Source organism: Micromonospora sp. NPDC047738, assembly GCF_040642675.1.
GTDB lineage: Bacteria > Actinomycetota > Actinomycetes > Mycobacteriales > Micromonosporaceae > Micromonospora.
In genome coordinates this window covers 1-454498 of the sequence record NZ_JBEYSO010000001.1, presented here as the reverse complement: position 1 = coordinate 454498, position 454498 = coordinate 1, and the positions used below count along the sequence as shown (strand labels likewise).

General features: G+C 73.6%; 411 protein-coding genes, 9 tRNA genes, 3 pseudogenes and 1 riboswitch (1 of these 424 cut by a window edge). Of the genes and pseudogenes, 262 read left to right on the top strand and 161 right to left on the bottom strand.

Annotated features, from left to right (window positions below):
* The 6 genes from ABZ783_RS02115 to arfB form a co-directional block, all read left to right on the top strand.
* Positions 1–51 carry the 3' end of a MoxR family ATPase gene (locus tag ABZ783_RS02115; RefSeq protein ID WP_073832460.1) on the top strand. It extends 999 nt beyond the left edge of the window, so the window shows 51 of its 1050 coding nt (coding positions 1000–1050); the start codon falls outside the window, past its left edge; it ends in the stop codon at positions 49–51.
* Entirely contained in the window at positions 48–1115 is a 1068-nt protein-coding gene (locus tag ABZ783_RS02110; RefSeq protein WP_357433816.1) for a DUF58 domain-containing protein, read from the top strand. The genes ABZ783_RS02115 and ABZ783_RS02110 overlap by 4 nt, the downstream gene beginning before the upstream one ends.
* A complete protein-coding gene (locus ABZ783_RS02105; protein WP_357433814.1) occupies positions 1112–2071 on the top strand; it encodes a VWA domain-containing protein in 960 nt (319 codons plus the stop codon). The genes ABZ783_RS02110 and ABZ783_RS02105 overlap by 4 nt, the downstream gene beginning before the upstream one ends.
* Positions 2072–2119: 48 nt before the next feature.
* Positions 2120–2980 carry a trypsin-like peptidase domain-containing protein gene (locus ABZ783_RS02100; protein WP_357433812.1) on the top strand — a complete coding sequence of 287 codons (861 nt, stop codon included), beginning with the start codon at positions 2120–2122 and terminating at the stop codon, positions 2978–2980.
* Between the two features lie 121 nt (positions 2981–3101).
* Positions 3102–3404, top strand: coding sequence for a hypothetical protein (locus tag ABZ783_RS02095; RefSeq protein ID WP_357433810.1), 303 nt, complete (start codon positions 3102–3104; stop codon positions 3402–3404).
* A gap of 9 nt (positions 3405–3413) precedes the next feature.
* On the top strand, positions 3414–3839 hold the full coding sequence (gene arfB / locus ABZ783_RS02090; RefSeq protein WP_357433808.1) for an alternative ribosome rescue aminoacyl-tRNA hydrolase ArfB: 426 nt from the start codon (positions 3414–3416) through the stop codon (positions 3837–3839).
* Positions 3840–3983: 144 nt separating this feature from the next.
* On the opposite strand, the gene ABZ783_RS02085 is transcribed toward arfB, so the two are convergent.
* Both ABZ783_RS02085 and ABZ783_RS02080 read right to left on the bottom strand, forming a co-directional pair.
* Positions 3984–4874 (bottom strand): 3-methyladenine DNA glycosylase, encoded by an 891-nt coding sequence (locus tag ABZ783_RS02085; protein ID WP_357433806.1) that lies wholly within the window; start codon positions 4872–4874, stop codon positions 3984–3986.
* A 35-nt stretch (positions 4875–4909) separates the two neighbouring features.
* The gene (locus tag ABZ783_RS02080; protein ID WP_357433804.1) at positions 4910–6355 is read right to left on the bottom strand and encodes a hypothetical protein; all 1446 of its coding nucleotides are present in this window, start codon (positions 6353–6355) and stop codon (positions 4910–4912) included.
* A 330-nt stretch (positions 6356–6685) separates the two neighbouring features.
* Between ABZ783_RS02080 and ABZ783_RS02075 the strand changes: the two genes are divergently transcribed.
* The 4 genes from ABZ783_RS02075 (at position 6686) to ABZ783_RS02060 (ending at position 8215) form a co-directional block, all read left to right on the top strand.
* The gene (locus tag ABZ783_RS02075; protein WP_357433802.1) at positions 6686–7489 is read left to right on the top strand and encodes a fumarylacetoacetate hydrolase family protein; all 804 of its coding nucleotides are present in this window, start codon (positions 6686–6688) and stop codon (positions 7487–7489) included.
* Positions 7490–7595: 106 nt separating this feature from the next.
* A tRNA-Gln gene (locus ABZ783_RS02070) sits at positions 7596–7667 on the top strand.
* A gap of 136 nt (positions 7668–7803) precedes the next feature.
* Positions 7804–7876 (top strand) — tRNA-Glu (locus ABZ783_RS02065).
* 263 nt (positions 7877–8139) lie between these two features.
* Positions 8140–8215: transfer RNA gene (locus ABZ783_RS02060), tRNA-Glu, on the top strand.
* Between the two features lie 175 nt (positions 8216–8390).
* Here the strand turns inward: ABZ783_RS02060 and ABZ783_RS02055 are convergent.
* The gene (locus ABZ783_RS02055) at positions 8391–9077 is read right to left on the bottom strand and encodes an IclR family transcriptional regulator (RefSeq protein ID WP_073832469.1); all 687 of its coding nucleotides are present in this window, start codon (positions 9075–9077) and stop codon (positions 8391–8393) included.
* Between the two features lie 49 nt (positions 9078–9126).
* On the opposite strand from ABZ783_RS02055, the gene leuC reads away from it, so the two are divergent.
* The 3 genes from leuC to ABZ783_RS02040 all read left to right on the top strand — a co-directional run bounded on the left by leuC (position 9127) and on the right by ABZ783_RS02040 (position 12027).
* Complete coding sequence (leuC, locus tag ABZ783_RS02050; RefSeq protein WP_357433800.1) at positions 9127–10569, top strand: 3-isopropylmalate dehydratase large subunit; 1443 nt, start codon at positions 9127–9129, stop codon at positions 10567–10569.
* A 15-nt stretch (positions 10570–10584) separates the two neighbouring features.
* Complete coding sequence (leuD, locus tag ABZ783_RS02045) at positions 10585–11172, top strand: 3-isopropylmalate dehydratase small subunit (RefSeq protein ID WP_357433798.1); 588 nt, start codon at positions 10585–10587, stop codon at positions 11170–11172.
* A gap of 171 nt (positions 11173–11343) precedes the next feature.
* On the top strand, positions 11344–12027 hold the full coding sequence (locus ABZ783_RS02040; protein ID WP_357433796.1) for an HU family DNA-binding protein: 684 nt from the start codon (positions 11344–11346) through the stop codon (positions 12025–12027).
* 197 nt (positions 12028–12224) lie between these two features.
* On the opposite strand, the gene ABZ783_RS02035 is transcribed toward ABZ783_RS02040, so the two are convergent.
* From ABZ783_RS02035 to cofC, 4 genes and pseudogenes are all read right to left on the bottom strand, one after another.
* Positions 12225–13106 carry an NUDIX hydrolase gene (locus ABZ783_RS02035; protein ID WP_357433794.1) on the bottom strand — a complete coding sequence of 294 codons (882 nt, stop codon included), beginning with the start codon at positions 13104–13106 and terminating at the stop codon, positions 12225–12227.
* Positions 13107–13146: 40 nt separating this feature from the next.
* Positions 13147–15441, bottom strand: a complete 2295-nt coding sequence (locus tag ABZ783_RS02030) for an RNA degradosome polyphosphate kinase (protein WP_357433792.1) — start codon at positions 15439–15441, stop codon at positions 13147–13149.
* A gap of 54 nt (positions 15442–15495) precedes the next feature.
* Positions 15496–15693 carry a cold-shock protein gene (locus tag ABZ783_RS02025; RefSeq protein ID WP_241825032.1) on the bottom strand — a complete coding sequence of 66 codons (198 nt, stop codon included), beginning with the start codon at positions 15691–15693 and terminating at the stop codon, positions 15496–15498.
* Between the two features lie 15 nt (positions 15694–15708).
* Positions 15709–16359 (bottom strand): annotated as a pseudogene (cofC, locus tag ABZ783_RS02020) (2-phospho-L-lactate guanylyltransferase); the annotation flags it as partial.
* A gap of 110 nt (positions 16360–16469) precedes the next feature.
* Here cofC and ABZ783_RS02015 point away from each other — a divergent pair.
* From ABZ783_RS02015 to ABZ783_RS01995, 5 genes are all read left to right on the top strand, one after another.
* Positions 16470–17195: a lysophospholipid acyltransferase family protein gene (locus tag ABZ783_RS02015; protein ID WP_357433790.1), complete on the top strand. Its 726-nt coding sequence runs from the start codon at positions 16470–16472 to the stop codon at positions 17193–17195.
* Between the two features lie 76 nt (positions 17196–17271).
* Positions 17272–18279 carry an NAD(P)H-dependent glycerol-3-phosphate dehydrogenase gene (locus ABZ783_RS02010; RefSeq protein ID WP_357433788.1) on the top strand — a complete coding sequence of 336 codons (1008 nt, stop codon included), beginning with the start codon at positions 17272–17274 and terminating at the stop codon, positions 18277–18279.
* A gap of 9 nt (positions 18280–18288) precedes the next feature.
* Positions 18289–19404, top strand: coding sequence for a cystathionine gamma-lyase (locus ABZ783_RS02005; RefSeq protein WP_357433786.1), 1116 nt, complete (start codon positions 18289–18291; stop codon positions 19402–19404).
* Positions 19405–19684: 280 nt separating this feature from the next.
* Positions 19685–20470, top strand: coding sequence for a putative protein N(5)-glutamine methyltransferase (locus ABZ783_RS02000; RefSeq protein ID WP_357433784.1), 786 nt, complete (start codon positions 19685–19687; stop codon positions 20468–20470).
* 438 nt (positions 20471–20908) lie between these two features.
* The gene (locus ABZ783_RS01995; protein WP_357433782.1) at positions 20909–21961 is read left to right on the top strand and encodes an ROK family protein; all 1053 of its coding nucleotides are present in this window, start codon (positions 20909–20911) and stop codon (positions 21959–21961) included.
* 19 nt (positions 21962–21980) lie between these two features.
* Here ABZ783_RS01995 and ABZ783_RS01990 read toward each other — a convergent pair whose 3' ends face one another.
* Together ABZ783_RS01990 and ABZ783_RS01985 are read right to left on the bottom strand one after the other, a co-directional pair.
* A complete protein-coding gene (locus tag ABZ783_RS01990) occupies positions 21981–22181 on the bottom strand; it encodes a DUF397 domain-containing protein (RefSeq protein ID WP_357433780.1) in 201 nt (66 codons plus the stop codon).
* Positions 22182–22187: 6 nt separating this feature from the next.
* Positions 22188–23033 (bottom strand): helix-turn-helix transcriptional regulator, encoded by an 846-nt coding sequence (locus ABZ783_RS01985; protein ID WP_073832481.1) that lies wholly within the window; start codon positions 23031–23033, stop codon positions 22188–22190.
* A 275-nt stretch (positions 23034–23308) separates the two neighbouring features.
* Here ABZ783_RS01985 and ABZ783_RS01980 point away from each other — a divergent pair, with 275 nt between their 5' ends.
* The gene (locus ABZ783_RS01980; protein WP_357433777.1) at positions 23309–23539 is read left to right on the top strand and encodes a hypothetical protein; all 231 of its coding nucleotides are present in this window, start codon (positions 23309–23311) and stop codon (positions 23537–23539) included.
* Positions 23540–23557: 18 nt separating this feature from the next.
* Here ABZ783_RS01980 and ABZ783_RS01975 read toward each other — a convergent pair whose 3' ends face one another.
* Positions 23558–24883, bottom strand: a complete 1326-nt coding sequence (locus ABZ783_RS01975; RefSeq protein WP_357433775.1) for an ATP-binding protein — start codon at positions 24881–24883, stop codon at positions 23558–23560.
* A gap of 255 nt (positions 24884–25138) precedes the next feature.
* Between ABZ783_RS01975 and ABZ783_RS01970 the strand changes: the two genes are divergently transcribed.
* Complete coding sequence (locus tag ABZ783_RS01970) at positions 25139–26239, top strand: D-alanine--D-alanine ligase family protein (protein WP_357433773.1); 1101 nt, start codon at positions 25139–25141, stop codon at positions 26237–26239.
* A 104-nt stretch (positions 26240–26343) separates the two neighbouring features.
* Here ABZ783_RS01970 and ABZ783_RS01965 read toward each other — a convergent pair whose 3' ends face one another.
* Entirely contained in the window at positions 26344–26961 is a 618-nt protein-coding gene (locus ABZ783_RS01965) for a DUF3515 family protein (RefSeq protein ID WP_357434297.1), read from the bottom strand.
* Between the two features lie 9 nt (positions 26962–26970).
* Complete coding sequence (locus ABZ783_RS01960) at positions 26971–27204, bottom strand: Lrp/AsnC ligand binding domain-containing protein (RefSeq protein ID WP_073832485.1); 234 nt, start codon at positions 27202–27204, stop codon at positions 26971–26973.
* Between the two features lie 154 nt (positions 27205–27358).
* Here ABZ783_RS01960 and ABZ783_RS01955 point away from each other — a divergent pair, with 154 nt between their 5' ends.
* Together ABZ783_RS01955 and ABZ783_RS01950 are read left to right on the top strand one after the other, a co-directional pair.
* On the top strand, positions 27359–28306 hold the full coding sequence (locus tag ABZ783_RS01955) for a thiamine-phosphate kinase (RefSeq protein ID WP_357433771.1): 948 nt from the start codon (positions 27359–27361) through the stop codon (positions 28304–28306).
* A gap of 62 nt (positions 28307–28368) precedes the next feature.
* Positions 28369–28836, top strand: a complete 468-nt coding sequence (locus ABZ783_RS01950; RefSeq protein ID WP_357433768.1) for a GNAT family N-acetyltransferase — start codon at positions 28369–28371, stop codon at positions 28834–28836.
* 130 nt (positions 28837–28966) lie between these two features.
* Here the strand turns inward: ABZ783_RS01950 and ABZ783_RS01945 are convergent, their stop codons facing one another.
* The gene (locus tag ABZ783_RS01945; RefSeq protein WP_357433766.1) at positions 28967–30220 is read right to left on the bottom strand and encodes an ATP-grasp domain-containing protein; all 1254 of its coding nucleotides are present in this window, start codon (positions 30218–30220) and stop codon (positions 28967–28969) included.
* Positions 30221–30425: 205 nt separating this feature from the next.
* The gene (rpmB, locus tag ABZ783_RS01940) at positions 30426–30617 is read right to left on the bottom strand and encodes a 50S ribosomal protein L28 (RefSeq protein ID WP_073832489.1); all 192 of its coding nucleotides are present in this window, start codon (positions 30615–30617) and stop codon (positions 30426–30428) included.
* Between the two features lie 198 nt (positions 30618–30815).
* On the opposite strand from rpmB, the gene ABZ783_RS01935 reads away from it, so the two are divergent.
* Genes ABZ783_RS01935 through ABZ783_RS01925 form a run of 3 tightly spaced genes read left to right on the top strand, consistent with a single transcriptional unit; the run spans position 30816 to position 35590 of the window.
* The gene (locus ABZ783_RS01935) at positions 30816–32423 is read left to right on the top strand and encodes a DAK2 domain-containing protein (protein WP_357433763.1); all 1608 of its coding nucleotides are present in this window, start codon (positions 30816–30818) and stop codon (positions 32421–32423) included.
* Positions 32420–34621 (top strand): ATP-dependent DNA helicase RecG, encoded by a 2202-nt coding sequence (gene recG, locus ABZ783_RS01930; protein WP_357433761.1) that lies wholly within the window; start codon positions 32420–32422, stop codon positions 34619–34621. Before ABZ783_RS01935 ends, recG begins: the two co-directional genes overlap by 4 nt.
* 36 nt (positions 34622–34657) lie before the next feature.
* Positions 34658–35590, top strand: coding sequence for a serine hydrolase domain-containing protein (locus tag ABZ783_RS01925; RefSeq protein WP_357433759.1), 933 nt, complete (start codon positions 34658–34660; stop codon positions 35588–35590).
* A 66-nt stretch (positions 35591–35656) separates the two neighbouring features.
* On the opposite strand, the gene ABZ783_RS01920 is transcribed toward ABZ783_RS01925, so the two are convergent.
* Entirely contained in the window at positions 35657–36583 is a 927-nt protein-coding gene (locus ABZ783_RS01920) for a cell wall anchor protein (RefSeq protein WP_357433757.1), read from the bottom strand.
* Between the two features lie 243 nt (positions 36584–36826).
* Between ABZ783_RS01920 and rsmD the strand changes: the two genes are divergently transcribed.
* The 9 genes from rsmD (at position 36827) to ABZ783_RS01875 (ending at position 44599) form a co-directional block, all read left to right on the top strand.
* Positions 36827–37390, top strand: coding sequence for a 16S rRNA (guanine(966)-N(2))-methyltransferase RsmD (gene rsmD, locus ABZ783_RS01915; RefSeq protein ID WP_357434296.1), 564 nt, complete (start codon positions 36827–36829; stop codon positions 37388–37390).
* Positions 37387–37875 (top strand): pantetheine-phosphate adenylyltransferase, encoded by a 489-nt coding sequence (gene coaD, locus ABZ783_RS01910; protein ID WP_073832494.1) that lies wholly within the window; start codon positions 37387–37389, stop codon positions 37873–37875. The genes rsmD and coaD overlap by 4 nt, the downstream gene beginning before the upstream one ends.
* A 157-nt stretch (positions 37876–38032) precedes the next feature.
* Positions 38033–38530, top strand: coding sequence for a hypothetical protein (locus ABZ783_RS01905; protein ID WP_073832495.1), 498 nt, complete (start codon positions 38033–38035; stop codon positions 38528–38530).
* Positions 38531–38648: 118 nt separating this feature from the next.
* Entirely contained in the window at positions 38649–39212 is a 564-nt protein-coding gene (locus ABZ783_RS01900) for a YceD family protein (RefSeq protein ID WP_357433754.1), read from the top strand.
* Between the two features lie 5 nt (positions 39213–39217).
* Positions 39218–39391 (top strand): 50S ribosomal protein L32, encoded by a 174-nt coding sequence (rpmF, locus tag ABZ783_RS01895; protein ID WP_073832497.1) that lies wholly within the window; start codon positions 39218–39220, stop codon positions 39389–39391.
* A 132-nt stretch (positions 39392–39523) separates the two neighbouring features.
* A complete protein-coding gene (locus ABZ783_RS01890) occupies positions 39524–40483 on the top strand; it encodes a phosphate acyltransferase PlsX (protein WP_357434295.1) in 960 nt (319 codons plus the stop codon).
* Entirely contained in the window at positions 40480–41295 is an 816-nt protein-coding gene (gene rnc, locus ABZ783_RS01885; RefSeq protein WP_357433752.1) for a ribonuclease III, read from the top strand. The genes ABZ783_RS01890 and rnc overlap by 4 nt, the downstream gene beginning before the upstream one ends.
* Entirely contained in the window at positions 41288–42145 is an 858-nt protein-coding gene (gene mutM, locus ABZ783_RS01880; RefSeq protein ID WP_357433750.1) for a bifunctional DNA-formamidopyrimidine glycosylase/DNA-(apurinic or apyrimidinic site) lyase, read from the top strand. The genes rnc and mutM overlap by 8 nt, the downstream gene beginning before the upstream one ends.
* 234 nt (positions 42146–42379) lie before the next feature.
* Positions 42380–44599 carry an MMPL family transporter gene (locus ABZ783_RS01875; RefSeq protein WP_357433748.1) on the top strand — a complete coding sequence of 740 codons (2220 nt, stop codon included), beginning with the start codon at positions 42380–42382 and terminating at the stop codon, positions 44597–44599.
* A gap of 112 nt (positions 44600–44711) precedes the next feature.
* Here ABZ783_RS01875 and ABZ783_RS01870 read toward each other — a convergent pair whose 3' ends face one another.
* Positions 44712–45581, bottom strand: a complete 870-nt coding sequence (locus ABZ783_RS01870; protein ID WP_357433746.1) for an endo alpha-1,4 polygalactosaminidase — start codon at positions 45579–45581, stop codon at positions 44712–44714.
* Positions 45582–45729: 148 nt separating this feature from the next.
* Complete coding sequence (locus tag ABZ783_RS01865; protein WP_357433744.1) at positions 45730–47028, bottom strand: CAP domain-containing protein; 1299 nt, start codon at positions 47026–47028, stop codon at positions 45730–45732.
* 373 nt (positions 47029–47401) lie between these two features.
* Between ABZ783_RS01865 and ABZ783_RS01860 the strand changes: the two genes are divergently transcribed.
* The 3 genes from ABZ783_RS01860 to ABZ783_RS01850 all read left to right on the top strand — a co-directional run bounded on the left by ABZ783_RS01860 (position 47402) and on the right by ABZ783_RS01850 (position 52119).
* Positions 47402–47596, top strand: a complete 195-nt coding sequence (locus ABZ783_RS01860) for a hypothetical protein (protein ID WP_073832502.1) — start codon at positions 47402–47404, stop codon at positions 47594–47596.
* Between the two features lie 312 nt (positions 47597–47908).
* Complete coding sequence (gene smc / locus ABZ783_RS01855; protein WP_357433742.1) at positions 47909–51505, top strand: chromosome segregation protein SMC; 3597 nt, start codon at positions 47909–47911, stop codon at positions 51503–51505.
* On the top strand, positions 51502–52119 hold the full coding sequence (locus ABZ783_RS01850; RefSeq protein ID WP_357433740.1) for an HAD-IA family hydrolase: 618 nt from the start codon (positions 51502–51504) through the stop codon (positions 52117–52119). The genes smc and ABZ783_RS01850 overlap by 4 nt, the downstream gene beginning before the upstream one ends.
* A gap of 18 nt (positions 52120–52137) precedes the next feature.
* On the opposite strand, the gene ABZ783_RS01845 is transcribed toward ABZ783_RS01850, so the two are convergent.
* The 6 genes from ABZ783_RS01845 to ABZ783_RS01820 all read right to left on the bottom strand — a co-directional run bounded on the left by ABZ783_RS01845 (position 52138) and on the right by ABZ783_RS01820 (position 58957).
* On the bottom strand, positions 52138–53619 hold the full coding sequence (locus tag ABZ783_RS01845) for a N,N-dimethylformamidase beta subunit family domain-containing protein (RefSeq protein ID WP_357433738.1): 1482 nt from the start codon (positions 53617–53619) through the stop codon (positions 52138–52140).
* 259 nt (positions 53620–53878) lie between these two features.
* Positions 53879–54409: a DinB family protein gene (locus ABZ783_RS01840; protein WP_357433736.1), complete on the bottom strand. Its 531-nt coding sequence runs from the start codon at positions 54407–54409 to the stop codon at positions 53879–53881.
* A 111-nt stretch (positions 54410–54520) separates the two neighbouring features.
* Complete coding sequence (locus ABZ783_RS01835; RefSeq protein ID WP_357433734.1) at positions 54521–55012, bottom strand: universal stress protein; 492 nt, start codon at positions 55010–55012, stop codon at positions 54521–54523.
* A 47-nt stretch (positions 55013–55059) separates the two neighbouring features.
* Positions 55060–56679 carry an MDR family MFS transporter gene (locus ABZ783_RS01830; protein WP_357433731.1) on the bottom strand — a complete coding sequence of 540 codons (1620 nt, stop codon included), beginning with the start codon at positions 56677–56679 and terminating at the stop codon, positions 55060–55062.
* Between the two features lie 114 nt (positions 56680–56793).
* Positions 56794–57231, bottom strand: coding sequence for a MarR family transcriptional regulator (locus ABZ783_RS01825; protein ID WP_241825026.1), 438 nt, complete (start codon positions 57229–57231; stop codon positions 56794–56796).
* 13 nt (positions 57232–57244) lie between these two features.
* Positions 57245–58957: an alkaline phosphatase D family protein gene (locus ABZ783_RS01820; RefSeq protein WP_357433729.1), complete on the bottom strand. Its 1713-nt coding sequence runs from the start codon at positions 58955–58957 to the stop codon at positions 57245–57247.
* Between the two features lie 146 nt (positions 58958–59103).
* Here ABZ783_RS01820 and ftsY point away from each other — a divergent pair, with 146 nt between their 5' ends.
* The 23 genes from ftsY to ABZ783_RS01705 all read left to right on the top strand — a co-directional run bounded on the left by ftsY (position 59104) and on the right by ABZ783_RS01705 (position 80595).
* Positions 59104–60303: a signal recognition particle-docking protein FtsY gene (gene ftsY / locus ABZ783_RS01815; protein ID WP_357433727.1), complete on the top strand. Its 1200-nt coding sequence runs from the start codon at positions 59104–59106 to the stop codon at positions 60301–60303.
* A gap of 10 nt (positions 60304–60313) precedes the next feature.
* Positions 60314–61174 (top strand): aminoglycoside phosphotransferase family protein, encoded by an 861-nt coding sequence (locus ABZ783_RS01810; protein WP_357433725.1) that lies wholly within the window; start codon positions 60314–60316, stop codon positions 61172–61174.
* 231 nt (positions 61175–61405) lie between these two features.
* Positions 61406–62767, top strand: a complete 1362-nt coding sequence (locus tag ABZ783_RS01805) for an ammonium transporter (RefSeq protein WP_357433723.1) — start codon at positions 61406–61408, stop codon at positions 62765–62767.
* Between the two features lie 25 nt (positions 62768–62792).
* Complete coding sequence (locus ABZ783_RS01800; protein WP_198940156.1) at positions 62793–63131, top strand: P-II family nitrogen regulator; 339 nt, start codon at positions 62793–62795, stop codon at positions 63129–63131.
* A 10-nt stretch (positions 63132–63141) separates the two neighbouring features.
* Positions 63142–65520 carry a [protein-PII] uridylyltransferase gene (locus ABZ783_RS01795; RefSeq protein WP_357433721.1) on the top strand — a complete coding sequence of 793 codons (2379 nt, stop codon included), beginning with the start codon at positions 63142–63144 and terminating at the stop codon, positions 65518–65520.
* Between the two features lie 82 nt (positions 65521–65602).
* Positions 65603–66505 carry an ABC transporter ATP-binding protein gene (locus tag ABZ783_RS01790; RefSeq protein WP_357433719.1) on the top strand — a complete coding sequence of 301 codons (903 nt, stop codon included), beginning with the start codon at positions 65603–65605 and terminating at the stop codon, positions 66503–66505.
* Positions 66495–67316 carry an ABC transporter permease subunit gene (locus ABZ783_RS01785; protein ID WP_357433717.1) on the top strand — a complete coding sequence of 274 codons (822 nt, stop codon included), beginning with the start codon at positions 66495–66497 and terminating at the stop codon, positions 67314–67316. Before ABZ783_RS01790 ends, ABZ783_RS01785 begins: the two co-directional genes overlap by 11 nt.
* Before the next feature lie 20 nt (positions 67317–67336).
* Positions 67337–68464, top strand: coding sequence for a sensor histidine kinase (locus tag ABZ783_RS01780; RefSeq protein ID WP_357433715.1), 1128 nt, complete (start codon positions 67337–67339; stop codon positions 68462–68464).
* On the top strand, positions 68461–69117 hold the full coding sequence (locus ABZ783_RS01775; protein ID WP_357433713.1) for a response regulator transcription factor: 657 nt from the start codon (positions 68461–68463) through the stop codon (positions 69115–69117). Before ABZ783_RS01780 ends, ABZ783_RS01775 begins: the two co-directional genes overlap by 4 nt.
* Before the next feature lie 198 nt (positions 69118–69315).
* On the top strand, positions 69316–70869 hold the full coding sequence (gene ffh, locus ABZ783_RS01770) for a signal recognition particle protein (protein ID WP_357433711.1): 1554 nt from the start codon (positions 69316–69318) through the stop codon (positions 70867–70869).
* 128 nt (positions 70870–70997) lie between these two features.
* Complete coding sequence (locus ABZ783_RS01765; RefSeq protein ID WP_357433709.1) at positions 70998–72077, top strand: amidohydrolase family protein; 1080 nt, start codon at positions 70998–71000, stop codon at positions 72075–72077.
* Between the two features lie 186 nt (positions 72078–72263).
* Complete coding sequence (proS, locus tag ABZ783_RS01760) at positions 72264–73670, top strand: proline--tRNA ligase (protein WP_357433707.1); 1407 nt, start codon at positions 72264–72266, stop codon at positions 73668–73670.
* A 49-nt stretch (positions 73671–73719) separates the two neighbouring features.
* Complete coding sequence (locus tag ABZ783_RS01755; RefSeq protein ID WP_357433705.1) at positions 73720–74340, top strand: DUF402 domain-containing protein; 621 nt, start codon at positions 73720–73722, stop codon at positions 74338–74340.
* A 237-nt stretch (positions 74341–74577) separates the two neighbouring features.
* Entirely contained in the window at positions 74578–75027 is a 450-nt protein-coding gene (rpsP, locus tag ABZ783_RS01750; protein WP_357433703.1) for a 30S ribosomal protein S16, read from the top strand.
* Positions 75002–75262 carry an RNA-binding protein gene (locus ABZ783_RS01745; protein ID WP_172967834.1) on the top strand — a complete coding sequence of 87 codons (261 nt, stop codon included), beginning with the start codon at positions 75002–75004 and terminating at the stop codon, positions 75260–75262. The genes rpsP and ABZ783_RS01745 overlap by 26 nt, the downstream gene beginning before the upstream one ends.
* Positions 75262–75804, top strand: a complete 543-nt coding sequence (gene rimM, locus ABZ783_RS01740; protein ID WP_357433700.1) for a ribosome maturation factor RimM — start codon at positions 75262–75264, stop codon at positions 75802–75804. Before ABZ783_RS01745 ends, rimM begins: the two co-directional genes overlap by 1 nt.
* A gap of 15 nt (positions 75805–75819) precedes the next feature.
* On the top strand, positions 75820–76596 hold the full coding sequence (gene trmD / locus ABZ783_RS01735) for a tRNA (guanosine(37)-N1)-methyltransferase TrmD (protein WP_357433698.1): 777 nt from the start codon (positions 75820–75822) through the stop codon (positions 76594–76596).
* A gap of 143 nt (positions 76597–76739) precedes the next feature.
* On the top strand, positions 76740–77099 hold the full coding sequence (rplS, locus tag ABZ783_RS01730; RefSeq protein WP_357433696.1) for a 50S ribosomal protein L19: 360 nt from the start codon (positions 76740–76742) through the stop codon (positions 77097–77099).
* Positions 77100–77292: 193 nt separating this feature from the next.
* Positions 77293–78174, top strand: coding sequence for a signal peptidase I (gene lepB / locus ABZ783_RS01725; protein WP_357433694.1), 882 nt, complete (start codon positions 77293–77295; stop codon positions 78172–78174).
* The gene (gene lepB / locus ABZ783_RS01720) at positions 78171–78803 is read left to right on the top strand and encodes a signal peptidase I (protein WP_357433692.1); all 633 of its coding nucleotides are present in this window, start codon (positions 78171–78173) and stop codon (positions 78801–78803) included. The genes lepB (ABZ783_RS01725) and lepB (ABZ783_RS01720) overlap by 4 nt, the downstream gene beginning before the upstream one ends.
* Positions 78804–78851: 48 nt before the next feature.
* Positions 78852–79337: an NUDIX hydrolase gene (locus tag ABZ783_RS01715; protein ID WP_357433690.1), complete on the top strand. Its 486-nt coding sequence runs from the start codon at positions 78852–78854 to the stop codon at positions 79335–79337.
* Positions 79331–80275, top strand: coding sequence for a ribonuclease HII (locus tag ABZ783_RS01710; RefSeq protein ID WP_357433688.1), 945 nt, complete (start codon positions 79331–79333; stop codon positions 80273–80275). Before ABZ783_RS01715 ends, ABZ783_RS01710 begins: the two co-directional genes overlap by 7 nt.
* A complete protein-coding gene (locus tag ABZ783_RS01705; protein ID WP_007075222.1) occupies positions 80272–80595 on the top strand; it encodes a DUF2469 domain-containing protein in 324 nt (107 codons plus the stop codon). The genes ABZ783_RS01710 and ABZ783_RS01705 overlap by 4 nt, the downstream gene beginning before the upstream one ends.
* A 46-nt stretch (positions 80596–80641) precedes the next feature.
* Here ABZ783_RS01705 and ABZ783_RS01700 read toward each other — a convergent pair whose 3' ends face one another.
* The 3 genes from ABZ783_RS01700 to ABZ783_RS01690 form a co-directional block, all read right to left on the bottom strand.
* Positions 80642–81748 carry a sulfite oxidase gene (locus ABZ783_RS01700; protein WP_357433686.1) on the bottom strand — a complete coding sequence of 369 codons (1107 nt, stop codon included), beginning with the start codon at positions 81746–81748 and terminating at the stop codon, positions 80642–80644.
* The gene (locus ABZ783_RS01695; protein WP_357433684.1) at positions 81745–82458 is read right to left on the bottom strand and encodes a class I SAM-dependent methyltransferase; all 714 of its coding nucleotides are present in this window, start codon (positions 82456–82458) and stop codon (positions 81745–81747) included. Before ABZ783_RS01695 ends, ABZ783_RS01700 begins: the two co-directional genes overlap by 4 nt.
* 62 nt (positions 82459–82520) lie before the next feature.
* Positions 82521–82802, bottom strand: a complete 282-nt coding sequence (locus tag ABZ783_RS01690; protein WP_357433682.1) for a hypothetical protein — start codon at positions 82800–82802, stop codon at positions 82521–82523.
* Between ABZ783_RS01690 and ABZ783_RS01685 the strand changes: the two are divergent.
* Positions 82708–83286, top strand: a pseudogene (locus ABZ783_RS01685) (M23 family metallopeptidase); the annotation flags it as partial. The gene ABZ783_RS01690 and the pseudogene ABZ783_RS01685 sit on opposite strands and share 95 nt — an antisense overlap.
* Here ABZ783_RS01685 and ABZ783_RS01680 read toward each other — a convergent pair.
* Together ABZ783_RS01680 and ABZ783_RS01675 are read right to left on the bottom strand one after the other, a co-directional pair.
* A complete protein-coding gene (locus ABZ783_RS01680; protein WP_357433681.1) occupies positions 83287–84468 on the bottom strand; it encodes an aminotransferase class V-fold PLP-dependent enzyme in 1182 nt (393 codons plus the stop codon).
* A gap of 88 nt (positions 84469–84556) precedes the next feature.
* On the bottom strand, positions 84557–85675 hold the full coding sequence (locus ABZ783_RS01675; RefSeq protein ID WP_357433679.1) for a tyrosine recombinase XerC: 1119 nt from the start codon (positions 85673–85675) through the stop codon (positions 84557–84559).
* Between the two features lie 591 nt (positions 85676–86266).
* Between ABZ783_RS01675 and ABZ783_RS01670 the strand changes: the two genes are divergently transcribed.
* The gene (locus ABZ783_RS01670; RefSeq protein WP_357433677.1) at positions 86267–86608 is read left to right on the top strand and encodes a hypothetical protein; all 342 of its coding nucleotides are present in this window, start codon (positions 86267–86269) and stop codon (positions 86606–86608) included.
* A gap of 11 nt (positions 86609–86619) precedes the next feature.
* On the opposite strand, the gene ABZ783_RS01665 is transcribed toward ABZ783_RS01670, so the two are convergent.
* The 3 genes from ABZ783_RS01665 to ABZ783_RS01655 are packed head-to-tail and all read right to left on the bottom strand — an operon-like array spanning position 86620 to position 89728.
* Positions 86620–87831 carry a DNA-processing protein DprA gene (locus ABZ783_RS01665; protein WP_357433675.1) on the bottom strand — a complete coding sequence of 404 codons (1212 nt, stop codon included), beginning with the start codon at positions 87829–87831 and terminating at the stop codon, positions 86620–86622.
* The gene (locus ABZ783_RS01660; protein ID WP_357433673.1) at positions 87828–89366 is read right to left on the bottom strand and encodes a YifB family Mg chelatase-like AAA ATPase; all 1539 of its coding nucleotides are present in this window, start codon (positions 89364–89366) and stop codon (positions 87828–87830) included. Before ABZ783_RS01660 ends, ABZ783_RS01665 begins: the two co-directional genes overlap by 4 nt.
* 2 nt (positions 89367–89368) lie before the next feature.
* A complete protein-coding gene (locus ABZ783_RS01655) occupies positions 89369–89728 on the bottom strand; it encodes a YraN family protein (protein ID WP_357433671.1) in 360 nt (119 codons plus the stop codon).
* A gap of 311 nt (positions 89729–90039) precedes the next feature.
* Between ABZ783_RS01655 and ABZ783_RS01650 the strand changes: the two genes are divergently transcribed.
* The 8 genes from ABZ783_RS01650 (at position 90040) to ABZ783_RS01615 (ending at position 98885) form a co-directional block, all read left to right on the top strand.
* Complete coding sequence (locus ABZ783_RS01650) at positions 90040–91026, top strand: hypothetical protein (protein ID WP_357433669.1); 987 nt, start codon at positions 90040–90042, stop codon at positions 91024–91026.
* A gap of 345 nt (positions 91027–91371) precedes the next feature.
* A complete protein-coding gene (rpsB, locus tag ABZ783_RS01645; RefSeq protein ID WP_073832538.1) occupies positions 91372–92199 on the top strand; it encodes a 30S ribosomal protein S2 in 828 nt (275 codons plus the stop codon).
* A gap of 135 nt (positions 92200–92334) precedes the next feature.
* Positions 92335–93162 carry a translation elongation factor Ts gene (gene tsf / locus ABZ783_RS01640; RefSeq protein ID WP_357433666.1) on the top strand — a complete coding sequence of 276 codons (828 nt, stop codon included), beginning with the start codon at positions 92335–92337 and terminating at the stop codon, positions 93160–93162.
* A gap of 164 nt (positions 93163–93326) precedes the next feature.
* The gene (pyrH, locus tag ABZ783_RS01635; RefSeq protein ID WP_073832711.1) at positions 93327–94094 is read left to right on the top strand and encodes a UMP kinase; all 768 of its coding nucleotides are present in this window, start codon (positions 93327–93329) and stop codon (positions 94092–94094) included.
* Between the two features lie 78 nt (positions 94095–94172).
* On the top strand, positions 94173–94730 hold the full coding sequence (gene frr / locus ABZ783_RS01630) for a ribosome recycling factor (RefSeq protein WP_357433664.1): 558 nt from the start codon (positions 94173–94175) through the stop codon (positions 94728–94730).
* 261 nt (positions 94731–94991) lie between these two features.
* A complete protein-coding gene (locus ABZ783_RS01625) occupies positions 94992–96446 on the top strand; it encodes a phosphatidate cytidylyltransferase (protein ID WP_357434294.1) in 1455 nt (484 codons plus the stop codon).
* A gap of 104 nt (positions 96447–96550) precedes the next feature.
* Complete coding sequence (rlmN, locus tag ABZ783_RS01620) at positions 96551–97699, top strand: 23S rRNA (adenine(2503)-C(2))-methyltransferase RlmN (protein WP_357433662.1); 1149 nt, start codon at positions 96551–96553, stop codon at positions 97697–97699.
* A gap of 31 nt (positions 97700–97730) precedes the next feature.
* Positions 97731–98885 (top strand): DivIVA domain-containing protein, encoded by a 1155-nt coding sequence (locus ABZ783_RS01615; protein ID WP_357433660.1) that lies wholly within the window; start codon positions 97731–97733, stop codon positions 98883–98885.
* 72 nt (positions 98886–98957) lie between these two features.
* Here the strand turns inward: ABZ783_RS01615 and ABZ783_RS01610 are convergent, their stop codons facing one another.
* Positions 98958–99182 carry a DUF2631 domain-containing protein gene (locus tag ABZ783_RS01610; protein WP_357433658.1) on the bottom strand — a complete coding sequence of 75 codons (225 nt, stop codon included), beginning with the start codon at positions 99180–99182 and terminating at the stop codon, positions 98958–98960.
* Between the two features lie 89 nt (positions 99183–99271).
* Between ABZ783_RS01610 and ABZ783_RS01605 the strand changes: the two genes are divergently transcribed.
* Complete coding sequence (locus tag ABZ783_RS01605; protein ID WP_357433656.1) at positions 99272–99496, top strand: hypothetical protein; 225 nt, start codon at positions 99272–99274, stop codon at positions 99494–99496.
* Between the two features lie 22 nt (positions 99497–99518).
* Positions 99519–101099 (top strand): Rieske 2Fe-2S domain-containing protein, encoded by a 1581-nt coding sequence (locus ABZ783_RS01600; protein ID WP_357433654.1) that lies wholly within the window; start codon positions 99519–99521, stop codon positions 101097–101099.
* A gap of 50 nt (positions 101100–101149) precedes the next feature.
* On the opposite strand, the gene ABZ783_RS01595 is transcribed toward ABZ783_RS01600, so the two are convergent.
* Together ABZ783_RS01595 and ABZ783_RS01590 are read right to left on the bottom strand one after the other, a co-directional pair.
* The gene (locus tag ABZ783_RS01595) at positions 101150–102754 is read right to left on the bottom strand and encodes an NAD(P)/FAD-dependent oxidoreductase (RefSeq protein ID WP_357433652.1); all 1605 of its coding nucleotides are present in this window, start codon (positions 102752–102754) and stop codon (positions 101150–101152) included.
* Between the two features lie 91 nt (positions 102755–102845).
* Positions 102846–103583 carry a TetR/AcrR family transcriptional regulator gene (locus ABZ783_RS01590; protein ID WP_357433650.1) on the bottom strand — a complete coding sequence of 246 codons (738 nt, stop codon included), beginning with the start codon at positions 103581–103583 and terminating at the stop codon, positions 102846–102848.
* Positions 103584–103677: 94 nt separating this feature from the next.
* Here ABZ783_RS01590 and ABZ783_RS01585 point away from each other — a divergent pair, with 94 nt between their 5' ends.
* Positions 103678–105852: an MMPL family transporter gene (locus ABZ783_RS01585; protein WP_357433648.1), complete on the top strand. Its 2175-nt coding sequence runs from the start codon at positions 103678–103680 to the stop codon at positions 105850–105852.
* Between the two features lie 129 nt (positions 105853–105981).
* The gene (locus tag ABZ783_RS01580; RefSeq protein WP_357433646.1) at positions 105982–106527 is read left to right on the top strand and encodes a GNAT family N-acetyltransferase; all 546 of its coding nucleotides are present in this window, start codon (positions 105982–105984) and stop codon (positions 106525–106527) included.
* Positions 106528–106622: 95 nt separating this feature from the next.
* Here ABZ783_RS01580 and ABZ783_RS01575 read toward each other — a convergent pair whose 3' ends face one another.
* Both ABZ783_RS01575 and ABZ783_RS01570 read right to left on the bottom strand, forming a co-directional pair.
* On the bottom strand, positions 106623–109715 hold the full coding sequence (locus tag ABZ783_RS01575) for a hypothetical protein (protein WP_357433644.1): 3093 nt from the start codon (positions 109713–109715) through the stop codon (positions 106623–106625).
* A 132-nt stretch (positions 109716–109847) separates the two neighbouring features.
* Positions 109848–110141, bottom strand: a complete 294-nt coding sequence (locus ABZ783_RS01570; RefSeq protein WP_357433642.1) for a hypothetical protein — start codon at positions 110139–110141, stop codon at positions 109848–109850.
* Between the two features lie 19 nt (positions 110142–110160).
* Here ABZ783_RS01570 and ABZ783_RS01565 point away from each other — a divergent pair, with 19 nt between their 5' ends.
* The 6 genes from ABZ783_RS01565 to ispG all read left to right on the top strand — a co-directional run bounded on the left by ABZ783_RS01565 (position 110161) and on the right by ispG (position 123059).
* A complete protein-coding gene (locus ABZ783_RS01565) occupies positions 110161–117939 on the top strand; it encodes a ricin-type beta-trefoil lectin domain protein (protein ID WP_357433640.1) in 7779 nt (2592 codons plus the stop codon).
* 1 nt (position 117940) lies between these two features.
* Positions 117941–118489 carry a hypothetical protein gene (locus ABZ783_RS01560; protein ID WP_357433638.1) on the top strand — a complete coding sequence of 183 codons (549 nt, stop codon included), beginning with the start codon at positions 117941–117943 and terminating at the stop codon, positions 118487–118489.
* Positions 118490–118682: 193 nt separating this feature from the next.
* The gene (locus ABZ783_RS01555; RefSeq protein WP_357433636.1) at positions 118683–119375 is read left to right on the top strand and encodes a Uma2 family endonuclease; all 693 of its coding nucleotides are present in this window, start codon (positions 118683–118685) and stop codon (positions 119373–119375) included.
* Between the two features lie 43 nt (positions 119376–119418).
* Positions 119419–120630 (top strand): 1-deoxy-D-xylulose-5-phosphate reductoisomerase, encoded by a 1212-nt coding sequence (gene dxr / locus ABZ783_RS01550; RefSeq protein WP_357433634.1) that lies wholly within the window; start codon positions 119419–119421, stop codon positions 120628–120630.
* A complete protein-coding gene (locus ABZ783_RS01545; RefSeq protein ID WP_357433632.1) occupies positions 120630–121877 on the top strand; it encodes a site-2 protease family protein in 1248 nt (415 codons plus the stop codon). The genes dxr and ABZ783_RS01545 overlap by 1 nt, the downstream gene beginning before the upstream one ends.
* A gap of 9 nt (positions 121878–121886) precedes the next feature.
* Positions 121887–123059 (top strand): flavodoxin-dependent (E)-4-hydroxy-3-methylbut-2-enyl-diphosphate synthase, encoded by a 1173-nt coding sequence (gene ispG / locus ABZ783_RS01540; RefSeq protein ID WP_357433630.1) that lies wholly within the window; start codon positions 121887–121889, stop codon positions 123057–123059.
* A 74-nt stretch (positions 123060–123133) separates the two neighbouring features.
* Here ispG and ABZ783_RS01535 read toward each other — a convergent pair whose 3' ends face one another.
* On the bottom strand, positions 123134–123820 hold the full coding sequence (locus ABZ783_RS01535; RefSeq protein WP_073832712.1) for a helix-turn-helix domain-containing protein: 687 nt from the start codon (positions 123818–123820) through the stop codon (positions 123134–123136).
* A 129-nt stretch (positions 123821–123949) separates the two neighbouring features.
* Here ABZ783_RS01535 and ABZ783_RS01530 point away from each other — a divergent pair, with 129 nt between their 5' ends.
* Complete coding sequence (locus ABZ783_RS01530) at positions 123950–124771, top strand: class I SAM-dependent methyltransferase (protein WP_357433628.1); 822 nt, start codon at positions 123950–123952, stop codon at positions 124769–124771.
* Between the two features lie 64 nt (positions 124772–124835).
* On the opposite strand, the gene ABZ783_RS01525 is transcribed toward ABZ783_RS01530, so the two are convergent.
* Positions 124836–125420, bottom strand: a complete 585-nt coding sequence (locus tag ABZ783_RS01525; RefSeq protein ID WP_073832556.1) for a PadR family transcriptional regulator — start codon at positions 125418–125420, stop codon at positions 124836–124838.
* A 121-nt stretch (positions 125421–125541) separates the two neighbouring features.
* Between ABZ783_RS01525 and ABZ783_RS01520 the strand changes: the two genes are divergently transcribed.
* From ABZ783_RS01520 to ABZ783_RS01495, 6 genes are all read left to right on the top strand, one after another.
* A complete protein-coding gene (locus ABZ783_RS01520; RefSeq protein WP_357433625.1) occupies positions 125542–126768 on the top strand; it encodes an MFS transporter in 1227 nt (408 codons plus the stop codon).
* Between the two features lie 336 nt (positions 126769–127104).
* Positions 127105–127944 carry a GNAT family N-acetyltransferase gene (locus ABZ783_RS01515; RefSeq protein WP_357433623.1) on the top strand — a complete coding sequence of 280 codons (840 nt, stop codon included), beginning with the start codon at positions 127105–127107 and terminating at the stop codon, positions 127942–127944.
* A 152-nt stretch (positions 127945–128096) separates the two neighbouring features.
* On the top strand, positions 128097–128822 hold the full coding sequence (locus tag ABZ783_RS01510) for an ATP-binding cassette domain-containing protein (RefSeq protein WP_357433621.1): 726 nt from the start codon (positions 128097–128099) through the stop codon (positions 128820–128822).
* A 156-nt stretch (positions 128823–128978) separates the two neighbouring features.
* Positions 128979–131129 (top strand): YhgE/Pip domain-containing protein, encoded by a 2151-nt coding sequence (locus tag ABZ783_RS01505; RefSeq protein ID WP_357433619.1) that lies wholly within the window; start codon positions 128979–128981, stop codon positions 131127–131129.
* Between the two features lie 89 nt (positions 131130–131218).
* Positions 131219–131812, top strand: coding sequence for a TetR family transcriptional regulator (locus ABZ783_RS01500; RefSeq protein WP_357433617.1), 594 nt, complete (start codon positions 131219–131221; stop codon positions 131810–131812).
* An 86-nt stretch (positions 131813–131898) separates the two neighbouring features.
* The gene (locus tag ABZ783_RS01495; RefSeq protein ID WP_357433615.1) at positions 131899–135399 is read left to right on the top strand and encodes an ABC transporter ATP-binding protein; all 3501 of its coding nucleotides are present in this window, start codon (positions 131899–131901) and stop codon (positions 135397–135399) included.
* Between the two features lie 124 nt (positions 135400–135523).
* Here ABZ783_RS01495 and ABZ783_RS01490 read toward each other — a convergent pair whose 3' ends face one another.
* The 4 genes from ABZ783_RS01490 to ABZ783_RS01475 form a co-directional block, all read right to left on the bottom strand.
* Complete coding sequence (locus ABZ783_RS01490) at positions 135524–136591, bottom strand: NADH:flavin oxidoreductase/NADH oxidase (RefSeq protein WP_357433613.1); 1068 nt, start codon at positions 136589–136591, stop codon at positions 135524–135526.
* A gap of 58 nt (positions 136592–136649) precedes the next feature.
* Entirely contained in the window at positions 136650–137942 is a 1293-nt protein-coding gene (locus ABZ783_RS01485; protein ID WP_357434293.1) for a dicarboxylate/amino acid:cation symporter, read from the bottom strand.
* 230 nt (positions 137943–138172) lie between these two features.
* On the bottom strand, positions 138173–138793 hold the full coding sequence (locus ABZ783_RS01480) for a DUF998 domain-containing protein (RefSeq protein ID WP_357433611.1): 621 nt from the start codon (positions 138791–138793) through the stop codon (positions 138173–138175).
* Positions 138786–139751 (bottom strand): glutathione S-transferase C-terminal domain-containing protein, encoded by a 966-nt coding sequence (locus ABZ783_RS01475; RefSeq protein WP_357433609.1) that lies wholly within the window; start codon positions 139749–139751, stop codon positions 138786–138788. The genes ABZ783_RS01480 and ABZ783_RS01475 overlap by 8 nt, the downstream gene beginning before the upstream one ends.
* Before the next feature lie 105 nt (positions 139752–139856).
* Between ABZ783_RS01475 and pcaF the strand changes: the two genes are divergently transcribed.
* The 11 genes from pcaF to ABZ783_RS01420 all read left to right on the top strand — a co-directional run bounded on the left by pcaF (position 139857) and on the right by ABZ783_RS01420 (position 155914).
* Positions 139857–141062, top strand: coding sequence for a 3-oxoadipyl-CoA thiolase (gene pcaF / locus ABZ783_RS01470; RefSeq protein WP_357433607.1), 1206 nt, complete (start codon positions 139857–139859; stop codon positions 141060–141062).
* A 217-nt stretch (positions 141063–141279) separates the two neighbouring features.
* Positions 141280–142098, top strand: coding sequence for an SAM-dependent methyltransferase (locus ABZ783_RS01465; RefSeq protein WP_357433605.1), 819 nt, complete (start codon positions 141280–141282; stop codon positions 142096–142098).
* A 6-nt stretch (positions 142099–142104) separates the two neighbouring features.
* Positions 142105–144267: an EAL domain-containing protein gene (locus tag ABZ783_RS01460; protein ID WP_357433603.1), complete on the top strand. Its 2163-nt coding sequence runs from the start codon at positions 142105–142107 to the stop codon at positions 144265–144267.
* A 46-nt stretch (positions 144268–144313) separates the two neighbouring features.
* Complete coding sequence (locus ABZ783_RS01455) at positions 144314–144814, top strand: DUF456 domain-containing protein (protein WP_357433601.1); 501 nt, start codon at positions 144314–144316, stop codon at positions 144812–144814.
* A gap of 387 nt (positions 144815–145201) precedes the next feature.
* Complete coding sequence (locus ABZ783_RS01450) at positions 145202–146779, top strand: amino acid permease (protein WP_357433599.1); 1578 nt, start codon at positions 145202–145204, stop codon at positions 146777–146779.
* A 62-nt stretch (positions 146780–146841) separates the two neighbouring features.
* Positions 146842–147648 carry an FCD domain-containing protein gene (locus ABZ783_RS01445; protein ID WP_357433597.1) on the top strand — a complete coding sequence of 269 codons (807 nt, stop codon included), beginning with the start codon at positions 146842–146844 and terminating at the stop codon, positions 147646–147648.
* A 64-nt stretch (positions 147649–147712) separates the two neighbouring features.
* The gene (locus ABZ783_RS01440) at positions 147713–149077 is read left to right on the top strand and encodes a glutamine synthetase family protein (protein WP_357433595.1); all 1365 of its coding nucleotides are present in this window, start codon (positions 147713–147715) and stop codon (positions 149075–149077) included.
* A gap of 28 nt (positions 149078–149105) precedes the next feature.
* A complete protein-coding gene (locus tag ABZ783_RS01435; protein ID WP_357434292.1) occupies positions 149106–150461 on the top strand; it encodes an aldehyde dehydrogenase family protein in 1356 nt (451 codons plus the stop codon).
* 5 nt (positions 150462–150466) lie between these two features.
* Complete coding sequence (locus ABZ783_RS01430) at positions 150467–151234, top strand: 3-oxoacyl-ACP reductase (protein ID WP_357433593.1); 768 nt, start codon at positions 150467–150469, stop codon at positions 151232–151234.
* Between the two features lie 115 nt (positions 151235–151349).
* A complete protein-coding gene (locus ABZ783_RS01425) occupies positions 151350–152054 on the top strand; it encodes a gamma-glutamyl-gamma-aminobutyrate hydrolase family protein (protein WP_357433591.1) in 705 nt (234 codons plus the stop codon).
* A gap of 209 nt (positions 152055–152263) precedes the next feature.
* Entirely contained in the window at positions 152264–155914 is a 3651-nt protein-coding gene (locus ABZ783_RS01420) for a SpoIIE family protein phosphatase (protein ID WP_357433589.1), read from the top strand.
* 27 nt (positions 155915–155941) lie between these two features.
* On the opposite strand, the gene ABZ783_RS01415 is transcribed toward ABZ783_RS01420, so the two are convergent.
* A complete protein-coding gene (locus tag ABZ783_RS01415; protein WP_198940148.1) occupies positions 155942–156256 on the bottom strand; it encodes an STAS domain-containing protein in 315 nt (104 codons plus the stop codon).
* Positions 156257–156351: 95 nt separating this feature from the next.
* Here ABZ783_RS01415 and map point away from each other — a divergent pair, with 95 nt between their 5' ends.
* Together map and ABZ783_RS01405 are read left to right on the top strand one after the other, a co-directional pair.
* A complete protein-coding gene (gene map / locus ABZ783_RS01410; protein ID WP_357433587.1) occupies positions 156352–157209 on the top strand; it encodes a type I methionyl aminopeptidase in 858 nt (285 codons plus the stop codon).
* On the top strand, positions 157206–157922 hold the full coding sequence (locus tag ABZ783_RS01405) for a VIT1/CCC1 transporter family protein (RefSeq protein ID WP_357433585.1): 717 nt from the start codon (positions 157206–157208) through the stop codon (positions 157920–157922). Before map ends, ABZ783_RS01405 begins: the two co-directional genes overlap by 4 nt.
* 10 nt (positions 157923–157932) lie before the next feature.
* Here ABZ783_RS01405 and ABZ783_RS01400 read toward each other — a convergent pair whose 3' ends face one another.
* The 6 genes from ABZ783_RS01400 to ABZ783_RS01375 form a co-directional block, all read right to left on the bottom strand.
* Positions 157933–158670: a nucleotidyltransferase domain-containing protein gene (locus ABZ783_RS01400; protein WP_357433583.1), complete on the bottom strand. Its 738-nt coding sequence runs from the start codon at positions 158668–158670 to the stop codon at positions 157933–157935.
* Positions 158671–158798: 128 nt separating this feature from the next.
* Positions 158799–161498, bottom strand: a complete 2700-nt coding sequence (locus ABZ783_RS01395) for an FtsX-like permease family protein (protein ID WP_357433581.1) — start codon at positions 161496–161498, stop codon at positions 158799–158801.
* Complete coding sequence (locus ABZ783_RS01390; RefSeq protein WP_357433579.1) at positions 161495–162217, bottom strand: ABC transporter ATP-binding protein; 723 nt, start codon at positions 162215–162217, stop codon at positions 161495–161497. The genes ABZ783_RS01395 and ABZ783_RS01390 overlap by 4 nt, the downstream gene beginning before the upstream one ends.
* Before the next feature lie 142 nt (positions 162218–162359).
* Positions 162360–162941 (bottom strand): PadR family transcriptional regulator, encoded by a 582-nt coding sequence (locus ABZ783_RS01385; RefSeq protein ID WP_357433577.1) that lies wholly within the window; start codon positions 162939–162941, stop codon positions 162360–162362.
* A gap of 69 nt (positions 162942–163010) precedes the next feature.
* Positions 163011–163460 (bottom strand): ferritin-like domain-containing protein, encoded by a 450-nt coding sequence (locus ABZ783_RS01380; protein ID WP_357433575.1) that lies wholly within the window; start codon positions 163458–163460, stop codon positions 163011–163013.
* Positions 163457–163909 (bottom strand): hypothetical protein, encoded by a 453-nt coding sequence (locus tag ABZ783_RS01375; RefSeq protein ID WP_357434291.1) that lies wholly within the window; start codon positions 163907–163909, stop codon positions 163457–163459. Before ABZ783_RS01375 ends, ABZ783_RS01380 begins: the two co-directional genes overlap by 4 nt.
* Positions 163910–164173: 264 nt before the next feature.
* Here ABZ783_RS01375 and rimP point away from each other — a divergent pair, with 264 nt between their 5' ends.
* From rimP to ABZ783_RS01315, 12 genes are all read left to right on the top strand, one after another.
* Positions 164174–164881, top strand: coding sequence for a ribosome maturation factor RimP (gene rimP / locus ABZ783_RS01370; RefSeq protein ID WP_357433573.1), 708 nt, complete (start codon positions 164174–164176; stop codon positions 164879–164881).
* Positions 164878–165921 carry a transcription termination factor NusA gene (nusA, locus tag ABZ783_RS01365; protein ID WP_073832581.1) on the top strand — a complete coding sequence of 348 codons (1044 nt, stop codon included), beginning with the start codon at positions 164878–164880 and terminating at the stop codon, positions 165919–165921. The genes rimP and nusA overlap by 4 nt, the downstream gene beginning before the upstream one ends.
* 16 nt (positions 165922–165937) lie before the next feature.
* On the top strand, positions 165938–166273 hold the full coding sequence (locus ABZ783_RS01360) for a YlxR family protein (protein WP_357433571.1): 336 nt from the start codon (positions 165938–165940) through the stop codon (positions 166271–166273).
* Positions 166274–166366: 93 nt separating this feature from the next.
* The gene (infB, locus tag ABZ783_RS01355) at positions 166367–169342 is read left to right on the top strand and encodes a translation initiation factor IF-2 (protein WP_357433569.1); all 2976 of its coding nucleotides are present in this window, start codon (positions 166367–166369) and stop codon (positions 169340–169342) included.
* A 77-nt stretch (positions 169343–169419) separates the two neighbouring features.
* Positions 169420–170475: an SAM-dependent methyltransferase gene (locus tag ABZ783_RS01350; RefSeq protein WP_357433567.1), complete on the top strand. Its 1056-nt coding sequence runs from the start codon at positions 169420–169422 to the stop codon at positions 170473–170475.
* A gap of 34 nt (positions 170476–170509) precedes the next feature.
* Complete coding sequence (locus ABZ783_RS01345) at positions 170510–170803, top strand: DUF503 domain-containing protein (RefSeq protein WP_357433565.1); 294 nt, start codon at positions 170510–170512, stop codon at positions 170801–170803.
* A gap of 193 nt (positions 170804–170996) precedes the next feature.
* Complete coding sequence (rbfA, locus tag ABZ783_RS01340) at positions 170997–171476, top strand: 30S ribosome-binding factor RbfA (RefSeq protein ID WP_357433563.1); 480 nt, start codon at positions 170997–170999, stop codon at positions 171474–171476.
* A complete protein-coding gene (locus ABZ783_RS01335; RefSeq protein ID WP_357433559.1) occupies positions 171473–172519 on the top strand; it encodes a bifunctional oligoribonuclease/PAP phosphatase NrnA in 1047 nt (348 codons plus the stop codon). The genes rbfA and ABZ783_RS01335 overlap by 4 nt, the downstream gene beginning before the upstream one ends.
* Before the next feature lie 65 nt (positions 172520–172584).
* Positions 172585–172992, top strand: coding sequence for a hypothetical protein (locus tag ABZ783_RS01330; protein ID WP_073832587.1), 408 nt, complete (start codon positions 172585–172587; stop codon positions 172990–172992).
* Entirely contained in the window at positions 172992–173201 is a 210-nt protein-coding gene (locus ABZ783_RS01325; RefSeq protein ID WP_357434290.1) for a DUF6186 family protein, read from the top strand. The genes ABZ783_RS01330 and ABZ783_RS01325 overlap by 1 nt, the downstream gene beginning before the upstream one ends.
* 494 nt (positions 173202–173695) lie before the next feature.
* Complete coding sequence (locus ABZ783_RS01320) at positions 173696–174214, top strand: AAA family ATPase (RefSeq protein WP_357433557.1); 519 nt, start codon at positions 173696–173698, stop codon at positions 174212–174214.
* 132 nt (positions 174215–174346) lie between these two features.
* Positions 174347–175678 carry an MATE family efflux transporter gene (locus tag ABZ783_RS01315; protein WP_357433555.1) on the top strand — a complete coding sequence of 444 codons (1332 nt, stop codon included), beginning with the start codon at positions 174347–174349 and terminating at the stop codon, positions 175676–175678.
* Positions 175679–175701: 23 nt separating this feature from the next.
* Here the strand turns inward: ABZ783_RS01315 and ABZ783_RS01310 are convergent, their stop codons facing one another.
* Complete coding sequence (locus ABZ783_RS01310; protein ID WP_357433553.1) at positions 175702–176010, bottom strand: hypothetical protein; 309 nt, start codon at positions 176008–176010, stop codon at positions 175702–175704.
* 100 nt (positions 176011–176110) lie between these two features.
* Positions 176111–176410, bottom strand: a complete 300-nt coding sequence (locus tag ABZ783_RS01305) for a hypothetical protein (RefSeq protein ID WP_357433551.1) — start codon at positions 176408–176410, stop codon at positions 176111–176113.
* A gap of 158 nt (positions 176411–176568) precedes the next feature.
* Here ABZ783_RS01305 and truB point away from each other — a divergent pair, with 158 nt between their 5' ends.
* The 7 genes from truB to ABZ783_RS01270 all read left to right on the top strand — a co-directional run bounded on the left by truB (position 176569) and on the right by ABZ783_RS01270 (position 184559).
* Complete coding sequence (gene truB / locus ABZ783_RS01300; protein ID WP_357433549.1) at positions 176569–177453, top strand: tRNA pseudouridine(55) synthase TruB; 885 nt, start codon at positions 176569–176571, stop codon at positions 177451–177453.
* A 71-nt stretch (positions 177454–177524) separates the two neighbouring features.
* Positions 177525–178451 (top strand): bifunctional riboflavin kinase/FAD synthetase, encoded by a 927-nt coding sequence (locus tag ABZ783_RS01295; RefSeq protein ID WP_073832593.1) that lies wholly within the window; start codon positions 177525–177527, stop codon positions 178449–178451.
* Between the two features lie 195 nt (positions 178452–178646).
* Positions 178647–178916 (top strand): 30S ribosomal protein S15, encoded by a 270-nt coding sequence (gene rpsO / locus ABZ783_RS01290; protein ID WP_043962418.1) that lies wholly within the window; start codon positions 178647–178649, stop codon positions 178914–178916.
* A 222-nt stretch (positions 178917–179138) separates the two neighbouring features.
* Positions 179139–181499 carry a polyribonucleotide nucleotidyltransferase gene (locus tag ABZ783_RS01285; protein ID WP_357433546.1) on the top strand — a complete coding sequence of 787 codons (2361 nt, stop codon included), beginning with the start codon at positions 179139–179141 and terminating at the stop codon, positions 181497–181499.
* Between the two features lie 257 nt (positions 181500–181756).
* A complete protein-coding gene (locus tag ABZ783_RS01280) occupies positions 181757–183097 on the top strand; it encodes a pitrilysin family protein (RefSeq protein ID WP_357433544.1) in 1341 nt (446 codons plus the stop codon).
* Between the two features lie 159 nt (positions 183098–183256).
* Positions 183257–184030: a 4-hydroxy-tetrahydrodipicolinate reductase gene (dapB, locus tag ABZ783_RS01275; RefSeq protein ID WP_357433542.1), complete on the top strand. Its 774-nt coding sequence runs from the start codon at positions 183257–183259 to the stop codon at positions 184028–184030.
* A 61-nt stretch (positions 184031–184091) separates the two neighbouring features.
* Positions 184092–184559 (top strand): GNAT family N-acetyltransferase, encoded by a 468-nt coding sequence (locus ABZ783_RS01270; protein WP_357433540.1) that lies wholly within the window; start codon positions 184092–184094, stop codon positions 184557–184559.
* 69 nt (positions 184560–184628) lie between these two features.
* On the opposite strand, the gene ABZ783_RS01265 is transcribed toward ABZ783_RS01270, so the two are convergent.
* Positions 184629–186746, bottom strand: a complete 2118-nt coding sequence (locus ABZ783_RS01265) for a glycogen debranching N-terminal domain-containing protein (RefSeq protein ID WP_357433538.1) — start codon at positions 186744–186746, stop codon at positions 184629–184631.
* A gap of 148 nt (positions 186747–186894) precedes the next feature.
* On the opposite strand from ABZ783_RS01265, the gene ABZ783_RS01260 reads away from it, so the two are divergent.
* The 4 genes from ABZ783_RS01260 to ABZ783_RS01245 all read left to right on the top strand — a co-directional run bounded on the left by ABZ783_RS01260 (position 186895) and on the right by ABZ783_RS01245 (position 191233).
* Entirely contained in the window at positions 186895–187884 is a 990-nt protein-coding gene (locus ABZ783_RS01260; RefSeq protein ID WP_073832598.1) for a LacI family DNA-binding transcriptional regulator, read from the top strand.
* Between the two features lie 26 nt (positions 187885–187910).
* Complete coding sequence (locus tag ABZ783_RS01255) at positions 187911–189158, top strand: extracellular solute-binding protein (protein ID WP_357433536.1); 1248 nt, start codon at positions 187911–187913, stop codon at positions 189156–189158.
* A 67-nt stretch (positions 189159–189225) separates the two neighbouring features.
* On the top strand, positions 189226–190344 hold the full coding sequence (locus tag ABZ783_RS01250; protein WP_357433534.1) for a sugar ABC transporter permease: 1119 nt from the start codon (positions 189226–189228) through the stop codon (positions 190342–190344).
* A 1-nt stretch (position 190345) separates the two neighbouring features.
* On the top strand, positions 190346–191233 hold the full coding sequence (locus tag ABZ783_RS01245) for a carbohydrate ABC transporter permease (protein ID WP_357433532.1): 888 nt from the start codon (positions 190346–190348) through the stop codon (positions 191231–191233).
* Between the two features lie 58 nt (positions 191234–191291).
* On the opposite strand, the gene ABZ783_RS01240 is transcribed toward ABZ783_RS01245, so the two are convergent.
* Together ABZ783_RS01240 and ABZ783_RS01235 are read right to left on the bottom strand one after the other, a co-directional pair.
* On the bottom strand, positions 191292–191672 hold the full coding sequence (locus tag ABZ783_RS01240) for a VOC family protein (protein WP_357433530.1): 381 nt from the start codon (positions 191670–191672) through the stop codon (positions 191292–191294).
* Positions 191673–191816: 144 nt separating this feature from the next.
* Positions 191817–192398: a GNAT family N-acetyltransferase gene (locus tag ABZ783_RS01235; protein ID WP_357433527.1), complete on the bottom strand. Its 582-nt coding sequence runs from the start codon at positions 192396–192398 to the stop codon at positions 191817–191819.
* A 35-nt stretch (positions 192399–192433) separates the two neighbouring features.
* Between ABZ783_RS01235 and ABZ783_RS01230 the strand changes: the two genes are divergently transcribed.
* Positions 192434–193744 (top strand): glycosyltransferase family 87 protein, encoded by a 1311-nt coding sequence (locus ABZ783_RS01230; protein ID WP_357433525.1) that lies wholly within the window; start codon positions 192434–192436, stop codon positions 193742–193744.
* Here the strand turns inward: ABZ783_RS01230 and ABZ783_RS01225 are convergent.
* Positions 193643–194194, bottom strand: coding sequence for a GNAT family N-acetyltransferase (locus ABZ783_RS01225; RefSeq protein WP_357433523.1), 552 nt, complete (start codon positions 194192–194194; stop codon positions 193643–193645). The two genes, ABZ783_RS01230 and ABZ783_RS01225, sit on opposite strands and share 102 nt — an antisense overlap.
* A 76-nt stretch (positions 194195–194270) precedes the next feature.
* On the opposite strand from ABZ783_RS01225, the gene ABZ783_RS01220 reads away from it, so the two are divergent.
* From ABZ783_RS01220 to ABZ783_RS01200, 5 genes are all read left to right on the top strand, one after another.
* On the top strand, positions 194271–195500 hold the full coding sequence (locus ABZ783_RS01220) for a crosslink repair DNA glycosylase YcaQ family protein (RefSeq protein ID WP_357433521.1): 1230 nt from the start codon (positions 194271–194273) through the stop codon (positions 195498–195500).
* 94 nt (positions 195501–195594) lie between these two features.
* Positions 195595–196116 (top strand): DUF2752 domain-containing protein, encoded by a 522-nt coding sequence (locus tag ABZ783_RS01215; protein WP_357434289.1) that lies wholly within the window; start codon positions 195595–195597, stop codon positions 196114–196116.
* A 92-nt stretch (positions 196117–196208) separates the two neighbouring features.
* A complete protein-coding gene (gene thyX / locus ABZ783_RS01210) occupies positions 196209–196946 on the top strand; it encodes an FAD-dependent thymidylate synthase (RefSeq protein ID WP_073832607.1) in 738 nt (245 codons plus the stop codon).
* 53 nt (positions 196947–196999) lie between these two features.
* Complete coding sequence (dapA, locus tag ABZ783_RS01205; protein ID WP_357433519.1) at positions 197000–197926, top strand: 4-hydroxy-tetrahydrodipicolinate synthase; 927 nt, start codon at positions 197000–197002, stop codon at positions 197924–197926.
* 52 nt (positions 197927–197978) lie between these two features.
* A complete protein-coding gene (locus ABZ783_RS01200) occupies positions 197979–199667 on the top strand; it encodes a ribonuclease J (RefSeq protein WP_357433517.1) in 1689 nt (562 codons plus the stop codon).
* A gap of 100 nt (positions 199668–199767) precedes the next feature.
* Here ABZ783_RS01200 and ABZ783_RS01195 read toward each other — a convergent pair whose 3' ends face one another.
* Positions 199768–201402: a YbjN domain-containing protein gene (locus tag ABZ783_RS01195; RefSeq protein ID WP_357433515.1), complete on the bottom strand. Its 1635-nt coding sequence runs from the start codon at positions 201400–201402 to the stop codon at positions 199768–199770.
* Positions 201399–201878 carry a YbjN domain-containing protein gene (locus ABZ783_RS01190; RefSeq protein WP_357433513.1) on the bottom strand — a complete coding sequence of 160 codons (480 nt, stop codon included), beginning with the start codon at positions 201876–201878 and terminating at the stop codon, positions 201399–201401. The genes ABZ783_RS01195 and ABZ783_RS01190 overlap by 4 nt, the downstream gene beginning before the upstream one ends.
* 114 nt (positions 201879–201992) lie before the next feature.
* On the opposite strand from ABZ783_RS01190, the gene ABZ783_RS01185 reads away from it, so the two are divergent.
* Positions 201993–204449 carry a DNA translocase FtsK 4TM domain-containing protein gene (locus ABZ783_RS01185; RefSeq protein WP_357433511.1) on the top strand — a complete coding sequence of 819 codons (2457 nt, stop codon included), beginning with the start codon at positions 201993–201995 and terminating at the stop codon, positions 204447–204449.
* On the top strand, positions 204442–204819 hold the full coding sequence (locus tag ABZ783_RS01180; protein WP_357433509.1) for a VOC family protein: 378 nt from the start codon (positions 204442–204444) through the stop codon (positions 204817–204819). The genes ABZ783_RS01185 and ABZ783_RS01180 overlap by 8 nt, the downstream gene beginning before the upstream one ends.
* 438 nt (positions 204820–205257) lie before the next feature.
* Here the strand turns inward: ABZ783_RS01180 and ABZ783_RS01175 are convergent, their stop codons facing one another.
* Positions 205258–205503, bottom strand: coding sequence for a hypothetical protein (locus tag ABZ783_RS01175; RefSeq protein ID WP_357433506.1), 246 nt, complete (start codon positions 205501–205503; stop codon positions 205258–205260).
* A 98-nt stretch (positions 205504–205601) separates the two neighbouring features.
* Positions 205602–205916 (bottom strand): multidrug efflux SMR transporter, encoded by a 315-nt coding sequence (locus ABZ783_RS01170; RefSeq protein ID WP_357433504.1) that lies wholly within the window; start codon positions 205914–205916, stop codon positions 205602–205604.
* 53 nt (positions 205917–205969) lie between these two features.
* Positions 205970–206032: riboswitch (guanidine-III (ykkC-III) riboswitch) on the bottom strand.
* A gap of 95 nt (positions 206033–206127) precedes the next feature.
* On the opposite strand from ABZ783_RS01170, the gene ABZ783_RS01165 reads away from it, so the two are divergent.
* From ABZ783_RS01165 to ABZ783_RS01135, 7 genes are all read left to right on the top strand, one after another.
* Positions 206128–207051: an NAD(P)-binding domain-containing protein gene (locus ABZ783_RS01165; protein ID WP_357433503.1), complete on the top strand. Its 924-nt coding sequence runs from the start codon at positions 206128–206130 to the stop codon at positions 207049–207051.
* 80 nt (positions 207052–207131) lie between these two features.
* Positions 207132–208625 carry a 30S ribosomal protein S12 methylthiotransferase RimO gene (gene rimO, locus ABZ783_RS01160; RefSeq protein WP_357433501.1) on the top strand — a complete coding sequence of 498 codons (1494 nt, stop codon included), beginning with the start codon at positions 207132–207134 and terminating at the stop codon, positions 208623–208625.
* A 77-nt stretch (positions 208626–208702) separates the two neighbouring features.
* Entirely contained in the window at positions 208703–209284 is a 582-nt protein-coding gene (gene pgsA / locus ABZ783_RS01155) for a CDP-diacylglycerol--glycerol-3-phosphate 3-phosphatidyltransferase (RefSeq protein ID WP_357434288.1), read from the top strand.
* A gap of 140 nt (positions 209285–209424) precedes the next feature.
* On the top strand, positions 209425–210003 hold the full coding sequence (locus ABZ783_RS01150; RefSeq protein ID WP_357433499.1) for a CinA family protein: 579 nt from the start codon (positions 209425–209427) through the stop codon (positions 210001–210003).
* 208 nt (positions 210004–210211) lie between these two features.
* On the top strand, positions 210212–210661 hold the full coding sequence (locus ABZ783_RS01145; RefSeq protein ID WP_357433497.1) for a helix-turn-helix transcriptional regulator: 450 nt from the start codon (positions 210212–210214) through the stop codon (positions 210659–210661).
* Between the two features lie 172 nt (positions 210662–210833).
* A complete protein-coding gene (locus tag ABZ783_RS01140; protein WP_357433495.1) occupies positions 210834–211700 on the top strand; it encodes a PspA/IM30 family protein in 867 nt (288 codons plus the stop codon).
* Between the two features lie 16 nt (positions 211701–211716).
* Complete coding sequence (locus ABZ783_RS01135) at positions 211717–212496, top strand: hypothetical protein (RefSeq protein WP_357433493.1); 780 nt, start codon at positions 211717–211719, stop codon at positions 212494–212496.
* Positions 212497–212576: 80 nt separating this feature from the next.
* Here ABZ783_RS01135 and ABZ783_RS01130 read toward each other — a convergent pair whose 3' ends face one another.
* From ABZ783_RS01130 to ABZ783_RS01120, 3 genes are all read right to left on the bottom strand, one after another.
* Positions 212577–216218, bottom strand: coding sequence for a multicopper oxidase domain-containing protein (locus ABZ783_RS01130; protein ID WP_357433491.1), 3642 nt, complete (start codon positions 216216–216218; stop codon positions 212577–212579).
* Positions 216219–216469: 251 nt separating this feature from the next.
* The gene (locus tag ABZ783_RS01125; protein WP_357433489.1) at positions 216470–217276 is read right to left on the bottom strand and encodes a DNA-formamidopyrimidine glycosylase family protein; all 807 of its coding nucleotides are present in this window, start codon (positions 217274–217276) and stop codon (positions 216470–216472) included.
* A 50-nt stretch (positions 217277–217326) separates the two neighbouring features.
* Entirely contained in the window at positions 217327–218229 is a 903-nt protein-coding gene (locus ABZ783_RS01120) for an SAM-dependent chlorinase/fluorinase (protein ID WP_357433487.1), read from the bottom strand.
* A 261-nt stretch (positions 218230–218490) separates the two neighbouring features.
* Here ABZ783_RS01120 and ABZ783_RS01115 point away from each other — a divergent pair, with 261 nt between their 5' ends.
* On the top strand, positions 218491–219588 hold the full coding sequence (locus ABZ783_RS01115) for a TIGR03118 family protein (RefSeq protein ID WP_357433485.1): 1098 nt from the start codon (positions 218491–218493) through the stop codon (positions 219586–219588).
* Positions 219589–219737: 149 nt separating this feature from the next.
* Here ABZ783_RS01115 and ABZ783_RS01110 read toward each other — a convergent pair whose 3' ends face one another.
* Complete coding sequence (locus tag ABZ783_RS01110) at positions 219738–224411, bottom strand: DEAD/DEAH box helicase (RefSeq protein ID WP_357433483.1); 4674 nt, start codon at positions 224409–224411, stop codon at positions 219738–219740.
* Positions 224412–224589: 178 nt separating this feature from the next.
* Here ABZ783_RS01110 and ABZ783_RS01105 point away from each other — a divergent pair, with 178 nt between their 5' ends.
* The 10 genes from ABZ783_RS01105 to ABZ783_RS01060 all read left to right on the top strand — a co-directional run bounded on the left by ABZ783_RS01105 (position 224590) and on the right by ABZ783_RS01060 (position 235028).
* The gene (locus tag ABZ783_RS01105; protein WP_073832625.1) at positions 224590–224976 is read left to right on the top strand and encodes a hypothetical protein; all 387 of its coding nucleotides are present in this window, start codon (positions 224590–224592) and stop codon (positions 224974–224976) included.
* Between the two features lie 276 nt (positions 224977–225252).
* A complete protein-coding gene (locus ABZ783_RS01100; protein ID WP_357433481.1) occupies positions 225253–228090 on the top strand; it encodes a Na+/H+ antiporter subunit A in 2838 nt (945 codons plus the stop codon).
* Positions 228087–228569: a Na(+)/H(+) antiporter subunit C gene (locus ABZ783_RS01095; protein ID WP_357433479.1), complete on the top strand. Its 483-nt coding sequence runs from the start codon at positions 228087–228089 to the stop codon at positions 228567–228569. The genes ABZ783_RS01100 and ABZ783_RS01095 overlap by 4 nt, the downstream gene beginning before the upstream one ends.
* Positions 228566–230074, top strand: coding sequence for a Na+/H+ antiporter subunit D (locus tag ABZ783_RS01090; protein WP_357433477.1), 1509 nt, complete (start codon positions 228566–228568; stop codon positions 230072–230074). Before ABZ783_RS01095 ends, ABZ783_RS01090 begins: the two co-directional genes overlap by 4 nt.
* Complete coding sequence (locus ABZ783_RS01085) at positions 230071–230721, top strand: Na+/H+ antiporter subunit E (RefSeq protein ID WP_357433475.1); 651 nt, start codon at positions 230071–230073, stop codon at positions 230719–230721. The genes ABZ783_RS01090 and ABZ783_RS01085 overlap by 4 nt, the downstream gene beginning before the upstream one ends.
* A complete protein-coding gene (locus ABZ783_RS01080) occupies positions 230718–230981 on the top strand; it encodes a monovalent cation/H+ antiporter complex subunit F (RefSeq protein ID WP_357433473.1) in 264 nt (87 codons plus the stop codon). Before ABZ783_RS01085 ends, ABZ783_RS01080 begins: the two co-directional genes overlap by 4 nt.
* On the top strand, positions 230981–231310 hold the full coding sequence (mnhG, locus tag ABZ783_RS01075; protein WP_073832630.1) for a monovalent cation/H(+) antiporter subunit G: 330 nt from the start codon (positions 230981–230983) through the stop codon (positions 231308–231310). Before ABZ783_RS01080 ends, mnhG begins: the two co-directional genes overlap by 1 nt.
* Positions 231311–231501: 191 nt before the next feature.
* Entirely contained in the window at positions 231502–232857 is a 1356-nt protein-coding gene (locus ABZ783_RS01070) for a hemolysin family protein (RefSeq protein WP_357433471.1), read from the top strand.
* A 73-nt stretch (positions 232858–232930) separates the two neighbouring features.
* On the top strand, positions 232931–233995 hold the full coding sequence (locus tag ABZ783_RS01065; RefSeq protein ID WP_357433469.1) for a hemolysin family protein: 1065 nt from the start codon (positions 232931–232933) through the stop codon (positions 233993–233995).
* 103 nt (positions 233996–234098) lie between these two features.
* Positions 234099–235028 (top strand): sporulation protein, encoded by a 930-nt coding sequence (locus ABZ783_RS01060; RefSeq protein WP_357433467.1) that lies wholly within the window; start codon positions 234099–234101, stop codon positions 235026–235028.
* Between the two features lie 90 nt (positions 235029–235118).
* Here ABZ783_RS01060 and leuE read toward each other — a convergent pair whose 3' ends face one another.
* Complete coding sequence (gene leuE, locus ABZ783_RS01055) at positions 235119–235787, bottom strand: leucine efflux protein LeuE (protein ID WP_073832634.1); 669 nt, start codon at positions 235785–235787, stop codon at positions 235119–235121.
* Complete coding sequence (locus ABZ783_RS01050) at positions 235784–237028, bottom strand: bifunctional pyridoxamine 5'-phosphate oxidase family protein/GNAT family N-acetyltransferase (protein ID WP_357433464.1); 1245 nt, start codon at positions 237026–237028, stop codon at positions 235784–235786. Before ABZ783_RS01050 ends, leuE begins: the two co-directional genes overlap by 4 nt.
* Before the next feature lie 39 nt (positions 237029–237067).
* Here ABZ783_RS01050 and ABZ783_RS01045 point away from each other — a divergent pair, with 39 nt between their 5' ends.
* Both ABZ783_RS01045 and ABZ783_RS01040 read left to right on the top strand, forming a co-directional pair.
* Entirely contained in the window at positions 237068–238408 is a 1341-nt protein-coding gene (locus tag ABZ783_RS01045; RefSeq protein WP_357433462.1) for an aminotransferase class I/II-fold pyridoxal phosphate-dependent enzyme, read from the top strand.
* 324 nt (positions 238409–238732) lie between these two features.
* Positions 238733–239434 carry a UdgX family uracil-DNA binding protein gene (locus ABZ783_RS01040; protein WP_357433460.1) on the top strand — a complete coding sequence of 234 codons (702 nt, stop codon included), beginning with the start codon at positions 238733–238735 and terminating at the stop codon, positions 239432–239434.
* Positions 239435–239442: 8 nt separating this feature from the next.
* On the opposite strand, the gene ABZ783_RS01035 is transcribed toward ABZ783_RS01040, so the two are convergent.
* The 5 genes from ABZ783_RS01035 to ABZ783_RS01015 are packed head-to-tail and all read right to left on the bottom strand — an operon-like array spanning position 239443 to position 244199.
* The gene (locus tag ABZ783_RS01035; protein ID WP_357433458.1) at positions 239443–240096 is read right to left on the bottom strand and encodes a 4a-hydroxytetrahydrobiopterin dehydratase; all 654 of its coding nucleotides are present in this window, start codon (positions 240094–240096) and stop codon (positions 239443–239445) included.
* 49 nt (positions 240097–240145) lie between these two features.
* On the bottom strand, positions 240146–240958 hold the full coding sequence (locus ABZ783_RS01030; RefSeq protein WP_357433456.1) for an ABC transporter permease: 813 nt from the start codon (positions 240956–240958) through the stop codon (positions 240146–240148).
* Positions 240955–241875, bottom strand: a complete 921-nt coding sequence (locus ABZ783_RS01025; RefSeq protein ID WP_357433453.1) for an ABC transporter permease — start codon at positions 241873–241875, stop codon at positions 240955–240957. Before ABZ783_RS01025 ends, ABZ783_RS01030 begins: the two co-directional genes overlap by 4 nt.
* A 1-nt stretch (position 241876) precedes the next feature.
* Positions 241877–243076, bottom strand: a complete 1200-nt coding sequence (locus tag ABZ783_RS01020) for an ABC transporter substrate-binding protein (RefSeq protein WP_357433451.1) — start codon at positions 243074–243076, stop codon at positions 241877–241879.
* Positions 243063–244199 (bottom strand): ABC transporter ATP-binding protein, encoded by a 1137-nt coding sequence (locus tag ABZ783_RS01015; protein ID WP_357433450.1) that lies wholly within the window; start codon positions 244197–244199, stop codon positions 243063–243065. Before ABZ783_RS01015 ends, ABZ783_RS01020 begins: the two co-directional genes overlap by 14 nt.
* Before the next feature lie 166 nt (positions 244200–244365).
* Here ABZ783_RS01015 and ABZ783_RS01010 point away from each other — a divergent pair, with 166 nt between their 5' ends.
* The 7 genes and pseudogenes from ABZ783_RS01010 (at position 244366) to rny (ending at position 251587) form a co-directional block, all read left to right on the top strand.
* Entirely contained in the window at positions 244366–245508 is a 1143-nt protein-coding gene (locus ABZ783_RS01010; RefSeq protein WP_357433448.1) for an acyl-CoA dehydrogenase family protein, read from the top strand.
* Positions 245509–245578: 70 nt separating this feature from the next.
* Positions 245579–246923, top strand: a pseudogene (locus ABZ783_RS01005) (MFS transporter).
* Entirely contained in the window at positions 246914–247114 is a 201-nt protein-coding gene (locus ABZ783_RS01000; protein WP_073832642.1) for a DUF3046 domain-containing protein, read from the top strand. The pseudogene ABZ783_RS01005 and the gene ABZ783_RS01000 overlap by 10 nt, the downstream one beginning before the upstream one ends.
* Positions 247115–247299: 185 nt before the next feature.
* Positions 247300–248346: a recombinase RecA gene (recA, locus tag ABZ783_RS00995; protein WP_073832643.1), complete on the top strand. Its 1047-nt coding sequence runs from the start codon at positions 247300–247302 to the stop codon at positions 248344–248346.
* Positions 248347–248354: 8 nt separating this feature from the next.
* Positions 248355–249050 (top strand): regulatory protein RecX, encoded by a 696-nt coding sequence (locus tag ABZ783_RS00990; protein ID WP_357433445.1) that lies wholly within the window; start codon positions 248355–248357, stop codon positions 249048–249050.
* Positions 249051–249680: 630 nt separating this feature from the next.
* Positions 249681–249824 carry a hypothetical protein gene (locus tag ABZ783_RS00985; RefSeq protein ID WP_357433443.1) on the top strand — a complete coding sequence of 48 codons (144 nt, stop codon included), beginning with the start codon at positions 249681–249683 and terminating at the stop codon, positions 249822–249824.
* Entirely contained in the window at positions 249821–251587 is a 1767-nt protein-coding gene (gene rny / locus ABZ783_RS00980; RefSeq protein ID WP_357433441.1) for a ribonuclease Y, read from the top strand. Before ABZ783_RS00985 ends, rny begins: the two co-directional genes overlap by 4 nt.
* A gap of 61 nt (positions 251588–251648) precedes the next feature.
* Here the strand turns inward: rny and ABZ783_RS00975 are convergent, their stop codons facing one another.
* From ABZ783_RS00975 to ABZ783_RS00960, 4 genes are read right to left on the bottom strand one after another with little or no spacing between them, the layout of a single operon-like run.
* Positions 251649–252632 (bottom strand): amino acid ABC transporter permease, encoded by a 984-nt coding sequence (locus tag ABZ783_RS00975; protein ID WP_357433439.1) that lies wholly within the window; start codon positions 252630–252632, stop codon positions 251649–251651.
* On the bottom strand, positions 252629–253336 hold the full coding sequence (locus ABZ783_RS00970) for an amino acid ABC transporter permease (protein ID WP_357433437.1): 708 nt from the start codon (positions 253334–253336) through the stop codon (positions 252629–252631). Before ABZ783_RS00970 ends, ABZ783_RS00975 begins: the two co-directional genes overlap by 4 nt.
* Positions 253337–253377: 41 nt before the next feature.
* Positions 253378–254256, bottom strand: a complete 879-nt coding sequence (locus tag ABZ783_RS00965; protein WP_357433435.1) for a glutamate ABC transporter substrate-binding protein — start codon at positions 254254–254256, stop codon at positions 253378–253380.
* 57 nt (positions 254257–254313) lie between these two features.
* Positions 254314–255069 (bottom strand): amino acid ABC transporter ATP-binding protein, encoded by a 756-nt coding sequence (locus tag ABZ783_RS00960; protein WP_357433433.1) that lies wholly within the window; start codon positions 255067–255069, stop codon positions 254314–254316.
* A 195-nt stretch (positions 255070–255264) separates the two neighbouring features.
* Here ABZ783_RS00960 and selD point away from each other — a divergent pair, with 195 nt between their 5' ends.
* The 3 genes from selD (at position 255265) to miaB (ending at position 258523) form a co-directional block, all read left to right on the top strand.
* Complete coding sequence (gene selD, locus ABZ783_RS00955; RefSeq protein ID WP_357433431.1) at positions 255265–256254, top strand: selenide, water dikinase SelD; 990 nt, start codon at positions 255265–255267, stop codon at positions 256252–256254.
* A gap of 202 nt (positions 256255–256456) precedes the next feature.
* A complete protein-coding gene (locus tag ABZ783_RS00950; RefSeq protein ID WP_357433429.1) occupies positions 256457–256936 on the top strand; it encodes a hypothetical protein in 480 nt (159 codons plus the stop codon).
* A gap of 87 nt (positions 256937–257023) precedes the next feature.
* Complete coding sequence (gene miaB, locus ABZ783_RS00945; RefSeq protein ID WP_357433427.1) at positions 257024–258523, top strand: tRNA (N6-isopentenyl adenosine(37)-C2)-methylthiotransferase MiaB; 1500 nt, start codon at positions 257024–257026, stop codon at positions 258521–258523.
* A gap of 58 nt (positions 258524–258581) precedes the next feature.
* Here the strand turns inward: miaB and ABZ783_RS00940 are convergent, their stop codons facing one another.
* On the bottom strand, positions 258582–260180 hold the full coding sequence (locus ABZ783_RS00940; protein WP_357433425.1) for a cellulase family glycosylhydrolase: 1599 nt from the start codon (positions 260178–260180) through the stop codon (positions 258582–258584).
* A 451-nt stretch (positions 260181–260631) separates the two neighbouring features.
* The gene (locus tag ABZ783_RS00935; RefSeq protein ID WP_357433423.1) at positions 260632–261840 is read right to left on the bottom strand and encodes a DUF349 domain-containing protein; all 1209 of its coding nucleotides are present in this window, start codon (positions 261838–261840) and stop codon (positions 260632–260634) included.
* A gap of 201 nt (positions 261841–262041) precedes the next feature.
* Here ABZ783_RS00935 and ABZ783_RS00930 point away from each other — a divergent pair, with 201 nt between their 5' ends.
* The 3 genes from ABZ783_RS00930 to dapF are packed head-to-tail and all read left to right on the top strand — an operon-like array spanning position 262042 to position 264528.
* A complete protein-coding gene (locus ABZ783_RS00930; RefSeq protein WP_357433421.1) occupies positions 262042–262767 on the top strand; it encodes a hypothetical protein in 726 nt (241 codons plus the stop codon).
* Positions 262764–263675 carry a tRNA (adenosine(37)-N6)-dimethylallyltransferase MiaA gene (miaA, locus tag ABZ783_RS00925; RefSeq protein WP_357433419.1) on the top strand — a complete coding sequence of 304 codons (912 nt, stop codon included), beginning with the start codon at positions 262764–262766 and terminating at the stop codon, positions 263673–263675. The genes ABZ783_RS00930 and miaA overlap by 4 nt, the downstream gene beginning before the upstream one ends.
* Positions 263676–263682: 7 nt before the next feature.
* Positions 263683–264528 (top strand): diaminopimelate epimerase, encoded by an 846-nt coding sequence (dapF, locus tag ABZ783_RS00920; RefSeq protein ID WP_357433417.1) that lies wholly within the window; start codon positions 263683–263685, stop codon positions 264526–264528.
* Positions 264529–264764: 236 nt separating this feature from the next.
* Here dapF and ABZ783_RS00915 read toward each other — a convergent pair whose 3' ends face one another.
* Positions 264765–266237: an NAD-dependent malic enzyme gene (locus ABZ783_RS00915; RefSeq protein ID WP_073832656.1), complete on the bottom strand. Its 1473-nt coding sequence runs from the start codon at positions 266235–266237 to the stop codon at positions 264765–264767.
* 194 nt (positions 266238–266431) lie between these two features.
* Between ABZ783_RS00915 and hflX the strand changes: the two genes are divergently transcribed.
* Positions 266432–267895, top strand: a complete 1464-nt coding sequence (gene hflX, locus ABZ783_RS00910; protein WP_357433415.1) for a GTPase HflX — start codon at positions 266432–266434, stop codon at positions 267893–267895.
* Positions 267896–267945: 50 nt separating this feature from the next.
* Entirely contained in the window at positions 267946–269607 is a 1662-nt protein-coding gene (locus ABZ783_RS00905; RefSeq protein ID WP_357433413.1) for a hypothetical protein, read from the top strand.
* A 44-nt stretch (positions 269608–269651) separates the two neighbouring features.
* Here the strand turns inward: ABZ783_RS00905 and lexA are convergent, their stop codons facing one another.
* Positions 269652–270437 (bottom strand): transcriptional repressor LexA, encoded by a 786-nt coding sequence (lexA, locus tag ABZ783_RS00900; protein WP_357433411.1) that lies wholly within the window; start codon positions 270435–270437, stop codon positions 269652–269654.
* Positions 270438–270999: 562 nt separating this feature from the next.
* On the opposite strand from lexA, the gene nrdR reads away from it, so the two are divergent.
* From nrdR to ABZ783_RS00880, 4 genes are all read left to right on the top strand, one after another.
* Positions 271000–271494 carry a transcriptional regulator NrdR gene (gene nrdR / locus ABZ783_RS00895; protein WP_357433409.1) on the top strand — a complete coding sequence of 165 codons (495 nt, stop codon included), beginning with the start codon at positions 271000–271002 and terminating at the stop codon, positions 271492–271494.
* A gap of 49 nt (positions 271495–271543) precedes the next feature.
* Positions 271544–274417, top strand: a complete 2874-nt coding sequence (locus ABZ783_RS00890; RefSeq protein ID WP_357434287.1) for a vitamin B12-dependent ribonucleotide reductase — start codon at positions 271544–271546, stop codon at positions 274415–274417.
* A 350-nt stretch (positions 274418–274767) separates the two neighbouring features.
* On the top strand, positions 274768–275496 hold the full coding sequence (locus tag ABZ783_RS00885; RefSeq protein ID WP_357433407.1) for a nucleotidyltransferase domain-containing protein: 729 nt from the start codon (positions 274768–274770) through the stop codon (positions 275494–275496).
* Complete coding sequence (locus ABZ783_RS00880) at positions 275493–276428, top strand: DUF2332 domain-containing protein (protein ID WP_357433405.1); 936 nt, start codon at positions 275493–275495, stop codon at positions 276426–276428. The genes ABZ783_RS00885 and ABZ783_RS00880 overlap by 4 nt, the downstream gene beginning before the upstream one ends.
* On the opposite strand, the gene ABZ783_RS00875 is transcribed toward ABZ783_RS00880, so the two are convergent.
* Complete coding sequence (locus ABZ783_RS00875; protein WP_357433403.1) at positions 276412–276867, bottom strand: DUF6010 family protein; 456 nt, start codon at positions 276865–276867, stop codon at positions 276412–276414. The genes ABZ783_RS00880 and ABZ783_RS00875 overlap by 17 nt on opposite strands.
* A gap of 83 nt (positions 276868–276950) precedes the next feature.
* Here ABZ783_RS00875 and ABZ783_RS00870 point away from each other — a divergent pair, with 83 nt between their 5' ends.
* A complete protein-coding gene (locus ABZ783_RS00870; RefSeq protein WP_357433401.1) occupies positions 276951–277943 on the top strand; it encodes a helix-turn-helix domain-containing protein in 993 nt (330 codons plus the stop codon).
* Here ABZ783_RS00870 and ABZ783_RS00865 read toward each other — a convergent pair.
* Both ABZ783_RS00865 and ABZ783_RS00860 read right to left on the bottom strand, forming a co-directional pair.
* Positions 277856–279088, bottom strand: a complete 1233-nt coding sequence (locus ABZ783_RS00865; RefSeq protein ID WP_357434286.1) for a DUF6596 domain-containing protein — start codon at positions 279086–279088, stop codon at positions 277856–277858. The genes ABZ783_RS00870 and ABZ783_RS00865 overlap by 88 nt on opposite strands.
* 65 nt (positions 279089–279153) lie before the next feature.
* On the bottom strand, positions 279154–279495 hold the full coding sequence (locus tag ABZ783_RS00860; protein WP_357433399.1) for a YciI family protein: 342 nt from the start codon (positions 279493–279495) through the stop codon (positions 279154–279156).
* Between the two features lie 183 nt (positions 279496–279678).
* Here ABZ783_RS00860 and ABZ783_RS00855 point away from each other — a divergent pair, with 183 nt between their 5' ends.
* The 6 genes from ABZ783_RS00855 (at position 279679) to ABZ783_RS00830 (ending at position 284627) form a co-directional block, all read left to right on the top strand.
* Positions 279679–280467, top strand: coding sequence for a hypothetical protein (locus ABZ783_RS00855; protein WP_357433397.1), 789 nt, complete (start codon positions 279679–279681; stop codon positions 280465–280467).
* A 127-nt stretch (positions 280468–280594) separates the two neighbouring features.
* Complete coding sequence (locus tag ABZ783_RS00850; RefSeq protein ID WP_357433396.1) at positions 280595–282022, top strand: alpha/beta hydrolase; 1428 nt, start codon at positions 280595–280597, stop codon at positions 282020–282022.
* An 11-nt stretch (positions 282023–282033) separates the two neighbouring features.
* Positions 282034–282723, top strand: coding sequence for a class I SAM-dependent methyltransferase (locus tag ABZ783_RS00845; protein ID WP_357433393.1), 690 nt, complete (start codon positions 282034–282036; stop codon positions 282721–282723).
* Positions 282720–283697: an asparaginase gene (locus ABZ783_RS00840; RefSeq protein WP_357433391.1), complete on the top strand. Its 978-nt coding sequence runs from the start codon at positions 282720–282722 to the stop codon at positions 283695–283697. Before ABZ783_RS00845 ends, ABZ783_RS00840 begins: the two co-directional genes overlap by 4 nt.
* A 55-nt stretch (positions 283698–283752) precedes the next feature.
* The gene (locus tag ABZ783_RS00835) at positions 283753–283995 is read left to right on the top strand and encodes a DUF5522 domain-containing protein (RefSeq protein ID WP_073835349.1); all 243 of its coding nucleotides are present in this window, start codon (positions 283753–283755) and stop codon (positions 283993–283995) included.
* Between the two features lie 83 nt (positions 283996–284078).
* The gene (locus tag ABZ783_RS00830) at positions 284079–284627 is read left to right on the top strand and encodes a hypothetical protein (RefSeq protein WP_357433388.1); all 549 of its coding nucleotides are present in this window, start codon (positions 284079–284081) and stop codon (positions 284625–284627) included.
* Positions 284628–284660: 33 nt separating this feature from the next.
* Here ABZ783_RS00830 and ABZ783_RS00825 read toward each other — a convergent pair whose 3' ends face one another.
* The gene (locus ABZ783_RS00825; protein ID WP_357433386.1) at positions 284661–285347 is read right to left on the bottom strand and encodes a metal-dependent transcriptional regulator; all 687 of its coding nucleotides are present in this window, start codon (positions 285345–285347) and stop codon (positions 284661–284663) included.
* Positions 285348–285444: 97 nt separating this feature from the next.
* Between ABZ783_RS00825 and ABZ783_RS00820 the strand changes: the two genes are divergently transcribed.
* The 3 genes from ABZ783_RS00820 to ABZ783_RS00810 are packed head-to-tail and all read left to right on the top strand — an operon-like array spanning position 285445 to position 290111.
* Positions 285445–286302 (top strand): sulfurtransferase, encoded by an 858-nt coding sequence (locus ABZ783_RS00820; RefSeq protein ID WP_357433384.1) that lies wholly within the window; start codon positions 285445–285447, stop codon positions 286300–286302.
* A 47-nt stretch (positions 286303–286349) separates the two neighbouring features.
* Positions 286350–287531 carry an acetoin utilization protein AcuC gene (locus ABZ783_RS00815; RefSeq protein ID WP_357433382.1) on the top strand — a complete coding sequence of 394 codons (1182 nt, stop codon included), beginning with the start codon at positions 286350–286352 and terminating at the stop codon, positions 287529–287531.
* A gap of 24 nt (positions 287532–287555) precedes the next feature.
* Positions 287556–290111: a GNAT family N-acetyltransferase gene (locus ABZ783_RS00810; RefSeq protein ID WP_357433380.1), complete on the top strand. Its 2556-nt coding sequence runs from the start codon at positions 287556–287558 to the stop codon at positions 290109–290111.
* A gap of 90 nt (positions 290112–290201) precedes the next feature.
* Here ABZ783_RS00810 and sigB read toward each other — a convergent pair whose 3' ends face one another.
* The gene (sigB, locus tag ABZ783_RS00805) at positions 290202–291206 is read right to left on the bottom strand and encodes an RNA polymerase sigma factor SigB (protein ID WP_357434285.1); all 1005 of its coding nucleotides are present in this window, start codon (positions 291204–291206) and stop codon (positions 290202–290204) included.
* 233 nt (positions 291207–291439) lie between these two features.
* Here sigB and ABZ783_RS00800 point away from each other — a divergent pair, with 233 nt between their 5' ends.
* The gene (locus ABZ783_RS00800) at positions 291440–292228 is read left to right on the top strand and encodes a sporulation protein (protein WP_357434284.1); all 789 of its coding nucleotides are present in this window, start codon (positions 291440–291442) and stop codon (positions 292226–292228) included.
* Between the two features lie 84 nt (positions 292229–292312).
* On the opposite strand, the gene dtd is transcribed toward ABZ783_RS00800, so the two are convergent.
* Positions 292313–292735 carry a D-aminoacyl-tRNA deacylase gene (gene dtd / locus ABZ783_RS00795; protein WP_357433378.1) on the bottom strand — a complete coding sequence of 141 codons (423 nt, stop codon included), beginning with the start codon at positions 292733–292735 and terminating at the stop codon, positions 292313–292315.
* Positions 292735–294219 carry a methyltransferase gene (locus ABZ783_RS00790; protein WP_357433376.1) on the bottom strand — a complete coding sequence of 495 codons (1485 nt, stop codon included), beginning with the start codon at positions 294217–294219 and terminating at the stop codon, positions 292735–292737. The genes dtd and ABZ783_RS00790 overlap by 1 nt, the downstream gene beginning before the upstream one ends.
* Before the next feature lie 178 nt (positions 294220–294397).
* Between ABZ783_RS00790 and ABZ783_RS00785 the strand changes: the two genes are divergently transcribed.
* A complete protein-coding gene (locus ABZ783_RS00785) occupies positions 294398–295618 on the top strand; it encodes a S8 family peptidase (protein WP_357433374.1) in 1221 nt (406 codons plus the stop codon).
* Between the two features lie 109 nt (positions 295619–295727).
* Entirely contained in the window at positions 295728–296303 is a 576-nt protein-coding gene (locus ABZ783_RS00780; protein WP_357433372.1) for an HhH-GPD-type base excision DNA repair protein, read from the top strand.
* A gap of 104 nt (positions 296304–296407) precedes the next feature.
* Here ABZ783_RS00780 and ABZ783_RS00775 read toward each other — a convergent pair whose 3' ends face one another.
* Both ABZ783_RS00775 and ABZ783_RS00770 read right to left on the bottom strand, forming a co-directional pair.
* Positions 296408–296719, bottom strand: a complete 312-nt coding sequence (locus ABZ783_RS00775; RefSeq protein WP_357433370.1) for a hypothetical protein — start codon at positions 296717–296719, stop codon at positions 296408–296410.
* On the bottom strand, positions 296709–297020 hold the full coding sequence (locus ABZ783_RS00770; RefSeq protein ID WP_357433368.1) for a hypothetical protein: 312 nt from the start codon (positions 297018–297020) through the stop codon (positions 296709–296711). The genes ABZ783_RS00775 and ABZ783_RS00770 overlap by 11 nt, the downstream gene beginning before the upstream one ends.
* A 105-nt stretch (positions 297021–297125) precedes the next feature.
* Here ABZ783_RS00770 and ABZ783_RS00765 point away from each other — a divergent pair, with 105 nt between their 5' ends.
* Positions 297126–297476 (top strand): DUF3099 domain-containing protein, encoded by a 351-nt coding sequence (locus tag ABZ783_RS00765; RefSeq protein ID WP_357433366.1) that lies wholly within the window; start codon positions 297126–297128, stop codon positions 297474–297476.
* A gap of 35 nt (positions 297477–297511) precedes the next feature.
* Here ABZ783_RS00765 and ABZ783_RS00760 read toward each other — a convergent pair whose 3' ends face one another.
* Together ABZ783_RS00760 and ABZ783_RS00755 are read right to left on the bottom strand one after the other, a co-directional pair.
* Positions 297512–298411 carry a sugar kinase gene (locus ABZ783_RS00760; protein WP_357433364.1) on the bottom strand — a complete coding sequence of 300 codons (900 nt, stop codon included), beginning with the start codon at positions 298409–298411 and terminating at the stop codon, positions 297512–297514.
* A gap of 13 nt (positions 298412–298424) precedes the next feature.
* Entirely contained in the window at positions 298425–299360 is a 936-nt protein-coding gene (locus ABZ783_RS00755; RefSeq protein ID WP_357433362.1) for a pseudouridine-5'-phosphate glycosidase, read from the bottom strand.
* Positions 299361–299447: 87 nt separating this feature from the next.
* On the opposite strand from ABZ783_RS00755, the gene ABZ783_RS00750 reads away from it, so the two are divergent.
* The 3 genes from ABZ783_RS00750 (at position 299448) to ABZ783_RS00740 (ending at position 302262) form a co-directional block, all read left to right on the top strand.
* Positions 299448–299666, top strand: coding sequence for a DUF3039 domain-containing protein (locus ABZ783_RS00750; RefSeq protein ID WP_357433360.1), 219 nt, complete (start codon positions 299448–299450; stop codon positions 299664–299666).
* 40 nt (positions 299667–299706) lie between these two features.
* The gene (locus ABZ783_RS00745) at positions 299707–300357 is read left to right on the top strand and encodes a trimeric intracellular cation channel family protein (RefSeq protein ID WP_357433358.1); all 651 of its coding nucleotides are present in this window, start codon (positions 299707–299709) and stop codon (positions 300355–300357) included.
* A gap of 180 nt (positions 300358–300537) precedes the next feature.
* The gene (locus ABZ783_RS00740) at positions 300538–302262 is read left to right on the top strand and encodes a DEAD/DEAH box helicase (RefSeq protein ID WP_357433356.1); all 1725 of its coding nucleotides are present in this window, start codon (positions 300538–300540) and stop codon (positions 302260–302262) included.
* Positions 302263–302443: 181 nt separating this feature from the next.
* Here ABZ783_RS00740 and ABZ783_RS00735 read toward each other — a convergent pair whose 3' ends face one another.
* Positions 302444–302677, bottom strand: a complete 234-nt coding sequence (locus tag ABZ783_RS00735) for a hypothetical protein (RefSeq protein ID WP_073835435.1) — start codon at positions 302675–302677, stop codon at positions 302444–302446.
* A 247-nt stretch (positions 302678–302924) separates the two neighbouring features.
* A complete protein-coding gene (locus tag ABZ783_RS00730) occupies positions 302925–304535 on the bottom strand; it encodes an RNA polymerase sigma factor (RefSeq protein WP_357433354.1) in 1611 nt (536 codons plus the stop codon).
* Between the two features lie 285 nt (positions 304536–304820).
* Between ABZ783_RS00730 and ABZ783_RS00725 the strand changes: the two genes are divergently transcribed.
* Positions 304821–305642, top strand: a complete 822-nt coding sequence (locus ABZ783_RS00725; protein WP_357433353.1) for an inositol monophosphatase family protein — start codon at positions 304821–304823, stop codon at positions 305640–305642.
* On the opposite strand, the gene ABZ783_RS00720 is transcribed toward ABZ783_RS00725, so the two are convergent.
* On the bottom strand, positions 305643–306161 hold the full coding sequence (locus ABZ783_RS00720; protein WP_357434283.1) for a LytR C-terminal domain-containing protein: 519 nt from the start codon (positions 306159–306161) through the stop codon (positions 305643–305645).
* Between the two features lie 435 nt (positions 306162–306596).
* Between ABZ783_RS00720 and ABZ783_RS00715 the strand changes: the two genes are divergently transcribed.
* Together ABZ783_RS00715 and ABZ783_RS00710 are read left to right on the top strand one after the other, a co-directional pair.
* Entirely contained in the window at positions 306597–306893 is a 297-nt protein-coding gene (locus ABZ783_RS00715) for a DUF4193 domain-containing protein (protein ID WP_073835372.1), read from the top strand.
* Between the two features lie 298 nt (positions 306894–307191).
* Positions 307192–307917 (top strand): hypothetical protein, encoded by a 726-nt coding sequence (locus ABZ783_RS00710; RefSeq protein ID WP_357434282.1) that lies wholly within the window; start codon positions 307192–307194, stop codon positions 307915–307917.
* A 112-nt stretch (positions 307918–308029) separates the two neighbouring features.
* Here the strand turns inward: ABZ783_RS00710 and ABZ783_RS00705 are convergent, their stop codons facing one another.
* Entirely contained in the window at positions 308030–308524 is a 495-nt protein-coding gene (locus tag ABZ783_RS00705) for a DUF3093 domain-containing protein (RefSeq protein ID WP_357434281.1), read from the bottom strand.
* A 92-nt stretch (positions 308525–308616) separates the two neighbouring features.
* Here ABZ783_RS00705 and dut point away from each other — a divergent pair, with 92 nt between their 5' ends.
* From dut to ABZ783_RS00685, 4 genes are all read left to right on the top strand, one after another.
* Positions 308617–309114, top strand: a complete 498-nt coding sequence (gene dut, locus ABZ783_RS00700; protein WP_357433351.1) for a dUTP diphosphatase — start codon at positions 308617–308619, stop codon at positions 309112–309114.
* 25 nt (positions 309115–309139) lie between these two features.
* A complete protein-coding gene (locus ABZ783_RS00695; RefSeq protein WP_357433349.1) occupies positions 309140–309823 on the top strand; it encodes a DUF3710 domain-containing protein in 684 nt (227 codons plus the stop codon).
* A 193-nt stretch (positions 309824–310016) separates the two neighbouring features.
* Positions 310017–310397 carry an OB-fold nucleic acid binding domain-containing protein gene (locus ABZ783_RS00690; protein WP_357433347.1) on the top strand — a complete coding sequence of 127 codons (381 nt, stop codon included), beginning with the start codon at positions 310017–310019 and terminating at the stop codon, positions 310395–310397.
* A complete protein-coding gene (locus ABZ783_RS00685; RefSeq protein ID WP_073835376.1) occupies positions 310394–311077 on the top strand; it encodes a DUF3159 domain-containing protein in 684 nt (227 codons plus the stop codon). Before ABZ783_RS00690 ends, ABZ783_RS00685 begins: the two co-directional genes overlap by 4 nt.
* A gap of 50 nt (positions 311078–311127) precedes the next feature.
* Here the strand turns inward: ABZ783_RS00685 and ABZ783_RS00680 are convergent, their stop codons facing one another.
* A complete protein-coding gene (locus ABZ783_RS00680; protein ID WP_073835377.1) occupies positions 311128–311817 on the bottom strand; it encodes a TrkA family potassium uptake protein in 690 nt (229 codons plus the stop codon).
* Positions 311818–311820: 3 nt separating this feature from the next.
* A complete protein-coding gene (locus tag ABZ783_RS00675; protein ID WP_357433344.1) occupies positions 311821–312486 on the bottom strand; it encodes a TrkA family potassium uptake protein in 666 nt (221 codons plus the stop codon).
* A 158-nt stretch (positions 312487–312644) separates the two neighbouring features.
* Between ABZ783_RS00675 and ABZ783_RS00670 the strand changes: the two genes are divergently transcribed.
* From ABZ783_RS00670 to uppS, 4 genes are all read left to right on the top strand, one after another.
* Positions 312645–314699 (top strand): APC family permease, encoded by a 2055-nt coding sequence (locus ABZ783_RS00670; protein ID WP_357433342.1) that lies wholly within the window; start codon positions 312645–312647, stop codon positions 314697–314699.
* The gene (locus tag ABZ783_RS00665) at positions 314696–315937 is read left to right on the top strand and encodes a TRAM domain-containing protein (protein WP_357433340.1); all 1242 of its coding nucleotides are present in this window, start codon (positions 314696–314698) and stop codon (positions 315935–315937) included. Before ABZ783_RS00670 ends, ABZ783_RS00665 begins: the two co-directional genes overlap by 4 nt.
* 118 nt (positions 315938–316055) lie before the next feature.
* Entirely contained in the window at positions 316056–318002 is a 1947-nt protein-coding gene (gene dxs, locus ABZ783_RS00660) for a 1-deoxy-D-xylulose-5-phosphate synthase (RefSeq protein WP_357433338.1), read from the top strand.
* Between the two features lie 160 nt (positions 318003–318162).
* A complete protein-coding gene (gene uppS, locus ABZ783_RS00655) occupies positions 318163–318945 on the top strand; it encodes a polyprenyl diphosphate synthase (RefSeq protein ID WP_357433336.1) in 783 nt (260 codons plus the stop codon).
* A 67-nt stretch (positions 318946–319012) separates the two neighbouring features.
* Here the strand turns inward: uppS and ABZ783_RS00650 are convergent, their stop codons facing one another.
* Positions 319013–320206 (bottom strand): hypothetical protein, encoded by a 1194-nt coding sequence (locus ABZ783_RS00650; RefSeq protein ID WP_357433334.1) that lies wholly within the window; start codon positions 320204–320206, stop codon positions 319013–319015.
* 162 nt (positions 320207–320368) lie between these two features.
* On the opposite strand from ABZ783_RS00650, the gene ABZ783_RS00645 reads away from it, so the two are divergent.
* Positions 320369–322246, top strand: a complete 1878-nt coding sequence (locus ABZ783_RS00645; RefSeq protein ID WP_357433332.1) for a hypothetical protein — start codon at positions 320369–320371, stop codon at positions 322244–322246.
* A complete protein-coding gene (locus ABZ783_RS00640; RefSeq protein WP_357433330.1) occupies positions 322204–323991 on the top strand; it encodes a hypothetical protein in 1788 nt (595 codons plus the stop codon). Before ABZ783_RS00645 ends, ABZ783_RS00640 begins: the two co-directional genes overlap by 43 nt.
* Positions 323992–324013: 22 nt before the next feature.
* Here ABZ783_RS00640 and ABZ783_RS00635 read toward each other — a convergent pair whose 3' ends face one another.
* Positions 324014–325879, bottom strand: a complete 1866-nt coding sequence (locus ABZ783_RS00635; protein WP_357433328.1) for a hypothetical protein — start codon at positions 325877–325879, stop codon at positions 324014–324016.
* Between the two features lie 92 nt (positions 325880–325971).
* Here ABZ783_RS00635 and ABZ783_RS00630 point away from each other — a divergent pair, with 92 nt between their 5' ends.
* Positions 325972–327255 (top strand): PQQ-binding-like beta-propeller repeat protein, encoded by a 1284-nt coding sequence (locus ABZ783_RS00630; RefSeq protein WP_357433326.1) that lies wholly within the window; start codon positions 325972–325974, stop codon positions 327253–327255.
* A 45-nt stretch (positions 327256–327300) separates the two neighbouring features.
* On the opposite strand, the gene ABZ783_RS00625 is transcribed toward ABZ783_RS00630, so the two are convergent.
* Positions 327301–328494, bottom strand: coding sequence for a peptidase C39 family protein (locus ABZ783_RS00625; protein WP_357433324.1), 1194 nt, complete (start codon positions 328492–328494; stop codon positions 327301–327303).
* Between the two features lie 128 nt (positions 328495–328622).
* Here ABZ783_RS00625 and ABZ783_RS00620 point away from each other — a divergent pair, with 128 nt between their 5' ends.
* The 3 genes from ABZ783_RS00620 (at position 328623) to ABZ783_RS00610 (ending at position 331170) form a co-directional block, all read left to right on the top strand.
* A complete protein-coding gene (locus ABZ783_RS00620; protein WP_357433322.1) occupies positions 328623–329291 on the top strand; it encodes a response regulator transcription factor in 669 nt (222 codons plus the stop codon).
* A gap of 114 nt (positions 329292–329405) precedes the next feature.
* Positions 329406–330560, top strand: coding sequence for a HAMP domain-containing sensor histidine kinase (locus ABZ783_RS00615; protein WP_357433320.1), 1155 nt, complete (start codon positions 329406–329408; stop codon positions 330558–330560).
* Between the two features lie 223 nt (positions 330561–330783).
* Entirely contained in the window at positions 330784–331170 is a 387-nt protein-coding gene (locus ABZ783_RS00610) for a VOC family protein (RefSeq protein WP_357433318.1), read from the top strand.
* Positions 331171–331230: 60 nt separating this feature from the next.
* Here the strand turns inward: ABZ783_RS00610 and ABZ783_RS00605 are convergent, their stop codons facing one another.
* The 4 genes from ABZ783_RS00605 to ABZ783_RS00590 all read right to left on the bottom strand — a co-directional run bounded on the left by ABZ783_RS00605 (position 331231) and on the right by ABZ783_RS00590 (position 337215).
* On the bottom strand, positions 331231–332061 hold the full coding sequence (locus ABZ783_RS00605; RefSeq protein WP_357433316.1) for a hypothetical protein: 831 nt from the start codon (positions 332059–332061) through the stop codon (positions 331231–331233).
* Positions 332062–332369: 308 nt separating this feature from the next.
* Positions 332370–334439 (bottom strand): 3-hydroxyacyl-CoA dehydrogenase NAD-binding domain-containing protein, encoded by a 2070-nt coding sequence (locus ABZ783_RS00600; RefSeq protein ID WP_357433314.1) that lies wholly within the window; start codon positions 334437–334439, stop codon positions 332370–332372.
* On the bottom strand, positions 334436–335659 hold the full coding sequence (locus tag ABZ783_RS00595) for a thiolase family protein (protein ID WP_357433312.1): 1224 nt from the start codon (positions 335657–335659) through the stop codon (positions 334436–334438). Before ABZ783_RS00595 ends, ABZ783_RS00600 begins: the two co-directional genes overlap by 4 nt.
* Positions 335660–335898: 239 nt before the next feature.
* On the bottom strand, positions 335899–337215 hold the full coding sequence (locus ABZ783_RS00590; RefSeq protein WP_357433310.1) for an HRDC domain-containing protein: 1317 nt from the start codon (positions 337213–337215) through the stop codon (positions 335899–335901).
* A gap of 231 nt (positions 337216–337446) precedes the next feature.
* Between ABZ783_RS00590 and ABZ783_RS00585 the strand changes: the two genes are divergently transcribed.
* Entirely contained in the window at positions 337447–338988 is a 1542-nt protein-coding gene (locus ABZ783_RS00585) for a trypsin-like peptidase domain-containing protein (protein ID WP_357433308.1), read from the top strand.
* 119 nt (positions 338989–339107) lie between these two features.
* Positions 339108–339944 carry a hypothetical protein gene (locus ABZ783_RS00580; protein WP_357433306.1) on the top strand — a complete coding sequence of 279 codons (837 nt, stop codon included), beginning with the start codon at positions 339108–339110 and terminating at the stop codon, positions 339942–339944.
* Between the two features lie 59 nt (positions 339945–340003).
* Here the strand turns inward: ABZ783_RS00580 and ABZ783_RS00575 are convergent, their stop codons facing one another.
* Positions 340004–340576 carry a DUF3000 domain-containing protein gene (locus ABZ783_RS00575; RefSeq protein WP_357433304.1) on the bottom strand — a complete coding sequence of 191 codons (573 nt, stop codon included), beginning with the start codon at positions 340574–340576 and terminating at the stop codon, positions 340004–340006.
* A 192-nt stretch (positions 340577–340768) separates the two neighbouring features.
* On the opposite strand from ABZ783_RS00575, the gene hemE reads away from it, so the two are divergent.
* Genes hemE through hemQ form a run of 3 tightly spaced genes read left to right on the top strand, consistent with a single transcriptional unit; the run spans position 340769 to position 344029 of the window.
* Positions 340769–341860, top strand: a complete 1092-nt coding sequence (gene hemE, locus ABZ783_RS00570) for a uroporphyrinogen decarboxylase (RefSeq protein ID WP_357433302.1) — start codon at positions 340769–340771, stop codon at positions 341858–341860.
* A 10-nt stretch (positions 341861–341870) separates the two neighbouring features.
* Positions 341871–343331, top strand: coding sequence for a protoporphyrinogen oxidase (gene hemG, locus ABZ783_RS00565; protein ID WP_357433300.1), 1461 nt, complete (start codon positions 341871–341873; stop codon positions 343329–343331).
* Positions 343328–344029 carry a hydrogen peroxide-dependent heme synthase gene (hemQ, locus tag ABZ783_RS00560; RefSeq protein WP_357433298.1) on the top strand — a complete coding sequence of 234 codons (702 nt, stop codon included), beginning with the start codon at positions 343328–343330 and terminating at the stop codon, positions 344027–344029. The genes hemG and hemQ overlap by 4 nt, the downstream gene beginning before the upstream one ends.
* Positions 344030–344138: 109 nt before the next feature.
* On the opposite strand, the gene ABZ783_RS00555 is transcribed toward hemQ, so the two are convergent.
* Both ABZ783_RS00555 and ABZ783_RS00550 read right to left on the bottom strand, forming a co-directional pair.
* Positions 344139–344588, bottom strand: a complete 450-nt coding sequence (locus tag ABZ783_RS00555) for a GNAT family N-acetyltransferase (RefSeq protein WP_357433296.1) — start codon at positions 344586–344588, stop codon at positions 344139–344141.
* A 152-nt stretch (positions 344589–344740) separates the two neighbouring features.
* The gene (locus tag ABZ783_RS00550) at positions 344741–345001 is read right to left on the bottom strand and encodes a Prokaryotic metallothionein (protein WP_073835399.1); all 261 of its coding nucleotides are present in this window, start codon (positions 344999–345001) and stop codon (positions 344741–344743) included.
* A gap of 157 nt (positions 345002–345158) precedes the next feature.
* Here ABZ783_RS00550 and ABZ783_RS00545 point away from each other — a divergent pair, with 157 nt between their 5' ends.
* Positions 345159–345434 carry an isoamylase early set domain-containing protein gene (locus ABZ783_RS00545; RefSeq protein ID WP_357434280.1) on the top strand — a complete coding sequence of 92 codons (276 nt, stop codon included), beginning with the start codon at positions 345159–345161 and terminating at the stop codon, positions 345432–345434.
* Between the two features lie 34 nt (positions 345435–345468).
* On the opposite strand, the gene msrB is transcribed toward ABZ783_RS00545, so the two are convergent.
* The gene (gene msrB, locus ABZ783_RS00540) at positions 345469–345879 is read right to left on the bottom strand and encodes a peptide-methionine (R)-S-oxide reductase MsrB (RefSeq protein WP_357433293.1); all 411 of its coding nucleotides are present in this window, start codon (positions 345877–345879) and stop codon (positions 345469–345471) included.
* 47 nt (positions 345880–345926) lie between these two features.
* On the opposite strand from msrB, the gene ligD reads away from it, so the two are divergent.
* The 6 genes from ligD (at position 345927) to ABZ783_RS00510 (ending at position 355545) form a co-directional block, all read left to right on the top strand.
* A complete protein-coding gene (gene ligD, locus ABZ783_RS00535) occupies positions 345927–346955 on the top strand; it encodes a non-homologous end-joining DNA ligase (RefSeq protein ID WP_357433291.1) in 1029 nt (342 codons plus the stop codon).
* Between the two features lie 243 nt (positions 346956–347198).
* Positions 347199–347558, top strand: a complete 360-nt coding sequence (locus ABZ783_RS00530; RefSeq protein ID WP_357433289.1) for a hypothetical protein — start codon at positions 347199–347201, stop codon at positions 347556–347558.
* Between the two features lie 157 nt (positions 347559–347715).
* On the top strand, positions 347716–350895 hold the full coding sequence (locus ABZ783_RS00525; protein WP_357433287.1) for an FtsX-like permease family protein: 3180 nt from the start codon (positions 347716–347718) through the stop codon (positions 350893–350895).
* Entirely contained in the window at positions 350892–353624 is a 2733-nt protein-coding gene (locus ABZ783_RS00520; RefSeq protein ID WP_357433285.1) for an ABC transporter permease, read from the top strand. Before ABZ783_RS00525 ends, ABZ783_RS00520 begins: the two co-directional genes overlap by 4 nt.
* A gap of 1 nt (position 353625) precedes the next feature.
* The gene (locus ABZ783_RS00515) at positions 353626–354669 is read left to right on the top strand and encodes an ABC transporter ATP-binding protein (RefSeq protein ID WP_357433283.1); all 1044 of its coding nucleotides are present in this window, start codon (positions 353626–353628) and stop codon (positions 354667–354669) included.
* Positions 354670–354825: 156 nt separating this feature from the next.
* A complete protein-coding gene (locus tag ABZ783_RS00510) occupies positions 354826–355545 on the top strand; it encodes an ABC transporter ATP-binding protein (RefSeq protein ID WP_357433281.1) in 720 nt (239 codons plus the stop codon).
* Between the two features lie 34 nt (positions 355546–355579).
* On the opposite strand, the gene ABZ783_RS00505 is transcribed toward ABZ783_RS00510, so the two are convergent.
* From ABZ783_RS00505 to ABZ783_RS00490, 4 genes are all read right to left on the bottom strand, one after another.
* Entirely contained in the window at positions 355580–356128 is a 549-nt protein-coding gene (locus ABZ783_RS00505; protein WP_357433279.1) for a hypothetical protein, read from the bottom strand.
* Between the two features lie 105 nt (positions 356129–356233).
* On the bottom strand, positions 356234–356686 hold the full coding sequence (locus tag ABZ783_RS00500) for a GNAT family N-acetyltransferase (RefSeq protein ID WP_357433277.1): 453 nt from the start codon (positions 356684–356686) through the stop codon (positions 356234–356236).
* A 41-nt stretch (positions 356687–356727) separates the two neighbouring features.
* A complete protein-coding gene (locus tag ABZ783_RS00495; RefSeq protein WP_357433275.1) occupies positions 356728–358338 on the bottom strand; it encodes an alpha/beta hydrolase in 1611 nt (536 codons plus the stop codon).
* A 13-nt stretch (positions 358339–358351) separates the two neighbouring features.
* On the bottom strand, positions 358352–359464 hold the full coding sequence (locus ABZ783_RS00490) for an ATP-dependent DNA ligase (RefSeq protein WP_357433273.1): 1113 nt from the start codon (positions 359462–359464) through the stop codon (positions 358352–358354).
* Between the two features lie 136 nt (positions 359465–359600).
* Between ABZ783_RS00490 and ABZ783_RS00485 the strand changes: the two genes are divergently transcribed.
* Positions 359601–359813, top strand: a complete 213-nt coding sequence (locus ABZ783_RS00485; protein ID WP_073835409.1) for a hypothetical protein — start codon at positions 359601–359603, stop codon at positions 359811–359813.
* A 61-nt stretch (positions 359814–359874) separates the two neighbouring features.
* The gene (locus tag ABZ783_RS00480) at positions 359875–360375 is read left to right on the top strand and encodes a DUF1990 domain-containing protein (RefSeq protein WP_357433271.1); all 501 of its coding nucleotides are present in this window, start codon (positions 359875–359877) and stop codon (positions 360373–360375) included.
* A 24-nt stretch (positions 360376–360399) separates the two neighbouring features.
* Here the strand turns inward: ABZ783_RS00480 and ABZ783_RS00475 are convergent, their stop codons facing one another.
* From ABZ783_RS00475 to ABZ783_RS00450, 6 genes are all read right to left on the bottom strand, one after another.
* Positions 360400–361311 carry a DNA-3-methyladenine glycosylase 2 family protein gene (locus ABZ783_RS00475; protein WP_357433269.1) on the bottom strand — a complete coding sequence of 304 codons (912 nt, stop codon included), beginning with the start codon at positions 361309–361311 and terminating at the stop codon, positions 360400–360402.
* 82 nt (positions 361312–361393) lie between these two features.
* A complete protein-coding gene (locus ABZ783_RS00470; RefSeq protein WP_357433267.1) occupies positions 361394–362251 on the bottom strand; it encodes a fused MFS/spermidine synthase in 858 nt (285 codons plus the stop codon).
* Positions 362251–363210: a hypothetical protein gene (locus tag ABZ783_RS00465; protein ID WP_357433265.1), complete on the bottom strand. Its 960-nt coding sequence runs from the start codon at positions 363208–363210 to the stop codon at positions 362251–362253. The genes ABZ783_RS00470 and ABZ783_RS00465 overlap by 1 nt, the downstream gene beginning before the upstream one ends.
* Complete coding sequence (locus ABZ783_RS00460; RefSeq protein ID WP_357433264.1) at positions 363207–365681, bottom strand: SMC family ATPase; 2475 nt, start codon at positions 365679–365681, stop codon at positions 363207–363209. The genes ABZ783_RS00465 and ABZ783_RS00460 overlap by 4 nt, the downstream gene beginning before the upstream one ends.
* Complete coding sequence (locus tag ABZ783_RS00455; protein ID WP_357433263.1) at positions 365681–366829, bottom strand: exonuclease SbcCD subunit D; 1149 nt, start codon at positions 366827–366829, stop codon at positions 365681–365683. Before ABZ783_RS00455 ends, ABZ783_RS00460 begins: the two co-directional genes overlap by 1 nt.
* A 75-nt stretch (positions 366830–366904) precedes the next feature.
* The gene (locus ABZ783_RS00450; protein WP_357433261.1) at positions 366905–368653 is read right to left on the bottom strand and encodes an ATP-binding protein; all 1749 of its coding nucleotides are present in this window, start codon (positions 368651–368653) and stop codon (positions 366905–366907) included.
* A gap of 284 nt (positions 368654–368937) precedes the next feature.
* Between ABZ783_RS00450 and ABZ783_RS00445 the strand changes: the two genes are divergently transcribed.
* Positions 368938–370515 carry a hypothetical protein gene (locus ABZ783_RS00445; RefSeq protein ID WP_357434279.1) on the top strand — a complete coding sequence of 526 codons (1578 nt, stop codon included), beginning with the start codon at positions 368938–368940 and terminating at the stop codon, positions 370513–370515.
* Positions 370516–370756: 241 nt separating this feature from the next.
* Here ABZ783_RS00445 and ABZ783_RS00440 read toward each other — a convergent pair whose 3' ends face one another.
* On the bottom strand, positions 370757–371542 hold the full coding sequence (locus ABZ783_RS00440; RefSeq protein ID WP_357433259.1) for a pyrimidine reductase family protein: 786 nt from the start codon (positions 371540–371542) through the stop codon (positions 370757–370759).
* A 150-nt stretch (positions 371543–371692) separates the two neighbouring features.
* Between ABZ783_RS00440 and ABZ783_RS00435 the strand changes: the two genes are divergently transcribed.
* The 6 genes from ABZ783_RS00435 (at position 371693) to ABZ783_RS00410 (ending at position 378409) form a co-directional block, all read left to right on the top strand.
* Positions 371693–372238 carry a plasmid pRiA4b ORF-3 family protein gene (locus tag ABZ783_RS00435; protein WP_357433257.1) on the top strand — a complete coding sequence of 182 codons (546 nt, stop codon included), beginning with the start codon at positions 371693–371695 and terminating at the stop codon, positions 372236–372238.
* A gap of 290 nt (positions 372239–372528) precedes the next feature.
* The gene (locus ABZ783_RS00430) at positions 372529–373842 is read left to right on the top strand and encodes an extracellular solute-binding protein (protein ID WP_357433255.1); all 1314 of its coding nucleotides are present in this window, start codon (positions 372529–372531) and stop codon (positions 373840–373842) included.
* 127 nt (positions 373843–373969) lie between these two features.
* Positions 373970–374953, top strand: coding sequence for a sugar ABC transporter permease (locus ABZ783_RS00425; protein ID WP_357433254.1), 984 nt, complete (start codon positions 373970–373972; stop codon positions 374951–374953).
* 26 nt (positions 374954–374979) lie between these two features.
* Positions 374980–375852, top strand: a complete 873-nt coding sequence (locus tag ABZ783_RS00420; protein WP_357434278.1) for a carbohydrate ABC transporter permease — start codon at positions 374980–374982, stop codon at positions 375850–375852.
* Positions 375849–377282 carry a GH1 family beta-glucosidase gene (locus tag ABZ783_RS00415; protein WP_357433252.1) on the top strand — a complete coding sequence of 478 codons (1434 nt, stop codon included), beginning with the start codon at positions 375849–375851 and terminating at the stop codon, positions 377280–377282. The genes ABZ783_RS00420 and ABZ783_RS00415 overlap by 4 nt, the downstream gene beginning before the upstream one ends.
* A gap of 83 nt (positions 377283–377365) precedes the next feature.
* Positions 377366–378409: a LacI family DNA-binding transcriptional regulator gene (locus tag ABZ783_RS00410; RefSeq protein ID WP_357433250.1), complete on the top strand. Its 1044-nt coding sequence runs from the start codon at positions 377366–377368 to the stop codon at positions 378407–378409.
* 114 nt (positions 378410–378523) lie between these two features.
* Here ABZ783_RS00410 and ABZ783_RS00405 read toward each other — a convergent pair whose 3' ends face one another.
* The gene (locus tag ABZ783_RS00405; RefSeq protein ID WP_357433248.1) at positions 378524–379735 is read right to left on the bottom strand and encodes an acyl-CoA dehydrogenase family protein; all 1212 of its coding nucleotides are present in this window, start codon (positions 379733–379735) and stop codon (positions 378524–378526) included.
* Positions 379735–380805 (bottom strand): phosphotransferase family protein, encoded by a 1071-nt coding sequence (locus ABZ783_RS00400; RefSeq protein WP_357433246.1) that lies wholly within the window; start codon positions 380803–380805, stop codon positions 379735–379737. The genes ABZ783_RS00405 and ABZ783_RS00400 overlap by 1 nt, the downstream gene beginning before the upstream one ends.
* 150 nt (positions 380806–380955) lie before the next feature.
* Between ABZ783_RS00400 and ABZ783_RS00395 the strand changes: the two genes are divergently transcribed.
* The gene (locus tag ABZ783_RS00395) at positions 380956–381657 is read left to right on the top strand and encodes an amino acid-binding protein (protein ID WP_357433244.1); all 702 of its coding nucleotides are present in this window, start codon (positions 380956–380958) and stop codon (positions 381655–381657) included.
* Positions 381658–381738: 81 nt separating this feature from the next.
* Complete coding sequence (locus ABZ783_RS00390) at positions 381739–382815, top strand: GNAT family N-acetyltransferase (RefSeq protein ID WP_357433242.1); 1077 nt, start codon at positions 381739–381741, stop codon at positions 382813–382815.
* Between the two features lie 160 nt (positions 382816–382975).
* On the opposite strand, the gene ABZ783_RS00385 is transcribed toward ABZ783_RS00390, so the two are convergent.
* From ABZ783_RS00385 to ABZ783_RS00375, 3 genes are all read right to left on the bottom strand, one after another.
* Positions 382976–384541, bottom strand: coding sequence for an aldehyde dehydrogenase family protein (locus ABZ783_RS00385; RefSeq protein ID WP_357433239.1), 1566 nt, complete (start codon positions 384539–384541; stop codon positions 382976–382978).
* A 258-nt stretch (positions 384542–384799) separates the two neighbouring features.
* A complete protein-coding gene (locus ABZ783_RS00380) occupies positions 384800–385324 on the bottom strand; it encodes an isochorismatase family protein (protein WP_357433237.1) in 525 nt (174 codons plus the stop codon).
* A gap of 116 nt (positions 385325–385440) precedes the next feature.
* Positions 385441–386232 (bottom strand): LPXTG cell wall anchor domain-containing protein, encoded by a 792-nt coding sequence (locus tag ABZ783_RS00375; protein ID WP_357433235.1) that lies wholly within the window; start codon positions 386230–386232, stop codon positions 385441–385443.
* A gap of 217 nt (positions 386233–386449) precedes the next feature.
* Here ABZ783_RS00375 and ABZ783_RS00370 point away from each other — a divergent pair, with 217 nt between their 5' ends.
* Positions 386450–386971 carry a DUF488 domain-containing protein gene (locus tag ABZ783_RS00370; protein ID WP_357433233.1) on the top strand — a complete coding sequence of 174 codons (522 nt, stop codon included), beginning with the start codon at positions 386450–386452 and terminating at the stop codon, positions 386969–386971.
* Position 386972: 1 nt separating this feature from the next.
* On the opposite strand, the gene ABZ783_RS00365 is transcribed toward ABZ783_RS00370, so the two are convergent.
* From ABZ783_RS00365 to ABZ783_RS00350, 4 genes are read right to left on the bottom strand one after another with little or no spacing between them, the layout of a single operon-like run.
* A complete protein-coding gene (locus tag ABZ783_RS00365) occupies positions 386973–387479 on the bottom strand; it encodes a GNAT family protein (protein WP_357433231.1) in 507 nt (168 codons plus the stop codon).
* Between the two features lies 1 nt (position 387480).
* A complete protein-coding gene (locus ABZ783_RS00360) occupies positions 387481–387690 on the bottom strand; it encodes a hypothetical protein (RefSeq protein ID WP_073836389.1) in 210 nt (69 codons plus the stop codon).
* A gap of 22 nt (positions 387691–387712) precedes the next feature.
* Positions 387713–388708 (bottom strand): biotin synthase BioB, encoded by a 996-nt coding sequence (gene bioB / locus ABZ783_RS00355; protein ID WP_073836388.1) that lies wholly within the window; start codon positions 388706–388708, stop codon positions 387713–387715.
* 10 nt (positions 388709–388718) lie between these two features.
* Entirely contained in the window at positions 388719–388889 is a 171-nt protein-coding gene (locus ABZ783_RS00350) for a hypothetical protein (protein WP_357433228.1), read from the bottom strand.
* Positions 388890–389021: 132 nt separating this feature from the next.
* Here ABZ783_RS00350 and ABZ783_RS00345 point away from each other — a divergent pair, with 132 nt between their 5' ends.
* The 4 genes from ABZ783_RS00345 (at position 389022) to ABZ783_RS00330 (ending at position 393359) form a co-directional block, all read left to right on the top strand.
* The gene (locus ABZ783_RS00345; RefSeq protein ID WP_357433226.1) at positions 389022–390158 is read left to right on the top strand and encodes an 8-amino-7-oxononanoate synthase; all 1137 of its coding nucleotides are present in this window, start codon (positions 389022–389024) and stop codon (positions 390156–390158) included.
* Positions 390159–390273: 115 nt separating this feature from the next.
* Positions 390274–391002 carry a dethiobiotin synthase gene (gene bioD / locus ABZ783_RS00340; protein WP_357433224.1) on the top strand — a complete coding sequence of 243 codons (729 nt, stop codon included), beginning with the start codon at positions 390274–390276 and terminating at the stop codon, positions 391000–391002.
* A gap of 54 nt (positions 391003–391056) precedes the next feature.
* The gene (locus ABZ783_RS00335; RefSeq protein ID WP_357433222.1) at positions 391057–392685 is read left to right on the top strand and encodes a histidine kinase; all 1629 of its coding nucleotides are present in this window, start codon (positions 391057–391059) and stop codon (positions 392683–392685) included.
* Positions 392682–393359, top strand: coding sequence for a response regulator transcription factor (locus tag ABZ783_RS00330; RefSeq protein ID WP_357433220.1), 678 nt, complete (start codon positions 392682–392684; stop codon positions 393357–393359). Before ABZ783_RS00335 ends, ABZ783_RS00330 begins: the two co-directional genes overlap by 4 nt.
* Before the next feature lie 16 nt (positions 393360–393375).
* Here ABZ783_RS00330 and ABZ783_RS00325 read toward each other — a convergent pair whose 3' ends face one another.
* From ABZ783_RS00325 to ABZ783_RS00305, 5 genes are all read right to left on the bottom strand, one after another.
* Positions 393376–394200, bottom strand: a complete 825-nt coding sequence (locus tag ABZ783_RS00325; RefSeq protein WP_357433218.1) for an ABC transporter permease — start codon at positions 394198–394200, stop codon at positions 393376–393378.
* The gene (locus ABZ783_RS00320) at positions 394197–395132 is read right to left on the bottom strand and encodes an ATP-binding cassette domain-containing protein (RefSeq protein ID WP_357433216.1); all 936 of its coding nucleotides are present in this window, start codon (positions 395130–395132) and stop codon (positions 394197–394199) included. The genes ABZ783_RS00325 and ABZ783_RS00320 overlap by 4 nt, the downstream gene beginning before the upstream one ends.
* A 127-nt stretch (positions 395133–395259) precedes the next feature.
* Complete coding sequence (locus ABZ783_RS00315) at positions 395260–396429, bottom strand: cytochrome P450 (RefSeq protein ID WP_357433214.1); 1170 nt, start codon at positions 396427–396429, stop codon at positions 395260–395262.
* A gap of 1 nt (position 396430) precedes the next feature.
* Positions 396431–397099, bottom strand: coding sequence for a 50S ribosomal protein L11 methyltransferase (locus ABZ783_RS00310; protein WP_357433211.1), 669 nt, complete (start codon positions 397097–397099; stop codon positions 396431–396433).
* Positions 397100–397262: 163 nt separating this feature from the next.
* Entirely contained in the window at positions 397263–397865 is a 603-nt protein-coding gene (locus tag ABZ783_RS00305) for a TetR/AcrR family transcriptional regulator (RefSeq protein ID WP_073836381.1), read from the bottom strand.
* Positions 397866–398133: 268 nt separating this feature from the next.
* Between ABZ783_RS00305 and ABZ783_RS00300 the strand changes: the two genes are divergently transcribed.
* The 3 genes from ABZ783_RS00300 (at position 398134) to ABZ783_RS00290 (ending at position 398397) form a co-directional block, all read left to right on the top strand.
* Positions 398134–398206 (top strand) — tRNA-Gly (locus tag ABZ783_RS00300).
* 35 nt (positions 398207–398241) lie between these two features.
* Positions 398242–398312: transfer RNA gene (locus tag ABZ783_RS00295), tRNA-Cys, on the top strand.
* A 13-nt stretch (positions 398313–398325) separates the two neighbouring features.
* Positions 398326–398397 (top strand) — tRNA-Val (locus ABZ783_RS00290).
* A 74-nt stretch (positions 398398–398471) separates the two neighbouring features.
* Here the strand turns inward: ABZ783_RS00290 and ABZ783_RS00285 are convergent.
* Positions 398472–399452 carry a helix-turn-helix domain-containing protein gene (locus tag ABZ783_RS00285; RefSeq protein ID WP_357433209.1) on the bottom strand — a complete coding sequence of 327 codons (981 nt, stop codon included), beginning with the start codon at positions 399450–399452 and terminating at the stop codon, positions 398472–398474.
* A gap of 69 nt (positions 399453–399521) precedes the next feature.
* Between ABZ783_RS00285 and ABZ783_RS00280 the strand changes: the two genes are divergently transcribed.
* Positions 399522–400340 (top strand): isocitrate lyase/phosphoenolpyruvate mutase family protein, encoded by an 819-nt coding sequence (locus ABZ783_RS00280; RefSeq protein WP_357433207.1) that lies wholly within the window; start codon positions 399522–399524, stop codon positions 400338–400340.
* A 96-nt stretch (positions 400341–400436) separates the two neighbouring features.
* Here ABZ783_RS00280 and ABZ783_RS00275 read toward each other — a convergent pair whose 3' ends face one another.
* Positions 400437–400676: a DUF6458 family protein gene (locus ABZ783_RS00275; protein WP_357433205.1), complete on the bottom strand. Its 240-nt coding sequence runs from the start codon at positions 400674–400676 to the stop codon at positions 400437–400439.
* 174 nt (positions 400677–400850) lie between these two features.
* Here ABZ783_RS00275 and ABZ783_RS00270 point away from each other — a divergent pair.
* A tRNA-Gly gene (locus ABZ783_RS00270) sits at positions 400851–400923 on the top strand.
* Between the two features lie 57 nt (positions 400924–400980).
* A tRNA-Val gene (locus ABZ783_RS00265) sits at positions 400981–401055 on the top strand.
* A 22-nt stretch (positions 401056–401077) separates the two neighbouring features.
* Here ABZ783_RS00265 and ABZ783_RS00260 read toward each other — a convergent pair.
* Entirely contained in the window at positions 401078–401647 is a 570-nt protein-coding gene (locus ABZ783_RS00260) for a hypothetical protein (RefSeq protein WP_357433203.1), read from the bottom strand.
* A gap of 92 nt (positions 401648–401739) precedes the next feature.
* Positions 401740–403983: an MMPL family transporter gene (locus ABZ783_RS00255; protein ID WP_357433201.1), complete on the bottom strand. Its 2244-nt coding sequence runs from the start codon at positions 403981–403983 to the stop codon at positions 401740–401742.
* A gap of 367 nt (positions 403984–404350) precedes the next feature.
* On the opposite strand from ABZ783_RS00255, the gene ABZ783_RS00250 reads away from it, so the two are divergent.
* Entirely contained in the window at positions 404351–405358 is a 1008-nt protein-coding gene (locus tag ABZ783_RS00250; RefSeq protein ID WP_357433199.1) for an NAD-dependent epimerase/dehydratase family protein, read from the top strand.
* Positions 405359–405425: 67 nt separating this feature from the next.
* Here ABZ783_RS00250 and ABZ783_RS00245 read toward each other — a convergent pair whose 3' ends face one another.
* On the bottom strand, positions 405426–406400 hold the full coding sequence (locus tag ABZ783_RS00245) for a nitroreductase (protein WP_357433197.1): 975 nt from the start codon (positions 406398–406400) through the stop codon (positions 405426–405428).
* Between the two features lie 188 nt (positions 406401–406588).
* Between ABZ783_RS00245 and ABZ783_RS00240 the strand changes: the two genes are divergently transcribed.
* A complete protein-coding gene (locus tag ABZ783_RS00240; protein WP_357433194.1) occupies positions 406589–407227 on the top strand; it encodes a response regulator transcription factor in 639 nt (212 codons plus the stop codon).
* Positions 407228–407273: 46 nt separating this feature from the next.
* Here the strand turns inward: ABZ783_RS00240 and ABZ783_RS00235 are convergent, their stop codons facing one another.
* The 6 genes from ABZ783_RS00235 to ABZ783_RS00210 all read right to left on the bottom strand — a co-directional run bounded on the left by ABZ783_RS00235 (position 407274) and on the right by ABZ783_RS00210 (position 415361).
* Positions 407274–408947: a GAF domain-containing sensor histidine kinase gene (locus tag ABZ783_RS00235; protein ID WP_357434276.1), complete on the bottom strand. Its 1674-nt coding sequence runs from the start codon at positions 408945–408947 to the stop codon at positions 407274–407276.
* An 81-nt stretch (positions 408948–409028) separates the two neighbouring features.
* Complete coding sequence (locus ABZ783_RS00230; protein ID WP_357433192.1) at positions 409029–410105, bottom strand: nitroreductase; 1077 nt, start codon at positions 410103–410105, stop codon at positions 409029–409031.
* Positions 410106–410214: 109 nt separating this feature from the next.
* Complete coding sequence (locus ABZ783_RS00225) at positions 410215–411141, bottom strand: universal stress protein (RefSeq protein WP_357433190.1); 927 nt, start codon at positions 411139–411141, stop codon at positions 410215–410217.
* Positions 411093–413495, bottom strand: a complete 2403-nt coding sequence (locus ABZ783_RS00220) for a phosphoketolase family protein (protein ID WP_357433187.1) — start codon at positions 413493–413495, stop codon at positions 411093–411095. Before ABZ783_RS00220 ends, ABZ783_RS00225 begins: the two co-directional genes overlap by 49 nt.
* A gap of 126 nt (positions 413496–413621) precedes the next feature.
* Positions 413622–414449, bottom strand: coding sequence for a universal stress protein (locus ABZ783_RS00215; protein WP_357433185.1), 828 nt, complete (start codon positions 414447–414449; stop codon positions 413622–413624).
* Positions 414450–414563: 114 nt separating this feature from the next.
* Positions 414564–415361, bottom strand: a complete 798-nt coding sequence (locus tag ABZ783_RS00210; RefSeq protein WP_357433183.1) for a PP2C family serine/threonine-protein phosphatase — start codon at positions 415359–415361, stop codon at positions 414564–414566.
* 112 nt (positions 415362–415473) lie between these two features.
* Between ABZ783_RS00210 and ABZ783_RS00205 the strand changes: the two genes are divergently transcribed.
* The 7 genes from ABZ783_RS00205 (at position 415474) to ABZ783_RS00175 (ending at position 421865) form a co-directional block, all read left to right on the top strand.
* Positions 415474–415710, top strand: a complete 237-nt coding sequence (locus ABZ783_RS00205; protein WP_073836364.1) for an HTH domain-containing protein — start codon at positions 415474–415476, stop codon at positions 415708–415710.
* A complete protein-coding gene (locus ABZ783_RS00200; protein WP_357433181.1) occupies positions 415710–416288 on the top strand; it encodes a Clp protease N-terminal domain-containing protein in 579 nt (192 codons plus the stop codon). The genes ABZ783_RS00205 and ABZ783_RS00200 overlap by 1 nt, the downstream gene beginning before the upstream one ends.
* Positions 416289–416412: 124 nt before the next feature.
* Positions 416413–417420: a diacylglycerol kinase family protein gene (locus tag ABZ783_RS00195; protein WP_357433179.1), complete on the top strand. Its 1008-nt coding sequence runs from the start codon at positions 416413–416415 to the stop codon at positions 417418–417420.
* Entirely contained in the window at positions 417413–418414 is a 1002-nt protein-coding gene (locus ABZ783_RS00190) for a YihY/virulence factor BrkB family protein (RefSeq protein ID WP_357433177.1), read from the top strand. Before ABZ783_RS00195 ends, ABZ783_RS00190 begins: the two co-directional genes overlap by 8 nt.
* 70 nt (positions 418415–418484) lie before the next feature.
* Positions 418485–419975, top strand: coding sequence for a phosphatase PAP2 family protein (locus tag ABZ783_RS00185; RefSeq protein ID WP_357433175.1), 1491 nt, complete (start codon positions 418485–418487; stop codon positions 419973–419975).
* A gap of 10 nt (positions 419976–419985) precedes the next feature.
* Complete coding sequence (locus tag ABZ783_RS00180; RefSeq protein ID WP_357433173.1) at positions 419986–420789, top strand: endonuclease/exonuclease/phosphatase family protein; 804 nt, start codon at positions 419986–419988, stop codon at positions 420787–420789.
* A 41-nt stretch (positions 420790–420830) separates the two neighbouring features.
* A complete protein-coding gene (locus tag ABZ783_RS00175; protein ID WP_357433171.1) occupies positions 420831–421865 on the top strand; it encodes a hypothetical protein in 1035 nt (344 codons plus the stop codon).
* Between the two features lie 175 nt (positions 421866–422040).
* Here the strand turns inward: ABZ783_RS00175 and ABZ783_RS00170 are convergent, their stop codons facing one another.
* A complete protein-coding gene (locus ABZ783_RS00170) occupies positions 422041–423003 on the bottom strand; it encodes a TIGR03557 family F420-dependent LLM class oxidoreductase (RefSeq protein WP_357433169.1) in 963 nt (320 codons plus the stop codon).
* 313 nt (positions 423004–423316) lie between these two features.
* Between ABZ783_RS00170 and ABZ783_RS00165 the strand changes: the two genes are divergently transcribed.
* On the top strand, positions 423317–423661 hold the full coding sequence (locus tag ABZ783_RS00165; protein ID WP_357433166.1) for a cellulose binding domain-containing protein: 345 nt from the start codon (positions 423317–423319) through the stop codon (positions 423659–423661).
* 129 nt (positions 423662–423790) lie between these two features.
* Here ABZ783_RS00165 and ABZ783_RS00160 read toward each other — a convergent pair whose 3' ends face one another.
* The 6 genes from ABZ783_RS00160 to ABZ783_RS00135 form a co-directional block, all read right to left on the bottom strand.
* Positions 423791–425032: a sigma-70 family RNA polymerase sigma factor gene (locus ABZ783_RS00160; RefSeq protein WP_357434274.1), complete on the bottom strand. Its 1242-nt coding sequence runs from the start codon at positions 425030–425032 to the stop codon at positions 423791–423793.
* A 12-nt stretch (positions 425033–425044) separates the two neighbouring features.
* Positions 425045–425437, bottom strand: coding sequence for a YciI family protein (locus ABZ783_RS00155; RefSeq protein WP_357434272.1), 393 nt, complete (start codon positions 425435–425437; stop codon positions 425045–425047).
* Between the two features lie 113 nt (positions 425438–425550).
* Positions 425551–427764 carry an alpha-galactosidase gene (locus tag ABZ783_RS00150; RefSeq protein WP_357433164.1) on the bottom strand — a complete coding sequence of 738 codons (2214 nt, stop codon included), beginning with the start codon at positions 427762–427764 and terminating at the stop codon, positions 425551–425553.
* Positions 427761–428669, bottom strand: a complete 909-nt coding sequence (locus ABZ783_RS00145; RefSeq protein ID WP_357433162.1) for a carbohydrate ABC transporter permease — start codon at positions 428667–428669, stop codon at positions 427761–427763. Before ABZ783_RS00145 ends, ABZ783_RS00150 begins: the two co-directional genes overlap by 4 nt.
* Positions 428666–429622: a sugar ABC transporter permease gene (locus ABZ783_RS00140; RefSeq protein WP_357433160.1), complete on the bottom strand. Its 957-nt coding sequence runs from the start codon at positions 429620–429622 to the stop codon at positions 428666–428668. Before ABZ783_RS00140 ends, ABZ783_RS00145 begins: the two co-directional genes overlap by 4 nt.
* 22 nt (positions 429623–429644) lie before the next feature.
* Complete coding sequence (locus ABZ783_RS00135) at positions 429645–430964, bottom strand: ABC transporter substrate-binding protein (protein ID WP_357433158.1); 1320 nt, start codon at positions 430962–430964, stop codon at positions 429645–429647.
* A 274-nt stretch (positions 430965–431238) separates the two neighbouring features.
* Here ABZ783_RS00135 and ABZ783_RS00130 point away from each other — a divergent pair, with 274 nt between their 5' ends.
* The 3 genes from ABZ783_RS00130 to ABZ783_RS00120 all read left to right on the top strand — a co-directional run bounded on the left by ABZ783_RS00130 (position 431239) and on the right by ABZ783_RS00120 (position 435197).
* On the top strand, positions 431239–433299 hold the full coding sequence (locus tag ABZ783_RS00130; RefSeq protein WP_357433156.1) for a beta-galactosidase: 2061 nt from the start codon (positions 431239–431241) through the stop codon (positions 433297–433299).
* Positions 433300–433328: 29 nt separating this feature from the next.
* Complete coding sequence (locus tag ABZ783_RS00125) at positions 433329–434105, top strand: DeoR/GlpR family DNA-binding transcription regulator (RefSeq protein ID WP_357433154.1); 777 nt, start codon at positions 433329–433331, stop codon at positions 434103–434105.
* Between the two features lie 132 nt (positions 434106–434237).
* A complete protein-coding gene (locus ABZ783_RS00120; RefSeq protein ID WP_357434270.1) occupies positions 434238–435197 on the top strand; it encodes a sporulation protein in 960 nt (319 codons plus the stop codon).
* Between the two features lie 59 nt (positions 435198–435256).
* Here ABZ783_RS00120 and ABZ783_RS00115 read toward each other — a convergent pair whose 3' ends face one another.
* Together ABZ783_RS00115 and ABZ783_RS00110 are read right to left on the bottom strand one after the other, a co-directional pair.
* Entirely contained in the window at positions 435257–435634 is a 378-nt protein-coding gene (locus tag ABZ783_RS00115; protein WP_357433152.1) for a hypothetical protein, read from the bottom strand.
* A 168-nt stretch (positions 435635–435802) separates the two neighbouring features.
* Positions 435803–437845 carry a glycerophosphodiester phosphodiesterase family protein gene (locus ABZ783_RS00110; RefSeq protein WP_357433150.1) on the bottom strand — a complete coding sequence of 681 codons (2043 nt, stop codon included), beginning with the start codon at positions 437843–437845 and terminating at the stop codon, positions 435803–435805.
* A gap of 183 nt (positions 437846–438028) precedes the next feature.
* On the opposite strand from ABZ783_RS00110, the gene ABZ783_RS00105 reads away from it, so the two are divergent.
* Entirely contained in the window at positions 438029–438451 is a 423-nt protein-coding gene (locus ABZ783_RS00105; RefSeq protein WP_357433148.1) for a hypothetical protein, read from the top strand.
* Positions 438452–438554: 103 nt separating this feature from the next.
* Here ABZ783_RS00105 and ABZ783_RS00100 read toward each other — a convergent pair whose 3' ends face one another.
* Positions 438555–440774 carry an ATP-binding domain-containing protein gene (locus ABZ783_RS00100; RefSeq protein WP_357434268.1) on the bottom strand — a complete coding sequence of 740 codons (2220 nt, stop codon included), beginning with the start codon at positions 440772–440774 and terminating at the stop codon, positions 438555–438557.
* A gap of 289 nt (positions 440775–441063) precedes the next feature.
* Positions 441064–442212 carry a sigma-E factor regulatory protein RseB domain-containing protein gene (locus ABZ783_RS00095; protein ID WP_357434266.1) on the bottom strand — a complete coding sequence of 383 codons (1149 nt, stop codon included), beginning with the start codon at positions 442210–442212 and terminating at the stop codon, positions 441064–441066.
* 95 nt (positions 442213–442307) lie between these two features.
* On the opposite strand from ABZ783_RS00095, the gene ABZ783_RS00090 reads away from it, so the two are divergent.
* Together ABZ783_RS00090 and ABZ783_RS00085 are read left to right on the top strand one after the other, a co-directional pair.
* The gene (locus ABZ783_RS00090) at positions 442308–442964 is read left to right on the top strand and encodes a response regulator transcription factor (protein WP_357433146.1); all 657 of its coding nucleotides are present in this window, start codon (positions 442308–442310) and stop codon (positions 442962–442964) included.
* Positions 442961–444430, top strand: coding sequence for an ATP-binding protein (locus tag ABZ783_RS00085; RefSeq protein WP_357433144.1), 1470 nt, complete (start codon positions 442961–442963; stop codon positions 444428–444430). Before ABZ783_RS00090 ends, ABZ783_RS00085 begins: the two co-directional genes overlap by 4 nt.
* 1 nt (position 444431) lies before the next feature.
* On the opposite strand, the gene ABZ783_RS00080 is transcribed toward ABZ783_RS00085, so the two are convergent.
* Positions 444432–445970 (bottom strand): tetratricopeptide repeat protein, encoded by a 1539-nt coding sequence (locus tag ABZ783_RS00080; protein ID WP_357433142.1) that lies wholly within the window; start codon positions 445968–445970, stop codon positions 444432–444434.
* 57 nt (positions 445971–446027) lie between these two features.
* Positions 446028–446489: a MarR family transcriptional regulator gene (locus tag ABZ783_RS00075; RefSeq protein WP_357433140.1), complete on the bottom strand. Its 462-nt coding sequence runs from the start codon at positions 446487–446489 to the stop codon at positions 446028–446030.
* A gap of 50 nt (positions 446490–446539) precedes the next feature.
* Here ABZ783_RS00075 and ABZ783_RS00070 point away from each other — a divergent pair, with 50 nt between their 5' ends.
* Both ABZ783_RS00070 and ABZ783_RS00065 read left to right on the top strand, forming a co-directional pair.
* On the top strand, positions 446540–447061 hold the full coding sequence (locus ABZ783_RS00070; protein ID WP_357433139.1) for a VOC family protein: 522 nt from the start codon (positions 446540–446542) through the stop codon (positions 447059–447061).
* A 25-nt stretch (positions 447062–447086) separates the two neighbouring features.
* A complete protein-coding gene (locus tag ABZ783_RS00065) occupies positions 447087–447983 on the top strand; it encodes a hypothetical protein (protein WP_357433137.1) in 897 nt (298 codons plus the stop codon).
* Here the strand turns inward: ABZ783_RS00065 and ABZ783_RS00060 are convergent.
* Positions 447955–448470 carry a potassium channel family protein gene (locus ABZ783_RS00060; protein ID WP_357433135.1) on the bottom strand — a complete coding sequence of 172 codons (516 nt, stop codon included), beginning with the start codon at positions 448468–448470 and terminating at the stop codon, positions 447955–447957. The genes ABZ783_RS00065 and ABZ783_RS00060 overlap by 29 nt on opposite strands.
* Before the next feature lie 111 nt (positions 448471–448581).
* Positions 448582–448761 (bottom strand): DUF4236 domain-containing protein, encoded by a 180-nt coding sequence (locus tag ABZ783_RS00055; protein ID WP_073836337.1) that lies wholly within the window; start codon positions 448759–448761, stop codon positions 448582–448584.
* Positions 448762–448968: 207 nt separating this feature from the next.
* Here ABZ783_RS00055 and ABZ783_RS00050 point away from each other — a divergent pair, with 207 nt between their 5' ends.
* On the top strand, positions 448969–449082 hold the full coding sequence (locus ABZ783_RS00050; protein ID WP_357433133.1) for a putative leader peptide: 114 nt from the start codon (positions 448969–448971) through the stop codon (positions 449080–449082).
* A gap of 185 nt (positions 449083–449267) precedes the next feature.
* Complete coding sequence (locus ABZ783_RS00045; protein WP_357433131.1) at positions 449268–449822, top strand: flavin reductase family protein; 555 nt, start codon at positions 449268–449270, stop codon at positions 449820–449822.
* Between the two features lie 43 nt (positions 449823–449865).
* On the opposite strand, the gene ABZ783_RS00040 is transcribed toward ABZ783_RS00045, so the two are convergent.
* Entirely contained in the window at positions 449866–450321 is a 456-nt protein-coding gene (locus ABZ783_RS00040; protein ID WP_357433129.1) for an Rrf2 family transcriptional regulator, read from the bottom strand.
* 7 nt (positions 450322–450328) lie between these two features.
* Positions 450329–451243 (bottom strand): AraC family transcriptional regulator, encoded by a 915-nt coding sequence (locus tag ABZ783_RS00035; protein WP_357433127.1) that lies wholly within the window; start codon positions 451241–451243, stop codon positions 450329–450331.
* 161 nt (positions 451244–451404) lie between these two features.
* On the opposite strand from ABZ783_RS00035, the gene ABZ783_RS00030 reads away from it, so the two are divergent.
* Positions 451405–452181 (top strand): SDR family oxidoreductase, encoded by a 777-nt coding sequence (locus ABZ783_RS00030; RefSeq protein WP_357433125.1) that lies wholly within the window; start codon positions 451405–451407, stop codon positions 452179–452181.
* Positions 452182–452268: 87 nt separating this feature from the next.
* Here ABZ783_RS00030 and ABZ783_RS00025 read toward each other — a convergent pair whose 3' ends face one another.
* Positions 452269–452700, bottom strand: coding sequence for an SsgA family sporulation/cell division regulator (locus tag ABZ783_RS00025; protein WP_007457244.1), 432 nt, complete (start codon positions 452698–452700; stop codon positions 452269–452271).
* 273 nt (positions 452701–452973) lie between these two features.
* Here ABZ783_RS00025 and ABZ783_RS00020 point away from each other — a divergent pair, with 273 nt between their 5' ends.
* The gene (locus ABZ783_RS00020; protein WP_357433123.1) at positions 452974–453540 is read left to right on the top strand and encodes a TIGR02611 family protein; all 567 of its coding nucleotides are present in this window, start codon (positions 452974–452976) and stop codon (positions 453538–453540) included.
* A gap of 51 nt (positions 453541–453591) precedes the next feature.
* A tRNA-Val gene (locus ABZ783_RS00015) sits at positions 453592–453666 on the top strand.
* A 97-nt stretch (positions 453667–453763) separates the two neighbouring features.
* On the opposite strand, the gene ABZ783_RS00010 is transcribed toward ABZ783_RS00015, so the two are convergent.
* Positions 453764–453880 (bottom strand): tyrosine-type recombinase/integrase, encoded by a 117-nt coding sequence (locus ABZ783_RS00010; RefSeq protein ID WP_357434264.1) that lies wholly within the window; start codon positions 453878–453880, stop codon positions 453764–453766.
* 59 nt (positions 453881–453939) lie between these two features.
* On the opposite strand from ABZ783_RS00010, the gene ABZ783_RS00005 reads away from it, so the two are divergent.
* Positions 453940–454401, top strand: a complete 462-nt coding sequence (locus ABZ783_RS00005) for a hypothetical protein (protein WP_357433121.1) — start codon at positions 453940–453942, stop codon at positions 454399–454401.
* Positions 454402–454498 lie beyond the last annotated feature (97 nt).

Sequence of the window (454498 nt, the reverse complement as noted above, 5' to 3'; positions counted from 1 at the left end):
CGGGTGGTCGCCGGCCACCCCGAGACGGCGCCCGACCTGGCGGCGGCATGAGGCGCCGGGCCGCACCGACCCTGCCCGATCCCGGCCTGGCGGACCTCGCCCCCGACGAGCGGTTGCGCCGGCTGGAACTGACCGTCACCCGCCGGCTCGACGGGCTGCTGCACGGCCAGTACCGCGGTCTGCTGCCCGGCCCGGGCAGCGAGGTGGCCGGCAGCCGCGAGTACCGCCCCGGCGAGGACGAGGTACGCCGGATGGACTGGGCCGTCACCGCCCGGACCACCGTCCCGCACGTACGCGAGGTCGACGCCGACCGGGAGCTGACCACCTGGCTGCTGGTCGACGCCAGTCCCAGCATGGAGTACGGCACGGCCACTCTGGACAAACGGGAACTCGCGGTGGCCGCCGTGGCAGCGGTCGGCTTCCTCACCGCCGGCGTCGGCAGCCGCCTCGGCGCGCTGGTGCTCGCCCCGGAGGGCGTACGCCGGTTCCCGGCCCGGGGTGGGCGTACCCACCTGCTCGGGCTGCTGCGCACCCTGCTGGCCGCGCCCCGCGTCGGCGGATACGACGTGGCGGGACAGCCCGCTGCCGCGGACGCCGCACCGCAACGGCGGCCTCAGTTCGACGCGTCGCGACCTGCCGCCGGCGCCGCCCCACCCGGGCTGGCCGACGGGCTCGACGGGGTCGGGCGGGTGGCCCGGGGGCGGGGCCTGGTGGTGGTGGTCTCCGACTTCCTCGACGGGCTGCCCGACGACCCGGACGCCGCGCCGCCCTGGGAGGTCCTCCTGCGCCGGCTCGCCGTCCGGCACCAGGTGCTCGCCGTGGAGGTGACCGACCCGCGCGAGCTGGAACTGCCGGACGTCGGCCTGGTGACCCTGGTCGACCCGGAGACCGGCCGGCGGCGCGAGGTGTGGACCGGCGACCGGACCCTGCGGGAGCGGTACGCGCAGGCCGCCGCCGCCCAACGCGACCAGGTACGCGCCACGCTGCGCCGGTGCGGGGCCAACCACCTGGCGCTGCGTACCGACCGGGACTGGAGTGCGGACATCGTGCGGCACGTGCACGCCCAGCGCCGGCTGGCCGCCGCGCCGGCCCCGAACCGGGGAGGTGCCGCGTGACCTGGCAGTCACCCGCCCGGCTCTGGCTGCTGCTCGGCGTCGCCGCGCTCGTCGCCGGCTACCTGATGATGCAGCGCCGGCAGAGTCGGTACGCGGTCCGGTTCACCAACCTGCGACTGCTGGACCGGGTCGCGCCGCACCGGCCGGTCTGGCGCCGGCACGTGCCGGCAGGACTCTTCCTCGCCATGCTGGCGCTGCTGGTGGTCGGCTTCGCCCGACCCAGCGCGGAAGTGCGGGTGCCCCGGGAACGGGCCACCGTGATGGTCGCGGTGGACGTCTCCACCTCGATGCTGGCCAGCGACGTCGACCCGGATCGGCTGACCGCCGCCAAGCAGGCCGCCCGCCGGTTCGTCGACGGCTTGCCGAAGGAGTTCAACGTCGGGCTGGTCGCCTTCGCGGGCAGCGCGGCGGTGCTGGTCCCGCCGAGCACCGACCGGGACGCGCTGCACGACGGCGTCGGGCGGCTCGCCGAAGGGATCACCGGCGTCCAGGGCACCGCCATCGGCGAGGCGATCAGCACCTCCCTGGGCGCGGTGAAGAGCCTGGACGCCAAGGCGGCCAAGGATCCGCCGCCGGCCCGGATCATCATCCTCTCCGACGGCGCGAACACCTCCGGCATGGACCCGATGGAGGCCGCCGCCCAGGCCGTGGCGGCGAAGGTCCCGGTGCACACCATCTCCTTCGGCACCCCGTCCGGCTTCGTCGACCGGGGCGGGCGGGCGATCCAGGTGCCGGTGGACGGGCAGACCCTCAAGGCGGTCGCCGACGAGACCGGGGGTGGCTTCCACGAGGCGTCCACCAGCGCCGAGCTGCGCGCCGTCTACGAGGACATCGGCACCTCGGTCGGCTATCGCAAGGAACGGCAGGACATCTCCGCCCGCTTCATCGGCCTGGGGCTGGTCTTCGCCATGGGTGCGGCCGCCGGATCCCTGCGGTGGTTCTCCCGGCTGCCCTGACCCGTACCACCCGTCCGCGACGACGGCACGACACGTGAGGAGCCAGGTATGGCAGTGCAGACCGGACTCGGCGAGCCACGCGGCCCGTGGTTCGTCTCGCCCGAGCTGGATCCGGACGGGCGCGGGCGCTGGGACGTACCCGGGTCCGAGCAGGGTCCGGGGCGGCGTGGCTGGCGCGGGCGGATGCTGACCGCGCTCGCGGTGGTGGCCCTGTCGACGGTCTCCGGTGCGGCGGCCGGCAGCTGGGTGGCCGGCCGGGACGCGCCCGGGCCCGCGGCGGCGTCCGCCGCGCCGGTGCCGGCGGAACTGGTCACCGCGGCCGAGAAGACCGTGCCGGGGGTGGTCTCGGTGATGGTCGGCAGCGGGTCCGGGGCGTCGGCCAGCGGTTCCGGTTTCGCCATCGACCACGAGCAGCACATCGTGACCAACGACCACATCCTGGCCAAGGGGGGCGCCGGTCCGGTGACCGTGGAGACCTCCGACGGCCGGCGGTTCACCGCCGAGGTGGTGGGTCGGGAGCCGGGCAGCGACCTGGCGGTGCTCAAGGTGCCCGCCTCGGCCGGGTTGTCGCCGCTGCCGCTGGCCAAGCCGAACACCACCCGGGTCGGCGAGCCGGTGCTCGCGGTCGGTTCCCCGCTCGGCCTGTCCGGCACGGTGACCGCCGGCATCGTCAGCGCGCTCAACCGTCAGGTACGCATCGGCAACGGCCGGCACACCGCGGTGCAGACCGACGCCTCGATCAACCCGGGCAACTCGGGTGGCCCGCTGGTCAACGCGCGGGGTGAGGTGGTCGGGGTGAACACGGCCATCGCCACCATCGACGGCACCGGTTCGATCGGCATCGGGTTCGCCATCCCGATCGACCAGGTCCAGCAGACCGCCGACACCATCATCGGCCGGGGCGGCTGACCGGACGTTGACCTGCGCCGCCCTACCGGACCATCGCGCCGCATCGGGGTGAACTGTCGGATATCCGGCGTGGGACCATCGGGCCATGGAAATATTACGCTGAGTATGGATACTGGCGTGGGTGGAGCAAGCTGTCATTGCGGCCCTCCTCCTGGTGGGCCTGGTCATCGGCGCCGGCGTCGGCGCGTCCTACGCCCGCGCGAAGCGTGGCTGGAAGGACTACAAGACCGCCCGTAACATCGTCCCGGGCACCCGGCGGACCGCCTGGCTGGCGATCCGCGCGGTCATCACCAAGCTCGGCGTGATCGCCCTGCTGCTTGTCGGCGCGGCCGCGTACGCGGCGGTCGGGTCGGACCACGAGCGGGCCGGGCCGACGCCCACCCCGACCGTAACTCCCACGCCGAGTCACCGGGGCGGGCGATAGCCTCATGGCGTGGACGACGGACTGCGGGTGACCGACCGGCTCGTGGTCCCCGCCGGCGAGCTGCGGGAACGCTTCTCCCGCTCGTCGGGGCCGGGCGGGCAGGGGGTCAACACCACCGACTCCCGGGTGGAGCTCAGCTTCGACCTGGCCGGCTCACCGAGCGTGCCCGAGCCGCTGCGGGCCCGCGCGCTGGACCGGCTCGCCGGGCGGCTGGTCGACGGCGTGCTGACCGTCACCGCCAGCGAGCACCGGGCGCAACTGGCCAACCGGGAGGCGGCCCGCGAACGGATGGCCGGCCTGCTGCGGGAGGCGGTCGCCCCGCCCGCCAAGCCCCGCCGCCCGACCCGCCCGTCCCGCGCCGCGAAGGAGCGCCGGCTGGCCGACAAGAAGCGCCAGGCCCAGCGCAAGCGCGACCGCCGAATGGACGGCGACTGACCGGCCCGGCGCGGAAACGATTTTGCGGCCCACCGGGCCGCCGACCAGAATGCGCCGGTGCCCGTCGACGTCTCCCCACCCGCACCGTCGGACAGCCCAGCTGCTCGCGCCGGCTTCTGGCAGCTGAGTGACTGAGAGCGTTGGTCAGCCGTCCGAGGCGGCCAGGAGCCGGTCGCACTCCGCGATCAGGCGCGTGCGCAGCGGCGCGGCCTGTTCCGCGAACGACCGCTGTGCCAGCACGTACTCGTGCCGGCCCTCGATGGTCTCGATTCTGACGGGCGAGTAGCCCAGCTCGGTGAGGTCGTACGGAGAGGCCCGCATGTCCAGGGTCCGGATCGCTCTCGCCAGCTCGAAGCAGTCGGCTACGAGTTCCGAGGGGACCAGGGGCGAGAGCTTGTAGGAATGCTTGTAGAGGTCCATGTTGGCGTGCAGGCAGCCCGGCTGCTCCAGCGCGTGCTGGCTCTCCCGGGTCGGGGTGAGCAGGTTCAGCGGCCGGGCCGGCGCAGTGAAGAAGCGGAACGCGTCGAAGTGGCTGCACCGCACGCCCCGCTCCTCCACCACGGCGGCGGTCGCCGCCGGGCTGAGCCGCAGCGGCCAGGCGTTGTGCCGTACCTCGTCCTGGGTCTGCCGGTAGACCATCGCCCACTCGTGCAGGCCGAAGCAGCCGAACTGGGCCGGCCGGCCGGCGGTCGCCGCGAGCAGCGTACGGATCCAGGTGATCGACTCGACGCGCCGGGCGCGTACCTGCCCGGTGTCGAGGGTGAGGCCGTCGGCGCCCGCGCGGTAGTCCCGACCGAACTCGGCCGGGTCCGCGTCGCGCAGCACCACGCCCGCGCCCGGGTGCCAGCGGCGCAACTGCGCCGGACGGTACGAGTAGTAGGTGAAGAGGAAGTCCTCCACCGGGTGCTTCACCCCGGAGCGCCGGCGGGCCAGGTGCGGCGTCAGCCAGGCGTCCGTCCGCTCCTCGTGAGCCCGCCGCCGGGCCTGCCAGTCGGCCGCGTCGAGCACGGTGGCGGGGGCGAGGGCGGCGGTCACGGACCCCAGGGTACGACCGCCGCCCGAACCCCGGGTCAGGGCACGTCCACCCGCACGCCGGCGGAGAAGACCCCGCTGCGCAGCTCCAACTGCCTCGGCGGGTCGGTGCCGTGCACGGTGAAGACCAGCGGCAGGAGCACCCGGCTACCCGCGGCGACCGGCTGGGCGAAGACGTCCCGCCCGAGGTTGGCCACCCGGGTGGCGTCCTCGTCGGCGGCAACCCAGTTGCCGCCCGGCAGGTACGCCCGTTGCAGCTGACCGTGCCAGGTCTGCTCGCCCTGCGTGAGGTTGCGCACCCCGACCGTGGCCAGGCACTGCCGGCCGCCCGCCTGGGCGCTGGGCAGGCCCTGCGTGCCGCAGGCCACCCGGTAGACGGTGAACTCGAACGCCGCCTCCCGCAGCGGGACGCCGAGCGCCCCGGTGACGCTCCGGCCGATCCACGCGCCGCTGGTCGGCTGCTTGTTGGTGTCGATCGCGGAGACCCGCTGGGTGGCCGTCCAGGCGCCCACCCCGACCAGGCCGGCCAGCACCGCCGCCGCGACCCCGACCAGCAGCCAGACCGGCGGCTTGCGGCGCTGCCCGGGCAGCGATGGCATGGCCCGGCGCGGGTAGACAGTCCCGCGGCCCGCCGGGCTGCCCGCTACGGGGTGCACCGGACCGCCCGTCCCACGGGTTGCCGGGGCACCCGCCGCCGGGCCGCCCGCTCCGGGGCTTGCCGGGCCACCCGGGCCGGGGCTGGCCGGGCCACCCGCCCCGCGGGCGAGGGCCGGATCGCCGGCGCCCGTCGCCACGCGGGAGCGCTGCCGGCGGCGTTGCCACCACCACAACAGCACGCCGACGGTGACGACCAGGACCGCGGCGAGCGCGCCCAGCAGCACCGGCGGTCGCCGCCACACCGGGGCCGCGGTCACCTTCGCCACGGGAACGCCCGGTCCCGTCCAGGTCGCCGTGGCGCAGTCGTACGGCCGGGTCCCGTCGGTCCCGTACGCGCAGGCCGGCGCGGTCACCGACCGCCCCTGGGTGGTCGTGCTGAGCGCGGTGTGCAACGTGGTGGTGCTCCGCGCCGGCAACCGCAGCCGCCAGGTGACCTCGTTCACGCCGGACGACCCGATCGCGCGGGTGGCCCGACCGCCGGCGGTCACCGTGGTCGCCTGCGACCCGGCCGGCAGCTCCTGCCGTACGGTCGTGTCGACCGGCGTGTTTCCGGCGTTGCGTACCTCGATCTGGTAGCCGGGCGCCGGGGTGTTGGCCGCGGTCATCGCCACGGTGACCGGCGGCTTGGACATCTGGATCGGGGCCGGACTCGCCGGCGGCACCGCGGGCGGCGCCGCGGGCATCCCGGTCGGGATCGGCGTGGCGCGCTCCGCCGGGGCGGGTGCCGCCGCGGCCGGTCCCGGCTGGGCGGGTGCTGCCGCCGCCCGGGGTGCCGTGCCGGGCAGCGCCGGTACGGCGGCGAGCACGCCGAGGCAGTTCACGATCACTGCCAGGGTCCTGTGGTGCCGTCTCGATGCAGGCATACGAACGCACCTCCGGACCCGAAGCTATGGGCCCGGCCCCGCCGGGTGGGTACGAAGTCGGCATTTTCGCCCCGGCCCGCCGCCGGCCACGTACGCTGGCTCGCCCGGTCCGGCGACGTTCCGGCGCCCGGCGGAACCGCACGCCGTCGGGGCCCGCCCGGCGCCCGGCGGGCTTGCCCGCCGCCTGGTCCGGAGGCGGGCCGGTGGCTCGTGGCGGCCGGTGTCCGGCGGAGCCGCGCGGCGGGCCGGCCGCGCCCGACGTGGGCCGGCCGGTGGCGGGGATAGATTGGCCGGGTGCGTATCGCTCGTTTTGCTCATGCCAAGGGAATGTCGTTCGGGGCCGTCGAGGGCGAGCCGGAGGCCGGGCCGCAGGGCCTGACCATCGCCGAGATCGACGGGCACCCCTTCGGGCAGATCCAGTTCTCCGGCGCCCGCTGGGCGCTCTCCGACGTGCGGCTGCTCTCACCGATCCTGCCGAGCAAGGTGGTCTGCGTCGGCCGCAACTACGCCGAGCACGCCGCCGAGCACGGCAGCGACGTGCCCAAGGAGCCGCTGCTGTTTTTGAAGCCGTCCACCTCGGTGATCGGTCCGCAGGACGCGATCCGCCTGCCGATCTTCTCCAAGCAGGTCGAGCACGAGGCGGAGCTGGCCGTGGTGATCGGCGCCCCGGGGGCGCGCCGGGCCGACCGGGCCGCCGCCGAGCGGGCCATCTTCGGCTACACCTGCGCCAACGACGTCACCGCCCGGGACCTCCAGCGCTCCGACGGGCAGTGGACCCGGGCCAAGGGCTTCGACTCGTTCTGCCCCCTCGGTCCGTGGATCACGACCGGGCTGGACGTCTCCGACCTGGAGATCCGCTGTGAGGTGGGTCGCGATCCCGAGGAGATGGAGGTACGCCAGCTCGGCCGGACCAAGGACATGGTCTTCGACGTGCCGGCCCTGGTGTCGTACATCTCCCACGTGATGACGTTGCTCCCGGGTGACGTGGTGCTGACCGGCACCCCGGCGGGGGTTAGCCCGCTCACCGACGGGGATACGGTCACCGTGCGGATCGAGGGGATCGGCGAACTCACCAACCCGGTGGTGCCGGTCGCCTGATGCGTCCGACGTCTCGTTTCCGCAGGTCAGGTGCGGTTCGAGGGGTTGGATTTGGCCTGCCGGCACCGGGAGGGTAAAGTTCATTCCCGGCGCCGCAAGGGGCCAATGGGGTATGGGGTAATTGGCAGCCCGACTGATTCTGGTTCAGTTAGTCTAGGTTCGAGTCCTGGTACCCCAGCGCAGCCGCGGGTTCGTGAGAATCCTCGGACGCTGGATTCTGGCGGAGTTTGCTCCGCTCCTCGCGCGAGGGGCGGCAGGTGATCTCTGATAGAGTGCAGCTTCCTCACCGAGCGGGTGAGGAAGCAGATAGTTCTGGCCCCGTCGTCTAGCGGCCCAGGACGCCGCCCTCTCAAGGCGGTAGCGCCGGTTCGAATCCGGTCGGGGCTACGTCGTCGGCAGCCCGTCCCACCTCGTGGGGCGGGCTGTTTCGTGTCCGGCGGTGTTGCCGCTCGTACCCGGCCGGCCGTTGGCCTCCGCACCGGGCGGCCTGTCGTTCGCGCCGGAGCGGGGCGTTGTCGCCAGCCCCAGATTGCCGGTGCCGGACTCGGCGCGGCGGGAGGATGCGGCCATCCCCGTTGCCGTGCCCGCCGGGCGTGCCGCTAGACTAACCCCGCACCGCTCGTCAGGGCGGTGAAGCAGGAAAAGTGCCTGGCCCCGTCGTCTAGCGGCCCAGGACGCCGCCCTCTCAAGGCGGTAGCGCCGGTTCGAATCCGGTCGGGGCTACCACGCTCAACGGCCCGTCCCACCTGGTGTGGGCGGGCCGTTCGCCGTTCCCGCCCACCCTTCACGCTCCCCGCCCGCCCCTGGTGATCAAGAGGTTTACGTCACCGACGCCCCGATCGGCGACGCAAACTTCTTGATCAACGCGGCGATTGGGGGAGGGGAGGGGGCAGGGTGGGGGTTAGAGGCCGGAGAGGCGTTGGCCGGCGCGGACCACGGCCATGGCGTGGCGTTCGCCGGGGCGGCGGCCGAGGCGCTCGATCGGGCCGGAGATGCTGATCGCGGCGATCACCCGGCCGGTACGGTCGCGGATGGGAGCCGAGACGCTCGCCACACCCGCCTCCCGCTCGCCGACGCTCTGCGCCCAGCCGCGGCGGCGTACCTCGGCCAGGGTGCGGCCGGTGAACTTGGACCGGGGCAGCAGCGGCATGACCGCCTCGGGCGGCTCCCAGGCGAGCAGGATCTGCGCCGCGGAACCGGCCGTCATGGGCAGCACCGAGCCGACCGGCACGGTGTCCCGCAGGCCGCTGGCCCGCTCGGCGGCGGCCACGCAGATGCGCTCGTCGGCGCGGCGCAGGTAGAGCTGGGCGCTCTCGCCGGTGGCGTCGCGCAGCGCGGCGAGCAGCGGCTCGGCCGCAGTGAGCAGGACGTCCGGCGCGGCGTTCGCCAACTCGCCGAGCCGGGGGCCCGGGCGCCAGCGCCCCTGGGTGTCCCGGACCAGCATCCGATGGATCTCCAGCGCCTGCGCCAGCCGGTGCGCGGTGGCCCGGGGCAGCTTGGTGCGTTCAACGAGTTCGGCCAGGCTGGCGCCGTCGACACAGGCGGCCAGGATGACCACCGCCTTGTCGAGAACGCCGACACCGCTCATACTGTGTCCCACAAGCCGAAACATACCTCCCAGAATTTAGGATGTCCAGATGGTGGGAGTCACTCAACCGAGGACCCTGGCCGAGAAGGTCTGGGACGCGCACGTCGTCCGATCCGCCGACGGCGAGCCGGATCTGCTCTTCATCGACCTGCACCTGCTCCACGAGGTCACCAGCCCGCAGGCGTTCGACGGGCTGCGCCTGGCCGGTCGCCGGGTCCGCCGTACCGACCTGACGATCGCGACCGAGGACCACAACACCCCGACCGGGTACGACGACCCGGCGTTCCGGTCCCGGCGCGGCGACCTGCTCACGATCGCGGACCCCACCTCCCGCACACAGATCGAGACGCTGCGCCGCAACTGCGCCGAGTTCGGCGTACGGCTGCACCCGCTGGGCGACGAGAACCAGGGCATCGTGCACGTCATCGGCCCGCAGCTGGGTCTCACCCAGCCCGGCATGACGATCGTCTGTGGCGATTCGCACACCGCCACCCACGGCGCCTTCGGCGCGCTCGCGTTCGGCATTGGCACCAGCGAGGTGGAGCACGTGCTGGCCACCCAGACGCTGCCGCAGGCCCGCCCGAAGACCATGGCGGTGAACGTCACCGGCCAGCTCGCTCCCGGCGTCACCGCCAAGGACCTGGTGCTGGCGCTGATCGCCCAGGTGGGCACCGGCGGTGGGCGCGGCCACATCGTCGAGTACCGGGGCGAGGCGATCCGCGACCTCTCCATGGAGGGGCGGATGACCATCGCCAACATGTCCATCGAGTGGGGCGCCAAGGCCGGCATGATCGCGCCGGACGAGACGACCTTCGCGTACCTGAAGGGGCGGCCGAACGCGCCGCAGGGGGCCGACTGGGACGCCGCGGTGGCGTACTGGAAGACGCTCCCCACCGACGACGGGGCGACCTTCGACGCGGAGGTGACCCTGGACGCCAGCCGGATCACGCCGTTCGTCACCTGGGGCACCAACCCGGGTCAGGGCGCCCCGCTCGGCACCGCCGTGCCGGACCCGGAGGAGTTCGTCACCGAGCCGGAGCGGGCCGCCGCCCGCCGGGCCCTGGAATACATGGACCTCAAGCCCGGCACCCCGCTGCGCGACCTGGCCGTCGACGTGGTCTTCGTCGGTTCCTGCACCAACGGCCGGCTGGAGGACCTCCGCGCCGCCGCCGACGTGCTGCGCGGACACCAGGTGGCCGACGGCGTACGCATGCTGGTGGTCCCCGGCTCCGCCGCCGTGCGCGAAGCGGCCGAGGCGGAGGGGCTGGACAAGGTCTTCACCGACGCCGGCGCCGAGTGGCGCTTCGCCGGCTGTTCCATGTGCCTCGGGATGAACCCGGACACCCTGTCGCCGGGCCAGCGCTCGGCCTCGACCTCCAACCGCAACTTCGAGGGCCGCCAGGGCCGGGGCGGGCGTACCCACCTGGTATCCCCGCCGGTCGCCGCCGCCACCGCCGTGGTCGGCCGGCTGGCCGCCCCCGCCGACCTGTAGAAGGGCAGCCGAGAGATGGACAAGTTCACCACCCACACCGGCACCGCGGTGCCGCTGCGCCGGTCCAACGTGGACACCGATCAGATCATCCCCGCCGTGTACCTCAAGCGGGTGACCCGGACCGGGTTCGCGGACGGGCTCTTCAGCGCGTGGCGGGAGGACCCGTCATTCGTCCTCAACGATCCCTCCTATTCGGGAGCGTCGATTCTGGTCGCCGGCCCCGAGTTCGGTACGGGCTCCTCACGGGAGCACGCCGTGTGGGCCCTGCGGGACTGGGGCTTCCGCGCTGTGATCTCTCCTCGCTTCGGCGACATCTTCCGTGGCAACGCGCTGAAGGAAGGCCTCCTTCCGGTCGAGCTGGAATTGAAAGCCGTGGCGGAACTCTGGGATCTCGTGGAATCGGACCCCACCACCCCGGTCACGGTCGACCTCACCGCCCGCCAGGTCCGCGCCGGGGACGCCACCTGGGCCTTCCCGCTGGACGACCACAGCCGCTGGCGGCTGATGGAGGGCTTGGATGACATTGGACTCACCCTCCGGCACGAGGCCGAGATCGGCGCGTACGAGGCGTCCCGGCCGTCGTTCCTGCCCTCGGTGGCGTAGCCGTACGCCCGAGCGCACATCGGTTTTCGCCCCCACCGGTTCGCCGGTGGGGGCGAATCCGTTACGACACAAGGCCTTTTTTCCACCGAATGTTTGTGTCCCGGCAGCACAGGGCATACCGTGCGCGCAGAATGGCTCGCGTCGAGTCAGTTGCACAATCGGGAGGAAGTCGTGAACAAGGCCGAGCTCATCGAGGCGCTCGCCGTTCGCCTGGGGGACCGGAAGACGGCGACGGCCGCGCTCGACGCGGTCCTCGCTGAGGTCCAGGGGGCGGTCACCAAGGGCGAGAAGGTGGCGATCACCGGATTCGGAGCGTTCGAAAAGCGTGTCCGGGGCGCCCGAACAGCGCGCAACCCGCGGACCGGCGAGGCGGTGAAGGTCAAGAAGACCTCCGTCCCGACCTTCCGCCCGGGCGCTGGCTTCAAGGAGATGGTGGCCAGCGGCAAGGTGCCGAAGGCCACGGCCGCTGCCAAGAAGATTGCCGCCGCCGCAGCCAAGACCACCGGAGCGAAGGCGACCGGGGCCAAGGCGACCGGGGCCAAGGCGACCGCGGCGAAGAAGACCGCCGCGGCCGGTGCCGCCAAGAAGACCACGGCGGCGAAGGCGGCCAAGGCGACCGCGGCGAAGAAGGCCGCGCCGGCGAAGAAGGCCGCCGCGGCCAAGACGACCGCGGCGAAGAAGACCGCCGCGGCGAAGAAGACCGCCGCGGCCAAGAAGACCACCGCCGCCAAGAAGACGACGGTGGCCAAGAAGACCACGGCGGCGAAGAAGACGACGGCGGCGAAGAAGACCACGGCCGCCAAGAAGGCACCCGCGAAGAAGGCGCCGGCCAAGAAGACCGCCACGCGGCGCTGACCGTACCGGCCCAAAAGGGCGCCCACCGCTCGCGGTGGGCGCCCTTTTCCATGGGTACGCCGGAGACCGGCGGCGCGGTCGACCGGCCGGAGCAGTCCGCGCGCCGAACCCGCCACCCACCGGCAACCGCGTGGAGCAGCACGGGCGTGCCGGTGGTGGGTCTCCACAACGGCGGCGCCAGCCAGGGGGCTCTTCCCCTACAGCCGGTCGGCGGCCAGCAGGCGGCTGCCGGTGAAGGCGAGCAGCCAGCCGCCGCCCTTCGGGGTGGTGAAGTCGCCGGCCCCGCCGGTCAGCCGCTCCAGCATGCCCGGGATCACCTTGCCCTGGCTGCACACCGCGACCGGGTCGCCGGCCTCGGCCAGCTCAGTCAGCCGGGCCGCCGCGGCCAACACGCACTCGTCCGGTTGCTGGCCGGGTTTCGGTTCGTCCAGGTCACCGGCCACCTCGATGGGCAGGTCGAGCCGGGCGGCCGCCGGGTCGAGGGTCTGCACGCAGCGCCGGGCCGAGGCGGCGAGCAGGCGTACCGGGCGAACCAGGGCCACCAGCTCGGCCAGGGCCTGCGCCTGGGCCCAGCCCTCCGCGTCCAGCGGCCGGCCGGCGTCCGGGCCGGTCCAGGTGCCCCGCCTGCCGGCGTGCCCGTGCCGGACCAGCAGCACGGTGGCGGTCACCGGCGGCAGCGCCGCGAACGCGGCGATCACCTCGCCGTCGTGCGGGTAGCTGACCCGGCGTACCGCCTCGTCGACGGGGAGCCAGTGCACCTGGTCCACCTCGGTGTCCGGCTGGAAGCCGCCCTCCGCCACGGCCCGCATCGACCAGTAGTCGACCGCCTTCGGCCGGCCCTCGCTGCGGTAGCGGATCGTCGGCAGGCGGACCTGCGGCACGGCCCGGACATCGGCCTCCTCGGCGACCTCGCGGACCGCCGCCCGCAGCGGGTGCTCGCCGGGATCCAGCTTGCCCTTGGGCAGCGACCAGTCGTCGTACCGGGGGCGGTGCACCACGCAGACCTCGACGCTGGCCGCCGCCGGGCGCCAGACGACGCCGCCCGCCGCCCGGATCCGCACCGGCTCGTCGTCCGTCATCCGCTCACCGTATGCGCGATCCGTGCCCGCCGTGGGCCGCTCAGCTCGCCGTCCCGCCGACCCGGTGCAGCAGCAGCTCCTGCAGGTGGGTCAGCGGCGCCTCCTCGGTGCCCGTACGCCGGCTCCAGCTGCCGTCCCCGGCCAGCTCGAAGGCGTCCACGTCCGGGCTGAACGCGGCGGTCAGCACCTGGTCGAGCTCGGCCCGGGCGATTGGGTCGCTCACCTGCACCAGCGCCTCCACCCGGCGGTCCAGGTTGCGGTGCATCAGGTCGGCCGAACCCATCCAGAACTCGGCGTCGCCGTTGTTGCCGAACCGGAAGATCCGCGAGTGCTCCAGGAACCGGCCCAGAATCGAGCGGACCCGGATGTTCTCCGACAGCCCCGGCACCCCCGGGCGCAGCGTGCACATGCCCCGGATCAGCAGGTCGACGTGGACACCGGCCTGGGAGGCCCGGTAGAGCGCGTCCGTGATCTCCTCGTCCACCAGGGCGTTCACCTTGAACTGCACCAGCCCCGGCATGCCGAGCCGGACATGGGCGACCTCCCGTTCGATCCGCTCGATCAGGCCGCTGCGGATGCCCTGCGGGGCCACCAGCAGCCGCCGGTACGCGGTCTGCCGGCTGTAGCCGGTCAGCACGTTGAACAGGTCGGTCAGGTCGGCGCCGATCTCCGGGTCGGCGGTGAGCATGCCGAAGTCCTCGTAGAGCCGGGCGGTCTTCGGGTGGTAGTTGCCGGTGCCGATGTGGCAGTAGCGGCGGATCTGGTTGCCCTCCTGGCGTACCACCAGGGCGGTTTTGCAGTGCGTCTTCAGGCCGACCAGGCCGTAGACGACGTGGCAGCCGGCGCGCTCCAGGGTGCGCGCCCACCCGATGTTCGCCACCTCGTCGAAGCGCGCCTTCAGCTCGACCAGCACCACCACCTGTTTGCCGGCGGCCGCCGCGTCGACCAGCGCGTCGACGATCGGGGAATCGCCGCTGGTGCGGTAGAGGGTCTGCTTGATGGCCAGCACGTTCGGGTCGGCGGCGGCCTGCTCGATGAAGCGCTGCACGCTGGTGGCGAACGAGTGGTACGGGTGGTGCACCAGCACGTCGCCGTCGCGCAGGGTGGCGAAGACGCTGCGGGGCACCTCGCCCTCGGTGAGCCGGGGGTGGGTGGCCGGCACGAACGGCGGGTCCTTGAGGTCGGGGCGGTCGGCCTCGCCGTACACCTGCCAGAGCGCGGAGAGGTCGAGCAGGCCGCGGACCCGGAGCACGTCGTGGCTGTCCATGTCCAGCTCGCGGACGAGCAGCTCCAGCATGTGGTCGGAGATGGACGCGGCCACCTCCAGCCGTACCGGGGGACCGAACCGGCGCCGGGCCAGTTCTCGTTCCAGGGCCTGGAGCAGGTCCTCGTCGCGGTCCTCGTCCACCTCGACCTCGGCGTTGCGGGTGACCCGGAACAGGTGGCACTCCACCACCTGCATCCCGGAGAAGAGCTGCCCGAGATGCACCGAGATGAGGTCTTCCAGCGGCAGGAACCGGACGCCCGGCTGGTCGCGGGCCACCCGGACGAACCGGGGTACGTTGTTCGGCACCTTGACCCGGGCGAACAGCTCCGATCCGCCGTCCGGGTCGCGGACCGACACGGCCAGGTTCAACGACCGCCCGGAGATGTACGGGAACGGGTGCGCCGGGTCCACCGCGAGCGGGGTGAGCACCGGGAAGATGTGCTCCCGGAACCAGGTGCGCAGCCGTTCCCGCTCCGGGTCGTCCAGGTCGCTCCAGCGCAGGATCCGGATGTCCTCCTCGGCCAGTCTCGGCAGCAGTTCGTCGACGAAGCAGGTGGCGTGCCGGGCGACCAGGTCCGCGGTCTTCTCCGCGACCAGCTCCAACTGGGTACGCAGCGGCAGCCGGTCACCCCCGCGTACCGGCAGGCCGGCGGAGAGGCGTCGCTTCAGCCCGGCCACCCGCACCATGTAGAACTCGTCCAGGTTGCTGGCGAAGATGGCCAGGAACTTTGCCCGCTCCAGCAGCGGGGTGCGCGGGTTCTCGGCGAGCGCCAGCACCCGGGCGTTGAAGTCGAGCCAGGAGAGCTCCCGGTTGAGGAAACGATCCTCGGGCAGCGGCTGCGCCGCCGGCGGTGCGGCGTCCGGCGCCGGACCCGGCCCCTCGACCGGGTCGAGGGACTCCTCCAGCCCCGCCGAGTCGGGGGCCGACGCCTCAACGGGCAGGTCCTCCTCGGGTGCGCGGACGCGGCGGAAGCGGCCGTCGGTGCCGCGGGCCGGGGCGCCGTTGCGGGGCGCGGTCGGGTGCAGGAAGTGCGGCGGGCTCTCGGGCTGCTCGCGAGGGGTGCTCACCCCCTCATGATTCCCCGATTCCGGTGAACGGAAAATGAACTCGGGGCAGGTTGCTCAGGCCATCGTCGGCAACGTCACCCGGACGACCGCACCGGCCGCGTCCCGCTCGATCCGGACCCGCTGCCCGAGCCGGAGCAGCCGCAGCCCGGAGGCGTCGAAGGCCCGCGCCGGGAAGGCCAGCTCGGTGCCGTCGTCGAGGAGCAGCACGCCGCTGCGGGTCGCCGCGTCGTAGGTGGCCACCGTGCCCTGCATGCCAGCACCGTACCCGACAGGTCGGCCGGGGGTGGCGGCCGCGCGGGCGTCGAGCAGCGCGGCGGTGCGCGGGCCCAGGCCCAGCCGGGCGGCGGCGGCCAGGTCCGCCGAGACGTCCACGTCACGGCGCAACGTGGGCCAGGCACCGCGCAGCGGGCGCGCCCCGCTGGCCGCGTGCGCCGCGGCCGAGCCCGGGCCGAACCGGGGATCCAGGGGTACGCCGGGCGGCGCGGCGAGCAGCACGGTGCCGGTGGCCGGGGCATCGGCCGCGAACCCGCGTACCCCCGGCGGGCCGGTGCGGACGGCCCGCAGCGCCGCGGCCAGCTCAGCCGGGCGCAGCGCCGGCAGGTCGGCGGTGAGCCCGGCGACCGCGGCGCGCGGGCCGGCGGCTGCCGCGCCGTGCCGGAAGGCGGCGTTCAGCCCGGCTGCGGGGTCCGCCACCACCCGGGCGCCGGCCGCCGCCACCTCCGCCGCCACCCGCGAGTCGTCCGTCACCACCAGCACCTCGCCGACCGCCGGGCAGGACCGCACCGCGCGGACCGTGTCGGCCGCCAGCGCCAGCGCCAGCTCCTCGTGTGGTACGCCGGACAGCGCGCCCCGCAGGCGGCTCTTCGCCGCCTCGAGGCGTTTCACCGGCACCACCACGGTCCAGCTCGGCTCGGGCACGTGACCATCCTGCCAGTGGGGACGGCGGTACCCTCTCTGGCCGGACCCAGGGCGAGCAGGCATGATTTCGTCGCGGGGCGTGGGTGCGTGGGGCGCGAGGAGGAGACAGGGTGGCGCGGCGGAAGGTGGGATTCTGGCCACGGTTAGCCGTGGTGTTGGTCAAGCCGGTGTTGAACGTCTGGACGCGGCGCACCTGGCGGGGCATGGAGCACCTGCGTCGCGACGGCGGCATGATCATCGTGCCCAACCACATCTCGCACGCCGACCCACTGGTCTCCGCGCACTTCATCTACGACTCCGGGCGCTGGCCGCAGTTCCTCGGCAAGGCCAGCGTGTTCCGGGTGCCGGTGATCGGCTGGATCCTGCACCGGTGCCGGCAGATTCCGGTGGAGCGCGGCTCGGTCGAGGCGGCCAGGTCGCTGGACAAGCTGGTCGCGGCGGTCCGCGAGGGCGGCGCCGTGGTGATCTACCCGGAGGGGACCACCACCCGCGAACCGGACCTGTGGCCGATGAAGGGCAAGACCGGGGCGGCCCGGCTGGCGCTGGCCACCGGCGCGCCGGTGATCCCGGTCGCCATGTGGGGGCCGGAGCGGATGTTCGACCCGCGGGCGGCCCGGTTGCGGCTGCGCCCGCGGACCCCGGTGACCGTGGTCGCCGGGCCCCCGATCGACCTGAGCCGTTGGGCGGGCGCCACGCCGACCCGGGCGGTGCTGGAGGAGATGACCGACACGATCATGCTGCGGATCCGTGACCTGGTCGCCGAGATTCGCGGCGGCACCCCACCACCGCTCTGGGAGCGCCCCGCCCGCGCCCGTTCCCGCGAGGTGAGTGAATGAGCGAGCGCAGCGAGCGAATTGGCCGGCTCAGCGCGGTGGTGCCTCATGGCGTCGCCGACCGTAGGGAGGCGACGGTATGAGCGGGCATGTGGCCGTGCTGGGGGCGGGGTCGTGGGGGACCGCGTTCGCCAAGATCCTCGCCGACGCCGGGCGGGACGTGACGATCCTGGCCCGGCGGCGGTCGGTGGCCGACGCGATCCGCACCGAGCACCGCAATCCGGACTACCTGCCGGACCTCCGGCTGCCCGACCGGGTCACCGCGACGGGCGACGCCGAGGAGGCGATCGCCGGGGCGGAGGTGGTGGTGCTCTCCGTGCCGTCGCAGACGCTGCGCGCCAACCTGGCCGAGTGGACCCCCCACCTGGATCCGGACGCCACGCTGGTCTCTCTGATGAAGGGCATCGAGCTGGGCACCACCAAGCGGATGAGCCAGGTGATCATGGAGACCGCCGGGGTGCCCGCCGATCGGGTGGTGGTCGTCTCCGGGCCCAACCTGGCCCCGGAGATCGCCGCCGAGCAGCCCGCCGCGACCGTGGTCGCCAGCACCGACAGCCGGCGGGCCGCCCTCGTCCAGTCGTCGATCCGGACGTCGTACTTCCGCCCGTACACCAATGACGACGTGATCGGCTGCGAGCTGGGCGGAGCCGTGAAGAACGTGATCGCCCTGTCGTACGGGATCGCCACCGCGATGGGCTTCGGCGACAACACCCGGGCCATGTTGATGACCCGCGGGCTGGCCGAGACCGCCCGGTTGGGCGTGGCGCTCGGCGCCGACCCGATCACCTTCGCCGGCCTGGCCGGCATGGGTGACCTGGTGGCGTCCTGCTCCTCGCCGCTGGCCCGCAACCGCACCTTCGGCGAGCACCTGGGCCGGGGGGAGACCCTGGAGCAGGCCCAGGCGGCCACCCGGCAGACCGCCGAGGGGGTGAAGAGCTGCCTGGCCATCCGGGACCTGGCCCGGGCGCACGGGGTGGAGATGCCGATCACCGAGCAGATCGAGCGGATCTGCCACGAGGGGATGGATCCGCGGCTCGCCGTGGACGCGCTGATGAGCCGGACCGCGAAGCCCGAGTCGTACGAGTGAGGCGGCTGCATGAGCGAGTGGGGTGACGGCACCCGCAGCGTGCACGCCGGGCTGCCGGCCCCGGCGCCCGGTGCACCGTTCCTACCGGGGCCGGTCTTCGCCGCGCCGTACCACCTGGACCCGTGGGAGGGGCCGGCGGCGGCGCCCAACGGGTACGGCCGGCCGGACAACCCCACCCGGCGGCTGCTGGAGGCGGCCATCGGGGAGCTGGAGGGCGGGGACTGCCGGGTCTTCGCCAGCGGCCAGGCGGCCATCACCGGGCTGCTGCTGGCGCTGCTGCGCCCCGGGGACACCGTGCTGCTCCCCGCCGACGGCTACTTCCCGGTCCGCGCGTTCGCCACCGCCACCCTCGAGGGCATCGGGGTGCGGGTCCACTTCGTGCCGACGGCCGGGCCGTACCCCTCGTTCGAGGGTGTCCGCCTGGTGCTGCTGGAGACCCCGGCGAACCCCGGCCTGGACGTGGCCGACGTGCCGGCCCTGGCCACCGCCGCGCACGCCGCCGGGGCGCTGCTCGCGGTGGACAACACCACCGCCACCCCGCTCGGGCAACGCCCGCTGGATCTCGGAGCCGACGTGGTGGTCGCCTCCGGCACCAAGGCGCTCACCGGCCACTCCGACCTGCTGCTCGGCTACGTGGCGACCCGCTCCGCCGAGCTGCTCGACCCGGTGACGGCCTGGCGGACCACCACCGGCGGCATTCCCGGCGCGTTCGACTGCTGGCTGGCGCACCGCTCGCTGGCGACCGTGGACCTGCGGCTGGCCCGGCAGACCGCCAACGCCGAGGCGCTCGCCCGGCTGCTCGCGGGCCGCGCCGACGTCACCGGCCTGCGCTGGCCCGGGCGGCCGGAGGATCCGGCGTACCCGGTCGCCTCGGTCCAGATGCGACGGATGCCCGGGGTGCTCTCGTTCGACCTGGGCGACGCCGCCCGGGTGGCCCGGTTCCTGGACGCGTCCCGGCTGGTTGCCGCCGCCACCTCGTTCGGCGGGCTGCACACCACCGCCGACCGGCGGGCCCAGTGGGGCGACGACACCGCCCCCGGCTTCGTCCGGCTCTCCTGCGGGATCGAGGATCCGGCCGACCTGGTGGCCGACGTGACCGCCGCGCTGGACGCCAGCGCGGCCTGACCCCGGCACGGTTCGGTCGCCAGCGTGGCCCGACCCCGGGGACGGCCCGATCGTCGGCGCGGACTGACCCCGGCGCGGACTGACACCGCAGCGCGCCGGTGCCGGGGCGGCCGGCCGGCGTCAGCTCCGCTAAGGTGACGGACAGCCACGGCCCGCGCGGCCCCGACCGGAGGAGGTGAGCCCGATCCACCAGCGAAGGACCGGCGCTCCCCGCCGAATCCGCGTCGTCCCTGGTTAGGCGACGCCGGGAGCGCCGACGAGCGTTCCCGAAAGGCATGCCATGGCACCGTTCCCTCCCGACCGTCCCGCCCTCGTCGCCCGGCTGCGTGCCGCCGGCTGCGTCTACGCCGAGGACGAGGCGGACCTGCTGATCGCCGCCGCCGACTCGGCCGCGACCCTGACCGAGCTGGTCGACCGCCGGGTCGCCGGCCTGCCGCTGGAACACCTGCTCGGCTGGGCCGAGTTCTGCGGTCGGCGGATCGCCGTCGACCCGGGGGTCTTCGTGCCCCGGGGGCGGACCGCCCTGCTGGTCGCCGCGGCGGCGGCGGTGGCCGGTCCGGCACCGGCCGTGCTCGACCTCTGCTGCGGGTCCGGCGCCGCCGCGCTGGTGCTGCACGGCCGGCTCGCGCCCCGCTGGCTGGCCGCCGCCGACCTCGACCCGGCCGCGGTGGCCTGCGCCCGGCGCAACCTCGCCCCGCTCGGCGTGCCCGTCTACCAGGGCGACCTGTTCGGGCCGATCCCGACCGAGTGGCGGGGCCGCCTGGATCTGGTGGTGGCGAACGCCCCGTACGTGCCGAGCGGCGCGCTGGCCCTGATGCCGGCGGAGGCGCGGCTCTACGAGGCGCCGATGGCGCTGGACGGCGGCGACGACGGGCTGGCCGTGCTGCGCCGGGTGGCGGCCGGCGCGGCCGAGTGGCTCGTCCCGGGCGGGCACCTGGCCGTGGAGTCCAGCGCCGGCCAGGCCGAGGAGCTCTGCGGGGTGCTGGCCGACGCGGGCCTGGTGCCGACCGCGGTGCACGACGAGGAGTTGGACGCCACGGCCGTCACGGCCCGCCGGCCCGGCTGAGCGCCGCGCGGGCCGGCCCTGCGGTGCCCGGCGGGCGGCTACGGGAGTGGGGCGTCGTTCTGTTCCCGCCCGGCGCCCCGGGCGTCGGTCTGCCACGCCCGCACGGCGGCCGGTGGAGCCAGCTCGGCAGGGTGCCGTCGGTCCGAGCGCGGTGTATCCCGACCGACGCTACGAACTTGATGTCGTCAACGATTCAGCCGCGGCGGCGAGCCTGCCCCCCGGCACCGATCCATGCACGACGCCGGGCGCCGATCCATTTTCGACATCAAGTTCGTAGCGTCTGCGAGGGGCAGGTGGCCATGGCGAGCTGCGGCCGAACAGGGGCCACGCGAGTTGCTTCCGTCGAGCGGGGACCGGATGGCGAGTGGCCGTCCGGGGCATGGCGGGCCGCTGAACGGCGAATTAGCCTCGGGCCAGGCTCGGTGGGGAGGGGTGGCCGTGGGCAGCACGGGTGTGCCGGTGGTGGTGGGTCTCGACAACGGCGGCACCAGCAACAACGCCACCGTCCTGACCGTCGACGGCCGGTTCCTGGTGGACCGGCTGGTGGAGATCCCGAGCGAGGTCCAGGCCGGGCCGGAGGCGGCGATCGAGGCGCTGGCCCGGGCGTTCGACGGCATCGTGGCGCGCACCGGGGTGCCTCGGGAACTGGTGCGTGCCGTCGGGCTGGACACCCCCGGCCCGGCGAGCGCCACCGGGGTCATCTCCTCGCGCGGCTCGACCAACTTCTCCCAGCCGGCCTGGCGGGGCTACGACGTGCGGGGCGCCTTGGAGCACCGGCTCGGCCTCCCGGTGGTCTACGCCAACGACGGCAACGCGGCGGCCCTGTACGCGCACCACGTCCACTTCGGCGTGGACGCGATGCGCCGTTCCTCGGTCGCCGCCATCGTCGGCACCGGGCTCGGCGGTGGGGTGGTGGAGGACGGCCGCGTGGTCGGCGGCGCGGCCGGCATGGCGGGGGAGTTCGGGCACGTGCACATCCCGCTCGACGGGCTGCTGGCGCCGGGCCAGGCGCCCCCCGTTTGCGCCTGCGGCTTCACCGGTGACGTGGAGAGCGTCGCCTCGCTCACCGCCATCGAGCGGAACCTGCTGCCGTACTGGCTGGGCCGGTTCCCGGGGCATCCGCTGGCGGCCGAGCCGCCGGGCCGGGCGGCGAAGCTGGTGCGCGGCTACGGCGAGCGGGGCGACCCGTTGGCTCGGGAGGTGTTCACCCAGCAGGCGATGGCGTTGGGCCGGTTGTTCACCATCGCGGCGAACTTCACCGACCCGCAGGCGTACTTCGTCGGCGGTGGCGTGGTGGAGGCGGCGCCGCAGTTCCGCGACTGGTTCCTCGCCACCGTGCGGGAGTACACGGTGCTCCGCGCCGAGCAGCGCGCGGTGGCCACCTTCGCGCTGGTGCCGGATCGGGACATGGCCGGCGCGCGGGGGGTGGCCATCGCGGCGCTGGAGGCGGTCCGGTCCGGCTCCGCCGCCGGCCCGCTGGTCGCCGGCTGACCCGCGGCCGGGTCAGGGATCAGCCGCGCGGTGGGGCGCCGGTGAACGCCGTCCAGGCGGCCGGGGAGAAGACCAGCACCGGGCCGGCCGGGTCCTTGGAGTCGCGGACCGCGACGGCCTCGGGCAGCGACGCCATCTCGACGCACGCGCCCTCGTCGCCGCTGTGGCTGCTCTTGCGCCAGCCGGTCGCTGCCGGGCGGGGGCTGTTCGTGCCGTTCATCCGGGTCTACCTCTCGTTCAACAGGCGGAGGAGCTGGTCCCGGCTGGCCGGCGGGCTCAGCGCCACGGTCCGCAGGTGCTCCATGATCTTGGTGCAGGTACGCAGGTCGCCCGGCCGGTCCAGGACCATCTGCCCGGCGACCGTCTCCACCGAGGCGATGATCGGGTCCTCGGGGTCGGCGAACTCCAGGATGTGCAGCGAGCCCCGGGTGCCCCGGTGGTAGCCCGCGGCGAGAGGGATCACCTGCACGGTGATGTTGGGCAGTTCGGCCATCTTCAGCAAGTGTCGTAGCTGTCCCTCCATCACGGACCGGTCGCCGACCGGGCGCAGCAGCGCGCCCTCGTCGATGATGGCGTCGAGGATCGGCGGATCGTCACTCGTGAGCCGCTGCTGCCGGTCGAGGCGCAGGTGGACGCGCTGCTCCACCTGCTCGTCGCTGAGCGTGTGCGGGCCGCCGCGCATCACGCCGCGGATGTAGTCGGCGGTCTGGAGCAGGCCGGGCACCACCGAGGGCTCGAAGTTGGCGATCCCGGTCGCCTCCGCCTCCAGGGCGATGAAGTCGATGGTCCGCCGGTCCAGCAGGTACGAGTAGGAGACCCACCAGCCGGGCTTGCGGGCGTCCTTGGCGAGCTGCACCGCCGCGGCGATCTCGTCGGGGCCGACCCGGTAGAGGGTGAGCAGCGCGCGCACGGTGGCCGGGCTGACCAGCGTCTGCGCGTTCTCGTACCGGGACAGGGTGCTCCGGGTGCTGTTGATCTCGTCGGCCGCGGCCTCGAGGGTCAGGCCGGCGGCCTCCCGGTGGGTACGCAGGGCGATGCCGAGCCGTCGGGCCCGGGCGGTCTTCGGCGCCATGCATCGATGGTCGCATATCAAGGGGAGGATGCGCATGAGAGAAGTTCGATGAGAGTTGCATTCACGCGTGTCCACCTGTCAATCTGTGTTCGCGTCCTCACCACCGGTTGTCGTGGCGACGGTGGTGGTGAGTGACCGGAGGGGATGGGGCGCGCGGCGATCGGGTTTTCACTCCCCCCACGACCCGATCGCCGCGTGCCCCTACCGCCCAGAGCACGGGGAGGGGATCGCATGACGGTGACGGGCTGCCGCCCGCTGGGCGGGGGTGGACGGGCATGACCCGCTTCCTCGTGGTCCTCACCGACGTCCGCCCGATGGAAGGGTTGGGGCGCAACGAGCGGACGAGCCCCGAGCGGCGCCGGCAGGTGGTCGGCGCGAACAGCCGGGAGGCGGCGGACCGGATCGCCGGCGCCTTCATGGCGCTGGGCATGGTCCGGGCGGGGCGGCAACGGGTCAAGGTCATCGCGGTGGGGCGCCGCCCCCGAATCCCGGAGCAACCGGACTGAACCCCCGGCCACCCGGCCTCACAACAGCTTGCGCCGCTTCAGGTACGCGACCAGGTCGTCGTAGACGCCGCCCTCGTTGGCGAACATGGCGACGTTGCGGGCGGTGGACAGCCACGGCCGGGTGGACGGGCGGACCTCCTTCAGCGCCCGCTCCAGGTCTCGCTGCTCGATCATCCGGACCTGGCCGGTGCGTACCGAGTCGGCCATCGCGAACTCGGCGGCGCTCTCGCAGAGGTGGGCCAGGTCGGCGCCGGAGAAGTCCTCGGTCGCCGCGACCACCCGGTGCAGGTCGATGTTGGCGATCGGCCGCTTGCGCAGGTGGTACTCCAGGATCGCCGCACGGGCCTCGGCGTCCGGCGGCAGCACCAGCACCACCCGGTCCAGCCGGCCCGGCCGGCGCAGCGCCGGATCGACGTCCCACGGGGTGTTCGTGGCCGCCAGCACGAAGACGCCCTCGTTGTCGCCCTCCATGCCGTCCAGCTCGGCCAGGAGCTGGTTGCCCAGCGTGCGCATCGAACTCGACGAGACCTGCGACCGCTTGTGGCCCAGGGCGTCGATCTCGTCGAGGAAGAGCACGCAGGGGGCATCGCGCCGGGCCGCCTCGAACAGCTGGTGCAGGTTCCGCTCCGAGTTGCCGATCCACATGTCCAGCACGTCCACGATGGACAGCGACAGGAACTTCGCGCCCATCTCCCCGGCCACCGCCCGGGCCAGGAAGGTCTTGCCGCAGCCGGGCGGCCCGTAGAGCATCAGGCCGCCGCGCAGGCTCTTGCCGTACATCCGGCGCAGCTCCGGGTTGCGCAGCGGGCCGAGGAAGGCCAGCTCCAGCCGCTCCTTCACGGCCGACATGCCGCCCACGTCGGCCAGCCGGACCGAGGAGGACTCCACGTCGTACACCCGGTCGGCCTCGCCGCGGACCGGCTCCGGCTCGTCGCCGGCCCGGGCGAAGCGCGGCGGCACGACGTCGGCCAACTCCTGCTCGTACGCGGCCAGCGGGTCGTCCCCCGACGGACCGGCGGTCGCCGGGCGCTGCGCCGGCGGCGTCGGGCGGTCGTCCCCGGACGGGCCGGCGGGGGCGGGCGGCGCCGGGCGGTCGTGCTCCGGCGAGGCGGTGGGCGCCGCGCGCTGCGCCGGAGGTACGGGCGCGCCGAGTGCCCGCTGCATCAGGGCCTGGGCCTGCGCGTTGGCCGGATCCCGGGCGAGCGCCTGCCCGATGTGCGCGATGGCCTCGGCGCCCCGGCCGTCGTCCAACAGCAGGCCGGCCAAGTGCAGGCGCAGCGGCAGGTCGTCGGGCCGGGCGTCGAGGGCGGCCAGCAGGCTGTCGATGAGGGCATCGGAGCTCACAGGACGAGCAGCCTAGTGCGCTGCCTCCCCGATCCGCTCACCCTCTCGGGCCGCATCGCCACCGGCGGTGCGGCGGCCGTTCGACTGCGACGGTCGCCCGATTACTCCCTGTTATCGATCGTTGACCGGTTGCGCGGCGAGGTGCCGTCTCCTCGGGTATCGGCTGCCCGGGCTCGCCACGCACAGTAGGGTCAACCGGGTGAGCGCCACCGGCGAGCACGGCCAGCCGCAGTCGCGAACGAAGAGGTGACCGGAGTGACCACCCCAGGCAAGACCCGTGTGGCGATCGTCTTCGGCGGCCGCAGCCCCGAGCACGGCATCTCCTGCGTCAGCGCGGGCAGCGTGCTGGCCGCGCTGGACCCGGATGAGTTCGAGGTGGTCCCGGTCGGTATCACCCGGCAGGGCCAGTGGGTGCTGGCCAGCGGCGATCCGGGCCAACTGGCCATCCAGGATCGCAAGCTGCCGGAGATCACTGCCGGCTCCGGCGCGGAACTGGTGCTGCGCGCCGACCCGGCGGCGGGTGGCCTGATGGTGCTCGACCCGACGCAGGGCCCCCGGGCGCTGGCCGACGTGGACGTGGTCTTCCCGGTGCTGCACGGCGCGTACGGCGAGGACGGCACCATCCAGGGGATGCTGGAGATGGCCGGCATCCCGTACGTCGGGGCGAACGTGTTCGCCTCCGCGGCGGCCATGGACAAGGAGTTCACCAAGAAGCTCTGCGTCGCCGAGGGCATCCCGGTCGGCCCGTACGTGGTGCTGCGCAACGGGATGACAATGACTGAGGAGGACAAGGAGCGCCTCGGCCTGCCGGTCTTCGTCAAGCCGTCCCGGGCCGGTTCCTCCTTCGGCATCACCAAGGTCGACGACTGGTCCCAGCTCGACGCGGCGGTCGCCACCGCCCGCGAGATCGACACCAAGGTGCTGGTCGAGGGCGCGATCGTCGGCCGCGAGATCGAGTGCGGCGTGCTGGAGGGGGAGGCCGGCGGTGCCCCCGAGGCGTCGGTGCTGGCCGAGGTGCGGATGATCGGCGGCCGTGACTGGTACGACTTCGAGGCGAAGTACATCTACGCCGACGAGGTCTGCGAGTACGACGTCCCGGCGAATCTGCCCGAGCCGGTCGCCCGCCGGGTGCAGGAGTACGCCACCCGCGCGTTCACCGCGCTGGACTGCTCCGGGCTGGCCCGGGTCGACTTCTTCGTCACACCGGAGCTGGACGTCTATCTCAACGAGATCAACACCATGCCCGGTTTCACCCCGACCTCGATGTTCCCGCGCATGTGGGCGGCCAGCGGTCTGGAGTATCCGAAGCTGGTCAACCGCCTCATCCGCACCGCCCTCCGCCGCGCCGGCCGCTGACCCGTCACGCGGCTCAAGATCCGGCCTGATTCACGCAAAGAGTGGCCGTTCCGGCGCGGAAGGCCACTCTTTCCGTGAATCTGCGCCCACCCAGGGGCGCGACATCAGCCGGAGCAGCCGGACGGCACGGTCTTGGCCGAGGGGACCGCCGCGACGATGGCGTCGGAGATCGGGGCGACCCACTGCAGCGGCTGCTCGTACTGCTTGGGCAGCCGGACCCGGACGGGGGTCTCCCGGTCGACGGTGGTCAGCACGCTGCCGTCGGCTTCCTGCGCGGCGTACCAGCAGACCTTGTTGACCCGCCACACCTCGTCGGTGGGCTGGATCACCGGCGGGGTGCCGCCGCAGGCCACGGTCAGCGCTGGGTCGCCGTACGCGGCGTTCTGCTCGGCGCCGGCGGTGACCGGCCGCTGCTTCAGGTCGCGCACGCTCGGCGGGAGCTGCGACAGCAGGGCCCGGCACAGCGTCGCCGGCCGTTCGGCCAGGGCCGGGGCGGGCATCTCGACCGGGGCGGTCGACTGCGGCCGCACGGCGGTCGCCGACGGCTGCGGTGCGGCGGCCGGCTCGTCCGGGGCCAGCTTGGCGAAGGTGAACCCGGCCACCGCCACGGTCACCGGCACCGCGATCAGCGTCGCCCAGAGTGCGGCGCCGCGGGTGCTCCGGTCCCGGCGCGGGGCCTCGTCGGCCGTGCGGGCCTCGTCGGCAGCGGGGGAGGTAGTGATCTTGTCCACTTACAGGCGCACCACCGAACACGTGAGGGTGCGGGTGATGCCGGGCACCATCTGCACCTTGCTGACGATGAGTTTGCCGAGCTCGTCGACGGTGTTCGCCTCGGTGAGGACGACCACGTCGTACGGCCCGGTGACGGCGTCGACACGCACCACGCCGGCAAGGTCCGAGATCTGACCGGCCACGTCACGCGCCCGCCCGACCTCGGTCTGGATGAGGATGTACGCCTGTACCACGACTCGACCTCCGTCTGTCGCCGCCTGGGGCGGTCCGAAGGGTGAAACTACCGTACGGAGCAGCCGTGATCCGTATCGGTGGCCGGTTGGACGCGGTGAGCGAGGCCACGGCGTGGGCGAAGCGAGTGACGAGTGAGCGCGACGAGGGGACGGCATGACGGTCGCGGGTGTCGGGGAATTCGGGCTGATCGACCGGGTGACCGCCCGGCTGACGCAGGGGGAGAGCTGCCTGCTCGGTCCCGGTGACGACGCGGCGGTGGTCGCCGCGCCGGACCGGCGGGTGGTGGCCTCCACCGACGTGCTGGTGGAGGGGCGGCACTTCCGCCGGGACTGGTCCGGGGCCCGCGACGTCGGGCACCGGGCGGCGGCCGCCAACCTCGCCGACATCGCGGCCATGGGCGCCACTCCGACCGCACTGCTGGTCGCCCTCTGCATCCCGGCGGAGCTGGACACGAGCTGGGCGGAGGAGTTGGCCGACGGGCTGGGCGCCGAGGCGGCCCTGGTCGGGGCGGGCGTGGTCGGCGGCGACATGTCGTCCAGCCCCGTCATCACGATCGCCGTGACCGCCCTGGGCGATCTGGGCGACCGCCCGCCGGTGGTCCGCTCCGGGGCCCGCCCGGGCGACGTGGTGGCGCTCGCCGGGCGCACCGGCTGGGCAGGGGCCGGCTACACCGTGCTGTCCCGGGGCTTCCGCACGCCCCGGCTGCTGGTCGAGGCGTACCGCCGACCCGAGGTGCCGTACGCGGCCGGCCCGGAGGCCGCCCGGCACGGCGCCACCGCCATGATCGACGTCTCGGACGGGCTGCTCGCCGACCTGGGGCACGTGGCGCGGGCCAGCGGCGTGGCGATCGACCTGACCCGGGACGCGTTCGAGGTGCCCCGGCAGATGCGCGACGCGGCCCAGGCGCTCGGGGTCGACCCGTACTCCTGGATCCTGGCCGGCGGCGAGGACCACGCCCTGGCGGCGACCTTCCCCGCGGCGGCGACGCTCCCGGCGGGCTGGCGGCCGATCGGGCAGGTGACCGAGGGCGCCGGGGTGACCGTGGACGGCGCCGCGTACGAGGGCCCGACGGGCTGGGACCACTTCCGCCGTACGGAGTGATCTGCGACCGACGTCGCCGGCCGGCCCCGGTTCGGGGCCGGCCGCGGTCGTACCCTTCATCCGTGAGTGAGATCGAGATCCGGGCCCGGCGCTTCGACGCATCCGAGTCGCAGGCGTTGATCCGGGCGGCCCTGGCCGACCTCGGCCAGCGGTACGGCGGCAGCGGCGACGACACGCCGGTCGACGCCGCCGAGTTCGAGCCCCCGGCGGGCGCCTTCCTGATCGCCTACCTGGACGGGCAGCCGGTGGGCTGTGGTGGCTGGCGCAGCCACGGCGACGATGGCGAGACGGCCGAGCTGAAGCGGATGTACACCGCGCCGGCCGCGCGGGGCCGGGGGGTCGCCCGGTCGGTGCTCGCGGCGGTCGAGCGGTCGGCGCGGGAGCAGGGCCGCAAGCGGATGGTCCTGGAGTGCGGCGACAAGCAGCCGGAGGCGATCTCCATGTACACCTCGGCCGGCTACGAGCGGATCCCGAACTTCGGCTTCTACAAGGACGCCCCCGGCTGCCTCTCCTTCGGCCGCACCCTCTGACGGCCGCTGCCCGCGCAGTCTGAGTACGGGCGGCAGGTCGGCGATGTGGCGGGGTTGGCCGGCGTGGTTTACCGCCGAATCACCGACCTGACGGCATCGCCCGTCGGACGCGAGTCCGACGACGGGCGGGTCAGCCGACGGTGATGTGGATCTGGTCGGCGGCCTTGCGGGCGGCGCTCTCCGCCCCGGTGGCGTCGGCGCCCCAGGCCAGCAGGTATCCGCTGCGCTGGGCCGAGGAGAGCAGCTCCGGCACCGTGTCTCCGACGGCGACCTCGACCTGCACGTCGAGCACGCCGGGCACCCGCAGCGCCGCCTTGACCCCGTCCACGGCGGTGACCCGCCCAGGTGAGGCCACCAGGAACTCGACGGCCGCCGCGCCGGCCGGCCGGGCCGGCAGCGCGGGCCGCTCGCCGCGCAGCACCCGCAGGTACGCCTCGATGAAGCCGCACTCGTAGGCGATCGAGACCAGTGCGGTGATCATGTCGCCGGGCATCCGTGCCGCGCACTCCACCAGCGTCGGCACGCCGTCGACCAGGATCCACTCGCTGTGCAGCATGCCGCTGCGGAAGCCGGCCGCCTCGGCGAGCCGGACGGCGGCGTCGCGCAGCGCCCGATGCTCCGCCTCGGGAAGCGCGGACGGCACGGTGTGGCCACTCTCCACCGGGAACCGACCGCCGACGATCCGCTTGTCGGTGACGTTGGCGAAGATCGTCTCGCCGTCGGTGACCAGCAGCTCGACGCTGTGCTCCGAGCCGGCGAGCAGCTCCTCGACCAGCACCTCGGTGGGCAGGCCCGCGGCGGCCTCCACCGGCGCCTGCGGGGTGGCGCTGGCCGCCCAGGCGGCGGCGATCTCCGCCGGGTCGGCGATCAGCTGCACGCCGAGGCTGCCGGAGCGGCGGGTGGGCTTGAGCACGCACCGGTCGCCGTGGCGCCGGGCGAACTCCGCCGCCCGCGCCGGGTCGTCGACCAGCTCGTACGCCGGGTTGGCCAGGCCGGCGGCGTCGGCGAGCAGCCGCATCCGGTGCTTGTCGGTGAAGACATCGGCCGCCGGTACTCCGGCTCCGGGCAGGCCGAGCCGCTCGGCCAGCCGGGCCGTGGCGCCGACCGCGTACTCCAGGCCGGGCACGACGAGCCGGGCGGAGGCCAGGCCGGGTTCCCGGGCGAGCAGCGCGTCGCCGTCGAGGCCAGTCTGGTACGCGGCCGGCACCAGCCGGGAGATGAGGGGCAGCTCGGCGGTGAGGCGTTCGAGGCCCCGCCGGCGGATCACGTCGGGCTCCTCGACGAGGACCACACTGCCGGCCGGCAGCTCCTGGTCGAACCACCGCAGTGAGCCGAGCGACGCGCCGATCACCACCATCTCGTCGCGACCCAGGTCCAGATCCACCGGTCGTTCCTCCCCACCCCGCCGCCGGACCGGACAGCCGGCGCAGCACGACCCTAATCGGGCCGCACACCCCCGGTCGCCAGGTGTTCGGCCACCCGTCAGCTCCGGCTTTCGGACACGACAGAAGCGGCTTTCGGACACGACAGAAGCCGGCGGACCCTTCCGGTCCGCCGGCTACCGACGAGTTCTGGGTGGCGCTACCGCGTCAGGCGCGGGTGACCTTGCCGGCCTTGATGCACGAGGTGCAGACCTGCATCTTCTTGGTGGTGCCGCCACCGGCCGGGGTACGCACCGACTGGATGTTCGGGTTCCAGCGGCGGTTGGTCCGCCGGTGCGAGTGGGACACGTTGTGGCCGAAGCCCGGCCCCTTGCCACAGACGTCGCACACGCTAGCCACGGGATACTCCTGAGTTTGAAACGTTCATGAGGTCGCCGCCAGGCGCTGCCCGGGCAACCTGGCCAGGTTACCCGATGGCTCGCCGGTACGCCCAACCGGCCCGGCCCGGGCCCGGACCGCCGCCCCGGCCGGTCGGACACGCCGACGGGAACCGGTCGACCTCGGCGCGTGTCGGTGCGCGCCAGTAGGCTTCCCGACGTGCTGGACACCCTCGACGCCGCCGCGGTGCGCCGCTGGTGCGCGAGCGGGCTGGCCGCCCTCCAGCGACACCAGGGTGAGATCGACGACCTCAACGTCTACCCGGTCCCGGACGGGGACACCGGCACCAACCTGGTGCTCACCCTCACCTCCGCGCAGCAGGCCCTCGCCATGGACCTGGAGACCCTCCCCGAGGACGGGCACACCCCGCACGGGCACGCGCTGCGGCTGATGGCCCGGGGCGCGCTGCTCGGTGCCCGGGGCAACTCCGGGGTGATCCTGTCGCAAATTCTGCGGGGCCTGGCCGACGCGCTCGCCGCCGCCCCGGCGGTCCGCGGCCGGCTGCTCGCCGCCGCGCTGGCCGAGGCCACCACCGCCGCGTACGCCGCGGTCGCCCAGCCGGTCGAGGGCACCCTGCTCAGCGTGGTCGCCGCCGCCGCCCGCGCCGCCGTGCAGGCGGACAGCGACGACCTGGGCGCGGTGACCCGGGCCGCGGCGGCCGGGGCGGCCGGCGCGCTCGCGCGTACCCCCGAGCAGTTGCCCGCGCTGGCCCGCGCCGGCGTGGTGGACGCCGGCGGCCGGGGCCTCTGCCTGCTGCTGGACGCGCTGGTCGAGGTGGTCACCGGGGAGAACCTTCGGCCGCCGGCGCCCGCGTCGCCCGCGGTCCGCCCGCCCGCCACGGCGGCCCGGGAGACCGGCTCCCCGGTGTACGCCTACGAGGTGCAGTACCTGCTCGACGCCACCGAGGAGGCGGTCGTCCGGCTGCGCGCCGAGCTGGGCGCGCTCGGCGACTCCCTCGTCATCGTCGGTGACGCCGGCCCAGCCAGCGGGACATGGAACGTGCACGTGCACGTCAACGACGTCGGTGCGGCGATCGAGGCGGGCGTGGTCGCCGGTCGCCCGCACCGGATCACGGTGACCCGCTTCGCCGACCAGGCGCCGCCGCCCCCGCTGCCCGACGGCCGGGCGGCCGTGGTGGTGGCCACCGGCGCCGGCATCGCCGAGCTGTTCGGGGCGGAGGGGGCCAGGGTGGTGCCGGCCAACCCGTCCGCCGGCGAGCTGCTCGACGCGATCCGCGCCACCGGGGCCGCCCGGGTGGTGGTGCTGCCCAACGACCCCAACACCCAGTCGGTGGCCAGCACGGCGGCCCGGGAGGCGCACCGGCTCGGGGTGAAGGTGAGCGTGGTGCCCACCCGGTCCCCGGTGCAGGCGCTCGCCGCCCTCGCCGTCCGCGACCCGTCCCGCCGCTTCGAGGACGACGTCATCGCCATGGCCGAGGCGGCCGGCGCCTGTCGCTACGCCGAGGTCTGCCACGCCAGCAAGGAGGCGCTCACGGTCGCCGGGCCGTGCCGGCCGGGCGATGTGCTGGCGCTGGTCGAGGGCGAGGTGCACCTGATCGGCGCCGAGCTGCTCGACACCTGCACCGCGGTGGTCGACCGGATGCTCGGCGGTGGCGGCGAACTGGTCACCCTGCTGTGCGGGGCGGACGCCCCGGACGGACTGGCCGACCGGGTACGCGAGCACGTCGAGCGGTCCTGGCCGTTCGTGGAGGTGCAGGCGTACGAGGGCGGGCAGCCGCACTATCCGCTCCTGGTGGGGGTCGAATGACGAGCGAACCGGCCACGGTGGACACGCCGCTGAAGAAGCTGGTCGGGGAGAAGACCGCCAAGGCCCTGGCCAGTCACCTCGACCTGCACACCGCCGGCGACCTGATCTACCACTTCCCCCGCCGCTACGACGAGCGCGGCGAGCACACCGACATCCGCTCGCTGGACGTGGGGGAGCAGGTGACCGTGCTGGCCCAGGTGCAGCGCACCGCGGTCCGGCCGATGCGCCAGCGCCGGGGCAACCTGCTGGAGGTGACCGTCGGGGACGGCTCCGGCGGCGTGCTCACCCTCACCTTCTTCGGCAACCAGGCGTGGCGGGAGCGGGACCTGCGCCCCGGTCGCTGGGGACTCTTCGCCGGCAAGGTCACCGAGTTCCGGGGCAAGCGGCAGCTCAACGGCCCGGAGTACGTGCTGCTCGGGGAGGGGGGCGACGGCGAGGCGGCGGCCAACGAGGAGGTCGAGGAGTTCGCCGGCGCGCTGATCCCGGTCTACCCGGCCGCGGCGGCGGTGCCGACCTGGGTGATCGCCCGCTGCGTCCGGGTGGTGCTGGACACGTTCACCGCACCGGACGACCCGCTGCCCGCCACGGTGCGGGCGAGCCGGAACCTGGTCGGCATCGGCACCGCGCTGCGCGAGATCCACCGGCCGTCCAGCAAGGAGGAGCTCTACCGGGCCCGGCGCCGGCTCAAGTGGGACGAGGCGTTCGCCGTGCAGCTCACCCTGGTGCAGCGCAAGCACCGCGCGGCGGCCTGGCCGGCGCGGGCCCGCCCGGCGAAACCGGGCGGCCTGCTGGACGGGTTCGACGCCCGGCTGCCGTACGAGCTGACCTCCGGCCAGCAGGCCGTCGGCCGGGAGATCGCCGCCGACCTGGCCACCGCCCACCCGATGCACCGGCTGCTCCAGGGCGAGGTCGGCTCCGGCAAGACGGTGGTCGCGCTGCGGGCCATGCTCCAGGTGGTCGACGCCGGCGGGCAGGCCGCGCTGCTCGCCCCGACCGAGGTGCTCGCGGCCCAGCACTACCGGGGCATGCTCGACCTGCTCGGCCCGCTGGCCCGGGCCGGCGAGCTGGGCGCCGCCGATGGTGCCACCCGGGTGGAGCTGGTCACCGGCTCGCTCGGCGCGGCGGCCCGGCGGCGGGCGCTCGCCGAGGTGGCCGAGGGGCGGGCCGGCATTGTGCTCGGCACCCATGCCCTGCTCTACGAGGGGGTCGACTTCCACGACCTGGGTCTCGTGGTGGTGGACGAGCAGCACCGGTTCGGCGTGGAGCAGCGGGACGCGCTGCGGGCCAAGGCCGACCAGCCGCCGCATGTGCTGGTGATGACCGCCACCCCGATCCCGCGCACGGTGGCCATGACCGTCTACGGCGACCTGGAGATCTCCACCCTCTCCCAGCTGCCGCAGGGGCGTTCGCCGATCGCCTCGCACGTGGTGCCGGCCGCCGAGAAGCCGGCGTTCCTCGACCGGGCCTGGCGCCGGCTGCGCGAGGAGGTCGCCGCCGGCCACCAGGCGTACGTGGTCTGCCCGCGGATCGGGGAAGGACCGGCCGCGGAGGAGGAACCGCCCCGCGAGGACGACAACGGCCGCCGCCCGCCCCTCGCGGTGACCGAGGTGGCGCCGCTGCTCGCCGAGGGCCCGCTGCACGGGCTGCGGATCGGCGTGCTGCACGGGCGGCTGCCGGCCGACGAGAAGGACGCCGTCATGCGCTCCTTCGCCGCCGGCGACCTGGACGTGCTGGTGGCGACCACGGTGGTCGAGGTGGGGGTCAACGTGCCCAACGCCACCGTGATGATCGTGCTGGACGCCGACCGGTTCGGCGTCTCCCAGCTGCACCAGTTGCGTGGCCGGGTGGGCCGTGGCTCGGCGCCCGGCCTGTGCCTGCTGGTCACCGAGGCGATGGAGGGCTCGTCGGCCCGGGAGCGGCTGGACGCGGTCGCCTCCACCACCGACGGATTCAAGCTCGCCGAGCTGGACCTGGAGCAGCGCCGCGAGGGCGACGTGCTGGGCGCCACCCAGTCGGGCCGCCGCTCGCACCTGCGGCTGCTGTCGCTGCTGCGGGACACCGACCTGATCCGGGACGCCCGGGCCGAGGCGATCGCCCTGGTCGAGGAGGATCCGGAGCTGGCCGGGCACCCGGCCCTGGCCGCCTCGGTCGCGGCCCTGGTCGACGAGGAACGCGCGGAGTACCTGGAGAAGGGCTGACCCCACCGATCGGCCGGCCGTGCCTAGGATCGGTCGATGTCGACCCTGCCCATCCCTCGTGGAGTGCTCCTGCTGGCCCGTGGTGACGAGTTGGTCATCGACCGGGTGATCGGCTCCGCCGACGACAGCGCCGGGCTGCCCTGCACCCGGGCGACCCGGTTCCAAATCGCCTCGATCAGCAAGCAGATGGCCGCGGCGGCGGTGTTGCTCCTCGCCGAGCGGGGCGCCCTCGGCCTGGCCGATCCGGTGAGCCGCTGGCTGCCGCACCCACCGCCGTACTGGTCCGGGATCAGCCTGCACCACCTGCTCACCCACACCTCCGGCCTGGGCCACTGGCCGGAGTACCCGATGATCGACCTGGGCCGTCCGGTCGAGCCGGACGAGTTGCTGGCCGTCTTCGCCGGCGTGCCGCCGCTGTTCGCCCCCGGCGCCGGTTGGCACTACAGCAGCCCGGGGTACGTCCTGCTGGCCCGCGCCGTCGAGCGGGCGTCCGGCCGGCCCTACGCCGCGTTCCTCGCCGAGGAGGTCTTCGGGCCGCTCGGCATGACCGGCAGCTTCGCCGGCGCCCCAGCGGGCCGCGTCGACGTGGCGGTCGGACACGAGGGCGGTCGGCCGGTGCCGTCCTGGGATCTGGCCACGGTGAGCATGGGTGCCGGGGACGTCTGGTGCACCGGCGACGACCTGCTCGCCTGGCTCGACGTGCCACGTCGGGGGCGGCTGCTCACCCCCGCCTCGGTGGCGCTGATGACCACCCCGCACGCGGCGGCCACCCGGGGCGGTGAGGCGTACGGCTACGGCTGCTTCCTCGGGCCGCTGGCCGGGGAGCGGGCGGTGCACCACTCGGGGGATAATGCGGGCTTCAAGGCGTTCGCCGCCTGGCTGCCCGACTCGGACCGACGGCTGGTGGTGCTGGCTAACCAGGCCGAGGTCGATCCCGTCCTGCTCGGCGGGCTCCTCGCCGCCCGCTGACGGGCGGCAACCGGCGAGGGCGCGCCGACCGGGTGGTCGACGCGCCCTCGGGAGATCCGAACGGGATCAGGCGGTGAAGCGGACCCGACGACGGCGGGCCATCACGAACAGCACCGCGCCGGCGGCGAGCAGCACGGCCGCGCCACCCGCGATCGCGCCGGCCGCCGGACCGGTGACCGGCAGGCCGCCACCCTGGCCCGCGCAGTCCTTCGGCTGGGTGTAGTCGACGGTCTCGGTGTCCTCGACCACGTCGTACTTGACGGTGATCTTGAGGCCCTTGTACGCGTCGAAGCTGACCGAGGTGGTCTTGCCCGGCTCAGAGACCAGCTTTTTGGTGACGCCCTTCTCCGTGGTCAACGTGGCGGTGAAGGGGGTGCCCTTCGCCGGGTTCTCCACGATGAAGGTCATCGTGTCGCAGGTCTCCTCGAGCCGGAACACCGGCTCCTCCGGCTCGACCGGGGCGGAGGGAGTGGCCGCCGGGCTGGTGGCCGACGGGGTGGGCTCCGGCGACGCCGGCGACTCCGGGCTGGCGCTCGGCTCCGGCGAGGCCGGCGTGCTCGGCGGCTCGGCCGGGGCGCAGTCACCGGCGGGCTGCGCGACGACGCTGCGCGCCTCGGTGATGATCCGGTCGCCGCGCTCCCACCGTGCCTCCACGGTCAGCTTCAGCTCGGGCAGCTCACCGGTGAAGGTGTGGGTCTGGGTGCCGGTCAGCGTGCCCTCGCCCTTCTTGGGCAGGGTCGCCTCGACGGCCAAGTCGCCCGTGACGTCACCCGGCACGGTGGACTCGAGCTTGGTGATGGTGCCGGCGATGTCGGTCTCGCTGTTGCCGACCGACCAGTTGACGGTGACCTTGCCGTCCTGGGCTGCGCAGTAGGTGCCGGAGGGCTCGGGGTGGTGGGCCATGGCCGGGCCGGCGATGGTGGCCACACCGGCCAGGCCGATCAGCGCGCCGGCGGTGACCGCCAGGGCACGCCGGAGGTTCAGACGGTTCACGTCTACTCCTGATGAGGGGAAAATCGGAGTGTGCCGGGCGGACCGGAGCCTCACGCCCGACAACCGGGCAGACCCTAGCGACAACGACAGGTCGGGCGTTACATGGATCGACGCCTCATAGACGCTCGTTATGAATTCGAGATCCTTAATGTACGGCGAGTGTCCACCCGGCCGCCCTCTGGTAGGGATCGGGTCGCCCGGGCCGGCGTCGCGTAGCGTCTGGGGCATGTGCGGGAGCAGACGGTGACCCGGATCGTGGCCGGGACGCTCGGCGGCCGGCGGATCGCCGCGCCACCCGGCGCCGGCACGCGGCCGACCTCCGACCGGGTCCGGGAGGCGCTGTTCAGCGCGGTGCAGGCCGAACTGGATCTGGACGGCGCACGCTTCGCCGACCTGTACGCCGGTTCCGGCGCGGTCGGCCTGGAGGCGCTGTCCCGGGGTGCGGAGCACGTGCTGCTGGTGGAGTCCGACGCCCGGGCGGCCCGGGTGATCCGGGAGAACATCGCCGTGCTGCGGGCCGCCCCGGCCGCTCGCCTGGTCACCGGCAAGGTGGCCGGGGTGCTCGCCGCCGGGCCCGACGGCGGGCCGTACGACGTGGTCTTCGCCGACCCGCCGTACGCCGTTTCCGACGAGGAGATCACCGCGCTGCTGGCCGCGCTGGTCGACGGCGGCTGGCTGGCCCCGGACGCCCTGGTGATCGTGGAGCGGGCCAGCCGCACCGGGCCGGTCACCTGGGTGGAAGGCATCACGCCCGAGCGCAGTCGCCGCTACGGCGAGACCACCCTTTGGTACGGTCGCCGATCATGAGACGTGCGGTCTGTCCCGGCTCGTTCGATCCGGTCACCAACGGACACCTCGACATCATCGGCCGGGCCAGCCGGCTCTTCGACGAGGTGATCGTCGGCGTGCTGGTCAACCAGTCGAAGCAGGGGCTGTTCACCGTCGAGGAGCGGATCGACATGCTCCGCCAGGTGACCGCCTCGTACGACAACGTGCGGGTCGAGTCGTTCCGCGGGCTGCTGGTCGACTTCTGCCGGGCCCAGCAGGCCAGCGTGCTGATCAAGGGCCTGCGCGCGGTCAGCGACTTCGACTACGAGCTCCAGATGGCCCAGATGAACATCGGCCTGGCCGGCGTGGAGACCCTCTTCATGCCGACCAACCCGCTCTACTCCTTCCTCTCCTCCAGCCTGGTCAAGGACGTGGCCAAGTGGGGCGGGGACATCTCGGCGCACGTCCCCGACGTGGTCCGCGAGCAGTTGGTGGCCCGCCTCGCCCCGCAGGCCCGGCCCTGACCCTGGCCTCGCGGCAGACCCCCGGCGGCGCGCGACGCGCCGGGTGGGGGTGGATCGGCGTGCGGTGGAGCGGGCGCGACATGATGTGTGCAGCGCCGAATTCGGGCGCAGGCCGCATCATGTAGGTCGGCCGACGAACGACAGGAGTGAGGTACCGGTGGACCCGCTCGATCGCATCGACGAACTGATCGCCATGGTGGAGCAGGCCCGCTCCGTCCCCATGTCGCGCAACAACTGCATGGTCGACCGGGGCGAGATGATCGCCGCTCTCGACGAGCTGCGCGCCGAGCTCCCCGCCGACCTGCGCCGGGCCGCCGCGCTGCTGGAGGAGCGGGACAAGATCATGGAGGCCGGCAAGCGCGAGGCCGATCGGATCATCAGCGAGGGTGAGGCGGAACACGCCCGGCTGGTCTCGGTGAACGAGATCACCGTCTCGGCCGAGCACGAGGGCGCCCGGATCATCGCCGAGGCCCGCGCCGAGGCGCAGCGCCTCCGGGACGAGGTGGACGACTACGTCGACACCGCGCTGGCCAACTTCGAGCAGTTCCTCACCCGAGCCCTCGCCTCGATCGAGCGCGGCCGGGACAAGATGCACGCGCTGCGTGAGATCGGCACCTTCGCCGGTGACGAGGCGGACCGGCCGCTACCCTTCTGAGCGATGCCCGGGCCGGCGGCCGACAGCCGGCACCCTGGCGGGCGACGCCCCGGTTCGACGGTCCGGCGGTCACCCAGGTAACCTTCTTTGTCGGCCTCTCACCGGCCGGAGTCTGACTATGCCCAAACACGTGCCTTCTTCACTCGACCCCAGGTCGCCGCTGGTCCTCGACACGAGGGACCTGCCGCGTCGGCCTGGTGCGTTGCGTACGGTCAAGCGGGTCGTGCCGGCACCGGAGGACCTCGGCGTGGAGTTGATCGGTGTGCCGGCGGGCGCGGACCTCGACCTCGATCTGAGGCTGGAGTCGGTGTCGGAGGGTGTGCTCGTCTCCGGGACCGTCAGCGGTCCCATCAAGGGCGAGTGCGGCCGCTGCCTGCGCGCGATCGACGACTCGGTGACCGTGAAGATCCAGGAGCTGTACGCGTACGAGAACAGCACCACGGACACCACGACCGACGAGGACGAGGTGGGCCGGATGCAGGGCGATCTGATCGACCTGGAGCCGGCGCTGCGGGACGCGGTGGTGCTCACCCTGCCGACCAACCCGCTCTGCCGGGAGGACTGCCCAGGCCTGTGCCCCGAGTGCGGGGTGCACTGGGACGAACTGCCGGCCGACCACAGTCACCAGCAGGTCGACCCGCGTTGGGCTGCCCTGTCGCAACTGACCCGTAAAGAGGAGTAACAACCGTGGCCGTCCCCAAGCGCAAGATGTCGCGCAGCAACACCCGGGCCCGTCGGGCGCAGTGGAAGGCCGCGGCGGTCGCGACCGTGGCCTGCCCGCAGTGCAAGTCGCCGAAGCTGCCGCACGCCGCCTGCTCCGTCTGCGGCACCTACAACGGCCGCCAGGTCCTCGAGGTCTGACCTGGACGCCGAGTGACGTCCCCGACCACAGGTCGGGTGGCGCGCGCACCCTGGCTCACGCCCGGTGCCCCGGCTCCCTCCGCCGCCGTCCGGCCCCCGGCCGGCGTCCAGTCGGAGCCGGGCACCGCGCGGATCGCCGTCGACCTCCTCGGCGGGGACGATGCTCCCGCCGTCGTGGTTGACGGCGCTCTGCGGGCCGTACGCACCGACCCTGACCTGCACCTGCTGCTCGTCGGACCGACCGAGGTCGCCGACGGGCTGATCGGCGCGCTCGCCCCCGAGCAGCGCGCCCGCGTCACGGTCCGCCCGGTGCGGACCGCCGTCGGCATGGCCGACCATCCCACCGCCGCCCGCGCCGAGAGCACCGTGCGGGCGGCCGTCAACGCCGTCCGCGACGGGTTCGCCGACGCGCTCGTCTCCGCCGGCTCGACCGGCGCCACCGTCACCGCCGCCGCGCTCGGCCTCGGCCGCTGGACCGGGGTACGCCGCCCGGCGCTGGTGGCCACCCTGCCCGCCGTCGCCGGACCGGTGGTGCTGCTGGACGTCGGCGGCACGCTGGAACCCGGTCCCGCCACCCTCGCCCGGCACGCCGTGCTCGGCGCCGCGTACGCCGCCGTGGCGCACGCCGTCGCCGCGCCCCGCGTCGGGCTGCTCTCCGTCGGCACCGAGGCGGGTAAGGGTGACCGGCTGCGCCGTGCCGCCGATCCCGCCCTCGCCGCCGTGCCCCTGCCGTGCGGCGCCCGCTACGTCGGCCTCGTCGAGGGGTACGACGTCTCCCTCGGCGCGCGCGCCGACGTCGTGGTCACCGACGGGTTCACCGGCAACGTGCTGCTCAAGGCGATCGAGGGCGCGTACGCGATGGCCGGCGGACCCCCGGCGAGCGGCGGCGCGCCACGTGCGGCGGCCCTGCTCGGCGTGGCCGGTACGGTGGTCGTCTGCCACGGCGCGGCCCGGCCCGACGACGTCGCCTCCGGCATCGCCCTGGCGGCCCACCTGTGGCGGCGGGGCGCCACCGACACCGTGGCTGCCCTGCTCGACGGCGTGCCGCACGATCTCGCACCTGACCGAACCGACACCGAGGTAGCACCATGACCAACGACAAGCGGCGGCGGGCTCCCGTCGGCCACCTGGAGGCGGCCTTCGGGGTGTCGCTCGACCCGGAGCTGCTGGAGCGCGCCCTGACCCACCGCTCCTACGCGTACGAGAACGGTGGGCTGCCCACCAACGAACGGCTCGAGTTCCTCGGCGACTCGGTCCTCGGCGTGGTGATCACCACGGCGCTCTTCCACAACCACCCGGACCTGCCCGAGGGGCAGCTCGCCAAGCTGCGCGCCAGCGTGGTGAACATGCGCGCGCTGGCCGACGTGGCGCGCGGTCTCGGCCCGGCGGGGCTGGGCGCGTACCTGCTGCTGGGCAAGGGCGAGGAGACCACCGGCGGCCGGGACAAGGCCAGCATCCTGGCCGACACCCTGGAGGCGCTGCTCGGCGCGATCTACCTCCAGTACGGCCTGGACACCGCGGCCATCGTGATCCACCGGCTGTTCGACCCGCTGATGGCCGAGTCGGCCGGCCGGGGCGCCGCCCTGGACTGGAAGACCAGCCTGCAGGAGCTGACCGCCGCGCTGGGGCTGGGCGTTCCCGAATACCGCATCGAGGGCACCGGCCCGGACCACCTCAAGACCTTCACCGCCTGGGTGGTGGTGGCCGGCAACCGGTACGGCGGCGCCGAGGGACGCAGCAAGAAGGAGGCCGAGCAGCGGGCCGCCGAGTCGGCCTGGCGGATGCTGACCGAGCAGGCCGAGAAGGAGCAGGCCACGCTGGGCGCGACGGAGGGCGCACCGGGGGCGGCGGATGACGCCGGCAGTGCGGCCGACGCGGCCGGAGCGGGCGCCGGCCGTGCCTGAGCTGCCCGAGGTCGAGACGGTCCGGCAGGGGCTGGCCCAGTGGGTCATCGGCCGGACGATCAGCTCCGTGGAGGTGCGCCACCCCCGGGCCGTACGCCGGCACCAGCCCGGCGGGGCGCACTTCGCCGACGTGCTGACCGGCCGGACGATCACCGACGTCCGGCGCCGGGGCAAGTACCTGTGGCTGCCGCTGGACAGCGGTGACGCCCTCGTCGGGCACCTCGGCATGTCCGGTCAGCTGCTGCTGCAGCCGGTCGAGGCGGCCGACGAACTGCACCTGCGGGTCCGGTTCCGGTTCGCCGACGACGGCCCGGAGCTGCGCTTCGTCGACCAGCGCACGTTCGGCGGGCTGGCGGTGTCCGAGGGCGGCGCGGAGCTGCCCGGGGAGATCGCGCACATCGCCCGGGATCCGATGGACCCGGAGTTCTCCGACGCCGACTTCGTGGCCGCGCTGCGGCGGCGGCGTACCGAGGTGAAGCGGGCGCTGCTCGACCAGACCCTGGTCTCCGGGGTCGGCAACATCTACGCCGACGAGGCGCTGTGGCGGGCCAGGCTGCACGGCGCCCGTCCGACCGACGCGCTGACCCGTCCGGCGGCCACCCGGCTGCTCGGGCACGTGCGGGACGTGCTCGGCGAGGCGATCAAGCAGGGCGGCACCAGCTTCGACGAGCTGTATGTCAACGTCAACGGCGAGAGCGGCTACTTCGACCGGTCGCTGAACGCGTACGGCCGGGAGGGGGAGCCCTGCCCGCGGTGCGGCGCGCCGATCCGCCGCGAGGCGTTCATGAACCGGTCGTCGTACAGTTGCCCGCGCTGCCAGCCCCGCCCCCGAGGAGCGCTGCGGGGATGACCCTGAGCCGGCTCGGGGTTGCGCCGGTGTGCCGTCCCGGGCGGTTTCCGGCGCGTCCCCCGCTCGTACCCTGAAAATGCCGTTCTGTCCGGTTGGCTGAGCCCGCGCGGCCCGGCCGGCCGGGTTCTGGCGGATGGGGGACGAGCCGGGGCCGTTCCCCGATGTCCGGGCGTCGCCCGCTCCCTAGCGTCAGACCGTCGGCACGGGGCCGACGTCTGGAGGGGGAACCCGGGTATGGGCAGGCGACCGGTGACGGTGCGATTGGCACGGTGGAGTGCGGAGCACCCGTGGCGGGCCATCGCGCTGTGGGTGGTGTTCGTGGCGGTGTGCTTCGTGGGCGGCAACGCCGCGGGCCTGAACGAGGCGACCGCAGCTGACCAGGCGACCGGCGAGGTGGGACGGTCCGAGCTGATCGTCGACAGCGGCGGCTTCCACGAACCGGCGACGGAGAACGTGCTGATCACGTCCCGCTCCGGAACGCTCGACCAGGCCGCGGCGAAAGCCGCCGCCGACGACGCGGCGGCCCGGCTGCGGCAGGTCGACGGGGTCGGCTCGGTGGGTACGCCGATGCCGTCCCGGGACGGCAGCGCGCTGCTGCTCCCGATCACCATGTCCGGCGACCCGGAGACCGCGTCCGACCGGGTGCAGCCGCTGCGGGACGCCACCGCCAAGGTGCAGGAGGCGCACCCGACGCTGCGGATCGAGGAGGTCGGGGGGCCTTCGATCAACAAGGCGCTCGACGACACCCTGGGCAAGGACTTCAAGCGGGCCGAGCTGCTCAGCCTGCCGGTCACCCTGGCCATCCTGATCATCGCGTTCGGCGCGCTGATCGCGGCCGGCGTGCCGGTGCTGCTCGCGCTCTCCTCGGTGGCCGCGGCCATGGGGCTCTCCACGCTGGCCTCGCACCTGGTGCCGGCCAACGACACCACGGCCAGCGTGATCCTGCTGATCGGCATGGCGGTCGGCGTCGACTACTCGCTCTTCTACGTCCGCCGGGAACGCGAGGAACGGGCGAAGGGGCGGTCCCGACTCGACGCGGTGGAGGTCGCGGCGGAGACCTCCGGGCACGCCGTGGTGGTCTCCGGCACCGCCGTGATCATCTCCATGGCCGGGCTGCTGCTCGCCCAGGACGCCATCTTCTCGTCGCTCGCCGTCGGCTCGATCCTGGTGGTCGCGGTCGCGGTGCTCGGCTCGCTGACCGTGCTGCCAGCGCTGCTGGCCAAGCTCGGCCGCTGGGTCGACCGGCCCCGGGTGCCGCTGCTGTGGCGGCTCACCGCCCCGCGTACCGGCCGGCACGGCCAGCCGGCCCGGCCCCGGTTCTGGCCGGCCGTGCTGAAGCCCGCGCTGCGGGCCCCGCGGACCACCCTGATCGTCTCGGTCGGGCTGCTGCTCGCCCTGGCCGCCCCGGCGCTGGGCATGCAATTGAAGTTTCCCGGCATGGAGGACGTGCCGCGCAGCACGCCCGCCATGCAGGCGTACGACCGGCTCACCGCCGCCTTCCCGAGCAACGGCACCAGCCACACGGTGGCGGTGCGGGCGCCGGCCGAGCAGGCCGATCGGGTGCACGCCGCACTGACCGACCTGGCCGGGCGGGCCGTCGCCGATCCGCTCTTCGCGCCGGCCGAGGGGGACGGCCCGAAGATCAAGGTGTCGGCCGACCGCCGGGTGTCGGTGCTGGAGGTGGCCACCCCGTACGGCAGCCGCACCGACGAGGCCACGCGCTCGCTGCACGAGCTGCGCGAGGACCTGGTCCCGGCCGCGCTGCGCGGCATCCCCGGCATCGAGTACGCGGTCGGCGGCGCGGTGGCCGCCAACGAGGACTACGCGCAGCACATCCGGGAGAAGCTGCCGATCGTGGCCGCCTTCGTGCTGGCGTTGACCTTCCTGGTGATGGCCTGGACCTTCCGGTCGGTGGTGGTCGCGCTCACCTCGATCCTGCTGAACCTGCTCTCCGCCGGCGCCGCGTACGGCCTGCTGGTGCTGGTCTTCCAGGGCAGTTGGGCGGAGGGGCTGCTCGGCTTCACCTCGATGGACGCGATCGTCACCTGGCTGCCGCTGTTCCTGTTCGTGGTGCTCTTCGGGCTCTCCATGGACTACCACGTCTTCGTGGTCAGCCGGATCCGTGAGGGCGTCCGGGACGGCCTGCCGAACCGCGACGCGGTGGCTTACGGGATCACCTCGTCGGCGGGCGTGGTGACCAGCGCGGCGATCGTCATGGTCGGGGTCTTCTCGATCTTCGCGACGTTGAGCACCATCGACATGAAGCAGCTCGGCATCGGGCTGGCCGCGGCGATCCTGCTGGACGCCACGATCATCCGGGCGGTGGTGCTGCCGTCGCTGATGACCCTGCTGGGCGACGCGAACTGGTGGGCCCCGCGCTTCCTGCGCGCCCGGCCGGCCACCCCGCCCGCCGATCCGCCCACCCCCACCCCGGAACTGGTCGGCGCCCGCTGACCCACGCCACCGGCGGAGGGGCGGGCCGCATCCGCGGCCCGCCCCTCCGCCGCTGCCTGCCCGCCCGACCCGTCCCGCCGCCACGCGCCACCGGCGCTGCCGGGCGGGGCGGTCACGACAGGGGGCAGGGCTCGCGCCAGGCGTCCAGCGACCGATCCTTGCGCATGGAGGCGAAGCCGTAGCCGACCGTGGTGACGCAGAACGTGGTCGGGGTGCCGGTGTATTCCACGTGGAAGACCGGCTTGTGCGCGTCGGCGAAGGGCAGCAGCTTGGCGCACTCGCGCCGGCGTACGCACTCCTGGTTGACGGCGAAGTCGAAGTCGGGGGCCAGCGCGGCCACCTGCGGCACGTCCCCGACCAGCCCGGGGGAGAGGTCGAGCTGGCGGGCCAGGGCGGCCAGCCGCCGGTTGAACAGCAACTGGTCGTCGAAGTCGAGCGGGAAGCCGGGCCGGTGCAGGTAGCCGTCGGCGTCGTCGAGCGCCACCGCGCCGAAGCCCTTGCCCCGGCACAGCCGGAACCGGTCGGCGAGCACCGGCTCCAGCGTGTCCCAGCGGCGGACGTCCAGCCAACGGCGCTCCGGGCGGTCGGTCACCGGGCTGCCGCGCAGGTCCGCCGGGAAGCGGCTGGCGTCCGGGTCGGTGGGTGCGTAGGTGCCGACGCTGACCTGGCAGACCAGCCGGCGGTCCCGGGCGCGCAACGCGGTTGTCTCGGCGGAGGTGGTGCGGACCGGGTCGAGCAGGAAGACGTCCGCGTCGGCGGTGACGTCCAGCGGGCCGGTGAGTTGCCACTGCCACTGCCAGCGCCGGGCCAGTTCGGCGGGCCACGGGGTGGGCGCGCCGGGCGGGACGAGCGGCCGCTCGCAACCGGGTACCGGGGCGAGCAGCAGCACCGTCATGACGGCCGCCACGCCCCGGCACAGCCCGCGGGGGAGGACACGGGCTGGCCGGGTGCGCGGCGCGGCCGGCGCCAGCCGGATCCGCATCGACAGCTCCCGGGTCGCGGGCGGCACCTCACCGCCCCCAGCGGGTACGCCGATCCGGCCCGGACGTACCGGTCCGGCCGGTACGGCCAGTCGGCCGCGGCGTACCTCACCCGGTCAAACGAGTGCGGACCCGGTCACGACGCGCCGGTCAGCGCGGGGTGCCGAAGTCCTGGGTCCAGTACGGCCCGTTGCTCCGCGCGACACCGACACCGATCTCGGTGTACGAGCAGTTCAGGATGTTGGCCCGGTGGCCCGGGCTGTTCATCCAGGCGTCCATCACCGCGGCCGGGGTCTGCTGGTTCCAGGCGACGTTCTCGCCGTACGCCCGCCAGGCGTAGCCGACCCGGTCGAGCCGGTCGCCGGCGTCGCTGCCGTCGCTGCCGTCGTGCGACATCGTCTTGTGATCGGCCTGGTCCTGGCTGTGCCGCTGGGCGGCCAGCATGAGTTTGGCGTTGACGGTCAGCGCCTTGCAGCCGGCCTTGGCCCGCTCCTTGTTGACCAGGTCGACGACCTGCTGGAGTTCGGCGCTGATGCCGCTCGGTGCGGCGGCGCTGCGGGTGGCCGGGGGTGCGGCGCTGCGCGTGAGCTGCCGGGACGGGGCGGTGGTCCGGCTCGGCTTCGGGGCGGTCGTCCGGGTCGGGCTCGGCCGGGCGCTGGTCGGGGCGGCGGTGGGGGTGGTGGGCGCCGCGACGGCGTCGCCGGGGGCATCTTCGGTGCTGCTGGGCACGAGCGGGGCGGCGGCCACCGGCTCCTCCGCGGAAGTCGACTCGGTCCGCTGGTCACCGCCGGGCAGCACCGCGGCGGCCACGCCGAGGCTCGCCACGAGGGTCGCCACGGCGGCGGCCCCGCCGACCAGGAGCGGACGCGGGAACCGCCGCTTCTGCCGGTGCCGCCCCGGCTCCTCGGCGGCGGGGTCGGTGACCGGCCGCCACGCGGCCGTGGGCTCCTCCGGCGGATGCCAGCCGGCGGCCGGCTCGTCCGCCCGCTGCCAGCCGGAGGTGGGCTCCCCGGCCGGGCGCCAGCCGGCGTCCTGTTCCGGCTGCCAGGCGCCGGTGGGCTCCGCGGTGGGGTGCCAGCCGGCGGCCCGTTCGAACGGGGCGATCGGTGCGCCCGGGTGGGTCGCCGGGTCGAACGGGGCGTGCCCGCCGGTCCGGTCGGCGGCCGGGGCGTGGCCGGTCCGGTCCGCCCCGGCGGCGGGGTGAAATTCGGTCCGATCCGGCATCGGGTCGAACCCGGTGTCCGCCCACGGAGCGTCCGGCGCGCCGGCCCGCCAGACGCCGGTCGGCGCGTCGGTCCGGTCCGCGCCCGGCCGCTCCGGCTCGTCCCCGAAGAGGTACGCCGACCGCGGCTCCGGCCGGTCGGTGAGCCAGGCCGGGCCCTCGTCGGTCGGCGGCTCGGGGCGTCGGGGAACGCCGTCCGGTTCGGTCGGGTCGGTCCAGCGATACACGCCTGTCGCCTCCACGGTTCGGTTGCGGGCCGGGCTGACGCTACGGGTGGGCCGCGACCTGCGGCAACGCGGCTAAGAAAGAGTTAAGGGGAACCCGACACGGAGGGTGAGGCGTTCACACATTTCCGGGCGTACAGTAAAGGCGTCCGGACAGAGCGTGTCCGCGCCTCACGGCAGCCCCCCGACAAGTGGACAGGTCGACATGGAGATGATCTACGGCCTGCGAGAACTTGACGAAGGAGGGGTTTAAGGCTCAATATATAGGTGTCGCCAGTCGCGCCCAGTCATGCCCGCATTTTGCTGGTATGACAGCCGCGGACATCATGGGCGCGCGTTGGCCGGCCTTTCCGGCAGCGCATATCAAGGAGTCAGCATGGCGAAGGCCCTCTACGGCCACGTAGGTGCAGCGCCCGACCGGCGTATGCTCGACGAGGTCACCCGACTGCGTGCCAGGGTTCAGGCACTGGAGTTCGAGATCACGCGTCTGCGTGCCGACAATGATCGGCTTGCGGCGGCTGCGGCGGAGGCTGACGACCTCCTCCGACTGGCCGAGCCCGCACTGACCTGATCTCGAGCTGTCGGAAAACTGAATCGCACCACCCGAAAAAGCGCGCCGACACCGTAGTGCCGGCGCGCAGCTCTGTGCGTAGGTTTTGTTTTTCGCGCCACATCTTCCGATCTGGTGATCGTCCGGAAATTGCCGGCGGCGACCGTGGCCGCGAATACGATCTTGCAGTTTCGTGACGTCGCCGGGAACCGGACATGACCGGCGCGGGGTGGGTCGCGTACCAAGCTCTCCCCGGCGGCGGGTTAGTCTGCGGGTTCACCAGGTCCGCGCAGCCGGCGACGGTACGGCGGCCACCGGACGAGGATCGAGAAGGTGCATCTCAAGAGCCTGACGGTGAAGGGCTTCAAGTCCTTCGCCTCCGCGACGACGCTGAAGCTGGAGCCCGGGATCACCTGCGTGGTCGGCCCGAACGGCTCCGGCAAGTCCAACGTCGTCGACGCCATCGCCTGGGTGCTCGGTGAGCAGGGCGCCAAAGCGCTGCGCGGCGGCAAGATGGAGGACGTCATCTTCGCCGGCACCGCCGGCCGGGCGCCGCTGGGCCGCGCCGAGGTCACCCTCACCATCGACAACACCGACGGCGCGCTGCCGATCGAGTACACCGAGGTCTCCATCACCCGCCGGATGTTCCGCTCCGGCGAGAGCGAGTACGAGATCAACGGCGACTCCTGCCGGCTGCTCGACATCCAGGAGCTGCTGTCGGACTCCGGTATCGGCCGGGAGATGCACATCATCGTCGGCCAGGGCCGGCTCGACGGCATGCTGCACGCCAAACCGGAGGACCGCCGCGCGTTCATCGAGGAGGCGGCCGGCGTCCTCAAGCACCGCAAGCGCAAGGAGAAGGCGCTGCGGAAGCTCGACGCGATGCAGACCAACCTCAACCGGCTCACCGATCTCACCGCCGAGCTGCGCCGCCAGCTCAAGCCGCTGGGCCGGCAGGCCGAGGTGGCCCGCCGCGCCGCCGCCATCCAGGCCAACCTGCGCGACGCCCGGCTGCGGCTGCTCGCCGACGACCTGCACACCCTGCGGACCACGCTCGACAAGGAGATCGCCGACGAAACCGCGCTGCGCGAGCGGCGCGAACAGATCGAGGCGGAGCACACCGAGGTGCAGGCCCGCCTCGGTGAGCTGGAGGCCGCCCTCGCCGAGGACGCCCCGTTGCTCGCCGCGGCCCAGGACACCTGGTACAAGCTCTCCGCGCTCCAGGAGCGGTTCCGTTCCATCGAGCAGCTCGCCCGGGAGCGGCTGCGCCACCTCAGCGCCACCCCCGACGACGAGCGCCCCGGCCGCGACCCCGACCAGCTGGAGGCGGAGTCGCAGCGGGTCCGCGAGCAGGAGGAGGAGCTGCGCGCGGCGCTCACCGAGGACCAGATCCGGCTGGCCGAGGCGGTCGAGCACCGGCAGGAGCTGGAACGGCAGCTCGCCGCCGCCGAGCGGGAACTGGTCGCGGCGGCCAAGGCCATCGCCGACCGGCGGGAGGGGTTGGCCCGGCTGACCGGCCAGGTCAACTCGGCCCGGGCGCGCACCACCAGCGCCGGCGAGGAGATCGAACGGCTCGCCGCCGCGCACGCCGACGCACTGGCCCGCGCCGAGACGGCCCAGGCCGAGCTCGACGCGGTCGCCGAGCAGTCCACCGAGGCGGACCGGGACAACGCCGACCTCGACGCCCGGCACGCCGAGGCGGTGGCCGCCCACGAGAAGGCGCAGGCCGGGGTCCGCAGCCTCGCCGACGCCGAGCGAGCCGCCGAGAAGGACGCGGCCACCTGGAAGGCCCGGGAGGAGGCGCTCGCCCTCGGCCTGCGCCGCAAGGACGGTGCCGGGGCGCTGCTGGCCCGCGCCGACCAGGTGCCCGGTCTGCTGGGCAGCCTCTCCGGGCTGCTCACCGTCGCGCCCGGCCATGAGGCGGCGCTCGCCGCCGCGCTCGGCGGGCTCGCCGACGCGGTCGCCGTCACCGGCGTGGACGAGGCCGTCGAGGCGATGCGCCTGCTCAAGATCTCCGACGCCGGGCGGGCCGGCCTGCTGGTCGGCAGCTCCGCCGGGCCCGGCATGGACGGCCCGGCCGACGCGCTACGCCCGAAACTGCCCGACCGCGCCCACTGGGCGCCCGACCTGGTGGAGTGCTCCGCCGAGATCCGCCCGGCGGTGCACCGGGCCCTGCGTGACGTGGTGCTGGTCGACGACCTGTCGGCCGCGGCCGAGCTGGTCGCCGGCAACCCGGAGCTGCGCGCGGTCACCCCGGACGGCGACGTGGTCGGCGCGTACGCGGCGGCCGGCGGGTCGGCCAAGGCGCCGAGCTACATCGAGGTGCAGGCGGCCGTCGAGGAGGCCCGAACCAACCGGCTCGTCGCCGAGCGCAGCAGTGCCGAGCTGCGCGAGCAGCTCGTCGAGGCGCGCGCCGAGGTGGCCGTCGCGAAGGAGGCCGTACAGCACGCCGCCGCCGCCAAGCGGGAGGCGGAGAGCCACCGCAACGCCGCCGCCCGGCGGCTGGCCGAGCTGGGTGCCGCCGCACGGTCGGCGAAGGCCGAGACCGACCGGCTCGGCGAGTCCCGGGCCCGCGCCGAGGCGGCCCGGGAACGCGACCTGCAGGCGCTGGCCGAGCTGGAGGAGCGGCTGCGGCTGGCCGAGGTCACCCCGATCGACGCCGAACCGTCCACCGAGGAGCGCGACCAGCTCGCCGCGATGGTGCCGCAGGCCCGGCAGAACGAGATGGAGGTCCGGCTCGCCGTGCGTACCGCCGAGGAGCGGGTCTCCTCGATCGCCGGCCGGGCCGACTCCCTCGCGCGGCAGGCGAACGCCGAGCGGGCCGCGCGGGAGCGGGCGGCAGCCCGGCGGGCGGCCCGCACCCGCGGCGCGGCCATCGCCCGGGCCGTGGTGGGCGGGGCCCGGGAGGCGCTGACCCGGCTCACCGTCTCCATCGCCCGTGCCGAGGAGCAGCGCGACGCCGTGGCCCGCGACCGCGCCGCCCGCGAGGCCGAGCTGTCCGAGGTACGCGGCGCGGCCAAGCGGCTCGGCGCCGAACTGGAACGGCTGACCAGCCAGGTGCACCGGGACGAGGTGGCCCGCGCCGAGCAGCGGCTGCGCATCGAGCAGTTGGAGGCGAAGGCCGCCGAGGACTTCGGCCTCGACGTGGCGACGCTGATCGCCGAGTACGGCCCGGACCAGCTGGTCCCGCCCACCGACGCGGACGTCGCGGCGGCGGAGAAGGACGGCCTGCCGCTGCCCGAGCCGGTCCGCTACGAGCGGCCGGTGCAGGAGAAGCGGGCCGCCAAGGCGGAACGGGAGCTGGCTCTGCTCGGCAAGGTCAACCCGCTCGCCCTCGAGGAGTTCGCCGCGCTGGAGGAGCGCTACAAGTTCCTCTCCGAGCAGTTGGAGGACCTGAAGGCCACCCGCCGGGACCTGCTCACCGTGGTCAAGGACGTCGACGACCGGATCCTGGAGGTCTTCGCCAGCGCGTTCGAGGACACCGCGCGGGAGTTCGAGCAGGTGTTCACCGTGCTCTTCCCCGGTGGCGAGGGGCGGCTGGTGCTCACCGACCCGGAGGATCTGCTGACCACCGGTGTCGAGGTGGAGGCGCGGCCGCCCGGCAAGAAGATCAAGCGGCTGTCGCTGCTCTCCGGCGGGGAGCGTTCGCTGACCGCGGTAGCCATGTTGGTGGCGATCTTCCGCGCCAGGCCCAGCCCGTTCTACATCATGGACGAGGTGGAGGCGGCCCTCGACGACGTGAACCTGGGCCGCCTGATCACGCTGCTGGCGCAGCTGCGCGAGAAGAGCCAGCTCATCGTGATCACTCACCAGAAGCGGACCATGGAGATCGCCGACGCGCTGTACGGCGTGACCATGCGCAGCGGGGTCACCCAGGTGATCAGCCAACGGCTCAACCGGGCCGACGACGGGCAGGAGAAAGACGAGTGAGTCGGGAACGCGCGACAGCGCTCCTGGTGGACTTCGACGGCGTGCTGCGCCGGTGGGACCCGGCGGTGGCCGCCGGCGTCGAGCGGGAGTACGGGCTCACCGAGGGCGTCCTCGGCGAGATCGCCATGTCGTGGGGGCTGCTCCAGCCGGTGCTCACCGGACAGGTCAGCCACGCCCAGTGGATGGCCAGCGTGGCGGACGCGCTCACCCCGTCGGTGGGTGCCGAACGGGCCCGCGCCGCGGTCGAGCAGTGGCAGCGCTACCGGGGCGAAATCGACCTGGAGGTGCTCGCCTTCGTCCGCCAGGTGCGGGAGGCGGGCGTACGGGTGGGGCTGGGCACCAACGCCACCGACCAGCTCGACGCCGACCTGGCCGCCCTCGGCCTCACCGACGACTTCGACGCGGTGGTCAACTCCTCGGTTGTCGGGGTGAACAAGCCGGCCAAGGAGTACTTCCAGGCGGCCTGTACGGCGCTGGAGACATCGCCGTCGCGGGTGCTGTTCGTCGACGACGAGGACCGGTCGATCTCCGGCGCCCGCGTGGCCGGCCTCTCCGCGCACCGCTGGACCGGCCCCGGGGACCTGCGCTACCTGCGCGCCGCGCTGGCGTTCTGAGCCGGGCCGCCCACCGCGCTACCGCACCACCCGCTGCAACAGGTTCAGGGTGGCCCGGGCCAGCCGGGGATCGGCGGCCGCCGGGTCGGCGAGCACCCGGGTCCAGCCCAGCGAGCCGGCGATGAACACCCAGGCCCCGGAGGACGCCCGGTAGAGGTGGGTGTGCTGCCGGTGCGTCGCGCCCAGCCGAGAGTAGGGGGAGTCGGCGAGCAACGTCCGCTCCACGGCGCCGGGCTGCGGGACCCCGGGCGTCCGCTGGTCGGCCTCGCCCCACACCACCTCGGGGATCAGGTCGCCGTCCCGGACGCCGGTGCCCGCCCAGAACCAGTGGCCGCCGGCGCGGACCACCAGCGGCGCGTAGGCGTCCACGATGCTGACGTACTGGGCGCCGATCAGCTGCTGCTCCGGGTGCCCGGCCGACCGCCACTTGGTGGTGGCCGGGGTCGGGCCGGTTGCCGGCACGGAACTCTTGGCGCACATGACCAACCGGTCGCCGGTGCCGTACTCGACCCGCCAGTAACAGTTGTTGGCGGCCAGGAAGACCAGGCTGGTGCCGCCGTTGCGGGCCACGGCGACCGCCTGGCGCATCGGCGCCGACCAGTACTCGTCGTGGCCGGGGAAGACGACGGCCCGGTACCGGGCCGGATCCACCCGCCCGGTGTGCAGGTCCTCGCTGGTGGCGTACGTGACGTCGAGGCCCTGCCCCTCGACCCACTGGACGAAGCCGATGTCGTGGGCGGCGAGCTGCGGAATCCCGTTGCCGGAGTACGGCCGGTCGTGGCTGACCGCCCGGGCCCGCCGCGCGGTGGTCCAACGTCCGGCGGCGTCGTAGCCGTGGTAGAGGTTGGCGCCGGTGCGCCCGTCCATCGGCCAGCCGTTGTACGCCTGCCACGTGCTGGTGGGCAGGACCATCAGCGCGGCCGCCCGCTGCGCCGGATCGCGCACCACGAAGGGGATCCACTGGTGCTGCCCGGAGGCGCTGGCGAGCAGGGCCAGGTAGAGACCGCTCACCAGGTCCGGGGTGACGGTCAGCCGCCAGCCGGTGCGCCAGGCGCAGGAGACGGCGCCGGTGGCGGGGTCGACGTCCGGCGTCGCCTGCCGGATCCCGTCGAGCCACGGGCTGGCGATCACCGCCCGGGCCCCGCTGCCGGCGAAGTGCCCGACCCGGAAGACGGTGATCTGGTAGCGCTGGGGCCGGGCGACCGAGACCCGGAACGCCAACTGCTCGCCGGGGGCGACGCTGGTGGCATGGGCGTAGCCGGCGATCTCACCGCCCTCGTCCGTGCTGAACCGGTGCCCGGTCAGGCGGAAGCCGGCGGCGCCGGGCCGAGCATTCTCCGCCACTGTGACCGGGCGGCCGGAGCCGGGCGCCGGGGTGGTCGTCGGGGCGGGGCCCGTCGGGTCACCCGGGTAGTGGGGGTCGGCGGGCAAGGTGGGCCGGGACGGTCGGTCGCACGCCTCGCCGCCCAGCAGCACTGCCGCCCCGACCGCCCCGAGCATGCCCAGACTCCTTCTCCGGGTATGCGTCGGCCATCCCCCGTCGACCATCGTCGCGCTCCCGCCTCAGCGGCCCCCGTGTCCGTCGCGGCACCCGCGGAGGGCGGGTGAGCGGCGGGGACGGGCCCGGCCACGACCCGTCCACCGAGCCAGACGGTTCACCCGCACGGCCGGTTGCCGGGGCCGGTGGAGTGTGGACGGTGGGGCGTATCACGAGACCCGTTGGTCGGGTGCCGGTGGCCGGTCGGGGGATGCGCGCGGCTCAGTCGCCGGTGACGCCGTCGATCCGCTCCCGGATCAGGTCGGCGTGCCCGTTGTGCCGGGCGTACTCCTCGATCATGTGGACGTACACCCAGCGGACGTTGATCTCGTCGGCGCCGCCGTCGCGGCGTCGGCGGGTGAACGTCTGGTCCAGCGTGAGGTTGGCGGCGGCCTGCCGGGCCGCCTCGACCTCGGCGGCGTAGGCGGCGAAGTCGGCCGCCGCGTCGGCGTCGGCGATGTCGTCCAGGTCCCCGTCCGGGGAGGCGTCGGTGCAGTAGACGCTGTCGAGCGGCTGGCCGGCGGCCCGGATCCGGAACCACCAGCGCTCGACCTCGGTCAGGTGCCGGACGAGGCCGAGCAGGGTGAGGCCGGACGGCTCGACGCTCGGGGTCTTCAACTGTTCGGCGGTCAGGCCCGCGCACTTCAGCAGCAGGGTGTCGCGGTGGTAGTCGAGCCAGCCCTCGAGCATGGTGCGCTCGTCGCCGACGTAGGGCTCGTTCTTCCGGGTGATCTCCGGTGCTCTCCAGGTCATGCCCGCCATCCTGACGAGCGAGTCCGACACCGGCGACCCGATTACCGCCCGCGGCGGTGAAAGGGGCCCCTCACCACGCCAGGCATGGAGAGGGGCCCCCTTCCGCTCAGCTCAGGGCACCACCACGACGGGCCACCGGCCGGTGCGCACCAGGCGGGTGGCGACCGAGCCGACCAGCCGGTGCCCGGCCTGCTCGGACGCCCCGACCACCACCAGGTCGGCCCGGGTCTCGTCGGCCGCCGCGCAGAGTTCGGCGTACGCGTCCCCACGCCGGCACAGGAAGGTGACCGGCAGGCCCAGTTCCTCGGCGCCGCGCCGGCACTCGTCGCGCAGCTCGGCGGCCAGCTCGTCGTGGGTCTGCTGGATCGCCCCGGCCACCACCCCGGTCATGATCCCGGCGTACGGGGTCGGGGAACTGACGAACACCACGACCAGGCCGGAGCGTTGCCGGCGGGCCAGCCCGGCCGCGTACGCGGCGGCCCGCAGCGAGGTGCGGGTGCCGTCCACGCCGACCAGCACCACCCGGGGCCCGTCCGTGCCGCGTTCGAACGGCAGCGGCCGGGCCTCCGGGCCGTACTCCTCACGCTCGACGGATGCGCTCATGCCGTCGCCTCCGACGCGCTGAGCTGGCTGATTCGCTCGCTCATGAGTCACTCCTGGATGCCGGTCCGGACCACCGAGGCCCCGCCGCCGGCGGCGACGGTCGACTCCCGCTCGACCTCGGCCGAGATCGCGTCGCCGTTGTGCCGGCGCAGCGGCACCTCCTTGATGAAGACGACCGCGATCAGCGCGATCAGGCCGAACGGGGCGGCGGCCAGGAAGATGTCCCCGGCCCCGTGCCCGTACGCGGCCTCGACGACCGCCCGGATCGGGGCGGGCAGCGTGTGCACGTCGGGCAGGGTGCCGCCGCTGCCGGAGCTGGACGCCTTGATGCCGAGTCCGGCCAGCCCCTCGGCGAGGTAGTCCTTGACCTTGTGGCCGAGCACCGCGCCGAGCGCGCTCACGCCGATCGCGCCGCCGAGGCTACGGAAGAAGGCGACCACCGAGCTGGCCGCGCCGAGTTCGTGCGTGCCGACCGTGTTCTGCACGGCGAGCACCAGGTTCTGCATGGTCATGCCGAGCCCGAGGCCGATCAGCGCCATGAAGATGGCGATCCGCCAGTACGGGGTGTCCGCGCGCAGCGTGCCCATGGTGGCGAAGCCGGCGGTGAGCAGGACCGAGCCGGCCACCAGGTACCGCTTCCAGCGGCCGGTGTTGGTGATGATCCGGCCGACGACCGTGGAGGCGACCAGCAGGCCGCCGATCATCGGCAGGGTCATCAGGCCGGACATGGTCGGGCTCTGGCCGCGGCTGATCTGGAAGTACTGGCCGAGGAAGACCGAGGCGCCGAACATGCCCACGCCGACCGCGATGCTGGCGACCACGGCCAGGGTGATGGTGCGGCTGCGGAACAGGCGCGGCGGGATCAGCGGCTCGCTGGCCCGCTGCTCCACCCGGATGGCCAGCGCGCCGAGCAGCACCGCCCCGACCACCATGGCCGCGCTCTGCCAGGAGATCCAGTCGTACTTGTCGCCGGCCAGGGTGACCCAGATGAGCAGCAGCGAGACGGCCGCGGTGATCAGGGTGGCGCCCCACCAGTCGATCTTCGCCGGGCGCTTCACCACGGGCAGGTGCAGCGTCTTCTGGAGCACGATCAGGGCGAGCCCGGCGAACGGCACGCCGACGTAGAAGCACCAGCGCCAGCCGAGCCAGTCGGTGTCGACGATGACGCCACCGATGAGCGGGCCGCCGATGGTGCCGAGGGCCATCACGGCGCCGAGGTAGCCGCTGTAGCGGCCGCGCTCACGCGGAGCGATCATCGTCGCCATGATCACCTGGGCGAGGGCGGTCAGGCCGCCCGCGCCGACGCCCTGGAGCACCCGGCAGGCGATGAGCTCGCCGGTGGTCTGCGACTGCCCGGCCAGCACCGAGCCCAGCACGAAGATGCCGAGGGCGAGCTGGACCAGGACCTTCTTGCTGGTCAGGTCGGCGAGCTTGCCCCAGATCGGGGTGGTCGCGGTGGTCGCCAGCAGCGTCGAGGTGACCACCCAGGTGTACGCGGACTGGCCGCCGTGCAGCTCGGTGATGATCCGCGGCAGCGCGTTCGAGACGACCGTGGAGGAGAGGATCGCGACGAACATGCCCAGCAGCAGGCCGGAGAGTGCCTCCAGGATCTGCCGGTGGGTCATGTCGCCGGCGGTCGCCCGGGTGGGCGCTGTCGCCTGGGTCATCGTGATTGCCTCCGGAGCAGGTCGGGGGTGGGTTGCCTCAGGCAACCGTAGAACTTTGGTTGCCTCAAGCAACAACCGGGTGACGACCGGAGGTATTCCTGGGCGAGCCCCGGATCAGAAGGTCTCGTTGAACTTGTGCATCAGCCGGGCGAAGTCCTCGACGTCCTGTTTCGGCCAGCTCTCCATCGTGCGCCGGATCTGCCCGAGTCGGGCCGCCCGCGCCGCGTCGAACCGGCGGGTGCCCTCCTCGGTGAGGCTGAGCTGAGCCGCCCGCCGGTCGGTCGGGTCCGGGTCACGGCGGACCAGACCCAGCCCCTCCAGGCCGTGGATCTGCCGGCTGAGCGTGCCCTTGCCGATGCCGAGCCGGGCGGCCAGGTCAGTGAGCCGGATCGAGCCGCACCGCCGCAGCCAGAGCAGCAGCCCGTACGCGTTCGGCTCCAGGTTGGGGTGGACCTCCCGGGCGATCTCCCAGGACAGCGCCCGTCCGCGGCGCAGCAGCGCGGTCAGCTCGTGCTCCACCGCGCGCAGGGTCTCCGGCAGGTGATCCTCCACGGGGGAAGCGTACTCACGCCTGGTCGCTGAGCTGCTGCCGAGCCACCGTACGGAGGTGGCCGTCGCTGGTGGTGCCCTCGATCACCACCTCGGCCGACCGGCCCCGGTGGGTCAGCGTGGCCACCGCGTTGCCGAAGTACGGCCCGGCCAGCTTCTTCCACCGCACACTCGACCGGGGCACCCCGGCCGAGCGGGCCAGCGCGCGGGCGGCCCCGGCCGGCCCGGGGTGCCAGCCGAGCCGCATCAGCGGGCGCATCCCCGCCGGCACCTGATTGTGGATCGGGGAACAGGTGAGCTGGTGCACCGGGGTGCGGACGCTCCGGTCGGCGAACCGGGCCCGGGCCACGTACGAGTGGTGCACGTCCCCGGAGAGCACGCTGATCGAGGCCGGTGGCGCGTACGCCGGCCCGGCGCCGACCCGCGCCCCGGGCCCGGCGGGGGTCCCGCTGCCCAGCCGGGCGAACAGCTCGGCGAGGGCGTCGAAGGAGCGCCGGAACGCACCCCAGTGCTCCAGGTCGCAGGCCCGCCGGATCCGCTCGGAGAGCGACGCCACCCAGGGCCGCCGGGAGTCGGCGAGCCGCTCGTTCCACGTCTCGACGTGATGGATGCCCGGCGGCAGCAGCCAGGGCAGCGAGGCGCCGACGACGAGGTGGTCGTAGACGCCGTGCGCCCGGTCGAGGAACCAGGACCACTCGCCCGGCGGCAGCATCGCCCGGTTGCCCGACTCCAGCACCCGGCTGGAGCGGTTGTCCAGCATGACCAGCCGGGTCCGCCCCAGGTCCAGCGCGTAGCTCCACTGGTACTGCACGGCCCGCCAGCGCTCGGTGTCGTGCGCGAGGTCGGCCTCCTTGTCCACCCGGTCGCCGAACTCGTGCAGCACCCCGGTGGCGTCCTCCGCGGCGGTGACCTTGGCGTACACCGGGTCGGCGGCGATCTCGTCCGGGGACAGGTTGCCCAGGTGCTGGTAGACCCAGTAGGAGGCGAGCCCGCTGCGGATCCGCTCCGCCCACCAGGGCTGCTCGCGCATCTCCGCCCGCCACCAGGCCGAGGTGTTCCAGTCGTCGATCACCTCGTGGTCGTCGAAGATCATCACGCTGGGCACGGTGGAGAGCAGCCAGCGGATCTCCGGGTCGCGCCAGGACTCCAGGTAGAGCTTGGTGTATTCGTCGAAGCTCACCACCTGGGTCGCCGGGGCGCCCTTCGGCCGGCGCCGGCGCCGCCTGAGCAGCCGGCGCACGGTCGGCGAGGTGACGTCGGCGTAGACCTGATCGCCGAGGAGCACCAGCAGGTCGGGCCGGGCGGCCGGGTCCGGGTCGGCCATCAACCGCCGGGCGTACGCGTCCAGCGCGTCCGGGGGCAGCTTCCGGGCGGTCGCGTGCTGGGTGGTCTCCCGGCACGAGCCGAAGATCAGGCTCACCGGCTGGTCCCGGTCGTCCGCGGCCCGGGTACGGATCACGCTGGGCGGAAAGCGGCTCTCCGGGACCGGCCAGGCGACCTCGTCGTCGATCAGCACCTCGTAGGTCGTGGCGCTGTCCGGGACCAGCCCCGCCACCACCACGATCGCGTAGTGGTGGTCGTACGCCGAGAAGGTCGGCGCGCTGCCCGTGGCGCCGCCGGCCGTGCGGACCGTGACCACCGCGGGCGCGCTGGTCTCCACCCAGACCGTCGCCCGCGTGCCGACGACCCGCCGCAGCAGCGGACCGATGAGCAGGCGGGAGCTGGGCACGGGCACCTCCGAGGGGAAAAACGCTCACCTGTTCTACCCGGCCGGCGGGTTCGGCACGCCTGGCTGCGGCGAGCGTACCCGCAGCTCGACCGTGTGCGGAGGCGGTGAGTGGGACGCCGCCGCCGGCATCTGACAGGATTTCGGGCATGAAGGAATACCTCCTCGTCATCATCGCCCTGCTCGGCGTGCTGATCATCGGCGGCCTCAGCCTCGTGGTGCCCCGGCTGCGCCGGCGCCCCGGGCCGCCGCTGCCGAGGACGGAGGTCGAGACCCGGGCTGAGGAGGACCTGGCCGGCCCACCGGTCCAGGCGCCCGAGGCGGAGGTGTCCACCGGGGTCCTGGTCGAGCCGCCACCGGTGGTCGAGGTGCCGCCGGTGGTCGAGGTGCCGCTCGAGGTGCCCGAGCCCACCGCCGGCCGGCTGGTCCGGCTGCGCTCCCGGCTGTCCCGCTCGCAGAACGTCTTCGGCCGGGGCCTGCTCGGCCTGCTCAGCCGCGAGCGCCTGGACGAGGACGCCTGGGAGGAGATCGAGGACAGCCTGATCACCGCCGACGTCGGCATCGACGCCACCCGGGAGATCGTCGACCGGCTCCGGGAGCGGACCCGGGTGCTCGGCACGCGGTCCACCGGGGAGCTGCGCGCACTGCTCGCCACCGAGCTGGTCACCGCCCTCGACCCGACGCTGGACCGGTCGCTGAACGCCGACCCCAAGGTGGGCCTGCCCGGGGTGCTCCTGGTGGTCGGGGTCAACGGCGCCGGCAAGACCACCACCTGCGGCAAGATCGCCCGGGTGCTGATCGCCGACGGGCACACCGTCCTGCTCGGCGCGGCCGACACCTTCCGGGCCGCCGCCGCCGACCAGCTGGAGACCTGGGGCAGCCGGGTCGGCGCGGAGACCGTCCGCGGACCCGAGGCCGCCGACCCGGCCAGCGTCGCCTTCGACGCGGTCAAGCGGGGCATCGACACCAAGGTCGACACCGTGCTGATCGACACCGCCGGCCGCCTGCAGAACAAGATCGGCCTGATGGACGAGCTGGGCAAGGTCAAGCGGGTGGTGGAGAAGCACGGCCCGATCGACGAGACCCTGCTGGTGCTCGACGCCACCACCGGCCAGAACGGCCTGGAGCAGGCCCGGGTCTTCACCGAGGTGGTGAACGTCACCGGGGTGGTGCTGACCAAGCTCGACGGGACCGCCAAGGGCGGCATCGTGATCGCCGTACAGCGCAAGCTCGGCATCCCGGTCAAGCTGGTCGGCCTCGGCGAGGGCCCGGACGACCTGGCCCCGTTCGACCCCGTGCAGTTCGTCGACGCGCTGCTCGGGACCGAGCCGCTCGCCCGGGACGCGTAGCCTCGACGTGATGACCGACGATCGCGCCTACGCCGGGTGGCGCGACCCCAGCCACCCGTCGCCGCGCCTCGGGAGACCGTACGTGACTTCACAGGAGATCCCGCTGCACGGCGGGAACGTGAGCACCGTGGTCCGGGTGGGCGACACGGTCCGGCGCAACGCCGGCCCGTGGACCCCTTCGGTGCACGCCCTGCTGCGGCACCTGGAGTACGTCGGCTTCACCGGCGCCCCGCGCGCCCTCGGCATGGACGAGCGGAACCGGGAGGTCCTGTCGTACCTGGAGGGGGAGTGCGGGGAGTATCCGCTGGCCCCGCACTGGGTCACCGACGAGGCCCTGGTGACCGTGGCGACCATGTTGCGGATGTTCCACGACGCCCAGTACGGCTTCAACCCGCCGCCGGGGGCGGTCTGGCGCTCGTTCGGCCCGCCCCCGCCGGACACCGAGGTGATCTGCCACCACGACGCCGCCCCGCACAACGTGATCTGGCGGCCGGACGGCACGCTCGGGTTGATCGACTTCGACCTGGCCTCGCCCGGCGCGCGGATCTACGACGTGGCGTACGCGGCCTGGACCTGGGTGCCGATCTTCTCCGACCGGGACTCGATCACGCTGGGCTGGAAGCACCCGGACCGGCCCCGCCGGCTGCGGCTGTTCGCCGACGCGTACGGGCTGATCCCGCGCGACCGGCACCGGCTGATCCGCACCATCCGCAAGCGGGTCGTCGACCACGTCGAGGGCATCCGGCGGATGGCCGCGGCGGGCGACCCGGCGTTCGTCCGGATCGTGCACAAGGGGCACCTCCGGCGCCCTATGCGTGACCTGCGGCTGCTCGACTACGAGCGGCACGCCCTGGAGTACGCCCTGCGCTGACCTCCCATTCCGCGGAAAGAGTGGCCGGTTCCTCCCCGGAACGGCCACTCCTTCCGTTTTCCCGGCCATGATCGGCGTTCTTCACACGCCGGAAACAACCCGTCACCCGCCCGAAATCGAGCGGTGTCGGTGCAGGAAACAGCCGCCGAGCAAGCTTCCGCGCAACCGGCTGACGGGCGACGCTGCCAGGACTCAGTCGGAAGGAGGACATCCACACCGAGAGGAGGCAGCGTGGAGATCGACACCGGCAACACCGCCTGGTTGCTCCTGTCGTCTGCGCTCGTGCTGCTCATGACGCCGGGTCTCGCGCTGTTCTACGGCGGCCTGAACCGGTCCAAGGGCGTACTCAACATGATGATGATGAGCTTCTCGTCCATCGGGCTCATCAGCATCCTGTGGCTTTTCTACGGCTTCACCGTCGCCTTCGGCGAGGGCGGCAAGTTCATCGGCGACCTGGGGCAGTACCTGGGCACCAAGACGTTCGTCGGCGAGAGCGACCTGTGGGGCGAGACCGGCATCCCGCTCTACGTCTTCATCGCCTTCCAGATGATGTTCGCCGTCATCACCGTCGCCCTGATCAGCGGCGCGCTCTCCGACCGGACCAAGTTCGCCGGCTGGCTGGTGTTCGCCTTCGGCTGGGCCACCCTGGTCTACTTCCCGGTCGCGCACATGGTGTGGGGCGGCGGCCTGATCGGCGGCGACATCGGCGCGCTCGACTTCGCCGGCGGCACGGCCGTGCACATCAACGCCGGCGCCGCGGCGCTCGCGCTGGTGCTGGTCCTCGGCAAGCGGGTCGGCTGGCCCCGGGAGAGCGCCAAGCCGCACAACGTCCCGCTGGTCGCGCTCGGCGCCGGGCTGCTCTGGTTCGGCTGGTTCGGCTTCAACGCCGGCTCCGAGCTGACCGCCGACGGGGTCACCGCGCTGGCCTTCATCAACACCCAGGTGGCCACCGCCGCCGCGCTGCTCGGCTGGCTCGTGGTGGAGTGGGTACGCGACGGCAAGCCGACCCTGGTCGGGGCCTCCTCCGGCGCGGTGGCCGGGCTGGTCGCGATCACCCCGGCGTGCGCCTTCATCACCCCGGCCGCGGCGGTGCTGCTGGGCCTCGTCGCAGGTGCGGTCTGCGCCCTCGCGGTGGGCCTGAAGTACCGGCTCGGCTACGACGACTCTCTCGACGTGGTCGGCGTGCACTTCGTCGGCGGGTGGATCGGCTGCCTGTGGATCGGCCTGTTCGGCACGGCCTCGGTGAGCTCGCTGGTGACCAGCGACGGCCTGCTGGTCGGGGGCAACGCCACCCTGCTCGGCAAGCAGGCGCTGGGTGCGTTGATCGTGACGGTCTACTCCTTCGTGGTCGCCTACGCCCTCGGCTTCGTGATCGACAAGACGATCGGGTTCCGGGTCTCCGCCGAGGCGGAGGTCGAGGGCATCGACGTCGCCGAGCACGCGGAGAGCGGGTACGACCTGTCGCCCACCACGGGCGGCAGCGCCGGTGGCGCGTTCGCGATGGCCGGGATCGGCGCCGCCAAGCCGGGCCCGGAGCCCACCGACGAGGCTGACGAGCCCGCCGCGCCGGTCAGCGAGAAGGTCGCCGGTTAACGTTCCTGTGATGGAGGGGATGGACATGAAGCTGGTGACCGCGGTCATCAAGCCGTACCAGCTGGACGCGGTGAAGGAGGCCCTGCACGCCCTCGGCGTGGCCGGCCTGACCGTCAGCGAGGTCCAGGGCTACGGCCGGCAGAAGGGGCACACCGAGGTCTACCGGGGTGCCGAGTACACGGTCGAGTTCCTGCCCAAGATCCGGGTGGAGGTGCTCACCGACGAGATGGAGGTCGACAAGATCGTCGACGCCATCGTGGGCGCCGCCCGCACCGGCAAGATCGGCGACGGCAAGGTCTGGGTGACCGGCGTCGAGGAGGTCGTCCGGGTCCGCACGGGCGAGCGCGGCCTGGACGCCCTCTGAGGATGTCTCGATGACCTCGTTGATCAAGGAGAACGCGTCGGGACACCCCGGGAACGGCGACGCGAACCCCTTGGTCAACGAGGTCGTCCGCGTACCCGGGGGGATCGGGGCCCAGGCGCGGGCGCAGCGGGCGGAGGCGATCGACCGGTGGTTGCGGTCGGTGTTTCCGCGGCGGGCGGGGATCGCGCTGGTCGCCGTCGGCGGGCTGGGCCGGCGGCAGTGCGCGCCGTACGGGGACGTCGACCTGGTGCTGCTGCACGCCGGGGTGCCCGGCATCGACGAGCTGGCCGCCTCGCTCTGGTATCCGATCTGGGACGCCGGGCTGCGCCTCGACCACTCCGTCCGGACCGTCGCCGAGGCGCTCTCCGTCGCCCAGGACGACGTCAAGGTCGCCCTCGGCCTGCTCGACGCCCGCCACGTGGCCGGCGATCCGGCCCTCGCCGACCAGCTCGTCCGCACCGCCGCCGACCACTGGCGGCGCACCGCCGTCCGGCAGCTTCCGCGGCTGCGGGAGATCACCGCCGCCCGCTGGGAGACCCACGGCGAGCTGGCCTTCCTCCTCGAGGGCGACCTGAAGGAGGCCGCCGGCGGGCTGCGCGACGTCGGCCTGTTGCGGGCCATCGCGACCGCCGGCGTGACCGACGCGCTGCGCCCCGCCGTGCACGCCGCCCACCGGCGGCTCCTCGACACCCGCGACGCCCTGCACCAGCAGGTCGGCCGCCGGGTCGACCGGCTCGTCGCCCAGGAACGCGACGGCGTCGCCGGGCTGCTCGGGCTGCGGCAACTCCAGCTCGACGCGTCCGGCGCCACCGCCGGGGGCGTAGTGGACGACGGTGACGCGTTGCTGCGCCGGGTCGCCGGGGACGCCCGGACCGTCAGCCACGCCCTCGACGACGCCTGGCGGGCCGCCGACCGGCTCCGCTCCGGGCGCCGCCGGGGCACCGACGGCCGGCCGGTGCGCCGCCCCGTCGCCCGGGACGTCGTCGAACACGACGGCGAGCTGGTGCTCGCCCGCACCGCCATCGGCGCCCGGCCCGACCCCAGCCTGTCGCTGCGGGTCGCCGCCGCCGCGGCCATCACCCGGCTCCCGATCGCCCGGGCCACCTGCGAGTGGCTCGCCGCGTACTGCCCGCCGCTGCCCGCGCCCTGGCCGCCGGCCGCCCTGGCCGCGCTGATCACCCTCCTCGGGGCCGGTCCCGGCCTGGTGCCCGCCTGGGAGACCTGCGACCGGTACGGCCTGGTCGACCGCTGGCTGCCCGAGTGGACCCGGCTGCGCAGCCTGCCCCAGCACAACCCGGTGCACCGGTTCACCCTCGACCGGCACCTGGTGCAGACCGCGTACGAGGCGAGCCGGCACACCCGCGAGGTGGACCGCCCCGACCTGCTGCTGCTCGGCGCGCTCCTGCACGACATCGGCAAGGGACTGCCCGGCGACGGTTCCGCCGGGCGGGCCGGCGGGCCTGAGCCGGCCGGCGCCTTCGTGGACCACAGCATCGTCGGGGCGCCGCTGGCCGAGGCGGTGGCCGCCCGGATCGGGCTGCCCGCGGCCGAAGCCGCGCTGATCGGCGAACTGGTCCGGCTGCACCTGCTGCTGCCCGACGTGGCGACCCGGCGCGACCTGTCCGACCCGAAGACCGTCGCCGGTGTCGCCGAGCAGGTCGGCGACACCACCACCCTGGAGCTGCTGCACGCCCTGGTCCGGGCCGACGCCGCCGCCACCGGGCCGGCCGCCTGGTCCGACTGGAAGGGGCGGCTCGTCGCCGAGCTGGTCGCCCGGGTGCGTACCGCGCTGGACACCGGCGTGGTGCCGGCGCCGCCCGCCCCGGATCCGGCACTGGTCGCGGGGCCGCTGCCGGTCGTACACCTGGCCGAGGACCGGGTGTCGGTGGCCGCGGCGGACCGACGCGGCCTGCTCGCCACGGTGGCCGGCTGCCTGGCCCTGCACCGGCTGGAGGTGATCTCCGCGGACGCCTCCACGGTCGACGGCCGGGCCCTGGTCGAGTGCCGGGTGCAGCCCCGCTACGGCCTGGCGCCCGACCCGATCGCGCTCACCGCCGACCTGCGCCGCGCGGTCGCCGGCGACGTCTCGGTCACCCAGCGGCTGCGCGGCCGGGCCCTGGCCACCCGCAGCCAGGGTGCCGCCGCGCCGCGGGTGGTCTGGCACCGCGAGGCGGCCACCGACGCGGTGCTGCTGGAGCTGCGCGCCGCCGACGCGGCCGGGCTGCTCTACCGGGTCAGCTGCGCCCTCGACGAGGCCGGCGCCCAGGTCCGGGCGGCCCGGATCTCCACCCTCGGCGCCGACGTGGTGGACGCGTTCTACCTGGTCGGCGGCTGGCCCTCCGACGCCGAACGGGACCGCGTCGAGGCCGCCGTCCTCGCCGCCGTGTAGACGCCGCCTACGTCCCGGGGCGTAGGTGAGGTGCCGCTCGCGGGGCGACGTTGCGCGACCCGGGAAGCGGCAGTCTCGGGGCATGAACCTGCCAGTGCACACCGAAGGGCTCACCAAACGGTACGGCGCACTGACCGCCGTCGACGATCTCCACCTGACCGTGCACCCCGGCGAGGTGTACGGCTTCCTCGGCCCCAACGGCGCCGGCAAGACCACCACCCTGCGCATGCTGCTCGGGCTGGTCCGCCCCACCGCCGGCACGGTACGGCTGCTCGGCCGTCCCCCGGGCGCCGGCCGACTCACCGGGGTCGGGGCGCTGATCGAGGGGCCCGCCTTCTATCCGTACCTCTCCGGGCGGGACAACCTGACGGTGCTCGCCCGCTACGCCGGGGTCGGCGCCGACCGGGTGGCGCTCGTGCTCGACCTGGTCGACCTCACCGACCGGGCCGGCGACCGGTACGCCGGCTACTCGTTGGGCATGAAGCAGCGGCTCGGCGTCGCCGCCGCCCTGCTCAAGGACCCGCGCCTGCTGATCCTCGACGAGCCGACCAACGGCCTCGACCCGGCCGGCATGGCGGACATGCGCACGCTGATCCGCCGGCTCGGCGCGGGCGGCTGCACCGTCCTGGTCTCCAGCCACCTGCTCGGCGAGGTCGAGCAGGTCTGCGACCGGGTCGGGGTGATCTCCCGGGGACGGCTGATCGCCGAGGGGAGCGTCGCCGAGCTGCGCGGCACGGCCGGGCTGCGGGTGCTCGCCGACCCGCTCGACGAGGCGGCGGCACGGGTCCGGACGCTCGTCGGCGCCGAGCGGGTGCGGGTGGTCGACGGCGCGCTGGAGCTCGCCGTCGAGCCGGAGCGGGCCGCCTGGCTCAACACCGAGCTGGTCGGCGCCGGGCTCGCCGTGCGCGAGCTGCGCCCCCGCGAACGGGACCTGGAGCAGGTCTTCTTCGACCTCATCGAGAAGGGAACGGCCGATGTCGCGTAGCTTCCGCGCCGAACTGATCAAGCTGGTCCGCCGCCCGGCGACCTGGCTGCTGCTGGCCATCACACTGGTCCTCGCGCTGATCTTCACCTACGTCTTCCCGTACGCCAGCATCGCCGGCGGGACGACCGGGCCGAACACCGACCGGACCCTGCCCATGCTGCTGCCCGACCAGCTGGTCGGTAACTCGCTCGGCGGCCTGCCGGTCTTCCTCGGCTCGATCGTGCTTATCCTCGGGGTGCTCACCGTCGGCGGCGAGTACGGCTGGGGCACCTGGAAGACGGTGCTCTCCCAGGGCCCGTCCCGGCTGGAGGTGTACGCCGGCAAGCTGCTCGCCCTCGCCGCCGCCGCGCTGGCCGTGGTGCTCGCCGTCTTCGCGGTCGGAGCGGTGGCCAGCGTGCTCATCGCGCTCGCCGAGGGGCAGCCGGTGCACTGGCCGTCGGCCGGCGACCTGCTCACCGGGATCGGCGCGGGGTGGCTCATCGCGACGATGTGGGCCATGCTCGGTGCCGTGCTCGCCGTCGCCCTGCGGGCGGTGGCGCTCCCGGTCGGTCTGGGGCTGGTGTGGATGCTCGCCGTGCAGAACCTGCTCGCCGCGATCGCCGCGCCGCTGCTCGACTGGGTGGCGCAGGTGCAGAAGGGGCTGCCCGGCCCGAACGCCGGGTCGCTGGCCGCGGCGCTGGGCTCGCCCGGCGACACCCCCGGCGTCGCGGCGACGGTCGGGGGCGGGCAGGCCGCCCTCGTGGTCGCGGCGTACCTGGTCGCCTTCGCGGCGATCGGCGGGGCGCTGCTGCGCCGGCGGGACATCGGCTGAGGCCGGCGGGGAGGGACGGCGTGGACCGGAACCGGAGCGGCTGGGGCGACGGCGTCTTCGACGCCCTGGTCGCCCTGGTCCTGGTCGTCTTCGGGCTGTTCGGCACCGCGCCGGCCGGCCTCAACCAGGGGATGGGCACCGGCCGGGCCACGTATCCGCTCGTCGTGGTGGCGGCGCTCGCCCTGGCCGTTCGGCGGCGCTGGCCGCTGGCCACCCTGGCCGTGGTCACCGCGGCGACCACGGCGTACCTGGTGCTCGGCTATCCGTACGGGCCGATCCTGATCTCGTTCTTTGTCGCGGTCTACACGGTCGCCGCGTACCGGCCGTTGCGGCCCGCGGCGGTGGCCTGCGGCCTCGCCCTGGCCGTGCTGCTGCTCCACGTCTTCGTGGGCGTCCGGTCACTCGGCCTGCTCGGCCTGATGCCCGCCGCCGCCTGGGTGGTCGTGCCGTTCGCGGTGGGCACCACGGTGCGGCTGGGCCGGGAGAGCGCGGCCCGCAACCGGGTGGACGAGGCCCGCCGGCTGGCCGACGCCGAACGGCTGCGGGTGGCCCGGGAGGTGCACGACGTGGTCGGGCACGGCCTCGCCGCCATCCACATGCAGGCGGAGATCGCGCTGCACCTGCTGGCCAAGCGGCCGGAGCAGGCCGAGGCGGCGTTGACCGCGATCAGCCGCACCAGCAAGGAGGCGCTGGACGAGCTGCGGGTCACCCTCACCGTCGTGCGGCGCGACGAGCCGGTCGACGAGCGGGCGCCGGCCCCCGGGCTGGCGCAGCTCCCGCAGTTGCGCGAGCGGCTCGCCGGCGCCGGGGTGCCGGTGACCGTCGAGGTCGACGGGGAGCCCCGCGCGTTGCCGGTGGCGGTGGACCTGGCCGCGTACCGGGTGGTGCAGGAGGCGCTGACCAACGTGCTGCGCCACGCCGGCCCGGCCACCGCCATCGTCCGCCTCCGGTACGCGCCCACCGAGGTCACCGTGGAGGTGACCGACACCGGCCGGGGCGCCGCCGCGCCGCCGGGCCGGACCGCCGGCTACGGCCTGGCCGGCATGCGGGAGCGCGTCACCGCGCTGGGCGGGTCGTTCACCGCCGGCCCCGCCTCCACCGGCGGCTTCCGGGTGTACGCGACACTGCCGGTGGAGGAGGCCACATGATCACGGTGTTGCTCGCGGACGATCAGGATCTGGTCCGGATCGGGCTGCGTGCCCTGGTGGAGAGCGAGGACGACCTCGCGGTGGTCGGGGAGGCCGCCGACGGGCTCGCCGCCGTCGAGCTGGCCCGCCGGGAGCGCCCCGACGTGGTGCTGATGGACGTCCGGATGCCCGGCGTGGACGGCATCGAGGCGACCCGGCGCATCGTCGCCGACCCCGAGCTGGCCGGCACCCGGGTGGTCGTCCTGACCACCTTCGAGCTGGACGAGTACGTCTTCGACGCGCTCCGGCACGGGGCCAGCGGCTTCCTGACCAAGGACACCCGCCCGGCCGAGCTGCTCCGGGCGATCCGGCTGGTCGCCGAGGGCGAGGCGCTGCTGTCCCCGTCGGTGACCCGGCGGGTGGTCCGGGAGTTCGCCACCCGGCCGGCCCGGGTGCCTCGGCCGCACCCGCGGCTGGACACCCTCACCGACCGGGAACGGGAGGTGGTGGGACTGGTCGGCGAGGGGCTGAGCAACGCCGAGATCGCCGAGCGGCTCGTGGTGAGCCCGGCCACCGCGCGTACCCACGTGAGCCGGGCCATGGTCAAGCTGGGCGCCCGGGACCGGGCCCAGCTGGTGGTCTTCGCGTACCAGTCGGGGCTGATCGCCTCGTGATCGTCCGGCGGGCCCGGCGCCGGCAGGACCACGGTGGCCACCTCGGGCGGGCGGAGCTGCGGCCCGGACCAGCGTGATCTCGCGCGGGGGTCGGCCGGCGGGAAGCAGTGGGGAGGCGGGACCGTTACCCTTGCGGGTAGCCGGCCTTGTGCGCGCTGGCTGATCGTGCCCGCCGAAGACGACAAACGGGATGTTCGTGTGTTTGACACCTTGAGTGACCGCCTGTCCGGGATCTTCACCAAGCTCCGCGGCAAGGGACGGCTCACCGACGCCGACATCGACGCCACCGCGCGCGAGATCCGCATGGCGCTGCTGGAGGCCGACGTCGCCCTGCCGGTGGTCAAGGGGTTCATCGCGAACGTCAAGGAGCGGGCCCGGGGCGCCGAGGTCTCCCAGGCGCTCAACCCGGCCCAGCAGATCATCAAGATCGTCAACGAGGAGCTGATCAACGTCCTCGGTGGCGAGGGGCGCCGGCTCCAGTTCGCCAAGCAGCCGCCGACCGTGATCATGCTGGCCGGTCTCCAGGGTTCCGGTAAGACCACCCTCGCCGGCAAGCTGGCCCGCTGGCTCAAGGCCCAGGGCCACCAGCCGCTGCTGGTCGCCGCCGACCTCCAGCGCCCCAACGCCGTCGGGCAGCTCCAGGTGCTCGGCGGCCGGGCCGGCGTCGAGGTGTACGCCCCGGCGCCCGGCAACGGCGTCGGCGACCCGGTGCAGGTGGCGCGCGACTCGATCGAGCACGCCAAGCGGGCCGCCCGGGACATCGTCATCGTCGACACCGCCGGCCGGCTCGGTATCGACGCCGAGATGATGCAGCAGGCCGCCGACATCCGGGACGCGGTCCAGCCCGACGAGGTCATCTTCGTCATCGACGCCATGGTCGGTCAGGACGCGGTCCGCACCGCCGAGGCGTTCCGCGACGGTGTCGGCATCAGCGGCGTGGTCCTCTCCAAGCTCGACGGCGACGCCCGCGGTGGTGCCGCGCTCTCCGTCCGCGAGGTCACCGGGCAGCCGATCCTCTTCGCCTCCACCGGCGAGAAGCTGGAGGACTTCGACGTCTTCCACCCCGACCGGATGGCCAGCCGGATCCTCGGCATGGGCGACGTCCTCACGCTGATCGAGCAGGCCGAGGCGGCCTTCGACGCCGATCAGAAGGAGAAGATGACCGCCAAGCTGATGGGCGGCGAGACCTTCACCCTGGAGGACTTCCTCGATCAGCTCATCGCGGTCCGGCGGATGGGGCCGATCGCCAACGTGCTGGCCATGATGCCGGGCATGGGGCAGATGAAGGACCAGCTCGCCGAGCTGGACGACAAGCACTTCGACCGGGTCACCGCGATCATCCGGTCGATGACCCCGGGCGAGCGCACCAACCCGAAGATCATCAACGGCTCCCGGCGCGCCCGGATCGCCAACGGCTCCGGGGTCACCGTGATGGACGTCAACCAGCTGCTCAACCGCTTCGCCGACGCGCAGAAGATGATGAAGCAGATGGGCGGCATGATGGGCCTGCCCGGAGGCGGCCGGCGCAAGGCGACCAAGTCGCCGAAGAACAAGCGCAAGGGCACCAAGGGCGGCGGCCGGCCGCGTACCGGCGCCGGCCTGCCGGGCGGCTTCCCGGGCGGCATGCCGCAGCTCCCGCCGGGCCTGGACCCGGGGGACCTGGCCGGTGGCCAGGGCCTGCCGCCGGGCTTCAAGCTCCCGAAGATCGACTTCAACAAGCTCGGCAAGGGCGGGGACAAGAACCCTCGCTGACCGCGCGTCGCCGACCTCCGACGGCCCCGTCACCCCGTGGTGGCGGGGCCGTCGTCGTGCCCGCCCGCGCCACCGGGCGGGGCGACCTGCTCGCCCGGGACGGGGAGTGATCGGGTAGGACTGTGCACATGGCTCTGCATGTGCGCGGTGTGCTCCTGCCCGACGACGAGGTCCGGGACGTGTGGCTGGTCGGCGACCGGGTCACCTTCGAACCGGTGCCCGGCGCGGAGACCGTCGCCGACGGCGGCTTCGTGCTTCCCGGTCTGACCGACGCCCACTGCCACATCGGCATCGCCCGGGGCGGCGCCCCGATCACCGCGCTTGACCAGGCCCGAGAGCTGGCCCGTACCGACCGGGACGCCGGGGTGCTGGCCATCCGGGACGCCGGCTCGCCGTACCCGTACCCGGAACTCGACGACGACCCGGAGCTGCCGCGGCTGGCCCGCGCCGGCCGGCACGTCGCACCGCCGAAGCGCTACCTGCGGGACATCGGGGTGGAGGTCGGCGCGGCCGAGGTGGCCGCGACGGTGGCGGCGCAGGCCGCCGCCGGCAACGGCTGGGTCAAGCTGGTCGGGGACTGGATCGACCGGGGCGTCGGTGACCTGGCCCCTGCCTGGGACGCGGACACCATGACGGCCGCCGTCGCCGCCGCGCACGCCGCCGGGGCACGCGCCGCGGTGCACACCTTCTCCGAGTCGGCCGTGGAGATCATGGTGCGGGCCGGGGTGGACTCGGTGGAGCACGGCACCGGGCTCAGCCTGGACCTGATCGACCTGATGGCCCGTCAGGGCACCGCGCTGGTCCCCACGATGATCAACATTCAGACCTTCGGTGGCATCGCCGACCAGGCCCGCCCCAGGTTCCCCGGGTACGCCGACCACATGCTCGCCCTGCGCGACCGCTTCCCCGAGGTGGTCCGGGCCGCGTACGAGGCGGGCGTGCCGATCTACGTCGGCACCGACGCGGGCGGGGGCATCGACCACGGGCTGGCCGCCGAGGAGATGCTGCTGCTGCACGAGCGGGCCGGCATGTCCACCGAGGACGTCCTCGCCGCCGCGTCCTGGCGCGCCCGCGAGTGGCTCGGCTTCCCCGGCCTGGTCGAGGGCGGCCTCGCCGACCTGGTCGTCTATCCCGAGGACCCGCGCCGCGACCTCCGGGTGGTCCGCACCCCGTCCCGCATCGTCCTGCGCGGCCGCGTACTGCGCTGACCCCGTCCCCTGCCGCCTGGCTGACCGCGTCTGTCCGGGAAGAGTGCTCAGTCCGGTGCGGAAGGGCACTCTTTCCGGGAATCTGTGTGGATTTCGCGCGAGGCGCTGGGCTCCGGGCGACGCGACACGGCGCGGGCGGCCTCCCGGGCGCTGCGGCGGCGCACCCGGCGCATAGGATGTGCGCTCATGGCACGCGTGCTCACTCCCCGTGCGGAGGATTTCCCCCGCTGGTACCAGGACCTGATCGCCAAGGCCAAGCTGGCCGACAACGGCCCGGTGCGGGGCACCATGGTCATCCGACCGGCGGGCTACGCCATCTGGGAGCGGATGCAGGCGGAGATGGACGCCCGGATCAAGGCGGCCGGCGCGGAGAACGCCTACTTCCCGCTCTTCATCCCGGAGAGCTACCTCAAGCGCGAGGCCGAGCACGTCGAGGGCTTCTCGCCGGAACTGGCCGTGGTCACCCACGGTGGGGGCAAGCAGCTCGCCGAGCCGGTGGTGGTCCGCCCCACCAGCGAGACGGTGATCGGCGAGTTCATGGCCAAGTGGATCGACTCGTACCGGGACCTGCCGCTGCTGCTCAACCAGTGGGCGAACGTGGTCCGCTGGGAGCTGCGCCCGCGGATCTTCCTGCGTACCAGCGAGTTCCTCTGGCAGGAGGGGCACACCGCGCACGCCACCCGTGAGGACGCCCGCGCCTACGCCCGGCGGATCCTGCACGAGGCGTACGAGGACCTGATGGTCAACGTGCTCGGCATCCCGGTGGTGGTCGGCCTGAAGACCGCCCGCGAGCGCTTCGCCGGCGCGACCGCCACCTACACCTGCGAAGGCATGATGGGTGACGGGAAGGCGCTCCAGCTGGGCACCAGCCACGAGCTGGGCCAGAACTTCGCCCGGGCGTTCGACATCAGCTTCTCCTCGGCCGAGGGTGGCCGGGAGCACGCCTGGACGACCTCCTGGGGCACCTCGACCCGGATGCTCGGCGGCCTGATCATGTGCCACGGGGACGACAACGGCCTGCGGGTGCCGCCGAAGCTGGCGCCGGTCCAGGCGTACGTGATGATCGTCAAGGACGGCGAGGGCGTGGCCGAGGCGGCGGCCAAGCTCCGCGACGCGCTGCGCGACGCCGGTGTCCGGGTCGCGCTGGACGACCGGACCGACACCGCCTTCGGCCGCCGGGCCGTCGACGCCGAGCTGCGCGGCTACCCGGTCCGCGTCGAGGTCGGCCCCCGTGACCTGGCCGCCGGCAACGCGGTGGTGGTCCGGCGTACGGACGGCTCGAAGGCCGCGACGCCGGTGGCCGACGTGGTCGGCGCGGTCCTCGCCGCGCTGGAGGCCGACCAGCAGTCGCTGCACGACCAGGCGTTGGCCTTCCGGCAGTCCCGCACCACCGACGTCGCCACCCTCGCCGAGGCGATCGAGGCGGCGGCCACCGGCTGGGCCCGGGTGCCGTGGTCGGCGGTCGGCGTCCAGGGCGAGGCCGACGCGAACGCGCAGGGCGTCACCGTCCGGTGCCTGCTGCGGGCCGACGGCTCGGTGCCGGACTCCGAGGACGAGGGGGATCTGATCGCCGTCCTCGCCCGCGCCTACTGAGGTGCGCCCGGGCGGCTCGGTCGGCCGGTTCGCGCCGGGTCGGCTGATCATGCACCGCAACGTGCGGCACGGGCGGATCGGTTGGGTCCGCTCGGCCCGGGTGGTCCGCGACGACGACCGGGGGCTGCTGCTCTGGATCGCCCGGGGCGCGCCGGTGGCGAACGAGGTGACCGAGGCGGGGCTGGGCATGCGGGCCATGCCGTTCGCCGAGTGGATCACCTCGTCGTACCGGCTCGCCCAGGGCCGCTGGAACGGGCCGCCGGTGCTGAAGTTCCTGCCCACCGGTGCCGCCCATTCGGTGTGGTGGTTCCGCGACGACCGGGGCCGGTTCAAGAACTGGTACGTCAACCTGGAGGAGCCCGCCGTCCGCTGGGACGACGGCGCGGTGGCCGGGGTCGACATGACGGACCAGGACCTCGACGTGGTGGTGCACCCGGATCTCCGCTGGGAGTGGAAGGACGAGGAGGAGTTCGTCGAGCGCCTCGCCTTCCCGGACGACTACTGGGTGCCCGACGAGAAGGCGGTCCGGGCCGAGGGGGAGCGGGTGATCCGGATCGCCGAGTCGGGCGAGTTCCCGTTCGACGGCACCTGGTGCGATTTCACCCCGCCGGTCGCATGGGACGTACCGGACGGGCTGCCGCCGGGCTGGGACCGGCCGCCGGTGCGTTGAGCGTGTCGTGCGTCACGCTGGAGTCGACCCGGGTGACCAGTCCGGGTCCGGTGTGAGAGATCGGGGCCGGATCTGGCAGAATGGTTCGCTGGTATCCGGCGCGCGTCCGGCGCCCTCTAACCCGGGCACGCCGCCAGTCCACCGAGCAGCCTCCGGCCCAACCCCACTGTGCCGGTCGGCGCTCACCCGCACACCGCCCGTACGGGCCGGTGAGATCGCAACAGGAGCGAAACAACTGTGGCCGTAAAGATCCGGCTCCTGCGGATGGGTAAGATCCGCAACCCGCAGTACCGCATCGTCGTCGCCGACTCGCGCACCAAGCGTGACGGTCGCGCGATCGAGTTCGTCGGTGTGTACCAGCCGAAGGAGGACCCTTCGGTGATCGAGGTCAAGTCGGAGCGGGTCCAGTACTGGCTGTCCGTCGGCGCGCAGCCGAGCGAGGCGGTGCAGCGCCTGCTGGAGCTGACCGGTGACTGGCAGAAGTTCAAGGGCCTGCCGGCCCCGGCGCCGCTGAAGGTCGCCCCGGAGCGGGCCGACCGCAAGGCGGCGTACGAGGCCGAGGCGAAGGCCGCCGCCGGCGTGGCCGAGACCCCGGCGCCGGCCAAGAAGGCCGCCAAGGCGCAGGCCCCGGCCGAGGCGCCGCAGGCCGAGGAGCAGACCGGTGCAGAGTCCGGCGAGCAGGCCTGACATGGCGCTGCGTCCCGCCCTGGAGCACCTGGTCAAGGGGATCGTCGACCACCCGGACGACGTCCGGGTGCGGATGGTCGATTCCCGTCGGGGTAAGCGGCTCGAGGTCCGCGTGCACCCGGAGGACCTCGGCACGGTGATCGGGCGGTCCGGCCGGACCGCCAAGGCGCTGCGCCAGGTGATCGGCTCCATCGGTGGGCGCGGGGTGCGCGTCGACATCGTCGACTCGTACTGATGCTTCTCATCGTCGGCAGGGTCGGCAAGCCGCACGGGATCCGCGGTGAGGTCACCGTGGAGGTGCGGACCGATGAGCCCGAAGCACGGTTCGCCCCGGGGACGGTGCTGCGCACCGACTCCGGGGCGGTCGCGCCCGCGGAGCCCGGGGCCTACCGGGTGCCGGCCGAGTTGACCGTCGAGTCGGCGCGCTGGCACCAGGGTCGGCTGCTGGTCGCCTTCGAGGGCGTGCCGGACCGCAACGTCGCCGAGGCGCTGCGCGGCACCCTGGTCGGCGTGGACAGCGCCGACGTCGCTCCGCCGGAGGACCCGGAGGAGTTCCACGACCACCAGCTCGTCGGCCTCGCGGTGGTCACCCGGCAGGGCGAGCGGCTGGGCGAGGTGGCCCGGATCGACCACGCTCCCGCCTCCGACCTGCTGGTGCTGCGGCGCCCCGAGGGGCGGACCGCGCTGATCCCGTTCGTCAAGGCGATCGTGCCCGAGGTGGACCTCGCCGGCGGTCGCGTCGTCGTCGACCCGCCCGGCGGCCTGCTCGACCTGTAGCTGGAGCCAGCCGTCATGCGCGTCGACATCGTGTCGATCTTCCCGGAATATTTCGCCCCGCTCGACCTGTCGCTGATCGGCAAGGCGCGGGCGAACGGCAGCCTGCGGCTGGCCGTACACGATCTGCGGGCCTGGACCCACGACGTGCACCGCACGGTCGACGACACGCCCTACGGCGGCGGGCCCGGCATGGTGATGCGGCCGGAGCCGTGGGGTGAGGCGCTGGACGCTCTCGTCCCCGCCGGCGGCGAACCGGAGCCCCGGCTGCTGGTGCCCTCCCCGGCCGGTGTCCGGTTCACTCAGGCGATGGCGCACGAGTTGGCCGCCGAGCCGCACCTGCTCTTCGCCTGCGGCCGGTACGAGGGCATCGACCAGCGGGTGCTCGACCACGCGGCGACCCGGATGCGGGTGACCGAGGTCTCCCTCGGCGACTACGTGCTCTTCGGCGGCGAGGTGGCGGTGCTGGTGATCCTGGAGGCGGTCACCCGGCTGCTGCCCGGGGTGCTCGGCAACGCCGGCTCGCTGGACGAGGAGTCGCACGCCCACGGGCTGCTGGAGGCGCCGATGTACACCAAGCCGGCGACCTGGCGCGGGCACGAGGTGCCCGAGGTGCTGCGCTCCGGCGACCACGGGAAGATCGCCCGCTGGCGGCGCGACGAGTCGCTGCTGCGTACGGCGGCCCGCCGCCCCGACATGATCGCCACGCTGCCCCCGGAGAGCCTGGACAAGCGGGACCGGGCGGCGTTGGACCGGGGCGGATTTCAGCTGTCGCCGGGGGATGTGGCAAAGTAGGGGGGTTGCCGCATCCGTCCACGCCGTGGGCGGTTGCGAGGACCCTCGACCGGGGTCGGCGTCGCCGGCCACCACCCGGGGGTCAGAATCACCCATTCGCGCATCGACTGACGGTGCGCCGTGAGCCTCACGAGGACGCAGCGATGAACATCCTGGACGCCCTTGACGCCCAGTCGAAGCGCGTTGACATCCCCGACTTCCGTGCCGGTGACACCGTCAAGGTGCACGCGCGGGTTGTCGAGGGCAACCGGTCCCGGGTCCAGATCTTCCAGGGCGTCGTCATCCGCCGCCAGGGTGACGGCCTGCGCGAGACCTTCTCGGTCCGCAAGGTCAGCTTCGGCGTGGGTGTCGAGCGGACCTACCCGGTCAACAGCCCGGCGATCGACCGGATCGAGGTCGTGACCCGCGGTGACGTGCGGCGCGCCAAGCTCTACTACCTGCGTGAGCTGCGCGGCAAGAAGGCCAAGATCAAGGAGCTGCGCGAGAAGCAGCCGGCGAGCTGAATCTACTTGCGCCACGCCGCCTGACCTGCCCGTATGTGGTATCGACCGGAGCGCATTACCCTGGTCGTACGGGCGCAGGGGGACGGCACACCGCGCGTGCTCGACGCGGTGGCACAGCGATCCACTACCGCCCGTGGGGTCTCCTGGCGAGACTCCCGGGCGGTAGTGTCGTTTCCGCGGACCGGAGAGTGGCATGGTGCAGATGCTTGACGAGGACGGCACCGTCGATCCGTTACGCCGGCGGGCCCGGCGCTCCCGCCGGCAGATGCCCCTCTGGCAGGAACTGCCCCTGCTCCTGGTGGTCGCCTTCTGCCTGGCCGTGCTGATCCGCACCTTCCTGCTCCAGGCGTTCTTCATCCCCTCCGGCTCGATGGAGGACACCCTCCTCATCGGCGACCGGGTGCTGGTCAACAAGGTCGTCTACGACGTCCGTGACCCGGCCCGGGGTGAGGTCGTGGTCTTCCGGGGCACCGACCGGTGGGTGGCTCAGGAGGCCCCGGCGCCGCCGACCAACTTCGCCGGCAAGGTCGGCCGCACCCTCAGCGACCTGGTGGGGATCAGCCGCCCCGGCGAGAAGGACTTCATCAAGCGGGTCATCGGCGTTCCGGGCGACCGGATCTGGTGCTGCGACGATGGCCGCGTCGTGGTCAACGGCGTGCCGTTGGACGAGCGGGCGTACGTGTCGGAGGACTCGCCGGTCGAGCTGCCCCCGAACCCGAAGGAGTGCCGCTCCCGGCAGTTCACCGAGGTGGTCGTACCCCCGGGGCAGATCTTCGTGATGGGCGACCACCGGCTGGTCTCCCAGGACGCCCGGTGCCAGGGCCCGGTGCCGATCGACAACGTCGTGGGCCGGGCCTTCATGATCGTGTGGCCGTCGCAGCGGTGGGCCACCCTGCCGGTCCCGCAGACCTTCGCCGACCTGCCGCAATCCAACGCCGCGCCGGCCGGACCGGTGCCCGTCGATCCGGACCCGGTGGGCGGTGTCGTCCTGATCCTCCCGGTCACGGCCACGCTCTCCGTTCTCGCGAGTTCGGGGCGACTGCGCCGCGCCTGGGGACGTAGGCTCCTCCCGTGATTGACGAGCAGACCGAAAAGCCGCGCAGCTCCTTCTGGAAGGAGTTGCCCATCCTCCTGGGCGTGGCGATCCTGGTCGCAGTGCTGGTACGTGCCTTCGTGCTGCAGACCTTCTTCATCCCGTCCCCGTCGATGGAGAACACTCTCAAGATCGACGATCGGGTGCTGGTCAACAAACTGGTCTACGACTTCCGCTCGCCGCACCGGGGCGAGGTGATCGTCTTCAAGGCGCCCACCGACTGGAGCGGCAATCCGGAGGGCGAGGACTTCATCAAGCGGGTGATCGGCGTCGGCGGTGACCACGTGGTCTGCTGCGACCGCACCGGCGGCGCGGAGCGGCTGGTGATCAACGGCAAGCCGCTCGACGAGCCGTATCTCTTCCCCGGCAACAAGCCCGCCGACCAGGACTTCGACATCACCGTGCCGGATGGCCGGCTCTGGGTGATGGGTGACCATCGGCAGGCCTCCGGCGACTCGCTGGAGCACTGGCAGCAGTCCGGCGAGGACATCAACGAGGCCACCATCCCCGAGGACCGGGTGGTCGGGCGGGCCTTCACGATCTTCTGGCCGGTCGGCCGGGCGACCTGGCTCACCGTGCCGAAGCAGTTCGACGGGATTCCCAATCCCTGACCCCGGAGGGCGTGGGCGTTCGTCGGACGCGTCTGGCAGGCTTGGGCCGTGACCGTCTACACCCCTCGTCGCGCGGCCCGCGTGCTGCTCGTCGACGCGTCCGACCGGGTGCTGCTGTTCGCCGGCACCGATCCGGGCCGACCGGGGCACGCCTACTGGTTCACCCCGGGCGGGGGACTGGATCCGGGGGAGAGCCCCGCCGCGGGCGCGGCCCGGGAGTTGGCCGAGGAGACCGGGCTGCGGCTCACCCCGGCAGAGCTGGGCGCGCCGGTCTGGGCGGAGACGGTCGAGTTCCCGTTCGACGGCGTCTGGTACCGCCAGGAGCAGGAGTTCTTCCTGGTCCGGGTGCCCGCCTGGGAGGTCGACACGACCGGCTTCGACGAGGTCGAGCGGGCCAGCGTGTCCGGCCACCGCTGGTGGTCGCTGGCGGAGCTGTCCGCGACCGCCGAGCGCTTCTACCCGCCGGACCTGCCGGACCGGCTCGCCGCCGCGCTGGCCGGGGACCGGTCCGCCGCGGGGGGTGAGCCGTGCTGACGCCCCCGCGTACGGTGGTGCGCCGCGAGGGCGGCCTCTACGCCCTCGAACGGGCCCTGCAACGGCGGGGCTTCCGCCATGTGGCCGGTGCCGACGAGGCCGGCCGTGGCGCGTGTGCCGGCCCGCTGGTGGCCGCTGCGGCGGTGCTGCCCGAGGGGCGCCGTGGCGAGATCGAGGGGCTGGCCGATTCCAAGCTGCTCACCCCGGCCAGCCGGGAGCGGATCTACGACGAGGTGGTGGCGCGGGCCCTGGCGTACGCCGTGGTGGTCATCCCGGCCGACGAGGTCGACGCGCGTGGGCTGCACGTGTGCAACGTGGCCGCCATGCGCCGGGCGCTCGCCTCGCTGACCACCCGTCCGGAGTACGTGTTGAGCGACGGTTTCGGCGTCGACGGGCTGGACGTGCCGGGGCTGGCGGTCTGGAAGGGGGACCGGGTGGCCGCCTGCGTGGCGGCGGCGAGCGTGCTGGCCAAGGTCACCCGGGACCGGATCATGGTCGAGCTGGACGGGCGGTACCCGGGCTACGGCTTCGCCGAGCACAAGGGCTACATCACGCCTGAGCACACCGCCGCGCTGCGGGAGCTCGGGCCGTGCCGGGAGCACCGCTTCTCGTACGTCAACGTCGCCACCGTCTCCGGCCGGGACGGGCGGCCGCCCCGCTCGCGGCGGCCGGCGGCCGGCGACCCGGACGAGCCGCTGTTCAGTGGCCCGGGCCCGGACGAGCCGCTGTTCAGTGGCCCGGGCCCGGACGAGCCGCTGTTCGGCGGCTCCGTCGCGGCGCTCTTCGGCGGCCCGGAGGAGGGGCCCGCCGGGAGCCCGGACGAGCCGATGGAGCGTTCCGGCGCGCCAGGGGGTACCGTCGGCGTGGCGTTGGGCGAGCAGCCGCGACCTCCAGCGCCGGTGGGGGAAGATGTGGTCATGGAAGGCGGAGTGCGATGAGCGCGGAAGATCTCGAAAAGTACGAGACCGAGATGGAGCTGCAGCTCTACCGGGAGTACCGCGACATTGTCCGCCAGTTCTCCTACGTGGTGGAGACCGAGCGCCGCTTCTACCTGGCCAATCAGGTCGATCTGCACGTCCGCAACTCGGACGGTGAGGTCTACTTCGAGGTCGAGATGCACGACGCCTGGGTGTGGGACATGTACCGGCCTGCGCGATTCGTCAAGAATGTCCGGGTAATGACGTTCAAGGACGTCAATGTGGAAGAGCTCGAAAAGCCCGACATCTCGCTTCCCGCAGACTCCGGATTCGGCGGCTGACCGGGGCGGCGGGACGGTCGACTCGCCGCCCGCCGCCGACGGCGGATCACTCCGCCAGCACCACCACCGCGACCCGCTGCACCAGGTTGTTGGCAAAACCACCCCGGTTCCACGGCTGCTCGACCGGCTGGGTACGCCCGGAGGCGTCGGTCGCCCGCGCGCCCAGCACGTAGCGCCCCGGCGTCGGGCGCCACTCGACATGCCACCGCCGCCAGGCCCACTCACCCCCGGTCGGCCCCTCCACGGTCGCCGGCACCCAGGTCGTACCGCCGTCGAAGGTCACCTCCACCGCCGTCACCGGCGCGTACCCCGACCAGGCCCGACCGTCCACGGTGCACGGACCCGGCCGCAGCACCCGGGTACGCGACATGAAGTCCGGGAAGCCCGGCGGCCGGACCAGCGCCCGGGGCTCGATCCGGGTCACCGGCACGCCCGGGTCGTCGGCGTCCTGCCGCAGCCGGTACGCCACGGCGTTCTGGTAGCCGTCGAACGGCTCGGCCAGCACCCGCACGTTCCGCAGCCACTTGACGTGCGCCATGCCGTACCAGCCGGGCACGATCAGCCGCAGCGGCGCGCCGTGCTGGGGCAGCAGGGGAGCACCGTTCATCTCGTACGCGAGCAGCACCTCCTCGCGCAGCGCGTCCGCGACCGGCAGCGCCCGCTGGTAGTCCTGCTCGACGCCGCGCTCCACCCCGTGGTCCGCCCCGGTGAAGACCACATCCACCGCGTCGGCGGCGAGCCCGGCCTCGCGCAGCAGCGGCGCCAGCGGCGTGCCGGTCCACTCCGCGTTGCCCACCGCCTCCACCAGCCACGGCTGGCTGACCGGCCGCGGGTGCAGCAACGCCCGTCCGTTGCCGGCGCACTCCAGGGTGACCCGGTGGGTGACCCGGGGCCGCTCCCGCAGCGCGCCCAGGTCCAGGGTGATTGGCCGCCGCACCGCCCCGTCGACGGTCAGCGTGTGCGCCGCCGGGTCCATGTCCGGGATGTCGTAGTGGATGAGCAGGTAGTGCAGGCCGGCCGGGGTCACGTCGTAGCGGAGCGCCTCCAGCGGGATCCCGTGGTTGCGCGCGGCCAGCTGGAGTTCTTCGGCGCTGATCGCCTCGTCCGGCCCGGCCACCCGGGAGGGGTGGCTGACGTTGTCCACAGTGGTCATCTCGACTCCCTCGGATCGGTCAGGGGATGGGTCGCAGGCGCGGCCTGGCCCACCGAGCGGCCGGACCGGGTCAGCCGCTCGTCGCCGACGAACTCGAACATCCGCACGCCGGTCTCCAGCGGGTCGGGCGTACCGGTGAACCGATGCACGCCCACGCCCACCCCGTCGGCGGGGCTGCTCACCGCGACCGGGGTGAAGCCCGCCTCGGCGAACCAGTCGCAGATGGCGGGCACCAGGTCCGGCTCGCGGCGGTGCCGGGTCCAGAACACCGTGCCGCCGGTGGCGCACAGCGCGGCGCAGTGCCGCACCGTGGCCCGGATGTCGGCGTCGACGATGTTGCCGAAGATGCCGCAGACCAGGACCAGGTCGGCCGGCACGAGATCGGCGTACCGGTCGGTCAGCGCCGCGTCGCCCGCCACCACCTCCACCCCGCGCAGGCCGGCCCCGGCGGCGGCCGCCCGGGCCACCTCGACGTTGCGTGGATCCAGCTCGACCAGGCGGGCGGTGACGTCGTCCCGCCGGGGATGAGCGGCGAGCACCGGGATCAGGTCCCGACCCTGGCCGGCGCAGAGACTGATCACCCGCAGCGGACCGGCCGGCGCGGCGTCCAGCGCGTCCCGGATCCGGCTTCGCAGCTCGGCGAGACGGCGGGACAGCGCCGACCCGGGCTGGTCGTAGTCGGCGTGCCAGGCGTACCAGTCCTTCGTCACGCGGCCAGCATAGGGGCCGTCGATTATCAGATCGGTCCCGTGCACGGGGGGCCGTCCACAGCTCACCAGTCGTCCACAGGCACCGCTCCGGCCGGTCGCGGCGACACCGATCGTGACGGCAGGGTGTCCGGCGTGCCGAAACCGCTGCGCCGGGCCACCGCGGCCCTCGGGCTCCTGCTGCTGGTCGTCCCGGTCGCCGTCCGGCCCCGCCCGGCCGGGGCCGCCACCCGGGCGGCGTCCGTCCCGCTGATGAACCGGGAGTTGCCGCCGCCGACGAGATCGCCCTCACCGACCACTCCGGCGGGCTCGTCCGACCGGATGACGATCCGACCACTGCCGCCCATCCTGCCGGCCGCCGGCCCCGCCGGGGGCCATCGGCCACCGGCCGACCGGGTGCCTCCCGGGCCGTCCGGCGCCGCGCGATTCGGCTGGCCGCTCGCCGGCACCCCCCGACCGGTACGCCGGTTCGACCCGCCGCCGCAGCCGTGGCTGCCCGGCCACCGCGGCGTCGACCTGGCCGCCAGCCCGGGTGCTGAGGTGCGTGCGGCCGGCGCCGGGGTCGTGCTCTTCGCCGGCACGGTGGCCGGGCGGCCCGTGGTCACCGTCGGACACGCCACCGGGTTACGCACCACCTACGAGCCGGTCGACCCCCGCCTGCCGGCCGGCACCCCGGTCAGTGCCGCCACGCCGATCGGCACCCTGCTCGCCGGCCATCCCGGCTGCCCCGCCGAGGCGTGCCTGCACTGGGGGCTGCGCCGGGGCGAGGAGTACCTCGATCCGCTGGCCCTCCTCGGGCTCGGCCCGGTGCGGCTGCTGCCGCTCGACGGCTCAGCCCTGGGCCAGCAGCGTGGGGAGACGAGCGGCCAACCGGTCGTACTCGTCGGGGGTGTTGTAGACCTGGCCGCACAGGCGCAGCCAGCCCTGGCCGTGCCAGGAGGCCACCGAGACCTCGGCGGCCAGCCGTTCCGCGATCCGGGCGCGCAGCTCCCGCGCCGCGTCGATCGTCGGGGCGACGCCGGGCTGCAACGGGACGAGCCGCATGGCGACCGTCGGTCCGCCGGGCTCCGGCAGGTCGGCCGGCGCCACCCCGAGCGCGTCCCCGACCACCCGTTGCCCGTACGCGGCCAGCGCGGCGTTGTGCGCGCGTACCCGGTCCAGGCCCAGAGTGCGCAGGGTGAACAGGCCCGCCGGGGCAGCCAACCAGGCGGTGTAGTCCAGCGTCGCCTGCCACTCGACCCGGGTGGGGAAGCCGGTCTCCTGCTCCCACGAGACGACCAGCGGTTGGATCCGCTCCCGCCACGCCCCGGCCACCACCAGCGCGGCGGTCCCCCGCGGCGCGTACGCCCACTTGTGCAGGTTGCCCACCCAGAAGTCGGCACCGATCGAGGCCACGCTGATCGGCAACATGCCCGGGGCATGCGCCGCGTCGACCAGCACGGGCACCCCGTGCTCCCGGGCCAGCCCGACGATCGCGGCCGTCGGGAATAGCCGGGCGGTGGGCGAGGTGATCTGGTCGACGATGAGCAGCTTGGTCCGGCCCGGACGCAGCCCGGCCCGGACGATCTCCACCACCTCCTCGTCGGAGGCGGTCAGCGGCACCGGCAGGGTCCGGGACACCGCTCCGGTCCGGCGACACTCCCGCTCCACCGAGAAGGCGACCGCCCCGTACCCGTGGTCGGTGGTCACCACCTCGTCGCCGGGCCGGAGGCCGAGTGACTGGAGCACCACCGCCACACCGGTGGTGGCGTTGCCCACCAGCGCGGTGCCGTCCGGGTCGGCGCCGAGGAAGGTGGCCAGGTGCCGCCGGGTGTGCGCGATCCGGTCGACCAGGCCCTGGATGAAGAAGCGCAGCGGGTTGGCCTCCATCTCGTCGCGCAGGCGCTGCTGGGCCCGTTGTACCCCGATCGGCACCGCGCCGAACGACCCGTGGTTGAGATGGCTGACCGACGGATCGAGGGAGAAGAGCAGCCGAGCACCGGGGATCGGCTCGGGCGGCTGCGGGACGGTCATTCGTTGATCGTAGCCCGCCGTGGATCATCAACCCGCCGTTCGCCGCGAGGGCATGCCGCCCTTGCGGCGGCGGGAAGCTTTCCGGCCGTCAGGCCCGCGGGTGCGCCTGCCGGTACGCCGCCCGCAGCCGCTCCACCGACACGTGCGTGTAGATCTGGGTGCTGGCCAGCGAGGAGTGACCGAGCAACTCCTGCACAGCGCGCAGGTCCGCCCCACCCTCCAGCAGATGGGTGGCCGCCGAGTGCCGCAGCCCGTGCGGGGTGGTGCGGGGAAGGCCGGCGGCATCGGCGTACCCGGCGACGATCCGCCGCGCGGTCGTCGGGTTGAGCCGCCCGCCGCGCGCGCCGAGGAGCAGCGCCGCCCCCGAGCCCGGGCCGGCCAGCGCCGGTCGGCCCCGGCTGAGCCAGGCGTCCAACGCGCGCTGCGCCGGCACCCCGTACGGCACGGCGCGCTCCCGGCCGCCCTTGCCCAGCACGCGTACCACCCGGCGGGCGTGGTCGACGTCCGCGACGTCCAGGCCGCACGCCTCGCTGATCCGCACCCCGGTGCCGTAGAGCAGCTCGAGCAGCACCCGGTCACGCAGCAGCGCCGCGTCCTCGCCGCCGGGACCCTCCTGACCGGACGCGGTGCCCTCGGCCGCTCCGCCCCGGCTGTCGCCCGAGGCCCCGCACGCCGACGGACTGGCGCTGGCGGTCGGCCCGTCGCCGGTGGTCGGGCCTTCGGCCGTGGATCGGACGTGCGGGGCGTCCGCCCGGGCGGCGGCCTGGCCGACGGCCCGGACGCGTGGGGCGTCCATCAGGGCGGCGGCCTGGTCGGCCCGCAGGACCGTGGGCAGGTCCCGGCGGGCGCGGGGACTGGCCAGCGGAGCGGCCACGTCGGCAGTGAGCAGGCCGGCCCGGTGGGCCCAGGCACTGAAGGTGCGGGCGGCGGCGGCCCGACGGGCCAGGGAGGTGCGTGCCGCGCCCATCGTCCGCTGCTTCGCCAACCAGCTCCGCAGCACCGCGAGGTCCAGCTCCGACAGGTCGGCGCAGCCCATCCGTCCCGCATGGTCGAGCAGGGACACCAGGTCGGTCACGTACGCCCGCACGGTGTGCGCGGACCGGTTGCGTACCCCGGCCAGATGGTCGGCGAAGGCGTCCACCGCCTCCCGTAGCTGCGGCGGCAGCGCCTCGTGTGCCGCCCTGGTGCCGCGCCGCTCGCCGCTCACCGGCACCTCCGGCCCCAGTTCGGCCTCGCCGCGGGCCCGGTCAGCCGGGACGGCGACGCGTCGGCGTGCCGTGGAAGACTTCCGCGGCCCCGGCGGCCCCTGCTGTCGGCGGACACCGGCTCAGCCTACGGGCGCGACCGCCGGAGAGCAGCCCACGCCGCCCGCCCCGCCGCCGCCCTGCCGGGCCTGCCGGGCCTGCCGACCTGCCGGGCTGCCGACCGGCCGACCTGCCGCCGACCTGTCGGTCCTGCCGACCTGTCGGTCCTGCCGACCTGGGCAGGGCGGCCGGGTGGTTGCCCTGCCCCGGGGCCGCCCGGACGGCGGCGTACGTCGGGCGGGCGGGTTCCAGCCGCAGGTCGGGGTGGCTGACCGGGGCCTGGGCACGGGAAACTGGTCATACGAAGAGGACAGTGGCGGCGCCGGCCAGGCCCTCGAAGGCCGGGCGCGCCGCTGCCGGCAGGTGCCGCCTGCGCCGTGGCGGCCGGGGTGCGCCGTGGCGGGGTGATTCCCCGGCACGGCGGCGCGAAAGGGTGAGCCAGTCGGGACAGGCGTCGATCCGGGCGAGCGACGCGGCCGGGAGAGGAAGCAAGCGTGGGTGTGGATGCCGTGCTCTACCGGGTGGTGCGGGCCGGGCCCGTACGTCACCGGCCGTCGTACGTCGCGTCGGAGGTGGTCGCTGACCCGGACGACGTGCTGCTCGACCTGCTCAAGCGGGCGCGGGGCGGGGGTCGTACGCCGCTGCTGGATCGCGTCGACCCGTTGGGCGAGTCGGTCGTGGACGCCGAGGCGACCCAGCAACTGCTCGCCGAGCTGCGCTGCCTGGCCGAGTTGGCCCGGACGCCCGCAGAGGTCACCCACATCCGCCGGTTGGCGCTGCTCGCGCGGCGTTGCCTGGACCGGCGGGACGTCGAGATCCGATTCGAGGGCGACTGAGACCGGCTCCGTCACGCCGGCGTGTTCGTGGTGCTGGCGGCGGGGCCCGCACCCTTGTCGGGCGGCGCGAGGGCGTAGCCGGCGTCGCGGCGTACCACCAGGGCCAGTTCCTCCAGCATGGACAGCTTCCGCATGGCCGTGCGGAGGTCCACCCCGGCGCGTGCCGCGACGCTCTCCAGGCTGACCGGCTTCCGCCGGGGCAGCACCTCCAGCACCTGGGTCGCCTCGTCGTCGAGCTGATCCCGGAGGCGTTCGGGTGCCCGGGCGGGCGGCGCCAGGTCGTATCCGATCCGTCCCACCTCCTCGAGCACATGCGCGACACCGGTGACCAGCCGGGCCTTGCTGTGCTCGCGCAGCAGCTCGTGCGCGCCGACGGACATCGCCGAGGTGACCGGGCCCGGCACCACCATTCCCGGTCGACCGACCCCGATCGCCCGGTTGAGGGTCTGCGTGGCGCCGCTGCGCGCCGCCGCCTCCACCAGCACCGTCCCCAGCGTGCCGGCCGCGATCACCCGGTTGCGGATGAGGAACCGCGGCCGCAGCGGGTCCGCGCCCGGCATCCACTCGCTGACCAGCAGGCCGGTCTCCGCGATCCGGTCGAAGAGCGCCGCGTTGCCCATCGGGTATGGGCGGTCCACCCCGCAGGCCAGCACGGCGACGGTCCGGCCGCCGGCGGTCAGCGCGCCCCGGTGGGCGGCGGAGTCGATGCCGAAGGCGCCGCCGGAGACCACCGTCCAGTCACGATCGGCCAGCCCGTAGCCGAGCTCGGTGGCCACGTGCGTCCCGTACGGGGTGGCCGCCCGGGCGCCGACGACGGCGACGGACCGGTCCAGTGCCTGCCCTAGGGGCCATGCCCCACGTACCCAGAAGCAGAGCGGTGGCGCGGTCTCCAGGTCGACCCGGCGTTCGGCTCCCGGCAGCAGCAGCCGGCGCAGGTCCGCCACCCGGGCCGGCCACTCGTCGTCCTCGGGGGTGACCACCCGCGCGCCGAGCCGTTCGGTACGCGCCAGGGCCTGCTCCGCCACCGCCCGAGCGTCGTTGCTCGTGGACCGGGCGTCCACGGCGGCCCGGAGCGCCCGGTCCGGTGCCCCGCCGTCCAGGAGCAGGTCCAGCGCGGCGACCGGCCCGAGCTGCTCCACCAGCCGGTGCACCGAGCGGGTGCCCGGTTCGGCGAGCCAGGTCAACGCGACCCGCGCCAGCAGGCGGTCGTCCTTCGAGGTCATGTGCCCTCTCCCGTCCTGAGCTGGATGGCCTCCGCGATGTCCCCGCCGTCCGGCCGGTCCCGCCCGTCCAGGTCGGCGATGGTCCAGGCGAGCCGGATGACGCGGTCGAATCCGCGCGCGGAGAGCGAGCCGGCGTCGAGCCGTTTCCGCAGCTCCCGGGTGTCCCGCTCGGGTAGCCGCCACGGCGCCCGACGCAGGTACGGCCCGGGGATCTCGGCGTTGACCTTGCGACCGACGGCGGCCCACCGGTCGACGGCGGCCCACCGGTCGACGGCGGCCCGGCGGGCGGCGGCCACCCGGGCGGCCACCACCGTGGACGACTCGCTCGGCGGGCCGGTCTCCAGCAGTTCCGCCGCCCGTACGGGCAGCAGCCGGACCTGCACGTCGACCCGGTCGAGCAGGGGCCCGGAGAGCCGGCCCAGGTAGCGCCGTCGGGCCAGCGGAGTGCACTCGCAGTCGGCGTCACCGGACGGCTTCGCGCAGGGGCACGGGTTCGCCGCCAGCACCAGCTGTGTCCGGGCCGGATATTCCGCGCCGCCGCGGGTCCGGGCGACCCGGACCCAGCCGCTCTCCAGGGGCTGGCGCAGTGCCTCCAGCGCCCCCTTGCTGAACTCGGGTGCCTCGTCGAGGAAGAGCACGCCGCGGTGGGCCAGCGATACCGCCCCGGGCCGGGCCAGCCCCGACCCACCGCCGACCAGGGACGGCACCGTGGCCGTGTGGTGCGGCGCCTGGAACGGGGGCCGGCGCAGCAGCCGCCCGCCGGGCGGCAGGAGCCCGGCGATGGAGTGCAGGGCGGTGACCTCCAGGGCGGCGGCGTCGTCGAGCTCCGGCAGGATCGACGGAAGTCGCTCGGCGAGCATCGTCTTGCCGGCCCCGGGCGGCCCGAGCAGCGCCAGGTGGTGCCCGCCAGCGGCGGCCACCTCCAGCGCCCGGCGGCCGAGCCGCTGCCCGGCCACCTCGGCCAGATCGGGGCCCTCGGCGGCGGCGGCCGGCGCGGCGGTCGGTGGTGGGAGCAGCGGCGTACCGTCCCGGACGAAGGCCACCAGCCGGTGCAGGGTGTCGACGGCACGGATCCGGACGCCAGGGATGACCGCCGCCTCGGGAGCGTTACCGATCGGCACCACCACCCGCGGGAAGCCGGCCCGCGCCGCGGCGGCCACCATCGGCAGCACTCCACGCACCGGCCGGACCGTGCCGTCGAGGCCGAGCTCGCCGAGGACCACCGTCCCTTCGAGCGGCAGCAGCGGCAGTTCGCCGGAGCCGCCGAGCACCGCCGCCGCGATGGCCAGGTCGAACGCGGACCCGTACTTCGGCAGGGTGGCCGGGAGCAGGTTGAGGGTGATCCGTCGGTTCGGCCATTTCTGGCCGGAGTTGACGATGGCGGCGCGTACCCGGTCCCGGGCCTCGTGCAGGGCCGTGTCGGGCAGCCCGGAGATCACCACGCCCGGCAGCCCGGGCGCCAGGTCGGCCTCCACCTCCACCACGTGCCCGGTCACCCCGACCAGACCCACGCACAGCACCTTGGCGTAGCTCATGTTCAGAAGGCGCCCTTCAGGTGCTCGACCCGGGCCGGACCGGCGGCGGGAAGCCGGACTTCGAGGACGTCGAAGCGGACCTCCTCGGCGCTGGTGCCGGTCTCGGCCAGCCACCGGGCGGCCAGGCCGCGCAGCCGGCGCGCCTTCGCCGGCACCACCGCCTCGGCCGGGCTGCCGAAGTCGTCGCTCCGGCGGGTCTTCACCTCGCAGAACGCGAGCACCTCGCCCTCCCAGGCGATGACGTCGATCTCCCCGTCGGGGCACCGCCAGTTCCGGGCGACCGGGCGCAGCCCCGCCTCGATCAGGTGCCGGACCGCGCACCGCTCGCCGTACGCGCCGACGGCCTGGTTCCGCTTCGTCATGCCGCCCACGGTGCGCCCACCCCGGGTCGGGAGGCGGGTCCCGGCCGGCCCCCTGTGGACGACGGGGCGCCCTGTGGACGGGCGGACGATCATGCCCGTGCTGTGCTAGCGACCTCACCGGCAGGCCACCGCCAGGCCGCCGGGGAATGGCCGTGGACGGATCAGCCGGCACGATCCACGACTTTTCAGAGCAGTCGCCGATCACTCACCGTGTGCCCCGTTATGAGGCGGTATTAACCGCGCTGACCTGCGGCAATGTCGGGCTGAAGGGCGGTTGGCGGGCGGGATGGCGGTCGCATACCGTGCCGGTCGTGGACGGACGACGGAGCTTTCCCGAAGATCAGCAGGGGCCGCGCTGGAGCGATCCCGGGTACGCCGACCCGGACTGGCGGGCGGCTGGTGAGGCGCGCTACCGCGACGACGACTTCCGGGCCCCCGAGCAGCGTGCCGGCGGCGAGGGCCGGTACGCCGACCCGGCCCGGTTCGGTGCGGCCGAACCGCTGGACGACGACACCGAGAGCTACCGGCGGTCGCGCCGGCTGGACGACTCCGGGGAGATCTCCGGCGAGTTGCCGGGCGGTCGCAGCGGCCGACGGGCGGCCCGCGAGGTCGGCGATCCGCTCGGCGGCGCGTCGCGGGAGAGCGCCGGCGATCCGTTCGGCGGGGTCTCGCGGGAGAGCGGCGGCGAGCCGTTCGGCGGGGTCTCGCGGGAGAGCGGCGGCGAGCCGTTCGGCGGCGACCCACGGCCCGGCCCGCTGGCCGGCTACCCGGTCGTCGAGCCGGCCCGTCCGGCCGAGCCGGCGCACGTGGGCCCGACCCCGATCACCGTCGGGGACCGGCCGGCGCACGGCGCGCCCACGCCGCTGATCGTGGGGGAGCGGCCCGCCGTGCCGGCGCCGGAGGTGGTGACCACTCCGATGCCGCACCCGCTGGAGATGCCGACCGGGCCGATGCCCTCGGTGGCGCCCCGGCTGGACGGGCCACCACCCGGCGACGGGGTCTACCGGACCCGCCGGCCGGCGCTCGCGGTGCTGCTGGCGCTGCTGGTGCTCGCGCTGGAGGTCCCGGCGCTGCGGGTGCTCCTCCGGGGCGTGGTGGGTGACCCGATCTCCACCTCGCACGTCGTGGTCGGCACGTTCCTGGTGGTCGGGCTGCCGATCTTCGGTGCCGGCCTGTACGGGCTGCGGACCGGCGGCCTGGCGCTGGCCGACGGCAGCCGGGGCTGGCTGCGGCCGCCAACGGCGTATCTGACCGTCGGGCTGGTGCTCTTCGTCGCCGCGGCGCTCGCCGCCCGCTGACCACCGCTGCCGTACCCCAGGACCCGGGCATTTCCGGACGGTGGGTGCCTGACGGCAGTCGGCGGCCCACACACTCCCGGAACGTGCGTGGATCATGGATCACCCACCGGGTTCCGCACCCGTGTCCCGTACCCCGGGACCGGTGCACAGGGGGAGGGCGTACACTGGTCGACTGGCGACCGCCTCGCGCGGTCGACCTCGCGTGCCCTCTCCACGGACAGCTTCGTGGGGCGCCGGCCTCCCTGGTCCCGATCTTGGTCGGGCCCGTCACGGCCGACGACCGGGCGCCAGGACGCCCGGCCGCCGGCCGGGCGAGACAACCAGGGATCGCAAGGAGTACCCACCATGGCCGTCGTGACCATGCGCCAGCTGCTGGAGAGCGGTGTCCACTTCGGGCACCAGACCCGGCGGTGGAACCCGAAGATGAAGCGCTTCATCTTCACCGAGCGCAACGGCATCTACATCATCGACCTGCGCCAGACCCTCGACTACATCGAGAAGGCGTACGACTTCGTGCGCAACACCGTCGCCGGTGGCGGCAGCATCCTCTTCGTCGGCACCAAGAAGCAGGCCCAGGAGGCCATCGCCGAGCAGGCGACCCGGGTGGGCCAGCCGTACGTGAACCACCGCTGGCTCGGCGGCATGCTGACCAACTTCCAGACGGTGTACAAGCGGCTCCAGCGGATGAAGGAGCTGGAGGCCCTGGGTGACCTGAGCGGCACTGCCGCCGGTTACACCAAGAAGGAGACCCTGCAGCTCTCCCGCGAGAAGGACAAGCTGACCAAGACCCTCGGTGGTCTGCGGGACATGCAGAAGCTCCCGGCCGCGGTCTGGGTGGTCGACACCAAGAAGGAGCACATCGCCGTCGACGAGGCCCGCAAGCTGGGCATCCCGGTGATCGCCGTGCTCGACACCAACTGCGACCCGGACGAGGTCGACTTCCCGATCCCGGGCAACGACGACGCCATCCGCTCGGCCGAGCTGCTGACCAAGGTCGTCGCCGCCGCCGTCGCCGACGGCCTGATCGCCCGCTCCGGCCGGGGCCGCGGCACCGACGAGAAGCCCGAGCCGGGCCAGGTCGGCGCCGACGAGCCGCTGGCCGAGTGGGAGCGCGAGCTGCTCGAGGAGCCGAAGAAGGGCGACGAGCAGCCGGCGACCGCCGCCGCGGAGTGATCGCGCCGTCGCGTCCCCACCGTCCGATTTCCCGGCCGGTGGGGCGCGGCGGGTACGCCGGGCACATCCGGCCCGGATCCGGGTAACCGGGACCCAGACCATCCCACCGCAGTCTCAAGACCCGAAGAGAGAGTCATGTCCAACTTCACCGCCGCGGACGTCAAGAAGCTCCGCGACCTCACCGGCGCCGGCATGATGGACTGCAAGAAGGCGCTGACCGAGGCGGAGGGCGACTTCGACAAGGCCGTCGAGATCCTGCGCGTCAAGGGCGCCAAGGACGTCGGCAAGCGGGCCGGCCGCACGGCCGCCAACGGCCTCATCGCCCACGCCGGCCAGGCGCTGCTCGAGCTCAACTGCGAGACCGACTTCGTCGCCAAGAACGACGCCTTCATCGCGCTGGCCCAGCAGCTGGTCGAGCACGGTGTCGCCAGCGGCGTCTCCACCGCCGAGGAGCTGCTCGCCAGCACCCTCGACGGCAAGAGCGTCGCCGACCTGGTCCAGGAGCAGTCCGCCAAGATCGGCGAGAAGCTGGTGCTCAACCGCTTCGCCAAGCTCGACGGCACCACCGCGGTCTACCTGCACCGCAAGAGCCAGGACCTGCCGCCGGCCGTGGGTGTGCTGGTGCAGTACGCCGGCAAGACCGACGAGGCCGCCGACGCGGACGCCCGCGGCGTGGCCATGCAGATCGCCGCCATGCGGCCGAGGTACCTGACCCGGGACGAGGTCCCGGCCGACGTCGTCGAGTCCGAGCGGCGGATCGCCGAGCAGACCGCCCGCGAGGAGAACAAGCCCGAGGCGGCGCTGCCGAAGATCGTCGAGGGTCGGGTCAACGCCTTCTTCAAGGACTTCGTCCTGCTGGAGCAGGCGTCGGTCGCCGACAACAAGAAGACGGTGAAGCAGCTGCTGGCCGAGGCCGGCATCGAGGTGACCCGCTTCGTCCGGTTCGAGGTCGGCCAGGCCTGAGCCGCCGCATCGGGCGTATGACGCGCCCGTGCGCAGGGAAACGTCGACGAGGAGGCCGCTGGTGTACGTGACAGGCACCGCGGCCTCCTCGTCGCATAGGGTCGGCAGCGGCAGGTACGCGGGACGCGGCGCACGTGCGGTGCGCGACGGAAGGGGCGGTGCGGATGACGCAGGTTGTGAGTGACCGGAGCCTGGCGGCGGATGATCCGACCGCCCCACCGCCGGGCCGGGCCCGCCGGGTGGTGCTGAAGCTCTCCGGCGAGGTCTTCGGCGGCGGCGCGATCGGTGTCGACCCGGACGTCGTGCAGGGCATCGCCCGGCAGATCGCCACCGTGGTCCGCCGCGGCGTGCAGGTCTCCGTGGTGGTCGGCGGCGGCAACTTCTTCCGCGGTGCGGAGCTGCAGAAGCGTGGCATGGACCGGGCCCGGGCGGACTACATGGGCATGCTCGGCACGGTGATGAACTGCCTGGCCCTCCAGGACTTCCTGGAGAAGGAGGGCATCGAGACCCGGGTGCAGACCGCGATCACCATGGCCCAGGTCGCCGAGCCGTACATCCCGCTGCGGGCGATCCGGCATCTGGAGAAGGGCCGTGTGGTCATCTTCGGCGCCGGCGCCGGCATGCCGTACTTCTCCACCGACACCGTCGCCGCCCAGCGGGCGTTGGAGATTCGCGCCGACGTGGTGCTGATGAGCAAGAACGGCGTGGACGCGGTCTACACCGCGGACCCCCGGATCGACCCGACGGCGAGCAAGCTCGACTCGATCACCTTCTCCGAGGTGCTGCGCCGCAACCTGCGGGTGGCCGACGCCGCGGCGTTCAGCCTCTGCATGGAGAACGGCCTGCCGATGCTGGTCTTCGGCGCCGAGGGCGACGACACCATCGTCCGTGCCGTCAGCGGCGAGAAGATCGGCACCCTGATCACCGCCTGAACGGCCCCGAGCCGGCAGCGGCCCTCCGAACCACAGCAGCACAGCCACGACGAGCAACAGAAGGAGGCGAGGAGACCGGTGATCGACGACACCCTCCTCGAGGCCGAGGAGAAGATGGAGCGTGCCATCGAGCACGCCAAGGAAGAGTTCGGCGGCATCCGCACCGGTCGCGCCAACGCCGCGATGTTCTCCCGGATCGTCATCGACTACTACGGCAGCCCCACCCCGCTGCCGCAGATGGCGTCCATCGCGGTCCCCGAGCCGCGCATGGTGATCATCAAGCCGTACGACAACTCGCAGCTGGGCGCCATGGAGAAGGCGATCCGCGACTCCGACCTCGGCGTGAACCCGAACAACGAGGGCAACCAGCTGCGCATCGTGCTCCCGCAGATGACCGAGGAGCGGCGGCGCGAGATGATCAAGGTGGCCCGGCACAAGGGCGAAGAGGCCAAGGTCGCCGTCCGCAACATCCGCCGCAAGGCCAAGGAGGAGCTGGACCGCCTGGTCAAGGACGGCGAGGTCGGCGAGGACGAGGGCCGGCGCGCCGAGAAGGAGCTGGACGACCTGACCCAGCGTTTCGTCGCCACCGTCGACGAGTTGGTCAAGCACAAGGAGAACGAGCTGCTCGAGGTCTGAGCGGCCCGAGCACCTGCCACGGCACCGGTGTGCCGCCACCCCTACCGGATGGCGGGCCCGGTGCCGTCGCCGTGGTGGGACCATCGTCCGCCGTGCCGGCTCCCTGGGTGCAGTAGGCTCGGCACGATTCCCACCACCGCTGGGTGAACAGCGGGGATCGGCCGGCCGTCGGGCCGGTCAACCGGAACAGTCGCGCGTGTAGGGGATGGTTTTGATCTTGCGTCATGTGGTGGCTCCCGTACCGCTTCCGCTCGGTACGTGATGTCCCACCCCGACCCCTACAGCGCCGCCGAGCCGCGCGGCTGGGACCGGCCGGCCGCGCTGCCGTGGCCGGAGGCCGACGTCGAGCCGGGGCCGTGGCGACGGCCCGGCGCCCCCGAGGCGTACGCGGAGCCGCACGGGCGGCCCCGCCCCGCCGCCGACCCGCACGCCCGTCCGGGCGACGGGTACGACGCGCCCGGCCGCCGGCCGTACGACGAGCGCCCGGGCCCGGACCGCGACGAGCGCGGCTACCGGGACGATCAGCGCTGGCGCGACGGCCAGGAGTGGCGCGACGGGGGCCGGGGCTACCGCGAGCCCGGCCCGGAGGATCCCCGGTACCGGGACGCGGGCCCGCGCAGCCATGGCGAGGACGATCCCGGCGACGGTGACCCGCGCGACCGGGGCCCCGGCGGCCCCCGGGCTGGGCGCCCCGGCGTGCCCTACGACGAGTACCCCACTGCCCAGATCGCCCCGGTACACGACGACGACTCGACCGCCCAGTTCGCCCCGGTACGCGACGAACCGGCTGCCCACCTCGCCGGCCGGGACGAGCCGGAGCCGGAGTCGTCGGCCGGTCGGCGCCCGCGCGGCCGCCGGCGGGCCAGCGCGGACCGGCCTCCGACGGCCCAGCCGTCGTCGGGCCGGGCCGGCCGTAACCTGCCGGCCGCGATCGCCGTCGGGTTGGCTCTCGGCGCGGCGATCGTGGTGCCGCTCTTCTTCTACCTGCCGGCGTTCCTCGCCGTGATCGCCGCGGCGATCGGGATCGGCATCTGGGAGATGGCCCGGGCGGTGCGCCGCAGCGGGGCCCACCCGCCGCTGGTGCCGTTGATCGCCGGCGGCGTGATCACCGTCGGGCTGGCCTGGTTCGCCGGCCCGGACGCGCTGAGTCTCGGCCTGCTGGTCACCGTGCTCGGCACGATGATCTGGCGGTTGGGCGACGGCCCTGGCAACTATCAGCGGGACCTGACCGCGGCCACCCTGATCGCGGTGTACGTGCCGTTCCTCGGCGGCTTCGCCGCGATGCTGGCGGCCGCCCCCGGTGACGGCCACCTGCGGGTGCTGGTCACCCTGGTCGCCGTGGTGCTCTCCGACACCGGCGGGTACGCCGCCGGGGTCGCCTTCGGCAAGCACCCGATGGCCCCGACGATCAGCCCGAAGAAGTCCTGGGAGGGCTTCGGCGGCTCGGTGACCGCGGCTGCGGCGGGCAGCGCCCTGCTGCTCTGGCTGCTCCTCGACGTGGCGCCCTGGTGGGGCGCGCTGTTCGGGGTGGCGATCTCCGGCGCGGCGGTCCTCGGTGACCTCGCCGAGTCGATGATCAAGCGGGATCTCGGGGTCAAGGACATGAGCAACCTGCTCCCCGGGCACGGCGGCCTGATGGACCGGCTCGACTCGATCCTGTTCGCGGTGCCGACGGCCTACCTGCTGCTGGCGATCTTCGTACCGGTGGTGGGCTGAGGGATGAATCACGTGGGTGGGTGCGCATCCGCCAGCCGGTCGGGGTCGATTCGGCCCCTACGGACGGGTGCGCCCCGCTCCGGGCGTGTCAGACTGGACGCGCCATGACGAGTCTCCCCCTGATCTCCGTAGACCCCGACGCCCGCGGCCGCCGACCGGCGATGCCGCCCCGCCACCTCGCCGACCTGGACCTGCCGGGCCGGCAGGCGCTCGTCGCCGAGCTGGGGGAGCCGAAGTTCCGCGCCAAGCAGGTCTCGAACCACTACTTCGGCCGCCTGGTCCGCGACCCCGCGCAGATGACCGACCTGCCGGCGGCCACCCGGGAGCGGCTGGCCACCACGCTGCTGCCCACGCTGCTCACCCCGGTCCGCGAGCTGGCCTGCGACGACGGCGCGACGCGCAAGGCGCTCTGGCGGCTGCACGACGGTTCGCTGGTGGAGAGCGTGCTGATGGGCTACCCGGACCGGGTCACCGTCTGCATCTCCAGCCAGGCCGGCTGCGGCATGGCCTGCCCGTTCTGCGCCACCGGCCAGGCCGGGCTGACCCGAAACCTCTCCACCGCTGAGATCGTCGACCAGGCGGTCTACCTCGCCGGGGTGGCGGCCTCGGGGGCGGTGGCCGGCTCGCCACCGCGCCTGTCGCACGTTGTCTTCATGGGCATGGGCGAGCCGCTGGCCAACTACTCCCGGGTGGTGGCGGCGATCCGCCGGCTGGTGGCGCCGGCCCCGGAGGGGCTCGGCCTGTCCCAGCGGCACATCACCGTCTCCACGGTCGGGCTGGTCCCGGCCATCCGCCGACTGGCCAGCGAAGACCTCGCGGTGACTCTTGCGTTGTCGCTGCACGCCCCCGATGATGAGCTGCGCGACGAACTCGTCCCGGTCAACCAGCGCTGGAAGGTGTCCGAGGTGCTGGACGCGGCGTGGGAATACGCAGCTACGACAGGGCGTCGCGTGTCGATCGAGTACGCGATGATCAAGGACGTGAACGACCAGCCGTGGAGAGCCGATCTGCTCGGACGGCTACTGGCCGGCAAGCTGGCCCACGTGAACCTCATCCCACTCAACCCGACTCCGGGCAGCCGCTGGGACGCCAGCCCGAAGCCGGTCGAGCGGGAGTTCGTCCGGCGGTTGCGCGAAGCCGGGGTGTCGACCACGGTGCGGGACACCCGGGGGCGCGAGATCGACGGTGCGTGTGGGCAGCTCGCCGCCGCCGAGGACAGGGACACCGACCCACCGCGCAAGGCAACGGTGTGACCGGGCGTAGCGAACGAGACCAGGAGACATAGTGGCGAGTCAGGGTCAGCGTTTCCGGCGTAAGGCGCTCCGCCGGGGATACAAGGTTGACGAGGTGGACGCCTTCCTGGACCGGGTGGAGGCGACGCTCGCCGGTCAGCCGGTCGGCGCGCCCGTGGCCTCCCAGGAGGTCCACGACGTCGTCTTCCGGGTCCGGTTCAACGGCTACGACGAGTGGCAGGTCGACCTGCACCTCGACCGGGTGGAGCGGCAGCTGGCCGAGCTGGAGGAACGCGGCGGCGTTCCGGGCGGGCGCGGCGGCGACCCCCGGATGAGCGACCGGCTGGGCCCGCCGATGCGCGACGACCGGGGCCTGTCCCCGGCGCCGCAGCCGCCGCCCCGGCCGATGCCCGCGCAGCCCGGCCCGCCCGACCGCTACGGCAGCCGCTACGACGAGCCGGCCGGCGCCAGCCGCTACGACGACCCCACCGGCGCTGGCCGCTATGACGATCCCATCGGCGGCGGTCGCTACGACGAGCCCACCGGCGCCTTCGCCGGTGGCTACGACGGCCCGCGCGGGTACGACGCGCCGCGTGGCCCGGCCGGCCCGGGACCGATGGGTCCCAACGCCCCGATGGGGCACGGCGGCCCACCCTCCCGCGGCCTGCCCCCGGGCCCCGGCGGTTACGGCCCGGACGAGCGGTTCGACGGTTTCGAGGCCGGCCGGCGCGGTCGCCCCGACATGACCGCCGAGATCCGGATGCCCGACCGGGACCCGCGTGACCCGCGTGGCCGTGGCCCGGCCGGCCCGCCGCACCTGCCTCAGCAGGGCTTCGGGGGTGGCCCGGGCATGTCCGGCCCGCCGATGGCCGGTCCGCCCGTTGCGGGGCCGCCGATGGCCGGTCCGCCTGTCCCGGGGCCGCCGATGGTCGGCCCGCCGATGGCTGGCCCGCCCGGCAGCGATCTCTACCGGGTGGATCAGATCCGGCGCAGCTTCCAGGTCCGCCGCTTCGGCAGCGGCTACGACCCGGATCAGGTCGACCGGTTCTTCGACAGCCTGCTCGGCGGCATGCAGGGCCGCAACCCGATGCCGGTGAACCCGAACGACCTGGACACCCTGCGCTTCGGGCTGGTGCCGGGCGGCTACTTCGAGGCCGAGGTCGACGCCGCCCTCAAGGACGTGCAGGACATCCTGCTCGGCCGCTGATCCGCAGACGACGAGGGCCCGCCCCGGTTGGGGGCGGGCCCTCGGGCGTACCGGTCGAGCGCGAGCGCCGGATCAGGACCGCAGGCCGTTGCGGCGCAGCACCGCGTCGCCGAGCACGATGGCCAGCAGCAGCGCGGCGATCCCGAGCAGCCAGATGTCCTCGACCTTGCCCTCGTGGTTGCCGCAGAGCGCCATGATCACCAACACCACCGCCGACAGCACCGCCGCGATCCGTCCGGACTTGCGGTGTCCGGGCTTGTGCTGATCTGGCGCGGTTACCGGCTCGCTTCCTGCCACTGTCGGTCCTTCCCTCGCGATCGGATCTCCGGTTAGTCTGGCACGCCCCGTGTCGCGCCCGGCGCAGGGTCCGGCCTGATGGGGGACGCGTGACCCGCGAGGACGATCGGGAGCTGCTCAAGGCGGCGTACGAGGCGTGGGACCTGGAGGACTGGGCGGTCGCCGGCGGAGCCGGCGCGCCGGAGCTGGACGGGATCGGTGCGGGGCTGAGCCGCCCGGGCCGTTGGACCTGCCCGCACCAGGGCGGAAGGGCACTACCGGCGTCGCGGGTCGGGGACCACACTGCCTCCGGTAGCGTCGAGACGTACGCCTGATTGCCTTTTGAGGGGGACTACGGTGCGAGTGACCGGTACGGGACATGCCAGCATGCGGATCGACACGGCCGCGGGCAGCATCCTGTGCGACCCGTGGGTCAATCCCGCCTATTTCGCCTCCTGGTTCCCTTTCCCTGACAATTCGCAGCTCGACTGGGAGTCCCTCGGCCAGGTCGACTACCTCTACGTGTCGCACCTGCACCGGGACCACTTCGACGCGAAGCACCTGCGCGACCACATCTCGAAGGACGCCACTGTCCTGCTGCCCGAGTTCCCCACCTCCGAGATGGAGGACGAGCTGCGGGAACTGGGCTTCACCAAGTTCCTCAAGGCGCCGAACGAGCAGGTCGTCGAGCTGCCCGGCGGCCTGAAGATCATGATCCAGGCGCTCACCAGCCCGACCGACGGCCCGATCGGTGACTCCTCGCTCTGGGTCGAGTACGACGGTGTCCGGCTGCTCAACCAGAACGACGCCCGCCCGGCCGACCTGAGCGTCTTCGCCGAGCTGGGCCACGTGCACGCCCATCTGCTGCAGTTCTCCGGCGCGATCTGGTACCCGATGGTCTACGAGCTGCCGCAGGCGGCGAAGACCGCGTTCGGCAAGCAGAAGCGGGATCGGCAGTTCGACCGCACCTGGCGCTACATCGACGACCTGAAGGCCGACCACGTCTTCCCGATCGCCGGCCCGCCCTGCTTCCTCGACGACACGCTGTGGCAGTTCAACGACATCTTCGGCGACGAGGGCAACATCTTCCCCGACCAGTCGGTCTTCCTGGAGGAGTACGCCAAGGTCGGCGGCACCAACGGCATCGTGCTGCTGCCGGGCAGCGTCGCGGAGATCACCACCGAGGGGGCGAGCACCACCCACCCGGTGCCGGTGGCCGAGTTCTTCGCCAACAAGGTGGCCCACCTGGAGGAGATGCGGGAGCGCAAGCGCCCGATCATCGAGGCCGAGAAGCAGTCCTGGCGGCACCCGGAGCTCGACGTGCTCGGCGAGATGAAGCGCCGGATCGAGCCGCTGCTGGACGAGTCGATCTACCTGGCCAAGGGCGTCGGCGGGCCGGTCCGCTTCGACCTGGTCGGCTACGACGGAGAAAGTGTCGAGTCGATCGTGGTGGACTTCCCGGGCAAGGAGGTCCGGCCGTACGCGGACGAGAAGGTCCGTTACCGGTTCCGTACCGAGCGGGCGCTGATCGAGCACCTGCTGCACATCGGCGAGGTGGACTGGGTCAACTCGCTCTTCCTGTCCTGCCGCTTCTCGGCGGCCCGGATCGGCCAGTACAACGAGTTCGTCTACGCGTTCTTCAAGTGCCTGTCCGAGGAGCGCCTCCAGTACGCGGAGGGCTGGTACGACGAGCACGAGCGGGCCGTCGACGCGGAGGACATCACGCTGGACGGCTGGGTGGTCCAGCGGCGCTGCCCGCACCTCAAGGCCGACCTGAGCCGGTTCGGCGTCGTCGACGGCGACCAGCTCACCTGCCAGCTGCACGGCTGGCGGTTCGACATGGCCAGCGGCCGCTGCCTGACCAGCGTCGGCCACAAGATCCGCGCGCACCGCGCCGACGCCGACACCCCGGCCCCGGCCGGCGAGGCGATCAGCTGACCACCGCCCGGCGTTGAGCAGGGGCCTTCCGTGGAAGGCCCCTGCTCGCCTCAGCGGCCGAGGTCGGCGAGGATGCGCTGGGCGGCGTTGTGGCCGGCCGCGCCGATCACGCTGCCGGCCGGGTGGCAGCCGGCGCTGCCCGCGTACACCCCGTCGACGCCGGTGGCGTACGGCATCCGGTCGGTGAACGAGACGGTGTTGTCGACGTGGTGGATGTGGCCGCCGGTGATGCCGAAGTGCGCCTCGATGCCGGGCGGGGGCAGCGGCACCGCATCGGCGATCAGGTCGCCGGTGCCGGAGGCGTACCGCTCGCAGATCGCCACCAGCTTGTCGACGTAGCCGGGCAGCGCCTCGTCCCAGGTGGTGCCGGAAAGCTCGTACGGGACCGACTGCACGAACAGCGCCGAGGAGTGGTGCCCGGCGTCGTCGGCCAGCGACGGGTCGACCGTGGTGTGCAGGTACCACTCGATGGTCGGCTCCTCCGGCAGCCGCCCGGCCTGCACGTCCGCCCACATGGCGCGCAGCGCGGCCATCGGCGACTCGCCGCCCTGCCCGACCAGCGACGACGAGCCGGGCAGCAGGTGGATGGTGGAGCCGAACGGGCTGGGCGCGTCCGCCGGCAGGCAGGAGAACCGGGGCAGGCCGCGCAGCGCCAGGTTGAGCTTGAGCGTGGTGCCGGGACGGCGGACCGCCGCCATTCGCTCGGCCAGCGGCGCCGGGAGCGCGCCGTCGGGCAGCAGCTCCATCAACCGGTACGGGTCACAGGCCCCGAGCACCACCGAGGCGGCCACCTCCCGCCCGTCGGCGAGCACCACACCGGACGCCGCGCCGCCAGCCAGGGTGATCCCGGTGACCGGCGTACCGGTCAGGATGCGAGCGCCGGCGACGCGGGCGGCCTCGGCGAAGGTCCGGGAGACCGTGCCCATGCCGCCCTGGGCGATCATCCAGGTGCCGCCCGAGCCGGGCAGCCGGCACATGTTGTGCACCAGGAAGTTGTGCCCGGTGCCAGGGTCGTCCGGCCCGGCGTTGAGGCCGGAGAGGCCGTCGGTGACCGCGTACATGCTGACCAGCAGCTCGGAGCGGAAGTCGAAGCGGGCCAGGTAGTCGGCGACCGAGCCGCGGACCAGGTCCGCGAAGACCTGCCGGAGCGCCGGGCGGACGTACCGCTCGGCGGTCTCCGCCACCGGCAGCGGCTCGGCCAGCCAGGCCGGCGCCAGGTCCTCGCGGAGCTGGGCCAGCTCGGCCTGGAGCGCGTCGTCGGCGGCCGCGTCGGCGGGGGAGAACATCTCCGCGAGCTGCTGCCGGCTCGCCGCGGCGTCGCTGCCGAAGAGCAGGTACGGCGCGCCGAGCCCGCCCGGGGTGGGCAGGAAGTAGTGCGGGTCGCGGCGCAGCACCGGGATGCTCACGTCGAGCGTGGCGAGCAGCTCCGGCGGCATCAACCCGAGCAGGTAGGAGCCGGTGGAGTGGCGCAGGCCGGGCACCTTCGGGAACGGGCTCTCGGTCCGGGTCGCCCCGCCGATCACCTCGGCCGCCTCCAGCACCAGCACGTCGAGGCCGGCGCGGGCCAGCAGGATCGCCGAGACCAGACCGTTGTGCCCGGAGCCGACCACGACGACGTCGGCGCGGGACGGCAGCTCACCCAGTTGCTCGCTCATGCGGCCACCTCGCTTCGCTCGGCGATCGCCTGAGGCTCCATTGCACTGTGCCGGATGATTCGCTCGCTGCGCTCGCTCATGTCCGGGCAGCCTAGTGGCGCGCGCCTCCCTCGGGGAGGGTGTCGCCGGGTTCGGCTGGGCGGAACTGGAGGAGCTGGCTGATCAGCTCGGTCTCGAAGAGCGCCTCCGGCTCGTCGACCGCCCAGCCGAGGTGGCCGAAGACCTCCATGGCGACCAGGCCGTAGAGGCGGGTCCAGGCGGAGAGGAAGGCGTACGCGATCTCGATCGGCAGCGGGCCGTGGCTGGTCGCCAGCGGGGCGAGGTGCCCACCGAGCCGTTCCTGGAGCAGCTCCGCCGGTGGGGTCGGCAGCCGGCTGCCGCGGGTGAGTTCGACGAACGGGGTGAGGAAGACCGCCCCGAGGCGCGCCCCAGGGTGGTCGGGGTTGTCGCACTGGTCGGCGAACTCGATCACCCCGGGGACCGGGTTGCCGAAGATCAGGGTGAACTCGGCGGGATGGCCGACGGCCCACCGTCGCAGCGCCCGGCACATCTCAAGGAGCTGGCCGGCCGGGTCCGGGCCGGACGCGTCCCGGGCCGCCTCGACCTCCTGGCGCAGCTCGTCGTAGAGGTCGCCGGCGAGCCCGGCGACCAGCGCCTCCAGGCTGGGGAAGTACCGGTAGATCGCCGGGGCGGTCATGCCCATGTCCCGGGCGATCGCCCGCAGCGAGACCGCCTCGATCCCGCCGGTCACCAGCAGCCGCCGGGCCCCGTCCTTGATCTCGGACAGGGTCGCCGTACGCAGGCGTTCCCGCCGGGTGGGTGCGGTCATCCGTCGACCCCCTTGACCGAAGCGAACGCCGTTGACATAGTAAACGCCGTTCACTCAAATGATTCATGCTTACCGGATACGACCTTAACGGTCGGTGAGGGGGAAGGCGATGTTCGCCTGGTGGGGGCGAGTGGTGGTACGCGCCCGGTGGGCGGTGCTGGCCGCCGCCGTGGCACTCGTGGTGCTCGGGTCCACCTGGGGCGCCGGGGTCTTCGGCGAGCTGACCGGGGGTGGGTTCGAGGACCCGGCCAGCGAGACCAGCCGCACCGCCGCGCGGATCACCAGCGAACTGGGCCGGCAGGGCGCCGACGTGGTCGTGCTCTGGTCCAGCGACACCGCCACGGTCGACCAGCCGGCGTTCCGCGATCCGGTCACCGCCACGGTGGCCGGGCTGCGCGGGCGGTCCGCGGTGGCCAGCGTGACCACCTGGTACGACAGCCCGGCCCCGGCGCTGGTCGCCACCGACCGGCGGGCCACCTACGCCCTCGTCCGCCTCACCGGCGCGGACGACGACGCGCGGGCCGCGCAGTTCGAGGCGCTGCGCCCCGCGCTGGACGCCCCCGGGCTGCGCACCGAGGTCGGCGGCGCGGTCGCCTTCCAGCACTACGCCAACACGCAGACCACCGAGGACATCACCCGCGCCGAGACGCTGTCCCTGCCGGTGCTGCTGGTGCTCCTCGTGCTGATCTTCGGCGGACTGGTCGCCGCCACCACTCCGCTGCTCATCGGCGGGCTCGCCATCCTGGGCGCCTTCGTCGCGGTACGCCTGGTGAACCTGTTCACCGACGTGTCGATCTTCGCGATCAACATCATCACGTTGATCGGCCTCGGCATGGCCGTCGACTACGCCCTCTTCGTGGTCAGCCGGTTCCGCGAGGAACTCGCCGCCGGGCACGACACCGGCGAGGCGATCCGCCGCACCATGGCCACCGCCGGCCGGACCGTGCTGGTCTCCGGGCTGACCGTCGCCCTGGCCCTGGCCAGCCTGCTGATCTTCCCGCAGGCCTTCCTCCGCTCGATGGGGCTCGGTGGCGTGGCCGCCGTCCTGGTCGCCATGCTGGCCGCGTTGACCGTGCTGCCGGCCCTGCTCGCGGTGCTCGGCCACCGGATCGACGCGGTGCGCGTACCCCTGCCGAGGTGGCGCGGGGCGCGGCGGGCCGGGCCGGCGGAGGCCGGCGCGGGCGGCGCCTGGGCCCGGATCGCGCGGAGCGTGATGCGCCGCCCGGTGCGTTACCTGGTCGGGGTCGCGCTGGTGCTCGTCGTGCTGGCCACGCCGTTCCTGCGGATCACCTTCGGCGGCTTCGACGAGCGGGTGCTGCCGGCGGACGCCGCGCCCCGGGTGGTCTCCGAACGGATCGCCGCCGAGTTCCCCGGCGGCCAGGTCGCCCCGATCGACCTGCTGGTCTCCGGGGCGCCGGCCGAGGTGGGGCGCGGCTTCGCCGACCGGATCGCGGCGGTGCCGGGGGTGACCGGGGTGCAGGTCGCCGCCCAGCGTGGGGAGAGCACGCTGCTCTCGGTGAGTTACCCCGGCGAACCGACCGGCGACACCGCGCAGCGGGTGGTCCGCGACCTGCGCGACCTGCCCGGCCCGGCCGGGGCCGAGGTGCTGGTCGGTGGGCGGCCCGGCGCCGACCGGGACCTGCTGGACAGCCTCGGTGACCGGCTGCCCTGGATGGCACTGCTGATGGCCGCCGCCACGCTGGTGCTGCTCTTCCTCGCCTTCGGCTCGGTGGTGCTGCCGGTCAAGGCGGTGCTGATGAACCTGCTCTCGATCGGCGCGTCGTTCGGCGTGGTGGTCTGGATCTTCCAGGACGGCCACCTGGCCGGCCTGCTCGGCTTCACCCCGACCGGCTTCATCGAGCCGAGCAACCCGATCCTCATGCTCGCGGTGCTCTTCGGGCTGGCCACCGACTACGAGGTGTTCCTACTGTCCCGGGTCCGGGAGGAGTGGGACCGCACCGGCGACAACACCGCCGCGGTGGCCGGCGGCCTCCAGCGCACCGGGCGGATCATCACCGCCGCCGCGCTGCTGCTGATCATCGTGGTGGCCGGCTTCACCACCGGCGGCATGTCATACATCAAGCTCATCGGGGTCGGCATGATCGTCGCGATCGTGGTCGACGCGACCCTGGTCCGGGCCCTGCTGGTGCCGGCGACCATGCGCCTGCTCGGCCGCTGGAACTGGTGGGCCCCCGGCCCGCTGGCCCGCGTCCACCGCCGCTACGGCATCCGCGAGTCCGAGCCGGCCCCTCCCGTCCCAGTCCCCTGACCCGCGCGCGTCCGACCGGCCCTCTCGTTGATCAAGAAGTTTGCGTCGGTGAATGCTTCTCACGCGACGCAAACTTCTTGGTCAACTCGCGAGGGCCTGGCGGGGGTGGGGGACGGGCTACGATGCCTCGTGATGATCGCCTCGACCGAGCGGCTGGTGGTCCGCGACTGGACCGACGCGCCCGACGACCTGGCCCGGATCTACGACATCTACTCGCGGGACGAGGTGATGCGCTGGCTGGGCGGGGGCAAGGGGCGGATGACCGACCCGGCCGAGGCGGCGGAGCGGGTACGCGCCTGGCGGGACCGGTACGACCCGTACGCCGGCCGGTGGGGCCTCTGGGCGATCGAGCCGCGCGACGCGGGCCGGGCGGCCGGCAGCGTCCTTTTGAAGCCGCTGCCCGGGCGGGACGGGGTCACGCCGACCGACGACATCGAGGTCGGCTGGCACCTGCACCCCGACTCGCAGGGCCACGGCTACGCCACCGAGGCGGCCCGGGCCGTGCTGGACCGCGAGTTCGCCACCGGCACCCGGCAGGTCTACGCGGTGGTGATGGCGGGCAACGAGCCGTCGATGGCGGTGGCCCGGCGGCTCGGCATGACCTACCTCGGCATCCGCACCGACTGGTACGGCGGCGTCGACCTGGAGACCTTCGTGCTGTCCCGGCCGGCCTGACCAGCTTCCTGGCGCAGGCCGCCCGGCGGCACGGCGTCATCGACGTGACAGCGGGCCTGAGCAGGTGACTGCTCAGGCCCGCTGTCGTACGGGGCTCAGCCGAAGGTTTTGACGCTGCTCCAGTCACTTGCCAGCACGATCTTCACTGGGCCGTTGGTGTTGGTGGTGGACGGGTAGTAGACCCGCACCTGCCCGTCCGACCCGAAGCGGGCCCAGAGGTCGGGCACCCGGTCTCCGTTGACGTCCGGGATGCCGATGACGGCGGTGATGTTGGTGTCCGTCCAGGAGTTCCCGTAGTTGACGTCCCCGCTGCGGGAGTTGGCGCCCAGCTTGATCGAATTCAGATCCACGCTGCCCGCGACCGAGCCCGGCTTGCCGTGCCGGATGTACATGTAGCCGTTGTCCAGGTCACGCCAGAGCAGATCCGGTGTGCCGTCCAGGTCGATGTCCGCCACGTTGACGATCTCCCGGCGGGCCCAGGAAACGCCCTCCATCAGGGTCGCCTCCTGGAAGCTGGCACCGGTGTAGCCGCTCAGCGTCCAGAACGCGGTCCCGGCCCGGAGGACCAGGTCGGGGTGCTTGTCGCCGGTGATGTCACCGACCGCCTTGATCTGGGTCCAGGTGGCCGGGTCGGGCGCGTTGGCCGGCAGCAGGATCCGCAGCCGCTTGTCCACGTTGAAGCTGCCGTAGCCGTCGCCGGGGTAGAGCCAGAACTTGCCGTCCGGGGTGCGGGCGAACAGGTCGGTCGAGCCGTCACCCGGGTACGCGTCGGCGTACTTCGTGATCAGGGCGGCCTTGCCGGTGGCCGAGTCGAACCAGTGACCAGGTGGGTCGAGCTTGCTGTCGTTGGTGTACGAGCCAATGAGCCACGCGTTCAACTCGCCGCCCTCGTCGCCGGCGTAGTTTCGGAGCTTGCCCGACGAGTTCACGAGGAGCAGGTCGGGGATCCCGTCGCCGCCCGTGTCGCCCGGCCCGTCGGCCGCATCGCGGGGCGGCACGTAGAAGCTGTAGTCGGTACGGTCGCTCTGGTTGCCGACCGCGTCGTAGGCGTACACCTGCAGCACGGTGGGACCGGCGTGCCGTGGCTTCAGGTCGGGCACGGTGGCGGTGCCGTTGGAGGCAAGGACTTCCTTCCAGCCGACGCCCTCAATGGAGTAGGTGAACTTGGCCGCGCTGGCGGCGGTGAACGTGACGGCACCGGTCTGGCCGAACTTCACGGTCGCCCAGGTGGCCCCGTCGGGGGTGGCCTCCTTGAACACCGCGCTGGTGACTTCCGGGGCCGGAGGTTTGGTGGCGTCGATGGTGATCTGGCAGGGCTGGGCCCCGGGGTAGTACGCGGACACCTCTCCCGACGTGTCCTCGGCGCGTACGTCCCATGAGTAGGTGACTTTGTCCACCAGGCTGGTGGAGGGGATCAACAGGCTGGCCTCGCCGCTGCTGTTGGGCGTGACCAGGGTGCCGGCGGGCACCGTCCCGCCGGCCTGCCAGAAGCGGAAGCGCAGGCTCTTCAGGTTGCCGTCGGGATCGGTGGCCTTCGCGTACAGGCTGATGTTTGCCTTGGCAACCGCACGACCCGCACCTGGGCCGGGCACACAGTCGCCGCCGGGCGTCGTCTTGCCGTTTGTCGGCACGTTGGGCTTCCGGTTGTAGGTGACGGAGAGCGAGGCGGACTTGGCACTGAACTTGCGCCAGGTCAGCGTGTCGGACTCGCTCGTGGCGCGCATGCCGAGCGTGAGTGTCGACCAGCCGCTGTTGAAGCCCTGTTGGGCCGCGTTCGTCACGTCGAAGCTCACGTAGTCGTCGGCGCAGCTGCTGCCGTAGCCGTGGGCGAAGGACAGTTTCTGCTGCAGCGTCGTCCAGCTCGGCTGCGCGTTCCAGGTGGTGCTGGAGGAGATCGCGCCGGTGAGCCAGAGCTGCATCTCCCGGGCCGTGCAGTTCCAGGAGTGGTTGTTCAGGACCTTGAAGGTGGCCGAGCTGGCCTTCGCGCCCTTCAGGCTGCTGCTGTAGCCCATCCGCCAGAAGGAGCGGGTCCGCAGCGGCGTCGTCTGCTCGTAGCCGACCCGGGCGTCCGTGGTTCCCGTGTTGAAGTTGGTGCCGTTCCAGGTGTTGGTGGTGGGGTGCTGCGAGTAGACCGTCGCCCAGGCCGACTGGCCGCTGTTGAGGGTCGGGTCGAGGAAGACGGGGAAGAGCACGTCTTGGTCGGTGAAGAGCCCGGTCGCGGCGGCGTCCAGGTGCAGCCGGACGTCGCCGGTGCCGTCCCGGTCGAGGCGGGTGGGGATCGGTGCCCGCTTGGCGCCGGGCTCGGCGCCGCTGAGGCCGGAGAGCTTCAGCACGTCGGCGGTGGTGTCCACCGCGGTACGGGGGGTGGCGCCGGGGCCGGCCTCCGGGTCCCGACCGGCGGAGTCCCAGGCGAACGGGGTGGGGATCGAGCTGATCTCCTTGCCGCTGGCCTTCTCCAGGGCCCGCACGCCGCCGGTGTCGGGGTCGTGGCGGAAGACCAGGGTCTTCGAACGCAGCCCGTAGCTGACGGAGCTGACGGCCTTGGCGGCCTCGCGGTTCTTGACGATCAGCAGTTGGGCGAAGCCGCCCGTGTCGCGGGCGACGACGAGCAGGTCGACCCCGGAGCGCACCTCGGGGTAGAGGGCGCGTGCACCGTCGAGCACCGGCTCCGGCAGCTTGCCGGGCCAGGTGTATGCGACGGTGTGGCCCTCCACGTCCAGCTCGGCCAACACTGTTCCGGCCGCGTCCGCCGGTGCGGCCGCGCCGCCGGTGGAGAAGCGCACCGGGGTGGGGGCGTTGACCGGCCGGATGTCGAGGCCGCCGGGGCTCTTCCCGGTACGGGCCAGGGTGTTGTCGAGGTCCACCCACTGCCCGGTGGTGTTCTTCGCCCGCTGCGGCGTGGCGTGGAACTCGCTGCGCAGCTGGCCGTCGGGAAGCGCCCAGGTCCGTGAGTTGGCCGTGGTGGCCGTGTCGACGAGCACCTCCTTGCCGGTGAGACGCGCGTCCACTATGGCGGTCACCTCGTCGCGAGGTGCCGGGGGTGCCGCTTCGGCGCGGATGCCCACGTCGTCGGGCCCGGGCCACCAGGGCGCTAGGGCGACGACAAGGGGGGCCAGCACGAGGCCCAGGGTGAGGGTCAGCCTGGTGCGCGTGCGCACGAAGGGTCTGAGCAGGCGAGGCGCGGTCACGGCGGGTCGCACTCCCGTGGGGCCAGACGGATAGGGAAGGAATGCACAAACGGCCCCGGTCGGCGGGGCCGAAGGGGCAGATTGCGGCCACACGATCGCACATCGCCGCCGAATCCGATGCATCCGTCGATGTTATGAATCCGTTATCTCCGTTTCAGTGATCGCCCTGACGCGCACCGTAATCGGATCTTGTGTCTGGGTTTGGTGGGTCCAAACGGGAGTGGATGTGCGGATCTGCACCTCTGGTGCCGACTCTTGCGATCCGAGGCTCTCTTGGCGCAAAGATGGCGTGACGCGGATCACATCGACCTCCTTGATTTCACTCTTCGTGATGTTGAGCAACTGACTCTCCTGCCGGACAGTGCTCACGCACGCGTCGGTCCGGCGCGTGCTTTCGCGGTTTGCCGCGCCCTTCTTTGTCTTCACGCTGGGTGGGAGTCGACGCGTGCGAGGTATCGGTTTGCTGTCCCGGCCGTGGCGCCGGGGGACCCCGACGAGGCCAGGTCAGCCCCGATGGGGTCGGGCTCGTGCGGCGATGGTGTTGGCGCTGTCCACGACCTTGGTCGCGACGATGCTGCCCGCCGAGGCGTGGGCGGTGCCCGGTGCCGGTATGGCGCGCGAGGAGATGAACGTCGACCTGCCGGACATCCCGCAGACCGAGCGGGCCGATGAGGACGACCAGGCCGAGAAGAACCTGGTCACCGCGCCCGAGGTGCCGGTGGAGCCGTACGCGCCGGTCGCCGTCACCCCCTGGGCGCAGGACTCCGGTGTGGTGGATCTGACCGGTGTGGAGCCGGGCGCGACGGTGCCGGTGGATGATCTGCCAGTCGCGCTGGGTGTGCCGTCCGGTGGTGACCCGGCCGCGTTGGCCGGCGCCTGGACCGTGGACCTGGCGGCGCCGGAGGCGTCGCAGGACGCGAGCGTGTCGGGTCTGATCATGAAGATCACGCCGCCGGCGACCGCAGACCCGGCGGCCGAGGTCGCGCTCGCGGTGGACTACACGCCGTTCGCGGACCTGTACGGCCCGCAGGCGGCCGACCGGTTCGGTGCGGTACTGCTGCCGGCCTGTGTGTACGACTCTCCGGACGCCGGCGACTGCGCCCCGGACACCGGCACGTTGTCGGCTCAGCGGCTGTCCAGCGAGGTGGAGTTGGTGCCCGGGGCTGCGGCGCCCGCTCGCCTGACGGCCGACGGCGACGAGTCGGTGCGTCGGGTCATGACCAGCAACATCCCGGTGGGCGAGCTGCTCGGCGAGCAGCCGGCGAGTCGCGGTGCGTCGGTCGCCGAGTCGACCGGGTCGAACGTGGTCGGCGTGCTGGACACGGGCGCTTCGGCGGCCGGCGACTATACGGCGACTCCGTTGCTGTCGTCGGGCTCCTGGGCCGCTGGTGCCTCGTCCGGTGCGTTCACCTACTCGTACCAGGTGCAGGTGCCGGAAACCGCCGGTGGGCTGATGCCAAAGGTGGCGCTGTCCTACTCGTCACAGACGGTGGATGGACGGACCTCGGCGACAAACAACCAGGCGTCGTGGATCGGTGACGGATGGGACTACAGCGCCGGGGCGATCACCCGCAGTTACGCCAGTTGCCGGGAGGACTCGAAGAAGGCCGGGGCGAACAACAAGGACCACAAGACCAGCGACCTGTGCTGGGGGTCCAAGAACGCCACCCTGTCGCTGGCCGGCATGACCACCGAGTTGGTCTGGGACGCGGGCAAGAACGCCTGGTTCACCGCCAACGGCGACGGCTCCAAGGTCGAGTTGCGCAAGGACACCGGCCTGGCCAACGGCGACAACGACGGCGAGTACTGGGTCGTCACGACCCGTGACGGCACCAGGTACCACTTCGGCCTCAACCGCCTGCCGGGCTGGACCGCGGGTAAGGCGGAGACCAACTCCGTGCTCACCGTGCCGGTCTACGGCAACCACCTGAGCGACGGCGAACCGGCGGAAACCTGCTACAAGGCGGGCGGGGTCGACGCGTGGAAGGCGTCCGCCTGCACCCAGGCCTGGCGGTGGTCTCTCGACTACATCGAGGACGTCCACGGCAACGCCATGAGCCTGTGGTGGGCGAAGGAGACGAACTACTACGCCCAGAACTTCAACTTCAAGGCTCCGGTCGTGTACGACCGGGGCGGCTACCTGACCCGCATCGACTACGGGCAGCGCCGGGACACCATCTTTTCGGCCGAGGCCCCGGCCCGGGTGCGGTTCATCGTGGCCGAACGGTGCTTTGACGAGGGCACCCTCACCTGCAGCGACGCCAACTTCGCGGACAAGAACCCCAGCAAGTACCGGATCTGGTACGACACGCCGGCGGACCTGCGCTGCTCCGCGGGTGTGAAGTGCTGGAACGCGTCGCCGTCCTTCTTCACCCGTAAGCGCCTGGACATGATCAGCACGTCGGCGCAGCGGCGGACGGACACCACCGCCCGCCAGGTGGTCGACGAGTACCAGCTCAAGCAGTCCTTCCCGATCCTCAAGACCGGCCCGAACACCGCGCTGTGGCTGGAGTCGATCACCCGTACCGGGTACGGCCGTAACGGCACCACCGACGCGAGCATCAAGCTCAACGCGGTGCGGTTCGAGTCCAACGCCGAGGACATGCCGAACCGCGTCAAGAAGGACAACCGCCCCGGCTTCTCCCGGCTCCGCATCGCCCGGGTCATCAACGAGTACGGCGGCGAGACCGTCGTCACCTACAAGCAGCCCGCCGGTGACTGTGCGACCGGCACCGGCCTGCCCGGCAAGAGCGACACGGCGGCGCTGAAGGCCAACAATCGGCTCTGCTACCCGTCCTTCTGGCACCCGGACCCTGCCGTCGAGGACATCGACTGGTTCCACAAGTACGTGGTGGACAGCGTTGAGGAACTGCCCAACGTGGACAGCGCCTACAGCACCACCACCATCACCCGGTACGACTACGCCAACCCCGGCTGGAAGCTTGCCGAGCAGGAGTTCACCAAGAAGTCCACCCGCACCTACTCCCAGTTCGCCGGGTTCGAGCAGACCACGGTCCTCACCGGCGCTGACGAACCGGCGATCGGCAGCAAGCGGACGAAGTCCGTCACCCGCTACTTCCGCGGCATGGGCGACACCGTGTCGATGCGGGACATCACCGGCGCCGAGATCGCCAAGGACCTGGAGCCCTTCGCCGGTCGGGTCGCCGAGGAACTGACGTACAGCAGCGCCGGCGACGCCGACACCAACTGGTTGACCCGCAGCGTCACGTACCCCGCCGCCCAGCTGCTGGCCTCCCGTACGCGGGACGACGGGCTGAGCCCGTTGGAGGCGTGGCGGGTCACCGAGCCGCGGCAGGTGTCGTACACCAAGTCGTCGGGCACCGGCGACGACACCCGCACCGAGCGGGTGGTCGAGACGAAGACGACCTTCGAGACGACGCACGGCCTGCCCACGTACATCGAGTCCCTCGGTGACACGGGCAAGACGGGTGACGAGTCCTGCACGTTCGTGGAGTACCTGCACCAGACCGACAAGAACGTCATCGGCCTGACCAAGCAAACGCGGACCAGCCCGACCACCTGCGCCGCGGCCACCTTCGACGACCTGAAGACGCTGAGTAGCGCCGGCCAGGTCGCCTACGACGGCCAGGCGTACGGCCTCGCGCTCGGCAGCACGACCCGCGGGCTCGCCACCCAGACCTGGTCGCTGAAGGGCGACGGTTCGGGCTTCCAGTCCAACGGGACCAGCAGCTTCGACGCCATCGGCCGCGTCCTGTCGAAGACCGACCCCGACGGTAAGACCTCCAGGATCACCTACAGCCCGTCCACCGGTCAGGCCTTCACGGTCACCGAGGAGAACTCGCTCGGGCACAAGCAGGTCCAGGAACTCGATCCGGGCCGAGCCGTCACGGTCAAGACCACAGACCTCAACGGCCGGGTCAGCGAGGCGAAGTACGACCCGCTGGGCCGCCTCGTCGAGGCCTGGGGACCGGGTCGCACCCCGTCGCCCGCGTCCGTCCCGGACTTCAAGGCCGAGTACGCCACTCCGGTCGGCAAGCCGCCGTACATCACGACCTTCAGCCGTGGCCACGATGACAAGATCCAGACCTCGGTCACCCTCTACGACGGTCTCGGCCGCGAGCGGCAGTCGCAGGAGGAGGCGACCGGCGGCGGCCGGCTGATCACCGACACGCTGTACAACAGCTCCGGTGAGGTGTGGCAGACCAACAACGCCTACTACGCCGCCGGCGGGCCGGTCGGCACCCTCTTCACGCCGCTCGCCGGCACCGCGATCCCGAACGCGACGCGCTACACCTACGACGGCCTCGGCCGGGTCACCCAGGAACTGCCGGTCTTCAAGGACGTGGCCGCGCCGGAGCGGGCCACCAGCTACACCTACGGTGCCGACCACTCGACGGTCATCAACCCGTCGGGTGCGACCTCCTACCGGCTGTTCACCGACGCGCTGGGCCGGACCACCCGGGTGGACACGTTCACCAACGCCGGCCGCACCACGTTCACCTCCATGCGGTACGAGTACGACGCGCGCGGCCAACTGGCGAAGGTCACCCACTCGGCCGACCCCGACCCGACCCACTCGTGGACCTGGAGCTACGACCAGCGCGGCCGGCTGGTGGAGACCAGCGACCCGGACGCCGGCACCAGCCGGTTCACCTATGACCACCGGGACCGGCAGCTCACCGCCACCAACGCCCGCAACATCACCGTCTGGAACGGCTACGACGAGCTGTCCCGACCGACGCAGCAGCGCCTCGGTGACAGCAACGGCGCACTGCTGGCCGAGTTCACCTACGACACCGTCTCCGGTGGCAAGGGCCTGCCGGCGACCGCAACCCGCTACACCGACGGCCTGCCGTACAAGCAGTCGATCGGCGGCTACACCACCGACTACCAGCCGACGTCCACGACGCTCACCCTGCCGCAGGCGATCGCCGACACGTGGGGCCTGAAGACCTCGTACACCTACGACTACACGTACACCGACACCGGCCTGACCGAGTCGGCGACGTTGCCGGGGATCGGGAATCTGCCCTCGGAAAAGGTCCTCGTCCGCTACACCAAGGACGGCCTGCCGCTCTCGGTGTCCGGCAAGGACTGGTACGGGTCGGAGACGGTCTACTCGCCGTACGGCCAGGTGCTCCGGTCCACCCTGGGCGCCCAGCCGTACCGGGTCTGGACGACGGCGACGTACGACGACGCCAGCGGTGCCCTCACCGACCAGCAGGTCTATCGCGAGCAGACGACCGACAAGGGCGTCGTCGGTGGCAACCTGGTCTCGCACCGCTCCTACTGGTACGACGACGCGGGCAACGTTCTCGCCATTCGCGAGCGCGCGACCGGCATCGAGGAGCGGCAGTGCTTCCAGTACTCGCTCGGCCGGCTGAAGACCGCGTGGACGGCCAAGGACCAGGCGCTGTGCAACCCGGGCCCGGTCAAGACCGACGGCACCCTCAACGTGGCGGCCGGCACCGACGGCTCCGGCTACTGGCAGGAGTACGAGTACGACCTGCTCGGCAACCGCACCAAGCTGGTGGAAAAGGACCTCACCGGTAACGCGGCCAAGGACGCCACCACCACCTACGCCTACGGCAAGGCCGACGGCAGCCAGCCGCGCACCCTCACCAAGGTGACGAAGAACTACGTAACCCCGGCGGGCGCACAGGTCACCGCCGAGGCGGAACGGCTCTACGAGCTGACCGGCGAGACCAAGTCCGTCAAGTCCATCGAGAACGGCGACGAGCAGACGCTGTCCTGGACGTACGACGGCCAGGTGGAGCGGATCGCCGGCCAGGGCGCCAAAGGCAGGACCGCGTACGTCGGCCTCGCGAACAAGTGCCTGGACCTGAGCAAGGGCCTGGCGACGCCTGGTCAGCCGCTCCAGCTGTACCCGTGCAACGACTCACCCGCTCAGAAGTGGACCTTCACCCCCGTCCCGAGCCAGGGCAACGCCAACCTGGGCACGCTCTCCGTGTATGACAACTGGTGTGTCCAGCCCGCGGCTAACGCCGCTGGATCAGGCCTAGGGATTCAGAGGTGTGACGGTTCCGATGGCCAGCGGCTGGAACGCACCTCGGTGGGGCAACTCAAGCACACCGCCTCCGGTCTGTGCGTCGCCGTCAAGGATGCCGCCACGGCCGACGGTTCCGCCATCGTTCTGGCAACCTGTGATAGCGCCGCTGTCGCCCAGCAGTGGGAGGCGCAGGACGAGACACGCCACATCTACGGGCCTGGCGGAAACCGCCTCCTGACGATCCAGGGGAGGCAGGCCACGTTGAATCTGGGCGAGGCTCAGGTCAGCGTCCAGAAGGGCGGGGTGCATGTCAGCACCCACCGCTCGTATGCCGCCCCCGGCGGCGCTGTGGTGCGGTACGCCAACCACGCCGTTGCCGGCTCCGCGCTGGTGGCCCTCGCCGGTGACCACCAGGGCACTCCGTACGCGGAGGTCGGCCTGTCGGGGGCCATGCCCGTCCGGGTCCGAAAGCAGGACCCGTTCGGCAACCAGCGCGCCGCCGCGCCTATCGGTGTGAATATTCAGACCAACCAAGGGTTCCTCGGTGCGGTCCGCGACGATGCCTCTGGTTACACCCCGCTGGGTGCGCGCATGTACGACCCGGCGGTCGGCCGGTTCCTCTCAGCGGACCCGGTGCTGGACGTGACGGACCCGGAGCAGAGCAACGGGTACGCGTACGCGCACAACAACCCGGTGACGCTCTCGGACGCGAGCGGACTTTCGGTGGCGCTGACGGCCAGCGAGATGGCGGCGGCGCTGGCGGGCGCGGGCCTGTCGGCCGCGCAGGTGGCCCAGGCGCAGTCGAACATGAACCGCTCGCTCATGTCGGTGATCCTCGAGTCGGCCTGGTACATGCTGAAGGATTTCATCGGCATCAACGACGCCATCAACTGCTTCGGCGGCGACATGTGGGCGTGCGGCAGCCTCATCATCGGGGCGATCCCGTGGGGCAAGATCGGCAAGATCCCGGCCGTGATCCGGGCCATCGACCGGACGATCGCCGCGATCCAGGCGTGGAAGGCGGCCAAGCGCGCGGCCGAGGCGGTGCTGGCGGCCGCCCGGGCGGCGGAGCAGGCGGCGCTGAACGCCAAGAAGTTGGCCATCGAGCGGGCGAAGAAGGCCGCCCAGGCGGCGCAGAAGAAGGCCGCCGACAAGGTCAATACGACCACCAACAAGGCCATCAACAATACGAAGAAGACCGGCAACCCGGTCCAGAAACAGGCCCAGGCCAAGTCCAACCCGAAGGGTTCATCCGCTGGATCCGGCGGCGGTGGGAAGTCCGGCGGCGGGTCGAAGCCTGGTGGTTCCGCGGGTGCTACGGCGCGCAGCAACGGCGGCTCAAGCGGCAGCGGCGGCTCCGGCCGGGCGGGCGGGTCCTGCCGGACCGACGGCAACAGTTTCGTGCCGGGCACCAAGGTCCTGATGGCCGATGGCTCGGCGAAGCCGATCGAGGACGTGAGGCCGGGAGACAAGGTCAAGGCCACCGATCCGGAGACGGGCGAGACGCGGGTGGAGACGGTCACCGCCGTGATCAAGGGTGACGGTGTCAAGCATCTCGTGAAGGTCACCATCGACACGGATGGCGTGCAGGGCACGGACGCTGCGGAGGTCACCGCGACGGACGGCCACCCGTTCTGGGCTCCGGAACTTGGTGAATGGATTGACGCTACCGACCTGCAGTCCGGCCAGTGGTTGCGGACCAGCGCCGGCACCCGCGTCCAGATTACGGCTGTCGAACGTTGGACTACTCCGCAGGCGACTGTCCACAACCTCACCATCGGCAACCTTCACACGTACTATGTGGCGGCTGCAGACATGCAGCTCCTCGTGCACAACTGCGGCGGATCGCGTGAGACCAATGGTCGTCCGCACTCACAGAACTGCACATGCGCCGATGGCGGCCCGGAGCGTGTTCCGAACAATCCATGGGGCGGCCGAGGCAAGCCCTCGACCGAGGCCCAGAACGTCGACCTCCAAGAGCAGTTCATGGACGCGAATCCGGACTGGGAGCACGTTGCTGGTGGCACCAAGGGCGAGGTGACTGTGACCGGGCCGAACGGCGAGGTGCGGCGACCCGATCTGATCTTCCGACACGTCCAGACCAAGACCATGATTTACATTCAGACCGTCACCACCTACAAGAACGGAGCGGCCATCCCTGGGGAGTTGGAGGCCGCACTGGACATCGCTCGATGGGGAAAGGGCCTCGTGATCATGTATCCGAAGGCTTGACATGGCGAATCGACGAAAGAAGCACACTCGGTTCTTCCTCACGCCAGAGGACGAGGTGACGATTGCCGCCAGGGTGGCAGAGCGCTTCCCGGCGGTGAGGCTGGTCGATGACTGGCGGTGGGAGGATGTCGAATCGCCGCCGGTCCGTCGATCGCCCCTGGACTGCGGACCAATGATCGGAATCTGGAACTCCGAGCTCGCGGACACTCTTACAGGCGTACGTCGTCAGAATGGCAAGATCGACGCGCCGGACATCAGCGCGAAGATCCTGTGGTATCGGTGTGATCGGGTCGGTGACGCCCTGGAGGCCGGGCACTGGGCCGTCGTGTACGACCCGTCTGACAAGGCGGTCGCCGAGTTTGTGCGAGCGCTCTGGCGGGTGTTGGAAGGCGCGACGACGAACAAGCTGATGCGGGTGTCCGGTGACCTACGGGGCGAGGATGGTTCGGAGCGGAGATTCCGGGCCGGCGAGGCGGCCTACCGGATGGCCGCCCACGGAGAAATCTCGCTGGTGGCGAATCAACTGGTCCTCGCGCCCGAAGTGGGCTGACCGTCGGTGACGGGACGGATGGATTACTGAATCCTGCCTGTCCTGTCACCGGCCTGGGCGAAACGACCTGCCCGAGCGGGTGTCGAATCCTCCGCTTCACCGGTCAGACGCACAAGCTGTGCGATCCGGCCTGGTTGGGGGCAGCGCGACTAGGGTGGTCGGTAGCACGATGTCCGCTGAGGGGGTGAGTCCATTGGCCCAGGCCGCTTTCGTGCCCGAGCCGGCGCCGCAGCACGGTGAGCCGTCGTTCGACGTGCTGCGCTGGCACGACGAGCCGTGGACCGCCCAGCTCGCTCTTGAGCTGTTGCCGGAGACCAACGGCCCCAAGGTCGAGGTCCTGAGCGGAAGCGTGATCGTGACACCACATGCGGGAATCGACCATCAGTCGGTCGAGCGGGAGCTGCCCTACCTGCTGCACCGGGCCGCCCGTCGAGCCGGGCTCTGGGTGTATCCCGAGATCAACCTGGTCTCGGGCAAGGACCTGTTCATCCCGGACATCGCGGTGCTCCGGACCTCCGGAGGCGGCCGATCCGCCGTCGACATCCGACAGGCGGTGCTGCTCGGTGAGATCGTGTCGCCGGGCAACCGGCGCAAGGACGTGATCGACCGACCCAGGGAGTACGCCGCCGCCGGTGTGCCCTTCTTCCTCCGGGTCGATCTGCGTAACCGGGTTCCCGCGATGGCGCTCTACGAGCTGATCGACGGGGAGTACCGCCCGCTCGCCGCCGCCGCGGCCGGCAGCACCTTTGTCATGAAGCAGCCGTTCGAGTTCTCCGTCGATCCGGCCGACCTCCTCGACGAGGAGGCGCCGATCGAGGACGACGACGAGTCCCTGGTCGAGGGCGGCGATGAATCCCCGGTCGAGGGATCGGACGACACAAACTGAGGCTCCCAGCGGACGCTCAGCGGCGCTGGGGAAGAATGGGCGGGTGAGTTCTCTCCGCGAACTTGTCCTGCTCGGCTCGACCGGCTCGATCGGTACCCAGGCCATCGACATCATTCGACGTAACCCGGACCGGTTCCGGGTGGTGGCGCTCGGCGCCGGTGGTGGCAACGTGGACCTGCTCGCCGCGCAGGCCCTGGAGCTGGGCGTCGAGGTGGTCGGTGTGGCGAAGGCCTCCGCCGCCCAGGACCTGCAGCTCGCCTTCTATTCAGAGGCGAGCCGGCGTGGCTGGGCCACCGGCGACTTCAAGCTGCCCAAGATCGTGGCCGGGCCGGACGCGATGACCGAGCTGGCCGGGTGGCCGTGCGACGTGGTGCTCAACGGGGTGGTCGGCTCGCTCGGGCTGGCGCCGACCCTGGCCGCGCTGCGCGCCGGGCGTACCCTCGCGCTGGCCAACAAGGAGTCGCTGGTGGCCGGCGGCCCCCTGGTGAAGGCCGCGGTGCGGCGGCCGGGGCAGATCGTCCCGGTGGACTCGGAGCATTCGGCGCTGGCGCAGTGCCTGCGCGGCGGCACCCGGGCTGAGGTGCGCCGGCTCGTGGTGACCGCCAGCGGCGGGCCGTTCCGGGGCCGGCGGCGGGACGAGCTCACCGAGGTCACGCCGGAGCAGGCCCTGGCCCACCCGACCTGGAACATGGGCCCGGTGGTCACCATCAACTCCGCCACCATGGTCAACAAGGCCCTTGAGGTGATCGAGGCGCACGAGCTGTTCGACGTGCCGTACGCCGACATCGAGGTGATGGTCCACCCCCAGTCGGTGATCCACTCGATGGTCGAGTTCACCGACGGCTCCACCCTCGCCCAGGCCAGCCCGCCGGACATGCGGCTGCCCATCGCGCTCGGCCTCGGCTGGCCCGACCGGGTGCCCGAGGCCGCCGCCGCGGTCGACTGGACCAGGGCGCACAGCTGGGAGTTCTTCCCGCTCGACGACGCCGCCTTCCCGGCGGTAGCCCTGGCGAAGGCGGCCGGGGAGGCCGGGCGCTGCCGCCCGGCGATCTACAACGCGGCGAACGAGGAGTGCGTGGCGGCGTTCGTCGCCGGGCGGCTGCCGTTCCTCGGCATCGTCGACACCCTCCAGCGTGTGCTGGAGGACGCTCCGGAATTCGGCGAACCGGGTACCGTCGAGGACGTGCTCGCCGCCGAGTCGTGGGCACGGGGGTACGCCCAGAAGATCATCTTCGGGTCGGTGGAAGGAGCTTGATGGCAAACCTGCTCGGGGTGGTGCTCTTCGCCGTGTTCATCCTCGTCTCGGTGAGCCTGCACGAGGCGGGGCACATGCTCACCGCCAAGGCGTTCGGGATGAAGGTCACCCGATACTTCGTGGGCTTCGGCCCGACGCTGTGGTCGTTCCGGCGGGGCGAGACCGAGTACGGCATCAAGGGCATCCCGCTCGGCGGCTTCTGCAAGATCGTCGGGATGACCCCGCAGGACGACGACGTCGAGCCGGCCGACCAGCCGCGCGCCATGTGGCGGTACCCGGTCTGGAAGCGGACGATCGTGATGTCCGCCGGCTCCATCACCCACTTCGCCCTGGCCCTGGGCGCGCTCTGGGTCATGGCCATCTCTGTCGGTCTGCCCAACCCCAAGGCCCCGACGACCGAGGCAGGCTTCAAGGCCGAGCCGGCGGTCATCGCCCTGGCCCCGTGCGTGGTGGTGGAGAACGCCAACCGCGCCTGCCAGGCCGGCGACCCGGCCAGCCCGGCCGCGAAGGCCCAGCTCAAGGACGGCGACCGGATCACCGCGGTCAACGGCAAGCCGGTCTCCACCTGGGGCGACATGCTCGACGTGGTCCGCGCCACCAAGCCGGGCACGGCCACCGTCGACTACGTCCGAGACGGCCAGCCGGCCAGCGCCACGGTCGATCTCGCGGCCGTGCAGCGCCCGCCGCTGGGTGACCCGAAGGGTGCCGCCTCGTCGGTCGCCGCGCTCGGCGTCGGGCTCCGGCCCAGCACGCCGGCCCGGATCGAGTACGGTCCGGTCGCCGCGATCGGCGCCACCGCCGACTTCACCGGCACCATGGCCGTGCAGACCGCGCACGCCATGCAGCGGATCCCGCAGAAGGTGCCCGCCCTGTGGAACGCGATCACCGGCGGCGAGCGGGACATGGACACCCCGATCAGCGTGGTCGGCGCCAGCCGGCTCGGTGGCGAGTTCGTGGCGAACGACGCCTGGTACGGGTTCTTCATGCTCTTCGTCTCGCTGAACTTCTTCATCGGGGTGTTCAACCTGCTGCCGCTGCTCCCGCTGGACGGCGGGCACATCGCGATCGCCTGGTTCGAGCGGGTCCGGTCCTGGCTCTACGCACGCCTGCGCCGCCCGGACCCGGGTCGCGTCGACTACCTCAAGCTCATGCCCATCACGTACGCGGTGATCCTCATCGGTGGCGCGTTCACGCTGCTGACCGTCACCGCGGACGTCATCAACCCGATCACGCTCTTCTCAAGGTGAGTGCCTGAAGTGACCGCTGTCAGTCTCGGTATGCCGCCCGTACCGCCGCCGCCGCTCGCCCCGCGCCGGGCCAGCCGCCAGATCATGGTCGGCTCGGTGCCGGTCGGTGGGGGCGCGCCGGTCTCGGTGCAGTCGATGACCACCACCCTGACCGCCGACGTCAACGCGACGCTGCAGCAGATCGCCGAGCTCACCGCGTCCGGCTGCCAGATCGTCCGGGTCGCCGTGCCCTCACAGGACGACGTGGAGGCGCTGCCGGCGATCGCGAAGAAGTCGCAGATCCCGGTGATCGCCGACATCCACTTCCAGCCGAAGTACGTGTTCGCCGCGATCGACGCGGGCTGCGCGGCGGTCCGGGTGAACCCGGGCAACATCCGGCAGTTCGACGACAAGGTCAAGGAGATCGCCAAGGCCGCCGGCGACGCGGGCGTGCCGATCCGGATCGGCGTGAACGCCGGCTCGCTGGACAAGCGGCTGCTGGCCAAGTACGGCAAGGCCACCGCCGAGGCGCTGGTCGAGTCGGCGCTCTGGGAGTGCTCGCTCTTCGAGGAGCACGGCTTCCGGGACATCAAGATCTCGGTCAAGCACAACGACCCGGTGGTGATGATCCGCGCGTACCGGCAGCTCGCCGAGAAGTGCGACTACCCGCTGCACCTGGGTGTCACCGAGGCCGGCCCGGCGTTCCAGGGCACCATCAAGTCGGCGGTCGCCTTCGGTGCGCTGCTGGCCGAGGGGATCGGCGACACCATCCGGGTCTCCCTCTCCGCCCCGCCGGTCGAGGAGATCAAGGTCGGCACCGCGATCCTGGAGTCGCTGGGCCTGCGCGAGCGGGGCCTGGAGATCGTCTCCTGCCCGTCCTGCGGCCGGGCCCAGGTGGACGTCTACAAGCTGGCCGAGGAGGTCACCGCCGGCCTGGAGGGGCTTCCGGTGCCGCTGCGCGTCGCCGTCATGGGCTGCGTGGTGAACGGCCCGGGCGAGGCCCGGGAGGCCGACCTCGGCGTCGCCTCCGGCAACGGCAAGGGCCAGATCTTCGTGAAGGGCCAGGTCATCAAGACCGTCCCCGAGGGGCAGATCGTGGAGACCCTGATCGAGGAGGCGCTCCGGCTCGCCGCCGAGATGGGCGCCGAGATCCCCGAGGAGCTCCGCGACCTGGTTCCCGGAGCCACCGTCACCGTGCACTGAGCGCGGATCCGCCACGACAGGTGCGGCTGTCCCCGCCGGGGGCGGCCGCACCTGTCGTTCCGGCCGGTCCGCGGTCAGGCCCGCACCGTCGGCCTGGGCACGGCGGCGAACTCGGAGAGGGTGAACCACCGGGGCAGGGCCCGGCGGAGCGCCTCCGGGCCGGCCACCTGCACCGCGCCGCCGCGCAGCGCCTCCGGCCAGCTCAGGTCGCCGAGCCAGACCTGCACCAGGCCACGCAGGCTCGCGCGCACCGTCACGGAGACCTCGTGGCCCGGGTCCACGTCGCAGACGTCGGCCTCCCCGGCGGTGATGACGAGCCACCAGTCCCGCAGGTCGGCCGGCACGTCGTGGAAGCGGAACTGGACGACCGTCCGCCCGTCCGGGACGGCGCCGTGGTCGACGTGGCGGTGCATGTCCCACAGCAGCAGCTTCGGGTCCAGGTCCGCGTCACCCAGCTCACCGATCCAGCGGACGCCCCACGCGCCGAGCGCCTCGAGCACCGGCCGCAGCTCCCGCCCCGCCTGGGTCGGGACGTACCGCACGTCGGGGCCCTCGACGTGCCGCTCCACGACGCCGGCCCGGACGAGCTGGTGCAGTCGCCGGGACAGCAGGCTGGGCGACATCCGGGGCAGGCCCCGGCGCAGCTCGTTGAACCGCTCGGACCCGCTCACGAGCTCCCGGATCACGAGCAGCGTCCACCGCTCGTCGAGCAGCTCCATGGCCTTCGCGACGGGGCAGAACTGGTGGTAGGAGGCCCCCATGGCCGGCACGCTACGCCGGTGCCACCGGCCCGACCAGGAACCTGTCGGGACCGGTACACATCTCGTACTAGGTTGCCGGTCGCCCGCTGCCTACCGTCCGTAGTGAAGGACGAGGCAGAGGGAGCAGTGATGATCGAGTCGATGGAGCGGGATCGGGCCGTGAAGGCCGGGCACCGCCAGATGTGGGCGCTCGGCAGCTACGCCACCGTCGCCGCGGAGGTCATCCCGGAGCTGGGGGCGACCCTGGTCCAGGCGGCTGGCGTCGGCCCCGGCGACCGGGTGCTGGACGTCGCCGCCGGGACCGGCAACGCGGCCATCCCGGCGGCCCTGGCCGGGGCCGACGTGGTCGCCAGTGACCTGACGCCGGAGCTGCTGGAGATCGGGCGGGCGCTCGCCGCGGCGCGCGGCGCCGAGCTGACCTGGCAGCAGGCCGACGCCGAGGCGCTCCCGTACGCCGACGGCGAGTTCGACCGGGTCCTGTCCTGCGTCGGCGTGATGTTCACGCCCCGGCACCAGGCCAGCGCCGACGAACTGGTCCGGGTCTGTCGCCCGGGTGGCACGATCGGCCTGGTCAACTGGACGCCCGAGGGCTTCATCGGGCAGATGTTCGCCACCATGAAGCCGTACGCCCCACCGCCACCGCCGGGCGCGCAGCCCCCGCCGCTGTGGGGGAGCGAGGACCACGTCCGCGCGCTGCTCGGGGACCGGGTCACCGACGTCGTCACCCGCCGTCAGGCGGTCACGGTGGACCGGTTCGCCGGCCCGGAGGCGTTCCGGGACTTCTTCAAGGCCCACTACGGACCGACGATCGCGGTCTACCGGGCGATCGCCGGCGACCCCGACCGGGTCGCCGCACTGGATCAGGACCTCGCCGACCTGGCGCGGCGGCACTTCGAGGCCGGGGTGATGCGGTGGGAGTACCTGCTGGTCACCGCGCGCCGGCGCGGCTGACCGGACGCCGGCGCCGGCCGGGGTGGTCGGGTCCTGGCCACCCCGGCCGGCGCGCCGGCCGTGCTCACTCGGATTCGGCGAGGATGGCGTACAGCTTGCGGCGGGTCTCGTCGAGCACCTGCGCGGCGCGTTCCCGCTGGTCGTCGGTGCCGGTCATCATCACCTGGCGCAGCGCGTGCATCGCCTGCGCGCCGGCGTCGCGGATGTCGTGCCAGCTGTTGACGGTCGTCTCGGCGAACTCCGCCCAGGGCGGGGTCTGGGCCGCCGTGGCCGCCTCCTCCCGCCCCTGCTCGGTGAGGGCGAACCGCTTCCGGCCGCCGTCGGAGTCGGCGGCGGCGGTGATCACACCCTCGTCCTCCAGCAGCTGCAGGGTGGGGTAGATCGAACCGGGGCTGGGCCGCCAGGCGCCGCCGGTCCGGGAGTCGATCTCCTGGATCATCTCGTAGCCGTGCATCGGCCGCTCGGTGAGCAGGGCCAGCACGGCGCCGCGCACGTTGGGCCGGCGGCCCCGTCCGCGGCCGCGTCCGCCGCGGCCATGCCCGTGGCCGTGCGGTCCGGGCGGGAACGGCGGCCCCGGGGGTACGGGCGGGAAGCCGAAGCCGCGCATCCGCATCTCGTGCATGGCGTGCATCCGTCGGTGGAAACCCATCGGGCTCTCCTTCTGTCGTCGTATCACTGATGCGTTGACGATATATCGGCAATGCATCGCCGACAAGACGTTCTGATGGCGAAGTGCAAAACCGTACGTACGTCTTGTTAAGCTGCCCGACGTGCGCCTGCTTCCCGAACCGGGTCCGGCCCGGACGCTCGCCCTCTCCACGCTGGTCAACACCGTCGGCCGGGGCACCTGGCTGACCGCCAGCGCCCTCTTCCTGACCCGCTCGGTCGGGCTCACGGTGGCCCAGGTCGGCGTCGGCCTCACCATCACGGCGCTGGTGAGCCTGGTCGCCAGCACCCCGATGGGCTACCTGGCCGACCGGCTCGGCCCGCGCGGCCTCCAGATCGCCGCGCTGCTCGCCTCCGCCGGATTCACCGCCGCCCTGGTGGCCGTCCGCTCGTTCGCCGGCTTCCTGGTGGTCGGGGTGCTGATGGCGGTCGCCGACTCGGCCACCCGGGGCGCCCGGGGTGCGCTGATCGCCGGCGCGGTGCCCCCGGACCAGCGGGTGCGCACCCGGGCCTACCTGCGCGCGGTCACCAACGTCGGGATCTCGGTCGGCACGGTGCTGGCCGGCGTCGCCCTGGCCGCCGACACCCGGACCGCGTACGTGTCGCTGATCCTGCTCGACTGCGCCACCTACCTGGTGGCCGCCGCGGTGCTGCTCCGGCTGCCACCCGTGCCGCCGGTGCCGGCGCCGGCACACGGGCCACGGCTGATCGCCCTGCGGGACCGCCCGTTCCTCGCCTTCACCGTGCTCGATGGGCTGATGTCGATGCACTTCGGCCTGATCAACATCGCCCTGCCGCTGTGGATCGCCGGGCACACCACCGCCCCGCGCTGGCTCATCTCGGCATGCCTGCTGGTCAACACCGTGGTCGTGGTGCTCTTCCAGGTCCGCGCCTCGCGCGGTACCGAGGAGCTGGCCGGCGCCGGCCGGGCCGCCCGGCGCGCCGGCGCGGTCATCGCGGTCGCCTGCGCGCTCTTCGCGGCCAGTGGCGGCGTACCCACCGCGGTCGCCGTGCCGCTGCTGCTCGGCGGGGCGTTGGTGCACGTGGTGGGCGAGTTGTGGCACGCCGCGGCCGGCTGGGGCATCTCGTTCGGCCTCGCCCCGCCGCACGCGCAGGGCCAGTACCAGGGTGCGTACGGGATGGGCATGCAGCTCGGTTCGATGGTGGCGCCGGTGGTGGTGACCACCCTGGCCGTCGGCTGGGGCGTACCGGGCTGGTTGCTGCTCGGCGGCCTGTTCCTGCTGCTCGGCATGCTGGTGCCACCGGTGGTGGCCTGGGCCGGGCGGACCCGGCCGGTCGAGCCGGCGGCCGCGCCGGTCCCGGTCGGGTGAGCCGGCGGCCGCGGCGCTCGGGGTCGGCTGGCGGCCGCGCCGGTCCGGGTTGGCCTGAGCCGGTCGCGGCGCCGCTGCCGCTGGGCTGAGCCGGTTGCCGCACCGCTGCCGCTGGGCTGAGCCGGTTGCCGCACCGCTGCCGCTCGGCTGAGCCGCCGCTCGGTTTTCCGCCCCTCGGTCGAACCGGCGGCCGGCTGCGCCGCAGGTCACCGGGGCGGCAGCTCGCCGGGGCCGCCGGCCGGCTGAGTCGCCGCTCGGCGATCCGGGGCCGGACATCCCGTCGCGGTCCGCAGGTCAGCCCGCGCGCGCCGGGGTGCATCTGGCAGGCTGGTATCCGTGCTGACGGTGCCGGTACGCCAACTGGGGGAGTCGGAGCGCCGCGCGGTCGAGCGGCTGCTGGACCTCGACCCCTATGCCGGCGCGCAGGTCGCCGAGCGGGTGGCGGCCCGCGGGCTGGCCTGGTGGCGGGCCGAGGGGCGGATCCTGGGCTACGGCTCCCGCCGCCACCTGGAGTCGATCTGCTGGCTGGGTGGCAACCTGACGCCGGTGCTCGCCACGGCGCCGGCGGTGGCGGCCTTCGCCGACCAGTTGAGCACCGAGGAGCGGCTCTGCTCCTCGATCGTCGGCCGCGCCGACGCGGTGCTCGGGCTCTGGGATCGCCTCTCCGCATACTGGGGGCCGGCTCGGGACGTACGCCCGAACCAGCCGCTGCTGGCCACGGACGCCCTGCCCGCCGTGGCGGCCGACCCGGAGGTGCGCCGGGTGCGCAGCGGTGAGGTCGATCGGCTCTTCCCGGCGGCCGTGGCGATGTACACCGAGGAGGTCGGCGTCTCGCCGCTGGCCGAGGACGGTGGGCGCGGCTACCGGCGGCGGGTGGCCGACCTGGTCCGCGCGGGCCGCGCCTACGCCCGGTTCGCGGACGGCAAGGTGATCTTCAAGGCCGAGTTGGCCGTGGTGACCAGGCGGACCGCCCAGGTGCAGGGGGTCTGGGTGGCGCCGGAGTGGCGGGGCCGGGGGATCGCCACGGCGGCCATGGCGGCGGTGGTGCGGGACGCGCTGATCCGGGTCGCCCCGACGGTCAGCCTCTACGTCAACGACTTCAACCTGCCCGCCCGGCGGGTCTACGAGCGCTGCGGCTTCCGCCCGGTGGGCACCCTCGCCACCGTCCTCTTCTGAGGGGTCCTCTCCACGCCTCGGCACAGCGGTCGCCTGCTGGCCTGCGGCATGGCCGGGATCACGCCGCCCCGAATTGCGTCGAACCGGACAGCCGGCGTTATGCTGGACATGTTTTTGCACTGACCAGTCAGTTTAGATTTCAGGACGGGGCGATGAAGATCGTCGAGGCCGGCGGGCTCGGGCTGCGGACCCGCCGCGGCTGGGTGTACCGGGACGTGGACCTCACCGCCGAGGCGGGCGAACTGCACGCGGTGACCGGGCCGCCGGGCAGCGGGCGTACCTCCCTGCTGCTCACCCTGGCCGGGCGCTTCCCGCACACCGACGGGGAACTGCGCCGCCGGGGGCCAGCGGCGCTCGGGCAGGTCGTCGGCGTGCACGAACCCGACCCGACACTGACCGTGGCCGAGCACATTCAGGAGCGGCTGCTGCTGCTCGGGCCGGTGCCGCGCCGCCGCCGGCAACTCGTCCCGGTCGCCGCCGTGCGGGCCCGCCGGGCGTACCGCCGGGACGCCTTCGCCGCCGCGATCGCCGGCGCGGGCTTCACCGACGCTCCGCTCGACCCCGACCGGTACGGCCGGGACCTCACCCCCGTCGAGCGTCAGGTGCTCGGGCTGGTGCTGGCCAGCCTCAGCGGCCCGAGCCTGATCGTCGCCGACGACGTGGACGCCGGCTCCGACGCCCCCGAGCGGGAGTGGATCTGGGCCGCCCTGGCCCGCCTCGCCGACCGCGGGTACGCGGTGATCGCCAGCGGCCGGGCCGTCGAGCCGGGCGCCACCGCGATCGTGCACCGGATCGGCGACCCGTCCCTCCCCACCCCCGCCCTGGTCGCGCCGCGCATCGCGGCCGACCGGGACCAGACCGCCGAGGTGAAGGCATGAGCGAGCGCAGCGAGCGAATCAGCAGGTTCAGTGTGGTGGTGCCTCATGGCGGCACGGAGCGGAGCGGAGTGCCGGCATGAGCGAGCGCAGCGAGCGAATCAGCAGGTTCAGTGTGGTGGTGCCTCATGGCGGCACGGAGCGGAGCGGAGTGCCGGCATGAGCGTCGTTCGACTCGCGCTCTTCGAGTTGCGCCGGATGACCCGGGGCCGGCTGCCGCGCGCCGCGCTCGCCGTCCTCACCGTCATCCCGCTGCTCTACGGCGCGCTCTACCTCTACGCCTTCTGGGACCCGTACGGGAACCTCGACCGGATCCCGGTCGCCCTGGTCAACGCCGACCGGCCGGCGAAGGCCGGCGACGGCAGCGAGGTGCACGCCGGGCGGGACCTCACCGACGAGCTGCTGGACCGGAAGGTCTTCGGCTGGACGGTGACCGACCAGGCCGACGCGACCGAGGGGCTGCGCGACGGGCGGTACCACCTGGTCTTCGCCATCCCCGCCGACTTCTCCGCCACCCTCGTCGCCAGTCCGGAACCGGACCAGCCGGCCCGCCGGGGCGAGCTGCAGGTGGTCAACGACGACGCCACCAACTACCTGTCCGGGCTGCTCGCCCGCTCCGCGTTCAGCGAGATCCGGGCCGCCGCCGCGGAGAGCACCGCGGCGTCGTACTTCGACCGGATGCTGATCGGCTTCACCGACGCCAAGGCCGAGACCGGCCGGGCCGCCGACGGGGCCGGCAAGCTCCACGACGGGCTCGGCGCCTCGCAGCAGGGGGCCGGACAGCTCGCCGACGGGCTGGGCACCGCCGAGGACGGCGCCGGGCAGCTCGCGGGCGGCCTCAACCAGTCCGTGCGGGGAGCGGAGCAGCTCGCCGGCGGCCTCGACCAGCTCTACACCGGCGCGGCACAGATCGCCGACGGCACCAACCGCGCGGCCACCGAGACCCGCGCCGCCGCGGCCAAGGTGGACGCCGCCGCCGACCGGTACGAGCCGCTGCTGCGCCGGAACGCCGCCGACATCCAGCGGGCCGCCAGCCTGGTCGCCGAGGGCGCGCAGGCGCTCGCCGACGGCCTCGACGCGCTCCCGGCCCGGGCCGACGAGGTGGTGACCCAGGCCGAGCAGGTCCGCGACCGCCTCGACGCCGTGGTCAAGACGCACCCCGAGCTGGCCGACGACCCCGACCTCGGCGCCGCGCGGCGGGCCGCCGACAACGCCGTCACCGCGGCCCGCGCCATGACCTCCGCCCTCGATCGGACCGACCTCACGGCGTTGAAGAAGCAGATGACCGAGGTCGAGCAGACCGCTCGGGCGGTCGCCGCCGCGGCGCCGCACCTGGCCGACGACGTCGCCGCCGCCCGCGCCCAGGTCGACCAGCTCGCCAGCGGGCTCAACACCCTCGCCCAGGGCAGCGCCAAGCTCCGCGACGGGCTGGGTAGCGCCACGGACGGCGCCCATCAGCTCCGCGGCGGGCTCTACCGGCTCGCCACCGGTGCCCGGCAGCTCGACGGCGGCCTGGCCCAGCTCAGCAGCGGCAGCAACCGGCTCGCCGACGGGCTGACCAAGCTGGAGAGCGGCGCCGGCGACCTCGCCGACGGGCTCGCGGCCGGTGAGCGGAAGCTGCCCGGGTACCACGACGCGGACAGCCGCTCCGGCATCCTCGGCGACCCGGTCGGCCTGCTCCGCACCGCGCACCACCCCGCCGGCTCGTACGGGGTGGGCTTCGCGCCGTACTTCCTGGCCCTGGCGCTCTGGGTCGGCGCGATGATCACGTACATGCTGCTGCGGCCGGTCAACCGGCGGCACGTGATGTCCGGGGCGCCCGGCTGGCGGGTCGCCCTCGCCGGCTGGCTGCCCGCCGCGGCGATCGGTCTGGCCCAGTCCGCCGTGCTGTTCGCCGTGGTCACCCTGGTGCTCGGCCTCGACCCGCAGCACCGGATGGCGACGCTGGGCCTGCTCGCGCTGACCTCGCTGGCGTTCACCGCGATCATGCAGCTGCTCGGCGTGGCGCTCGGCCCGGCCGGCCGGCTCGCCGCGCTGGCCCTGCTGATGCTGCAGCTCACCTCCTCCGGCGGCACCTACCCGGTGCAGACCTCGCCCGGCTTCTTCCAGGCGATCCACCCCTGGCTGCCGATGACGTACGTGGTGGCCGGGCTGCGGCACACCATCAACGGCGGCCCGGGCGGGCCGGTGGTCGCCGGGGCGCTGGTGCTGGTCGCGTTCGGGGCGGGCGCGCTGGCGCTCACCGTCGGCGCGGCGCGCCGGTCCCGCCGGCTCACCCCGGCCAAGCTGCACCCCGAACTGGTCATGTGAGGATGCTCATGGGCCGTACGGCGGTGGCGCCCGGCCCCGGCGCGGGTCGCTCCGGCGGCCCGCACCGGACGGGTCGACGGGGAGGGCGAGTGACGGACGGACGGTCGCGCCGACGGGAGGACACCCGCCAGCGCCTCTTCGTGGCGGCGGTGGAGCTCATCGCCGAGCAGGGCTTCTCCGCCACCACCGTGGATGACATCGCCGCCCGGGCCGGGGTGGCGAAGGGGACCGTCTACTACAACTTCGAGTCCAAGACGGTCCTCTTCGAGGAGTTGCTGCGGCACGGCATCGGCCTGCTCACCGCCGACTTCCGCGCCGCGGTCGCCGGGCTGCCGCCCCGCGAGGCGCTCGCCGCGCTGGTCCGCGCCGAGCTGGAGTACATCCGCCGCTACCGGGCCTTCGCCCAGCTCCTGCTCTCCGAGATGTGGCGTACCAACCGCGAGTGGCAGCAGACCCTGCGGCTGCTGCGCGGCGAGGCCATCGAGGTGATCGCGGAGACCGTACGGGCCGGCGTGGCCAGCGGTGACCTCCCCGCCGACCTGGACGTGCGTACGGCCAGCTCGGCGCTGTTCGGCGTGGGTCTGGTGGTGGCCGTGGACTGGCTGGTCTTCCAGCCGGACCGGCCGATCGAGGACGTGCAGGAGGCGCTGCTCGGCATCGTCCGCCGGGTCGCCCAGACGTGAACCGCACGTAAATGGTTTGAGTGGTCGCGACCGGGCCGGAAGGCTGGGGGTACCGCCCCCATCGACCCGAGTCCGGAGGACTGTCCATGCGCCTGCTCCGAGATCTCTGGGCCACCGCACCTCGCCGCATGGCCCTCGTGGGGTTCCTGACCGTCCTCGGCGCCGGTGGTCAGGCGGCCGCCTCCGCGCTGGCCGGCCCGGTCCTCGTGCAGCGGTCGTCCGGCTGGTTCGTGCTGCTGGCCGCCGCGCTGGTCGCCGTCGTCGTCAGCGACCTGGTGATCGGGCTGGTGATGGCCCGGGTCACCGCGGACTGGTCGGCCGACGTACGCCGCCGGCTCTGCCGGGTGGCCCTCGGGCAGGACCTGCCCACCCTGGAGACCACCCCGGTCGGCGAGCTGCTCGACCGCATCGACAACGACGTCTACCAGGTCGCCTCCGAGCTGCGGAACACCGGCGTACGGCTCGCCCAGGGGCTGGCGGTCTGCCTGCTGGCCACGGTGAGCGCGCTCTTCGTCTGGTGGCCCGCCGGGGTCGGCATGGTGGTGCTGACCGTGCTGCTCGGCGTGGTGCTGCGCCGGCCGACCGCCCGCATCGGCCCGGCCCGGATGGCCGAGGAAGAGGCCTGGTCCGATCTCGCCGCGGTGATGGAGGAGGCCGTCCACGGCCAGGACGACGTACGGACCAGCCTCGCCCAGCCGTACGTGCTGCGGCTGTACGCCCGGCGCGCCGCCGAGGTGCTGGCCCGCGGCAAGCGGGTGTTCCTCATGTCCGCGAAGGTCACCACCGTCGCCGGCGGGGGTATCCGGGCCGGCATCGCCGCCGTCGTCCTCGCCGGGGCGTGGGCGCTCACCACCGGCCGGGTGGACGGCACCCGACTCACTGCGATCTGGCTGCTCGCCCTCGCCTTCGGGGCCACCGTCGAGCACATCGCCCGCTGGGTGCCGCACCTGCAGTACGCGCTCGGCGCGTGGGCCCGCGTGCAGCTGCTCTCCGACGCCCGCCAGGAACCCGCCGGCGGCGTCGCCCCGGCCGAGGGCGACCTCACGGTGCGGGGGCTCACCTTCCGCTACCCCGCCACCTCGGACGCCGACCGTGGCCCGGCGCTGCGCGACGTGCGACTCACCTTCGCCCGTGGCCGGTCCTACGCCCTGGTGGGGCGGACCGGGTCGGGCAAGTCCACCCTCGCCAAGGTGCTCACCCGGGCGGTGGAGGTGCCGCGCGGCACCGTCTTCCTCGGCGACACCGACCTGGTGGACCTCGACGTGGAGCGGCTGCGGCAGTGGGTCGCCGTGGTGCCGCAGCGCACCGAGATCCTGGCCGGCACGCTCGCCGAGAACGTCGCCCTCTTCGACCCCGACCTGCTCGACGAAGCCCCCCGGGCGCTGGGCGAGCTGGGGCTGGGCGGCTGGGTCGCCGAGCTGCCCGACGGGGTGCACACCAGGCTCGGTGAGGGCGGGCAGGCGCTCTCCGCCGGGCAGGAGCAGCTCGTGGCGTTCGCCCGGATCCTGGTCCGGGACCCGCAGGTGGTGATCCTCGACGAGGCCACCGCCCGGCTCGACCCGGTCACCGAGAACCGGGTACGCCAGGCCACCGAGCGGCTGCTCGCCGGCCGGATCGGCATCGTCATCGCGCACCGGCTCTCCTCGGTGCGCCGCTGCGACGAGGTCGTGGTGATGGGTGACGGTGCGGTGCTGGAGGCCGGCCCGCTGCAGAAGTCGGAACGCTTCGCCGAACTGCTGGCACACAGCCATGCCGGCGCGTACGCCGCCGCGACCGCGGGACGCGGTGGGGTGGACCTGCTGCCCGCGCCGGCCGGCGAGTGGGACGACGAGTCGGGGGCAACCGTCGCGCCGGCACCGGCCGAGCGACCGGTGGCCGTACCGAAGACCGATCCGCCGCCGGCGCCACCCGCACCACCTGCGCGGACCATGCGGGAGATCCTGCGGTTGGGCCTGAACGACCCCCGCTACGGCCTGGCCTCGGTCGCCATGTTCGTCGTCATGCTGCTGCTCGGCCTCGACGGCTCGATCCTGCCCTGGCTGTGGGCGGACGTCGTCGACGGCGGCGACCCGTGGCTGCCGGCGCTCGGCATCGCCGCCGCGCTGCTGCTGATCCTGCCCCTGCCGTTCCTCACCAACCTCCGGTTCCCGCAGTGGTGGGTCCGGCAGATGCTGCGTATCAGCGCGCGTCTGGTGCACGGGCAGACCGGACCGCGCCGGGTCAGCGGGCACACCCCGGCGGAGGTGGTGGCCCAGGGCGGCGACACCGACCGGGTGGTGCAGCTCGCCGACAATCTGATGGACCAGTTCATCGCCCTGGCGCTGCTGGTGAGCATGGTCGCGGTGACCGGCAGCGTGGTGCCCGGGCTGTTCTTCGTGGGCACGATGGTGATCTCCGGCCTGGCCGCGACGCTTTTCGGCCCCCGGCTGGAACGCACCGCCCGGGGCACGGTGAAGGCGCGGGCGGCGTTCGCGACCGCCCTGGTGTCCTCGCTGTCGGCGGCCCGTACGGTGAAACTGGCCGGTGCCACCCGCCCGGTGCTGGACCACCTCGCCCGGCTGGACGTCGTCCGCAGCGACCGGCAGCGCCGGGAGATCGCCATGCAGGTGTGGGCGCGGTCCACTCCGTCGATGGCCAGCGGGCTGCTGCCGATCGGGGCGTGGGCGCTCTACCTGACCGGCGGCCTCTCCGCCGGCGGTGTGCTGGTGGCCGTCTCCACCCTCGGCGCGGCCCGCTGGTTCGCCTGGACCACCGCCGCGCTGGTGTCCCACTACCCGTCGGCGCGGGTGTGGACCCGACGGACCGTGGCGATGGCCGGGGTGGCCGCGTACTCGGCGACGGTGCCGGGCGTGGACATCGCGGCCGGCACCGCCCCGGCCCCGGTGCCTGCGGCCCGGCGGCCGCTGCGCCGGCTGGAGCTGGCCGGGTTCGGCGCGCTGCACACCGACGGCACCCTCGCCGTCCGCGACGTCGACCTCACCGTCGACCGGGGACAGCTGGTGCTGGTGGTCGGGCCGGTCGGATCCGGCAAGTCGTCGCTGCTGCGGGCCCTCGCCGGGATCGTCCACCACACCGGCGCGCTGCGCTGGAACGGCGAGCCGGTGACCGAGCCGGAACTGTTCCTCCGCCCCAACCAGGTCGGCTACGTCGGCCAGCTGCCCCGGGTGCTCTCCGGCACCGTGGCCGACAACATCGCGCTCGGGCACCAGGTGGACGCCGCCGAGGCGGTGTCGACCGCCCAGCTCGACCACGACCTGGCCGCCGCCGGCGGTGGACTCGGGCTCCTCATCGGGCACAAGGGCACCCGGCTCTCCGGTGGGCAGCTCCAGCGGCTGGCGCTGGCCCGGGCGCTGGCGCCGCGTACCGAGCTGCTGGTCGCCGACGACGTGTCGTCCGCGCTGGACGTCACCACCGAGCTGGCGCTCTGGGCGGCACTGCGGGAGCACGGCGTGACCGTGGTCGGGTCGACCGCCAAACGGGCCGCGCTGGTCCGGGCGGACCACGTCGTGGTGCTGGTCGACGGGGCGGTGGTGGCGCAGGGGCCGTGGCGCGACCTGGAAACCGACTGGGCCCACCTGGCGGGCTGACCAGACCACCCCGGGCGCCGGCATCCGTGATCATGAGGTTGCGGGGACGAAAGGGGCGAATCGCCCCGCCAACCTCATGATCGACCTGGCGCCCGGCCCGCGTGGCCAGGGTGGTCGGGGTGGGTCAGAAGGCGCGGGTGTACTGGTTCGGCCAGTCGGGGGTGGCGCCGAGCTTGGCGGCGGCGCGGCGGGGCCAGTACGGGTCGCGCAGCAACTCCCGGCCGAGCAGCACCAGGTCGGCCTCGCCGCCGGCGACGATCTGCTCAGCCTGCTCCGGCTCGACGATCAGGCCGACCGCGCCGGTGGGCACGCCCGCGTCGCGGCGGATCCGGGCGGCCAGCGGCACCTGGTAGCCGGGGCCGACCGGGATGCTCGCCCCGGCCGAGGCGCCCCCGGACGAGGCGTCCACCAGGTCCACCCCGGCGGCGGCCAGTTCGCCGGCGAGCACCACGCTGTCCTCGACGGTCCAGCCACCGTCCACCCAGTCGGTGGCGGAGATCCGGGTGAGCACCGGCACCGCCGCACCGACGGCGGCGCGGACTGCCCGGGCCACCTCCAGGGTGAGCCGCATCCGGCCGGCCCGGTCGCCGCCGTACGCGTCGTCGCGCCGGTTGGTCAGCGGGGAGAGGAACTCGTGCAGCAGGTAGCCGTGCGCGGCGTGGATCTCCACGGCGCGGAAGCCGGCGTCCAGCGCCCGCCCGGCGGCGACGGCGAACGCCTCGACCACCTGGGCGATCCCGGCCTCGTCGAGCGCGGTCGGCCGCCGATAGTCGGGCAGGAACGGCTCGCTGCCGGGGCCGACCGGCGTCCAGCCGCCCTCGGCGTCCGGCACGCCACCCCGGTCCGCGGCCCACGGCCGGTACGTCGACGCCTTGAACCCGGCGTGCGCCAGCTGCACGGCCGGCACCGCCCCCTGCCCGGCGAGGAACGCGGTGATCGGCCGCCACGCGTCGACGTGCGCACCGGACCAGAGCCCGGTGTCCTGGGGGCTGATCCGCCCCTCGGGCACCACGGCGGTGGCCTCGGTGATGATCAGCCCGACCCCGCCGACGGCGCGGGAGCCGAGGTGGATCCGGTGCCAGTCGGTGGGCAGGCCGTCCGGGCCGGCGCTGTATTGGCACATCGGCGCCATGGCGACCCGGTTGGGCAGGGTGACGCCGCGCAGGGCGAGCGGGGTGAACAGGGCACTCATGTCGGGATCCTCCAACGACACGGAGAGGGGCCCCGGGTGGGGCCCCTCACCAGCGGTGTCAGGCGGGGACGGGGGCGAGCCGCTCCGCGGGGCGGTCGGCCTCGTCCGCGTCCACCAGGTCGCGCTTGCCGGCCGAGTCGTACGCCGTCCGGTCGAGGGTGCCCTCGCGGGCGGCCACGATGGTCGGCACGAGCGCCTGCCCGGCCACGTTGGTGGCGGTGCGGATCATGTCCAGGATCGGGTCGATCGCCAGCAGCAGGCCGGCACCGGCCAGCGGCAGGCCCAGCGTGCTCAGGGTCAGGGTGAGCATGACGATCGCGCCGGTGAGGCCGGCCGTGGCGGCCGAGCCGACCACCGAGACGAAGGCGATCAGCAGGTAGTCGGTGATGCCCAGGTGCACCCCGAAGACCTGCGCCACGAAGATCGCGGCCAGGGCCGGGTAGATGGCGGCGCAGCCGTCCATCTTCGTGGTGGCGCCGAACGGCACCGCGAAGGAGGCGTACTCGCGGGGGACACCGAGCCGCTCGACCGAGCGCTGGGTCACCGGCATGGTGCCCACCGAGGAGCGGGAGACGAAGGCCAGCTCGATGGCGGGCCAGGCGCCGGCGAAGAAGCGCAGCGGGTTGAGCCGGCCCGCGGCCACCAGCAGCAGCGGGTAGACCACGAAGAGCACGATCGCGCAGCCGACGTAGACGGCGGTGGTGAACTTGGCGAGCGGGGCCAGCAGGTCCCAGCCGTACGAGGCGACCGCGTTGCCGATCAGGCCGAGCGTGCCGAGCGGGGCGAGCCGGATGACCCACCAGAGCGCCTTCTGCACGATGGCCAGCAGCGACCGGTTGAGCGCCACGAACGGCTCGGCGGCCTCGCCGATCAGCATCGCGGCGGCGCCCACCACCAGGGCGAGGAAGACGATCTGGAGGACGTTGCCCTCCACGAAGGCCCCGATCGGGTTGGTCGGGACGATGCCGGTGAGGAAGTCGGTCCAGGAGCCGGTCCTCTTCGGCGCGGCGGCGCCGGCCAGGTCGAGCGTGACGCCCTTGCCCGGGTCGGTGAGCAGGCCGATGCCGATGCCGAGGCTCACCGCGATCAGCGCGGTGATGCCGAACCAGAGCAGCGTCTTGAGCGCCAGCCGGGCCGCGTTGGCCACGCCGCGCAGGCTGACCACGCTGACCACGATGGCGGTGAAGACCAGCGGCGGCACGGCCAGCTTGAGGAGCTGGACGAAGAGGTGCCCGACCGTGTCGAGGGTGCTGGTCAGCCAGCTGACGTCGTTGGCGCGGGCGACGAAGCCGAGCACCACGCCGAGCACGAGGCCGAGCAGGATCTGCAGGGAAAAGGGGAATTTGCGCAGGGCGGAAGCCATGAGGATGCGTCCAAGGTCTGGAGAGGGGGCGGTCAGGGCAGCGTCAGGAACGAGGCTGCGCCGGACAGACGCCGCTGGCCTGCCGTCGGAGGTCGACGTACAGGCGCTCGGTGAGGTGCCAGACGTTGGTCATCGCCTGCGGATGCTACTCCCAGCCAGTCCACAGGCGGAAGGATCGACCGCCGTGATGCTCCTTACAGGCAGAGTTCATCCGTTCGTCACGGTCGGCGGGACAGCCCCAGGGCGGTGGCCGTGGCCAGGCCCCAGGCGGCGGCCACCGCCAGCAGCAGCCGCTCCAACACCCCCACCAGTTCGCCGCGGCCCACCACCAGCATGGCCAGCGCGATCGCCCCCGAGAGCGGCAGAGCCAGCGCCGCGCCGGCTCCGGCGATCCGGCGCAGCGGCCGGCCCGCCGCCGGGGCGAGCACCAGCGCCAGCATCGCGAAGACCACCGCGGCCGTGGCCGCCACGCTGGCCCCGCCGTGCACCAGGTCCGCCATGGTGGCGGCCTCGAACGGCGGCAGCGGGCAGCCGGCGCTGCACGTCACCGCGCCAGAGAGCACCGTGCAGGTCCCACCGGCGGCGAGCAGGACCGCCGCCGACCGCAGCGCCGGAGGCAGCGCCGCCGCGAGCAGCAGCAGCGCCGCCGCCAGGGCGAAGATCCCGATCCGGTACGCCCCGGCGTACCCGCTGTCGGTGACGCCGGCCTCGCTGACGTACCCGGTCAGGCCCGGACCGGGACCGGCGACGACGGCGACCGTCACGGCGACCGTGCCGGCCACGACGCAGCCGGCGGCGGCCGACGCGGCGGCGGCCCGGGCGGCGCCGGGATCAGCCACGCCTGTGCGGTGTGGTCCAGCCGTGCAGGTCCGGTCCGAGCGGCACGATCCGGGTCGGGTTGATCATGTCGTGGGTGGCGTAGTAGTGCCGCTTGATGTGGTCGAAGTCCACCGTCTCGCCGAAGCCCGGGGTCTGGAACAGGTCCCGGGCGTACGCCCAGAGCACCGGCATCTCGGTCAGCTTCTGCCGGTTGCACTTGAAGTGCCCGTGGTACGCCACGTCGAAGCGGACCAGCGTGGTGAACAGCCGCACGTCCGCCTCGGTGATCTGGTCGCCCATCAGGTAGCGGCGCCCGGACAGCCGCTCCGACAGCAGGTCGAGCCGGGCGAAGAGCGCCCTGTACGCCTCGTCGTACGCCTCCTGCGAGGTGGCGAAGCCGCACCGGTAGACGCCGTTGTTGACGTCCCGGTGGATCTCCGCCATCAGGGCGTCCAGCTCCGGGCGCAACTCGACCGGGTAGAGGTCTGGCGCGCCCGGCTTGTGGAACCGCCGCCACTCGGTGGACAAGTCCAGGGTGAGCTGCGGGTAGTCGTTGGTCACCACCCGGCCGGTCAGCGTGTCGATCAGCGCCGGCACGGTCACCCGGCCGGTGTAGTCCGGGTCGGTGGCCAGGTACGCGTCGGAGAGGAAGCTGATGCCCAGCACCGGGTCGAAGCCGTCCGGGTCGAGCGCGAACCGCCAGCCCCGCTCGTCCCGGATCGGGTCGACCGTGCCCAACGAGATCACGTCCTCCAGCCCGAGCAGGTTGCGCACGATCCGGGCCCGGTGCGCCCACGGGCAGGCCCGGCACCAGATGAGCCGGTACCGGCCGGCCTCCAGCGGCCAGCGGCCCTGGTCGTCGGGGCCGCCGCCCTCGGGAGAGGTGGAGTGCGGGGTGACCCGACCGGTGAACCGGTTGGGCTGGCGGACGAACTCACCGCTGCGGGTGCTCTCTGCGCTGAACTGGGCGCGGGCCATGCCGTCAACCTATCCGTTCCGGGCGCGGATATCCTGGCGCCGGACGTCCCCGGGACCCGGCGGGCGCCCCCGCCAGCCCCTTCCACCCTCGAAGGACGCAGCACCATGACCGTGGCATACCTCGTGGCCGGAGTCCGCACCCCGATCGGTCGGTACGCCGGCGCCCTCGCCGGGGTACGCCCCGACGACCTGGCCGCGCACGTGATCCGCGAACTGGTCGCCCGGCACCCGGCCGTGGACTGGGCCCGCACCGACGACGTGCTCCTCGGCTGCGCCAACCAGGCCGGCGAGGACAACCGCAACGTGGCCCGGATGGCGGCGCTGCTCGGCGGGCTGCCCGAGGAGGTTCCAGGCAGCACGGTCAACCGGCTCTGCGGCTCCGGCCTGGACGCCCTCGCCACCGCGGCCCGCGCGATCGCCGCCGGGGAGGCCGACCTGGTGGTCGCCGGCGGGGTGGAGAGCATGAGCCGGGCGCCGTTCGTCATGCCGAAGGCGACCACCCCGTTCTCCCGCACCGCCGAGGTGTACGACACCACCATCGGCTGGCGGCTGGTCAACCCCCTGATGAAGCGGGGCTGGGGCATCGACTCGATGCCGGAGACGGCGGAGAACGTCGGCGCCGAGTACGGCGTCGACCGGGCGGCGCAGGACGAGTTCGCGTTCCGCTCCCAGCAGCGGGCCGCCAAGGCGCAGGCCGACGGCCGGCTGGCCGAGGAGATCGTGCCGGTGACCGTGCCGGCCGGCCGGCGCGAGACGAAGCTGGTCGAGGTCGACGAGCACCCCCGGGAGACCTCGCTGGAGAAGCTCGCCGCGCTGCCCACCCCGTTCCGCGAGGGCGGCACGGTGACCGCCGGCAACTCGTCCGGCGTCAACGACGGTGCGGTGGCCCTGCTGGTCGCCTCCGAGGCCGCCGTCTCCCGGTACGGCCTCACCCCGCTGGCCCGGGTGAGCGGCGCGGCGGCGGCCGGCGTACCACCCCGGATCATGGGCGTCGGCCCGGTGCCGGCCACCCGCAAGCTGCTCGACCGGCACGGCCTCGGCCTGGCCGACCTCGACGTGATCGAGCTGAACGAGGCGTTCGCCGCCCAGTCCGTGGCGGTGCTGCGCGAGCTGGGGCTGCCCGAGGACGCCGAGCACGTCAACCCGAACGGCGGCGCCATCGCCCTGGGCCACCCGCTGGGTGCCAGCGGCGCCCGGCTGGCGCTCACCGCCGCGCTGGAGCTGCGCCGTCGGGGCGGCCGGCGGGCCCTCGCCACCATGTGCATCGGCGTCGGGCAGGGTATCTCGCTGCTGCTGGAGTCGGCCGCCTGAGCCCTGGTCCGCCCGGCGCGCCCCCGCGGGCCGGGCGGTCGGCCCCGGCACCGGCGGTCGGCCAGGTCCGGGCCGTCGATTGTGGATCTCCCGTACCTGGTGCTGGGCGCATAGAGTGGTCAGGACGACACGATCCCGCGGGTCGGCCGGTGTCCCTTCCGAGTGCCCGGGCGCCGGACGTTCCCGCACACGCGGAGACGACCTGGGGGGCCGAGCGATGCAGACGCCGGACGAACCACCCGCCGAGATCGACCTGACCCGGCCCAGCGCGGCCCGGGTCTACGACTACTTCCTCGGTGGCGCGCACAACTTCGAGATCGACCGGCAACTCGCCGAGCAGATCGCCGGCATGACCCCGCACCTGCCCGCCACCATGCGCGCGGGCCGGGAGTTCCTGCGCCGGGCGGTCCGGGTGCTGCTCGACGCCGGCATCGACCAGTTCCTCGACATCGGGTCGGGCATCCCCACCGTCGGCAACGTGCACGAGGTCGCCCAGGCGGCCAACCCCGAGGCCCGGATCGTCTACGTCGACATCGACCCGGTCGCCGTGGCACACAGCCAGGAACTGCTGGCCGGCAACGACCGGGCGGTCGCCGTCCGGGCCGACCTGCGCGACCCGAAGCGGATCCTGGACGAGGCCCGGTCCAGCACGCTGATCGACTTCGACCGTCCGCTCGGCATCCTGCTCGCCGGGGTGGTCCACTTCATCCACGACGCCGACCGGCCCGCCGACGTCCTGGCCACCCTGCGGGCCGCCGCCGCACCGGGCAGCTACCTGGTCATCTCCCACTCCACCTTCGAGGACCAGCCGCAGGAGATGCTCGACGCGCAGCGGTTGTCGGCGCGTACCGCCACCGAGATCACGCTCCGCTCGCGGGCCGAGGTCACCGACTTCTTCGGCGACTGGACCATCCTTGAGCCGGGCGTGGTGCACATGCCGCTGTGGCGGCCCGACTCGCCGTCCGACGTGGACGAGCACCCCGAGCGGTTCGGGGCGTTCGGCGGCGTCGCCCGGTACGACCGGCCCGCCGGCTGAGCCGACATGAGCGCCCCCGACGGGGACGACCTCAGCCGGCCGGGTGCCGCCGCGTACGCCGCCGAGTGGGCCCGGGCGGTGCGGCGGCTCGGGTTCGTGCCGATGAGCGCGGCTGAGACCGAGCGCCTGCTGCTGGCGCACGCCGTACGCCTGGGCCGGGCGCTGCGCGCCCCGACCTTCTCCGCCGAGGCGGGGGAGGAGGTGGGGCGGGCCCTGGTGGAGGCGCACCTCACCGAGCCGGGAGTGCTGGACTGGTCGGTCCGGGCCCTCGGTGACCGGTTCCTGCCCTCGGTGCTGCCGGCCCGCGCCGAGCTGCCCGAGGCACGGGACCGGGTCGCCGCGTTGCAGGGTGCGCTCGCCGCCGGCTTCGCTCGGGCGCTGCGCGACCGCACCTTCTACCAGCAGGAGCGGATCGCCCGCTCGGCCTGGCAGGCCCGGGACGCGGTGGAACAGGCCCTGCGGGACAGCGAGGCCCGGTTCCGCACGGTCTTCGTCGGCGCGGCCATCGGGATCGGCATCGCCGGGGTGGACGGGCGGATCATCGACGTCAACGAGTCGTTCGCGGACATGCTCGGCTACTCCGTCGCCGAGCTGCGCCAGATCAACGTGGCCGCGCTCTTCCACGCCGACGACGCGGCCGGCATGTGGGAGCTCTACCAGGAGCTGATCGAGGGGAAGCGGGACAGCGCCCGGGTGGAGAAGCGCTACCACCGCAAGGACGGCAGCGTGCTCTGGACCGACCTGGCCGTCTCCCTGATCCGGTACGACGACGGCCGCCCCCGGTTCACCGTCGCCATGATCGAGGACATCACCGAGCGGCACGAACTCCAGCAGCGGCTGCGTTTCCAGGCGCTGCACGACCCGCTCACCGGCCTGCCCAACCGCACGCTCTTCTTCGAGCGGTTGGGTGAGGTCTTCGACCGGGCCGGCCCGGAGGAGCGGGTCGGGCTCTGCTTCCTCGACCTGGATGGCTTCAAGGCGATCAACGACAGCCTCGGCCACGACCTCGGCGACCGGCTGCTCAAGGTCATCGCCCGGCGGCTGTCCGACTGCGTGGCCGGCCGCGGCCACCTGGTGGCCCGGATGGGCGGCGACGAGTTCGTCATCCTGGTCGACTCCGGCGGCGGCCTCGACGACGCGGTGGAGGTGGCCGAACTGGCCCTGGCCGCGGTGTCCGCCCCGGTCCAGGTCGGGACCCAGCAGCTCGCCGTCTCGGCCAGCATCGGCATCGTCGAGTGCCCGGTCGAGGAGACCAGCGTCTCCGAGCTGATGAAGGCGGCCGACACCACCCTCTATTGGGCCAAGGCCGAGGGGCGGGGCCGCTGGGCGGTCTACGACCCGGAGCGCAGCGCCGCGGACATCGCCCGCTCGGCGCTGGCCGCGAGCCTGCCCGCTGCCCTGGACCGGGGCGAGTTCGTGCTGCACTACCAGCCCATCGTCTCGCTGCTCGACGGGTCCATGGTGGCGGTGGAGGCGCTGGTCCGCTGGCAGCACCCGGAGCTGGGGCTGATCGGCCCGGACCGGTTCATCGGCCTGGCCGAGGAGACCGGCCTGATCGTGCGCCTGGGCGCCTGGGTGCTGCGGCAGGCGTGCCGGGACGCGGAGGGCTGGCGGCGGGCGTATCCGGACGCGCGGCTGGTGGTCAGCGTCAACCTGGCCGCCCGGCAGGCCGACGATCCAGCGATCGTGGAGACCGTCGCCGAGGCCCTGCAGCACACCGGGCTCCCCGCCGAGCTGCTGCAGCTGGAGCTGACCGAGAGCGCCGTGATGGGCAGCGGCGGGGAGCCGCTGCGCGCCCTGCACCAGCTCGCCGACCTCGGCGTACGGCTGGCCATCGACGACTTCGGCACCGGGTACTCGAACCTGGCGTACCTGCGGCGGCTGCCGATCCACTGCCTGAAGCTGGCCGGCCCGTTCGTGGAGGGGATCCGGGCCGACGGGGCGGACGCAGCCGCCGACCATCGGGACGAGCGGATCGTCGACGCGCTGGTCCGGCTGGCCCACGCGGTGGAACTCTGGGTGACCGCCGAGGCGGTGGAGACGGAGGCGCAGGCGGAGCGGCTGCGGGCGCTGCGCTGCGACACCGGGCAGGGCCGCTGGTTCGGCGCCCCGGTCCCGGCCGAGCACATCCGCCGGCGGCTGGCCGGTGAGGAGGAGGCGGCGGCGTGACCGGCTCGCCGCCGGTCGGGCCTACCGGCGGAGCGAGGGAGGCGGCGTGGACCTGACCGACACGCAGGCGTTGGTCTCGGTGCTGGCCGGCCTGGCGATCCTGGCCGGGCTGGCCGGGGTGGTGGTGCCCGGGCTGCCGGCGCTGCCGCTGTGCTGGGGCGGGGTGCTGGTGTGGGCGCTCTTCGGCGACGCCGGCCCGGGCCGCTGGGCGGTGCTCGCCGCCGCCACCGTGGTCGCCGTCGGCGGTGGGGTCGTCAAGTATCTCTGGCCGGGGCGGAACCTGAAGCGGACCGGGGTGCCCACGTCCTCGCTGCTGGCCGGGGGCCTGCTCGGGCTGGTCGGGTTCTTCGTGGTCCCGGTGGTCGGCCTGCCGATCGGCTTCGTGGGCGGGGTCTGGGTCGCCGAGCGGCTGCGACTGGGCAGCAACCAGCTCGCCTGGCCGGCCACCGTGCAGGCGCTCAAGGCGGCCGGCCTGTCCATGCTGGTCGAGTTCCTGGCCGGCCTGGTCATAGCGGCGCTCTGGGTCGCCGGGCTGCTGTTCGCCTGATCGGCCGGGCCGGTCGACGTCGCCGAGCCGGGCCTGTGTTCACGGCTGGCAGACCGGGTGCGACGGCGCGGGCGTCCGGGGGTACGGCGAACCGCCGTACATCAGTGAGAGAGAGGTGGACGCCGCGCGCCGTCGCGGGCCGGGCGTTGCCGAGCGCCCGGCGGTGGGCCCGTCGCGATCGGGCCTGGTCACTGGCTCAAGGATGCCGCCGGCACCACCCGGGCGGCAACGCATTTCGCGCGCCTCGGGCCGGGGGCCTCGATTAATGGTCTGGTCCTGACGGAATTTTCGGTCGATCTCCATTGACCTGGTTGCGGGTGGAGGCTCATCATCCCGTCAGGCGGTGACGCAGGTCACAGTCTTCACCCCCGTCCAAGGGAGACACCGATGAGCTCAACGATTGAGGACGGAGTACCCCCGCCTTCCCCGGTCTCGGACGAGGAACGGCTCGCGCAGCTGGGATACAAGCAGGAGCTGCGCCGAAAGCTGTCCGGCTTCTCCAACTTCGCGGTCTCGTTCTCCATCATCTCGATCCTGGCCGGCGCGATCACGTCGTACGGCATCGCGATGACGGCGGGCGGCCCGCTGGCGATCACCCTGGGCTGGCTCTTCGTCGGCGTCATGGTGATCTTCGTCGCGCTGGCCATGGCCGAGATCTGCTCGGTCTATCCCACCGCCGGGGCCCTCTACTGGTGGGCCGCCGCGCTCGCCAAGCGGAACAAGGCGGTGTGGGCATGGTTCGTCGGCTGGTTCAACTTCCTCGGCGAGGTGGCGGTGACCGCCGCGATCGACTTCGGTGCGGCCATCACCACCTCCGCCTTCCTGAGCCTCGCCTTCGACATGGAGGTGACCGCGGGACGCACCTTCCTGATCTTCCTGGTGATCATCATCGCGCACGGCCTGCTCAACACCTTCGGCGTCAACCTCGTGCGGCTGCTCTCGGACGTCAGCGCCTGGTGGCACCTCGCCGGCGTCGCGGTCATCGTGATCGCCCTCGCGTTCGTGCCGGACCAGCACAAGCCCATCTCCGAGGTCTTCCTGGAGGTGCGCAACGAGACCGGCTTCACCTTCGCCGGCGCGGCCGGCTACGCGGTGCTCATCGGCCTCCTGATGGCGCAGTACACCTACACCGGGTACGACGCCAGCGCCCACGTGGCGGAGGAGACCCACGACGCCGCCCGCTCCGCGCCCCGCGGCATCGTGATGTCGGTCGTGGTCTCGGTCCTCGCCGGCTTCGTGCTCCTGTTCGCCATCACCTGGTCCATCCAGGACTACGAGGCCGAGCGGACGACCGCGCTGGGCCTGCCCCCGGCGCAGATCTTCATCGACGCGGCGGGGCAGGACCTCGGCACGTTCCTGCTCTTCATCTGCGTGGTCGCCCAGTTCTTCTGCGGCATGGCATCGGTGACGGCGAACTCCCGGATGGCCTATGCGTTCAGCCGGGACGGGGCGTTGCCCGGCTCCGGCATCTGGAAGCGGGTCAACCAGCGCACGGGCACCCCGACCAACTCGATCTGGCTCTGCGTCGCCTGTTCCACCCTGCTCGTCCTGCCGTCGCTCTGGAACACCACCGCCTACCTGGCCGCCACGTCCATCGCGGTGATCGGCCTCTACATCGCGTACGTGGCCCCGGTCTTCCTGCGCCGGCGCACGGCGGACTTCCAGGTCGGCCCGTGGAACCTGGGTCGGTGGAGCGCGCCGGTCGGGTGGATCGCCATCGTCTGGGTCGCGGTCATCTGCGTCCTGTTCGTGCTGCCCACCAGCAGCCCCGTCACCGCCAGCACGTTCAACTACACGATCGTCGCGGTCGGCGTCGTGCTCGGCGGTGCCTGGCTCTGGTGGGTGCTCAGCGCCCGGCGCTGGTTCACCGGCCCTCGCCACAACGTGGCGGATCCGGTTATCCCCAGGCCGGCGACGGGCGCCGAGCCCGTCACCGAGCCGAGCACCGAGTCGGCCACCGAGTAGGTTGCCCGGGTGGCGGGTGCCCGGTGGGTGCCCGCCACCCGCGTGGAGGGGAAGGGGCGGCGATGCCGATCGATGCCGGGACTGCCGAGCCGGGGAGCGCCGCCGCCGGGGGGCCGGGCGGTGCCGGGGCATCGACGCCGGAAGCCGTACCGGCCTTTCCGGTGTGGCGCCCGGTGCGCGGCGGCAACGCCTTCGAGATCACCGTCGCCCGGCTCGTCCAGGCGATCAAACTGGGCCTGGTCCGGGTCGGTGAGCGGCTGCCCGCCGAGCGGGAGCTGGCCGAGCGGCTGCAGGTCAGCCGGGTGACCCTGCGGGAGGCGATAGCGGCGCTGCGCGAGGCCGGCTATCTCGAGTCCCGCCGCGGGCGTACCGGTGGGACCTTCGTCCGCTCGGTGATGCCCACACCCGGTGCCGGCGACGGGCGCCCGGACGCGGGGGAGCTGGCCCGCGAGATGGGCGACCGGCTGCCCGACGCGCTCGACTTCCGGCGGGTGCTGGAGTCGGGTGCGGCGGGCCTGGCCGCCAACCGCAGCCTGCCGGCGGTCGAGCGGCAGCACCTGGTCGCCGCCCTGGCCGCCTCGCGCGACCGCGATCCGGTCCACCGGCGGGTCGCGGACTCCCGGTTGCACCTGGCGATCGCCGCGGCCAGCGGCTCCCCGTCGCTGGCCGCGGCCGTCGCCGACGTGCAGTTGACCCTCGACCGGCTCCTCGCCGCGATCCCGGTGATCCCCCGGAACCTCGACCACTCCGACGTCCAGCACACCCGGATCGTCGATGCGATCCTGGCGGGCGACCCGAACGGCGCCCGGCTGGTGATGGAGGAACACTGCGACGCCACGGCGGAATTGCTGCGCGGTCTGCTCGGGTAAGTGAGGGCCGCCCATTGACGGATTGAAAGGTTCAGTAGTAGACCTTTCCCATGGAGGCGCGCCGATGAGGAAAGCCCCGCTCACGCTGGAACAACTCCGGGTCGCGGTCGCCGACGGCGAGCTCGACACGGTGGTGCTGGCCCTGGCCGACATGCAGGGCCGGCTGCAGGGCAAACGGTTCCACGCTCCGTACTTTCTCGACCAGGTGGTCGCGCACGGCAGCGAGGGCTGCAACTACCTGCTCGCCGTCGACGTCGACATGAACACCGTCGACGGGTACGCGATGTCCAGCTGGGAACGCGGCTACGGCGACTTCGCGCTGAAGCCCGACCTGGACACCCTGCGCCGGATGCCGTGGCAGCCCGGCAGCGCCCTGCTCCTGGCCGACCTGGAGTGGCTGGACGGCACCGGCCCGGTGGTCGCCTCGCCCCGGCAGATCCTGCGCCGGCAGCTCGAGCGGCTGGCCGGGCACGGGCTGACCGCGTACGCCGGGACCGAGCTGGAGTTCGTGCTGTTCCGCGACTCGTACGAGGCGGCGTGGCGGCGCGGCTACCGCGACCTGACCCCGGCCAACCAGTACAACGTGGACTACTCGCTGCTCGGCACCGCCCGGGTGGAGCCGCTGCTGCGCCGGATCCGCACCGAGATGGCCGGGGCGGGACTGACCCCGGAGAGCGCCAAGGGCGAGTGCAACCTCGGCCAGCACGAGATCGCCTTCCGCTACGACGAGGCGCTGGCCTGCGCCGACCACCATGTCATCTACAAGAACGGGGCGAAGGAGATCGCCGCCCAGGAGGGCATGTCGATCACCTTCATGGCGAAGCCGAACGCGCGGGAGGGCAACTCCTGCCACATCCACTTCTCGCTGCGCGACGCCGCCGGCCGCTCGGCCCTGCTCGGGGACGGGCCGGCGCACCTCAGCGTGACCGGGCAACGGGTGCTGGCCGGGCTGCTCGCCACGATGCGGGAGTTCAGCCTCTTCTTCGCCCCGAACGTCAACTCCTACAAGCGCTACCAGCCGGGCTCCTTCGCCCCGACCGCGCTGCGCTGGGGCACCGACAACCGCACCTGCGCGCTGCGGCTGGTTGGGCACGGCCAGGGCATGCGGGTGGAGAACCGGGTGCCCGGCGCGGACGTCAACCCGTACCTGGCGATCGCCGCACTGGTGGCCGGGGCGGTCTACGGCATCGAGCGGGAGCTGGAGTTGGGCGAGGAGTGCACCGGCAACGCGTACGACGACGGGACCGCGGCGCGGGTGCCGGGGACGCTGCGCGACGCGCTCGCCCTCTGGGAGTCCTCCGAGGTGGCCCGGGACGCCTTCGGCACCGAGGTGGTCGCCCACTACGCCAACCAGGCCCGGGTCGAGGTGACCGCCTTCGACGCCGCCGTGACCGACTGGGAGTTGGTCCGTGGCTTCGAACGGCTCTGACCGGCCGGACGTCCAGGAGGAGGGCACGTTGACCGAGGTGCGGAATCCGGCGACCGGGGCGGTGCTGCGCGAGGTGCCGGCCACCTCGCCGGCCGAGACCGACGCGGCGATCGCCCGGGCCGCCCGGGCGTACGAGTCGTGGCGGGCGGTGGCGCCCGGCGACCGGGCGCGGCTGCTGCGGCGGTTCGCCGCGGTGGTGGACGCGCACCTGGCGGAGCTGGCGTTGCTGGAGGTCCGCAACGCGGGCCACACCATCGGCAACGCCCGCTGGGAGGCGGCCAACGTCCGGGACGTCCTCGACTACTACGCCGGCGCGCCGGAGCGGCTGACCGGGCGGCAGATCCCGGTGCCCGGCGGCTTGGACGTCACCTTCCACGAACCGCTCGGCGTGGTCGGCGTGATCGTGCCGTGGAACTTCCCGATGCCGATCGCCGGTTGGGGCTTTGCGCCGGCTCTCGCCGCCGGCAACACGGTGGTGCTCAAGCCGGCCGAGCTGACCCCGCTCACCGCGCTGCGCCTGGCCGACCTCGCGCTGGAGGCGGGGCTCCCGGAGGATGTGTTCACCGTCCTGCCCGGGCAGGGGAGTGTGGTGGGGGAGCGGTTCGTCACCCACCCGGCGGTGCGCAAGGTCTGCTTCACCGGCTCCACCGAGGTCGGTACCCGGATCATGGCCGGCTGTGCCGCCCAGGTGAAGCGGGTCACGCTGGAGCTGGGCGGGAAGTCAGCCAACCTGGTCTTCGCCGACGCCGACGTCGAGAAGGCGGCGGCCACCGCGCCGTACGCGGTCTTCGACAACGCCGGCCAGGACTGCTGCGCCCGCTCGCGGATCCTGGTCCAGCGCCCGGTGTACGACCGCTTCCTGGAGCTGCTCGAACCGGCCGTGCGCGCGTTCCGGGTCGAGGACCCGGCCGCCGAGAGCGCCGAGATGGGGCCACTGATCTCCGCCGGACACCGGGACCGGGTCGCCGGGTACGTCGACGGGGCGAAGGTGGCCTTCACCGGCTCCCGCCCCGACGGTCCCGGCTGGTGGTACGCCCCGACCGTGCTGCTCGCCGAATCCCCGGCCGACCGGCACTGGCGCGAGGAGGTGTTCGGCCCGGTGGTCTCGGTGCTTCCCTTCGACGACGAGGCGGACGCGATCCGGCTCGCCAATGACACCGAGTACGGCCTGTCCGGGTCGATCTGGACCCGGGACGTGGGCCGGGCGGTCCGGGTGGCCCGGGCGGTGGAGTCCGGCAACCTCAGTGTGAACTCGCACTCCTCGGTCCGCTACTGGACGCCGTTCGGCGGCATGAAGCGCTCCGGGCTCGGCCGGGAACTGGGCCCGGACGCGCTGCACGCCTTCACCGACGTCAAGAACGTGTTCATCTCGACAGAGGAGTGACCGCAGTGCAGGGACGGCTTCAGGACCGGGTAGCGGTGGTGACCGGAGCGGGCAGCGGGATCGGGCTGGCCACCGTGCGGCGGTTCGCCGCCGAGGGGGCGCGGGTCGTCTGCGTCGACATCGACCCCGCGGCGGGCAAGCGGGCCGCCGACGAGGTGGGCGGCGAGTTCGTCGCCTGCGACGTGGCCGACGAGGCGTCGGTCCGGGACCTCTTCGACGGGGTGGCCGAGCGGCACGGCCGGGTCGACGTCGCGTTCAACAACGCCGGCATCTCCCCGCCGGACGACGACTCCATCCTGGACACCGGGCTGGACGCCTGGGAGCGGGTGCTGCGGGTCAACACCACGAGCGTCTACCTGTGCTGCAAGTACGTCATCCCGCACATGCGCCGCCAGGGCAAGGGCTCGATCATCAACACCGCCTCGTTCGTGGCGCTGATGGGCGCGGCGACCTCGCAGATCGCGTACACCGCGAGCAAGGGCGGGGTGCTCGCGATGACCCGGGAGCTGGGCGTGCAGTTCGCCCGAGAGGGGATCCGGGTCAACGCGCTCTGCCCCGGCCCGATCGCCACGCCGCTGCTGCTGGAGCTGTTCGCCAAGGATCCGGAGCGGGCGGCCCGCCGGCTGGTGCACGTGCCGATGGGCCGGTTCGGCGACCCGACGGAGATCGCCGCCGCGGTGGCCTTCCTGGCCAGCGACGACGCCTCGTTCATGACCGCCGCGCAGTTCGTGGTGGACGGTGGGATCACCGGCGCCTACGTGACACCAGTGTGAGCGCGAGGAGTGAGCCGGGTTTGCGAGCCCCGCAGTCGCGAACGAAGGTGGCGCGGTGAGCGCGAGGAGTGAGCCGGGTTTGCGAGCCCCGCAGTCGCGAACGAAAGGCGGCGCTGTGAGCCGGCCGATCATCGGGATCACCGCGTACGTCGAGCCGGCCGGCTGGGCGGTGTGGCGGGACGTCCCGGCGGCGCTGGTGCCGCAGGCGTACGTCCGGGCGGTGACCGCCGCTGGCGGCCGCGCCGTGGTGCTGCCCCCCGACGACGCGGACGCGGACGTGCTGCGGGTCCTCGACGGGCTGCTGCTGGCCGGCGGCGCGGACGTCGGCCCGGAGCGGTACGGCCAGCCGCCCGACCCGCGCACCGAGAGCCGGCCGGACCGGGACGCCGGCGAGCTGGCCCTGCTGACCGCCGCGCTCGCCGCCGACCTGCCGGTGCTCGGCGTGTGCCGAGGCATGCAGCTGCTCGCGATCGCTCACGGCGGCGCCTTGCACCAGCACCTGCCGGATGTGGTCGGCCACGACGGGCACCGGCCGGCGCCCGGGGTGTACGGCGTCCACCCGGTCCGGTTCGCCCCGGGCAGCCTGGCCGCGGCGGTGATGGACGGGGTGGACCGGGTCAACTCGTACCACCACCAGGGGGTGGCCGACCCGGGCCGCCTGATCGCCACCGGCTGGGCCCACGACGGGGTCGTGGAGGCCGTCGAGGACCCGGGGCGGCGCTTCCTGCTCGGGGTGCAGTGGCATCCGGAGAACGACCCGGATCCCCGGCCGGTGGCCGCCCTGGTCCGCGCCGCCACCGGCGAACCGGTGTCCACGTGACCCAGATCACCGACCCCGCCGGCCTGCTCTGGATGATCCGCGTCCGGCCCGACTCGCCGCCGACCGCGGGTTACGCCAGGATGAGGCGTAGGTAACCAGCGTCCCGGGTCGGGCCTGCGTTTACCGTGCTCCTCCGCCTGGGTAGAAGGCGGGGATGGCCGGCGGAGTTTGCGCCGGCCGTCGTGGACATGGCCGGAGCGGGAGGCTGCATGGGCTCGGCCCAGGGGGGCGAGGACCGGGATCACGCGTCCTCGGGGACAGTCGCGGAACAGTTCCCACCGCTGCTGGCCGCGGCGTTCGCCGCAGGCGGCGAGATGGGCGCGCGGCTGGGTGCCTTCGAGTGGTCCGGCAGCCCGCTCGGCACCCCGGACAGCTGGCCTCCGGCGCTCCGGCACGCCGTCAGCATGATGCTCTCGTCCCGGGCCCAGATCGCGATGTTCTGGGGCGAGGACCACCGCGCCTTCTACAACGACGCCTACCGGCCGACCATCGGCGACAAGCATCCGGCGGCGATCGGGCAGCCCGCCCGCGAGCACTGGGTGGAGACCTGGGACGTCCTCGGACCGCTGCTGGAGGGGGTACGCCGCACCGGCGAGCCGTACCGCGGTGAGAACCATCCCTTCGTGCTGGACCGGCACGGCTTCCTGGAGGACGTCTACTTCGACGTCTCGTACGATCCGATCCGGGACGCCGACGGCACCGTCAGCGGCGTTTTCTGCTTCGTCAACGAGACCACCGGCCGGGTGCTCGGCGAGCGCCGGCTGCGTGCCCTGGCCGAGCTGGGCAGCCGGCTCGCCGACGTGCAGAGCACGGCGGAACTGGGCCGGTCCGCAGCCCGGGTGCTCGGCGCGTACCGGCCGGACGTGCCGTTCGCCGCGATCTGGCTGACCGACGGGGACGGCACGCCGGCGCTGGCCGGCCACACCGGAGTCGACCCGGGCCGTCTCGCCAGCGGGCCGCCGGAGCCCGCCGCCGACGGCGCAGCCCGCGCGGTGTCCGTCGCGGACCTGCTCGGCGAGGTGCCGCCCGACGCCGCCGACCACGCCCTCGTGCTGCCGCTCACCGCCGCCAACGAGCCGGCCGGCGTGCTGCTGCTCGGGCTGGCCCGCCGGCTGCCGTTCAGCGACGACTACCGCGACTTCGTTGACCTGGTCGCCGCTCAGATCTCCCGCGCGCTCGGCAACCAGCGGGCGTACGAGCAGGAGCGGGCCCGGGGCGCCGAGCTGGCCGCGCTGGACCGCGCCAAGACCAGCTTCTTCGCCAACGTCAGTCACGAGTTCCGCACCCCGCTCACCCTGGTCCTCGGCCCGCTGGAGGACCTGCTCGCCGACCCGGGGCTGCCCGCGGCGTACACCGAGCGGCTGAGCATGACGCACCGCAACGCGCTGCGGCTGCTCAAACTGGTCAACACCGTGCTCGACTTCTCGCGGCTGGAGTCCGGCCGGCTGACCGCCCACTACCAGCCCACCGACCTGGCCGACTACACCTCCCGGCTGGCCAGCACCTTCCGCTCGGCCACCGAACGGGCCGGCCTGCGGCTGGTGGTGGACTGCCCGCCGCTGCCCGCGCCGGTCCACCTCGACCGGGACATGTGGGAGAAGATCGTCCTCAACCTGGTCTCCAACGCGGTCAAGTTCACCTTCGAGGGTGAGATCCGGGTTCGGGTCCGCCCCGGCGACGGCGTCGCCGTGCTGACCGTGGCCGACACCGGCGTCGGCATCGCGCCGGAGGAGCTGCCGCAGGTCTTCGAGCGGTTCCACCGGGTGCCCGGCGTGCGCACCCGCACCCACGAGGGCACCGGCATCGGCCTCGCCCTGGTCCGCGAGCTGGTGGAGATGCACGGCGGGACGGTGCAGGCGCACAGCGTCGTGGACCAGGGCACCACGTTCACCGTGACCGTCCCGTTCGGGTACGCCCACCTGCCCGCCGACCGGGTGGCCGCCAGCGCCGCGCCACTGGGCGAGCCCGAACAGGCCCGGCTGCATGTCGCCGAGACCGCACTCTGGACCGACGAGATGACCGTGCCCGCCGGCCCGCCAGAGCCGGCCGAGGTGCCCGCCGGGGCGGGCCGGATCCTGCTCGCCGACGACAACGCCGACCTGCGCGAGCACGTCAGCCGGCTGCTCTCCGCTTCGTACGAGGTGGTCGCCGTCCCGGACGGCGCGGCGGCGCTGCGACTGGCCGTCGAGTCCCCGTTCGACCTGGTGCTGGCCGACGTGATGATGCCCCGGCTGGACGGTTACGGTCTGGTCAGCGCGTTGCGGGCCAACCCGGTCACCCGGCACGTGCCGATCGTGCTGCTCTCCGCCCGGGCCGGCTCGGCCGAGGAGGTCGCCGGGCTCTCGGTCGGTGCCGACGACTACCTGACCAAGCCCTTCTCCAGCCAGGAGCTGATCGCCCGGGTCCGGGCCAACGTCGAGCTGGGCCAGCTGCGCGGGCAGATCATCCGCCGGCTGCGGGCCCTCGCCGACGCGGCCGTGGCGGTCAACACCGCCCGCTCCACGGCCGAGGTGGTGCAGGTCGCCGCCCGACACGCGCTCAGCCTCGCCGAGGCCGCTCGGGTGGCGGTCACCGCCACCGGCGCCCGGTACGAGGCCGACGGCGGCGGCGAGACGAGCGCCGAACCCTCGGCCGTCCTGCCGTTGACCGGCACCAGCGGTGTGCAGCTCGGCGAGCTGCGGGTGTGGCGCCGGGAGGGCGGTGGCACCGAACAGGCCGCGCTCACCGAGCTGGCTCGGCTGATCGGCGTCCGGCTGGAGAACGCCCAGCTCTACGAGGCCGAGCACCGGATCGCCACCACCCTCCAGCACAGCCTGCTGCCGCGTACCCTGCCGCAGTTGCCGGGCGCGGTGGTGGCCAGCCGCTACCTGCCCGGCAGCGCCGAGGTCGAGGTCGGCGGCGACTGGTACGACGTGATCGGCACGCCCGACGACGAGCTGGTGCTGGTGATCGGCGACGTGATGGGCAAGGGCGTCCGGGCCGCCGCCGCGATGGGCCAGCTCCGCAACGCGCTGCGGGCGTACGTGCTGGAGGGCTACGATCCGGGGCAGGCGCTGACCCGGCTGAACCGCCTGGTCGGTTCCACCGAGGGCGGCTCCTTCGCCACCGTGGTCTGCCTCTGGTTCTCCCCGCGCACCGGCCGGCTGCGGTACGCCAGCGCGGGTCATCCGGCACCCCTGGTGATCCGCGGGGACGACGTGTCGTACCTGCACGACCGGGCCCTCGGGCCGCCGGTCGGGGCGATCCCACAGGCCGAGTACCGGACCGTCGAGGGCCAGTTGGCCCCCGGCGGCCGGCTGCTGCTCTACACCGACGGGCTGATCGAGGACCGGCAGCTCGGCATCGACGCCGGGCTCGGGCGGCTCCGGCTGGACGCCACCACCCGGGGCGAGCACGTGGCCGATCTGGTCGACGCGGTGGTCCAGCGGGTCGCCGAGCGTATCCGGCACGACGACGTGGCCGTGCTCGCGCTGGAGGCGACCGAGCTGAACCGGTTCGTGCTGCGGCTGCCGGCCGAACCGACCCGGCTCAGCGTGCTACGCAAGCGGCTGGAGGACTTCCTGGTCGCCCACCACGTCGGCGAGACCGACCTGTTCGACCTCACTGTGGCGATCTCCGAGGCCGCCGCGAACGCCATCGAGCACCCGGTGTCGCCGACCGAGCCGGTGATCGGTGTCGAGGTGAGGATCGAGGACCGTACGGTGACAGCCACCGTCCGGGACAGCGGGCGGTGGCGGGAGTCCACCGGGTCGAGTTTCCGCGGCCGGGGGCTGGCGCTGATCCAGGCGCTCGGTGAGCTGACCGTGACCCGGTCCGCGGCGGGCACCGAGGTGACGCTGCGCCGCCGGTTGGCGGACTGACGGCAGTCCGAGGTGGGCCGGGCGTGGCTAGGCGGGCGCCAGCCAGCCCTGGTCGCCGAGACCGGAGATCTCCAGCACCCGGCGTACCTGGCGGGACGGCAGCACGGTCAGCGTGCCGGCGAACCGCTGGGCCAGCCGGACCAGCGCCTGGATCGCGGCCGAGTCGAAGAAGGTGACGCCGCGCAGGTCGAGCGTGAGGTGGGCGGCGGGCGCCCGCAGGGCGGTCTGGTACATGGTGTCGGCGGTCGCCATGTCGACCTCGCCGGTCACCACCACCCGGAGGCGGTCACCGTCGGCCTCCGCGGTCGCGGAGAAGACGGGAGGTGCGCTCCCTTGATCCACGCAGCCACAATGGCACAGCGGGCCGGGCCCGGCAACAACCCCGGGCCGGCCGCCTGTGGCGGGGCTCACCGCGGTGCCGGCGATAGGGTGTGGTCATGACCGTCCGTGCGCCGCTGACCCCAGGCACGCTCTCCCCGTGGCGAGCGGTGCCCGCCCACATCCCGCGCCCCGAGTACGTGGGTAAGAAGCGTCCCCAGGAGTGGCGCGGTTCGCACGTGCAGACGCCGGAGACCATCGAGAAGATGCGGATCGCCGGCCGACTCGCCGCCCAGGCGACCCAGCTCGCCGGCGAGCACTGCAAGCCGGGGGTGACCACCGACGAGATCGACAAGGTGGTCCACGAGTTCCTCTGCGACCACGGCGCCTACCCGTCGACGCTGGGCTACAAGGGCTTCCCGAAGTCCTGCTGCACCAGCCTCAACGAGGTGATCTGCCACGGCATCCCGGACTCGACGGTGCTGCAGGACGGCGACATCATCAACGTCGACGTCACCGCGTTCATCGGCGGCGTGCACGGCGACACCGACGCGACGTTCTGCGTGGGCGAGGTGAGCGAGGAGGCCCGCCTGCTGGTCGAGCGGACCCACGCGGCGATGATGCGCGGCATCAAGGCGGTCGCCCCGGGCCGCCAGATCAACGTGATCGGCCGGGTCATCGAGTCGTACGCCAAGCGGTTCGGCTACGGCGTGGTCCGCGACTTCACCGGCCACGGCATCGGCGAATCCTTCCACAGCGGCCTCTACGTGCCGCACTACGACAGCCCGCGGCCCACCGACGTGATGGAGCCCGGCATGACGTTCACCATCGAGCCGATGATCACCCTCGGCACCTACCAGTACGACATGTGGGACGACGGCTGGACGGTGGTCACCAAGGACCGCAAGTGGACGGCTCAGTTCGAGCACACCATCGTCGTGACCGACGACGGCTACGAGATCCTCACCCTGCCGTGACCGACACCCCGGCGGCGCTGCGCGAGGCGCACCACGCGGACGTGTCCGGCGGCTGGCTGCGCCCGGCCGTGTTCGGCGCGATGGACGGACTGGTCACCAACATCGCCCTGATCGCCGGTGTCGGCGGGGGCGGGGTCTCCCCGCGCAGCATCGTCCTCACCGGCGCCGCCGGCCTGGTCGCCGGCGCCATCTCGATGGGGCTGGGGGAGTACACCAGCGTCCGGTCGGCCAACGAGCAGGTGGCCGCCGAGGTGGCCAAGGAACGGCGCGAGCTGGAACGGCACCCGGAGGCGGAGGCCCGCGAGCTGGCCGAAGCGTGGGTCGCCCGGGGGCTGCCCCGGGATCTGGCCATGCAGGTCGCCAACGCGGTCGGGCGCAACCCGGAGGAGGCGCTGCGGATGCACGTCCGGGAGGAGTTGGGCGTCGACCCCGACGAGCAGCCGAGTCCCTGGGCGGCGGCGATCTCGTCGTTCCTCTGCTTCTCGGTCGGCGCGCTGGTGCCGCTGCTGACCTACCTGCTCGGCTTCACCAGCCTGTGGCTGGCGCTCGGCGTCGGCGGGGTGGGGCTCTTCGTGGCCGGCGCGATCGTCGCCCGGTTCACCCACCGTCCCTGGTGGTCCAGCGGCCTGCGGCAGCTGCTGCTGGGCGCGCTGGCGGCCGGCGCCACCTATCTGGTCGGTGCCCTGATCGGCGTCCAGGGCGGCCTCGGCTGACCCGGGCGGGTCAGCTGGTGAGGAGGTCGTCAACAGTGCCGTCGACCGGGCGGCCCCGGGCGGCCAGTTCCTCGGCCTGGCGGACCAGCACCGCGCCGACCTCGGTCATGTCCGCGCCCGCCAGGCCGGTACGCCGTACCGCGTCGCCCGGGTCCCGGAAGTAGGTGCGGCTGAGCAGCCCGTGCACCGTGGCCGCGGCCAGCCGCGCCTCGCCGAGCATGAGCAACGCCTGGTCGGTCTCATACCACTCGGCGAGCCGGAGCGCCCGGGCGTGCGCCGCGCTGCCCCGGTACCAGGCCTGGCGGGCGGCGGCGCTGAATTCGGCCGGGCGGGCCCGGGCCAGCCGGGCCAGGTGCTCGTCGCGCAGCGTACGCAGCCAGCCGGTCGGATCGTGCAGCGCACGGGTGGTGACGTAGCGGTCGGCGGTGAGCGGCCAGAGCGGGCCGATCGTCCGGGCCTGCCCCAGGTAGTCGTCCGCCCCGGCGACGGTGAGGTCGACCAGCACCCCGTCCACCCGCCGGGTGGCCGGCGACGGCCCGCTGCCCGGCCGGTACGTGGCCAGCAGCAGCCCCACCTCGCCGTCCCCGCCGCCGTCCTCGTCGCCGTGCGCGAGGGGGCCGTGCACCGCGACGGCGAGGATGTCGGCCGCGAACCGTCGCAGCGCCGCGTCGCTCACCCGCTCGGCGACCCGCCACCGGGGATCGTCCAGGTATCGGTCGGTCTCCAGTTCGCCCCCGCTGGCGTCCACGGCCCACCTCCGTTCCGCGGGCGGGTTGCCCGTCGGCGGTCCCGCACACGTCGACCGTCCACCACCCTAGCCAGGCGTGCCGGAACCACCCGGGAGCCACGCCTGGGGCTGTCCACGCCGGACCCGGATCAGTCCAGCCGGCGCTCCACCGGCAGCCGGGACCGGGTGAACAGGGCCGCCCCCAGCATCGCCACCAGCGGCACCACCACCAGCACGCCGAGGGTCAGCCCCGGCACCACCAGCGGGTACGGCGCCGGTGCCGGCCACGCCTGCGCGTACCGCTGGTTCAGGGAGAGCAGGATGATGGCCGCCGAGCCGAGGCCGGCGAGGATGCCGAGCGCCGAGCCGAGCACCGCGATCACCCCGGCCTGGCAGAGCGACAGCACCCGGCGTACCCGGGGGTCGGCCCCGACCGCGGCGAGGGTGGACAGGTCCCGGCGGGCCTCGGCGGCGGCGAGGCCGGTGGCCACCCCGGCCGCGCCCAGGGTGATCACGCCGGAGCCGATCGCCAGCAGGAGCAGCAGTGACCGCTGGTCCGACCCGGGCTGATCATCCGTCAGCACCGACAGCGCGCTGAGCCGGGACAGTTCGGCGGAGAGCCGCTCCCGCTGCCCGGCGGTGGGTGGTTCGACCGTGTCGACCGCGTAGCCGAACGGCTCCGCCACCAGGCCGACCGCGGCGGCCGCCGACGGGGAGAGCACGAGCCGGTCCACCGGCAGGCCGCCGCGCAGCAGATGGCCGGGCAGGGTTGCGCTGGCCGTCGCCGTGACGTCGCCGGCGCCGTGGGTGACGGCGACCGTCACCCGGCCGTCCACCACCTGCCCGGGGTCGGTGACCACCACGCCGCCGGCGGCGAGCGTCTGGGCGGCGGCGGCGACCTCCTCCGCCGGGGCACCGGTGAGGGCGGGCAGCGCGCGGCCGTCGTCGACGAGGACGGGGAGGTAGATGCCGGTCGACTCGCGGACCGCCCGGACGCAGCGCGGGTCGGCCCGGGCGCGGTCGGCGGTGACGATGGCGTCCCCCAGTTCGTAAGGGCAGCGCCGCTCGGGGGGCAGCACCGCCGTCGCGACGCAGTAGTCCTCGGCGCTGGCGGGTCTCGCGCAGGCCGGGGTGGCGATTGGGACGACCGTGGCGGCCGGCAGCGCGGCCCGGACCGGCTCGGCGACCTCCGCGACCGGCGGCAGGGTGGCTGCTGTCGCCCCGCCTGAGCGCAGCAGCAGCACCTGACCCGGCGGGATGCCCGGCTGCCACTCCGCCCGGCTGCGGGCCTCGTCACTGGACAGGTAGGCGCCGAGGGCGACGCTGCCGGCGACCGCCGCCATCACCGCGGAGATGGCCGGCGCGGCCGAGGACCGGTTGCGGCTGGCGTCGCGCAGCGCGAGCCGGGGCACCAGCGGCAGCAACCGTCCCGCCCGGGCGAGCAGCCCGATCAGGGTCGGAGTGCCGAAGACCAGCCCCAGCTCGCCGAGGATCAGCCCGGTCAGCACCACGGACGGGCTGCTCCGGTTGGCGCCCAGCGCGGCGAGGGCGGCGCCGGCCGCGGTGAGCAGCAGCCCGAGCACCAGCCAGCGGCGCCGGTGCCGGGGCGGGTTGCGCCGCCCATTGAGGCCGGCCACCACGTCCTGCCGGGCCGCGGTCCACGCCGGGGCCAGCGCGGCCAGCAGCCCGGCGAGCACCGCCACCGTGGCGATCGCGGCCAGGGCCGCCGGGAAGACCCGGTACCCGCCGAAGCGGGCGCCCACGACGTACTGCTCGACCAGCGGCCGGCCGGCGAGCGCGGCGCCCACGCCGAGCAGCAGCCCCAGCGCCGCCCCGCCGGCGCCGAGCACCACCCCGTCGGCCAGCACGATCCGGCGCAGGTGCGCGGCGTCCCCGCCGGCCACCGCCACCAGGGCGAGGTCCCGGCGTCGCCGGCGTACGCCGACCGCGAAGGCCGGGCCGACCAGCAGCACCACCTCCAGCAGGCCGAGTCCGCTGACCAGCACCGCGTTTCCCGCCTGCTCCGGGTCGGGCAGCCCCGGGCCGGTGAACGCCTCCTCCCGGCCGGGCAGCGGGGCCCGAGCGGCCACCTGGATCCCGCGCTCGTTGAGCCGGTCGACCAACGCCGGGTCCACCGGCCCGGGCAGGTCCACCAGCCAGCTCTCGTCCGGCGGGCTGACCGGTCCGGGTGGCGTCTCCGGCCGCAGCGCGACCACCGCCCGCAGGTTGTCCGGGAACTCCACCACCCCGACCACGGTGTAGGTCGTCGTCCCGTCGGCCGTGCGCACCGGGTCGCCGAGCCGTACGTCCAGCGCGCGCAGCGCGGCCGGGCTGACCGCGAGCTCGTCCGGGGTGGCCGGTGGCCGGCCGGCGCGCAGCGTGGCCAGTGGGCGGGTGAGCGGGTCGGTGAGGTCGAGGGCCCGCGCGTCGAACGGCTTGGGGCGGCCGTCGACACGTACCTCGAAGGGGACCCAGCGGCGCAGCCGGGTGACCCGGCTGCCGGCGGGCAGCAGGGCGCGGATCTCCTCGGCCGTCACCGGGCGGGTCCGCGGCGCCAGGTCACCCTCGACCGGCCAGGAGTTCTGGCCCCAGGCGTCCTGTTTCAGCGGGTTCACCGCCGTCCAGCGCAGCTCGACGTCGGCCGCGCCGAGCCGGCGGTCCAGCTCCTCGGCGCGGCTCAGCTCCGCCATGTCGTAGCTGGCGGCGGCGAAGCTCAGCGCCAGCACGGGCAGCGCGATCATGGCGAGCACCAGCGCCGTACGCCCGCGGGCCCGGCGGGCCTCGCGCCGGGCGATGCGCAGCGCGGTCCGCCACGACCCGAGCGTGGCGGCGGTCCGGTCCCGGTTCACCGTCCGCTGCCGGTGAGCAGCTGCTCGACGCCGGCCAGCGGGGCCGTCGAGTCGACCAGCACCCCGTCCCGGAGGAACACCACCCGGTCGGCCCAGCCGGCGTGCCGCGCCTCGTGGGTGACCAGCACCCCGGCCGCACCGGCGTCCACCCGGCGGCGCAGCAGGTGCAGCACGGCCTCCCCGGCCTGCGAGTCGAGCGCCCCGGTGGGCTCGTCGGCGAGGACCAGCCGGCGCTCGCCGACCAGCGCCCGGGCGATCGCCACCCGCTGCTGCTGGCCGCCGGACATCTGGTCCGGGAACCGGTCGGCCAGCCCCGCCACGTCCACCTCGGCGAGCGCGGCCAGGGCGAGCCGGCGGGCCCGCCGGACGCCGGCGCCGTCGAGTTCCAGGGGGAGCGCCACGTTCTCCACCGCGGTGAGGCTGCCGAGCAGGTTCAGGTCCTGGAAGACGTACCCGATCCGGCGGCGGCGCAGCCGGGCCAGGTCGCGGGCGGCCAGCCCGCCGAGCGGTTCCCCCTCGACCAGCACCTCGCCGCCGGTCGACCGGTCCAGCCCACCGGCCAGCGCAAGCAGGGTCGACTTGCCGGAGCCCGAGGGGCCCATCACCGCCACCAACTCGCCGGCCCGGACGGTCAGGCTGACCCCGCGCAGCGCGTGCACGGCGGCCGGACCGGCGCCGTGCGTCCGGTGCACGTCCCGCAGCTCCAGCACCTCGCTCACGCTGCCACCTCCGTTCGCGACTGCGGGGCTCGCAGAACCGGCTCATGCGCGCATTCCGGCTCGGCCGCGTCCCACGCGAGCCGCCCCGGAATGCGCGTCCCCGCGCTCAGCGCCGACCCGCCCGGCTGGGCCGGCCCGCGGCTCACCGGCGGGCCTCCTCGCCGGTCCGGTCCACCGCCTCGGGTCGGCCGGCCGGCCGGCTCGGGGCGGGGCGATGGCGGACCAGGCTGGTCTCGCAGTGGTCGAGCCAGCGGATCTCCGCCTCGGCCTGGAAGATCATCGCGTCCAGCACCAGCCGCCAGGCCAGGTCCTCCGGCTTGTCGCTGGCGTACTTCAACCGGGTCAACTCCTGCAACGCCCGCATGGTGGCGCTGCGCTGGGTCTGCACCACGGCGCGGACGTCCACGCCGGGGGTGGTGAGGGCCAGGGCCAGCTTGATCGACAGCTCGTCCCGGGGCCGGTCGGCGGGGCTGATCGGGGTGGCGAACCAGAGCGCCAGGTCCGCCCGTCCGGCGTCGGTGATCTCGTACGGCCGCTGCCCGCTCTCGCTCTCCGGCAGCGAGCGGACCAGGCCGTCGCGTTCCAGCCGGGCCAGCGTGGTGTAGACCTGCCCGATGTTCAGCGGCCAGGTCGACCCGGTCGACTCCTCGAACGCGGCCCGCAGTTGGTAGCCGTACATCTCGCCGCGCTCCAGCAGCGCGAGCAGGCCGTGACGGATGGACATGGCGAGGAGTATGCATACCTGGTATGCGACCCGCAACCGGAGCGATCCGGGGCGTGACCGTCGTCCCGCTCAGGCCGGGCGGCCGGGGAAGGGAACCGTGATCGGGGTCACGCCGGCGGTGCGCCGCCAGCGGGTGGCCCGTACCGCGCAGTCGGTCAGCGCCGTCAGGGCCCGGTTGCGGTCGGTCCCGGTGGTGTGCGGCAGGGTCGCGCGCCAGTGTCTGGCCGTCCGATCCTCGATCTCCACCGCCAGCTTGAGCGCGCTCGCCTTGTCGGTCACCGGGTACGGCAGGGCGTACCCGGCCCGGTCGGCGGGGACCTGGCCGCCGCTCTCGCTCAACTGCAGGATGAGGGCGTCCCGGCGGCTCCGGTGGGCCGCCTCGGCGGCCCGGGCCGCGCTCCGGGCGGCGTCGGCGAGGTGCACGCCGATCACCCCGTACGCCCAGATGGCCGCGTACTCGGCGGCGAGCGCGTCGGCGAGGGCCTGGGCCGAGCCGGCCGGTGCGGTCCGTGGGATCACTTCAGCGCCTCCAGGTGGGTCGCGCGGGCAGCGGCGATCGAGCCGAGCAGCGCGGCCCGCTCGGCGGGCGCGGCGGCGCACGCCTTCGCCGCGTTCTCCCGCCCCTGCTGCTCCGCCTGGCGCAGCTCGGCCAGCAGCCCGTCGGGGTCGCCGGCCGCCTCGGTCGGGGTGGCGGCGGGCGAGCCGCTCGGGGCCGGGCGGCCGATCACCTTGCGCAGCTCCTCGGCGTGCGCCCGGTGGGTGTCCGCGATCGCGCCGAGCCGGTCGGCCAACGCCGGGGCGGCCGCGATGGCGGCCCGGTACCGGCCCTCCAGGGCGGCCGACTCCGCCGCGAGGGGCTCGAGGGAGTCCGGGGGCGGCGGCTTGTCGTCGCCGCGGTCGAAAAGATCACAACCGGTCAGCGGTACGGCGGCGCCGCCGAGCGCCACCAGCGCCCCGGCGCGCAGCAGGGTGCGCCGGGAATGTCCCGGTGCTCCGTCGCGCTGTGTTGTTCTGCCCGTCGCCACCGGACAAGTCAACACCATCTCGGCGGTGTCGTGGGCCACGACCGTCGGTGCGCCGCCCGGTCCGGTGCGCCGCCCGCGCGTTACGCTCTGCGCAGCCACCGGACGCGAATGCCCCGGTGGCGTGCCGGCATGGCGGGACGAATGCCCCGCCGGACAGCAGACATGACGGGCCGGGCGGCCCGTTGGAACAGCAGAGAGGTGCGCCAGATGACGCAGCGTGGCCGTGCCACCAGGCCGACGGGGCCCGCCGGGCGACCCCGCCGGGCCGACGGCCCCCGTGCCGGGGGTCGGGGCGGCGCGCCCCGCGGCGATCTGAGCGCCCGCCGGGCCCGGCTGCGCGAGGTGATCGAGCCGGTGGTCACCGCCGCCGGGTACGACCTGGAGGACCTCTCCGTCTCCCGCGCCGGCCGGCGGCACGTCGTCCGCGTGATCGTGGATGCCGACAGCGGGATCAACCTGGACGCCGTCGCGGACGTCTCCCGGGCGGTCTCCGCCGCACTGGACGCCGCGGAGGAGGCCGGCGGCGACCTCGTGGCCGGCGAGTATCAGCTCGAGGTCAGCTCGCCCGGGGTGGACCGGCCGCTGACCCTGCCCCGACACTGGCGGCGCAACGTCGGCCGGCTGGTCAAGGTGACCGTGCGCGGCGCGGCGGGGGTGCCCGAGCAGCGGACCGCCGGAGACCGGCAGGTCACCGGCCGGGTGGTCGAGGCCGACGACGAGCGCGTGGTGCTGGAGACCGACGCCGGGCGGGTGGCGTACCGATACGCCGAGCTCGGGCCCGGCCGGGTCCAGGTGGAGTTCAGCCGCCTCGACGAGATCGACGAGGCGGACGAGGTCGACGCGGCCGGCGAGGCTGACGAAGACGATGAAACCGACATCGACGACGAAGATGATGTGGAGGACGAGGAGAGGTGAACATCGACCTCGCGGCGCTGCGCGCACTGGAGCGCGAGCGGGAGATCCCGTTCGACACGATCCTCGCGGCGATCGAGACCGCGTTGCTGACCGCCTACCGGCACACCGACGGCGCCGAGCCGCATGCCCGGGTGGAGATCGACCGCAAGACCGGGGCCGCCTCGGTGTACGCCCAGGAGGTGGACGCCGACGGCAGCGTGGTGCGGGAGTGGGACGACACCCCGCACGACTTCGGCCGGATCGCGGCCATGACGGCGAAGCAGGTGATCCTCCAGCGGCTGCGGGAGGCCACCGACGAGGTGCACCTCGGCGAGTACGTCGGCCGCGAGGGTGACCTGGTCACCGGCGTGGTGCAGGCGCACGAGGCGCGCGCCGAGAAGGGCATCGTCACCGTCGACCTGGGCAAGCTGGAGGGCGTCCTGCCGCAGTCCGAGCAGGTCCCCGGCGAGCGGTACGCGCACGGCGAGCGGATCCGCTGCGTCGTGGTGCACGTGGCCAAGGGAATGCGTGGCCCGCAGATCACGTTGTCCCGTTCGCACCCCGCGCTGGTGAAGAAGCTCTTCGCCCTCGAGGTGCCGGAGATCGCCGACGGGACCGTGGAGATCAGCGCGATCGCCCGTGAGGCAGGTCACCGTACGAAGATCGCGGTGCGCTCGACCGCGCCCGGCGTCAACGCCAAGGGTGCCTGCATCGGCCCGATGGGCCAGCGGGTCCGGGCGGTGATGAGCGAGCTGCACGGTGAGAAGATCGACATCATCGACTGGTCGGAGGACCCGGCCACCTTCGTCGGGAACGCGCTCTCTCCGGCCAAGGCGCTGCGGGTGGAGGTTGTCGACCCGCTCACCCGGACCGCGCGGGTCACCGTGCCGGACTTCCAGCTCTCCCTGGCGATCGGCCGGGAAGGGCAGAATGCCCGGCTTGCGGCCCGGTTGACCGGTTGGCGGATCGACATCCGTTCCGACGCGGAGCAGACCGCCGCCCCCGGCCGGAGCGGAGCTGATCACGTACCCGAGCCGGGCGGAGCGATCTCGAGCAGCTAGGGGTAGACTTCCTCCAGTGGCACGACGCGCGCTGCCGGAGCGCACCTGTGTGGGCTGCCGGAAGCGAGCGCCGGCCAGCGAGTTGCTGCGGATCGTCGCGGTCGGTGACGAGGCTGGTCATTGCAGCCTCCGGCCCGATCCGGCCCGCAGACTGCCGGGTCGGGGAGCAAACATGCACCCGGATCCGGCCTGCTTCGCGCAAGCGGTGCGGCGCCGCGCCTTCGGGCGGGCACTGCGCATCACCGGGGTCATCGATCACGGTGCGCTGGCGGAGCACGTTGACGCGCCATCCCCGACGACCGGTCAACCCGACCGGTCGCGGGTCGCTAGCAAGGTAGGACGACCGACATGAGCACACGATGAAGTCGCAGAAATGACCAGGCTTCAAGTGCACGAGTGAGGTCGCTGCGGGTGCTGCCCGCACGACCTCGGAGTGAGGAGTGCAGTGGCAGGAAAGGCCCGCGTACACGAGCTCGCCAAGGAGCTCGGGGTCGAAAGCAAGACCGTTCTCGCCAAGCTCAAGGAGATGGGCGAGTTCGTGAAGTCCGCGTCCAGCACCGTCGAGGCGCCCGTCGCCCGACGGCTGCGTAGCGCGTTCGTGGCGTCCGCCGGTTCGTCGGCGCCGGCCGCCCCGGCGGCCGCGCCCACCCCGGCGCCCACCCCGACCCCGTCCCCGACCCCGGGTGCTCCCCGGGTGTCGGCCAAGCCCATGCCGCCGCGGCGGCCGACCCCGACCCCTGGGCCGAAGCCCAAGGGTCCGGTTCCGGGTCCGCCGCAGCCGGTGGCCAAGCCGGCGAGCGCGCACGACATCGAGGTGGCCGCCGCCGAGGCGCGAGCCGCCGCGCTGAAGGCTGAGCAGGAGGCCGCGGTCAAGGCCGCCCAGGCCGCCCGCCAGCAGCAGCGTGAGAACGTTCGCCGGGAGCCCCCGACCGAGGGTGGTCCCCGTCCCGGCCCGCGTCCGGGTCCGGGTGCCGTGCCGCCCCGTCCGGGTTCCCCGGCCGCCGGTCGTCCCGGTGCGCCGGCCCCGGGTCCGGGCGCGCGGCCCGGCGGTCGTCCGCCGGCGCGCGGCGCCGGTAACAACCCGTTCGGCATCCAGGGCGGTCAGCAGCAGCGGCCCCCGGCCGCCGGTGCGGGCGGTCCCCGGCCGAGTCCGGCCTCGATGCCGCCGCGGCCCAGCCCGGCCTCGATGCCCCCGCGGCCCAGCCCGGCCTCCATGCCGAGCCAGCGCCCGGGTCGCCCCGGCGGCCCCGGCGCGGGTCGTCCCGGTGGCGGCGGCGCGGGTCGTCCCGGTGGTGGTGGCGGCGGCTTCCGCGGCGGTCCCGGTGGTGGCGGCGGTGGCGGTGGCTACCGCGGCGGTCCCGGCGGCGGTGGCGGTGGCGGTGGCTACCGCGGCGGTCCCGGCGGCGGTGGCGGTGCCGGTGGCGGCTTCCGTCCGGGCGCCCCGGCCGGTGGCGCCGGTCGTCCGGGTGGTGGCGGTCGTGGCCGTGGCGGCGGCGCCGCGGGTGCCTTCGGGCGTCCGGGTGGCCGGCCGACCCGTGGCCGCAAGTCGAAGAAGCAGCGCAGACAGGAGTTCGACAACCTGTCGGCCCCGACCATGTCCTCGGGTGCCCCCCGGGGTCAGGGTCAGGTCGTCCGGTTGTCCCGTGGCGCCTCGCTGTCGGACTTCGCCGACAAGATCAACGCCAACCCGGGTTCGCTGGTCCAGGAGATGTTCAACCTGGGCGAGATGGTGACCGCGACCCAGTCGTGCTCCGACGACACCCTGCTGCTGCTGGGTGAGCACCTCGGCTTCGACGTGCAGATCGTCAGCCCGGAGGACGAGGACCGCGAGCTGCTCGCGCAGTTCAACATCGACCTCGACGCGGTGGTGTCGGAGGACCGTCTGGTCAGCCGTGCGCCGGTGGTGACCGTCATGGGTCACGTCGACCACGGTAAGACCAAGCTGCTCGACGCGATCCGCAAGGCGAACGTGGTGGCCGGCGAGGCGGGTGGCATCACCCAGCACATCGGCGCGTACCAGGTCCACGTCCCGCACGAGGGCGAGGAACGCGCGGTGACCTTCATCGACACCCCGGGTCACGAGGCGTTCACCGCCATGCGTGCCCGTGGTGCCCAGGTGACGGACATCGTGATCCTGGTGGTCGCGGCTGACGACGGCGTGATGCCGCAGACCATCGAGGCGCTCAACCACGCCAAGGCGGCGGACGTGCCGATCGTGGTCGCGGTCAACAAGGTCGACAAGCCGGAGGCGAACCCCGACAAGGTCCGCCAGCAGCTGACCGAGTACGGCCTGGTCGCCGAGGAGTACGGCGGCGACACGATGTTCGTCAACGTGGCGGCCAAGCCCGGTATCGGCATCGAGGAGCTCCTCGAGGCCGTGCTGCTGACCGCCGACGCGTCGCTGGAGCTGACCGCTCCGATCGACGGGCCGGCGCAGGGTGTCGCCATCGAGGCGCACCTGGACAAGGGCCGTGGTGCGGTGGCGACCGTGCTGGTGCAGAAGGGCACCCTCCGGGCCGGCGACTCGATCGTCGCCGGTGGGGCGCACGGCCGGGTCCGGGCCATGCTGGACGAGAACGGCAAGCCGGTCGACGAGGCCGGCCCGGCGCGTCCGGTCATGGTGCTGGGTCTGACCACGGTGCCAGGTGCGGGTGACACCTTCCTGGCCGCCGAGGACGACCGGACCGTGCGGCAGATCGCCGAGCAGCGGCAGGCGCGACGGCGGGCGGCGGCATTCGCCAACTCCCGTGGCCGGGCCACCCTCGAGACGCTCATGGAGCAGCTCAAGGAGGGCGAGAAGACCTCGCTCAACCTGGTGCTCAAGGGCGACGGCTCCGGCTCCGTGGAGGCCCTCGAGGACGCGCTGTTCAACCTCGACATCCCGGAGGAGGTCCAGCTGCGGATCATCCACCGGGGCGTGGGTGCGATCACCGAGAGCGACGTCATGCTCGCGAGCGCCTCGTCCGAGGCGGTCACGATCATCGGCTTCAACGTGCGGGCCGCCAACAAGGTCCGCGAGATCGCCGACCGCGAGGGCGTGGAGATCCGGTACTACACGGTCATCTACCAGGCCATCGAGGAGATCGACGCCGCGCTCAAGGGGCTGCTCAAGCCGGAGTACGAGGAGGTCGAGCTGGGCACCGCGGAGATCCGCGACGTCTTCCGCTCGTCCAAGATCGGCAACATCTCCGGTTGCATCGTCCGGTCCGGCCTCATCCGCCGCAACGCCAAGGCGCGGCTGCTGCGGGACGGGGCGGTCGTGGCGGACAACCTCACGATCAGTTCCCTCAAGCGGTTCAAGGACGACGCGACGGAGGTCCGCGAGGGCTTCGAGTGTGGTCTGACGCTGGGCGGTTTCAACAACGTCCAGGTCGGCGACATCATCGAGACCTTCGAGATGCGGGAGAAGCCGCGCGCCTGAGCGGCGTGAACGAACGACGGCCGGGGCCCGGTGGGCCCCGGCCGTCGCCGTCTGCGCCGGCTGCGACAATCTCCGGCGTGTTCCGGTACGCGCTGCTCCTCGCCCCCTCCGCCAACCGCGTCTACGCCGACGCGGCCGGCCGGCTGGCCCGCGCCGAACTGGAGGTGTTCGCCGGCGCGGGGGTCCTCGACACGGCGCCGGTCGACGCCGCGGTGGAGCGGATCGGCGGGGTGGAGTACCTGACCTTCGGCGCGCCCGTGCCCGGGCTGGGCGGGCGGGACCTGGCGTACCTGGCCAACCTGTCGGCGGCGTACGCGCTGTTCGAGCGGGTGGGTGACGACCTGCTCCGCCCGGTGCCGCTGCACCCGCTGGCCCGGTACGACTCGGACCTGATCACCATCCCCAAGTACGCCGGCAAGACCAACGAGCAGTTCACCCGGCTGCTGCTCAACGTCACCCTGCTCGCCTCCGCCTCGGCCGGCGGCATGCTGGACCGGCAGCTGGTGGTGCTCGACCCGCTGTGCGGCCGCGGCACCACCCTCAACCAGGCGCTGATGTACGGCTACGACGGGATCGGCGTCGAGCACGACGGCAAGGACGTGGACGCGTACGGGGCGTTCCTGCGTACCTGGCTGCGCCGTAAGCGGCTCAAGCACACCGCCGAGACGGTGCCGGTACGCCGGGACCGCAAGCTGATCGCCCGGCGCTTTGAGGCGGTGCTCGCGCCGTCCCGCGACGACCACCGGGCCGGGGCGACCCAGCGGGTCACCGTGCTGCACGCCGACACCACCCGCGCCCGGGAGGTGCTGCGCCCGCGCTGCGCCGACGTGATCGTGACCGACGCGCCGTACGGGGTGACCCACGGCAGTCGCACCGAGCAGGGGCTGTCCCGCAGCCCGCTGGACCTGCTCACCGCGGCCGTACCGGTCTGGCGGGAGCTGCTGCGTCCCGGTGGGGCGCTCGGGCTCTCCTGGAACACCCAGGTGGCACCGCGGGCGGCGGCCGAGGCGGTGCTGGCCGGGGCCGGCCTGCGGGTGGTCGACGGGCCCGGCTGGCGGGACCTGGCGCACCGGGTCGACCAGGCGATCGACCGGGATGTGCTGGTGGCGGTCGTGCCGGCGGAAAACGGGTGACCGGGCCGGCGGCGCTGCCGTACCGTTGCTCGCCGTGTATACGGGAACCGCGCACTTCGACCTGTTGCTGCCGGGGGACTCCCGGTCCCTGAAGACCAAGCGGTCGTACGTCCGGCCGATCGTCGCCGCGCTCCGCCGGTTCGAGGTCTCGGTCGCCGAGGTCGGGTCGCTCGACCTGCACGGCCGGGCCGAGATCGGGGTGGCCGTGGTGGCCGCCGAGGCGTCGCATGTCCGCGAGGTGCTCGACTCGTGCGAGCGCCTGGTGGCGGCCCGTCCGGAGGCCGAGCTGCTGTCGGTCCGCCGGCGCCTCTACGGGGCGGAGGACTGACCGCCACGGACGGCGGGCGGCTACCCGGATCAGTGCCCTGCCGCAGGCGTTGCCCGGGGCCCTTCCTTGCACCGGCGGCCCCGCGCGAGGTCCGCGATCGCGCGGGTAGTGTTCGAGTTGTTGGGCGGTCGGACCCGGCGGCGCCCGCGCCGTCGTCTCCGGCCGGGAGCGGGAAGCCCTGGAGGTGGGGGACATGACGGATCCGGCCAAGGTACGCCGGCACGCGGAGCGCATCCGTGAACTGGTCGCGTCGGTGGTGCGGAGCCAGATCAAGGACCCCCGGCTCGGAATGATCACCATCACCGACGCCCGGATCACCGCCGACCTGCGCGACGCCACCGTCTTCTACACGGTGCTCGGCGACGCGGCGGCGCAGGCCAGCACCGCCGCCGCGCTGGAGAGCGCCAAGGGCATGCTGCGCAGCACGGTCGGCAAGGCCCTCGGGCTGCGCCACTCGCCGACCCTGACCTTCGTCCTCGACGACGTGCAGGACCAGGTCAAGCACATCGACGACCTGCTCGCGGCGGCCCGCACCGCCGACGCCGAGGTGCAGCGCCTGGCGGCCGGCGCCCAGTACGCGGGCGAGGCGCAGCCGTACCGGCTGGAGGAGGACTCGGACGTCGAGGACGAGGAGACCGAGAACGACGAGCCGCGCGGCGGCGACCGCCCGTGACCTCTCCCGCCGAGGGCGGTACGCCGGCCGGTGCCGGCCCGACCGACACCGACTGGGCGGCCGCCCTCGCGGCGGTACGCGGGCTTCCCGCCGACGCGCGGGTGCTGCTGATCTGTCACGTCAACCCGGACGGCGACGCGCTGGGCAGCATGCTCGGCTTCGGGCTGGGCCTGCGCCGGTGGGGCGTACGGCACCTCCAGGCGACCTTCCCCGGTCCGCCGGAGGTGCCGGAGCCGTTCCGCTGGCTGCCGGGGCTCGACCTGCTGGTGCCGCAGGACGACGCGTACCCGGACCCGGACCTGGTGATCTGCTTCGACGTGGCGAGCGAGTCCCGGCTGGGTGACCTGGTCGACCGGCTGGACAAGGCGGGGGCGGCGCTGGTGCTGGACCACCACGCGTCGAACACGCGGTTCGGCGGCATCCACCTGGTGGACCCGCACGCGGCGGCCACCTCGGTGGTCGCCGAGGGGCTGCTGGACCGGCTCGGGGTGCCGCTGGACGCCGAGATCGCCACCTGCCTCTACGTGGCGCTGAGCACGGACACCGGCTCGTTCCGTTTCGAGGCCACCACGCCGGACGTGCACCGGATGGCGGCCCGGCTGCTGGCCACCGGCATCCGTCCCGGGGACATTTCCCGGCGGATCTTCGACACCCGCCCGTTCGGCGCCGTCCGGCTCTTCGGCGAGGTGCTGGGCCGGGCCCGGCTGGAACCGGCGGCCGCCGCCGGGCGCGGGCTGGTCTGGACCTACGCCACCCAGGACGACCTGGCCCGGTACGGCCAGCCGGCGTACGTGCTGGAGGCGCTGATCGATTCGGTCCGGTGCACCGCGGAGGCGGACGTGAGCTGCGTGGTCAAGCAGGTGGCCGCCGCCGAGTGGGCCGTCTCGCTGCGCAGCAAGGGCGCGGTGGACGTGAGCCGGGTGGCGGTGGTGCTGGGCGGCGGCGGGCACCGGTTCGCCGCCGGTTTCACCGGGCGGGGCACGGTCGACGAGGTGGTGGACCGGATCCGTGCCGAGCTGGACGGGGCGCTGCTGACAGCCTGATATCAGGGGCGACTCCGGGGCGTGGTGGTCTTCCGGCGTTCCGTGACGGTGGGGACAATCGGGTGATGGATCACCCTCGAGAGCTCACCGCCGAGGCGCCCCGAGCCTGGGACCGTCCCGTCGTCTCCGTGCCGGTGCTGATCTGCCTCTCCCTGGTCGGCGGGCAGTTGCCGTCCTTCTCCGCCCAGGCCAACCTCTACACCCTGGGCACCGGCGGCGCGCTGATCTGGATCGGCCTGAGCAACCGGGTGCCCCGCCGACCCGCGCCACACCGGCTGCCACCGGCGGCGGCCTGGTGGTTGGTGCCGGTCACCGTCTTCGGGGTGTTCGAGGGAACCACCTTCGTGCTGTCGATGGGGGACGACTTTCCCACTTTCTCCCTGCTGGCCGACCCGTTCCTGGAGGACCACCTGGTCCGCTCGGCGGCCTGGTTCGCCTGGCTCGCCGCGTTCTGGGGGCTGGTACGCCGATGATGCGCGCCCTGGCGATCGGCGGTTTCCTGACCGCGCTGGTGCTGTTCGCGGCCGTCGAGTGGGCCGCCCGGCGGGAGGGCTCCAAGATCCCGTCGCTGGCCGACGTCTGCGCGTTCGTGATGCGCTACGAGGTCGGGCCGGTGCCGGTGGGGCGGATCGGGTTCCTCGGCTTCTGGTGGTGGCTCGGCTGGCACTTCCTGGCCCGCTGATCGGCCCGGTCCACCCCATCGTGTCCGTATCCCGGGAACAGTGGGCAGCAGCTGGAAAGTGAACGTTAATTTAGGGAAGGGCCGGCGCTTCGGCGCTGGTCGCGGGCGGTGGGGCCACATCCGGTGCCGCCTCCCTCCAGGGTCAGACCGACCCGGGCTCACGCTGCCAGGCGAGCCGCTCCGGTGATCCCGGACCGCTGGCCCGGCGTTCAGCAGGACCGACGGCTCCAGGTCCCGGCGCGGCGTCAGACGCGTCCACCGGCCGTCGGTGGTCCGCACCCTGGAAGGGAACTCCCATGGCCACCAAGCGCAAGCCGAAGACCGAGACCGCCAACGACGAGGCGCGCGAGCAGCTGCGCCGCGCGCTGCAGACGTCGATGGACACCCGTCAGTGACGGCGGGCCGTCCGGCGGTGGCGCGGTAGCCGCCGCGCCACCGCCGTCGTTCCGGTCGCCCGGTTCCGCGTACGCCCGGGCGGGGGCTACCGTCGCCCGGTGCGCCGCATCCTGATCGTCGGCAGTTCGGGCGCGGGCAAGAGCACGCTCGCCCGTGCGGTCGCCCGCCGGCTCGGCCTCCCGCTGATCCACCTCGACCGCCACTACTGGCGGCCCGGCTGGGTCGCTGCCACCGACGCCGACTTCCGGGCGGAGGTCGCCGCGCTGGCCGCCCGCCCCGCCTGGGTGATGGACGGCAACTATCGCAGCACGTTCGATCTTCGCCTGCCGCCTGCCGACCTGCTGGTGCTCTGCGACCCGCCCTGGCTGCTCTGCCTCGTCCGGGTGCTGCGTCGCCGCTGGGCCTACCGGGCCAAGCCCCGGCCCGACCTGCCGGACGGCTGTCCCGAGCAGGTCGACCTCCAGTTCCTCCGGTACGTGTGGCAGTACCCCCGCCGATCCCGACCCCTGGTCTACGCGGCCGTCGCCGCCCATGCCCCCGAGGTGCCGGTGATCCGCCTCCGCACCCGCGCCGACACCCGCCGCTGGCTCGCCACCCTCCCCACCCCGTTGCGGTGATCATGAGGTTGGCGGCGGTTGCGGAGATCGACAGCGCCGCCAACGTCATGATCAACGTGCGGCCGGGCGGCGGGTTGGTAAGTGATGGGGTTGGTTGCGTTCCTTACTGGGGGCGTGCCAGGATCGGCGGCGATGAGTCAGACCGCCGCCCCCGCCACCGGGTCGCCCGCCGCCTCGCCCCGCCGGATCGCCGCGCTCGCCCTGCCGGCACTCGTGGTGCTGGCCGCCGAGCCGCTCTACGTCCTGGTCGACACCGCGGTGGTCGGGCACCTGGGCCGCGTCCCGCTCGCCGCGCTCGCCGTCGGCGGCACGGTGCTGACGCTGACCGCCTGGCTCGGCACCGTTGTCGCGTACGGGACCACCGGGCGGTCGGCCCGGCGGTTCGGCGCGGGGGACCGGGCGGCGGCGGTGGCCGAGGGCGTGCAGGCGTCCTGGCTCGCCCTGAGCGTCGGCGTGCTGGTGGCACTCGCCATGCAGGTCGGCGGCGGGTGGCTGGCGCGTACCCTGGTCGGCGGCCCGGGCGAGGTGGCCGACGCCGCCGCCGGCTGGCTGCGGGTCGCCGCGCTCGGCGCGCCCGGCCTGCTGGTGGCCGCAGCAGGCAACGGCTGGCTGCGCGGCATCCAGGACACCCGGCGCCCGCTGCTCTTCGTGCTCGCCCCCAACCTGCTCTCCGCGCTGCTCTGCCCGCTGCTCGTCTATCCGGTCGGGCTCGGGCTGGTCGGCTCGGCGGTGGCGAACGCCATCGCGCAGACCCTCTCCGGCGGCCTGTTCGCGGCCGCGCTGGTCCGCGAGCGGATCTCCCTGCGCCCCCGACCCCGGTTGATCCGCCAGCAGCTCGTGCTCAGCCGGGACCTGCTGATCCGGGGCGTCGCGTTCCAGGCGAGCTTCCTGTCCGCCACCGCCGTCGCGGCCCGGTTCGGCGCCGCCGCGGTCGGCGCCCACCAGATCGCCGTACAGCTGTGGTTCTTCACCGCCCTGGTGCTCGACGCCCTGGCGATCGCCGCGCAGGCGTTGATCGGCGCGGCGCTCGGCGCCGGCGACGCGGCCGGCGCTCGCGCCCTCGCCCGCCGGATCGCCCTGCTCGGCGGTGCCTGCGGCGTGGCGTTCGCGGTGCTGATCGCCGCCGGCGCCGGCCTGGTGCCGTCGTGGTTCAGCTCCGACCCGCAGGTACGCGAGCAGGCGATGCTCGCCTGGCCGTGGTTCGTCGCGCTGCAGCCGATCGGCGGGGTCGTCTTCGCCCTCGACGGCGTGCTGATCGGCGCGGGCGACGTCCGCTACCTGCGCAACCTCACCATCGTGGCGGCGCTGGGCGGCTTCCTGCCGGCGATCTGGCTGGCCTACGGGCTCGACCTCGGGCTGGGCGGGATCTGGGCCGGGCTGATGCTGTTCGTGGTGCTCCGGCTGGTCGCGCTGCTGCTACGGCTGCGCTCCGGCGGTTGGGCGGTGGTCGGCGCGGTCCGGTGAGACGAGGGCCTTCCGCACCTGGGTCAGCGCAGCGGGGACGCCGAGGACAGCGGGGACGCCGAGGGCTGCGTGCCGGCGCGGATCCGCTCGACCGTGAGGTGCCCGAGGACCGCCGTGCCGCCAACGAGCGCCAGCAGTAGCAGGATGACGAAGCCGACCAGGAGCTTCCCGCGATGCCGGGCCCAGACCAGCCGGGCGCGCTCCCCGCGGGTGAGTGGCTCGGCCGCGTCCTGTCCACTCATCCAACTGGGTAGCCGGACGGAGCCGTCGCGGGTCGCGACGGCGGGGCGGTCGACGTCGGCGGGCGGGGCGGTCGGTTCCTCGGTGGTCATCAGGCGTCCCAGGGTGTGCGGCGAGGGCGAAAGGCGCCGCGGGGCGGCGGGGGGATCTTCCCAGCCGGGCCGCCCACTGCGCCGCCCGGTTTCCGGCCGCTCAGGACCGGTCGTGGGCGATCTTGTAGAACAGGTACAGCGTGCCGACCACCAGGCACGTCGCCACCACCGCGACGACGACGAACGACACGATCGCGGAGACCACCGGGTGTCGCTCGCTGAACCGGCTCCGGTCCCGCCACGCCCACAGCCGGTGCCGGGCCGCCCGCAGCGCCGGCACGCCGTCGACGAATCCGGAGACCCGGCGGCCGAGGGTGCGCCGCGGCGGCTCCGGGTTGCGCATCCAGTCGGGCAGGTCGACCCGGGGGCGGTGGTGGTGCGACGGCGGCGGGTTGGTCACGAGGACTCCTGAGGGTGCGAGGGGGCGCGCGAAGTCTGCCGCAGCGGAGTCGACCGCGCGACCCCGTTCCTGCCCGGTCGCATGATCTTGGCGTTCCGGCCGAGCAGGGCGGTATCCCCCGCGCGTGCGATCACCGTGGTCTGGCAGGCTTGGCCGTCGTGAGCACAGACGGTCTGATCGTGGTCGACAAGCCGGGCGGGATGACGTCCCACGACGTGGTGGCGCGGATCCGGCGGCTGGCGCGGACCCGGCGGGTGGGGCACGGTGGCACGCTCGACCCGATGGCGACCGGGGTGCTGGTGATCGGGGTGGGGCGGGCCACCCGGCTGCTCACCTACGTGATCGGCGCCGCCAAGAGCTACACCGCGACGATCCGGCTCGGCCAGGCGACCATCACCGACGACGCCGAGGGTGAGGTGGTGGCGACCACCCCGGCCGGCGCCGTCGCCGACGACGCGATCCGGGCCGCACTCGCCGCCCAGACCGGCGAGATCGACCAGGTGCCCAGCGCGGTCAGCGCCATCAAGATCAACGGCCAGCGGGCGTACAAGCGGGTCCGCGAGGGGGAGATCGTGGAGTTGCCCGCCCGGCGGGTCACCATCTCCCGGCTGGACGTCCTGGCGGTCCGCCGGGACGTCCCGGGCGTGGTGGACGTGGACGTCGACGTGACCTGCTCGTCCGGGACGTACATCCGGGCCATCGCCCGGGACGCGGGCGCCGCGCTCGGGGTCGGCGGTCACCTGACCGCGCTGCGCCGGACCGCGGTCGGCGGCTTCACCCTGGCCGAGGCGGCGACCCTCGACGCGCTGGAGCAGCGCGCGCCCGACGTGGTCAACCTGCCGCTGGACGCGGCCGCCGAGCGGTTCTTCCCGCGCCGGGACGCCACCCCGGACGAGGCGCGCACGCTCGCCCACGGCGGCCCGCTCGGCGCGGCCGGCATCGCCGGACCGTACGCGGTCTTCGGCCCCGACGGCGGGCTGATCGCTATCGTCAGCGAGCGGGCCGGGCGGGCCCGCGCGGAGATCGTGCTGGCCCCGGCGTGACGGCGCTCCACCGGCCCCCGGGCCGGCGAGCCTCGGCCGGTGCGGGACCAGGGGAGGAGCGGAGGAACGGTATGCAGCGGTGGCGGGGGTACGAGGCGGTGCCCGGGGGCTGGGGGCGCTCGGTGGTCACCATCGGCGTCTTCGACGGCGTGCACAAGGGACACCAGGCCATCATCGGCCACGCCGTGGCCCGCGCCCGCGAACTGGGCGTCCGGTCGGTGGTGCTGACCTTCGACCCGCATCCGGCGGAGGTGGTCCGTCCCGGGTCGCACCCGGCGGTGCTCACCGAGCCGGCCCGCAAGGCGGAGCTGATCGAGTCGCTCGGGGCCGACGTGCTCTGCGTGGTGCCGTTCACCCCTGAGTTCTCCCGGCTGCCGGCCGAGGAGTTCGTGCACGACATCCTGGTCGAGCACCTGCACGCCGCGCTGGTGATGGTCGGCGGCAACTTCCGCTTCGGGCACCGGGCGGCCGGCGACGTGGCCCTGCTGGAACGGCTGGGCCGCACCTTTGGCTTCGGGGTGGAGAGCGGCCCGCTGGTCGCCGAGGCGGGGACGGTCTTCTCCTCCACATACATCCGCTCCTGCGTCGACGCGGGCGACGTGGCCGCGGCGGCCGCCGCGCTCGGCCGCCCGCACCGGGTTGAGGGCGTGGTGGTCCGCGGCGACCAGCGCGGGCGTGAGCTGGGCTTTCCCACCGCCAACCTGCTGACCCACCGGTACGCGGCGATCCCCGCCGACGGGGTGTACGCCGCCCGGCTGGTGCGCCGCGGCGGGGAGCCCCTGGCCGCGGCGGTCTCGATTGGCACCAACCCGACCTTCTCGGGGCGGGAACGCCGGGTGGAGGCGTACGCGCTGGACTTCACCGGCGACCTGTACGGCGAGCGGCTGGCCCTGGACTTCGTGGCGCATCTGCGCGAACAACGGACGTACGACGCGATCGAGCCGTTGATCGCCCAGATCGGCGAGGACGTCGAGCGGACCCGCCGCGCGCTCGGCTGACCCGGCCGAAACCGGCACCTGGCCCTTCACCGGGTGGTTCCCGACCGGGCTGGTAGTCTGGCAGGGACGTCGGCTGACCGACGCGGGGCCTCGCCTGCCTGCACGACGCCGCGGGTGCGAGGAGCCGGTCCGTCCCCCCGGTCGCTGCGACCGCTCCGACGGACCTCATCGAACGACCCACGAAACAGGGAGAACATGGCGCTCGACCAGGAAGCCAAGGCCAAGATCCGTGCGGAGTACGCGACCGCCGAGGGCGACACCGGTTCGCCGGAGGTCCAGGTCGCGGTCCTCACCAAGCGGATCGCCGAGCTCACCGAGCACCTGAAGGTGCACAAGCACGACCACCACAGCCGCCGTGGGCTGCTGCTGCTGGTCGGCCGTCGCCGTCGGCTGCTCAACTACGTCCAGAAGAAGGACATCAACCGCTACCGGTCGCTCATCGAGCGGCTCGGCCTGCGCCGGTGACGTGACGGGGGAGTGGCCTGCGGCCGCTCCCCCGTTCCGGTACCACAGAAAGAACCGGGTCACGCGACCACCCGAGAGGGAGCCGGTCAGCGTACCGGTCTCCGGTAGTGGCCCCCGGGCACCCCGGCATCGTGCCGGCCACCCGGGCGCTTCGATCGAAGACCGGCCGTCTGAGTAGCTCCCGTGTCGTGGACCCCCGACGCGAAGGAGCACGACAGCACCATGACCGAGACCAACCTCGGCACCGAATCCCGCACCGCCGTGATCGACAACGGGTCCTTCGGCACCCGTGAGATCACCTTCTCCACCGGCCGGCTGGCCCGCCAGGCCGCCGGCTCCGTCATCGCCCAGCTCGGCGAGACGGTCGTCCTCTCCGCCACCACCGCCGGCAAGCAGCCGCGGGAGCAGTTCGACTTCTTCCCGCTGACCGTCGACGTCGAGGAGCGGATGTACGCCGCGGGCCGGATCCCCGGCTCGTTCTTCCGCCGCGAGGGCCGGCCCAGCGAGGACGCCATCCTCACCTGCCGGCTGATCGACCGGCCGCTGCGCCCGTCCTTCGTCAAGGGCCTGCGCAACGAGGTCCAGGTGGTCGAGACCGTCCTCGCGCTCGACCCGCAGCACCCGTACGACGTCGTGGCGATCAACGCCGCCTCGATGTCGACCAAGCTCTCCGGCCTGCCGTTCTCCGGCCCGATCGGGGCCACCCGGATGGCGCACATCGACGGCCAGTGGGTCGCCTTCCCGACCCACGAGGAGCTGGCCCGGGCCACCTTCGACATGGTGGTGGCCGGCCGTGCCCTGGCCGACGGCGACGTCGCGATCATGATGGTCGAGGCCGAGGCCACCGAGCACACCGTGGCGCTGGTCGCCGGCGGTGCCCCCGCCCCGACCGAGGAGGTCGTCGCCAGCGGCCTGGAGGCCGCCAAGCCGGCCATCCGCGAGCTGTGCCGGGCGCAGAGCGAGCTGGCCGAGGTGGCCGCCAAGCCGGTCGCCGAGTTCCCGGTCTTCCTCGACTACCAGGACGACGCGTACGAGGCGGTGGCCGACCTGGCCCGCGCCGACGTCGCCGAGGCCCTGAAGATCGCCGGCAAGCACGACCGCGAGGAGGCCCTGGACCGGATCAAGGCCCGGGTCGCCGAGGAGCTGGGGCCGCGCTTCGAGGGCCGCGAGAAGGAGCTCTCCGCCGCCTTCCGCTCGCTGACCAAGTCCGAGGTCCGCAGCCGGGTGCTGCGCGAGCAGGTCCGCATCGACGGCCGCGGCCCGCGCGACATCCGCCCGCTGACCGCCGAGGTCGGCGTGCTGCCCCGGGTGCACGGCTCGGCGCTCTTCGAGCGCGGCGAGACCCAGATCCTGGGCGTCACCACGCTGAACATGCTGCGCATGGAGCAGGCGCTGGACACCCTCTCCCCGGAGAAGTCCAAGCGCTACATGCACAACTACAACTTCCCGCCGTACTCCACCGGTGAGACCGGCCGGGTCGGCTCGCCGAAGCGGCGCGAGATCGGCCACGGCGCGCTGGCCGAGCGGGCGCTGATCCCGGTGCTGCCGTCGCGCGAGGAGTTCCCGTACGCCATCCGGCAGGTCTCCGAGGCGCTCGGCTCCAACGGCTCCACCTCGATGGGTTCGGTCTGCGCCTCGACGCTGGGCCTGCTCTCGGCCGGTGTGCCGCTGAAGGCCCCGGTCGCCGGCATCGCCATGGGCCTCATCTCCGACGAGGTCGAGGGCAAGACCCAGTACGTGACGCTGACCGACATCCTCGGCGCCGAGGACGCGTTCGGCGACATGGACTTCAAGGTCGCCGGCACCCGGGACTTCGTCACCGCGCTCCAGCTCGACACCAAGCTCAACGGCATCCCGTCGGACGTGCTGGCCGCCGCGCTCCAGCAGGCGCACGAGGCCCGGCAGACCATCCTCGACGTGATGCAGTCCGCGATCGAGGCCCCGGCCGCGATGAGCGACTACGCGCCGCGGGTCACCACCGTCAAGATCCCGGTCGACAAGATCGGCATGGTGATCGGCCCGAAGGGCCAGACCATCAACGCCATCCAGGACGAGACCGGCGCCGAGATCTCCATCGAGGACGACGGCACGATCTACGTCGGCGCGACCAACGGTCCGTCGGCCCAGGCCGCGGTCGAGCGGATCAACGCGATCGCCAACCCGACCCTGCCGAAGGTCGGCGACCGGTTCCTCGGCACCGTGGTGAAGACCGCCCCGTTCGGCGCCTTCATCTCGCTCCTGCCCGGCCGCGACGGCCTGCTGCACATCTCCAAGGTGGGCGACGGCAAGCGGGTCGAGAAGGTCGAGGACTACCTCAACGTCGGCGACAAGGTCGAGGTGGAGATCGCCGACATCGACCAGCGCGGCAAGATCTACCTGGACAAGGTCCGCCCGGAGGGCGCCGAGGCGCCGGCCGCCGAGGAGGCCGGTGGCGAGCGTCCGGGCGGCCGGGACCGGGGCGACCGGGGTCCGCGCGACCGCGGCGACCGGGACCGCGAGCGCGGCAGCCGGGGCCCGGAGCGTGGCGAGGGCGGCGGCGAAGGCGGCGGCGAGCGCCCGCGTCGCCGGACCCGGCACAGCTGATCCTCGATCGGCCGGGTGACGCCGACGGCGTCACCCGGCCGATCCTGCGACGGCTCCAACTCGGCGCGTCTGGCGCAGTGCTGCGACCGGGAGCCGTCGTTCGGCAACTCCAGCTCGGTGCGTCTGACCGCGCCGCGACCTGGACGTCGCCATCCACCCCTCGTCGAACTGGAAGCAGGTTTTTCGTGAGTCGGACCCCTCGTTCGTCTTTTCCTGCGGATCGACGGGGGGTGGCGCCGTCGGGCGCCGTCCGGCAGGTGACCGGGGCCACCCGGTCCGCCGGCGGGTCGGCCCGGGCGGTCACCCGCACGCTCAGCGACGACCCGCTGGGCGGCACCGTACGCCGCACCGTGCTGCCCAGCGGGTTGCGCGTGCTCACCGAGGCGATCCCGGCGATGCGCAGCGTCTCGTTCGGCATCTGGGTCGCTGTCGGCTCCCGGGACGAGACCGGGCCGCAGGGCGGCGCCGCGCACTTCCTGGAGCACCTGCTCTTCAAGGGCACCCGCAAGCGCAGCGCGCTGGAGATCTCCTCGCAGATCGAGGCGGTCGGCGGCGAGACGAACGCCTTCACCACCAAGGAATACACCTGCTACTACGCCCGGGTGCTGGACGAGGACCTGCCCCTGGCCATCGACGTCATGTGCGACCTGGTCGCCGACTCGGTGCTCAACGACGCCGACGTGGAGACCGAGCGCGGTGTCATCCTCGAAGAGATCGCCATGCACGATGACGAGCCCGGCGACGAGGTGCACGACCTGTTCGCCCGCGCCGTCTACGGCGACCACCCCCTCGGCCGGCTGATCTCCGGCACCGAGGAGACGGTCACCCCGATGACCCGCCGGCAGATCCAGACCTTCTACCGCCGCCGGTACACCGCGCCGCAGATCGTCATCGCCGCCGCCGGCAACCTCGACCACGCCGCCGTGGTCAAGCTGGTCCGCCAGGCCCTGCGCGGCACCCCGCTGGACACCGATCCGGCGGTGCCGGCGCCGCACCGCCCGGCCGCCCCGGCGGTACGCACGAAGCCGGCCACCACGGTGGTCGAGCCGAAGGAGACCGAGCAGGCGCACGTGATCCTCGGCTGCCCGGGCATCGACCGCACCGACGAGCGGCGCTTCGCCCTCGGGGTGCTCAACAACGTCCTCGGCGGCGGCATGTCCAGCCGGCTGTTCCAGGAGATCCGCGAGCAGCGCGGGCTGGCCTACTCGGTTTACTCGTACGCCAGCCAGTACGCCGACAGCGGCCTGTTCGCCGTCTACGCCGGCTGCGCTCCGGGCAAGGTGGACGAGGTGCTGGAGCTGACCCGCGCCGAGTTGGCCAAGGTGGCCGCCGCGGGGATCACCGAGGCCGAGCTGGCCCGGGGCAAGGGGATGAGCAAGGGTTCCTTCGTCCTCGGCCTGGAGGACACCGGCTCCCGGATGAGCCGGCTGGCCAAGGGCGAGTTGCTCTATGGCGACCTGATGCCGGTGGACGAGCTGCTCGCCCGGGTCGACGCGGTGACCCTGGACGACGTGAACGCCCTGGCCGCCGACCTGCTCGGCCGCCCGATGTCCCTGGCGGTGGTGGGCCCGTTCGACGAGTCCGCCTTCTCCGCCTGACCCGTCCCGCCGCGCCCGCCGACGAGGGACGCCGCAGGTCGGGGTGTCCGCCGCCGGGGCGGGGCCCGGGTTGCCGCAAAGCGAGTCGATCATGCTCGTGGGGTGGGACGGCCGGAGCTCCAGCGGGGTGGGCGTCCCGATTGGGATAGGTTGTGCCCCGTGACTGACGAGCAGGAGAAGAACCTGGCCGAGCCGATCCGGGTCGGCGTGCTGGGCGCCCGCGGCCGGATGGGCATGGAGGTCTGCAAGGCGGTCGACGCGGCCCCCGACATGGAGTTGGTGGCGATGGTCGACCAGGGCGACGGGCTGTTCGCCGCCTCCGACGCCGGTGCCGAGGTGGTCGTCGACTTCACCACTCCGGACGTCGTCATGGACAACCTGCACTGGTGCGTCGACCAGGGCATCAACGTCGTGGTCGGCACCACGGGCTTCACCGAGCAGCGCCTGGACCGGGTCCGCGGCTGGCTCGCGCGCAAGCCGGGCGTGGGCGTGGTGATCGCCCCCAACTTCGGCATCGGTGCGGTGCTGATGATGCAGTTCGCCGCCCGCGCCGCCCGGCACTTCGAGTCGGTGGAGATCATCGAGCAGCACCACCCGCGCAAGCTTGACGCGCCCAGCGGCACCGCCACGCACACCGCCCGACTGATCGCCCAGGCCCGTGCCGAGGCCGGCCTCGGCCCCGCGCCGGACGCCACCCGCGACGAGGTGCCGGGCGCGCGCGGCGCCGAGATCGACGGGGTACGCGTGCACGCCGTCCGCGCCACCGGGCTGGTCGCCCACCAGGAGGTGCTCTTCGGCACCACCGGCGAGACGCTGACCATCCGGCACGACTCGTACGACCGGGCCTCGTTCATGCCGGGCGTGCTGCTCGCTGTGCGGGAGGTACGCCACCGGCCGGGCCTCACGGTCGGCCTGGACGCCCTGCTCGACTGAGCGCCCCCGTCCCGCCGGAATCCGGTCGTCACGCGGCCGGGCCGCGCCTAGGGTCGCGTACATGATCGATTCTGCGCTCCGGGACCGCGTCGGCCGGCACGTGACCCTGCGTCCGGTGGACGACGACAACTGGCGGGCGGTGGCGGACGTGGCGCCCCGCGACGACCAGCGCGCCTGGGTGCCCGCCCTGGCCGCCCGCTACCTGTTGCTGACCATGCGCTCGGACGTCTGGGCTTCGCTGGCCGTGTACGCGGACGAGACGGTCGTCGGGCACGTGATGTGGGGCGTGGACGACGACGGTTCCCGGTGGATCGGCGGCATGGTGATCGACGCCGCCGAGCAGGAGCGGGGCGTCGGCCGGGCCGCGGTGCGTACCCTCGCCGACTGGCTCGCCACCGCGGGCCACCCGATCCGCCTCAGTTACCACCCCGACAACACCCAGGCCGCCGCCCTCTACCGCTCCCTCGGCTTCCACCCCACCGGCGCCATGGAGGACGACGAACTGGTCGCCGAACTCACCCCCGCCTGACCGCGTCGATCATGAGGTTGACGGCACCGTCCGAGATCGACTTCGCCGCCAACCTCATGATCAACGGCGTCAGCGGGGGGCGGGGGTTTCCGTGGCGGGGCGCTGGGTGGGGATGTGGGGAGTGGTGGTCACCGTCAGGCCGGCGGGGAGGCCGGTGACGGTGGGCCGGCCCGAGGCGTCGACCTGGACGGCGACCGGGGCGCCGGCGACGCGGAGGCCGTCGACGGCGAGCGCGCCCAACTCCGGGCCGGCCAGCGGGCTCAGCCGCACTTGGCCGCCCGGCACGTCGGGATAGATGCCCACGCCGGCCTGGAGCAGCAGCACGGCGGCCGCCGCCGCCCACGCCTGCGGGCGGCACGCCGCCGGGTACGGCACCGGACGGTTGAGCGTCGCCCGGTCGTCCCCGGCGTACAGCTCGGGGAGGCGGTAGTCGAACGCCTCGGCGGCGGCGAGCAGCCCGTCGGCGAGCCGGAGCGCGGCGTCGGCGAAGCCGGCCCGGGCCAGCCCGCCGACCACGATCGCCGTGTCGTGCGCCCAGATCGACCCGCAGTGGTACGACAGTGGGCTGAACCCGGCGTCGTCGGTGGACATCGTGCGCAGCCCGAAGCCGCCGGCCAGCGCCTCGGTCGACAGCAGCGCCGCCACCTGCGCCGACTCGGCGTCGGAGAGCAGTCCGGTGCCGAGCAGGTGGCCGATGTTGCTGGTCAGCGAGTCGACCGGGCGCTTGTCCCGGTCCAGCGCCAGCGCGGGCTGCGGGCCGTACCGGCCGTCGACCCAGAACGCGTCGCGGAACCGCCGGGCCAGCCGGTCGGCGTACTCGCGCCAGCGGTCGCCGCCCGGGCGGCCGAAGGCGTCGAGCAGGTCGGCGCCGTGCACCGCCGCCTGGTACGCGTACCCCTGCACCTCGGACAGCACGATGGGCGACTGCGCCTGCCGGCCGTCGCGGAACCGGATCGAGTCGCCCGAGTCTTTCCAGCCCTGGTTGGCCAGGCCGCTGCCGCTGGTGTCGACGTATTCGACGAAGCCGTCGCCGTCGGCGTCGGCGTGCTCGCCGAGCCAGCCGAGCGCCGCCTCCAGGTGCGGGAGCAGCGGCTCGACCTGGTCGGCGGCGAGACCCCAGCGCCAGGCGTCGTGCAGCAGGCCGACCCAGAGCATGGTGGCGTCGACGGTGCCGTAGTACGCGGGCGGCAGCCGCAGCTCATGGGCGGGCAGGCTGAACTCGTGCCGGCGCAGCTCGTGCAGGATCTTGCCGGGCGCCTCGCCGGTGGCCGGGTCGACCCTGGTGCCCTGCCGGCGGGCGAGGACGCGCAGCGTGCCGGCGGCCAGCTCGGTGCCGAGCGGCAGCATCATCCGGGCGGCCCAGAGGCTGTCCCGGCCGAAGAGGGTGAGGAACCAGGGCACGCCCGCGCCGAGGAAGACGTCCCCGGGGTGGGCCGGGTCGGCCAGCCGTAGCCCGCGCAGGTCGGCCAGGGAGCGGTCGAGCAGCCGGACCAGGCGGCGGTCGTCGGCGCTCACCTGCGGGACGGACCACTCGGGGCCGGCCGGCGGGGCGATCACCACGGCCTTCGGGTCGGTGACGGCGAGCCGCCAGCGCAGCGTCGCGGCGTCGCCGGGGGCGAGGTCGACCGGCCAGCTCAGCCGGGGCGCGAGGGCCCGGTCACCGGTGGCGTCGACGGTCGCCGCCTCGCCGGTCACCGTGACGGTGACGCCCTCGGCGGCCCACTGGACCCGGCCGGGCTCGCCGGACTTGGCCTCCAGCGGCGACCCGCTCCCGCCGGACTTGACCAGCTCGATCGGGGCGAGGTCGCAGCCCAGGTCGACGCTGACCGTGGCGCGGACGGGGGCCGCGGCGGTGGAGGTGACCCGGATCTCCTCGGTGACGCCGTGCGGGCCGGCCTCCCGGATGCGGTCGATCCGGACGGTCGGGTCGGGGCCGGGGTCGCCGAGCCAGCGGGCCAGGGTGACGAAGCGGACCCCGTGGGGCCCGGCCGCCCCGTGGGCCACCGCCTCCGGTTCCCGGTCGTCGACGCGCAGCTCGGCGCGGGAGAGTACGCGGGCGTCGGCGTGGAACACGCCCTGGACGCCGCTCGGCCGGATCTGACCCGCCGCGTCGCCCAGCGCGCTGGTGGGGGCGTGGACCGCCCCGACCAGCTCGTGCAGCAGGGGTTGCAGGTGGCGTTCGGACACGGGGAACTCCTGGTGCTGATCGGGTGGCCGGAGCGTGTCTTGACAACTGGCTCCGGCCCGGTGCAGAGTGCGAAACATTCCAGAAACTTTGAACGATCTAATACTGCCGTATCCACGTTGGAACGTTCAAGGCGGCGAGAGGGACTCAATGGCTGAAAAGGTGACCATCTCGACGGTGGCCCGGCATGCCCAGGTGAGCCGGCAGACGGTCTCCAACGTCCTCAACGCGCCGCACATCGTCCGGGACGAGACCCGGCGCCGGGTGGAGGAGGCGATCGCCGCGCTGGGCTACCGGGCCAACCAGGCCGCCCGGCAGATGCGGACCGGTCGCTCCCGGCTCGTCGCGGTCCGCATCGAGCCCACCCGGGACGGGATCAACGGCTCGGTGCTCGACCGGTTCCTGCACGGCCTCACCGAGACCGCCGACGCCGCCGGCTATCGGGTCCTGCTCTACACCGCCCGTGACGACGGACACGAGATCGACACCTACGACGACCTGCTCGGCGCGTACGACCTGGACGGTTTCGTGCTCACCGGCACCGACCACGGTGACCCGCGGACCGCCTGGCTGGCCGAGCGGAACGTGCCGTTCGTGACGTTCGGCCGGCCCTGGGACGCCGCCGAGGCCCATCCCTGGGTCGACGTCGACGGCGCGGCCGGCACCGCGCAGGCCACCCAGCGGCTGCTCGACACCGGCCACCGCCGGATCGGCTTCATCGGCTGGCCAGCGGGTTCCGGCGTCGGCGACGACCGGCGTTCCGGCTGGCGTACCGTCATGGCCGCCGCCGGCCTGGCCGGCGCCGCACCCCACCGCGAGACCGAGGACGGCATCGCCCACGGCGAGCGGGAGATGCGGGCGCTGCTCGCCGCCGACGAACCGCCCACCGCGGTGGTCTGCGTCAGCGACTCGCTCGCCCTCGGCGCCCTCCAGGCGGTACGCGCGGTGGCCGCCTCCGTCGCCGTCGTCGGCTTCGACGACACCCCGGTGGCCGCCGTGGTCGGGCTGACCAGCGTCAGCCAGCCGCTCGCGGCCGCCGCCGCCCGCTGCTTCGAGCTGCTCACCGGCCTGCTCGACGGTCAGCCCACCGACCCACACGTGCTACTCAGCCCCACGCTCGTGCTCCGGCACACCGCGTGATCCCCCATCCCCACCAGGAGAATGAGATGACACCTCGCACCCTCACCCGGGCGGCGCTGGCCGGCCTCACGGCCGCCGCGCTGTTCGGCACCGCCGCCTGCGGCAGCGGGTTCGACGACTCCGCGAAGGACACCAAGCAGTCCAGCGGTCCGGCCAACCTGCAGATCATGATCGGCTCCTCCGGCGACGCCGAGACCAAGGCGGTGCAGGACGCCGTCGCGAAGTGGGCCTCCTCCTCCGGCAACACCGCCACGGTGACCCCGGCCCAGGACCTCACCCAGCAGCTCGGCCAGGCCCTCGCCGGCGGCACCCCGCCGGACGTCTTCTACGTCGACGCGTCCCGGTTCGCCGACTACGCCAGCGTCGGCGCGCTGGAGCCGTACGGCGACAAGGTCAGCAACAAGGACGACTTCTACGAGAGCCTGCGGAACACCTTCACCTACGACGGCAAGCTCTACTGCGCGCCGAAGGACTTCTCCACGCTGGCGCTCGAGATCAACACTGACCTGTGGGCCAAGGCCGGCCTGACCGATGCCGACGTGCCGACCACCTGGGACCAGCTCACCGCCGCCAGCCAGAAGATCAAGGCGAAGGGCATGGTCGCGCTCGCCCTCGGCGACACCCGGGACCGGATCGGCGCGTTCATGGTGCAGAACGGCGGCTGGCTGATGAGCAAGGACGGCAAGCAGCCGACCGCCGACACGCCGGAGAACGTCCAGGCCCTCGAGTACGTCAAGGGCCTGCTCACGAACGGCTACGCGAAGTTCCCGAAGCAGCTCGACGCCGGCTGGTCCGGTGAGGCGTTCGGCAAGGGCAAGGCCGTGATGACCATCGAGGGCAACTGGATCAAGGGTGCCCTGAAGAACGACTTCCCGAACGTGAAGTACAAGGTCGTCCCGCTGCCGGCCGGCCCGAAGGGCCAGGGCACCCTCTCCTTCACCCAGTGCTGGGGCATCGCCGCGAAGTCGAAGTTCAAGGACCAGGCGATCAAGTTCGTCGAGGCGATGACCGCCGGCGACCAGCAGATCGCCTTCGCCAACGCGTTCGGTGTGATGCCGTCCCGGCAGTCCGTCCGCGACCAGTACACCAGCGCCTTCCCGGCCGACAAGCCGTTCATCGACGGTGCCGCGTACGCCCAGGGCCCGGTGAACGCGCCGAAGATGGACAGCGTGCTGCGTGACCTCGAGGCCGGCCTGCAGGGCCTGGCCAACGGTGACCCGAAGAGCATCCTGGCGAACTTCGACAAGAACGCCAAGGCGGCGCTCGGCGGCTGAGCGTGACCGGAGGGGCCCGCGTCGCGGGCCCCTCCGCGTCGGCTCCCACTCGAAGGAGGGAGGGGAGATGGCTACGGAGGCGCTCACCGCCCCGGCCACCACGCCGGCCGGTCCGTCGCGCCGCCGCCACGGCGGCATCCGCGGCAACGAGAACATCGCCGGCTGGCTCTTCGTCGCGCCGGTGATCGTGATCCTCGGGTTCTTCCTGCTGCTGCCGATCCTGATGGCGCTCTGGGTGAGCCTCACCGACTGGAACGGCCAGGGCAGCCCGTTCACCGCGGACGTGCCGTTCGTCGGCGGGAAGAACTACACCCGGCTGTTCACCGAGGACGGGCTCGACCGCCGGGACTTCATGACCAGCATCCGCAACACCATGTACTACGTCGGGATCGTGGTGCCGGCGCAGACCGCGCTCGCCCTCGGTCTCGCGCTGATCGTGAACAACCGGATGCTCAAGGGAAAGGGCTTCTTCCGCAGCGCCTTCTACTTCCCCTCGGTCACCAGCTCGGTGGCGATCAGCGTGGTGTTCCTGTTCCTGTTCGCCAACTCCGGCGCGGTCAACAACCTGCTCCGCTTCTTGGGCATCGACGGGCCGGAGTGGTTCGCCGACTCCCGCGGCGTACTGCACCTGCTGCTCGGCATCGTCGGGGTGGACTCCCCGCCCGACGCGCTCACCTCCGGCGGCCCGCTGGGGCTGAGCTGGTGGGACTGGCTCTCCGGGCCGAGCGTGGCCATGGTCTCGATCATCTGCCTGGTGATCTGGACCACCTCGGGCACGTTCATGCTGATGTTCCTCGCCGCGTTGCAGAACGTGCCGGTGGCGCTGGACGAGGCCAGCACCCTCGACGGGGCGACCCGCTGGCAGCGGTTCCGCCACGTCACCCTGCCGCTGATCAAGCCGACCACGTTCCTGGTGCTGACCCTCGGCCTGATCGGCTCCTGGCAGGTCTTCGACCAGGTGTACGTGATGAGCCAGGGCGACCCGGCCAAGACCACCCTCACCCCGGCGTACCTGTCGTACCGCACCGCGTTCCGGGACTTCGACTACGGCTCGGGGGCGGCGATCTCGTTCGTGCTGTTCCTGATCATCATCGTGTTCACGCTGCTCCAGCGCCGGGTGATGGCCGACCGGGACGGGTCCCGGCGCGGCCGGTGGTGGCGGCGACGCGTACCGGAAGGGTCCTGACATGGCCGTGCTGACCGACCGGCCGGCGGCGCCCGCCGCGCCGCGCGCCGCCCGTGGGCCGCGCGCCCGGGTCAACCGCATCCTGGGGTACGCGGTCCTGATCTTCTTCGGGCTGGTCTTCATCTACCCGTTCGTGATCCAGCTCGGCAACTCGTTCAAGACCGAGCCGGACGCGGCGGCGAACCCGCTCTCCCCGGTGCCCGACCCGGTGACGCTGGCCGGGTTCGAGCGGATCTTCGCAGGCACCAACTTCCCGCTCTGGCTGGGCAACTCGCTGCTGGTCACCGTGCTGGTCACGCTCGGCCGGGTGTTCTTCGACTCGCTCGCCGGGTACGCCCTGGCCCGGCTGCGCTTCCGGGGCCGGGCCGGGCTCTTCGCCGCGGTCATCGCGGTGATGGCGGTGCCCGGCGTGGTGCTGCTGATCCCGAAGTTCCTGGTGCTCAAGCAGCTCGGCCTCTACGACAGCTACGCGGGCCTGGTGGTGCCGTTGTTGGCGGACGCGGCCGGGGTGTTCATCATGAAGCAGTTCTTCGAGTCGATCCCGGTCAGCGTGGAGGAGGCGGCCCGGATCGACGGCGCGGGGGTGTTCCGCACCTTCTGGTCGGTGGTGCTGCCGATGGCGCGGCCCGCGCTGATCACGCTGACCATCCTGTCGTTCCAGGGCTCCTGGAACGAGTTCCCGCACAGCCTGGTCTCGGTCCAGGACCCGCACCTGTTCACCCTGCCCCGCGGCCTGGCCGACCTGGTCAGCGGGTCGCTGGGCAAGGGCACGCAGTATCCGCTCAAGCTGGGCGCGGCGCTGCTGGCCACCATTCCGGTGGCGGTGCTGTTCGTGATCTTCCAGCGCTATTTCGTGCGGGGCGCCAACGAGGGCGCCGACAAGGGCTGAGCGACGGGTTCGATCGGTATCGGTGGCGGTTCCCCGCGGCGCGGGGAACCGCCACCGGTCACTTCAGTTCCAGTACGGACATGACGTTGCCGGCGGGGTCGGTGAACCAGGCGATCGCGGGTCCGTTCCCCCGGACGATCCCCTGCTCGTCCTGGGGCATCCCGGGGTAGCGCGCGAATTGCACCCCGCGGGCGGTCAACTCGGCGACGGCCCGATCGATGTCGTCCACGGGGAAGTTGAGCACGGTGTAGGTGGCCGGGGTGTGGTCGTCCTTGGGGTAGACCAGGATGTCCCGGTCCCCGGCGAGGTGCAGCGTCAGCAAGCCGCCCATCGCCTCGTCCCGCGACACCCGCAGGCCGAGCGTGTCGGCGTAGAAGGTCATGGCCCGATCGGTGTCGTCCACCGAGAAGCCGCTGAACGCCCTCGTGTCCCTGAACATGATCGTCTCCCTCTTCCGGTCGCGCTCCGTCCGCGGGGCAGTGCCGGGGCGGCGAAGCCCTCACTGCGTCACAGTAGGCCCGCCGTCCGACGTGCGCCGGTGACACGGCGGGCCGTGGGGTGCGGAACGCGACCGCCGGTCTGCTCAGTCCGTCGCGACCGGCTCGGTCGGGACCGCGACGTGCAGCCGCAGTTGCGGGACGAGCAGGTCGTCCACGTCCAGGGCGCGGGCCGCGCCGTCCGGCTCCCAGCCGGTGGAGGTGAGGAACTTCCGGGTCGCCGCGTCCCCGTCGAAGGTCCAGGCCACCGCCCGGGTGAAGCCGTCGGACCGCCACCCGTCGACGGTGGCGGCGAGCAGCCGGCTGCCGTGCCCGCGCCGGCCCCAGCGCGGCTCGACCAGCAGGTCGGTCACCGCCGCCACGCCGTCGCCGAGCGCGTCGGCCGGCTCGCCCGGGGCGAGCGCCTCGGTGTCGGCCGGCCCGGAAGCGGCGAACCCCACCAGATACGATTGCTCGGCCTGTTCGACGGCGACCAGCACGCGATGCGCGCCCGAGGGCGGCTCCTGCACCGCGGCGCTCCACCGCCGGGCGAGGTACGCCTCGTCCAGGCTGTCGAGCACGTGCCGGGGCAGGATCCGGCGGTACGCGACCCGCCAGGTCGCGAGCTGGATGCGTGCGATCTCGCCGGCGTCCTCTGGACGCGCCGGGCGGACGTACCCGAGAGCCATGGCACGTGAGCCTACGCAGGGCGAGGGAGGCGACGGTGGCGCAGGGTGCCAGGCGGACGATCGCGCAGGTCGTCGCCGTGGTGGTGCTCGCCGTCGTGGTGACCGCCTTCCTGAGGGAGGCGGCCGTGCGGCACGGCTTCTTCGACCTCAACGTCTACCGGGGTGCGCTGAACTACTGGGTGCACGACGGCGGGGAGATCTACGACTTCCTCCGGGCCAGGACCCAGTACGGCTTCACCTATCCGCCGTTCGCCGCCCTGGTGATGCTGCCGATGGCCTACCTGCCATGGCACGCGGCGATCACGGTCAGCGTGGCCGCCACCGTGGTGGTCAGCACCGTGGTCATCTGGTGGCTGGTCGACCCGATCGCCCGCCGCGCCGGGTGGACCCGCTGGTTCGCCCTCGCGGTCGCGCTCTGCCTGGCCGCCGCGTTCGAGCCGATGCGCGAGACGGTCAACTTCGGCCAGGTCAACATGCTGCTGCTCTTCCTGGTGGCGGTGGACCTGCTGCGGCTGCTCCCGGCTGGCAGCCGGTGGGCCGGGGCGGGCATCGGCCTGGCCACCGCGATCAAGCTGACCCCGGGCATCTTCATCGTCTACCTGCTGATCACCGGGCGCTGGCGGGCCGCCTTCACCGCGATGGGCGCGGCGACCGGCGCCACCCTGCTGGCCGGCGCGCTCTTCCCGGACGCCTCCCGCGAGTTCTGGACCGAGGCGCTCTGGAACACCGGCCGGGTGGGCGAACTGGCCTTCGTCTCGAACCAGTCGCTGCACGGGGTGGTGGCCCGGCTGAACCCGGAGCACCCGAGCACCCTCGCCTGGCTGGTGCTGGTGCTCGCCACCCTCGCGGTCTGGGGCTGGCGCTCCCGGGCCGCGGTGACCGCCGGCGACGAGGCCACCGGCCTGGCCCTGACCGGCGTGGTGATGTGCCTGGTCAGCCCGGTCACCTGGGTGCACCACCTGGTCTGGCTGCTGCCGGCGCTGATCCTGCTGGTCGACAACGGCATGGCGGCGCCCGCGCGCAGCCACCGGCGCCGCCTCCTGCTGGCCGCCGCGACCATCGGGTACGCCTTCCTGATCAGCCGGATCGTGTGGCGGTTCGAGGAGGACTTCAGCGGCGTGACCGGCTTCCTCGGCAGCAACACGTACGTCTGGATCAGCCTGGCGCTGCTGCTCGGCCTGCCGATCCGGCGCGGGGCCGCGTCGACCGGCGGTGGGCCCGCCGACCGGGGCGGCCCATCCGGGTCACTGATCGAGTCGGGCGGTGTAGCGCGCCTCCCGAAGCAGGGCCGGGTCACGCCCGCCGGAGAGCGGCAGCCGGTAGACGGACTCGACGCCGTCCGGTGACAGCCCGGCCCGCTCGTAGAAGCGCCGCGCCCGGACGTTGTCGGTGAGCACCCAGAGCCGGTACTCCGTCCAGCCCCGCTCGGCCAGCCCGGCCCGGGCCGCCGCCAGCAAGGCCCGCCCGGTCCCGGTGCCCCACCGCGCGGGCTCGACGTACATCGCCAGGATCTCCCCGTACGCCGGGTCGAGGTCGCCGCGGTCCTGGTTGTTCCGGTACGGCCCGAAGGTGGCGAATCCGGCGATCGCCCCGTCGACCTCGGCGAGCAGAGTGGTGAACGGGTGCGCCGGGTCGGCGGTGCCGAGGTCCCGGCGGCGCTGCGCCCAGGCGGCCGGGTTCAGCCGGTGCAGTACCTCGTCCGGCATGATCCCGGCGTACCCGGCCTGCCAGCTGCGGATGTGCACCGCGGCGATCGCCGCCGCGTCGTCCGGGTCCTCCCGGCGGATGGTCACCATCCGTCCGTTCTATGCCCCGAGGGGCGGTCGGTCCAGCGACCGCTCCGTCGTACCCGTGGACTAGGGTCCCGGGACGATGGCCGCACCGGAATCGCTCTCGCTCGCCCAGGCCCGCCGCGTGGCTCTCGCCGCCCAGGGCTTCGCCGACCCGGCGCCCGCCGGGGTGCCGACCCGCCGGCATCTGCGCCGGGTGCTGGACCGGGTCGGGCTGATCCAGATGGACTCGGTCAACGTCTTGCAACGGGCCCACTATCTGCCGCTCTACAGCCGGCTCGGGCCCTACCCGACCACCCTGCTCGACAACGCCGCCTACCGGCGCCCCAGGGAGCTGTTCGAATACTGGGGGCACGAGGCGTCGCTGATCCCGGTCGGCCTGCATCCGGTGCTGCGTTGGCGGATGGCCAAGGCCCGTGACGAGGCCTGGGGCGGGATGCGCCGGATCGCCCAGGAGCAGCCCGAGCTGGTCTCCTGGGTGCGCGACGAGGTGGCCGCCCGGGGGCCGCTCACCGCCGCCGAGATCGAGCACGACGCACCCCGGGAGACCGGCAACTGGGGCTGGAACTGGTCGGCCGTCAAGCGGGCGCTGGAGTTCCTGTTCTGGTCCGGCGAGGTGACCGCCGCCGAACGCACCACCTCCTTCGCCCGCCGCTACGACCTGCCCGAGCGGGTGCTGCCGGCCGAGGTGCTCGACGCCCCCACCCCGAGCGACGCCGACGCCCACCGCATGCTGGTGGCGATCGCCGCCCGGTCGTTGGGCGTGGCGGCCGAGCCGGAGCTGCGCGACTACTTCCGGCTGCCGGTGGCCGGGGCGCGGCGGGCGATCGCCGACTTGGTCGAGGCGGGCGAGCTGACCCCGGTCACGGTGCCGGGCTGGCGGCAGCCGGCCTACCTGCACGGGCAGGCGCGGCTGCCCCGCTGGGTCCGGGGCAACACCCTGGTCAGCCCGTTCGACCCGCTGGTCTGGGAGCGGGCCCGGGCCGAGCGGCTCTTCGGCTTCTCCTACCGGATCGAGATCTACGTGCCCGCCCCGCAGCGGGTCCACGGCTACTACGTGCTGCCCTTCCTGCAGGGCGAGCGGTTCACCGCCCGGGTCGACCTCAAGGCCGACCGGAAGGCGGGGGTGCTGCTGGTGCCGGCCGCGTGGGTCGAGCCGGGGGTGGACCCGGGGGAGACGGCGGTGGCCCTCGCCGCCGAGCTCTACCGGCTCGCCGGCTGGCTCGGCCTGGACGCGGTCGCCCCGCCGGCGGCCGGCGACCTGGCCGTCCCGCTGGCCGCCGCGCTGGTGGGCGTGGCCGGTGTACGGTGAGCGCGTGACGAGCGTTGACCGGCCGGCCGCCACGCCCGACCCGCAGACGGTCCCCGTCCCGCCGACCGCCCCCACCGGCCCGGCCCCGGACGGGGTGCACGCCGTCGCCGGAGCCCCCGATCCCGGGTCGGCGAACTGGCCCGCCGGGGTGGCGTACGCGCCGGTCGAGCCGGACCGGTTCACCCGCCTGGTGCTCCGGCTGCACGCCCGCGCCCCGCGCTGGGCGGTGCCCCTGGCCGCGGTCGGCTGCGTCGGGCTCGGCATGGCTTACGCCCTGCTCAGCGATCCCACCCACAGTGACCCGGACGCCCGGCCCAGCTGCCTGCTCAAGCTCACCACCGGGTTGGACTGCCCGGGCTGCGGCGGCACCCGCGCCCTCTGGTACCTGCTGCACGGCGACCTGCCGGCCGCCGCCCGGCACCACTTCCTCTTCGTCTTCTCGGCGCCCTTCCTGGCGTACCTCTTCGTCACCTGGGCCGGGAACCGGGCGTTCGGTTGGCGGCTGCCGGAGCTGCGGCTCAGCCCGAAGATCCTCGGCGGCTTCCTGGCCTTCTGGCTCGCCTTCTCGGTGGTCCGCAACCTGCCCTGGGCGCCGTTCACCGCGCTCTACGTCTGACCCGCGGTCCGGCGCGAGTGCGCCGCTTCACGTCCGCGCGCCCAAGTTTCCCCACCGGCCCACCGGCCACTACAGTCGCAGGAATGCCGGAGATGGTGCAGCCCCAGGTCAAGCTCATCGCGTGGACCCAGTTCCAGGCCCCCGACGACGTGCCGTGGTCGACCGACGCCGAGGGGGGCCAGGCGCTCGCCGAGTTCGCCGGTCGGGCGTGCTACCAGAGCTGGAAGAAGCCGAACCCGGCCACCGCCACCAACGCCGGCTACCTGGCGCACATCCTCGAGGTCGGGCACCTGTCCGTGCTGGAGCACGGCTCGGTGAGCTTCTACTTCAGCGGCGTCTCGCGATCCTTCACCCACGAGCTGATCCGGCACCGGCACTTCTCGTACTCCCAGCTCTCCCAGCGCTACGTCCCCGAGCGGGACGCCGCGATGGTCGAGCCGGCGGTGATCGCCGAGGACCCGGAGCTGCACAAGAAGTTCGTCGAGGCGGCCGAGGCGAGCGTGCGGGCGTACACCGAACTCCTCGAGGGCCTGGAGGCGCGCTTCACCGACGAGCCCAACCCGACGCTGCGCCGCAAGCAGGCCCGGCAGGCGGCCCGGGCGGTGCTGCCCAACGCGACCGAGACCCGGATCGTGGTCACCGGCAACTACCGGGCCTGGCGGCACTTCATCAAGATGCGCGCGACCGAGCACGCCGACGTGGAGATCCGCGAGCTGGCCGTGGAGTGCCTGCGACAGCTCCAGGGCGTGGCGCCGAACGTCTTCGCCGACTTCGTGATCTCCACCCTGCCCGACGGCACCGAGGTGGCGGCCAGCCCGCACGCCGAGTGACTCCTGCGCCCTTCCCCACCGGGGCTCCGGTGGTCGTCCGCTAGGTTGTGAACATGACGCACGACCACCCTGCCGTCCCGGACCGGGGCGCGTCGCGCCCGTTCGGGCGACTGATCACGGCCATGGTGACGCCGTTCACCGCCGACGGGTCGCTCGACCTGGACGGTGCCGTACGGCTCGCCCAGCACCTCGTCGACGAGCAGGGCAACGACGCGCTGGTGCTCAACGGCACCACGGGCGAGTCGCCGACCACCACCGACGCGGAGAAGGAGAGCCTGATCCGCGCCGTCGTGGAGGCGGTCGGCGACCGGGCCCGGATCGTGGCCGGGGCCGGCACCAACGACACCCGGCACACCATCGAGCTGGCCGCGCAGGCGGAGAAGGCCGGCGCGCACGGCCTGCTGGTGGTCACGCCGTACTACAACAAGCCGCCGCAGAGCGGCCTGCTGCGGCACTTCACCGCGGTCGCCGACGCCACCGGGCTGCCGATCATGCTGTACGACATCCCGCACCGAGCCGGCACCGCGATCGCCACCGACACCCTGGTGAGGCTGGCCGAGCACGGCCGGATCGTCGCGGTCAAGGACGCCAAGGGCGACCTCGCCGCCACCTCGGAGGTGCTGAGCCGCAGCGACCTCGCCTACTACAGCGGCGAGGACTCGCTGACCCTGCCCGCCCTCGCGGTCGGCGCGGTCGGCGTGGTGGGCACCTCGACGCACTTCACCGGCGTGCCGACCAAGCAGTTGATCGAGGCGTACGAGGCGGGGGACGTCGCCACCGCCCGGACGCTGCACCGCCGGCTGCTGCCCCTGTTCACCGGCATCTTCCGTACCCAGGGCGTGATCCTGGTGAAGGCAGGTCTGGCGGCCAGGGGCCTGCCGGCCGGCCCGGTACGCCCGCCGCTGGTGGACGCCACCGCGGCCGAACTGGCCCAGCTGCGCGCCGACTGCGCGGCGGCCGGGCTGCCCCTTCCCGAATGATCGAACGACACGACGGACGCCGGGTGCCGGCGTCGCAGAATGAGGTGGACGCGTGACCGAGGCGCACATCGAGGGCGAACTGCCCCCGCCACTGCCGGAAGGCGGCCTGCGGATCATTCCGCTCGGCGGACTCGGCGCCATCGGCCGGAACATGACCGTCTTCGAGTACGACGGCAAGCTGCTGATCGTCGACTGCGGGGTGCTCTTCCCCGACGTCGAACAGCCCGGTGTGGATCTCATCCTGCCCGATTTCGGCCCGATCCTGGACCGGCTCGACGACATCCAGGCGATCGTGCTCACCCACGGCCACGAGGACCACATCGGGGCGGTGCCGTACCTGCTCGCGCACAAGGCGGACATCCCGCTGGTGGGTTCGCAGTTCACCCTGGCCCTGGTCGAGGCGAAGCTGGCCGAGCGGCGGATCCAGCCGTACACGCTGACCGTGCGGGAGGGGCAGCGGGAGCGGCTCGGCCCGTTCGAGTGCGAGTTCTTCGCGGTCAACCACTCGATCCCGGACGCGCTCGCGGTGGCCATCCGGACCGGTGCCGGCCTGGTGCTGCACACCGGCGACTTCAAGATGGACCAGCTCCCGCTGGACGGCCGGATCACCGACCTGGCCGGGTTCGCCCGGCTCGGCGCGGAGGGCGTGGACCTGCTGCTCTCGGACTCCACCAACGCGGAGATCCCCGGCTTCGTCACCCCCGAGCGGGAGATCGGGCCGGTGCTGGACTCGATCTTCGCGAAGGCCCGGGGTCGGATCATCGTCGCCTCGTTCGCCTCACACGTGCACCGGGTGCAGCAGGTCTTCGACTCGGCCGTCGAGCACGGCCGCAAGGTGGCGCTGATCGGCCGGTCGATGGTCCGCAACATGGGCATCGCCCGCGACCTCGGCCTGCTCAACATCCCGCCGGGCCTGGTCGTCGGCCTGGAGGAGGCCACCAGCCTGCCGCCCGAGCAGATCGTGCTGATGTCCACCGGCTCGCAGGGCGAGCCGATGAGCGCGCTGGGCCGGATGGCGAGCGGCGACCACCGGCACATCACCATCGCCCCCGGCGACACCGTGGTGCTCGCCTCGTCGCTGGTGCCGGGCAACGAGACCTCGGTCTACCGGGTGATCAACCGGCTGGCCCGGGCCGGCGCCGTGGTGGTGCACAAGGACGTGGCCAAGGTGCACGTCTCCGGCCACGCCCCGGCCGGCGAGCTGCTCTACCTGCTCAACGTCACCCGCCCGAGCAACCTGATGCCGGTGCACGGCGAGTGGCGGCACCTGCGGGCGCACGCCCGGCTCGGCATCGAGTCCGGCGTCGCGCCGGACCGGGTGGTGCTCTGCGAGGACGGCGACGTGGTCGACCTGGTCGAGGGGCGGGCCAGCCTGGTCGGCCACGTGAAGAGCCGCTACGTCTACGTCGACGGCCTCGCCGTCGGCGACGTCAGCGAGTCGCTGCTCACCGAGCGGCGGATCCTCGGCGACGGCGGCTTCATCGCCACCACCGTGGTGGTCGACTCGGTCACCGGCAAGGTGGTCGGCGGGCCGACCGTCTCGGCGAAGGGTTTCTCCGAGGACCCGGAGGCGTTCAGCCCGGTGATCCCGCTGGTCACCGAGGCGCTGAACCGGGCCGCCGCGGACGGCATCACCGACCCGCACCAGCTCCAGCAGATCGTCCGGCGCACCGTCGGGCGCTGGGTCAACGACGCGTACCGACGCCGGCCGATGATCGTCCCGACGGTCGTCGAGGTCTGATCCCACCGGCTCCCCACGCCGGTCCACCCGCCGCGGGTGGGCCGGCGTCGCCGTTGCGCGGGTACGGCCGCCCGGTGACCGGGGCGCGCCACGTCCCCGGTCAGGGCAGCGCGGCAACCGCCTCGGCGTACGCGGCGCCGGTGCTGACCGCCGCGGTCACCAGCACCACGAGCTGGGCCGGGGCCACCCCGTGCGCCAGGTCGGTGGTGACGGTGGCGGCCAGTTCCACCGTCCCGTCGCCCGGGTCGTGCAGGTACGCCGCCGGCAGCAGCCGGTCGTGGTTCCACGCGTTGCAGAACGCGTACGCCTCGGCGCGCCGGGCGGCCGGCAGCCGCCGGGTCGCCACCACCCGGGCGTGCAGGATCTCCCCGTCCCGCCCGAGCCGGCGGAACTGGATCACCGCCTCGCCCCAGCGCCCCACCACCGTGCCGTCCGGCTCCACCGCGTACCCGTCCCCGCGTCCGTCGAGGGCGGCGGTGAGCAGCGCCAGGGTCAGCGGAGCCAGCTCATCCTCGCCCGGTGGGCCGGGCTCGGCCGGGTCGTCGTCCGGCCACTCGTCGGCGGCGTCCTCGGCGGGCAGCGGCACCGGCTCGGCGAGCGGGCGATCCGCCAGCCAGGAGGCGATCCGGCCGGACTGGTGCCCGGTGCCGTTGCGGGCGTCGAAGCTGCCGGCCAGCGTGGTGGCGAGCATCTGGAGCTGCCCGCCGAGCGTGGCCAGGTCCACCTCGGCGGCCGGCCGCGGACCGTGCCCGGGGCGGTGGATCCGCCGCCCGCGCAAACCGGCCTCGACGGCCAGCCCGCAGAGCAGCGCGCCCGCCGCCGCGAACTCCATCGCGGCCAGGTCGTCGGCGGTCCGATCCAGCCGGGGCAGTTGCTCGGCCAGAATGTCCAGCCCGCGGGCCAGGTGTCCACCCAGCGCGCAGAACCGCAGGTGTGCGGCGAGCAGCGGGAACGCCTCCCGCTCCCGGCGGTGCCGGCGGTACGCGCGCACGTGCGCCCGGGCGGCGCGGGCCGCCTCGCCGGTGCGCAGCCACGGCAGCAGCGCCACCGCGAGGGCCCGTTCCGGCTGGTCGGTGCAGCCCACCTCGCCGTCGAGCACGGGACGTAGCGCCGCCAGGGCCGCCGCCGGCTCGCCCCAGCCGGCCAGCAACTCGGCCCGGCGGGCCGGGGCGCACCCGGGGCAGCCGGCGATCGGGTCGGGCCCGGCCGACCGTTCCGGCTCGCGGCGCCGCGCCCGACCCGCCGAGCCGGGATGGCCGTCGGGCCAGCGGGCGTACTCCCGGCGGGCGGTCGGCTCGTCGCCGAGGTGGTCGGCGAGCCGGCAGCGCAGCTCGGCCACCGCCTCGGCGTCCGGTCCCAGCCGGTCGGCGAGATCGTCCAACAGGGACCGGGCTTGGTCCAGACCGACCCGGGGGGTGGCGAACAGCGCCTCCACCGCCTGCCGTTGGTGCCGGTGCAGCCGCTCGGCTTCCCCTGGGCGGCCGGCCAGCAGCCCGGGCGTCCGGTCGAGCACGGCCAGGCACCGGCGCACCGGCTCCACCAGCCGCCACCGCTCGCCGAGCTGCAGGTACGCCTCGATCAGCGCGAACCGCGCCGCCAGCGCAGTACGCGGATCGCCGGTCGCGTCGGCCCGCGCGGCGATCCGGTCCAGCTCGGCGCAGCGGGCCTCGCCGTCGGGCAGATCCCGGGCGTCGGCGAGCGCCTGGGCCAGGCCCCGGTCGCGGAAGGTGGTCACCGCAGCGACCCGCCGGGCAGCCGGCCCACCTCAGCGGCGAGCTGGCAGCCGGTGGCGATGCCGCAGTCGATGAGCTGGTCGAGCTGGTGCGGGGTGACGCCGCGTTCCAGGTCGGTGGTCACCTCGCCGCAGACCTGGGCCAGCCCGTCGTCGGCCACGTGCACGAACGCCTTGGGCCAGAGCCGGTCGTGGTTCCAGGAGTTGCAGAACGCGTACAGGTCGGGGACCCGTTCGATGCCGAAACGGTGCCCGGCGACGGTGCGGACCTGGAGCACCTCCCCGGCGCCGCCCCGCCGATAGAACCAGATCAGGCTCTCCTCCCAGCGCCCCACCAGGTCGCCGTCGGCGTCCTCGGCCACCGCGTACCCCCGGTTGACCAGCACGGCGGCGATCAGCTCGCGGGTCAGCGGCCGCAATGCCTGCGGGTGTCCGGCCAGGGGGCCGTCCGGACCGTCCTCGATCTCCGGCGACGCCATCAGGGCATCCCTTCTGAGGCGAATAACACATCGGACGGCGCGGTCCGTGCTGCGACGCGCGGACACGACCCGGAAAAGCGGCGATCTGCCGGGTCTCGCCGTTACCGTGACTGTATGGCGGGCCGTACCTCTCAGGCGAGCCGGCGGCGCGGCGCGTCGCCGCGCGGTACCACGAACAGCCGTGCCCGCCAGCCGGCGAAGAAGGCCACCCGGGCCACCCCGCGGCGGCGCCCGGCGGCGCGGCCGAGTCCCGCCGCCTACCTGGGCCGCGCAGTCGGTGCGATGTGGATGGGCGTGGCGCACGGGTTGGGCTGGGCGGTCCGCGCCGCCGGCCGGCAGGCCGCCTCGGCCCGCGACCTCGACCCGGAGCACCGCCGCGACGGCGCCGGGCTGCTCCTGTTCGGCCTGGCCATCCTCAGCGCGGTGGCCATCTGGTTCGGCGGCGCCGGGCCGGTCGGCGCGCGTCTCGCCGACAGCGTCCGGCTCTTCCTCGGCGCGATCGCGATCGTCGTGCCGGTGCTGCTGATGATCGGCGCCTGGCGGCTGTTGCGGACGCAGGGGGACCCGGCCCACCGCGGGCGCGGACTGGTCGGCTGGGGTTCCATGCTGCTCGCCACCGCGGCGATGCTGCACATCGGACAGGACCCGGTCGACGCGGTGCAGCGCGACTACGCGGGCGGGCTGATCGGCGCCGGCCTCGGCGACCTGCTGGCGGCCGCGATCACCCCCTGGGTGGCGGTGCCGCTGCTTATCCTGCTGCTGGTCTTCGGCCTGCTGGTGGTTACCGCGACCCCGATCAACAAGATTCCGGAACGGCTCGGGCTGCTGGCCGGCTCCCTGGTCGCGCCGCCCGAGGCGGCGGACGCCGAAGCCGAGACGCCGGCCAAGCCGGCCCGCAAGCGGCCGGCCAAGCGCCTTCCGCCGCCGCTGGATCCGGCGGACCTGGACGCCGACCTCGACGGGGTCGACCTGCAGGACACCCTGGTGCTGCCGCGCAAGCCGCCGGCGAAGGTGCCGGCGAGCCGCAAGCCGGCGGAGCCGCCGGAGCACTCGCCGCTGCCCACCCGGGCCGAGCAGCTCGCCCTCACCGGGCTGGCCGGCGACTACACCCTGCCGCCGGCCAACATGCTCGGCAGCGGCGCCGCGCCGAAGAGCCGGAGCAAGGCCAACGACGAGGTGATCGCCGCGCTGACCGGCGTCTTCGAGCAGTTCGACGTGGACGCAGCGGTCACCGGGTTCACCCGCGGCCCGACGGTCACCCGCTACGAGGTCGAGCTGGGCCCGGGCGTCAAGGTGGAGCGGATCACCCAGCTCTCCCGCAACATCGCGTACGCGGTGAAGTCGCCGGACGTGCGGATCCTCAGCCCGATCCCGGGCAAGAGCGCAGTGGGCGTGGAGATCCCCAACACCGACCCGGAGAACGTCTCGCTCGGCGACGTGCTCCGCTCTCGGGCCGCCAAGAGCGACCACCACCCGATGGTGGTGGCGCTCGGCAAGGACATCGAGGGCGGCTACGTGGTGGCCAACCTCGCGAAGATGCCGCACATCCTCATCGCGGGGGCCACCGGCGCCGGCAAGTCCAGTTGCCTGAACACTCTGCTGGTGTCCATTTTGACCCGGGCCACCCCGGACGAGGTGCGGCTGCTGCTGATCGACCCGAAGCGGGTCGAGCTGACCGGCTACGAGGGCATCCCGCACCTGGTGACGCCGATCGTGACCAACCCGAAGAAGGCGGCCGAGTCGCTGGAGTGGGTCGTCCGCGAGATGGACATGCGCTACGACGACCTCGCCGCCAACGGGGTCCGGCACATCGACGACTTCAACCGCAAGGTGCGCAACGGCGAGATCAAGGCCCCGCCGGGCAGCGAGCGGGAGCTGCGGCCGTACCCGTACCTGCTGGTGATCGTGGACGAGCTGGCGGACCTGATGATGGTGGCGCCGCGCGACGTGGAGGACTCCATCGTCCGGATCACCCAGCTCGCCCGGGCCGCCGGCATCCACCTGGTGCTGGCCACCCAGCGGCCCTCGGTCGACGTGGTCACCGGCCTGATCAAGGCGAACGTGCCGTCCCGGCTGGCCTTCGCCACCTCGTCGCTCGCCGACTCGCGGGTCATCCTCGACCAGCCGGGCGCGGAGAAGCTGCTCGGCCGGGGCGACGGCCTCTTCCTGCCGATGGGCGCGTCGAAGCCGGTCCGGATCCAGGGCGCCTGGGTGACCGAGCGCGAGATCCACGACGTGGTGAAGTTCTGCAAGAACCAGCGCGAGCCGGAGTTCCGCGCGGACGTGCTGACCGCCGCGCAGGACAGTAAGAAGAAGATCGACGAGGACATCGGCGACGACCTGGACCTGCTGGTGCAGGCGGTGGAGCTGGTGGTGACCTCGCAGTTCGGGTCCACCTCGATGCTCCAGCGCAAGCTGCGGGTCGGTTTCGCCAAGGCGGGCCGGCTGATGGACCTGATGGAGACCCGGGGCGTGGTCGGGCCGTCCGAGGGCTCCAAGGCCCGCGACGTGCTGGTCAAGCCGGACGAACTGGAGGAGGTCCTGGTCGGCCTGCGCGGTGGCGATGACTGAGCCGCCGGGTGCGCGGGAACTCTTCCCGATCCTCGTCACCGCCGATCTGCCGGCCGCCCTGCGCTTCTACCGGGACCTGCTCGGCGGCGTGGAGACATACCGCTATCCGGCGTCCGGCGAGGTGGAGTTCGTCGCGCTCCAGGTCGGCGCGAGTTCCCTCGGCCTCGGCGTGCCAGACGGGTCGGAGGAACTGACCAACAACCGGGTCCGGCTGTGGGCGTACGTACCGGACTGCGACGCCGCCCACGACCGACTGCGCGACGCCGGGGTGACGGTTCTCGCCGCGCCGGTGGACCAGCCGTGGGGGGAGCGCATGGCGGTCGTCCTCGATCCGGACGGCAACCAGGTCATGCTCGCCGACCGCCGCTGACCTGCCGTGCCGAGCTTGGCATGTGGCCTTCGCTGAGCGTCTGTGGTGGACCGAACCGTCGTCACTCCCGGTGCCCGAGCCGGCCGGTCCGAACGTACCCCGCTGCTGCCTTTGCTCTGCAGCCATCGACGCAACGGTAACGGTTCGTAGCCGCCCCGGCGTGAGCGTGGCGTGGGCTGCTGGCGGAAAGAACCAGCTCAAGCGGGTGCTGCGGATATGGCTGCAGAGCAAAGGCGGCGCTTCGGCAGTGCCGATCTCCCGAACGACCGTCACCATGGGTAACGGGAGGCGACGTTGCGCAGGGTGAGGAGCGGGCGGGCCCGGGCCCGACTTTCCGCCATGCCGCCGGCGCCGCTGCCGGCGTCTCGTCTGCGCGCGGCAGCCGGCACGCGCGAGGGCCCGCCGGTCAACCGGCGGGCCCTCAGCGTCTACGAAGGGTCAGGAGTTCAGGATCGCGTAGCCGATGATCATGCCGAGCACCGCGCCGACCACACCGGCAGCGGCGGCGTACCAGCCGAGCGGCTTGTCGCCCAGGACCGCGCCGACGATGCCGAGGATCAGCCCGACCAGGCCGAACAGCGGCGGCAGGAAGAAGATCGCGATGACCGCGAAGACGAACGCGAGAATGGTGCAGACGCGCGCCGCACTGCTGCGCGGGCGGGCGGTGGCGGGCATGTCAGCCATGGTGTCCTCCGTCAGATCGGTCCCTCGGGTGAGGTGACGGATGACTACCCCCTACCGGCCGGCCACCAAACCGGACGCCGGCACCGTTTCCGGGCCGCTCAGTGGAAGAGCTTGAGGCCCACCACGCCGGCGACCACCAGCAGCAGGCAGCCGATCCGGGGCAGGTTGGCCGGCTCGTGCAGCGCCAGCATGCCGACCAGTGCGGTGCCGGCCGCCCCGATCCCCACCCAGACCGCGTAGCCGGTGCCGACCGGGATGTCGCGCAGGGCGTACGCCAGGCCGGCCATGCTCGCCACCAGCGAGACGCCGAAGACGAACGACGGGAGGGGGCGGCTGAAGCCGGCACTGCGGTCGAGGGCGATCGCCCAGACAGTCTCCAGGATTCCGGAGAGCACCAGCACGATCCAAGCCATGAGATCACCTCTGACGAGCGAGCCCGGCCACCGGGACCGGGACGGGGGCGGTCACGGGGCGTCTTGGCCTCACCGGGTACGCCACCACTCGTCCGGGGCGGCGCGGGGCCGCCGCAGCCGACCGTAGCACCGGCGCCGGCCACCGGCCGATGTGGTGACAAAGCCCACCGTCGGTGGATCTCAAGTTAACTTCAGGTTGCACTATGTTCGCATGGCCCTGCTCTTCTCCGACGAGGACGTCGCCGCCGCGGTGGACGCGCCGCTCACCGTCGCCGCCATGCGGGACGCCCTGCTGGCCGCCTACGAGGGCCGGCTGATCGCCCCGCCCCGGGCGTCCGCCCCGCTGGGCGGCGGCCGGATGGTGCTCACCGCAGGTCACCTCACCGGCGAGTGGTACGGCTTCCGCTCGTACGACACCTTCGGGCACGCGGAGAGCGGGCAGTTGGTCGTGCTGCACGACGCGCGAACCGGAGCGGTGCGGGCGATCGCCGTCGGCGACGAGCTGGGCTCCCGGCGCACGGGTGGGCTGGGTGCGGTGGCCGTGGCCGCCCTGGCCCGCCCCAACGCGGCCACGGTCGGGGTGATCGGCTCCGGCCGCCAGGCGTGGACCCAGGTCTGGGCCACCGCCGCGGTTCGTCCGCTGCGCGAGGTGACCGTGCACAGCCGCTCGGCGGCCCGGCGCGAGGCGTTCGCCGCCCGGGTCCGGGCCGAGCTGGGCGTGCCGGCCCACGCGGTCGCCTCCGCCGCCGAAGCGGTCCGCGACCGGGACGTGGTGGTGCTCGCCACCACCAGCACCACGCCGGTGCTCGACGCCCGCGACCTCGCCCCGGGCACCCACGTCAACACGGTCGGCTTCAAGCAGGTCAACCGACACGAATTCGGCACCGACCTGCTGGACGCCGCCGACCTGCTGGTCACCGACTCGCCGGCGCAGGCCGCCGCGTACGTCCCGCCGATGCTCACCGCCGTCGAGCCGTACGCCGGCCGGCTGCGCGACCTGGGCGCGGTGCTGGCGGGGGCGGTCCCGGGCCGCACCGGCGCGGACCAGATCTCGGTCTTCTGCTCCACCGGCCTGGCCGGCACGGAGGTCTTCCTGCTCGACCGCCTGGCCCGGGTCGGCGCGGCGGCCCGCTGACGCCCGGGCGGCCGGGGGAGGGGCGGCTGATCCCGACGGCCCGCCGTCGCGGGACCCCCGACCCGGCCCGGTACCCTCGGATGGTGTCTGCCACCTCCCCTGCCAACAGCCGTCGCGTCGCCCTGCTGACCCTGGGCTGCGCCCGTAACGAGGTCGACTCGGAGGAGTTGGCCGCGCGGCTGCACGCCGACGGCTGGCAGGTGACCACCGACGGCGAGGGCGCCGACGTGGTGGTCGTCAACACCTGCGGCTTCGTGGAGAAGGCCAAGCAGGACTCGATCCAGACGCTGCTCGCCGCCGCCGACACCGGCGCCAAGGTGGTGGCCGCCGGGTGCATGGCCGAGCGGTACGGCCGCGAGCTGGCCGACAGCCTGCCCGAGGCGCAGGCGGTGCTCAGCTTCGACGACTACCCGGAGATCTCCGCCCGGTTGAACGCGGTCGTGGCCGGCGAGGCGCTGGACGCGCACACCCCTCGCGACCGGCGGGAGCTGCTGCCGCTCACCCCGGTCAAGCGGCGCGACGCGGCGGTGTCGCTGCCCGGTCACGGCACCCCCACCCGGGCTCTCACGGCGACCGACGAGCACACTCCGGCCCACCTCCGGCAGGTGCTGCGGCACCGGCTCGACACCGGGCCGGTGGCCTCGCTCAAGCTGGCCAGCGGCTGCGACCGCCGCTGCGCGTTCTGCGCCATCCCGGCGTTCCGCGGCGCGTTCGTCTCGCGTACCCCGGACGAGCTGCTCGCCGAGGCGGAGTGGCTGGCCAAGACCGGCGTCCGCGAGCTGGTGCTGGTCAGCGAGAACTCCACCTCGTACGGCAAGGACCTGGGCGACCCCCGGGCGTTGGAGAAGCTGCTGCCGCAGCTCGCCGCGATCGACGGGATCGTCCGGGTGCGGGCCAGCTACCTCCAGCCCGCCGAGACCCGGCCCGGCCTGGTCGAGGTGATCGCCACCACGCCCGGCGTGGCACCGTACTTCGACCTGTCGTTCCAGCACTCCAGCGAGCCGGTGCTGCGCCGGATGCGCCGTTTCGGGTCCACCGACCGCTTCCTGGAACTGCTGGCCTCGGCCCGCGCGCTCGCCCCCGAGGCAGGCGCCCGGAGCAACTTCATCGTCGGTTTCCCGGGCGAGACCCGGCAGGACGTGGCCGAGCTGGTCCGGTTCCTGACCGACGCGCGGCTCGACGCGATCGGCGTGTTCGACTACAGCGACGAGGACGGCACCGAGGCCGCCAGCCTGCCCGGCAAGGTCTCCGCCGCCACCGTCAAGCGGCGGTACGACAAGCTCAGCGCGCTCGCCGACGAGCTCTGCTCGCAGCGGGCCGAGGAGCGGCTCGGCTCGACGGTCGAGGTGCTGGTCGACTCGGTCGCCGACGGTGTGGTCGAGGGGCGGGCGGCGCACCAGGCGCCCGAGGTGGACGGCTCGACCACCCTGGTCGCGCCGGTGGGCGGCGGGGTCGACCTGGCCGCGCTGCGCCCCGGCGACCTGGTCCGGGCCACGGTCACCGCGACCGAGGGCGTCGACCTGGTCGCCGTACCGGATGAGATGATCTCGGCGGCGCCCGGCGCGGCGCGGTGACGACGGGCCCGGACGGAGCGGGGGAGCCACGTGGTGCGGTGCCGGGTACGCCACGGCGGCCGGAGCGGGGCACGGCGATGACCGGGGCGGACCCGACCGTGGGTCAGGTGCCCCTGCTCAACGCGGCGAACGTGCTGACCGCGGTGCGGCTGGTGCTGGTGCCGGTCTTCGCCGCCTCGGTGGTCGCCTCCGACTTCACGGACGCGGGCTGGCGGATGGCGGCCTGCCTGATCTTCGTGGTCGCCTCGGCGACGGACCTCGTGGACGGCTGGATCGCCCGTCGGTTCGCGCTGGTGACCTCGCTCGGCAAGGTCGCCGACCCGATCGCCGACAAGGCGCTCACCGGCGCCGCGCTGGTGCTGCTCTCCTGGTACGACCGGCTGCCCTGGTGGGTCACCGTGGTGATCCTGGTCCGGGAGTTGGGCATCACCGCGCTGCGCTTCTGGGTGATCCGGCGCGGGGTGATCGCGGCCAGTCGGGGCGGCAAGATCAAGACGGCGCTCCAGATCCTCGCCATCACCTGGTACCTCTGGCCGATGCCGGAGCCGCTGGCCGTCGTCGGCCCGTGGATCATGGGTGCCGCGGTCGTCGTCACCGTGCTGACCGGCTTCGACTACATCGCCCAGGCCCTCCGCCTCCGCCGCCGCCCGATCCCCTGACCGCACCCGCCCCGCCCTCGCCCGGGTCGGCGATCATGAGTTCGTTGCCCCCGGGACCGGCGTGTCATGGCGATGACTCCGTGCTCGACGGATCGGTGGGGAGGATGAGTAGGCCGAGGTGGGTCGGGAAGGGACTGGGCATGGATGATCGGGATGCGCGGGGGGAACGCCCCGTCGGCAGTCCGGCGGCCGGGGTGGTGCACAGCCTGTCGGAGCGGCACGAGACGTTGGCCACCGTCGAGTCCCTCACCGGCGGCCTGCTCTCCGCCTCGATCGTGGAGATCGCCGGGGTGAGCGGGACGTACCGGGGCGGGCTGGTGGTCTACGCCACCGAGCTGAAGGCGCAGCTGGCGGGCGTACCCGAGGATCTGCTGGCGGAGCGGGGACCGGTCGACCCGGACGTGGCCGTGGCGCTCGCCGAGGGCGGGCGGCGCCGCTGCGGCGCCGACTGGGGGCTGGCCACCACCGGGGTGGCCGGGCCGGAACCGCAGGACGGCAAGCCGGTCGGCCTGGTGTACGTCGCGGTCGCCGGGCCCGGCGGCGCCCAGGTACGCCAGCTCGACCTCGACGGGGGCCGCGCGCACATCCGGTCGGCCGCGGTGATCGAGGCGCTGCGACTGCTCGCCGACCGGCTGCACGCCGCCAACGAGCGGGAGGCCGAGGCCGCCGATGCCGGTCCGACGGAGGCCGCCGACCGGGCCGGGGTGGGGCGTCGGTGAGCCGGATGCCCACCGCCCGGCCGAGGGTCGCCCGACCGGCCCGCGCGGCGGGGTCGGCGATTGAAGGGGCGGGGCGGGATGTCGCCGGGGCGGCTAACGGGTACGGTTGCGGGAAGGCTCCGACGGACGACGTCGGCGCCGGGGCGGTCCACCGCGTCCGGCGCGGCACGACCGGCCGGAGATGGTGGTCCCGTCAGGGGGAGGTGCGATGGTCCTGCTACGCCGGGTGATCGGTGACGCACTGCGGGCGCGCCGGCAGGGGCAGCACCGCACCCTCCGCGAGGTCTCCTCCGCCGCCAACGTGAGCCTCGGTTACCTCTCCGAGATCGAACGCGGCCAGAAGGAAGCCTCCAGCGAGCTGCTGGCCGCGATCTGCGACGCGCTCGGCGCCCGCCTGTCCGAGCTGCTCCGCGAGGTCAGCGACACGGTCGCCCTGGCTGAGCAGCTGCCGGGCGTGCTGGTGCCGGTGGCCGACCAGCCGGTCGAGTCGACCCCGGTCGCCCCGCCCGCCGTCCGCAAGGCGACCAACCGGAGCGTCCGCCAGGTCGCCTCCGACGGGTCGGTCGCCGTCCAGGTCCGCCAGGACTCGCCGCTCAAGGCGACGCTGCGCAGCACCCGGGTCCGCCCCGCGGACCGGGACGTGGTCTGCGCCGCCTGATCCGCTCAGTCGCGCCATGGCCGCCGGTGGCGGACGCCGCGTACTGTTGATCAGGGTCGTACGGGTGCCGCGCTGGCGTCGGGCTGGGACGATGGAGGCTCACCGCGCGGCCCGCCGGTCGACCCGCCCGGCCGGGGCAGCGGCGCGACGCTACTGAGGGGACAACGCGGAGATGGCGAACCCGTTCGTCAAGGGTTGGAAATACCTGATGGCGCTCTTCGGCTCGAAGATCGACGAGCACGCCGACCCGAAGGTGCAGATCCAGCAGGCCATCGAGGAGGCCCAGCGGCAGCACCAGGCGCTGGTCCAGCAGGCGGCCGCGGTGATCGGCAACCAGCGCCAGCTCGAGATGAAGCTGTCCCGGCAGATGTCCGAGGTCGAGCAGTTCCAGGCCAACGCCCGGCAGGCCCTGGTCCTGGCCGACCAGGCCCGGGCCCGGGGCGACGAGGCCGAGGCAGGGCGGTACGAGCAGTCCGCGCAGCTGCTCGCCACCCAGCTGGTCTCCGCCGAGCAGGCCGCCGAGGACCTCAAGACGCTGCACGACCAGGCGCTCGGTGCGGCCGCGCAGGCCCGCAAGGCGGTCGAGAACAACTCGATGATCCTCCAGCAGAAGCTGGCCGAGCGGACCAAGCTGCTCAGCCAGCTCGAGCAGGCCAAGATGCAGGAGAGCGTGGCCCGCTCGCTGGAGTCCATGTCCGCGCTCACCGCGCCCGGCACCACCCCCTCCCTGGACGAGGTCCGGGACCGGATCGAGCGCCGGTACGCCACCGCGATGGGCCGGGCCGAGCTGGCCGGCAACTCCGTCGAGGGCCGGATGCTGGAGATCCAGAAGGCCACGCTCGACTCCGCCGGGACGGCGAGACTGGAGCAGATCCGGTCGAGCATGGCCGGCGAGCGGCTCACCGGCCGGCAGGAGTCCCCGGCGGTCGGGCAGCCGGCGGCCGCGCCCGCCGCCGACCCGGCCGCCGCCGCCCGGCTGGACCAGATCCGGGCCAGCATGAGCCGCGAGCACGGCGCCGGGGAGAGCACCACCGGCTGAGAGGCGGGGGAGACCGATGGCCGACGAGCGGAACCGACACTTCCGCCGGCTGCGCCGGTTGCGGCGCTCCGCCCGGCGGTGGAGCGTCCTGGCCGGCGGGCTCGGCGGCGCGGCGGCGGTGCTGACCCCGTACGCCGGGATCGGCCTGCCGGACGCCGTCTGGGCCGGTGCTGCGGGCAGCGCCATCGCCGTCGCCGCCTGGCGCTGGGCCGACCTCCGCGCGCTGGCCGCCGCGCCGGCACCGCCGGCCCTCGACCCGGCCGAGGCCGCCGCCCGCTCCCGTGCCCGGCTGGTCGCCGCCGTCGAGCGGCTGCCCGTCGGCCCGGGCGTCCTGTCCGAGGTACGCCGGGTCCGCTCCCGCCTGGCGCTGCGCGGCACCTCCGCAGCCACGGCTTGGGCCCGGCTGGACCGGGCGGCGCTGACCCTGGCCGGGATGACCGGGCGGCTGACCGGGCTGGCCGAGCCGGCGGTCCAGGAGGCCGCCGAGGCCGACCGCTCCCTGCGCGACCTGGCCAACCGGGTGGCCAGCGTGGAACGGGCCCTCAAGCTCGCCCCGGCCGAGGCCCACGGGTCGCTCGCCGAGGCGCACGGCACCCTGGCCGCCCAGCTCGAGAGCGGGGTCGCCGCGTACGAGCGGCTGGTGGTGGCCGCCGCCGGCTACGTCGCCGAGGACGTCCGGCCCAGCACCGAGCACCCGGCCGCCGCCCGCCTCACCGAGGCGACCGACCTGCTGCACGGCGTGGCCTCGGCCCTGGCCGAACTCCGCACCGCCCACCCCCCACTCCGCACCCCCTGACCGACCTGTGTTGATCAAGAAGTTTGCGTCCGGACCGCGCGAATTCCTGACGTAAACCTCTTGATCAACGCAGCGGGTGGTCAGTCGGGGGTGGTGATGGGGATGGGGCCGGTCCAGGCGGACGTGCCGACGACGTTGAACGACCTGATCCGGTAGTGGTAGGTGACGCCGCGGGCCAGCCCGGTGTTGGTGAACCCGCGGCCGGTGACGCTGAAGGCGGACAGTTCGCGGGTGAATCCGGGGTCGATCGCGCGCTGCACCACGAAGCCGGACCCGGGCCCGGTGGGCGTGCTGGCGGACCAGCTCAGGATCACCGTGGCGGTGTCCGGGGCGGGTGCGGTCGCGGTGGCGCACACCCCGGTCGGCACTCCGGGCCGGGGCGGGGTGGTCACCGTCGCCACCGTGGACCAGGGTGAGGCGGCACCCAGGTAGGTGGTGCGTACCCGGTAGTAGTACGTGGTGTCCGGGGCGACCGCCGCGTCGAGGTGGGCGTCGCCGACCGCGATGGCGGTGGTGCCCGGCCCGCTGGTGAACGTCGGGTTGGTGGCCCGCTGCACGTCCACCCCGGTGGCGAAGGAGCGGTTTGCCCAGCGCAGCGCGACCCGCAGCGGTGCGGCCGGCGGCACCGCCGCGGTCAGCTTCGCCGGCGAGGTGAGCTGCACCGACGCCGGGACGCTGTTCGACCAGGCCGAGCAGCTGACCGCGTTCTCCGCCCGGATCCGGTAGTGGTAGGTGACCCCGGGCGTCACCGTCGCGTCGGTGTACCGGGTGGCGGTGGCCGCCACGGTGATCTCGGTGAGCCCGGCGGTGAACGTGGTGTCGGTGGCCCGCTGCAGCAGGTGACTGGTGGCCGGCGGGCGGCTGCCGTTGCCCGTCCAGGCGAGCGCGATGGCCGGCAGCACGGTGGCCGACCCGGGCGCCGGAGTGGCGGTCAGCCCGGTCGGCGCCTTGGGGGCGACCCGCACCACCAGGGGCCGGCTCATGCCCTGGTCGCGCAGCCCCGCCGACCGGGTCTGCCAGCGATACTCCCAGCCCAGGTTGACCAGCTGGTTGACCACGGTGGCGGGCCGCCCGTCGATCGGACTGACCGGGCTGCCGTCGAGCCGGACGCCGGCCGGCCGGGTGGGGTCGAGCAGCCGTACGCTGTCGCCGATCTTGAACGGCAGGCCGGGCAGGACCGGGCGCAACGCCACGATCACGTCCTCCCGGGGGTTGACCCGGACGGTCTCCTTCCAGCCCAGCTCGTTGGGGTCGGGCGGGCGCAGCGTGCCGTCCCAGCCGACCCGGTTGACCAGTTGCAGATCGCAGCCGTCGACGTGCACCGGCTGGGTACCCGGGGCGTCCCCGACGATCCGCCACAACTGGGTGCCGTCGACCGGGGCGCCCACCGGCACGGTGGGGTCGGTCGCGTACAGCACCTCGGTGGCCGGGTCGACCGGCCCGAGCGGCAGGGTGGCCGGGGCCAGCGGGCCGGCGTGCGGGTGACCCACGCCGAGCCGCCCCACCGTCCGGCCGTGCCGGGGTTCGAACACCTGCCCGACCGACTTCACCGCCAACGGCAGGGTCACCGGGGTGACCGCGCCCACCGGGGTGAAGGTCACCGAGGTGGTGCGCGCCGGCACGAGCGTTTCCCGAGGCGTCAGCGTGCCGAAGGCGGCGTCGTACGCCGGCTGCGGCACGATCGGCGGCTGCTGGCTCTCCGCGTACGCGCCGGGCAGGCGGGCGGCCAGCCGGGCCAGGTCGTACGGTGGCGCCGGGGTGCCCGCCACCCGGAACTGGAGCAGGGTCCGGGTGTTCGGCCCGTAGCCGGGCTGGGCGGCGGGGAGGCCGCCGATCGGGGTGCGGTCCAGGGCGTCGGTATGGTGGTCGTAGCGGGGATCGAACCGGGGCAGCGGGGCCGGGCAGTCGTTGTAGAGGATCAGGGTGCTGCCCGGGGGGACGGCGGAGAAGTCCACCACCACGTCGGCCCGCTCGCCGGGGGCGAGCAGCAGGGTGTGCCCGTCCACGTTGAGCACGGTCGGGTCCTGGCGGTCGTAGCGGTAGCCGATCGGCCGGTTCACCAGCACCACCGGGGCGGGCAGCAGGCCGCACTCGTTGCCGACCTGGATCAGGTCCGGGCCGGCGGCGCGCGGGTCCGGCACCCCGCCGTCGCGCCCGTCGGTGGGCCAGTACGCCGGCCGCCCGGCCGCGTGGACCGCCTCGACCATCGGCACCTCCCCGGCCTCCGGCTCGGCCAGGTCGCCGTCGTCGGTCCACATCGGCTCGTCCGAGCACGCCCGGTAGAGCTGGAGGTGGAGGCTGCGGTCCGCGCAGGCGTTGAGGATCCGGAACCGGTACGCCCGCGGCGCCACCAACAGGTACGGGTAGGCCACCCCGTTCACCAGCGGGGTGTCCCCGTACGCCTCGGGGACGGCCGACGGGTGCGGCACGCCCGGTGCCAGCGGCGGTTCCTCCGGTTCGGCGACCGGGTCGTGGTGCGGGTTCGGCACCGGGGCGACCCACGGGCTGCCGCCGCCGTCCGGGTCGTGTGTCCACGGCCCGTAGTCCCAGCGGCCGGTGGGGTTGCTGCCGGTGCGGCGATAGGGGTTCTGCCGTGGCTGGTAGACGTGCGGGTGCCAGAGGCTGCCCTTGGCGCCCCAACGGTCCCGGTCCCAGGTCGGGTCCTGGTCGGCGAGCTGCGCGTCGTCCGGTACGAACGTCTTGTCCTGGATCACCAGCGGCAGCTGCTCGGCGGGGAGCACCCCCTCGTCGACCAGCCGCTCCTCGGCCGGATCGGTGAGCAGGTAGGGGGCGAGCTGCCCGGAGTAGACGGTGAGCCGGGACAGGCCGAGCGTGTTGTCGTGCAGCCACATCAGCCGCCCGCTCTGCTCGTTCGGGAAGTAGAGCGTGGTGGCCCCGGCGCCCGGCGGCGGCATGTCCGGCACCGGGACGACCCCCACCCCGGTCGGGTACGGGGTGATCTCGCCGGCCGGGGTGACCCACTGCCACGGGTTGCCCGCGCTGATCCAGGCGGTCTGCGCGCCGGCCAGGTGCGGCACCGCCCGGTTCTGCGGGTACGGCGCCGGACCGTCCCGCGGCCCGGTCCCGGCCCCGTCGACGGTCTCGTCGACCGGCAGGAAGAGCTCGCCGGCCCGCCCGGTCGGTAGCTGGTTGATGAACTTGATCCGCACCGGCCGGCCGCGGCGGGCCAGGATCAGCGGCCCGAGGTGCCAGGGCCGGTCCGGCGGGCTGACCGTGTTGTGCCCGGACGGGTCGGTGCCCAGGTTGAGCTGGCGATAGCCGCGCAGCCGGGTGGCGGGCAGGTCGCGGTGCAGGCGTTGCGCGTACTCCTGGAGCCCGATCTCGTAGTAGTCGCAGCCGGGCCAGCTGATGGTGTCCGGCACCGCCACCGGCAGCCGGGCGTCCAGCCCGGCGGCGGCCGGCGACGGCTCCAGATCGCTGCGCGGGTTGTCGAACGCGGGCACCGGCAGCGCGTCGACGAACTTGCGGATGCCCGTTCCGGGTACCGGCCGGCCGGCCTGGTCGAGGGTCGGTAGCGGGCTGCCGGCGAAGTTCGGCACCGGGCCGAAGCAGCGGGGCACGGCGGCCGGGTCGAGGCTGGCCGGCGCCGGCCCGGTCTCCTCCTCGGCGAGCCGGGCGGAGGGCACGGTCGGCGTATTGTCCTCGACGGCCCGGACGGCACGGTCCGCCCAGCCCGGCCGGAATCTGCGGAACAGGGCCATGGCTCTCCCCGGGATCGGGGCGCGCCCGCCGCCACCGCGGCGTGGCGGGGCGTACGCGCTGCTGACGATGGGTGAGCAGTCAACCGCAGCATGCGACGCCGAAGCCGGTGAGGGAAGTACCCAATCGTCCCAATCTCGGGCGATCTTGCCGGTTCGTGGAAGTTCCACGGGCCGGCCGCCGGTGTCACCTGGCGAAGCGGATCTCCACCCGCCAGTGCCGAGCCTGGCCCTCCGGGCCGGTGGCGCGGAGGTCAGGGGCGGTCCGGCTGGCAGGCCGGGCACCAGTAGGTGATCCGCTCTCCCTGCTCCGCCTTGCGGATGGCGGTGCCGCAGCGCCGGCAGGGCTGGGCCCGCCGGCCGTACACGTAGCTGGTCTGCCCCCGGTGCAGCGAACCGGTGGTGCTCTGCGTCCAGCGACCCCGGTTGGCGGCGAGCAACCGCTGCGCGAGGGCGACCGTGCCGGCCAGGTCGGGCACCGCCCCGACCGGGGTCCACGGCGAGACCCCGCGCAGGAAGAGCACCTCACACTTGTAGAGGTTGCCCACCCCGGCCAGGTTGCGCTGGTCCAGCAGCGCCTCGCCGATGCTCTCGTCCGGGTGGGCGGCCAGCCGGCGGACCGCCTCGTCCGGGTCCCAGTCCGGGCCGAGCAGGTCCGGCCCCAGGTGGCCGACCAGCGACTCCTCCGCCGCGGTCGGGATGAGCGCCAGCTCGTGCAGGTGGTAGCCGACGGCGACCGCGCCGGGGGAGCGGAGCACCGCCCGGATCAGGTGTGCCGGCCGGGCCGCCCACCGCTCGCCCGGGGCGTACGCCCGCCAGGCGCCGTCCATTCGCAGGTGCGAGTGCAGGGTCAAGTCCCGCCCGCCGTCGGTGCGCCCGTCGGGAGCGGTGAGCCGGAGCAGCAGGTGCTTGCCCCGGCTGGCCGACTCCCGGACGGTCCAGCCGGTCAGGTCGGTTGCGGCGAGCTGCGGCACCCGGAAGTCGGAGCCGGTGAGCCGGGTGCCGGCCAGGGCGCGCTGGAGGACGCGGGCGGTGTTCCAGACGGTGTCACCTTCGGGCACCTCCCCATCCTCCCTCGCCCGCCCGGGCCCGCACCGGCCCGGACTGGGGCTCAGCCGTGGGTCACCGTCACCACGTCCCCGGGACGTACGCCGAGCCGGTCCACCGCCCGGCCCGTGTTGACCGCGACGGCGAGCAGGCCGGCGGAGTCCGGGTACACCACCAGCTCCCCGACCGGGGCGTCGGCGAAGGTGCGCCCGCGCACCGCGAGGGCTCCCGTGACGGCCTCGGCGACGGCCTCAGGTCGCGGCGCGGCGTCAGGCGCGCCGAGCTGAGGCTGTCGTAGCGGCGCGGCGTCAGGCGCGCCGAGCTGGTGTGGTCGGTCGGCCCGGCCGGTCACCCGGACCCGGTCCGGCAGCCCGTCGAGGAGGTCGGCCGGGGCGGCGAGTTGGACGTTGCCGAAGTGGTCCACGGTGAGCACCTCGGCGGCGAACCCGTCGGCGGTGCGGTGGAGCACCGGTGCGGGCAGCCGGACCAGCGTCGCCGGGTCCAGCGCCGGGCCGGCCTCGGCGAGCGGTGCGCCGAGCGCGAGACGGGCGGCGACCGGTGCGAAGACGTCCCGGCCGTGGAAGGTGCGGGAGACCGTGGGAGCCAGCCACGCCGGGTTGGTCAGCTCGACCGCGGCGGCGATTCCGCCGAGTGCCGCGGCGGCGTCGAGCAGCAGGCCGTTGTCCGGCCCGACGAGCAGCCCGTTCGGGGTGGCCAGGCCGATCGCCCGGCGTGCGGTGCCGACACCCGGGTCGACCACCGCCACGTGCACCCCCTCGGGCAGGTACGGCACGGTCTGCGCGAGCACCACCGCGCCCCGGCGGACGTCCGCCGGTGGCACCAGGTGGGTCACGTCGATCACCCGGGCGGCCGGGGCGAGCCGGGCGAGGACCCCGTGGCACGCCGCCACGAACCCGTCGGCGAGACCGTAGTCGGTGGTCAGCGAGATGCAGGTGGGCCGGAACATGCGGGGAAGGCTATCCGGCGGGCCGGTGGGAGCGGAACGGCTGACGCCGCCCCTATCGGGTGGAATGTGACAATGTTTCGCCAAACTGGCGATCGGCTCCCGATCGGGGTGGAAGGGTCGCTATGGGCGTCCGAGACTCGGTACCGCCGAGGGCTCCACGAATTTCCATGCGCCGAGCATTGACGCCCACGCCTGCGCCCGCGCCGTCACCCGCCCTTTCTCGCGGACGCTGGTCCCTGTCACTCGATCGAGAGGAGCAGCATGGCGACGAGGATGGCGCGGCTGGTGACCGCCGGGGCGGTGGCCGCGGCCACCGCCGTCGGCAGCCCGGCGTGGGCCCACGACGGCGGCCATGAGAGGCACCGGACGCCCGAGTTCGACGTGATCAACCAGGTCTCGGACCAGGCGTTGAAGCAGGATTCCCGAAGACCACCGCTGGTGGATCCGAACGCGGTCAACACCTGGGGCCTGGCCCTGGGGCCGGACACGCCGTTGTGGGTGGCCAACAACGGCACCGACACGGCCACCGTCTACAGCGGCGGGGTGGACGGCGCGCCCGTCAACAAGGTCAACATCACGGTCAGCGTGCCCGGTGGGCCGACCGGCGCGGTGTTCAACGACACGGACGGCTTCGCGGTGCCGGACGGGGGTGGCAACGCGCCCGCCAGGTTCATCTTCGTCACCGAGAGCGGCGACGTCATCGCGTGGAACCAGAAGGCGGGCGCCAATGGAGTCGTCGTCGCGCACGGGGAGGAGGGTGCGGTCTACAAGGGAGCGACCCTGCTGCATACCGACTCCGGCAACTTCCTGCTCGCCGCCGACTTCCACAACGCGCGGATCGACGTGTTCGACGAGGACTTCGACAAGGTCGACCTTTCGGACCGCCGGTTCCAGGACCGGGACCTGCCGGAGGGCTTCGCGCCGTTCAACGTGTTCGCGGTCGGGGAGGCGGTCTACGTCAGCTACGCCAAGCAGGACGCGGCGGCCCACGACGACGTGCCCGGTGAGGGGCTCGGCTTCGTGGACCTCTTCACCGACTTCGGTCGCCGCGTGTGCCGGGTCGCCAGCAGGGGGACGCTCGACGCGCCGTGGGGCATGGCCATCGCGCCGAAGAGCTTCGGCCGGTTCGCCGGTGACCTGCTGGTGGGCAACTTCGGCGACGGCAAGATCAACATGTTCGACGGGAACGAGTTCGAGGGCCTGCTGCGGGACGACGACGGCGACGTCATCACGATCGACGGTCTCTGGGCGCTGCTGCCGGGGACCGAGCAGACCGGCGGCGAGGGAACCCTCTGGTTCAGCTCGGGGCCGGACGACGAGCAGCACGGCCTGGTGGGTCAGCTGATCCGGGCGAACTGACGGCCGGCTGTCCGCTGCCGCGCCCCCGGGACCACCCCGGGGGCGCGGCGCCGTTCGCGCGCCCGTGCGGCTCGCCGCCGGCCGCCAGCCGCCGGCCGTCGGACGCTGGACGTCGGACGCCGGTCGTGCTTCGGCGGGAGGCGCGAGGGTCAGCCGCGCAGGCGCAGGCCGCGCGGAGTGGCTCGGAAGCCGGCGGCGGTCAGCGCGTCGCGCAGCGGCGAGGAGTGCACCGCCTCGCCGTCGGCGCGCTCTACCGAGATGGCGCCGAGGGCGCCGGAGTGCACCGCGTCGGCGAGCGCCTTGCCCGCCGCGGCGAGCAGGTCGACGTCATCGGTGAACGACAGCAGGGTCCGCCCGCCCCGCTCCACGTAGAGCACCGGCTCCCCGCCGACCAGCACGACCAGCGCGCCGGCCTTGCGTCCGGCCCGGTGCCCGGTGGCCGGCGTCGTGCCGTCGCCGGAGTCGACCACCCGTTCCGGCCACGGCAGCGCCGCGCCGTACGGGTTGGCCGGGTCGGTGGCGGCGAGCACCAGGGTCGGCCCGCCCGGGCCACGAGCGCCGTCGGCCGGGTCGGCCAGGGCGCGGATCCGGTCCACCGCCCCGGGCACCGCGAACTGGGCCGCGCCCAGCCCTTCCACGAAGTAGCCCCGGCGCGCGGCGCCGCGTTCCTCCAACGCGGACAGCACCGGGTAGACCGCGGCGAAGCCGCCGGTGACCTGCTCGGCCATGACCGCGCCCCGGGTGACCACGCCGTGCCGTTCCAGCAGCAGGTCGGCGAGGGCGGCGGCCCGGCGGGTCGGGTCGAGGTCGCGATCGGGCAGCCGGGACCAGCGGCCGGCGACGGTGGGCGGGCCGCCGCGGCTGGGCAGCGCCACCCGGCCCGGCCGGCGGTAGCGGGTGCGCGGCGCGGACGGCCGGGACCGGTGCGCGCCGCCCCCGCCGAGCACCGCCCGCAGCGGGGCGAGCGTGTCGTTGGTGAGGTGCCCGGCCCAGACCAGATCCCAGATCGCCGCCGCCAGCGCGGCGTCGTCGGTCGAGCCGATCCGGTCGGACAGGGAACGGAAGAAGAGCGCCTGCCCGTCGGCGAGCGCGCCCAGCACCGCCTCGTGCAGCGGGGTGCGGGTCAGCGCCTCGTCCGGCGGCGGGAGCAGCAGCGGCGCGGCGTCCGCGTACGCCAGGGTGATCCAGCCGTCGCCGCCGGAGATCGCCCCGGACCCGGCCCACACCACCTCCCCGCTGGCGCAGAGCTCGTCGAGCTGGGCGGGGGAGTAGTCGGCGACCCGGGCGGGCAGCACCAGCCGTTCCAGCGCCGACGCCGGCACCGCGGCGCCCTGCAGCTGCTCCACGGTGGCGGCGACCGCCTCCACGCCCCGCGCCGACGAACCGACCTGCTGCCAGCGGGGCAGGAACGCGGCGAGGGCGCGCGGCGGCACCGGCTCGATCTCCCGCCGCAGCGCCGCGAGGGACCGCCGGCGCAGCAGCCGCAGCACCTCGGCGTCGCACCACTGGCTGCCGACGCTGTCCGGGGCGAACTCGCCGGAGACCACCCGCCCGGTGGCGGCGAGCCGGCGCAGCGCCTGCTCGACCACGAACACCCCGAGCCCGAACCGGGCGGCGCAGGTGGCCGCTGCGAACGGGCCGTGGGTCTTCGCGTACCGGGCGACCAGGTCACCGAGCGGGTCGGCCACCGGCGCGAGGTATGCCTCGGCCACCCCGACCGGCAGTGCCACGCCGAGCGCGTCCCGCAGCCGGGCCGCGTCCTCCACGCCCACCCAGCGTTCCTCGCCGGCGATCCGGACCCGCAGCACCCGCCGGGCCGCCGCCAGCTCGTCCAGCCAACCGGCGGGTACGCCCCGCTCGGCCAGCTCGGCGTCGCTCAGGTCGCCGACCACCCGGAGCAGCTCCACCACGTCCTCGGCGTCGCGGGGGCGGCGTTGCTCGGTGCGCCAGCGCAGCTGCCGCTCGGTCTCGGCGAGCACCGTCGGGTCGAGCAGCTCCCGCAGGTCGACCCGGCCGAGCAGCTCGCCGAGGAGCCCGGAGTCGAGGGCAAGGGCGGCGGCCCGGCGCTCGGCGAGCGGCGCGTCGCCCTCGTAGAGGAACGCGCCGACGTACCCGAAGAGCAGCGAGCGGGCGAACGGGGACGGGCGCTCGGACGCCACCTCGACCAGGCGTACCTTGCGGGCCGCCAGGTCGCGCATCAGCTCGGCGAGCGCCGGCTGGTCGAAGACGTCCTGCAGGCACTCCCGGGCGGCCTCCAGGGTGACCGGGAAGTCGGCGTACTCCCGGGCGACGTCGAGCAGCTGGGCGGCCCGCTGGCGCTGCTGCCAGAGCGGCTGCCGGCGGCGCGGGTCGCGGCGGGGCAGCAGCAGCGACCGGGCCGCGCACTCGCGGAAGCGGGCGGCGAAGAGCGCCGAGGTGCCGACGGACTCCTCGACGAGCTGGGCGATCTCGTCGGGCTCGAAGACCACCACGTCGGCGCCGGGTGGCTCGTCGGCGGTGTCGGGCAGCCGCACCACGATGCCGTCGTCGGCGGGCATCACCTGGGCGTCCACCCCGTACCGCTCGGCGAGCCGGCGGCCGATGGCGAGCGCCCAGGGGCCGTTGACCCGGGCGCCGAGCACCGAGTGCACGGCCAGCCGCCAGTCGCCCAGCTCGTCGCGGAACCGCTCGACCACCACCGTCCGGTCGTCGGGCAGCGCCCGGGTGGCCTCCTTCTGCTCCCGCAGGTATGCCATCAGGTTGCCGGCGGCCCAATCGTCCAGCCCGCCCGCGCGTAGCGCGGCGACGGCGTCGGAGTCGCTCTGCCGCAGCAGCGCCCGGATCCGGGCGCCGATCGCCCTGCCCAGCTCGACCGGGCGGCCGAGCTGGTCGCCCTTCCAGAACGGCATCCGGGCGGCCTGCCCGGGGGCGGGGGAGACCAGCACCCGGTCGGGGGTGATCTCCTCGATCCGCCAGGACGACGAGCCGAGCAGGAAGACGTCGCCGACCCGGGACTCGTAGACCATCTCCTCGTCCAGCTCGCCGACCCGGGCGGCCCGTTCGGCGCCGGCCAGGAAGACCCCGAACAGCCCCCGGTCGGGGATGGTGCCGCCGCTGGTCACCGCGAGCCGCTGGGCGCCGGGCCGGCCGGTGAGCACGTCGGTGGCCCGGTCCCAGACCAGCCGGGGCCGCAGCTCGGCGAAGGCGGTCGACGGGTAGCGCCCGGAGAGCATGTCGAGCACGGCGTGCAGCGCCGAGTCGGGCAGCTCGGCGAAGGGGGCCGCCCGGCGGACCAGCACGGCCAGGTCGCCGAGCAGCCAGGGCTCCAGGGCCACCATCGCCACGATCTGCTGGGCCAGCACGTCCAGTGGGTTGCGCGGGTAGTGCAGTTCCTCGATCGCGCCCTCGGCCATCCGCTCGGCGACCACGGTGCAGGAGAGCAGGTCGCCGCGGTGCTTCGGGAAGACCACGCCCCGGGAGACCGCGCCCACCTGGTGCCCGGCCCGGCCGACCCGTTGCAGGCCGGCGGCGACGCTCGGCGGGGCCTCGATCTGCACCACCAGATCGACCGCGCCCATGTCGATGCCGAGCTCCAGGCTGGAGGTGGCGACCACGGCGGGGAGCTGCCCGGACTTGAGCGCCTCCTCGATCTGCTTGCGCTCCTCGCGGGAGACGCTGCCATGGTGGGCCCGGGCGATCACCGGTGGTGCGCCCGCCGCCGCCCCCGACTGCGCCATCACCTCGGCCGGCTGCCGGGGCGCGCGCAGCGGCCCGCGCCGCGGACCGCCGTCGGCGGCCGCCGGGCCGTCGTCCCACCCCGGCCGATCGGGTACGCCCACCGGCCTGCCGCCCTGCGCCACGTGGCCGCCGCCCGGGGCGCTTGCCGCCTCCAGTTCCTCGGCGGCCAGCTCGTTGAGCCGGGCGCAGAGCCGTTCGGCGCTGCGCCGGGAGTTGGTGAAGACGATGGTCGACCGGTGCGACCGGACCAACGAGAAGACGCGTTCCTCGACGGCCGGCCAGATCGACGGCCGGCGCGGGCCGGGGCCGCCGAGATCGTCCTCCGGCGGCTCCTGCTCGTCGAGGCGGGTCAGGTCCTCCACCGGCACCTGCACGCTGACCTCGATGGTCTTGCTGCTGGCCGGCTGCACCACGTCGACCGGGCGGGCCCCGCCGAGGAAGTGGGCGCAGCCGTCGACCGGCCGGACGGTGGCGGACAGGCCGATCCGCTGTGCCGGCGCCTCCAGCAGCGCGTCGAGGCGTTCCAGGGAGAGCGCCAGGTGGGCGCCGCGCTTGGTGCCGGCGACCGCGTGCACCTCGTCGACGATGACCGTCCGTACGCCGCGCAGTGAGTCCCGGGCGGCGGAGGTGAGCAGCAGGAACAGCGACTCCGGCGTGGTGATCAGGATGTCCGGCGGGGTACGCGCGAAGGACCGGCGCTCGTCGGCCGGCGTGTCGCCGGTGCGCATGCCGACGGTGATCTCCGGCGGGGTGAGACCGAGCCGGGTGGCGGCCTGCCGGATGCCGGCCAGCGGGGCGCGCAGGTTGCGTTCCACGTCGACGGCGAGCGCCTTGAGCGGGCTGACGTAGAGCACCCGGCAGCGCTGCCGGGGCTCGGCCGGCAGCGGTTCCTTGGCCAGCCGGTCCAGTGACCAGAGGAACGCGGCCAGGGTCTTGCCGGAGCCGGTCGGGGCGACGACCAGGGCGTTGCGCCCGGCCGCGACCGACCGCCAGGCGCCGGCCTGGGCGGCGGTGGGTCGCGCGAAGGCGGCGGTGAACCACTCCCGGGTCGCCGCGCCGAAATCCGCCAGCACCGCCGCGTCCCCGCCGGTCACCTCGTCCGCCACGCTCCCATCCTGCCTCGCCGATGTGACATTCGGCCCGCAGCGAGCGCTGTTCTGTCCGGCTCAGCCGCTTACGCGGCGGATGCGGCGTTGCATGCGTTAAGTCTTACTTAACTGCTTGCTCGCGCCGCGCAACATAAAGTAACTTCACTCGCAACGCAGCGTGGGGTGGAGGGCTTGGATGACCGTCGAGGAGCGAGACTCCGGGCCCGGGACTGATGTGCTGATCCGCAAGGTCGACGGCCACCTCGCCGCGCTCCGCGCCGGGCTGCACGGCCCCGAGTTGGAGCTCGCCGAGGAGCTCGCCCGGTGCCTGCGCGAGCTGGTCGTCGCCACCGCGCACTCCAGCGCCGCCGACCGGGCCCTGGTCCGCGCCGCCGTGCACTACTTCGTCCTTCGCCGGGAGAGCCGCGGCAAGCTGCTGCCGGTGCGCTCCCTGGCCGCCGCGCAGCGGGTGGTCAACAAGGCGGTCCGCCAGCTCGGCCGCCCGGACCTGCTGGTGGAGACCCGCCGGGACCGCCCCGCCCGGTCGCCGGCGGTTCCCGCCGGCGACCCCGCCCTCCGCTGACCACCCCGTCCACCCCACCCACCGCCCGCCCCACCCCGGGCTTCCGCCGGCGGCCAGCAGCGCGCGCATGGGGGCGGTCGTTGATCAAGAAGTTTGCGTCGCCCCTGCCCCGGATCCGGACGCAAACCTCTTGATCAACCAGACGGGGGCGGGTCGGGTGGGCTGGTTGGGGGTGGGTGGGTTTTCGGAAAACCGCCCGAGTGGGTGCCGGTGTGACGTCTGATCGGTCGTGGCCGCAGCGTGCCGGCGTGCGCTGTTACTCGACCGGGAGTCCGCGTGCTCGTCCTGCTGATCCTGCACCTGGCGGCGGCCCTGCTCGCGCCGCTGCTGGTCCGGTGGTGGGGCCCACGCGCGTGCTACGCCCTCGCCCTCGCCCCGGCCGCCGCCTTCGGCTGGGCCGTCGCGCACACCGGGGCGGTACGCCACGGCGGCGCGGTGGTCGAGACGTACCCGTGGATCGCGCAGCTCCAGCTCGACGTGGCGCTGCGGGTCACCACCCTGTCCTGGCTCATGCTGCTGCTGGTCGGCGGCGTCGGCGCACTGGTGCTGGTCTACTCCGCCCGCTACTTCCACGCCGGCTCGGCGGGCCTGGCCCGGTTCGCGGCCGCCATGGTCGCCTTCGCCGGAGCGATGGTCGGCCTGGTGGTCTCCGACGACCTGTTGCTGCTCTACGTCTTCTGGGAACTCACCACGGTCTTCTCCTACCTGCTGATCGGGCACAGCACCGAGCGGCGGTCCAGCCGCCTGGCGGCCGCCCAGGCGCTGATCGTCACCACGCTGGGTGGGCTGGCCATGCTGGTCGGCTTCCTGCTGCTCGGCCGGCATGCCGGCGGCTACCGCTGGTCACTGATCACGTCCGTGCCGCCGCCCGGCGGGGGGTACCTGGTCACGGCCGTGCTGCTCGTCCTCGCCGGGGCGCTCGCCAAGGCCGCCGTGTTCCCGTTCAGCTCCTGGCTGCCGGTGGCGATGGCGGCACCCACGCCGGTCAGCGCCTACCTGCACGCGGCGGCGATGGTGAAGGCCGGGGTGTTCCTGATCGGGTTGCTCGGCCCGGCGCTCGCCCCGGCCGGTCCGTGGCGGCCGGTCACCGTGGTCGCCGGGCTGATCACCCTGGTCGCCGGGGGCTGGGCGGCGTTGCGGCAGGACGACCTCAAGCTGCTGCTGGCGTACGGGACGGTCAGCCAGCTCGGCCTGCTCACGGTGGTGCTGGGCGCGGGTACCCCCGAGGCGGCGCTGGCCGGCGCCGCGATGCTGCTGGCGCACGCGCTGTTCAAGGCGGGGCTGTTCCTCGTCGTGGGCATCCTCGACCACAGCGCCGGCGGCCGGGACCTGCGCGAACTGTCGGGGGTGGGGCGGAGCGCGCCGCTGCTCGCCGGGATCGCCGCGCTGGCCGCCGCCTCGATGGCCGGCGTGCCGCCGCTGCTCGGCTTCGTCGCCAAGGAGGCCGTCCTCGCCGCGTTCACCGACCGGCCGCTGGTGCTCGCCGTGCTGGTCGCGGGCATCGCGCTGACCGTCGCCTACAGCATCCGCTTCCTGTGGGGGGCCTTCGCCACCCGGCCCAACGTGCCCGACACCGAACTGGAGCGGCCCCCGGCCGCGATGCTCGTACCGCCGGCCCTGCTCGCCGTGGCCGGGCTCGCCGCCGGTCCGGCGGCCGGCTGGATCGGTGGCCTGCTCCATCCGTACGCGGCGATCTTCGGCCCGGTGGGGGAGCACCTGGCGCTCTGGCACGGACCGACCGTCGCGCTGGGCCTCTCCGCAGCCGCCATCGGCGGCGGCGTGGTGCTGCACCTGGTCCGCGGCCGGCTGGCGCCCGCGCTGCGGCGGCTGCGCTTCCCGGTCGGCGGCAACCAGGGGTACGAGTGGATCACCCACCGGTTCGACCGGATCGCCATCGAGGTCACCAGCGTCACCCAGCGCGGCTCCCTGCCGCAGTACCTCGGCACCGTGCTGCTCGCCCTGGTGCTGGTGCCCGGCACGGCGATGCTGGTCACCCGGCCCTGGCGGAACGACATCGCCGGCTGGGCCAGCCCGGCCCAGCCCGTGGTCTGCGCGGTGATCGCGGTGGCGGCGATGCTCGCGCTCGGCGCCCGGCGCCGGCTCACCGCGATGCTGCTGGTCGGCGTCACCGGCTACGGCACGGCGATGATGTTCGTCCTCTACGGCGCGCCCGACCTGGCGCTCACCCAGTTCCTGGTGGAGACCGCCACCATCGCGGTCTTCGTGCTGGTCCTGCGGCGCCTGCCGCCCCACTTCTCGGCCCGCCCGCTGCGCCGCAGCCGCTGGGTACGCCGCGGCATCGGGCTGGCCGCCGGGCTGGTGATGGCCGGCCTCGCCCTCGCCGCGGCCGGCGCCCGGCGAGCGCCGTCGATCTCGCTGGCCTACCCGCACCTGGCGGTCACCGAGGGCCACGGCCGCAACGTGGTCGACGTGACCCTGGTGGACATCCGGGCCTGGGACACCATGGGCGAGATCTCGGTGCTGGTGGTGACCGCGACCGGGGTGGCCAGCCTGATCTTCGAGCGGTCCCGCACCGGACCCCGACCGCGCCGCCCCCGCCCGTCCGCACCCCGTCGGGAGGACCGGCGCGCCGTCTGGCTGCGCGGCGGGACCACCCTGCACGAGCGCCGCCGCTCGATCGTCTTCGAGGTGGTCACCCGGCTGATCTTCCACACCGTGGTGCTGTTCTCCCTGTTCCTGCTCTTCTCCGGGCACAACGCCCCCGGTGGCGGCTTCGCCGGCGGGCTGGTCGCCAGCCTCGCGCTGGCCCTCCGTTACCTGGCCGGCGGCCGGTACGAGCTGGCCGAGGCCGCCCCGGTTGGGGCCGGCACCGTGCTCGGCGCCGGGCTGGCCGTCGCGGTCGGCAGCGGCGTGCTCTCGCTGCTGGTCACCGGCGCCGTGCTGCACAGCGTCAAGGTGGACCTCTGGGTCCCCGTGGTCGGCCACCTCCACCTGGTCACGTCGCTCTTCTTCGACATCGGCGTCTACCTGATCGTGGTCGGCCTGGTGCTGGACATCCTGCGCAGCCTCGGCGCCGAGGTGGACCGGCACATCGAGGCGGCCGGCGAGTCCGCCCCGGGGCTAGTGGTCCAGCGGGAGGGAGACCGGCCATGACGAATGCCGGGGCGGGGCCCACGCTGGTCCTGGTGATCGCCGTCGGGGCGCTCGTGGCGGCCGGCGTCACGCTGCTGCTGGAGCGGAGCCTGACCCGGATCCTGCTCGGCGTCATCCTGGTCGGCAACGGGGTGAACCTGCTGATCCTGCTCGGTGGCCGGTCCGGCGGCCCGCCCCTGGCCGGCACCGGGCCGACCGGGCAGATGAGCGACGCCCTGGCGCAGGCCATGGTGCTCACCGCCGTGGTGATCACGTTCGGGCTGACCGCGTTCCTGCTCGCGGTCGCCTACCGGAGCTGGTATCTCAGCGGCGACGACGAGGTGCAGGACGACCTGGAGGACCGGCAGATCGTCCGGCTCGCCGAACGCAACGAGGTGTCCACCGCGGATCTCGGCGGCGAAGGGCCGAACAACGACCCGGAGCAGGTGGACCCGGGGCCGGCGCTGCGCCGGCTGCGCCGCCGGGAGGAACAACCATGACCCCGGCCCTGGTCCCGCTGCCGGTGGTGGTGCCGCTGCTCGGTGCCGCGCTCACCCTGATCCTGGCCAACCGGCCCCGCTGGCAGCGGACGGTCAGTGTGCTCGGCCTCGTCACCACCCTGGCGGTCGCGGTGGTGCTGCTCGTCGAGGCGTACCGGCACGGGCCGGTGGTGGTCCGGGTGGGCGGCTGGCCCCCGCCGGTCGGCATCGTGCTGGTCGCCGACCAGTTGGCCGCGCTGATGCTGGTGGTCTCCTCGGCGGTGACCCTCTGCGTGCTGCTCTACTCGATCGGCCAGGGGCGTGGGGAGACCACGGAGGCGGCCCCGGTGAACATCTACCACCCGACCTACCTGGTGCTCACCGCCGGCGTGACCAACGCGTTCCTCGCCGGGGACCTGTTCAACCTCTTCGTCGGCTTCGAGATCCTGCTGGCCGCCAGCTTCGTGCTGATCACCCTCGGTGGCACCGAGACCCGGATCCGGACCGGCGCGACGTACGTGGTGGTCAGCGTCCTCTCCTCGATGATCTTCCTGGCCGCGGTGGGACTGGTGTACGCGGCCACCGGCACCCTCAACATGGCCCAGCTCGCCGGGCGGCTGGACGACCTGCCGGCCGGCGTACGCCTGGTGTTGCAGCTCATGCTGCTGCTCGCGTTCGCCATCAAGGCGGCGGTCTTCCCGGTTTCGGCCTGGCTGCCGGACAGCTACCCGACGGCGCCGGCCCCGGTCACCGCGGTCTTCGCCGGCCTGCTCACCAAGGTGGGCGTCTACGCGATCATCCGCACCGAGACCCTGCTCTTCCCCGGCGGTCAGGTCTCCGGCCTGCTCATGGTCGTGGCGGGGCTGACCATGGTGGTCGGCGTCCTCGGCGCGGTCGCCCAGTCCGACCTGAAGCGGATCTTCTCCTTCACCCTGGTCAGCCACATCGGCTACATGATCTACGGGGTGGCGCTGAGCACCGTCGCCGGGCTCTCCGGAGCGATCTTCTACGTGGTGCACCACATCACCATCCAGACCACCCTCTTCCTGGTCGCCGGCCTGGTCGAGGAGCGGGCCGGCAGCACCGACCTGCGCCGGCTGGGCGGGCTGGCCCGGATCGCCCCGCTGCTCGCCGTGCTCTTCTTCGTCCCGGCGATGAACCTGGCCGGCATCCCGCCGTTCTCCGGCTTCCTCGGCAAGCTCGGCCTGCTCCAGGCCGGGGTGGCGGCCGGCGGGGTGCTGCCCGGGGTGCTGGTCGCCGCGGGAACGGTGACCAGTTTGCTCACCCTCTACGCCGCCTCCCGGGTGTGGAACATCGCGTTCTGGCGGACGCCCCGGCTGGCCACCGCCACCCCGGCCGTCCGGCTGCCCGCGCTGATGGTCGGCGCGACCGCCGCCCTGGTGGCGCTCGGCGTGGCGCTGACCCTGGCCGCCGGGCCGCTGTTCCGGGTCACCGCGGACGCCGCCGGCGACCTGCGGCAACGCACCCCGTACGTCCGGGCCGTGCTGCCGGCGGGCGTCCGGTGACCGGCGCCCCGCCTCCGGGCCCGCCGGCCGACGACGGGCGCGCGGCGGACGGACCGCCGCCGGCCGACAACGGCCCGGCGGCGCCCGCCATCGGGCGCGGCGGTCGGCGCCGCGACCAGGCCGTCACGCTCGGCTGGCTGGTGGCGATCTGGCTGCTGCTCTGGGGGGACCTGTCCTGGGGAAACCTGCTTGGCGGGATCCTCGTCGGCGGGGCCGTGCTGCTGTTCTTCCCGCTCCCGCCGGTCACCTTCGGCGGCCGCCTCCGCCCCGGCGCGCTGCTGATCCTCGCGGTCACCTTCGTCGGCGAGTTGGTCAGCGCCAGTGTCCACGTCGCCGCCATCGCGGTCCGCCCCGGTTACCGGCCGCGCGGCGCGATCATCGCGGTGCCGCTGCGGATCCGCACCGACCTCAACCTGGCGCTCACCGCCGAGCTGATCTCCCTGGTCCCGGGCACCCTGATCCTCGAGGTGGACCGTGACCACGGCGCCCTCTACGTGCACGTCCTCGACGTCCGTAGCCCGGAGGACCTGACCGACAGCCGGGAGCGGGTCCTCGCCGTCGAGCGGCGCATCGTCCGCGCCGTCGGCTCCCCTCAGGAAGTACGCCAGCTCACCGCCGAACCCGACGACCGGAGGACCAACCCGTGACCACGCTTCTCGCCGTCGCGCTGACCGTGCTGATCTCGGTCACCGCGCTGCTCGCCCTGGCCCGCATCTACCGCGGACCGTCGCTGATCGACCGGGTCGTCGCCGCCGACCTGCTGCTCTCCACCATGCTGGCCGCGGTGGCCGTGGAGGCGGCGGTCAACCGGCACGCCACCACGCTGCCCATCCTCGTGGTGCTCTCGCTGCTCGGCTTCGTCGGTTCGGTCTCCCTGGTCCGCTTCGCCGTCCGCGAGGTCGCCTGATGGCCGCCGTCGCCGACTGGTTCGGCGCGGCCTTCCTGTTGGCCGGGGCGCTGCTCGGGCTCGCCGCCGGGATCGGCGTGCTGCGCTTCCCGGACGTGCTGGACCGGATGCACGCCGCCACCAAACCGCAGGTCCTCGGCGTGCTGCTGCTGCTCGTCGGGGTGGCGCTGCGCCTGCGTACGCCGGCGGACCTGGGGATGATCGGGCTGGTCGCGGTCTTCCAACTGACCACCGCGCCGGTCGCCGCGCAGATGATCGGGCGGGCGGCGTACCGGTCGGGCCGGGTCGACGCCGCCCTGCTCGACGCCGACGAACTGGCCGGCCGGTGAACCGGACGCGCGGAGCTGGCGGACCGGCGAACCGGACGTCGAGGATCTTCCCGGCACCCTCAGCGGACGCACAGCCAGCGCCGATAAAATGGCCGCATGATCGACTCCTCTGCCCAGGAGGGCAGCAGTAGCCAGCCGGGTCATGCCCGGCAATCCCCAGTCCCGACGGCCCCGGGAGCCCTGAGCGTCCCGTGTTGATCCTCGTGGGACTCGTTCTCATCATCGTGCTCACCGCCGCCACCGGTTACTTCGTGGCCCAGGAGTTCGGCTACGTCGCCGTGGACCGGGGCAAGCTCAAGCAGCTCGCCGACGGGGGCGACCAGGCCGCCGCCCGGGCCCTGGAGGTGACCGGACGGCTGTCGTTCATGCTGTCCGGCGCCCAGCTCGGCATCACCGTCACCGCCCTGCTGGTCGGTTACGCCGCCGAGCCGTACCTGGGCGCCGGGCTGGCCGACCTGCTCGGCGTCGCCGGGGTCTCCACCGGGGTCGCGCTGCCGCTGTCGGTCGCGCTGGCCCTGATCATCGCCACCGTGGTGCAGATGGTCCTCGGTGAGCTGGCCCCGAAGAACCTCGCCCTCGCCCGTGCCGAACCCCTGGCCCGGGCGCTGGCCCGGTCCACCCTGATCTACCTGAAGATCGCCGGACCGGTGATCACCCTCTTCGACCGGGCCGCCGTGCGGCTGCTCCGCCGGGTCGGCATCGAGCCGATCGAGGAGCTGCCCAGCGGCGCCACCCCGGAGGACCTGGAACAGATCATCGCCGAGTCCCGGGAGGAGGGGCACCTCGACGCCGCGATGTCCGACCTGCTCGACCGGGGTCTCGACTTCCGGGAACTGACCGCCGGGGAGGCCATGGTTCCTCGGGTCGACGTGCACACCGTACGGGCCGACGAGCCGGTCAGCCGGGTCGTCGAGCTGCTGGACACCGGGCATTCCCGGTTCCCGGTCCGAGGCGCCGAGGGCGTCGACGACCTGGTCGGCGTGGTCGGCATCGCCGACGTGCTGGGCGTGCCGCCGGCCGAGCGGGCCACCACCCGGGTCGAGGCGGTGGCCGTACCCCCGCTGTTGGTGCCGGAGACGCTGCCGCTGCCGACGGTGCTGGACCGGCTCCGGGTCGGGCACCGGCAGCTCGCCTGCGTGGTCGACGAGTACGGCGGTTTCGCCGGCGTGATCACGCTGGAGGACATCGCCGAGGAGCTGGTCGGGCCGATCCGCGACGAGGACGATCCGCCGGAGCGGGCCGCGGCGCGGCAGGACGACGGCTCGTGGGTGGTGCCGGCCCGCTGGCGGATCGACGAGGTCGCGGACAGCACCGGCATCGCGCTGCCCGAGGCACCCGAGTACGACACCCTCTCCGGGCTGGTCATGCGGGAGCTGGGCCGGGTGCCCGAGGTCGGCGACCGGCTGGAGATCAGCCTCGCCGTCGACGGTGACCTGCCCGACGTCGAACCGCGCGCCCTGGTCGAGGTGCTGGCCGTGGATCGGCACGTCGCCGACTCCGTCCGGCTCCGGACGACCGTCGCCGAGCGCGGGGAGGAGGCGGCATGAGCGAGCGGAGTGAGCGAATCGTCGGGTTCAGTGTTTCGGGTCGTGACGACGCCGAGCGCAGCGAGGTGGCGGCATGACGCCTGGGTTTGCGCTGTTCTTCTCCGTGGTGCTGCTGGCGCTCAACGGCTTCTTCGTGGCCGCCGAGTTCGCCCTGGTGGCGGCCAAGCGGTACCGCCTGGAGCAGATGGCGGCCGGCGGCGGCCGGGCGGCCCGGGCGGCGCTGGACGGGGTCCGCGAGTTGAGCCTGATGCTGGCCGGCGCCCAGCTCGGCATCACGCTCTGCACCCTGGGCCTCGGTGCCCTCGCCGAGCCCGCGATCGAGCACCTGATCAGCCCGCTGCTGCACGCGGTGGGTCTGCCGCTGGCGGCCAGCCATGTGGTGGCGCTGGTGTTCGCGCTCGCCCTGGTGACCTTCCTGCACCTGGTGGTCGGCGAGATGGCCCCGAAGTCGTGGGCGATCACCGACGCGGAGCGTTCGGCCACGCTGCTGGCGCTGCCGTTCCGGGCCTTCGCCCGGGTGTCCCGCCCGGTGTTGTCCGCGCTGAACGCGCTGGCCAACGCGATCCTGCGGCTGGTCGGCGTACGCCAGCAGGACCAGCTCGCCCAGGTGCACGGCCCGGACGAGCTGCGCATCCTGCTGGAGCAGTCCCGCGAGCACGGGCTGCTCGGCGCCGAGCAGCACCAGATGCTGACCAGCATGCTGGAGCTGCAGGGCACCACGGTGGCGCAGGTGATGGAGCCGTTCGACCGGATCGTCACGGTACGCCGGGAGGACACCGCCGAGCGGATCGAGCACGTCTCGCGGGACAGCGGCCGGTCCCGGTTGGCCGTGCTCGACGCCGGTGGCGAGGTGTGCGGCCTCGTGCACGTCCGCGAGGCGGTCCGGGCGGTCACCACGGGCCGGCCGGCGACCGCGGGTGAGCTGATGACCCCGGCGTTCACGCTGCCCGCCGGGGCGTCGGTCACCGAGGCGGTGGCGGCCATGCGGGGCCGGCAGGCCCAGCTGGCGTTGGTCCGCAACGGTGGCGGCCCGACCCGGCCGATCGGCTTCGTGGCGCTGGAGGACCTGCTGGAGGAGGTCATCGGCGAGTTCGACGACGAGACCGACCCGGTGCCCCGGGGCCGCCGCCTGCGCTGACGGGTCCCGTCCCACGCCGTCCGGCCGTCGGGTCCCTCGGGCCCGGCGGCCGGACGGTGCGCGGGGCAGGAGTGCCCGCCCGGCGAGCGGGAATGCCGGTGGTATGCGGCTGACCGGGCTGTCGTCGGAGTCCGTCTGGACCGGGCTCTCGGTGAGCACCACCGTGACCAACGCCAGCACCCGACCGGGCCTGCGGCTGCCCGGCCGGGTGACGCTCACCGCCGGGGGCGAGGACGTGCCGGTACGGCACCTCCGGCTCGGACTGGTCGCCCAGCTCGAGCCGGAGGATCCGGACGCGCCGCGCCGGTTGGTGCAGTACCACGAGGTGCCGGTCGCCGGGGGGTTCGTGGTGCCGGCCGGGCGCCGGCGGGCGGTCGACTTCGCCTTCCCGCTGCCCTGGGAGACCCCGGTGAACATGTTCGGCGGGGTACCGCTGATGAGCCTGCGCCACGGGCTGCGTACCGAGGTGTCGGTCGATCCGGACCTGGATCAGGGCGCGATGGTGCCGATCTTCATCCACCCGCTCCCCGCCCAGCAGGGCGTCCTCGCCGCGCTGGACACCCTCGGCTTCGTGATGCGGCAGGCGGGGCTCCAGCACGGCCGGCTGCCCGGCGTGGAGCAGACGCTGCCGTTCTACGAGCAGCTCGGCTACTGGGTGGCGCCGCTGTACGCCGGCCCGATCACCGAGCTGGAGGTGATCTTCGTGACCAACTCGGCAGGGCTGGAGGTGCTGCTCTGGATGAACCGACGGCTCTCCCTGGCCGGTGTCACCCACCAGAGCATCAGCCGGTTCCGGGTCTGGCACGCCGGGGCCGGGCAGCGGGACTGGGTGGCCACCGTGGACGGCTGGCTGCGGCACGCGATCGACCGGCATGCGGCAGCCGCCGCGCACGCCGACTGGTCCGCCATGATCCGGGAGTCGGCGCACGTCAGCCGCCACCCGGACGAGCCCGTCCAGCCGGGCTTCGGCCTGCAGGGCACCGCCGGCGGGGGTGGCGGCATCGGGGGCGGCGGCGGTGGCGACGGCACCTGACCCGCCCCCGTGTCGGGCCGGTGCCGCCGCGCGTCCACACGTCAACCGGGGACCCCTGCTATACCCCAGGCGTCGACCGGGGCCCGTTCCTTACATCGACGCGGTGGCGAGCTTGATGCTGAAGCCGAGGAAGAGGGCGGCCACGGCGGTGGTGCCGCCGGCGGCCAGGCGCTGGCGACGGCGGAACTGGGCGGCCAGGAAGGTGCCCGCGAAGATCAGCGCGGTCAGGTAGAGCGCGCTGGTCACCTGGGCGATCAACCCGAGCAGCACGAACGACAGCGCCGGCCAGGCGTACCCAGGGTCGACGAACTGGATGAAGAACGAGATGAAGAAGAGGATCGCCTTCGGGTTGAGCAGGCTGATCACCAGCGCCTTCCGGAACGGACTGCGCATCGCGGCCGGCTCCGCCGCGTCGATCAGGCGCGGCGTCGCCGGGTTGTTGCGGTCGCGCCAGCGCCGCCAGGCGCCGCGCAGCATGGTCAGCCCCACGTAACCCAGGTACGCGGCGCCGGCGTACTTGACCACCAGGAAGAGCGGCGGGTACGCCTTGAGCAGCGACGCCACCCCGGCGGCGGAGAGGAACATCAGCACCGAGTCGCCGACGAACACCCCGCCGGCGGCCCGGTAGCCGGCGCGTACCCCGCGCTTGGCGGCGGTCGAGAGCACGAAGAGCGAGTTCGGCCCGGGGAGCAGCACGATGGCCACGGTCCCCAGCACGTACGTCCAGATGTCGGTGATGCCCAGCACGCCGGACATCATGACGCCACCGGGGCCGCCGGGCGAAGCCTTTCCCGCAGCGTGACCTGTGCGTTGGGCCACTCGGTGGCGAGCATGGAGTAGAGCGCGGAGTCCCGCCAGGTGCCGTCGGCGCGGCGGCGGTTGGACCGCAGCGTCCCCTCCCGGGTGGCGCCGAGCCGCTCGATGGCCCGCTGCGAGCGCTCGTTGAGGGTGCTGGTCTGCCAGGTGACCCGGATCGCGTCCAGCTCCTCGAAGGCCCGGGTGAGCAGCAGCAGCTTCGCCTCGGTGTTGATCCCGGTGCGCCACCACGCCCGGCCGAGCTGGGTGAAGCCGATCTCCAGGGTCCGTAGGCCCGGGTCGGGCTGGTAGTACGAGGTGGTGCCGACGACCGCGCCGGTGGCGGCGCACCGCTGCACCCAGGGCGTCCGGACTCCCTGCAGGTTCGCGTCCAGCGCGGCGCGGATCTGGCCGGCAGTCTCGGCCGCGTTCCGCGGCCGGGGGCTGCCGACGTACCGCCAGACCTCCGGGTCGTCGAGGGCGGCGTACAGCTCCTCGGCGTGGGACTCATCGAGCGGTTCCAGCACCACGTGCTCGCCGCGCAGCACGACGGGCTCCAGCCAGGCCGACCGGGCCGGCAGCAGGTACGCCGGCACCGGCGCGGCCACCCCGGCGGCGGGCTTGGGCACGCCGGCGGTGAGCCGCAGCGGCAGCACCCCCGCCCAGTACGGCAGGTCGAGGTCGGCCGGGTCGTCGTTGGCTCCGGCGGCCCGGGCGCGGACCGACACCTCGCGCAGCGGCAGGGCCAGCACGGCCGTCTCGGCCAGCTCGCGCCGGCTCGGCGGGCGGCTGTCGGTGCTGCGTCCGGCCGCCACCTTCTCCACCAGCGCGGTGAGCACCTCGGCCTTCTCCCGCTCGTCGGTCACCGGGCGGGCGGTGCCGTGGACGACCACCGACCGGTAGTTGGCGCTGTGGTTGAACTGGGACCGGGCGTAGACCAGCCCGTCGAGCAGGGTCACCGCGACGCAGACCGGCAGCCCGTCGCCCCGGGCGGCGAGCAGCGGCCGGCTCCCGGTGGAGCCGTGCAGGTAGAGGGTGTCGCCGATGCGGACGTGCAGGGTCGGCAGCACGCGCGGCTCGCCGTCCACGGTGAACCCGAGGGCGCAGTGGTACGCCTCGTCCAGCACGGCGTGCGCGGCGGCCTCGTCGTAGCTCATCCGGTCCCGCATTCGGGTGGCGGTGGTCCGTTCGGTCCGGGGGTACATGCGGCAGTCCCACCTTTGTTCTAGTACAATCCTCGAACTGTGGCAGCACATTATCAGATCGTCGGCTCGTCGTCGGCGGCCATTTCGGCGAGCGTGGAAAGCGGCATCCGCAGCGGCGGCCTCGCCCCGGGCGTCACCCTGCCGGCCGTCCGCGCCCTGGCCACCGAGCTGGCGGTCAGCCCGGCCACCGTGGCCAAGGCGTACCAGGAGCTGCGCCAGCGGGGCCTGGTGGTCACCGCCGGCCGGCACGGCACCCGGGTCCGACCCCGCCCACCCGTCGCCACCCGCCGCGCCGCGCTGATGCCGGCCCCGTTGCCCGGCGCCCGCAATCTCTCCGCCGGCCAGCCCGACAGCCGGCTGCTGCCGCCGCTCGGCCCGCACCTGGCCGCGCTCGCCACCGAGCTCGGCCCGCCCAGCGGGTACGCGGTCACCGCCGTCCTGCCCGAGCTGGCCGCCGCGGCCCGGGAGCGGCTCGCCGCCGACGGCGTACCGGCCGAGGAGATTACCGTGACCGGGGGCGCGCTGGATGGCATCGAGCGCCTGCTCGCCGCCCACCTGCGTCCCGGCGACGCGGTCGCGGTCGAGGACCCCGGCTGGGCCAACCTGCTCGACCTGCTCGCCGCGCTCGGGCTACGCGCCATCGGGGTGCCCGTCGACGACGACGGCCCCACCGAGCCGGGCGTCCGGGCCGCCCTCACCGCCGGGGCCCGCGCGTTGATCGTGACCAGCCGCGCCCAGAACCCGACCGGCGCCGCCGTCTCCGCCGACCGCGCCGTGGCCCTGCGTACGCTGCTCGCCGGCCGCGCCGACCTGCTGCTGATCGAGGACGACCACGCCGCCGAGTTGGCCCGCGTACCCCTGCACCCGCTCGCCGGGGCGACCCCGGCGTGGGCCTTCGTCCGGTCGGTGAGCAAGCCCTACGGTCCGGACCTGCGACTCGCGGTGCTCGCCGGCGACGAGGCCACCGTGGCCCGGGTGGCCGGCCGCGCCCGGGTGGGCGCCGGCTGGGTCTCCACCGTGCTGCAACGCCTGGTCCTGGCGCTCTGGCGCGACCCTGGCACGGCGGACCTGGTGCGGCGGGCGGGGGAGAGCTACGAGCGGCGGCGGGACGGGCTGGTCGACGCGCTGGCCGCCCGGGGACTGGTCGCCCACGGGCGCACCGGGATCAACGTCTGGGTGCCCGTGCCCGACGAGACCGTGGTGGTCACCGCGCTGCGCGACGCCGGCTGGTCGGTCGCCCCCGGCGCGCTGAACCGGATCGCCGCCGCCCCCGGCGTCCGGATCACGGTCAGCCCGCTCGACGCGGCCGACCTCGCGCCCCTGGCCGACGCGGTGGCGCGAGCGGTGCGTCCCGTCGGGCCGGCCCCGTTCACCGCCTGATCCCCGCCGCCCCGGCGCGGTGCCCGGGACAGGGCCGCCGGCGCGGCGGCCACGCCCGGACAAACCCGGCGGCATGGCGCGGCCGCGCACGGGTAAAGCGGAGTAGGCAGGCAGGTGACGACGACGCAGTGGGCCCGGCCGGGAGGTGGGTGACGGTGGCGAACAGGTCCCGGAGGGGCATCTGGATCGGGGTGGCGGTGGCGGTGATCATCCTGGTGATCATCGCGATCGCGCTGGCCTCGCGCGGTGGCGGCGGCGGGGGCGGTGGTTACTGATGTGGCCGGCACCCGGCGTCGATGACGAAACCGGTATATAAAGTCGGGCATGGCCGAGACCGAGAGCGCGCCCGGAGCGCAGGAGTTCATCCCGCCGCAGGCGGACACGATCGACCAGCTGCGCGCCGCCGCGGCCGGCTGCCAGGGCTGCGAGCTCTACCGGAACGCGTCCCAGACGGTCTTCGGCCGGGGTGACGAGAGAGCCCGGGTGGTCTTCGTCGGCGAGCAGCCCGGCGACATGGAGGACCAGAAGGGCCTGCCCTTCGTGGGCCCCGCCGGGCGGGTGCTGCGCCGCGCCGTGGACGACGCCGGCATCGACCCCGGCCACATCTACCTGACCAACGCGGTGAAGCACTTCCGGTTCGAGTTGCGCGGGAAGCGGCGGATCCACCAGACGCCGGACCGGGTGCACATCACCGCCTGCCGGCCCTGGCTGGTCGCCGAGTTCGCCCGGCTCCGCCCGGAGGTCGTCGTGGTGCTCGGCGCCACCGCCGCCAAGGCGCTGCTCGGCCCGGCGTTCCGGGTGACGAAGCAGCGCGGGGAACTGCTGCCCTGGCCGGACGCCGCGCAGCGCCCGCAAGACTTCAAGCGGGTGCCGGTGGACCAGGCCGGCAAGGTGGCCGACGCCCCGGAGGCCCAGTTGCTGGCCACCATCCACCCGTCCGCCGTGCTGCGCGCGGACAACCAGGACGTGGCGTACGAGGGTCTGGTCGCGGACCTGACGGTGGCCGCCCGCGCCCTGGCCGCCTGAGGGGTCCCTCAGTCGCGGTCCTGCCAGGTGCACAGGCAGACGCGGTTGCCGTCCGGGTCGGCGAGCACCCAGAACCGCGGCGCGTTCTCGTCGCTGACCAGCGTCCCGCCGGCCGCCAGCGCCGCCTCGATGCGCGGTGGCACCTCCGCCGGGTCCACCCACACGTCCGGGTGCCAGCGCTGCCGGGATTCCTCGCTGCCGGACTCCTGAAACCACACCGTGGGCAGCGTGCCGGCCGGGTCGCGCAGCTCGTCGCCGAGGCCCGGCCCGGAGCGGTGCGCCACGGCCAGCACCGCCTGCCAGAACGGCAGGACGCCGGCGACGGCCGGGGTGTCCAGGGCGAGTTCGAGCCGCGAGACGCCGGTGTGGCCCAGCGCCACCCCGGCGTCGGCGGCGATCGCGGCGATGGCCCGGGCCAGCCGGACGTCCCGGGCGGTCACCCCGCCCACGTCGTGGGACCAGAGCCGCACATCGACGTGCGTGTAGCGGAGGTCGAGGTCGGGGTGGTGGTCCATCCGCTCGGCCGCCGCGCCGATGGCGTCGATGACCGCCAGCCCGGCCGCGAAGTTCCCCGTGGTGATCCGCGTCTGCAGAGCGCCGAGCAGGTACGTCCACCCGGCCAGTCCCTCGTCGGCGATCTGCTGCCCGGTCAGCGTGCTCATCCGTCCATCCTGGCGTACCGGCCGGGCCCGGACAAAGAGCGCGCGCCGGTCAGAGGCGGCCGCCGCTGGCCGTGTCCGAGATCCGCTGGGCGAGGTAGATGGGCACCACCGAGGCGACGATGAGCACGGCGGCCACCACGTTGATGACCGGCGCCTGGTTCGGCCGGAACAGGTTGCTGAAGATCCAGATCGGCAGTGTCTGCACGCCCGGGCCGGCGGTGAACGTGGTGACGATGATCTCGTCGAAGGAGAGCCCGAACGCCAGCAGCGCACCGGCCAGCAGCGCCGAGCGCAGCACCGGGAAGGTGACGTACCGGAAGGTCTGCCAGCCGTCGGCCCCCAGGTCGGCCGACGCCTCCTGGAGGTTGCCGCCCGACCGGCGCAGCCGGGCCAGCACGTTGTTGTAGACCACCACGACACAGAACGTGGCGTGCCCGACGATCACCGAGAAGAGGCCCTTGCCGATGCCCAGCGGCGCCAGCACCGAGCGGAACGCGGTGTCCAGGGCGATGCCGGTGACGATGCCGGGCAGCGCGATCGGCAGCACGACCAGCAACGACACCGTCCCGCGGCCGAAGAACCGGTAGCGCTGCACGGCGAACGCGACCAGCGAGCCGAGCAGCAGCGCGATTGCGGTGGCGCCCAGCCCCGCCTTGACCGATGTCCACAGCGCCTCCCGCGCGCCCGCGTTGTCCCAGGCGCGCACCCACCACTCCGTCGTCCACCGGGCCGGTGGCCAGGCGAAGGTGCGGTCGGCGTTGAACGAGTTGCCCAGCACGATGGCCAGCGGCAGGTAGATGAAGGCCAGGCCGAGCGCCATCGCGCCGCGCAGCAGCCAACGCGCCGACCGGGAGAGCGTCACAACTCCTCCAGAGCCCCGGAGCGCCGCACGGCGACCAGGTAGACGACCATGATCAGGACCGGGATGGTGGCCAGCGCGGCCGCGAACGGCAGGTTGTTGGCCGCCCCGATGTTGGCGTAGACCAGGTTGCCGATGAGCTGGGTCTTGCCGCCGACGATCTGGACGGTGATGTAGTCGCCCAGCGAGAGCGAGAAGGTGAAGATCGAACCGGCGATCACCGACGGGACTATGACCGGCAGCACCACCTTCCGGAACGTCCGACCCGCCCGCGCCCCGAGGTCCGCCGACGCCTCCAGCAGCGAATCGGGCAGGCGCTCCAGGCCCGCGTAGACGGGCAGGATCATGTACGGCAACCACAGGTAGGCCAGCACCAGCACGGTGGCGGTCAGCCCGTAACCCGGGCCGCTGCCGGGTCCCCCGAGCAGCCAGTCCACCGGCCCGCCGTTGGCCAGCAGCACCCGCCAGGCGTACGCCTTGACCAGATAGCTGGCCCAGAGCGGGGTGAGGATGGCGACCACCAGCCAGCGCCGGTACCGGGGGCGGGCGACCTTCGCCATGTAGAAGGCCATCGGCAGTGCTATGAGCGTGTCGATCACGGTTACCGCCGCGGCCACCCCGACGCTGCGCAGCGCGACTGTCCGGTACACCTCGTCGGTGGCGATGGTGCGGAAGTTGACCAGGGTCGGCTGTCGGACCACCTCCCCGGTGAAGCCGTTGACGGTCCACAGGGCCGAGACGAACAGCACGGCCAGCGCGCCCAGGTATGCGACCACCAGCCAGAACAGCGGCGCGGCCAGCAGGGCGGCGAGCCGGACCCCGGCGTGGCGGTGCAGCCAGGCGGAGAGCCGGCGGACCGGTCCGCGGGCGGTGTCCGCTCCAGCGGCGCCCGCGGACCGGTCGAGCGTCGAGGTGGCCACCTCAGCCCTTGACGGTGGTCCAGGCCTGGGTCCAGGCCGCGTAGTCCTTGCAGGTCACGTCCTTGCGCCCGTCGAGGCACTGCGCAACTGGCGTGCTCCAGAACCAAACCTTCTCGAAGTACGCCTCGTCCTCGGCGTGGAACGTCGCGCAGTGGTTCTTGTCGGCCGTCTGGGCGCAGGCGAGCCGGTTGGCCGGCGCCTCACCGAACCACTCCGCCACCGCGGCGTTGGCCTTCGGGGAGATGATGTGGTCCATCCACCGGTACGCGCAGTTCGGGTGCTTCGACTTCGCCGAGATCATCCAGGTGTCGGACCAGCCGGTCGCCCCCTCCTCGGGCAGGATCGCCTCGACCGGCGCCTTGTCGGCCTGCGCCAGGCTGGCGATCACCTGCCAGGTGGTGCCCAGCACCGAGTTGCCGGTCTTGAAGGCCTGCACCTCCTTGGTGTAGTCCGACCAGTACTCGCCGATCGTCTCGTTCTGCTTCTTCAGCAGGTCCACGGCCGCGGTGAACTGCTTGTCGTCCAGCGCGTACGGGTTCTTGATGCCCAGGTCCGGCTGGTGCTTCATCAGGTAGAGCGCCGCGTCGGCGAGGTAGATCGGCGAGTCGTACGCGGTGATCTTGCCCCGGTACGGCGAGTTGGCGTCGAACACCGCGCCCCACGACGTCGGGGCCGGCTTGACCACGTCCGTGCGGTACATCAGCAGGTTGGCGCCGCGCCCGTGCGGGATGCCGTAGGCCACCCCGTCCACGGAGTTCCACTGCTTCAGCTTGAGCCCGTCGAAGACGTCCTTGTAGTTGGTGACCAGGTCGGTGTTGACCGGCGCGACGTCCCCGCCGTAGATCAGCCGGAGCGAGGCGTCACCCGAGGCGGAGACCACGTCGTACTCGCCGGTCTTCATCAGGGTCACCATCTCGTCGGAGGTGCCGGCGACCTTGACGTTGACCTGGCAGCCGGTCTGCTTCTCGAAGTCGGTGACCCAGTCCACCTTCGGATCGGTGGAGCCGTCCTCCACATAGCCGGCCCAGGCGACGATGTTGACCTGGCCCTCGCCCGCGCCGAGGCTGCTCAGCTTGGGCACGGAGGGGGGCTTGATGCCGCCGGGACCGGATCCGCCGGCGTCCGTTCCGCCGTCGCCGCAGCCGGTCAGGGCGAGCAGGCCGACCGCGGCGAGCGCGGTCAGAGTTCTACCGGTACGCATGTGCGCTCTCCTTGTCGCGGGGGATCGGCACCACGGGGTCGGGTACGGCCACGGCGTGCTCGGCGCGCCAGGCCAGGCGCACCGGGGTGCCGCGCAGTGCCGCCACGTCGGCCGAGGAGGTGGTCAGGTTCTGCTGCGCCACGACCAGCCGGGCGCCGGCGTCGAGGTCGACGACGAACCGGGTGGTCGCCCCGGCGTAGACGACCTCGGCGATCCGTCCGGTGGCCGAGGCCTCCGCCGCACTCGCGGGCGGCAACTCCAAGTCGGGCGCGTTTGTCGCCGCGCCGTGACCGGGAGCCGTCGGCGGGCCCACGAGCCGGATCTTCTCCGGGCGGACCGAGAAGGTGCCCTCCCGGCCGAGGATGGCCCGTGCCGCGTCGCCGCTGAGCAGGTTGGACGTGCCGACGAAGCCGGCGACGAACGGGCTGGCGGGCCGCTCGTAGACCTCGGCGGGGCTGCCCACCTGGGCGATCCGGCCGTTCTCGAAGACCGCCACCCGGTCGCTCATGGTGAGCGCCTCCTCCTGGTCGTGGGTGACGAAGACGAAGGTGATGCCGACCTCCCGCTGCAGCGCCTTCAACTCGACCTGCATCTGCTCGCGCAGCTTCAGGTCCAGCGCGCCGAGCGGTTCGTCGAGCAGGAGCACCTTCGGGCGGATGACCAGGGCACGGGCCAGGGCGACCCGTTGCCGCTGCCCGCCGGAGAGCGCGGCCGGCCGCCGATCGTCCAGCCCGTCCAGCCGTACGCTGCGCAGCGCCTCCTCCGCCCGCGCGCGCCGCTCAGCGCGGCCCACCTTCCGTACCCGCAGGCCGTACTCGACGTTCTGCCGCACGGTGAGGTGCGGGAACAGCGCGTAGTCCTGGAAGACGGTGTTGACGTCCCGCTCGAACGGGGCGAGCCGGGTGACGTCGCGCCCACCGAGCAGGACCGCCCCGGCGGTCGGCGGCTCGAACCCGGCGATCATGCGGAGCACCGTGGTCTTGCCCGAGCCGGACGGCCCGAGCATGGCGAAGAACTCGCCGTCGGCGATCTCCAGATCGACGCCGGCCACCGCCTCCACCGCGCCGAACGATTTGCGCAGGCCGCGAAGAGCGACCGCGGGGGTGGCGGGCCCGGCTGACATGGGCGCTCCTCAGTCCTACGGTTAGCGTTGCGCGAGCGGACCAAGGTCCACGGAAATCGTTTCGTGAGAATAAGGCTGCGACGGATAGCGTCGTCAAGACCCTGCGGGCGCTTCGCGGGGTTGCCGGCCCTTCCCGCCCGCCCGCGTGGCGGGCAGACTCATCGCCATGGAGCAGCATCTCTACGAGCCCCTGCACGAGGAGTTCCGCGACCTGTGCCGCGAGTTCCTCGCCCGGGAGGCCGTGCCCTACCACGAGCGCTGGGAGACCGACGGGATCGTGGACCGGGAGGTGTGGCGCAAGGCCGGCGCCGCCGGGCTGCTCGGCATGGACGTCGACGAGGCGTACGGTGGCGGCGGGCAGCACGACTTCCGGTTCAACGCGGTCCTCGACGAGGAGATCATCGCGGCCGGCTGTTCCGGCCTCGGGTTCGGCCTGCACAACGACGTGGTGGCCCCGTACCTCACCGAGCTGACCACCGCGGACCAGCGCAAGCGCTGGCTGCCGGGCTTCTGCTCCGGCGACCTGGTCACCGCGATCGCGATGAGCGAGCCGGGGGCGGGTTCCGACCTGGCGGGCGTCCGCACCGGCGCGGTCCGCGACGGCGACACGTACGTCCTCAACGGTCAGAAGACGTTCATCACCAACGGCGAGCTGGCCGACCTCGTGGTGGTGGTCGCCAAGACGGCGCCCGACCAGGGCGCGCACGGGGTGAGCCTGCTCGCGGTGGAGACCGGCATGCCCGGATTCAGCCGGGGCCGGCGGCTGGCCAAGGTGGGGCTGAAGGCCAACGACACCGCCGAACTGTTCTTCGACGACTGCCGGGTGCCGGCGGAGAACCTGATCGGCACCGAGAACCACGGCTTCTACCACCTGATGGCCAACCTGCCCCGGGAGCGGCTGAGCATCGCCGTGGCGGCGGTGGCGGCGGCGGAGAAACTGCTCGCGCTCACCCTCGACTACGCCCGCTCACGGGAGGCGTTCGGCCGGCCGATCGGGAAGTTCCAGCACAACCGGTTCCTCCTGGCCGAGCTGGACACCGAGGTCACCATCGCGCGGACCTTCGTCAACCACTGCGTCGCCGAGTTCAACGCCGGCCGGCTCTCGGTGACCGACGCGGCGAAGGCCAAGTGGTGGACCACCGAGCTGCAGAACCGGGTGGCCGACCGCTGCCTGCAACTGCACGGCGGCTACGGCTTCATGCTGGAGTACCCGGTGGCCAGGGCCTGGCTGGACGGCCGGGTGCAGACCATCTACGGCGGCACCACCGAGATCATGAAGGAGATCATCGGCCGAGGTCTCGGCCTCTAGCAGAAACCGGGTGCCGGCGGCCTGGTCGGGTGCGGGAGGATAGGTCACCCCTTACCGAGGAGCGCTCCGCATGGCCACCGATCTGACCGCCCTGGCACCGGCCCGGCCCGACGTCGCCGCGATCCAGCGTCGTACGCTGCGGCTGCTCTTCGTCACCCAGATCATCGGCGGGATCGGCGTCGCCATCGTCTTCGCCGTGGGTACGCTGCTCGCCGCCCGGATCGCCGGCACCGCCGTGGCCGGCCTGGCGCAGAGCGCCGCCGTGGTCGGCGGGGCGCTGCTCGCCGTCCCGGTCACCCGGATCATGACCGGTCACGGCCGTCGGCCGGGCCTGGTGATGGCGTACCTGGTCGGGGCGGCCGGGGGCGTACTGGTGGTGCTCGCCGCGGTCACCCGTCAGGTGCCGTTGCTTTTTCTCGGCATGCTGCTCTTCGGTGGCGGCACCGCGGCGAACCTCCAGGCCCGCTACACGGCGGTGGACCTGGCCGAACCGGCCCGGCGGGGGCGCCAGCTCTCGGTGATCGTCTGGGCCACCACCATCGGCGCGGTGGCCGCCCCGAACTTCGCCGCGCTCGCCGACCACACCACCAGCGGCTGGGGGTTGCCGCCGCTGGCCGGCCCGTTCGCCTTCAGCGCCGCCGCGTTCGTGGTGGCCGCGGTCGTCCTGCTGATCCTGCTGCGGCCCGACCCGCTGCTCACCGCCCGCCGGCTGGCGGCCGCCGACGCCCCGGCGGTCGAGCCGGTCGCGGCTCCGGCCGACCCCGCGCCGGTCAAGGTCGCCGCGCGGCGCGACGCAGGGATGCGCGTGGCCTGGCGGGTGGTACGCGAGCGGCCCGCCGCCCGGCTCGGCATCGCGGCCGTGGCGATGGGGCACCTGGTGATGGTCGCGGTGATGTCGATGACCCCGGTTCGGCTCGGCGAGTTCCACGACGACGCCGACGTGCTGCGGGTGGTCGGCATCGTGCTGAGCCTGCACATCGCCGGCATGTACGCGCTCTCCCCGGTGGTCGGCTGGCTCACCGACCGGCTCGGCCGGCGCGCGGTGATCCTCGGCGGGATCGGGGTGCTGCTCGCCGCCTGCGCGGTCGCCGGCACGGCCGGACACCACACGCCGGAACTCTCGCTCGGTCTGGCGCTGCTCGGACTGGGCTGGTCGGGCACCATGGTTGCCGGCTCCACGTTGCTGTCCGAGTCGGTGCCCACGGACGTGCGGCCGAGCGTTCAGGGGTTGTCGGACCTGACCATGGGGCTGGCCGGGGCGGGCGCTGCGGCGCTGAGTGGGTTTGTCGTGCGGGTGGCCGGTTATCCGACCCTCACCCTGCTCGCGGCGATCGCGGTGGTGCCCCTGGTGGCGCTAGCGTTGCGTCCGGTGCCAGCGGGGGCGCCCGACAAGGAGGAGTGACACGTGCGGCTGACCGACTTCTGGGCGCGGCTGGAGGAGGCGTTCGGGCCGGGCTACGCGGCCAGCATCGCCAGCGACCAGGTGTTGTCCCAGCTCGGCGGGCGGACCATCGAGCAGGCCCTCGCCGCGGGTGAGGAGACGCACGTGGTGTGGCGGGCGGTGGTCGCCGCCTATCCCGACCGGGTCCCCGCGCGGCTACGCTGAGCAGCCTTTTTCCCGAGTCCGCGTGTCGCTTGCCGAGTCGTACACCTGTTCGGCTATTGTCCACAGCGGGGTGCTCGTCCACAGCTCGCGGCCCGTCGGCTGGTTTTCTGTCGGACCCAGCGCCTAGCGTGTCCCGCGTGACGCGAAGCTCAGGTAAGACGCCGGCGAAGGCAGGGGTGGCAACGATGGCGGCAGGGCCGGACCGGGAGAAGGCACTCGACCTTGCTCTCGCTCAGATCGACAAGCAGTTCGGCAAGGGTTCGGTGATGCGGCTGGGGGAGCGGCCGGTCGTGCAGACCGCCGTGATCCCGACCAGCTCCATCGCGCTCGACGTCGCGCTCGGCGTGGGCGGTCTGCCCCGTGGCCGGGTCATCGAGATCTACGGCCCGGAGTCCAGCGGTAAGACCACGGTCGCCCTGCACGCGGTGGCCAACGCCCAGCGGGCGGGCGGCATCGCCGCCTTCATCGACGCCGAGCACGCGCTCGACCCGGAGTACGCGAAGGCCCTCGGCGTCGACACCGACGCCCTGCTGGTCTCCCAGCCGGACACCGGCGAGCAGGCGCTGGAGATCGCGGACATGCTGGTCCGCTCCGGCGCGCTCGACATCATCGTGATCGACTCGGTCGCCGCTCTGGTGCCGCGCGCCGAGATCGAGGGCGAGATGGGCGACAGCCACGTGGGTCTCCAGGCCCGGCTGATGAGCCAGGCGCTGCGCAAGATCACCGGTGTGCTCAACAACACCGGCACCACAGCGATCTTCATCAACCAGCTGCGCGAGAAGATCGGCGTGATGTTCGGCAGCCCGGAGACCACCACGGGTGGTCGGGCGCTGAAGTTCTACGCCTCGGTCCGACTCGACGTGCGCCGCATCGAGAGCCTCAAGGACGGCACCGACGTGGTCGGCAACCGTACCCGGGTCAAGGTGGTGAAGAACAAGGTGGCCGCACCGTTCAAGCAGGCCGAGTTCGACATCATGTACGGCAAGGGCATCTCCCGCGAGGGGTCGCTGATCGACGTCGGCGTGGAGCAGGCGATCATCCGCAAGTCCGGCGCCTGGTACACCTACGACGGCGACCAGCTCGGCCAGGGCAAGGAGAAGGCCCGCGAGTTCCTCCGCGAGAACCCGGATGTGGCCGCCGAGATCGAGAAGAAGATCCTGGAGAAGCTCGGCGTCGGGGTCGGCGTGGGCGACGCCGCCGGTGGCCCGGAGCTGCCGCCGGTCGACTTCTGACCTGACCCGTGGCAGGACGACGCGCCCGTACGGGGCGGGGCTGGGACGCCAGCCCGCCCCGCACGGGTGACGCCACCACACCCCGCCCTCGCCGGGGCCGCCAGGGACGCGCCGAGGAGACCGATCCGGAGGCCGCGCCGGCCTCGCCCCGCGACGAGGCCGAGGCAGCCCGGGAGATCTGCCTGCGGCAGCTCGCGGTCCGGCCGCGTACCCGGGCCGAGCTGGCCGGCGCCCTCGCCAAGCGGGGCATCTCCGAGGAGGTCGCCGCCCAGGTCCTCGACCGGTACGACGAGGTCGGCATCATCGACGACGCCGCCTTCGCCCGCGCCTGGGTCACCAGCCGGCACACCGGCCGTGGGCTGGCTCGGCGGGCGCTCGCCAACGAGCTGCGCCAGCGCGGCGTCGACGGCGAGGTGGCCAGCGAGGCGCTCGGCGAGCTGGACGAGGAGACCGAGGCGGAGACCGCCCGCGCCCTGGTCGAGCGGAAGCTGCGAACCGCCCGGGGCGAGCCGGACGCGGTGTTCCGCCGCCTCGTGGGCATGCTGGCCCGCAAGGGGTACCCGCCGGGCGTGGCGATCCGGGCGGTGAAGGAGGCCCTGGCCGCGCAGAGCGCCGAGGCCGCCGAGTTTGCCGAACACATCGACGTCGACGCGCTCGCCGAAGCCGAGCACGAACTCGACCGGGACGCCCGCACCCTCGACTGACCGATCAGCGGAGGCGGTGCGGGCCGGCGCCCGCGGGCCGCGGGTCGCCAAGGTCCGCACAACTTCTCTGGAAGTGTGGCCTTCCGCCGCCGCAAGACCACTCTTTCGGAGAAGTTGTGGCCTGCCCTCGCGACGACGCCGAGTGGCGCGCGGTGCGAGCGGAGGGCGGGTGGGACCTGCGTCGTGAGGGGCCTGAGCAGGTCGGGAGGGTGATCGGGGAGCTCGCGCGGGGTGGGGTTTGTCCGGCGGTGTCCGGCATCTGATCAGCGCTGGGTGATGCCGCAACTTCTCTCCGTCCGGGTGGTTTGATCATGAGTTCTTGACCGAACGGCCTCCGGAGACCTAGCCTCGCCATACAGGCTCACATTGCCCGACCAGCGCAGGCTAAGCGCACAACATAGAACGCGTAACAGAACCGCATCACTTTGGGCCAGCTTCACCGGCCTTGACGGCAGCACCGGACGGCCGGTCCGGTGCCACCGACAACTGCAACCGGCCGCCGGCGATGCTCTCCACGGGCACCGTCGACGGAAAGCTACCCACGGCCAGCCGCTCCGGTCGGGCGTCCAGAGCCGCAGGCGTGTGCCGTCGGCGCGCGTGCTGCGGCGCCGACGTTCAGGGGAGGCGGCCATGGTGGGGCGGGACAGGTTCACCGGTGATCCTCCGTGGGCCCTCGGCGGGCCGTCCGCCGGCATCCAGGCCCGCGCCGACCGCAGCAACCTGACCGTCGGCGCGGCCGTGACCGGCCGGGCCGGACGGGGCGGAGCGGCATGAGCGCGTTCGAGGCCGTCATCCTCGTGCTGGTGCTGCTGCTCGCCGCCGTGGTGGTCGGTGCCGTCCTGCTCGGCGCGCGTACCCTGCGTCGGCTCAGTGTCACGCCCACCCCGGAGGATCCGGCCTTCATCGCCGAGAAGGATCGCCAGGAGCAGTCGCTGGCGGCCCTGCGCAGCGCCGCCGACGAGGCGAACAGCACCGCCGATGTGGCGAAGTCGGCCGCTGCGGCGGCCCGGGCCGAGGCGGCCGCCGCGAAGGCCGAGGCGAAGGCGGCCCGGGCCGAGGCCCGGCGGGTCCTGGACGACGCCCGCGCCGAGGCCGACACGGTGCTGGAGCGGGCGCACAAGCAGGCCGAGGCGGACGCCGAGCAGCTCCGCAGCGCCGCCCGGCGCAGCGGCGAGCGGGAGGTGGCGGTGCTCGCCGCGACCACCCGCGAACAGGCGGCCGAGGTCGAGCGCCGGGCCACCCGGATGGACGAGCGGGAGCGGCTGCACACCGAGGAGGTGGAGCGGCTCGCCGAGCGGGAACGGCAGCTCACGGCCGCCAGCGCCGCCCTGGCCGCCCGGGAGGCCGCCCTGGCCGAGCGGGAGCAGGCCCTCACCGAGGTGGAGGAGCAGCGCCGCCGCGAACTGGAGCGGGTCGCCGGGCTGACCGCCGAGGCGGCCCGGGTCGAGCTGGTCGAGTCGATTGAGAGCCAGGCCAAGCGAGAGGCCGCCCTGTTGGTCCGGGACATCGAGTCGGACGCCCGCAGCACCGCCGAGCAGCGGGCCCGGCACATCGTCGTGGACGCCATCCAGCGGGTCGCCAGCGAGCAGACCGCGGAGAGCGTGGTGAGTGTCCTGCACCTGCCGGGCGACGAGATGAAGGGGCGGATCATCGGCCGGGAGGGGCGCAACATCCGCGCCTTCGAGTCGGTCACCGGGGTCAACCTGATCATCGACGACACCCCCGAGGCGGTGCTGCTCTCCTGCTTCGACCCGGTACGCCGGGAGGTCGGCCGGCTCACCCTCGAGAAGCTGGTGCTGGACGGCCGGATCCACCCGCACCGGATCGAGGAGGTCTACGACCAGGCCCGGCACGAGGTGGAGGAGCTCTGCCACCGGGCCGCCGAGGACGCCCTGGTCGAGGTCGGCATCACCGAGATCCACCCGGAGCTGGTCACCCTGCTGGGCCGGCTGCGCTACCGGACGTCGTACGGGCAGAACGTGCTCAAGCACCTGGTGGAGACCGCGCACATCGCCGGGACCATGGCCGCCGAGCTGCGGCTGGACGTGCCGACGATCAAGCGCTGCGCGTTCCTGCACGACATCGGCAAGGCGCTCACCCACGAGGTGGAGGGGAGCCACGCCATCATCGGCGCGGACCTGGCCCGCAAGTACGGCGAGAGCGAGGACGTGGTGCACGCGATCGAGGCGCACCACAACGAGGTGCCGCCGCAGACCATCGAGGCGGTCCTCACCCAGGCCTCCGACGCCTGCTCCGGTGGCCGGCCGGGGGCGCGGCGGGAGAGCCTGGAGGCGTACGTCAAGCGGCTGGAGCGGATCGAGGAGATCGCGGCCGGCAAGCTCGGCGTGGAGAAGGTCTTCGCCATGCAGGCGGGCCGGGAGATCCGGGTGATGGTCAAGCCGGAGGACGTCGACGACATCGGTGCGGCGGTGCTGGCCCGGGACGTGGCCAAGCAGATCGAGGAGGAGCTGACCTATCCGGGCCAGATCCGGGTGACGGTGGTCCGCGAGTCCCGGGTCACCGAGATCGCCCGCTGACCGCAGAGACGCAGAAGGGCCGGCCCGGTATCCGGGCCGGCCCTTCGCCGTACGGGTCGGATCAGACGCCGCCTCCGCCGCCTCCGCCGGCACCCTCGGCCTGCGACGTGAGCGCCACGGGCGGCGGGTTCTGGGCCGGCGTGCCGGCGGTCTTGCGGCCGCGGGAGAGGCGGTGCTGGACGTATTGGGCCAGCTTCGACAGCGAGTAGTTGACCGCGATGAAGAGCACGGCGATCACGACGTAGACCTGGATCGGGTTGCCCAGCACGCCGATGATCTGCTTGCCGATGTTGAGCGTCTCCTCGTAGCTGATGATGAAGCCGAGCGAGGTGTCCTTGAGCACCACGACGAGCTGGCTGATCAGCGCCGGGAGCATGATCCGGAACGCCTGCGGCAGCAGGATCATCCGGGTGGTCTGCAACGGGGAGAGGCCGATCGCGGCGGCGGCCTCCGCCTGGCCGCCCGGCAGCCCCTCCATGCCGGAGCGGATGATCTCGGCGATCACCACCGAGTTGTAGACGGTCAGACCGATGACCAGGTACCAGAGGTTGTCCCACGAGATGCCGAACTCGGGGAAGCCGCGCGCCACGAAGAAGATCGTGATGACGACGGGCAGCCCCCGGAACACCTCGACGCAGACCCGGGTCACCGCCGACAGCAGCACGCTCAGCCCGCGCAGCAGGTACGACACCGGCGTGGCCAGCCCGGTGAAGCGCCGTCGGGTCAGGCTCTTGAGCTGGATCCGCAGCACGGCGATCAGGGTCCCCACGACCAGCGAGGACACGATGGCCAGGGCGGCGGCGATCAGCGTGTTCTTCAGGCCGAGCCCGATCCGGTCCCAGACCTGGGAGAAGTTCTCGTTGCCGGGGTCGACCAGCGGGCCCCACAGCTCCATCGAGAACTGGCCCTTGTCGGACAGCGGCCGGTAGATCAGGAAGTACGCCCCGACGAGCACCACGATGGTGGCGACCAGGCTGCTGACCAGGGTGATCCGTCGCTGCCGGGGGCCGGGGACGTCGTACAGGACGCTGTTCTGCTGACTCATCGGGCCACCGCCTGTCGCTTCTCGATCCGGTCGAGCAGGGCACCGAGCGGCACCGTCATGATCAGGTAGCCGATGGAGATGCCGATGGCGACCGGGATGAAGGCGTAGCCCTCGGCCGAGGTGAGCTGGTCGGCGGTCTGGGACAGGTCACCGACGACGCCGAAGAAGCCCACCAGCGCGGAGTTCTTGATCATCGCGATGATCACCGAACCGAGCGGCACCACCGACGCCTTCCAGGACTGCGGCAGCACCACGTAGCGCAGGTTCTGGCCGAAGGTGAGACCGAGCGAGCGGGCAGCCTCGGCCTGACCGGGCGGCACCGCGTTCACCCCGGACCGCAGCGCCTCGCAGACGAACGCCGCGGTGTAGAGCACCAGGGCGATCAGCGCGAAGCGGAAGTATGGCAGGTCGGTGTCGAGCCGGCTGAAGACCGCGTCCAGGCCGGGGATCCGCAGGAAGTCAGCGTTGGAGCCCAGCGCCGGCAGGCCGAAGGCGGCGAAGAACATCACCACGGTCAGCGGCATGTTCCGGAAGATGTTCACGTAGGCGGTGCCGACGGCGCGGAGCGGCGGCACCGGGGAGATCCGGAGCACCGCCACGACGGCGCCCAGGATCAGGGCGCCGATCGCGGCGAGTACGCAGATCTGGAGGGTGAGCCAGAAACCACCCGCAAACACGTCGAACTTGTCGATGAGCACACTCACGGGTCGGTGTTCCTCCCCACCCTCCAGATCGAACGATCAGATCAGTAGCGGTTGATGGTCGGGGCCGCGCCCAGCTGCGCGCCGAACTTGCCGGCGGTGTCGTCCCAGGCCTTCTTCCAACGGCCGTCCTGCATGGCCTTCTCCAGGACGTCGTTGATGAAGTTCCGGAAGTCGGTGTCCTCCTTCTTCACGCCGATGCCGTACGGCTCCTTGGTGAAGTTCTCGCCGGCGAGCTTGAAGGACGCCTCGTCCTTGGCGACGTAGCCGAGCAGGATCACGTTGTCCGTGGTCACCGCGTCCACCTGGCCGCCCTTGAGGGCGTCGCGGCACTTGTCGTAGGTGTCGAAGAGCACCAGCTGGGTGGCCACGTCCTTGACGTGCTTCTTGATCTCCTCAGCCGGGGTGGAGCCGGTGACCGAGCAGACCTTCTTGGTGCCGTCCTTGAACGAGTCCGGCCCGGTGATCGTGGTGTCGTCCTTCTTCACCAGGATGTTCTGGCCGGCCTCGTAGTACGGCCCGGCGAAGGCGATGCGCTCCTTGCGCTTGTCGTTGATCGTGTACGTCGCGGCGACCAGGTCGACGCTGCCGTCGACGATCTTGTCCTCACGGACCTTCGACGGCGTCTCGACGTACTCGATCTTGTCCTCGGGGATGCCGAGTTCCTTGACGATGATCTTCGCGACCTCGACGTCGAAGCCCTCCGGCTTGCCCGACAGGCCCTTCAGGCCGAAGCCCGGCTGGTCGAACTTGGTGCCGACCTTGATCTTCTGGGCCTTGTTCAGCCGCTCCATGGTGCTGCCGGCGGCGAACGACTTGCCGCCCGAGCCGGTGCCCTCGTCGCCCTTGCCGTCACCGCAGGCGGTCATCCCGAGCGCCAGGGCGGCCGCGGCGGCGACCGCCGCCATACGCTTCATGCGCATACTCATCTCCTTTTTCGACAGAAGCCGCCGGGGGACGGCGCGCTCCACTACGAATGCCTAGTGCGTGAGAATCTTGGAGAGGAAGTCCTTCGCCCGCTCGCTGCGCGGGTTCGCGAAGAACTCCGTCGGCGGTGCGTCCTCGACCAGCTGACCGTCGGCCATGAAGATCACCCGGTTGGCCGCGTGCCGGGCGAAGCCCATCTCGTGGGTGACCACCACCATGGTCATGCCGTCGCGGGCCAGCGAGGTCATCACGTCCAGCACCTCGCCGACCATCTCCGGGTCGAGCGCGCTGGTCGGCTCGTCGAAGAGCATCGCCTTGGGCTGCATGGCCAGCGCACGGGCGATGGCCGCCCGCTGCTGCTGGCCGCCGGAGAGCTGGGCGGGGTACTTGTCGGCCTGGTTGGCGATGCCGACCCGGTCGAGCAGGGCCAGGCCGCGCTCGCGGGCGGCGGCCGGCTTCTCCCTGCGGACCTTGACCGGGCCGAGCGTGACGTTCTCCAGGATGGTCTTGTGCGCGAAGAGGTTGAACGACTGGAAGACCATGCCGACCTCGCTGCGCAGCTTCGCCAGCGCCTTGCCCTCGGCCGGCAGCGGCTGCCCGTCGAAGGTGATGGTGCCCGAGCTGATCGGCTCCAGCCGGTTGATCGTCCGGCAGAGCGTCGACTTGCCGGAGCCGGAGGGGCCGATCACCACGACCACCTCACCCCTGCCGACGGAGAGCGAGACGTCGTCGAGCACGTGCAGCGGGCCGAACCACTTGTTGACCCCGTCCAGCACGATGAGCGGTTCGCCCGTCGTCACGTCGTCCACCGTCCCTGTCCGTGGAGATAAGCGGGGTCGGTCGACCCCCGGTTGGGCAACTCTAGGCGGGGCCACATGGCGGAACGCAACTCGAACGGTCACAGTGAGGTAACACCGGTCGCCCACGTACCGGGGAGTCCGATTTCTGCCACGTACCGGCCCGCTCCGGTGGCGGACCGGGCACCGCGCGGAGATCATGTGGGGATGACCCATCCGCTCCGGCTGACCGATTACGCCCGCGGCGGCGGCTGCGCCTGCAAGATTCCGCCCGGCGAGCTGGAGGCGATGGTCGCCGGGCTCGGCCCGGCCGCCGGCGCCGCCGACCTGCTGGTCGGCCTCGACCACGGCGACGACGCCGCGGTGGTCCGGCTGGACGAGCGGACCGGCCTGGTGAGCACGGCGGACTTCTTCACCCCGGTGGTGGACGACGCGTACGACTGGGGCCGGATCGCCGCGACCAACGCGCTTTCCGACGTGTACGCCATGGGCGGCACCCCACTGGTCGCGCTCAACCTGCTCTGCTGGCCCCGGGAGGTGCTGCCGGTGGAGTTGGCCCGGGAGGTGCTGCGCGGCGGCCAGGACGTCGCCCGGGAGGCCGGCTGCCACCTGGCCGGCGGGCACAGCGTGGACGATGACGGCCCGAAGTACGGCCTGGCGGTCAGCGGCGTGGTGCGGCCGGAGGAACTCATCACCCTGGACGCCGGCCGGGCCGGCCTGCCGTTGTCGCTGACCAAGCCGCTCGGCGTCGGGGTGCTGAACAGCCGGCACAAGCGGACCGGGGAGCGGTTCCCGGAGGCGGTCGCCTCGATGACCCGGCTCAACCGGGACGCGGCCCGGGCGGCGATCGCCGCCGGCATCCGTTGCGGCACCGACGTCACCGGGTTCGGGCTGCTCGGGCACGCCTCGAAGCTGGCCCGGGCCAGCCGGCTCACCATCGCCATCGACGCCGCGGCCGTGCCCTACCTGCCCGGTGCCCGGGAGGCGCTGCGGGACGGGTACGTCAGCGGCGGCACCCGCCGGAACCTGGACTGGGTGACCCCGTGGACCGACTTCGGCGGCCTCGACGAGGGGGAGCGGCTGCTGCTGGCCGACGCGCAGACCTCCGGCGGGCTGCTGGTGGCGGGCGAGATCCCCGGCGGCACGGTGATCGGCGAGCTGCTGCCCGCCAGCGAGCACCTGATCCGGGTCCGCTGACCGCCATGTCGCTCTCCCGGACGGGGCACCATACCCGATAAACTGTCATCTTCCCGCTACTCGAAGCGATGACGCTCGAGGAAATTTTGCCCGGAATGGTCACAGACCGGTAACTTGCCCCCGGCTGAGGTCAAATGCACCCCACCATCGTCAGTAAGGCCCGATCCGGAGGCCGGTGGGACGAGCACAGCGAGGAGGCGGCATGACCGAGCTGTGGAACTGGAGAATTGACGGCGCGGCGCCCGTGGAGGTCTACCCGGCGCTGGCCGAGGCGCTCGGCCGGGTGGTGATGCCCCTCGCCGTCGCCGACCCGGCCCGACTGCCCGCGTACGCGGTGGTCTGTGACGTCTGGGAGGCGCCGGGGGTGTACGGCACCATGGTCGACTGTTACGGGGTGCCCGAGCGCCTGCCCGAGCTGCCCAGCATCGCGGCGCTGGCCCGGCTGCTGGACCGCAACTGCCTGATGCGCGACGACACCCTCGACGCCGGACGGCACCTGCTGGTCGCCCCGGACGGCACGATCCGCCCGGTGCACTTCGACGTGGTCGAGACCGACGAGGGCGAGGTGCTCAGCGACCAGCGGCTCTGCACCGTCGCCCACCCCGGGTGCCGGGGCTGGTCGCAGTGCCACCGCTCGCGCTGGGCCCCCGACTCGGTCGCTCCCGCGCTCGCCGCCGCCTGAGCGGACCCGGCACGGCCGGGCCGGCCGGGGTCAGGCCCGGGCGGTGGGTGGGGTGCCGGGCTTCGGCCCGGATACGCTGTCCGGGTCATGACTACCGCAGCCGCGGGCAGCCCGCGTACCTACCAGGTGCGCACGTACGGCTGCCAGATGAACGTGCACGACTCCGAGCGCATCTCCGGCCTGCTCGAACAGGCCGGTTACGTGCGCGCCGCCGAGGCCGACGAGCAGCCCGACGTGGTGGTGTTCAACACCTGCGCGGTCCGGGAGAACGCGGACAACCGGCTCTACGGCAACCTCGGTCATCTGCGTCCGGTGAAGGACAAGCACCCCGGGATGCAGATCGCGGTCGGCGGCTGCCTGGCTCAGAAGGACCGCGGCGAGATCGTCCGCAAGGCCCCCTGGGTGGATGTGGTCTTCGGCACGCACAACATCGGCTCGCTGCCGGTGCTGCTGGAGCGGGCCCGGCACAACGCCGCCGCCGAGGTGGAGATCCTCGAGTCGCTCGAGGTCTTCCCCTCCACGCTGCCCACCCGGCGCGAGTCGACGTACGCCGGCTGGGTGTCGATCTCCGTGGGCTGCAACAACACCTGCACGTTCTGCATCGTGCCGTCGCTGCGCGGCAAGGAGAAGGACCGCCGCCCCGGCGACATCCTCTCCGAGGTGCGCGCCCTGGTCGACGAGGGCGTGCTGGAGGTGACCCTGCTCGGGCAGAACGTCAACTCCTACGGGGTGGAGTTCGGCGACCGGTACGCGTTCGGCAAGCTGCTGCGCGCCTGCGGCGACATCGAGGGCCTGGAACGGGTCCGATTCACCAGCCCGCACCCGAAGGACTTCACCGACGACGTGATCGCCGCGATGGCCGAGACGCCGAACGTCTGCCACTCGCTGCACATGCCGTTGCAGTCGGGCTCCGACGACGTGCTGCGGGCCATGCGCCGCTCGTACCGGTCGGAGCGATACCTGGGCATCATCGAGAAGGTCCGGGCGGCCATGCCGGACGCGGCGATCACCACGGACATCATCGTCGGCTTTCCCGGCGAGACCGACGCCGACTTCGAGCGGACCCTCGACGTGGTCCGCGAGGCCCGGTTCGCCTCGGCGTTCACCTTCCAGTACTCCAAGCGCCCTGGCACCCCGGCCGCGACCATGGACGGCCAACTCCCCAAGCAGGTCGTGCAGGAGCGGTACGAGCGGCTGATCGCGACGGTGGAGGAGATCACCTGGGCGGAGAACAAGAAGCTCGTGGGGGAGACCGTCGAGGTGCTGGTCGCCGTCGGCGAGGGACGCAAGGACGAGCGCACCGGCCGGATGTCCGGCCGGGCCCGGGACGGCCGCCTCGTGCACTTCGATGCCGGCAGTCTGGCCGGGCAGATCCGCCCCGGCGACATCGTCCACACCACCGTCACGTACGCCGCGCCGCACCACCTCAACGCCGACGGCGAGCCGCTGTCGCACCGGCGTACCCGGGCCGGCGACGCCGCCGAGGCGGGGCGCGCCCCGCGTACCCCGGGCGTGCTGCTGGGGCTGCCCACGATCGGCGCGCCGGCCGCGGTGCCCACGCCCGCGACCGGCTGCGCCGCCCACTGACCGATCGGGGCCCCGCCGGACGGCGGAGCCCCGACCGGTCCCGGCGGGATGTCGGGCCTCAGCAGGCCGTGCCGTTGAGCTTCACGGCGGCGGGGGTGGCGGCCGTGCCGTTGGCGGTGAAGCCGATGGTCACCGAGGCGCCCGGCGCGAGCGACCTCGCCCAGTCCGGGGCGGCGGCGGTGACGGTCGTGCCGGACTGGGTGACAGTCGCGTTCCAGCCGCTGGCCAGGGTGACCCCGGCCGGCCAGGTCCAGGTCACCGACCACGGGTTCACCGCGCCGGTGCCGTTGTTCTGCACGGTCAACTCGCCCTGGAAGCCGCCCTGCCACGCGTTCACCTGCTGATAGCCGGCAGTGCAGGCGCCGGTCGCCGGCGGCGGCGAGGACGATCCGGTGGGTGTCGGGCTCGGGCCGCCCCCGCCACCCACGGGCGGGATCAGGTACGGCTGGAGGATGTCCTGCTTGGCCTGGTTGATCGTGGTCCAGTCGTCGTTCGCGATGCCGCCGGTGTCACCCGAGTTCGGGTTCCACGACCAGTAGGTGAAGGACATCCCGTTCACCCCGGTCCCGGTGTAGGCCATCAGGTTCTGCAGCCACACCCGGTCCTTCGGGTCCTGGAGCGTGGTGCCGAACTCGCCCATCATGATCGGCGCGATGTTCTGCTTGTGGAGGTAGCCCCAGTACCGGTCCCAGATCGCCGGCATGTTCGCCGGGTACGTCGGGTCGTCGAACCAGGCCTGGCGGTAGACGGAGGTCGCGTACTCGTGCGGGGAGTAGACCAGCCGGTTGGCCACGTTCAGCCGGACCGGGAACTGCCCGGCCTTGGACAGGTTTCCGCCCCACCAGCCACAGTCCTCGTCGTTGCTCGGGTCGCCGTCCCAGACGTTCGACAGGCCGCCGCTGGGGCAGCTCACCCCCTCCACGAAGATCAGCCAGTTCGGCTGCACCGCGAGGATCTCGTTGCCGGCCCGCTCGGCGGCCAGCCGCCAGTCGCGGGCGGCGACGCCGCAGCCCCAGCAGGCGCCGGTGGCGGCCGGGTTGGTGCCCTCGGCGTGCGGCTCGTTGTGCAGGTCGGCGCCGATCACCGTGGGGTTGTTCGCGTACCGCCGGGCGAGGGTCTTCCAGTCGGCGATCCAGGTCGCCTCCGAGACGGTGGAGGTGTACCAGAGCGGCGACTGGCCGGCCGAGGTGGGCCGGTGGCGGTCCAGGATGATCCGCATCCCCTTGCCGCCGGCATAGTCGATGACCTTGTCGAGGATCTGCAGCGGGGAGAGCCCGACCAGGTCCGGGTTGACGTAGTCGTTGATCCCGGTGGCCGTCGCGCCCGGCTTCAAGGCGTCGTTCGAGTACGGGACGCGCAGCGTGTTGTAGCCCAGCCGGGCCATGGTGTCGAGTTGGCTGCGCCACGGGTTGCTCGACCACAGACCGTGGAAGGTCTTGTTGTCGGTCTCCATGCCGAACCAGTTGATGCCGGTCAGCCGGACCGTGGCGCCCGTGCTGTCGACGATCTTGTTGCCGCTGGTGTGCAGGTAACCGGTGCCGGTCCCGGCGACGGCGGCAGCGGCCGGGGCGGTGCTGACGGCGGCGGCGACGAGGACGCCGGCCGCGGCGGTGGCGAGCGCCACGAGGGCGCCGCCGAGGGCGGTGGGTCGGTGCATGCGAGCTCCACTTCGGATGCCCGCGCCGCGCAGGCGCCGCGGGCGGAAGGACCAGGGGAGACGGCCCGCTCGTCATCGAGTACGCGGACAGCAGCGACGGGCCGTGTCACGTGGACGGCCACTCGTGGGGGATCACCGGCGACCCGCGACGGCGGGACTCGCCGTCGGTGCCCTCGCGCCGGAGCTCGACCTGGCTCTGCCGCCATTCTGATCAGCCCACCTCGATGCGTCAACCACCCGCCCGAACCCTGTGGAGAAGGCGCTTTCCCGCCTCGTCCCGCGGTGTTCCATCCGCAAGATCGCGCTCGATCCTGGATCGAGTGGCCTCCGGCTCGCGTCGATGCCACTACTTCCCGGTTCGAGCATGGTTTTGGCGCAGGGAGCAGGGGACCGGGATATGCGGGAGCCCCCGGTCCCGTGGCGGGACCGGGGGCTCCCGGGTGTGCTCAGTTCAGCTTGCCTGCTCGGCCAGCTGGAGGAACTGCCGCTTCGAGGCGAGCGCCTGCTCGGCCTCCTTGATCCGCCGGGTGTCGCCGGCGGCCTGCGCCCGGGCCAGCCGCTCCTCGGCCTCGGCGACCTGCGTACGCATCTGGGCCAGCAGCGGGCTGTCCTCCTTGGTGGTACGCCGCCACGCCGAGTCCATCACCTCGCGGACCTTCTCGTCCACGACGCGCAGCCGGCGCTCCAGCCCGGCGGCGGCCTCCCGGGGCACCCGGCCGGCCTCGTGCCACTGCGCCTGGATGTCCCGCAGCTTCGCCTGGGCGCCCTTCGGGTCGCCGTCGATGTCGAGCCCCTCGGCCTCGGCGAGCAGGGCCTGCTTGCGCTCCAGGTTGGCGCGCTGCTCGTTGTCCCGCGCCGAGAAGACCTCACTGCGCCGGGTGAAGAACTCGTCCTGCGCCGCCCGGAACCGTTCCCAGAGCTTCTGCTCGGCCTCCTTGGACGCCCGCGGTGCGGACTTCCACCGGGCCATCAGGTCCTTGAGCTGGTTGGCGGTGACGCCCCAGTCGGTGGATTCCTTGAGCTTCTCGGCCTCGGTGACCAGCTCCTCCTTGATCGACTGCGCCTGCTTGCGCTGCTGGTCGAGGGAGGCGAAGTGGGCACCCCGCCGGCGGGTGAAGCCGTCCCGGGCGGCGGCGAACCGCTTCCACAGCTCACCGTCGGTCTTCTTGTCGACCCCGCGGATGGTCTTCCACTCGTCGAGGATCTCCTTGAGCCGGTCCCCGGCGGTCTTCCAGCCGGTCGACTCGGCGGCCAGCTTCTCCGCCTCGTCCACCAGGGCGGTCTTGCGGGCCAGCGCCTCGCTCCGGGCGGCGTCCCGGGCCGCCCTGGCCTCGCCGGCCTTCTCCTCGGCCGTCGCGGCCAGCTTGTCCAGGCGCGCGGCCAGCGCGTCGATGTCGCCGACCACGTGTGCCTCGGCCAGCGAGGCGCGGATCCGCTTGATCGTGGTCAGCGAGTGGCCGGCGTCCGCCGCGCCCGAGTTGAGCCGGGCCTCGGTCAGGTCCACCTCCGTCACCAGATCAGCGAACCGCCGGGCGAAGTGGGCCAGCCCCTCCTCCGGGGCTCCCGCCTGCCAGGATCCGACCACCCGCTCGCCTTCGGCGGTCTTGACGTAGACGGTGCCGTCCTCGTCCACCCGTCCGAAGGCAGTCCAGTCGCTCATGTGCCCATCCTCGTTCTCCCGGCGTCGACGGGAGGTCCCGCGATCGCCGCCACGGCGCAGCAAAGTTACTTCCGGCATTGTCACAGGTCCGACCCGGTCCGTGTCGAGCGCCTGTCGTCGACCGTGACCATACGGTGTCGTAGGGCCCCGATGACCGGATCGGCGCGGGGACGCACCGGGGGGTACGGATAGGTTGGACCCGTGCCTCTGGTCGCCGCCGCCGTCTGCCCCCATCCGCCCCTGATCGTGCCCGAACTGGCCGGCGCCGCCGCCGGTGAGCTGGACGACCTCCGCGCCGCGGCCGACGGCGCCCTGGCCCGGCTGCTCGCCGCCGCTCCCGAGGTGATCCTGCTGGTGGGCGGCGGGCCGGAGAGCAGGGTCTTCGGCTCCGCCGACTCGGGGTCGCTGCGCGGCTACGGCCTCGACCGGCCGGTGCGGTTGTGGAAGACGGCCTGCTCCGGGGCGGAGGTCCTGCCGTTGAGCCTCACCGTCGGCGCGTGGCTGGTCGGCCGGACCGGCACCGAGCTGCCCCGGCTGGCCCGGTCCGTCGCCGACGGCGCGACGCCGGCGGAGTGCGCCGAGCTCGGGGCGGCCCTCGCCGGCGAGACCGAGCGGCGTGCCGCGGTGCTGGTGCTGGGGGACGGGTCGGCGTGCCGGGGCACCGGGGCGCCCGGCTACGACGACCCGCGCGCCGAGGCGTACGACGACGGGGTGGCCCGGGCCCTGGCCGGCGCGGACGCCGCGGCCCTGCTCGGCCTGGATCCGGTACGGTCCGCGGAGCTGAAGGTCGCCGGGCGGGCGCCCTGGCAGGTGCTGGCCGGCGCGGTCCGCGGGGCCGGCGGCGACTGGCGCGGTGACCTGGGCTACTACCGGGCCCCCTACGGGGTCTCCTACTTCGTGGCGAACTGGGACCGGGAGCAGCGGTGACCGGCCCGGTGGTGGCCGTGGTCGGTCCGACCGCGGCCGGGAAGTCGGCGCTGAGCATCGCCCTCGCGCACGCCCTCGACGGCGAGGTGGTCAACGCCGACTCGATGCAGCTCTATCGGGGCATGGACATCGGCACCGCCAAGCTGACCCTGGCCGAGCGCGACGGCGTGCCGCACCACCTGCTCGACATCTGGGAGGTGACCGAGCCGGCCAGCGTCGCCGAGTATCAGCGGCTGGCCCGCGCCGCGGTCGACGACATCCTGGCCCGGGGGAAGGTGCCGCTGCTGGTCGGCGGCTCCGGCCTGTACGTGCGGGCGGTGCTGGAGCAGTTCGAGTTCCCCGGCACCGACCCGGCGGTGCGGGAGCGGCTGGAGGCGGAGCTGGTGGTGGCCGGCCCGGCCCCGCTGTACGCCCGGCTGCAGGCGGCCGACCCGGTGGCGGCGGCCGGCATCCTGCCGACCAACGGGCGGCGGATCGTCCGGGCACTCGAAGTGATCGAGCTGACGGGGGCGCCGTTCACCGCCTCGCTGCCCGAGCCGACGCCGTACTACCCGTCGGTGCAGCTCGGCGTGGACCTGGACACCGCGCTGCTGGACGAGCGGATCGCGTTGCGGGTGGACCGGATGTGGGCCGACGGGCTGGTGGCCGAGACGCAGACGCTGGTCGGCCGCGGCCTGCCCGAGGGGCGTACGGCCAGCCGGGCCCTCGGCTACCAGCAGGTGCTGCGGTTCCTGGCCGGGGAGCTGACCGAGGCCGAGGCGCACGCCGAGACGATTCGGGCCACCCGCCGGTTCGTCCGGCGGCAGCGGTCCTGGTTCCGGCGCGACCCGCGGATCCACTGGCTGGACTCGGCCTCGCCTTCGTTTCTCGACACTGCGCTGCGGGTGGTCGCCGAGCATCGGCAATGATGGGGGCGTGGAGTTCACCAAGGGCCACGGCACCGGCAACGACTTCGTCATCCTGCCCGACCCGGACGGGGCGCTCGACCTGGCGCCGGGCCTGGTCGCCGCGCTCTGCGACCGGCGGCGCGGGATCGGCGGGGACGGCGTGCTGCGGGTGGTGCGGGCCGCCAAGCACCCGGAGGGCGCGGCCCTGGCCGGTGAGGCCGAGTGGTTCATGGACTACTGGAACTCCGACGGCTCGTTCGCGGAGATGTGCGGCAACGGTGCCCGGGTCTTCGTGCGCTACCTGCTGGAGACCGGGCTGGCCACCCCGTCGGGTGCGGCGCTGCCGGTGGCCACCCGGGCCGGCGTCGTGCACGCGCGGGTCGAGGGGGAGGCCATCGCCGTCGAGATGCGCCGCCCCCGGGTGTACGACACCTCCACCGCCGCCCTGGGCGGACTGACCCTGACCGGCGCGGCGGTGGACGTGGGCAACCCGCACCTGGTCTGCGCCCTGCCCGCCGCCCTGGAGCTGGCCGGCCTGGATCTCACCCGGGCACCCGACGTGGATCCGGCGGTCTTCCCCGCCGGGGTGAACGTCGAGTTCACCGCCCCCGGCGAGCCGGTCGCCGGCACCGACGGGCACGTGCGGATGCGGGTCTACGAGCGGGGCTCCGCCGAGACGCTCTCCTGCGGCACTGGGGCCTGTGCCGTGGCCGCGGTGGCCCTGCGGGACGCCGGCCGGGACACCGGCACCATGGCCGTGGACGTCCCCGGCGGCCGCCTCACGGTGACCGTGACCGACGACTCCTGCTGGCTCTCCGGCCCCGCCGTCCTCGTCGCCACCGGCACTGTCACCCTTCCCACCCTGCTCCCCTGACCGCCCCCGCCTCGCCCCACCGCCCAGGCCGGGTTGATCAAGAAGTTTGCGTCCCGATCCCGCGCCCTGACGACCCAAACCCTTGGTCAACACGGCCGCAGTCGACGATCATGAGGTTGGCTGAGGGTTTTGTCCGGATTGGTGTGGCCAAGGTCATGATCGGCGGCCGGTGGCGCGTCTATGGGTGCGTTGGTTGTCGCGTAGCGGCAACCAACGCACCCAAGAGGGCGGGTCGGTCAGGGGATGGCGCTGGCCTCGGCGGCGATCTCGGGGAGGTCGGCGGGACCCGGGTCGGCGGCCGGGGGCGGCGTGGCGCCCGGGTTCTGCGCGGCGGCGCGGACGGCGGCCGCCACGGCCGGGGCGACCCGGGCGTCGAAGACGCTCGGCACGATCACCGTCGGGTTGATCTTGTCCTCGCCGACCACGTCCGCGATGGCCCGGGCCGCCGCGATCGCCATCTCCTCGGTGAACTCCTCCGCGTGCGCGTCCAGCATGCCGCGGAAGACGCCCGGGAAGGCGAGCACGTTGTTGATCTGGTTCGGTTGGTCGGAGCGACCGGTGGCGACCACCGCGGCGTACTTGCGCGCCTCCCGCGGGTCCACCTCCGGGTCCGGGTTGGCCAGCGCGAAGACGATGGCGTCCTTGGCCATGGTGGCGATGTCGTCGCCGGTGAGCAGGTTCGGCGCGCTCACCCCGATGAACACGTCCGCGCCCTCGACCGCCCCGCGCAGGTCGCCCGCGTAGTTGTCCTTGTTGGTGTGCTCGGCCAGCCACTGCCAGGCCGGGTTGAGGTCGGCCAGCCCGCGGTGCAGGGCGCCCTGGCGGTCGTACGCGATGATGTCGCCCACCCCCTGCCGGAGCAGCAGCTTCATGATCGCCGTGCCGGCCGCGCCGGCGCCGGAGACGACCACCCGGACGTCCGCGAGCTGCTTGCCCACGACGCGCAGCGCGTTGGTCAGCGCGGCGAGCACGCAGATCGCGGTGCCGTGCTGGTCGTCGTGGAAGACCGGGATGTCCAGCGCCTCGCGCAGCCGGGCCTCGATCTCGAAGCAGCGCGGCGCGGCGATGTCCTCCAGGTTGATCCCGCCGTACGCGGGCGCGATCGCCTTGACGATCGCCACGATCTCGTCGGTGTCCTGGGTGTCCAGCACCACCGGCCAGGCGTCCACCCCGCCGAAGCGCTTGAACAGCGCCGCCTTGCCCTCCATCACCGGCAGCGAGGCGGCCGGCCCGAGGTTGCCCAGGCCGAGCACGGCCGAGCCGTCGCTGACCACGGCGACCGTGTTGCGCTTGATGGTGAGCCGGCGGGCGTCGGCCGGGTTCTCGGCGATCGCCTGGCAGACCCGGGCCACCCCCGGGGTGTACGCGCGGGACAGCTCGTCGCGGGTGCGCAGCGCCACCTTCGAGCTGACCTCGATCTTGCCGCCGAGGTGCAGCAGGAACGTCCGGTCGGAGACCTTGCGGACGTCCACCCCCTCCAGCGCGGTCAGCGCCTCGACCACCTGGTCGGCGTGGTTGGCGTCGGCGGTGTCGCAGGTGAGGTCGACGATCACGTGCGCCGGGTCGGAGTCGACCACGTCGAGCGCGGTGACGATGGCGCCGGCCTCGCCCGCCGCGGTGGTCAATCGGCCGATGGAGGAGGCGTCGGCGGGTACCGCGATCCGGATCGTTATCGAGAATCCGGCACTCGGCAGTCGGCTGATGGCCACGAAAACTCCTCCGTCATCACTGCGGTTCGCCAGGCATTTCTACTCGCTCGTCGAGTTTGCCCGGCAGCCGGCCCCGCTACTGGTGGGTACGGCCACGGGCATATAGCAGGTGCATCCGGCGTTGCCACATGTCAGGATTGCTCGTACGCGCCGAAAATCCCTCGGCAGCGGACAGAACGGACAGGAGACGCAGTTTGCGAGACCAGGAGACCTACGTACCCTTCGAGGACGACGAGCTCGACGCCACCACCGGCGAGTACGAGCTGTCGGAGCGGCAGGCGCTGCGGCGGGTCCCCGGCCTCTCCACCGAGCTCACCGACATCACCGAGGTCGAATACCGCCAGCTGCGGCTGGAGCGGGTCGTCCTGGTGGGCGTCTGGACCGAGGGGACCCAGGAAGACGCGGAGAACAGCCTCACCGAGCTGGCGGCGCTGGCCGAGACGGCCGGCTCGCAGGTGCTCGAGGGGCTGATCCAGCGCCGCAACCGGCCCGACCCGGCCACGTACGTCGGTCGGGGCAAGGTCGACGACCTGGGCGCGGTGGTGCTCTCCACCGGCGCCGACACGGTGATCTGCGACGGTGAGCTGTCCCCGTCGCAGCTGCGCAACCTGGAGCAGCGCACCAAGGTCAAGGTGGTCGACCGGACGGCGCTGATCCTCGACATCTTCGCCCAGCACGCCAAGAGCCGCGAAGGTAAGGCCCAGGTCGAGCTGGCCCAGCTCGAATACCTGCTGCCGCGACTGCGCGGTTGGGGTGAGACGCTCTCCCGGCAGACCGGTGGTAGCGGCCGCGGTGGCGGCGCCGGCGGTGGCGTGGGCCTGCGCGGCCCCGGTGAGACCAAGCTCGAGACCGACCGGCGCCGGATCCGGCACCGGATCGCCCGGCTGCGCCGCGAGATCAAGAGCATGACCACGGTACGCCAGACCAAGCGCGCCCGCCGGACGCGCAACGCGGTGCCCGCCGTGGCCATCGCCGGCTACACCAACGCCGGCAAGTCCAGCCTGCTCAACCGGCTCACGGGCGCGGGCGTGCTGGTGGAGAACGCGCTGTTCGCCACCCTGGACCCGACCACCCGCCGGGCCACCACCTCCGACGGCCGGCTCTACACCCTCTCCGACACTGTCGGGTTCGTCCGGCACCTGCCGCACCAGATCGTCGAGGCGTTCCGCTCGACGCTGGAGGAGGTCGCCGACGCCGACCTGGTGGTGCACGTGGTCGACGGCACCCACCCGAACCCGGAGGAGCAGGTGCGGGCGGTCCGTGAGGTGCTCGCCGAGGTGGGCGCCGACCGGCTGCCCGAGCTGCTGGTGGTCAACAAGACCGACGCGGCCGACGAGGAGACCCTGCTGCGGCTCAAGCGGATCTGGCCCGAGGCGGTCCTCGTCTCCGCGCACACCGGGGGCGGGATCGAGGGGCTGCGCGAGACGATCGAGCAGCGGCTGCCGCGCCCGGCGGTCGAGGTCCGCGCGGTGCTCCCGTACGACCGGGGTGACCTGGTGGCCCGGCTGCACCGGCAGGGCGAGGTGCTGAGCACCTCCCACCTGCCCGAGGGCACGCTGCTGCACGTACGGGTCAACGAGGCGCTCGCCGCCGAACTGGCGCCGTACCGGGCGGGGGACCGGCTCGCCAGCGGAGAGCGGGTCGGCGTCGGCCGGTGAGCCGTCCGGCGTCACCCGGCCGTAACCCGAGGCGTGCGACACTTGGCGCCATGCGGCATGCTGTCTCCTCGGTCACGATCGCGCTCGGCCTGGTCGGCGCGGTCGTGGCGCCGGCCGGGGTCGCCCTGGCGGCTCCCGTCACGGCCTCCGCGCTGGCCGCGGCTCCCAAGAAGAAGTGCACGATCGAGGACAAGCGGCTGCGTGAGCTGTCCGGCCTCGTCGCCACCACCAGCGGCTACGTGGTGATCAACGACGGCAGCGAGCAGGACAGCCTCAAGAAGGTCTTCTACCTCGACGCCAAGTGCAAGATCGCGAAGGAGCCGGTCCGCTACTCGGGCGACGGGCCGTTCGACACCGAGGACCTCGCGCTCGGTCCGGATGGCAGGACCCTCTGGATCGCCGACACCGGCGACAACATCACCAGCAAGACCCGCCGAGAGCGGGTCGCCGTCTGGACCATGCCGCTCGACGGGTCCAAGAGGCCGGTCCTGCACCGCCTGTCCTACCCGGGTAACGAGCCGCACGACGCCGAGGCGCTGCTGATCGGTGACGACAACCTGCCGTTGATCATCACCAAGGACACCTCGGGCAAGTCGGAGATCTTCACGCCGGAGGCGAAGCTCAAGAACGGCGACACCGACCCGGTGCCGATGAAGAAGGTCGGCGAGGTCACCCTGCCCAAGACCAGCACCGACAGCAAGCTGGGCGCGCCGGGCCGACTGCTGGTCACCGGTGCCGCCCGCTCGCCCGACGGCACCAAGGTCGTCCTGCGCACCTACGCCGACGCGTTCGAGTTCGACGTGGCCGGCGGCGACATCGTCAAGGCGATCACCACCGGCAAGCCCCGGGTCACCCCGCTCGCCGACCTGTTCGGCGAGGCCATCTCCTACACCCCGGACGGCAAGCTCTTCGTCACCGTCTCCGACGTCGGTTTCCTCGACGCCTCCGAACCGGTCGACATCCTCAGCTACACCCCGTCGACGAAGGGCGTGGAGGCGCTGCCGAACCCTGGCAAGGAGGTGACCAAGGCGACCGCCGAGAAGTCCTGGCTCGACGGGCTGACGCTTGACCAGATCACCTACCTGATCGCCGCGGTCGGCGTGATCGGCGCGCTGATGGTCGGCGCCGGCATCGTCGGCATCCTGCGCGCCCGCCGTAAGCCCGCGAAGGCCGAGGAGCCGGCCGAAGAGCGCGGCGACGAGTCCTTCCCGCCGGGCAACCGGCCGGACAGCGCGCCGCGCGGCGGCGGGGTCTACGGCGGGGGCGCCAGCGGCGGGGTCTACGGCGGCGGTGGCGGCCACGGCGGTGGCGGTGGTGTCTACGGCGGCGGTCCGGGGAACGGCGCTCCGGGCCGACCGGCGGGCGGCGGCGTGTACGGCGGTGGCCGGCCCCAGGAGCGCGGCGGCGGTCGTGGTGGCGGCGTCTACGGCGGGGGCCAGCGGGGCGGTGGCCGCCCGCAGGGTGGCAGCGCCTACGGTGGCGGCCCGCAGCAGGGCGGTGGCGGGTACGGCCGCCCGCCGCAGGGACGCGGCGGCCACGGCGGCGGACCCCAGGGCGGGGGCGGGTACGGCGGCGGCCGTGCCGAGCCGCCCCGAGGCGAGCCGGACTACCGGGACCCGCGCAACGGCCGGGGCCACGGCGGCTACGACGAGCGGGGCCAGTACGGGCCGGTGTCCGGCGGCGGCCGGGAGTATCGGGGCGACCGCTACTGACGTGGCACGGGTGACCGCCGCGGTGGCGGTCACCCGTTCGGAGGTCAGATCCGGCGCAGCACGGCGACCACGCGACCCATGATGGTGGCGTCGTCGCCCGGGATCGGGTCGAAGGCCGGGTTCTGCGGCATCAGCCAGACGTGCCCGTCGCGGCGCCGGTAGGTCTTCACCGTCGCCTCGCCGTCGAGCATGGCCGCCACGATGTCGCCGGCCTCGGCGTTCGGCTGCTGCCGGACGACCACCCAGTCGCCGTCGCAGATCGCGGCGTCGAGCATCGAGTCGCCCTTGACCTGGAGCATGAAGACCTCGCCCTCACCCACCAGCTCGCGGGGTAGGGGGAAGATGTCCTCCACCGCCTGCTCGGCGAGGATCGGGCCACCGGCGGCGATCCGGCCCAGCATCGGCACGTACGCCGGGGCGGGCCGCTGCGCGCGGGCGGTCTCGTCGTCGAGCACGTCGCCGGGGGCGCGGACGTCCACCGCGCGCGGCCGGTTCGGGTCGCGGCGCAGGAAGCCCTTCTTCTCCAGCTCCTTGAGCTGGTAAGCGACGCTGGACGGCGAGACCAGGCCGACCGCCTCGCCGATCTCGCGCACGCTCGGCGGGTAGCCGTGGCGCTCCACCCAGGTGCGGATGAACTCCAGGATCCGGCGCTGCCGGGCGGTCAGGTCGACCGTGGTCGGGTCGGGGAAGGTGCTGACCACCGGTGTGACCGGGCGTACGGCGGGCTGGGCGGCCCGGGTGCGCGCGGTGCGGGGTCGACGGGTCGCCGGCGGACCCGCCCCGTCGATCGGCTGCGGGTTCTTCTGCCGGCTGGCCCGGTCCTCGGTCACGTCCGTCCTCCCTGGTCGGCGCTGGGTGCCTTGGCGGCTCGTGGTGCGTACTCGGGTGGTGCTGGTGCTGGCGACCGACTCGACGCGACACGCCGTGTCCGGTCGTTGTTGACCGTATAGGTGAGATCAGCCATTTTCAAACATCTGTACGACCTGTTGTCGGCGTGTCGTGGCGAAATCCTGGATTTCCGAACGCCTGTTCTGGTAAATGGTACGTCGCTGTCGAACGCGTGTTCCAATGAACGCGACGGTTCAGGGCCGGGCGGTAACCCTCCGAGGTGTCGGCCGTTGGGCTTTCGGCGACCTGGGAAGGGTGGGGCGGGTGAGTGATTCTGATGACGCGCGCGACACGCGCGCCAACTTGACCTCGCTAGGGCGACGGCATACGGTCGACCCCTAGATGTAGTAGTCACACGGGCGTAAGTCGCCTACAGGTTGGGTTCAACTACCGAACGCACTCCCGTACCGTCAACCCGGCGTCAGCCATCCGACATGGCTTCGTCGCGGTGACGCGTGCCCGGAGCCGGTCGGGGTGCCCGCGGTCGATGAAGGAGGTCAGGCGATGCGGTGTCCGTACTGCCGGCACGCCGACTCTCGGGTGGTCGACTCGCGGGAGGCCGACGACGGCCAGCTCATCCGGCGGCGGCGGTCCTGCCCGGAGTGCGGCAAGCGGTTCACCACCGTCGAGGAGGCGGTGCTCGCGGTGGTCAAGCGCAGTGGGGTGACCGAGCCGTTCAGCCGCACCAAGATCATCGGCGGGGTGCGCAAGGCGTGCCAGGGCCGGCCGGTCGACGACGACTCCATCGCGCTGCTGGCGCAGAAGGTCGAGGAGACCGTGCGGGCCAAGGGGGCCGCCGAGATCCCCAGCCACGAGGTCGGGCTGGCCATCCTGGGGCCGCTGCGCGACCTGGACGAGGTGGCCTACCTGCGGTTCGCCAGCGTCTACCGGTCGTTCGACTCGCTCGCCGACTTCGAGCGCGAGATCGAGACGCTGCGCGCGGCCGCGCGGGCCCGGGCCGGCGACGAGCCGGTCGAGGCCGCCGGCCTGACCAGCTGAAGTCTTTCGGATTACTGACAGATTGGAACGCGCGGTGGGTGACCGCGCAATCGAGGGGGGCGACGTCGTGACGACGAGTAAGTCACGGAACAGGGCCGGGGCGGGGCTGAAGATCGAGCGGGTCTGGACGACCGAGGGGGTGCACCCCTACGACGAGGTCGCCTGGGAGCGCCGCGACGTCGTGATGACGAACTGGCGGGACGGCTCGATCAACTTCGAGCAGCGCGGGGTGGAGTACCCGGAGTCCTGGTCCGTCAACGCGGCCAACATCGTGACCACCAAGTACTTCCGGGGCGCGGTGGGGACCCCGGAGCGCGAGTGGTCGCTCAAGCAGCTGATCGACCGGGTGGTCGGCACCTACCGCACCGCCGGTGAGGAGTACGGCTACTTCGCCACCCCGGCCGACGCGGAGGTCTTCGCGCACGAACTGACCTGGATGCTGCTGCACCAGGTGTTCAGCTTCAACTCGCCGGTCTGGTTCAACGTGGGCACGCCGTCGCCGCAGCAGGTCAGCGCGTGCTTCATCCTGGCCGTCGACGACTCGATGGACTCCATCCTCGACTGGTACAAGGAGGAGGGGCTGATCTTCAAGGGCGGCTCCGGCTCCGGCGTGAACCTGTCCCGGATCCGCTCCTCCAGGGAGCTGCTCTCCTCCGGCGGCACCGCCTCCGGCCCGGTCAGCTTCATGCGCGGCGCGGACGCGTCCGCGGGGACCATAAAGTCCGGCGGCGCCACTCGGCGCGCGGCCAAGATGGTCATCCTCGACGTGGACCACCCGGACATCGAGGAGTTCGTGGTCACCAAGGCGCGCGAGGAGGACAAGATCCGCGCGCTCCGGGACGCCGGCTTCGACATGGACCTGGGCGGCGCCGACATCGTCAGCGTGCAGTACCAGAACGCCAACAACTCGGTCCGGGTCTCCGACGAGTTCATGACCGCGGTGGAGAACGGCGGCGGCTTCGACCTGCGCGGCCGGCTCGACGGGCAGACCATCGAGACGATCGACGCCAAGAAGCTGTTCCGGACCATCTCCCAGGCCGCCTGGGAGTGCGCCGACCCCGGCCTGCAGTACGACGACACCATCAACGACTGGCACACCTGCCCGGAGACCGGGCGGATCACCGCGTCGAACCCGTGCTCGGAATACCTGCACCTGGACAACTCCTCGTGCAACCTGGCCTCGCTGAACCTGATGAAGTTCATGCGCGCCGACGGCAGCTTCGAGGTGGCGAAGTTCGTCAAGTCGGTCGAGCTGGTCATCACCGCGATGGACATCTCGATCTGCTTCGCCGACTTCCCGACCGAGAAGATCGGCGAGACCACCCGCGCCTACCGGCAGCTCGGCATCGGATACGCCAACCTGGGTGCGCTGCTGATGGCCTCCGGCCTGCCGTACGACTCGGCGCAGGGCCGGGAGGTCGCCGCGGCGATCACCTCGCTGATGACCGGCACGGCGTACCGCCGCTCGGCCGAGCTGGCCGGCATCGTCGGCGCGTACGACGGCTACGCCCGCAACGCCGAGGCGCACAAGCGGGTCATGCGCAAGCACGCCGCCGCCAACGACGCGATCAAGCCGGCCGGCACGGTGGCCACCGCCATCCAGCGGGAGGCCACGAAGCAGTGGACCCTGGGCAACAAGGTCGGTGACAAGAACGGCTGGCGGAACTCGCAGGCCAGCGTGCTCGCCCCGACCGGCACCATCGGTCTGATGATGGACTGCGACACCACCGGTGTCGAGCCGGACCTGGCCCTGGTCAAGTTCAAGAAGCTGGTCGGCGGCGGCTCGATGCAGATCGTCAACCAGACCGTGCCGCGCGCCCTGCGCAGCCTCGGCTACCCGGAGGAGCAGGTCGAGGCGATCGTCGAGCACATCGCCGACCACGGCCACGTGGTCGACGCCCCCGGCCTCAAGCCGGAGCACTACCCGGTCTTCGACTGCGCCATGGGCGAGCGGTCCATCGCGCCGATGGGCCACGTGCGGATGATGGCGGCCGTCCAGCCGTTCATCTCCGGCGCCATCTCCAAGACGGTCAACATGCCGGAGCAGGCGACCGTCGAGGACGTCGAGAAGATCTACTTCGAGGGCTGGAAGCTCGGCCTCAAGGCGCTGGCGATCTACCGGGACAACTGCAAGGTGGGCCAGCCGCTGTCGGCCGCCAAGCCGAACAAGGCCGCCGCGTCGACCGAGGCCCCGGCCCAGGTCGAGAAGGTGGTGGAGAAGGTCGTCGAGTACCGGCCGGTGCGCAAGCGGCTGCCGAAGAAGCGCCCGTCGGAGACCATCTCCTTCTCGGTCGGCGGCGCCGAGGGCTACCTCACCGCCTCGTCGTACCCCGATGACGGCCTCGGCGAGGTCTTCCTCAAGATGTCGAAGCAGGGCTCGACCCTGGCCGGCGTGATGGACGCCTTCTCGGTGGCCATCTCCATCGGTCTCCAGTACGGCGTCCCGCTGGAGACGTACGTCAGCAAGTTCACCAACATGCGCTTCGAGCCGGCCGGCATGACCGACGACCCGGACGTGCGGATGGCGGCCTCGGTGATGGACTACATCTTCCGTCGCCTGGCCCTGGACTTCCTGCCGTACGAGCGCCGCGCGGAGCTGGGCATCTTCACCGCCAAGGAGCGGGCCGCCCAGCTCCAGGCCGAGGCGGAGGCGGAGGCGAACGGTGCGGACCTCACCGCGATGGCCGCCTCCGCCCCGGTCGAGGCGCCGGAGCCGAAGGCGGTTGTCCAGCCGAAGCAGGAGGTCGCGGAGGTCGCCGCCGTCAAGCCGGCGCCGTCGGTGGGCTCCAGCACCGAGCTGCTGGAGGCCGTGATCGGCAAGGCCGCCGACGCGCCGCTCTGCTTCACCTGCGGTACGAAGATGCGGCCGGCCGGTAGCTGCTACGTCTGCGAGGGCTGCGGCTCCACCAGCGGCTGCAGCTGACGTTTCACCGTCTCGCGAGCGCGGCAGGGCTTCCTGCCGCGCTCGCGGCGTTTCTGGGTGGGCGTCGGGCGCCACGGCCCCACGCGTGCCGGGCAGCCTGACCGATGGTGGTTCGCACGCTATGGACCTGACGTCGCAAACGATTCAGCTGCGGCTCCAGCTGCTCCCGGCGTCACCCCGACTTCGACCAGGAAGTCTGGGATGCGATGGTCCGCCAGCACCAGAGCCAGCATCTGGCGGAGATCTCGCGGCGGCGTAGGTCCCGCCAGCCGAGCGAGGGTGCTGGATGATGGCGACGCTCACACCGACACAGGGCAGGTTGCGGCGCGGAAGCTCCATAGACTGCCGTCATGGTGACGTCACCGCCCGTCGTCGAGGAGTTCGGCCGGGAACTTGCGGCGCTCGGCTGGGTCAGCGGGCTGCTGGTCGCCGGATCGCTGGCGACCGGCGACTACCTACCCCGGGTCAGCGACCTCGACCTGGTCGCCCTGGTCGACGGCCCGGTCGACGCGGCCCGGCAGGCCACGCTCGCCGATCTGCACCGGCGCCTCGACGCCGGCACCGGCTCAGGGCTGCACCTCGGCTGCGTCTACGTCGACACCGCGTTGGCGCTCGACGTCGGGGTGCGGCATCCGACCTGGACCCACGGGCAGCTCGTCCAGCGCATCCTCTCCGGGATCACCCGGGCCGAGCTGGTGCGGCACGGGTACCCGATCTTCGGCCCCGTGCCCCGCGACGTCTTCCCGCCGATGAGCGCCGACGACGTGCGCGCGGCGGCCCGTGCCGAGCTCACCGGCTACTGGGCCTGGGCCGCCCGGCGTCCGTGGCTGTGGTGGGATCCCGTCATCGCCGACCTCGGTCTCACCTCGATGGCCCGGGGGCGCCACGCGCTCGGCGCCGGCGAACTGCTCACCAAGTCCGGAGCCGTCCAGCAGGCCGCCGCCCCGGCCTGGCTGATCGACCAGCTCGCCGCCCGGCGTCGCGGGGAGAGCGTCTCCTCGCCCCGGCTCCGCACCGCCCTGATCGCCTGGCGGGACGCCCGGCGGACCGTCGCCCGGGCACGAAGGGAGGGGCAATGACCACCGCGGCCACCTACGCGAGGTTCGGCGCCCGCGAGGCGCACGGTATGTCCCCCGCGTACGAGCGGCTGGCCCTGGCGGTGTCCCAGGACGGTGAGTTGCTCGCCCTGCTGGAGGCGCTCCCACCCGCCAAGCGGCAGCCGAACCTGCTGTTCGCCGTGGTCCGCCTCCTCGGCGGGCCGGTCGAGGATCCGGCCGCGTTCCACGCCTACACGTTGGCGAACTGGCCGGCGATCGAGGCGGAGCTGCGTACCCGGTCGACCCAGACGAACGAGGCCGGACGGTGCGCCGTACTGCTGCCGGTGCTCGCCGCGCTGCCGCAGCCGCTCGCGTTGCTGGAGGTCGGCGCGTCCGCCGGCCTGTGCCTCTACCCGGATCGCTACGCCTACCGCTACGGCGAGCACCTGCTCGGCGGGGGCGAGCCGGTCCTCGACTGCGTGGCCACCGGGATGGCGCCGCCGACCCGCCGGCCGGAGGTGGTGTGGCGGGCCGGCCTGGATCTGAACCCGCTCGACGTGACCTACCCGGCGGACGTGGCGTGGCTGGACGCGCTCATCTGGCCCGAGCACACCCACCGTCGTACCCGGTTGCGGGCTGCGGCGGCGGTCGCCGCGGCCGACCCGCCGCTGCTCGTCCGGGGCGACCTGGTGGACGACCTGCCGGCCCTGGCCGCGCAGGCACCGGCCGGCGCCACCCTGGTGGTGTTCCACACCTCGGTGCTGTACCTGGTGCCGGAGACCCGCCGGGCCGCGTTCGCGGAGGTGGTGCGCGCGCTGCCCAGCCACTGGATCGCGAACGAGGCGCCGGACGTGCTGCGCTACGACGCGCTGCCGGCGCCGCCGACCGAGATGCATCACAACGTGCTCGCGCTGGATGGCAGGCCGCTCGCCTGGACCCGCGGGCACGGCCAGGCGATCACCTGGTTCGGGTAGCGCCTCCGACGCCCGGGCCGGCGGCCGTCGCGTCGCCCGGCGACGAAGACGGCAGCAGCCGTCGCACCAGGTCCGCCACCGACCAGCCGCCGGTGAAGGCCCAGACGGCGATGACCGGGTCGCAGATGGCGCAGCCGTGCGAGGAGCCGGGCAGGAACGGGATGATCGGCGCCCCCTTCAGATGGTGGACGACGTCCCAGGCGGTGTGCAGCAGCCAGCCGATGCCGATCCAGGTCCACGACTGTAGGCCCCGCCAGGCCACGTACGTCATCAGCGCGACGATGGGGAACTCCCAGACCCCGAGGCCGCCGCCGCTGAGGTACGCCGCCCCGGCCCCACCCACCATGATCGCGTTGACGGTGCGGCGGTGCGGTTCGCGGATGAACGCGTTGAGGCATACGTACTGGAGGCCGATGAGCACTGGCGCGAGGATGGTCATGGTGGCCGATTCTGGGGCTCGGCCGGGGCGCCCGGCAGGGGCCGGCGTGCCAACCGTCGACGGATTCCCGCCAGGATGGACGCATGCATCAGGTGGTGGTCCTCGCCTACGACGGCGTCGTCCCGTTCGACCTGTCCGTGCCGGTCGAGGTGTTCGGCCGGGCGCGCCGGGCGGACGGTAGCCCGGCCTACGGGGTGCGGGTCTGCGCCGGCACGGACGAGGTGCGGGCCGGAGCGGTCAGCCTCCGGGCGCCGCACGGTCTGTCCGCGCTGGCCGAGGCCGACACGGTCGTCGTACCGGGGGTGGCCGACGTCGACGCGGCGCTGCCCGCGGCGGTCCTCGACGCGCTCGCCGCCACCCCGGCCCGGCTGGTGTCGATCTGCACCGGCGCCTTCGTGCTGGCCGCCGCGGGGCGGCTGGACGGCCGGCGGGCCACCACGCACTGGGCCGCCGCGGCCGAGTTGGCCCGCCGCCACCCCACCGTCACCGTCGACCCCGACGTGCTGTTCATCACGGACGGGCCGGTGCTGACGTCGGCCGGCGCGGCGGCCGGGCTCGACCTGTGCCTGCACGTCGTACGCAGCGACCACGGCGCGGCGGTGGCCGCGGACACCGCGCGCAGCTGCGTCATGCCGCTGGAGCGCGCCGGTGGTCAGGCCCAGTTCATCGCGTACGAGCCGCCCGCGCCGGCCGGGCTCAGCCTGCAACCGCTGCTGGTGTGGCTGACCGACAACCTGCACCGCCCGCTCACCCTGGCCGACATCGCCGCGCACGCCGCGATGAGTACGCGCAGCCTCAGCCGGCACTTCCGAGACCAGACCGGCACCACACCCGTGCAGTGGCTCAACCGGCAGCGGATCCGCCGTGCCCAGCAGCTGCTGGAACGCACCGACCAGCCGGTGGAACGGGTCGGCACGCTCGTCGGCTTCGCCTCCCCGACCGCCTTCCGCGAGTGCTTCCGCCAGCTCGTCGGCGTCCCACCCCGCGCCTACCGCGCCGCCTTCCCGCCCGCGCCGCGCGCCGGCCGCTCCTCGCCCTCGTCGGGAGTGAGGGAGGCGAGGCGGGTGGCGAGGTAGGCGCGTTCGGTGTCGTTGTCGACCAGGGCCAGGGCCGCCCGGTACGCCTCCGCCGCCTCCTGATGGCGGTCGAGGCGGCGGAGCAGGTCGGCACGGATCGCTGGCAGGTAGTGGTAGCCGGCCAGCCGGGCGTCCCGCGCCAGCGCGTCGACCTCGACCAGGGCGGCCGCGGGGCCGTCGGCCATCGACACCGCCACGGCCCGGTTGAGCGCCACGACCGGCGACGGCCAGCGCTTCAGCAGCTCGTCGTAGAGGCGTACCACCTGGGGCCAGTCGGTTGCGGCGTAGCTGGGCGCGACGGCGTGCAGTGAGGCGATGGCCGCCTGGAGCGCGTACCGGCCGACGTGGCCGGTCCGGAACGCGCCGAGGACCAGGCGGTTGCCCTCCTCGATGGCGGCCCGGTCCCAGGCGGACCGGTCCTGCTCCGCCAGCACCAGCAGCCGCCCCTCGGCGTCGGTACGGGTGGCCCGCCGGGCGTCGGTGAGCAGCAGCAGCGCGAGCAGCCCGCGTACCTCCGGCTCGTCGGGCATGAGCGCCAGCAGCATGCGGGTCAGGTGCAGCGCCCGGTCCACCAGGTCGGCCCGGACCAGCTCGGTGCCGGAGGGGGCGGTGTGCCCGGCCGTGTAGAGCAGATGGATGACGGTCAGCGCCGCGTCCAGCCGCTCGGGCAGCTCGGCGGCCTCCGGCACCCGGTAGGGGATCCGGGCGGCGGCGATCTTCTTCTTCGCCCGGGTGACCCGGGCGGCCATGGTCGACTCGGAGACGAGGAACGCCCGGGCGATGTCGCCGGTGCTCACCCCGCAGACCAGGCGCAGGGTCAGCGCGACCTGGGCCTCCCGGGCGAGCGCCGGGTGGCAGCAGGTGAAGACCAGCCGTAGCCGGTCGTCGGGCACCGCGTCCGCGCCGGGCTCGTCCGCCACCTCGGCCTCCGCCGGCTCCACCAGCAGCGGCAGCTTGGACCGGAACACCTTCTGCCGCCGCAGCACGTCGAGGGCCCTGCGCTTCGCGGTCGCGGTCAGCCAGGCGCCCGGCTTGTGGGGTACGCCGTCCCGCGCCCAGGCGTCCAGCGCGGCCAGGTACGCGTCCTGCACGCACTCCTCGGCGACGTCGAGGTCACCGGCGACGCGCGCCGTCGCGGCGAGCACGAAGGCCCACTCGCGACGGTGCACGTCCGCCACGGCACGTTCGGCCGCGGTCGTGCCGGCGTCGGTCACTCGGCCGGCGGGACGAACAGCGGTCGGACCTCGACGCCGCCGTCGATGGTTGCCGGGTTCAGCTTGGCGATCTTCAGGGCGACGTCCAGGTCGGGCGCCTCCAGGACGAAGAACCCGGCGACGACCTCCTTGGCCTCGATGAACGGGCCGTCGGTGACGAGGTCGCCGCGGACCGCTGTGGCGGTGGTGCTGGGCTGCAGCGCGAACCCCGTGACGATCCTGCCGCCCAGCTCCTCGACCTGGGCCGGGTACCGATCGAGCAGTGCCAGGTAGTCGGGCGTGATCTCCATCGGGTCGGCCGGCGCGGGCGAGTAGATCAGGACTGCGTACTGGGTCATCGGATTCTCCTCAGGTGGTCGTTTCCCTCTTCTGCCTCACCGACGGACGGGTCCCGCCCGATTCGACAACACCCCGGGGAAATTATCTTGCCCGTGCTCTGCGGCGGGTGCGGGGGCCGCCGGGGCAGCGGATGATCACGTACCATCCCGTCCGGCGCGTCCGACGACAAGGCGAAGGCGGCTATGGCGATCAATGATGGGCTCGGCCGGCGCCGGGTCACCGTTGTGGCAGTAGCGGTCACCGTAACCCTCGCACTCACCAGCGGTTGTTCTCTCCACCGACCTGCGGCCGACCAGGCGGCACCCCGAACCTCGACAGCCGCGGCGGCGCCGCCGGATGCGCCGGCCACGCTGCCCTGGGTGTCGGCGATGGTGGCTCGAAATGGCACCGACATCACCGTGTACAGCGGCCCGGGCGACGTTCGATGCAAAGAGCTCTGGCAACCGCAGGCCACGATCACTGAGCAGAAGGACGCCCAGGTGATCATCTCGGTGAACGCTCGCGTCATTGAGGCGGTCGACTGCGCCGCCAGCGGTGGCGCCGTTCCCATCGTCGTCTCACTGCCGAAGCCGCTCGGTGGCCGGGTGCTCCGCGACGCCGCCACCGGACTGACCCCGCCGATCTACTTCGAGCGTGATCTGCCGGACCTGCGCTCGGACAAGCGGTGGCGTCCGTTCTCGTCACACTGGATGTCGACCGACGAGGGCTGGCATCAGGGCTACAACGGCCCGGGAGGCTCAGTGCTGCTCGTGACCGCGCAGCGCACTGCGGGAGTGGACCTCCCCGACCGGGTCGGGACCCTCTCGATCGGCGCGCGTCACGGCACCGTCACCGGTGATCCAAGAAGGTCATGGACGATGTGGTGGGAGGTCGGGACGGTGACCTACTCCCTGCGGCTGGAGCCCGCCGAGGGTGGCACGTTCACGCTGAAGCAGTTCAAGCAGGAGATCGGCAGTATGCGCTGGAGCTAATTCCCGGGGTGGATCGGACACCACCCGTGATCGGGGGACCACGCGGAGCGCCGGCAGTGGCTAGTGTGGACAGCCGGATGACGACGGGAGGCCCGGTATGCCGCTCCGCCACCAGACAGTCCGTGCGGTGCTCGCGCTCCTGCTGCCGGGGGCGTGGGGCCTGATCGCCGGGTGGTGGACCCCGCGCGGCCCCGGCACCGCCGGTACCGCCCTGGTCTCGATCGGGATCAGCCTCGTCGTCGGGCTGGCGGCCGGCTGGTTGAGCCGCTCGCGGTGGGCGATGCTCGCCGCGCCCGTGCTCTTCGCGGCCGCCGTCGAGCTGGTCCGGATCCGTCTGCGCGGGCCGAGCGTCGACCGACCGCACCTGAGCGGCTTCGGTGTGGTGGCCCTGCTCGCCGGGCGTGGGGTGCACGGGCTGCTCACCCTGCTGCCGCTGCTGGTGGGCGCGGCCTACGGGGCCGGGATCGCCCGCCGGGTCGCCGGTGTCGCGCCGCGCGAGCCGGTCGTGCGGTGGCTCGGCCGGGGCGCCGTCGGCCTGCTCGCCGCCGTCCTCGCCCTGGTCACCGTCGGTGCGGCGGTGCCGGCGCGGACCGCACCGATCCCGGGCGGGATCGCCCGGTTCGACTCGGTCACCTCCGCCGGCCGCCACCTTGGCCTGCTGATCCGCGGTACGGACCCGGCCGCGCCGGTGCTGCTCGTGGTGCCCGGCCCGCCCGGCAGCTCGGAGATCGCCTCGGTACGCCGGCACCTGGCCGCCCTGGAGCAGCGCTTCGTGGTCGTCACCTGGGACCGCGCCGCCGGCCCCCGATCCTGGTCCGCGTTCCGGTCCCCGGCCGCGTGGACACTGGAGGACGAGGTGAGCGACCTGCTCGCGGTGACCCGGCACCTACGCGAGCGGTTCGGCCGGGACCGGATCCACCTGCTCGCGCACTCGGGCGGCACCATCCCCGGCCTGCTCGCCGCGCAGCGCCACCCCGAGCTGTTCGCCGCGTACGTGGGGGTCGGGCAGGTGGTGAGCCTGCGCGAGGCCGACCGCAGCCAGTACGCCGACACCCTGGCCTGGGCCCGCCGTACCGGCCGGACCGGACTCGCCGACCGGATGGCCGCCCAGGGCCCACCGCCGTACCCGGACATCTGGGCGTACGAGCCGTTGCTGACCAACGAGGCCGGCGCCTTCGCGTTCGACCGCACCGGCGCCGGCGAGGACGAGACCGGCATGGTGGGCAGCCTCGGGGTGCCGGAGCAGAGCCCGCTGGAGACCGCCCACGTCTTCGGTTTCCTCGACGGCTGGGACGTGCTCTATCCCCGGTTGCAGGAGCTGGACTTCCGCCGCGACGTGCGGCAGCTCCAGGTGCCGGCGTACTTCGTGGACGGTGCAAACGAGGTGCCGGGCCGGCTGCGCCTGTTCGACGAGTGGTACGCGCGGCTCCAGGCCCCGCGTAAGGACCACCTGGTCATCCCGGGCGCCGGGCACCGGTCGCTGTTCGAGCGGCCGGAGCCGTTCGTCGCGTACCTGACCCGGCTCGGGGCCGGGACGGATCCGGCCGGCGACTAGGGTTTCCGGTCGTGACCGAACCGACCTGGCTGACCGAGACCCGCGCCGCGTACGACACGGTCGCGGTGGACTACGCCCGGCTGCTTCCCGAGGTGGTGGAGGGCCCGCTCGACCGGGGCATGCTGACCGCGTTCGCCGAGCAGGTCGGGCCCGGCCGACCGGTGCTGGAGGTGGGCTGCGGGACCGGCCGGGTCACCGCCCACCTGCGGGACCTCGGGCTGGACGTGGCCGGCGTCGACCTCTCGCCCGGCATGGTCGAGGTGGCCCGCCGGACGTACCCGGAGCTGCGCTTCGACGTCGGCTCGATGACCGACCTGGCGCTGCCGGACGCCGGGCTGGCCGGGCTCGTCGCCTGGTACTCGATCATCCACCTGCCGCCCGAACTGCTGCCCGTCGTGTTCGCCGAGTTCCACCGGGTGCTCGCGCCGGGCGGGCACCTGCTGCTCGCGGTCAAGGCCGGCGACCAGCGGATCCGCCTCGAGCAGGCGTACGGCCACACCGTCTCGTACGACGTGCACTGGCTGCCGCCGGACCGGCTCGCCGACCAGTTGGCCGAGGTCGGGCTGACCGTGCGGGCCACGCTGGTCAGGGCGGCGGAGGGGCACCTCCGCGAGCGGGGGCCACAGGCGTTCCTTCTGGCCACCCGGCCGGCGCCGCTCGTCGGACCCGACCCGGTCGATGACGGCAGGGCAGACCGATGACCGTCGCGCTGTTCACCCTCGGCGGCACGATCGCCATGGCCGGGACCAGCGGCCAGGGGGTGGTCAACCGGCTCACCGGGGGCGAACTCACCGCCGCCGTGCCGGGGCTCGCCGACGTCCCGCTCGACGTCCACGACGTGCAGGCGGTGCCGAGCGCCGCGCTGACGTACCGGCAGGTCCTGGACCTGGTGGACGCGGCCGGCGCGGCGGTGGCGGCTGGAGCGACCGGCGCGGTGGTCACCCAGGGCACCGACAGCCTGGAGGAGACCGCCTTCCTGGCCGACCTGGTCTGGCCGCACCCGGCGCCGCTGGTGCTCACCGGCGCGATGCGCAACCCCACCCTGGCCGGCCCGGACGGTCCGGCGAACCTGCTCGCCGCCGCCCGGGTCGCTGCCGCGCCGGCCGCGCGTGACCTCGGCGTGCTGGTCGCGTTCAACGACGAGATCCACGCCGCGCGGCACGTCCGCAAGACCCACAGCACCAGTACGGCCACCTTTGCCTCGCCCAACGCCGGCCCGCTCGGCCACGTCATCGAGGGAGAGGTACGGCTGCTCACCCGGCCGCTCCGGCGCGCCCCGTTGCCGCCGGTGGACGCCGACCGGCTCGCCGCCACCCGGGTGGCGCTGCACACGGTCACCCTCGACGACGACGTGGCGCTGCTCGATGCGGTGGCCCGCAGTCTCGACGGGCTGGTGGTCGCCGGCTTCGGGGTGGGGCACGTGCCGCCGGACTTCGCCCCGGCGCTCGGCGCGTTGGCGGAACGGATGCCGGTGGTGCTCACCTCCCGGACCGGGGCCGGTTCGGTGCTGCGGCACACGTACGGGGCGGTCGGCTCGGAGACCGACCTGCTCCGGCGGGGGCTGGTCTGCGGCGGGCTGCTCGACCCGTACAAGGCGAAGGTGCTGCTCCGGCTCGTGCTGGCCGGCGGCGCCGACCGCGCCGAGGTCCGCGCCGCCTTCCACCGGTACGGGTGATCCCGCGCCGAACCGCCTGGGACGGGCGCGGAGCGGCTCTCCGTAGACTCGCCCGGTGAGCGGAGAGCGACGACCCTTGGCGGCGCGGCCGTTGACCGAGCCGCACCCGTCCCGGCTGTCGCCCGAGCACCCGCATCGGGAACGGATCCTGGCCGCCCACGCGGCGGCGCTGGCCGCCGGGGAGGCCGGCTACCTCGATCCGGAGAGCGGGCTCTTCGTGCTCAGCGCCGGGTTCCTCGCCCGGCGGGGCACCTGCTGTGGCCGTGGCTGCCGGCACTGTCCGTACGTGGACGATTGAGGACTTCCCTCCCACGCGGGCACGCCGTACGGTGTCCGACGGACATCCGGTGGGCATCCCGCCGGCGAGGGTGGGGGGATGACGTGGGCGCCCGGACCTGGCTGGCCGCTTCGGCCGTACTGCTGACCGCCGGCTGTGCCGCGGAGGCCACCCCGGTGGCGCTGCCGCCCGCGGCACCGGCGCCGGTGGAGGTGGCGGCGGCGTCCTCGGGCGGCGCGTGCCGGCTGCTCGACTTCGGGGTGATCGCCAAGCACACTGGGGTGCGCTTCGACGTGGCCGCCGCCGTGGAGCAGGGGGACACGCATGTCTGCGTGGTACGCGCCGAGCGGAAGCTCCTGCCGGAGTTGACCCTCACGGTCACCGAAACGTCGATCGACACATCGGGGTTCACCCAGGACGTGCTGCCCCGGGGTGCCACGAAGGTCAGCAAGCTGGGGAAGATCGCCTACCGGCAGAAGCTGCCGAAGAGCGGCAAGACCGGCCCGGGGGCGGAGGTGGGCTGGCTCGCCACCGAGGGGCGGCTGGCCACCCTGCGTTGGACCTGCCCGGCGGGGACGGACCCGGCGGAGGCCGAGCAGCTCACCGGCAAGCTGGTCAACCTGGCCAAGGCGGTGGACACCCGCCGGCTGTGACCGGCGGGGTCGGTGAAGATCCTGACCGGCGGGTCAACGGGCCGCGACGAACACCCGGGAGGCCACCTCGCGGGGGAGCCGGACCCGGTCGCCGGAGCGGTCGATCGAGACGCCGTCGCGCTCCTGGGCCACGGTCACCGTGGCGCCCGGGTCGACGCCGGCCGCGTGCAGCTGCCGGAGCACGTCCGCGTCGGTCTGCACGCTCTCGCAGATCCGCCGTACCACCACCGGGCCGGCGAGGCCGGGGAAGGCGAGGTTGCGCTCGGTCTCGGCGGGCTCGGCCTCCGGCTGGCCCGGCTCGCCCAGCTCCGCCAGCCCGGGGATCGGGTTTCCGTACGGCGAGCGGGTGGGGCGGTTGAGCAGGTCGTAGACCCGCTTCTCCACCGCGTCGCTCATCACGTGCTCCCATCGGCAGGCCTCGTCGTGGGCCTCCTCGTAGGGCATCCCGATCACGTTCACCAGCAGCAGTTCGGCCAGCCGGTGCTTGCGCATGACCGACACCGCGGTGCCGCGGCCCCGCGGGGTGAGCGCCAGGTGCCGGTCGCCCTCGACGGTGAGCAGGCCGTCCCGCTCCATCCGGGCGACGGTCTGGCTGACGGTGGGGCCGCTCTGCTTCAGCCGCTCCGCGATCCGGGCGCGCAGCGGCGGCACCCCCTCCTCTTCCAGCTCGAGGATGGTGCGCAGGTACATCTCGGTCGTGTCGACCAGGTCATGCTTCACGTCAGCGGCCTCCCGGTGATCGATGTTACCCCGGAGCTGCGACGATCGGCCGACGCCGAACCGGGGGTCGATGCCCGGATGGTGTTGACTGGACCGCATGTCCGGAACCGATGACCTGCTGATCGAGCCCGACCGGCTCGCCGCCGAGCTCGACCGCGCCGACCCGCCCACCCTGCTCGACGTCCGGTGGCGGCTCGTCGGGCCGCCTGGCCGGGACGACTACGCGGCCGGCCACCTGCCGGGCGCCGTCTTCGTCGACCTGGACACCGAGCTGTGCGGCCGACCGGGTGCCGCCGGCCGGCACCCGCTGCCCGACCCCGCCGCGCTCCAGGCCGCGCTGCGGGCCGCCGGGGTCCGCGCCGGTCACCCCGTCGTCGTGTACGACGGCGGCGACGGCATGTCCGCCGCCCGGGCCTGGTGGACGCTGCGCTGGGCCGGCCACCGGGCGGTGCGGGTGTTGCACGGCGGCTTCCCCGGGTGGGTCGCCGCCGGGCTGCCCGTCTCCACCGAGGCGCCCACGCCGGCTCCGGGCGACGTCACCGTCGCGCCGGGCGCGCTGCCCGTGCTCGACGCGGGGGAGGCGGCCCGGTTGGCCGCCGCGGACGCCGGGGTGCTGCTGGACGTGCGGGCCGCCCCGCGCTACCGGGGCGAGACCGAACCGATCGACCCGGTCGCCGGGCACGTGCCGGGCGCGGTGAACCTGCCCGCCCCGGAGTACGTCACCGACGGCCGGTTTCCCGCCGCGGCGGCGCTGCGCGAGCGGTTCGCCGCCGCCGGGGTTGCCGAGGATGCACCGGTCGGGGCGTACTGCGGCTCCGGGGTCACCGCCGCGCAGGCGGTGCTGGCGCTGCACCTCGCCGGCCGGCCGGATGCCGCCCTGTACGTCGGCTCGTGGAGCAACTGGGTGGCCGACCCGGACCGTCCGGTGGCCGCCGGTGGGCCGTCCGGCCGCTAGCGGTCCGTGCGGTGGGCGGGGTCGGGCGTCCGTGCGACGATGAGCCCATGGCCGACGACACGGTGGTGGTGTGGGACGAGGCCCTGCTCGCCTACGACATGGGTGACCATCCGCTCGACCCGGTCCGGGTGGAGTTGACCATCGCGCTGGCCCGCGAACTCGGCGTGCTGGACCGGCCCGGGGTCCGGCTGGTCAAGCCGGAACCGGCCGACGATGAGCTGCTGAGCCGGGTGCACGACCCCCGTTACCTGGACGCGGTGCGGGCCGCCCCGCGCGATCCGCTGTTCGCCGGTTTCGGGCTGGGCACCTCGGACAATCCCGTCTTCGACGGCATGCACGAGTCGAGCGCGCTGGTCGCCGGGGCGAGCGTGGCCGCCGCCGAGGCGGTGTGGCGCGGGGAGGCCCGCCGGGCGGTCAACGTGTCCGGCGGGCTGCACCACGCCATGCCGGACCGGGCCGCCGGGTTCTGCGTCTACAACGACCCCGCCGTGGCCATCGCCCGTCTGCTCGACCTGGGCGCGGAGCGGATCGCGTACGTGGACGTGGACGTGCACCACGGCGACGGCGTGCAGGAGATCTTCTACCACGATCCGCGGGTGCTCACGGTCAGCCTGCACGAGACCCCGCTGGCGCTCTTCCCGGGCACCGGGTTTCCCGACGAGACCGGCGGGCCGGGCGCGGAGGGGACCGCGGTCAACGTGCCGCTGCCGCCGGGCGTCGGCGACGCCGCCTGGCAGCGCGCCTTCCACGCCATCGTGCCCTCGGTGTTGCGGGCGTTCCGGCCGCAGCTCCTGGTCACCCAGTGCGGGGCCGACGGCCACCGGCTCGATCCGCTGGCCGACCTGCGCCTGTCCGTGGACGGGCAGCGGGCCACCTACCTGGCGCTGCGGGCGCTCGCCGACGAGCTGTGCGACGGCCGCTGGGTGGCTACCGGCGGCGGGGGGTACGCGCTGGTCGAGGTGGTGCCCCGGGCGTGGACGCACCTGCTGGCCGTGGCCACCGGGGAGCCCCTCGACCCGGCCACGCTCACCCCGCCCGCCTGGCGGGAGTTGGCGGCGAAGCGGCGGCCCGGGCGCGAGGTGCCGCTGCGGATGACCGACGACGCCGACCCGGCGTACCAGCCGTGGCAGCCGAACGGCGAGCCGAACGCGGTGGACCGGGCCATCGCGGCCAGTCGCCGGTCGGTCTTCCCGCTGTTCGGGCTCGATCCGCACGATCCGCGCGACTGACCGGCGGTAGGGGAGGACCGACCGGTGACCACAGTCGAGCAACCGGTGGACGTGCTGCTCAGCGACGGCACGACCGTCCAGCTGCGACAGATCCGGCCCGACGACGGGCTGGGGATCGTGGCGATGCACGGGCGCTTCTCCGAGCGCACCCGCTACCTGCGCTACTTCTCGCCGTACCCGCGCATCCCGGAGCGGGACCTGCAACGCTTCGTCAACGTCGACCACCGCGACCGGGAGGCGTTCGTGGTGCTGGCCGGCGACCGGATCGTCGCGGTCGGCCGGTACGAGCGGCTCGGCCCCGGGTCGCCGGAGGCCGAGGTGGCCTTCGTGGTGGAGGACGAGTACCAGGGCCGGGGGATCGGGTCGGTGCTGCTGGAGCACCTGGCCGATACGGCCCGCCGGTTCGGCATCGTGCACTTCGTCGCCGAGGTGCTCCCGGCCAACGGGGCGATGCTGCGGGTCTTCTCCGACTTCGGCTACCAGGTCCAGCGCCAGTACGCCGACGGCGTGGTGCATTTGAGCTTCCCGATCGCCCCCACCGAGGCGACCCTGGAGGTGCAGCGCGGCCGGGAGCACCGGACCGAGGCCCGCTCGATCGCCCGGCTGCTCGCCCCGCGCGGCATCGCCGTCTACGGCGCGAGCACCACCGGGCAGGGCGTTGGCGCGGCCCTGCTCGGGCACCTGCGCGACGGCGGGTTCACCGGCGCGGTCGTCCCGGTGCACCCGACGGCGGCGACCGTGGCCGGGCTGCCCGCGTACCCGTCGGCGGCCGATGCCGGGCGCGACGTCGACCTGGCGGTGGTGGCGGTGGCCCCGGAGGCGGTGACCGAGGTGGTCGCCGACGCCGCGCGGGCCGGCGCGCACGGCCTCGTGGTGATCTCGGCCGGCTTCGCCGAGGCCGGGCCGGCGGGCGCGGCCGCCCAGCGCGCCCTGGTCCGCGCCGCGCACCTGGCCGGCATGCGGGTGATCGGCCCGAACTGCCTCGGCGTCGCCAACACCGACCCGGCGGTACGGCTCAACGCCACGCTCGCCCCGGTGCTGCCGGCCCCTGGCCGGGTCGGCGTCTTCAGCCAGTCCGGCGCGTTCGGGGTGGCCCTGCTCGCCGAGGCGTCCCGGCGCGGGCTCGGCCTGTCCAGCTTCGTCTCCGCCGGCAACCGCGCCGACGTCTCCGGCAACGACCTGCTCCAGTACTGGCAGGACGACCCCGGCACCGACGTCATCACGCTCTACCTGGAGACCTTCGGCAACCCGCGCAAGTTCGCCCGGCTGGCCCGGTGGATCGGCCGGAGCAAGCCGATCGTGGCGCTCGCCTCGCTGGCCCGCCCGCCGGGTCTCGGTGACGGGCCGGCGCTGGACGCCGCGGCGGTCAGCGCGCTCTTCGCCCAGTCCGGGGTGATCCGGGTGGACACCGTCGCCGAGCTGCTCGACGTCGGTGTGCTCCTGGCCCACCAGCCGTTGCCGGCCGGCCGCCGGGTCGCCGTGGTGGGTAACTCGTCGGCGCTGAGCGGGTTGGCCGCCACCGCGTGCGCCGCCCAGGGTCTCGCCGTGGCCGACGGCTACCCGCATGACGTCGGCCCCCGGGCCGGTGCCGGCGAGTACGCCGCCGCGCTCGCCGCCTCCGCCGCCGACGAGCGGGTGGACGCCGTGGTGGCCGTCTTCGCGCCGCCGCTGCCCGGCCAGCTCACCGACCCGGAGGCCGACTTCACCGCCGCCCTGCCCGATGCGGCGACCGTCGGCAAGCCGGTGGTGGCGACCTTCCTCGCCGGCCGGGTGCCCGTCGGGGTGCCGGCGTACCCGAGCGTGGAGGAGGCGGTCCGGGCCCTCGCCCGGGTCGCCACGTACGCCGACTGGCTGCGCCGCCCGCCCGGGGTGCTGCCCGAGCTGAGCCGGATGGACCGGGCGGCCGGGCAGGCCGCGCTGCGGGTCGACGGCGCGGATCCGGCGGCGCTGCTCGGGGCGTACGGGATCGACCTGGTGGAGTCGGTGCCGGCGCGCTCGGCCGACGAGGCGGTGGCCGCCGCCGAGCGCCTCGGCTACCCGGTCGCCCTCAAGGCCGCCGACCCGGGGCTGCGGCACCGCCTGGACCTCGGCGCGGTCCGCCTCGACCTGGCCGACCCGGCCGCGTTGCGCCGCGCCTACGCCGAGCTGGCCCCCGCCTTCGGCCTGGACGTCCTGGTGCAGCCGATGGTCCCGCCCGGCGTGGCCTGTGTGGTGGAGCTGGTGGAGGATCCGGCGTTCGGCCCGGTGGTCGGCTTCGGGCTGGGCGGCGTGGCGACTGAGCTGCTCGGCGACCGGGCCTGGCGCGCGGTGCCGCTGACCGACCGGGACGCCGCCGAGCTGGTCGACGAGCCTCGGGCGGCGCCGCTGCTGCGCGGGCACCGGGGTGGCGTGCCGGTGGACCGGGCGGCCCTGGTCGACCTGCTGGTGCGGGTCGGGCGGCTCGCCGACGAACAGCCCCGGGTGCGCTCGCTGACCCTCAACCCGGTACTGGCCCGCCCGGACGGCATCTCCGTGCTGCACGCCACCGTCCGCACCGGTCTCGAGGCGCCCCGTCCGGACACCGGTCCCCGCCGCTTGTAGGGAAGGCCGGGGCAAGCACCCCGGCGAACGACCGGGACAGGCAGCGGAGGCCCCGGCGAACCGCCGGGGCCTCCGCTGGGGCGGGCCCGCTCAGCAGGCGTACGCCTCCAGGCGGTTGGCCCGCTCCGGCGCGCGCAGCTTCAGCAGGGTGACCTTCTCGATCTGCCGGATCCGCTCCCGGGACAGGCCGAACTCGCGACCCACCTCGTCGAGGGTGCGCTGCCGGCCGTCGTCCAGGCCGAACCGGAGCCGGATCACCGCCTGCTCCCGCTGGGACAGGGTGGCCAGCACGATCCGTACCTCGTTGCGCAGCTCGCCGTTGGCGGCGGCGTCGCCCGGCTCCTCGCGCGGGTCCACCGCGGCGACGAAGTCACCGAGCGCGCTCTCGCCGTCGTCGCCGACCGCCTGGTCCAGGCTCACCGGCTCCCGGTCGTACGAGATCAGCTCGATCACCTGGAACTCGGGGATCTCCAGCGCCTGCGCCACCTCGGCGACGGTGGGCTCCCGACCCAGCGTGACCGACAGCTCGCGGCGCACCCGGACCATCCGGTTGACCTGCTCGACCATGTGCACCGGGATGCGGATGGTGCGGGCCTGGTCGGCCATGGCGCGGGTGATGGCCTGGCGGATCCACCAGGTGGCGTAGGTGGAGAACTTGTAGCCCTTGGTGTAGTCGAACTTCTCGACCGCGCGGATCAGGCCGAGGTTGCCCTCCTGGATCAGGTCGAGGAAGGCCATCCCGCGACCCGTGTAGCGCTTGGCGATGCTCACCACCAGCCGCAGGTTCGCCTCCAGCAGGTGGTCCTTGGCGGCCCGGCCCTCGGCCACGATCAGCTCCAGGTCGGCGCGCAGCTCGGCGGAGACCGGGGTGCAGGTGGCCAGCTTCTCCTCGGCGAACAGGCCGGCCTCGATGCGCTTGCTGAGCTCGACCTCCTGCGCGGCGGTGAGCAGCTTGGTGCGTCCGATGCCGTTCAGGTACGCCCGGACCAGGTCCGTGGAGACGCCGCGCTCGTCGGTGGCGTCCAGGTCGGTCAGCGTGTCGGTGCCGTGCTCGGCGTCGATGGTGGCAGCCGGGCGGGTCTGGTGCTCGATCATCTGCTGGGCCATCTCTGTCTCTCCCCGTGTCCTTCGTGCCGTACCGGTTCCGTGCCGCGGGCCGCGGCGGTGCCGGTACGAAACAGCTTGGCGGTCGGGGCGTGAAACGGGAGTGAGGCGATCGGGGAACCGACAGCAATCCGTGCGGAACGTCCGGTGTCGGTTGTCCGACCCGGTTACCGTGCCAGCGGCCGGCCACCGGGGCCCGGCAGCGCAGGCGATCGGAGGACATGGTGGTCTTCAAGCGGCTCATGCAGGCGATGGGCGTGGGCGGTCCGTCGGTGGAGACGGTGCTGGCCAACCCGAACTGCCGCCCCGGCGGGCAGCTGGAGGGCCGGATCCAGGTGGTCGGCGGGGACCACCCGGTGGACGTCACGTACGTGGCGCTCGGCCTGGTCACCCGGGTCGAGGTGGAGAGCGGCGACAACGAGTACGACACCACTCAGGAGTTCGGCCGCCGGCAGGTGACCGGCGGGTTCCGGCTGGACCCGGGGCAGCGGTACGAGGTGCCGTTCCGCTTCGAGGTGCCCTGGGAGACCCCGCTGACCGACCTGTACGGCCAGCACCTGCACGGCATGACGATGGGGCTGCGTACCGAGCTGGAGGTGGCCCGGGCGGTGGACAAGGGTGACCTGGACCCGGTGGCGGTGCACCCGCTGCCGGCCCAGGAGCGGTTGTTGGCGGCGCTGCTGCGGCTGGGTTTCCGGTTCGCCCGGGCGGACGTCGAGCGCGGGCACCTCTACGGCGTGCACCAGCGCCTGCCGTTCTACCAGGAGATCGAGTTCCACCCGGCGCCGCAGTACGCGCACGCGATCAACCAGTTGGAGGTCACCTTCGTGACGGATCCGCACCAGGTGCAGGTGGTGCTGGAGCTCGACAAACGGGGCGGCCTGTTCACCGAGGGCCGGGACGCCTTCGGCCGCTTCACCGTCGAGCACGCCACCGTGGACCGCACCGACTGGACCGCCCAGCTCGACACCTGGCTCCGCCAGTCCCTCCGCCGCCGCGGCCTCTTCTCCTGACCCGCCGAGAGCCGCGTTGATCAAGGAGTTTGCGTCTCGGGAAATCAGATCTCAGACGCAAACTCCTTGATCAACCGGCCAGGGCTAGAGATCCAGGAGGATGGTGCGGGGGCCCACGTTGACGCTCTCGACCAGCATATGCGCGCGGAACCGGCCGGTCTCGACCTTGGCGCCCCGGGCGCGCAGCTCCTCCACGACCGCGGTCACCAGGGGTTCGGCCTGCTCGGCGGGGGCGGCCGCCGTCCAGGTCGGCCGCCGGCCCTTGCGGGCGTCCCCGTACAGGGTGAACTGGCTGACCACGAGGATGGGTGCACCGGTGTCCGCCGCGCTGCGCTCGTCGTCCAGGATCCGCAGCTCGTGGATCTTGCGGGCCATGGTGGCCGCCACCTGTCGGGTGTCGGTGTGGGTGACCCCGAGCAGCACCAGCAGACCGTCGGCGATCTCGCCGACCACCTCGCCGTCGACGGTCACGCCGGCCCGGCTGACCGTCTGCACCACCGCCCGCATCAGGCCACCACCGGCTCGATGATGCCGCGCTCGACCAGGTGCGCCACGATCGGGCCGGCCGCCTCGGCCAGCTCGTCCGGGGTGACGTCGTGCGCGGCGGCGAGCAGGGCGAGCTGGTCCCGCAGCGGCAGCTTGCCGTCCGCGCCGCCGACCAGGGCGAGCACCAGCGGATCGATCTCCTCGGACCAGCGCAGCCCGTGCGGCATGGCGAGGACCTGCCGGTCCACCGCCCAGCCCTCGTCGCCCATGGTCGCCTCCTGCCGCAGCTCGAGCCCCTCGGCGGCCCGGTAGCGGGCGGCCAGCAGCCCGTCGGTGTCGCGGGTCCGCAGCCAGTCCTGGCGGTCGAACCACTCGGCGATCCGGTCGCCCATCGGCGGCTCCACCCGCTGGCGCAGGTCCTCCACCCGGACGATCGGCTGGTCGTGGCCCGCGCGGCGCAGCGAGACGATGCCGAAGCCGATCGCCTCCACCTTGTGCGCGTCGAACCAGTCCAACCAGGCTGCCATCCGGTGCGGGTCGGCGGCCTCCCCGACGTCGGTGAGCCACAGGTTGACGTACGCCATCGGGTCGGCCACCTCCCGCTGGATCACCCAGGCGTCCAGCCCGGTGCCGGCGAACCAGCCGGCCACCCGTTCGTCCCACGCCTCGCCGGTGACGTGCACCCAGTTGGCCAGGTACTGCATCGTCCCGCCCTCGGTGAGCAGGTGCGGGGCGGCGGCGGCCAGCTCGGCGCCGATCGCGTCGCCGACCCGCCCCGAGTCCCGGTAGACGTGGGTGGTGGTGCCGGGCCCGACCACGAACGGCGGGTTGCTGACCACCAGGTCGAACCGGCGCCCGGCCACCGGGGCCACCAGGTCGCCCTGGAGCAGCTCCCAGTCTTGCCCGTTGAGGGCGGCAGTGGTGGCGGCGAAGCGCAGCGCCCGCGGCGCGACGTCGGTGGCGGTGACCTTCCGGGCGTGGGTGGACAGGTGCAGGGCCTGGACGCCGGAGCCAGTGCCCAGGTCCAGCGCGGTCTCCACCGGACGGCGGACGGTCGCGCCGATCAGCGTCTGGGTGGCCCCGCCGATGCCGAGCACGTGCTCGGCGTGCAGCGGCTTGCCGGGCCGGGCGCTGGCCGGCACGTCGGCGAGCACCCACCACTCGTCCCCGTACGGCTCCAGGTCGACGCCGGCACGCAGGCCGTCGCCGTGCCGCTCGACGATCCCGCCGGCGACGGCCTCCTCGACGGGCAGCGGGGCGAGCGCGGCGGCCACCGCCGGCTCCGGCTCGGTCTGGTCGCAGATGAAGACCCGGATCAGGGTGGCGAGCGGGTCCTGGTCCTCGGTGGCGCGCAGCGCCGCCCGGAAGTCGTTGCGGGCCACGCCGCCGGTGGCCTGCGGGCCGAGCCGGTCGGCGATGCCGTTGGCGGTGAAGCGTGCCCGGGTCAGCGCGGTGCGCAGCGCGTCGACGCCCGCGGGGGAGAGCAGCATGTCATGACGGTCCACGTCGCCATCCTGCCTCTCCGGCGGCGCCGATCGCCCGGCACCCACGAGATCCATACCGCGCGACGAATTGATTGGAGGTTATCTCTTTCATGACTGTCGATGCCTGGCTACGATCTCCCCCAACATCTTCGATGGGTGCCCGAGTCGCGAGCGCGGGCGCCCGGTAGGGAGCCAGACGATGTCCGACGTGTCCGTTCCTCGGCGTCGCGCGCTGCGCGCGCTCGCCGTCACGGCCGCCGCCGCGGCCCTCGCCGCCGCCGCCTCCACCCCCGCCCTCGCCGCGCCGACCGGCGACGTTCGCTACGCCGGCGCCCCGGACGCCATCAGCGGCAGCTACCTGGTGGTGCTCAAGGGCGACGCGGTCGGCGCCGCCAACAGCCTCGCCGCCCGCTCCGCGGTCCCGGACCGCGCCGCCGCCCTGGCGAAGCGCTACGGGGGCAACGTCGGCACGGTCTGGAGCGCCGCGCTGACCGGCTACAGCGCGACGATGAGCGCCGCGCAGGCCCGCCGGCTCGCCGCCGACCCGGCCGTGGCGTACGTCGAGCAGGACCGGGTGGTGACCACCCAGGGCACCCAGACCGGCGCGACGTGGGGGCTGGACCGGATCGACCAGCGCAACCTGCCGCTGAACAGCACCTACACCTACCCGAACACGGCCACCAACGTGCGGGCGTACATCATCGACACCGGCATCCGGATCACGCACAGCGACTTCGGCGGCCGGGCCAGCTGGGGCACCAACACGGTGGACACCAACAACACCGACTGCAACGGCCACGGCACGCACGTCGCCGGCACGGTCGGCGGCAACACCTACGGCGTCGCCAAGGGCGTCCGCCTGGTCGCGGTGAAGGTGCTCAACTGCGCCGGCAGCGGCAGCACCACCGGCGTGGTGAGCGGCGTCAACTGGGTGACCGCGAACGCGGTCAAGCCGGCCGTGGCCAACATGAGCCTCGGCGGCGGCGCCAGCACCAGCCTCGACAACGCGGTGGCCAACTCGATCGCCTCCGGCGTCACGTACGCCATCGCGGCCGGCAACTCCAGCGCCAACGCGTGCAGCTACTCGCCGGCCCGGGTCGCCTCGGCGATCACCGTCGGCGCCACCACCAGCACCGATGCCCGCGCCTCGTACTCCAACTACGGCTCCTGCCTGGACATCTTCGCGCCTGGCTCGTCGATCACCTCGGACTGGAGCACCAGCGACACGGCCACCAACACGATCAGCGGCACCTCGATGGCCACGCCGCACGTGGCCGGCGCGGCGGCGCTCGTGCTCAGCGCCAACCCGTCGTACACCCCGGCGCAGGTGACCAGCTACCTGACCACCAACTCCACCGCCAGCAAGGTGACCAACCCCGGCTCCGGCTCGCCGAACCGACTGCTGTTCGTCGTCAACTGACGACCCGCCCGCCCGCGGCCCGGTGGACCTCACCCCTGTCCACCGGGCCGCGTCGCGTGGCGCGGGGAGTCGGCTCGGCGCGCGGCGGCCCGACCGGCAGGATGGAGGCATGACGCTCTCCCTGCCCATCGACCCGCAGGCCAACGAACTGCTGGCCCGCAGCCCGCTCGCGCTGCTCCTCGGCATGGTGCTCGACCAGCAGGTGCCGATGGAGAAGGCGTTCTCCTCCCCGTACGTCCTCGCGCAGCGGCTGGGCCACGAGCCGGACGCCCGGGAGCTGGCCGGGTACGCCCCGGAGGCCCTGGTCGCCCTCTTCGCCCAGCCGCCGGCCCTGCACCGGTTCCCCAAGGCCATGGCGGCCCGGGTCCAGGAGGTGTGCCAGGTCCTGGTCGACCGGTACGACGGCGACCCGGCCCGGCTCTGGTCCGACGTGACCGACGGCCGGGAGCTGCTGCGCCGGGTCGGCGAGCTGCCCGGCTTCGGCAAGCAGAAGGCGCAGATCTTCGTGGCCCTGCTCGGTAAGCGGTTCGGCATCACCCCGGACGGCTGGCGGGAGGCCGCCGGCGGGTACGGCGACGCGGAGGCGTACCGGTCGGTGGCCGACGTGACCGATCCCGAGTCGCTGCGCCGGGTCCGGGAGTACAAGCAGCGGATGAAGGCGGAGGCGAAGGCGGCGAAGAGCTGACGCGGGGCCGGCCGCCGGAGCAGCCCGCGCCGCCGATCTGACGGCCGGCCGCACCGGCCGCGTCAGGCAGCGTCGGGGACGTGGTCAGGCGGGCCGGACGGCGGTCAGGCGGCGGTCGGGCGGGAGAGCGCGGCGAGCGCCCGCCGGACGTCGGCCAGGGAGACCGTCGCCGAGTCGTCCAGGTCGGCCAGGCCGGCCTCGATCCACTGCCGCATCAGCGTGGTCACGCCGATGCCGCGAGCCTCGGCGGCCGTCCGGACCCGTTCGTACGTCTCCAGCGGAAGGCGTACCGAGCGGCTGACCATCGGCACGTCGGTGTCGGGGATGGGCAGCTCCGCCGGCTGTGTCTCGTCGATCAGGTCGGCGAGGGCGTCGCCGCCGTCGTGGAACCGCTTGGTCGCCTCGTTACGGTGCATCGTGACCGCCTCCTCGTCGGCGTGATCTCCGTACCGCCTCGTCGTAGCGCTTGGCCTCGACGTCGCTCAGTTCGCGGGCGGAGAGGATGTCCCAGTCGTTGTCGGTGCCGTCCGCCTCGGCCAGCAGCACGGCGAGGCGTCGCCCCCGGTGGTCGGTCGCGTAGACCACCATCACGTCGTCCCCGAGGTGCCGGATGACCCGTCGCGTGCTGTGCAGGGCCTCCCAGACTTCCCCGGGCGTGACGTCGTAGACCCGCAGGTTGGCCAGCGCCTCGTCGGTGAAGCTGAACCGGTTGGCCATGGCCCGAGCGTACCACGCGCGTAACACGCGCCCGGCTCCAGGCGATTTTCGCCGATCATCCGCCCGGAGTGACAGGATGAGGGGTAACCCCTTGAGGAGGTCGTGGTGAAGCGTCAGGCGTACGAGCCGATCCTGATCACCGACGCCGCGCGCAGCCAGGACGACCAGCTCAACAGCCGGCAGAAGCGCTACGTGCTGATGATGGGCATCCGGGTCGCGTGCCTGGTGGCCGGTGCGATCCTGGTCGGCGCGAAGGCACCCCTGCTCTGGCTCTGGCTGCCGCTGTGCGGCCTCGGGATGGTGCTCATTCCGTGGCTGGCGGTGCTGCTCGCCAACGACCGCCCGCCGAAGGAGCAGCACCGGCTCGCCAACAAGCTGCACGCCCGGCACGAGACACCACCGATGGCGCTCCCGGCCGAGGAACGTCCGCACAAGGTCATCGACGCCGAGCCCTGACCGGTCCAGGCGCCCACACCCGGACCGGCCCGCCGTCAGGGGGTGGGGCGGGCGCCGACCGAGGAGACGGCGAGCGCGCCGAGGTCGCCGGCCCGGGACAGGGCCGCCCGCGGTTCGGCACCGCCCAGCCAGGCGAGGAGCAGCCCGGAGGCGAACGCGTCCCCGGCCCCGGTGACGTCCACCACGGGCACGCCGCGCGCGGGCGCCGTCTCCACGCGCCCGGTCCGGTCCACCCAGACCGCCCCGGCCGCGCCCCGCTTGACCACCACCCGGTGGGCCACCGCGGTCAGCGCCCGCGCCTGCGCCGCCGGGTCCAGCCCGCCGGCCAGCACGGTCGCCTCGTCCCTGTTGACCAGCAGCAGGTCGATGTCGCGTACCCAGGCCAGGAAGGCCGCCGCACCGACGCGCCGCAGCGGTGCCGCGGAGGCCGCGTCGACGCTGGTGGTCAGCCCGCGCTCGCGGGCGACGGCCAGCGCCCGCAGTCCCGCGCCGCGCGACCCGGCGTCGAGCAGGGGGTACGCGGACAGGTGCAGGTGCCCGGCGTCGGGCGCCGCCGCCAGGGCCCGGTCGACGTGCCCGGCGGTCAGCCGCAGGTTCGCCCCGCGCTGGCTGACCATGGTGCGGTCCCCGTCGTGGGCGAGCACGATCACGGTGCCGGTCGGGTAACCCTCGTGGCGCTCGACCGCGCAGGTCACCCCCCCCCGTGCCAACTCGGCGACCCGGTCCCGGCCCGCCTCGTCGTCGCCGGTCGCGGCCACCAGCGTGACGTCGGCACCCTGACCGGCCAGCCAGGCGGCGGTGTTGGCCGCCTGCCCGCCGCCGCTGAACCGGATCGCGGCCGCGGTGTCCGAGCCGGTCGCCAGGGGTCCGGAGAGCACCGCGACCACGTCGGTGATCACATCGCCGACGACGACGATGCCGGGTGCCCGGCTCATGCCGCCACCTCGCTCATGCCGGGGAATCGGTACGCCGGGCCGCCGCGGCGACCGCGATCCGTGCCGCCAGGTCGGCGTTGCGCAGGATGATCCGCACGTTCACCGCCAGGCTGGCGCCTTCGGTGGCCGAGTGGAAATGGGCGAGCAGGAACGGCGTGACGGCCTTGCCGGTCACCCCCTCGCGGGCCAGCATGGCCAGCCCCTCGGCGAGGGTACGGTCGTGCAGCGCCGGGTCGAGCTGCTGGTCGACCGGGAGCGGGTTCGCCACGATCAGCCCGCCCTGGTGCACGCCCTGCCGTTCCCGGGCGACGAGCACGTCGGCCACCTGCTCCGGCGACTCCACCGACCAGTCCAGGTCGAAGCCGGCGTCGGTGAGGTAGAAGCCGGGGAAGCGGCGGGTCCGGTAGCCGACCACGCTCACGCCCAGGGTCTCCAGCCGCTCCAGCGTGGCGCCCACGTCGAGGATCGACTTCACGCCGGCGCAGACCACCGCGATCGGCGTCCGGGCCAGGGTGACCAGGTCGGCGGACTCGTCGAAGGTCTGGGCCGCCTCTCGGTGCACCCCGCCGAGGCCACCGGTGGCGAACACCCCGATCCCGGCCGCCGCGGCCACCGCGCTGGTGGCGGCCACCGTGGTGGCACCGTCCGCGCCGGTCGCGGCGGCCACCGCGAGATCGCGTACGGACAGTTTGCTCACCCCGTCGACCGTGGCGAGCCGGGTCAGCTGCGCGTCATCCAGGCCGACGATCAGCTCGCCGGCGACCATGCCGATGGTGGCCGGGACGGCGCCCGCGTCCCGGACGGCCTGCTCGATCTGCCGCGCCACCAGCAGGTTGTCCGGCCGGGGCAGGCCGTGCGAGACGATGGTGCTCTCCAGGGCGACGATCGGGCGTCCGGCGCGCAGGGCGTCGGCCACTTCGGTCCCGAAATGGATGTGAAAGTTGGTCACTTCCGTTACGGTACGGGCCGCTCTTCGGTGACCTGCGGTGGACCGGCCACGGAGAAGCTGCCAAACTGGAAATTTGGAGGTGTAGCAGTGAGCACACAGGTTCTCGAGCGTCCCGAGGTGAAGGACGCCGACACCGGCCCGGAGATGTTCCACTACGTCCGCAAGGACAAGATCGCCGAGAGCGCGGTCATGGGCACGTTCGTCATCGCGCTGTGCGGGGAGACCTTCCCGGTCACCAAGGCGGCCAAGCCGGGTTCACCGGTCTGCCCGAAGTGCAAGGAGATCTACGACTCCTGGGGCGAGTGACCGCGGGCGGCTCCGCCGCCCGCCCACGTAACCTTCGCCGGTGACCACCTCCACCGCCCTGCTCGTCGCCGACCTCACCGGGGTTGCGGTCTTCGCCGCCTCCGGGGCCTCGGCGGCCGTGGCCAAACGGCTCGACCTCTTCGGGGTGGCCTTCGTCGGCGTCGTCGCCGCCCTCGGCGGCGGGATCTTCCGGGACCTGGTCATCAATGAGGTCCCGCCTCTGGCCTTCGCCGACTGGCGGTACGCGGTCACCGCGACGGCCACCGCCGCCGCCGTCTTCTGGCTGCACCCGCAGCTCGCCCGGCTGCGCACCACCGTGCTGGTGCTCGACGCGGCCGGTCTCGGGCTGTTCACCGTCACCGGCACGCTCAAGGCCCTCGACGCGCACGTCCCGGCGGTCGGCGCCTGCATGATCGGCATGCTCACCGCGATCGGCGGCGGTCTGGGGCGCGACCTGCTCACCGGCGAGATCCCGGTGGTGCTGCGCCGGGAGATCTACGCCCTCGCCGCGCTGGCCGGGTCGATCGTGGTGGCGCTGCTGTCGGCGTACGGACAGGCGCACACGGCCGGGCTGATCGTCGCGGCCGCCTTCGTCTTCGTGCTGCGGCTGGTCTCGCTGCGGCGGCGCTGGTCCGCCCCGGTCGCCGCACTGCGCCCGCCCCGCACCGGCACCCGCGGCCCGCAGGGCTGAGCCGCCACCGCGCGGGGTGGGCGGATGTGACCAGCGTGGCGTCGAGTGGGGAGAAAGGGCCCCGCTGGTTATGCTGAGTCGGCCTTCGCGGCTCGTTCTGCGCGGAGGCGTTTTCATGGGCGGCGGAACCCGTGGCCCTCGGCCGGGGCCCGCCGTCGTGCGGTCGGAGAGGAGCTACGCGTGGCACCGCGGTTGCCGGCGCTCGAGACGTTCCCGCCCCTGCGTGCCTGGCAACGCAAGGCGATGGTGGAGTACCTGCGCCGGCGCACCGAGGACTTCACCGCGGTCGCCACGCCCGGTGCCGGCAAGACCACCTTCGCCTTGCGGATCGCCGCCGAGCTGCTGAACGACGGCACCGTCGAGGCCGTCACCGTGGTCGCCCCGACCGAGCACCTGAAGACCCAGTGGGCGCAGGCCGCCGCCCGGGTCGGCATCCAGCTCGACGCCGCCTTCCGCAACGCCGACCTGCACTCCGCCGCCGACTTCCACGGCGCCGTCGTCACGTACGCCCAGGTCGGCATGGCACCGCAGGTGCACCGGCGGCGCACCATGACCCGGCGCACGCTGATCATCCTGGACGAGATCCATCACGCCGGCGACTCCCGGACCTGGGGCGACGGCGTCAAGGCGGCCTTCGAGCCCGCCGTACGCCGGCTGATGCTCACCGGCACGCCGTTCCGCTCCGACGACAACCCGATTCCGTTCGTCGCCTACGAGCGGGGCGGGGACGGCCTGCTCCGATCCCGCGCCGACTCCGTCTACGGCTACTCCGACGCGCTGCGCGACGGCGTGGTCCGGCCGGTGCTGTTCCTGGCCTACTCCGGGGAGACCCGGTGGCGCACCAACGCCGGTGAGGAGCTGGCCGCCCGGCTGGGCGAGCCGATGACCCAGGACCTCGTCGCGCAGGCCTGGCGTACCGCGCTGGACCCGGCCGGCGACTGGATGCCGCAGGTGCTGCGGGCCGCCGATGCCCGGCTGACCGTGCTGCGCAACGCCGGCATGCCCGACGCGGGCGGGTTGGTGATCGCCAGCGACCAGCAGACCGCCCGCTCGTACGCGAAGCTGATCGAGCAGGTGACCGGCGAGCGGGCCGCCGTGGTGCTCTCCGACGACCAGGGGGCGTCCGCGCGGATCGCGACGTTCGCGGCGTCCGAGCAGCGCTGGCTGGTCGCGGTCCGGATGGTCTCCGAGGGGGTCGACATCCCCCGGCTGGCCGTGGGCGTGTACGCGACCAGCGCCAGCACCCCGCTCTACTTCGCGCAGGCCATCGGCCGGTTCGTCCGGGCCCGGCGGCCCGGCGAGACCGCCTCGGTCTTCCTGCCCAGCGTGCCGCACCTGCTGGGGCTGGCCAGCGAGATGGAGGCCGAGCGGGACCACGTGCTCGGCAAGGCGAAGGACCCCGACGGCTTCGACGACGACCTGCTGGAGCGCGCCCAGCGGGACGACCAGGCCAGCGGCGAGCTGGAGAAGCGGTTCGCGGCGCTCTCCGCGACCGCCGAGCTGGACCAGGTGATCTTCGACGGCGCGTCGTTCGGCACCGCCGCCCAGGCCGGCACCCCGGAGGAGGAGGAATATCTCGGCCTCCCCGGGCTGCTCTCCGCGGATCAGGTCGCGATGCTGCTGAGCAAGCGGCAGGCCGAGCAGTTGGCCGCGCAGCGGCGCAAGGCCGCCCAGCGGACCGCTGAGCCGGCCGCCGAGGCGCCCGCGCCGTCGATGAGCGCCGCCCAGCGCCGGGTCGCGCTCCGGCGGCAGTTGAACGCGCTGGTGGCCGCCCAGCACCACCGGACCGGGCAGCCGCACGGCAAGATCCACGCCGAGCTGCGCCGGATCTGCGGCGGCCCGCCGAGCGCCCAGGCCACCATCGAGCAGCTCGAAGAGCGCATCGCCACCGTCCAAACCCTCTAACAACCACCGAGGCGACACTTTCGGGGAAAGTGGCCCATCAGGGCGCCGCGAGGGCCCACTCTCGGCGAAGCGCGCCTTGAGTACACACCCGTCCAGGTGCGGACATCGGGCCGAAAAAGCCGGCCGGAGGCACCTTTCGGTGCCTCCGGCCGGCTTATGTCGAGTTGCGGATTCCTCGGACTCAGTTCGCCATCAGATCGGCGCCACGCCAGCTGAACTCCGGGTCCGTCGCGTACCGCACGGTGATCTTCACGAGATCCTCCGCGTACTTGTTCGCGTGGTGCCCACAGAACACCAGCTCGCTCCCACCCGCCAGAGTGATCCGGAGCTTGCCGGCAGCATTGCAGCGGTCGCACCGTTCATCGGCGGCCGGGGGGCTCACCGTCTCGGGCGGCGGCGTGAGGGTCGGGGTCATCGCCTTCCTCCTCTGGTCGTCACCGATGAACACTCTCTTCGGTCCTTGCTCACCTATCGTGCAACACCTAGCTCGGGCCCTGCCTTCCCTGTGTGCCCGCGGGGGACCGAGGTCACACCTGGCGCGGAAGACAGTGTGCCGTGCTTCAAGGGTGCCACGTCAACGATCACAAACAGGCAACCGACCGATCACCAATGAGTGTTCTACGGCTGGTGATCAAACCGACACGACTGGTTGACGCGTGCGGTCAGTCCAGGTAGTCGCGGAGCACCTGCGAACGCGAGGGATGCCGCAACTTGGACATGGTCTTGGATTCGATCTGCCGGATCCGCTCCCGGGTCACGCCGTACACCTGGCCGATCTCGTCCAGGGTGCGCGGCTGGCCGTCGGTGAGGCCGAAGCGGAGGCGTACCACGCCGGCCTCACGCTCGGACAGCGTCTGCAGGACCTGCTGGAGCTGGTCCTGCAGCAGCGAGAACGAGACCGCGTCGACCGCGACCACGGCCTCCGAGTCCTCGATGAAGTCACCGAGCTGGCTGTCACCCTCGTCGCCGATGGTCTGGTCCAGCGAGATGGGCTCCCGGGCGTACTGCTGGATCTCCAGCACCTTCTCCGGTGTGATGTCCATCTCCTTGGCCAGCTCCTCCGGGGTGGGCTCGCGGCCCAGGTCCTGGAGCAGCTCGCGTTGGATCCGACCGAGCTTGTTGATCACCTCGACCATGTGCACCGGGATGCGGATGGTGCGGGCCTGGTCGGCCATGGCGCGGGTGATGGCCTGGCGGATCCACCAGGTGGCGTAGGTGGAGAACTTGTAGCCCTTGGTGTAGTCGAACTTCTCGACCGCGCGGATCAGGCCGAGGTTGCCCTCCTGGATCAGGTCGAGGAAGGCCATCCCGCGACCCGTGTAGCGCTTGGCCAGCGAGACGACCAGTCGGAGGTTCGCCTCCAGCAGGTGGTTCTTGGCACGCTCGCCGTCCCGCGAGATCCAGAGCAGGTCGCGCTGCATGTCCCGGGTGAGCTTCTCCTCGCCCTCCTCGGCGGCGCGCAGCCGCTCGGCGGCGTAGAGGCCGGCCTCGATCCGCTTGGCGAGCTCGACCTCCTGCTCCGCGTTGAGCAGGGGCACCTTGCCGATCTGCTTCAGGTAGGCCCGCACGGAGTCGGCGGAGGCGGTCAGCTCGGCGTCGCGACGCGCCTGCTTGAGCGCCTCGGACTCCTCGTCGTCCCACTCGAAGTCGTTGTCGTTGGCGGAGTTGGCCGCGTCGGCCTCGGCGGCCTGGGTCAGCTCGGCCGGCTCGTCGACCACCACGTCCTCGATCTCGGCGGCCAACTCCTCCGGGTCGATGTCGCCCTCAGGGCCCTCGCCCTTCGACCCGGCCTTCGCCGGCTTCGCGGCAGCGGTCTTCGCCGCCACGGTCGCCTTGGTGGCCCGGGTCGCCTTGGTGGCCTTCGCCGGGGCGGCGGCGTTGGCGGCCACCTCCGCGGTGGTGCCGGCGGCCTTGCGCGCGGTCGCCTTCCGCGGGGCGGGCGTCGGGACCTCCTCGGCGGCCGGTGCCTGCTTCGGGGCGGGCGCGGCGGCCTTCTTGGTGGTCTTGGCGGTGGTGGCCCGGGAAGCCGGCGTGGCGGACCGGGCGGCGGCCACCCGGCGGCGGGTGCTGGCAGAGCCGTCCACGACCACCGTCACTCCCGCCTCGGAGAGCGCACGCAGGATCTTCTTGGCCTGGGCCGGGGTCACCTCAGCGGACTCGACGGTGCGCGCGAGCTGGGCCGACGTGAGCTGGCCGCCGGCGCTCTGCGCGTGGGCGATCAGGGTGTCGGTGAGCGAGCGAACGTCGGCGCCGGTCTGGCGGGGTTCTGTCACGAATGACCTTCCGGAGGCGAAGAGCGAGCACGGCCGGGTCGTCCGGCGCAGCACGGAACGCCGTGCCGGGCGAGTCGTTGAGGGACCCCCGTGTCCCGGGCCGGCCGGTCGCTGGCGGTCCGTGGCGCGTGGGCAGGGTGAATTGTAACGCCGTCTGCGGCGATCATCCCGCGCCGCACGGCGTATCGGCGGTATGGACCGCCGATTCGGCGCAGATGTGGACTTTGTAAGGATGATACCCGCGCTCGACCGGGCCGGTCCCGGTCGTGCGGGAAGGGGACGAACATGATCGGCTCGGCGCCCACTCCGCCGGAACTGCTGGAGATCGCGATCACGGTGGCCCGGGACGCCGCCGCCACCGCGCACCGGATGCGGGCCGAGGGGGTGTCGGTCGCCGCGACCAAGAGCACGGTCACCGACGTGGTCACCGCCGCCGACCGGGCCGTCGAGCGCCAGGTGCTGGCCGCCCTGCGTACGCACCGCCCCGGCGACGCGGTACTCGGCGAGGAGTACGGCGCGGGGGAGACCGGGCCGGCCGCCGACGGCGGGGTGCGCTGGATCGTCGACCCGATCGACGGCACGGTCAACTACCTGTACGGGCTGCCGTACTGCGCGGTGTCGCTGGCCGCGGAGGTGGCCGGCGAGGTGGTGGCCGGGGTGGTGCGCAACGTCGCCACCGGGGAGGAGTGGACGGCCACCGCGGGCGGCGGCGCCTGGCGGGACGGGGAGCGGCTGCGCTGTTCCGCCGAGACCGACCTGGGGCAGGCGCTGGTGGCCACCGGGTTCGGCTACGACGCCGGCCGCCGGGCGCACCAGGCCCGGGTGGTCGCCGAGCTGATCCCGCACGTCCGGGACATCCGCCGGATGGGCGCCGCGGCACTGGACCTCTGCCTGGCCGCCGAGGGGCGGGTCGACGCCTACTACGAGAAGGGGCTGGCCGCCTGGGACCTGGCGGCGGGCGGCCTGGTGGCGCGCGAGGCGGGACTGCGGGTGACCGGTCTGTCCGGGCGGCCGCCCGGACCGGACCTGGTGATCGCCGCGCCGCTGGCGCTCTTCGAGCCGCTGCACACCCGGCTCGCCGCCCTGGACGCCTCCGGCGGCCCCTGACTACTTGTCCTTCTCCGACGTCGGGCAGGTGCCGGTCGGGGCCTCCGGGGAGCCGAGGTCGCCGAGGGACTGGTTGACCTCGGTGGTCGTGGCGAGCTGCTGGAAGGCGTTGCCGAGGATCACGTCGACCGTGTCGTCCGTGCGCTTCGCGTCGTACTGCTGCTCGGCGTTGTCGAGGAAGTAGGCCCGCAGCAGGTGCGCGGAGCCGACTCCCTTCGGGCCGAACCGCAGCACGGCGACTTCGTCCACGGCCTTTGGGGCGTTGCCGACCTTCTTGACCTGGAACTTGCGGTTGCGGAAGTCGTCCGCGACGCTGCCGGCCCGGCCGACCTCGTCGGTTCCGTTGTAGACGTTGATCTTGACGTCCTTCGGCTCGCGCAGCGTGACGTCCGCCAGTGGCCAGCCCTTCGGGCAGCCCGCGGCGGTGCCCGCCTTGCCCTGGGTGTCGCGGACCATCGCGACGATGACGAAGACCAGGGCGACGACCGCCAGCAGACCGACGACAACGAGTGCGCGCACTCGTGCAAAGCTCATCTGGGCGCTCCCCGGTACAGAGATTGGGTGGTGGCCGTCGGCGGTCGGTCCGCCCCGCCGGCCGTCAAGTACGCCGCTGAGGTTAACGGTTGTCCGGCCGTGGCGTGGAAACAGCCCGACATGCCGGCGCGCCACCGAGGGAACGGGTAGTACTACCCCTATCTTCGTGTCGCCTGAGTCACATTGGGAACAACTTCGGGCGCAGGGGCGTACATCTCTGCCACGAGGGCGGTATACATGCCTCGCCCAATGGGGGGGTAAGGTTCCGCGCTCGCTGGGGTGTTCTTCTCTGGCGGACTCGGCCCACCGGTCGTCGGGTCGGGTGACCGACACAAAGTGGTGGCCGGCCAGTGGAACCGAAACAGCGTCCTCCGGCGTTACACCCGGAAGTGACCATATCGATATGGGAGAGTGAAACCGATGGCCACCGACTACGACGCCCCGCGTCGCGACGAGGTCGACCTCGGCGAGGACAGCCTCGAAGAGCTCAAGGCCCGGCGGGTCGACTCACAGTCGGGCGCCGTGGACGTCGATGAGGCCGAGGTGGCGGAGAGCTTCGAGCTGCCCGGCGCCGACCTGGCCGACGAGGAGCTCACGGTCAAGGTGCTGCCGATGCAGCAGGACGAGTTCCGTTGCGCCCGGTGCTTCCTGGTCCACCACCGCAGCCAGTTGGCGGTCGAGCGCAACGGCGAGCTGATCTGCCGCGAGTGCGCCTGATCACGACGTGTCCACCGGCGGCGGCCTCCTCGATGGGGCCGCCGCGGTCCGAGCCGCCGTGCGGCGGTGGCGGGAAGCTGCTTGACTCGTAACCGGCGGCTGTCACGCCGCCCAGAGACGGGAGGGCGGACGGGTGAGCGAGCACAGCGGGCGGGCCGGGGCACCGGACGCCGCCGGGACGGGCGCCCAGGGACCGACCGACCGGCCCGCCGAGCCGTCCACGCCGGCCGTCGGGGGAGCGGCCGAGCCCTCCGCGCCGGCGGCCGGGGGCGGTGACGCGGAGCAGCTCGGCGCGACCGTGGCCGCGCTGACCGCGGACGACATCGCCCCGGCCCGGCGCCGGCAGCTGCTCACCCGACTGGTCGGCCAGGCCCGTGCCCGTGGCCTCGCCGACCTGTTCAAGCCCAAGGCCGCGATCCGCTGGATCACGGACACGGTCGCCGAGGTCGCCCCGCACGTACCGGTCCGCGACCTGGCCACGCTCCGGCGGCACTTCCCCGGTCTGACCGACGACGAGCTGGCCGAGCGCCTGATCCGCAACGCCGCCCGGGCCACCGCCGGGGTCGGCGCGGCCGGCGGCGGGGTCGCCGCGGTCGAGTGGACGGTCACCCCGACCCTGCTCACCGCCCCGGTGCTGCTGGCCGCCGAGACGGTGGCCGTGGTCGCGATCGAGCTGAAGCTGGTCGGCGAGCTGCACGAGATCCACCGGGTGCCGCTGCCCACCGGCGGCACCCAGCGGGCCGTGGCTTTGATCCAGTCCTGGTCCAGCCAGCGGGGGATCAATCCGATGCTGCCCGGGGTCGGGGTGGGCGCGGTACTGGGCACCGCCGCTCGCCGGGAGCTGCGGGACAGGCTGCTGCGCCGCTTCGGCCGTAACCTGACCACGCTCGGTCCGTTCCTGACCGGTGCCGCCGTGGCCGGCTACCTCAACCGCCGGGCCACCCGGTCCCTCGCGGAGCAGCTCCGCAAGGACCTCCGCCGTAAGAGCCTGGAACTCCCCGGCTCCCGCCCCGCCCTGCCCTGAGCGCGCCGCGCCCGCGTGCCGCCCGGTCCGGCGCCTCAGGCGCGGAAAGCGGGGCTCTCCGGCGGGGCACAGCCACTCGTTCCGGGAATCTGCCCGCAGCAGGGGCGGTGGGTCAGGCGGCGTCGCGGGCGGCGAGGATCGCCGTGGCCAGCTCGACCGGGTGCCGGGTGCTGACCACCCAGAACGGGGTCGGGTCGGCCGGGTCGTCCAGCACCACCTGCACCGCGCCGCCGATCCACGGGCGCTGCACCACGAAGGCCAGCGGGTCCGACCCGACGCCGAGCACCTCGCGCCGGCCGGCGGCGTCCAGCGGGATCACGTCGGCGACGTACCGCACCGGGAGGCGGGCGTCGTCCACCCGCAGCTCGCCGTCGCGGATCGCGACCCGGATCCGGCCCAGCCACCAGAGAGCGACCAGGACCGCCGGGATCAGCAGCGCGAACGGCAGCCAGGACCGGACGCCCGTGGCACCCATCCAGAGCTCGGTGGCGAGCAGCCCGGCGACGGCGAGGCCGGCGGGCCAGGCCCACCACGGCAGCCCGAGCCGCTCCGCGTACTCGCGGGTGGCGGCCACCGGCGGGGTCGCGGCGGACGAGGACGACGACAGGCTCACAGTCCGAGGGTACGGCGCACGACCGGCCGGCCAACCGGCAGGATGGCAGGGTCACCCCCGCAAGGACCGGACGGAAGAGGAAGACCGTGACAGACGTCGTACCCGTGCCCGTACGGCAGCTCGATCCGGAGCTGCCGCTGCCGGCGTACGCCCATCCCGGCGACGCCGGCGCGGACCTGGTGGCCGCCGCGGACGTGGAGCTGCCGCCCGGCGGGCGCGCCGTGGTGCCGACCGGCGTGGCCGTCGCGCTGCCGGAGGGGTACGTCGGGCTGGTGCACCCCCGATCGGGGCTGGCGGCCAGGCTCGGCGTGACCGTGCTCAACGCGCCCGGTACGGTCGACGCCGGCTACCGGGGTGAGATCCTGGTCAACCTGATCAACCATGATCGGGAGACCCCGGCGAAGATCAGCCGGGGTGACCGGATCGCGCAGCTCGTCGTCCAGCGGGTCGCGCGGGCCGAGTTCCAGCCGGTGGCGGAGCTGCCCGCGTCCCGGCGCGGGACCGGCGGGCACGGGTCGACCGGCGGGCACGCCGGGCTGGTCCCGGCCCCGGCGAGCGGGCAGACGGAAGAGGTGGCAGGGTGAGTGTGAGCAGCGGAGGGCGGGCGCAGTGATCTTCTCCCGAAAGCGGGCCGGCGAGGCGCGGCACGCGCGTGACGAGCGGGCCGACGAGGTCCTCGACTCCCCGGCGACCGAGGAGTCGACCGCGTCGGCGGCGTCCCGGGGCCCGTACGACGTCTCCGAGGCGCCCGACGCGCCCCGGCTGGACCTGGGCAGCCTCCAGATCCCGGCGGTGCCGGACGTCGAGGTGCGGGTGCAGGCCGACCCGCAGGGCGTGATCCAGCAGGTCGTGCTGGTGCACGGCGACAACGCGCTGCAGCTGGGCGTCTTCGCGGCGCCGCGGTCCGAGGGCATCTGGGACGAGGTGCGCGAGGAGATCCGGCAGTCGCTGTACAACGACGGCGCGGCCGCCCAGGAGGTGCAGGGGGAGTACGGCACCGAGCTGAAGGCCCGGGTCCGCACCCCGGACGGGCTGACCGACCTGCGCTTCGTCGGCATCGACGGCCCGCGCTGGATGGTCCGCGGCGTCTACCAGGGCGAGGCGGCCAACAACCCGGCCGTCGCCGGCCCGCTGGCGGCCTGTCTCGACGGCCTGGTGGTGGACCGGGGTCAGGAGGCCAAGCCGGTCCGCGAGCCGCTGCCGCTGCGGCTGCCCCGCGAGGTGGCCGAGCAGCAGGCGGTCGAGCAGCAGGCGGCCACGCAGCAGGCCGCGCCGGGGCAGCGCGAGGCCTGAGCCGTATCGCCCGGGCCCGGCCCGTCGGCTCCCGTCGACGGCGTCGGGCCCGTCGCGTGTCCGGCGCCGTCCGGGGCGGACGCCGCCTCCGCGGACCGGCCGGATCGGCGTACGCTGGCGGGACGGTTCCGCATCCCGGGGCCGAGCCAGTGCCGGCGCGGCCGGCCAGCGTGGAGAGGGTGACGCGGAGGTCATGACGACCGACGAGAGCCGGGTGTCGCTGCGACGGCTGCTGCATCGGCTCACCGCGAGCGAGGCCGAGATCGAGGCGCAGGAGCTGCGCCGAGAGAGCGCGGAGTCCGGCGGCATGCCGGCCCAGCAGTGCCTGCGGGGCCAGGTGGTGTCGATCAACGGGCGGCTCCGCACGGTGGTCTACACGCCCCGGACCAACCTGCCGACGCTGGAGGCCGACCTCTACGACGGCAGCGACGTGGTCACCCTGGTCTGGTTGGGCCGGCGGCACATCGCCGGGATCGAGCCGGGTCGGCACCTCACCGCCCGCGGCCGGCTGGCCGTCCGGGACGACCGCAAGGTGATCTACAACCCGTACTACGAGCTGGAGTCGCCGAAGTGACGACCGGACAGCATCGGTCCGCCGGGCCGGAACTCGGGCCGGAGGACGACGAGCGCCTGCCCAGTCTCGCCGAGCAGATGGCCGACCAGCTCGGCGGCTGGCGGGGCCTGGTCGAGTCGAGCATCCCCGTGGTGGTCTTCGTGATCGCCAATGTGCTGGGCGAGCTGCGCCCCGCGGTGATCGCCTCGGTGGCGGTGGCACTGCTGATCGCCGGACTGCGCCTGGCCCAGCGCCGGCCGATCCGGCACGCGGTCAACGGGCTGGTCGGCATCGCCATCGGCGCCGCCATCGCCTGGCGGACCGGCGACGAGCGGGACTTCTACCTCCCCGGCATCCTCTACGGGATCGGCTACGGGCTGGCCCTGCTGCTGTCGGCCGCCATCAAACAGCCGCTGGTGGGCTGGATCTGGTCGGTGCTGGTCGCCCGGGGCCGCTCGGAGTGGCGGGACGACCCGCGGCTGGTGCGCACCTTCACCCAGCTGACCGTGCTCTGGGGCGTGGTGTGGCTGGCCAAGGTGGGCGTGCAGGCGGGGCTCTACCTGGCCCACCAGGACACCCTGCTGGGCGTGGCCCGGCTCGCCCTGGGCTACCCGCCGTACGCGCTGCTGCTGCTGATCACCGTCTGGGTGGTGCGCCGGGTGACCCGGGAGACCACGCGGACGCCGCTGCCGGGCGCCTGAGCCCGCCGGCCGTACCGGAACCCCCGGCCGGCGGGACCGAACGGCTGCCGTCAGGCGCCGTCGCGGGTGCGCTCGACGCTGTCCGGCCCGAGGATCACCGCCCGGACCTCGTCCTCCACCGCGGCCGTGCACACGAAGACCAGCTCGTCGCCGGCCTCGATGGGGTCGTCCGGGCTGGGCACCAGCACCCGCTTGCCGCGCAGGATCGCCACCAGCGCCGCGTCGCGGGGGATCGGCACGGCGTGGATCGGCTCACCGACGTACGGCGCGGTGGGCGGCAGGGTGATCTCGACCAGGTTCGCCTCGCCCTGCCGGAAGGTCATCAGCCGGACCAGGTCGCCGACCGTGACCGCCTCCTCCACCAGGGCGGCCATCACCCGCGGCTTGCTCACCGCGACGTCGACGCCCCACTGCTCGGTGAACAGCCACTCGTTCTCCGCCCGGTTGACCCGGGCGACCACGCGGGGCACCGCGAACTCGGTCTTGGCCAGCAGCGACACCACCAGGTTGACCTTGTCGTCACCGGTGGCGGCCACCACCACCTCGCAGCCGGCGATGTTGGCCTCCTCCAGGCTGGCCAGCTCGCAGGCGTCGGCGAGCACCCACTCGGCGGCCGGCACCCGGTCCGGCCGGAGCATCTTGGGCTGCCGCTCGATCAGCATCACCTGGTGCCCATTGTCGATCAGCTCCTGGGCGATGGACCGGCCCACGTTGCCCGCGCCGGCGATGGCGATGCGCATGGCTCAGTGCCCCCCTTCCGGCGGCGTGGCCGCCACCGAGGTGACCGACGGGATGATGTCGTCGGTCACCAGCATGAAGACCTGGTCGCCCTCCTGCACCACGGTGGAGGCGGTGGGCAGCGTGCCGATCCCGAACCGGATCAGGTACGCGACCCGGGCCCCGACGGCCTCCTCCAGCTCCCGCAGTGACCTGCCGATCCAGTCCTTGTGCACCGGCACCTCGATGATCGACACGGTGCTCGTCGGGTCGCGGAAGATCTCGACGTTGCCCTCGGGGACCAGGTGCCGCAGCATCCGGTCGGCCGTCCACCGGACGGTGGCGACGGTGGGGATGCCCAGGCGCTCGTAGACCTGTGCCCGGCGCTGGTCGTAGATGCGGGCGGCCACCCGGGAGACGCCGAACGTCTCCCGGGCCAGCCGGGCCGAGATGATGTTGGAGTTGTCGCCGCTGGAGACCGCCGCGAAGGCGTCGGCGCGCTCGATGCCGGCCTGGCGCAGCACCTCGCCGTCGAAGCCGGCGCCGGTGACAGTGATGCCGGCGAAGTCGGGGCCGAGGCGGCGGAACGCGTCCGCGTCCTGGTCGATCACCGCCACCGAGTGCCCCCGGGACTCCAGGCTGTGGGCGAGGGTCGACCCGACCCGGCCGCAGCCCATGATCACGACATGCACGGTGTCCGCTCCTCCCACGGTCCGCCCGGCGGACCCGTCGACTGCGAGCCTGCCACGTCCCCGTTGCCGGCGGGGAGCCGACCGTACCGCGCGGACCTGCGCGAGGGTGATCAGCCACCCCCACCGCATTCTCTGGACTGGTCGTACCCTTGGCGGTTGTGGCCAGACCCACCTCGCTGCTGAAGCGACTCCTCGTCGGTCGACCGTTCCGGTCCGACCGCCTCCAGCACACCCTGCTGCCGAAGCGCATCGCGCTGCCGGTCTTCGCCTCGGACGCGCTCTCCAGCGTCGCGTACGCGCCCGACGAGATCCTCCTGACGCTCTCCATCGCCGGCGCGTCGGCGTTCTTCTTCTCGCCGTGGATCGCCCTCGCGGTCGTCGTGGTGATGCTCACCGTCGTGGCGAGCTACCGGCAGAACGTGCACGCCTACCCCTCCGGCGGTGGCGACTACGAGGTGGCCACGGTCAACCTCGGCCCCCGCGCCGGCCTGGCGGTGGCCAGCGCGCTACTGGTCGACTACGTGCTCACGGTCGCGGTCTCGATCTCCTCCGGGGTGGCCAACCTCGGCTCCGTGCTCCCGTTCGTGGCCACCCACAAGGTGCTGATCGCGGTCATCGCGGTGGCGCTGCTCACCGCGATGAACCTGCGCGGCCTGCGCGAGTCCGGCACGGCGTTCGCCATCCCCACCTACGGCTTCGTGATCGTGATCGGCGGCATGCTGCTCACCGGCCTGGTCCGGATCTTCATCCTCGGTGACGAGCTGCGCGCGCCCAGCGCCGGCCTGGAGATCCAGGCGGAGCACAGCGTCACCGGGTTCGCCCTGATCTTTCTGCTGTTGCGGACCTTCTCCTCGGGCAGCGCCGCGCTCACCGGTGTGGAGGCGATCTCCAACGGGGTGCCGGCGTTCAAGGCGCCGAAGAGCCGCAACGCGGCCACCACCCTGCTGCTGCTCGGCGTGATCGCGGTGAGCATGCTGTTCGGCATCATCTGGCTGGCCCGGCTGACCGGCCTGCAGTTCGTCGAGTCCCCGAGCCAGATCGTCGCCGGCCCGCCCGGGTACGTGCAGAAGACCGTCACCACCCAGCTCGGCGAGGCGGTCTTCGGCAACGGGGTGCTGCTCTACGTGGTCGCCGGGATGACCGCCCTGATCCTGTTCCTGGCCGCCAACACCGCCTTCAACGGCTTCCCGGTGCTCGGCTCGATCCTGGCCCAGGACCGCTACCTGCCCCGCCAGCTGCACACCCGCGGCGACCGGCTGGCCTTCTCCAACGGCATCGTCTTCCTCGCCGTCTTCGCGGTGGTGCTGATCGTCGGCTTCCAGGCCGAGGTGACCCGGCTCATCCAGCTCTACATCGTCGGCGTGTTCGTCTCGTTCACGCTCTCCCAGGCCGGCATGATCCGGCACTGGAACCGGCACCTGCGCACCGAGCGGGACCCGGAGGTGCGCCGCCGGATGGTGCGGTCCCGGGCGATCAACGCCTTCGGCATGGCGCTCACCGGCACCGTCCTGATCATCGTGCTGATCACCAAGTTCCTGCTCGGCGCCTGGATCGCGATCGCCGCGATGGCGGTGATCTACCTGCTGATGCTGGCCATCCGCCGGCACTACGACCGGGTCGCCGCCGAGCTGGAACCGACCGAGACCCGGGGTGTGCTGCCCGCCCGCAACCACGCCATCGTGCTGGTCAGCAAGCTGCACCAGCCGACGCTGCGGGCCATCGCGTACGCCCGGGCGACCCGGCCGGACACGCTGACCGCGGTGACCGTGAACGTGGACGAGAAGGACACCCGGAACCTCCAGGCCGACTGGGAGCGGCGGGAGCTGCCCGTGCCGCTGACCGTGATCGACTCCCCGTACCGGGAGATCACCCGGCCGATCCTAAACTTCGTCGCCTCCACCCGCCGCGAGTCGCCCCGCGACGTGGTCACCGTCTTCATCCCCGAGTACGTGGTGGGCCACTGGTGGGAGAACCTGCTGCACAACCAGAGCGCGCTGCGGCTCAAGGGCCGGCTGCTCTTCGAGCCGGGGGTGATGGTGACCAGCGTGCCGTGGCAGCTCGCCTCGACCGCCAACAAGAACCTGGACCGGCTGGACGCCAACCTCAGCCGTGGGCCGGCGCGCGGACCCCGGGTGGCCCCACGCAGCACCCTGCCACCCACCGTCCCGCCAGTGGCCCCCGCCCCGCCCGGCGAGAGCGGAGACCGCGCGTGACGGCGCCGGTCGACGGGCGGCGCGGGCTGGAGGAGGCCGAGCGGGTCGAACTGACCGTGGCCGCGGTCGCCCCGGGCGGGCACTGTGTGGCCCGGGTCGACGGCCAGGTGGTCTTCGTCCGGCACGCGCTGCCCGGGGAGCGGGTGGTCGCCGAGGTGACCGAGCTGCACCGGGGCTTCGCCCGGGCCGACGCGGTCGAGGTGCTGGCGGCCTCCCCGGACCGGGTCGAGCCACCCTGCCCGTACGCGAAGCCGGGCCGCTGCGGCGGCTGCGACCTGCAGCACGTCGCCCCCGACGCCCAGCTCGTCTGGAAGACCGCGGTGGTGCGCGAGCAGCTCACCCGGCTCGGCGGCCTCACCGACCCGCAGGTCGACGCGCTCGGCGTCCGGGTCGAGGCGCTGCCCGGCGGGCCGCTGGGCTGGCGCTCCCGGGTCCGGTACGCCGTCGACGGCGCCGGCCGGGCCGGGCTGCTCAAGCACCGCTCGCACGAGGTGGTGCCGATCGACCGCTGCCTGATCGCCCACCCGGCGATCCAGGAGCTGCCGGTGCTCGCCCCCGCCGGGGCCCGTTGGCCGGACGCGGACGCGGTCGAGACGGTCGCCGCCTCCGGCGGGGACGTCAGCGTCACGGCGTACGCCCAGGGCGTGCCCACCCCGGTGAGCGGCCCGGCGGTGGTCCGCGAGGTGGCCGCCGGCCGGGCGTGGCGGCTCCCCGCGTCCGGTTTCTGGCAGGTCCACCCGGCCGCGGCGGACACCCTGGTCGGGGCGGTCCTCGACCTGCTCGACCCGCGCCCCGGCGAGACCGCCTGGGACCTGTACGGCGGGGCCGGGCTGTTCGCCGCGGCCCTCGCCGGCCGGGTCGGCGCGGCCCGGGTCACCCTGGTCGAGTCCGCCGAGCCAGGCGTGGCCGCGGCCCGGGAGAACCTGGCCGACCTGCCCGCCGTGGAGGTGGTCGCGGCCCGGGTGGAGACCGCGCTGGCCCGCCGCCGGATCACCGGCCCGGTCGACCTGGTGGTCCTCGATCCGCCCCGCTCCGGCGCCGGCGCGCCGGTGGTGCGGGACATCGTCGCCGCCGGCCCGCGGGCGGTGGCGTACGTGGCCTGCGACCCGGCCGCCTTCGCCCGGGACGTGCGCACCTTCACCGGCCTGGGCTGGCGGCTGGCCGCGCTGCGCGGCTTCGACCTGTTCCCGATGACCCAGCACGTCGAGCTGGTCGGCCTGCTCCTGCCGTCGTCCTGAGCCAGGCCGGCGGGCCAGGATCCCCGCCGGCCGGCGGGGGCCTTCGCACCCCCCGATCCGGCTGCCGTGATCCACGGCCGAGCTGCGGGCTGTCGGGCGGCCGATAGACTCTTCGGTCATGAGTGTTGAAGAGGGCACGGCCAACCGCGGCCGACTGCTGGGCACCGTCCGGGGCCCGCAGGACGTGAAGCGGATGACCGCCGAGCAGCTGGACATCCTCGCCGCCGAGATCCGTGACTTCCTGATCGCCAAGGTCTCCCGCACCGGCGGGCACATCGGGCCCAACCTCGGTGTGGTGGAGCTGACCCTGGCGATGCACCGGGTCTTCGACTCGCCGCGGGACCGGCTCCTGTTCGACACCGGCCACCAGGCCTACGTGCACAAGATCATCACCGGCCGGCAGGAGGGCTTCGACAAGCTCCGCCAGCGCGGTGGCCTCTCCGGCTACCCCAGCCAGGCGGAGAGCGAGCACGACCTGATTGAGAACTCGCACGCCTCCACCGCCCTGTCGTACGCCGACGGGCTCGCCAAGGCGTACGCGCTGCGCGGCGAGCGGCGCAGCGTGGTCGCCGTGGTCGGCGACGGCGCGCTGACCGGCGGCATGTGCTGGGAGGCGCTGAACAACATCGCCGCCGCCGGCAACCCGCTGGTGATCGTGGTGAACGACAACGGCCGGTCGTACGCGCCGACCATCGGTGGCCTCGCCGACCACCTCTCCTCGCTGCGGCTCAACCCCGGCTACGAGAAGGTGCTCGACACCGTCAAGGAGGCCCTCGGCTCGACCCCGCTGGTCGGCAAGCCGATGTACGAGGTGCTGCACGCGGTCAAGAAGGGCATCAAGGACGCGGTCGCGCCGCAGGCCATGTTCGAGGACCTCGGCATCAAGTACGTCGGCCCGGTCGACGGCCACGACGTCGCCGCGGTCGAGTCCGCGCTGCGCGCGGCGAAGAACTTCGGCGGCCCGGTGATAGTGCACGCGGTCACCCGCAAGGGCTACGGCTACCGCCCGGCCGAGGAGGACGAGGCGGACTGCCTGCACGGCCCCGGCGGCGCCTTCGACGTCGAGACGGGTCAGCTGGTCGCCGCGCCCTCGGTGAAGTGGACCCACGTCTTCGCCGACGAGCTGGTCAAGATCGCCGACGAGCGGCCGGACGTGGTCGGCATCACCGCCGCGATGGCCGAGCCGACCGGGATCGCCAAGCTGGCCCGCAAGCACCCGAAGCGGGTGTACGACGTGGGCATCGCCGAGCAGCACGCCGCCACGTCGGCGGCCGGCCTCGCCATGGGTGGCCTGCACCCCGTGGTGGCCGTCTACGCCACGTTCCTCAACCGGGCCTTCGACCAGGTGCTGCTGGACGTGGCGATGCACAAGCTGCCGGTCACCTTCGTGCTGGACCGGGCGGGCATCACCGGCCCGGACGGCCCGAGCCACTACGGCGTCTGGGACATGTCCGTCTTCGGCGTGGTGCCCGGCCTGCGGATCGCCGCCCCCCGCGACGCCGGCAGCCTCCGCGAGGAGCTGCGCGAGGCGGTCGCCGTGGACGACGGCCCGACGATCGTCCGCTTCCCGACCGGCACGGTGGCCGCCGACCTGCCGGCCGTGCGCCGGGTGGGTGCGGTGGACGTGCTGGCCGAGTCGGCGCGTACCGATGTGCTGCTCGTCGCGGTCGGCTCCTTCGGCCAGCTCGGCATGGAGGTCGCCGCCCGGGTGGCCGAGCAGGGTTACGGGGTCACCGTGGTGGACCCGCGCTGGGTCCGCCCGGTCCCGGCCGAGCTGGTCGAGCTGGCCGCCGCGCACCGGCTCGTGGTCACTGTCGAGGACGGTGTCCGGGTCGGCGGCGTCGGCGACGCGCTCGGCCAGGCCATGCGGGACGCCGACGTCCGGGTGCCGCTGAAGGACCTGGGGGTGCCGGCCGACTGGCACCCGCACGGCACGCGGGCGCAGATCCTGGCCGACCTGGGCCTGACCGCGCAGAACGTGGCCCGCGACGTCACCGGCTGGATCTCCGGCCTGGACGCCCAGCCCGTCGAGCCGGCCGCCTCCGAGGCCACCGCCAAGAACTGACTCGGCACGCGAGTGGGTGGTCCGGCACAAGGCCACCCACCGCAGCTAGGGAAGATCTTGGTAGGAAGTGGTCCCTCCAGGGTCATTTCCTACCAAGATCGCAGTGTGACCCGAAGGTGCACGGGCGGCAGCAGGGGCCCGCGCGTGGTTTCATCTGGTCATGATCGAGCCCGTTCGTCGCATGGCCTATCAGCTGTACGCCCGCCGCCTGCGAGCGCAGTTGGCCGACGTCTCACTGCCTCGGCACGTTGCCATGGCAATGGACGGGAACCGGCGGTGGGCCAGGCAGATGGGCTTCGACGACCCACGACTGGGGCACCGGTACGGGGCGGAGCACATGCACGAGGTGCTGGCCTGGTGCGCCGAGTTGAGCATTCAGCACGTCACCCTGTTCGTCGCCTCCGTCGACAACGTACGCAAGCGGGCCTCCGACGAGGTGGAGCACCTGATGCGGATGATCGAGGAGGTGGTGGCGGAGCCACTGCTGCGGCCGGGCAACCCGTGGCAGCTTCATGTGGCCGGCCGCCCGGACGTGCTGCCCGACTCGACGCGCCACGCACTGAAGCTGGCCGAGGAGGCGACCGGTGCGCGCGGCGGCAACTTCCATCTCACAGTGGCCGTCGGCTACGACGGCCGCGAAGAGATCGTCAACGCGGTCCGTTCACTGCTCGAGCAGGAGGCGCAGACCGGCGCTACCGTCGATGACGTCGCGCAGCGCCTGACGGCCGAGGACATCGCGGCGCACCTGTACACCGGCGGCCAGCCCGACCCGGATCTCGTCATCCGCACGAGTGGAGAACGCCGGATGTCGGGCTTCCTGCTCTGGCAGGCCGCCTACTCCGAGTTGTACTTCTGCGACGTGTACTGGCCCGGCTTCCGGAAGGTCGACTTCCTTCGCGCTCTGCGTTCCTATGCGGCACGCAGCCGGCGATTCGGCGGATGATTATCACGAGAGTCGACCACCCAGGAGTACGGGCGGGTGGCCCAGGCGGGCGCTCGGGGCGCGAAGGTCAGCGTCCGCCCACGGATCGGTACCAGGTCTTTTCAGTGCCGGCCAGGCTGAACGTCTGACGAGAGTCCGGCTGCGGCATTACCACCAGGCCCGGCCGGTCGACCAGGCGCGACGCCCCGGGCGGGGCGGCGAACGAGGTGTCCCGGCTGGCCCGCCAGGTCAGCACCGCGAGCGGCTGGCCCGGCATCGGCAGGTGGTACGCCTGCAGGGTGGTGAACCGGTCGGCGGCGGAGACCACCGGGGCGCCGCCGTCGCCCGGGCGGTAGACCAGCGCGGTCATCGTGCCGGTGGCGCTCTCCCAGGTGAGCTGCTGCAGGTCGCCCGGCTCGCCGCCGGCCAGCGCCACCTCGCCGAGCGACCGGACGGCGACCTTCGCCATCGGCCAGGACTCCGGCGCGGAGCGGGGCGCCAGCCGGTCGCCGATGCGGCGCGGCACGCTGCCGAACGGTCCGGTGGTTTCGGCGAGAACGCAGGTGTCCAGCCCGGCCAGGGCGCGCTTGCCGGTGCCGGTCTCGTCGCGTACCAGGGGATAGCGGGGGTCGGCGGTGGCCGTACCCAGGTCGAGGACACGGTCGGCGGCCCGGCCGCGCGGCAGCGACCGGGTGGGGCGCAGCGCCGCGGTCAGTTCCACGGCCCGGCAGGCCGGCACGGCGAGCGGCTCGGTGAGGCCGTCGGTGCTGGCCAGCGCGCGGCCGTCCGGCCCGAGCAGCCGCTCCACCCGGGCCGAGGTGAGGTAGCGCCGGCCCTGCGGGAGCCGCACCGGCAGCACGTCGGAGTAGACCAGGTAGCCGGGGTCGGTGTACTCGGTGGCGTGGGCGACCCGCCAGCGGTCCTCGGCACGGTCGAGCTGCAGCAGCCAGGACGCGCTCTCGCCGGGCACGTCGGCGGCGACCAGGGCGAGCGGTGACCCGGCCACCTCGCCGGAGTAGAGGATGCCGGAGGTGGGCAGGTGGGCCCGGTCGTCGATCGGCGAACGCCAGTCCCGGACGGCCGCGCTGATGGCGGCGGTCGCGGTGGCGTCGCCGGCCAGGCTGCCGCGCGCCGGCCAGACGGTCAGCGGCCCGTCCAGGCTGTCGTAGCCGACCCGCAGGTCCGCCGACTGGCGCCCGGCGACGGGCCCGCACCCGGGTGCGGCCAGCAGCAGGGTCAGCAGCGCGGTGGCCACCGTGCCGCGTCGGCGGACTGAAGCCACCTGTACGCCCCCGATCGCGTCGTTGGTCGTGTTTGCGAGCCACATGGTACGAGACGACCGGTCGTCCGGCCGCGCCCGGCTCACCCCCTTTGGACGCCCACCACAGTGGACGGTGGTGTGCGTTTCGTGGCCATTTTCCGGCTCCGGTAGACTCCGCCGACTGTGACGCCTGCCGAGCCCCGTGGCGACTCGCCAGCGGACGCCGACGCCCCAACGGGCTCCGCCTCCGTCACCACCGCGGCCCCGCCCGCCCCCGACCCCGCTCCCGGCGACGGCCGGCCAGCCGCCCGGCCGCGCCGACGCTGGACGCCCCGCCGGCAGGATCTCGCCATGTACGGCATCTTCCTGCTGGCCGCGCTCTGGGTGACCAGCCGGATCTGGGTCGACCCGGCCGGCCGGGTGGCCGCCCTCTACAGCAGCGACCCGGCGCAGGTGCAGTTCTTCCTCGCCCACTCCGTACGCGTCGTGCTGCACGGCGAGTTCCCGTTCTACACCGACCAGTTCAACTACCCGGACGGGGTCAACCTGATGGCGAACACCGCCATCCTGGCCCTCGGCATCCCGATGGTGCCGATCACCGTCCTGTTCGGACCGGCGGTCTCCTTCGTCACGCTGGTGACGCTCGGCCTCGCCGGCACGGCCGCCGCCTGGTACCGGGTGCTCTCCCGGCACGTGGTGCGAAGCCGGCTGGCCGCCGCCGTGGGTGGCTGGTTCTGCGGGTTCTCGCCGGCGATGCTGTCGCACGCCAACTGGCACCCCAACATCATCTCCCAGTTCCTGCTGCCGTTCATCGTCTGGCGGGTGCTGGTGCTGACCCGCTCCACCCGCCCGGTCCGCGACGGCGCGCTGCTCGCCCTGCTGGTCACCGCGCAGGCGTTCATCAACGAGGAGATCCTGCTCTTCACCGCGCTGGCCTGCGGTGTGTTCCTGCTGGCGGTGGTCGCGCAGCAGCGGGAGCGGTGGGCCACCGCGTGGCGTCCCCTGGGGACCGGGCTGGCGGTCTGCGCGGTGCTCGCCGGGTCGCTGCTGGCGTACCCGCTCTGGGTCCAGTTCGCCGGGCCGATGGCGTACCACGGGCTCAGCGACACGGTCCGCGACTACGGCAACGACATCGCCTCGTTCTTCGCCCCCGGCTCGCCCACACTGGGCGGCCACGAGCGGGCGAACGTCAACCTCGCCCCGAACTACTCGGAGGAGAACGCCTTCTTCGGCTGGAGCCTGTCCCTGTTGGCCGTCGGCATCGTGGTCTGGCTCCGCCGGGAGGTGATCGTCCGGGCGCTCGCGGTGACCGGGCTGTTCTTCGCGGTGCTCTCCCTCGGTGAGCGGGTGTCCTGGTGGGACCGGGAGCTGGTCACCGGCCCGTGGGAGCTGCTGGTCCGGCTGCCGCTGCTCGACGCGGTGGTGCCGACCCGGTTCGGCCTGATCACCACCGTGGTCATCGGGATCCTGCTGGCCCTCGCCGTGGAGCGGGCCTGGTCGCTGCGGACCGCCGAACGCCGGACCGTACGGACCCTGACGGTCGCCGGTCTGGTGCTGGCGCTGCTGCCCATCGCGCCGATGCCGTTGGAGGTCACCACCCGGCCGGAGGTGCCCCGGTTCATCACCGCCGACCGGTGGCGGCGGTACGTCGGCCCGGACCAGACGCTCGTGTCGGTGCCGGTGCCGAGCATGGGCAACACCAACGCGATGCGCTGGGCGGCCAGCACCGACCTGGCCTTCAAGATCCCCGGCGGGTACTTCCTCGCCCCACGCAACGGGGTCACCGGCGACCCGGGCCGCTTCGGCGGTCGGCCCAGCAGCATCGGCGACCTGCTCGCGGAGGTCGCCGCCACCGGGCGTACGCCGAAACTCGACGACCGGCAGCGCCGGCGCTTCCTGGACGAGCTGCGGCACTGGCGGGCCGCCGTCGTGGTGCTGCCGCTCGACCAGCCGAACGCCGACCCGCTGCGGCAAACCGTCGAGCAGCTGATCGGGCCGGCCCGGCAGGAGCTGGACGTGTGGTTGTGGGACGTCCGGACACTGACCAGCCGGTCGGCCTGACCGCCCCGCCGGACCCGCCGGCGGCCCGGTCGCGGCGTCGGCGCCTCCGCCTGGTCGACGCCCTCGTGGTCGCCGGCTATCTCGGCCTGGCCGTCCTGCTCACCGGCGACCAGTGGCGGCGGCCGGAGCGGCTGTTCCACCAGGCCGGCGACCAGATGCTCTTCGAGTGGATGCTGGCCCGGGCGGCGCGGGCGGTGACCGCGGGGGAGAACCCGCTGCACAGCACGGCGCTGAACGCCCCGGACGGGGTGAACCTGATGGCCAACACCTCGGTGCTCGGGCTGGGCCTGCCGCTCACCCCGATCACCCTGCTGTTCGGCTCCCAGGCGGCCTTCCTCGTCGCCGTGGTCGCCTGCCTCGCCGGCACCGCCACCGCCTGGTACGCGCTGCTGGCCCGCCGGCTGGTCCGGTCCCGGGCCGCCGCGGCACTGGGTGGGCTGTTCTGCGGGTTCGCGCCCGGCATGGTGTCGCAGGCCGGGGCGCACCTGCACATGGCCGCCCAGTTCCTGGTCCCGGTGATTATCGCGCTGGTGTTCCGCCCGGCCACCCACCGGGTACGCCGGGACGGGGTGCTGCTCGGGCTGGCCGTCGCCTACCAGGTCTTCCTCGGCGAGGAGGTGCTGGTCTTCGTGGCGCTGGCCGCCGGGGTTGTCGCCGGGGCGTACGCGCTGGCCGACCGGGCGGCCGCGCGCCGGCTGGCGCCCGTGGTGCTGCGCCGGCTCGGGGTCGGCGCGCTGGTGGCGGGGGCCCTGCTGGCGTATCCGTTGTGGTTCCAGTTCCGCGGCCCGGGCCACTACGCGGGGATGCCGTTCTTCGCCCAGGGTTACCGGCTGGACGTCGCCTCGTTCACCGCGGGGGCCCGGCAGAGCGTGGCCGGGGACGATCGTCACTCGCGGCTGCTGGCGCCGAACCCCACCGAGCAGACCTCCTTCTTCGGGCCGTTCCTGCCGCTGCTCGCCCTGCTGGTGGTGGTCCGGCTGTGGCGGCGGCCGCTGGTCCGCGCCCTCGCCGTCTGCGGGCTGCTGTTCGCCCTGCTCTCCCTCGGTACCACGATCGTGGTGAACCGGCACAACACCGGGCTGCCCGGGCCGTACCGGCTGGTCGCCGGGGTGCCGCTGCTCGACCTGGTGGTGCCGGCCCGGTTCGCGCTGGTCTGCGTACCGGTGCTCGGGGTGCTGCTGGCCCTCGCGCTGGACCGGCTCCGCCACCGGTCGGCCCGGACCTGGGCGCCCTGGGCCGGGGCGGTCGCCGCCGCCCTGCTGCCGCTGGTCCCCACCCCGATCCGGACCGTGCCGGTGGTGCCGGTGCCGGCCTTCGTCGCCGACGGCGGCTGGCGGGCGTACGTCCCGCCGGGCCGGACGCTGGTGCCGGTGCCGCCGGTGACCGGTGCGGCGAAGAGCCCGGCCACCTTCTGGTCGGCCCGCACCGGGCTGGCGTTCCACGCGCCGGGAGGCTACTTCATCGGCCCCCGGAGCGCGGCCGACCCGACCGCGCGCTGGGGCGCCCCGGACCGCCCCACCTCCTTGCTGATGCGGCGGGCCGCCGAGACCGGTCAGGTGCCGCCGGTCGGCGCCGCCGAGCGCCGCCAGGCGGTCGCGGACCTGCGGCACTGGCGGGCGGCGGTGCTGGTGCAAGCCGGCTCGTTCCCGGGCGACCCGGTCCGGACCACGGTGGACGCCCTGGTCGGCCCGGGCCGCGACGTGGCCGGCGCGTACGTCTGGGACGTGCGCCCCCTGGTCGGCTGACTGGGCGCAGGGCGGGGTCGGTTCAGAGCCGGTCGCGGACGTCCCAGAGCCAGACGTCGTCGATCCGCTGCGGCGGCCCGAGCAGCGCGGTCATCAGGTCGCGCAGCACCGCCTCGCGCGGGTTCGCGCCGAGGACCACCACCGACGCCTTCCAGAAGCGCAGGTCCTCGACCGCCTGACGGCGGTGCTCCGCAGTGATCGCGGGGGCCTTGTTCGCGTCCATGGTGGCGTAGATGAGCGTGCTGGTCGGCCGGTTCGGCGCGCCGAAGACCCCCGCACCGTTCTCGTTGGGGCCGATGAAGTAGCCGGCGGGGATGGGGAACTCCTGCCCGGTCAGCGCGCTCCAGCGCAGGGTGGGCAGGCCGTGCACGTTGCTCGGGATCGGCACCGGGACCAGCGTCCGGCCGTCCGGCACGTACGGCCGCCAGCCGCCCGCGGTGATGAAGTGCGGCGGCGGGTCGATCCGCTCGGCCGGCAGCGGGCGCGGGAAGAGCGGCAGCAGGGCCGCCACGATCGCCGCGTACCCGATGCCGCGCAGCCAGCGGCGACGCGGGCCGGCGGCCGGCGGCGTCCCGGTGGCCGCCCCGGCGCGCGGCCTCGGCACCGGCGGGCGGCCGGCCCCGGCCAGGGCGTTCCAGGCCAGCGCGAGCAGCACGCCGACGGCACCGGCCACCACCAGGGCCAGCCGGGTCGGCATCATCATCTCGACCAGCGGCAGGTCGTCCGGCAGGTACGCCCAGGGGCCGTCGACTGTGGTCTCGACACCGTCGAAGCGCACCTTCGGGCCGATCGCGGCGACCGTGAAGACCACCATCAGCACGGCGAGGATCCGGGCCGGCAGCGAGCGGCGTACCAGCAGCACCAGGGCGACCAGGGCGACCAGTACCAGCGGCCAGCCGAACCAGGTGTTCTGCTCGGTCAGCCCGATGGTCTGCTCGACCGCCTCGTCACCGGCCACCGTGTCCCGGGCGAAGGTGACGAAGGCCATCAGGTCCTCGCCCCAGTTGTGGAAGACCCCGCCCTGCAGGCCCCGGTAGGACTGCGGCCCGTTGAACTGGAACCAGATCGGGTAGGCGGTCAGCAGCAGGGCCAGGCCGCCGCCCACGCCGAGCGCGGCGAGGAACGTCGCCGCCCGCTCCCGCGCCGCGCGTGGCCGCTGCACCACGTACGCCACCACGATGACCAGGCAGGCCAGCGCGGTCAGCAGCAGCATCTCCTCGTTGATGAAGATCTGGTACGCCACCAGCAGCCCCAACGCGACGCCGTTGCGCAGCCGGCGGCCCGGCTCGCCGAGGCGCAGCACCCGGGCCACGATCAGCGGCAGCAGGAAGTTGGAGACGAAGTTCGGCTGCCCGTTGGCGTGGTGCACGATGCCGGGGGCGAAGCCGAGGAACACCCCGCCGACGAAGGCCGCCGCACGGGAGCGGACCAGGTGCCGGGAGAGCATCCAGTACGAGGTGGCCGCCGTCGCCGACAGGGCCGCGCCCAGGTAGAGCGCGTACATCACCTGCGGGCCGAGGAGCAGGGTGAGCGGCGCCAGCGGCAGGGTGACCCCGAGCAGCGAGGTGTTCGCCATCATGTTCACCCCGTCCGGGGCGTTCTGCCGGGCGGTGAAGAGCGGGTTCTCCAGGTGACGCACCGAGTAGGCGCCGTGCGCGAAGAGCCACTCGAACCAGCTGTGGTCCGTCGGCAGGTGCGAGGAGACCCGGTGCTGCACGTCCCCCCAGTAGTTGAGGCAGACGAGAACCCCGAGCAACGCATAGGCTCCGATGGCCAGCACGTCGGCGCGGGCGGGCCAGCGCCGCGGCCGGCGTGGCGGGACCGCCGCGACGGGCTCGACCGCGACGGGCGAGGGGTTCAGCGAGGGGTCTACCACCGGCACAGCCACGACGGGCCATCGTACAGGCGACCCGGCGTCACTCCGGCCGGCCGGTACGCCCGACGCTGGTGCGCCGGGCGGGTGCCGGGGAAGGGGTGATCGTGACGGTCATCGATCTGGGCGAGATCCGTCGTGACCCGGCGCCGGAGCCGCCGCCTCGCCCGCCGCGCGCCGTCAGCCGGCCGTACCGGGTGCTGGCCGTGCTGTTGGCCGTCCTGTGGGTGGTCGCCGGCGGAGTCCCGCGCCCGGAGCGCGCGGTGGCCATCGTGCCGGCCCGGCTCGGCGCGGACGTCTTCCTGGCGGCCGACCGCCTCTACGTCGTGGATCCGCTGGATCCGCAGCAGGGTACGGGGCGGCTGCTGGTGGCGTACCAGATCCCGGCGGAGGGGCCGCCCGCCGTCCTGTGGCGCACCTCGCTCCCGGCCGGCGGCGGCGACGTCTGGCTGCTGCAGCAGGGCGGGACGGTGCTGGTCAGCGGCCGCCAGGTGGGCGGCCCCGAGGGCGTGTTCCGGACGACCGCCCTCGACGCCGGCACCGGCCGGTCAGGCTGGCAGCAACCCGGGGCCAGCTACCCGGCGGGCGACGGCGTCCTCCTCCAGAACCTGGATGTTTCCGGCGAGGGCTCGCTCCGCCGGGTCGACGCGGCGTCCGGCCGGACACTGTGGTCGGTGCCCACCCCGCTGGACGGCCCCAACCTGCGCTTCGGCCCCGACGGCGTGGACCGGATCGTGCTGGCCGCGCCCTCCGGCGAGGTCGAGGTGCGCGACCCCGCCAGCGGTGCCCTGCTGGCCGCCCGCAACATCCGGCCCGGTCAGCTGCCGAGCTGGCAGCGGAACCAGATCGTCGGCGACCTGCTGCTGGTGATCAGTGACAACGGCGGCACGGTGACCGGCTACGGCCTGGATCGGCTGGACCAGCGCTGGACGGCCCGGCTCGCCCAGGTCGGCTACCTGACCGACTGCGGCGACCTGCTCTGCGCCTACCGGCAGACCGGGGGGATGTGGGTGCTCGACCCGGCGACCGGCGCCGTGCGATGGAGCAACCCGCGCTGGCAGGCGGTGCTGTGGGCGGAGCAGGGCCGGTTCCTGGTCGGCTCGGATGACCCTGGCGGGCCCCGGTTCGTGGTGGCCGACGCGGCGACCGGCCAGCCGGTCGCCGACCTCGGCAGTTGGGAACTGGCGAGCTGGCACGAACCGGGCGACCCGCTGATCGGCGTCCGGCCGGGTGGGGACGGGCGACTGCTCGTGGCCGAGCTGGACGTGGCGGCCGCCCGGGCGAGGGTGTTCGACGCGCTGCCCGGCGTGCTCGGCGACTGCCGGAACGGTCGGCGGGTGCTGGTCTGCCGGCGCAGCGCCGGTGGGTTCGGGGTGTGGCGGCTGCCCTGACGCGGCCCGCCGACGCCGCACCGGCCGGCGTCCGGCCGGTGGGGGTCACCAGTTGGCCTGGGCGGGTGCCGGCGGCAGCGGCACCGACGCCGGCCGGACCACGTACGTGACGCCGCCGCTGCCCGCCTGCCAGGCCGCCTCGAACGCCGCTCGGGGCACCGTCCGGCGGACCCCCTCGTCGTCCGGGGCGTACGGGTCGTTGAGCACCGGGTCGCCGTCGGCGGTGAAGCCGACCAGCACCATCAGGTGCCCCCGGGTGTCGTAGTCCAGCCCGGGCACCTGCCCCGCCGCGAAGGCGGCCGACAGGATCAGCGGTACGCCGGCGGCGACGAACCGTTCCGCCTCGTAGAGGGAACGCAGCCGGGTGACGAAGGCGTCCACCCCGTGCAGCCCCGCGTACGCCGTGTTGAACGCCCAGTTCCCGGCCCCCGCGTACGCGTGGTCGTAGCAGTGCCGGGCGGCGTGCACCACCACCGGCCGCGGGCCGGGCGGGTCGACCCAGGCGTACCGGTCGGGGGCGGGCCCGGTGCCCCAGAAGTCCAGCACCATCGACGTGCAGGTGGGACTGCACCAGGAGTCCCCACCACCGCCCCAGCGAATCTCCCCGCCGGCGTGCAGCCGCTGCGAGTAGCGGGGCACGTCCAGCACCCGCCCCCGGGCGCCGGTCGGCGGCGGTGCCGCAGCGTCCACCGACCCGGCCGTGGCCCTGCCGGAGGCGACCGCGCCGACTGTGCGCAGCACCGGGCCGGCCGGGGCGCCGGGGCGGCGGAACAGGCTGACCCGGACCTGCCAGCCGGTGACCACCGCGCCCGTGACCCGCAGGGTGTCCTCCGCCACCCGCGCGTCGTCGCCGGCCTGGCCGGGCACCGAGCTGCGGTGGATCGTCGCCTCGTCGGCCGCCCAGTCACCCAGCACGTACCAGCCGGTCGACGGGCCCGTCTCGGCCCAGCCGCGCAGCTCGACCCGCAGCCAGCAGCCCGGCGGGGTGTCCGCGGTCCACGACGGGACGATCTCGGCCGCCGGAAAACCCAGCCGGACCGGCGGGGACGTCCAGGTCGCCAGGTCGTAACCGGCGGTGCTGCCGGTGTGCGGATCGGTGTGCTCGACCCGGCCGGCCGCCGGGCCGATCACCAGGCCGCCCGGGCCGGCGATCAGCCCGTCGGACGCCCCGCGGCCCAGTTCGTCCGGGAAGCGGAAGCGGTGGTACGCCACGTCCCGCCCGGTGGGCGTTCCGGTCATCGGCAGCTCCTTGTCGCCAGGTGCCGGGAAGCATGGCGTACGCGAAGGTTCTTTGCAACGGCGGCGCGGGATGCTGGTTTGGTGGCCGGCACTAGGTTGTCGGGAGGTCACGAGCTGGGAGGCCGGGGATGCGGGTACTGGTGGTCGAGGACGAGCGGAACCTCGCCGACGCGATCGCGCGCGGGTTGCGCAAGCGCGGGATGGCCGTCGACGTCGCCTACGACGGTTCCGCCGGGCACGAGGCTGCCTTCGTCACCCGGTACGACGTGGTGATCCTCGACCGGGACCTGCCCGGCGTGCACGGTGATCAGATCTGCGCCGACCTGGCCGCCTCCGGCACCCTGACCCGGGTGCTGATGCTGACCGCCAGCGGCACCGTCGCCGACAAGGTGGAGGGCCTGCAGCTCGGCGCCGACGACTACCTGCCCAAGCCGTTCGCCTTCGACGAACTGGTCGCCCGGGTGCAGGCGCTGGGCCGGCGGGCCACCCCGGCCGCCCCGCCGGTGCTGGCGGTCGCCGACCTGGTGCTCGACCCGGCCCGTCGGGTGGTCACCCGCGGCGGGGTGCCGGTCGACCTGACCAACAAGGAGTTCGGCGTGCTGGCCGAGCTGCTCAAGGCGCGCGGCGCGGTGGTCTCCAGCGAGGAACTGCTGGAACGGGTCTGGGACGCGAATACGGACCCGTTCACCACCATCGTCCGGGTCACCGTGATGACGCTGCGCAAGAAGCTCGGCGACCCGCCCCTGATCGAGACGGTGGTCGGCGCCGGCTACCGCACCGCCGAGGTCGCCGCGTGAGCGCGAGGAGTGAGCCGGTTTTGCGAGCCCCGCAGTCGCGAACTGAGGAGGCACTGTGAGCGCGAGGAGTGAGCCGGTTTTGCGAGCCCCGCAGTCGCGAACTGAGGAGGCACTGTGAGCGGCGGCCTGCGTCCCACGCTGCGGCTGCGGCTCACCCTGCTCAACGGGGTGCTGCTCGTCGGCGCCGGGGCGATCCTGGTGGTGCTGGCCTGGCTGCTGGTCCGCGACGCGCTGCGCCCCACCGACGAGCTGCGGCCCGGCACCACGGTGGTGCTCGCCGATGGCCGCACCCTGGACGCCGGGCAGTGGCAGCATGATCTGGTCGGCGCCGCCTCGACGGAGCTGCTGGTCAAGGGCCTGGGGGCGCTGCTGGTGATCAGCGTGGTCGGGGTCGCCGGCGCGTATCTGGTGGCCGGCCGGGCGCTGCGCCCGCTGCACCAGGTGACCGCCACCGCCCGGCGGCTCGGCGAGGCCACCCTGGACCAGCGGATCGGCTGGTCCGGCGCGGACGACGAGGTCGCCGAGCTGGCCCGGACCTTTGACGCCATGCTGGACCGGATCGCCGCGGCGTTCGAGGCGCAGAAACGGTTCGTCGCCAACGCCTCGCACGAGCTGCGTACCCCGCTGGCGGTGATGCGGACCGAGATCGACGTGACGCTCAGCGACGACGAGGCGGACCGGGCCGAGTACCGGCGGATGGCCACCGTGGTCCGGGACGCCTCGGAGCGGGCCAACGGCCTGGTCGACGCGCTGCTGGTGCTGGCCCGCAGCGAGGCCCAGACGGGCCGCCGGCTGGCCCGGCGAGCCGAGTGCGACCTGGCCGCCGGCACCGCCAACGCGCTGTCCGCGATGTCCGGCGAGGTGGAGCGGATCGGGCTGAAGGTGCACACCGCGCTGCGCCCGGCCCCGGTGGTCGGCGACCCGGGGCTGCTCGACCGGCTCGCCGGCAACCTGGTGGAGAACGCGGTCCGCTACAACCACCTGCACGGGCGACTCTGGGTGCGTACCGGCACCGACGGGCAGCGGTCCTGGCTGGTGGTGGGCAACACCGGCTTCGAGGTCGCCCCGGCGGACGTGCCGGGGCTGTTCGAGCCGTTCCGGCGGGGCGGCCAGGAGCGCACCGGCGCCCGTGGATCCGGTCTGGGGCTCTCCATCGTCCGGGCGGTCTGCGACGCGCACGGCGGCACGGTGACGGCGGTGGCCCAGCCGGGCGGCGGCCTGGAGGTGACCGTCACCCTGCCGTCCGCCGACGCCCCCGCCGCCACCTGACCGGCCGCCGGCGGGCGTCCGGCCGTCCGGCTCGGCCCCGCAGCTCAAAGGCCGGGCCGGCGGCGGGTTTGTGCGGACGGCCGGGGCGGTGACATGATGCTGCGCGTCAGCTCGAAATGCGGAAGGGGGTGTGGTCGATGTCCACCGTGAAGACTCCCGCGCCCCGCAGCCGCCGCTGACGTCATCGACTCCGCGGGGCGGACTCCGACCTGGAGGTAGCACCGTGAGTGCACAGATCCACTGCGTCACCGTCGAGACCGACGACCCGTACGCCCTCGCGAGCTGGTGGGCGGAGGTGCTCGACCGGAAGCTGCACGACGACGACCACCCGGGCGACCCCGAGGCGGTGCTCGTCGCGCCCGACGGGCACGGCCCCGACCTGCTCTTCGTATCGGTCGGGGAGCGGCATGGCAAGGGCGCGTTCCACCTCGACCTGCATCCGGCCGAGGGCACCCGGGACGCCGAGGTCGAGCGGCTGCTCGGCGTCGGGGCCACCCTGGTCGCCGACCGGCGCCGGCCGGACGGAACCGGCTGGGTGGTGCTCGCCGACCCGGAGGGCAACGAGTTCTGCGTCTGCCGCAGCCCCGCCGAGCGGGCCGCGTCCGCCTGACCCGGAAACGGGACCGGGCCCCCGCCACGGCGGGGGCCCGGTCACCGGTCTGGCAGGCGATCAGTTCTTGTGCTCGATCTCGCCCCGCATGGCGACGAACTCGGACTGCAGCGCGGACGCGGGCTTGAAGTACATGACGATCATGCCGACGCTGCCCCGGTCGGCCCAGACGCAGACCCCGACCGGGTCGCCGTCGATCTTGCCGTCACCGCACTTGGCGTCGCCGCCCAGCGGACCGGCGTCCACCGTCTTGAACTCGGTCACCCCGAGTTCGCTGCCGAGGCCCGTGGTGGCGTCCTCCAGCTCCTTCTTCGGGTCGGCCATCACGCCGGAGGCACCGGCGATCATGACCAGATCCTGCTTCGTGGGATCGCCGTAGAAGGCGCCGACGGTGCTGGTGGCGTCCGGCACGTCCTTCTTGATCTCCGCTTCCATCTCCGTGGCGGCGGCCTGGAGCTGCGGGTTGTCCACCTTCGCCCGGCCGCCGAGCGTCTCCGGAGCCGACACCCGGGTCTTGGTGGCGTCGACCACCTCGCCCACGGTGTCCTTCGCGGCGAAGTAGATGGCGGCACCGCCACCCACGCAGAGCACCACCACGACGGCCAGGACGATCAGCACGATCTTGCCGGCCTTCGACTTCTTCTTCGGCGGCACCTCGGGGCCGCCGAAGCTGGGCTGGCCGGTCTCCACGTACCCGCCGTACTGCGGGGCAGGCTGCTGCGGCGCCTCCGGGTGGCCGCCGTACTGGGGGCCGGGCTGCTGCGGAGCCGGCGGGTAGCCGCCACCGTACTGGGGCTGCTGCTGCGGCGGGTAGCCACCGCCGTGCTGCTGGCCGGGCTGCTGCGGCGGAGGGTATGAACCGGGGTACGGACTGGACGGCGGCTGGGACATGTTGGTCAGCTCCTAAGAAATCTGGACGCGTGATGGTAGCGAGCCCGACCGACAGACTGTTGACCGACAGGTGTGGACGTGACGAAACCGGAACCGGGTCGTGACCGGCCCCGCCGCACCGCCGATGCGGCCGCGAGCGCGGGGTGACCGGGCGGTGACGGACCGGGTGCACCCGAGCTGCCGGCATCGTCCGCCCGGTGGCGCAGGCGGCGAGCGGTGCCGGTTCGGGTCCCGGAAACGACGAACGCGGTGGCCGGACCGTCCGGGAGGGACGGTCGGCCACCGCGATCGGGGGGCAGCGGCGGTGGTCAGGCGGGCAGGCTGGCCATCCCGCGCGGCAGGAACCGCTGGCCGGTGACCCGCTCGGAGGTGCCGGTCCGGTCCAGGTACGGCGTGACGCCGCCCAGGTGGAACGGCCAGCCGGCACCGAGGATCATGCACAGGTCGATGTCCTGCGCCTCGGCGACGACACCCTCGTCGAGCATCAGCCGGATCTCCTGCGCCAGCGCGTCGAGCGCGTGCTGCCGGACCTGCTCGGCGGTCAACGGCTGGTCGCCGACCACGAGCAGCTTGACGACCTCGTCGTTGACCTGGTCGTCGACCACGATCGGCTGGCCGGAGTCGGCGATCCGCTTGAGGTTCTCGCTGACCCCGAACCGGTCCGGGAAGGCGGCGTGCAGGGTGCCGCCCACGTGGTGCGCCACGGCCGGGCCGACCAGCTGGAGCAGGGCGAGCGGGCGCATCGGCAGGCCCAGCGGGTCCAGCGCGCTGTTCGCCACGTCCAGCGGGGTGCCCTGGTCGACGGCGGCGAACACGGTGCCGAGGAAGCGGGTCAGCAGCCGGTTGACGACGAACGCCGGAGCGTCCTTGACCAGCACGCTCGACTTCTTCAGCTGCTTGCCGACCGCGAAGGCGGTGGCCAGGGTGGCGTCGTCGGTCCGCTCGCCCCGGACGATCTCCAGCAGCGGCAGCACGGCGACCGGGTTGAAGAAGTGGAAGCCGACCACCCGCTCCGGGTGCTCCAGGTCCTCGGCCATCGCGGTGACCGACAGCGAACTCGTGTTGGTGGCGAGCACCGCCTCCGGCTTGACGATCTTCTCCAGCTCGGCCCAGACCTGCTTCTTGACGTTCAGGTCCTCGAAGACCGCCTCGATGACGAAGTCGGCCTCGGCGAAGACGGACTTGTCGACCGAGCCGCTGACCAGGCCGTACAGCTTGGCGGCGGTGCCCTTGTCCATCCGGCCCTTGCTGACGGCCTTCTCGATCTGGGTGTGCACGTAGCCGACGCCCTTGTCCACCCGGGCCTGGTCCAGGTCGGTCAGGACGACCGGCACCTGCAGGCGGCGGGCGAACAGCAGGGCGAGCTGGCTGGCCATCAGGCCGGCGCCGACGATGCCCACCTTGGTGACCGGGCGGGCCAGTCCCTTGTCCGGCGCGCCGGCGGGCCGCTTGGCCCGCCGCTGCACCAGGTCGAAGGCGTACAGGCCGCTGCGCAGCTCCTCGGAGAAGATCAGGTCCGCCAGGGCCTCGTCCTCGGCGGCGGTGCCGGCGGCGAAGTCGGCGTCCTTCGCGGTCTCCAGCAGGTCCAGCGCCCGGTACGCGGCCGGGACCGCGCCGTGCAGCCGCTGGTCGAGGGTCTGCCGGGCGAAGTAGAGCACCCCCGCCCACATGTCCTTGTCGACCTCGGGCCGGGTCACGGTGACCTCGCCCTTGACCACGCCGGCGGCCCACTCCAGGGACCGCTCGAGGAAGTCGGCCGGCTCCAGCAGCACGTCCGCGATGCCCATCTCCGCGGCCTGCTTCGGCTTGAGCATCTTGTTCTGCATCAGCGGGTTCTGCAGGATCACCTGGGTGGCGGCCGGGATGCCGATCAGGTTCGGTAGCAGCTGGGTGCCGCCCCAGCCGGGGACCAGCCCGAGCGAGACCTCGGGCAGCGCGAGGGCCGCCGCGCCCGCCGAGAGCGTCCGGTAGTGGCAGTGCAGGGCCAGCTCCAGGCCGCCGCCCATCGCCGCGCCGTTGACGAAGGCGAAGGTCGGGATCTGGCTGTCCTTGAGCCGGGCGAAGACCCGGTGGCCGAGCCGGCCGATCTCCAGGGCCTGCTCGCGGTTCGCCAGCAGCGGCAGACCGGTGATGTCCGCGCCCACGCAGAAGATGTACGGCTTGCCGGTGACCGCGACGAACGCCGGGTTCGCCGCGAGGGCTGCGGTGATCGCCTCGTCCAGGCTGGTCAGTCCGCCCGGCCCGAAGGTGTTCGGCTTGGTGTGGTCGAGGCCGTTGTCCAGGGTGATCAGGGCGGCGGGCCGGTCGAGCCCCGGTACGTTCACCTGGCGGAGCAGCGCCCTGGTGACCACCTCGTTCGGTGCGGCTAGCGTGCTCACTTGTCTCCACCCTCCCGCTGAACCGGCTTGCCGGACTCCGTCCAGTGCGGGTTCTCCCAGATGACGGTGCCGCCCATGCCGATGCCGATGCACATGGCGGTGAGGCCGTAGCGGACCTCGGGGTGCTCGGCGAACTGCCGGGCGAGCTGGGTCATCAGCCGTACGCCGGAGGAGGCGAGCGGGTGACCGACGGCGATCGCGCCGCCCCACGGGTTGACCCGCGGGTCGTCGTCGGCGATGCCGAAATGGTCGAGGAAGGCGAGCACCTGCACGGCGAACGCCTCGTTCAGCTCGAACAGGCCGATGTCGTCGATGCTGAGGCCGGCGATGCGCAGCGCCTTCTCGGTCGAGGGGATCGGGCCGACGCCCATCACCTCGGGCTCGACGCCGACGAAGCCGTACGACACCAGCCGCATGGCGATCGGCAGGCCCAGCTCGCGGGCGGTCTCCTCGGCGACGACCAGCGCGGCGGTGGCGCCGTCGTTCAGGCCGGCCGCGTTGCCGGCGGTGACCTTGCCATGCGGGCGGAACGGGGTCTTCAGGCCGGCGAGCTTCTCCAGCGAGGTGTCTCGGGGCGCCTCGTCCACGGTCGCCAGGCCCCAGCCGGTCTCCGGGTCGCGCACCGCGACCGGCACCAGGTCGCCCTGGAGCTTGCCGTTGGCGTACGCCTTGGCGGTCTTCTGCTGGGAGGCGAGCGCGAACGCGTCGGTGCGCTCCTTGGTGATGTGCGGGACCCGGTCGTGCAGGTTCTCCGCGGTGGCGCCCATGACCAGGGCGGACGGGTCGACCAGCTTTTCCGCGATGATCCGCGGGTTGGGGTCGACGCCCTCACCCATCGGGTGGCGGCCCATGTGCTCGACGCCGCCGGCGATGGCGACGTCGTACGCGCCCATCGCGATGCCGCTGGCGACGGTGGTGACGGCGGTCATCGCCCCGGCGCACATCCGGTCGATGGCGAAGCCGGGCACCGTTTTCGGCAGACCGGCCAGCAGGGCGGCGGTGCGGCCGATGGTCAGGCCCTGGTCGCCGATCTGGGTGGTCGCGGCGATGGCGACCTCCTCGACCCGCTCCGGCGGCAGCTGCGGGTTGCGCCGCATCAGCTCCCGGATGCAGCGGATCACCAGGTCGTCGGCGCGGGTGTTGGCGTACATGCCACCCGCCTTGCCGAACGGGGTGCGGACGCCGTCGACGAAGACGACGTCGCGAACTTCACGGGGCACTTGGAGCCTCCTTTTCGACCACAATTCGGCCTCCGCGCGCCGACCGGCGGCGCCACGGGCCGAATGAAGGTCGCCGGCGCTGGCGTTTCCCCGGATGCTACTCGCCAGTAACCAACGCCGACACCACCCCCCGTGTGGCCAACCCCACACCCCGCCCGCGACGCCGCGCTTCGTCGATCATGAGGTTGACGGCGATGTGGATCTCCAAAAATGCCGCCAACCTCATGATCAACGCGAGATCAGGGGGTCGTGAGGGCCTGGGAGAGGGCGGGGAGGAGGAGGGTGAGCTGCCATTCCCGGGCGCCGAAGCCGCGGAGAGTCTCCGCCACGGTCTCGTCGGTGATCTCCTCCGGTGGCTGCCAGGCGAGCCGGCGGACGTAGTCCGGTGCGATCAGGTTCTCGGGCGGCAGGTTGTGCTCACCGGCGATGCGTAGCACCACCTCCCGGCAGCGGGCCAGCCGGCCGGCCGCCACCGGATCCCGCTCGGCCCAGCGGTGCGGCGGGGGCGGCCCCTCCACCACCGGGGTCACCGGCAGCGCGTTGTCCGGCAGCTGCCGGGCGTCGTCCAGGGCCGCCAGCCAGGTCCGGGCGAGCCGGCGTACCGAGCGGCCGCCGAAGCCGGGGAGAGTGAGCAGCGTCTTTTCGTCCTTCGGGTCCAGCTCGGCGGCGGCCACGATCGCCGAGTCGGGCAGCACCCGCCCCGGGGCGGCGTCCCGCCGCGCGGCGATCTGGTCGCGGGCGTACCAGAGGGAACGGACCCGGGCCTGCGCGCGGGCGCCGCGTACCCGGTGGATGCCCGAGGTGCGGCGCCACGGCTCGGCCCGGACCCGGGGCGGCCGGGCGCCGTTGCGGACCAGGGCGGCGAACTCCTCCGCCGCCCACTCCGACTTGCCCTGCCGGCGCAGCTCCTCGTCGAGGGCGTCGCGCAGGTCGACCAGCATCTCCACGTCCAGCGCCGCATAGGTGAGCCAGGACTCCGGCAGCGGCCGGCTGGACCAGTCCGCCGCCGAGTGGTGCTTCTCCAGCGTGTAGCCGAGCAGCTGCTCGGTCAGCGCGGCGAGGCCGACCCGCTCGAACCCGGCCAGCCGGGCGGCCAACTCGGTGTCGAACAGCCGGCGCGGGCGCAGCCCGAGTTCGCCGAGGCAGGCGAGGTCCTGGCTGGCGGCGTGCAGCACCCACTCGGCCTCGGCGATCACCGCGTCCAGGGCGGAGAGGTCGGGCAGCGGCAACGGGTCGATCAGCGCCGTGCCCGAGCCGGCCCGGCGCAGCTGCACCAGGTAGGCCCGCTGGCTGTAGCGGTATCCGGAGGCACGCTCGGCGTCCAGGGCCACCGGGCCGATGCCCGCCGCGAAGCGGGCCACGACCTCCTCGAGCTCGCTCGGCATGGCCACCGGCGCGGGGGTGCCCTCGCGCGGGGCGGTCAGCGGCACGGGCCCGCCGGCGGTGGGTTCGGTCCCCGCGTCCGTTGGCTCCGACCCGGCCGACGACGGACGCGGTGCTGCCTCTCCCGTACGGCTTTCGGCGGCCCGACGGCGCAGGGGTGGTTCGTCGGTCACCTGACAACCCTAGTGCGCGCGCCCGACGCGGTGTGCGCAGCCGGTCCGGCGCGTGTCGGCGCGATGACCGCCGGGTGTCGGGGCAGGTCGGCTTGCGCGCCCGTGGCAGGGTCGGACAACAGGGGAGACAAACCCCGTTCACGCAGGTACGGTCCATCGAGCCGCAGCCGGGGTGTCGAGGGGCCGTCGGGCGGTGTCGGGCGGGGCGTTCACGGGGGAGGACGAGCGATCATGACGGCTGCGTACGGCGGTGCCGGGGTGCCGGGGCCGGGCCCCGACGAGACGGCCGACCAGGCACGCGGCGAGAGCGCCCGGCCGGGGCCCCTGCCGCCGCGGATGATCCCACCGGTCGCGCCCGGTCAGCCGGCGCCGTTCGGCGCGCCCGCCGGTTTCCCGGCCGCGCCCACCGGTGGCGTTCCCGCCCCCGAGCAGCCCGCCGGTGCGCCGGGCCAGCCGGCCGTACCCGCACCCCGAGCCACCTGGCCGGCGGCGCCGAACAGCGGCCAGTGGGGCCCGGGCGGTGCCTCGGCCGCCCCGCGCCCGCAGGACGGATGGCCGCCGGCCCAGCCGGGCAGCGCGCCCGGGCAGCCGGTCGGCGCCGAGCCGACCGTCCCCGGCGGCTTCGCCGCCCAGCCCACCACCGCGCCCGCCCAGCCACCCACCGCGCCCGCCCAACCGGCGTCGGCGTTCGCCCCGCCGGCGCCCGTTCCGTTGCAGCCGGTCCCGGGGCCGGCGTTCGCAGGGCAGTCGGCCCCGGCGCCCACCCACCCCGGACAGCCGATCTCCACGCCGGCCCACCCGGCTCAGCCGACCACCGCACCGGTCCACCCGGCTTCCGCACCCGCCCACCCGGGGCAGCCGGTCGCCGGGCCGACCTACCCAGGGCAGCCGATCTCGGGACCGGCCTACCCGGGCCAGCCCACCGCCGGGTCGGCCCTGCCGGGGCAGTCCGCCCCGGGGCCGGTCTACCCGGGGGGAGCCGCGGGCGGGACCGGCCGCGGGCGTCGGCTGCCGGTGGTGGCGCTCGTGCTGGCCGGCATGCTGGCGGTGGTCGCGGGGGTGCAGGCGTACCAGATCCACCGGCTGGACGACCGGCTCGCCGCCACCGATCGGCGGTTGGCCGACGCCCAGGGCGCGGACGGCAGCCGGCTGGACGGGCTGGAAAAGCGGGCGGAGGCCCTGGAGAAGCAGGCCGGTTCCGCCTTCAACCCGGAGGCCGTGGCGAGTGCCGTGCTGCCCAGCGTGTTCCGGGTCAGCGCCGGCCAGTTCACCGGGACCGCCTTCGCGATCGGCAAGCCGCCGTCCGGCGGCGGCACCATGCTGCTCACCAACTTCCACGTGGTGGAGTCGGTTTACGACGGCGGCGGCCGGAAGGTGTTCCTGGAGCGGACCGGCCAGCGCTTCGAGGCCACCATCGTCAAGGTCGACAAGGACAAGGACCTCGCCCAGCTGCGCAGCACGGCCCGGTTCACCGGCCTGGTCGCGGCCCGTACGCCGGTCAAGTCCGGGCAGCAGATCGTGGTGGTCGGCGCCCCGCTGGGCCTGCAGGACAGCGTGACCACCGGGGTGGTGAGCGCGTTCCGCCCGGACGAGGGCGGCTCCGGCCCGGTGATCCAGTTCGACGCGCCGATCAACCCCGGCAACTCCGGCGGACCGGTGATCAACGGGTCCAAGGAGGTGGTCGGCATCGCCACCGCCAAGGCCCGGGACGCCGAGGGCATCGGCCTCGCGGTGCCGATCAAGACCGCCTGCGACACGTTCACGCTCTGCTGACCGGCCCGCACCCGGTCGCCGTTGACCGCATCCGTCGACGCGTGGCCCCGAGCACGTCGACCCGCAGACCACGGCCCTTCGGGCCACCCCACGGGGACCAGCACACTTGGAGGTACGTCATGTCCCAGCCACCGACCGGAGCGGCGGGCTACCCGCCCCAGCCGCCGGGCGGCACCGGGTACGGCAGCCCGTACGGCGGCCAGCCCGCGCCCCAGCAGTACCCGGCCGGCCAGCCCGACCCCACCCTGCCCCAACCCGTCGCCCCGGCGCCCGCACCGCCGGTCCCCGGGCAGTACGCGCCCGGCGCCGCCCCGGTCCCCGGGCAGTACCCGCCGAGCGCCGCCCCGGTCCCTGCGCAGTACCCGCCGGGCGCGGCCCCGATCCCTGGCCAGTACGCGTCGGGCGCCGCCCCGGTCTCCGCGCCCGGTTACCCGCAGCCGATGTCGGCGCCGCCGATGTCCGCCCCGCCCGTGTCCGGGCCGGGTTTCGGGACGCAGCCGATGTCGGCCCCGCCGGGTGCGGTCCCGCCGTACGGGGCGCCGGCGGCGCCCGCCGGCAAGGGGCGGAGCACGCTGATCCTCGCCCTGGTGGCCGGGCTGCTGTTCGTGCTCGGTGGCGTGATGACCGGCCTCTACGTCACCACCAACGGGAAGCTGCACCGCACGGAGCAGCAGGTCAGCCAGCGGGACGGCACCATCGCGGCGAACCGGCAGGAGATCGACAAGCTCAAGGCCGACCTGCAGACGGTCCGGGACAAGCTCGCCGACACCGAGCAGAACCTGACCGGCACCAAGAACGACCGGGACGAGCAGGCCCGGCAGAAGAAGGTCATCGCCACCTGCCTGGACAAGCTGACCACCGCCATCGCGGCGGCGTCGGCCGGCAACAAGGCCGCCTTCGACAAGGCCAACAAGGGCCTGGACAAGGTCTGCGACGAGGCCGAGAACTACCTCTGACGGGTATCGCGCGGGCCGCTCCGGGCACCCGGGGTGGCCCGTCGCCGGTTTTCCGCCGCTCAGGCGGCGCCGGCGGGGCGGCGGGACGGCAGGGCTGTCACCCCGGGCGGTGGCAGCCCGGCCGTCGAGGCCAGCAGGGCGCACCAGCCGAGCAGGTGCGGGGACAGGTCGACGCCGAGCGGGGTCCAGGAGGCCCGGATCTCGATGTCCCCGGCGGCGGGCGGCCCGGCCAGCTCGCCGAACCGGGTGGAGAGGGTCTGGGTGACCGTGCCGCCGATGGCCCGGTGCCGGGCGTCCTGCGCGTCCAGCGCGTCGGTCAGCCAGGTCCAGCCCACCCCCGGCAGCAGCGGGTCGCTGGCCAGGTCCACCTCCAGCTCCGCGGTCACGTACGTGACCAGCCGCAGGGTGCCCTGCCACGCCTCGTGCCCGGCCGGGTCGTGCAGCAGGATCAGCCGCCCGGTAGCCACCTCGTCGTCGTCGCGCATGACCGCGGCGGAGAGCGCGAACGCGTACGGGGCCAGGCGCTGCGGGGCGCCGACCTCCTCCAGCACGATCTCCGGGCGGGGGGTCACCGATCGCAACCCCGCGACCGCGCGGGCGAAGGTTTCCGGGAGCGCGATCGGGGGGGCCATGCGGGCAGCCTATGCCGCCGCCCGCCGGTAGGGCGGGACGGCGCGCCGAGCGGCGGGCCGCGATCATGCGGGAAGGAATCCTGCCGGCCGGGGCCTTCCGGCGCCGGGGGCGTCAACCAGGGCCTTCCGTTCACGTCACAAAAGGTGACGGTGGCGGCGGGGGCCGCCCGCACGCGTGGCACGATTGCCGCGATGACCACCGACACCACGGGCACCGCCGCCCGAGACGGACAATCCCGCCGTGGCGGGCCGGCCGATTCGCCCTTCGTCCGGGCCTGCCGGCGGGAGCCGGCCCCGCACACCCCAGTCTGGTTCATGCGACAGGCCGGCCGGTCGCTGCCGGAATACCGGGAGATCCGGGCCAACGTGCCGATGCTGGAGTCGTGCCGCCGTCCGGAGCTGGTCACCGAGATCACCCTTCAGCCGGTCCGCCGGCACGGGGTCGACGCGGCGATCCTGTTCAGTGACATCGTGGTCCCGGTGGCCGCCGCCGGGATCGACCTGGACATCGTGGCCGGCACCGGGCCGGTGGTGGCCGAGCCGGTCCGCGCTGCCGGCGACGTCGAGCGGATCCGGCCGATCACCCGCGACGACGTGTCCTACGTGGACGAGGCGGTCCGGCTGCTCGTCGCCGAGCTGGGGGACACCCCGCTGATCGGTTTCGCCGGTGCCCCGTTCACCCTGGCCAGCTACCTGGTCGAGGGCGGGCCGTCGCGGACCCACGCGAAGACCAAGGCGCTGATGTACGGCGACCCGGACCTCTGGCACGCCCTGTGCGCCCGGCTGGCCGAGGTCACGCTGTCGTTCCTGCGGGTCCAGGTCGAGGCCGGGGTGTCCGCGGTGCAGCTCTTCGACTCGTGGGCCGGCGCGCTGTCCGAGGCCGACTACCGCCGCTACGTGCTGCCGCACTCGACCCACGTGCTCACCGGCCTGGCCGACGCCGGCGTGCCCCGGATCCACTTCGGGGTCGGCACCGCCGAGCTGCTGGGCGCGATGGGCGAGGCCGGCGTCGATGTGGTCGGCGTGGACTGGCGTACCCCGCTGGACGTGGCGACCCGCCGGATCGGCCCGGACAAGGCCGTGCAGGGCAACCTCGACCCGTGTGTGCTGCTCGCCCCGTGGCCGGTGGTGGAGGCCGAGGTGCGCCGGATCCTGGAGGAGGGGCGGGCCGCCCCCGGTCACGTGTTCAACCTCGGGCACGGCGTCCTGCCGGAGACGGACCCGGACGTGCTGACCCGGGTGGTCGCGCTGGTGCACGAGCTCAGCGCGCGGCCGGCCGAGTAGGGGAGGGACCATGGCGCGACCGTGGCGGGTGGCGATCGTCGGTGGCGGCGTCACCGGGCTGGCCGCCGCCGTCCGGTTGCGCGACCGTGCCCCCGCCGGTACCGAGGTCACCGTGTACGAGCAGTCCGGCCTCCTCGGGGGCAAGCTGCGCACCGGCGAGCTGGCCGGGCAGCCCGTCGAGTTCGGCGCCGAGTCGTTCCTGATGCGTGACCCGGCCGGCGGGGAATCGGCCGCGGTGACCCTGGTCCGCCGGCTCGGCCTGGCCGACTCGATCGTGCACCCGACCGTCGGGCAGGCGGCGCTGGTCGTCGACGGCGGGCTGCGCCCGGTTCCCGGCGGCACCCTGGTCGGCGTACCCGGTGATCTGGAGAAGGTGGCGGCGGTGGCGCGGCCGGCGGCGGACGCCGACCGGGACGCCGGCCGCCCGCTGCTCGGCCCGGACGCCGACATGGCGGTCGGCGCGCTGGTCCGGGAGCGGTTCGGCGACGAGGTGGTGGACCGGCTGGTCGACCCGATGCTCGGCGGCGTCTACGCGGGCCGGGCCGACGGCCTTTCCCTGGTCACCACCATGCCGGCGCTGGCCCGCGCGGCCCGGGTCGAGCACACCCTGGTCGGCGCGGTCCGGGCCGCGCAGGCGGCCGCGCCGCGCACCCCCGGCGCGTCGGTCTTCGGCACCCTGGCCGGCGGGCTGAGCACCCTGGTCGAGGCGGCGGCGCGGTGCAGCGGCGCGACGATCCGCCGGGACGCGGCGGTCCGCGAGCTGCACCGGACATCGACAGGGTGGCGGCTCACCGTCGGCGCGACCCGCGAGCCTGACGACGGCTCCACGTCGCGGCGCGGCGGCAGACGCTCCGAGCTGGAGTTGTCGGAAGTCGAGGCCGATGCCGTGCTGCTGGCCGTGCCGGCCCGCCCGGCCGCCCGGCTGCTCGCCGGCCCGGCGCCCGAGGCGGCCGCCACCGTCGGCGGGCTGGACTACGCCAGCGTCGCGCTGGTCACCCTGGCCCTGCCCGCGCCGGAGCTGCCGGAGCTCTCCGGCTTTCTGGCGCCGGCCACCGAGGGGCTGCTGATCAAGGCGGCCACGTTCTTCACCACGAAGTGGGGCCACCTGCGCCGGGCCGACGGGCTCGCCCTGCTGCGCGCCTCGGTCGGCCGGTACGGGGAGGAGACGTCGCTCCAGCTCACCGACGACGACCTGGTCGCCACCGTGCACCGGGAGCTGTCCAAGGTGCTGGGCGCCCCGCTGCCCGTCCCGGTCGCCCGGCACGTGCAGCGGTGGGGCGGGGCCCTGCCGCAGTACACCCCCGGCCACGGCGCGCGGGTGGCGGCGGTCCGGGCGCGGCTGCGCGCCGCCCACCCGACGCTGGCCCTGGCCGGGGCCGGCTACGACGGCGTCGGCATTCCGGTCTGCGTCCGCTCCGGCGAGGCGGCGGCCGAAGAGATCATCACAGCACTGGGAGGATCGGCAGCATGACCGAGCAGACCAACGCGGCCCGGCTGCGGGAGCTCAACGAGACCATCCGCTACACCATGTGGTCGGTGTACCGGGCCACCAGCCCGCTCCCGTCGCTGCGCGAGAACGTCGTCGACGAGGTCGAGTCCCTCTTCACCGAGCTGGCCGGCAAGGACGTGACCATCCGGGGCACGTACGACGTGGCCGGCCTGCGCGCTGACGCCGACCTGCTGATCTGGTGGCACTCCTCGTCCAGCGACGCGCTCCAGGACGCGTACCTGCGGTTCCGCCGGACCACGCTGGGCCGGGCGCTCACCCCGGTCTGGTCGCAGATGGCGCTGCACCGGCCGGCCGAGTTCAACAAGAGCCACATCCCGGCGTTCCTGGCCGGCGAGGAGGCCCGGGCCTACCTCTGCGTCTACCCGTTCGTCCGCTCGTACGAGTGGTACCTGCTGCCGGACGCCGAGCGGCGCGAGATGCTGGCCGAGCACGGCCGGATGGCCCGCGGCTACCCGGACGTGCGGGCCAACACGGTGGCCTCGTTCGCCCTCGGCGACTACGAGTGGATGCTCGCCTTCGAGGCCGACGAGCTGCACCGGATCGTCGACCTGATGCGGGACCTGCGAGGCTCCCGGGCCCGGCGGCACGTGCGGGAGGAGATCCCCTTCTACACCGGTCGTCGCCGGTCCATCGCCGACATCGTCACCTGCCTGGTCTGACGCTTGGTCGTCGGCGGACGCGGCAACTTCGGGGAAGGTGCCGCGTCCGCCGCGGCTGAGGCAGCACCTTCCCCGAAAGTGCCGCCTCGCGGTATCCGTCAATGTCCGCTCAGGCGGGTGGGCGGCCCTTCCGCCGCATGGGGGTGTGCGGGATGCCGTCCTCCACGTAGCCGGGGCCGCTGGCCGCGAAGCCGTGGCCGGCGTAGAAGTCGACCAGGTGGGTCTGCGCGTCCAGCACGCACGGACCCGCGCCGACCACGGCCAGCGCCTCGGTCATCAGCCGGCCGGCCAGGCCCGCGCCGCGGGCCGCCGGCGCCACCACCACCCGGCCGATCCGTGCCACGCCGTCCGGGTCGGCCAGGATCCGCAGGTACGCCACGACCACGCCGTCCCGGGTCAGCCAGAGGTGCCGGGTGCCGGGTTCGACGTCCCGGCCGTCCAGCTCCGGGTACGGGCAGTTCTGCTCGACCACGAACACGTCGATGCGCAGCCGGAGCAGGTCGTGGAAGGTGCGGGCGCCCAGCTCGGCGAAGCTGGCGACGTGCGACTCGACGGGCATCCCGCGATGGTAGGCGTGGCCAGGCGGCGCCAGCTCGCCGACCTGGCGGTGTCTGGGTGCGCCGGATGCCACCACGTCGCCGGCCCGGGGGCTGCGCGGGGCGGATGCCGCCACATCGCCGACCCCGGGGAACCGCGCGGGACGCCTTTCGGTCAGGACGGGCGGGCGCCCACCGCGTCGCGGACCTCGGCGCCCTGGGCGCCCTCTACCGCCCGTGCGCAGTGCGCGCAGCAGAAGAAGCGGCCGTTGACCTCGACACCGTGGCCGGCGATCTTGATCTGGCAGTGCTCGCAGATCGGCGCCATCCGGTGGATGGCGCACTCGAAGGAGTCGAAGGTGTGCACCGCCCCGCTGGCGGTACGGACCTCGAACGCCCCCCAGTAGTCGTTACCGCATACCTCGCAGGTTGCCATTACAAATCCCCCCGATATGGACACGTCACCCCAGCGTCGAGCAGCCGACACACGCGGGCAACCGGAACCGGGGAATCTGGTCCGGCTCGACGGCGAGTCGCCCCCGGCGTGTCGGACGTTAGGCCTGGTGATCGCCCCGACACCCCCGGAGGACCACGTGATCAAGCGCAACAAGCTGTTCGGCAACCAGACCCGGGTCACCTTCTGCCTGCCGCGCGACACCCCGTCCGGCACGGTGAGCGTGGTCGGCTGCTTCAACGACTGGGAGCCCGGCCGGCACGAGCTGATGCCCCGTCGGGACGGCACCCGGACGATCACCGTCCGGCTCGGCCCCGGCGAGCACCACTTCCGCTACCTCGCCACCGGCGGAGTCTGGCTGGACGACGAGTCCGCCGACGCGGTCGACGAACGGGGCTGCCGCCTGCTGCTCTGACTGTGAGCCTGCCTGGTCGGTCCGCCGGGGCAGCTCAGCCCTGCTCCGGCTCCAGCCGGATCGAGACCGAGTTCACGCAGTGCCGGGTGTCCTTCGGCGTGAACCCCTCGCCCTCGAAGACGTGCCCCAGGTGGCTGTCGCACCGGGCGCAGCGGATCTCCGTACGCCGCATGCCGAGGGTGTTGTCGGGGATCTCCTTCACCGCGCCGGGGATCGCGTCGTCGAAGCTCGGCCAGCCACAGTGCGAGTCGAACTTGTCCTCGCTGCGGAACAGTTCCGCCCCGCAGGCTCGGCAGTGGTAGACGCCGGCGGTCTTGGTGTCGACGTACTCGCCGGTCCACGGCCGCTCGGTGCCGTGCTCGCGGAGCACCCGGAACTCCTCGGGGCTCAGCCGGACCCGCCACTCTTCCTCAGTGGTGGGCAGTTCGCTCTCGGAAAGACTCACCGGTCAACGGTACGCCGGGCGTCGGTGGCATCGCATATGGTCGCGCAATGGGTGGCACCAAGGCCGCAGCCGAGGAGATCGAGGTCGCCGGGCACACCGTACGGCTGAGCAGCCCGGACCGAGTGATCTTCCCGCAGCGCGGCTTCACCAAGGCGGACGTCTTCCACTACTACCTGTCGGTCGGCGAGGGGATCATGCGCGCCCTGCGCGACCGGCCGACCACGTTGCAGCGCTTCCCCGAGGGCATCGAGGGGGAGATGTTCTTCCAGAAGCGGGTGCCGACCCGGGGCGTACCCCCGTGGGTCGGGACCGCGGAGATCAGCTTCCCCAGCGGCCGGAAGGCCGCGGAGCTCTGCCCGGCCGACCTGGCCCACGTGGCCTGGGCGGCGCAGATGGGCACGGTGGTCTTCCACGCGTGGCCGGTCCGCGCCGCCGACGTCGACCGCCCCGACGAGCTGCGGATCGACCTGGACCCGCAACCCGGCACCGACTTCGCCGACGCGGTCACCGCGGCCGGCGAGCTGCGGGCGCTGCTGGACGAGCTGGGCGTGGCCGGCTGGCCGAAGACGTCCGGCGGCCGGGGCGTGCACGTCTACCTGCGGATCCAGCCGCGTTGGACGTTCGTCGAGGTGCGCCGGGCCACCATCGCGCTGGCCCGGGAGCTGGAACGCCGCCGTCCGGAGCTGGTCACCACCGCCTGGTGGAAAGAGGAGCGCGGCAGCCGGGTCTTCGTGGACTTCAACCAGATGGCCCGGGACCGGACCATCGCCTGCGCGTACTCGCTGCGGGCCAACGCGCGGGCCACCGTCTCCACCCCGGTCGACTGGGACGAGCTGACCCAGGTGGACCCGGACGACTTCGACCTGCGCAGCGTGCCGGCCCGGCTGGCCGAGCGGGGCGACCCGCACGCCGGCATCGACGACGCCCCGTGGGACATCAGCCCGCTGCTGGAGTGGGCCGAGCGGGACGCCGCCGCCGGGCAGGGCGACCTGCCGTACCCGCCGGAATACCCGAAGATGCCGGGCGAGCCGAAACGGGTGCAGCCCTCCAAGGACCGTGACCGGCCTCGCGCCTGACCGCCGCCTCGCCCGCACCAAGATCGTGCTCGATCCAGGAAGTAGTGGCATCGGAGCGCGCCCGACGCCACTCGATCCAGGATCGAGCACCATCTTGCAGGGCGCGGCGGAAGCCGGGTAGGTCAACCGGCGTCCAGAGCACCGGCCGGCTCGTCGGTGGTTGCAGGATTCGTCGTGGTCGTCGCGGCGCCGGCAGCGGCCGGCGCCGTCGAGTCGGACGCCAGACCGAGGTTGGTTTGAGGCATGCTCGAAGCCGGTAGCCGCACGCGCACGCAACCACCCCCACCCGGCGTCGTCTTCGAGGCGCTCACCCAACCCGACCGCGACCCGGCGCGGCCCTGGCTGCGGTTGCTCGACGATGAACAATCGCCGCAGATCTTGCGCGCCGAGCATCCGCGCCTGGTCATCTGGTCGTCGCTGTGGATCAGGCGACCGGATGCCCAGGTACGTTTCGATCTGGAGTCCGACGGCGGAGGAGGCACGCAGCTGAGCTGGACTCTGCTGGTCGCCGAGCCCGTGCCCGACCCTGCGTTGCTCGGACACCTTCGCAAGCGGCTCAACGAACTGATCAACGCGAACCTGCGCTACACCTTCGGCCAGTAGGCAGGCCAGAAAGCTGCCAACGATCAGGGTTGGGCGGGGTCACTCTCCACCGGTGGCTGGGCGGCTGGTAACGATCATGTAACGGGCGCGAACCTTTCCCGCCCCCCGACCGGTCTTCCTTTTCATCGGCCCGACGGGGGCCAGGGGAGGGCGTCGGATGAAGTTGGTGTGGAGGCGGGCCGTCGAGGCGCGCGGGCTGCTGCTCGCCGCCGCCGTGGCGGCCCTGGTCGCGGTGGCACTGGTCACCGGGCTCTCCGACTACAACCGGCGGGCCGTCGACGCCGGAGCGCGGGCGGTGCTCGACGCCGCCCCGGCCGAGGAGCGCAGCCTGCTGGTCAGCGGCTCCGGCGGCCCGGACGCGGCCGCGTACGCCGAACGGGACCGGGCGGTCCGCGCCCAGTTCGTCGCCGGCCTGGGCGAGGCGCCGGTCACCGTCGCCGCCGCCCGCTACGGCACCGGGCGCGAGCTGACCGGGGACCTCGGCGCCGCCCGGGCCGGCGACGACGCGGTCTTCGCCAACCTCGGCACCCTCGACAACCTGGCCGCGCACGCCCAACTCACCGCCGGGTCGTGGCCGACGCCCGGGGCAAACCCGCTGCAGGTGACGCTGCCCGAGAAGGTCGCCGGCCAGCTCGGGCTGCGCACCGGCGATCGGGTGCCGCTCTACGACCGCAGCACCGAGCGGGCCGGCGCGGTCGTGGTCGCCGGGATCTGGCGGCCCCGTGACCCGACCGAGGCGTACTGGCGGCTGGCTCCCGGAGTGGGCGAGGGTGACCCGGGTGCGGTCACCTCGTACGGGCCGTTCGCGCTGGACCCGGCCGACTTCGCCCGTACCTTCCCCGGCTCGGTGTCCGCGTCCTGGCTCGTGCAGCCGGACCTCGCGGTGGTCGAGCCGAGCCGACTGGTCTCGGTCAAGACCGCCGTCGCCACCATCTCGGCGAAGATCCCCGACGCCACCGGCCTCGGCTCGTCCGCGCAGGCCGTCAGCAAGCTGGACCAGCTGATCGACCGGCTCGGCCGAGCCGACCTGGTGGGCCGGTCCGCCCTGCTCACCCCGCTGTTGCTGATCGTGGTGCTCGGCGGGTACGCGCTGGTGCTGGTCGCCGCGCTGCTCAACGAGGACCGGCGGGCGCAGACCGCACTGCTGCGCGCCCGGGGCGCCGCCCGCGGCCAGCTCGCCGGCCTCGCCGTCCGGGAGGCGACCCTGGTGGTGGCGCCGGCCATGCTGCTCGCCCCGCCGCTGACCGAACAGGCCGTGCACCGGCTCGGCGCCGACCTGCGGCTGGCCGACGGCGGCCTCGCCCAGGTCTGGCTGGTCGCGGTCGCCGCCGCGATCGGCTGCCTGCTCGCCATGGTGATGCCCGCGTTGCGGCGGGCCGGCACCTACGTCGCCGACATGGCGGCCCGGTCCCGCCCGACCCGCGGCGCGGCGGTGCAGCGCGCCAGCGCCGACCTGGCCCTCGTCGTGCTCGCCGTGCTCGCCTGGACCCAGCTCCGGCAGTACTCCTCGCCGCTGGCCGGGGCCGGCGGGCGGCTCGGCATCGACCCGCTGCTCGCCGCCGCGCCCACCATCGGGGTGCTGGCCGGCGCGGTCGTCGCGTTGCGGCTGCTCCCGCCGGCGACCCGGGTCGCCGAGCGGTTCGTCGACCGGCGGCCGTGGACGGCCACCATGTTCGGCATGTGGCAGGCCGGCCGCCGGCCGCACGCCGGGCCGGTGCTGCTGCTCGCCCTCGCCGTCGGCGGCAGCACGCTCGCCTGGTCGCTGGTGGCCTCCTGGGAACGGTCGCAGCGGGACCAGGCCCAGCACGCCGTCGGCACCGACCTGCGGCTGGTCGAACGGAGCGGGAGCGCCCCGGCCGACCGGGCGGGCCGGCTGGCCGCGGTGCCCGGGCTGGACCGGGTGCTGCCGGCCTGGCGCGACGACGTGCGGCTCGGTCGCGACAACCGGGAGGCGACCGTGGTGAGCCTGGACGCCGCCGGCGCGGCCGGCATGCTCCGGCTCGACGACGCCGCCGGTGGCGCGTCCAGTGACGCGTTGCTCGACCGGCTGGTCCGCAAGCGGGCCGCGGCCGCCGGGATCGCCCTCCCGGCCGGCGCGCGGGCGCTCGCCGGGACCGTTCGCACCCCCGTCGAGACGCGGTTCGAGCAGCCGCGGGTGTCCGTGTCCGCGCTGCTCGTCACCGACTCCGGTACGGCCTGGCGGCTGCCGCTGGCGGTCGGCCAGGGCGACGGCCGGCCGGTGTCCTTCTCCGTGCCCCTGCCCGAGACCGGCGGCGTCCCGGTGCGGCTGGCCGGGTTCGAGGCCGACGGTGGCGAGGCGGTCGGCGAGAGCTACCGACTGCGGATCGACGGCCTCCGGGTCACCGACGCGGCTGGCGGCATTCGGCCACTGGCCCTCGACGGCGGGTGGCGGATCAGCGGCGAGGAGGGGGCTCGGGCGGCCGCCCAGGTCGACGGGGGCTCGGTCGACGTCACCCGCCACTTCCTGGTGCCCGAGGGCCTCCGGGAGTTCATCAGCGGGCCGGCGGCCCGGATCGCCGTGGTGCCCGTCGGGGACGACCCGCCGGTGCCAGCGCTGGTCACGTCCGGCGCAGCCGCGGCGCTGAACGTCCGCACCGGCGACACCATCAACCTGTCGCTGTCCGGGGTCTCCCTGCCGGTGACGGTGGTCGGGCAGGTCAAGGCCGTCCCCGGCACCGCCGGCGACGGGGTGCTGCTGGACCTGCCCGCCGCCACCGACCTGCTGCTACGCCAGCAGGGCACGGTCCGGTCGACGGCCGAGTGGTGGCTGCGCACCGACGACAGCGGTCACGCCGCCGCGGCGGAGGCCCTCGCCGCGCTGCCCGGGACCACCCTGCTGGACCGGCGCCAGGTGGCGGCGGAGGCGGCCCGGGACCCGTACTGGCGGGGTGCCCGGGTCGGGCTGCTGGCCGCCGCGCTCGGGTCGGCGCTGCTCGCCCTGGTCGGTCTCGCCGTGGACGTGTGGGCCACCACCCGGCACCGGCTGACCGAGTTCGCCGTGCTGCATACGCTGGGCGCCAACGCCCGGCTGCTGGCCCGGGCCCTCCTCGCCGAGCAGGCCTTCCTGGCCGGCATCGGGGTCGGCGTCGGGCTGCTGGTCGGGGCCGGGGTCGCGGCCACCATGGTGCCGCTGGTGATCCTCACCCCGGCCGCCGGCCGGCCGGTGCCGGAGGCGGTCTTCACGGTGCCCTGGACCCCGATCGGACTGACCGCGGCCGGGCTGCTGCTCGCCGCGCTGGCGTTCGCCGCCGTCATCACCACCGGCATCCGCCAGCGGGTGGCCGCCGTGCAGCTGCGGATCGGGGGAGAACGATGAGCCTGTTCAGGGTGGCCCGGCGGGTCCGGGCGTACGGGGGACATTTCCTCCTCCTCGCGGTGCTGACCCTGGCCACCGCCCTGCTGATCACGGCGGTGCCGCGAATCGCCGATCGGCTCACCGGGCAGGGGCTGCGGGAGTACGTGGCGGCCCAGCCGGTGGCCCGCCGAGACCTGACCTACGCCATGAAGGACGTGCTGATCCGGTCCGGAAGCCAGGAGGTCCTCGCCGGCCGCGCGGCCGAGCTGGACAGCTTCGAGGAGCGGATGCCGCCCGTCGTGCGGCAGGCGATCGGTGAGCGGTGGTTCACGGCGGAGACCTCCTTCGCCCGGCTGAAGGGACCGGAGCTGACCGCTGACAAGGGGCTGATCGACCTCAGCCTGCGGACGGTGAGTGGCATCGAGGACGCGGCGACCCTGGTCGAGGGCCGGTGGCCCGACGCGGACGTGGCTGCCGACGGCTCCGTCGAGCTGGCCCTCGCCGACACGGTCGCCGGCCGGCTCGGGCTGCGTGCCGGTAGCCGGCTCACGCTGTCCGTCCTGGACGTCGCCGGCAACCCGATGACGAGGAAGGAGATCAGCCTGGTCGGCGTCTTCCGGCAGCTCGACCCGCGCGACGGGATCTGGGACGCGCTTCCGTCGTTGCTGCGGCTCGGCGAACCCGAGGGGGACGGCGAACCGTTCCTGCTGGTCGGGGTGACCTCCGACCAGGGCCTGGCCGCGTTGACCGGGGCCGGCTGGCCGGTCAGCTTCGGCTGGCGCTACCGGATCTCGCCGGACCGGATCACCCCGGCCCAGCTCGACGCGCTGATCGAAGGGCTGAGCAGCCTCGACCGGACCCCCAAACCGTCCGGGCTCGGCTTCACCCAGGGCGTCGACATCCCGTTGCGGCAGTTCGCCGACTCGCTCGCCGCCGCCCGTACGCTGCTCGCGATCATCGCGGCCGGGCTGCTCGCCACCCTGGCCGGCCTGACCCTGCTCGCCGCCCGCCTGGCGGCGCGCCGACGCCGGTCCGAGTACGTGCTGCTGCGCGCCCGCGGCGGCTCGACCGGCGCGGTGCTCCGCCGCGGGCTCGCCGAGTCGGTGCTCGTGCTGCCGGCCGCGGCCGGCTTCGGTTGGCTGCTCGGCGGCCTACTGCCCGGCGAGGGCACCGAGCTGCGCTGGGTGCTGCTCGTCGCGGTGCTGGTCACCCTGGTCCCGCCGGCCGCCGCGCTCACCGCCGCACGCGGTGGCGCCGGCCGGGCCGACCTGGTCAGCACCCGGTCCACCACAGTCCGGCTCACCGTCGAGGTGACCGTGCTCGGCATCGCCGTGCTCGGGGCGTTCCTGCTGCGCCGCCGGGGCCTGGCCCTCGACGGGTCGGTGGACCCGCTGCTGGTCTCCGTGCCGGTGCTGCTGGCGGTGGCCGCGGCACTGGTCGCGCTGCGGGCGTACCCGTGGCCGCTGCGGCTGCTCAGCCGGCTCGCCGCCCGAGCCCGGGGCAGCGTGGCGTTCCTCGGCACCGCCCGCGCCGGCCGGGCCGCCACCACCGGCCCGCTCGTCGTGGTCGTCCTCGCCGTCGCCACCGCCGCGTTCTGCGGGGTGGTGGCGGCCGGGATCGAGGCCGGCCGGGACCGGGCCGCCGTCCGGGCCGTCCCCGGGGACGTCCTGGTCAACGGGGAACGGTTCGCCCCGGACACCACCGAGGCGCTGGCCGCGCTGCCCGGCGCCCAAGCGGTGGCCCCGCTGCTGGTCGAGCCCAACGTGCGTCCGTACGCCGACCAGGCCGGCCGGTTCGGCGGGGTCGGCGACACCCGGGTGCTGCTGGTCGACGGCGCCCGTTTCGCCGAGGTGGCCCGCCGCGCGGGCGTGCCCGTGACCGTCCCCGACGCGCTGCGCGCCACCGGCGACGGCACCACGCCGCTGCCGGCGCTGGTCTCCCCGGCGCTGGCCGACGAGTTCACCGAGGCCGGGCTCGCCGACCCGCAGGGCCGCCGACCAGCCTGGCTGGACGTGCAGGGCAACCGGCTGCCGGTGCGCACCGCCGCCACCGTCACCGAATTCCCGCTGATCGACCGGAACGTGGAGCGGTTCGTGGTGCTGCCCTGGCCGACGCTGCCCGCGAACGCCCCGCATCCGCTCGTACCCACAGGTTTCGTGCTGGCCGGGGAGCGGGTGGACCACGCCGCGGTGGCCCGGGCGGTCAACGAGGGGCAGCAGCGCTACCAGCGCACCGGGGCGGTCACCGCCGGGGAGCGGCCCCGCCAGCCGGAGCTGCGGGTCCGGTCGGCGGTCCGCGCCGAACTGGGCGGCAGCGGGGTGAACGGCCTGCTGGTCTTCGGCTTCACCATGGGTGCGGCCGGCGGCGGCGCGCTGGGCCTGCTCGCGCTCGCGTTCGCGGTCCTCGCCGGAGCGCGGGGGCGGGGGCAGGTGCTGTCCCGGCTGCGCACCATGGGCCTGTCCCGCCGGCAGTGGCGCGGGCTGCTGCTGGTCGAGCTGACCCCGCTGGTGCTGGTGTCGGTGCTCACCGGCGCGGTCGTCGGGGCGCTGCTGCCGATGCTGCTCACCCCGGTGCTGGGCCTGCCCGCGTTCACCGGCGGCGTCGCCGTGCGGGCGAGTTTCGAACCCGGCCTGGTGGCCGGTGTGCTGGGCCTCGCCGCGCTGGCCCTCGGCTTCGCGATCGCCGTCGAGGCCCTGAACAACCGCCGGATGCGCCTCGGCGAGGTGCTCCGGCTCGGAGAGGAGAGCTGAGATGACAGCGACCGCCCATGGCCATCCGGGCTCGGCGCGTCTGACGCCGCGCAGCGACCCCGGACAGCCAGCCTCCGCCGTGCCGGACCTGGCCGCCCTCCAGCAGCGCGCCGCGCAGCGCGCCGCCGAACGGGCCGGCGGGCGGGACCGGTTGCGCGGGCACATCGTCTGCGACGGCCTGGTCCGCATCTTCAAGACCGAGGGGGTGGAGGTGGTCGCCCTCCAGGGTCTCGACCTGGTCATCGACCGGGGCGAGCTGGTGGCGATCGTGGGGGCCTCCGGCTCCGGCAAGTCGACGCTGCTGAACATCCTCTCCGGGCTGGACACGCCCACCGCCGGCATCGCCCGGGTCGCCGAGTACGACCTGCTCGCCCTGTCGAACCGGCGCCGGCTCGCCTACCGCCGGCAGATGGTCGGCTTCGTCTGGCAGCAGACCGGGCGGAACCTGCTGCCGTACCTGACCGCGCTGGAGAACGTGGAGCTGCCGATGCGGCTGGCCGGCGGGCGCAGCCGGCGGGCCCGGCGGGACCGGGCCCGCGAGCTGCTCGACCTGGTCGGCGTCGGCTACTGCGCGGACCGGAAGCCCGGCCAGATGAGCGGCGGCGAGCAGCAGCGCTGCGCGGTCGCCGTGTCGGTGGCCAACGACCCGGAGGTGCTCTTCGCCGACGAGCCGACCGGTGAGCTGGACGAGGCGACGGGGGCCGAGGTCTTCGCCGCGCTGCGGACCATCAACGCCGAGCTGGGCGTCACCATCGTGGTGGTCACCCATGACCACGCCGTGGCCAGCCAGGTCCGCCGGACCGTCGCGATCCGCGACGGCCGCACCTCCTCCGAGGTACGCCGCACCGCCCGCGTCGCGGCCGACGGCAGCACCGAGCTGGTCAGCGAGGAGTACGCGGTGCTCGACCGGACCGGCCGGATGCAGCTCCCGGCGTCCTTCGTGGACGCGCTGTCGCTGCGCGACCGGGTCCGGCTCAATCTGGAACCCGACCACGTCGAGGTGCGGCCCGGCGACCGGGCGCACGCCGAGAAGGAGCAGGCATGAGCGAGCGTCAGCGAGCGAATCATCAGTGCAGGGTTGTGGTGCCTCATGCCGGCGCCGAGCGGAGCGAGGTGGCGGCATGAGCGAGCGTCAGCGAGCGAATCATCAGTGCAGGGTTGTGGTGCCTCATGCCGGCGCCGAGCGGAGCGAGGTGGCGGCATGAGCGAGCGGTCGACTTTGGCGCCGGCCCGCGTGGTCACCACCGACGAGGTGGTCCGGGTCGAGGCGGTGAGCCGCACCTTCGGGCGGGGCGAGCACGCGGTGCACGCCGTGCGGGACGTGTCCTTCTCCGCCGGGCGGGGCGAGCTGGTCGCCGTCCGGGGTCGCTCCGGTGCCGGCAAGACCACGCTGCTCAACCTGGTCGGCGGCCTGGACCGGCCGGACAGCGGGCGGGTCCGGGTGGCCGGGCACGACGTGACCGGCGCGAGCGAGCGCGAGCTGCTCGCGCTGCGCCGGGGCACCGTCGGCTTCGTCTTCCAGACCTTCGGGCTGGTGCCGATCCTGTCGGCGGCCGAGAACGTCGGGGTGCCGCTGCGGCTGGCCAAGGTGCCGGCTGCGGAGCGGGAGCAGCGGGTGGCGGTGCTGCTGGAGCTGGTCGGGCTGGGCGGGCACGCCGCGCAGCGCCCGTACGAGCTGTCCGGCGGGCAGCAGCAGCGGGTGGCGGTGGCCCGCGCCTTGGCGAACGAGCCGGACCTGCTCATCGCCGACGAGCCGACCGGCCAGCTCGACTCGGAGACCGGGCGGTCCATCATGGACCTGATCCGGGCCGTGGTGCACGCCCGGGGCATGACCGCCCTGGTCGCCACCCACGATCCGGCGCTGATCGAGATGGCCGACCGCACCCTCACCCTCCGCGACGGCCGCCTGGCCACCGACTGACCGTCGGCGCCGGCGCCGCGGGAGTGACAACCGGTCAGTCGCGACAGCGGCGGCGGTGGTAGGACAGGGTGACCGCGAGCAGGAGGGGGCCCCAGAGGAGCAGCGGGACGTAGCAGGCCACCAGCAGCGCGAAACCGGCCGGCGAGAAGCCCAGGCCATCGCCCTCGACGACGAGGTCCCGAACGATGATGCCCCAGGCCGCGTACGCCCAGACGAGGGTGACCCCGATGGCGCCGGCGGTGGCGGCGGTGACCGCGAACGACGGCGGCACCCGACGCCCGCCCAGCAGCGGCAACCACCGGGGGAACACCTCGCCCCACGGGCGGACCAGGCCGAGCGCGAGCAGCGCCAGCGCCTCGGAGAACACGGTCAGCGAGACGACGTAGACGCTCTCCCAGCCGCGCGTGCGGACCGGCGCGCCGTGTTCGTACGCGCCGATCGGGACACCGGCGACCAGGGCGAGCCGCCAGAGCCCGGACGGCAGGACGACCAGCGGGATCAGGTGGGCGGCGCGGACCGCCCAGGCGGGTGCGGGCCGGCCGTCGCGCGGGTGGGCGGCGGCCGGTGCGGTGGCGGTGGACATGTGACTCCCGTTCGTCGACTGCCCGCCCAGTCTGCCCGTGCCGGCCGACGGCGATCATCCCGCACGGCGGGGAGTCGGCTCCCTCCGGTGGGGGAGCCGCCGGGATCAGAGCGCCAGCTTCATCCCCTCGTGGCTGGCCACGAAGCCGAGGTTGCGGTAGAAGCGGTGCGCGTCGGCGCGGGTCTTGTCGGTGGTGAGCTGCACCAGCGCGCAGCCCCGCGCCCGGGCCTGGTCGATGGCCCAGGTCATCATCTGCCGCCCCAACCCCCGGCCGCGCAGGTCGGAGCGGACCCGCACCGACTCGATCAGCGACCGCTCGGCGCCGTGCCGGCCCAGCCCCGGGATGTACGTGATCTGCATGCAGCCGACCAACTCGCCGCCGGCGTCCGCGACCACCAGGTGGTTGCGCGGGTCGGCGGCGATGTCGGCGAACGCCTTCTCGTACGCGTCGTCGACCTCGGTGAAGTCGCGGGCCTTGCCCAGCACGTCGTCGGCGAGGAGGGCGATGATGGCCGGCAGGTCCGCGCGGACCGCCTCCCGGAAGATCGCGTCGGTCATGCCGGCAGCGTGACACAGCGACAGCCGGCGATGGGCGGTGGTCAGCGCGCCGGGCAGCGCAGCCCCGCCCGGGGCACGGTCAGCGAGATCAGGTACGCGTCGACGGCGGCCGTGATGCAGGCGGTCTGCGGGTACGCCGTGTGCCCCTCGCCCTCCCAGGTGAGCACCTGCCCGACGCCCAGCATCGAGGCCAGCGCGGCGGTCTGCTCGTACGGGGTGGCCGGGTCGCCGGTGGTGCCGACCACCACGATCGGCGGGGCGCCGGCCGCCTTCCCGGTCGGGTACGGATCCCGCCCCCCGGGCCACTCCATGCAGCCGAACATGCCCACCGCCAGAGCCGGACCGAACAGCGGATACTTCGCCCGCCACTGGGACTGGAGCTGGCGGATCTGCTGCGGGCTCGGCTTCTCGGCCTCGTCCGCGCAGTTGACCGCCATGTTGGCGTCGAACAGGTTCGAGTAGTGCCCGTCGTCGCCGCGGCCGGCGTACGCGTCGGCCAGCTTGAACACCCCGGTCGGGTCGCCGCCCTGCAACGCGTCGATCGCCCGGGCCAGCTCCTGCCAGCCCGCCTCGGTGTAGAGGGACGAGATGACCGCGTAGAACACCCAGCCCGCGGTGGCCTCCCGGCCGTCCCGGCTGCGGACCGGGGAGACCTTGGCCTTGTCGATGGCGCTGGTGACGGCGGCCCGGGCGTCCGGTGCGATCGGGCAGCGGCCGGCGTTGTCCGCGCACCAGCGGGCGAAGTTGTCGAAGGCCCGCTCGAAGCCCTTCGCCTGGCTCTCCGACCCGGCGATGAGTTTCTGCTGCGGGTCCACCGCGCCGTCGAGCACCAGCGCCCGGACCCGCTTGGGGTAGAGCTGGGCGTACACGGCGCCCAGCAGGGTGCCGTACGAGTAGCCGAGGTAGGTGAGCTTCTCGTCGCCGACCGCCGCGCGCACCGCGTCCATGTCCCGGGCGGCCTGCTCGGTGCCGTAGAGCGGGAGCTGGTCGCCGTACTTCGTGCCGCAGCCGGTGCCGATCCGCCGGTTGAGCGCGGCCAACCCGTCGAACGACGCCTGGCTCTGCGGGTCGGGGTCGTAGCCGAAGCTGGCGTCCAGGTCGGCGTCGGAGATGCACTTGACCGGGCTGGACCGGGACACCCCGCGCGGGTCGAACCCGACGATGTCGAAGCGGTCGGTCACCGCGGCCGGCAGCCCGCCGAACGCCGGGCCGAAGGAGAGATAGACGGCGGTGTCCACGCCGGAGGCGCCGGGACCGCCGGGGTTGACCACCAGCGAGCCGATCCGGTCGTGCTGCTTGTTCGACCTGATCCGGATCAGCGAGATCTCGAAGGTCTCGCCGGCCCCGGGCCCGGCCGTCGCGCCGGTGGCGGCGCCGTTGCCCCAGTTCCGGGGCACGGCGATCCGGGCACACTCGTAGCGCATGCCCGGTGCGCCCCGGCCGACCAGCTCGTCGGGGACCTCCGGGCAGGCGCGCCAGGTCGGGGCGGTGCCCGGGGCAGCCGCCGGGCCCTGGCTCTCGGTGCGCGGGGCGAGGGCCGGCAGGGTGCAGCCGGCGGTGAGCACCACCGCGGCGGCGAACCCGGCCAGGCCGGGTCGGACCCGGCGGATCCGGTCGGAGAAGCGGGTCACGTGGCAGCCTTCCGTGATCATGTCAACGGCCAGGCTACGCCCGACCGGACGCGCTGCCGATGGTCGCCGCCGGATCCCCGCGCAGCACCTGGTCGACGTCGTAGCGGATCGGGCGCTCCAGCTGGTCGTAGCGGCAGGAGCGGGGATCACGGTCAGGGCGCCAGCGGACGAACTGGGCGGTGTGCCGCAGCCGGTCACCCTCCATCGCGTCGTAGCCGACCTCGGCCACCAGCTCCGGGCGCAGCGGCTCCCACTCCAGGTTCTTGGTGCCGGTCCACCGGCTCACCCCGCCGGGGATGCGCTGGCCCCGCTCGTGGTCGCCGTGCACCCACGGGTGGTCGCCGTCGACATCGCGGTAGGGCTCCAGCTCGTCCAGCAGCTCCTTGCGCCGGGCCGCGGTGAACGACGAGCTGACCCCGATGTGGTGCAGCACGCCGGCGTCGTCGTAGAGGCCGAGCAGCAGCGAGCCGACCACCGGGCCGGACTTGTGCCAGCGGAAGCCGGCCACCACCACGTCGGCGGTGCGGGCGTGCTTGACCTTGAACATCAGCCGTTTGCCCGGCTCGTACGGCAGGTCGGCCGGCTTGACGATGAGCCCGTCCAGCCCGGCCCCCTCGAACACGTCGAACCAGCGCCGGGCCGTCTCCGGGTCGGTGGTGATCTGGGTGACGTGCACCGGCGGGCGGACCTTGGCCAGTGCCTGCTCCAGCCGGGCCCGCCGCTCCGGGTAGGGCCGGTCGGTCAACAGCTCGTCGTCGAGGGCGAGCAGGTCGAACGCGACGAAGTCGGCCGGGATGGTCTCGGCGAGCAGCTTCACCCGGGAGGCGGCCGGGTGGATCCGCTGGGCGAGCAGCTCGAAGTCGAGCCGGGGCTGGCCGCCCGGGCCGTCGCGGCGGATCACGATCAGCTCGCCGTCGACCGCGCACCGGGGCGGGAGTTGGCGCCGTGCCTGCTCGACCACCTCCGGGAAGTAGCGGGTCATCGTCTTGCCGCCCCGGCTGGCCAGCTCGACCTCGTCGCCGTCGCGGAAGATGATGCAGCGGAAGCCGTCCCATTTCGGCTCGTACGTCATGCCGGGGGCGGTGGGCAGCTGGGGCACGCTCTTGGCCAGCATCGGCTCGACCGGCGGATTGATCGGCAGGTCCACGGCGACCAGTCAATCAGACGCCACCGACAGCGGTGAGGCAGATCACCGGTGGCGTCGGGCGGCGTGTCCCCGGACAGGTCGGTTCGTCACCCCCGACCGGATGGTGAAACCGCAGGTCAGGGCTACCGTTCGCCGCGTGCCGGAGTGGATCTGCGGATGCTGTGGACGCTGGCGGGTCAGTTTGGAACTGATCCGCGGGCGGTACCGCTACCGGCTGGTGCACCGCTACCGCCCGGACCAGGGCGGCGGCGCCAACGTCATCGGCGAGGTCGCCTCGGTGGCGGAGCTGGAGGAGCTGCTCCGCCGGTACGCCCCGGTGAGCCTGGCCGACCTCCACGAGGCCGCGTAGCCGCCCGCCCGCCCGGGTGCGGGCCGTAGGCTGGCGCTGTCCCCGCGAGGAGGTGGCCGCCGTGCCGGAACTGACGTACCCCGAGGTGGGGGCGACCCGCGAGGGCGCGCTGCCGGCCGGCTACGACCACCTGCGCCACCGGGTCCGGCTGCCGGACGGCGGCTTTCCCACCGCCGCCAAGGCGGTGCTCGACTGGCGGCTGCACCGGGCCGCCGGGGTGGTGATGCGCACCGACGCGCCACGCGCCGCCGCGGGCGTGCGGGTCACCCCGGGGCTCGGCGTCGGCCCGCTGCGGATCTGGGGCCCGACGGAGGTGGTCTGGACGGTGGACGAGCCGGACCGGGCTGGTTTCGGCTACGGCACCCTGCCCGGGCATCCCGAGATCGGCGAGGAGGCGTTCGTGGTCACCCGGGCGGCCGACGGGGTCTGGTTCGAGGTGACCACGTTCAGCCGCCCGGCCCGCTGGTACCTCCGCGCCGCCGGTCCGCTCGCCCGGGCCGTCCAGCACGGCTACGCCTGGTGGCTCGGTCGCACCCTGCGCCGGCTCTGCGCCCGGGGCTGATCCGCACCCCGGCCGGCGGAGCGGTCAGTAGCCGGCGAAGGAACGGATGGGGGCGCGGGGGCCGTACCTCGGCGCCTGGATGCCGGCCGCCTCCAGCAGCACGCAGACCCGCCCCCGGTGGCCGCGGAACGGCTCCAGCAGCGCCAGCATCCGGGCGTCGTTCCCGCGCGGCTCCCCGGCGAGGGCCCAGGCCACGGTGTTCGGGATGTGGTAGTCGCCGACGCTGACCGCGTCCGGGTCGCCGTATGCGATCCGGACCACCTCGGCGGCGGTCCACGGGCCGATCCCGGGGATCGCGGTGAGCCGGCGGGTGGCCTCGACGGTGTCGGCGCACTGCTCCAGCCGTTCGGCGGCGCCGGCCGCGCGGCGCAGCGTGTCGGCCCGCCGCTGCTCCACCCCGAACGGGTGGAAGACCCAGTACGGGGTGGCCGCCACCGCTGCCGCCTGCGGCGGCAGCAGCAGCGACATCGGTCCCGGCGCCGGCTCCCGGAAGTGCCGGACCGTCGCCGCGTACGCCCGGTACGCCTCCTTGCCGGTGACCTTCTGCTCCAGCACCGCCCGCAGCAGGCGGGGGAAGACCTGGCCGGTGGCCGGCATCCGCAGCCCGTGGTGCTCGCGGGCCAGCCGGGCCACCACCGGGTGCCCGGCGGCGAGGTCGGCGAACCCGGTCAGGTCGTCGCGGAGCCCGGCGATCGCGTCGGCCCGCTCGACGACCCAGTCCGCTCCCGGCCCGTACCCCTCGGCGACCAACTCGTCCCCGCCGGGGCGCAGCGCGAGCGTGGCCGGCCCGGCCGGCGTGCGGGTGGCCCACCAGAAGGCGCCGGCGGCGACCCGCGCGCACGGGTCGTACGGGCTGAAGGTGAGCGACCGGACCGACCTGGCCAGCCGGTAGCCGGCCGGGGGGCGCAGCGTCCGGTGGACGGCGGGGGAGGTCACCCGGTCACTCTGCCACGCGGACCATCAGCCGGCCCCCACGGGCATGGCCGCCGGGGTGATACGGAGCGGTCCGCCGGACGGATCAACGGCGCACGGAAAAAATTCCGGGCGGCGGCGGAGTGGAATCCCGGGCATCGGCGTCCCGCACCACCGCAGCGCCTCCGGCGAACCGGTCCAGCTCGTCGCCCGCCAGCACCCGGCCCGGGAACCAGTCGCCGGCGGCGCGCCGGGACAGCTCCGCCACCGGCGGGTCGACCCGCGACGCGACCAGCACCAGGTTGCCGTAGCGGCGCCCCCGCAGCACCGCCGCGTCGCTGACCACACAGGCCCGGGGCAGCACCGCACGGACCGTGGCGACCTGGGCGCGGGCGTGCCGCAGCGGCGGGCCGTCGGCGATGTTCGCCAGATAGAACCCGCCCGGACGGAGCACCCGGGCCACCTCGGCGGCGTACTCCACCGAGGTCAGGTGGGCCGGGGTGCGGGCACCGGCGAAAACGTCCGCCACCACCAGGTCGTAGCTGGCCTCCCGGCTGGCGGTGAGGGTGGCCCGGGCGTCCGCCACCCGTACCCGCAGCCGGGCGTCGGCGGGCCACGGCAGCGCCCGGCGGACCAGCTCCACCAGCGCGCCGTCCACCTCGGACACCCGCTGCGTCGAACCCGGACGGCTGGCCGAGACGTACCGGGGCAGGGTCAGCGCGCCGCCGCCCAGGTGCAGCACCCGCAGCGGGGTGCCGGCCGGGGCGACCAGGTCGATCGCGGCGGCCAGCCGCCGGACGTACTCGAACTCCAGGTGGGTCGGATCCGTCAGGTCCACATGGGACTGCGGTGCGCCGTCGAGCAGCAGCGTCCAGGAACCCGGTCGGTCCGGGTCGGGCACCAGCTCGGCCTGCCCGGTGTCGACCTGCTCGGCCACCCGGTCCGCGCCGCGTCGCCGGCCCATCAGCGGCGGATTCCCCGGGCGGCCGCGGTCAGCACCCGGTGCAGCAGGCGGGCGTCGCCGAGCAGCCCGCGCAGCCGGCGCTCCAGGCCGGCGATCGGGATCAGGTTCTGCGGGGCCCGGGGATCCTTGTACGGGGTGGAGGCGAACCGGGGCAGGGTGACGAGGGCGAGGTCGGCCAGCTCGATCGCCTCGGCCGGGGTCAGCTCGGCGGAGCACTCCATCCGGACGATGCCCGCCCAGGGTGCGCCCCCGGCCACCGGCAGCCGCAGATACCAGGAGTAGCCGCCCCACGCGGTCTCCAGCCGGAACACCGGGCAGCGCTGCCCCGGGGCCAACCCGGTGACCACCGCGGTCAGCCGCGCGTCCAGGTACTGGCTGTGCTGCGTCTTGATGTAGCCCAGGGTGCGCGGCAGGTGCCGGCGGCTGCGCAGCGGGCCGTCCACCACCAGCAGGTCACCATCGGTACGCGCGGCGTCGGAGACCGCCACCTCCAGCGCCGTCAGCGGGGCCTGCACCGCGGCCGGCAGCTTGCTCAGCTCACCGGTGCCGCCGACCCGGTGCACCGGGTAACGGATCTGCCCGGCCACCACGTCCTGGGCGGAGGGGCTGGCGGTGAACAGGCCCCGGCCCACCTGGGCCCCGGCCAGCTCCGCCGCGCCGCGCTCCAGGTCGCAGCGCACCACCCCGGCGGCGTACGAGGCGGCGATGCCCGGGAACGAGCCGCCGTCGTCCTCGGCCGTCCAGACGCTCGCGTCGATTCGGCGTACCCCGTCGACCAGCAGCACCACGTCCGGGGCGAGCACGTCCCGCCGGGCGTCGATCGCCCGCCAGTCCGTCGCCGGCAGCTCGACGCCGACGTCGACCTGGGCGCTGCTCGGCGCCGCCGGTCCGCCCCCGCCGGCCGCCTCGAACGACGCCCCGTACGCCGGATCCCACGCGTCGACGTAGAACCGCGTCACAGGCCCGTCCGTTCCACCCGGGCCGTGCGGGCGTCCTTGCGGACCTCGAAACGGACCGGGATCCGCTCGGCGAGGGCCGGCACGTGGGTGACCACGCCGACCATCCGGTCGCCCCGGGCGGCCAGATTTTCCAGGGTGGCGGCGACCGTGTCCAGGGTGGCCGCGTCCAGCGTGCCGAAGCCCTCGTCCAGGACGATCGACTCCAGGCTGGCCGCGCTGGTGGACATCCCGGCGAGCTGCTCCGACAGCGCCAGTGCCAGGGCCAGTGACGCCTGAAACGTCTCCCCGCCGGAGAGGGTCCGCACCCCGCGCCGCAGCCCGGCGTCGTGGTGGTCGACCACGAAGAACTCGCCCTTGTCGTGCACCAGGTCGTACTGGCCGTTGGAGAGTTCCCGCAGGATCCGCGACGCGCCGTCGACCAGGAGGTCCAGCGCCTCGGCCAGCAGCCATCGCTCGAAGTTGTTGGCTCGCAGGTGCCCGGCGAGGGCCCGCGCCACTCGGGCCTCCCGTTCGTGACCGGCCCGCTGCTCGTGCAGCTCGGCGGCCTGCTCGCGCCGCTCGGTCAGCCGGCGCAACTCCGCCTCGGCCCGCTCGACCGCCACCGCGGCGTCCCGCCGCGGATCGTCGGCCACGGCCAGTCCGGCCGCGGTGAAGAGCTCGCCGATCCGCTCCTCGACCTCGGCCGCGGCGGCCTCGGCCGCGCCGACCGAAGTGGCCAGCCCGTCCCGGTCGGCGCGCCGCCGCTCGGCCTGCTCACCGGCCCAGCCGGCGAGCGCCGTCCACGCCGCGGCCACGTCGTCGCGGTCGGCGGCCGGCGGGCCGAACCGGGCCAGCCCGTCCCGCGTCGTGTCGAAGTCCCGCCAGGCACGGCGCAGCCGCTCCTCCGCGCCGTCGAGCGCGCCCCGGGCTCGGCGGGCGGCGTCCCGTCCGGCGCGGACCGCGCCGGCGGCCTCCTCCAGGGCGCGGCGCAGCCGAGCGTGCTCGTCCAGCGCCTCCCGCAGCGCGGCCGGCGCGGCGGCGTCGGCGAGCTGGTCGTCCAGCTCGGTCAGCCGGGTCCGCAGCTGGTCGTGCTCGGCGCGGGCGCGCAGCAGCACCCGGTCCAGCTCACGGGCGGCGGCGTCGCGCTCCTGCACCGACCGCTTGGCGGCCTCGCTCGCCGCCCGGGCCGCCTTGCCGGCCGCGATCGCCCGGGCCACCGCCGACCCGGCCGGCACCGCCGGCACCCGGGGGACGGCCTGCTCGCAGACCGGGCACGGGCCGCCCTCGACCAGGTGCGCGCGCAGCGCCACGGCCTGGTCGGCGGCCTTCGCCTCCTCATGCGCCCGGAACGCCGCCTCCAGCTCCGCCTCGGCCCGCTCGGCGGCGGCCCGGGCCTCCGCCAGGGCACCGACCGCCGCGTCGTGCTCGGTCTGCGCCGCAGCCACCGCCGCGCGGACCGCCGCCACCTGGCCGGTCAGCTTCTCCCGGTCGGCGTGCGCCTTGACCAGCAGCCGCAGCGCGCTCTCGTCGCCGGCCGCGGCCAACTCGCCGCGCAGCTTCTCCTCCCGCTCCTCGGCGAGCCCGACGGCCGTGGCGGCCTCGTCGGCCGCGACCCGCGCCGCCGCCACCGCCCGGGCCAGCTCGGCGATCCCGTCCGGCGGCCGCACCCCGGCCAGCACGGCCAGCTCCGCGTCCCGCTCGGCCAGCGCTGCCGCCTGCTCGCGCGCCGTCGCCCGGGCCCGGTCCAGCTCGGGTACGGCCACCGCGACCGCCTCGGCCAGCTCGCCCATCCGGTCGACCCGCTGCCGCGCGCAGGCCAGCGTCTCGTCGTCGACGTCGGCGAGGCCGCCGAGCAGCTTGTCGACCGTCTCCAGCCTCGCCTCGGCCTGCCCGGCGCGCTCGGTGGCCTTCTTCTGCACCTCCTCGTAGATGCCGAGGCCGAGCAGGTTGACCAGGATCTGCTGCCGGGTGGCCGGCTTGGCGTGCAGGAAGTCGGCGAACTGCCCCTGCGGCAGCACCACGCAGCTGGTGAACTGCTCGTACGGCAACCCGACCGCGTCCAGCACCGCCTGCTCCATCTCGGCGGGGGTGCCGGCCACCACCTCGCCCAGGTCCTCCGGGCTGAGCCCGGTGTCGAGCTTGGTGACGTCGAACCCGGCCGGCATCAGCTGCAGCCCGGCGTTGGCGGTCTTCACGGTGCCCCGGCCGTCCCGGCGCACCACCCGGGTGGCCACGTAGCGGTCACCGGCGGACTCGAAGACCAGCCGGACCCGGGCCTCGTTCGCCGACGGGGCGAGCGCGTTGGCCAGGCCCCGGGTGCCGCCCCAGCGGGGCACGGTGCCGTACAGGGCGAAGCAGATCGCGTCGAGCACCGTCGACTTTCCGGAACCGGTCGGCCCGACCAGCGCGAAGAAGTCCGCGTCGGTGAAGTCGACGGTGGTCTCCTCGCGGAAGACGGTGAACCCGGCCATGTCCAGTCGCATCGGCCGCATCAGTGATCGATCCCCTCGAGCAGCTCGTCGAAGAGTTCCTGGACGCCGTCGTCGCCGTGGCCCCGGCTGCTCAGATAGTCGGCGAAGAGCTCCCGAGGCGAGCGGCCGGCCCGCTGGGCGGTGCGGGTGGCGCTGCCGGGGGCCGGCATCAGCTCCGGGTCGATCCGGATCTCCAACGCCCGGGGCAGCAGCTCCTGCACCTCCTCCCGCAGGCCGGCGCGGGGCTGCTCGCGGACGTAGACCCGCAGCCAACCCTCGGGCGGGTCGAGCTCGGCGAGCTGGGCCAGGGTGCCCCGGACGGTCCGCAGCGGCACCGCCCCCGGCACGGGCACCTCGCGGATCTGGGCGGCGGTCGTCGCGGTCACCTCGACCAGCGTCACCGAACCCAAGTTCTCCTGCTCCCCGAAGTCGACGGCGAGCGGGCTGCCGCTGTAGCGGATCGGGCACGGCCCGATGACCCGCTGTGAGCGGTGCAGGTGACCCAGCGCCACGTAGTGCGCGTTGCCGGGGAAGACCGTGGCCGGCACCGCGTAGCCGAGGACAGTGTGCGCGTCCCGCTCGCCGCCGCCGGTGCTCGCCCCCACCACGGTCAGGTGGGCGGTCACCAGGTGCACCCGGTCCGGCTCGGTGAAGCCGTCGGCCAGCCGGGCGAGCACCCGCCCGAGGTGGTCGGCGTACGTCTGGTTGGCCTCGGCGGCGGTCAGCTCGTACATCTCCACGGCGCGGACCGCGTAGCGCTGGGACAGGAAGGGCAACGCGGCCAGTTGCCAGCGCTCGCCGCCGGCGGTGACCCCGTCGATGACGTGCTCGGCCGGATTGTCCCGGACGCTGCCCCGCAGGGTGATGCCGGCGGCCTCGGCCCAGGGCCGCAGTGCGTCGAGCGCCTGGCCGTTGTCGTGGTTGCCGCCGATCGCCACCACGTCCGCCCCGGTGCGCCGCAGCGCGGTCAGCGCCCGGGTCACCAGCCGGGTCGCCTCGGGGGTGGGCGCGGCGGTGTCGTACAGATCGCCGGCCACGATGACCAGGTCGGGCCGCTCGACCCGGGCGATCTCGATCACCTGGGCGAGCACCTGCTTGTGCTCGTCGGCGCGGGACTGCCCCTTGAGGACCTTGCCGACGTGCCAGTCGGAGGTGTGCAGGATCTTCACCGTGCCAACCTTTCGTTCGCGACTGCGGGGCTCCGCCGCGCTGCGCTGCTCGCGCTCACCGGTCGCTCACGCCTCCTAGAACGGGATGTCGTCGTCGGAGGTGCCGGAGCCCACCACCGCAAACGGGTCGGCCGCCTGGGTGATCGAGCGCAGTGTCTCCGACGGCGCGCGGCCGGCCTCGGAGACCCGGGTGGCCCAGGCCGGGAAGGGGAACTCCAGGCAGAGCGGGACCGGGATGTCGGGCTGGTTGACGAACATGGTGCCCGGCTTGGCCAGCAGGGCCCGCTGCCGCTGGGCGGGCGGGAGGAAGCCGTATTCCGGGCGGGACGCCTCGGCCGGGTCGAGCCGGCCGACCACCCGGATCGCCGAGTTGGTCACGATCCGCCGCTCCACCTCGCTGGCTGTCTGCTGCGCGCCGACCAGGATCACCCCGAGTGAGCGGCCCCGCTCGGCGATGTCGAGCAGCACCTCCTTGATCGGGGAGGAGCCCTCGCGCGGGGCGTACTTGTTGAGCTCGTCGAGGACGACGAAGAGCAGCGGCTTGGCGGTGCCGGCCTTCTCCTTGCGTTCGAACTCGCTCTTGAGCGTCACGCCCACCACGAAGCGCTGTGCCCGGTCCGGCAGGTTGTGCAGGTCGACCACGGTGACCTGGGCGCTCTCCGCGGTGTTGATCGAGTGCGGGCGGCGGGTGGCCAGGTCGCCCCGGATCAGCCGGCCGAGGTCCTTCTTGCTGCCGATCAGCCGGCGGGCGAACGCGTTGACCGTGCCCAGGCCGACCGCGCTGCCCGCCCAGTCGCCCCGGGTCTCGTCGTCGTTGAGCTGCTCGACGATGTGGTCGACCAGGTCGGCGTACGACCCGAGGCGGACCCCGTCGATGCTCACCCCGCCGTCGGCGGGCTGGGCGTACCGGGCCAGGTGGGCGGCGACCGAGTGGACCACCATCGTGTACTGCTGGCGCTCGTCGTCGGCGTCGGCGAAGACGTAGGGCAGCAGCCGGTCGGCGCAGAACTCGCTCAGCGTCCAGTAGAAGCTGTCCACGCCGGTGAGCCGACTGCTCACGTCCGGCGTGCCGGAGGAGTCACCGACCCGGGGCGGCGCGTACACCCGCACGTCGGGGAAGGCGCCGGCGGCCAGCCCGAGCTTCGCGTACCCGGCCCGGGTGTCGTCGTCGAGCCGGGCGTTCGGGTGGTCGAGGAAGAGCAGATCCTCGCCCTTGACGTTGAAGATCAGCGCCTTGGCGTTGACCGCGTCGCCGCCGAGCACGCCCGAGCGGAAGACCGAGTAGAGCAGGAAGGTGGCGAAGCTGGTCTTGGTGGCCACCCCGGAGATGCCGGAGATGGAGACGTGCGCGCCCCGCGTGCCGTCGAGGAAGTCGGCGTTGAGGTAGACCGGCACGCCGTCGCGGCCCATGCCCATCGGGATGCGCCGCTCCATCCGGTCGAAGTGCAGCGCCCGGGCCCGGGCGTCGCCCTCGGCCCGGTGCACCACCGCACCCGGGGTGGGCGGCACGTAGAACTCGGGGTCGACCCGGGTGGTGGTGACCTCGGCCGCCTCCTGCACCTGCGCGGGGAGCGTGCCGTCGGCGATGGCGAAGACGTCGGAGTCGAACTGCGCGCCCTCGTGTCGGGCTCGCACCTGGGTGACCACGCCGGCGATGGTCACCGGCTCCCGGTCGGGCAGCTCGCGGCGGGTGACCACCACGTCGTCGAGCTGCAGGTAGCTGCCGGGGGCGACGGCGGTCCAGAAGGTGAGCGGGGTGGCGTCGGCGGTGCCGAGCACCCGGCCGACCCCGTCGCCGGGGCCGTCGAGCAGGTCGTCGGTCATCGGCAATCTCCGGTCGGCTGGTCGTCCCGTTCGCGGCGCACGAGGTGCATCCTGCCCGAGGGATGCGACAGGTTGCCACGCGACGCGGCGGACGCCACGGCCCGCGTCCGCCGAGCTTGCCCAGCGGGGTCGGATGGCCACGGACGGTACGCCTCTCCGTGCGATTCCCATCCCACCGGTGACTGATCCGCGAGATCCTCAGGAGGCCGGGGGAGCGGGGAGTGGACGTGACATCGACACGGCGCCGGGTGGTCGCGCTGCTCGTGCTCGCCGCGCTGCCGCCGATGCTCGAGGGCGGGCTGCTGATGGCGTTCGGCATCCGCGCCGCCCGGGGACTCACCCCGCAGGCCACCGCCGTCTGGCCCTACGACTCGTACCACGACCTGCGCTGGCTGCTGGTGTACCACGACTCGTGGGGCACCTTCCTGCTCGGGCTGGTGACGGTCACGGTGGCCCGCGGGCTGCTCTCCGCCGGGCTGACCGCGCTGGCGTGGCCGGCCGGCGCGGCGCGTCCCGCCTGGAATTGGCTGGTCCGGCGCAACCTGTCGGTGGCGGTGCTGGCCGCGCTGGTCATCTCGCCGTGGGCCGCGCTCTCGGTCGCCTTCTCCGCGGTGTCGCTCTCCTGGTACCTGTTCGCCTCGCTGGTCCCGATGCTAGTGCTCGCCCCCTTCCTGGCCCGGGCCGGCGTGGCCGCCGGCTGGTGGCGCGGGCTGCCCACGATCGAGCTGTTCGGCTGGTCGTCGCTGAACTTCCTGGTGCTGACCCTGGCCGGCGCGCTGATCTCCAGCGTCCCCGGCTGGTGGGCGGTCGGGGTGGCCGCGCTGACCGGGGTGGTCAACGGGCTGCTGTGGCGGCGGGCGGTGGCCGCCGCCGTGCTGCCGGCCCGGGTCCGGCTGCCCCGGCTCCCGGTCGCCCCGATCGCGATCGGGCTGGCCGTGGTGGGGGCGGTCTGGGCCGAGGCGCTGGTCGGGGTCGCCGGAGGTGGCCGGCACGGCCCGTGGATGCCCCCGATCCTCAGCGACCGGCTGTCCGACCGGGTGCCGTACGCGATCATCGTCCTCAGCGGGCACGATTCGCGCTGGGACGGCGAGCCGTCCGCCGATCCCCGGGTCGAGCGCTTCTCCTACCGCGGGCTGGATGCGCACGGCCGGCCGCTGCCGTACCCGCCGGAGGCGACCCACCGGTCGCTCGACTCCAGCAGCGCCCTGCTCGCCGCGCAGGTGGACGCGCTGCACCACCGCACCGGCCGACCGATCGCCCTGTTCGGCAACAGCGAGGGTTCCATGGTGGCGCGTACCTACCTGGAGCGGCTGCCCCGTGGCCCGGTCAGCGCCGTGGTGATGTTCAGCCCGTTGGTCCAGGCGGGGCGGACCTACTACCCGCCGCCGGGGCACGAGGGCTGGGGGGTCGCGGCGGGCTGGGAGCTGCGGGTGCTGTTCTGGCTCGCGAATCTCCCCCGGCCGGTCAAGGACCATCCCGACGAGCCGTTCGTCCGCTCGGTGCTGGTCGACGCGCCGTTCTATCGCAACCGGATCCTCTGCCCGGTGCCGGGGGTCCGGATGATCGCTTTCCTGCCCACGGTCAGCGCCGCCGAGGCGCCACCCGGTGAGTACAGCCGCATCCCGGTCTATCAGGAGCCGGCGTTCCACGGCGGCCTGATCGGGCGGCGGGCGGTGGAGGACCGGGTGGAGGCCTTCCTGGCCGGCGAGCCGGTGGCGCAGCCCCGCCGGGAGTACGCGCTGCTCCAGCAGTTGGGCGCCGCCTGGCAGGCACCCCCGCTGGTTCTCGCGCTCAACCCCCTGTGGTCGGCGACCCGGGAAGGGGATCCGGCGCTGACCGGCCGGGTCTGCGAGCCGCGCTGACCGCACCAGCCGCCGCCTGGTCGGCCGGCTCCGTCAACTGACCCGCTGAACCGCGGCCGGCGGTCTCCTCCGCCGCTGGCCCCGGTCCCGCCGCGTCGCCAGGGGCGCGGGCTCGCCCTCCCGGGTGTGCCCGCGCCCTTCGCCGTACCCGGCGGCGCCTACCCGCCTCGCCGATCCGGTGGCATCCGGCCGCCGTGGACCCCACCACATCGCCGACCCGGGGTCGATCAGGTCGGTCGGGTCAGGCGGCGGGGGCGGATCCGGCGGGCGGCGGGTGGCCCGGGTCGCGGGCGTAGCGCAGCATCAGCACCCCGTCCTCGGCGGCCAGCACGTGGCGCAGCGGCAGGTGGCGCGTGGTGCTGCCGGCCCCGGCGGTGATTCGGCCCGGGCCGGCCCCGGCGAGCAGCGGCGCGACGGTGAGGCAGAGTTCGTCGACCAGGTCGGCCGCGGTGAGCGCGCCGAACAGGTACGGGCCGCCCTCGCAGAGCAGTTGGCCGAGCCCCCGGCGGCGCAGCTCGGCCAGGCCGGCGGCGAGATCGACCTGCTCCTGGCCGCACCGCACCAGCTCCGCCACGTCGGTGAGCCCGGGTGGCGGCTCGGCGGCGGCCCGGGTGAGCACCAGCGGCCGGACCGGCGCGTCGGCGAAGGCCGCCTGGGCCGGGTCCAGGTCGAGCGAGCCGGAGACCACCACCAGGGTCGGATATTCGGCCAGGCCGTGCTCCCGGCGCCAGGCCCGGCGTGCCTGGTCGAGCCGGACCGCCCGGTAGCCCTCGTGGCGCAGCGTGCCGGCGGCCACCACCAGCCCGTCGCAGAGCATCCGCAGCAGCCCGAAGACCCGCTTGTCCGGCTCTCCGGAGAGCCCGGCCGAGAACCCGTCGAGCGAAACCGCCCCGTCGGCGCTGGCCACGAAGTTCACCCGCAGGTGGGGCCGGGCGGCGCGGCCGTAGAGGGCGGCCAGTTCCGGGTCGGTCAGCGGCCCGGTCGCGGGTGCCGGCCAGACCCGCGAAATCGGCATCCCGTCGGTCATTCGCCGGCCGGACCGGTGACCGGAGGGGTGGGTTCGGGGGTACGGTGCTGGCAGTCGCACCACTTCCGGCCAGGACAGTCGTCGTGCCGCCGCTCCCGGCACGCTCGGCAGATCATGCTGGCAGCCTATGTCGGGGAAGGATGGGACAGCATGCCGCGTCAGATCTTCCAGCTGAAGGTCTCCCTCGCCGGGGTCCGGCCGACGGTGTGGCGGCGGGTGCGGGTTCCCGGTGGTTACACCCTGGACCGGCTGCACCGGGTGGTGCAGCACGCGATGGGCTGGCGCGACTGCCACCTGCACTCGTTCGAGATCGACGGCTGCCAGTACGGCGAACCCGACCCGGACGGCGATCTGGCGTTCCGCGACGAGTTGGACGTCCGGTTGGACGAGGTGTTGGGCAAGGGCGGCCGGTTCCGCTACACCTACGACTTCGGCGACTGGTGGGAGCACGACCTGGTGGTGGAGGACTCCTGCACCGCCGACCCGGACGAGCGCTACCCGTCCTGCCTGGAGGGGGAGCGCGCCTGCCCGCCGGAGAACGTGGGCGGCCCGTCCGGGTACGCCGTCCTGCTGGCCGCACTGGCCGACCCGGCCCACCCCGAGCACGAGGCGATGCGGGACTGGGTCGCCGACGGGTTCGACCCGGACTCGTTCGACGCCGCCCGGGCCACCACCCTGCTGCGCCGCTTCTGCTGACCCGCTGGCCGCGCGGCGGCCAGGGGCCGGTCTCGGTTTGCCGCACCCTCGACCGGCTCGGTGGAACCGTCGCCCGGTAACAATCTGGGAACGCTCCCACAGCGCTGTTGACACCCCTCGAAGCGCATCGGCAAGCTCATGGGAGCGCTCCCGACGGCGTGTTCCAAGCCACATCGCCCGTCGCGGTGGCGTCCCGGAAACCGGAACAACCCCACCACCTGACCCGCCGTGCCGACGGGCGGCGCGGGTCAACAACCACCACACGAGTTACCACCTGAGAGGGGTCAGGGATGAGCGTCATCAGGCGCCGGCTCCGAACTGTCGCGGTTGCCGCGCTCGCCGCGGGCGTGGCTCTCGGCAGCACGGCGTGCAGCAAGAAGAGCGAGGACGAGGGGTCGGCCGGCGGGGGCGGCCAGGTCAAGCTGGTCCTGCAGACTTTCCAGAACTTCGGCTATGACCAGGCCATCAAGGACTTTGAGGCGGCCAACCCGAACATCAAGGTCGAGCACCAGAAGATGGGCGAGCTGCGCGACTTCCAGCCGAAGCTGGTGCAGTGGCTCGCCGCGGGCAGTGGCGCCGGCGACGTGGTCGGTCTCGAGGAGGGCGTCCTGCTCGGGTACGTCCAGAACCACGACAAGTTCGCCAACCTGCTCGACCTGGGCGCTGGTGAGCTGAAGGCCAACTTCCCCGAGTGGAAGTGGAACAACGCCCTGACGCCGGACGGGAAGAAGCTGATCGGCCTCGGCACCGACGTCGGCGGCCTGGCCATGTGCTATCGCAAGGACCTGTTCCAGCAGGCCGGCCTGCCCACGGACCGGGACGCGGTCGCCAAGCGGATCAGCACCTGGCCGGACTACATCGCGCTGGGCAAGGAGTTCAAGGCCAGCGGCAAGGTCAAGGCGGCCTGGCTGGACAGCGCGACCAGCCTGATGCAGCCGTACGTCATGCAGAACTCGGAGACCTTCTTCTTCGACAGGGACAACAAGTTCATCGGCGACACCAACCCGGTGATCAAGCAGACCTGGGACCTGGGCCTGCAGATGGCCGCCGACGGGCTGACCGCCAAGGCGCAGCGGTGGAGCGCCGACTGGGACGCCGCTTTCAAGAATTCCGCGTTCGCCACCCTCCCCTGCCCGGCCTGGATGACCGAGGGCGTCATCGCCCAGCGCTCGGGCCCGGCGAACGCCGGCAAGTGGGACATCGCCACGATCCCCGGCGGTGGCGGTAACTGGGGTGGTTCCTACCTCGCCATCCCGGCCCAGACCAAGCACCCGAAGGAGGCGTACCTGCTGGCCAAGTACCTGACCAGCAAGGAGGGGCACCTCGCGGCGTTCAAGGAGGCGGGCGCCATGCCGTCCGACATCGCCGGCCTCGAGGACCCGGCGTTCAAGGACAAGACGAGCGACTACTTCAGCGGCGCGCCCACCGGCCAGATCTTCGGTGCGAGCGTCAAGAACATGAAGCCGATCTTCCTCGGCGCCAAGCACCAGCAGATCTGGGAGACCATCGTCGAGCCGCAGATGCAGGCGGCTGAGCGCGGCCAGCTCAGTTCGGAAGCCGCCTGGAAGAAGGCGATGGACGAGGCCAGGAAGGCGGCCAGCTGAGTCGCCGGTGACCCGCCGAGCCCGCAGGCGTCCAGGGCCCGCGGACCGGTGGCGGCGCCCACACCCGGCCCGGGTGTGGGCGCCGCCGCGAGGTCACCAACGCCCAACTCCCCGGAAGGGACCCGCAATGCGTTCCACTGTCGGCGCGGTGCCACCGTCGCATGCCGCCTCGCCACCCCCGCCCGCCCCGCCGCGCCGGCGCCGGTCGTACCGGCTCGGCCGTTGGGACATCACCTACTCGCCGTACCTCTACATCGCCCCGTTCTTCGTGCTCTTCGGGATCTTCGGCCTCTTCCCGGTCCTCTACACCGCCTACGTCTCGCTCTTCGACTACGAGTTGCTCAGCGGCACCAAGGAGTTCGCGGGGCTGGAGAACTACCGGGAGCTGATGGCGGACGCCCAGTTCTGGAACGCGGCCTACAACACCATCGGGATCTTCATCCTCAGCACCGTGCCGCAGCTCATCGTGGCGTTGATCATCGCCAACCTGCTGAACCGGCAGATGCGGGCCCGCACGCTGCTGCGGATGGGCATTCTCATCCCCAACATCACCTCGGTGGCCGCGGTCGGGATCATCTTCGCGCTGATCTTCGCGGACCGGTACGGCCTGATCAACTGGCTGCTCGGCACCGTGGGCGTCGATCCGATCGCCTGGCGGGACAACCGCTACGCCTCCTGGTTCGCGGTCGCCTTCATGGTCGACTGGCGGTGGACCGGCTACAACGCGCTGATCTACCTCGGCGCCATGCAGGCCATCCCGAAGGACCTGTACGAGTCGGCCGCGTTGGACGGTGCCTCGGCCTGGCGGCAGTTCTGGGCGATCACCGTGCCGCTGATTCGGCCGACGATCCTCTTCACGGTCATCATCTCCACCATCGGTGGCTTCCAGATCTTCACCGAGCCCCTGATGTACGGGTTCGGTCTGGTCCGCGGTGGCGCCGACCACCAGTTTCAGACCCTGGCCATGTACATCTACGAGCGGACCTTCACCGGCAACGCCGAGTACGGGTACGGCTCGGCGATGTCCTGGTTGCTCTTCATGATGATCATCATCTTCGCGCTGATCAACTTTGCGCTCGTACGCCGGTCGGTGAAGGGGGAGCAGAAGTGACCACCGCGCAGACCCTTCCCCGGGCGGTGGCCCCACCACCGCCGGCCCCGCGACGCCGCCGGCGCACCCCCGGCGTACAGCTCTGGCAGGCCAGCCCGCTGACCTACCTCGCGCTGATCATCGGCTGCGTGTTGTCGATCTTTCCGATCATCTGGTCGTTCATCATCGCCTCCCGGGACAACGGTGCGGTCTACGAGATGCCGCCGAGCCCCGGCGACCAGTTGTTCACCAACATCGACCGGATGCTCGCCAACGAGGACGCTTCGTTCGTTTACGGTCTGGTCAACTCGGCCGTCGTGTCGAGCGTGGTCACCATCTCGGTGATCTTCTTCTCCAGCCTGGCCGGCTTCGCCTTCGCGAAGCTCAGGTTCCGGGGCAGCAACGCGCTGCTGCTGGTCATCATCCTGACCATGATGGTGCCGACCCAACTCGGCGTCATCCCGCTCTACCTGATGATGGTGGATCTCGGGTGGACGGGCACCCTGCAGGCGGTCATCGTGCCGTTCCTGGTGCAGGGCTTCGGGGTGTTCATGATGCGCCAGTACGCGATGTCCGCGATCAGCGATGAGCTGATCGAGGCGGCCCGACTCGACGGCTGCTCCACCTGGCGGATCTACTGGAACGTGGTGCTGCCCGCGCTGCGGCCGGCGGCGGCGGTGCTCGGCCTGCTGACCTTCATGCAGACCTGGAACGAGTTCCTCTGGCCGTTCATCGTGCTCACCCCGGACACCCCGACGGTGCAATACTCCCTGAAGATCCTCTCGTCCGGGCCGTACCAGACGGACTACGTGGCCCTGTTCGCCGGCACCGCGCTGGCGACCCTGCCGCTGTTGGTCGTGTTCATCATCTTCGGCCGCCAGATCATCGGCGGAATCATGGAAGGCGCCGTCAAGTCGTGAGCAACCCAGCCAGCCCACCCGCCGTCGAGGTCCTCGACCAGGGTCCGGAACGCACCTTCCCGCCCGGCTTCCTGTGGGGTGCGGCGACCGCGGCGTACCAGATCGAGGGGGCGGCGGCCGAGGGCGGCCGGACCCCGTCGATCTGGGACACCTTCAGCCACACCGAGGGCCGGACGGTGGCCGGGCACACCGGTGACGTGGCCTGCGACCACTACCACCGGATGCCCGCGGACGTACGGCTGATGGCCGACCTGGGCCTGAAGTCGTACCGGTTCTCGATCTCCTGGCCGCGGGTCCAGCCGGGCGGCGCCGGGCCGGCCAACCAGGCGGGACTGGACTTCTACCGGCGGCTGGTCGACGAGTTGCTGGCCCACGGCATCGAGCCGTGGCTCACCCTCTACCACTGGGACCTGCCCCAGCCACTGGAGGACGCCGGCGGCTGGCCGGCCCGCGACACCGCCGGCCGGTTCGCCGACTACACCCGGCTCGTCGCCGACGCGCTCGGCGACCGGGTGCGATACTTCACCACCCTCAACGAGCCGTGGTGCTCGGCGTTCCTCGGCTACGGCTCCGGCGTGCACGCGCCCGGCCGCTCGGACGGGGCGGACGCGGTCCGGGCCGGGCACCACCTCATGCTCGGGCACGGGCTGGCCGTCCAGGCGGTGCGGGCGGCCCGGCCGGAGGCGCAACTCGGCATCACGCTCAACCTCTACCCGGTGACCCCGGCCACCGACTCGCCCGCGGACGCCGACGCCGCCCGCCGCATCGACGGGCTGGCCAACCGGTTCTTCCTCGACCCGGTGCTGCGCGGGGCGTACCCGGCGGACCTGCAGGCCGACCTGCGCCAGGTCACCGACTTCGGGCACGTGCGCGACGGCGACCTGGGGATCATCTCGGCGCCGCTGGACATGGTGGGCGTCAACTACTACAGCCGGTACGTGGTCGCCGCACCGGTCCCCGGGGACGGGGCGGAGGCCTACTGGCGGGCGCCGTCCTGTTGGCCCGGCAGTGCGGACGTCCGGTTCGTCACCCGGGGGGTGCCGGTGACCGACATGGACTGGGAGATCGACGCCCCGGGCCTGGTGGAGACCCTGGAACGCGTCCACCGGGACTACACCGACCTGCCGCTGTACGTCACCGAGAACGGCTCCGCGTTCGTCGACGCGGTGATCGACGGCCGGGTGGACGACCCGGACCGGCTGGCGTACTTCGACGCGCACCTGCGCGCCGCGCACGACGCGATCGGCGCCGGGGTGCCGCTGAAGGGGTATTTCGCCTGGTCGCTGCTGGACAACTTCGAGTGGGCCTGGGGCTACACCAAGCGCTTCGGGATGGTGTACGTCGACTACGACAGCCAGGCCCGGATCCCCAAGTCCAGCGCCAGGTGGTACGCCGAGGTGATCCGACGTAACGGCCTGGCCGCACAATAGGGCGGAAGGCCAGCCAGTAACGGGCGGCCCGGCACCGACGCCCAAGCAGGTGCCGGATCCGTCCGACGTCGGAGGTGCAGACGATGACAACGCAGCGCACGCGGTCGCTCGGGCGCCCGACCCTGGACGCGGTCGCCGCGCGCGCCGGCGTGGGGCGCGGCACGGTCTCTCGCGTGGTCAACGGCTCGCCCCAGGTCAGCCCCGAGGCCCGGGCCGCCGTCCAGGCGGCGATCGCCGAGCTGGGGTACGTGCCCAACCGCGCCGCCCGGGCGCTGGTGACCCAGCGGACCGACTCGGTGGCGCTGGTGGTCTCCGAGTCGGGGGAGCGGGTCTTCACCGAGCCGTTCTTCGCCGGCATCGTCCGGGGCGTCAGCTCCGCGCTGCTGGAGACCCCGATGCAGCTCTGGCTGGCCATGGCGCAGTCCCAGATCGAGCGGGAACGGGTCGAGCACCACCTGACCAACCAGCACGTGGACGGCGTGCTGCTGCTCTCCCTGCACGACGCCGACCCGCTGCCCACCCTGCTGGAGGAGCGCGGCCTGCCCACCGTGCTCGGCGGCCGGCCGGCCCGGATGCTGCACCCGAACGCCCAGCCGGCCTGGTTCGTCGACGTGGACAACGTCGGCGGTGCCCGGCAGGCGGTGGAGCACCTGTTCGAACGAGGGCGGCGGCGGGTCGCCACCATCGCCGGCCCCCAGGACATGGGTGCCGGCCTGGCCCGGCTGACCGGCTACCGGGAGGCCGTCCAGGCCGCCGGCGGCGCGGTGAACCCGGACCTGATCGCGTACGGCGACTTCAGCGAGGGCAGTGGCACGGCCTGCATGCGCCGGCTGCTGGAGGTCTGCCCGGACCTGGACGCGGTTTTCGTCGCCTCCGACCTGATGGCCTTCGGCGCCCTGCGAGCGCTCCGCGAGGCCGGCCGCCGGGTGCCCGAGGACGTGGCGGTGATCGGCTTCGACGACGCCCCGATCGCCCGGCAGGCCGAGCCGCCGCTGACCACGGTCTTCCAGCCGGTGGAGGAGATGGGCCGGCAGATGGCCCGCCTGCTGGTCTCCCGCATCCGCGGCGAGGAGGTGTCCCCGCACGTCCTCCTCGACACCAAGCTCATCCACCGCGCCTCCGCCTGACCGCCTCGACCGGGCCGCGCGCCCCCGGCGCGTTGACCATGAGGTTAGCGGTGCGGATCGCCCGATTCGTCCCGGCCAAGCTCATGATCAACCCGGCGGTCGGCGGGGGTGGAGTCAGGAGTGGCGGCGGAGTTCGCGTTTGGCCAGGGAGGCCTTGTGGACCTCGTCGGGGCCGTCGGCCAGGCGGAGGGTGCGGGCCTGCGCCCACAGTGCGGCGAGCGGGGTGTCCTGGCTGACGCCGGCCCCGCCGTACGCCTGGACGGCCTTGTCGATCACCCACTCGGCCATCGCCGGCGTGGCGATCTTGATGGCCTGGATCTCGGTGTGCGCGCCCTTGTTGCCGACGGTGTCCATCAGCCAGGCGGTCTTGAGCACCAGCAGCCGGGCCTGCTCGATGCGCACCCGGGACTCGGCGATCCACTCCCGGACCACGCCCTGCTCGGCTAGGGGTCGGCCGAACGCGACCCGGTCCAGCGCCCGCCGGCAGAGCAACTCCAGGGCCCGCTCGGCCATCCCGATCAGCCGCATGCAGTGGTGGATCCGCCCCGGGCCGAGCCGGGCCTGGGCGATGGCGAAGCCGTCGCCCTCGGCGCCGACCAGGTTCTTTGCCGGCACCCGTACGTCGGAGAAGTCGATCTCGGCGTGGCCGCCGTGCGGGGCGTCGGAGTAGCCGAACACCGTCATGCCCCGGCGTACGGTCACGCCCGGGGTGTCCCGGGGGACCAGGATCATGCTCTGCTGGCGGTGCCGCTCGGCGCCCGGGTCGGTCTTCCCCATCACGATGAGGATCTCGCAGCGCGGGTCCATCGCCCCGGACGACCACCACTTGCGACCGTTGATGACAAAGGTGTCGCCGTCCCGGGTGATCCGGGTGGCGATGTTGGTGGCGTCGGAGGAGGCCACCTCCGGCTCGGTCATGCAGAACGCGGAGCGGATCTCCCCCGCCAGCAGGGGCTTCAGCCAGCGGTCCCGCTGCGCCGCGGAGCCGAACTCGGCGAGCAGCTCCATGTTGCCGGTGTCCGGGGCGGCGCAGTTCAGCGCCTCCGGGGCCAGGTGCGGGCTGCGCCCGGTCAGCTCGGCGAGCGGGGCGTACTGGAGGTTGGTCAGGCCGGCGCCGTACCGGGAATCGGGGAGGAAGAGGTTCCACAGGCCCCGCGAACGGGCCTCGGCCTTCAGCTCGGCCATGATTGGCGGGCGCGCCCACGGGTCGCCGGCGGCGGCGACCTGCTCGGCGTGCACCGGCTCGGCCGGGTACACGCACTCGGTGAGGAAGGCTGCCAGCCGGTCGCGCAGCTCGACCGTACGGGCGTCGTAAGCGAAGTCCATCATTTGCCCCTGACCGCGTGCAGACCGTGCTCGACCAGCGGCGCCACCAGCTCGCCGATCCGGTCGAAGCCGCTGCCGAGCGTCTGCCCGAGGGTGTGCCGGTAGTGGATTCCCTCGCAGATCACTGCGAGCTTGAAGCAGCCGAGCGCCACGTGCCAGTGCAGCGGGCCGACGTCGACGTCGCCGCGGCCGGCGTACCGGTCGATCAGCTCGGCTCCGGTGGGGAAGCCGGCACGCGGGCCGAGGCCGTCGGCGACCGGGTTGCCGTCGGCGGCGTCGCTGTCGCCGAGCACGTCCCAGTAGGTCAGCAGCAGCCCCAGGTCGGCCAGCGGGTCGCCGAGGGTGGCCATCTCCCAGTCGAGCACCGCCCGGACGGCGACCGGGTCGACCGCGGCGAGGAGATTGTCCAGCCGGTAGTCGCCGTGCACGATCCGGCCGGCGTTCGCGCCCTCCGGCACGCTGCCGGCGAGCGCGTCGCGCAGTTCGTCGATGGCGGGCAGCGGGCGGCTGCGGGACCGGTCGAGCTGGCCGGCCCAGCGGCGTACCTGCCGGGCCAGGTAGCCGTCGGGGCGGCCGAAGTCGGCCAACCCGACCGCGGCCGGCTCGACCGTGTGCAGCGCGGCGAGGGTGTCCATCATCGCCATGGCCAGGTCGCGCCGCTGCCCGGCGGTGAGCGGGTCGGTCTGTGACCGGCTCCGGTAGACCTCGCCGTCGACCTTCTCCATCAGGTAGAACGGCGCGCCGATCACCGTGTCGTCGGGGCAGAGCAGCAGCACGGCGGGGACCGGCACCTCGGTGGGGGCGAGCGCGGCGATCACCCGGTGCTCCCGGGCCATGTCGTGCGCGGTGGCCAGCACGTGCCCGAGCGGCGGGCGGCGCAGCACCAACTCCCGACCGCCGCCGCGCAGCAGGTAGGTCAGGTTGGACTTGCCCCCGGCGATCAGCCGCGCGGTCAGCGGCCCGGCCACCAGCTCGGGCCGGTGCGCCGCCAGGTACGCGGCGAGTCGTTCGAGGTCGAGGCCACCGGGGGCCGAACCGGTCGAGGGTGCGTCGACGGCCGGATCGGTCATCCGATTAGTTGATGGCAGCTCAGCTTTCTTGTCAAGGTCGGATTTTCCCGGCGGGACATGGCGCTGCAACCGGGGCGAAATGGTCAACCGGCAGGCTGGAGCCCAGCCTGCCGGCCGTCTCGGCCGGCCCGCCGAGCGGAGGGATCAGACATGCTGCTGAGAGTTCGGGTGACCCTGCCGGACCGGCCCGGCACGCTCGGCCAGGTGGCCCGCACACTCGGCGTGTCCGGGGCCGACATCGTGCAGGTGGTGGTGCTGGAACGACTCGGCGGCCGGGCGGTGGACGACTTCACCGTGGTGTGGCCGGGCGCGGCGCGGGTCGAACGCCTCCTGGCCGGGCTGGCCGCCATCCCCGGCGTGCAGGTGGACGGGGTGTGGCGGGCGATCGGCGCGCCGACCACCAGCGGCCAGGACGCTGAGCTGCTCGCCCAGATCGCGGCGAACCCGACCGACGGGATCGCCACCCTGGTCGACGCGGTGCCGGGGCTGCTCGCCGCGGACTGGGCGGTGGCCGCGGTCGTACCGCTGGACTGGGCCTCCCGCGGCGGCGCGGGTGAGGCCACCGTCGGGCACGCGAGCTGGCGGACGCCGACCCCGCCCCGGCTGCCGGAGGTGACCCCGCTGCGGGCCCGGGCGATGGCCGGCCCGGACGGCCGGCACCACGCGGTCGCCCCGTTCGGGCGCGCCGGCCTGGTGCTGGTGGTGGCGCGGGACCACACCGAGCCGCTCACCGCCCCGGCGTTCCACGCCACCGAGGTGGACCGGCTCGCCCAACTGGTCCGCGCCAGCGCGGTGATCCTCGGCGACCGGCTCGATCTGGTCGGCGCGCCGTCGGTGACCAGCGTCACGTGACGGGTGCCCGCCGCGTCACCGCCGGGCAACGGACCCGCAACAGCGGCGCGGCAGGGTCTGGTGGTGGGGAAAGGAGCAGACATGGCGCTGTGGCGGATCCGAGCCACCGTCGAGGACCGGCCGGGATACCTGTCGGTGCTCACGGCGAGCCTCGCGTTGCGCGGGGTCAACATCCTCACTGTGCAGGTGCACACCACCGAGGTGGGCGCGGTCGACGACTTCCTGGTCGACGCGCCCGACCAGCTCACCGAGGCCGACCTGCGGGCCGCCGTCGAGCGGGGACGCGGCCGGGACTGCTGGGTGGCGCGCAGCGAGGCGCGCGGCCTGGCCGACCAGCCCACCCGGGTGCTCGGCCTGGCGACCCGGCTGGTCCGGGACCCGGAGGCGGCCGGCGAGGCGCTGCGTGCCCTGCTCGGCGCCGACTCGGTGGCCTGGCGGCCGACGCCGGCCGGCCCGCCCGGCGGGGTGGGCGCGACGACGATGCTGCTGGCCGACCCGCCGGGCGGGTCGTACGAGCTGCGCCGCCGGGAGCCGAGCTTCACCCCGGCCGAGTACGCCCGGGCCCAGGCGCTGGTGGAGCTCGCCGCCACGGTCGCCCGGCGCGACGCCGACCGGGTGACCCTGGTGCTGCCCGACTCGGCCGAGGTGCTGGTCCGGCCGGCCACCACGGACGACCTGCCGGGGGTGCTGGAGCTGCACGAGACCTGCTCGGCGCGGAGCCGGCAGCGGCGTTACCTGAGCGCCGCCCTGCCGTCACCGGCCCGGTTGCGGCGGCTGCTGGAGCCGGCCCGTGGGCTCACCCTGGTCGCCACGGCCGACTCCGACGGGGAGGCGGAGCCGGTCGTGGCGCTGGCCAACCTGCTCGGCGAGGGCGACGAGGCGGAGGTGGCGCTGCTGGTCCGGGACGACTGGCAGCGGCGCGGCCTGGGCTCGGCCCTGCTGCGGCGGCTGCTCGGGCACGCCGAGCGGGTCGGCTACGCCGCCGTGCTGCTGCACGTGCACGCCGCGAACACCCCGATGCTGCGCGCCGTACGCCGGCTGGACCGGCAGACCTCGGTGGACCGGGACGGCAGCGTGCTGACCGTGACGGTGCCGCTGCGGGCGCGCCGGGCCGACGTGACCCGGCCGGCCGACGCGGCCGTACGACGGTCGCCCTGACTGGACGGTCACCCGCCGCGCCGGGTGCCGCAACGGCGCGGTACGTCGACGTCGGGCGGGTGACCGGTACCGGCGCCGACCCGGCGCCACCTGGCCGACCTCCGGTGCGGGGGACGGTGACCCGGGCAGGGCCCCCGGTGCGGGGGCCCTGCCCGGGTCGTCAGGTCGTCGGGTAGCTGCTGTAGTCGGGGAAGTTGCCGTAGAGCCGGCCGTCGCCGCCCACGGTGACCGCCTGTACGAGCAGGTCGCCGCCGACGAACGCGCCCTTCCAGGACGCGCCCCGGCCGCCGAACGGCTCCTCCCGGTCACCGCGTGAGCGGGGCTTGTTGATGCCCACCTTGAACGCCTGCAGGTCGACGGCGAGCTTGCCGGCCAGCTCCTCGTCGTCGCAGGCGAGGGAGGCGACCAGCGCGCCGTTGGAGGCGTTCATCTGCGCCAGCAGCTCGTCGGTGGTGTCCACCACGACGATGGTGTCGACCGGGCCGAACGGCTCGGCGTGCATCAGCCGGGACCGCCCCGGTGGGGCGAGCAGCACGGCCGGCGCCACGTACGCGGAGGTGTCCTGCCCGTCGAGGAAGGGTGCCCCGTCGAGCTTGCCCCGGTGCAGCGGCACAGCGCCGCCGCGTACCGCCTCGTCGACCTTGCGGCGCAGCTCCTCCGCCTTGGCGGCGCTGATCAGCGGGCCGAAGTCCAGCTCGGGCAGCGGGTCGCCGGCCGACCAGTCGGCGCCGACGGCGAGCGGGTGCCCGAAGCGTACGGAGCGGACGACCGGCAGGTACATGTCGAGGAACTCGTCGACCAGGTCCCGCTGGACCACGAACCGCGGGTACGCGGTGCAGCGCTGCTTGCCGTACTCGAAGCCCTTCTTCAGGTGCGCGGCGAGCAGGTCCCACTGGGAGAAGTTCCAGATGCCCCAGGCGTTGAGGCCCTCCTGCTCGATGAAGTGCCGCTTGTCGGAGTCCAGCAGCGCCGCGGCCACCTTGCCGCCGTTGGACCGGCCGCCGACGAACGCCACCGCGCCGATCTCCGGGGCGCGCACCAGGACCTCGGAGAGTTCCTCGCCGCTGCCGGAGACCAGGGTGGCGGGCAGCCCGGCGCGGCGCATCAGGGCGTGCGCCACGGTGAGGCAGACCGCGCCGCCCTGGGACGGGGTCTTGGCGATCACCGCGTTGCCGGCGAGCAGCTGCACCAGTTCGGCGTGCACCAGCACGCTCATCGGGTAGTTCCAGGAGGCGATGTTGCTGACCGGGCCGGGCAGCGGTTCGCGGCCGTCGGCGAGCATCCGGTCGATCTCCTGCACGTACCAGCGCACGCCGTCCAGGGCGCGGTCGACGTCGGCGCAGGCCAGCCGCCACGGCTTGCCGATCTCCCAGACCAGCAGCATGGCGAGCAGGTCACGGTGGGCGGTGAGCGCGTCGAGGGCCTCGGTGACCCGAGCCTTGCGGTCGGCGAGCGGGGTCCGCGCCCAGTCCCGGTGGGCGGTGGCGGCGTGCGCGACGGCCCGGCGCGCCGCGTCGGCGTCGAGCCGGGCCAGGTTCACCAGGACGGTGTTGTCGACGGGGGTGCGCACCGGGGTCGGCGCGCCGACCGGCTGCCATCCGCCTTCGATCAGGTTGTGCAGGGTGGCGGTGCCGTCCGGTGTGGTGCCGAAGGCTTCCGGCGCGGCAGCCACCGCGCGGGCGAGGGTGTCGGACCAGGAGGTGCCGTCGGCGAGTCTGAGAGCCATCGCGATCTCCTCAGGGTTGTCCAGGGAGCGGCGGCGTCGATGGCACCGCTGGTGAGGCGTACTGTCCCGCGCGGTCGAGCGCGCGGGCAACCGTACGCTCGTATGCCAGGACGCCGGATCCACCGGTTGGCGCCGGCTGCGGTCGTCCCGCACTGGCGTCCACCTGGAAATACGTGGAGATTCTATCGATGCTGACCGATTATGTGATCCACGTCGGGTGGTTGGTGGCCGGGGTCGTCCGTCAATGCCCGCCAGGGTTCAGCCGCGCAGTGCCGCGATCGCCTCGGCCGTCGTGCAGACCGTGCCGAGCCGGCGGAAGACGTAGTCGACCGCGAACTCGTGCGCGTATTCGTCCAACCCGGACATCGCGTCGTGCGGCAGCACCACCCGGTAGCCGATCTCGTCGCCGATCCGGGCGGTCTGCTCGACGCCGAAGTTGGTGACCAGCCCGCCGATCACCAGGGTGTCCACCCCTCGGGCGCGCAGCGTGGCGTCCAGGCCGGTCTCGTGGAAGGCGCCCCAGCTGTGCTTGACCACCAGCACGTCGTCGTCGCGCGGCGCCGCCTCGGGAAGCAGTTCGCTTCCCGCAGGCTGCGGGTCGGCGCCGGGCCGGTCGACGCGGACCACCACGACGGTGGCGCCGGCGGCGCGGCCCGCCTCGGCGAGCGCGACGCACCGGTCGACGACCTCGGGGCCGGTGTGCGGGGCGGTGGGCAGGTCCACGATGCGACGCTGCAGGTCGATCAGGACGACGGCGGTGCGGTGGGGGTTCAGAGCATCCACTTCAAGATCGTATCCAGCGCCTGTCGTTTCGTGGTTCCGCCGGTCCGGTCAGTCCCCACAATGACGGAAACCGGCCGCCGGAAGGTCCGACGGCCGGTTCCCAGGTAGCGCGAAGGTCAGCTGGTGAAGGTGACCTTGTCCCGGCGACGACGCATGGTCATCAGCACGACGCCGCCACCGATGAGTAGAACGCCGGTGAGCGCGATGCTGGTCGCGGCCACGCCGGTGAGCGGCAGACCACCCTCGCTGCCACCGCCGGCACCGCCACCCACCGAGGTGCTCGGCGACGGGGTCTCCGAGGGAGCACCCGACTCACCCGGCGGGGTCGGGGTCGGGGTCTCCTCGACCGGCGGGGTCGGGGTGGGGGTTTCCTCGACCGGCGGGGTGGGGGTGGGGGTTTCCTCGACCGGCGGCGTGGTGGGGGGCGGCGTCTCGCCACCGGTGCCGGTGCCGGCGCAGGTGTGGGTCAGGTTGAACTTGTCCTGCGGTACCTGCCCGTGGATGGTCGACTCGCCGCTCTCCAGCTTCCAGCCGGTCGGCGTGGCGAACCAGACCTTCTTGGCGCCGTTGTCGGTCGTGAAGTGACCGTCGGCGAGCGTCTTGAAGGTGTCGGCGGTGCCGTTGTTGTCGGTGTCCCAGCCGATGTTCACCGCGTCGACGCTCTCGACGCCGTTGCCGGGCCAGATGAAGACCCAGATGTCCTCGCCGGCTACCTGCTGCTCCGCGCCGGCGCACTTGCCGAAGCCCTGGTTGAAGCCCCCGGCTGAGGCCAGGATGTGCTGGCCGGCCTGACGCAGGGTGGGGTTGGTGACGGTGGCCGACGCCCAAGCCGGGGTGGCCAGTGCGAGGCAGGCCGCGGCCGCGGACGCGGTCACAGCCGCGCGCGCCACGTGCCGACGCTGTGGCATGAGGAATCCTCCGAGATGGGGAGAGGTGACGGCACATGATCGCACGCCGGCCCCGCACCGGTGACATCGGACGTTCGGCTTGAGCTGCAGGAACACTTCGGGTGCGTGTCGAGGTAACGCGGATCGAGGCTCCGGTGCAGAACCAGCCACCGATCTCGGCCACCTGCCGTTCGTGTTCGAGCGGTAAGCGCCCGAGATTCGGGGCAACCTGGGGTACGTGTTGCTGACGGTGGGGCACGGGGCGGCCGATCGGGAGCGGTTGGGGGAACTGCTGACCGGCGCGGGGATCGCCCTCGTGGTGGACGTACGGCGGTATCCGGCCAGCCGGACCAACCCGGACGTCCGACGGGAGGCGCTCGAGCGCTGGCTGCCGGAGCGGGGCATCGCCTACCGCTGGGAGCCCCGCCTCGGCGGTCGCCGGCACGTGCGCGCCGGGGAACCGGAGCCGGACACCTGGTGGACGGTCGCCGCGTTCCGGGCGTACGCCGCCTACACCCGGACGCCGGAGTTCGACGCGGCGCTGGACGAGGTGCTGGCCGACGCGGCCCGGCGGACCACGGCGGTGATGTGCAGCGAGAGCGTCTGGTGGCGCTGCCACCGGCGGCTCATCGCCGACGTGGCGGCATTCGGGCGGGGGGTGCCGGTGCGGCACCTCATGCCGGACGGCCGGCTCAGTCCGCACCGCCCCGCGGCGGGTGCCCGCCGCCTACCCGACGGCCACCTGGTCTGGGACGGCTGACTCAGTCGGGCAGTTCGTGGGCGAGGAGGTCCATGAGGAGTCCGTCGTGCCAGCGCCCGTCCGCGCCGCGCTCGTACCGCCGCATGATGCCCACCGGGCGGAAGCCCACCTTCGCGTACGCGCGGATCGCCGCCGTGTTCGCCGCCGCCGGGTCGATGGTGAACCGGTGATGGCCGTACTCGTCGACCAGGTGCCGGGTCAGGGTGCGGATGGCGTCCCCGCCGAGGCCGGCGCCGCGTACCGCCGGGTCGAGGAAGATGTCCAGGCTGGCGTGGCGGTAGTCGGGGTCCGTCTCGGCGTACCACTGGATGGCGCCGACCACCCGGCCGTCGTGCTCGATGGCGTACACGGTCAGGTCGTCGTCGGCCAGGTCGGCGCGGACCGCCTCGGCGAGGTCGTCGCCACCGCGCCACCAGCGCCTCACCTCGGGGGTGGCGCGGATCGCGGCGAGGGCGGGCACGTCGGCGTCCGTCGCCGGTCGTAACGTCACCGCCCGCCCCTGCAGCACGTCAGCCCCTGCTCTCGCCGTGCTCGACGCAGACCGCCGACCAGCCGGTCGGCACGACCTGCACCTTCATCCGGCGGCGGCAGTGGGCGCAGTAGCGCGGCGGCTCCAGCTCGCGCGCCGCCTGGCAGGCCGCGTGCGCGCCGGCGTCGGCCGGCTCACCACAGCGGTCGCACCAGCGCCGCGCCGTCGCGGGCTCGACAAGCTCGGTCACGTCGTCCTCACCTGGTGGGTCTCTACAGGGTCGCCGACAGCGCCTTGACCGGCATCTTCAGCTCGTCCAGCAGCTTCAGGTCGTCGGTCGCCGACCGGCCCAGCGTGGTCAGGTAGTTGCCGACGATGACGGCGTTGATGCCGCCGAGCAGGCCGTCCCGGGTGCCCAGGTCGCCGAGGGTGAGCTCCCGGCCGCCCGCGTACCGGAGGATGGTGCGCGGCATGGCCAGCCGGAACGCGGCGATGGCCCGCAGCGCGTCCTTGCCCTCCACCACCGGACGGTCGCCGAGCGGGGTGCCGGGGCGGGGGTTGAGGAAGTTGAGCGGGACTTCGTGCGGGTCCAGCTCGGCGAGCTGCGCGGCGAACTCGGCCCGCTGCTCCACCGACTCGCCGAGGCCGAGGATGCCGCCGCAGCAGACCTCCATGCCGGACTCGCGGACCATCGTCAACGTCTCCCAGCGCTCCTCCCAGGAGTGCGTGGTGACCACGTTCGGGAAGTAGGAGCGGCAGGTCTCCAGGTTGTGGTTGTAGCGGTGCACGCCCATCTCGACCAGCTCGTCGACCTGCTCCTGGGTGAGCATGCCCAGCGAGGCGGCGACCTGGATGTCCACCTCCGCCTTGATGGCGGCCACGCCCTCGCGCATCTGCTTCATCAACCGGGCGTCCGGGCCGCGCACCGCGGCCACGATGCAGAACTCGGTCGCCCCGGTCGCCGCGGTCTGCTTCGCCGCCTCGACCAGCGCCGGGATGTCCAGCCAGACGGAGCGGACCGGCGAGGTGAACAGGCCGGACTGGGAGCAGAAGTGGCAGTCCTCGGGGCAGCCGCCGGTCTTCAGCGAGACGATGCCCTCGACCTCGACCTCCGGGCCGCACCAGCGCATCCGTACCTCGTGGGCGAGTTGGAGCGCGGCGGGCAGGTGCTCGTCGGGCAGGTTCAGCACGGCGAGGACACCGGCCTCGTCGAGGCCGACGCCGTTCTCCAGCACCCGGGTGCGGGCCTGGTCGAGGATCTCTGGCATGGCTCGTACCCTACAAGCCCGGTGGTCGAGGAGAAATCGGCTCCGCGTCGGGGGTGACCAGCGCGTCAACCAGCAGCGCCTGGGTCGGCGGTGGCAGGCTCGGGTCGGCGGCGGCCAGCAACAGGGCGACTTCGACACCGCGGCGCAGCAGTGCGGCCATCCGGCGCGTCGGATTTCTCATCCGCGGAGCATCGAAGCTGAAGCGAGGTTGAAGTCAACCGCGGAGCGGATCCGCCGGGGCTGCCGAGGCGGGTGGTAATTTCGCCCGGCGGAAGGGCCCGAGGGGCGACGATCGGCGGGAAGGGGCGGGACGGTGGCGGACTGGCTGGCGGCGCTCGACCGCCGCGCCGAGCTGCGGGCCAAGGCGGGGCTCACCCGTGCGCTGCGCCCGCGCGCGGCCGGCGACCCCGTGATCGATCTGGCCGGCAACGACTACCTCGGCCTGGCCACCCACCCGGAGGTCGCCGCCGCCGCCGCCGCGGCGCTGTCCGCGTACGGGCTGGGGGCCACCGGGTCCCGGCTGGTGCGCGGCTCCACCGACCTGCACCACGCGCTGGAGGACGCGCTGGCCGACTGGCTCGGCGCCGACCGGGCGCTGGTCTTCTCCTCCGGCTACCTGGCCAACCTCGCCGCCGTCCGGGGTCTGGTGCAGCCGCGTACGCTGCTCGTCTCCGACGCCCACAACCACGCCTCGCTGATCGACGGGTGCCGGATCTCCGGCGCGGAGACCGTGGTGACCCCGCACGCCGACGTCGACGCGGTGGCCGTCGCGCTGGCCGCCGCCCCGGGCCGGCCCGCGGTGGTGGTCACCGAGTCGGTCTTCTCGGTCGACGGCGACCTCGCCCCACTGGCCGCGCTGCACGCCGTCGCCCGCCGGTACGGTGCCCTGCTGCTGGTCGACGACGCGCACGCGCTCGGCGTCACCGGTCCGGTCGGGGCCGGCGGGGTGGTCGCGGCGGGGCTGGCCGGCGAGCCCGACGTGGTGGTGACCGCCACCCTCTCCAAGGCGCTCGGGGGTGCGGGCGGCGTGGTGGCCGGGCCAGCGGAGTTCGTCCGGCACCTGGTGGAGACCGGCCGCACCTTCATCTTCGACACCGCGCTGCCCCCGGCGGTCGCGGCCGGCGTGCTGGCCGCGGTGCGGCTGGCCCGGGCCGGCGACGAACTGCGCGCCGAGCTCGCCGAACGGGCCGCCCTCGCGGTACGCCGGCTGGGCGGGGCCGGGCTGGACGTCTCCGCGCCCGACGCGGCGGTGGTGTCGGTGACCGCGCCCGGCCCGGAGGCGGCGACCGCGTGGGCGGCCGACTGCCGGGACCGCGGCGTGGCGGTGGGCTGCTTCCGGCCGCCGTCCACGCCGGACAGCCGCTCCCGGCTCCGGCTTACCATCGGCGCCGGGGTGGCGCGGGCGGACTTCGGTCGGGCCCTGGATGTCATCGTGGAGTGCGCACCGTGAGCGCGAGGAGTGAGCCGGGTTTGCGAGCCCCGCAGTCGCGAACCGAGAGCGGCACCGTGAGCGCGAGGAGTGAGCCGGATTTGCGAGCCCCGCAGCCGCGAACAGAGGTGGCCTCATGACGAATGGTTGGACCGGGCCGGTGCTGGTGACCGGGACGGACACCGAGGTGGGCAAGACGGTGGTGACCGCGGCGATCGCGACCGCCGCGCAGGCCGCCGGGCTGCGGGTGGCGGTGGTCAAGCCCGGCCAGACCGGTACGGCCACCGGTGAGCCCGGCGATGTGGACTCGGTGACCCGGCTGGCTGCCCCGCTCACCGGCCGGACCCTGGCCAGCTATCCGGACCCGCTCGCCCCGCTGGCCGCGGCCCGGGTCGCCGAGCTGCCGCCGCTGGAGCTCTACACCGCCGTCGACGCGATCCGCGAGGAGACCGACAAGCACGATCTGGTGCTCGTGGAGGGGGCCGGCGGGCTGCTCGTACCGATGGGGCTGCGGCCGTCGGGTGAGCCCTGGACGGTGGCCGACCTGGCGGTGTCGCTGGGCGCGCCGGCCGTGGTGGTGGCCCGCGCCGGGCTCGGCACGCTGAACCACACCGCACTCACCCTGGAGGCGCTGGACCGCCGGGCGGTCCCCGCCGGGGTGGTCATCGGGGCCTGGCCGGCCGAGCCGGAGCTGGTGCATTGGCTCAACCTGTCCGACCTGGTGCCTAACCTGCTGGGCGCGGTGCCGATGGGCGCCGGCGCGATGGACCCGGGGGTGTTCCGCCGGTCCGCCCCCGGTTGGCTCACCCCCGCCCTGTACGGGGTGCTCGACGACTGGCGGGCCTGGGCGGAGGACGCGAGCTGACCACCTGACTTTCGTCGGTGCCCGGCCCGGCCGGCCGTCGGTACCGTGGCCGCCGTGGAACTGCGCTGGTGGTGGGCGGGACGCCCGGACCCCGACCGCGGGCCGACCGGCCGGCGGTGGGTCGGCGACCTGCTGCTGTGGGCCGCGGTGTCGGCGCCGGTGGCGTACGCCGGGGTCACCCCGCCCTATCCCCGGTACGCGGTGCCGCTGCTGGTCGGGTCGCTGGCGCTGCTCGCCCTCGCGGTGACGCTCGGCCGGCGGCTGCCCCTGGCGGCGTTGGTGGCGGTGGTGTTCGGCTCGCTGCTCGACGGCAACTTCGTCTTCGCCATCCCGGTGTTCAGCTTTCTCGCGGGGCGGCGCAGCACCGGCACCGGGCGACCGGCAGCGGTCTTCGGCGCCATCGCGGTCGGCGGGAGCTCGCTCAACCTCGGGCTGCTCGGCACCGAGCCGGAGACCTGGTTCCTGCTGGCCTCGGTGCTGCTCTTCGCCGGGGTGTTCCCCTGGCTGCTCGGGCGGCACCGGCGGCAGCAGCGGGCGCTGGCGCAGGCGGAGCGGCGGCATGCCGAGGCGGAGGAGCGCGAGCGGCGCAGCGCGGTCGACCGGATCCGGCTGCGGGAACGGGCCCGGATCGCCCAGGAGATGCACGACTCGCTGGGCCACGACCTGAGCCTGATCGCGTTGCGCGCCGCGGGGCTGGAGGTGGCACCCGACCTGGCTCCCGCGCACCGGGCCGCGGCCGGGGAGCTGCGGGTCAGCGTGGCCGCGGCCACCGAGCGGCTGCGCGAGATCATCGGCGTGCTCCGGGAGGACCGGCCGGGCTCGCTGCGCCCGGCCGGCGAGACCGTGGCGGAGCTGGTGGACGGGGCCCGCGACGCCGGGATGACGGTCGCGCTGCGGGCCGCCGGGGAGATCGGCGCGCTGCCTCCGCTGGCCGCGCACACCGTCCATCGGGTGGTGCGCGAGGCGCTGACCAACGCCGCCCGGTACGCGCCCGGCGCCGCGGTGACCGTCACCGTCGAGCGGAGCGGCGACGAGGTGGTGGTCGGCGTGGTGAACGCGACACCGCCGGCCGGGCCGCTGCCAGCGCCGGCGTCCGACGGCAGCGGTCTGCTCGCCCTGCGCGAGCGGGTCCGCCTCGCCGGCGGGACGCTCGACGCGGGCCCCCGGGACGGCGGCTTCCAGGTGTCCGCACGGCTGCCGCTGACCGCCGACGCGGACACCCGGCCCCTCCCGGCCGCGCTGCCCGACGGTGCGGCGCCCGGAGCAGGCGCTGTGGCGCGCCGGACCGACGGCGGGCCGGACGCGAGCGGCCCCGGCCGAGCGTCGGGCGAGCAATCCGGGGAGGAGGCACGGCGGCTGCGGGACGCCCGCCGCCGGGTGCGGCGCAGCCTGCTGATGGCGTTCGGCGCGCCGGCCGTTCTCGGGCTCGTGCTCGCCCTGGTCTACTACCCGCTCGCCACGGCGGGTGCCGTGCTCGATCGGGCCGGGTACGAGCGGCTGCGGGTCGGCGACCCCCGGGACGGCCTCGGGTTGCCCCGCCGGCAGGCGGCCCCGCCGACGGCGGACGACGCCCCTGGTGCGTGTGAGTACTACACCGACGGCAACTTCCCCTTCGCGGAGCCGACCTGGCGGCTCTGCTTCTCCGACGGCCGGCTGGTCAGCAAGGAGCGGATCGCGCAGTGATCGACGACCACGGGCACCCCCTGCGGGTGGTGCTCGCCGACGACGAGGCGATGGTCCGCGCCGGGGTGCGCGCCATCCTGGCCGCCGACCCGGCGATCGAGGTGGTCGGCGAGGCCGGCGACGGCCACGCGGCCGTGGAGTTGGTCCGCGCCCGCCGGCCCCGGGTGGCGCTGCTGGACATCCGGATGCCCAGGTGGGACGGGATCAGCGCGGCGGCGGAGATCCGCCGGCTGGTGCCGGAGACGGCCACGCTCATGCTGACCACCTTCGGTGAGGACGACCTGATCGCCCGGGCGCTCGGTCAGGGGGCGAGCGGGTTCCTGCTCAAGTCGGGTGATCCCCGGGAGTTGCTCGCCGCGATCCGGGCGGTGGCCGACGGTGGGGCGTACCTGTCGCCCCGGGTGGCGCGCCGGGTGATCGAGCTGAGCGGCGGGCGGATGGCGCGGGGGCCGCAGGCCCGGGACCGCCTCGCCGGGCTGACCGACCGGGAGCGGGAGGTGCTGGCCCTGGTCGGGGCGGGCCTGTCCAACGCCGAGATCGGCCGCCGGCTGCACCTCGTCGAGGGCACCGTGAAGAGCTACCTGACCAGCATCTTCACCAGACTGGACGTACGCAACCGGGTGCAGGCGGCGATCCTCGCGTACGAGGCGGGGCTGGTGCCGCCGGCCGGTTGACCAGCCCCGCCCTCGCTCACGCGTCCCGGCGGCCCAGCGCGTACCGGCCGAGCAGCAGCGCGGCCGCCGCCCAGCCGGCGAGCAGCAGCAGCCCCACCGCCGCCGGGTACGGCTCGGTGTCCCCGGCCAGGAAGTGGCTGCCGGCGACGCCCGGGAAGCCGTCGGCGATCCGGGTGAGCACGGTGATCCCCGGTTCCTGCAGCGACAGCGGCACGATCATCAGCAGGGCGAAGAGCACGGTCAGGGTGAGCACCGCGCCGCGCAGCGCCGCCGCCAGCCCGAGCGCCAGCACGCCGACCAGCGCGAGGTACGCGGCCGAGGCGGCCACGTCGCCGAGGGTTCCGCCGAGCGGGGCGCGGCCCCACTCGCCCAGCACCGGCCGGGCGACCGCCGCGCCGACGCCGCCGAGCAGCAGCCCGACCAGGAACGTCACGACGCCGACCACGACCGCCTTGGCCAGCAGCACCCGGCCGCGGGACGGGGTGCAGCGCAGCGTCGTGCGGATGGTGCCGGTGGCGTACTCGCTGGTGACGGCGAACAGCCCGAGGGCGAGGACGACGTACTGGGTGAGTTCCAGCGAGCCGGTCACGATGTCGCCGACCGGCAGGATGCCCGGGTTGACCGTCGGGTCGTCGTCGGTGTTGGCGTTGACGGCGTAGATGGCCAGCTGGGCGGCGGTGGCCGCCATGGTCAGCGTCGCCGCCAGCAGCGTCCACCAGGTGGACCGGACCGACCACAGCTTGGTCCACTCGGCGGCGACGGCACCGGCGAACGGACTGGTCGTCGGGGCGTTTGGGGATGCCGGCCGGGTGGTCGGCGGGGCGGTGGGCAGGGTGGTCATCGGGCCTCGTTTCCGGCCGCGCCGGCGGCGTACTCGACGCTGTCGGCGGTGAGTTCCAGGAACGCCTCCTCCAGTGAGGCGGCCACCGGGGTCAGCTCGTGCAGCCGCACCCCCAGCTCGTACGCCAGGTCACCGACCCGGTCGGCGGAGGCGCCGGTGACGGTCAGGCCGTCCGTGTCGTACGCGGTCACGGTCGCCCGCTCGGCGGTCAGCCGGGCGCCCAGCGCCGCCAGGCCGGCCGGTTCGGGGCCGCGTACCCGGACCGACGGGGCCGGGCCGGCGGCGATCAGCTCGGCCAGCGGCGCGTCGGCGACGAGTCGACCCTTGCCGAGCACGATGACCCGGTCGGCGGTCTGCTGCATCTCGCTCATCAGGTGGCTGGAGAGCAGGACGGTCCGTCCCTCGTCGGCGAGGGTCCGGGTGAGCCGGCGGATCCAGCGCACCCCGTCCGGGTCGAGGCCGTTGACCGGCTCGTCGAGCAGCAGCACGGGCGGGTCGCCGAGCAGCGCGCCGGCGATCCCGAGCCGTTGGCCCATGCCCAGCGACAGTGCCCGTCCCGGCTTGTCGGCGGCGCGCCCGTCCAGCCCGACCAGGTCGAGCACCTCGGCCACCCGGCGGGCCGGGATGCCGTTGCTGCGGGCCATCGCCCGCAGGTGGGACCGGCCGGAGCGGGTCGGGTGGATGCCGGTGGCGTCCAGCAGCGCGCCCACCTCGTGCAGCGGGTGCCGCAGTTCCCGGTACGGCCGGCCGTTGACCAGGGCCGCTCCGGCGGTCGGCCGGTCCAGCCCGAGCACCATCCGCATGGTGGTGGACTTGCCCGCGCCGTTGGGGCCGAGGAAGCCGGTCACCTGCCCCGGTCCGATGTCGACGGTCAGGCCGTCGACCACGGTCGCCGTCCCGAACCGTTTCGTCAACCCACGTAGTGTGATCATGCTCCGACGCTAGGCAACGGGCGGGTGGCGGCGCCGCTGCCGATCGGCGCCGACCCACCCTGACTTTCGTCAGGCCCGGGCCCGCACCCTCGGGCGGCTCAGGCCCGGGCCCGCTGCCTCGGGCGGCTCAGGCCCGGCGCACCACGAACGCGTCCGGCATCCGGAAGGTGAGGTTGTCGGGGCACCACGGCGGGCGGACCACGGTCACCCCGTCGAGCAGCGGCGCCGCCTCGGCGACCACCACCGCCGCCTCCATCCGGGCCAGCTGCGCCCCCACGCAGCGGTGCGCCCCGGCCCCGAAGGCGAGGTGCCGCCGGGAGCCGCGCTGCCCCGGCCGGAACTCGCCCGGCGCGGCGACCACCTCCGGGTCCCGGCCGGCCCGGGCCAGCCAGGCCACGATGCTGGTGCCCGCCGGGACGGGGGTGCCGCCCAGCGTGGTGTCCACCGCCGCCATCCGTCGCCAGGTGACGATCGGCGGCTCCAGGCGGAGCCCCTCCTCGACCACGTCGGCGACCGGGATCTCGCCGGCGCGCAGCCCGGCGCGGACCGACGGTTCGCCGGTCAGCCGGTGCAGCAGCAGGGTGAGGAACTGCGAGGTGGTCTCCTGGCCGGCGACCAGCAGGAAGAAGAGCGCGCCGACGACCACGTCGGGGGAGTGCCCGGCGTCGCGCAGCCGGGCGGCCAGCCCGCCGCCGGTCGCGGCGAACGCGCGCAGCACGGTGTGGAACCGGCCGACCTCGGCGGCGAGGGCGAGCTGCCGGTCCTCGGCCAGCGGGGCCCAGAACAGCTCCAGGGCGGCCCGGGCGAATTCCTTGACCGCGCCGACCGGGGCGTCCGGCAGCTCCACCAGGCGGGCCAGCACCAGCAGCGGCAGGTCGGCGGCGAGTTCGGCGTACAGGTCGACCGGCTCGCCCGCGTCGAGGGCGGTGGCGAGCCGGGCCACCCGCCGCCGGACCAGGTCGGTCAGCCAGGGCTGCTGCGCGGCCACCCGGGTGGGGTGCAGCGCGTCGGCGACGATGCCGCGGATCTCCGGGTGGCTGGCCCCCGAGTTGTTGGCCAGGGTCGGGGGGAGCCGGAACCGGTGGCCGGCGAGGACCCGCAGGGCGGCCACCGGCATCGGGGTCACCGCGTCGAGGGCGTTGTCCGGCCGGAACGTCGCCGGATCGGTGAGCAGCTGCCGGACCAGGGCGTGCCGGGTCACCACCAGATGCGGCACGCCGACGTGGTCGACCACCGTGGCCACGTCGGGCCGCCGGCCCTCGACGGACTCCCAGCCCCGGAACAGCACGGGCGTCACGCTAGTGGGCGGCTCCCGGCGGAGCCGGGTTCAGCTCCCACACCGTGGTGTGCTTCACCCGTACGCTCTCCAGCGCCTCCGGCACCGGCACGTCGTAGGTGGCCAGCTGGTGGAAGCGCCCGCGGGGCAGGAACGCCCGGCCGGGGTCGCCGACCAGCACCCGGGCCCCGGACCGGGCGGCCCGGAGCAGGAAGCGCAGCATCCGCCGCGCCATCGCCTCGCTGTAGAAGACGTCTCCGGCGAGCACCACCTCGGCGCCGCCGGCATCGTCGTCGAGGATGTCGCCGAGTTCGGCGTCGACGCGTACCCCGTTGGCCTCGGCATTGAGCGCGACGGCCGCGACCGCCCGCTCGTCCACCTCGACGGCCCGCACGGACGCCGCGCCGGCGCGGGCGGCGGCGATGGCGACCAGGCCGGATCCCGTGGCGAGATCGAGCACCCGCCGCCCGGCGACCAGGTCGGGGTGGTCGGTGACGTGCCGGGCGAGCGCCTGCCCGCCGGCCCAGGCGAAGGCCCAGAACGGTGGGGGTTGCGCGCTGTGGAACTCGCCCTCGGTCAGCTCCCAGAGCCCGATGGGCTCGTCGGCCTGGTGCAGCCGCACCTCGGGGACGAAGGCGACCGGGGCGAGCCGGGCGTGCAGCCGGACGAAGGCCGCGGACAGGTCGGACACCCGGCTGATTCTGTCGTACGCCTCGGCGCCGCCCGCCGGCGCTCCCGGGCGGGTCGCGGCGCGGCGTGACCGGTTCACCATGGTCCGTGAGAGCTGCCCCCGCGATTGGCGATCCGTGCGAACCCGCCCGTCTACCGCCTGATCGCGGACCGGACGGTCGAGGTCAGTCGAGCTGGGCCGGCTCCAGGCCCAGCTCACGGGCGGCCACCAGCCGGACCCACTCGGCGATCTGCCGCCGGGTGATCACGCGCTCGTGCACCGACAGCTGCACGGCGAGGCCGTCCATCACGGCGCTGATCCGCCACGCCGCGCCCGCCGGGTCGGGGCAGTCGAAGGTGCCGTCGGCGACCCCGTCGGAGATCACCGCGGCGAGGTCCTGCCGCCACCGCAGGTCGAGCCGGCGGGAGAGCTTCTCCAGCTCGGGGGTGCGCAGCGATTCCGCCCAGCCGTCGATCCAGATGGACCAGGAGGTCGACCGGCCGGTCGGGGCGTAGAGGCGCAGCATCCGGCGCAGCTTGGTCAGCGGCGGGGCGGAGGAGCGGAGCACCGCGTCGAGCCGGGCCAGGTCCTGCTCGACGGCGTACGCGAACGCCTGCGCGAGCAGCCGGTCCTTGGTGGCGAAGTGGTAGAAGACCAGCGCCTGGCTGACGCCGGCGGCCTCCGCCACGTCGGCCGTGCGGGTGTTGGCGATTCCACGTTCCGCGATCACGTCACAGGCCGTGCGGAGCAGGGCATCCAGGCGGATCTCGGCGGCGCGTCTCGTCACGATCGCTACCGTAGCCCATCGATATGACCACGGGGAGTTACCGACGCGGCCGGTCGTACGACCAACAGTCGGAAGCCGGACAGTCCCGGCCGGCGTGTCGCCGGGGCGATCCTTCCGCCCGGCCCCGACGCAGGCACCTGCCTCCTAGGAAGCCTTCGCGGGCGGGGTGGATCGTCACCCGGACGCGCCCGGAAAACGGACCCGATTTGGCAACCGTTCCCCGGCTCGGCTAAAGTTCTCATCCGTCGCCGGGAAACACCGGGGGCACGCGGACGTAGCGCAGCTGGTAGCGCATCACCTTGCCAAGGTGAGGGTCGCGGGTTCGAATCCCGTCGTCCGCTCGGAGCTGCCGCCACGCATGATCGGGGGCAACCTCGGTGGAGTGGCCGAGAGGCGAGGCAACGGCCTGCAAAGCCGTGTACACGGGTTCAAATCCCGTCTCCACCTCGGCAGTAGACGAGGGCGATTGGCGCAGTGGGAGCGCGCTTCCTTGACACGGAAGAGGTCACTGGTTCAAACCCAGTATCGCCCACTTCGATGAGCAGACGGCTCGTCGCCGGACACCGGTGACGAGCCTTCCTGTTTCTCCGGCCCGTCGGCCACCGCTCAGGCCGCCGCGGTCAGCAGCGCCTCCGCCACCGCCGTCCGGCTGCTCAGCAGGGATCGGCCCTGCCGGTGCGTCACCACCAGGCCGGCCGCGCGCAGCGCGGTGAGGTGCTGCGACACGCCAGCCGGGGAGAGGCCCGTGTGCCGGGCCAGCTCGGTGGTCGACCGAGGCGCGTCCAGCGCCGCGAGCAGCCGGGCCCGCCCCCGCCCGAGCACGGCGCCCAGCGCGTCCGGCGCCGTCGGCGGGCAGGCCCACAGCACGCCGAGTCCCCGGGCCGGGTACGCCAGCTGCGGCACGTCCCCGGCGGCGATGCTGAGCACGGACGGCCAGACGAAGACCGACGGCACCAGGACCAGCCCGCTGCCGTCGGGCACGTCCGGAGCGGTGCAGTGCCGCTGGCTGATCAGCAGGGCGTCGCCCTCCCAGCGGACCCGCTCGTGCAGGTCGTTGAGGAGCCCGGCCGCGCCGTCCTCGGCCAGCCGGCGGGCCCGCCGGAACACCTCCGCCTCGAGCAGGGCCCGGATCCGGGGCCAGTCGCCGGCCAGGGCCAGCCGCCAGTACGCCTCGATCTCGCCGGCGAGCCGGTGCAGCCCGTCCTCCGGGTCGGCGTAGAGCGCGGACAGCGCCGCTGGCCGGGGGCCGGGGTACAGGTCCAGCTGGGCGCGGACGGTCCCCGGTGGGGTGCCGCGCAGCGCGGCCAACTCCTGCCCCAGGTCGGGGGTCAGGCCGGCGGGCGGCGGGGTGAGGAAGTCGGCCAGGTAGCCGGGCGCGGGCGGGACGAGGTGCCAGAGCAGGCCGCGGTCCGGGCCGATCAGGTGCGCCTCGGCCAGGCGCGGCCGGACCCGGTTCACCCAGGGCAGGTGGATCGCGTGCTGGCCGGGATCGCGGAGCACCCGCACACTGGCGACGGTCTCCCAGAGGCAGGAGAGCGCGAACCGGACCCGCGCCACGGCGCCCGCCGACAGGCCGATCGCGACCATGCCGCCTCCTTCGTTTCAGCTGGGACTGAAACATTACGGCGGCCGGCGGCACGGACTCAGACTGGTCGGGTGAACGATCACCACAGTCAAGCCCTGCGCTTCCGTTCCCTGCACGTCCCCGGCGAGCCGCTGGTCCTGGTCAACGCCTGGGACGCCGCCAGCGCCCGGATCGTCGCCGCCGCCGGCGCCCGGGCGGTCGCCACCACCAGCGCCGGCGTCGCCTGGAGCCTCGGCGCCCCCGACGGCGACGCGCTCGGCCGCGCCGCCGCCGTCGACCTGGTCCGGCGGGTCGTCGCGGCGGTGCCGCTGCCGGTCACCGCCGACATCGAATCCGGGTACGGCGACACCGCCGACGAGGTCGCCGTGACCGTCGAGGCGGTGATCGCGGCGGGCGCGGTCGGGGTGAACGTCGAGGACGCCCGGCACGACGGGGAGGCGCCGTTGCGCGCGGTCGACGAGCAGTGCGCCCGGCTGGCCGCCGTCCGGTCCGCCGCGGACCGGGCCGGGGTCCCGTTGTACGTCAACGCGCGCGTCGACACGTTCCTGCGGGGCGCCGGTGGCGTCCCGGGGACGGTGGCGCGGGCCAAGGCCTACCTGGCCGCCGGCGCCGACGGGGTGTTCGTGCCGGGCACGGTGGACCCGGCGACGGTGGCCGCCCTGGTCGAGGCGATCCCGGCCCCGCTGAACGTGCTGGCCGGGCCGGGCGCCCCGGCGGTGCCGGAGCTGGCGAAGCTGGGGGTGGCCCGGGTCAGCCTCGGCTCCTCGGTCGCCGAGGCCGCGTACGCGGTGGCCCGCCGGGCCGCCGTCGAGGCGTTGGCCACCGGGACGTACGGCGCGCTGGCCGACGCCCTCGACTACGGCACGCTGAACGAGCTGATGCGCGGCTGACCGGGCCGGGAAGGGGTGCCGGCCGCGCTGGCCGGCACCCCCGTACGCGTATCCCTGGTCCCGGGACCGATCAGTTGCGTCGATTCCCTCGACGGGTCACAGCGGTGGGGCGACGTCCCGGCGCTCCTCGACCCGCCGGTATTCCACCGGCTCGGCCGTGGTGACCACCTCGCGACGACGGCCCCAGACCAGCGTGGTCATGATCAGGCCGAGTACGCCGGCCGCCATCAGGATCCAGCCGACGACGTCCAGGCTGACCCCGCCGATGTGGGCGTTCAGCGCGAAGGTGAGGATCGCGCCGACGGCGATCAGGAAGATGCTGGTACCGATTCCCACGACAGCCTCCTTCGGGGGGACGGGTTGTGCTGTCGAGTGCAGTCAGTACCCCGACGGCGACCAGCGCAATCACCAGGCGTGGCGACACGGCCGGGCGGGCGGGTGGGGCCTGCCGCGCGGCGATCTTGTCATCGGGTACAGTTCTACCCGTCGCCGACGCGAGCCGGCGACAACGCGGACGTAGCGCAGCTGGTAGCGCATCACCTTGCCAAGGTGAGGGTCGCGGGTTCGAATCCCGTCGTCCGCTCGCGATCCGCCCCTCGCGGGGCGACCGCCGCCGGTGTGTCAAATTCGGCGAGCGCTCGGGCGATTGGCGCAGTGGGAGCGCGCTTCCTTGACACGGAAGAGGTCACTGGTTCAAACCCAGTATCGCCCACCAACGGTTGTCAGCGGGCCCGGCGTCAGTCGGCGCCGAGCACGATGATGCTGCCCTCGCCCGCCCGGTAGCTGTCCAACAGCTCCGGCAGGGTGGCCGGACCCGCGTGGTCCAGGCACAAGACCGGGCGTAGCCCACCGCCGACGACCTCGCCGTCCTCAGTCATCGCGGGGCGATGATCCGGCCCGGGGAGCAGCCCCGGGTAGGCGGCGAGGGCGTCGACATCGATGTCGATCTCGCGGTAGAGGACGGTCACCTGGCCCCCGTCGATCGTCTCGTTGGCGACGTCCGCGGCGGACCGCCGGAACTCCACACCGTGTTCGACGAGGCTCTCGGCCATCCTCTGTGGTCGGGTCACCAGTCGGACACCCAGGCGCGAGCAGGTCAGCTCGACCGTGGCCCGCAGGTCGTCGGGCAGCAGGTAGAAGACTCCCTCCTCGCCCTCGTGCCCGTAACCGAACAGGTCACACGCCACCCGTTCGTCGGGGCCGCCACGGGTGTCGAGGCCGAGGACGATGTTCAGCTCGTCGGGCGCCGCGGGCGGGACCGCGGCGATCCACATCCGCGCCGAGTCGTCACCGCAGACAATGTTCATGCCGGGAAGTAAATCACCGGCCCACCCGGCGACAGTCGGCACCGCACGGACCCGCGCCGCGACGCCAGGGCGCGGGTCCGCTCTGCCACCCTCTAGCTCACCGGGACCGGCTCGCGGGCGGGAGCCGGGTGCTCCTCCTTCTCCTCGGCCACCTCGCCGTGCGACAGCGTGGGCAGCCAGTTGAGCCAACTCGGCAGGTACCACGCCCGGTCGCCGAGCAGCTTCATGGTGGCCGGCAGCAGGACGGCGCGCACGATGGTGGCGTCGATCAGGATGGCCACCGCCAGGCCCACCCCCATCTGCTTGAAGCTGAGCAGCGACATGGTGCCGAACACCGCGAACACCGCCACCATGATCAGCGCGGCGTTGGTGACCACGCCCGCCGATGCCTTGATGCCGTGGGTGACCGCGCGCTCCGTGGACATCCCGCTGTCGTACGCCTCGCGGATCCGGCTGAGGATGAAGACCTGATAGTCCATCGACAGTCCGAACAGGATGACGAAGAGGAACAGCGGCAGCCAGTTGACGATCGCTCCCGGCGTGAAGCCGAGCAGGTCCGCGCCGTGCCCGTGCTGGAACACGAGCACCAGCACGCCGTAGGCGACGGCCACCGACAGCAGGTTGAGCACGATCGCCTGGATCGCCACCATGATTGACCGGAAGCTGCTCAGCAGCAGGAAGAACGCCAACAGCAGCACGAACACGAGGACCAGCGGAGCGGTGCGGGACATCTGCCGGTTGAAGTCCACGGTGGCGGCCATGGCGCCGGTGACGTACGCCTGCGTGTCCGGCTGCGCGCCGACGGTCTCGGGCACGATCGTCTCCCGCAGCGCCGCCACCGACTTCCGGCCCTGCTCGCCGTAGCCGATGCTCAGCGAGACCGTGGCCACCGTCTTCGCCGGATTCACCTGCACGCTCACCGGTTCGTGCGCCACGCCTGTGGCCAGTGCCCGATCCTTCAGCCGCCCGATCGCCTCCTGCATCGCGGGGCTGGACACGTCCGGCGCCTGGACCGCCACGGTGGCCGGCTCGTTGCCGCCCGGGAAGGCCCGGTCGATCGCCTTGAACGTGGCCGCGATCGGATAGTCGCCCTGCAGGTCGTCGATGCCGGGCTGGCCGAGCCGCATCCCGACGGCGGGCACCGCCAGCGCGACGAGCACGCCCACGGTCAGCACGGTGGACAGCCACGGACGGCGCAGCACGCCGGTGAGGATGACGTTCCACGCCCGGCCGCCGCCGGCCCGGCCGCCCAGCCGCCGCGCCCAGGTGACCCGGCCACGGGTGACCACCCGGACGATCCCGTGGATCACCCGGGCGTCGACGGCGTCGCCGAACACCGCCAGCGTCGCCGGGAGCACGGTCACCGAGGCCACCATGGCGGTCAGGACGACCAGGATCGTGCCCTGCGCGAAGCCCATGAAGACGCCGTGGTCGGTGAGGAACATGCCGGCCATCGCCACGATCACGGTGACGCCGGAGATCAGCACCGCCCGGCCGGAGGTGGCCGCGGCGATCTCCAGCGCCCGCTCCTTCGACCGTCCCTTCGCCCGCTCCTCCCGCTCCCGCCGCACGTAGAACAGGGAGTAGTCCACGCCCACGGCCAGCCCGATCAGCAGCATCAGGTTGGTCGTCGTGTCGGCCACGTGCAGCACCTTGCTGGCCAGGGCGAGCAGGCCGGTGGCGGCGAAGAACGCGGTCATCGACACCCCGAGCGGGATGAGCATGGGCAGCAGGGTGCCGAAGGCGATCAGCAGGATGATCGCGGTGATCGGCAGCGACAGCGCCTCGGCCCGCTGGAAGTCCTCGTTGACCGCCACGCCGGCCAGCCGCTGCATGCTGGCCGCGCCCGCCTGCTCCACCCGCAGGTCGGGGTGCCGGGCCTGGACGCCGGCGACCGCGTCGAGGACCGGCTGGACCCGCTCGTCCGCGGTGTCGCCGGCGCCGGTCATGTCGAACAGCACCAGCGCGGTGGTCCCGTCGGCGGTCCGCGGCGCCGGGGCGGCCGGGTCGTACGGCGTGCGCAGGTGCTCCACCTGGCCGGTGGCCTGGACCGCGCTCGCGACGTCCCGCACCGCTTGGCGGAACTCGGGGCTGTCCACGGTGATCCGTCCGTCGCGGGCCTGGACCAGCACCATCTCGCCCGCCACGTCCGGGAAGCCGGCCTCGTCGATGATCTGCTGGGCCCGCCGCGAGTCGCCGTTCTGGCCCTCGTAGCTCTTCATCGGGGTGGTGCCCACGGCGTTGCCGACGACGGTGGCGAGCACCACGAACGCCAGCCAGAGCAGAATCGCCCACCACCGGTGACGTGCGCTCCACCCGCCGACACGGGCAGCCACACTCTTCGTTTCCCTGGCCCGTTCCCTGGTCAATGTCGGCCTCCGCCGTCTTTGATGAACGCTTGTTGTGGTCTGCGCGCCCCACCACGCGCGTCGTCGCCAGTTCGACCGCCGCTCGTCCTCGTGGCGTACGCCGTCGAGCTCCGGCGATCGACTGAAGCAACCGGTCCTCGAGGCCGCCTCGACGCCGTCCACAGCAGCCGCCGTCCCGCGACGCACGGCGGCCTGCGCCGGTCACCCTCGCCCCAGCCCCGCCGCTCCAGGAGCGCCGGCTTCGGCCGGCCGGCGGAGGGTTTCTGCCGTGGGCAGATCCGCTCACCGTGAACGTTGCTCACTGGCGGGTCGAGCAGGGGGCAGGGTGGGGCGTATGAGACTGCTGGTGTTGGGTGGGACGGGATTCGTGGGTGGGGCCGTGGTGGCCGAGGCGGCACGTCGGGGCTGGTCGGTGACGGTGTTCAACCGGGGGCTGCACGGCGACGTGCCGGTGGGCGTACGCCGGTTGCGGGGGGACCGGACGGCGCCGGACGGGTTGGCGGCGCTCGCCGGCGGTGAGTGGGACCTGGTCGTGGACACCTGGGACGGCGCGCCCCGGGCGGTGCGGGACGCGGCCCGGGCGCTGGCCGACGCGGCGCCGCACTACGTCTACGTCTCCAGCGGGTCGGTCTACGCCGAGCCGGTGCCGCCCGGCGTGGGCGAGGACGCGCCGACCGTCGACGCTGCGGCCGACGCGGTCGACGGCGACTATCCGCAGCTCAAGGCGGGCGGGGAGCGGGCCGCGGTCGAGGTGTACGGCGAGCGGGCGTTGCTGGCCCGGGCCGGGTTGATCCTCGGGCCGGGGGAGGACATCGGGCGGCTGCCGTGGTGGTTGCAGCGGATCGCCCGGGGCGGGCCGGTCCTGGCTCCGGGGCCACGCGACCTGCCGCTGCAGTACGTCGACGCGCGGGACCTTGCGATCTGGCTGCTGGATCGAGGTGCCGAGGGCGTCGGTGGGGCGTACAACGTGGTGAGCCGGACCGGGCACGCGACGATGGGTGAGCTGCTCGACGCGGCCGTCGTGGTGACCGGCGCGGACGCCAGCCTGCACTGGACGGACCCGGAGCCGATCCTGGCCGCGGGCGTGGAGCCCTGGAACGACCTGCCGATCTGGATTCCGTCGGGCCACCCGTACCGTTGGTTGCAGGAGCGGGGCGTGGAGCGGGCGTACGCGGCGGGGCTGGTCTGCCGGCCGGTGGCCGAGACGGTCGCCGACACCTGGCGCTGGCTGCGCGCGGTGGGCCAGGTGCCGCCCCGCGCCGGGCGGCCGGCCCGGTCGGCGGTCGGGCTCGACCCGGAGCGGGAGGCGAAGCTGCTGGCCGGCCTTACCCCGACGGCCTGACCTGCGCCGGACTTGCTGGCCGCCGCGCTGCCGAGGCGCGACGCCAGGACCCGGACCCGCGGCCACGTCAGGCCGGCACCACCGGCAGGTCGAGCACTTCCGCGACCGGGCGGCGCGGGGTGGCGGTGCCGGGCTGGCCGTAGCCGATCCGCATCACCATCTGCGGGGTGCCGAACCGGCCCAGGGACAGCCGCAGCGCCTCCCGCGCCCCGGGCACCTCGATCGGCTGGGAGATCAGCGACACGCTGAGCCCGGCATCGGTGGCGGTGAGCAGCACCCGTTGCAGGGCCTGGCCGGCGATGACCTGGTCGGCGGCGGTGTTCCCGGTCGAGCCGAGCACGGCGACCAGCGGCTCCGGTTCGAAGTCCCGGCCGGGTGCCCGGTTGCGGCCGCCGAAGCCGCGCTGCGGCAGCAGGTCCTGCGGCTCGCTCGGCGGCCCGCCCGCGGCGGCCGGTACGCCGTCGGGCGAGGGCTCGGCGCGGATCCACTCGGCCCGCTCGGCCGCGTACGCCGGATCGCGTTCCAGGACCCGGTGGGCGCTGCGGGCGACCTCGGCGAGCGCGTTGACCGCGCCGGTGCCGATCACCAGCTCCAGCCAGCACTGCTCGGCCCGGGCGGCCTCACCGAGCCGCCAGCGGACGTCGGCGGGGACCGGGTCGGGCCAGAACGGGGCCCGGTTGCTGAACCGGCGGTGGATGGCCGCGGACAGGCTCTGCTCGGCGGGAGTCGGGCGGCGCGGCAGGTCCGGGACCAGCCGGGCGACCACGTCCGGGTCGGCGGGGTACGGGCGGAGCCGGACCGTGGCCGGCGTGCCCGCCACGGCGAGCGCCAGCCGCAGGTTGAACAGGGCCGCCCCGCAGGCGATCCGGGTGCCCCAGCCGGTCGGGTCGGTGGCGGGCAGCCGGCGCAGCGGGTCGACGGAGAGTTCGATCCCGCCGTCGCGCAGCCGGAACCGCCACGGCTGGGTGTTGTGCAGGGAGGGCGCCCGGATGGCGTCGGTGGCGGCGGCCCGCAACTGCTCGACGGTGAACCCCGTGGTCATGGTGGTGCTCCTTCCGTGGCAGGTCGTGCCCACCTTCCGGGTGGTTCCGTCCCACGGTGCGGCAACCAGCAGCTTCGCGAGCAGGGCCGGAGGTCCCCACCTGGGCGGGCCCGTCCGCCTGCGGCGACGCGGCACGGTAGGGACCTTCGGCCCGTGCCGAGCCGGGGCCGGCGGGGTAGAAAGGACGGATGATCCGGGTGTTCCTGCTCGACGACCACGAGGTCGTCCGTCGTGGCCTTGCCGACCTGCTCACCAGCAGCGGCGACATCGAGGTGGTCGGCGAGTCCGGCTCCGCCCAGGAGGCCGCCCGCCGGATCCCGGCGCTCCACCCCGACGTGGCGATCCTCGACGCCCGGCTGCCCGACGGCAACGGCATCGACGTGTGCCGGGACATCCGGGCCGTGGACTCCTCGATCAAGGGGCTGATCCTCACCTCGTACGAGGACGACGAGGCGCTGTTCGCGGCGATCATGGCGGGTGCCGCCGGGTACGTGCTGAAGCAGATCCGGGGTACCGACCTGGTGGACGCCGTCCGCCGGGTCGCGGCCGGGCAGTCGCTGCTCGACCCGGCGATCACCACTCGGGTGTTGGAGCGGATCCGCAGCGGTGTCGAGCAGCCGCGCGAGCTGAAGTCCCTCACCGAGCAGGAGCGGCGGATCCTGGAGTACGTGGCGGAGGGGCTCACCAACCGGGAGATCGCCGGCAAGATGTTCCTCGCCGAGAAGACGGTGAAGAACTACGTCTCCAGCGTGCTGGCCAAGCTGGGCCTGGAGCGGCGTACCCAGGCGGCGGTGCTGGCCACCCGGCTGCTCGGCCCGCGGCACTGACGGCGCCGGCCGCCCCCCGCGCGCCGCAGTTGAGCTGCCCTGCGGCTCAGTCGCGCAGCGGGACGCTCCAGCGCACCTCGGTGCCGTGCGGGACCACCCGGCTGAGCTGGAAGTCGCCGCCGAGCCGATCGGCCCGCTCGCGCAGGTTCACCAAGCCGCTGCGGGCCGCCTCCGGGTCGCAGCCGACGCCGTCGTCGGTGACGGTGACGCTCACCCAGCCGGCGTCGACCCGTACCGTCACCGACACCCGGTCGGCCTGCGCGTGGCGTACCGCGTTGGACAGCGCCTCCCGCAGCACGGCGGTGAGCTCGGGTCGCAGCTCGTCGGGGACGGCGCTGTCGATCGGGCCGCTGAGTTCCAGGTGCGGGCGGTGGCCCAGCGACTCGGCGGCCACCTCGATGGCCTCGCGGATCTCGGTGCGCAGCGCGGCGCTCATCGGTGTGCGCAGCTCGAAGATCGTGCGGCGGATGTCCCGGATGGTGGCGTCCAGGTCGTCGACCGCCTGGTTGATCCGCTTGGCCACCTCGGGCCGCATCGCCACGGGGGCGGTGCTCTGCAACTGCAGGCCGGTGGCGAACAGCCGCTGGATCACCACGTCGTGCAGGTCGCGGGCGATCCGTTCGCGGTCCTCCAGGACCACCAGCAGTTCCCGTTCCTCCTGGCCCCGGGCCCGTTCCATGGCCAGTGCGGCCTGCCCGGCGAAGCTGTTCAGCAGTGCGGCGTCGTCTTCGCCGACGGGACCGTGGTCCGGCCGGTGGGCGATCACCAGCACGCCGTGCAGGGCGTCCGCCGCGGCGAGCGGGGAGACCACCGCCGGCCCGGCGACCACCGGCCGCGGCCAGGGGGCGGCCTCGGCGAGGCTCGCCAGCAGCTCGTGGCGGCGTTCGGTGACCGAGCCGGCGAAGCTGGTCTCGGCGGCGGGCAGCACCACGCCGACGAGGTCCCGGGCGGCCCCGTCGGTGCCGTCGACCACCTCGACGGTGAACTGGCCCTCGTCCTCGTCGTAGAGCAGCACCAGGGCCAGTTCCGCCTCGGCGACCTCCCGGGCCCGCCGGGCCACCAGGGTCAGCGCGTCGGTACGCCGGACCTCGCCCAGCAGCACCGAGGTGATCTCGGCGGTCGCGGCCAGCCAGCGTTCCCGCCGGTGGGCCAGCGCGTAGAGGCGGGCGTTCTCGATCGCGACGCCGGCCGCGGCGGCCAGCGCGACCACGATCTCCTCGTCGTCCTCGGTGAACTCGGCCGCGCCCTGCTTCTCGGCGAGGTAGAGGTTGCCGAAGACGTGGTCGCGGATGCGCACCGGCACGCCGAGGAAGCTGTGCATCGGCGGGTGGTGCGGTGGGAAGCCGTACGACAGGGGGTGCTGGGTGATGTCCGGCATGCGTACCGGGCGGGGGTCGTCGATGAGCAGGCCGAGCACCCCGCGGCCGTGCGGCAGCTCGCCGATCTTCGCGTGCAGCTCGTCGCTGATGCCGTGGATGATGAAGTCGTGCAGCAGCCGGTCCGGGCCGATCACGCCGAGCGCGCCGTACTTCGCGCCGACCAGCTCGCACGCCGACTGCACGATCCGCTGCAGGGTGCTGCGCAGGTCGAGGTCGGTGCCGATGCCGACCACCGCATCGAGCAGGGCGCGCAGCCGTTCCCGGCTGGTCACCACCTCGCCGACCCGGTCGAGCATCTCCTGCAGCAGCTCGTCGAGCCGGACCCGGGACAGCGGGGTCAGCCCCAGGGACGGGGTGACGTGCTCGTTCCGGGGATTCGGTGCGCTGGCCACCGGCCGATGTTATCGCCGGAGACGAGGTCGCTATGCGCCGGCGCGTACCGCGGAGGTGTCGACGATCTCCTCGGTGGGCAGGCGCGGGGTGTGCGGGGGGCCCGCGTGCGCCGGGTCCGCGAGCCCCAGCCGCAGCGCCAGGTACGGGAAGCCGAGTCCGGCCAGCAGCCGGCGCACGGTCTGCCGGGTGCCCGCCACCTCCACCACGCCGCTGAGCGGCACCATCGACGCGCCGAGCCGGGTGGCGGTCAGCCAGGCGGCGGAGAGTCCCTCACCGGCGCGCAGCCAGTTGTCCGGCTCGTCCTCGGTGTTCCAGAGGATCCCGTAGACGGCCGCCCGGTCGTGCCCGGGGCCGATCGGCAGCGTGCCGGGACGGCCGAAGTCCCGGGCCGGCACGGTGGTCTGCGGGGCCTGCTCGGGCAGCACCTCGGGCGGTAGCCCGGTGCCGGTGCCGGCCCGGCTGGTCCAGTACTCGAGCTCCTCGCGGGTTTCCGGGTCCTCCGCCGCCACCGTGGCGGCCTGTCCGGCCGCGGCGGCCAGCTCCATCACCTGGTCGGAGTCCAGCACCTCGAGCCGTACGCCCTCCGCGAGGGCCGCCCGCACGATCTCGTCGAGGGCCGGGCCGGGCAGTGGCTCCTCGCGCACCGGCCGGCGGTCGGTGTGCCGGACCTGCATGCACTGCACGAGGCGCATCGCGTCCGGATCCGCCCCGGTGTGCCGGAACCCGGTGAGCCGGGCGAGCAGTTCCGGCTGTGTCGGGTCGGGCAGCCGCTCCACCAGCGCCGTCCAGCCCTCGGCGGCCAGCGCCACGCGTGCGTGGTGCAGCGCCGCGCCGCAGCTCAGGGTCACCAGCCGGCCCTCCGGGTCGGTGGCGGTGAGCCGGGCTTCCCGCACCATCCGCAGCTCCAGCGCGTCGGGGAGCACCTTCCAGCGCCACGGCTGGGTGTTGTGCACCGAGGGGGCGCGACCGGACGTTGCGGCGGCCTCGGTCAGCGCGGTGGTCAGCGCCCGGTCGGTGGTCGGCGTCTCGTGGCTCATCGTCACGACCTTTCCGTTTCCCTCATCGTGCCCCACTGCGCTCGGGTCCGGGCGGCCTTGCCGGTCCATCCTCTGGCATCCGGTGGGCGGTCGCACGGCCCGTACGACCCGCGTACCCGGGACCTTCGACCGACGCTGAACAGCCTCGTTGCCCCGGTGCGGCCGCCCGCGTCGCCGCTCAGCGTTCCCGGACCACCGCCACCGGGCAGCTCGCATGGTGGATGAGCTGCTGGCTGACCGAGCCGAGGAGCATCCCCCGCAGCCCGCCCCGGCCCCGGCTGCCGACCACCACCAACTGCGCCGCCCGGCTCGCCTCAACCAGCAGCGCGGCCGCGTTGCCCGGGCTCGACTGGATCTCGACCGGGACGTCCGGGAAGGTCTTCCGCCAGGGGGCCAGGCTCTCCTCGGCCGCCGCCCGTTCCGTGGCCTCGGTCTCCTCCGGACCGGAACCGGGATCCACCCACCGCTCACTGGGTGGCGCCCAGGCCCGCAGCAGCCGCAGCGGCACGTCCCGCTGGGCGGCCCGCTCGACGGCGAAGCCGAGCGCCCGCAGGGAGGACTCGGAGCCGTCCACGCCGACCACGACCGGCCCGGAGATGGCCACCTGCCCCTGCCGGACCACCACCACGGGGCAGTGCGCGTGGGCGGTGGCGGAGACCGCGGTGGAGCCGACGAGTAGGCCGCCGAAGCCGCCGTGGCCCCGGCTGCCGAGCACCAGCAGCCCCGCGTCGGCGGAGCGTTCCTGCAGCACCAGGGCGGGCGGGCCGTCGAAGACCTCGCCGGTCACGGTGAGGCCGGGCCGTTCGGCGCCGGCGTCCGTCGCCGCCTTGCGGACCAGCTCCTCGACCTTGCGCCGGGCGGTCTCGTCCGGCCAGATCCCCGGGGCCACCCCGGGTCCGATCCAGCCGACCACCGTCAGCCATTCGAAGACGTACGCCAGCCGGACCGGCCGGCCGGAGCGGCCCGCCTCGTCCAGTGCCCAGTTCAGGGCCACCGTCGAGTCGGCGGAGCCGTCGTAGCCGACCAGGATCTCGTCGCGGCTGACGTCGGCCGGGTTCACTGCCCGCCTCGCAGGCCGAGCTCGGTCTCCCGGATCCAGCGCCACTCGGCGACCTTGGGGTCGTCCTCGCCGTACTCGCGGGTGTAGTCGCGAGCGGCCTGCCGGGCGTCGACCATGTCCTGGCGCAGGTGGGCGGCGCGCGAAGCGAGCCCGGGCACCCGGTCGATGACGTCGATGACCAGGTGGAAGCGGTCCAGGTCGTTGAGCATCACCATGTCGAACGGCGTGGTGGTGGTGCCCTCCTCCTTGTAGCCGCGCACGTGCAGGTTGTCGTGGTTGGTCCGGCGGTAGGTGAGCCGGTGGATCAGCCACGGGTAGCCGTGGTACGCGAAGATGATCGGCTTGTCGCGGGTGAAGATGGTGTCGAACTCGAAGTCCGGCAGGCCGTGCGGGTGCTCGGAGGGTGGCTGCAGCCGCATCAGGTCGACCACGTTGACCACCCGCACCTTCAGCTCGGGCAGGTGCCGCCGGAGCAGGTCGGCCGCGGCCAGCGTCTCCAGCGTCGGCACGTCACCGGCGCAGGCGAGCACCACGTCCGGCTCGGTGCCCTGGTCGGTGCTGGCCCAGTCCCAGATGCCCAGGCCGCGCCGGGCGTGCTGGATGGCCTCGTCCATGCTCAGCCAGTTCGGCGCCGGCTGCTTGCCGGCCACCACCACGTTGATGTAGTGCCGGCTGCGCAGGCAGTGGTCCATGGTGGAGAGCAGGGTGTTGGCGTCCGGCGGCAGGTAGACCCGGACCACCTCCGCCTTCTTGTTGACCACGTGGTCGATGAAGCCCGGGTCCTGGTGCGAGAAGCCGTTGTGGTCCTGCCGCCAGACGTGGCTGGAGAGCAGGTAGTTCAGCGAGGCGAGCTGCTCCCGCCAGGGGATGCCCCGGGTCACCTTCAGCCACTTGGCGTGCTGGTTGACCATCGAGTCGACGATGTGGATGAACGCCTCGTAGCTGGTGAAGATGCCGTGCCGGCCGGTGAGCAGGTAGCCCTCCAGCCAGCCCTGGCAGAGGTGCTCGGAGAGCACCTCCATCACCCGACCGTCCGGCGACAGGTGGTCGTCGCCGGGGACCGTCGCACCGACGAACGCCCGATCGGTGACCTCGAAGGCGGCGCCGAGCCGGTTGGAGGCGACCTCGTCGGGCCCGAACAGGCGGAAGTTCTGCGGGTTGGCGGTGATCACGTCGCGGATCCACGGGCCGAGGACGCCGGTGGAGCCGGCCACCGGCTCGCCCGGATGCTCGACGTCGACCCCGTAGGCGCGGAAGTCCGGCAGGTTCAGGTCGCGCAGCACCAACCCACCGTTGGTGGCCGGGTTGGCGCTCATCCGCCGGTCCCCCTTCGGGGGCAGGTCGACCAGTTCGGCGACCGGGGCGCCGGTGGCGTCGAAGAGTTCCTCCGGCCGGTAGCTGCGCAGCCAGCGCTCCAGCTCGGCCAGGGCCTCCGGGCTCTTGCGTACCCCGTCGACGGGCACCTGGTGGGCGCGGAAGGTCCCCTCGACCGGTTTGCCCTTGACCTCCTGCGGGCCGGTCCAGCCCTTCGGCGTACGGAGGATGATCATCGGCCAGCGGGGGCGCTCGACCCGGCCGCCGGAGCGGGCCCGGCGCTGGATCTCGGCGATCTCGTCGAGCGCCCGGTCCAGCGTCGCGGCGAGGCTCTGGTGCACCCGGGCGGGGTCGTCGCCGGCGACCACGTAGGGCTGGTAGCCGTAGCCGCGCATCAGGCCGAGCAGGTCGTCCTCGGGGATCCGGTCCAACACGCTCGGGTTGGCGATCTTGTAGCCGTTGAGGTGCAGGATGGGCAGCACCGCCCCGTCCCGGGCCGGGTTGAGGAAGACGTTGGACAGCCAACTGCCGGCCAGCGGACCGGTCTCCGCCTCGCCGTCCCCGATCACGCAGGCCACCAGCAGCTCCGGATTGTCGAAGGCGGCGCCGTAGGCGTGGCTCAGCGCGTATCCCAGCTCGCCGCCCTCGTGGATCGAACCCGGCACCTCCGCGGCGACGTGGCTGGGGATGCCGCCGGGGAAGGAGAACTGGCGGAACAGCCGGGCCATCCCCGTCTCGTCCCGGGTCACGGAGTGGTAGAGCTGGCTGTAAGTGCCCTCCAGCCAGGTGTTCGCCACGATCGCCGGTCCGCCGTGGCCGGGACCGGTGAGGTAGATGACGTTCAGGTCGCGGTTGACGATGACCCGGTTGAGGTGGGCGTAGATCAGGTTCAACCCGGGGCTGGTGCCCCAGTGCCCGAGCAGCCGGGGCTTGACGTGCTCGGGCTTGAGCGGCTCGCGGAGCAGCGGGTTGGCGAGCAGGTAGATCTGCCCGACGGTGAGGTAGTTAGCCGCCCGCCAGTAGGCGTCAAGCCGGCGCAGCTCGTCTTCGGTCAGTGGGCTGTGCAGGTCGAGAGCGGTGTCCATGCTGCAATAGCCTCTCGCGGCTCGGGGACTTCTGCAGCCCGTAGGCGGATATCCCGCCCGGGCGGGTCCAGCTTGGCCCCGTGCCGGTCGGGCGGTCAGGGCCGGAGGTCCCGGGCCGGGCGGGCGTCATGGCCCGTAGGCGTCCGGGGGGAGTCCACGGACGACGATCACCGGGGCCGGCGAGTGGTAGAGCAGCGACTGGCTGACCTCGCCCAGCATGCCCCGCCAGGCTTCGTCGCCGCGCGCGGCGACCAGCGCGACCTGCGCCGAGCGGGACTGTTCGACCAGGACGGTGCCGGGATCGCCGCGGACGGTGTGGCACTCGGCGGCCACCGTGGGGTGCCGGGCGGCGTACCGGGCCACCGTCTCGGCGAGCAGGTCGTCGCCGTCGCCGGCGCGGCCGGACTCGACGACCCGGATCGCCAGCAGCCGGGCCCCGCGGCGTTCCGCGCAGTCGAAGGCGTAACCGAGGGCGGTGTGGGAGGACGTCGACCCGTCCACGCCGACCAGCACCGGTCCGGGCGGCGGCGGCTCGGCCCGGCCGACCAGGACCGGGCAGCCGGCCCGGGCGGCGAGCTGCACGGCCGGCGCGTCGGTCGGTACGCAGTCCGTGCAGCCGGCCATCCCGCCGTCGCCGAGCGCCACCAGGAAGGCCGACTCGGAGGCCCGGATCAGCGCCTCGACCGGGGAGCCCTCGACGATCGCGCCGCTCACCGGCACCGCCGGCTCCGCCTCGGCGACCACCTGTCCGGCCTGTTCCAGCAGGTCCTCGGCGGCGGCGCGGGGCCCGCCCGGCGTGGACGTCGCGGCCTCCGCCGCCCAGTTGAAGGCGTGCAGCAGGTGCAGTGGGCGGTCGTGGGCGGCGGCCTCCACGGCGGCCGTCCGGACCACCTGGAGGTCCTCGTCCGACCGGCCGACGCCGACCACCACCGCGTCCTCGGTGGGTGCGGCCATCCCGCCTCACCTCCCGACCGCGCACTCCTCACCCACGGTAGTCGTGGCGGGTGCCCGCCCGGACCGGGTCGGCGGAACTGGCCCGGTCACCGCGCCGGGGATGCGGGCCCGCGGTCAGCGCGGGGTGGGCACGGTGGGCAGGACGCGGACCACCACGGCGGTGGCGTTGTCGTCGCCGCCCTCCTCCAGGCTGGCCGAGAGCAGGGCGCGGGCCGCCCGCGCCGGGTCCCGCTCGGCCAGCAGGTCCCGCAGCCGGTGGTAGCCGAGCTGGTCGCTGACCCCGTCGGTGCAGAGCAGCCAGGTGTCCCCGGTGCGCAGCGGGACGGCCAGCACGTCCGGCTCCGGCCGGTCCGGGTGGCCGACGTAGCGCAGCAGCTGGTAGCGGGCCCGGGCCGCCTCGGGCGAGGTGGCCGGCCACCAGCCGTGCACCACCCCCAGCCAGGCCATGGTGTGGTCGACCGTCACCAGCTCCAGCAGCCCGTCGCGCAGCCGGTAGGCCCGCGAGTCGCCGAGCTGGACGAGCCAGCCCTGCCCGCCGTCGGGCTCGACGGCCAGCGCGGTCAGCGTGCAGCCGGTGAGCCCGGCCAGTCCCGCCCCGGCCTGGCGTACCCGCAGCTGGGTCTCCGCGGTCGCGGCGCGCAGCTCGCGCGCGCCGACGGCGGGCCAGGTGGCGCGGACCCGCTCGACGAAGGTGTTCGTCGCGGTGGCGCCGGCGATCCGGCTGCCGTCACCGTCGCCCATCCCGTCGGCCACCGCGAACAGCGGCAGCTCCGGGTCGACGTGCAGCACGTCGAAGTTCTCCGGGTAGTGGTGCCCGACCACGCTGCCGCCGGCCATCTCCAGCGTGAGTCGCCCGACCGTCAGCCGGCGGGCGGCCTCGACCGGTCGGTCCAGCGAGCGGCGGCGGAACACCAGCGGACCGTAGCACCAGCTGGGGCTGCGCCCGGGCGCGTCGCGGTCGTGTCGGCCCGTCGCGTGTCAACCAGGGTTGACAGGGCGGGTGCTGTCAACCTATGTTGACAGCATGAGTCAGGCGACGGAACTCGCGGCGGCCGCCGGCAGCACCGACCCGAAGGTCGGGCTCCGCGCGGTCCTCGCCCTGCGCCGGCTGCTCGAGCGGCTCGAGGTGGTCCAGGTGGACAACGCCCGACGACAGGGCTGGTCCTGGCAGGAGATCGCCGACGCGCTCGAGGTCAGCCGGCAGGCGGTCCACAAGAAGCACGCCGGGCGACCGGCGGTCCCCGGAAGCTGGGAGGCGTGATGTTCGAACGGTTCACCGACCGGGCCCGGACGGTGGTGCGGCACGCGGTCGACGAGGCCCGCGCCGAGGGCCGGCGCCCCGTCGGCACCGAGCACCTGCTGCTCGGCGTGCTCGCCGACGGCGACAACCTGGCCGTCCGGGTGCTGGCCCAGGCCGGCGTCCGGGCCGAGGACCTGCGCGCCGCGGTGGCCCGGCACACGGCCGGCGGCGTCGACGGCCTCGGCGAGGCCGACGCGGCGGCGCTGCGGGAGATCGGCATCGACCTGGCGGCGATCGTCGCGCGGATCGAGGAGTCCTTCGGACCCGACGCGCTGCGCGAGGCGGCGCCCCCACCCCGCCGGCGCTGGGGCCGGCGCCGGCCCGACGACGGCCGGTTCTCGCCCCGGGCGAAGAAGGTGCTGGAACTCAGCCTGCGCGAGGCGATCCGGCTGCGCCACCACCACATCGGCACCGAGCACATCCTGCTCGGCCTGCTCCGCGAGGGCAACGGCCTGGTCGCGCTGGTGCTCACCGAGGCCGGCGCCGACCTCGACGACTTGCGCCGGCGGGTGGAGGCGGCGCTGCGGACGGCGGCCTGACGCCCGACGACACGAACGTCGGCGGCGCCGACCGGCCACTGCGGTCCTCAAACCTGTTTGCGATCCACGCAACGTCCGTCTCCGTCGACTCGCTGACCCGTCGGAGTTGCTGCACACTGACGCCGTGAACGGTGGAGCGGACCAGCGGCTGGTGACCGCCGGCAACGCCGCGCCGCGCTCGGCGGTGGTGGTCAACCCGGTGAAGGTGACCGATCTCGACCAGTTCCGCCGCACGGTGGACGGCGCCCTCGACGCCGCCGGCTGGCCCCCGCCGACGTGGTACGAGACCACCGTCGAGGACCCGGGCCGCGGCCAGACCGAGGCGGCCGTCAAGGCCGGCGCGGAGGTCGTCCTCGCCTGCGGCGGCGACGGCACCGTACGCGCCTGCGTGACCGCGCTGGCCGGCACCGACGTGGCGCTCGCCGTGCTGCCCCAGGGCACCGGCAACCTGCTCGCCGCCAACCTCGGCCTCTCCGGCGACCTGGCCGCCGGGCTGGAGGTCGCCGTCGAGCGGGGCAGGCGGCGGCTGGACGTCGGGGTCGTCGGCGACCAGTGCTTCGCCGTGATGGCCGGGATGGGCTTCGACGCGCAGATGCTCGACGCCACCTCGGAGACCACCAAGGCACGGATCGGCTGGCCGGCGTACGTCGTGGGCGCCGTGAAGCACCTGCGGGACCGGCCGATGCGGGTCTGGATCCGGATTGACGACCACCCGCCGCTGCGCCGCCGGGCCCGCTCGGTCCTGGTCGCCAACGTCGGCCGCCTCCAGGGCGGCGTACGCCTGCTCACCGACGCCGAGCCCGACGACGGCTGGCTCGACGTCGCGGTGCTCACCCCCCGGACGCTGGGCCACTGGCTGGCCATGGGCTGGGCGCTCGTCCGCCGGCGTGGCCAGGTGCCCCGGATGGAGATCCTCCGCGGCCGGAAGGTCGAGATCACCAGCAACCGGGCCCAGCCACGGGAGCTCGACGGCGACCTGATCGAGCCCGGCCGCTCGCTCACGGCCGAGATCCGGCCCGCGGCGCTCTGGCTCTGCGTGGCCCGGCCGGAGCGCCACCCCGACCTGTCGGTGGACGCCGACGCCGCCGGTCAGCGCGGTGAACGCCTGGTCGAGGACGCCCGCCGTGAGTAGCACCAAGCTGGTCCCCGAGACCCGGCTGATGTCGGCGGACGAACTCTCCGCCGACGACGCCTGGCACACCCTGCGCCGGCACGGCGGCTGGTGCCTGCTGCGGGACGCCTTCGTCCGGTTCCGCTACGGCGACGGCGTCAGCCACTCCCGGGCCCTCGCCCTGCAGCTCTGCCTGGCCGTGGTGCCGTTCCTCATCGCGCTCACCGGCCTGATCACCGACCTCGGCGCCGACGAGGGCGGCAAGGTGGTCGCCGACACCGTGCTCGCGCTCACCCCCGGCCAGAGCGAGTCGGTGGTGCAGCAGCTGCTGGCCGACGGCGAGCACAGCGAACACGCCGGCGAACTGGCGTTGACCCTCGGCCTGCTCACCGGCCTCGTCGCGCTCGCCACCACCATGGCCCAGATCGAACGGGGCGCGAACCGCATCTACGGCGTCGAGCGGGACCGCCCGGCCCTGGCCAAGTACGTCCGCGCCGCCGTCCTCGCGGTGACCGCCGGCGTACCCGCGCTGGCCGGGTTCCTCATTCTGGTCGGCGGACGGGCGATGGGCGAGTCGGTGCAGCGGCACTACGCCTGGGGCAGCGTCGCCAACGCCGCCTGGGACGTGATCCGCTGGCCGCTCAGCCTCGGGCTGACCGTGCTGGCCGTGGCGGTGCTGTTCCGGCACGCGCCCCGGCGCCGGCAGCCCGGCCTGTCCTGGCTGTTTTTCGGTGCCGGCATCGCCACCGCGCTGTGGTGGCTGGCGAGCCTGCTGCTCGCCGCGTACGTCAAGTACAGCGACGGATTCGGGCAGACCTACGGCGCGCTGACCGGGATGATGGCCCTGCTGCTGTGGGCCAACCTGACCGGGATGGCGCTCTTCGGCGGGCTGGCCTTCGCCGCCCAGCTGGAGGCGATGCGGATCGGCGTGGCGGAGCCCGCCCAGCCCGACCTCTGGGAGCCGGAGGCCGAACCCGCACCGGTCCTCGACACCGGCGAGATGACCGCGCACTGACCGGCGGCCGCGTGTACGCGGAGCGCGAACCGGGTACAGCGCGCCTCGGCAGAACACAAGGGAGGTGCGGGTGACCGCGGTCAAGGAGACCCACCGCCGGCCCCTCGGCCGGTTCGCCGAGCGCAGCGTCGTAGGGCTGCTCGCGGTCGCCGGGGCGGGGGTCGCGTTCGGGGTGCTGCTCATGCTCGTCCGGTTCCACTGGGACCCGCTGTACCGCGCCGACCACGAGGCGGCCGAGTGGTTCAACCGCCTCGTGGCGCCGCACCACCCCCTGGTCACCGCGCTCCAGGCGGTCACCGACCTGGGCGGCCGGCCGGTACTGATCTGGCTGGTCACCATCGCGGTGGTCGGCCTGCTGATCCGCCGCCAGCCCCGACTGGCGGTCTACCTGATCATCAGCGGGGTGGGCGGGCTGATCCTCGACCCGTCGCTGAAGGCGCTGGTCGGGCGGCTGCGCCCGGTGGTCGACGTGCCGATCACCCACGCGCCCGGCAACAGCTTCCCGAGCGGGCACGCGCTCGGCTCGTTCGTCGCGTACGGGGCGCTGCTGCTGGTCTTCCTGCCGGCCATGCCGCCCCGGTGGCGCAGACCGGCCATCGTCCTGGTCGGCGGGCTGGTCCTCCTGATCGGGCTGACCCGGATCGCGCTCGGCGTGCACTTCGTCTCCGACGTGCTCGGCGGCTGGCTGCTCGGCGCGACCTGGCTCGGCGTCACCGCGTACGCCTTCCGGCTGTGGCGGCGCGACCGCGGCCGCCCGGTGCCACCGATCAGCGAGGGCCTGGAGCCGGAGGCGGGGGAGGAGATCACCCCCGCGCCGGACGAGGAGCACGTGCTGGAGCACCCCCGCTCGGCCGTCGCCGAGCTGCTGGTCGGCTGGGTGCTCGTCTTCGGCGCCCTCTACGCGTTCGGCATGGTGGTCAGCTACCACGCCAAGGGCACGTTCCTGGACACCCTCGACACCGAGGTGCCGCAGTGGCTCGCGGCCCGGCGTACCGACTCGCTGAACAACCTGAGCTGGTGGTGGAGCAAGTTCGGCGACACCCACGCCATCCTGCTGATCTCACTGGTCTTCTGCCCGCTGGTGCTGGCGATCTGGAAGCGCTGGCGGCCGGTGCTCTTCGTGGCGCTGGCGATGTTCGGCGAGCTGAGCCTCTTCCTCGCCTCCTCCGGAGCGGTCGACCGCCCCCGCCCACCGGTGGACAACCTGGACGGGCACCTGCCCACCTCGTCCTTCCCGTCCGGGCACATCGCGGCCACCATCTGCCTCTGGACCGCGATCGCCGTCATCGTGCTCGCCCGCACCGACCACTGGTGGCGGTGGCTGTTCGTGGCCATGGCGGTGATCATGCCGGTCGGGGTGGCCATCTCGCGGATGTACCGGGGCATGCACCACCCGACCGACGTCATGGGCGCGATCCTGCTCAGCGGGCTGTGGATCGGGCTGCTCTGGTGGGTGGTCCGCCCCAACGCCGACGTCCGGCGGGGCAACCGCCCGGCCATCGAGTCGGAGCAGGTGCCCGAACTGCCCGACGAGCTGGCCAGGGCCGGCCGAGAGGAGTGACCGGGCGCCGATGCTGCGGGTGATGACCTGGAACATCCGAACCGGCGGGCGGGACCGGGACGGGCCCGACCGGTGGGCCGGGATCCTCGCCGTCGTCAGCGGCCAGCGCCCCGACGTGCTGGCCCTGCAGGAGTTGCGCGGCCTCGACCGGGGCGGGCGGATGGCGGACCTGGCCGGCCGGCTGGGGATGGTGCCCCACCTGGCCCGGTCCTGCTTCGGGCAGCCGGTCGCGGTGCTGGTCCGCGCGCCGCTGCGGGTGCTGCGCTCCGCTCGGGTACGCCGACCCTTCCACCACGCCGCCGCCCGGGTCCAGGTATCCACCGGGGCGGGGCCGCTCACCGTGTTCAGCACCCACCTTGATCCGTACTCCGGCGGCCGGCGGCGGATGGAGGCGGAGTGGCTCGCGGCGGCCGTTCGGCGTACCGGGGGCGAGTTGGCCCTGCTCGCCGGGGACCTGAACACCCTCGAGCCGACCGCCGACCACACCGCCCGGCTGGCCGGCCTGTCCGACCGGTACCGGCGCCGGCACCTGCGCCGCGACGGCCGCACCGTCGACACCCGCGCCGTGTCCCGCCTGCTCGACGCCGGCCTGGTCGACCTGTGGCCGGACCGGGGCGGGAGCGAGCCCGGCGGGCTGACCGTGCCGACCCGGCACGGCGGGGCGGAGTTCGCCGGGATGCGCCTGGACTACCTGCTCGCCACGCCCGCGTTGGCCGCGCTGGCCCGCCAGGTGCGGGTGGTCCGGGGCAGCGACGCGGACACCGCCTCCGACCACTATCCGGTGGTGGCGGACCTGGCGCTGGACCCGGCCTGACCGGGGCGGCGGTCGTTGCCGCGGCTGACTACCGTGACGCCGTGACCGGCCCGCCGCCCCCGCGCCCGTCCGACCCGTACCGGCCGCCCACGCCGCCCCGGCCGGCCGCCGCGTCGAGCCCGCGCGCCCCAGCCCCGGCCGAGCCGCCGCCCCCGCTGGTCGCGGCCGTCGCCCGCGCCGTCGCCCTGGTCGTGGTCCTGCCGGTACGCCTCGCCTGGGAGTTGGCCGTCGCCGCCGGCCGCCTGCTGGACCGGTACCTGGTCACGCCCACCGGCCGGTTCCTGCACCGCTGGCTGCTGCGCCCGCTGGCCTGGGCCGCGCGCACCCTGCTGTGGCTGCCGCTGGTCTGGCTGGCGCGTGGGGCGGCCTGGGTCGCCGTGCACCTGCTGTGGCGGCCCCTGGTCTGGGCCGCGCGCACGCTGGTGTGGCTGCCGCTGGGGTGGCTGGCCTGGGGCCTCGCCTGGGTCGCGGTGCACCTGATCTGGCAGCCCTGGTTGGCGAGAGGCGCTGCCTGGGTGGCGGTGCGGGTGCTCTGGCGTCCGCTGGCCTGGGCGGCCCGGCACCTGGCGTGGGTGCCGCTGGCCTGGCTGGTCCGGCAGTTGGTGGTCCGGCCGCTGCGCTGGCTGGCCCGGGTGCTCGCCCCGGTGGGACGGTCGCTGCTCGCCGGGCTGGCGCTGCTCGGCCGTGGGCTGGCCGCCGTCGGTCGGGTGTTCGCCGCCGGGGTCGTCGCGGTCGGCCGGGTGCTGGCCGCCGTCGCTCAGGTCCTCGCCGGGGTACTGGTGGACGGGGTCGTCGGTGCCTGGCGGCTCGCCGGACGGGTGCTCGGCTTCCTCTACCGCGTGCTGCTGCGACCGCTGGGTCGGGCCGTGCGCTGGCTGTGGCGGCACACCGCCGTACCGCTCGGCCGGGCCGTCCGGGCCGGCTGGTGGGCCACCGTCGTCCCGGCGGCGCGGGGCATGCGTACGGCGTGGCGGGCCACGGTCGGGCCGACCCGTCGCTGGCTGCGCCGGGCGGTGCTGGACCCGGTCCGGGTCACCAGCCGGGAGCTGCTCACCGCCCTGGGCCTGCGCCGCTGACCCGCGGCCCAGCCTCGCCCGGCCCGGCGGTCAGATCAGCAGGTTCAGCACCACGGTCAGCACCACCGAGACGAGGATCGAGAAGAGGATCATCAGCAGGCAGCCGACCCCGCCCCCGAGGGGTCGGATCTCGGTGTTCCCCATACGCATGGACCCACCATCGCAGGTCGGGCGGTCACAGCGTGCGGAGCCGGGGCAACAGCTCCTCCTGCGCCCAGTTCAGGAACATCGGCTGGCTGTCCGCGCCCACCTGGACCAGCGCCACGTGGGTGAAGCCCGCGTCGACGAACTGCTTGAACGCCGCCACGTGCCGGTCCACGTCCGGGCCGCACGGGATCGACCCGGCCACGTCCTCCTCGCGCACGAACTGCGTCGCCGCGGCGAACGACTCGGGCCCCGGCAGGTTCGCGTTGACCTTCCAGCCCAGGCCGAACCAGCGGAACTGGTCGTGCACGATCTTGCGGCACTCGGCCTCGTCCGGGCCGTAGCAGATCGCCACCTGGCCGTAGCGCGGCCTACCGGCGCCGCCGGCGTCGTCGTACATCTGGATCAGGTGCGCGTCGGGCTCGGTGGCGATCATGCCGTTGCCGTACTCGGCGGCGAGGGTGGCGGACTGCCGGCCGGAGGCGGCGATCGCCATCGGCACCGGGCGCTCCGGCCGGTCCCAGACGTACGCGTCGGGGACGTCGAAGTGGTTACCGGAGAAGGTCAACGTCTCGCCGTTGAGCAGGGGCCGGATGATCTGCAACGCCTCCTCGAACATCTCGTGCCGCTGCTCCACGTGCGGCCAGCCGCCGACCACGTGCTCGTTGAGGTTCTCCCCGGCGCCCAGCCCGAGGGTGAACCGGCCGTCCGAGAGCACCCCGACCGTGCTGGCCTTCTGCGCCACCACCGCCGGGTGGTAGCGGCGGATCGGGCAGGTCACGAAGGACATCAGCCCGACCCGGCTGGTCGCGTGCGCGACCGCGCCGAGCACCGACCAGGCGTACGGGGAGTGGCCCTGCGCGTCGAGCCACGGGTAGTAGTGGTCGGACGTGACCAGGTGGTCGAAGCCGGCGGCCTCGGCGCGGACGGCGTGGTCGACCAGGTGCTTCGGGCCGGCCTGCTCGCACAGGAGGGTGTAGCCGACGTTGACCATGGCGCATCTCCTTCCGGCGGATCCTCACCAGATACCCCGCGCTGCGCCGGTCAACCGTGCCCGTCCGCTCGCCATCCAGGCACTTCTTGCCGGCGGCTGCGCTGCTGCCCACCCTCCGGTCGGCACCCTTTTCCATCGATCGACTTCACCGGTTGCCTCCGGCATTCCATCGCCCTACGCTGATGCCTGCGTCCGCCGGGAGTCGGCGGCGGCTGTCGGGCTCAGCCGCCCTCGTCACCACCACCGCACCCCCCACACGGCCGGCTACACGATCGTCAACTCCTGGCAGGGCGGCTTCCAGGGCGAGGTCAAGGTGACCGTCGGCCCCTCGGCGATCACCGGCTGGACCGTGCGCTGGACCTTCGCCAACGGCCAGACGGTCAGCCAGACCTGGAACGCCACGATCAGCAACAGCGGCGCGGAATACACGGCGCGCAACGTCGACTACAACGGCCGGCTGGGTGCCGGTGCCACCACCAGCTTCGGCTTCCTCGCCAGCTGGAACGGCACCAACACCGCCCCAACCCCTGACCTGCACCCCGAGCTGACCCACCCGGCGGCCGGGCCCGCCCCGCCCGGCCCGCCCGGGCCGCCCGCCCGGCCGGATGCGGGCCCGCACCGGATCGGGGACGTGGCGGTATTCCCGCCGCCCCGATAACGCCACCTCGCCGATCTGGAGTGGGTCAACAGCAGGTCGGCGACCTGGCGGTGTTGCGCGGCCCGGACACCGCCACCTCGCCGATCTGGTGTGGATCTTGGAGCCGTCGACAGCCGATCGGGAGTGGACTCAGCGCTGGGCCAGCCGGGCGGCGCGCATCTGCAGGTAGCGCTGCTCGGGGAGGCTGGTGGTCTGCCCGGCGGCGGCCCGGTAGTGGGTCACCGCGGCGTCCCGGTCGCCGGCCATCTCGTACAGGTGCGCCCGGGCCGCGTCGAGGCGGTGGTGCCCGGCCATCCGGGGGTCGGCGTCCAGGGCGGCGAGCGCGTCCAGCCCGGCGGCCGGGCCGTGCACCATGGCGGTCGCCACCGCGCGGTTGAGCGACACCACCGGGTTCCCGGAGAGGCGTTCCAACACCTGGTAGAGCGCGAGGATCTGCGGCCAGTCGGTCTGCGCGGCGGTGGGCGCCTCGTCGTGCAGCGCGGCGATGGCGGCCTGGAGCTGGTACGGACCGACCGGCCCGCGGGCCATCGCCCGGGTGACGAGCGCGGTCCCCTCGGCGATCGCGGCGGCGTCCCACCGGCTGCGGTCCTGGTCGGCCAGGGAGATCAGCTCACCCGACGGGCCGGTCCGGGCGGCGGCGCGGGCCTCGGTGAGCAGCATCAGGGCGAGCAGCCCGGCCACCTCGCTGTCGTCCGGCAGCACCGCGTGCATGGCCCGGGTCAGCCGAATCGCCTCCTCGGACAGGTCCACCCGGCGCAGGTCCGTGCCGAGGCTGGCGGTGTGCCCCTCGGTGAAGATCAGGTACAGCACGTGCAGCACCGCCGCGAGGCGAGACTCGCGCTCGCCCTCGTCCGGCATCCGGAACGGCAGCCCGGAGGTCCGGATGCGCTGCTTGGCCCGGCTGATCCGCTGCGCCATGGTGGGCTCCGGGACGAGGAATGCGCGGGCGATCTCGGTGGTGGTGAGCCCGCCCACCGCGCGCAGCGTCAGCGCGATCGCCGAGGCGGTCGACAGCGTCGGGTGGCAGCAGAGGAAGAGTAGGACCAGGGTGTCGTCCCGGTCCGAGATCAGCGGCTCGTCCGCGGCCGGCGCGGTCTGCCGCTGGTCGCCCTCCCGCCGGGCTGCGCGGTCCTCCCGGTCCCGCCGGGCGGCCTCGGCCCGGACCAGCTCGATCATCCGGCGGTACGCGACCTGGACGAGCCAGCCGCGCGGATTGTCCGGCAGCCCCTGGGCCGGCCACTGGGTGGCCGCGTCCAGCAGGGCCTCCTGGACCGCGTCCTCGGCGGTGGCGAAGTCACCGAACCGGCGGGCGAGCACGCCGAGGACCTGCGGCGCCAGCTCGCGCAGCAGGTCCTCGACGGTCTGGTCCAGGGTGCCCAGCGGTCAGATCTCCTCTGGCGGCGCGGACATGATCGGGTGCACCTCGATCGGCATGTTCAGCGGTCGCCCGCCGGGCCCGGGCGCGGTGGAGATGTGCGCGGCGATCTCGACCGCCCGCTCCGGCGTCTCGCAGTCGACGATCCACCAGCCGGCGAGGAACTCTTTGGTCTCGGCGAACGGCCCTTCGGTGACGACCGGGGCGCCACCCTCGCCCGCCCGGACGATCCGTGCCTGCTGCGGCCCGCCCAGGCCCTCCGCCTGGACCCACTCCCCGTCGGCGGTGAGCTTCGCGTTGACCTCGCCCATGAACCCGATGTGCGCCCGGATCTCCTCCGGCGTCCAGGTGTCGATCGACGGGAAGTCGGCCCCGGCGGCGCTGAACTGCATCAGCAGCATGTACTTCACGGTTCGCTCCTCACGCCTGTGCACCGATTCTCGGTGCTTCCACCCTCAGGTAGAAGCTGCCACTCCGGTTCTCGACATCCGGGCGGAGAAATTTCCCGGAAATCTCAGCCGACGGCGGTGACCTCCAGCAGCAGCGCCTGCTCGGGGTGCAGGGCCGGCAGTTGGAGCCCCACCGAGGCGAGCACCGACCCGCCGAGGGTCACCCCGTCGGCCGAGGCCAACCAGGCCGGCGGGGCCAGCTCCAGCACCGCCGGCTCCGGCAGCCCGGCCGGCGGCCGCACCCGGTAGCGCCGCGCCGGATCCAGCCCGGGCAGGCGTACCAGGCCCGGCACCTGGGCGACCGAGGTGGTCAGCCGGGAGATCGCGTACACCGCGCGGGACCGGTCGTGGGCGACCACGCCGTGCGCCTGGACGGCCGGGTCGGGGTGGTCGACCCGGACCACCCGGCCGCCGTGCAGCAGCGGACGCAGCCGCTTGTGCAGGGCGACCCAGGCGGCGAGTTCCGCCCGCTCGGCGGTGGTGATCCCGCTGATGTCCCACTCGATGCCGTGGTGGCCGAAGAGCGCGGTGACCGCCCGGAAGCCGAGGTCGTGCACGCGGTGGGTGGTGTGCGAGCGTTCCGGTCCGATGTGGGTGCCGACCAGTTCGGGTGGGAGCAGCAGGCCGGTCCAGCGCTGGATCGACAGCCGTTCCAGGGCGTCGTTGCAGTCGCTGGCCCACACCCGGTCCGTGCGGCGCAGGATCTCCAGGTCGACCCGCGCCCCGCCGGACGAGCAGCTCTCGATCTCCACTGCGGGGTGGCGGCCACGCAGCTCGTCGAGGAGGCGGTAGACCGCCACGGTCTGCGCGTGCACCCCCGGCCGGCCGCCGTGCCCGGCCTCGGTGAGGTCCCGATTGTGGTCCCACTTCAGGTACGCGATCCCGTCGTGCTCCGTCAGCACCGCGTCCAGCCGGCCCAGCAGGTGGGCGTACGCGTCCGGGTGGGCGAGGTCGAGCACCTGCTGGTGGCGCCACTCCGGCGGCAGCCGGCCGGGCGCCTGGAGCAGCCAGTCCGGGTGGGTCCGGAACAGGTCCGAGTCCCGGTTGACCATCTCCGGCTCGACCCAGAGCCCGAACTGCATCCCGTGCCCGCGGACGTGGTCGATGAGCGGTTGCAGCCCGTCCGGCCAGACGTCGTCGTCGACCCACCAGTCGCCGAGCCCGGCGCGGTCGTGCCGGCGGCCCCGGAACCAGCCGTCGTCGAGCACGAACCGTTCCACGCCCACCTCGGCGGCCCGGTCGGCGAGGTCCCTGAGCCGGTCCAGGTCGTGGTCGAAGTAGACCGCCTCCCACACGTTGAGGGTCACCGGGCGGGGTGCGCGCGGGTGCTGCGGGCGGGCCCGCAGGTGGGTGTGCAGCACGTTGCTGAGCCCGTCCAGCCCGTCGGTCGAGTGGACCGCGTAGAGCAGGGGAGTGACGTACTCCGCGCCGGGGGCGAGCACGATCTCGCCGGGGGTGAGCAGTTCGCCGCCGCCCAGGGTGGCCTCCCCGGTGGGGCGGCGTTCGGCCACCGTGACGTGGTCGCCGCTCCACGCGGTGTGCACCGCCCACACCTCGCCGTGCCCGAAGCCGAAGCCCGGCGTGCCGGCGACGAGCAGCAGCGTGGCGTCGTGGCCGGTGCGGCCGTGCCGGCCCTCGCGTACCCAGGCGCCCATCGGCCACGGGTGCCGCTGCGGGGCGCGTTCCCGGCACCAGCGCCCGGTCAGGTCGAGCAGTTCGGTGGCGACCGCGGGCACCGGCAGCACCGGGGTCAGCTCCCGCACCTCGTACGGCCGGTCGCCGTCGTTGCGCAGCCGGTGCCGCAGTGTCAGCAGTCCGGTCGGGTCGAGCGTGAGCTCGACGGTGAGCGACAACCCCGCGCCCGGGTCCGCCGCCCGCACGGTCACCCGCGCGGCATCGGCCCCGTCGGGGTCCCGCTCCGCCCCGGATACGCGCACCGCCTCCCCGCCCCCCGCCACCCGGCTCGGCTCTGGGGCGACGTCGGCGACGTCGAGCCCGTCGAGGCGGAAGGCGGTGGACCAGTCCCGGCCGTCGCGGTGGCCGGCCAGGCCGGGCCGGCCGCTCCAGCCGGCGCTGGGTTCGGGCAGCAGTGACAGCACGGTCGGCGCGTCGAAGCTGCTCGGCACCACCGGCGCGATGGTGGCGTCGACCAGGGCGGGCAGGTCGTCGGCGGGGAGGGGGCCGAGGTCGGCGCCCCAGTGCACGATCCGGGGCAGGCCCGGGCCGCGCGCGTCGAGCACCAGGCTGGTCCGGGCGCGGCGTAGGTGGAGGATCGTCATCCCTTGCTGGCTCCCAGGGTCAGGCCCCGGACGAACTGCTTCTGCAACAGGAAGAAGATCACCAGGGTGGGGATCGCGACCAGCACCGAGCCGGCCGAGACCAGGTTGTTGTCGGTGAAGAACTCGCCGCGCAGGTTGTTCAGCGAGCTGGTCACCGGGAACTTGTCGCCGGTGCGCATCAGCACGGTGGCCCAGAAGAACTCGTTGTAGATCCAGGTCACCTCGAGGGTGGCCAGCGCGGCCAGGGCCGGCCGGCAGAGCGGCATGGTGACCTGCCAGTACTGCCGCCACACGCTGGCCCCGTCCACCATCGCCGCCTCGTACAGGTCGTGCGGCAGGGCCTTCATGTAGTTGCTCAGCACGAAGACGCAGAAGCCGCACTGGAAGGCGACGTTGACCAGGATCAGCCCCCAGTAGCTGTCGTAGAGCAGCTCCGAGTCGCTCATCCAGGCCGGCAGCGGGATCTCGGTGAACATCCGGAACAGCGGGATCAGCAGGGCCTGCTGCGGCAGCAGGTTCGCCGCGGTGAACAGCCCGAGCAGCACGAGGTTGAGCTTCCAGCTGAACCGGGCGATCACGAACGCCACGCAGGAGGCGAGGAAGAGCGTCAGCAGCACCGCCGGGACCGTGATGTAGACGGAGTTGAGGAAGTGCTTGCCGAACTCCGCGGTCCGCCAGGCGGTGACGTAGTTGTCGATGGTCCAGCCGCCGAGGGAGACGTAGCCGTGGGTGGCGGTGTACTCGTAGGACCGCAGCGAGGTCAGCGTCGCCCAGAGGATCGGGAAGAGCCAGCCGACGGCCACCGTACCCAGGAAGAGGTGCAGGACCACCCGGGCGGGCCGCAGCGGCCGGCGGCGCCCGGCCGGTGCGGTGGCCGTGGTCTCGCGGGTCAGGACGGTGGTCATCGCCGGCCCTCCCGCATCACGGTGGCCAGATAGAGGGTGATGAAGACCAGGGAGACGACCAGCATGATGGTCGCCAGGGCGGAGCCGAAGCCGATCCGGCTGGCCTCGCCCACCACGTTCGCGGTGACCAGCGCGGAGATCAGCTCCAGCCCGTTGCGGCCCTTGTTGATGACCCACACCAGGTCGAACGCGCGCAGCGACTCGATCACCGTCACCACCAGCACGATGATGTTGATCGGCCGCATGACCGGGAAGACCACCCGGAAGAAGGTGCTGGCCTCGGAGGAGCCGTCCACGGCGGCCGCCTCGCGCAGCGACGGGTCGACGCCCTTCAGGCCGGCCAGATAGAGCAGCATGATGTAGCCGACGTGCCGCCAGCCGGCGGCGACGAGCACCGCCCAGATGTTCACGTGCGGGTCGCCGTACCAGTCGGTCTGGGTGCCCAGCAGTGCGTTGAGCAGGCCCTGGTCGCGGCTGTAGATGAGCTGCCAGACGAAGCCGATCAGCGCCAGGGAGAGCACCACCGGCAGGTAGAGCGCGGTCTGGTAGAAGCGGCTGCCGCGCAGTTCCTTGTCGAGCAGCACGGCGAGGAACATCCCGAACGGGGTGGCCACCACGAAGAGCGCGGCCAGCCAGAGCAGGTTGTTCTGGATCGCCGGGACGAACGGCGGGTAGATGTTCACCACGTCGTCGTAGTTCTTCAGGCCGACCCAGTCGATCTCGCTGAGCGGGCCGATGCCGTCCCAGTTGGTGCCGGAGAGCAGCACGGTGGCCAGCGCCGGCAGCCAGACCAGGCCGACGACGAGGAGCATGGGTACCAGCACCATCAGCGTGATCACCACGCGGTCGGTGTGGGACAGGAGCCGTAGCCGCCGGCGGCGACCACGCGTGGTGGTGGTCGCGGCCGGCGATGGTACGGCGCGATCCGCTTGGATCAGGGGCAGGTCGGACATGGTGTCCTCCTCCCTTCCGCCGTCAGCTGGTGAAGATCGACTTCTTCTGGTTCTCGATGCTGGTGAGCAGCCCGCTGATGTCCTTCGGGTTCTTGATGAACTGCTGGAACGCCGGGATGATCACCGTGGAGGCGAAGTCCGGCCGGGTGTCCCGGTCGAGGAACTGGGCGATCTCCGTGGCCGAGCCGACCAGTTCGGCGGCCTTCTTCTTCAGCGCGTTGTAGCCGCTGGTGTCCCCGCCGCTGTTGGCCACCAGGGTGCCGGGGTCGCCCTTCACCATGATGTTCGCGGCGTCGACGCCGCCGATGTATTCCAGCAGCTTCTTGGCGTTGGCCTCGGACTTCGGCTTGCGGGCCATCATGTAGCCGTCGATCGGCGCGTCCAGGGCCTTGGCCCCGATGGTCGAGTCGATCTCGGGGAAGGTGAAGAAGTCGATGTCGTCCTGCTCGTTGTCGTTGAACTGCTGGGCGACGAAGAGGCCGAGCAGGTACATGCCGCTCTTCTTCTGCTGCAGCGACTGGGCGGCCTCCTGCCAGGTCCGGCCCAGGGCGTCCGGCTGGTGCAGCGGCAGCAGCCCGGCCCAGGTGTCGAAGACCTTCTTCACCTTGTCGGAGGTCCACGCCTCCTTGCCGGCCATCAGGTCGACGTGGAACTGGTAGCCGTTGATCCGCAGGTTGAGGATGTCGAAGGTGCCCATCGCGGGCCAGCCGTCCTTGTCGGCGAAGGCGATCGGGATGAGGCCATCCTTCTTCATCTGCCCGGCGAGTGTGGTGAGGTCGTCGAGCGTCGTCGGCACCTGGTAGCCGTGCTGCTGCCACACCGACTTGCGGTAGAAGACCGCCCACGGGTAGTACGACGCGGGCACGAAGTACTGCTTGCCGTCGTCGCCGGTGGACGCCTTCTTGAACGCGTCGGAGAAGCCGGAGAGCTTGCCCCAGACGTCGCTGACGTCGCCGGCCAGGCCCTTGGCGGCGAAGAACCGCATCCGGTAGCCGGCGAACCAGGTGAACACGTCGTCCGGCTTGCCCTGCAGGTAGTTGTTGATGTTCTCCTGGAACGTGTTGTGGTCAACCGTGTTGATGTTGACCTGGACCCCGGACGAGCTCTGGAAGCCGGCCGCCAGCTTGGCGAGGACGTCCTTCGGCGTCGGGTCCGAGGCGTTCGAGCCGACGGAGACGGTCTTCGAGCCTGCGCCCGAGTCGGAGTCGGAGCCGCAGCCGGCGAGCAGTCCCGTGCCGAGCAGCGCGCCCGCGCCGGCGAGCAGCGAGCGGCGGTTCAGGCCGGCGACGGACGGGGGCACGAGTCGGGCGAGGTATTCGGCTTGCGATCGGGGACGGGACATGGTGCCTCCTGCGTGGAAGAGGTGCGCTGCGTCCAAAAGCCGTGGTGGTGGGATCGGTGTTCGCGCCGGCGGCGGTGGATCCACCGCGAATCCACATGTCCGAACACAAACAGCCGGTGGCGGTTGAAGCTACCCCCTGGTTCCGCGCTGTCAAGGGGGGAAGCGGACAGCGACAACCCAGTTGTGACATGGCCGAGACCGGCCAACCGTGGTAATCACTGTCGATGTTGGAAAGTGTTGACTTGGTGGCCGTTCGGGGGCACCCTCTGCACTCATGCGGACCTGGCACGGTGAGCGGATCTGGTACGGGGCCGACTACAACCCGGAGCAGTGGCCCGAGGAGACCTGGGTCGAGGACGTCGCGCTGATGCGCCGGGCCGGGGTCAATCTGGTCTCGGTCGGGATCTTCTCCTGGGCCCTGCTGGAACCCGCCCCCGGCCGCCACGAGTTCGGCTGGCTCGACCGGGCGCTCGACCTGCTGCACGACGGCGGGATCAGCGTCGACCTGGCCACCGCCACCGCCAGTCCGCCACCCTGGCTGGCCCACCGGCACCCGGAGACGCTGCCCCGACGCGCCGACGGCACGATCCTCTGGCCGGGCGGGCGGCAGGCGTACTGCCCCAGCTCACCGGTCTTCCGGCAGCGGTCCCTCGCGCTGGTCGAGGCCGTCGCCGGCCGGTACGCCGACCACCCGGCCGTGGTGATGTGGCACGTCTCCAACGAGCTGGGCTGCCACAACGTGCACTGCTACTGCGACGTCAGCGCCGAGGCGTTCCGCCGCTGGCTGCGCGAGCGCTACGGCGACCTGGACGCGCTCAACGCGGCCTGGGGCACCGCGTTCTGGAGCCAGCGCTACCACGACTGGGCCGAGATCAACCCGCCACGGACCGCCCCGACCTTCGCCAACCCCACCCAGCAGCTGGACTTCCTGCGTTTCTCCTCCGATGAGCAGCGCGCCCAGCTGCGTGCGGAGCGGGAGGTGCTGACCCGGCTCACCCGGCAGCCGGTCACCACCAACTTCATGATCGGCACCGGCGTCAAGCACCTGGACTACCACTCCTGGGCGTCCGACGTGGACCTGGTCGCCAACGACCACTACCTGATCGCCGCCGACCCGCGGCCGCAGGTCGACCTGGCGCTCGCCGCCGACCACACCCGGGGCGTCGCCGGTGGCGGGCCGTGGCTGCTGATGGAGCACTCCACCAGCGCGGTCAACTGGCAGCCGCGCAACGTCGCCAAGACCCCGGGCCAGCTGCGGCGCAACAGCCTCGCCCACGTGGCGCGCGGCGCCGACGGGGTGCTCTTCTTCCAGTGGCGGGCCTCCCGGGCGGGCGCAGAGAAGTTCCACTCCGCGCTGGTCCCGCACGCCGGACCCGAGACCAAGGTGTTCCGCGAGGTGTGTCGGCTCGGCGCCGACCTGAAGGCCCTCGCCGAGGTACGCGGCAGCCGGGTCGAGTCCGAAGTGGCGATTCTGTTCGACTACGCGGCCTGGTGGGGCGTCGAGCTCGACTCCCACCCCAGCACCGACGTCACCTACGTGGACCGGCTCGCCGCCCTGCACGGCGCGCTCTGGCGGGCCGGGGTCACCGCCGACGTGGTGCACCCGTCGGCCGACCTGTCCCGCTACCGGCTGGTCCTGGTGCCCACCCTCTACCTGGTCCGCGACGCCGACGCCGAGGCCCTGCGCGCATTCGTGGCCGCGGGTGGCACCGCCCTGGTGACCTACTTCAGCGGCATCGTCGACGAGCACGACCACATCCGGCTCGGCGGCTACCCAGGCGCGTTCCGCGAGCTGCTCGGCGTCCGCACCGAGGAGTTCTTCCCGCTCCGCGAGGGTGAGCGGGTACGCCTCGACGACGGCGCCACCGCCGACGTGTGGACCGAGTGGCTGCACGCCGACGGGGCGGAGGTGCTCGCCTCGTACGCCGACGGGCCGCTGCCCGGGGTGCCCGCGCTGACCCGGCACGCGATCGGCGCCGGAGCCGCCTGGTACGTCGCCACCCGGCTGGACGCGGCCGCCACCGACCGGCTCGTCGCCCGGCTGCTCGCCGAGTCCGGCGCCCGCCCGCCGGTGGCCGCCTCGGCGGGGGTGGAGGTGGTACGCCGCCGGTCCGCCGACCGGAGCTGGCTGTTCGTCATCAACCACACCAATGCCGAGGCCCGGCTGGCGGTCACCGGCGTCGAGCTGCTCGGCGGCGGCCGCTGCGACGGCGAGCTGGTGGTCCCGGCCGGCGAGGTGGCGGTGGTCCGCGAAACGCCGGCCCGCGCCGCCGAGGTGCCGGCCAGGGTGGGGGCCGGCGATCCGGCGACGGACCGGACGGCCGAGGCCGCCTGACCGTGGCCCCCGCACCCGAAGGAGGATCCATGCTCGCCCAGCAACGGCAGAGCGCCATCCTGGAGCTGATCCGCCAGCGTGGTGGCGTCCGGGTCAGTCATCTGGTCAGCCGCTTCGGGGTGTCGGACATGACGATCCGGCGGGACCTGGAGGTGCTCGCCGAGCGGGGGCTGGTCGACAAGGTCCACGGTGGCGCGACGCTGGCCGGCCCCGGCTCGGCCGAGGAGCCCGGCTTCGCCGCGAAGTCGATCCGGCAGCAGGCCGAGAAGCGGGCCATCGCCGAGCGGGCCGCCGGCCTGGTCGAGCCCGGGATGGCGATCGCGCTCTCCGCCGGCACGACCACCGCCGCCCTGGCCGCCCGGCTCGCCGACGTCCGCGGGCTCACCGTGGTCACCAACTCGGTGCCGGTCGCCGACGCCCTCTACCAGAACCCCCGCCCCGACCAGACCGTCGTGCTCACCGGTGGCATCCGTACGCCCTCGGACGCGCTGACCGGGCCGGTGGCCGAGGCGGCCATCGCCGCCCTCAACGTCGACCTGCTCTTCCTCGGCGTGCACGGGATGAGCCCCCGGACCGGGTTCACCACGCCGAACCTGCTGGAGGGGGCGGTCAACCGGGGGCTGATCGCGGCCGCCCGGCGGCTCGTCGTGCTCGCCGACCACACCAAGTGGGAGACCATCGGGATCGCCACCATCGCCCCGCTCGCGGCGGCCGACGTGCTCATCACCGACGGCGGGCTGCCCGCGGAGGGACGGCAGCAGATCGGCGAGCAGGTCGGCGAGCTGATCGTCGTGCGGGTCGACTGACACCGCGACGAGCGCCGTGCCGGCGGAGGCCTCGTGCTCACAGCCACTTCACAGCGCTGCAGGTTAACGTGCCTTTGGTGGTCCCGTGCGCGCTCTGTCGTGGAGCGTGCCGAAGGTGGAAGCGGAGTGGCGATGGTCTTCAAGAAGATGCTGAGCGCGTTCGGCGTCGGCGGCCCGAGCGTCGACACGGTGCTGACCAACCCGAACACCCGGCCCGGCCTGGCCCTCGATGGGCACGTCAACCTGGTCGGCGGTGACCTGCCGGCCAGCATCGAGCAGATCAGCGTCGGCCTGGTCACCCGGGTGGAGGTCGAGAGCGGCGACTCCGAGTACGCCGGCATCATGGAGTTCCACCGGATGCCGGTCAGCGGCCGGCTGGAGCTGGCGCCGAAGCAGCAACTCTCCCTCCCGTTCCAGCTCCCGGTGCCGTGGGAGACCCCGGTCACCGACGTGTACGGGCAGCGGCTGCGCGGTATGACCATGGGGCTGCGTACCGAGGTCGCGGTGGCCCGCGCGGTGGACAAGAGCGACCTGGACCAGGTGGCCGTGCACCCGCTGCCGATCCACGAGCGGATCCTCGAGGCGTTCCAGACGCTCGGCTTCCGGTTCAAGCACGCCGACCTGGAGCGCGGCCACATCTACGGCGTGCAGCAGACGCTGCCGTTCTACCAGGAGATCGAGTTCTTCGCCGCGCCGCAGTACGCGCAGGCCGTCAACGAGGTCGAGCTGACCTTTGTGACCAGCCAACGGGGCGTCGAGGTGATCCTGGAGTGCGACAAGCGGGGCGGGTTCTTCACCGCCGGGCACGACGTCTTCGGCCGGTACACCGTCCCGCACAGCGACACGGGCCGCACCGACTGGGCCCAGGTGGTGGACGGCTGGCTGCGGGAGACCACCTCGCGCTACGGCAACCTGCGGGCCCAGGGCTTCGGACCGCACGGGCACCACGGCCACCACGGGCGCCGTGGGCCGGGAGTCGGCGGCATGGTGGCGGGCGCCGCCCTGGGGGTGGCCGGTGGCCTGGTCGCCGGTGAGCTGATCGAGGACGCCTTCGAGGGCGACTTCGGGGACTTCGGCGGGGACTTCGAGTAGTCCACGCACGACGGTGGCCCCGGGAAACTCCCGGAGCCACCGCCGCTCTCAGGTGTTGCTCACTGGCGCCGGGCCGCCCGGCGCTCCGCGATCGAGTGGCGTTCGCTACCAGCCTTGGCCAGACCACGGCTGAACAGGTAGGCGCCGGTCAGGACCGTCAGGAACCACCACGACAGGTTCGGGTTGGCGAGGTTCAGGCCGTTGCCGCCCCCGCCGGGCCAGTACGCGGCGACGATGACGCCCGCGACGGCGATCGCGTACACCCAGAACTCTGTGGTGAGAAGGGCGTGCTTGGTCTCGGTGCCCGGAGTCGGCTGCCGGCGACCATCCTCGATCATCGGCATCTGACGGGTCTGGACGTCCTGCATGGCCATCCGGTTGGGCGCCTCCTGCGCCGGCCGGTTCATCGGCCTGGTGGACGCAGCCTGCGTGCTCATCTTGTCCTCCTCGGATGCGATGAGTTGCACACCCGCCCCGCTACCGCGTTTCGGCCACGGCACGGTTCGCGTTTCGTGGCGGGGGCACCCCGCGTCTACCCGAGGGCCCCGGAGAGGTAACACCCGATCGGCGGCGGATGTGGTCTCCCCGGGGCTCCTGCCGGTCGGTCAGCGCAGGCCGTTGCGCACCGCCACCGCGATCAGCAGGTCCGGGTCGTCGGTGATGAGGCCGTCCACGCCGAGGTCGATGACCCGCTGCATCACCGCCGCGTCGTTGACGGTGTAGGGGACCACGGTGAGCCCGTACCGCCGCTGCAGGGTCGGGACGTCCGGTCCGTGGAAGTATGCCGGGTTCTGCCGCAGGTACCAGTCGGCCGAGGCCACCGTGACCTGCCCCGGGTCGTGCACCTGCCAGTTCGCCGACACCGTGGCCGCGCCGGACTGCCGGACCAGCTTGCCCAGGTCCTCGTGACGCCACCAGTCCAGGCCGGCGGTCCACGGGCTCCGCACCGTCGGGTCGCCATAGACCGCCTGCAGCGAGCACTCGTCGGCGAGGGTGGCGCACTCGGCCGGGCCGTACTGCCAGACCAGGGCGACGGTGTCGATGTGGGGGTCGAGGCGGTGGGCGTAATCGATGGCGCGCCAGTCGAACGACTGGACGGTGGCGCGCCGGGTGAAGCCGGCCCGCTCGATGGCGGTGACCAGCTTGCGGGTGAAGCTCTGGTACGGCTCGGTGTCGGTCACCAGCGGGCTGATCTTCGTCTCGATGTTCATCCGGACGTCGTCCCGGCCGCTCGCCGACACCAGGGCGAAGACCTCGTCGAGGGTGGGGATCCGGGCGCCCGGCACGGCCACCTGGGCGGGGAACTCGGGCAGCGTCTTCGCGCCGCAGTCGACGGTCTTCAGCTGGGCCAGGGTCAGCTCGTGCACCAGCTTCCCGACGTACGGGTACTTCGGGTCCCCGGGGCGTACCGGCGCGGTGTCCACGCAGTGCGACCCGTTCACCGCCCGGTCGTGCAACACGACCAGGTGCCCGTCGGCGGTCACCCCGGTGTCCAGTTCGAGAGTGGAGATGGCCGGGTTCTGCAGGGCGTGCGCGAACGCGGGGAGGGTGTTCTCCGGGCGGGTGGCCCGGCCGCCCCGGTGGGCCTGGATGTCGAAGGGCGAGGCGTACGCCCGGGGCAGCCGGTAGTCGCGCTCGGCGAGCAGCCCGCGCAGCCGGTCCGGGTAGTCGGTGATGAGGCCGTCCACGCCGTCGTCGATCAGCTTCGCCATGGTCGGCACGTCGTCCACCGTCCACGGGATCACCTTGATCCCGTTGCGGTGCGCGTGCGCCACCATCTCCTTCGTCACGTACGGCCGGTAGCCGGCATCGGTGACCGTGCCGTTCTGCGGAAAGCCGTGCACCGGCGAGAACGCCGCCGCGCCGAAGCTGCGGACCGCGGCGATCGGGTCGCCACCGAAGTCGTCGATGTCCAGGCCGCCCAGCCACGGCGACGCGCCCGGCTGGCCGACCTGCAGGAAGTCGTAGTTGGTCAGGGCCACCAGCGGCAGTCGCGGCTCCACCTGGCGCATCCGCATCAGCGCGCCCCAGTCGAAGCTCTGGATCGTCACCTGGCGCAGCATCCCGGCGTTCCGGATCTCCCGCGCGGTGACCTGCACGAACTGCTCGCGCGGCGCGGTCTCGGCCGGCGCGCCAGCCTCCACCTTGGTCTCCACGTTGAGCATCACGTCGTCCGCCCGGTAGCGCTTGACCAGGGCGAAGACCTCGCGCAGCAGGGGCATCCGGGCGCCGGGCACGGCGAGCTGGCCGGGCTTGTCGGCCAGGGTCTTCGCGCCACAGTCCAACGTGCGCACCTGAGCCAGGGTGAGCGTGTTGACGTACTTTCCGACGTACGGGTACTCCGGGTCACCCGGGGTGGCCGGTGCGGTGTCCACGCACTTGGCGGCGCTGACCTTCCGGTCGTGGGTCACCACGGCCTGTCCGTCCTCGGTGATCTGCACGTCCAGTTCGAGCGTGCTCACGCCGAGTTGAAGTGCGTTGCCGAACGAGGCGAGGGTGCTCTCCGCCCGCAGGCCCAGGCCGCCGCGGTGGGCCTGGAGGTCGAAGGTCCGGCCGGGCCGCGGGGCCGCCTCGGCGGGCGCCGGGAGACCGGCGGTCACGGTCGCCGCCAGGAGCGCGGCGAGGGTGGTACGGCGTACGGTGCGCACGCTGTCTTCCCTTCGGGGGCGGGCGGGTCCCGCCAACCCGCGGCTCAGCATGGGCAGCCCGGGCGGCCGGCAGGCGAGCAGCGGGAGACGCGCCGGTGAACCCGGGCGGACGACCAGCGCGGGTTTGGACCGCCGGTCGTCGGGCACGCAACAAAGATCCGAGAACGCTGCGAGGTGGTTGACGTGCGTGAGGACGACATGCGGCAGGAGGCCGCCCGGCGGGCCGAGGACCGGATCGCCGGCGGCGTGTACGGCAAGGGCGCGGTGAACGAGGTCACCGTGCCGCAGACCGATGTGCTGCGGGTGATCCAGGAGGAGGATCCGGACGACCCGGCGCACGTGCCGGTCGACCCGAACGTGCTGCGCGACGGCGGCCCGACGCGCGGTCAGGGTGCGGTCACCACGACCGGGGGCACGGCCGGCCCGGCCAGCGCCCGGCGGCTGGCCCGCCAGCCGGAGCGGCACCGCGGGAAGGTGGCCCCGACCACCACGGGTGACGCCACCACCGGTGGCCTGAGCACCCCGGCCGGCGGCTCCACGAGTGACGCCTCGTCGAGCGGCAGCCAGGTCGGCAACTTCACCGACGAACGACCCCACCCAGGCTGACCGGCGGGATCCCCGCCCCGTCGATCATGAGGTTGGCGGCACTCGTGGAGATCGAGATCGCCGTCAACCTCATGATCACCTGGGGAACGCGGGGGCGGGGTGGTCAGGGGGTGCGGAGGATGCCTAGGCGTTGGGTGCCGCGGGTGAGGGCGACGTAGAGGTCGCTGTGGCCGCGCGGGGACTCGGCGACGATGCGGTCCGGGTCCACCACCAGGACCGAGTCGAACTCCAGGCCCTTGGCCTGCTCCGTGGTGAGCACCACCACCCGGTTCGCCAGCTCCGGCTGTTCCCCGACGGCGGCCTCCGGCAGGGCGGCGGTGACCGCCCCGCCCAGCTCCGCCACCCGGCCGGCCGGCACGATCACCCCGAGCCGCCCGTCGGTCAGCCCGGCCGCCTCCCGCGTTGCCGCCGCGACCAGCTCCGCGGCGAGCCGGTCCGCGTCGACGGTCCGGTCCCACGGCGGCACGCCGCTGGCGCGTACGGAGCGGGGCGGGCGCAGCGCCGGGTCGATCGCGGCGAGCACGTCGGCGGCGACCGCCATGATCTCGGCGGGGGTGCGGTAGCTGACGGTCAGCTCCTCCAGCCGCCACCGGTCCGCCACGTACGGCGCCAGCGCCTCGGACCAGGACGGCGTGCCGGCGAGGGCGCCGGTCTGCGCCACGTCCCCGACGATGGTCATCGACCGGCTCGGGCACCGGCGCATCAGCAACCGCCACGCCATCGGCGACAGCTCCTGTGCCTCGTCGACGATCACGTGCCCGAACGCCCAGCTCCGATCGGCGGCGGCGCGCTGCGCGGTGGTCAGCCGGTCGGACTCCTCCTGCCGTTCCAGCAGCCGGTCGGCGTCGATGAGGTCGGTGACGCCAAGGATCTCGCCGCCGTCCGCCTCGTCCTCGACGTCGATCGACCGGGAACCGCGGGCGATCTCCAGCACGCCCTCGGCGTACTCGCGTTGCAGCGACCGGATCCGCTCCCGGCGGGCCGCGGCGGCGCGCTCGTCCTCGCCCAGCAGCTCGGCCGCCTCGTCCAGCAGCGGCACGTCGGCCGGCGTCCAGCCGCCCGGCTCGCGGTGCAGCATGGTCCGCTCGGCGTCGGTGAGCATCGGCGCGGCGGCGGCGATCCGCTCCGGCGCGCCGTACAGGTCGGCGAGCAGCCGCTGCGGGGTGAGCACCGGCCACAGCTCGTCCAGCGCGGCCCGGACCTCGGGCTCGTCGCGCAGTTCCCGGCGGATCTCGGCGCGGTCGGCCTCGGACAGCAGGTTGTCCCCGCCGAGCGGGTCGGCCCCGATCCGCTCGGCGACCTGGTCGGCGAGCGCGTGCACGATCTCGATGTCGAACAGCGCCCGGGCCAGGTTGTGCGGGCGGTCGGCGCGGCGGACCCGCTCCCGGGCCTCCCGGACCACGGCCGGGTCCAGGGTGAGGATCTCCCGCTGCGGCAGCTCGATCTCCAGCGGCTCCTCGGGCACCCACTGCCGGTCCCGTACCGCGTTGGCCAGCACCTCGGCCATCACCGCGCGTCCCTTCAGCGCGGCGGTCTCCGCCGGCTCGGTGCGCCGGGCCTGCACCCCGGGAAAGAGGTCGGCCTGGGTACGCAGCAGCACACCCGTCTCGGCCAGCGCGGGCAGCACTTGGGAGATGTAGCGCAGGAAGGTGGCGTTCGGGCCGACCAGCAGCACACCCCGGGTGGAGAGCTGCTGCCGGTGCGTGTAGAGCAGGTACGCGGCCCGGTGCAGCGCCACCGCCGTCTTGCCGGTGCCGGGACCCCCCTGCACCACCAGCACCCCCGGCAGGTCGGCGCGGATGATCCGGTCCTGCTCGGCCTGGATGGTCTCGACGATGTCGCGCATCCGGCCGGTGCGGCCGGCGTTCAGTGCGGCGAGCAGCGACGCCTCGCCGGTCAGCTCCTCGTGTGCGGTGGGGGAGGCGGCGGCGATGTCCAGCACCTCGTCGTTGATCCCGGTGACCTTCCGCTCCCGGGTGCGCAGGTGCCGGCGCCGGCGTACGCCCTGCGGGTTGGCAGCGGTGGCGAGGTAGAACGCCCGGGCCGCCGGGGCGCGCCAGTCCATGAGCAGCGGGTCGTAGTCGCCGCTGGTGTCGAAGATGCCGATCCGGCCGATGTAGCGGCGGGAGTCGTCGTCGCCGTCGAGGCGGCCGAAGCAGAGGCCGGTCTCCACCGCGGAGAACTGCTCGACCTGGTCGGCGTACATCCGGACCGTGAAGTCACGCTGCGAGCGGGCCTGCTGCGTGCCGCCGGTGCTCCGCAGCTCCTCGGTGAGCCGCCGGCCGGCCTGCTCGCGCATGCCGTCCAGCCGGTCGTAGAGCATCGAGACGTACTCCTGCTCGCGCCCGATCTCGTCGTCCTGGTGCAGCTCTACGTCGGAGTGCGTTGACAAGCCGGCTCCTCATTGGCTAAAATCGTCGCAGGAATGGCTTTCATCAGCCGTTCCTTTTTGTGTTTGAACTGAGAAAGATACCGCCTGGCCCGCTACCGGGCCAAGTGAACCAGGCCGTCCGTGGCCACCTCACACCGCCGCGCCGCGCTTCCTCCGCACACGCATCAGGGGCCCGGCCGGCTTCCGCCGTCCGGGCCCCTGATCAGGCTCGCTTCGTAGGTTAGCCCTTGGCCGCCTGGTAGAGCCGTTCCGGCGTGACCAGGCCGGCCAGCACCCGGCCGTCGTCGGTGAGCAGCACGCTGAACAGCTTCCCGGTCAGCAGCCGGCCGCTGCCCCAGTCACCGCTCACCTTCGGCAGCCCACCCAGCAGCCCGGCCACCGCGTCCGCGCCGGCCCGGCCCGGGTCGCCGGCCGGCCCCGCCGCCTCGCCCGGCCGGGCACCCCGGGCATTCGGGGCGCCGCCACCGGTCAGGCCGGCGGCGTCCAACTTCGCCACCAGCACCGTCGTCCAGCCGGTCCCGACCGTACGCACGTCCGGCCGCCGCTCGGCGTCCGGCCGGTGCTGCCGGGCCGGCCCGGGCGCGCTCGCCTTCTCCTCGGTGACCGTCACCCCCGGCGGCGGGTTGAACCGGAACTGGTCCGCGTCCGGCGTGCGGAAGTCGACCTGGGTGAAGGCCACCTCGAACGCCGGCTGGTCGGCGCCGTCGGCGAGCACCTCGAACCGCAGCGGCACGTGCTCCTTCGCGTCCAGCGCGACCCGCACCTGATGCACCAGCGAGTCCTTGTCGCGCGGCGTCAGCACCAGCTCGTACACGTCCCGGCCGGCGACCTTCGCCGTCCGCCCCACGGTGACCGCGGTGCTCGGGTCGATCGCCGCGAGCGCCTTGTCGGCGGCCTCGACCGGGGTGGCCGGCGCGGACGGCATCGTCTTGTCGGTGGCCGACAGCGTCCGGTGCGACGCGGTGTTGGTCCGGCTGCTCCACGTCCACACGTCGCGGCCGTTGCGCAGCATGTCCCGCTCACCGAGCGTGTCGACCAGGGCGATCCGCTGCCGGTCCGGGCCGCCGTACCAGACCCGCACGGTGTGCGTGCCGGTGACCAGGCTGGCCAGCTCGTTGCCGCCGGCCGCGCCGGCCAGGTCGGCGATCGGCGGCAGCCCGAGATCGGCGCGCTGCACCACGGTGCCGGAGAGCCCGTCCAGGCGGGACGAGCGCAGATCCTCGAGCAGTTGCGCCGCGGTGCGCGGCGGCAGGGCCGGGTCGGCCCCGGCGGCCAACGTGCCGATCGCGGCGCCGCCGCCGACCACGGCGACCCCCGCGGTCACCGGGACCAGCCAGCGCAGCACGGCACGGTTCTTCAGTACGGACATCATGGGCACCTCCTGACCGTAATGGTGCAGGAGGGTCGCTGTGAGGCCGCTGAGGAGATTCCCTAGGGGTGTCACCCGGGTGGCACCCTGGACGGGTGCGGTTGCTGGTGGTGGAGGACGAGACGCGGCTCGCGTCCGCGCTGCGGCGGGGCCTGGCGGCGGAGGGGTTCGCGGTGGACGTCGAGTCGACCGGCCCGGCCGGGCTGGACGCCGCCCGGCACGGCGGCTACGACGCGATGATCCTCGACGTGATGCTGCCCAGCCTGTCCGGGTACGAGGTGGTGCGCCGGCTGCGAGCCGAGGAGCACTGGCTGCCGGTGCTCATGCTCTCGGCCAAGGACGGCGAGTACGACCAGGCCGACGGGCTGGACTGCGGGGCGGACGACTACCTCACCAAGCCCTTCTCGTACGTGGTGCTGCTGGCCCGGCTGCGGGCGCTGCTGCGCCGGGGCGCGCCGGAACGCCCGACCGTGCTCACCGTCGGCGACCTGCGGCTGGATCCGGCCCGGCGGCGGGTGACCCGGGCCGACGCCGAGGTGGCCCTGACCACCCGCGAGTACGCCCTGCTCGACTACCTGATGCGCCGGGCCGGCCAGGTGGTGTCCAAGACCGAGCTGCTGGACCACGTCTGGGACGCCAGCCTCGACACCGCCCCCAACGCCGTCGAGGTCTACGTCGGCTACCTGCGCCGCAAGATCGGCCGGGAACGCCTGGAGACCGTCCGGGGCGCCGGCTACCGGCTTGCCACATGACCGGCCCGCGCCGCTGGCTGCCCAGCCTCGGCCTGCGGGCCCGGCTGCTGGTGATCGGGGTGGCCGGGCTGAGCGTGGGGCTCGCGCTCGGCGGGGTGCTGCTCCTCGGCGCGCTCGGCTGGACGCTGCAGCGCACGGTCGACGCCGAGGCGTTCCGGACCGCGGACGCGGTGGCCCTGCTCGGCGCCTCCGACGCCCTGCCCGACCCGCTACCGGTCGCCGGCGGGCAGCTCCGGGTGCAGGTGGTGGACGGGCAGGGCCGGATCCGGGCCGCCTCCATCGACGCCGACCGGCTGGTGCCGATGCTAAGCCCCGACCAGCTCCGCGCCGGGCAGCGCCAGCGCCTCGTCGTCGACGGCCGGCGGGTCGGGCTCACCGGCCCGGTACGGGTGGTGACCGTGCCGGCGGGCACCCCGGCCGAGCCGCTCACCGTGCTGGTCGCCAAGTCGATGAGCGACGTCCGGCACAGCCTGCACATGGTCCGGACCCTGCTGCTGGTGGGCTTCCCGCTGCTCGTCGCCGGGCTCGCCGTGGTCGCCTGGCGGGTGATCGGCGCGACGCTGCGCCCGGTGGAGTCGTTGCGTCGCGGCGCCGCCGAGATCACGGGCCGGGCCGGGCCGGGGCGGCTGCCCGTACCGGCCGCGGCGGACGAGATCCAGCGGTTGGCGATCACTCTCAACGACATGCTCGACCGGCTGGAGGCGGCCCGGGCCCGGCAGCGGGCGTTCGTCGCCGACGCCGCGCACGAGCTGCGCAGCCCGCTGACCAACATGCGTACCGAGCTGGAGGTGGCCCGCCGGCTGGGCGACGGGACGGACTGGCCGGCGGTCACGGAGAACCTGCTCGCCGACACCGACCGGCTGAGCCGGCTCGTCGACGACCTGCTGCTGCTGGCCCGGGTCGACGAGCAGGCCACCCGGCCGGACGGGTCCCCGGCGCGGATCGTGGGCCCGGTGGAGCTGGGCGAGCTGCTCCGCACGGTCGCCGACCGCTACCCGTCCCCGCCGGTACGCCTCGCGCCGCCGTCCGGGCCGCTGTGGACCGAGGGTGACCCGGCCGAGCTGCGCCGGGTGCTGGCCAACCTGGTGGACAACGCACTGCGACACGCTCGCGGCGAGGTGCGGCTCGACGTCACCGGCCCGCACCCCGACCCGCCGGTGCCCGGGCAGCGCGGGGCGGGCCCGGGGCAGGCGTACCACCTGGTGACGGTCACCGACGACGGGCCGGGCATCCCGGCGGCCGACCGGGAGCGAGTCTTCGCGCGGTTCACCCGGCTGGACGACGCGCGGGCGCGCGACGCCGGCGGCGCCGGCCTGGGCCTGGCCATCGTCCGCGAACTGGTCCGCCGCGCGGGCGGCGGAGTCGACCTCGCCGATGCCGCGCCAGCGGACCCGGCGACCGAGTCCGGGCCGGGGCTGCGGGTGACCGTGCGGCTGCCGGCGCTGGTCGACCCGGAGGCGGACTGACTCAACCGCGGCGGGTGCAGACCGAGGGGGCCCGGGCCACCGTGTCGGTGGACCACACCAGCGCGACGGTGAAGCAGTAGTCGGTGCTGCGGTCGAGCCCGTAGGCGATGTAGCTGTCCGTCCCGGCGGGCAGTTCGAGGAAGGTGTGCTGCGGCTGACCCGTGCGGCCCCCGGCGACCACCAGCGGCCCTTCGGCGCCGGCCGGGTAGGTCCAGCTCAGCAGGATGCTGTCCCGCCGGTCGGTCAGCCGAACCTGTTGAGGCGGGGTGCCGGGGGAGGCGGCGGGCGCGGCGTTCGGCGTACCGGAGGGGGTGCCGGTCGCGGCGTGGCCGGTGGTGGGGGAGGGGCCGGGCGCCTCCCGGGACCGGTCCAGCCGGGACACGCCGGCGACCACCGCGATCGCGCCGATCAGCAGCACCACGATCACCCCGGCCACCACCAGCGGCAGCCGTGGTCCGGTCCGGCCCTCGGGCGCGGGCGGCCGGGGCACGTGCACCGGCAGGTGGCGCGGTGGCGCCTCGGGTTCGGCGGGCTGCGCCACCCGGCGTACGCCCTCGGGTTCGTCGTCGGTCAGCCCGACCACGGTCGGGGGCAGCGCGCTCTCCCTGGGGCGCCAGGGTTCCTCGGTCGGTTCGTCCGGCGGCCACGGGTGGTCGTCGAACGGCTCGTCGGCGGCTTCGGGTGGTGTCCGGGGGGCGGGCACGCCGGGGCGCGCGCCGTCGGCGCGGTCCGGCGGGTGGTAGAGCGGCGGCTCGGGAAGGGTCGGCTCGGGCGGCCCCTCGGCGGGCGGGGGGACCCGGGCGGCCGGTACGACCGGCGCCGGCCGGGCGGGTGGCTCCGGTTCGGCGCAGACGTGGTCCGGGTCGGCGGCGGCCCGGGCCAGCCCGGCCACCTGGGCGGTGAGCGGGTCGTCGGTGGGCAGGTGCTGCCGGCACAGCTCCTCGGCGAGGGCCAGGTGCTCGTGGGACTCGGCGTACCGGCCGCAGTCGCGCTCCATCGCGCCGAGCTTGGCCAGCATCTTGATGCCACTGGGGTGGTCGTCGCCGTACACCTCGCGGTGCAGTTCCCAGGTGGTCTGCAGTCGGTCGCGGGCGATCTCGCACTGGCCGCGGGCGTACTCGACGGTGGCCAGGTCGGCGTGGGCGGCGAGCACCCGCTGCGACTCCGGTCCGTCGCGGGCGGTCAGTTCGATGATGACGTTGGAGTAGAGCCGGGCGGCGCGGGCGTCGCTGCCGACCCGGTGCAGCACGGCGGCCAGGGTGGCGGCGGCGGTGACGCTGCGTTCGTCGGAGCGCCCGTACAGCCGGGTGGCCGCGGCGTACGCGAAGGCGGCCCAGCCGCGTGCGGAGTGTGGCTCGCCGAGCGCGATCAGGACCCGGGCCTGGAGGCCGGCGGCCTCGGCCAGCTCCGGGGAGGCGTTGGCGGGACGCGGATCGGCGTCGACCAGCGCGTCGGCGAGCAGCCGCTGGGCACCGGCGAGGTCGCCTTCGGACACCAGGTGGTGCGCCTGGACAGTCAGGTCAGCGAAGCCGGAGGTCACGCCCCATCGTGCTCATCCGGCGACGGTAAGTACAAGACCCGGAGTGGATCAGTTTGGTCAGGATCCGGTCAGGTGGTCGGCCAGGGTTTCGCTGATCCGTCGCAGCTGGTCGACCTGGGCGGGGCTCAGCGCGTCGAACAGGTGCCGGCGTACGCCCTCGACGTGGCCGGGCGCGGCGGCGGCGAGGGTGGCGAAGCCGTCGTCGGTGAGGACGGCGATCTGCCCGCGCCGGTCGGTGGGGCAGTCCTCGCGGCGGATCCAGCCGGCCGCCTCCAGCCGGGCGGCGGCGTGCGAGAGCCGGCTGCGGGAGGAGCCGGTGGCGTCGGCCAGCTCGCTCATCCGCAGCCGCCGGTCGGGGGCCTCGGAGAGCCGGACCAGGATCTCGTAGTAGGCGTGCGGCATGCCGGCGTCGCGTTGCAGTTCGCGGTCGAGGGTGTCCATCAGCGCCCGGGAGGCGGTGAGGAAGGCGCGCCAGGTCCGCTGCTCGTCGGGGTCCAGCCACCGGGTCATGGCGACCATCATACCGCTTGTTGTTGAGCGCTCAACAAAACCGCGCTACCGTCGAGGTCATGGGAATCCACCGCCTCAACCACGCCGTCCTCTACGTCCGCGACCTCGGGCGCAGCGTCGCCTTCTACCGCGACGTGCTGGGCTTCCGTCCGGTCCCGATGACCCCGGACGGGTTCCACGGCGCCGCCTTCCTGCAGGCGCCCGACTCCACCAACGACCACGACCTCGGCCTGTTCGAGATCGGCGCGGCCGCCGGCCCCTCCCCGGCCGGTCGGGCCACCGTCGGCCTCTACCACCTGGCCTGGGAGCTCGACACCCTCGACGAGCTGGCCGCCACCGCCGAGCGGCTGGCCGCCGCCGACGCCCTGGTCGGCGCCTCCGACCACGGCACCACCAAGAGCCTCTACGGCCGGGACCCGGACGGGCTGGAGTTCGAGATCGTCTGGATCGTCCCCGCCGACCTGCTGGACGAGGCCGCCCTGGCCGCCCGCAAGCGGATCGGCCGGCTCGACCTCGACCGGGAGCGGCAGCGCTACGGCGGCCAGACCCGTGGCGGCGTGGGCATCTCCGTCTCGGCCTGAATCGGCCATGCGGTAGAACGGCAGGATGTCGACCGACGCCGTCCTGCGCGAACTGCTCGTCCGGCAGCTCGACCACTGGCTGCCGGCAGCGCTGCACCGCTCCCGGCGGGCCACCCTCGCCCTCGCCTCCGCCGGCCGCGACACCGGCGACGCCGAGGAGGCGCTGCGGGTGGTCGCCGAGTTCGCCGACCGGCTGCGCGGCCGGCGGCTGACCGTGCTGGTGCTCGCCGCCGGCGGCGCGGAGCTGCCGGCCCGGCTCGGCACCGTGGCGGCGGCCCTGCCGGCGGACGTGGCCGTGCACGTGGTGCCGGGCCATCCGGACCGGCTGCCGGTGGCGCTCAAGGCCGCCGGCGCGGCCGGCGCTCCGCTGCTGACCGTGGTCGACGGCGGCGATCCCGACCCGGCCGTGGTGGCCGCCGCCGCATCCGGCCGCCCGGCCGAGCTGCTGCTGGTCACCGCGCCCGGGCGGCCCCTGCGGCCGGCGCTGACCGCGGCCGGGTTCCCGCTGGTCACCGAGGTGGAACTGGTGCCCGCCGACGGTGCGCCAGCGCGGCTGCTCGGCTACGCCACCGGTTCGGACCGGAGCCTGGAGGCGCTCAAGGACGCGCTCTGGGCGGTCGACGAGTACGCCGGAGTGCGCTACCGCGACCCGGCCGACCCGGCGGGGCGGCTGCTCGACATCACCCTCGAACCCGATCCGGGCCCGCTGCGGCGCGAGCTGCTCGCCGAGCTCACCCGCTCCGGCCCGGGCACGGTGACCGAACTGCGCCGCTTCGCGGCCACCTCGACGGTCTACCGGGCCGCCGACGCGAACCGGGCGTTGGCCTCGCTGCTCGCCTCCGGGGCGGTGACCCGGCAGCCCGAGCACGGCCGGCTCGGCGGTGACGTGCTGATCACCGCTTCGGCTGCCGCAGCTGGGTGACCTGCCGGACCACGATGGACGCCCCGGTGGCGATCACCCCGATGCTGAACAGCATCTGGACGCAGACCACCACCCGGGCGACCTGCCCCTGCGCGTGCACGTCCCCGTAGCCGATGGTGGTCAGCGTGGTGAGCGCGAAGTAGAGCGCGTCCACCCGGGTCGACAGGCCGGAGAACTGGTGGGGGGCGTTGTTCGCGATGATGTAGTCGGCGAGGGCGAAGACGAGCAGGCCGGCGACCAGGCCCACGACCAGGTTGGCCAGCGAGCGGGCCGGCGTGCTGCCGGCCGGGGCGGTGAGCTGACGGCGTACCTGGCGGGTGACCAGGGCGGCGACGACGCCCACCACGAGCAGGGTGCCCACCGCGCGCAGCGTCAGCCGGGCCGCGTTCGGGTCGGGGGCCACCGGCACGAGGAAGTACGCGGCCACCAGCAGCAGGCAGGCGAGCAGCGCCCGCAGTCGTTCCCGCCGGTACCCCCCGTTCGCCACGCCGCGATTCTCCGCCTGGTCGGGCGGCCGGTTCGCCCAGAAGAGAAAATTCGCCCGGACGCCGGGCGGGGTGCCGGTGGTGCACCGGCCCCCCCGCCCGACCTCAGGGCGTCACGCCCGCGACTTGTCCTGCTTCCACGACAGCGGCCCCGGCAGGTCCACCCGGTGCGCCCGGGTACGCGAATTCCAGGACCATCGGCCGACCTTGATGCTCCACGAGGAGAAACCCTTCTCGGTGAAGTTGAGGATCAGCGGGCCGAACTTCTTCCGTTTGCGGAACATGATGCCCATCGCCTGGCTCCTTCCCGTCTGCCTGCCTCTGCGGCCTCGAACATGCCCGAACCGGTGGTTTGCGAAACCGGGTCGGATCCGCACTGGACGGGCCGCTCCACCCTGCTGAATCTCTATCCACCGGGTAGGTGTTAGGTGGGAGGCAAATGCTGGTGAGAGCGGCGGGTGACGATGTAAGGGATGCAAGTCTCACTTTGTGGTAGAGCGTTGACCGGCCCGGAGAACGGCCGGCACCATGAGATCATGTCGCAGCGGGACGAGCTTCTGCTCACCGCTCGCGTGCACGTCGACCTGGTCCGGCACGCGAGCGCGCTCTGTTGAGCTGACCCGGCTGCTCCGGCTCGGCCACCCGTCCGTATCTCCTCCACCCGTCCGCTCCCGTGCCGGCGCACCGCGGCCCGGCCCGCCCGGCGCGGCCGGTTCCGACCCGCCGGTCACACCCGGCGCGAGCACTACCGGGTGCCCCGCCCGGCCAGCGCGTACGCCCCCTGAGAGCTGGTGACCGCATGACCACCGTGGACCGTCCCGGCGCCGCCGAGCTGCGCCCCGTCGACGACGACTCGTTCCGTGCCCTGCTGCGCCGCCAGGCGTCCACGGTCACCGTGGTCACCGCGCCCGGCCTGTCCGGCGGCCGGCACCTGCCGGCGCTGCCGCCCGCCGGCTTCACCGCCACCTCGTTCGCCTCGGTGTCCCTCGAACCGCCGCTGGTGTCGTTCTGCCTCGGGCGGGAATCGTCCAGCTGGCCCACCGTGGCCCACGCCGAGCACGTGGCCGTGCACCTGCTCTCCGCCGAACAGCAGGAGGTGGCCCGGATCTTCGCGACCAGCGGCATCGACCGGTTCGCCGCCCACCCCGGCTGGCACACCGGCCCGTTCGGGGTCCCGCTGATCGGCGACGCCCTCGCCGTGCTGCTCTGCCGGGTGACCCGCCGGATCAAGGCTGGTGATCACACCATCGTGCTCGGCACGCCGCTGGCCCTCGCCGCAGGGCCGGACGGCGACCCGCTGCTGCGCCACCGCGGCGGCTACACCACCTTCGGGCCGCAGCAGTCCCCGTGGTGACCCCACCCGCCGCCGAGCCGCCGGCGCTCGACCGGGTCGCCGGTCAGCGCGGCTCCCAGGCGTCGGGGCGGGCGATCAGCTTGCGGACGTGCCCGGGCAGCTTGCCGCTGGCCATCTCGGCCAGGCTCACCTCGTCGACGACCTGCCGCACGGCGGCGCGGACGGCCACCCAGAGCCGGGGCAGGTTCTCCGCGGCGCCCTCGTACCGGGTCTCCTCGGGGCGCAGCCCGCGTACCCCGGCGAGGGGGCCGTCGACGGCGCGCAGCACCTGCCCGATGGTGACCTCGCGCGGTGGCCGGGCCAGGGTGTAGCCGCCCTCGGCGCCGCGCTGGGCGCGGACGATCCCGGCCCGGCGCAGGTCGGCCAGGACGGCCTCGAGGAACTTGCGGGGCATGTCCTGCTCGGCCGCGATGGCCTGGGTGGACAGCAGGGCGGGGTACGCGGTGGCCAGACTCAGTGCGGCCCGGACCGCGTAGTCGCCGCGCGCGGAGATCTGCACCCTGCCATCATGCCCGGCGCGGCTGGGCGGGGGAGTCGACGGGCGGGCGGGGGCGCACCACGCGGACGGGCAGTGGTCGTTCCCGGGCGGCCCGGAACGCGCCGGGGCTCACCCCGATCTCGCGGGTGAAGAAGCGGCCGAAGTTGGTCGGCTCGGGGAAGCCGAGTCGCCGGCCGATCCGGGCGACCGGTTCGTCGGTGGCGGCGAGCAGCCGGCTGGCCTGCAACGCCACCCGCTCGTCGATCACCTGTTTGGCGCTGCGGCCGGTCACCGCCAGGCAGGCCCGGGTGAGCGTACGCACTGAGCAGCCGAGCTGCGCCGCGTAGTCCTCCACCCGGCGGGTGTGCCGGTAGCCGCGCTCCACCTCCCGGCAGAGCCGGTGGAAGGTCGCCGTCTCCGCGCGGGTCGTCTGCCGCTCCGCTCCGCCGGGGAGCAGGCTCAGCCGCAGCAGCAGCACGGCGAGCTGGTGGCGGAGCAGCACGGCGGCGGCGGGCACCCCGGCGTGCCGTTCGGCGTCGACCGCCAGCTGGGTCACCTCGCTGATCACGGCGTCCTCGTCCTCCCCGGCGAGCTGCCGGTAGGCCGGCACCGCGTCCGGGTCGACGTCGAGGCCGCGCAGCGTCCCGGCCCCCCAGCAGACCACGGTGGCGTCGAGGTGCGGGCCGAGGCAGCGCAGCACCTGGCCGGGGCGGACGTACAGCAGGGTGCCGGGCCGGCAGGGCCGGGCCCGGAAGTCCAGTTCGGCGGTGCCGTGACCGCTGGTGACCAGGATCAGCAGGTCCGCGTCGAGCAGGACGGGGCGGGGCCAGCCGGGCCCGGGCGCGAGGTCAGCGAGGGCGCCGGTGGTGATGTCGTCGTTGTCGTAGCCGGGGGCGGACAGGTCGGTGCGGGTTGCCGGGAAAAGCTGACCGTTAGTGACCATCGTCTTCGACGTTAACCCTGCCCGGCGCACCTTGCACCTTGGCAGTTTCACCCGACCGGGCGGGTCTTGTCGCCGGGAAGGCGAGGCGGTTAGGTTACCGATCGGTAGCGCATGGGTCGTCCGACCGACCCGCGGCCCCGCCGACTCGCGATGGGATGGGCATGACGGATCTGTTCTCGGTCGAAGGCAAGACGGTCCTGGTCACCGGCGGTTCACGAGGGATCGGGCTGATGATCGCCCGAGGCTTCGTCCAGGCCGGCGCCAAGGTCATCATCTCCTCGCGCAAGGCTGACGTCTGCGAGACCGTGGCCAAGGAGCTGTCCGACATCGGCCGCTGCGAGGCGATCCCCGCCGACCTGAGCCACGACGAGGGCGCGCTGGGGCTGGCCGCCGCCGTGCAGGACCGCACCGACCGGCTCGACGTGCTGGTCAACAACGCCGGCGCGACCTGGGGCGCGCCGCTGGAGGCATACCCGGAGAGCGCCTTCGACAAGCTCTGGGCGGTCAACGTCAAGGCCGTCTTCCGGCTCACCACCGCGCTGCTGCCGGCGCTGCGCGCGGCAGCCAGCGCCGACGATCCGGCCCGCGTGATCAACATCGGATCGATCGACGGCCTCCGCGTGCCCTGGATGGAGGTGTACGCCTACTCGGCGACCAAGGCGGCCGTGCACATGCTCACCCGCAGCCTCGCCCACCAGCTCGCCGGCGAGCAGATCACCGTCAACGCGATCGCCCCCGGGCCGTTCGAGAGCAAGATGATGGCCTTCGCCCTGGACGATCCGGCATCCCGGGCCGCGATCGAGCAGCAGGTGCCGCTGGGCCGGATCGGCCGCTCCGAGGACATGGCGGGCACCGCGATCTACCTGTCGTCCCGGGCCGGCGCGTACCTGACCGGCGCGGTGATCCCGGTCGACGGCGGAATCACCACTCACGGCTGAATCGGGCAGCACGGACGGCGTACCCGAATTGGTGACGGACCGGGGCCGCGCGGACTCGGCAGATCCGCACGGCCCCGGTGTGCGTCATCAGCGGCCGGCGAGCAGCCGGTTGACCGCCGTGTCGACGTCCAGGTGCTCGGCCTCCCGGCCGCGCGGGACGACGACGTAGGTCCGGCGCAGGAAGCGCACGAGGACGCTGCGTGGGACCTCGAACAGGGCGTTGCCGTCCGGGGACGACAGCGCGAGCGCGACGAAGTCGCCGCGCGGCGTGGCCCACGGCCAGACCCGAACATCGCCGATGCCGGCCGGCTCGTCGAGCCCGGTGACCAGCAGTTCGCGAGCGAACGACCAGCTCACCGCCTCGCCACCGGCGGATTCGGCGTGGAACAGGACATGGACCGCATACGGGTCAGCAGGGTCGTAACGCAAGCTGGCACGCACCGGCAAGGCGGTGGCGTCAGGCGCGACGAGCCTTAGCGACGTCTCGACCTCTACGGTCGTCGGTCGGATGACACTCATGGACGTTCTCCCCCCGGCACCGCTGCGGAACGCGCGTGTCCCGCTTTTCCCATACTCAGCCGCTACTCCTGGCTACGCTCCGCCATACGCTGACTTCACCCAGTGGTGGGAAGGGGGTCGGAACGCCTCCGAGAATGTGAAAATTCTTGTAGGATTCCCTCTTCTGCCCAGTCCGTCGTCCCGCCCGGCAACGGGTGGTTCAGTCGTCGACTTACTCCGGTAACGTCCAGTCCTCAGCAGGGGTGACGGTCGCGCGCGACACTGGGGGTGGAAATGGTCACGAAGGGTTCCTCGGTGGAGCCGAGGGCCACGGCCGACCCGCCGAAAGGAGCGGCCCGAGCAGCCGAAAGGCGGGGGTACGAGGTGTCGGTGAACGGCGGTCCGCGGGGTGCTGGCGGCACCCCCCAGGGCGGTGCCGGCAGCGCCGTCGCCGAGCGGCGCCGCGGCGGCTGGCGGACCCGGGCGCAGACCACCCTCGACCTGATCCGCGCCAACCCCACCGGTCGGGTCACCCTCAAGATCTTCATTGCCATCGCCGGCGCGATCGTCGTCACTGTCGGTATCGCCCTCATCCCGTTGCCCGGGCCCGGCTGGCTGCTCGTGATCGCCGGGCTGGGCGTCTGGGCCGTTGAGTTCATCTGGGCCCGCCGGCTGCTCACCTTCACCCGGCGCAACGTGCAGGCCTGGACCCGTTGGGCGACCAGTCAGTCGCTGCCGGTGCGGTTCGTGCTCGGTGCGGTCGGGCTGGTGTTCGTGAGCGTGGTGGTGTGGCTCTCGCTCAAGTACAGCCTCGGCATCGACCTGGTCGCCCGGGCCCTGCACTACCTCGCGACGCACTGACCCCCGGGTTTTTGGTCCGCAGTGTCGATCAGGTAGAGTCATCGGCGCTGAGGGCGATTAGCTCAGCGGGAGAGCGCTTCGTTCACACCGAAGAGGTCACTGGTTCGATCCCAGTATCGCCCACCATGAATAAGACAAGCTCAAGGCCCCTCGATCGAGGGGCCTTGACTTGTATCTGAAGATCAGTCGTTGCCCGGAGGCAGCGAGAAGGCAGCAAAGGACTTCAGCACCCGCGGTCGCGCTCAGCCGTCGAGTGGGTGTAGCGGTTCAGCGTGGTCGAGGTCTGCTCGTGTCCCATCACCTTCGCCACGTCGTTAATTGGGACGCCGTCGGAGACCAGCCAGGTCGCGTACGAGTGCCGCAGGTCATGGAAGCGCAGACCTGTCGGTCTATGGGGCCTTGTTCCTCGCCGGTTCGGTAGCCGCAGCTCGTGACGAGGACCGGGCGACCATTCGATCGTTTCTGAGCGAGGGTGACGAAGCTGCGCGGCGGCTTGGTCATGACGCTAACCACCTGTGGACCGCGTTCGGCCCGACCAACGTGGCCATCCATCGAGTGACGACCGCGATGGACCTCGATGACGTGCAGGTCGCGATCGACCTCGGTCCGCGTATCGACACCACGGGCCTACCTGTCGAGCGGCAGGCGAGGCACGCGTTGGAGACGGCGCGGGCGCTGAGCGCGTGGAACAGAACGGATGAGGCAATGGCCGTCGTTCTCGCCGCCGAGCAGAAGGCGCCCGAGCAGATCCGCCACCATGCCATCAGCAGGCAGCTCGTCCAGAACTGGATGCGCCGTGGCCGGGGCCGGCCGAGCTACCAGCTCGCCAGCCTGGCTCAGCGCGTGCACGTAGCGGCCTAGATCCAACGCCGTTCAGTTAGGCGGCATGGTGGGTTGTCAAGCGTGTCACGGAGACGAAGCAGCGGAGCTCCGGTATAGAGGGGGGTCACTCTAAGAC

Coding starts and splice junctions, on each gene's coding strand:
- ABZ783_RS01810 (WP_357433725.1), top strand. CDS start 60,314: ATGACCGACGATCGCGCCTACGCCGGGTGGCGCGACCCCAGCCACCCG.
- recG (WP_357433761.1), top strand. CDS start 32,420: ATGACGAGCGAACCGGCCACGGTGGACACGCCGCTGAAGAAGCTGGTC.
- ABZ783_RS00885 (WP_357433407.1), top strand. CDS start 274,768: ATGGTGACGTCACCGCCCGTCGTCGAGGAGTTCGGCCGGGAACTTGCG.
- ABZ783_RS00460 (WP_357433264.1), bottom strand. CDS start 365,681: ATGCGGCCGATGCGACTGGACATGGCCGGGTTCACCGTCTTCCGCGAG.
- ABZ783_RS00760 (WP_357433364.1), bottom strand. CDS start 298,411: ATGAGCCGGGCACCCGGCATCGTCGTCGTCGGCGATGTGATCACCGAC.
- ABZ783_RS01625 (WP_357434294.1), top strand. CDS start 94,992: ATGTCCCACCCCGACCCCTACAGCGCCGCCGAGCCGCGCGGCTGGGAC.
- ABZ783_RS00605 (WP_357433316.1), bottom strand. CDS start 332,061: ATGTCCCAGCCGCCGTCCAGTCCGTACCCCGGTTCATACCCTCCGCCG.
- ABZ783_RS00985 (WP_357433443.1), top strand. CDS start 249,681: ATGGTGGGGCGGGACAGGTTCACCGGTGATCCTCCGTGGGCCCTCGGC.
- leuC (WP_357433800.1), top strand. CDS start 9,127: ATGGTGGGAGTCACTCAACCGAGGACCCTGGCCGAGAAGGTCTGGGAC.
- ligD (WP_357433291.1), top strand. CDS start 345,927: ATGGGTGGCACCAAGGCCGCAGCCGAGGAGATCGAGGTCGCCGGGCAC.
- ABZ783_RS01870 (WP_357433746.1), bottom strand. CDS start 45,581: ATGCGGATCCGGCTGGCGCCGGCCGCGCCGCGCACCCGGCCAGCCCGT.
- ABZ783_RS01270 (WP_357433540.1), top strand. CDS start 184,092: ATGATCGATTCTGCGCTCCGGGACCGCGTCGGCCGGCACGTGACCCTG.
- ABZ783_RS01465 (WP_357433605.1), top strand. CDS start 141,280: ATGCAGACGCCGGACGAACCACCCGCCGAGATCGACCTGACCCGGCCC.
- ABZ783_RS00375 (WP_357433235.1), bottom strand. CDS start 386,232: ATGCCACAGCGTCGGCACGTGGCGCGCGCGGCTGTGACCGCGTCCGCG.
- ABZ783_RS01180 (WP_357433509.1), top strand. CDS start 204,442: ATGACTGAGCCGCCGGGTGCGCGGGAACTCTTCCCGATCCTCGTCACC.
- ABZ783_RS01440 (WP_357433595.1), top strand. CDS start 147,713: ATGAGGAAAGCCCCGCTCACGCTGGAACAACTCCGGGTCGCGGTCGCC.
- ABZ783_RS00555 (WP_357433296.1), bottom strand. CDS start 344,588: ATGCCCGTCGAGTCGCACGTCGCCAGCTTCGCCGAGCTGGGCGCCCGC.
- leuD (WP_357433798.1), top strand. CDS start 10,585: ATGGACAAGTTCACCACCCACACCGGCACCGCGGTGCCGCTGCGCCGG.
- hemG (WP_357433300.1), top strand. CDS start 341,871: ATGGCGCGACCGTGGCGGGTGGCGATCGTCGGTGGCGGCGTCACCGGG.
- ABZ783_RS00405 (WP_357433248.1), bottom strand. CDS start 379,735: ATGGACTTCGCTTACGACGCCCGTACGGTCGAGCTGCGCGACCGGCTG.
- miaB (WP_357433427.1), top strand. CDS start 257,024: ATGACTACCGCAGCCGCGGGCAGCCCGCGTACCTACCAGGTGCGCACG.
- ABZ783_RS01245 (WP_357433532.1), top strand. CDS start 190,346: ATGGCCGTGCTGACCGACCGGCCGGCGGCGCCCGCCGCGCCGCGCGCC.
- ABZ783_RS00125 (WP_357433154.1), top strand. CDS start 433,329: ATGCTCGCCCAGCAACGGCAGAGCGCCATCCTGGAGCTGATCCGCCAG.
- ABZ783_RS02035 (WP_357433794.1), bottom strand. CDS start 13,106: ATGACGGACGACGAGCCGGTGCGGATCCGGGCGGCGGGCGGCGTCGTC.
- ABZ783_RS00860 (WP_357433399.1), bottom strand. CDS start 279,495: ATGACCCAGTACGCAGTCCTGATCTACTCGCCCGCGCCGGCCGACCCG.
- ABZ783_RS00975 (WP_357433439.1), bottom strand. CDS start 252,632: ATGAGTCAGCAGAACAGCGTCCTGTACGACGTCCCCGGCCCCCGGCAG.
- ABZ783_RS01925 (WP_357433759.1), top strand. CDS start 34,658: ATGTCGACCCTGCCCATCCCTCGTGGAGTGCTCCTGCTGGCCCGTGGT.
- ABZ783_RS00815 (WP_357433382.1), top strand. CDS start 286,350: ATGGCCGACGACACGGTGGTGGTGTGGGACGAGGCCCTGCTCGCCTAC.
- ABZ783_RS01510 (WP_357433621.1), top strand. CDS start 128,097: ATGAAGATCGTCGAGGCCGGCGGGCTCGGGCTGCGGACCCGCCGCGGC.
- ABZ783_RS01450 (WP_357433599.1), top strand. CDS start 145,202: ATGAGCTCAACGATTGAGGACGGAGTACCCCCGCCTTCCCCGGTCTCG.
- ABZ783_RS00435 (WP_357433257.1), top strand. CDS start 371,693: ATGCCGCGTCAGATCTTCCAGCTGAAGGTCTCCCTCGCCGGGGTCCGG.
- ABZ783_RS01955 (WP_357433771.1), top strand. CDS start 27,359: ATGACGGTCGCGGGTGTCGGGGAATTCGGGCTGATCGACCGGGTGACC.
- ABZ783_RS01095 (WP_357433479.1), top strand. CDS start 228,087: ATGACGAATGCCGGGGCGGGGCCCACGCTGGTCCTGGTGATCGCCGTC.
- ABZ783_RS00120 (WP_357434270.1), top strand. CDS start 434,238: ATGGTCTTCAAGAAGATGCTGAGCGCGTTCGGCGTCGGCGGCCCGAGC.
- ABZ783_RS00515 (WP_357433283.1), top strand. CDS start 353,626: ATGACAGCGACCGCCCATGGCCATCCGGGCTCGGCGCGTCTGACGCCG.
- ABZ783_RS01800 (WP_198940156.1), top strand. CDS start 62,793: ATGAAGCTGGTGACCGCGGTCATCAAGCCGTACCAGCTGGACGCGGTG.
- ABZ783_RS00095 (WP_357434266.1), bottom strand. CDS start 442,212: ATGTCCGTACTGAAGAACCGTGCCGTGCTGCGCTGGCTGGTCCCGGTG.
- ABZ783_RS00725 (WP_357433353.1), top strand. CDS start 304,821: ATGATCGGCTCGGCGCCCACTCCGCCGGAACTGCTGGAGATCGCGATC.
- ABZ783_RS00940 (WP_357433425.1), bottom strand. CDS start 260,180: ATGCACCGACCCACCGCCCTCGGCGGCGCCCTCGTGGCGCTCGCCACC.
- ABZ783_RS01090 (WP_357433477.1), top strand. CDS start 228,566: ATGACCCCGGCCCTGGTCCCGCTGCCGGTGGTGGTGCCGCTGCTCGGT.
- ABZ783_RS01225 (WP_357433523.1), bottom strand. CDS start 194,194: ATGGTGACCATCCGCCGGGAGGACCCGGACGACGCGGCGGCGATCGCC.
- ABZ783_RS00150 (WP_357433164.1), bottom strand. CDS start 427,764: ATGACGATCCTCCACCTACGCCGCGCCCGGACCAGCCTGGTGCTCGAC.
- ABZ783_RS00240 (WP_357433194.1), top strand. CDS start 406,589: ATGATCCGGGTGTTCCTGCTCGACGACCACGAGGTCGTCCGTCGTGGC.
- rimO (WP_357433501.1), top strand. CDS start 207,132: ATGGTGTCTGCCACCTCCCCTGCCAACAGCCGTCGCGTCGCCCTGCTG.
- ABZ783_RS00870 (WP_357433401.1), top strand. CDS start 276,951: ATGCATCAGGTGGTGGTCCTCGCCTACGACGGCGTCGTCCCGTTCGAC.
- ABZ783_RS01315 (WP_357433555.1), top strand. CDS start 174,347: ATGAGTCAGACCGCCGCCCCCGCCACCGGGTCGCCCGCCGCCTCGCCC.
- ABZ783_RS00785 (WP_357433374.1), top strand. CDS start 294,398: ATGTCCGACGTGTCCGTTCCTCGGCGTCGCGCGCTGCGCGCGCTCGCC.
- dtd (WP_357433378.1), bottom strand. CDS start 292,735: ATGCGGGCGGTGGTGCAGACGGTCAGCCGGGCCGGCGTGACCGTCGAC.
- ABZ783_RS00445 (WP_357434279.1), top strand. CDS start 368,938: ATGCTCGAGGGCGGGCTGCTGATGGCGTTCGGCATCCGCGCCGCCCGG.
- ABZ783_RS01525 (WP_073832556.1), bottom strand. CDS start 125,420: ATGGGTTTCCACCGACGGATGCACGCCATGCACGAGATGCGGATGCGC.
- ABZ783_RS00350 (WP_357433228.1), bottom strand. CDS start 388,889: ATGAGAAATCCGACGCGCCGGATGGCCGCACTGCTGCGCCGCGGTGTC.
- ABZ783_RS01490 (WP_357433613.1), bottom strand. CDS start 136,591: ATGAGTGCCCTGTTCACCCCGCTCGCCCTGCGCGGCGTCACCCTGCCC.
- ABZ783_RS01495 (WP_357433615.1), top strand. CDS start 131,899: ATGCGCCTGCTCCGAGATCTCTGGGCCACCGCACCTCGCCGCATGGCC.
- rpsO (WP_043962418.1), top strand. CDS start 178,647: ATGGCGCTCGACCAGGAAGCCAAGGCCAAGATCCGTGCGGAGTACGCG.
- ABZ783_RS00085 (WP_357433144.1), top strand. CDS start 442,961: ATGACCGGCCCGCGCCGCTGGCTGCCCAGCCTCGGCCTGCGGGCCCGG.
- ABZ783_RS00250 (WP_357433199.1), top strand. CDS start 404,351: ATGAGACTGCTGGTGTTGGGTGGGACGGGATTCGTGGGTGGGGCCGTG.
- ABZ783_RS00580 (WP_357433306.1), top strand. CDS start 339,108: ATGTCCCAGCCACCGACCGGAGCGGCGGGCTACCCGCCCCAGCCGCCG.
- ABZ783_RS00215 (WP_357433185.1), bottom strand. CDS start 414,449: ATGGCCGCACCCACCGAGGACGCGGTGGTGGTCGGCGTCGGCCGGTCG.
- ABZ783_RS00045 (WP_357433131.1), top strand. CDS start 449,268: ATGACCACCGTGGACCGTCCCGGCGCCGCCGAGCTGCGCCCCGTCGAC.
- ABZ783_RS01020 (WP_357433451.1), bottom strand. CDS start 243,076: ATGCGTACCGGTAGAACTCTGACCGCGCTCGCCGCGGTCGGCCTGCTC.
- ABZ783_RS00145 (WP_357433162.1), bottom strand. CDS start 428,669: ATGACCACCGTCCTGACCCGCGAGACCACGGCCACCGCACCGGCCGGG.
- ABZ783_RS00425 (WP_357433254.1), top strand. CDS start 373,970: ATGCGTTCCACTGTCGGCGCGGTGCCACCGTCGCATGCCGCCTCGCCA.
- ABZ783_RS00390 (WP_357433242.1), top strand. CDS start 381,739: ATGGCGCTGTGGCGGATCCGAGCCACCGTCGAGGACCGGCCGGGATAC.
- recA (WP_073832643.1), top strand. CDS start 247,300: ATGGCGGCAGGGCCGGACCGGGAGAAGGCACTCGACCTTGCTCTCGCT.
- ABZ783_RS00065 (WP_357433137.1), top strand. CDS start 447,087: ATGTCGACCGACGCCGTCCTGCGCGAACTGCTCGTCCGGCAGCTCGAC.
- ABZ783_RS00820 (WP_357433384.1), top strand. CDS start 285,445: ATGTCCGGAACCGATGACCTGCTGATCGAGCCCGACCGGCTCGCCGCC.
- ABZ783_RS00155 (WP_357434272.1), bottom strand. CDS start 425,437: ATGCTGCTGATGCAGTTCAGCGCCGCCGGGGCCGACTTCCCGTCGATC.
- dapA (WP_357433519.1), top strand. CDS start 197,000: ATGACGCACGACCACCCTGCCGTCCCGGACCGGGGCGCGTCGCGCCCG.
- ABZ783_RS01065 (WP_357433469.1), top strand. CDS start 232,931: ATGACGCCTGGGTTTGCGCTGTTCTTCTCCGTGGTGCTGCTGGCGCTC.
- ABZ783_RS01040 (WP_357433460.1), top strand. CDS start 238,733: ATGGCCGAGACCGAGAGCGCGCCCGGAGCGCAGGAGTTCATCCCGCCG.
- ABZ783_RS01755 (WP_357433705.1), top strand. CDS start 73,720: ATGCACCGCAACGTGCGGCACGGGCGGATCGGTTGGGTCCGCTCGGCC.
- ABZ783_RS01285 (WP_357433546.1), top strand. CDS start 179,139: ATGACCGAGACCAACCTCGGCACCGAATCCCGCACCGCCGTGATCGAC.
- ABZ783_RS00495 (WP_357433275.1), bottom strand. CDS start 358,338: ATGATCACGGAAGGCTGCCACGTGACCCGCTTCTCCGACCGGATCCGC.
- ABZ783_RS01165 (WP_357433503.1), top strand. CDS start 206,128: ATGGCCCTGCTCTTCTCCGACGAGGACGTCGCCGCCGCGGTGGACGCG.
- ABZ783_RS01310 (WP_357433553.1), bottom strand. CDS start 176,010: ATGACCACCGAGGAACCGACCGCCCCGCCCGCCGACGTCGACCGCCCC.
- ABZ783_RS01120 (WP_357433487.1), bottom strand. CDS start 218,229: ATGTTCCGGCCCACCTGCATCTCGCTGACCACCGACTACGGTCTCGCC.
- ABZ783_RS01420 (WP_357433589.1), top strand. CDS start 152,264: ATGGGCTCGGCCCAGGGGGGCGAGGACCGGGATCACGCGTCCTCGGGG.
- ABZ783_RS00510 (WP_357433281.1), top strand. CDS start 354,826: ATGAGCGAGCGGTCGACTTTGGCGCCGGCCCGCGTGGTCACCACCGAC.
- ABZ783_RS00905 (WP_357433413.1), top strand. CDS start 267,946: ATGCGGCATGCTGTCTCCTCGGTCACGATCGCGCTCGGCCTGGTCGGC.
- ABZ783_RS01385 (WP_357433577.1), bottom strand. CDS start 162,941: ATGTCCATCCGTCACGGCCTGCTCGCGCTGCTGGAGCGCGGCGAGATG.
- ABZ783_RS00025 (WP_007457244.1), bottom strand. CDS start 452,700: ATGAGTGTCATCCGACCGACGACCGTAGAGGTCGAGACGTCGCTAAGG.
- ABZ783_RS01295 (WP_073832593.1), top strand. CDS start 177,525: ATGCAGCGGTGGCGGGGGTACGAGGCGGTGCCCGGGGGCTGGGGGCGC.
- ABZ783_RS00135 (WP_357433158.1), bottom strand. CDS start 430,964: ATGTCCCGTCCCCGATCGCAAGCCGAATACCTCGCCCGACTCGTGCCC.
- ABZ783_RS01840 (WP_357433736.1), bottom strand. CDS start 54,409: ATGACCTGGAGAGCACCGGAGATCACCCGGAAGAACGAGCCCTACGTC.
- ABZ783_RS00440 (WP_357433259.1), bottom strand. CDS start 371,542: ATGACCGACGGGATGCCGATTTCGCGGGTCTGGCCGGCACCCGCGACC.
- ABZ783_RS01170 (WP_357433504.1), bottom strand. CDS start 205,916: ATGGCTTGGATCGTGCTGGTGCTCTCCGGAATCCTGGAGACTGTCTGG.
- pcaF (WP_357433607.1), top strand. CDS start 139,857: ATGACCGTGGCATACCTCGTGGCCGGAGTCCGCACCCCGATCGGTCGG.
- ABZ783_RS00690 (WP_357433347.1), top strand. CDS start 310,017: ATGACGACCGACGAGAGCCGGGTGTCGCTGCGACGGCTGCTGCATCGG.
- ABZ783_RS01655 (WP_357433671.1), bottom strand. CDS start 89,728: ATGACGAAGCGGAACCAGGCCGTCGGCGCGTACGGCGAGCGGTGCGCG.
- ABZ783_RS01105 (WP_073832625.1), top strand. CDS start 224,590: ATGACCGTCGAGGAGCGAGACTCCGGGCCCGGGACTGATGTGCTGATC.
- ABZ783_RS01830 (WP_357433731.1), bottom strand. CDS start 56,679: ATGACCCAGGCGACAGCGCCCACCCGGGCGACCGCCGGCGACATGACC.
- ABZ783_RS01530 (WP_357433628.1), top strand. CDS start 123,950: ATGATCGAGTCGATGGAGCGGGATCGGGCCGTGAAGGCCGGGCACCGC.
- ABZ783_RS00220 (WP_357433187.1), bottom strand. CDS start 413,495: ATGGACACCGCTCTCGACCTGCACAGCCCACTGACCGAAGACGAGCTG.
- ABZ783_RS00680 (WP_073835377.1), bottom strand. CDS start 311,817: ATGCGCATCGCCATCGCCGGCGCGGGCAACGTGGGCCGGTCCATCGCC.
- map (WP_357433587.1), top strand. CDS start 156,352: ATGACCGTCCGTGCGCCGCTGACCCCAGGCACGCTCTCCCCGTGGCGA.
- ABZ783_RS01560 (WP_357433638.1), top strand. CDS start 117,941: ATGGCGAATCGACGAAAGAAGCACACTCGGTTCTTCCTCACGCCAGAG.
- ABZ783_RS02005 (WP_357433786.1), top strand. CDS start 18,289: ATGAGCGAGTGGGGTGACGGCACCCGCAGCGTGCACGCCGGGCTGCCG.
- ABZ783_RS01665 (WP_357433675.1), bottom strand. CDS start 87,831: ATGACCTCGAAGGACGACCGCCTGCTGGCGCGGGTCGCGTTGACCTGG.
- ABZ783_RS01140 (WP_357433495.1), top strand. CDS start 210,834: ATGGCGAACCCGTTCGTCAAGGGTTGGAAATACCTGATGGCGCTCTTC.
- ABZ783_RS00030 (WP_357433125.1), top strand. CDS start 451,405: ATGACGGATCTGTTCTCGGTCGAAGGCAAGACGGTCCTGGTCACCGGC.
- leuE (WP_073832634.1), bottom strand. CDS start 235,787: ATGATGTCCGGCGTGCTGGGCATCACCGACATCTGGACGTACGTGCTG.
- ABZ783_RS01330 (WP_073832587.1), top strand. CDS start 172,585: ATGGATCACCCTCGAGAGCTCACCGCCGAGGCGCCCCGAGCCTGGGAC.
- ABZ783_RS00550 (WP_073835399.1), bottom strand. CDS start 345,001: ATGGCAACCTGCGAGGTATGCGGTAACGACTACTGGGGGGCGTTCGAG.
- ABZ783_RS00075 (WP_357433140.1), bottom strand. CDS start 446,489: ATGGTCGCCATGACCCGGTGGCTGGACCCCGACGAGCAGCGGACCTGG.
- ABZ783_RS00395 (WP_357433244.1), top strand. CDS start 380,956: ATGCTGCTGAGAGTTCGGGTGACCCTGCCGGACCGGCCCGGCACGCTC.
- ABZ783_RS00715 (WP_073835372.1), top strand. CDS start 306,597: ATGGCCACCGACTACGACGCCCCGCGTCGCGACGAGGTCGACCTCGGC.
- ABZ783_RS00470 (WP_357433267.1), bottom strand. CDS start 362,251: ATGGGCCGGCGACGCGGCGCGGACCGGGTGGCCGAGCAGGTCGACACC.
- ABZ783_RS01475 (WP_357433609.1), bottom strand. CDS start 139,751: ATGGCCCGCGCCCAGTTCAGCGCAGAGAGCACCCGCAGCGGTGAGTTC.
- ABZ783_RS00035 (WP_357433127.1), bottom strand. CDS start 451,243: ATGGTCACTAACGGTCAGCTTTTCCCGGCAACCCGCACCGACCTGTCC.
- ABZ783_RS02055 (WP_073832469.1), bottom strand. CDS start 9,077: ATGAGCGGTGTCGGCGTTCTCGACAAGGCGGTGGTCATCCTGGCCGCC.
- ABZ783_RS00100 (WP_357434268.1), bottom strand. CDS start 440,774: ATGCTCTACGACCGGCTGGACGGCATGCGCGAGCAGGCCGGCCGGCGG.
- ABZ783_RS01990 (WP_357433780.1), bottom strand. CDS start 22,181: ATGAACGGCACGAACAGCCCCCGCCCGGCAGCGACCGGCTGGCGCAAG.
- ABZ783_RS01680 (WP_357433681.1), bottom strand. CDS start 84,468: ATGACCGTCCCGCAGCCGCCCGAGCCGATCCCCGGTGCTCGGCTGCTC.
- ABZ783_RS01845 (WP_357433738.1), bottom strand. CDS start 53,619: ATGCTCGGGGCGGTCGGGGCGGCAGTGCTGCTGGGCGGCGAGGCGTGC.
- proS (WP_357433707.1), top strand. CDS start 72,264: ATGGCACGCGTGCTCACTCCCCGTGCGGAGGATTTCCCCCGCTGGTAC.
- ABZ783_RS00020 (WP_357433123.1), top strand. CDS start 452,974: ATGGTCACGAAGGGTTCCTCGGTGGAGCCGAGGGCCACGGCCGACCCG.
- ABZ783_RS00875 (WP_357433403.1), bottom strand. CDS start 276,867: ATGACCATCCTCGCGCCAGTGCTCATCGGCCTCCAGTACGTATGCCTC.
- ABZ783_RS01115 (WP_357433485.1), top strand. CDS start 218,491: ATGGCGACGAGGATGGCGCGGCTGGTGACCGCCGGGGCGGTGGCCGCG.
- ABZ783_RS02110 (WP_357433816.1), top strand. CDS start 48: ATGAGGCGCCGGGCCGCACCGACCCTGCCCGATCCCGGCCTGGCGGAC.
- ABZ783_RS01260 (WP_073832598.1), top strand. CDS start 186,895: ATGGCTGAAAAGGTGACCATCTCGACGGTGGCCCGGCATGCCCAGGTG.
- ABZ783_RS00170 (WP_357433169.1), bottom strand. CDS start 423,003: ATGGTCAACGTCGGCTACACCCTCCTGTGCGAGCAGGCCGGCCCGAAG.
- ABZ783_RS01145 (WP_357433497.1), top strand. CDS start 210,212: ATGGTCCTGCTACGCCGGGTGATCGGTGACGCACTGCGGGCGCGCCGG.
- ABZ783_RS00780 (WP_357433372.1), top strand. CDS start 295,728: ATGACGCTCTCCCTGCCCATCGACCCGCAGGCCAACGAACTGCTGGCC.
- ABZ783_RS01775 (WP_357433713.1), top strand. CDS start 68,461: ATGATCACGGTGTTGCTCGCGGACGATCAGGATCTGGTCCGGATCGGG.
- ABZ783_RS01545 (WP_357433632.1), top strand. CDS start 120,630: ATGGCAAACCTGCTCGGGGTGGTGCTCTTCGCCGTGTTCATCCTCGTC.
- ABZ783_RS01700 (WP_357433686.1), bottom strand. CDS start 81,748: ATGACCACTGTGGACAACGTCAGCCACCCCTCCCGGGTGGCCGGGCCG.
- ABZ783_RS01785 (WP_357433717.1), top strand. CDS start 66,495: ATGTCGCGTAGCTTCCGCGCCGAACTGATCAAGCTGGTCCGCCGCCCG.
- ABZ783_RS01660 (WP_357433673.1), bottom strand. CDS start 89,366: ATGAGCTACGCCAAGGTGCTGTGCGTGGGTCTGGTCGGGGTGACCGGG.
- ABZ783_RS01060 (WP_357433467.1), top strand. CDS start 234,099: ATGCGGCTGACCGGGCTGTCGTCGGAGTCCGTCTGGACCGGGCTCTCG.
- ABZ783_RS01795 (WP_357433721.1), top strand. CDS start 63,142: ATGACCTCGTTGATCAAGGAGAACGCGTCGGGACACCCCGGGAACGGC.
- rimP (WP_357433573.1), top strand. CDS start 164,174: ATGACGCAGCGTGGCCGTGCCACCAGGCCGACGGGGCCCGCCGGGCGA.
- ABZ783_RS00625 (WP_357433324.1), bottom strand. CDS start 328,494: ATGACCGGAACGCCCACCGGGCGGGACGTGGCGTACCACCGCTTCCGC.
- ABZ783_RS01220 (WP_357433521.1), top strand. CDS start 194,271: ATGGCCGCACCGGAATCGCTCTCGCTCGCCCAGGCCCGCCGCGTGGCT.
- ABZ783_RS00200 (WP_357433181.1), top strand. CDS start 415,710: ATGTTCGAACGGTTCACCGACCGGGCCCGGACGGTGGTGCGGCACGCG.
- ABZ783_RS02000 (WP_357433784.1), top strand. CDS start 19,685: ATGGCACCGTTCCCTCCCGACCGTCCCGCCCTCGTCGCCCGGCTGCGT.
- ABZ783_RS01250 (WP_357433534.1), top strand. CDS start 189,226: ATGGCTACGGAGGCGCTCACCGCCCCGGCCACCACGCCGGCCGGTCCG.
- ABZ783_RS00575 (WP_357433304.1), bottom strand. CDS start 340,576: ATGGCCCCCCCGATCGCGCTCCCGGAAACCTTCGCCCGCGCGGTCGCG.
- rimM (WP_357433700.1), top strand. CDS start 75,262: ATGCTTCTCATCGTCGGCAGGGTCGGCAAGCCGCACGGGATCCGCGGT.
- ABZ783_RS01035 (WP_357433458.1), bottom strand. CDS start 240,096: ATGAGCACGCTGACCGGGCAGCAGATCGCCGACGAGGGACTGGCCGGG.
- ABZ783_RS01150 (WP_357433499.1), top strand. CDS start 209,425: ATGGATGATCGGGATGCGCGGGGGGAACGCCCCGTCGGCAGTCCGGCG.
- lepB (WP_357433694.1), top strand. CDS start 77,293: ATGGTGCAGATGCTTGACGAGGACGGCACCGTCGATCCGTTACGCCGG.
- ABZ783_RS00385 (WP_357433239.1), bottom strand. CDS start 384,541: ATGGCTCTCAGACTCGCCGACGGCACCTCCTGGTCCGACACCCTCGCC.
- mnhG (WP_073832630.1), top strand. CDS start 230,981: ATGGCCGCCGTCGCCGACTGGTTCGGCGCGGCCTTCCTGTTGGCCGGG.
- ABZ783_RS00400 (WP_357433246.1), bottom strand. CDS start 380,805: ATGACCGATCCGGCCGTCGACGCACCCTCGACCGGTTCGGCCCCCGGT.
- sigB (WP_357434285.1), bottom strand. CDS start 291,206: ATGATCGAGCACCAGACCCGCCCGGCTGCCACCATCGACGCCGAGCAC.
- rbfA (WP_357433563.1), top strand. CDS start 170,997: ATGACGGATCCGGCCAAGGTACGCCGGCACGCGGAGCGCATCCGTGAA.
- ABZ783_RS00505 (WP_357433279.1), bottom strand. CDS start 356,128: ATGTCCACCGCCACCGCACCGGCCGCCGCCCACCCGCGCGACGGCCGG.
- ABZ783_RS00840 (WP_357433391.1), top strand. CDS start 282,720: ATGACCGTCGCGCTGTTCACCCTCGGCGGCACGATCGCCATGGCCGGG.
- ABZ783_RS00770 (WP_357433368.1), bottom strand. CDS start 297,020: ATGGCCAACCGGTTCAGCTTCACCGACGAGGCGCTGGCCAACCTGCGG.
- ABZ783_RS00965 (WP_357433435.1), bottom strand. CDS start 254,256: ATGCGCATGAAGCGTATGGCGGCGGTCGCCGCCGCGGCCGCCCTGGCG.
- ABZ783_RS01050 (WP_357433464.1), bottom strand. CDS start 237,028: ATGTACCCCCGGACCGAACGGACCACCGCCACCCGAATGCGGGACCGG.
- ABZ783_RS00055 (WP_073836337.1), bottom strand. CDS start 448,761: ATGGGCATCATGTTCCGCAAACGGAAGAAGTTCGGCCCGCTGATCCTC.
- ABZ783_RS00325 (WP_357433218.1), bottom strand. CDS start 394,200: ATGACCACCCTGCCCACCGCCCCGCCGACCACCCGGCCGGCATCCCCA.
- rnc (WP_357433752.1), top strand. CDS start 40,480: ATGACCAACGACAAGCGGCGGCGGGCTCCCGTCGGCCACCTGGAGGCG.
- trmD (WP_357433698.1), top strand. CDS start 75,820: ATGCGCGTCGACATCGTGTCGATCTTCCCGGAATATTTCGCCCCGCTC.
- ABZ783_RS00950 (WP_357433429.1), top strand. CDS start 256,457: ATGACCGAGCTGTGGAACTGGAGAATTGACGGCGCGGCGCCCGTGGAG.
- ABZ783_RS00525 (WP_357433287.1), top strand. CDS start 347,716: ATGAAGTTGGTGTGGAGGCGGGCCGTCGAGGCGCGCGGGCTGCTGCTC.
- selD (WP_357433431.1), top strand. CDS start 255,265: ATGACCCATCCGCTCCGGCTGACCGATTACGCCCGCGGCGGCGGCTGC.
- ABZ783_RS01015 (WP_357433450.1), bottom strand. CDS start 244,199: ATGTCAGCCGGGCCCGCCACCCCCGCGGTCGCTCTTCGCGGCCTGCGC.
- pgsA (WP_357434288.1), top strand. CDS start 208,703: ATGACCGGGGCGGACCCGACCGTGGGTCAGGTGCCCCTGCTCAACGCG.
- ABZ783_RS00180 (WP_357433173.1), top strand. CDS start 419,986: ATGCTGCGGGTGATGACCTGGAACATCCGAACCGGCGGGCGGGACCGG.
- ABZ783_RS00530 (WP_357433289.1), top strand. CDS start 347,199: ATGCTCGAAGCCGGTAGCCGCACGCGCACGCAACCACCCCCACCCGGC.
- ABZ783_RS01130 (WP_357433491.1), bottom strand. CDS start 216,218: ATGGCCCTGTTCCGCAGATTCCGGCCGGGCTGGGCGGACCGTGCCGTC.
- ABZ783_RS01790 (WP_357433719.1), top strand. CDS start 65,603: ATGAACCTGCCAGTGCACACCGAAGGGCTCACCAAACGGTACGGCGCA.
- thyX (WP_073832607.1), top strand. CDS start 196,209: ATGGTGCAGCCCCAGGTCAAGCTCATCGCGTGGACCCAGTTCCAGGCC.
- ABZ783_RS00880 (WP_357433405.1), top strand. CDS start 275,493: ATGACCACCGCGGCCACCTACGCGAGGTTCGGCGCCCGCGAGGCGCAC.
- rplS (WP_357433696.1), top strand. CDS start 76,740: ATGAACATCCTGGACGCCCTTGACGCCCAGTCGAAGCGCGTTGACATC.
- ABZ783_RS02025 (WP_241825032.1), bottom strand. CDS start 15,693: ATGCAGGGCACGGTGGCCACCTACGACGCGGCGACCCGCAGCGGCGTG.
- ABZ783_RS01190 (WP_357433513.1), bottom strand. CDS start 201,878: ATGGCGTCGCCGGAGATCGAGGACGGTCCGGACGGCCCCCTGGCCGGA.
- ABZ783_RS01325 (WP_357434290.1), top strand. CDS start 172,992: ATGCGCGCCCTGGCGATCGGCGGTTTCCTGACCGCGCTGGTGCTGTTC.
- ABZ783_RS01690 (WP_357433682.1), bottom strand. CDS start 82,802: ATGGGCGGCAGTGGTCGGATCGTCATCCGGTCGGACGAGCCCGCCGGA.
- ABZ783_RS02100 (WP_357433812.1), top strand. CDS start 2,120: ATGGCAGTGCAGACCGGACTCGGCGAGCCACGCGGCCCGTGGTTCGTC.
- ABZ783_RS00130 (WP_357433156.1), top strand. CDS start 431,239: ATGCGGACCTGGCACGGTGAGCGGATCTGGTACGGGGCCGACTACAAC.
- ABZ783_RS00585 (WP_357433308.1), top strand. CDS start 337,447: ATGACGGCTGCGTACGGCGGTGCCGGGGTGCCGGGGCCGGGCCCCGAC.
- ABZ783_RS01175 (WP_357433506.1), bottom strand. CDS start 205,503: ATGGCTGACATGCCCGCCACCGCCCGCCCGCGCAGCAGTGCGGCGCGC.
- ABZ783_RS01185 (WP_357433511.1), top strand. CDS start 201,993: ATGGCGGGCCGTACCTCTCAGGCGAGCCGGCGGCGCGGCGCGTCGCCG.
- dxs (WP_357433338.1), top strand. CDS start 316,056: ATGAGTGTTGAAGAGGGCACGGCCAACCGCGGCCGACTGCTGGGCACC.
- ABZ783_RS00285 (WP_357433209.1), bottom strand. CDS start 399,452: ATGGTCGCGATCGGCCTGTCGGCGGGCGCCGTGGCGCGGGTCCGGTTC.
- ABZ783_RS00775 (WP_357433370.1), bottom strand. CDS start 296,719: ATGCACCGTAACGAGGCGACCAAGCGGTTCCACGACGGCGGCGACGCC.
- ABZ783_RS00520 (WP_357433285.1), top strand. CDS start 350,892: ATGAGCCTGTTCAGGGTGGCCCGGCGGGTCCGGGCGTACGGGGGACAT.
- ABZ783_RS02010 (WP_357433788.1), top strand. CDS start 17,272: ATGAGCGGGCATGTGGCCGTGCTGGGGGCGGGGTCGTGGGGGACCGCG.
- ABZ783_RS01445 (WP_357433597.1), top strand. CDS start 146,842: ATGCCGATCGATGCCGGGACTGCCGAGCCGGGGAGCGCCGCCGCCGGG.
- ABZ783_RS01235 (WP_357433527.1), bottom strand. CDS start 192,398: ATGGCTCTCGGGTACGTCCGCCCGGCGCGTCCAGAGGACGCCGGCGAG.
- ABZ783_RS00500 (WP_357433277.1), bottom strand. CDS start 356,686: ATGACCGACGCGATCTTCCGGGAGGCGGTCCGCGCGGACCTGCCGGCC.
- ABZ783_RS01240 (WP_357433530.1), bottom strand. CDS start 191,672: ATGTTCAGGGACACGAGGGCGTTCAGCGGCTTCTCGGTGGACGACACC.
- ABZ783_RS00735 (WP_073835435.1), bottom strand. CDS start 302,677: ATGACCCCGACCCTCACGCCGCCGCCCGAGACGGTGAGCCCCCCGGCC.
- ftsY (WP_357433727.1), top strand. CDS start 59,104: ATGAAGGAATACCTCCTCGTCATCATCGCCCTGCTCGGCGTGCTGATC.
- ABZ783_RS00230 (WP_357433192.1), bottom strand. CDS start 410,105: ATGGACCGGCAAGGCCGCCCGGACCCGAGCGCAGTGGGGCACGATGAG.
- rlmN (WP_357433662.1), top strand. CDS start 96,551: ATGACGAGTCTCCCCCTGATCTCCGTAGACCCCGACGCCCGCGGCCGC.
- ABZ783_RS00320 (WP_357433216.1), bottom strand. CDS start 395,132: ATGATCACACTACGTGGGTTGACGAAACGGTTCGGGACGGCGACCGTG.
- ABZ783_RS00140 (WP_357433160.1), bottom strand. CDS start 429,622: ATGTCCGACCTGCCCCTGATCCAAGCGGATCGCGCCGTACCATCGCCG.
- uppS (WP_357433336.1), top strand. CDS start 318,163: ATGATCGAGCCCGTTCGTCGCATGGCCTATCAGCTGTACGCCCGCCGC.
- ABZ783_RS00115 (WP_357433152.1), bottom strand. CDS start 435,634: ATGAGCACGCAGGCTGCGTCCACCAGGCCGATGAACCGGCCGGCGCAG.
- ABZ783_RS01875 (WP_357433748.1), top strand. CDS start 42,380: ATGGGCAGGCGACCGGTGACGGTGCGATTGGCACGGTGGAGTGCGGAG.
- ABZ783_RS01460 (WP_357433603.1), top strand. CDS start 142,105: ATGAGCGCCCCCGACGGGGACGACCTCAGCCGGCCGGGTGCCGCCGCG.
- hemQ (WP_357433298.1), top strand. CDS start 343,328: ATGACCGAGCAGACCAACGCGGCCCGGCTGCGGGAGCTCAACGAGACC.
- ABZ783_RS00935 (WP_357433423.1), bottom strand. CDS start 261,840: ATGAGCGACTGGACTGCCTTCGGACGGGTGGACGAGGACGGCACCGTC.
- bioB (WP_073836388.1), bottom strand. CDS start 388,708: ATGCCAGAGATCCTCGACCAGGCCCGCACCCGGGTGCTGGAGAACGGC.
- ABZ783_RS01135 (WP_357433493.1), top strand. CDS start 211,717: ATGGCCGACGAGCGGAACCGACACTTCCGCCGGCTGCGCCGGTTGCGG.
- ABZ783_RS00410 (WP_357433250.1), top strand. CDS start 377,366: ATGACAACGCAGCGCACGCGGTCGCTCGGGCGCCCGACCCTGGACGCG.
- hemE (WP_357433302.1), top strand. CDS start 340,769: ATGACCACCGACACCACGGGCACCGCCGCCCGAGACGGACAATCCCGC.
- ABZ783_RS01765 (WP_357433709.1), top strand. CDS start 70,998: ATGGCTCTGCATGTGCGCGGTGTGCTCCTGCCCGACGACGAGGTCCGG.
- ABZ783_RS00245 (WP_357433197.1), bottom strand. CDS start 406,400: ATGACCACGGGGTTCACCGTCGAGCAGTTGCGGGCCGCCGCCACCGAC.
- ABZ783_RS01985 (WP_073832481.1), bottom strand. CDS start 23,033: ATGGCGCCGAAGACCGCCCGGGCCCGACGGCTCGGCATCGCCCTGCGT.
- ABZ783_RS00070 (WP_357433139.1), top strand. CDS start 446,540: ATGGGAATCCACCGCCTCAACCACGCCGTCCTCTACGTCCGCGACCTC.
- ABZ783_RS01595 (WP_357433652.1), bottom strand. CDS start 102,754: ATGAGCGAGCAACTGGGTGAGCTGCCGTCCCGCGCCGACGTCGTCGTG.
- rny (WP_357433441.1), top strand. CDS start 249,821: ATGAGCGCGTTCGAGGCCGTCATCCTCGTGCTGGTGCTGCTGCTCGCC.
- ABZ783_RS00855 (WP_357433397.1), top strand. CDS start 279,679: ATGGCGATCAATGATGGGCTCGGCCGGCGCCGGGTCACCGTTGTGGCA.
- bioD (WP_357433224.1), top strand. CDS start 390,274: ATGACGAATGGTTGGACCGGGCCGGTGCTGGTGACCGGGACGGACACC.
- ABZ783_RS01980 (WP_357433777.1), top strand. CDS start 23,309: ATGACCCGCTTCCTCGTGGTCCTCACCGACGTCCGCCCGATGGAAGGG.
- ABZ783_RS00620 (WP_357433322.1), top strand. CDS start 328,623: ATGCGGGTACTGGTGGTCGAGGACGAGCGGAACCTCGCCGACGCGATC.
- tsf (WP_357433666.1), top strand. CDS start 92,335: ATGTCCAACTTCACCGCCGCGGACGTCAAGAAGCTCCGCGACCTCACC.
- ABZ783_RS01255 (WP_357433536.1), top strand. CDS start 187,911: ATGACACCTCGCACCCTCACCCGGGCGGCGCTGGCCGGCCTCACGGCC.
- ABZ783_RS01535 (WP_073832712.1), bottom strand. CDS start 123,820: ATGGGGGCCTCCTACCACCAGTTCTGCCCCGTCGCGAAGGCCATGGAG.
- ABZ783_RS01860 (WP_073832502.1), top strand. CDS start 47,402: ATGGCGAAGGCCCTCTACGGCCACGTAGGTGCAGCGCCCGACCGGCGT.
- ABZ783_RS01835 (WP_357433734.1), bottom strand. CDS start 55,012: ATGAGCGCATCCGTCGAGCGTGAGGAGTACGGCCCGGAGGCCCGGCCG.
- ABZ783_RS00450 (WP_357433261.1), bottom strand. CDS start 368,653: ATGACCGACGACCTGCTCGACGGCCCCGGCGACGGGGTCGGCCGGGTG.
- ABZ783_RS00430 (WP_357433255.1), top strand. CDS start 372,529: ATGAGCGTCATCAGGCGCCGGCTCCGAACTGTCGCGGTTGCCGCGCTC.
- ABZ783_RS01505 (WP_357433619.1), top strand. CDS start 128,979: ATGAGCGTCGTTCGACTCGCGCTCTTCGAGTTGCGCCGGATGACCCGG.
- ABZ783_RS01900 (WP_357433754.1), top strand. CDS start 38,649: ATGCCCAAACACGTGCCTTCTTCACTCGACCCCAGGTCGCCGCTGGTC.
- ABZ783_RS00205 (WP_073836364.1), top strand. CDS start 415,474: ATGAGTCAGGCGACGGAACTCGCGGCGGCCGCCGGCAGCACCGACCCG.
- rpsB (WP_073832538.1), top strand. CDS start 91,372: ATGGCCGTCGTGACCATGCGCCAGCTGCTGGAGAGCGGTGTCCACTTC.
- ABZ783_RS01705 (WP_007075222.1), top strand. CDS start 80,272: ATGAGCGCGGAAGATCTCGAAAAGTACGAGACCGAGATGGAGCTGCAG.
- ABZ783_RS00260 (WP_357433203.1), bottom strand. CDS start 401,647: ATGAACATTGTCTGCGGTGACGACTCGGCGCGGATGTGGATCGCCGCG.
- ABZ783_RS01590 (WP_357433650.1), bottom strand. CDS start 103,583: ATGACCGCACCCACCCGGCGGGAACGCCTGCGTACGGCGACCCTGTCC.
- ABZ783_RS01010 (WP_357433448.1), top strand. CDS start 244,366: ATGGAGCAGCATCTCTACGAGCCCCTGCACGAGGAGTTCCGCGACCTG.
- pyrH (WP_073832711.1), top strand. CDS start 93,327: ATGACGCAGGTTGTGAGTGACCGGAGCCTGGCGGCGGATGATCCGACC.
- nrdR (WP_357433409.1), top strand. CDS start 271,000: ATGCGGTGTCCGTACTGCCGGCACGCCGACTCTCGGGTGGTCGACTCG.
- coaD (WP_073832494.1), top strand. CDS start 37,387: ATGAGACGTGCGGTCTGTCCCGGCTCGTTCGATCCGGTCACCAACGGA.